Raw genomic sequence first — 461373 nt, 5'->3', positions numbered from 1 at the left:
TTCGATCCCGGCGCATTTGCCTCACGCCAGAGCTATGTTGCTGCGCCTGCGCTGCGCAGTGCGGCACTGTTATTAAAAGAGAAAATCATCGCTCACGCCGCAGTCATGCTACATCAGTCAGCGATGAATCTGACCCTGATAAAAGGCCATATCGTGCTGGTTGAACGACCGGAAGAGCCGTTAATGTCGTTAAAAGATTTGGCGATGGACGCTTTCTACCACCCTGAACGCGGCGGGCAGCTCTCTGCTGAAAGCTCCATCAAAACCACCACTAACCCACCGGCGTTTGGCTGTACCTTTGTTGATCTGACGGTCGATATTGCACTGTGCAAAGTCACCATCAACCGCATCCTCAACGTTCATGATTCGGGGCATATTCTAAATCCGCTGCTGGCAGAAGGTCAGGTACACGGCGGAATGGGAATGGGCATTGGCTGGGCGCTATTTGAAGAGATGATCATCGATGCGAAAAGCGGCGTGGTCCGTAACCCCAATCTGCTGGATTACAAAATGCCGACCATGCCGGATCTGCCACAACTGGAAAGCGCGTTCGTCGAAATCAATGAACCGCAATCCGCATACGGACATAAGTCACTGGGTGAGCCACCAATAATTCCTGTTGCCGCAGCTATTCGTAACGCGGTGAAGATGGCTACCGGTGTTGCAATCAATACACTGCCGCTGACGCCAAAACGGTTATATGAAGAGTTTCATCTGGCAGGATTGATTTGAGGATAACATCATGTTTGATTTTGCTTCTTACCATCGCGCAGCAACCCTTGCCGATGCCATCAACCTGCTGGCTGACAACCCGCAGGCCAAACTGCTCGCCGGTGGTACTGACGTACTGATTCAGCTCCACCATCACAATGACCGTTATCGCCATATTGTTGATATTCATAATCTGGCGGAGCTGCGGGGAATTACGCTGGCGGAAGATGGCTCGCTACGTATCGGCTCTGCAACGACATTTACCCAGCTAATAGAAGATTCTATAACTCAACGTCATCTCCCGGCGTTATGTGCTGCGGCCTCGTCCATTGCCGGACCGCAGATCCGTAACGTCGCTACCTACGGTGGAAATATTTGCAACGGTGCCACCAGCGCAGATTCTGCCACGCCAACGCTAATTTATGACGCAAAGCTGGAGATCCACTCCCCACGCGGTGTTCGTTTCGTCCCGATTAATGGCTTTCACACTGGGCCAGGCAAAGTGTCTCTTGAGCATGACGAAATCCTTGTCGCCTTTCATTTTCCGCCCCAGCCGAAAGAACACGCGGGCAGCGCGCATTTTAAATATGCCATGCGCGACGCAATGGATATTTCAACGATTGGCTGCGCCGCACATTGCCGACTGGATAACGGCAATTTCAGCGAATTACGTCTGGCATTTGGTGTTGCCGCGCCAACGCCGATTCGCTGCCAACATGCCGAACAGACTGCACAAAATGCGCCATTAAACCTGCAAACGCTGGAAGCTATCAGCGAATCTGTCCTGCAAGATGTCGCCCCGCGTTCTTCATGGCGGGCCAGTAAAGAGTTTCGTCTGCATCTCATCCAGACGATGACCAAAAAAGTGATTAGCGAAGCCGTCGCCGCGGCGGGGGGAAAATTGCAATGAATCACAGCGAAACAATTACCATCGAATGCACCATTAACGGGATGCCTTTTCAGCTTCATGCCGCACCAGGCACGCCGCTCTCGGAATTACTCCGCGAACAAGGACTGCTAAGTGTCAAACAAGGGTGCTGCGTGGGTGAATGTGGTGCCTGTACGGTGCTGGTCGACGGCACAGCAATAGACAGTTGCTTATACCTTGCCGCCTGGGCTGAAGGAAAAGAGATCCGCACGCTGGAAGGTGAAGCGAAAGGCGGAAAACTTTCTCATGTTCAGCAGGCTTATGCGAAATCCGGCGCAGTGCAGTGCGGGTTTTGTACGCCTGGCCTGATTATGGCTACCACGGCAATGCTGGCGAAACCACGCGAGAAGCCATTAACCATTACGGAAATTCGTCGCGGACTGGCGGGAAATCTTTGTCGCTGCACGGGGTATCAGATGATTGTAAATACAGTTCTGGATTGCGAGAAAACGAAGTAAAAGGATATCCGGCCTGAATTCAGGCCGGATTCACTGAGGTTATGTGTTTAACAACTCATATTTCTTAATCTTGCGATAGAGCGTAGCAATGCCGATGCCCAGTTCATCAGCAACTTGCTTCTTGCTGTTATGACGTGAAAGCGCCTCGCGGATCATTTGCTTTTCCATCTCCTCCAGCGCCGTGCCGCCCGCATCATCGAGTGACAGGTGTGCCTCAGTGACCTCTGTTACATCACTTTGCTCCGTTGTGCCATTATTCAGCAGATTTGGCGGCAATAGCGTGCTGTCGATAACTTCACCTGAAGGAACAACGTTAACCAGATATTCCATCAAATTGCTTAACTCGCGCAGGTTTCCGGGCCAACGATGCTTACGCAATATTTCGACGACATCGGGAGCAATGCCAGGATAAACCGATCCCAGACGACGGGTATGCAGATGTAAAAAGTAATGCACCAGTAGTTCAATATCTTCCTGACGTTCACGCAGCGGTGGCAGAGTTATCGGGATAACATTAAGTCGGTAGAAGAGATCTTCGCGGAATTTACCTTCGGCAATGAACTGGGCCAAATTCTGGTTAGTTGCAGAAATGATGCGAATGTCGACTTGTATTGGGCTACTGGCACCAATCGGCAGAATTTCACGTGCCTCAATAGCGCGCAGTAATTTAGCCTGCAACATTAATGGCATATCACCTATTTCATCGAGAAACAGCGTGCCCGTATTCGCCGCCTGAATCAACCCTGTTTTACCGTTGGCAGAAGCGCCAGTAAATGCGCCTTTAACATAACCGAACAGTTCGCTCTCCAGAAGCTGCTCCGGAATCGCGGCACAGTTGATAGCAATAAAGGGTTTATTCCGTCTTCCGCTCAACTTATGGATTGCACGGGCGACAACTTCTTTACCCGTGCCGCTTTCACCAACCACCATAACGCTGGATGGGCTGGGTGCAATACGGCTAATGAGTCGTTTTAATTGCCGCATAACACGGCACTCGCCAACCAATTGTTCAATATGCGGTTCATCAGGTGCATTTGCTACAGAAAAACTGGTATGCGATTGGTGAAACGCCATTAAAAATAATTGTCGGCCCTGAATGTTATGCAATTGACCAATGATTAATTCACTTTTATCGTCCCACGAAACAATATGCTGCATATGTCCATGGGTAAAATTACTCTCAAATGTTAATGGTCTGAAACGGATAGGTTTCCCAATAATATTATTTTGCACAACACCAAGTGTTTTTAAGGCAGTCTGATTAACAAACTGAACCCGATTTTCGTCATCTACAACTAATACGCCCTGATCCATATTATCGATCATGGTCGCGAATATTTTACTGATGTTATCTCCTGGCCCCTGATCCTCCAGAAGTTTCGAAACAAAAATGGTGGATATATGACGAACATAATCAGAAAATTCGCGTAAATTATCACTGATATGCTCTTGTTGCTCGTGGGTAACGGCAATCAAACTTATCACCCCAACACAACGATCCTGTAAAATGACAGGCGTACCCAGAAATGCTTTTTCGCGGCAATTTTCTTTACTATCGCAACCTTCGCAAAGGGGATCGAAGCGAGACTGTGTCACAACTTTTTCAGTTTTCGTTTCCAGGACGTGGCGGAGCAGGCGTGAGTTGCCGCTCAACTGGCGACCAAGAAACTTCCCATACGCGCCAGTTCCGGCGACGCGACACAAGTTTTCATCAACGATCTCAACCTCAAGCTGCAAAACGCTGGCAAGCATTCTGGCAAAACGCTGAATTGTCGGTTGAATTTGCATCAATACTGACTGCGTAGTAGCAAGCTCCATAGCTTTACCTTCCAGACTTACTTAAAAGTCGATCATTGAAGACGTTGATGGTTCACAGATCATGATGATATTAACTCAGGCGAAATTGGCTTTGATAAAAACATAAGATTTTTATCACTTTCTAATAAAATTATGGAAGAGATATCACATTTCTATATCAATATGAGAATTACGGCGGTGAGTTTATCAAACTGAAGAGAGATCGCCTGTCCCTTTATCTTATTTCTGATACTTAGCAGCAAATAAATAACGCGATAAAAAAAGCCAAACGTTTTCGTATTTTACAAACAACCGGAAGCTGGCATCAATTTGTGATCAACCCCACACATTATCCGTCAAATTAGTCTTTTGCAGCCCCGTGGATAATTCTGGCACACTTATTGTTAGTCCCAGGTATAGCTGTGAAAACACCAATCACTTTGGCAAGTCACAGTGAAATAAACCACTTTGCCTGTCATTCCACTACCGGGACTTTATGATGAAAACTGTTAATGAGCTGATTAAGGATATCAATTCGCTGACCTCTCACCTTCACGAGAAAGATTTTTTGTTAACGTGGGAACAGACGCCAGATGAACTGAAACAAGTACTGGACGTTGCCGCAGCATTAAAAGCACTGCGTGCTGAAAACATCTCAACCAAAGTCTTTAATAGTGGATTAGGTATTTCCGTATTCCGCGACAACTCCACCCGTACCCGCTTCTCTTATGCTTCCGCGCTTAACCTGCTCGGGCTTGCACAGCAAGATCTCGATGAAGGCAAATCACAAATCGCTCACGGCGAAACCGTGCGTGAAACCGCCAATATGATCTCCTTCTGCGCCGACGCTATTGGTATTCGCGACGATATGTATCTGGGCGCAGGCAACGCCTATATGCGTGAAGTTGGCGCTGCACTTGATGACGGTTACAAGCAGGGTGTGCTGCCGCAACGTCCGGCTTTAGTGAACCTGCAATGCGATATTGATCACCCGACTCAGTCAATGGCTGACCTGGCATGGTTACGTGAACACTTTGGTTCACTGGAAAACCTGAAAGGTAAAAAAATCGCCATGACCTGGGCCTACTCCCCAAGCTATGGCAAACCGCTCTCTGTACCACAAGGCATCATCGGTCTGATGACTCGCTTCGGTATGGATGTCACCCTGGCCCATCCGGAAGGCTACGACCTGATCCCGGATGTGGTTGAAGTGGCGAAAAACAATGCTAAAGCCTCCGGTGGTAGCTTCCGTCAGGTCACCAGCATGGAAGAAGCCTTCAAAGACGCAGACATCGTTTATCCGAAGTCATGGGCACCTTACAAAGTGATGGAAGAGCGTACTGAATTGCTGCGTGCGAACGACCACGAAGGCTTAAAAGCACTGGAAAAACAGTGTCTGGCACAGAACGCGCAACACAAAGACTGGCATTGTACTGAAGAGATGATGGAACTGACCCGTGATGGCGAAGCCCTGTACATGCACTGCCTGCCAGCTGATATCAGCGGTGTATCCTGCAAAGAAGGTGAAGTGACTGAAGGCGTATTCGAAAAATACCGTATCGCTACCTACAAAGAAGCCAGCTGGAAGCCTTATATCATCGCCGCGATGATCCTGTCCCGTAAATACGCCAAACCAGGTGCACTGCTCGAGCAACTGCTGAAAGAAGCGCAAGAACGCGTGAAATAACCCCTCGGGCCGATCAGCTGGTCGGCCCTCTATTTCCAGAGGCCAAAAGGATAGGATATGTCCGTTTTCTCATTGAAGATTGATATCGCCGATAACAAATTTTTCAACGGCGAAACATCACCGCTCTTTTCGCAAAGCCAGGCCAAACTGGCGCGCCAGTTCCACCAGAAAATTGCTGGTTATCGCCCAACACCGCTTTGTGCGCTGGACGATCTCGCAAACCTTTTTGGTGTGAAGAAAATTCTCGTCAAAGACGAATCAAAACGATTCGGTCTGAACGCCTTCAAAATGCTCGGCGGTGCGTACGCCATCGCTCAATTATTGTGCGAAAAATATCATCTTGATATCGAAACGCTGTCATTTGAGCACCTGAAAAATGCCATCGGCGAAAAAATGACCTTTGCGACCACCACCGACGGCAACCACGGGCGCGGTGTGGCATGGGCCGCTCAGCAACTCGGTCAGAACGCGGTGATTTACATGCCGAAAGGTTCTGCTCAGGAACGCGTTGACGCCATTCTGAATCTGGGTGCCGAGTGCATCGTCACCGATATGAACTATGACGATACCGTTCGCCTGACCATGCAACACGCGCAGCAGCACGGCTGGGAAGTGGTACAGGACACGGCATGGGAAGGTTACACCAAAATCCCAACCTGGATCATGCAAGGCTACGCAACCCTGGCAGATGAAGCCGTCGAGCAAATGCGTGAAATGGGCGTAACCCCGACACACGTTCTGCTGCAAGCCGGTGTCGGTGCAATGGCCGGTGGTGTGCTGGGTTATCTGGTCGACGTCTACAGCCCGCAAAATCTGCACAGCATTATTGTTGAACCTGACAAAGCTGACTGTATTTATCGCTCCGGCGTCAAAGGCGACATCGTCAACGTTGGCGGTGATATGGCCACCATCATGGCGGGCCTGGCCTGTGGCGAACCTAACCCGCTGGGCTGGGAAATCCTACGTAACTGCGCCACCCAATTCATCTCCTGCCAGGACAGCGTTGCCGCATTAGGTATGCGCGTGCTGGGTAATCCGTACGGCAACGACCCGCGCATCATCTCCGGTGAATCCGGCGCTGTCGGTTTGGGCGTTCTCGCGGCGGTTCATTATCACCCGCAACGTCAAAGCCTGATGGAAAAACTGGCGCTGAACAAAGATGCCGTAGTGCTGGTTATCAGCACTGAAGGCGACACCGACGTGAAGCACTACCGCGAAGTTGTCTGGGAAGGCAAACACGCTGTAGCACCTTAATCACCCTATTGGAACTGCTCCCTGCAAAACGGGGAGTAAAAAATCTGGAGAAAAATAATGGCTAAGAATATTCCATTCAAACTGATTCTTGAAAAAGCAAAAGATTACCAGGCGGATATGACTCGCTTCCTGCGCGACATGGTTGCTATTCCCAGTGAAAGCTGCGACGAGAAACGCGTAGTACATCGTATTAAAGAAGAGATGGAAAAAGTCGGCTTCGATAAAGTTGAAATCGACCCGATGGGTAACGTTCTCGGTTATATCGGCCACGGCCCGCGTCTGGTGGCAATGGACGCTCATATCGATACCGTCGGCATTGGCAACATCAAAAACTGGGACTTCGATCCGTACGAAGGCATGGAAACTGATGAGCTGATCGGTGGTCGCGGGACTTCCGACCAGGAAGGCGGCATGGCATCTATGGTTTATGCCGGTAAAATCATTAAAGACCTCGGTCTGGAAGATGAATATACCCTGCTGGTTACCGGTACTGTGCAGGAAGAAGACTGCGACGGTCTGTGCTGGCAGTACATTATTGAACAATCCGGCATTCGCCCGGAATTTGTGGTCAGTACCGAACCAACCGACTGCCAGGTATACCGTGGTCAGCGCGGTCGTATGGAAATTCGTATTGATGTTCAGGGTGTTAGCTGCCACGGTTCTGCGCCAGAACGCGGTGACAACGCCATTTTCAAAATGGGTCCGATTCTTGGCGAATTACAAGAACTCTCCCAACGTCTGGGTTATGACGAATTCCTCGGCAAAGGCACCCTCACCGTTTCTGAAATCTTCTTCACATCCCCAAGCCGTTGCGCTGTAGCAGATAGCTGCGCCGTCTCTATTGACCGCCGTCTGACCTGGGGCGAAACCTGGGAAGGCGCGCTGGACGAAATCCGCGCCCTGCCTGCAGTACAGAAAGCTAACGCGGTTGTTTCTATGTACAACTACGACCGTCCGTCCTGGACTGGCCTGGTTTACCCAACCGAATGCTACTTCCCGACCTGGAAAGTGGAAGAAGATCACTTCACCGTTAAAGCACTGGTGAATGCCTACGAAGGGCTGTTTGGCAAAGCGCCGGTTGTTGATAAGTGGACCTTCTCAACTAACGGCGTATCTATCATGGGCCGTCACGGCATTCCGGTGATCGGCTTTGGCCCGGGTAAAGAACCTGAAGCGCATGCACCTAACGAAAAAACCTGGAAATCTCACCTGGTGACCTGTGCCGCGATGTACGCTGCAATCCCGTTAAGCTGGCTGGCAACCGAATAATTACTCTTCACTTATTCCCCTCCGGTTCGCCGGAGGGTTTTTGGAGTTTGCTATGCGCGTATTGATCAAAAACGGCACTGTCGTTAACGCAGATGGACAAGCCAAACAGGATTTGCTGATTGAAAGCGGGATTGTTCGCCAGTTGGGCAACAATATTTCGCCGCAGCTCCCGTATGAAGAAATTGATGCCACTGGCTGTTACGTTTTCCCTGGCGGCGTGGATGTCCATACGCATTTCAATATTGATGTCGGCATCGCGCGCAGTTGTGATGATTTTTTTACCGGTACCCGCGCAGCTGCGTGTGGCGGTACAACAACCATTATTGACCATATGGGATTTGGCCCAAACGGCTGTCGGTTACGCCATCAACTGGAGGTTTATCGTGGCTATGCCGCCCATAAGGCGGTCATCGACTACAGCTTTCACGGTGTGATCCAGCACATTAATCACGCCATCCTCGACGAAATCCCGATGATGGTCGAGGAAGGACTGAGCAGTTTTAAACTCTATTTAACCTATCAATACAAACTCAACGATGACGAAGTTTTGCAGGCATTACGCCGCTTGCATGAATCCGGCGCGCTGACCACCGTGCACCCGGAAAATGATGCTGCTATCGCCAGCAAGCGGGCGGAATTTATCGCCGCAGGGTTAACCGCACCGCGCTATCATGCCTTGAGTCGCCCTCTGGAATGCGAAGCGGAAGCCATCGCCCGCATGATTAACCTGGCACAAATTGCCGGTAACGCCCCGCTCTATATCGTGCACCTGTCTAACGGCTTAGGTCTGGATTATCTGCGGCTTGCCCGTGCGAATCACCAGCCAGTCTGGGTTGAAACCTGCCCACAATATCTCCTGTTGGACGAACGCAGTTACGATACAGAAGATGGCATGAAGTTCATTCTTAGCCCACCGCTGCGTAACATACGCGAGCAGGACAAACTGTGGTGTGGCATCAGCGATGGTGCGATTGACGTGGTGGCGACCGATCACTGCACGTTCTCAATGGCTCAACGCCTGCAAATTTCTAAAGGCGATTTCAGTCGCTGCCCAAATGGCTTACCCGGTGTGGAAAACCGCATGCAGTTACTGTTTTCCAGTGGCGTGATGACGGGACGTATAACACCGGAACGCTTTGTTGAATTAACCAGCGCAATGCCCGCCAGGCTGTTTGGCCTGTGGCCGCAAAAAGGATTATTAGCGCCCGGTTCCGATGGCGACGTGGTGATTATCGACCCACGTCAGAGCCAACAAATTCAGCATCGCCATCTCCACGACAACGCCGACTACTCGCCATGGGAGGGTTTTACCTGTCAGGGCGCGATTGTCAGAACCTTATCCCGTGGTGAAACGATTTTCTGTGACGGCACCTTTACAGGCAAAGCCGGGCGAGGTCGTTTCCTGCGACGCAAACCGTTTGTCCCTCCCGTGCTCTAACCACTGCCAGGGATCTATACACAATCAAGAATGATGAGTGAGGAAAAATGAGTAAGAAAATTGTTCTCGCCCTGGGCGGGAATGCGCTGGGCGATGACCTGGCCGGGCAAATGAAAGCGGTAAAAATTACTTCTCAGGCAATTGTTGATTTAATTGCCCAGGGACATGAAGTTATCGTCACTCATGGTAACGGGCCGCAGGTGGGCATGATTAACCAGGCCTTTGAAGCTGCCGCAAAAACTGAAGCGCACTCGCCAATGCTGCCGATGTCTGTCTGTGTTGCATTAAGCCAGGGTTATATTGGTTACGATCTACAAAACGCTTTAAGAGAAGAACTGCTTTCTCGGGGCATTAATAAACCTGTAGCAACGCTGGTTACTCAGGTCGAAGTCGACGCTAACGATCCGGCATTCCTCAACCCGACCAAGCCGATCGGTTCGTTCTTTACCGAGCAAGAAGCAGAGCAACTGACAAAACAGGGTTACACTCTGAAAGAAGATGCTGGTCGCGGCTATCGCCGTGTTGTTGCCTCGCCAAAACCGGTTGATATCATTGAAAAAGAAACGGTTAAAGCTCTGGTAGATGCAGGCCAGGTGGTGATCACCGTTGGCGGTGGTGGTATCCCTGTTATTCGTGAAGGTAACCATCTGCGTGGTGCCAGCGCGGTTATCGATAAAGACTGGGCCAGCGCCCGTTTAGCAGAAATGATTGATGCCGATATGCTGATCATTCTGACTGCGGTAGAAAAAGTGGCCATTAACTTCGGTAAAGAGAATGAACAGTGGCTCGATCGCCTGTCATTAAGTGATGCTGAACGCTTTATCGAAGAAGGTCATTTTGCGAAAGGTTCTATGCTGCCTAAAGTGGAAGCTGCCGCCTCGTTTGCTCGCTCTCGCGCAGGTCGTGAAGCACTGATTACCGTATTGAGCAAAGCGAAAGAAGGGATTGAAGGCAAAACAGGAACGGTGATTTGTCAGTAATTTAAAGGCCGGGTGGGTAATACCATCCGGCCAAAGATTGTCAAGTAAGTGCGCTTTGTTGATGCCGGATGCGGCGCGAGCGCCTTATCCGTCCTACAAAACATCGCAAATTCAATAGATTGCAATGCACTTGTAGGCCTGATAAGCGTAGCGCATCAGGCAATTTGGCGTTTGTCATCAGTCTCAGGCCGGGTGGGTAATACCATCCGGCCATTTTCATTTAAGCCACTTCCAGCACTTCTTTTGTCGCTTTCACGCCCTGATGCATCAACATCATTAACGCCTCAAGTACGCCGCCGCCAATCGCCCGGGCTTTATCAGAAACGCTGGTGAAATCAGCGGTTTCACCACGAGGATCGATATCACCAATTTTAAAACCACCAACCACTGCCAGGCCGTCGTTCAACAAGCCACGCACCATCCCCGTCAACGGTGCTTTAATTTCATGCTCACCAATCCAGGCAATCACATCGCCCTCTTTCACCAGATCGCCTAATTTCACGTTGGATCGCATAATGCCTGCAGCAGGAGCACGGATCACCCGTCGGGTGGTATGCCCCATAATATTGCCAGGAACACCGGTATTCTCCTGCGCACAACCAGAGTAAATCACCTGACCGAGCCAGTGCCCGCGATTTGTTTCAATTACCGCATGACAATCCTTCCCAGCAGTAAAGCCCGGCCCAAGCGCGATTGTTACTGGTGCCATATCTGCCCGCGTTCCCAAATTCTGTTTCGCCAGAATAGCGTCCACCACGCAAAGCGGTTTCAGTTCATCAAGCAATGAACAGGCGGGATCTACCATCACAGGGATGAATCCGCGTTCGGTAAGTTTCATCGCTTCCGCAGAGCTGGTTGCCAGGCGGGCAGTGACGCCTTCGACCGTCATTTCGCCATCGAACACGGCCTGGGCAAACGCCACGGTACAACGAATCACTGTCGGTTTTTCCACTTCCAGCATGATCACTTTAAAACCCGCATGATACAGACGTAGCGCCACACCACTGGCGATATCTCCCGCACCGCGAATCACCACCAGCTGGTGTCCGGAAGGATGAGAAGGTTTCATCATCAGCCCACCCGGCGCGTTATTTTTCACCTGTAATATTTCTGCCAGCACGCTGATGGCGATCTCCTGCGGCGTTTCCGCACCTATGTTGTAACCAACGGGCGCATGTAAACGGGCAATATGTTCTTCAGCCACGCCTTTCTCACGCAATTGACGCAGGAAAAGCTGAACCTTGCGACGACTTGCCAGCAACCCCAACCATGCAATGGGCTGTTCAATGAGTTTGTCGAGGGCTTCACGATCCTGATTATTCGTGGCAATCAGGACAAAATTATCAGGGCGAATATCCAGTGCTTCCACTGCCGCACCAAACGACTCAGCATGGAGAAGCGTGGTTGATGGTGGGAATAGTTCAGGATTGAGGCTTTCGCGATAAATATCGGCAACGGCAATATCAAATCCTAATAGCGCCGCACTCTGGGCTATCGCCCGGTTGACATGCCCCGCGCCAATCAACACCAGACGTGGACGCATACCATGGACGCTGATAAATACTGACATTGCACCTCCACAATCTGACCCGACAGCATCCGCACCGTTACGAGCCATACGTCCATGGAATAATCGCGGCTTACGTTCCTGCAATGCCTGAAGCGACTCTTCAATCACCTTCCGCTCAACCATTCCGCCACCAATTGTACCGACGATAGAACCATCGGCGCGCACTAACATTTGTGCAGAATGGCGGGGAGTCGAGCCTCGGCTATCAACAATTTGCGCCATCGCAAACGGACAATTTTGCTCTTCGAGTTTTGCAGCCTCTGTGAAAATATTCATACCAACCTCAATGGATATCCTTTCAGTAACCCGGAATACCCGGGCCGCTAATTCACAAATCTGCGCGCGATTGCAGGATGTTCTTGTATATCGCCCAGCCAGATTGCCTCTACGTCATGTTGTTGCAGCGGTTGAAGGAGCTCGCTTTGTGCAATCGCATTCTCACATTGAGAAAAACGGTTAATGAACCAGACTCGCCGACAACCTTGCGGTACGTTTTTAAACGCCCCCTGAGGGTGGCGAACCAGCGCAACGAGATCGCTCAGTTGCAAGGTTGCATCAGGTGTTAACCCGGTAATATCAGCAAACTGCGACCAGCGATAGACATTTTCTGTGCTCACTTTCGCGCCCAAAGTATGTCCTCCCATCACAGCAATCACGCAGCAACTGCTTTTGGGTATGCAAGGTTCGTGCTCATCAGGCGCTTTTAACGGCATTCCACGCGAGCCATCTGCTTCAATGAGAATTACGTCACACTCTGGTCGTTGCACCAGTGCATCAATCGCTTCTGGCGTAAATCCCTGCACTTTTCCCTGGTTCGCTTTCCAGCTATGAAAACAAAATGAAATGGGGGATGTAAGAGACGCATGAGGAAGCATGGCGGGATCACGACAGAAAACCACGGGCCAGTGAGACGTTGGCATAAACATATGTGTTGTCGTCGTGATTAACACACGCCTGCCGCTAGCCTGGAGCAGTTCTGCCAGCCAAAAAAGCAAGCTGGTTTTCCCCCCTGCACCAACAACAGAAATCACAGTGGGACGTTTCTGCGCGCCTAAATCAATGACTAATGCCGACGGGTCAATTATACTTTTCACGAGTCTTTATGACCTCTCTGGGATAAATTATCCCCAACTTAATCCATCAGGAAGTAACGCAATTATCAGGCGTTATTAGCCCCTATAAATAATGGAACCACTATGTCAGCCATCGACTGTATAATTACCGCTGCCGGATTATCATCAAGAATGGGGCAATGGAAAATGATGTTACCCTGGCAACAGGGAACAATTCTTGATACAAGTATCAAAAATGCGTTGCAGTTTTGTAGCCGAATTATTTTAGTCACCGGCTATCGTGGTAATGAACTGCACGAACGTTATGCGAACCAGAGCAATATCACTATTATCCACAACCCAGATTATGCGCAGGGTTTACTAACATCAGTAAAGGCCGCAGTACCCGCGGTGCAAACAGAACATTGTTTTCTCACCCACGGTGACATGCCAACCCTCACCATCGATATTTTCAGAAAAATCTGGTCGTTACGAAATGATGGCGCAATACTGCCACTCCATAATGGCATCCCCGGCCATCCGATTTTAGTGTCAAAACCATGCCTGATACAGGCAATCCAGCGACCCAATATCACCAATATGCGTCAGGCACTCCTTATGGGAGATCATTATTCCGTCGAAATAGAAAATGCAGAAATAATTTTAGATATTGATACTCCGGACGACTTTATTACAGCGAAGAAAAGGTATACTGAAATTTAGAAAACGTAGTTAAACGATTGCGTTCAAATATTTAATCCCTCCAGCACTCTTTATCATAATGATAAGGAATCACTGATTTTGAGAAAAGAGAAAAAGTGATACATGGGCTGGCAATAATAATTTTCAGGAGTGATTTTAATTCTCATTTAGCACCTGTGAGTTCATTCACAAAAAGCCCTTAAGTTTCGAGCCGCCTCACATTTTTTTATATTTCTCGCCAAACCTGGCAAGAGTGGTGCGATTGTTGCTCTATCCCCCTAAACCACCGGATTTCTCAACACCGGTCACTCAATGATATCTGTATAAGCTAAGGAGAGGGTTATGGGGGATATTATGCGTCCCATTCCGTTTGAGGAACTTTTGACGCGCATATTTGATGAATACCAACAACAACGCTCAATCTTTGGTATTCCCGAGCAACAGTTTTACTCACCCGTAAAAGGTAAAACTGTTAGCGTCTTCGGTGAAACCTGTGCCACTCCCGTCGGCCCTGCCGCTGGCCCGCACACGCAGCTCGCGCAAAATATTGTCACTTCCTGGCTGACTGGCGGACGCTTCATCGAACTAAAAACCGTCCAAATTCTTGACCGCCTGGAGCTGGAAAAGCCCTGTATCGATGCCGAAGACGAGTGTTTTAACACCGAATGGTCTACCGAATTTACCCTGCTTAAAGCCTGGGATGAATACCTCAAAGCCTGGTTTGCCCTGCACCTTCTCGAAGCGATGTTCCAGCCTTCTGATTCCGGTAAATCGTTCATCTTTAATATGAGTGTCGGTTACAACCTCGAAGGTATTAAGCAACCGCCGATGCAACAGTTCATCGACAATATGATGGACGCATCTGACCATCCGAAATTCGCGCAATATCGCGATACGCTGAATAAATTACTCCAGGATGACGCATTTTTAGCCCGCCACGGATTGCAGGAAAAACGCGAAAGCTTGCAAGCCTTACCCACTCGCATCCCCACCAGTATGGTGCAGGGCGTCACCCTCTCCACCATGCACGGCTGTCCTCCGCATGAAATCGAAGCCATTTGCCGTTACATGCTGGAAGAAAAAGGGCTCAACACCTTTGTGAAACTTAACCCAACCTTACTGGGGTACGCGCGTGTTCGTGAGATCCTTGATGTCTGCGGTTTCGGTTACATAGGCTTAAAAGAAGAGTCATTTGATCACGACCTCAAGCTGACGCAAGCGCTGGAAATGCTGGAACGCCTGATGGCACTGGCAAAAGAAAAATCACTCGGCTTTGGCGTAAAACTGACTAACACTCTCGGCACCATCAACAATAAAGGCGCACTGCCCGGTGAAGAGATGTATATGTCAGGCCGTGCGCTGTTCCCGCTCTCCATCAATGTTGCAGCAGTTCTCTCTCGCGCCTTTGACGGCAAACTGCCCATTTCTTATTCCGGTGGTGCCAGTCAGCTGACTATCCGCGATATTTTTGATACTGGTATTCGCCCTATCACGATGGCAACCGACCTGCTGAAACCTGGTGGCTATCTGCGCTTAAGTGCCTGCATGCGCGAGCTGGAAGGCTCCGACGCCTGGGGACTTGACCATGTTGACGTCGAACGACTGAACAAACTGGCAGCAGACGCGCTAACCATGGAATACACCCAGAAACACTGGAAGCCAGAAGAGCGTATTGAAGTGGCAGAAGACCTGCCGCTGACCGACTGCTACGTTGCCCCCTGTGTTACTGCCTGCGCTATCAAGCAAGATATTCCGGAATACATCCGTCTGCTTGGCGAACACCGCTATGCCGACGCGCTGGAACTTATCTACCAACGCAACGCCCTGCCCGCCATTACCGGTCATATTTGCGATCACCAGTGCCAATACAACTGTACCCGCCTGGATTACGACAGTGCACTGAATATCCGCGAACTGAAAAAAGTCGCGCTGGAAAAAGGTTGGGATAAATATAAGCAACGTTGGCACAAACCAGCCGGTTCTGGTTCACGCCATCCGGTTGCCGTGATTGGTGCAGGTCCGGCGGGTCTGGCAGCAGGTTACTTCCTTGCCAGAGCGGGCCATCCGGTTACGCTGTTTGAACGCGAAGCCAATGCGGGCGGCGTGGTGAAAAATATCATCCCTCAGTTCCGTATTCCTGCAGAGTTAATTCAGCACGATATCGATTTTGTTGCCGCTCACGGCGTGAAATTTGAGTATGGCTGCTCACCCGATTTGACCGTTGAACAGTTAAAAAATCAGGGCTTCCATTATGTTCTGATTGCAACAGGCACCGATAAAAATAGCGGTGTGAAACTGGCGGGCGACAACCAAAATGTCTGGAAATCACTCCCCTTCCTGCGTGAATACAACAAGGGTACAGCGCTCAAGCTGGGCAAACATGTGGTCGTTGTCGGGGCGGGTAACACCGCAATGGACTGCGCTCGTGCGGCGTTACGCGTTCCAGGCGTAGAAAAAGCAACGATCGTTTACCGTCGTTCACTACAAGAGATGCCCGCATGGCGCGAAGAGTATGAAGAAGCGTTGCACGACGGCGTAGAGTTCCGTTTCCTGAATAATCCGGAACGTTTCGATGCTGATGGCACCTTAACCTTGCGCGTTATGTCGCTTGGCGAACCGGATGAGAAAGGTCGTCGTCGTCCGGTTGAAACCAATGAAACAGTAACACTGCTTGTAGACAGCCTGATCACCGCCATTGGTGAACAGCAGGATACTGAAGCCCTGAATGCGATGGGCGTGCCGCTGGACAAAAACGGCTGGCCAGACGTCGACCATAATGGCGAAACTCGTCTGACTGACGTCTTTATGATCGGCGACGTACAGCGCGGACCATCCTCCATTGTCGCTGCTGTCGGAACCGCGCGTCGGGCGACCGATGCCATCCTTAGTCGGGAAAATATCCGTTCCCACCAGAACGATAAATACTGGAACAACGTCAATCCGGCGGAAATCTATCAACGTAAAGGCGATATCTCTATCACGCTGGTGAACAGTGACGATCGTGATGCGTTTGTCGCGCAGGAAGCTGCTCGCTGCCTTGAATGTAACTACGTTTGCAGCAAGTGTGTGGATGTCTGCCCGAACCGCGCCAACGTCTCCATTGCGGTCCCAGGCTTCCAGAATAGATTCCAGACGCTGCACCTCGACGCTTACTGTAACGAATGCGGCAACTGCGCTCAGTTCTGTCCGTGGAACGGTAAACCATACAAAGACAAAATCACCGTTTTCAGCCTGGCGCAAGACTTTGATAACAGCAGCAACCCAGGCTTCCTTGTGGAAGATTGCCGGGTACGAGTACGACTGAATAACCAAAGCTGGGTGTTAAACATCGACAGCGAAGGTCAGTTCAACAACGTACCACCGGAGCTGAACGATATGTGCCGCATCATCAGCCATGTCCACCAGCATCATCATTATCTGCTGGGCCGCGTGGAGGTGTAATCATGTTGATTCTGAAGAATGTCACCGTAGTGCAGTTACACCCGGCGAAAGTGCAGGAAAGCGTTGATATCGCTATCGAAAATGATGTAATTGTCGCTATCGGCGATGCCCTGACGCAACGCTACCCCGATGCCAGCTACAAAGAGATGCATGGTCGGATTGTGATGCCGGGAATTGTCTGCTCACACAACCATTTTTACTCGGGGCTTTCCCGCGGAATTATGGCAAACATCGCCCCCTGCCCGGATTTCATCTCAACGCTGAAAAATCTCTGGTGGCGGCTCGATCGCGCCCTTGATGAAGAGTCGCTCTATTACAGCGGGCTGATTTGTTCCCTGGAAGCGATTAAGAGCGGATGTACATCGGTTATCGATCACCATGCCTCTCCGGCGTATATCGGCGGGTCGCTCTCCACATTGCGCGACGCATTTTTAAAAGTTGGCCTGCGCGCGATGACCTGTTTTGAAACTACTGACCGTAACAACGGCATCAAAGAGTTGCAGGAAGGTGTAGAAGAAAACATCCGCTTCGCCCGTCAGATTGATGAGGCGAAGAAAGCAGCAACCGAGCCGTATCTGGTGGAAGCACATATCGGCGCTCACGCACCGTTTACCGTGCCAGATGCCGGTCTGGAGATGCTGCGTGAAGCCGTGAAAGCCACAGGTCGTGGTTTGCATATTCACGCTGCGGAAGACCTTTACGACGTTTCCTACAGTCACCACTGGTACGGCAAAGACCTGCTGGCACGACTGGCGCAATTCGATCTCATCGACAGCAAAACGCTGGTCGCTCATGGGCTGTACTTGTCGAAAGATGACATCGCCCTACTCAATCAGCGCGATGCGTTCCTGGTGCATAACGCCCGTTCAAACATGAACAACCATGTCGGCTACAACCATCACCTTAGCGACATCCGCAATCTGGCGTTGGGAACGGACGGCATTGGTTCGGACATGTTTGAAGAGATGAAATTTGCCTTCTTTAAACATCGCGATGCGGGTGGTCCGCTGTGGCCTGACAGTTTTGCCAAAGCCCTGACTAACGGTAACGAACTGATGAGCCGCAACTTTGGCGCGAAATTTGGTCTTCTGGAAGCCGGTTACAAAGCCGATTTAACCATTTGCGATTACAACTCGCCGACGCCGCTGCTGGCAGACAATATCGCCGGGCATATCGCTTTCGGTATGGGCTCAGGCAGCGTTCACAGCGTGATGGTCAATGGTGTGATGGTCTATGAAGACCGTCAGTTTAACTTCGATTGCGATTCCATTTATGCACAAGCCAGAAAAGCCGCTGCCAGTATGTGGCGTCGGATGGATGCGCTGGCATAAATGACAGATGCCCTCTTCCCGCAGGGAAGAGGGTTAAATAAGGAAAGAAGATGATTGAACAATTTTTCAGGCCCGACTCTGTCGAACAGGCGCTGGAACTGAAGCGCCGCTACCAGGATGAAGCCGTCTGGTTCGCCGGGGGCAGCAAACTCAACGCTACACCAACCCGTACCGATAAAAAGATTGCCATTTCCTTACAGGATCTGGAACTAGACTGGGTTGACTGGGATAACGGTGCACTGCGGATTGGTGCAATGTCTCGCTTGCAGCCACTGCGTGATGCGCGATTTATTCCTGCAGCACTGCGTGAAGCCCTCGGTTTTGTTTACTCACGCCATGTTCGTAATCAGTCGACCATTGGTGGTGAAATCGCCGCCCGCCAGGAAGAGTCGGTGCTGCTTCCCGTCCTGCTGGCACTGGATGCTGAACTGGTTTTTGGCAACGGCGAAACGCTGTCAATCGAGGACTACCTGGCCTGCCCATGCGATCGCCTGCTAACCGAAATTATCATTAAAGATCCGTATCGCACCTGTGCGACCCGGAAAATTAGCCGTTCTCAGGCAGGTTTAACCGTCGTGACGGCAGCCGTTGCAATGACAGACCACGACGGTATGCGAATTGCGCTGGATGGCGTCGCCAGTAAAGCACTGCGTCTGCACGATGTCGAAAAACAAAATCTGGAAGGCAATGCACTTGAACAGGCTGTCGCCAACGCCATTTTCCCGCAGGAAGATTTGCGGGGCAGCGTGGCCTATAAACGCTATATCACGGGAGTTCTGGTAGCCGACCTGTATGCCGACTGCCAACAGGCTGGGGAGGAAGCCGTATGATCATCCACTTTACTTTAAATGGCGCGCCTCAGGAGCTAACCGTTAATCCAGGCGAAAACGTGCAAAAGCTGTTGTTTAACATGGGAATGCACTCTGTACGCAACAGTGATGATGGCTTCGGGTTTGCCGGTTCTGACGCAATTATCTTTAACGGTAATATCGTTAACGCGTCCTTGCTTATTGCCGCACAGTTAGAGAAGGCAGATATTCGTACCGCAGAATCTCTGGGCAAATGGAACGAGTTAAGTCTGGTTCAACAGGCAATGGTTGATGTTGGCGTGGTGCAGTCTGGTTATAACGATCCAGCTGCAGCTCTGATTATCACCGATCTTCTCGATCGCATCGCCGCACCTACCCGCGAAGAGATCGACGACGCGCTTTCTGGTTTGTTCAGCCGCGATGCTGGCTGGCAGCAATACTATCAGGTCATTGAACTGGCGGTTGCACGTAAAAATAATCCGCAGGCCACCATTGATATCGCTCCGACTTTCCGTGACGACCTAGAAGTCATTGGTAAGCATTATCCTAAAACTGATGCCGCGAAAATGGTGCAGGCGAAACCCTGCTATGTTGAAGACCGCGTAACGGCTGACGCCTGCGTCATTAAAATGTTACGTAGCCCACACGCTCACGCACTGATTACTCATCTGGATGTCAGCAAAGCTGAAGCCTTACCGGGCGTCGTTCACGTTATTACTCACCTGAATTGCCCGGATATCTACTATACCCCGGGTGGTCAGAGCGCACCGGAACCGTCACCGCTTGACCGCCGTATGTTCGGCAAGAAAATGCGTCACGTCGGCGATCGTGTTGCTGCGGTCGTCGCAGAAAGTGAAGAAATTGCGCTCGAAGCACTGAAGCTCATCGACGTTGAATATGAAGTGCTTAAGCCGGTAATGTCGATCGACGAAGCAATGGCGGAAGATGCGCCTGTCGTGCACGATGAACCGGTGGTGTATGTTGCTGGTGCGCCAGATACTCTGGAAGACGATAACAGCCATGCAGCCCAGCGCGGCGAGCATATGATCATCAACTTCCCGATCGGTTCTCGCCCTCGCAAAAATATCGCCGCCAGTATTCATGGTCATATTGGCGATATGGACAAAGGCTTTGCCGATGCCGATGTGATCATTGAGCGAACCTATAACTCAACGCAAGCGCAGCAGTGCCCGACTGAAACACATATCTGCTTTACTCGTATGGACGGCGATCGTCTGGTTATCCACGCCTCCACCCAGGTACCATGGCACTTACGCCGCCAGGTCGCGCGCCTCGTGGGCATGAAACAGCATAAAGTTCATGTCATTAAAGAGCGAGTTGGCGGCGGTTTTGGTTCCAAACAGGACATCCTGCTGGAAGAAGTGTGCGCCTGGGCAACCTGCGTGACCGGGCGTCCGGTACTGTTCCGCTACACCCGTGAAGAAGAGTTTATTGCTAACACCTCTCGTCACGTCGCGAAAGTCACCGTCAAACTGGGAGCGAAAAAAGATGGTCGCCTGACGGCAGTGAAGATGGATTTCCGCGCCAACACTGGCCCTTACGGCAACCACTCACTCACCGTACCGTGTAACGGACCGGCGCTGTCGCTGCCGTTATATCCGTGCGATAACGTCGATTTCCAGGTCACCACCTACTACAGCAACATTTGCCCAAATGGTGCTTATCAGGGTTATGGCGCACCGAAAGGTAACTTCGCTATCACCATGGCATTAGCGGAACTGGCTGAACAGTTACAGATCGACCAACTGGAAATTATCGAACGTAACCGGGTACACGAAGGGCAAGAGCTGAAAATTCTCGGTGCAATCGGTGAAGGTAAAGCGCCGACCTCCGTTCCTTCCGCCGCCAGCTGTGCACTGGAAGAGATCCTGCGTCAGGGTCGCGAGATGATCCAATGGTCGTCACCGAAACCGCAAAATGGTGACTGGCACATCGGTCGCGGCGTCGCCATTATCATGCAGAAATCGGGTATCCCGGATATCGATCAGGCTAACTGCATGATCAAACTGGAATCGGACGGCACCTTTATCGTTCATTCTGGCGGTGCGGATATTGGTACTGGTCTGGATACTGTAGTGACGAAACTGGCAGCAGAAGTGCTGCACTGCCCACCGCAGGACGTGCATGTTATCTCCGGTGATACCGATCATGCGTTGTTTGATAAAGGCGCATATGCCTCGTCCGGTACTTGCTTCTCGGGTAACGCGGCGCGTTTGGCAGCGGAAAATCTACGGGAGAAAATTCTGTTCCACGGCGCGCAAATGTTGGGTGAGCCAGTGGCAGATGTTCAACTGGCAACGCCGGGCGTCGTGCGCGGCAAGAAAGGCGAAGTTAGTTTCGGGGATATTGCCCATAAAGGCGAAACCGGCACCGGCTTTGGTTCACTGGTGGGAACTGGCAGTTATATCACGCCTGATTTCGCCTTCCCGTATGGCGCAAACTTCGCTGAAGTTGCCGTCAACACGCGTACGGGTGAAATCCGCCTGGATAAATTCTACGCCTTGCTGGACTGCGGTACACCGGTCAATCCAGAGTTAGCGTTGGGACAAATCTACGGTGCCACCCTGCGTGCTATCGGCCACAGTATGAGCGAAGAGATCATTTATGACGCCGAAGGTCACCCGTTAACGCGTGATTTACGCAGTTACGGCGCACCGAAAATTGGTGACATTCCGCGTGATTTCCGCGCTGTGCTGGTGCCGAGCGACGATAAAGTCGGCCCGTTCGGGGCGAAATCGATCTCGGAAATCGGTGTAAATGGCGCAGCTCCGGCGATTGCTACCGCAATTCACGATGCATGCGGCATCTGGTTACGCGAATGGCATTTCACACCGGAGAAAATACTCACTGCGCTGGAAAAAATATAAATAATAAATGGCCGCTTCGGCGGCCTGTTTCTCTGTTTGAACGATGACTAAATAGTGACTGCGAAAATGAGATAAGCCGTTCTCAAGGCGTCCTGCGCCCCAAATTCGTGGGAATTTATTTTACTAATTCAGATGATCAAATTTACTTTAAAAGGAGTGAAGGGATGTCTGATATAAACCATGCAGGTTCTGACCTTATATTTGAACTGGAGGATCGCCCTCCCTTTCATCAGGCTCTCGTTGGTGCCATTACCCATCTGTTGGCAATTTTCGTTCCGATGGTAACCCCCGCGTTAATCGTGGGTGCGGCCTTACAGCTTTCCGCTGAAACAACTGCCTATCTTGTTTCTATGGCGATGATCGCCTCTGGTATTGGTACCTGGTTACAAGTAAACCGCTACGGCATCGTCGGTTCTGGCCTACTCTCAATTCAGTCAGTCAATTTTTCATTTGTTACGGTCATGATTGCGCTGGGCAGCAGCATGAAAAGCGACGGTTTTCACGAAGAGTTAATCATGTCGTCGCTTCTCGGCGTCTCCTTCGTTGGCGCATTTCTGGTTGTCGGATCTTCATTTATCTTGCCCTATTTACGTCGGGTTATTACGCCTACCGTCAGCGGTATTGTGGTACTGATGATCGGCTTAAGCCTGATTAAAGTCGGCATTATCGATTTTGGTGGAGGATTTGCAGCCAAAAGCAGCGGTACGTTCGGCAATTACGAACATCTCGGCGTTGGTTTATTGGTTTTAATTGTGGTGATCGGCTTTAACTGCTGTCGCAGTCCGTTGCTACGCATGGGAGGGATCGCCATTGGGCTATGTGTCGGCTATATCGCATCGTTATGCCTGGGCATGGTGGATTTCAGCAGTATGCGCAATTTGCCGTTAATCACCATCCCGCATCCGTTCAAATACGGCTTTAGTTTTAGCTTCCATCAGTTCCTGGTGGTTGGCACGATTTATCTGCTTAGCGTGCTGGAAGCAGTCGGCGATATCACCGCCACGGCAATGGTTTCCCGCCGCCCCATTCAGGGGGAAGAGTATCAGTCCCGACTGAAAGGCGGCGTGCTGGCAGATGGTCTGGTTTCTGTTATCGCCTCCGCTGTCGGTTCATTACCATTAACCACGTTTGCGCAAAATAATGGGGTTATTCAGATGACTGGCGTCGCTTCACGTTATGTCGGGCGAACCATCGCGGTAATGCTGGTTATCCTCGGCTTATTTCCGATGATTGGCGGCTTCTTCACGACCATTCCCTCGGCAGTTCTGGGAGGCGCAATGACGTTGATGTTTTCCATGATTGCCATCGCTGGGATTCGCATCATCATCACCAACGGATTAAAGCGGCGTGAAACACTTATTGTCGCCACTTCTTTAGGTTTAGGGCTTGGCGTCTCCTACGATCCCGAAATTTTTAAAATATTGCCAGCCTCTATTTATGTATTAGTTGAAAACCCTATTTGTGCTGGCGGGTTAACTGCGATTTTATTAAATATTATCCTCCCTGGTGGCTACCGACAGGAAAACGTTCTGCCTGGTATTACCTCAGCGGAAGAGATGGATTAACAGTAAAGGAGTCAATGATGTCAGGAGAACACACGTTAAAAGCGGTACGAGGCAGTTTTATTGATGTCACCCGTACGGTCGATAACCCGGAAGAGATTGCCTCTGCGCTGCGGTTTATTGAGGATGGTTTATTACTCATTAAACAGGGAAAAGTGGAATGGTTTGGCGAATGGGAAAACGGAAAGCATCAAATTCCTGACACCATTCGCGTGCGCGACTATCGCGGCAAACTGATAGTACCGGGCTTTGTCGATACACATATCCATTATCCGCAAAGTGAAATGGTGGGGGCCTATGGTGAGCAATTGCTGGAGTGGTTGAATAAACACACCTTCCCTACTGAACGGCGTTATGAGGATTTAGAGTACGCCCGCGAAATGTCGGCGTTCTTCATCAAGCAGCTTTTACGTAACGGAACCACCACGGCGCTGGTGTTTGGCACTGTTCATCCGCAATCCGTTGATGCGCTGTTTGAAGCCGCCAGTCATATCAATATGCGTATGATTGCCGGTAAGGTGATGATGGACCGTAACGCACCGGATTATCTGCTCGACACTGCCGAAAGCAGCTATCACCAAAGCAAAGAACTGATTGAACGCTGGCACAAAAATGGTCGTCTGCTATATGCGATTACGCCACGCTTCGCCCCGACCTCATCTCCTGAACAGATGGCGATGGCGCAACGCCTGAAAGAAGAATATCCGGATACGTGGGTACATACCCATCTCTGTGAAAACAAAGATGAAATTGCCTGGGTGAAATCGCTTTATCCTGACCATGATGGTTATCTGGATGTTTACCATCAGTACGGCCTGACCGGTAAAAACTGTGTCTTTGCTCACTGCGTCCATCTCGAAGAAAAAGAGTGGGATCGTCTCAGCGAAACCAAATCCAGCATTGCTTTCTGTCCGACCTCCAACCTTTACCTCGGCAGCGGCTTATTCAACTTGAAAAAAGCATGGCAGAAGAAAGTTAAAGTGGGCATGGGAACGGATATCGGTGCCGGAACCACTTTCAACATGCTGCAAACGCTGAACGAAGCCTACAAAGTATTGCAATTACAAGGCTATCGCCTCTCGGCATATGAAGCGTTTTACCTGGCCACGCTCGGCGGAGCGAAATCTCTGGGCCTTGACGATTTGATTGGCAACTTTTTACCTGGCAAAGAGGCTGATTTCGTGGTGATGGAACCCACCGCCACTCCGCTACAGCAGCTGCGCTATGACAACTCTGTTTCTTTAGTCGACAAATTGTTCGTGATGATGACGTTGGGCGATGACCGTTCGATCTACCGCACCTACGTTGATGGTCGTCTGGTGTACGAACGCAACTAATAATAAAACTTTAACATCCTCGTGAGGACATCATTATGTCTGGAGACATCCTACAAACACCGGACGCACCAAAGCCACAGGGCGCGCTGGATAATTATTTTAAAATTACCGCTCGTGGCAGTACCGTTCGTCAGGAAGTACTGGCTGGCTTAACGACCTTTCTGGCCATGGTTTATTCCGTTATCGTCGTTCCGGGAATGCTGGGCAAAGCAGGTTTTCCTCCCGCAGCTGTGTTTGTTGCCACCTGTCTGGTCGCGGGCTTCGGCTCGTTGCTGATGGGATTATGGGCTAATTTGCCAATGGCGATTGGTTGCGCGATTTCCTTGACGGCGTTTACCGCATTCAGTCTGGTACTCGGGCAACAAATTAGCGTTCCTGTCGCACTGGGCGCGGTATTTCTGATGGGCGTCATCTTCACCGCCATTTCCGTAACCGGTGTGCGTACCTGGATCTTACGTAATTTGCCGATGGGTATCGCTCACGGTACAGGTATCGGTATCGGGCTGTTTCTGCTGCTGATTGCTGCTAACGGTGTGGGTATGGTTATCAAAAACCCGATTGAAGGCTTGCCAGTTGCGCTCGGTGCGTTTACCTCCTTCCCGGTGATGATGAGCTTGCTGGGGCTGGCGGTCATCTTCGGCCTGGAGAAGTGTCGCGTACCCGGCGGGATCTTGTTGGTGATTATTGCAATTTCGATCATCGGCTTAATCTTTGACCCAGCGGTGAAATACCACGGTCTGGTGGCGATGCCAAGCCTGACTGGCGAAGATGGTAAGTCTCTGATTTTCAGCCTCGATATTATGGGTGCACTCCAGCCAACTGTACTTCCGAGTGTACTGGCATTGGTGATGACCGCAGTGTTCGACGCTACTGGCACCATCCGTGCCGTCGCCGGTCAGGCGAATTTGTTGGATAAAGACAACCAGATCATCAACGGCGGCAAAGCCCTGACCAGTGACTCAGTAAGTTCAATATTCTCCGGCCTGGTGGGCGCAGCGCCCGCAGCGGTTTATATCGAATCAGCGGCAGGAACCGCCGCCGGGGGTAAAACAGGTTTAACCGCAACCGTAGTGGGGGCGTTATTCCTGCTGATTCTGTTCTTATCACCGCTGTCATTTTTGATCCCTGGTTACGCCACTGCACCCGCTCTGATGTACGTAGGTTTGCTGATGTTAAGTAACGTCTCGAAGCTGGATTTCAATGATTTTATTGACGCTATGGCTGGCCTGGTGTGTGCCGTGTTCATCGTTCTGACTTGTAATATCGTTACCGGTATTATGCTGGGCTTTGTGACACTGGTCGTAGGCCGCGTCTTTGCACGCGAATGGCAAAAGCTGAATATTGGTACGGTGATCATTACTGCCGCACTGGTCGCATTTTACGCGGGTGGTTGGGCAATCTAATAGATTCTCCGCGCCTTTCAGCGCGGAGATTTCTTTCAGAGAGGATTCTCACCGCTGGCAACAATACGCTGCTGGCGGACTCGCCTGAGTTCTCTTTCAGTAAGCAACTGCAGCGCCTGTGTTGGGCAAGATTCAACGCAGGCTGGCCCCTCTTCCCGCTGTTCACAGAGATCGCATTTCACGATTTGTTGCCGGGTATCCCCCGGCAATGACTGAATGGTGATCATCCCAAACGGGCACGCACTGACGCAGCTCTGACAGCCAATACAACGGGCAGAATTGGCCTGCACCACCTGCTCGCCCATCGTCAGCGCCCCCACGGGGCAAGCGCCAACACAAGGGGCGTTTTCACACTGATGGCACATCACCGGCGCACTGATGCTGTCCAGTCGCTGTACCTTCAGCCGGGGTAAAAAGACATCGGCATTCAACTCCTGTTCTGAAGGGTGAGCGACCACACAGGCCACTTCACAAGTACGGCAGCCAATACAGTCAGCCGGATTAACGATAATTAACGATTTCATCACGATGCCTTCGTATCAAACAGAGTTAACATATCGCGCGCCGCCTGCCTTCCTGCGGCCATGGCAGTGACAACCAGATCCGCGCCATGAACTGCATCCCCACCAGCAAAGACTTTTTTCAGATGCGTCTGGGTAGGTAAATACCCAACGTCGCCGGTTTGAATCAGGCCCCATTTATCGAGTTTAATTCCGCTGCCCTGCAACCACGGCATGGCATGCGCCTGGAAACCAAAGGCCATAATGAGAACATCTGCGGGCAATTCAAACTCTGAACCCGCAACCGGACGAGGACGACGGCGACCATCCGGCCCCGGCTCACCCATGGCGGTACGAATCAGGCCCACCGCAGTTAAACGCCCATCTTCGTCACAAGCGATATATTGCGGCTGAACATTGAATTGAAACTCGACACCTTCCTCGCGCGCATTGACCACCTCTTTGCGCGAGCCCGGCATACTGACTTCATCACGACGATACGCGCAGGTCACGCTGGCGGCATTGAGGCGGATGGAAGTCCGCAAACAATCCATTGTCGTATCGCCACCGCCCAATACCACGACTCGCTTACCTTCCACGTCCGTCAGCGGATACTCTTCAGACTCCGGCAACCCCATGAGCTGGCGGGTATGGGCAGTCAAGAACGGTAGAGCCTGAATGACACCGGGCGCATCTTCATGCGGCAGATCAGCTCGCATCATCCCGTAAGTCCCCACGCCGATGAAAACTGCATCATATTCAGAAGTTAAATCGCTAAAGGTAATATCGCGGCCAATTTCACAGTTAAGATGAAAGTCGATTCCCATTGCGGTGAATATCTCTCGCCGCTGGCTTAATACCGTTTTATCGAGTTTGAAAGGAGGTATGCCAAAAGTCAGCATACCGCCAATTTCTGGATGGCGATCAAAGACATCAACCTGAACTCCTGCGCGCGCCAGAATATCAGCACACCCTAACCCTGCTGGCCCAGCGCCAATCACCGCCACTTTTTCGCTACGGGGAACAACTTTGCTGACATCAGGACACCAGCCCATCGCCAGCGCGGTATCGGTGATGTAGCGTTCCAGATTACCGATAGTGACTGCGCCAGAGTGATCTTTCAAAGTACATGCGCCTTCACAAAGACGGTCCTGTGGACATACCCTGCCGCAGATTTCTGGTAAGGAACTGGTCTGGTGGCAAAGTTCTGCCGCTTCAATAATCTTTCCTTCCTGTACCAGACGGATGTAATCCGGAATAGCGTTATGCAGCGGGCAATGCCAGTTGCAGTTAGCTTTTTCGGCACAATAAACACAGCGGTCACTCTCATAAGTCGCTTGTTGTGGATCCAGCCCGCAATATATTTCGCCAAAGTGGGTTTTCCGTTCACTCGCTGAAATTTTATCTGCGCCTTTACGCGAGTTAACGGGGAGCAACGCTGCACTGCGAGATGGCTGAGCGTCTGATGACGCTTTTCCTGCTGCCGTTTTGCGCTGGCGGGCCACCTTTATCTGCTGTAACCCTTTATCGTCCATCAGTCGTAACGCCTGTGTTGGGCAGACTTCAATACAGGCTTGCGTGCCGGAACTGCGCTGGTTACAAAGGTCGCATTTCTGCGCAATCGTATCGACCATCTCAACGACGCCAAAGGGGCAAGCGATTGCGCATCTTTTACAACCAATACATTTTTGCTCGTCCAGTTGTACGCTATCGGACTGGAAAGTCAGAGCATTAACCGGACAAGCCGTAACGCAAGGGGCATTGTTGCAGTGATGGCAGGCCACCGGATTCGCAGCCTGGCCTTTCCCTACAACGTGGATACGTGGTCGAAAGTCACTGTGACTCAGCGGCCAGTTTTCTTGATTGTGTGCCACCGCACAGGCAATTTCACAAGCATGACAGCCTATACATTCCGCAGCTTCAGCAGCGATAAACTTATTCATTTGCTTCCCTTTCATTTAATGAGTTATGTCTTCTCAAATTTCGCGATGCAATAAACGGGCATATATTAGGTAGCATGACCGTTTTAATTATAATTTTGCGACTGAGTTCAAATTATTGCCCCTCAATCTATGCCGCTTTCATTATTTCAACATTGCCGATCAAAAGAGCGCTATCCAGATAAAAACGATTAAATGCGAGAGTGCGACATGCCAGAATGATTAATGAAATATCAATATGAGAAAATTACAGATAATTCCATTGTCAGGTTCTCTTCTCATTTTCGTGGTTTAACCACGATTATGTGATTGCCTCCGCAATTCCTGTCTCTAACTCCCCTTCCTCGCAAAAACTGGCACTCCACGAGCATGTGTTTAGACAGTTTCATTAACGTAAACGGTTGCTTTTTACTCTGGCGGGCGAAAGGAGAAACACTGATGAGCGCTATAGATTCCCAACTTCCCTCATCTTCTGGGCAAGACCGCCCAACTGATGAGGTTGACCGCATATTATCACCAGGAAAGCTGATCATACTCGGTCTGCAACACGTCCTTGTCATGTACGCAGGTGCAGTCGCTGTTCCTCTTATGATTGGTGACCGACTGGGCCTCTCAAAAGAAGCTATTGCGATGCTCATTAGCTCGGATCTCTTTTGCTGCGGGATCGTCACATTATTGCAATGTATCGGTATCGGCCGCTTTATGGGGATCCGCCTGCCGGTGATTATGTCGGTGACCTTTGCTGCTGTAACACCAATGATAGCCATTGGGATGAACCCGGATATCGGCCTGCTGGGGATATTTGGTGCCACTATCGCCGCGGGTTTTATCACCACATTATTAGCGCCTCTTATCGGTCGCTTGATGCCTTTATTTCCGCCACTGGTTACCGGTGTGGTTATTACTTCTATCGGGCTTAGCATCATTCAGGTGGGTATTGACTGGGCCGCCGGAGGTAAAGGGAATCCGCAATATGGTAATCCCGTTTATTTAGGTATTTCCTTTGCCGTCTTAATTTTTATCTTGCTCATTACTCGCTATGCGAAAGGATTTATGTCCAACGTCGCCGTATTACTGGGGATTGTATTTGGCTTTTTACTTTCGTGGATGATGAATGAAGTCAATTTATCCGGGCTACATGATGCTTCATGGTTTGCGATTGTTACGCCGATGTCGTTTGGTATGCCGATTTTCGATCCCGTTTCCATTCTGACCATGACTGCCGTGTTAATCATCGTGTTTATCGAGTCGATGGGGATGTTCCTGGCACTGGGTGAAATAGTCGGTCGTAAACTCTCTTCGCACGATATTATTCGCGGGCTGCGTGTCGATGGCGTAGGGACAATGATTGGTGGCACGTTTAACAGCTTCCCCCACACGTCATTTTCTCAAAACGTTGGCCTGGTTAGCGTGACGCGCGTTCATAGCCGCTGGGTGTGTATTTCTTCGGGAATTATATTAATCCTGTTTGGCATGGTGCCAAAAATGGCGGTGCTGGTAGCCTCCATTCCGCAATTTGTGCTGGGCGGCGCTGGGCTGGTGATGTTCGGCATGGTACTGGCGACAGGGATTCGAATTCTGTCGCGCTGTAACTACACCACCAACCGTTACAACCTCTATATTGTGGCGATCAGTCTCGGCGTTGGCATGACTCCGACGCTCTCTCACGATTTCTTTTCTAAGTTACCGGCCGTACTGCAACCGTTGCTGCATAGCGGCATTATGCTCGCAACCCTTAGCGCCGTTGTGCTGAATGTCTTCTTTAATGGCTACCAGCATCATGCTGACCTGGTGAAGGAATCCGTCTCTGATAAAGATTTAAAAGTCAGGACAGTACGTATGTGGCTTCTGATGCGCAAGCTGAAGAAAAATGAGCATGGAGAATAATATGAATTTTTTAATGCGCGCTATATTCAGTCTGCTGTTGCTTTTTACTCTCTCTATTCCTGTCATTTCTGACTATGTTGCAATGGCCATTGAAAGTCGCTTCAAATATATGATGCTACTTTTTTAAATGGTTTTTACCTGTCGACATCCGCTCAAAACGGGCGGTTGTCGATAAACGCTCACTTGGTTAATCATTTCACTCTTCAATTATCTATAATGATGAGTGATCAGAATTACATGTGAGAAATTATGCAAACGGAACACGTCATTTTATTGAATGCACAGGGAGTTCCCACGGGTACGCTGGAAAAGTATGCCGCACACACGGCAGACACCCGCTTACATCTCGCGTTCTCCAGTTGGCTGTTTAATGCCAAAGGACAATTATTAGTTACCCGCCGCGCACTGAGCAAAAAAGCATGGCCTGGCGTGTGGACTAACTCGGTTTGTGGGCACCCACAACTGGGAGAAAGCAACGAAGACGCGGTGATCCGCCGTTGCCGTTATGAGCTTGGCGTGGAAATTACGCCTCCTGAATCTATCTATCCTGACTTTCGCTATCGCGCCACCGATCCGAATGGCATTGTGGAAAATGAAGTGTGTCCGGTATTTGCCGCACGCACCACCAGTGCGTTACAGATCAACGATGATGAAGTGATGGATTATCAATGGTGTGATTTAGCTGATGTATTACGCGGTATTGATGCCACGCCGTGGGCGTTCAGTCCGTGGATGGTGATGCAGGCGACAAATCGCGAAGCCAGAATACGATTATCTGCATTTACCCAGCTTAAATAAAAAACCCCGACATTTGCCGGGGTTGTGAGCATAACGTAATGCTTATTTTACCGGACGCATCGCCGGGAACAGAATAACGTCGCGGATGGTATGGCTGTTGGTGAACAGCATTACCATACGGTCGATACCAATCCCCAGACCTGCTGTCGGCGGTAAGCCATGTTCCAGTGCGGTGACGTAATCTTCATCGTAGAACATCGCTTCGTCGTCACCTGCATCTTTCGCGGCAACCTGATCCAGGAAGCGCTGCGCCTGATCTTCCGCGTCATTCAGCTCGCTAAAGCCGTTACCGATTTCACGACCACCGATGAAGAACTCAAAGCGGTCTGTGATTTCCGGGTTAACGTCGTTACGACGCGCCAGCGGAGAAACTTCTGCCGGATATTCAGTAATGAAGGTCGGCTGAATCAGATGTGCTTCTGCCACTTCTTCGAAGATCTCGGTAACGATACGGCCCAGACCCCAGCTCTTCTCAACGTGGATACCGATAGATTCAGCAATCGCTTTCGCAGAGTCGAAGTTGTCCAGATCCGCCATGTCGGTTTCCGGGCGATATTTCTTGATCGCTTCACGCATGGTCAGTTTTTCGAACGGTTTACCGAAGTCCAGCGTCACGTCGCCGTAGGTCACTTCCGTCTTACCGAGAATATCCTGTGCCAGAGTACGGAACAGCGATTCGGTCAGCTCGATCAGATCTTTGTAATCTGCGTAAGCCATGTAGAGTTCCATCATGGTGAACTCTGGGTTATGACGTACGGAAATACCTTCGTTACGGAAGTTACGGTTGATTTCGAATACACGCTCGAATCCACCAACCACCAGACGCTTGAGGTACAGTTCCGGCGCGATACGCAGGTACATGTCGAGATCCAGCGCGTTATGGTGGGTGATAAACGGACGCGCAGCGGCACCGCCTGGGATCACCTGCATCATCGGCGTTTCAACTTCCATAAAGCCGCGGTTCACCATGAACTGGCGAATACCAGAGAGGATCTGCGAGCGCACTTTAAAGGTGTTACGGGATTCATCGTTAGAGATGAGATCCAGATAACGCTGACGATAGCGCGCTTCCTGATCCTGCAAGCCGTGGAATTTATCCGGCAGCGGACGCAGTGCTTTGGTCAGTAGACGCAGCTCGGTACAGTGGATAGACAGTTCGCCGGTTTTGGTTTTGAACAGTTTACCTTTCGCGCCGAGGATGTCGCCGAGGTCCCATTTTTTGAACTGCTCGTTGTAAACGCCTTCCGGCAGATCGTCACGGGCAACGTACAGCTGAATGCGACCGCCAACGTCCTGCAGGGTAACGAAAGACGCTTTACCCATAATACGACGGGTCATCATGCGGCCAGCAACGGCGACTTCGATGTTCAGCGCTTCCAGTTCTTCGTTCTCTTTGCCGTCGAATTCTGCGTGCAATTGGTCAGAGGTATGATCGCGACGGAAATCGTTCGGGAAGGCAATCCCCTGCTCGCGCAGGTTCGCCAGCTTCTCACGACGCGTTTTCAGTTCATTGTTAAGATCGACTACCGCGTCAGCGCCCTGTGCGTGTTGTTCAGACATGTTGGTTCCTCATAACCCTGCTTTCAAACTTGCTTCGATAAATTGATCCAGGCTGCCGTCCAGCACGGCCTGCGTGTTGCGGGTTTCTACCCCAGTGCGCAGATCTTTAATGCGGGAGTCATCAAGGACATAAGAACGAATCTGGCTGCCCCAGCCGATGTCGGATTTGTTATCTTCCATCGCCTGTTTCTCGGCATTTTTCTTCTGCATCTCCAGTTCATAAAGCTTCGCTTTCATCTGCTTCATGGCCTGGTCTTTGTTCTTGTGCTGGGAACGGTCGTTCTGGCACTGGGTCACGATCCCGGTTGGGATGTGAGTAATACGCACCGCAGATTCGGTACGGTTAACGTGCTGACCGCCCGCGCCGGACGCGCGATAAACGTCAATGCGCAGATCCGCCGGGTTGATTTCGATATCGATATCGTCATCGACTTCCGGGTAAACAAACGCGGAACTGAACGACGTATGGCGACGACCGCCGGAGTCAAACGGGCTCTTACGCACCAGGCGGTGAACACCAGTTTCTGTACGCAGCCAGCCGTAAGCGTAATCGCCGGAGATTTTGATCGTCACGGATTTAATACCCGCCACTTCACCTTCCGACTCTTCGATGATTTCAGTTTTGAAACCACGCGATTCTGCCCAGCGCAGATACATACGCTCAAGCATGCTCGCCCAGTCCTGTGCTTCCGTACCGCCAGACCCCGCCTGAATATCGAGGTAGCAGTCGGCGCTGTCATATTCGCCAGAGAACATACGGCGGAACTCAAGCTGCGCCAGTTTTTCTTCCAGGGCGTCGAGTTCAGCAACGGCTTCGTTAAAGGTTTCTTCGTCGTCAGCTTCTACAGCCAGTTCCAGCAGACCAGAAACATCTTCCAGCCCCTGTTTCATTTGGTCGAGGGTGTCGACAACGGCTTCGAGGGAGGAACGCTCTTTACCCAGCGCCTGTGCGCGTTCGGGTTCGTTCCAGACATCCGGCTGTTCCAGCTCGGCGTTTACTTCTTCCAGACGCTCTTTCTTGGCGTCGTAGTCAAAGATACCCCCTAAGAACGTCGGAGCGTTCCGTGAGGTCCTGAATGCGATTATTTACCGGATTAATTTCAAACATGGTCTGATTTCTTTTATTGAGCTAGTCAAAATGCGGTGATAAGAGCGGGATTGTACCCAATCCACGCTCTTTTTTATAGAGAAGATGACGCTAAATTGGCCAGATATTGTCGATGATAATTTGCAGGCTGCGGTTGCCGCGAAACTCGTTGATATCGAGCTTGTAAGCCAGTTGCACTTCGCGCACGCCGTTATCCGGCCAGAGGGCGGTATCGACATTAAAAGCAATACCATCCAGCAGCGGACCGCCGCCGACCGGTTCGACCATGACTTTCAAATGACGTTCACCCACCAGCCGCTGTTGCAGCAGACGGAAATGACCATCAAACAGCGGCTCCGGGAACATCTGCCCCCACGGGCCAGCATCGCGCAGCAGCTGCGCCACTTCCATGGTCATTTCGGCTGGACTTAACGGACCGTCTGACACCACTTCGCCTTGCAATAGCGAAGGGTCCAGCCACTCAGTAACCAGTTCGCCAAACCGTTGTTGAAAGAGTTCGAATTTATCCTCTTCCAGCGACAAACCCGCCGCCATCGCATGACCGCCAAACTTGAGCATCATGCCGGGGTAGAGTGTGTCTAATCGCTCCAGCGCATCACGCATATGCAGCCCCTGAATGGAGCGACCGGAACCTTTCAGCGTACCGTCACCTGCTGGCGCAAAGGCGATAACCGGACGATGAAAACGCTCTTTGATGCGCGAAGCCAGAATACCGACAACGCCCTGATGCCATTCGGGGTGATACATTGCCAGCCCGCCGGGTAGCGTGTCACGGCTGCGCTCCAGTTTCTCGCACAGGGTCAGGGCTTCAATTTGCATTCCTTGTTCGATCTCTTTTCGCGTCTGGTTTAGCGCATCGAGTTCATTTGCCAGCACGCGCGCTTCGCCGATGTTGTCGCACAGCAAGAGCGCCACACCGACGGACATATCGTCCAGTCGTCCGGCAGCATTGAGACGTGGCCCCAGCGCAAAACCTAAATCGCTGGCGGCGAGTTTTTGTGCATCACGGTTTGCCACTTCAAGCAGCGCTTTAATCCCCGGACGGCACTTTCCGGCTCGGATGCGACTCATCCCCTGCCAGGTCAGAATGCGATTATTAGCGTCCAGCGGCACGACGTCCGCCACTGTCCCCAGCGCGACCAGATCCAGCAGTTCTGCCAGGTTAGGAATTGCGATGTTACGCTCATCAAACCAGCCCTGATCGCGCAAAAAGGTGCGCAGCGCCAGCATCAGATAAAACGCCACACCCACGCCTGCCAGTGATTTCGACGGGAAATTACAGTCGCGCAAGTTAGGGTTAATGATCGCTTCCGCTGCGGGTAATGTGTCGCCCGGCAAATGGTGATCGGTAACAATAACCGGGATGCCCAACGAGCGAGCGTGCTCAACCCCCGCATGGGAGGAAATACCGTTATCCACCGTGACAATTAACTGCGCGCCACGGGCATGGGCCTGATCGACCACTTCCGGGCTTAAGCCGTAACCGTCTTCGAAACGGTTTGGTACCAGGTAGTCGATATTGCTGCAACCAAGCGAGCGCATCGCCAGCACGCTTAGAGCCGTGCTGGTGGCACCGTCGGCGTCGAAATCACCGACCACAATAATCCGCGTTCCTTCGCGAAAGGCGTTGTAAAGGATCTCAACGGCCTTTTCGACACCGCTCAGTTGCTGCCAGGGCAGCATACCTTTAACACTGCGTTCCAGTTCTTGCGCACTGCGTACTCCCCGGCTGGCGTATAAACGGCGCAGCAAGGGAGGCAATTCAGCGGGCAAGTCTGCCGTTTCATCGACTTCACGGCGACGAAGTTGTATCTGTTGTTTCACGCGAATTATTTACCGCTGGTCATTTTTTGGTGTTCGTCGAGGAATTCTTTCATCTCTTTCGGCGGCTGGTAACCCGGAACAAGTGTGCCATTGCTCAGCACAATTGCCGGAGTACCGCTAACGCCAAGCTGGACGCCAAGTGCGTAATGGTCGGCAATATCCACGTCGCAACTGGCTGGTGCGACGCTTTTACCTGCCATCACATCATCAAACGCTTTGTTTTTGTCTTTCGCACACCAGATAGCTTTCATTTCTTTCTCAGCATCGCTATCGAGCCCCTGGCGCGGGAAAGCAAGATAACGCACGGTGATCCCCAGCGCGTTGTAGTCTGCCATTTGCTCATGCAGTTTGTGGCAGTAACCACAGGTAATATCAGTAAACACGGTGATGACGTGTTTTTCCTGCGGCGCTTTATAAACGATCATCTCTTTTTCAAGCGCATTCAACTGCTTTAACAGCATCTTATTGGTGACATTGACCGGAGCCGTGCCACTAACGTCATACATTGGCCCCTGAATGATATGTTTACCATCATCGGTGATGTACAACACGCCGCTGTTAGTCAGAACTGTCTTCATGCCAGCTACGGGCGCGGGCTGAATATCGCTGCTTTTGATGCCCATTTTGGCTAACGTTTGTTGAATTGCCGCGTCATCAGCCTGAGCAAAGCCTGAAAACGCCGCTAACAAAGTAAACAACATAAAACCTTTCTTCATAAATCTTCCCGTTCTTTTCAGACATCACGCCCGCGGGTGATGCTGTTGATGAAGTTGCCGCAGACGCTCGGTAGCGACATGCGTATAAATTTGCGTGGTGGAAAGATCGCTGTGGCCCAGTAGCATCTGCACCACGCGTAAATCCGCACCATGATTTAATAAATGAGTGGCAAAAGCGTGACGCAACACATGCGGTGACAGCTTTTCGCTGTCGATACCCGCCAGCACGGCATAATGTTTAATACGGTGCCAGAAGGTCTGTCGCGTCATCTGCTGCGCACGCTGGCTGGGAAACAACACGTCAATTGACACACCATTCAACAGCCACGGACGCCCATGTTCCAGATAGGTTTCCAGCCAGTAAACCGCCTCTTCACCTAACGGCACCAGGCGCTCTTTGTTGCCTTTACCAATGACCCGCACTACGCCCTGACGCAGGCTGATATCACTCATTGTCAGCCCGACCAGTTCAGAGACACGCAGCCCGGTAGCATACAACACTTCAAGCATGGCTTTATCGCGTAGCTCCAGTGGCTGATCAATTAATGGTGCCTGTAATAAACGTTCGACCTGCGCTTCGCTTAAATCTTTTGGCAAACGCTGGGGCAATTTCGGTGAAGCGAGATGCGCACTGGGATCATCTTCACGAAACTTTTCGCGATAAAGATACTGGAACAATCGGCGCACTGCACTCAGCAAACGCGCTGAGCTGGTGGCTTTATACCCGCCCTCCAGCCGTTCTGCCAGTAATGCCTGTAAATCGTCACTTTGCGCCGTCGCCAGCGTCAACCCGCGGTGATGCAACCACTCCACCATCATTGACAGATCGCGACGGTAAGCGTTCAACGTATTTTCAGCCAGATTTTTTTCCAGCCACAGAGCATCAAGAAACTGCTCGATGCGTGCCAGATCCTGTTTCACTTGCGCCCCTTATGGTCACTCATTTGATCCATTATGCCTTATTGTGCCGTGACTAAAGCGATTCTGATACACTAGCCGCAAAAGCCACAGCAGAATCGAGAAGCTTACGTTATGAATATGGGTCTTTTTTACGGTTCCAGCACCTGTTACACCGAAATGGCGGCAGAAAAAATCCGCGATATTATCGGCCCAGAACTGGTGACCTTACATAACCTCAAGGACGACTCCCCGAAATTAATGGAGCAGTACGATGTGCTCATTCTGGGTATCCCGACCTGGGATTTTGGCGAAATCCAGGAAGACTGGGAAGCCGTCTGGGATCAGCTCGACGACCTGAACCTCGAAGGTAAAATTGTTGCGCTGTATGGGCTTGGCGATCAACTCGGGTACGGTGAATGGTTCCTCGATGCGCTAGGGATGCTGCATGACAAACTTTCTACCAAAGGCGTGAAGTTCGTCGGCTACTGGCCAACGGAAGGATATGAATTTACCAGCCCGAAACCGGTGATTGCTGACGGGCAACTGTTCGTGGGTCTGGCGCTGGATGAAACTAACCAGTATGACCTTAGCGACGAGCGTATTCAGAGCTGGTGCGAGCAAATCCTCAACGAAATGGCAGAGCATTACGCCTGATCTCACTGACGGCTTAGCGCATATGCTTTGCCGTCATCTTTATCTTTGCGTCTCTTGTTGCAACAAAATCCGCCGTAAATCCCGCCATTCGGCTTCGTCCATGCTGTCGGCTGCCAGCCATAAATGTTGCCGTTTACCGCCATCAGAACGTAAACGCAGCATCATGCCGCTCTTAATCATCCACGGTGCTTTGACGATGCTCCACTCCTGCCCTTGCCAACGCAAACGCCCGTCCATCAACAAGCGAATTTCCCCCTGGCGAGCATTAATACGCCGCTGGCTGCGAACGCAATCAAACACCACCAGCGAAAGTAACACCATCCATAACGGGGTGTAACTGAGCGGCCAGGGCATGAGTAAAATAACAGCGGCAACCAGCCCATGAATCAGCAAGGAAAGCCACTGTGCGCGCCAGGAGACGCGCAAATCAGATTGCCACAGGACCACGTTCCCGGTTCCGTGTCTGGATGAGTCGGACCATCATTTCCAGTTCTGCATCGGCCGGTTTACCGTGATTCATTAGCCAGTTGAACAGGTCCGGATCGTCACATTCCAGCAGACGAATAAAGATGCGTTTTTCGTCATCGCTTAAGCTGTCGTACTCATGTTCGAAAAACGGCATGATTGAAATATCGAGTTCGCGCATACCACGGCGGCATGCCCAATGAATGCGGGCTTTGTTGTTAATGTCCATCTTCTTCCTGTCTCACGAAAATCCAGTACCAGGCTATTGTAACGTGTTTTTCGACTTCTTTTACGGGAATATCAGTAAACACAATCGCGATCGCGAAATTAATTCACAACAATTCAAGGGCTTCATTTTTTTGGAAGTCGCCTCGCAGAAGGCACAGATCGCGTAGTGAAAGCACTTGCATTGCCTCATAGCTCTTTTACCATTAGTTATTAATACGCCGTTAAGCAACTCAGGACTCTATTATGGCTTTTACACCTTTTCCTCCACGTCAGCCTACGGCTTCTGCCCGTTTACCGCTGACGCTGATGACGCTTGATGACTGGGCGCTTGCCACCATTACTGGCGCGGACAGCGAAAAATATATGCAGGGCCAGGTGACAGCAGATGTCAGCCAGATGACAGAAAATCAGCACCTGCTCGCCGCCCATTGCGACGCCAAAGGTAAAATGTGGAGCAATTTACGTCTGTTCCGCGACGGCGATGGCTTTGCGTGGATTGAACGGCGCAGCGTGCGTGAACCGCAGCTGACTGAACTGAAAAAATATGCGGTGTTCTCTAAAGTGACCATCGCGCCAGACGACGAGCGTGTGCTGCTTGGTGTTGCCGGTTTTCAGGCGCGCGCCGCGCTGGCCAATCTCTTTAGTGAACTACCTTCGAGAGAAAAACAGGTAGTTAAAGAAGGCGCGACCACTTTGCTATGGTTTGAACACCCGGCAGAACGTTTCCTGATCGTAACCGATGAAGCTACTGCCAATATGCTGACCGATAAACTGCGCGGTGAAGCGGAACTGAACAATAGCCAACAGTGGCTGGCATTAAACATTGAAGCGGGTTTCCCGGTGATTGATGCCGCGAACAGCGGGCAGTTTATCCCACAGGCGACCAATCTCCAGGCGCTGGGCGGTATCAGCTTTAAGAAAGGCTGTTATACCGGACAAGAGATGGTGGCGCGAGCAAAATTCCGTGGTGCCAACAAACGCGCGCTCTGGTTGCTGACAGGTAGTGCCAGCCGACTGCCGGAAGCTGGTGAAGATTTAGAGCTGAAAATGGGCGAGAACTGGCGTCGTACCGGTACGGTGCTGGCTGCGGTAAAACTGGAAGATGGTCAGGTCGTGGTACAGGTCGTCATGAATAACGATATGGAACCGGATAGCATCTTCCGCGTACGCGACGATGCGAATACATTGCATATCGAGCCGCTGCCGTATTCGCTCGAAGAGTAAATCTCTTTATCGCATCAGGCATTTATCGCCTGATGCGACGCTGGCGCGTCTTATCATGTCTGGGATTTGATGCCTTTATCACAACAGGGACGAGGCCCGTAGATCGGATAAGGCGTTCACGCCGAATCCGGCAGTTGTGCTCCGATGCCTGATGCGACGCTGGCGCGTCTTATCAGGCCTACAAAGGCATACCCATTACGCCTGCCCAATATACAAATAGATCGCCAGAAAGTGGCACACACTACCGCCGAGCACGAAGCCGTGCCAGATGGCATGGTTGTATGGAATGCGTTTGCAGACGTAGAAAATCACCCCGAGCGAATAAACCACGCCGCCTACCGCCAGTAAGGTAACGCTGCCCGCCGCGAGCTTAACTGCCATTTCATAAATTACCACCAGCGACAGCCAGCCCATCGCCAGATAGGTCACCAGAGATAAAATTTTGAATCGGTGCGCGATGGTCAGTTTAAACAGAATACCCAGCAATGCCAGGCTCCAGATAACAATCATCAACCCGCGCGCTAACGGAGAATCCAGCCCCACCAGCAAAAACGGCGTGTAGGTTCCGGCAATCAACAGGTAAATAGCGCAATGGTCAAATTTCTTCAGCCACATTTTTGCCCGTTGATGAGGAATGGCGTGATAGAGCGTCGAAGCGAGGAACAGCAGGATCATACTGCCGCCATAGAGGCTGTAACTGGTTATCGCTGTGGCGCTGGCATTGAGATCCACCGCCTGAACCAGTAGCAACACCAGCCCAACGATACCAAACACCAACCCAATGCCGTGACTGACGCTGTTGGCAATTTCCTCTGCCAGCGAATATCCCTGCTTAATGAGGGGCTTCTGAACCATAACTTACTCCGGAGAAACGTACACGCACATGTATACCTCTCCAGCGTAACTGAGAATAGTTCCAGTGAACACCTGTTAGCTAAAATAAATTCTGATTTGAGACTAATCTCCTAAAAATCATGAAATTAAATGCGAAATTTCAACTAACAGGCGTGAGTTCAATTTAAAGACATTTAAATTCAATCACATAAAACTGTGTCTGACCGGGATAGATGTCGGCAATGACCTTTATCAGTTCAGTCAGGGTCATATTTTCCTGCTCTGCATGTTTTTCCGTCAGCGTATCCAGCGTTACGGTTGAGGTTGCGGTGACTTCAATCGTGCAAAAATAACCGTCATCTTCAAAACGCCCGACACGAAGCACATCACCCGTTTTGAAGTGCGATTCAGACTCGTCGCGGATGGTGATGGTTTTACGCCCAGCCAGAATGTCATCCTGGAAACGTTGAAAAAAAGTGATGTCGTTTGGCTGCATGGTACTATTTCCTGTAAGAATTGACTCATCTGGAGCCTATGATAGTGAAAAAACTCACCTTACCGAAAGATTTCTTATGGGGCGGCGCAGTTGCCGCTCATCAGGTCGAAGGCGGCTGGAACAAAGGCGGCAAAGGGCCGAGCATTTGTGACGTTCTGACCGGTGGCGCACACGGCGTGCCGCGCGAAATCACCAAAGAAGTCTTGCCAGGCAAATACTATCCAAACCATGAAGCCGTTGATTTTTATGGTCACTACAAGGAAGACATCAAGCTATTTGCCGAAATGGGCTTCAAATGTTTTCGGACTTCCATCGCCTGGACGCGTATTTTTCCAAAAGGTGATGAAGCTCAGCCAAACGAAGAAGGGCTGAAGTTCTACGATGATATGTTCGATGAACTGCTGAAATACAACATCGAACCGGTGATAACCCTCTCCCACTTTGAAATGCCGCTGCATCTGGTGCAGCAATACGGTAGCTGGACCAACCGTAAAGTCGTTGATTTCTTTGTCCGTTTCGCGGAAGTGGTATTCGAACGCTACAAGCATAAAGTCAAATACTGGATGACCTTCAACGAAATAAACAACCAGCGTAACTGGCGTGCGCCGCTGTTTGGTTACTGCTGCTCCGGCGTGGTGTATACCGAGCATGACAACCCGGAAGAGACGATGTACCAGGTGCTGCATCACCAGTTTGTCGCCAGCGCCCTGGCAGTGAAAGCCGCGCGTCGCATTAACCCGGAGATGAAAGTCGGCTGTATGCTGGCGATGGTGCCGCTCTATCCCTACTCCTGTAACCCGGACGATGTGATGTTCGCTCAGGAGTCGATGCGCGAACGCTACGTCTTTACCGATGTGCAGCTACGCGGCTATTACCCGTCCTATGTGTTGAACGAGTGGGAGCGTCGCGGATTTAACATCAAAATGGAAGATGGCGATCTGGATGTACTGCGTGAAGGCACCTGCGATTATCTTGGTTTCAGCTATTACATGACCAACGCAGTGAAGGCCGAAGGCGGCACCGGCGATGCGATCTCTGGTTTTGAAGGCAGCGTACCGAACCCGTATGTTAAAGCGTCTGACTGGGGCTGGCAGATTGATCCAGTAGGTCTGCGCTATGCCCTTTGCGAACTGTATGAGCGTTATCAGAGGCCGCTGTTTATTGTCGAAAACGGTTTTGGCGCTTACGACAAAGTGGAAGAAGATGGCAGCATCAACGACGACTACCGCATTGACTACCTGCGCGCCCATATTGAAGAGATGAAAAAAGCAGTGACTTACGATGGTGTGGATCTGATGGGCTACACACCGTGGGGCTGCATCGACTGCGTGTCATTCACTACCGGGCAGTACAGCAAACGCTACGGCTTTATCTATGTGAATAAACATGACGACGGTACTGGCGATATGTCGCGTTCACGTAAGAAGAGCTTTAACTGGTACAAAGAGGTGATTGCCAGCAACGGCGAGAAGCTTTAAGTCGATGAAGTACCGGATGCAATACTCGTTGCATCCGGTCAGACAACTTCCCTGTTTTATTTCCCGCCCGCCAAATCGATAAAACTTCCCGTGACGTAAGAGGCTTTATCACTTAGTAGCCAGACAATGGCCTGCGCGACCTCTTCTGCCTGTCCACCACGCTGCATGGGGATGTTCGACTTAACGCGATCGACGCGTCCAGGCTCGCCGCCGCTGGCGTGCATTTCGGTATAAATAAACCCTGGCCGCACGCAGTTAACGCGGATCCCCTGCGCGGCGACTTCCAGCGATAGTCCGGTGGTTAACGTATCAATCGCCCCTTTCGATGCCGCGTAATCAACATATTCCCCTGGCGAACCCAACCGTGAGGCCACCGAAGAGACATTGACGATAGCGCCGCCACTGCCACCATTTTTAAGCGCCATGCGTTTTACCGCCTCGCGGCAGCAGAGAAAATATCCCGTCACGTTGGTGGAAAGTACTCGGTTGATTCGCTCTGCGGTAAGGTTTTCAACGGTGCACTGGGTAAACAAGATCCCGGCGTTATTGACCAGCGCTGCTAGCGGTTCATCGTGCTGATCGATTGCTGTAAACATTGCGATGACCTGATTTTCGTCGCTGATATCCGCCTGGAGCACGAATGCTTTGCCACCGGCTTGCGTTATTAAGTTCATCACTTCCTGCGCCGCGTGGAGGTTTTGCTGATAATTAACCGCCACCGTATACCCTTCTTGCGCCAACAGTAATGCAGTTGCCCGCCCGATGCCGCGACTGCCACCAGTCACAAGTGCTATAGCCATTTGTTTTTCCGAGAAAAATTAATTCGTTGACGTATCTTTGAGATTGCTAACAAACTGGCTCAATCTTCAATGTTGGCACGCTTTTCCCCCTCGCCCTTTCAGGGAGAGGGCCGGGGTGAGGGTAAATATTCGCGCCAGTGCCGGCCTGTTCCCCTCACCCTAACCCTCTCCCCAAAGGGGCGAGGGGACTGTCTGAGCACTTTTGTACTTTGTCATCTGACTAAAAAGGCGCCGAAGCGCCTTTAGAAAATAGTCGAATCAGTGAATTACTGGTATTCGCTAATCGGTACGCAGGAGCAGAACAGGTTACGGTCGCCGTAAACATCATCCAGACGTTTCACTGTCGGCCAGTATTTGTCTGCCACACCTGCCGGGAATACCGCAACTTCACGGCTGTACGGATGCGCCCACTCGGCGACCAGTTCGCTCTGAATGTGCGGCGCGTTCACCAGCGGGTTATCTTCCAGCGGCCAGACACCGGCTTTCACCTGGTCAATTTCTGCGCGGATAGCCAGCATCGCGTCGATAAAGCGATCCAGTTCCACTTTGCTTTCAGATTCAGTCGGTTCAACCATCAGCGTACCCGCCACCGGGAACGACATCGTCGGCGCGTGGAAACCGTAGTCGATCAGGCGCTTGGCAATATCCAGCTCGCTGATGCCGGTTTCTTCTTTCAGCGGGCGAATATCGAGAATACATTCGTGCGCCACGCGACCGTCGCGACCGGTATACAGCACCGGGAAGGCATCCTGCAGGCGGCTGGCAATATAGTTGGCGTTGAGGATTGCCACCTGGCTTGCTTTTTTCAGCCCTTCTGCGCCCATCATGCGGATGTACATCCAGCTGATTGGCAGGATAGAGGCGCTACCGAACGGTGCCGCAGAAACCGCGCCCTGACGGGTTAACATGCCTTCGATTTGCACCACGCTATGACCCGGTACAAACGGTGCCAAATGCGCTTTCACGCCGATCGGTCCCATACCCGGACCACCACCGCCGTGCGGAATGCAGAAAGTTTTATGTAGGTTAAGGTGTGAAACGTCCGCACCAATAAAGCCCGGCGAGGTGATGCCAACCTGGGCGTTCATGTTCGCGCCATCAAGGTAAACCTGACCGCCGAACTGATGCACGACTTCACACACTTCACGGATCGTTTCTTCATACACGCCGTGGGTAGAAGGATAAGTCACCATGATACAGGAGAGGTTATCGCCCGCCTGTTCCGCTTTCGCGCGCAGATCAGTCAGATCGATGTTGCCGTTTTTATCACACGCCACAACCACCACCTGCATTCCTGCCATATGTGCAGAAGCGGGGTTAGTTCCGTGCGCAGAAGCCGGGATCAGGCAGATATCGCGATGCCCTTCGTTGCGGCTTTCATGATAATGACGAATTGCCAGCAGGCCCGCGTATTCGCCCTGTGCGCCAGAGTTCGGCTGCATACAAACGGCGTCGTAACCGGTCAGTTTCACCAGCCAGTCAGCCAGCTGCGCAATCATCTGCTGATAACCTTCGGCCTGCTCCGGCGGGCAGAACGGGTGCAGTTCGGCAAATTCCGGCCAGGTGATTGGGATCATCTCGGCGGCGGCGTTCAGTTTCATGGTGCAGGAACCCAGCGGGATCATCGCCTGATTCAGCGCCAGATCTTTACGCTCCAGCGAGTGCATATAGCGCATCATTTCGGTTTCGCTGTGGTAGCGATTAAACACCGGATGGGTGAGGATTTCGTCGTCGCGCAGCATCGCAGGCTGGATAGAGCGGCTGTCGTGAGCCACGTCTTTGTCCAGCGTGTCGATGTCCAGGCCGTGGTTATCGCCCAGCAGCACGTTGAAAAGCTGCATTACGTTTTCACGCGTGGTTGTTTCATCAAGGGTGATCCCAACCGCGTTCAGAATATCGCTACGCAGGTTGATTTCAGCCGCTTCGGCACGCGTCAGTACGCCCGCTTTGTCGGCCACTTCCACACACAAGGTGTCGAAATAGTGCGCATGGCGCAGTTTCAGACCTTTTTGTTGCAGGCCCGCCGCCAGGATATCGGTCAGACGGTGAATGCGGTTAGCGATACGTTTCAGGCCAACCGGGCCGTGATAAACGGCATACAGGCTGGCGATGTTTGCCAGCAGTACCTGGGAAGTACAAATGTTGGAGTTCGCTTTCTCACGGCGGATATGTTGCTCGCGAGTCTGCATCGCCATGCGCAGCGCGGTATTGCCAGCTGCATCTTTCGATACACCGATAATACGGCCCGGCATTGAGCGTTTGTATTCATCTTTCGCCGCAAAGAATGCCGCGTGTGGGCCACCGTAGCCCATCGGCACGCCGAAGCGTTGCGCCGAACCAAAAACAATATCCGCGCCCTGTTTACCCGGCGCAGTTAACAGCACCAGCGCCATAATATCGGCGGCAACGCTGACCACAATTTTGCGTGATTTCAGTTCGCTAATAAGCGCAGTGTAGTCGTGAATTTCACCGGTAGTGCCTACCTGCTGTAACAGCACGCCGAAGACGTCCTGATGGTCGAGCACTTTTTGCGCGTCATCGACAATCACTTCAAAACCAAAGGTTTCGGCACGAGTACGGACCACATCCAGCGTTTGCGGATGCACATCGGAAGCCACGAAGAAGCGGTTGGCATTTTTCAGTTTGCTGACGCGTTTCGCCATCGCCATTGCTTCGGCGGCAGCGGTGGCCTCGTCCAGAAGAGAAGCAGAGGCCATATCCAGTCCAGTCAAATCCAGCGTTACCTGCTGGAAGTTGAGCAGTGCTTCAAGGCGGCCCTGGGAGACTTCAGGTTGATACGGAGTGTACGCGGTATACCAGCCCGGATTTTCCAGCATGTTACGCAGGATAACCGGCGGTAGCTGCACGGCGGTGTAACCCATGCCGATGTAAGACGTGAAGCGTTTATTGCGACTGGCAATAGCCTTGAGTTCTGCCAGTGCGGCGTATTCGGTCGCCGGTGCGCCAACCTGCGGTGGTGTCGCAAGTTGAATATCTTTCGGCACAATCTGGCCGGTCAGCGCGTTTAACGATTGTGCACCAACGGCATTCAGCATTTCTTGCTGTTGCGCGGCGTCCGGTCCGATATGGCGTTCAATAAAAGCGCCGCTGTTTTCAAGCTGGCTTAACGTCTGTGTCATGAGCGATGGTTCCTGAAACGTGCAGTGAATTGTGAACCTCTCTCCTTACGAAGAGAGTGAGGGTGAGGCATAAATTTTCCTCACCCTGATCCTCTCCCGCAGAAGAGGAATAAAGCCGTTACTCGTCTTCTAACAATGCTTCGTATGCGGTCGCATCCAGCAGTGATTCCAGTTCGCTTTCATCGCTGGCTTTGATTTTAAAGATCCAGCCGCCTGCATACGGTTCGCTGTTCACCAGTTCCGGGGAATCGCTCAGTGCGTCGTTTACCGCCACGATTTCACCGCTTACTGGCGCATAAATGTCTGACGCCGCTTTTACCGATTCGGCAACCGCGCAGTCATCGCCCGCGCTAACCGTTGCGCCCACTTCCGGCAGGTCAACAAACACCATATCGCCTAACAGCTCCTGAGCATGTTCGGTAATACCAACGGTGTAAGTGCCGTCGGCTTCTTTACGCAGCCATTCGTGTTCTTTGCTATATTTCAGTTCTGCTGGTACGTTGCTCATCAATCAATCTCCAAAAAAGTAAATCACGCGACGGCTTTGCCGTTACGCACAAAAACAGGTTTTGTCACTTTAACCGGCATTTCACGGTTGCGAATTTGCACAATCGCCGTTTCGCCAATACCTTCCGGCACGCGCGCCAGCGCAATGCTGTAACCCAGCGTCGGGGAGAAAGTACCGCTGGTGATAATGCCTTCATGCTGGTTGCCCTGCGCATCGGTAAAGCGTACCGGCAGTTCATTACGCAGCACGCCTTTTTCGGTCATCACCAGACCAACCAGTTTTTCTGTACCATGCTCACGCTGCACTTCCAGGGCTTCACGACCGATAAAGTCACGATCTGCCGGTTCCCAGGCGATGGTCCAGCCCATGTTGGCGGCTAAAGGAGAGATGGTTTCGTCCATCTCCTGACCATAAAGATTCATGCCCGCTTCCAGACGCAGCGTGTCACGCGCGCCCAAGCCACATGGCTTAACACCCGCTTCCACCAGCGCACGCCAGAAATCGGCCGCTTTTTCATTGGGCAGCGCAATTTCATAGCCCGCTTCACCGGTATAACCAGTGGTGGCAATAAACAGATCGCCCGCCTGCACGCCAAAGAACGGTTTCATCCCTTCCACCGCCTGACGCTGGGCGTCATTAAACAGTGTGGCAGCTTTTGCCTGCGCATTCGGCCCTTGCACGGCAATCATGGAAAGGTCATCACGAACGGTAATTTCGATGCCGAAAGGTTCAGCGTGTTGGGTAATCCAGGAGAGGTCTTTTTCGCGGGTGGCGGAGTTAACAACGAGGCGGAAGAAATCTTCAGTAAAGTAGTAGACGATGAGGTCATCTATCACACCGCCAGAGGCATTCAACATCCCCGAGTAAAGGGCTTTGCCGCTTTTGGTGAGCTTCGCCACATCGTTCGCCAGCAGATAACGCAGAAACTCCCGGGTGCGGCTGCCGCGAAGATCGACGATGGTCATATGTGACACATCAAACATTCCGGCATCGGTACGTACCGCATGATGTTCGTCGATTTGCGAACCGTAATGCAGCGGCATCATCCAGCCGTGGAAATCCACCATGCGAGCGCCGCAAAGCGTGTGTTGTTCGTACAAAGGAGTCTGTTGTGCCATCTTGTCCTCATTGAATAAGCGGGGCTGACAACTTTTCATGGTGAAATTATCACCACGAAACCCAGCATCGGAGCCACTCCCGGTCCCCAACGCAATCGTTCTCTTTTGCCTGAACTTACCACCGAAACAGACTGTTAACCATAAGGTAAAATTGATCATCACATTAGCTTATGGTTAAAAAACGCCAAAATCGCGACAGAATAAAAAACCAAAAAACACACCAGTTTCTATATAAAGATGATGCCATTAGAAAGCTAATTTGAATAAGGCAATATTAAGAGCTAAAAAAATGTCAAAAAACACTAAATCAAAAAATAATGACATTAGAAAATATAATGCGAAAACGGAGGTGAAATTAGTTTATTTCAAATGAGGAAAATCTCCCGGCGAAAAAACCGGGAGATGAAAGTGTGATGGGTATCAAATAAACAGCAGAAGAGAAATTTTTAACGCAGCCATTCAGGCAAATCGTTTAATCCCATTGCCTGGCGGATAAGTTGTGGTTTAACGCCAGGAAGCGTGTCGGCCAGTTTCAAACCAATATCACGCAGCAGTTTTTTCGCCGGATTGGTACCGGAAAACAGATCGCGGAATCCCTGCATACCAGCCAGCATCAGCGCCGCACTGTGCTTGCGGCTACGCTCATACCGGCGCAGGTAAATGTACTGCCCGATGTCTTTCCCCTGACGATGCAACCGTTTCAGTTCAGCAATCAGCTCTGCAGCATCCATAAAGCCGAGATTTACTCCCTGCCCCGCCAGCGGGTGAATGGTATGCGCGGCGTCGCCCACCAGCACCAGACGGTGCGCGGCAAACTGGCGCGCATAACGCCCCGTCAGTGGGAACACCTGACGCGCGCTCTCAACCTTGCATAAGCCCAGGCGATTATCAAAAGCGATATTTAACGCGCGATTAAATTCATCTTCACTTGCCTGCTGCATCCGCTGCGCTTCCTCTGGCGACAGTGACCAGACAATTGAGCAAAGATGCGGATCGCTAAGCGGTAAAAAGGCCAGAATGCCTTCGCCATGGAAAACCTGCCGCGCCACCGCATCATGCGGTTCTTCCGTGCGAATGGTCGCTACCAGCGCGTGATGCTGATAATCCCAGAAAGTCAGCGGAATATCTGCTTTGTTGCGCAACCAGGAATTAGCACCGTCCGCGCCAATCACCAGACGCGCCGTTAACATGCTGCCATCTTTCAGCGTCAGGAAAGTTTCATTTTCTCCCCAGGCGACCTGCTGTAATTCTGCGGGGGCCAACAGAGTGATATCTGACGACTGCTGCGCTTTGTTCCACAGCGCGTAGTGAATCACTGAGTTTTCAACGATATGCCCAAGATGGCTATAGCCCATGCTTTGATCGTCAAACGAAATGTGACCAAAACTGTCTTTGTCCCACACTTCCATACCGTGATAACAACTGGCCCTACGAGAGAGAATGTCCTGCCAGACGCCAAGACGGGTGAGTAATTTTTCGCTGGCGGCATTGATAGCCGAAACGCGCAGTTGTGGTGGTGCATCCGCCGCCAGAGGTTCCGGTACGCGCTGCTCCAGTACGGCAACGCGTAAGCCGCTCCCCTGTAAGCCGCAGGCAACCGCCAGCCCCACCATGCCGCCACCAACAATGGCTACATCAACACTTTGCATTGTTTATTCCTTAAAACCGCCTTCAACGCGCCACCCAACCGAGGGTGCGCTGCGCCAGCACATCGCGTGCCGGGGTGAATAATTCCATCGTCATCAGTCCGATGTTGCGCCCGACAACCAGCGGTGCCCAACGGTTGGCAAAAAGATGTACCAGGCTGTCCGTGACGCCGATGGTTGCTTCGCGATCGCTCTGTCGACGCTGCTGATAACGGCACAATACGCCGTAATCCCCCATGTCTTCTCCGCGCTCCTGCGCCTGAGTCAGGGTTTCCGCAAGACTCATCACATCTCGCATACCGAGGTTGAACCCTTGCCCGGCAATCGGGTGCAGGGTTTGCGCCGCATTGCCCACCAGCACGGTACGATGGGTAATAGCTCTGGCGGCGCGGGTTAACGCCAGCGGATAAGCACTGCGTTTACCGGCGTGGGTAATTTTTCCAAGTCGCCAGCCAAAGGCCGACTGGAGCTCACGGCAAAACTTCTCGTCACTCCACGACAGCACCTCTTCGCGCCGTTCCAGTGGATGACACCAGACCAGCGAACAGCGTCCGTCAGACATCGGCAACATCGCCAGCGGGCCATGTTGCGTGAAGCGTTCAAAAGCGCGGCCTTCGTGCGCAACAGAAGTAGCAACGTTGGCAATCACTGCCAGTTGTTCGTAAGGCTCCTGCTGCCAGTCAACGCCGCACGCGGTGGCTAACGCTGAATGGGTGCCATCAGCGGCTACCAGCACGCGGCCCGTCAGCGTCTCGCCACTCTCCAGCGTCACTTCAACGTGACTCTGAGTACGGGCAACGTTAGCCACGCGATCAGGGCAATGCAGCGTTACGCCAGGTGCTTTACGCAGCAATGCAAACAGCCGTTGCCCGACATTGTGCAATTCGACAACCTGTCCCAGCGCCGCCAGTTGGTAATCTTCTGCGGCAAGGGTGACAAATCCAGCGTGACCACGATCGCTGACATGCACGGTGGTGATGGCAGTTGCGCAATCCGCCAGAGATTGCCAGACGCCGATGCGCGCCAGTTGCTGACAGGTACCCGCCGCCAGCGCTATCGCTCGTCCATCAAAGCCCGGATGAGCATGTGACTCTGGCGCAGTCGCTTCAATCAAATGTACCGGCAGCGCCCCGTGACTTAACCGGGAAATAGCCAGCGCCAGCGTCGCGCCCGCCATGCCGCCACCGACGATGATTACGCTCATTGCTTTCTCGCAGCAGCCATCAACGCTTCGATTTCTTCCGGCTTTTTCACCACGCTGGCGGTGAGGTTTTCGTTACCGGTTTCGGTAATCACAATGTCGTCTTCAATACGAATGCCGATACCGCGATATTGTTCTGGCACATCCGCATCCGGCGCGATATACAGACCAGGCTCTACGGTCAGTACCATCCCCGGTTCCAGAATGCGCGAGCGATCCTGACCATAAACGCCAACGTCATGGACATCCAGTCCTAACCAGTGGCTAAGGCCATGCATAAAGAAAGGACGATGGGCGTTCTGAGCGATCAGTTCATCAACATCACCTTTCAGGATGCCGAGTTTTACCAGGCCGCTAACCATGATGCGCACCACTTCACCAGTGACTTCCAGAATGGAAGTTCCCGGACGATACAGGCGCAGGCTGGTTTCGAGAGACTCCAGCACAATGTCGTAGATTTCACGCTGGGCCTGGGTGAATTTGCCGTTGACCGGGAAGGTGCGGGTAATATCGCCAGCGTAACCTTTGTATTCGCAACCCGCGTCAATCAACACCAGGTCGCCGTCGCGCATTTCACACTCGTTTTCGGTGTAGTGCAGAATGCAGCCGTTTTCACCGCTGCCGACAATGGTGTTATAGGACGGATAGCGCGCACCGTGGCGGTTAAATTCGTGGTGAATTTCGCCTTCCAGATGGTACTCGAACATTCCCGGACGGCATTTTTCCATCGCCCGGGTATGTGCCATGGCGGTGATTTCTCCCGCGCGGCGGAGTACGGCAATCTCTTCTGGCGATTTGAACAGGCGCATTTCATGAACAACAGGACGCCAGTCGATCATCGTTGCCGGTGCGGTGAGATTTTGCCGCGAACCTTTACGCAGTTTTTCCAGCGCACTGTTCACGATTTCATCAGCATATGCATATTCGCCCTGGGCATGGTAAACCACATCCAGGCCGTTAAGTAGTTGATAAAGTTGCTGATTGATTTCGCTGAATGCCAGTGCGCGGTCAACGCCCAGTTTCTCTGGCGCGGCATCCTGGCCTAAGCGACGGCCAAACCAGATCTCCGCCGTCAGGTCGCGAACGCGGTTAAACAGAACGCTGTGGTTATGAGTGTCATCGCTTTTAATCAGCACCAGCACCGCTTCCGGTTCGTTAAAGCCGGTGAAGTACCAGAAGTCACTGTTCTGACGATAGGGGTATTCGCTGTCGGCGCTACGTGTTACTTCTGGTGCAGCAAAAATCAGCGCGGCGCTGCCGGGTTGCATTTGCTCCACCAGGGCCTGACGGCGACGCTGAAACTCTTGCCGGGATATCTCACTCATAACACTCTCCTTACGTTTTTTGTTTTTAGTGTAGAGTCGGTTTTTGTACTTCTGGCGCGGTCGGTTGCGGATGAGTAAAGGTGTCGTGGCATAACAGCGCGGCAACACGAACGTATTCGATGATCTCTTCAAGCGACATTTCAAGCTCTTCCTGATCTTCGTCTTCGTCGTAACCCAGTTGCGCAATGTTACGCAGATCGTCGATAGCTTCACCGGTTTCGCCGGTCACTTTATCCAGCTTCGGTTGCGTAACGCCAAGACCAAGCAGGAAGTGATTGACCCAACCTGCCAATGCATCAGCCCGATCGAAAACGCTGACATCATCGCCATCAGGCAGATAAAGCTGAAAAAGGAAGCCGTCATCCTGCAGGGCATCGCTGGTGGCAGAGTGCATTTTACGCAGTGCCTGTGCCAGCTCATGACCGAAAGCCATGCCTTCGTTCGTCAGGTCGTGAAGTAGCGGTAGCCATGAGCTGTCATCGTTACCGCCACATATCATCCCGCTGATTAAACCATGCATCTCAGCTGGGGTCAGACCCGTCCCTTGTTGGTTCAGATACTGGTTCATTTCGTTGTAACCAGGCATTTCGTTCTGTATAGACATAAGCATTCGTCGTCAAAGGGAGGAATATTCATGATATGCTACCACTTTGGGCCCTGGTGGACCAGAAAAGGGCTTGTCTCTTCTCATCAGGGTAGCTATAGTGTCGCCCCTTCGCAGACCATGGGTCTAAAGACGAAGGCAGCGCAGTCAATCAGCAGGAAGGTGGCATGTCTGCACAACCCGTCGATATCCAAATTTTTGGCCGTTCACTGCGTGTGAACTGCCCGCCTGACCAAAGGGATGCGTTGAATCAGGCAGCGGACGATCTGAACCAACGGTTGCAAGATCTGAAAGAACGCACTAGAGTCACAAATACTGAACAGTTGGTCTTCATTGCCGCATTGAATATCAGCTATGAGTTAGCGCAAGAAAAAGCGAAGACTCGTGACTACGCGGCAAGTATGGAACAGCGTATTCGGATGCTGCAGCAGACCATAGAACAAGCGTTACTTGAACAAGGTCGCATCACCGAAAAAACTAACCAAAACTTTGAATGACACTTTTCGGTTTACTGTGGTAGAGTAACCGTGAAGACAAAATTTCTCTGAGATGTTCGCAAGCGGGCCAGTCCCCTGAGCCGATATTTCATACCACAAGAATGTGGCGCTCCGCGGTTGGTGAGCATGCTCGGTCCGTCCGAGAAGCCTTAAAACTGCGACGACACATTCACCTTGAACCAAGGGTTCAAGGGTTACAGCCTGCGGCGGCATCTCGGAGATTCCCTTCTTATCTGGCACCAGCCATGACGCAACTACCAGAACTCCCACTGATATTATCCCGACAAGAAATCCGCAAAATGATTCGGCAACGTCGTCGTGCGTTAACGCCGGAACAACAGCAGGAAATGGGTCAACAAGCCGCTACCCGGATGATGACTTATCCCCCGGTGGTGATGGCACATACGGTCGCTGTATTCCTCTCTTTTGATGGCGAACTCGACACCCAGCCACTCATAGAACAACTCTGGCGCGCCGGTAAGCGCGTATATCTTCCAGTTTTGCATCCCTTTAGTGCCGGTAATTTGCTGTTCCTGAATTACCATCCGCAAAGCGAACTGGTGATGAACAGGTTGAAGATCCATGAGCCAAAATTGGATGTGCGTGACGTGCTCCCCTTTCCCGATTAGACGTCCTGATCACCCCCCTGGTCGCCTTTGATGAGTACGGTCAGCGCCTGGGAATGGGCGGAGGTTTTTATGATCGGACCTTACAAAACTGGCAGCACTATAAAATGCAACCGGTGGGTTATGCGCATGATTGTCAGTTGGTGGAAAAACTCCCCGTTGAAGAGTGGGATATCCCACTGCCTGCGGTGGTTACACCGTCGAAAGTCTGGGAGTGGTAAGGGCGACACACCTGCATCGCCCTGATTGACATCGTTGATTCTTTGACCTAATTTAGTGAGTAAGGGTAAGGGAGGATTGCTCCTCCCCTGAGACTGACTGTTAATAAGCGCTGAAACTTATGAGTAACAGTACAATCAGTATGATGACAAGTCGCATCATAACCCTTCTCCTTCAAGCCCTCGCTTCGGTGAGGGCTTTACCGTTACAGCCCCATGCTGCCCTGCCATCGTAAATCCCCATTAAATAAACACAACGCATTGATCTGACTTTGATTTATTTTCTGGAGCAGACTCGCAAAGTAGAATGCGCAACGCGGCAACGGTGTGGAGAAGGGATAAAAAAACGGGCAAGTCAGTGACCTGCCCGTTGATTTTCAGAGAAGGGGAATTAGTACAGCAGACGGGCGCGAATGGTACCCGGAATAGCTTTCATTGCCTGCAGCGCTTTTTCGGCAACGTCTTCGTCGGCTTCAATATCAATAACCACATAACCCATCTGGGCGGAAGTTTGCAGATATTGCGCGGCGATGTTGACGCCCTGCTCGGCGAAGATTTTGTTCAGCGCAGTTAGCACGCCCGGACGGTTTTCGTGGATGTGCATCAGACGACGCCCACCGTGCAGTGGCAGCGAGACTTCCGGGAAGTTCACCGCAGAGAGCGTTGAGCCATTGTCAGAATACTTGATCAATTTACCCGCAACTTCCAGGCCGATATTCTCCTGCGCTTCCTGAGTCGAACCGCCAATGTGTGGCGTCAGAAGGACGTTGTCGAATTCACACAGCGGAGAGGTAAATGGATCGCTATTGGTCGCCGGTTCCGTCGGGAATACGTCGATTGCCGCCCCCGCCAGATGTTTGCTCGCCAGCGCATCACACAGCGCCGGAATATCCACCACAGTACCGCGCGAAGCATTAATCAGCAGCGAGCCGGGCTTCATTAGTGAAATTTCTTTCGCGCCCATCATATTTTTGGTGGACGGATTCTCTGGTACATGCAGACTCACCACATCGCTCATATTCAGCAGGTCAGAAAGATGCTGTACCTGAGTGGCGTTGCCCAGCGGCAGTTTATTTTCAATATCATAAAAGTAAACATACATTCCCAGCGATTCAGCCAGAATGCCCAATTGCGTACCAATATGACCGTAGCCGATGATACCCAGCTTTTTGCCGCGCGCTTCAAAAGAACCCGCCGCCAGTTTGTTCCACACGCCACGGTGCGCTTTAGCATTGGCTTCCGGCACGCCGCGCAATAGCAGCAGCAGTTCGCCAATCACCAGCTCCGCAACAGAGCGCGTATTTGAGAACGGTGCGTTAAATACCGGGATCCCGCGCTTTGCCGCCGCATCCAGATCAACCTGGTTTGTTCCGATACAGAAACAGCCAATAGCGACCAGTTTTTCTGCGGCGTTGATCACGTCTTCAGTCAGATGGGTACGGGATCGCAGGCCGATGAAGTGGGCATCGCGGATGGATTCTTTTAATTGTTCATCATCCAGCGCGCCTTTGTGAAATTCGATGTTGGTGTAACCAGCTGCACGAAGGCTTTCCAGCGCCTTTTGGTGCACGCCTTCTACCAGCAGAAACTTAATCTTGTCTTTCTCCAGCGATACCTTTGCCATTTACCCAATCCTGTCTTTTGAAATGTTGTGTGCGGATTTGCGTCCGCCTTTCAACATATCAAAAAATAATATTGCGGCAATATGAACGTTTGCGTCGCGATGTTGAGGAAATATCACGCAAAGGTAATTCTTGGATGAATATGCTGGTTTAGAAGATTTATTTAGAGCAATCGACAATAGCCAGGTAAAAACGTGACACATGTCACCAAATTTAATGAAGAGAATTTTTTTAACGGGGGAGGTTCCCCCGTCAGATCATTTCACAATGGTTTTGACACCGTCAGGTGTGCCAATCAGCGCAACGTCCGCGCCACGGTTAGCAAACAAGCCAACAGTCACCACGCCAGGAATCGCATTTATGGCGTTTTCCATCGCTATCGGGTCAAGGATTTCCATGCCGTGGACGTCGAGGATCACGTTGCCATTATCGGTCACCACGCCCTGACGGTATTCCGGACGACCGCCCAGTTTCACCAGCTGGCGCGCCACTGCACTACGTGCCATCGGGATAACTTCTACTGGCAGCGGGAATTTACCCAGAATATCAACCTGCTTGGAAGCGTCTGCAATACAGATAAATTTTTCTGCAACCGAAGCAATGATTTTTTCACGGGTCAGCGCCGCGCCGCCGCCTTTGATCATTTGCATGTGGCCGTTGATTTCATCTGCGCCATCAACGTAGATGCCAAGGCTGTCGACTTCGTTGAGATCAAAAACGTGAATGCCGAGGCTTTTCAGTTTTTCAGTGGAAGCATCTGAACTGGAAACGGCCCCTTCAATCTGGCCTTTCATTGTACCGAGCGCGTCAATAAAGTGTGCGGCGGTGGAACCTGTACCTACACCAACAATGGTGCCGGGCTGGACATACTGAAGTGCCGCCCATCCTACTGCTTTTTTCAATTCATCCTGCGTCATGATCGTTTCGCCTGTGGTATGAAATTTCACACGCATTATATACAAAAAAAGCGATTCAGACCCCGTTGGCAAGCCGCGTGGTTAACTCATCCATAAAATATCGCGCAATGGCAGGCATCCCCTTTCGCCCCGCAAATAAGGCATGCAACAATCTGGGTATGCCGCTCCACGGAGCAAACAGGCGCACCAGTTCACCGTTCACAAGCCCCTGTTTACAGGCAAATTGAGGCAATAACGCCACGCCATTCAACACAACCAGGGCGCGAACTCGCTGAGCGAAATGCATTAGCGCAAATCCCTGATCTTTTAAGCTGCGCGTTTAACCACGAATACAAATGTTACCCGCCGACGGCTTCGGTATATGCAACCTGACACAAAATTGTGTCATAGTGCAGGAAAAAGCATTTACCAGGAGCAGACAACAGCAATGAAACGCCCGGACTACAGAACATTACAGGCACTGGATGCGGTGATACGTGAACGAGGATTTGAGCGCGCGGCACAAAAGCTGTGCATTACACAATCAGCCGTCTCACAGCGCATTAAGCAACTGGAAAATATGTTCGGGCAGCCGCTGTTGGTGCGTACCGTACCGCCGCGCCCGACGGAACAAGGGCAAAAACTGCTGGCACTGCTGCGCCAGGTGGAGTTGCTGGAAGAAGAGTGGCTGGGCGATGAACAAACCGGTTCGACTCCGCTGCTGCTTTCACTGGCGGTCAACGCCGACAGTCTGGCGACGTGGTTGCTTCCTGCACTGGCTCCTGTGTTGGCTGATTCGCCTATCCGCCTCAACTTGCAGGTAGAAGATGAAACCCGCACTCAGGAACGTCTGCGCCGCGGCGAAGTGGTCGGCGCGGTGAGTATTCAACATCAGGCGCTGCCGAGTTGTCTTGTCGATAAACTTGGTGCGCTCGACTATCTGTTCGTCAGCTCAAAACCCTTTGCCGAAAAATATTTCCCTAACGGCGTAACGCGTTCGGCATTACTGAAAGCGCCAGTGGTCGCGTTTGACCATCTTGACGATATGCACCAGGCCTTTTTGCAGCAAAACTTCGATCTGCCTCCAGGCAGCGTGCCCTGCCATATCGTTAATTCTTCAGAAGCGTTCGTACAACTTGCTCGCCAGGGCACCACCTGCTGTATGATCCCGCACCTGCAAATCGAGAAAGAGCTGGCCAGCGGTGAACTGATTGACTTAACGCCTGGGCTATTTCAACGACGGATGCTCTACTGGCACCGCTTTGCTCCTGAAAGCCGCATGATGCGTAAAGTCACTGATGCGTTACTCGATTATGGTCACAAAGTCCTTCGTCAGGATTAATCCATCAAATAATGCCTGATAGCACATATCAGGCGTTGTCCTCACTTCTTTTTGTATTCCTTGAATCACATCACAAAATAGACAAATCTCAGGCGGCAAAAAACGACGTCTGAATGCATTTTTTTTGCTGGCGACAAACCCACGTAAAAAGCTCACCGTAGGCGCAAATACCCTCATTTTGATTGCGTTTTACGGAGCAAATAATGTCTAACGTGCAGGAGTGGCAACAGCTTGCCAACAAGGAATTGAGCCGTCGGGAGAAAACTGTCGACTCGCTGGTTCATCAAACCGCGGAAGGGATCGCCATCAAGCCGCTGTATACCGAAGCCGATCTCGATAATCTGGAGGTGACAGGTACCCTTCCTGGTTTGCCGCCCTACGTTCGTGGCCCGCGTGCCACTATGTATACCGCCCAACCGTGGACCATCCGTCAGTATGCTGGTTTTTCAACAGCAAAAGAGTCCAACGCTTTTTATCGCCGTAACCTGGCCGCCGGGCAAAAAGGTCTTTCCGTTGCGTTTGACCTTGCCACCCACCGTGGCTACGACTCCGATAACCCGCGCGTGGCGGGCGACGTCGGCAAAGCGGGCGTCGCTATCGACACCGTGGAAGATATGAAAGTCCTGTTCGACCAGATCCCGCTGGATAAAATGTCGGTTTCGATGACCATGAATGGCGCAGTGCTACCAGTACTGGCGTTTTATATCGTCGCCGCAGAAGAGCAAGGTGTTACACCTGATAAACTGACCGGCACCATTCAAAACGATATTCTCAAAGAGTACCTCTGCCGCAACACCTATATTTACCCACCAAAACCGTCAATGCGCATTATCGCCGACATCATCGCCTGGTGTTCCGGCAACATGCCGCGATTTAATACCATCAGTATCAGCGGTTACCACATGGGTGAAGCGGGTGCCAACTGCGTGCAGCAGGTAGCATTTACGCTCGCTGATGGGATTGAGTACATCAAAGCAGCAATCTCTGCCGGACTGAAAATTGATGACTTCGCTCCTCGCCTGTCGTTCTTCTTCGGCATCGGCATGGATCTGTTTATGAACGTCGCCATGTTGCGTGCGGCACGTTATTTATGGAGCGAAGCGGTCAGTGGATTTGGCGCACAGGACCCGAAATCACTGGCGCTGCGTACCCACTGCCAGACCTCAGGCTGGAGCCTGACTGAACAGGATCCGTATAACAACGTTATCCGCACCACCATTGAAGCGCTGGCTGCGACGCTGGGCGGTACTCAGTCACTGCATACCAACGCCTTTGACGAAGCGCTTGGTTTGCCTACCGATTTCTCAGCACGCATTGCCCGCAACACCCAGATCATCATCCAGGAAGAATCAGAACTCTGCCGCACCGTCGATCCACTGGCCGGATCCTATTACATTGAGTCGCTGACCGATCAAATCGTCAAACAAGCCAGAGCTATTATCCAACAGATCGACGAAGCCGGTGGCATGGCGAAAGCGATCGAAGCAGGTCTGCCAAAACGAATGATCGAAGAGGCCTCAGCGCGCGAACAGTCGCTGATCGACCAGGGCAAGCGTGTCATCGTTGGTGTCAACAAGTACAAACTGGATCACGAAGACGAAACCGATGTACTTGAGATCGACAACGTGATGGTGCGTAACGAGCAAATTGCTTCGCTGGAACGCATTCGCGCCACCCGTGATGATGCCGCCGTAACCGCCGCGTTGAACGCCCTGACTCACGCCGCACAGCATAACGAAAACCTGCTGGCTGCCGCTGTTAATGCCGCTCGCGTTCGCGCCACCCTGGGTGAAATTTCCGATGCGCTGGAAGTCGCTTTCGACCGTTATCTGGTGTCAAGCCAGTGTGTTACCGGCGTGATTGCGCAAAGCTATCATCAGTCTGAGAAATCGGCCTCCGAGTTCGATGCCATTGTTGCGCAAACGGAGCAGTTCCTTGCCGACAATGGTCGTCGCCCGCGCATTCTGATCGCTAAGATGGGCCAGGATGGACACGATCGCGGCGCGAAAGTGATCGCCAGCGCCTATTCCGATCTCGGTTTCGACGTAGATTTAAGCCCGATGTTCTCTACACCTGAAGAGATCGCCCGCCTGGCCGTAGAAAACGACGTTCACGTAGTGGGCGCATCCTCACTGGCTGCCGGTCATAAAACGCTGATCCCGGAACTGGTCGAAGCGCTGAAAAAATGGGGACGCGAAGATATCTGCGTGGTCGCGGGTGGCGTCATTCCGCCGCAGGATTACGCCTTCCTGCAAGAGCGCGGCGTGGCGGCGATTTATGGTCCAGGTACACCTATGCTCGACAGTGTGCGCGACGTACTGAATCTGATAAGCCAGCATCATGATTAATGAAGCCACGCTGGCAGAAAGTATTCGCCGCTTACGTCAGGGTGAGCGTGCCACACTCGCCCAGGCCATGACGCTGGTGGAAAGCCGTCACCCGCGTCATCAGGCACTAAGTACGCAGCTGCTTGATGCCATTATGCCGTACTGCGGTAACACCCTGCGACTGGGCGTTACCGGCACCCCCGGCGCGGGGAAAAGTACCTTTCTTGAGGCCTTTGGCATGTTGTTGATTCGAGAGGGATTAAAGGTCGCGGTTATTGCGGTCGATCCCAGCAGCCCGGTCACTGGCGGTAGCATTCTCGGGGATAAAACCCGCATGAATGACCTGGCGCGTGCCGAAGCGGCGTTTATTCGCCCGGTACCATCCTCCGGTCATCTGGGCGGTGCCAGTCAGCGAGCGCGGGAATTAATGCTGTTATGCGAAGCAGCGGGTTATGACGTAGTGATTGTCGAAACGGTTGGCGTCGGGCAGTCGGAAACAGAAGTCGCCCGCATGGTGGACTGTTTTATCTCGTTGCAAATTGCCGGTGGCGGCGATGATCTGCAGGGCATTAAAAAAGGGCTGATGGAAGTGGCTGATCTGATCGTTATCAACAAAGACGATGGCGATAACCATACCAATGTCGCCATTGCCCGGCATATGTACGAGAGTGCCCTGCATATTCTGCGACGTAAATACGACGAATGGCAGCCACGGGTTCTGACTTGTAGCGCACTGGAAAAACGTGGAATCGATGAGATCTGGCACACCATCATCGACTTCAAAACCGCGCTAACTGCCAGTGGTCGTTTACAACAAGTGCGGCAACAACAATCGGTGGAATGGCTGCGTAAGCAGACCGAAGAAGAAGTACTGAATCACCTGTTCGCGAATGAAGATTTCGATCGCTATTACCGCCAGACGCTTTTAGCGGTCAAAAACAATACGCTCTCACCGCGCACCGGCCTGCGGCAGCTCAGTGAATTTATCCAGACGCAATATTTTGATTAAAGGAATTTTTATGTCTTATCAGTATGTTAACGTTGTCACTATCAACAAAGTGGCGGTCATTGAGTTTAACTATGGCCGAAAACTTAATGCCTTAAGTAAAGTCTTTATTGATGATCTTATGCAGGCGTTAAGCGATCTCAACCGGCCGGAAATTCGCTGTATCATTTTGCGCGCACCGAGTGGATCCAAAGTCTTCTCCGCAGGTCACGATATTCACGAACTGCCGTCTGGCGGTCGCGATCCGCTCTCCTATGACGATCCATTGCGTCAAATCACCCGCATGATCCAAAAATTCCCGAAACCGATCATTTCGATGGTGGAAGGTAGTGTTTGGGGTGGCGCATTTGAAATGATCATGAGTTCCGATCTGATCATCGCCGCCAGTACCTCAACCTTCTCAATGACGCCTGTAAACCTCGGCGTCCCGTATAACCTGGTCGGCATTCACAACCTGACCCGCGACGCGGGCTTCCACATTGTCAAAGAGCTGATTTTTACCGCTTCGCCAATCACCGCCCAGCGCGCGCTGGCTGTCGGCATCCTCAACCATGTTGTGGAAGTGGAAGAACTGGAAGATTTCACCTTACAAATGGCGCACCACATCTCTGAGAAAGCGCCGTTAGCCATTGCCGTTATCAAAGAAGAGCTGCGTGTACTGGGCGAAGCACACACCATGAACTCCGATGAATTTGAACGTATTCAGGGGATGCGCCGCGCGGTGTATGACAGCGAAGATTACCAGGAAGGGATGAACGCTTTCCTCGAAAAACGTAAACCTAATTTCGTTGGTCATTAATCCCTGCGAACGAAGGAGTAAAAATGGAAACTCAGTGGACAAGGATGACCGCCAATGAAGCGGCAGAAATTATCCAGCATAACGACATGGTGGCATTTAGCGGCTTTACCCCAGCGGGTTCGCCGAAAGCCCTACCCACCGCGATTGCCCGCAGAGCTAACGAACAGCATGAGGCCAAAAAGCCGTATCAAATTCGCCTTCTGACGGGTGCGTCAATCAGCGCCGCCGCTGACGATGTACTTTCTGACGCCGATGCTGTTTCCTGGCGTGCGCCATATCAAACATCGTCCGGTTTACGTAAAAAGATCAATCAGGGCGCGGTGAGTTTCGTTGACCTGCATTTGAGCGAAGTGGCGCAAATGGTCAATTACGGTTTCTTCGGCGACATTGATGTTGCCGTCATTGAAGCATCGGCACTGGCACCGGATGGTCGAGTCTGGTTAACCAGCGGGATCGGTAATGCGCCGACCTGGCTGCTGCGGGCGAAGAAAGTGATCATTGAACTCAATCACTATCACGATCCGCGCGTTGCAGAACTGGCGGATATTGTGATTCCTGGCGCGCCACCGCGGCGCAATAGCGTGTCGATCTTCCATGCAATGGATCGCGTCGGTACCCGCTATGTGCAAATCGATCCGAAAAAGATTGTCGCCGTCGTGGAAACCAACTTGCCCGACGCCGGTAATATGCTGGATAAGCAAAATCCCATGTGCCAGCAGATTGCCGATAACGTGGTCACGTTCTTATTGCAGGAAATGGCGCATGGGCGTATTCCGCCGGAATTTCTGCCGCTGCAAAGTGGCGTGGGCAATATCAATAATGCGGTAATGGCGCGTCTGGGGGAAAACCCGGTAATTCCTCCGTTTATGATGTATTCGGAAGTGCTACAGGAATCGGTGGTGCATTTACTGGAAACCGGCAAAATCAGCGGGGCCAGCGCCTCCAGCCTGACAATCTCGGCCGATTCCCTGCGCAAGATTTACGACAATATGGATTACTTTGCCAGCCGCATTGTGTTGCGTCCGCAGGAGATTTCCAATAACCCGGAAATCATCCGTCGTCTGGGCGTCATCGCTCTGAACGTCGGCCTGGAGTTTGATATTTACGGGCATGCCAACTCAACACACGTAGCCGGGGTCGATCTGATGAACGGCATCGGCGGCAGCGGTGATTTTGAACGCAACGCGTATCTGTCGATCTTTATGGCCCCGTCGATTGCTAAAGAAGGCAAGATCTCAACCGTCGTGCCAATGTGCAGCCATGTTGATCACAGCGAACACAGCGTCAAAGTGATCATCACCGAACAAGGGATCGCCGATCTGCGCGGTCTTTCCCCGCTTCAACGCGCCCGCACTATCATTGATAATTGTGCACATCCTATGTATCGGGATTATCTGCATCGCTATCTGGAAAATGCGCCTGGCGGACATATTCACCACGATCTTAGCCACGTCTTCGACTTACACCGTAATTTAATTGCAACCGGCTCGATGCTGGGTTAATGACTCGTCCCGTCACGATCTTCAGCAATATGCTGAAGCATCGTGGCGGTATAACGATGATTTCTGATTGAATAAAGATATTCCTGCATATACATCGGCCTGTGCGGTGCATCAAAATATTTCAGCGTTGCCGGATTCACCAGTCGCCAGGCAAAATGCGGGATCACCGTCAGAAAATGTCCGCGCTCCACGGCGCTGATTTTGGCCATAAAACTGTAGGGACGATAAATAATGGTTGGATTGATCCCACAAGGTCGCATATTCGCATCAATCATTGCTTCGAAGTTGGCCCGGTTCTGAAAGCGCATTTGTAGCCAGGGCAGCTCCTGAAGCAGCTCTTGCTCTTGTCGCTCTTCATAACGGCGAGAAACGAGAAAGCCTAATCGCAGCGGTGGTAGTTCACTGATAGTCAGGTTTTCCAGTTCCTGAACTCGTGCAGATACATGCTGTGGGGAGATAATAAAATCTAACTGGCGGTCAAAAAGATTATCGATAACGCCATTTTCGCTGAACTCAACTGGCTGGGCGGTCACGCCTTCATACTTATCTCCGAGACTAATCAACTGATCGAAAATAATTGTCGGATAAGTATTATCTATGCCAATCACAATTTCTCGTGAACGACGCCCTGAGTTATGGATTTCATTATCAATCGCAGAAAGCCGTTGATAAACCGGGAACAGTTTTTGATACAGTTCCTGTCCGGCTTTATTGAGGCTGATATTATTATCTTTGCGGGTAAATAGCGTATAGCCAATTTGTTCTTCCAGCGCGGCAATGCTTTTACCAAATGGCGAAGCCGTCATATGGATTTTTTCTGCCGCCCGGGCAATATTATTGGTTTGCGCTAATAAAATGAAATTGCGCATCTTTTTCGAAATAAAAATGTCCATCCCCCTCCCCCGCATCCTTGTCCGCTTAACCGTTTCAGTCAGCCTATCCTTGATGAAACCGCGAGCAAAGATAGGTGATTACGTCATGGTTTTACAGAAAATTACAGAAAAAGGAGGCAATATCGGGTAAAGGCATTAGCCCGACGAATACGTCGGGCTACAAATATTATTGTGCTGCAGGTGTTTTAGCGGGTTGTTGATCCACAGGTTCTAACTGGAAGACCACATCGACCTGATCATCAAACTGAATAGCGGCCTGCTCGTAAGTTTCCTGGGCGGACACCGGCGCGGCATCGGCTTTCATCATCCGCACCATTGGGCTGGGCTGATAGTTGGAAACATGGTAGCGCACGCTATATACCGGCCCCAGTTTACGATGAAAGCCGTTCGCCAGTTCCTGCGCCTGATGAATCGCGTTATCAATCGCTGCCTTACGCGCTTTGTCTTTATAGGCATCCGGCTGCGCCACGCCCAGCGACACAGAACGAATTTCGTTAAGACCCGCCTTCAGCGCGCCATCCAGCAAGGAATTCAGTTTGTCTAACTGACGGAGCGTGACTTCCACCGTTCTCACAGCGCGGTAGCCTTTAAGGATACTTTTACCATCCTGATAATCATAATCTGGCTGGGTGCGTAAGTTCGCTGAGCTGATATCTTTTTTCGCGATCTGATTGAGTTCAAGGAAGGAAATGTATTGTGCGACGCGCTCATCTGCCTGTTTCTTGGCAGTAGCGGCATCCTTCGCGGCCACGTTAACTTCAATCGCAAGAGTGGCAATGTCTGGCACCGCATCCACGCTTGCCGTGCCGGAGGTGACAATATGCGGTCCATCCGGCAATTCGTTAGCCTGCGCTGCCATCCCGCTAATACCCATTAATGCCGCCAGGGCGATAACTTTGAACTTCACGTTAGTCTCTCCGTGTTAATTGACTTGCCCAAAATTCAGGACCTCTGGAGGCAAGCTTAGCGCCTCTGTTTTATTTTTCCATCAGATAGCGCCTAACTGAACAAGGCTTGTGCATGAGCAATACCGTCTCTCGCCAGCTGCAAGGCAATAAACCACATAACACATCCCACAACCAGATTGATAATGCGCTGTGCTTTTGCCGTGCGCAGACGCGGTGCCAGCCAGGCTGCGAGAAGAGCCAGACCAAAGAACCACAGGAAAGAGGCGCTAATTGTCCCGAGTGCAAACCAGCGTTTTGGTTCCACATCAAGTTGCCCGCCAAGGCTGCCCAGTACAACAAAAGTATCCAGGTAAACATGCGGATTCAGCCAGGTCACTGCCAACATGGTGGCGATAATTTTCCATCTGCCTTGCTTCATGACTTCGGCGCTGGCTAACTCAATATTACTGCTCATTGCTGTTTTAAAAGCGCCAAAACCATACCACAGCAAGAAGGCTACGCCGCCCCAGGTGACCAGCGCCAGCAACCACGGCGACTGCATCAATAACGCGCTGCCACCAAAAATCCCGGCGCAAATCAGGACCAAATCGCTGATAGCACAAAGTAAGGCAATCATAATGTGGTACTGACGACGTATGCCCTGATTCATCACAAAAGCATTTTGTGGACCGAGCGGTAGGATCATAGCCGCCCCAAGTGCAAGACCTTGAAAGTAATAAGAAAACACGTTGGATATTCCGAATTAAGTATCTGATGCAGAGACTATATCGCGGGATTGTTATTAGCGGAAATTGATAATATTAATTGGCAATCAGAAAAACTAATAAGAGAGAGGCCAGAGAGTATTATCTGGCCTCAGCGTTGATTACGCAGCTTTGTCTTCTTTCACCCGCTTAAAGTTCACATCCATTTGCGGGTACGGGAAGCTGATACCGGCGGCATCAAATTCACGTTTAATACGCTCCAGCACATCCCAGTACACGTTTTGCAGATCGCCGCTGTTGCTCCAGACGCGGACCACGAAATTAATCGACGATGCACCAAGTTCGTTCAGGCGCACAGTCATTTCGCGATCTTTCAAAATGCGATCTTCAGACTGGATAATATTGGTCAGGATCTGCTTAACCTGATCGATATCGGAATCATACGCCACGCCAATAATAAATTCGTTACGGCGAACTGGCTCGCGGGAGAAGTTAATAATATTTCCGGCAATAATTTTACCGTTCGGAATAACGATAATTTTACCGTCTGCAGTACGCATGGTGGTGGAGAAAATCTGCACACTCAGCACAGTACCGGCTACGCCGCCCAGGTCAACATATTCTCCGGCACGGAACGGGCGGAACATGACAAGTAACACGCCAGCGGCCAGGTTAGACAGTGACCCCTGCAAAGCCAGACCAACAGCTAAGCCTGCGGCACCGAGTACAGCAATGACTGACGCGGTTTGTACACCCACGCGTCCCAGTGCAGCGATTAGCGTAAAGGCGATAATACCGTAACGGACTAATGCAGAAAGAAAATCAGCAACAGTGGCATCGATTTTACGGGAGATCATCAGGCGATTCACCGCGTTGGAAATCATCCGCGCGATAATCAAACCAACGATGATGATCGCGAGTGCCGCCACGATGTTTACTGCATAACTTAGCAGCAGCGCCTGGTTAGCTACCAGCCAGCTTCCCGCGCCGTTTATGCTATCGACAACATTCAAATCTTCCATTCAATATTCCTTTTCAACTGACTCAAAATGGAGAAATACACTCCGCCGCCTTATGACGGGCAGTCTGACAAGGGTAAACAATAAAGCATAATTTTGCCAAATAGATCACAGATTTCTCATCTGAATCACCTTGCTTTTGGCGAAAAAATCCCCGCAGAGCGGGGCTCAGACAGATATCAATGTGCGCTTTGTCATGCCGGATGCGGCGTGAACGCCTTATCCGGCCTACAAAAACCTGCAAATTCAATATATTGCAGGATACGTGTAGGCCTGATAAGCGTAGCGCATCAGGCAATTTTGCTTTTGGCGAAAAAAAGACCCGCAGAGCGGGCCTTGAGATAAGCAGAAAGGAATATCTTACAGAACGTCGATCGCGTTCAGTTCCTGGAATGCTTTCTCCAGACGAGCGATCATCGAAGTCTGACCGGCACGCAGCCATACGCGCGGATCGTAGTATTTCTTGTTCGGCTGATCTTCGCCTTTCGGGTTACCCAGCTGACCCTGCAGATAAGCTTCGTTCGCTTTGTAGTAGTTCAGAACGCCTTCCCAGGTTGCCCATTGGGTATCGGTATCGATGTTCATTTTTACTACGCCGTAGCTTACGGAGTCTTTGATTTCCTGAGCAGTAGAACCGGAACCACCGTGGAATACGAAGTTCAGGCTGTTGTGCGGCAGGTTGTGTTTCTTGGAAACATATTCCTGAGAATCACGCAGGATGGTCGGAGTCAGAACCACGTTACCCGGCTTGTAAACACCGTGTACGTTACCGAAGGACGCTGCGATGGTGAAACGCGGGCTGATTTTGCTCAGTTCGGTGTATGCGTAATCAACGTCTTCCGGCTGGGTGTACAGTGCAGAAGCGTCCATGTGGCTGTTGTCCACGCCGTCTTCTTCACCACCGGTGCAACCCAGTTCGATTTCCAGAGTCATGCCGATTTTGGACATGCGCTCCAGGTATTTAGAGCAGATTTCGATGTTCTCTTGCAGAGATTCTTCAGACAGGTCGATCATGTGAGAAGAGAACAGCGGCTTACCGGTAGCTGCGAAGTGTTTTTCACCCGCGTCCAACAGACCGTCGATCCACGGCAGCAGTTTCTTCGCGCAGTGGTCAGTGTGCAGGATAACCGGAACACCATAATGTTCAGCCATCTGGTGAACGTGATGCGCACCAGAGATCGCGCCCAGGATAGCAGCACCCTGCGGAACGTCAGATTTCACGCCTTTACCAGCGATAAAGGAAGCACCACCGTTGGAGAACTGAACGATAACCGGCGCTTTAACTTTAGCAGCGGTTTCCAGTACGGCGTTGATGGAGTCAGTACCGACGCAGTTTACTGCTGGCAGTGCGAAGTTGTTTTCTTTTGCTACCTGGAAAACTTTCTGTACGTCATCACCAGTGATTACGCCAGGTTTTACGAAATCAAAAATCTTAGACATGTCTCTTGTCCTGTATCGTCGGGCCTTATACTCGTCATACTTCAAGTTGCATGTGCTGCGTCTGCGTTCGCTCACCCCAGTCACTTACTTATGTAAGCTCCTGGGGATTCACTCTCTTGTCGCCTTCCTGCAACTCGAATTATTTAGAGTATGAAAAATTGCGTGCTCTAAAAGCGCGCTGAAACAAGGGCAGGTTTCCCTGCCCTGTGATTTTTTACTTCTTAGCGCGCTCTTCGAGCATCGCTACTGCAGGCAGTACTTTACCTTCCACGAATTCGAGGAATGCGCCGCCGCCAGTGGAGATGTAGGAGATTTTGTCAGCAATGCCGAACAGGTCGATTGCTGCCAGAGTGTCGCCGCCGCCAGCGATGGAGAACGCTTCGCTGTCTGCGATAGCGTTAGCCACGATTTCAGTACCTTTGCGGAAGTTCGGGAATTCGAACACGCCAACCGGACCGTTCCACAGAATGGTTTTCGCATTCTTCAGGATTTCAGCCAGTTCCTGAGCGGAAGCATCACCGATATCCAGGATCTGCTCGTCAGCTTTCACATCGTTAACAGATTTCAGGGTAGCCGGTGCAGTTTCAGAGAACTCGGTTGCTACGCGAACATCAGACGGAACCGGGATGTTGCAGGTGGTCAGCAGACGTTTAGCTTCGTCAACCAGGTCAGCTTCGTACAGGGATTTACCCACATCGTGGCCTTGTGCCGCGATAAAGGTGTTAGCGATACCACCACCAACAATCAGCTGGTCAGCGATTTTAGACAGGGAGTCCAGAACGGTCAGTTTGGTAGATACTTTAGAACCACCAACGATAGCCACCATCGGGCGAGCAGGTTCTTTCAGTGCTTTACCCAGCGCGTCCAGTTCAGCTGCCAGCAGCGGGCCTGCGCACGCAACGTCAGCGAATTTACCGATACCGTGAGTAGAAGCCTGCGCGCGGTGAGCAGTACCGAATGCGTCCATTACGAACACGTCACACAGTGCAGCGTATTTTTTGGACAGGGTTTCGTCGTCTTTCTTCTCGCCTTTGTTGAAGCGAACGTTTTCCAGAACAACCAGTTCACCTTCAGCAACGTCAACGCCGTCGAGGTAATCTTTAACCAGACGAACCGGGTTAGACAGTTTGTCTTTCAGGTAGTTAACAACCGGCAGCAGAGAGAATTCTTCGTTGTACTCGCCTTCGGTAGGACGACCCAGGTGGGAAGTTACCATCACTTTTGCGCCTTGTTTCAGGGCCAGTTCGATGGTCGGCAGAGAAGCACGGATACGCGCGTCGCTGGTTACTTTCCCGTCTTTTACTGGTACGTTCAGATCCGCACGGATAAATACACGTTTCCCAGCAAGATCCAGATCGGTCATCTTAATTACAGACATGGTGAATCCTCTCGTTGATTCTAAAAGTTTTGCAGACGCTGCTTGCGTCTTACCTGAAAGCAACAGTAGCCATAGCTAACGTCGTGTCGAGCATTCGGTTAGCAAAGCCCCATTCGTTATCGCACCAGACCAACGTTTTGATCAGGTGTGCGCCACTGACCCGGGTTTGGGTGCCATCGACAATGGCACTGTGCGGATCGTGGTTAAAATCTACAGAGACCAACGGCAATTCCGTATAGTCAACTATACCATGAAATGCACCTTGTGCTGCTTTTTGCAGCAACAGGTTGACTTCATTGGCTTTTACAGGTTTCTTCACCGTCACGCTTAAATCGATTGCCGTCACATTTATGGTTGGCACACGTACCGCAATCGCTTCAAAGCGATCGTTAAATTGCGGAAAAAATCGTGTGATACCGGCGGCCAGTTTAGTATCGACCGGAATGATCGACTGGCTGGCTGCCCGGGTGCGACGCAGGTCAGGATGGTATGCATCAATAACCTGTTGATCGTGCATGGCGGAGTGAATTGTGGTCACAGTGCCGGACTCAATACCGTACGCATCATCTAACAATTTGATGACGGGAATTATGCAATTCGTGGTACAGGAAGCGTTAGAAACGATGCGGTGTTCCGCACGAAGTTGATCCTGATTGACGCCGTAAACAACGGTCGCGTCGAGATCGTTACTGCCAGGATGTGAAAAGAGCACTTTTTTGGCCCCGGCGGCAATATGCGCTTCGCCATGCTCGCGGGAGCCATATACGCCGGTGCAGTCGAGGACTACATCAACGCCAAGTTCACGCCAGGGGAGCGATTGCAGTGAACGTTCATGCAATACGCGGATGGCGTCATCACCAACAAAAAGTTGATCGCGTTCCTGTCGTACTTCCCATGCAAAACGGCCATGGCTGGTGTCATATTTCAACAAATGCGCCATGCCCGCAGCATCCGCCAGTTCGTTGATTGCCACCACGGTAATTTCCGCCCGGCGTCCGGATTCATACAAAGCACGAACCACATTACGCCCGATGCGACCGAAGCCATTTATCGCTACGCGTACGGTCATAGATCTCCTGCAAGGTTTTCCCTGAGCAAATTTGCCAGACAGAGTAATCCAGCAAATCGTCCGGGGAAACCTTACCTGTCGCAAACTGCGACTGATTGGTTAATTGTCGAACATTTAATCGACTGAAACGCTTCAGCTAGGATAAGCGAAACGTGGAATAAAAGGAATGTTTGTCCAGCCGAAGAAGACATTTATCTGACTCACATCACACTTTTATCCCCTTTTGTGGGAAGCTTTATTCCAGGCTGGCGTAATAATAACCCTACAATAACTGGAATAAATTGTCAGCTTGTGAAGTGATACCGGCCTTCTTCAGTCATCTCTACTATCAGATTGGCCTGACGGCTATTCATCAGCACACGCTCGACATTGGGGCCATCGGTGCGGGCATAAAATGCTTCGGCTACTTGCCGCGTTAATCCTCCCGCAATTTTACGACTAATCAAGCGCTCCCGCAGAATTTGAGCAGGTGCATGAATAAAAATAGAAAAATCGCAGAAAGATGCCAACTCCAGCCACTTTTCATCATCCAGTAACAACCAGTTTCCTTCGACGATGACGAGTGGTGCGGTAACGTGCAACGCATCTTCAACAGGATCATGCTTTTGTCGATCGTACTGCGGCCACGTACAATCCCCTTCCACGACCTGGCGCAGATTTTCCGTCAGTTTCGCAACGTCAAATGTCTCTGGTGCGCCTTTGAAGGGGCGCAATTGATGCGCATCCAGCCAGCTATTGTAATGGTGAAAACCATCCATCGGGAGCGTCTGAATAGCGGGCAGTTCCGGGTCTTGTTGCGCGAGATATTCCCAGAAGGTGGTTAGGGTTGATTTACCCGTCCCCGGCGGAGCGCAAAGAAAAACCACCGTACGCCGCTGCGGATTTACCGTCTGTAAGGCCGCCAACATGTGCAGCAACAGTTTATGTACATTTTCAATCTCTTCGTTCTGGTACTGTGCCTGTATCTTCAGCCCATTCACCGTTAATTCAATTTTCACGGCGTTAATTCCTTTAAGGTGGTCGTTACTGCCAGCGTCAGCGCCGTTTTGACCATTCCGCTAAAACGCGCCTCTGACCAGACGGCGAAATCGGCGAACTTCATCGCTTTCAACGCGTCATAGAGCGTCGCATTGCAGGTTATGCTATTGACGTTGCTGATAAAATCCCAGGTCATGTCATCGGCAAATCCGGGCGTTTCATCCTGTTCGTTCAGGTAATGCCAGAACTGGGAAAAATGCGTGATATCGGCGTACAACCATTTATCCATTTTCCCCAACGCATAAATCAAACGCAGTGCAACATCAATATCGTCAAGCGGGCCGCTTTGGGCGAGTAACGGCTTCACTGCATATTCCACGATCTCTTCATCGTTATCGACAAACAGCGACGGCAGAAACTGGCGTATCCCCTGGAGCAAAATGGTATGCGCAGTTTTCATAAATGAAAATAAATTGTCCTGTGCATCCAGTTGCTCAAGCACATCATCTTCTGTCAGCGTCGCCATTGGTCTTCCGATAGATCACCATCAATGCAGGGAGTCTATTATATTACACGTTTGGTCCGCGCCGCCGATCAGTAATGTCTGCGTCCGCACCCCATTCGCCGTCTGTTGGATACCGTTCACCAACTCGCCGCCCGTCACGCCCGTAGCGCTAAAGAGGATATCGTTCCCCCTCACCAGTTCATCGAGCGAGTACACACGGTTAACGTCAACGCCCATTGCCTTACAACGCTTGCGCTCCTGCTCTGCAATCTGCCGATTTTCCGTGTAATCCCCTTTAGCCTGACAAAAGTCAATCAGCTCGGCCTGCATATCCCCGCCTAATGCTTTAACGGCACAGGCAGAAATCACACCTTCTGGCGCACCGCCGATGGTGTACATCACGTCGTAAGGATTATCCTGCCAGCAGGTCAGCACGCTGGCGGCGACATCGCCATCCGGCAGGGCAAAAACCTTCACGCCCAGCTGTGTTGCTTCCTCAATCGCGGCACTCAGGCGCGGTTTATCCAGCGTAACCATGCGCAGCTTGTCCAGCGGTTTACCTAACGCCCGCGCCACGTTACGCAAGTTGTCCGCCAAAGGCAAAGACAGATCAATCACCCCGGCAGCCAGTCGATTAACAACCAGCTTTTTCATATACATATCGGGCGCATGTAACAGGCTATCCCGAGGGGCGAAAGCCATGACCGCCAGCGCATTGCTCTGCCCCATCGCCACCATCCGCGTGCCTTCAATGGGATCGACCGCGATATCGACTTCTGGCCCATCGCCTTTGCCCACCTCTTCGCCAATCCACAGCATCGGCGCATGGTCAATTTCTCCTTCGCCGATAACCACTCGTCCACGAAAAGCGACGTCGTTTAATGCCTGGCGCATCGCGGTGACCGCCAGGCCATCAATTTTATTTTTGTCGCCACATCCGGTTTGCGGCCAGGCAGCCAACGCTGCCTGTTCCGTAACGCGAAATAATGGCCACGCCAGGGACATCATTGCGCGGCCTCCCCGATATCAACGCCAAATTGTGCCAGCAGATATTTCTCGGCCTGTTCATTCCAGATGCCGTGCGTTTCCTCAACCAGCCGCGCCAACTCTTTAAACAGCGGATCGGTTTTGCCTTTTTCGGCAAAATCGGCAATGGCAGTGAGCGGCATGGTCACGCCGTTATAAATGAGTTTTTTACCGCCAGGGATATCCGGCAGATTGAGCACGGTTTCTGGCACCGCATCCAGGCCACCGATATGGGTCACCATAAACGACGGCTGTAACTGCCCAGTGGCGCTAAGGGCAATCGCCTCTTTCATGTCGTCCGTTGAACCGCCGGATGTACCGACGACGTGCGTGCTGTTGTAATGAACGTTGTAGAAATTAAACGGCACTTTGAAGTTTTTATCCGTCGGCCCGGCAAAGAAGTTCAGACAGCCATCTTCCGCCAGTAATTCATCAGCCATCTCAACGACAGCAGGCACCGCCGCATAAACAAAAATGTCATCAAACCCGGCATCTCCTGTTAGTCCCCGCAGCATCTGTACCGGATCGCTCATCCCTTTGGTATTCACATACACCAGCTCAATGCCTTTACTGGCCGCCAGTTGCACCGGCAGCAGCTTCTCTACCTGCGCCAGGCGTTTGTCGTCGATATCGACCACCACCACCCGTGACGGTTGTATGCCACCGTTAATGGCGTAATCGATAGCGCCAATGCCCATCGGACCTGCACACGCCAGCAGTGCAATATTGCCACCAGGTTTAACGCCCATGCGATGCTCATAAACATATTGCGTGGTGTGATAATTGGCATGATAAGCGCCAATAATGCAGCACATAGGCTCTGCCAGTGACGCCGCGGCAAAATAAGAGCCGTGATACGGTAATACGCAGCCCAAATTAATGGCGATCTCGGGAATAATCATATAAGTAGCGTTACCTCCAAAATATTCGTAGCTGTAGCCCGCTGAATATCCGCTTGGTAACCCCATCGCCGGTTGCAATACAAAACGCTGGCCTTTTTTATATTTGCCAGTGAGATTTTTACCTACTTCAACAATAACCCCGGCACATTCATGCCCGGTAATGACCGGATGATTTTCTAAATCGTCGGGTACGCGTTTATGTTCACTACCGAGTAACGCCGCTTTCCAGGTCGATAAACAGACGCTGTCAGAAATTACACTCACTAACAGTTCATTATCGGTAATTTCTGGCAGTTCAAATTCGCGCAGACGGACATCCCGCTTGCCATAAATAGCAGCAACTTTGGTTTTCATTTTTACCTCTGTAATCAGTGTTTATGTTCGGCGGTTAATTGATTAAATAAAGTGTCGAGTTTTGGATCGCCAATATAGTTATTAATCAATATCAGCGGTTTATCCGTAACACGTTTCACGCGCCCTTCCAGACTGGCATGAGTAACGACGATATCGGCATCCGCAGGCACGTTTTCTATCGCGTAATGTTTTACTTCTATTGCCAGCCCCGCTTTTTCCAGGCGTTTACGGAAGGTGGTCGCGCCCATCGCACTGGAGCCCATCCCTGCATCGCAAACAAAGGCGATACGCTTAACCCTGCTTAACGAGAATGCACCTTCTTGTTTCATCGCCTTAACCGCATTGGCTGACTGAGCAAACTCATCTTCGCTCTCCGTTTCCACCGTTTTTTCCATCTTCAGTATCAGCGAAGTGATAGCAAAGGACACCAGGGTACCTACCGTAACACCGGCAATTGTCGCCAGGAACGAGCCTTTCGGCGTCAGTGCCAGGTACGCAAAGATAGACCCCGGACTTGGGCCAGCCACCAGACCACCGTCCAGTAAGTTAAACACCCAGGTGCCAGACATACCGCCCGCAATCATGGCAATAATGGTCAGCGGCTTCATCAGCACATACGGGAAATACAGTTCGTGGATCCCCACCGAGGAAGTGAATAATCATCGCCCCGGGCGCAGAACGTTTACTCATCCCTTTACCAAACAAGGTAAACGCCAGCAGCAGCCCCAGGCCCGGACCTGGGTTAGAGGCCACCATAAAGAAGATGGATTTACCGTTAACCGAAGCCTGTTGCATTCCCAGCGGATAATAGACGCCCTGATCGATCGCATTATTGAGGAAAAGCACTTTCGCCGGTTCATTGATGACTGACAACAATGGCAGATAACCCGCATGTACCAGCGCCTCAATACACTCTTTGACGAAAGTATTGGCAATTAACACCGCCGGGCCGATCACTTCAAAACCCAGCAGACAAAGGAGCATCCCCGCGATACCTAATGAGAAGTTATTGATAACCATCTCAAAACCAGCAGGTATGCGTTTTTCCAGTGCCTTATCAACATATTTTATGACCAGCCCACCGAGCGGCCCCATAATCATTGAGCCAAGGAACATCGGGATCTCTGCGCCGACGATCACACCAATAGTACCTATTCCGCCCATGACCGCGCCGCGTTTACCGCCGACCAGATGACCACTGGTAGAACCAATCATCACGGGCAATAAATAGGTAATCATCGGGCCGACAATTTTGGCGAAATGTTCGTTAGGCAGCCAACCGGTGGGAATAAATAACGCAGTAATAAAACCCCAGGCAATAAAAGCACCAATATTGGGGATGACCATTGCAGTCAAAAAGCCCCCAAAAGCCTGGACCTTTGCACGAGCAGACTTGTTTTCCATAATATTATCCTGTAGAGGAGAGAGTAATTATCCGCGGCTGATAATGTCCGCTAATTGTTTTTCTGATGATGCTGTTAAGAGTTGTTCGAGTATTTCTTCTTCGCACAGTAATTCACTTAACGCCTGAATAGCGCCAATGTGCGAATCGGCATCGGCATCAGAGAGTCCGATGAGTAATTTAATTGGTTCGTCATTCCCCGGAAAATAAACACCTTGTTCAAGTAATGTCAAAGACATCCCGGTTTTAAGCGCCCCACATTCCGGTCGCGCATGAGGCATTGCCACGCCTGGTGCGAGAATATAATAAGGGCCATTGTTAATGGTGGAATCTTTAATTGCCTGAATGTAATTCTCGCTGATATAGTTTTTATCCAGCAATGATACCATCGAGAAATCGATAGCTTCCTGCCAATCTTTTGCTGAATGTATAACTGAGATTGATGATTCTGGAAAATAATCACTAAGCCGCATAAATTATCCTTATTTTATTTTTAGGGTACCGTCCGGCGGTAAAAATAAAATACTCGTGCGGTTTAATGAAAGCAATTGAGCAGGGAAACCGGTGTTTTGAAAACAGTTAATTATTAATTTCTTATATAACATTGAGTTATAGTTATAACAACAAATGTCAATACGCATATCGTGATGCATATTACATAATTGATATTTATTGCATATAAATATTTGTGATCTACAACACGCTTTATCTATTGCTTGTCCGCAAACGGACATATCAAGGTAATAAAAAAGGTCGCCGAAGCGACCTTTTTACCCGAAATGCTAATTACAGCAGTTCTTTTGCTTTCGCAACAACGTTATCAACAGTGAAGCCGAACTCTTCAAACAGCAGCTCTGCCGGAGCAGATTCACCGAAGGTGGTCATACCGACGATAGCACCGTTCAGGCCAACATACTTGTACCAGTAGTCAGCAATACCCGCTTCTACAGCAACGCGTGCAGTAACCGCTTTCGGCAGTACGGATTCACGGTAAGCAGCATCCTGCTTGTCAAATGCGTCGGTAGACGGCATGGACACCACGCGCGCTTTCACGCCTTCGGCAGTCAGTTTTTCGTAGGCAGCAACAGCCAGTTCAACTTCTGAACCGGTAGCGATGAAAATCAGTTCCGGCTGACCGGCGCAGTCTTTCAGCACATAACCACCGCGCGCGATGTTTGCCAGTTGCTCTTCAGTTCGTTCCTGCTGCGCCAGGTTCTGACGGGAGAGGATAAGCGCAGTCGGGCCGTCCTGACGCTCAACGCCGTATTTCCACGCGACCGCGGATTCAACCTGGTCACACGGACGCCATGTAGACATGTTCGGGGTCACGCGCAGAGAAGCGACCTGCTCAACCGGCTGGTGAGTCGGGCCATCTTCGCCCAGACCGATGGAGTCGTGGGTGTAAACCATCACCTGACGCTGTTTCATCAGCGCAGCCATACGTACGGCGTTACGTGCGTATTCCACGAACATCAGGAAGGTGGAGGTGTACGGCAGGAAACCACCGTGCAGGGAGATACCGTTAGCAATCGCGGTCATACCGAACTCGCGAACACCGTAGTGGATGTAGTTACCTGCAGCATCTTCGTTGATTGCTTTAGAACCAGACCACAGGGTCAGGTTAGACGGTGCCAGGTCAGCAGAGCCGCCGAGGAATTCAGGCAACAGCGGGCCGAACGCTTCGATAGCATTCTGCGACGCTTTACGGCTGGCGATTTTCGCCGGATTAGCCTGCAGTTTAGCGATAAACTCTTTCGCTTTGGCGTCGAAGTCAGACGGCATTTCGCCTTTCATACGGCGGGTAAATTCAGCCGCTTCCTGCGGATAAGCTTTCGCGTAAGCCGCAAACTTCTCATTCCATGCAGATTCTTTCGCCTGGCCTGCTTCTTTCGCATCCCACTGAGCATAGATTTCAGACGGGATTTCGAACGGCGCGTATTTCCAGCCCAGCTGTTCGCGGGTCAGGGCAATTTCAGCGTCGCCCAGCGGCGCACCGTGGGAGTCGTGGGTACCGGCTTTGTTCGGGGAACCGAAACCGATGATGGTTTTGCACATCAGCAGGGACGGTTTGTCAGTCACTGCGCGCGCTTCTTCTACTGCGCGTTTGATGGATGCCGCGTCATGACCGTCGATGTCGCGAATAACGTGCCAGCCGTAAGCTTCGAAACGCATTGCGGTGTCGTCAGTGAACCAGCCTTCAACGTGACCATCGATTGAGATACCGTTGTCATCGTAGAACGCAATCAGTTTACCCAGCTTCAGCGTACCCGCCAGAGAGCAAACTTCGTGGGAGATGCCTTCCATCATGCAGCCGTCGCCCATGAAGGCGTAGGTGTAGTGGTCGACAATGTCGTGACCTGGACGGTTAAACTGCGCCGCCAGCGTTTTTTCTGCAATCGCCATACCGACTGCGTTGGCAATACCCTGACCCAGCGGACCGGTGGTGGTTTCCACACCAGCGGTATAACCTACTTCCGGGTGGCCCGGAGTTTTAGAGTGCAGCTGACGGAAGTTTTTCAGTTCTTCCATCGGCAGATCGTAACCGGTGAGGTGCAGCAGGCTGTAGATCAGCATGGAGCCGTGGCCGTTGGACAGCACGAAGCGGTCACGGTCAGCCCAGGACGGATTCTGCGGGTTGTGTTTCAGGAAATCACGCCACAGGACTTCGGCAATGTCAGCCATACCCATAGGGGCACCCGGGTGACCGGATTTGGCTTTCTGTACTGCGTCCATGCTCAGCGCACGAATAGCATTGGCAAGCTCTTTACGTGAGGACATTTTGACTCCAGATCGGATGATGAAGGGCACGCCCTTAACGACTTGACGACAGCGCGTTTTGGGCTACGCCGGAAAATTTGCCAACAATTTACCGCAAGCCGCGCGTCATGTACATGGAACATCCTTTTGCTGCTTCAGAAATCTCTGGATCATGCTCGCATGTTGCGCAATCTACTCGCCCGTCCGTTGCGCTTTTCCTTATACTGAGACTGAGCGTCGATTCACCTGCAAACGGCGCATTTTTAGAATAATCCTGACCTTGTGCGGAAGAGAAAACATGAAAATTCGCGCCTTATTGGTAGCAATGAGCGTGGCAACGGTACTGACCGGTTGCCAGAATATGGACTCCAACGGACTGCTCTCATCAGGAGCGGAAGCTTTTCAGGCTTACAGTTTGAGTGATGAGCAGGTGAAAACCCTGAGCGATCAGGCATGTCAGGAGATGGACAGCAAGGCGACGATTGCGCCAGCCAATAGCGAATACGCTAAACGTCTGACAACTATTGCCAATGCGCTAGGCAACAATATCAACGGTCAGCCGGTAAATTACAAAGTGTATATGGCGAAGGATGTGAACGCCTTTGCAATGGCTAACGGCTGTATCCGTGTCTATAGCGGGCTGATGGATATGATGACGGATAACGAAGTCGAAGCGGTGATCGGTCACGAAATGGGGCACGTGGCATTAGGCCATGTGAAAAAAGGAATGCAGGTGGCACTTGGTACAAATGCCGTGCGAGTAGCTGCGGCCTCTGCGGGCGGGATTGTCGGCAGTTTATCTCAATCACAACTCGGTGATCTGGGCGAGAAATTAGTCAATTCGCAATTCTCCCAGCGCCAGGAAGCAGAAGCCGATGATTATTCTTACGATCTTCTGCGCCAACGCGGCATCAGCCCGGCAGGTCTTGCCACCAGCTTTGAAAAACTGGCAAAACTGGAAGAAGGTCGCCAAAGCTCAATGTTTGACGACCATCCTGCATCCGCCGAACGCGCCCAGCATATTCGCGATCGTATGAGCGCAGATGGGATTAAGTAAAGCCTGGTGGTGTCGAACGTAGGTCAGATAAGGCGTTCACGCCCCTTCTGACATGAATGGCACATTTGTTACCCTGTGCGCATTGCCGGATGCGATGCTGGCGCATCTTATCCGGCCTACGGGTGCCGAACGTAGGTCGGATAAGGCGTTCACGCCGCATCCGACATTAATGGCACGTTTTACCCGTGCGCATCGCATCTGGTGCTTACTCGCCCTTTTTCGCCGCCTGAATATACAGCATTTCCAGCGCCAGCGTTGCCGCTGCCAGAGCAGTGATTTCCGACTGATCGTATGCCGGAGCCACTTCCACTACGTCCATCCCAACAATGTTGAGATCTTTCAGGCCGCGTACCAGTTTAATAGCGCGATCGGAGGTCAGGCCGCCAATCACTGGCGTACCGGTGCCTGGTGCAAAAGCAGGATCCAGGCAGTCGATATCAAAAGTCAGGTAAACCGGCATATCACCCACAATCTGTTTCACTTGGGCGATAACGTCATCCACGCTGCGATCGTTCACCTGGCAGGCGTCCAGCACGGTAAAGCCGTTGTCTTTATCAAACTCGGTACGAATACCAATCTGCACGGAATGATTCGGGTCGATCAGACCTTCTTTCGGCGCGGTATAGAACATAGTGCCGTGGTCAAATTCACAACCGTTCGCATAGGTATCGGTGTGGGCGTCAAAGTGTACCAGCGCCATTTTGCCGAAATGCTTCGCATGAGCACGCAGCAGCGGCAGCGTAACAAAGTGGTCACCACCGAAAGAGAGCATACGCTTACCGGCAGCCAGCAGCTTCTCGGCGTGCGCCTGCAGCTTTTCGCTCATCTCACGGGCATCGCCAAAGGCATATACCAGATCGCCGCAGTCCACGACGTTCAGACGCTCACGCATGTCGAAATTCCACGGGAAGCGGTTGTGTTCCCAGGCCAGATTCGTCGAAACCTGACGGATCGCTGCCGGACCGTGGCGACCACCCGCACGACCAGAGGTGGCCATGTCGAACGGCACGCCGGTGATCACCCAGTCGGCATCGCTGTCATACGGCTGGAAGTTCATCGGCAGGCGTAAAAAACCAAAGGCGTTGGAAACCAGTGAGTTATCGTATTGATGACCTAAGGTGCTCATGGATGGACTCCTATTACAAAGTCGATATAAAAAAACCCTTCCGCGTCGTTAGGCCCGACGAGGAAGGGTTGGATTTGTCACAATAAATTGTGGCGGATTATCACCGCTAAATTAAGCGGATTCAAGTAACACAGGACTTACTCATCTTCAAGATAAGTATAACCGTACAAACCTGCCTCGAACTCTTCAAGGAACTGTTGTTGCAGTTCAGCATCAAGATCGGTTTTCTTCACTTGATCGCGGAACTGGGTTAACAGCGTTTTCGGATCGAGCTGTACATATTGCAGCATGTCCGCCACGGTATCGCCTTCGTCAGACAGTTCTACTTCTACGCTACCGTCAGGGAACACGAACACGTCAACCGCTTCGGTATCACCGAACAGGTTGTGCATATTGCCAAGGATCTCCTGATATGCGCCGACCATAAAGAAACCGAGCATCGGCGGATTCTCTGGATCGTACTCCGGCATTGGCATTGTCGTGGCAATACCATCACCATCAATATAGTGGTCGATAGCACCGTCAGAGTCACAGGTAATATCCAGCAGCACAGCGCGACGTTCCGGCACTTGATCCAGCCCTTCCAGCGGCAGAACCGGGAACAACTGGTCGATCCCCCATGCGTCCGGCATTGACTGGAACAGCGAGAAATTGACGTACATTTTGTCCGCCATACGTTCCTGCAGTTCGTCGATTATCGGACGATGCGCACGGTTTTGCGGATCCAGTTGCTTCTGCACTTCATGGCACATGCTCAGATAGAGTTGTTCTGCCCATGCACGTTCTTGCAGGCTAAAGGTGCCGGAAGAGTAGCCGATATGAATGTCGTGCAGATCCATCTGACTGTCGTGTAACCATTCACGCAGAGAACGGCGAGTTCCCGGTTCGTGCATCTCCTGCCAGGTTTCCCACATGCTTTGCAGCGCGCGCGGCGCATCTTCTGCAGGCGCGGTCGGCACCGTGTATTCGTTACGTTCCACGCCGATGATATTAGACACCAGCACGGTGTGATGCGCAGTCACCGCACGACCCGATTCGGTGATTACCGTCGGATGCGGCAGACCGTTTTCTTCACACGCATCACCAATCGCCCAGATGATGTTGTTGGCATATTCATTGAGGCCGTAGTTTACGGAGCAGTCAGACTGCGAACGGGTGCCTTCATAGTCCACGCCCAGACCGCCGCCGACGTCGAAGCACTGAATATTGACGCCCAGCTTGTGCAGTTCCACATAGAAACGCGCCGATTCACGAACGCCTGTGGCGATATCGCGAATATTCGCCATCTGCGAACCGAGGTGGAAGTGCAGTAGTTGCAGGCTGTCGAGACGCCCGGCTTCACGCAGGGTTTCAACCAGTTGCAGTACCTGAGTCGCAGCCAGGCCGAACTTCGATTTTTCCCCGCCGGAGGACTGCCATTTACCCGAGCCCTGCGAAGCCAGACGTGCACGCACGCCCAGACGAGGAACGACATTCAGACGTTCTGCTTCATCCAGCACAATGGCGATTTCTGACATCTTCTCAATGACCAGGTAGACCTTGTGGCCCATCTTCTCGCCAATTAATGCCAGGCGGATATATTCGCGGTCTTTATAACCGTTGCAGACGATGACGCTACGGGTCATGCCAGCATGTGCCAGCACCGCCATCAACTCTGCTTTCGAGCCTGCTTCCAGTCCCAGCGGTTCGCCCGAATGAATCAGGGACTCAATCACGCGGCGGTGCTGGTTAACTTTGATCGGATAAACAAGGAAGTAATCGCCGTTATAGCCGTAGGATTCCCGCGCACGTTTGAACGCGGCGTTAATGGAACGCAAACGGTGCTGCAGGATCTGTGGGAAACAGAACAGTGCAGGCAGACGCTGACCCTGTGCTTCACGAGTTTTCACTAACTGCGCGAGATCGACGCGAGCTTCCGGGACGTCCGGGTCCGGGCACACGCTGATGTGGCCCAGCTCGTTAACGTCATAGTAGTTATTGCCCCACCAGGCAATATTGTAAGTACGCAGCATCTTGCTGGCTTCCTGGGAGCTCATTGCAACCTCCTGCATGGAGCGTAGTACACCGTGTTCGCCCGCTGACGAAGGCAAACCCATAGACATGTCGTCAGACATAGCGAACCTCAAATTATTTTATTAAGTGTAAAACAGTTAACGACTATCGCAGCCTGGAACTGCGATAACAACCCATAAGCACATGGATTTTCCAGCAGTGTATGCTGACGCTCCGACTGCGCAACCGGTTTCTTTTTCATAACATTATTAAGCACATAACCGAACGTAAGTGTGACAGTTCGGCGAAACCACGAGAAAACTCTTGTTTTTACAAGAGCGCCCTTATTCAGTCCTCAGTAACTGTAACCAGCTCTTGAATCCTGAGAAGCGCCGAGATGGGTATAACATCGGCAGGTATGCAAAGCAGAGATGCAGAGTGCGGGGAACGAATCTTCACCAGAACGGTGAGACAGGTTAAGCAGCAGACAACGGTTCATTATTTCGTATCACCTCCACGGCCGCCTGTTAAGACGAACCCACAAGCCAAAACTCTGATTTCAACCCGGCTGGAAGTGGCAACACGAAAGAAACGTCGTGTGCTTTTTATTTAAGCCGCGCGCCGCGTTTTATACCCCACAATGGCAGAAAATTGCAAAAGATAAATACGCAGAATGCCGGCATTGTCAGGAAAAATTTCCAGCCACGTTTTTAACAGAATGAGACACGATTCAAAAAAAAGTGGAAATCGGGTGAAGAATTGACCTAAAATAGCCATCCAGATGTTAATCCATCCATACCGATTAACACTCAGACTGCCAGTGTTTTTAACCTGCAGAGTCGTGGTAGGATCCGCTACCACAGAAAATCCACACAACAGTTTGAGCTAACCAAATTCTCTTTAGGTGATATTAAATATGGCAAAACACCTTTTTACGTCCGAGTCCGTCTCTGAAGGGCATCCTGACAAAATTGCTGACCAAATCTCTGATGCCGTTTTAGACGCGATCCTCGAACAGGATCCGAAAGCACGCGTTGCTTGCGAAACCTACGTAAAAACCGGCATGGTTTTAGTTGGCGGCGAAATCACCACTAGCGCCTGGGTAGACATCGAAGAGATCACCCGTAACACCGTTCGCGAAATTGGCTATGTACATTCCGACATGGGCTTTGACGCTAACTCCTGTGCGGTTCTGAGTGCTATCGGCAAACAGTCTCCTGACATCAACCAGGGCGTTGACCGTGCCGATCCGCTGGAACAGGGCGCGGGTGACCAGGGTCTGATGTTTGGCTACGCAACTAATGAAACCGACGTGCTGATGCCAGCACCTATCACCTATGCACACCGTCTGGTACAGCGTCAGGCTGAAGTGCGTAAAAACGGTACTCTGCCGTGGCTGCGCCCGGACGCGAAAAGCCAGGTGACTTTCCAGTATGACGACGGCAAAATCGTTGGTATTGATGCTGTCGTGCTTTCCACTCAGCACTCTGAAGAGATCGACCAGAAATCGCTGCAAGAAGCGGTAATGGAAGAGATCATCAAGCCGATTCTGCCCGCTGAATGGCTGACTTCTGCCACCAAATTCTTCATCAACCCGACCGGTCGTTTTGTTATCGGTGGCCCGATGGGTGACTGCGGTCTGACTGGTCGTAAAATTATCGTTGATACCTACGGCGGCATGGCACGTCACGGTGGCGGAGCATTCTCTGGTAAAGATCCATCAAAAGTGGACCGTTCCGCAGCCTACGCAGCACGTTATGTCGCGAAAAACATCGTTGCTGCTGGCCTGGCCGATCGTTGTGAAATTCAGGTTTCCTACGCAATCGGCGTGGCTGAACCGACCTCCATCATGGTAGAAACTTTCGGTACTGAGAAAGTGCCTTCTGAACAACTGACTCTGCTGGTACGTGAGTTCTTCGACCTGCGCCCATACGGTCTGATTCAGATGCTGGATCTGCTGCACCCGATCTACAAAGAAACCGCAGCATACGGTCACTTTGGTCGTGAACATTTCCCGTGGGAAAAAACCGACAAAGCGCAGCTGCTGCGCGATGCTGCCGGTCTGAAGTAATCTTTCTTCACCTGCTTTCAAAGGCCAGCCTCGCGCTGGCCTTTTTCTTTTACCTCACCGCGGTGGATAGGCATTCACGCCGCATCCGGCAAAAAGCTGCCCGCACAATAACATCATTCTTCCTCAACACGTTTTATCGCAAATTATCATCACTACTGAAACCGATTACACCAATAACACCAGCCAAATATTTGTAATATTTTCATATTATTATTCAGTTTTCACAGTTGTTACATTTCTTTTCAGTAAAGTCTTAATTGCAGATAACAGCGTTTAATCTATGATGATATAACTCAATTATTTTCATGCACTTAAACCATAACTAAGATAAATGTTAGTGTAAGCGATTACACTGATGTGATTTGCTTCACATCTTTTTACGTCGTACTCACCTATCTTAATTCACAATAAAAAATAACCATATTGGAGGGCATCATGCCTGACGCTAAAAAACAGGGGCGGTCAAACAAGGCAATGACGTTTTTCGTCTGCTTCCTTGCCGCTCTGGCGGGATTACTCTTTGGCCTGGATATCGGTGTAATTGCTGGCGCACTGCCGTTTATTGCAGATGAATTCCAGATTACTTCGCACACGCAAGAATGGGTCGTAAGCTCCATGATGTTCGGTGCGGCAGTCGGTGCGGTGGGCAGCGGCTGGCTCTCCTTTAAACTCGGGCGCAAAAAGAGCCTGATGATCGGCGCAATTTTGTTTGTTGCCGGTTCGCTGTTCTCTGCGGCTGCGCCAAACGTTGAAGTACTGATTCTTTCCCGCGTTCTACTGGGGCTGGCGGTGGGTGTGGCCTCTTATACCGCACCGCTGTACCTCTCTGAAATTGCGCCGGAAAAAATTCGTGGCAGTATGATCTCGATGTATCAGTTGATGATCACTATCGGGATCCTCGGTGCTTATCTTTCTGATACAGCCTTCAGCTACACCGGTGCATGGCGCTGGATGCTGGGTGTGATTATCATCCCGGCAATTTTGCTGCTGATTGGTGTCTTCTTCCTGCCAGACAGCCCACGTTGGTTTGCCGCCAAACGCCGTTTTGTTGATGCCGAACGCGTGCTGCTACGCCTGCGTGACACCAGCGCGGAAGCGAAACGCGAACTGGATGAAATCCGTGAAAGTTTGCAGGTTAAACAGAGTGGCTGGGCGCTGTTTAAAGAGAACAGCAACTTCCGCCGCGCGGTGTTCCTTGGCGTACTGTTGCAGGTAATGCAGCAATTCACCGGGATGAACGTCATCATGTATTACGCGCCGAAAATCTTCGAACTGGCGGGTTATACCAACACTACCGAGCAAATGTGGGGGACCGTGATTGTCGGCCTGACCAACGTACTTGCCACCTTTATCGCAATCGGCCTTGTTGACCGCTGGGGACGTAAACCAACGCTAACGCTGGGCTTCCTGGTGATGGCTGCTGGCATGGGCGTACTCGGTACAATGATGCATATCGGTATTCACTCTCCGTCGGCGCAGTATTTCGCCATCGCCATGCTGCTGATGTTTATTGTCGGTTTTGCCATGAGTGCCGGTCCGCTGATTTGGGTACTGTGCTCCGAAATTCAGCCGCTGAAAGGCCGCGATTTTGGCATCACCTGCTCCACTGCCACCAACTGGATTGCCAACATGATCGTTGGCGCAACGTTCCTGACCATGCTCAACACGCTGGGTAACGCCAACACCTTCTGGGTGTATGCGGCTCTGAACGTACTGTTTATCCTGCTGACATTGTGGCTGGTACCGGAAACCAAACACGTTTCGCTGGAACATATTGAACGTAATCTGATGAAAGGTCGTAAACTGCGCGAAATAGGCGCTCACGATTAATCTCCCCAAGCTTCCTCCCATCGCGGAGGAAGCCACCTCTTGCAGTCATCTTTTCTTCGCTCTATCCTCTGCCGCTATGAAAACATCCCGTCTCCCTATCGCCATCCAACAGGCCGTTATGCGTCGCCTGCGGGAAAAACTCGCCCAGGCCAACCTGAAGCTAGGGCGTAACTACCCGGAGCCAAAACTCTCTTACACCCAGCGCGGAACCTCCGCCGGAACAGCCTGGCTGGAAAGCTATGAAATTCGCCTCAATCCCGTTTTGCTGTTGGAAAACAGTGAAGCCTTTATTGAAGAAGTGGTGCCGCACGAACTGGCACATTTGCTGGTATGGAAACATTTCGGCCGCGTAGCGCCACATGGCAAAGAGTGGAAGTGGATGATGGAAAACGTGCTGGGTGTTCCCGCCCGTCGTACGCATCAGTTCGAACTGCAATCCGTGCGTCGCAACACCTTCCCCTACCGCTGCAAGTGCCAGGAGCATCAGCTTACCGTACGCCGCCATAATCGCGTAGTTCGTGGCGAGGCCGTCTATCGCTGTGTTCACTGCGGTGAACAGCTGGTTGCGAAATAACCATCTGAACTATCAGGAACTTTCCTGATCTGGCTGATTGCATACCAAAACAACTTTCGCTACGTTGCTGGCTCGTTTTAACACGGAGTAAGTGATGTACCGTTATTTGTCTATTGCTGCGGTGGTACTGAGCGCAGCATTTTCCGGCCCGGCGTTGGCCGAAGGTATCAATAGTTTTTCTCAGGCGAAAGCCGCGGCGGTAAAAGTCCACGCTGACGCGCCCGGTACGTTTTATTGCGGATGTAAAATTAACTGGCAGGGCAAAAAAGGCGTTGTTGATCTGCAATCGTGCGGCTATCAGGTGCGCAAAAATGAAAACCGCGCCAGCCGCGTAGAGTGGGAACATGTCGTTCCCGCCTGGCAGTTCGGTCACCAGCGCCAGTGCTGGCAGGACGGTGGACGTAAAAACTGCGCTAAAGATCCGGTCTATCGCAAGATGGAAAGCGATATGCATAACCTGCAGCCGTCAGTCGGTGAGGTGAATGGCGATCGCGGCAACTTTATGTACAGCCAGTGGAATGGCGGTGAAGGCCAGTACGGTCAATGCGCCATGAAGGTCGATTTCAAAGAAAAAGCTGCCGAACCACCAGCGCGTGCACGCGGTGCCATTGCGCGCACCTACTTCTATATGCGCGACCAATACAACCTGACACTCTCTCGCCAGCAAACGCAGCTGTTCAACGCATGGAACAAGATGTATCCGGTTACCGACTGGGAGTGCGAGCGCGATGAACGCATCGCGAAGGTGCAGGGCAATCATAACCCGTATGTGCAACGCGCTTGCCAGGCGCGAAAGAGCTAACCTACACTAGCGGGATTCTTTTTGTTAACCCCTACCCCACGCGTACAACCGCGTGGGGAGACGACACGGATTTTTAACTATGCGTATCCCCCGCATTTATCATCCTGAACCACTGACCAGCCATTCTCACATCGCGCTTTGCGAAGATGCCGCCAACCATATCGGGCGCGTACTGCGCATGGGGCCGGGGCAGGCGTTGCAATTGTTTGACGGTAGCAACCAGGTCTTTGACGCCGAAATTACCAGCGCCAGCAAAAAAAGCGTGGAAGTGAAGGTGCTGGAAGGCCAGATCGACGATCGCGAATCTCCGCTGCATATTCACCTCGGTCAGGTGATGTCGCGTGGTGAAAAAATGGAATTTACTATCCAGAAATCGATCGAACTCGGTGTAAGCCTCATTACGCCACTTTTTTCTGAGCGCTGCGGCGTTAAACTGGATAGTGAACGTCTGAACAAGAAGCTTCAGCAGTGGCAGAAGATTGCAATTGCTGCCTGTGAGCAGTGTGGTCGTAACCGGGTGCCGGAAATCCGTCCAGCGATGGATCTGGAAGCCTGGTGTGCAGAGCAGGATGAAGGACTGAAACTGAATCTTCACCCGCGCGCCAGTAACAGCATCAATACGTTGCCGTTACCGGTTGAACGCGTCCGCCTGCTGATTGGCCCGGAAGGCGGTTTATCGGCAGATGAAATTGCCATGACTGCCCGCTATCAATTTACTGATATCCTGTTGGGACCTCGCGTTTTGCGTACAGAGACAACTGCGCTCACCGCCATTACCGCGCTACAAGTACGATTTGGCGATTTGGGCTAACGGAGAAGAATAATGATCAAGCTCGGCATCGTGATGGACCCCATCGCAAACATCAACATCAAGAAAGATTCCAGTTTTGCTATGTTGCTGGAAGCACAGCGTCGTGGTTACGAACTTCACTATATGGAGATGGGCGATCTGTATCTGATCAATGGTGAAGCCCGCGCCCATACCCGCACGCTGAACGTGAAGCAGAACTACGAAGAGTGGTTTTCGTTCGTCGGTGAACAGGATCTGCCGCTGGCCGATCTCGATGTGATCCTGATGCGTAAAGACCCGCCGTTTGATACCGAGTTTATCTACGCGACCTATATTCTGGAACGTGCCGAAGAGAAAGGGACGCTGATCGTTAACAAGCCGCAGAGCCTGCGCGACTGTAACGAGAAACTGTTTACCGCCTGGTTCTCTGACTTAACGCCAGAAACGCTGGTTACGCGCAATAAAGCGCAGCTAAAAGCGTTCTGGGAGAAACACAGCGACATCATTCTTAAGCCGCTGGACGGTATGGGCGGCGCGTCGATTTTCCGCGTGAAAGAAGGCGATCCAAACCTCGGCGTGATTGCCGAAACCCTGACTGAGCATGGCACTCGCTACTGCATGGCGCAAAATTACCTGCCAGCCATTAAAGATGGCGACAAACGCGTGCTGGTGGTGGATGGCGAGCCGGTACCGTACTGCCTGGCGCGTATTCCGCAGGGGGGCGAAACCCGTGGCAATCTGGCTGCCGGTGGTCGCGGTGAACCTCGTCCGCTGACGGAAAGTGACTGGAAAATCGCCCGTCAGATCGGGCCGACGCTGAAAGAAAAAGGGCTGATTTTTGTTGGTCTGGATATCATCGGCGACCGTCTGACTGAAATTAACGTCACCAGCCCAACCTGTATTCGTGAGATTGAAGCAGAGTTTCCGGTGTCGATCACCGGAATGTTAATGGATGCCATCGAAGCACGTTTACAGCAGCAGTAACCCACCTTAGCGAGAAGGATCTCGTTGAGACTCTGAGTGACAGCGCCCTTCTTTCCACGCATACTGGGCGCTGTTGCTTTTTTGAACCAGGAAACAGAACCTCTGACAATGAATTTACAGCATCACTTTCTTATTGCCATGCCTGCTCTCCAGGATCCGATTTTCCGTCGTTCCGTGGTCTACATTTGCGAACATAATACCAATGGTGCAATGGGGATCATCGTCAACAAGCCGCTGGAAAATCTCAAAATTGAAGGGATTCTGGAAAAGCTGAAGATCACGCCGGAGCCGCGTGATGAATCAATCCGTCTGGATAAACCGGTTATGCTCGGCGGTCCGCTGGCTGAAGATCGCGGGTTTATTTTGCATACTCCGCCCTCCAATTTTGCTTCCAGCATTCGCATTTCAGACAACACGGTAATGACCACTTCCCGCGATGTGCTGGAAACGCTCGGCACCGATAAACAACCGTCTGACGTATTGGTGGCTCTGGGTTATGCCTCCTGGGAGAAAGGTCAACTGGAACAAGAAATTCTCGATAACGCGTGGCTAACGGCCCCGGCAGATCTGAATATTCTGTTCAAAACGCCGATTGCCGACCGCTGGCGCGAGGCGGCAAAACTGATTGGTGTGGATATTCTCACCATGCCTGGTGTGGCAGGACACGCCTGATGAGTGGAACCTTACTCGCCTTCGACTTCGGCACCAAAAGCATTGGCGTAGCGGTCGGCCAACGCATTACCGGCACCGCTCGCCCTTTGCCTGCAATTAAAGCACAGGACGGTACGCCGGACTGGAACATTATCGAGCGTTTACTGAAAGAGTGGCAGCCGGACGAAATCATCGTCGGTTTGCCGCTGAATATGGACGGCACCGAGCAACCATTGACTGCCAGAGCGCGTAAATTCGCCAACCGTATTCATGGTCGTTTCGGTGTTGAAGTAAAGCTCCATGACGAGCGTCTTAGCACCGTGGAAGCCCGTTCCGGTCTGTTTGAACAGGGCGGCTATCGGGCGCTCAACAAAGGCAAAGTTGACTCTGCCTCTGCGGTTATTATTCTCGAAAGCTATTTCGAGCAGGGATATTAAGGCGATTTAAAAGCCTGGCGGATAGTCGTTACCGTCATCCGGCCATTTTGCCGGATGCTGCGTGAACACCTTATCCAGCACACATCTGGCAGCGGCTGTAGGTCTGATAAGACGCGTTAGCGTCGCATCAGACATTTATTGCCTTTGTAGGCCCGATAAGCTTGCGCATCGGGCATGGCAACGTCACAAACGCCCTTCCCCCACCCGGTGCTGATAACTCTGCTGAAACGTTATCATCCCCACCTGCTGCCCGGTTTGAATAACATGCGGTAACTGGTGGGTTTTCCCTTCACGAATCAAATTCCCCACCGCGGGTGTGTTAATCAGCAATTCAAATAGCGCCACACGTCCTTCCTGTTTATCCACTTCCAGCTTTTGTGACAGCACTGCCCGTAAACTACCTGCCAGTTGATTACGCACGGGGTCTTTTTCCTGCGCCGGAAATGAATCCACCAGTCGCTCAACTGCCTGCGCGGCACCACGTGTATGTAAGGTTGCCAGCACCAGATGCCCGGTTTCTGCCGCCGTCAGCGCCAGACGGATTGTCTCACTGTCACGTAGCTCTCCGAGCAAAATCACATCAGGATCTTCCCGCAATGCGGCCCGCAACCCCGATGCGAACGTCATACAGTGCAAACCAATTTCCCGCTGCTGGATCAAACATCGCTGGCTGGCATAGAGATATTCCACAGGATCTTCCAGCGTCAGAATATGCGCATCGGCATGTTGATTAAGATAGCCAACCATCGCCGCCAGCGTGGTAGATTTGCCACTCCCCGTCGCCCCCGTCACCAGAATCATGCCATTCTCGCTCTTGAGTAATTCCGGCAATACCGGTGGCGCACCAAGCTGTTCGAGCTGTGGACAGTGCGAAAGTAACAACCGTAATGCCAGAGAAATACCTTGCCGTTGCGCGAACGCACTGCCACGCAACCGCTGGTTTTCCGCCAGCGACACGGCAAAATCCAGCTGGCCATTTTCCAGCAATATTGCCCGCTGATCGTCATCCAGCCACTCCCGCAGTAGCTCTTCGACGTCCGGCGCATCAAACGGCGCAGCTTCCATTAGCCCGCGAATGCGCCATCGTGCGGGCCAGGCGCTGCACAGGTGTAGATCCGAGACGTTATGCTTTACACTAAGGGCCACAATTTCTTCCATATTCATACTAAGATCCTCGGAAAATGAACGATATTGCGCATAACCTGGCACAGGTCCGGGACAAAATCTCAGCGGCTGCAACGCGTTGCGGCCGTTCTCCAGAAGAAATTACGCTGCTTGCAGTCAGTAAAACAAAACCTGCGAGCGCCATCGCAGAAGCCATTGATGCCGGGCAGCGTCAATTTGGTGAAAACTACGTTCAGGAAGGGGTAGATAAAATTCGCCACTTTCAGGAACTGGGCGTAACAGGATTAGAATGGCATTTTATTGGCCCGTTGCAGTCTAATAAAAGCCGCCTGGTGGCAGAGCATTTCGACTGGTGTCATACCATCGACCGTTTGCGCATTGCTACCCGCCTCAACGATCAGCGCCCGGCAGAACTTCCCCCTCTTAACGTACTGATTCAAATTAATATTAGTGATGAAAACAGTAAGTCCGGGATTCAACTGGCAGAACTGGACGAGCTGGCAGCGGCGGTCGCTGAACTACCGCGTTTACGTCTGCGCGGGCTGATGGCAATCCCTGCGCCTGAGTCAGAATATGTAAGGCAGTTTGAAGTTGCACGCCAAATGGCTGTAGCATTTGCCGGACTGAAAACGCGCTACCCGCATATCGACACGCTCTCTCTGGGAATGTCGGACGATATGGAAGCCGCCATTGCGGCAGGTAGCACGATGGTTCGTATCGGCACTGCAATTTTTGGTGCGCGTGATTACTCTAAAAAATAAGGAATTAAAGGAACGCCATGAATACGTTGACTTTCCTGCTTTCAACGGTCATTGAGCTGTATACCATGGTGCTGTTATTACGCATCTGGATGCAGTGGGCTCATTGTGATTTTTACAACCCCTTCTCACAGTTTGTAGTGAAGGTAACGCAGCCAATTATCGGGCCACTGCGCCGCGTTATTCCGGCAATGGGTCCCATTGACAGCGCCTCGCTGCTGGTTGCCTATATTCTCAGTTTTATCAAAGCCATTGTGCTGTTTAAAGTGGTGACCTTCCTGCCAATCATCTGGATTGCCGGTTTACTGATTCTGCTGAAAACCATCGGCTTGCTGATTTTCTGGGTCCTGCTGGTGATGGCGATTATGAGCTGGGTAAGCCAGGGGCGTAGTCCGATTGAATACGTGCTGATTCAGCTGGCCGATCCGCTGCTGCGCCCGATTCGCCGCCTGCTACCGGCAATGGGTGGGATTGATTTCTCGCCGATGATCCTCGTTCTGCTGCTGTATGTCATCAATATGGGTGTCGCAGAAGTATTACAGGCAACCGGAAACATGCTGCTGCCGGGGCTGTGGATGGCGTTATGAGTGCCGTAACAGTTAATGATGACGGTCTGGTTTTACGGCTCTATATTCAGCCGAAAGCCAGCCGTGATTCTATTGTCGGTTTACATGGCGACGAAGTTAAAGTCGCCATTACCGCGCCGCCGGTTGACGGCCAGGCCAACAGCCATCTGGTGAAGTTTCTCGGTAAGCAATTCCGGGTAGCCAAAAGCCAGGTGGTAATTGAAAAAGGCGAACTTGGCCGCCACAAACAAATTAAAATCATTAATCCGCAACAAATCCCGCCAGAAATCGCGGCGTTAATTAATTAGGTATCCTATGCAAAAAGTTGTCCTCGCAACCGGCAATGCCGGTAAAGTGCGTGAGCTGGCGTCGCTGCTTAGCGACTTCGGTCTTGATATCGTGGCCCAAACAGACCTCGGCGTAGATTCCGCTGAAGAAACCGGCCTGACCTTTATCGAAAACGCGATTCTGAAAGCGCGCCATGCGGCAAAAGTGACCGGTTTACCGGCAATTGCCGACGACTCTGGTCTGGCGGTAGATGCGCTGGGTGGCGCGCCGGGTATTTACTCCGCGCGTTATTCCGGTGAAGACGCGACCGATCAAAAGAATCTGCAAAAACTGTTGGAAACACTGAAAGACGTACCGGACGACCAACGTCAGGCGCGTTTCCACTGCGTGCTGGTATATCTGCGTCACGCGGAAGATCCGACTCCGCTGGTGTGCCACGGTAGCTGGCCGGGCGTGATTACTCGTGAACCAGCGGGCACTGGTGGCTTTGGTTATGATCCAATCTTCTTCGTACCTTCCGAAGGGAAAACCGCTGCCGAACTGACCCGCGAAGAAAAGAGCGCCATTTCCCACCGTGGTCAGGCATTGAAACTGCTGTTGGACGCTTTACGTAATGGTTAAATTACCGCCGCTGAGTCTCTACATTCACATCCCGTGGTGCGTGCAGAAATGCCCGTACTGCGATTTCAACTCTCACGCGTTGAAAGGAGAAGTGCCGCACGACGATTACGTTCAGCATCTGCTTTGCGATCTGGACAATGATGTGGCTTACGCTCAGGGCCGTGAAGTAAAGACAATCTTTATTGGCGGTGGTACGCCGAGCCTGCTTTCCGGCCCGGCGATGCAAACGCTGCTGGACGGCGTGCGTGCGCGTTTGCCGCTGGCAGCGGATGCAGAAATTACTATGGAAGCGAACCCTGGTACGGTAGAAGCCGATCGCTTTGTCGATTATCAGCGTGCTGGTGTGAACCGCATCTCTATTGGTGTGCAGAGTTTTAGCGAAGAAAAGCTGAAACGACTTGGGCGCATTCATGGCCCGCAAGAAGCGAAACGAGCGGCAAAGCTGGCGAGCGGTTTAGGGTTACGTAGCTTTAACCTTGATTTGATGCATGGACTACCGGATCAATCACTGGAAGAGGCGCTTGGCGATCTACGCCAGGCCATTGAACTGAATCCGCCGCATCTTTCCTGGTATCAACTGACCATCGAACCCAATACGCTGTTTGGTTCGCGACCACCGGTGCTGCCGGACGACGACGCGCTGTGGGATATATTCGAACAGGGGCATCAGTTATTAACCGCAGCGGGTTATCAGCAATATGAAACTTCCGCTTACGCCAAACCCAGTTATCAGTGCCAGCACAATCTCAACTACTGGCGCTTTGGCGACTACATCGGTATTGGCTGCGGCGCGCACGGCAAAGTGACCTTCCCGGATGGGCGCATTCTGCGTACCACTAAAACGCGTCATCCGCGTGGTTTTATGCAAGGAAGGTATCTGGAAAGCCAGCGTGATGTCGAAGCCGCAGATAAGCCGTTTGAGTTCTTTATGAACCGCTTTCGCTTGCTGGAGGCCGCGCCACGCGCAGAGTTTAGTGCGTATACCGGGCTTTGCGAAGATGTGATTCGCCCACAGTTAGACGAGGCGATTGCCCAGGGTTATCTCACCGAATGTGCGGATTACTGGCAGATAACGGAACATGGGAAGCTGTTTTTAAATTCGCTGCTGGAGCTTTTTCTGGCTGAGTAAACTTGTATTGCCGGATGCGGCGTGAACGCCTTATCCAGCCGACATGTGGCAGCGGTTGTAGGTCTGATAAGACGCGCAAGCGTCGCATCAGACGTTGATTGCCGGATGCGGGGTCAACGCCGCATCCTGCTACAAATCGTGCACTATATCAAACTTACTTAATCACCCCATTGCGCCGCAGTTGTTCGGTATCTTTTTTCCAGCGTTCATTAGCTTGGTTGATATCGTCAATTTTCATCAAAATCGCGACTTTTTTACTGTTTATTTCTGAAACTTTCATCGTTAACGGATATTGCCCTTTTTCGAGCGTTACCCAGTCATCCTGCAATTTACGGCTGAGTTTTTGTGATTGCAGAAAAGTCTGTCGCCGTTGTTCGTTGATATCGAAATCTCGTTTCTGCTGAATCGGCACTTCATAACACTCTTCACTCTGTTTATGACATGCCGCAATCGCCGGTTGATAAACCTCTTTGTCATATTTAACCGCGAACGCCTCGCTATCGTTCTGTTTATTAAACTCATCACGCTGTTGGTGAATTTTTTTAAAGGCTTCTTCGCGGGTCATTTGCTTACCGTTTGCATCTTTTCCCCAATATGCATCCGCTGCTTTCTGCGCCGCCACCATTTGCTTATCAAGCGCTTTCACTTCCTTTTCCAGCGCAGGAATCGAGTTCTTCTGGGTATTCAACGCAGATTCAAGCTGACTAAAGCGATAATTGAAATCTTCGCTATTCACGATCAGATATTTATTATTCGTTTTGATATCGTCGACCACCCGCCCACGATCGCTGGCTGCCGCCTGAAAAGAGTAAAAGTTCACCGACCAGCCAGACGCGGGCGTTCCTTTACTGGTTAACATCGCCGAGAATTTTACCGGTTTATCTTTCGTCCAGGTCTGTTCGAGCAGTTCGTAATCTGCCAACTGACCGACCCAGGTATAGAGATCGTCACTGGAAGAGACATCGCCTTCCGCTGACCAGGTGGCCTGATTACCCTTAGCATCAAGATTTTTTAAGGTGATAGCATCAAGCTTGAGAATGCCGTGATACTGCTTTTTGAATTGATCTTTTAAGATATTTTCAGTTGGCGGTTCGCCATCTGCCCAGGCATTACCAGTCATCAACATAAGCAGTGCCGTGCCAACAATCCATTGCTTTTTCACCCGAAAAACCTCACGCGGAATAATTTATTCCGGTGATTATCATTAGGGTAATGAAAATTGGCAATGGACGTAAGTCTGAAGTGAAAAAGCCCCGGCACGATACCGGGGCGAGGTGATTAGTACTGATTGAAGATCTGCTGGATCTGCTGCGGATCTTTGGTTTGCGTCAGAGCCAGCTGCAGCAGGACGCGCGCTTTTTGCGGGTTCAGCGTGCCAGAGGCGACGAAGCCGTATTTCGCATCATCCACTTCAGCATCCTGAGTGGTAGCACCCGTCGGTACGCGGGAAGAACGCACTACTGCAGTGCCGTTTTTCGCGGCGGTTGCCAGGGTGTCGAACACGGATTTATACAGGTTACCATTACCCACACCAGCGCTAACGATGCCATCATAGCCCGCATCTACCAGTGCTTTAGCCGGAAGATCGGATGCGTTAGCGTAGTTATAAACGATGCCGACTTTCGGCAGTTCATTCAGCTTAGAGACATCGAATGGCGTGTCGCTGGTATGCTTACGTGCCGGGGTACGCTGGTAGTCAATCTTACCGTTGTGAATGTAACCCAGAGGACCGTAGTTAACAGACTTGAAGGTCGCTACGTCGGTGGTGTTGGTTTTGGTGACGTCACGGCCATCAAGCACGGTGTCATTCATCACTACCAGCACGCCACGGTTGGCGGAGGCTTTATCAGCTGCGGTCACTACCGCGTTATACAGGTTGAATGGACCGTCTGCGCTCATAGACGTGGACGGACGCATTGCGCCGACCATCACCACCGGTTTGTCGCATTTCACCGTCAGGTCGAGGAAGTAAGCAGTTTCTTCCATCGTGTCGGTACCGTGGGTAATGACGAAGCCGTCGGTCTTATCGCAGTCGGTGTTAATTTTTTTCGCCAGTGTCAGCCAGACATTATCGTTCATGTCCTGGGAGCCGATATTCACTACCTGCTCGCCTTTAACGTTCGCAATGTCTTTTAGTTGCGGCACCGCATTAACCAGATTTTCTACGCCAACTTTACCCGCTGTGTAGTTAGATTTGGTTGCGGAGTCACCACCACCGGCAATGGTCCCGCCGGTTGCTAAAATGGTGATATTGGGTAATGCCAATGCTGCACCACTAAAACCCATAACCAGTGCGGCAAGTGCCGTCTTTTTGAAAAACTCCATTTCATTCCTCCAGTTACGTGAACGCTACGCATTATCCCTTAGCTCTGTATGGGAAATTTGACGTTAAACAATTTACAACGTGAATATATTTTGGAGATCTACAAAGTTAGAGGCAGGTAACAAAACGAAGAATTAAACGGCATAAAAAAGTATTATGCCGTCTTAAAATAGAGGATTATTTTAAATTCCCGACCAGGGCTTTGCGGCTATCTTCCAGAGTCACAACGCGGCTACAAACATCTTTGCCAAACTGCTGGAAATCTTTTTCCTGCTTTTTCCACTCGGTTTGGATTGAGGATTGCAGCCCCCCAGGCTTCCCAGCACATTCTGTAATGGGTTACCGCCGCTTTTCAGCACCGCTTTCGCGCCCATTTCATTAATGCTGTCCTGTAAAATTCCACCCATTGCCTGATTCACTAATTGCTGGCCTTCGGCGCGAACCTGATCAATGGCTTTATAGTGAAACGTCAGGCCATCGCTGCGCGTTTCAATAATGCGGTTCATCTGCTCTTTCAGCTGCGCATCAAGTTTGGTCAGACGGCTGCGCATTTTGCTGCTTTCGCCCATCTCCTGAACGATAATTTTATCCAGAGCAATACGGGCTTTCTCGACGCGGCTTTTCGCGCCTTCATCAATCCACGGCAGCGTGCTGCGTAGTTCAGCCTGATAATCCTTCGCCTGCTCGCGCTGGGCGGCATTCAGGGAATATTGCTTACCGTTATACATCACGTTGCCGTCTGGCGTGATCACCAGATTGCCGTTTTCGCCCTTCACCTGCACGGTTTGCGGGCTGACAATCACATCGTCACGCGGCGTGACGCTGCACTGGTAGTCGGCGTGAGCGGTCATTGCCGTCACTGAAAGTGCTGCCGCCAGCAGCATTTTGCGCATCATAGTCTTCCCTCAAGAAAAAATCAGGCCAGCATTTGCTGGCCCCAGATTGATAACAAAGTACGCGTTTTCCATGCCGGATGCGGCGTAAACACCTTATCCCGCCTACTCGATCGTGCATCTTTCCAGGCCTGATAAGCGTAGCGCATCAGGCAGTTTTGCATTTGTCATCGCCCGTATGCTTTCTTAGTCCCACCAAACGTCGAAAAGTTCGCTGGTGCGTACCTCATCCAGTTTGCGCTCTTCCAGCCACTTACGCACAATCGCCTGATGTTCTTCGGTGCATTTGCCGATTTCCTGCATGCAGATCAGACCTTCCCAGGCCAGATAACCGCTGCCGTCAAAGGCCAGTTTGTTCGGTTCGATAACCTCGTTAATAAAATCATCAACGGTTTTATCAATCTGTTCTTCCGATGTACCTTCCGGGAATCGCCATGCCACCGAAAATCCTAATTCCTGGAATTCGTCGATGTGCATTTTTTTACGCAGACGACGGCTACGGTTCTTTGCCATTATTTCACCCTCTCGAACATTAAGTCCCATACTCCGTGACCAAGACGATGACCACGTTGTTCAAATTTCGTCACCGGACGTGATGCCGGACGCGGTACGTAATCATTGCTCTCTGACAGGTTTTTATAACCGTCAATAGAAGACATCACTTCAAGCATATGTTCCGCATAAGGTTCCCAGTCGGTCGCCATATGGAATACGCCCCCCAGCTGCAGTTTGCTTTTTACCAGTTCGGCAAACGGCACCTGAACGATACGGCGTTTATTATGGCGCGCTTTGTGCCACGGGTCAGGGAAAAAGAGCTGCACCATGCGCAATGAATTGTCAGGAATCATTTTATGCAGCACTTCAACCGCATCGTGACACATCACGCGCAGGTTGCTTAAACCTTCTTCATGCGCAGAAGCCAGGCACGCACCAACGCCCGGTGAATGCACTTCAATGCCGAGGAAGTCCTGCTCAGGGCGATCTTTAGCCATTGCCACCAGCGACGCCCCCATGCCAAAACCAATCTCAAGCGTCACCGGCGCTTCACGGCCAAAAAGCGCGGGGAAATCCAGCATATCTTCGCTGAACTCAACGCCCATCACCGGCCAGTAGTTTTCCAGCGCATGTTCCTGGCCTTTGGTCAGTCGCCCCTGGCGGCGCACAAAACTACGGATACGGCGCAGTGGGCGGCCGTTTTCATCAAATTCCGGTGAAATGACGTCGTTTTTCATAAAGGTTTAGTCGCTTGTGAAAGTGTTCTGAAAACGGGCATTATCCAAAGTTAGTTGCCGGATGCAAGCATGATAAGGCCGTGGCTGCGGAAAGTTCCGGTTTACACCCTGCCGTCGCTGTGCTGCAATCTTGCCCCCAACAACAGTGAATTCGGTGACCATGCAAGCGTCGCAATTTTCAGCCCAGGTTCTGGACTGGTACGATAAATACGGGCGAAAAACTCTGCCCTGGCAAATTGACAAGACGCCCTACAAAGTATGGCTCTCAGAAGTGATGTTGCAACAAACTCAGGTTGCGACCGTTATCCCCTATTTTGAACGCTTTATGGCGCGCTTCCCGACGGTGACCGATCTCGCCAATGCGCCGCTCGACGAAGTTCTCCACTTGTGGACCGGGCTTGGCTATTACGCCCGCGCGCGCAATCTGCATAAAGCGGCACAACAAGTGGCGACCTTACACGGCGGTAAATTCCCGGAAACCTTTGAGGAAGTTGCAGCACTGCCGGGCGTCGGGCGTTCCACCGCAGGCGCGATTCTCTCGCTTTCTCTGGGTAAGCACTTTCCGATTCTCGACGGTAACGTCAAACGGGTGCTGGCGCGCTGCTATGCTGTAAGCGGCTGGCCAGGGAAAAAAGAGGTCGAGAATAAATTATGGAGTTTGAGCGAGCAGGTGACGCCCGCGGTTGGCGTGGAACGGTTTAATCAGGCGATGATGGATTTGGGTGCGATGATTTGTACGCGCTCGAAACCGAAATGTTCGCTCTGTCCGCTACAAAACGGATGTATTGCCGCCGCCAACAATAGCTGGGCGCTTTATCCGGGCAAAAAACCGAAACAGACGCTGCCGGAGCGCACCGGCTACTTTTTGCTATTACAGCACGAAGATGAAGTATTGCTGGCGCAGCGTCCGCCGAGCGGATTGTGGGGCGGTTTATACTGTTTCCCGCAGTTTGCCGACGAAGAAAGTTTGCGGCAGTGGCTGGCGCAACGGCAGATTGCTGCCGATAACCTGACGCAACTGACCGCGTTTCGGCATACCTTCAGCCATTTCCACTTAGATATTGTGCCTATGTGGCTTCCCGTGTCGTCATTCACCGGCTGCATGGATGAAGGCAATGCGCTCTGGTATAACTTAGCGCAACCGCCGTCAGTTGGCCTGGCGGCTCCCGTGGAGCGTTTGTTACAGCAGTTACGCACTGGCGCGCCGGTTTAGCGCGTGAGTCGATAAAGAGGATGATTTATGAGCAGAACGATTTTTTGTACTTTCCTGCAACGTGAAGCAGAAGGTCAGGATTTTCAGCTGTACCCCGGCGAGCTGGGAAAACGCATCTATAACGAGATCTCCAAAGAAGCCTGGGCGCAGTGGCAGCACAAGCAAACCATGCTGATTAATGAAAAGAAACTCAACATGATGAATGCCGAGCACCGCAAGCTGCTTGAGCAGGAGATGGTCAACTTCCTGTTCGAGGGTAAAGAGGTGCATATCGAGGGCTATACGCCGGAAGATAAAAAATAAAAACAGTGCCGGAGCACGCCTCCGGCAACTTGCATAAAAACAAACACAACACGCACCCGGAATGATGAAAAAATATCTCGCGCTGGCTTTGATTGCGCCGTTGCTCATCTCCTGTTCGACGACCAAAAAAGGCGATACCTATAACGAAGCCTGGGTCAAAGATACCAACGGTTTTGATATTCTGATGGGGCAATTTGCCCACAATATTGAGAACATCTGGGGCTTCAAAGAGGTGGTGATCGCTGGTCCTAAGGACTACGTGAAATACACCGATCAATATCAGACCCGCAGCCACATCAACTTCGATGACGGTACGATTACTATCGAAACCATCGCCGGGACAGAACCTGCCGCGCATTTGCGCCGGGCAATTATCAAAACGTTATTGATGGGTGACGATCCGAGTTCGGTCGATCTCTATTCCGACGTTGATGATATTACGATTTCGAAAGAACCTTTCCTTTACGGTCAGGTGGTGGACAACACCGGGCAGCCGATTCGCTGGGAAGGTCGCGCAAGCAACTTCGCGGATTATCTGCTGAAAAACCGTCTGAAGAGCCGCAGCAACGGGCTGCGTATCATCTACAGCGTCACCATTAACATGGTGCCGAACCACCTTGATAAACGTGCGCACAAATATCTCGGCATGGTCCGCCAGGCGTCACGGAAATATGGCGTTGATGAGTCGCTGATTCTGGCAATTATGCAGACCGAATCTTCCTTTAACCCGTATGCGGTCAGCCGTTCCGATGCGCTGGGATTAATGCAGGTGGTACAACATACTGCCGGGAAAGATGTGTTCCGCTCGCAGGGGAAATCCGGCACGCCGAGCCGCAGTTTCTTGTTTGATCCTGCCAGCAATATTGATACCGGCACCGCGTATCTGGCGATGCTGAACAATGTTTATCTCGGCGGAATTGATAACCCAACATCGCGGCGTTATGCCGTCATCACCGCCTATAACGGCGGCGCAGGCAGCGTGCTGCGAGTCTTTTCGAATGATAAGATTCAGGCTGCCAATATTATTAACACCATGACGCCGGGCGATGTTTATCAGACGCTGACGACCCGCCATCCCTCTGCGGAATCTCGCCGTTATCTTTATAAAGTGAATACCGCGCAAAAATCCTACCGCCGCCGATAATTCCATTAACCGCCCCTGACGATGCTCAGGGGCAAAAATGTTATCCACATCACAATTTCGTTTTGCAAATTGGGAATGTTTGCAATTATTTGCCACAGGTAACAAAAAACCAGTCCGCGAAGTTGATAGAATCCCATCATCTCGCACGGTCAAATGTGCTTTTTCAAACACTCATCCGCATCACGATGTGAGGAAATTAACATGAATCTTAAGCTGCAGCTGAAAATCCTCTCTTTTCTGCAGTTCTGTCTGTGGGGAAGTTGGCTGACGACCCTCGGCTCCTATATGTTTGTTACCCTGAAGTTTGACGGTGCTTCTATTGGCGCAGTTTATAGCTCACTGGGTATCGCAGCGGTCTTTATGCCTGCGCTGCTGGGGATTGTGGCCGACAAATGGTTAAGTGCGAAATGGGTATATGCCATTTGCCACACCATTGGCGCTATCACGCTGTTCATGGCGGCACAGGTCACGACACCGGAGGCGATGTTCCTTGTGATATTGATTAACTCGTTTGCTTATATGCCAACGCTTGGGTTAATCAACACCATCTCTTACTATCGCCTGCAAAATGCCGGGATGGATATCGTTACTGACTTCCCGCCAATCCGTATCTGGGGCACCATCGGCTTTATCATGGCAATGTGGGTGGTGAGCCTGTCTGGCTTCGAATTAAGCCACATGCAGCTGTATATTGGCGCAGCACTTTCCGCCATTCTGGTTCTGTTTACCCTGACTCTGCCGCATATTCCGGTTGCTAAACAGCAAGCGAATCAGAGCTGGACAACCCTGCTGGGCCTCGATGCATTCGCGCTGTTTAAAAACAAGCGTATGGCAATCTTCTTTATCTTCTCAATGCTGCTGGGCGCGGAACTGCAGATTACCAACATGTTCGGTAATACCTTCCTGCACAGCTTCGACAAAGATCCGATGTTTGCCAGCAGCTTTATTGTGCAGCATGCGTCAATCATCATGTCGATTTCGCAGATCTCTGAAACCCTGTTCATTCTGACCATCCCGTTCTTCTTAAGCCGCTACGGTATTAAGAACGTAATGATGATCAGTATTGTGGCGTGGATCCTGCGTTTTGCGCTGTTTGCTTACGGCGACCCGACTCCGTTCGGTACTGTACTGCTGGTACTGTCGATGATCGTTTACGGTTGCGCATTCGACTTCTTCAACATCTCTGGTTCGGTGTTTGTCGAAAAAGAAGTTAGCCCGGCAATTCGCGCCAGTGCACAAGGGATGTTCCTGATGATGACTAACGGCTTCGGCTGTATCCTCGGCGGCATCGTGAGCGGTAAAGTTGTTGAGATGTACACCCAAAACGGCATTACCGACTGGCAGACCGTATGGTTGATTTTCGCTGGTTACTCCGTGGTTCTGGCCTTCGCGTTCATGGCGATGTTCAAATATAAACACGTTCGTGTCCCGACAGGCACACAGACGGTTAGCCACTAATTACGCAAAGAAAAACGGGTCGCCAGAAGGTGACCCGTTTTTTTTATTCTTACTTCAACACATAACCGTACAACCGCTTCACGCCATCCGCATCGGTTTCGCTATAAACACCTTGCAGCTCCGGCGAAAATCCCGGCAACAAATTCACCCCTTCTTCCAGTGCAAGGAAATAACGTTGAACCGCCCCACCCCAGACTTCCCCGGGTACCACGCAAAGCACGCCAGGTGGATAAGGCAACGCCCCTTCTGCCGCAATTCGCCCTTCGGCATCACGAATCCGCACCAACTCCACGTCACCGCGAATATAAGCGCTATGCGCATCCTGGGGGTTCATCACCACTGACGGGAAACTCTGCTGGCGGAACATCGCTTTTTGTAGGTCTTTGACGTCGAAACTGACATACAGATCGTGCATCTCCTGACACAACTGGCGCAGGGTGTAGTCGCGATAGCGCACCGGATACTTGTTATAAACGCTCGGCAACACCTCAACCAGCGGCGAGTCATCCTCAATATGCTGTTCAAATTGCGCCAGCATCGCCACCAGTTGTGCCAGCTTCTCGTGGCTTTCCGCCGGAGTTAATAAAAACAGAATGGAGTTGAGATCGCACTTCTCCGGCACAATGCCGTTCTCACGCAGATAGTGCGCCAGAATCGTCGCCGGAACGCCAAAGTCGCTATATTCGCCGGTTTCGGCATCGATACCTGGTGTAGTGAGTAACAGCTTGCACGGATCAACAAAATACTGATCCGCGGCATATCCTTCAAAGCCGTGCCACTTCGCCCCCGGCTCAAAACTGAAAAAACGGCGGTCGCTGGCTAACACTGATGTCGGATAATCCTGCCACAATTTGCCATCAACAACGGGCGGGATAAACGGGCGGAACAGCTTACAGCGCGCAAGAATAGCCTTGCGCGCTTCAATCCCTATCTCAACACACTCAGCCCACAGCCGACGCCCACTCTCCCCTTCATGAATTTTGGCGTTAACATCCAGTGCAGCAAACAGCGGATAGAAAGGGCTGGTAGAAGCATGGAGCATAAAGGCGTTATTCAACCGCTTATGCGGGCAAAAACGCGCCTGTCCGCGGATATGGTTATCTTTTTTATGGATCTGCGACGTCTGTGAGAATCCCGCCTGCTGTTTGTGCACCGACTGAGTCACAAAGATCCCCGGATCGTTTTCGTTAAGTTCTAACAGCAGCGGCGAGCTATCCGCCATCATCGGGATAAATTGTTCATAACCGACCCACGCGGAATCAAACAGAATGTAATCACACAGATGCCCAACGGTATCGATCACCTGACGGGCGTTATAGACAGTGCCGTCATAGGTTCCCAGCTGAATAATCGCCAGGCGATACGGGCGCGGCAGGTCGGCTTTTTCTGGCGCAACGTCGCGAATTTGCTGGCGCAGATACTCTTCATTAAAACAGTGCGCATCAATACCGCCAATGAAACCAAACGGGTTGCGTGAAGCTTCCAGATAGACCGGCGTCGCCCCCGCCTGAATCAGCGCGCCGTGATGATTCGACTTATGGTTGTTACGGTCGAAGAGCACCAGATCGCCACGCGTTAACAGCGCATTCGTCACCACTTTATTCGCTGCCGATGTGCCGTTCAGCACAAAATAGGTTTTATCGGCATGAAAGACTTTGGCTGCGAATTTCTGCGCATCTTTCGCCGATCCTTCATGAATAAGCAGATCGCCCAATTTTACGTCAGCGTTACACATATCGGCGCGAAAGACGTTCTCACCAAAGAAATCGTAAAAATGGCGTCCGGCAGGATGCTTTTTAAAAAACGCACCATGTTGATGTCCAGGGCAAGCAAAGGTGCTGTTGCCCATCTCAACGTACTGCGTCAGCGTGTCATAAAACGGTGGCAGCAAATTCTCTTCATACTGACAGGCTGCGGATTCCAGCTCCAGCCACTGCTGCTCGTTGCCGTTGATTACCGCCGTAACGCCCGCAGGTAATTCAACAGCATGTTCGGAATACAAAAACACCGGTAGATGAAAACCGGTGCGCTTAAGCAACGCAAGAATGCCACTGCGACTATCCGCAGCGGTAATGACGACTGCCGCGACGTCCGTAAAATCAGTATCTCCCAACGCCACCACGCGACGATGAGAAGAAAGTCGGGATACCAGTTCACTACTGGCGGCAATATTCATTGATTTCATAAGCGCAAACCCGTTTCGGGGAAGTAAGAATACCGGACAAGGTGGAAAACCCTGCCCCATGAGATATGGGTCAAACTGGTCACCAGCTCCGACCGCCAGACATCAGTAAAAGCAGAAACGCTCTGATTTTACTGTTGTCCTGCAGTGAGCGTGCGTTAACTTCACCGCATGAGCAGTAACATAGAAAGGGAAACGTTTCGCGCGAAACGGCGATAAGCGAGAGAATGTAAGGAGATGGCGTGCATCGGGCAAACTCCGTACAGAGAGGAGAAAATTCGCGCAATCATGGCACCTTTCGCTAAAGCGTGCAAGCCAGGACTTTGCGACCAGACAAGCCATCAACAAGGCAAAAAGTTCATAATAAGAAAATCAAACAATACAGCTAACAGGAACTCTTGTGGTCATCGGCCCTTTTATCAACGCTAGTGCAGTCTTACTGGGTGGCGTTCTCGGCGCACTGCTCAGCCAACGCTTACCGGAACGTATCCGCGTCTCCATGACATCAATTTTTGGTCTGGCATCGCTGGGGATTGGTATTTTACTGGTGGTGAAATGTGCCAACCTTCCAGCGATGGTTTTAGCTACGCTACTTGGCGCTCTAATTGGCGAAATTTGTTTGCTGGAGAAAGGTGTCAATACAGCAGTCGCCAAAGCACAAAATCTGTTTCGTCACTCACGTAAGAAGCCAGCGCATGAATCTTTTATTCAGAATTATGTCGCGATTATTGTCCTGTTTTGCGCCAGCGGCACCGGGATCTTCGGGGCGATGAACGAAGGGATGACCGGCGATCCGAGTATTTTAATCGCCAAGTCATTTCTTGATTTCTTTACGGCGATGATCTTCGCCTGCTCGCTGGGTATTGCGGTGTCGGTAATTAGTATCCCATTACTGATCATCCAGTTAACGCTGGCGTGGGCTGCCGCGCTGATATTACCGCTGACCACACCGTCGATGATGGCAGACTTCAGCGCCGTAGGCGGTTTATTGCTGCTGGCAACCGGATTACGCATCTGTGGCATTAAAATGTTCCCGGTGGTCAACATGCTTCCAGCACTCCTTCTGGCAATGCCGCTTTCCGCCGCCTGGACCGCCTGGTTTGCCTGACAATGCGTGCAATAGCGGCAAAGTGATGATAGATTGTGCAGTCTGCAGTAAATTGAAGAAATTTGATTGACGAGACGAGGCGAATCAGGTTTAATGCGCCCCGTTGCCCGGATAGCTCAGTCGGTAGAGCAGGGGATTGAAAATCCCCGTGTCCTTGGTTCGATTCCGAGTCCGGGCACCACTAATTCTTAAGAACCCGCCCACAAGGCGGGTTTTTGCTTTTGGATCTGACAATAACCTTCACGAAAAAAATTAGCTTATAAAGTCTGGGGGAATTACTCTCGCCACGTTAACGAGAGTAATTTTATTGATATTAATCTCCTGATACTTTACCCCCGTCCAAACTCCAGCCGCTGCACATTCACCATCCCAGGCTTCTCAGCAGCACTGACATCAATTTGTGTCACCCGCAGCGCATATTTTTCATCCAGTGCGTTTAACCATTTCAGCAGGTCATTAAACACCACAGGTTCTATCCAGACCTGAATATTCTCCCCACGATCGGCTATCCGCCTGATGACCACCGAGTGCGCGGAAGCACTGTCACTGATGACCCGCGATACCTGCGCAGGCGTTGTTGTGGCAGATTTTCGCGCTGCAATAATATCCGGCGCGGCGCTCCTCAGTCTGGTGTTCATCGCCACCAGTTGCTGCAACATTGTCTCCTGTTGTTCTATCCGTTCGCTCAACGGCTGCCAGATGAGGACGTAATATCCGACGCTAAACAGGAACACCACCGCTGCCAGTAACATGCCCTTTTCACGCGGAGAACGCCCCGCCAGGTGTTGTGCCAGCCAGTGTTCGCCACGGCTTAACTGGCGTTCACGCCATTGCTGAAAATAGTGAATAAATTTATCGCGTAACATGTTATTTCCTCCGCAACGTTACGCCGCCGGAAACCGCATCACCCTCTTTCTGTAACGCGTCCTGTTGCACAACATAATCGGTTGCCAGTGCACTACGCAGTTTGTCGAAACTGGCAAAGTTCGCGGCCCGTAGCTGGAGGTGAAGTATCTGGCGTTTTTGATCAAAGGTAAAACCACGCATTTCGATGTCGGAAAGTGACGCTGATTTCAGGGTGCTGGCTATCGCTGACAACTCGGCGAGCAGCCGGGTATCGTCGGCCTGTGGGCGATATTTTTTCAGCGCCATCGTCACCTGAGAGCGTAAATTCACAATCCGCTTCTGCTCCGGGAACAACGTTAAGAACTGTTCCTCCGCCTGGGTGCGGCTTTGCGCCACCTGTTCGCTGACGCTCCATAACGTCACGCCCCGCTCCACTGCCAGCGCAACCAGAATCAGCAATATCGGCAGAATCATCACCCGCCAGCGCGCCCACTGTTTTCGGTAGCTGACGCGAGGCTGCCACGGCCCTGTCAGCAGGTTCCCTTCCGGTTCGCCATAAGTGGTAATGGCGGGCAGAGCTGTAACGGTCAGGCGTTCAGCGTCTGCGCCAGCCCATGCTGATAGCTTTTCCGGTGCAATGCCGACTACGGTTAGCGAAAGCGGTAAATCCTGCTCATTGAGCTGGGCGCGGAACATGACCGGAGCCAGCGCCAGCCCGGCGCTCCATCCCCGGCATTCATCGATGCGGCAGATAACCCGTTGCGCATCGCAAGCCATAAACCTACAAGGAATGGACATCCAGTCCGGCGCGACGGTAGCGCGGGTGATGCCGTTTTCCTGCAACCACTGCGCAATGTTGCGCATATGCTGTTGGTGAATCACTGCTACGGTTGCCAGTTGCTGGTCGATATTCAACGGGGCGAAATGCAGTTCATCGATATCCTGGTTCAGCTCTTCTTCCAGTAAGGCGGGCAGAATGGTCGGTATCTGCTTACGGGCGACATCAGGCAGTTCAACCTGCCAGACGCTGATCCATTCGCCGGGAATGTAGAGTCGAATCGCATCGGTTTGCAGCCATTGCTGGAGCTGTTCGTTAGCAACGTCAGACCAGATACCGTGCTCCACATCGGGTGTACGGCGCTGCCAATGGATGGGATCAGCGGCGCAAAGCGGGAAAAAAATCTCAAGGATGGAACTCACTCACTTTCTCCTGTCTGATGCCAGAGAACCGAAAAGTGTTGTGGGCCCATGCGGACAATTAACGAGTTCATCGTCAGTTCAATCTCATTCACGGTGATATCTGAACGCAGCCAGAAGTAATTGCTGTCCACGCTCAGGACGGTTTTTAGCTGTTTTTTAGTACGCTCATCGACGTCAGCAAGTAGCGGCTGTGCAAGAAACTGATCGACATCTTCCCAGCCCTTCGCCGGACGTTGTTGTAATAACGCCCGCGCCTGAACAGGGCTTAACCACGGGTCAAACAGCGCCTCAAGAATCACACTTTGCGTGACGTCTAAAGTATTGATGTTGATTTGCTGGCGGGTCATCGGCAGCGCACAGACCAGCGGTTTCAGTTTTTGATAAAGCCCGGCGTCCATTCCCTGCACCACGCGCATCTCACTGATATCAGCCAGCGGTTGATTCGCGGCGTAGAAAGGCACCGAACGGGCGAGATACTCGCTGTCTTCACGGCCCAGACGCGTCTGCACGCTGCGGTCCTCGTCAATAAACTCCCACAGGCTTTCGGCTATCAGTTCGGCCCGATAAGCAGGCACATCCAGGCGCGAGATCAGGGCAATCAACTGTTGTACCGCAAGCGGACGCGACGCCGTTGTCGGCTGAGCAAGGGCATTCAGGTTAAAGCAAGCCTGTGCGTCACGCAGGGTGACCGCAATTTGCCCCTGCGGCAGAGGGAAGAAACGAGGGCCGGATGCCCACGGCTGTGCCAGATGCACGCGCTTTTCATTTTTCAGGCTCAGACTGAGCGCGCTCAGCGCCAGGCTTTCCGCACTGGCGCTGTACCACAGCGCCTGCTGGTACTCCTGCTGGCTGCGCGTTCGCCCAAGTTGTTGCTGCATCCGCCCGGAAAGCGTGATGGTTACCAGCATCATAACCGCCAGCAATACCAGCACCACGACCAGTGCCATTCCGCGTTTTGGTGGTGAGGTGATCATGATTATTGCGGCCCGCGTAACAACCAGATGCGTTCAATCTCGCCCCATTGCGGCGAATGCAGGGTCATGCGTACCGCCACAGGGATCGCCTGTACTGACGACCAGCTCTCCTGCCAGCGCGTGCCGTCGTAGAACTGCAAACGGAGCGAATCGGCCGGAATCAACTTTTGCATTGTCGGCTTCACGCTGCCTGCGGCATCGGTCAGCGGCCAGGCTAACCGTTCGAGATAACCGTCATGAATGCGGTAACCGACGGTGAGCAGATTACTGCGCGGCAGACGCATCAACGGGTTAACCACACCGCCGCGCACAAAACGCACTCCTTCACTCTCAGACGCCAGCACGCCAGCGCCAGCCAGTAAAGCTGGTTCACGCTGGCCCTGATCGCCTCTTACCGGACGCGGCATCATTTGGGTCAGATCGTGGGTCAGAAAACTCATCGTTTGCTGCATGAGGTTTAGTTTTTGATCGTGATCGGCGACGGCGCTATTCACGCGCGTGACGCCGTTAGTCACCTGCTGCGCCATCAGTGCCAGCGAGGCAAAAATGGCAATTGCCACCAACATTTCCAGTAACGTGAAACCAGCGCGAGTCCTTCTCACTGTTGGCCTCCCACGGCGCTAAACCAGGCGCGTCGTGACTGAATGACCGACGAAAAGTCTTCGTGAAGGCTGACTTCAATATCCACCGCCTGGAGCAGCGCGTTGCCTGTACTCAGCGGTGTGGTTCGCCAGTACCAGCGGCTTCCTGCCATATCGCTCTCGCCCTGCTGCCTGACCGCCCGCTGCCCACGGGTCATCAGGTAGAGCAGCGCAGTCTGGTTTTCAGCCACCCAGCCCGCTACCGTTTTTTCCTCAAGAACGTGCTGATTACTCAGCGCACCGCTGGCAATCTGTAATACCGCCGTGGCAGCCAGCGCAAAAATCGCCAGCGCGAGCATCACTTCCAGCAAGGTAAATCCGCGCTTCATGGCATCCTCTCATCACATTGATTGAGGGATAACGCGCCATCGTGCGCCAGTTTTACCGCCCAACATGCGTTTTGCGCCGCCGAGTAGAAGCGCAGCGTAAACGGCGTGGCGGGTTCAAAAGGCGAAAAACGGATCTGCGGCGTCTTCTTTTTCGCCTCTTTTTGCAGCTCCAGTTCAATATCGTGCAGCGTCAGGCGACGACGTTGCAGCTCCAGCGCATACTCCTTCTGCCAGATATCACTTCCGGGTTGTAACAGCATCTGCACCTGTTTTGGCACCGTAACCTGTGCCGATAACCGGGTCGCGGAAACGGGCAACCACTGCCCCTGACGACGCTGCATAAACTGATAGCCAGGCGCGTCGATTAGCACACCGAGTGTCTGCCCTTCAATCACTGCCCTGTCCTTAAACTGCGCAAAGCGAGTCAGAAAATCCTGTGCCGCTTTTTTCGCGGGCGGTTCAGAATCGGTCGCAAACGTCTGTACCACGCCCGAACTGGCAAGGCCGATAAGGAAAATCACCAACATGATTTCCAGAAGTGTGAATCCGCGTTCAGGCACTGCTTACTGAAACTCCTGCAAATTCCAGTTACCGATATCTGCGCCAGCGCCTTCCCCGTTTTCCTGACCATCCGCCCCCAGGGTATAAACATCAAACAGCCCTTTTTCACCCGGGCTGAGATACTGATAATCATTGCCCCACGGATCCTTTGGCAGTCGTTTAATGTATCCACCAGTACGGTAGTTGCGGGCGTCCGCCATATTGGCTGGCTGCTGGATCAGCGCCTCAAGCCCCTGTTCGGTAGTTGGATAACGCCCGTTATCCAGTCGGTACATATCCAGTGCGTTTTCCAGCGCCACGATATCGCTGATGGCTTTTTGCCGATCCGCTTTCTCTTTATTGCCCAACAGGTTAGGCACCACCAGACTTGCCAGGACGCCAAGAATAACAATCACCACCATCACTTCCAGCAGGGTAAAACCTGCCCGTGGTTTTTGTGTGCGGGATAACGAATTCATGTGATAACTCCGTAAATTACATTCCAACCATATTGTTCAGTTGCAGCATCGGCTCGAGGATGGCGATGACGATAAACAGCACCACGCCCGCCATCATCACCACCAGCGCCGGCTCAAACAGCCCCAACGCCAGCCCCACCTGGGTATCAAATTCCCGCTCCTGGTTAACTGCGGCCTGTTCAAGCATGGTTTCCAGTTCGCCGCTCTGTTCGCCGGAGGCGATCATGTACAGCATCATCGGGGGGAACAGGCGCAACTCCGCCAGCGCGGCACGCAGACTGCTTCCTTCGCGGACGCGATCTGCCGCCAACAGCAGTTGTTGCTCGACATAGCGATTTGCCGACACGGCGGCAGCGGTCTGAATGCCTTCCAGTAGCGGAACACTGCTGGCGGTGAGGATGCTTAACGTGCGGGAAAAACGCGCCGTATTCAGTCCGCGCGCAACACGCCCTATCACGGGCAGGCGCAGCAAGGTTTTATCCCAGCGCAGGCGCATCGCAGGATTTTTAAGTAGCCGTTGCCCCAGCACCAGAAGCCCCAGCAAACCCGCCAGCCAGTAAACGCCGCTGGCCTGCAACGCATCGCTCATGGCAATAAGCGTGCGGGTGGAGACGGGCAGCGCGTGTCCGAGATGATCAAACTGTTCGATGATTTTCGGTACTACCGCCGTCAGCAAAATAGTGACCACGCCCGTTGCCACCACCAGCAGAACCAGCGGATAGAGCATGGCCTGCAATAGACGTGATTTCAGGCGCTGTCGCTGTTCGGTGTAATCTGCCAGGCGATTGAGCACCACGTCGAGATGCCCGGATTTTTCTCCGGCAGCGACCATCGAACAAAACAGGGAATCAAAGACGCGGGGATGTTCACGCAGGCTGTCCGACAGGGTGTAACCTTCCTGAATCCGGCTGCGCAGCGCCATTCCGAGGCTTTTTACATGCAGTTTTTCACTTTGCTCACTGACCGCCTGTAAGCAGGTTTCCAGCGGCATTGCTGCCTGTACCAGCGTTGCCAGTTGGCGCGTGAACAGCGCAAGATCTGCCGCCGCCACGCGACGATGTGCGTGCCGCCGACGCTGCAACATCCCCCCTGACGAAGTATTCATCCGGGCTTCAATATGCACGGGGATAAGCTCTTTACCGCGCAACAACTGGCGGGCATGACGCGCGGAATCCGCCTCAATCATACCTTTGGTTTTGCGACCATTACGCTCCAGCGCCTGATAGTAAAACAGTGCCATTACGCCTCCATGGTTACCCGCAGAACTTCATCGAGAGAGGTTTCTCCGGCGAGCACTTTCTCAATGCCGTTGCTGCGGATACCCGCAGAGTGTTGTCGGACATAACGTTCCAGCTCCAGCTCCCCGGCCTGACGGTGGATCAAATCACGCAATGTGGCATCCACCACGATCAGCTCATGGATGGCAGTCCGTCCGCGAAAACCTTTGTGATTACAGGCGGGACAGCCCTGTGGATGGTACAGAGTGACGGTACGGGCGTCGGTAATTCCCAGCAGGCGTTTTTCTTCGTCAGTGGCTGGTGCGGGCTGGCGGCAGTCGGGACACAGCGTGCGAACCAGTCGCTGCGCCATCACGCCCGTCAGACTGGAAGAGAGCAGGAAAGGCTCCACGCCCATATCCTGCAAACGTGTGATCGCCCCCACCGCTGTGTTGGTATGCAGCGTGGAAAGGACCAGGTGTCCGGTAAGTGAAGCCTGGACGGCGATTTCTGCGGTTTCGGTATCGCGGATTTCACCGACCATCACCACATCCGGGTCCTGACGCAAAATCGCGCGCAGCCCACGGGCAAAGGTCATGCCGACGCGGGTGTTAACCTGCGTCTGACCGATCCCTTCAATCATGTATTCGATGGGATCTTCAACCGTGAGAATGTTGCGCGAATGGTTGTTCAGCTCCTGCAATCCGGCGTACAGCGTGGTGCTTTTGCCGGAACCCGTCGGCCCCGTCACCAGAAAGATGCCGTGCGGTTTGTGTAACAGCTGGCGCAACTGCGCGGTCAGTTGCTGGCTAAGCCCCAGACGCTCCAGCGTCAGGCGGGCCTGGTTTTTGTCCAGCAGTCGCAGCACCACGCGCTCGCCCCAGGCAGAAGGCATGGTGGAGACACGCACGTCAATCGCCCGGCCGCCCAGCAACAGCGCAATACGTCCATCCTGCGGCACGCGCTTTTCGGCAATGTCCAGCCGCGCCATCACCTTGATACGCGACACCAGCAGCGAGGCCAGTTTGCGCCCCGGACGCAGCATTTCATGTAATGTGCCGTCAACACGAAAACGGATCACCAGACTCTTTTCAAACGTCTCAATGTGGATATCCGAAGCGCCTTCTTTGATTGCCTCTGCCAGCATGGCGTTGATCAGTTTGATGATCGGCGCATCGTCGTCGCTTTCCAGCAGATCTTCCGTTTCCGGCAGTTCTTCCGCGAGGGTAAAAAAGTCCTCGGCAGAACCGAGATCTTCCATCAGCTGGCGAGCCTCGGAAGAGTCCCGCTGCCAGACCGCATTCAGCCGCTGTTCAAATTCGGCCTCGTCGATTTGCCGCAGCGTAAAGGGCGCGTTCAGCCCCCGCTGCAGCTCCTGCAAAACAGAGAGCGATAGCGGATGAACGTGGAGGATCTCCAGCGACGCTTCGCACCATGCCACCAGGCTAAACCGACGGCTGAAACTGTAGGGCAGACGCACGGTGTTGGCGGTGGTTTCCTGTGCTACAGGCACCATTAACGCGTTCTCCCGGCATTGAGGAACGCGCGAACTTCCGGCGGTAAGGCCTGGTTTTGCGCTGGCAGTACCGGCTGTGCAGTGTGCGGCATCAGGCTTAAACCTTGCTCATCACGATAGATCTGTTCGGCGCGCATATAGTTATATTTGCGCTGCGACACGCCGTCTGCCGCCATACCGTCACGCAGAATGGTCGGACGGATAAACACCATCAGGTTACGTTTTTCTTTTTTATCCGCCGTCGATTTAAACAGGTTACCAATCAATGGGATATCGCCCAGCAGCGGCACTTTCGCCACGCTTTCTCCCGCCTGATCGTCCATCAGACCACCAAGCACAATCAGCTCACCATCGTTAGCCAGCACGGTGGTTTTCAGTTTGCGCTCACCAAACACCACGTCGAGGCTGGTCTGTCCTTCCACCTTCGAGACTTCCTGCTCAATCACCATCTGTACCGCGTTACCTTCGTTAATCTGCGGCGTGACTTTCAGCATGATGCCGACTTTTTTCCTTTCTACTGTATTGAAAGGATTGCTGTTATTGGAGCCAACGGTAGAGCCGGTTAATACCGGAACGTCCTGGCCCACCATGAAGAAGGCTTCCTGGTTGTCCAGCGTGGTGATGCTCGGCGTGGAGAGCACGTTAGAGCTGGAGTCGTTTTTAACCGCCTGCACCAGCGCCATCCAGTCGCCTTTCACCACACCAACCGCCGTACCGCTAAAGCCGGAAAGAAGCTGGGCGAGCGTGGAGAGATCGCCGTTGGTATCCGGATTAATGGTGGTAGCGCCGTTTTCACTGATCACCGTCGAGCCTTTCTGCGGTTTCGCCTGAGAAATGGCTGCGCCCAGCGTACCGATAGGGATCTGCGTACCATTAGCAAACTGCATTAATCCGGCATCTTTCGACGCCCACTGCACGCCGAAATTGATATTGCTACCTTCGGCAACTTCCACGATCAACGCCTCGACATGCACCTGAGCACGGCGAATATCCAGTTGTTCAATCACGCTTTGCAGCGATTGCATGATGTCCTGCGGCGCAGTAACAATCAGGGCATTACTGTGTTTGCTGGCGGCGATGGAGACAATCTCACGCCCGCTACCGACCGTGCCTTCCGCCTCTTCTTTAGCCGCCGTGAGCGTGCCGCTGACCTGCTTCAGTACATCGACCAGATCTTCGGCTTTGCTGTATTTGAGATAGAAAACCTGGCTGTTGCCGCTGCGCTCCATTTCTGAGTCCAGGCGACGGATCAGACGGCGCATTTTGTCCCGCGTGGCGGGGTCACCACTGACAATCACACTGTTGGTGCGTTCATCGGCGACAATTTGAGATTTCAGCGTCGCAGGCTGGTTCTCGCCGCTGTTTTTCGTCAGGCTTTCCAGCACGCGGGCGATTTCCGAAGCCGAGGCGTTAACCAGCGGGATCACCTCTTCAGTGCGATTACCCGCGTGATCCACACGCTGGATCACTTCCGTCAGCCGCTCCACGACGGAGGCGCGTCCGGTGAGCATAATCACGTTGGAGGGATCGTAATTAACAACGTTGCCTGAGCCTGCGCTGTCGATCATCTGGCGCAGAATCGGTGCCAGCTCGCGTACTGACACATTACGTACCGGCACTACTTTGGTGACCATTTCATCGCCCGCGTAGTTGTCGCTGCCTTCACCGACCAGCGGCAGCGGCTCGACTTTCGCAGCGCTGGATTTCACCACCTTCAGCACGTCGTTTTCCATCGGTACGACGGCATACCCCTGTGCTTCCAGCAGGTTAAGGAATAGCTGGTAATACTGGCGTTCATTGAGCGGGGTCATGGTGCGAATACTCACTTTCCCCTGTACGCCCGGCCCCATAATGATGGTTTTATTAAGGTTAGCGCCGACGGTTTCGATGAACGATTTCAGGTCGGTATCTTTAAAATTAGCGGTGAAAGTGGCTTCTTCCGCCCAGACCGGTGAACTGCATAATGCCGCTGCCAGCACCAGCGGCAGTAAACGCTTTTTTGTTTTGAGGCCAGTTGTCTTCTTACGCCAGACCGACAACGTAATATCACGCCAAAACACGATGAATGATTCTCCTGGATTAAATGCGGTTAGCGCAGCGCGATGGAAATGTCGTGGCGCGCACCCTTGCGTAAAACCGTAAGTTGAATGGAATCCATTGAAGGTAACTGCCGCATCAGAGCAATCATTGCTCGTGGATCAGTGAAATCCTGCTGATTTAGCGCAATGGCGATATCGCCTTCCTTGAAACCGCTGGCATCGAACAGAGAACGATCTGCCCCCGGCTTCACTGCATAACCGACAATCCCCTCCTTACGCACAGGCGTAAGCTGGATATAGTTAAAAATTTTCTGCGGATCTTTCGTCAGTGCCTGACGCACGGCAGTCGGGATCTCAACTGGCGCACTGGCAGCAGGCTCAGCAACAGCTTGCTTTGCTTCGCCACTGACGGCTTTTTTGTTGGTCACGGCTACGGTGGAATGCCCCTCTTCTGCCAGGCTCAGGCGCTCTATTTTTCCCTGATAGCGCAGCATCACATGGTCGCGGTTGATTTCCTCAATCACCGCGTTGTGAGAACCAAGCCGTTCCCCCTGCAAATAGACCTGCTGTTTGCCACCTTCTTCAATAACCGCGCCGGGTCTGGCACCAAAGGCGATCCCACGCAACACCACATTAAGACGCGTTTCTGCCACAGGCACAGGTTCGGGTTGTTTTACCGGCGTGGCGACGGGCTGATATTTGCCAAACCAGTTTTGCTGGCTGATTAATTGCACGTCATTTTTATCGAACGTTTTTGCATCCGCACGGGGCGGTTTATTCGCCGATGGGGAAACAGCCGTATATTCCGCAGAAAAGGAGAAATAGCGCCAGAGTGAATACGCCATTTTTGCAGAAATAATAAGCAGCATCAGCCAGAACATCCCGCGTGCAATTTTGCGCAGATGCTCTTTGTCTGTATTAAGAGATTGTCTCTGGTTAAGAGTGTGACGAATTTTTGTCAGCCATTGAATGAGATAAATTCGTGCGTCACGAAAAACAACCCGCGCCAATTTATATCTACCCGACGTTATGCTTTGACTATTCCACAGGTGGTACGATCCAGTTTCCGCTGATACTGGTTACCTGTACGTGTATCATTAATCGTTATGCTGTAATTAATTCCCTCAGTGAGCATTAATTTCACCGTTGGGTCATTGCACATTTGTCGTTGATAGCTGGTTAAAAAGGCGTCAGGCGTCTGCGTGGTCTGAGTCCCCGCTTCGCTGATAATGGTCATTTTTACCGTCGTGCCGCTACTTTGTGCCAGCACTAAGGTATATCCCGCAGATTTAATCGGCAGGTTTTGGCTGATATTTTGCGCCTGTTTTTTCGCCAGTAAACTGGCATTTTCATTATGGCTGGCACAGCCACTTAATAATCCTGTAACGCTCAACAATAGCGATATTAATACCCTCCCTGGCATTTGTTTTATCGACATGGTAAATAATCTCTAAGGTTATTAATAAGAGTTAAAATGTCACTTTGATAATGACGTTGTTATCATTAAAACAATGCCTGTAGATAAATTGTTGCTATACCGCCCAGACTTAAACACGGTCCAAAAGGCAGTGTGGTTGATCCTCTTTTTGTAATAACGGCATATATCAGGCCGCAGCATGATGCGATTAAAGCAACATTGGGTAGCGACAACGGCCCCACCCAACTACCTAACGCAGCGAACAATAATACATCGCCCATGCCTAATGCTTCTTTACGCAGAACTATTCCGGCTATCCAGCGCAGGGAGTAAAAAGCGATAAACCCCACCAGGACGCCGGTAACTGCATCTTGTAGCGTGAGCGGGCTCTGCTGCGCCCATGCCGCACTCAGTCCCGTCCACAATACGCCCTGAGTAAAAACATCGGGCAGCCATTGGTGATCGAGGTCAATGACGCTCGCGGCAATCAGCCAGGCGGATAATATCATCACCGCCAGCGCCCATCCACTTTCCGGCCAGACCAGACTCGCCAGCAAAAAAGCGAGAGCCGTCAATAACTCCACCAGCGGATAACGCTTGCTGATTTTCGCCTGACAGTCGCGGCAGCGCCCTTTGAGCATCAGCCAGGAGAACAGCGGAATATTGTCACGTATCCGGATGGTCTGCTGACAATGTGGGCAGTGCGAACGCGGTAGCGCAAGGCTTATTTTTGACTGCGCACTCGACATTTCACCGTGAAACTCCGCCATTTGTTGGCGCAGCATGATTGGGTAACGCCAAATCACCACATTCAAAAAACTGCCGATGATCAATCCTCCGACGGTTGCCAGGACGGGCATCGCCGTGGGGTATTGCTGAAAAACATCAAAAAGCATGGTTAAAGGTTGTTTGTTGTAACTTGCTGGATGCGGCGTAAAACGCCTTATCCGTCCTACGGGTGTCTGCCAGCGCAAATAATCGCGGCTTTCCCCGTCTGTAGGCCCGATAAGCAGGCGCATCGGGCAAATGTGTTAACCCGGTGCGCCTTATTTCATGCCGGATGCGGCGCGAGCGCCTTATCCGGCCTACGGGCTTACTCGGCAGACATCTTATGCTCGGTAACCTGATTAATGGTTTCCGGTCCCTGTTCCGGTTTCGGCAGATCGAGTGACGCGAGCGTGTTGTAAGCCGACTGGCTCACACCGCCCTCGAAGCTCATCTCGCTCGCCCCCGGCAGCTGGTAAGCATTCGCGCCCGGATTCCATTTCTTAAAGAACTCCGAAAGATCCGTCTGGGCGACCCAGGAGGCACACAGCATCAGCGTGTCCGCTGCGTTACCGTTGGATTCAGCACAGTAATTCTTGCCGCCAAACTTGTCATTGCTGACCTCATCGCCGCGTGCTTTACGATGCATCAACTGGAACAGGTTCCAGCCTTTCATCCCTTCACGCTCGCTGTAAAACTCTGGCAGAGGAGTGCCATCTGGATACCATTTCTTGATATCAAAGTTTTTCTCTGCCCATTCCTTCAGCTGTGCGTACATCAGCAGACGGTCACCCGCACCGCCGCGCGCCCATGCCTGACCGTTGCTTTCCTCCAGATATTCCGGTGCGACGGTAATATCGTCAGCGACACGGTTCATCTTGCCGAGATAACGATCCTGCATGTACAGCGCCAGCACGTTGTTAGCGACTTCAGTTGCACCCGGTACAGTCAACGGCGTTTCTGCGGCGTTATGACCGACTTCATGCCAGATCAGCCAGTCGTTCAGCGGCGTCGTCGGCAGCGTGGTGCTGTTCGGCGAGAAGCTGCTGTTCATTACCGGATAACCCGAATGCGCATCACCGATGGAGATCTGCACATCGTTGGCGAAACGATGTTTGTGGCCCGGCAAGTTTTTATAGGTAAACATCCGGTGCTTACCGTCTTCGCTATCACGGCCGTAGAAGTCATTCATCGAGCTGGCAAAGGTATCCAGATCGTTAGCGAATTGCTCCAGTCCGCCAGTGTAATTGCTGGCATTCAGGTTCTTCTTCGGTGTGGTATAGACGAAAGCGTCTGATTCCAGCTCACCCAGCGGAGCCGGTGAGTTCAGATCGTTTTTCCATGCGCCGTCTTTATAGAACGGTGCTTTTACCACGCCAGTAAAGGTGAAGCTGGCAGATTCATTGGTAGAGCTATTGCCCTTGATATAAATCAGGCCACCGTAAGGCACCTTGAACTTCACCGTACCGCTAGCGTCCAGAGAGTACGTTTTAGTCACTCTTGGCGGACGGTTCAGCGCAACTTCATGCTTCTCACGTCCGGTCAGGTCGTCAGCCAGCGCCACGGTGACGGTCACAGGAACGTTCGCATTGGACTTAATGGTGACCTCTTTCTGAGCCGGTGCCCACAGGCCAGTTGACTGCATGTTACCTGCAAACCATTTGGTCGGATTCGAGTACAGGCTGATGGTTTCAGTAACGTTCTGTCCCTCTTCCGATACTGCTCCCGGATACTTCTCGACATCAACTTTGATGTTCAGATCCCACCAGGAACGGCCCAGCATCAGGCGTGTCAGCGGTTTTTCCATATAGTTGAGCGGGTAGCTCGGGTTCATCATGCCCGCTTTGCTGCTACCGTCACCGTAGATCATGTTGTTATCGACCAGCGATTTTTTCAGATCTGCAGAACACTTGGTGCCGCCTGCATAGGCATCATTGGCGTAGCAGTTCAGGAACTCGGTGAACGTTTTAAAGCCCAGCTCGTCATTTTTGCCTTCTTCATAACGATAGCTCGTATCGTTCCACAGCCAGACCGACATGTTCTGGTACAGACGTTCCAGATCGACGCTGCTCAGACGCTCACCTTTGCGACCATTGGTCCGGAAGTAGAGCTCATGCTGATACAGACGCTGAATGTTGGTGCCTAAATCCGCAGCCTGCACCATCGCTTTTGCAGTGTCGGCGTTAAGGCTTAGTTGCGTATACTGTGGAACATACATGCCACCAGTAACCGGAACCCCCGTGCCAGGACGATATTCCAGGCAGTTGACCTCATAGTGATATGCCGGATTAGTACACTCTTTCAGCCCCGGGAACGCGGCGAAAATTTTCTCCTTCGCAGCCTTCAGAGAATCCTCTGTTTTATGATCGGCCTCATCAATAAAGGCATAACGCGTTTCCTGTTTGCCATCTACATCTTCCAGCCAGCTGGCAACTTCCAGCTTCGGTTTGTCATCAGGTTTGTTTTCTACCTGATATTTCCACTTAACTTCCCCTGTCTTACTATCGATGGTGTACGGCAGCGCACCATCTACGGCAGGATAACGTTCATAGACCCAAATGCCCGTTGCGCGCTGCTGACGAACGCGGTTCGGATACCCTTGCGGATCGTTATTTACTACCGACTTGTTCAGTGCCATCGACAGACCTGCAGCATCCAACAGACGCACAAAACCAGACGCGCTCTCTTCCTTAAGATTGCTCATCACGTTTTCCATGATCAGCACCGATCCACCTTTGTTCAGATAGGCGATCAGATCGGTCACATCCTGCTGAGTCAGCTTCGGTTTGCTGGTATCTGCACGCAGCGGGATTGCATAAGGATCGTTACCCACCTGAGTCACATATTCAAAGCCGTTAAGGATCAGCAGCGGCATTTCCTGCGGATCGAGATCGCCATAGCTACTTAAATGCTCAACAGAGATGCCCGCAAAATCCGGATGGAAGTCGAACGCAGCGCTGTTTCCTGTAACCTGACCATGACGTTTAAAATAGACAGTATCCAGGTTGGTGCCTACGGTCATGCTGGCTTTCGCGTCCGGCTTCCATTTATCGTCGGACAGATAGCGCAGCACGTTCTCCATGAAGTTCTTCATGTCATCCGGGTCGCTGTTGAGCGTACACTGCCCATCTTTATTAACGCCCCCGTTCCAGCTGTAACCGTTCGGGCAACGCAAAATGCTGTTGTAGTGTGGGTTACCGATAACCATCAGTTTGCCCTCACCGACTTGCCCCAGCGAAATAAACGGCAGGTTAAAGGTGGCGGTATCGCGCGTAACGTTTTCCGGCTCAACAAGAGAAGGCGCTTCCGTAATGTACGCCAGCTCGTTTTTATCCCAGGCGCGTTTTTCGCCAAACGCCAGCCAGTAGTTTTTATCATTACGCGCCATCAGAATCGGGAAGGCCGCGTTGGAGATATTCACCACCGCCTGACCGCGCGCATTACCCGTGCTGCCATAGAAGTTAGTAGAGTCATGGAATACATGGAACTTGCTGACAGATTTGTAGTTCGTATCCACGCCCCACAGCTTGTTAATAACGCCCTGAATCTGGCCGTCATTAACATTGCGCGTCGTCAGCGAGAACCAGCGAGCCTCGTTACAACCGTCGGTTTTCGCACAAATCGCGGTATCGATCTCTTTGGCCTGACCCGTCTTAAACTGCTCGATAAATTCGTTAGGCAGATTAACGACTTGCTCACCTTCCCCCAGCGTCGCACCATTGGATAACGAGAGATTGATAATCTCGTTAATCACGTTGGGATATTCAGCAAAAACCTTGCGTACTTCATCCGGAACTACACGCGTGTGATTTTGTCCAGCCTTCGAATAGCGGTGAATCAACTGATCGATATTTGCCCCGCGAACTTCATCACCCAGTTCAGTCAATGCAATAGTCGACTTGTTACCACGCACAGAACCAAGCTCAAAAGTGTCGATGCCAAAGGAGATGGTTTCCCCCCAACTAAAGGAAAATTCCCCGTTTTCTCCGGTTACACCACGGCCGGAATTGGTGTAATAGTTGACACCAACAACACCATCCCCCTGACTATCGACCAGGCGACCTTCTGAGAGAATGATTTCCGAAGGTTGATACTGATAAAACTGTTCCGCGTTAGCCGACACGAAGGAAGCGTTTAGATCCGGTTTTGTTCCCGGAGTGGTGGCGGGCACGACCGGTGAAGTATGAGTGGATGGCGCTTTATCGGTCGCGGCATTGTTTTCCACCTCTTCATTGACCAGCTTTTTGAACTCTTCCGGTGCCAGATCGATTTGCTTATACAGCGAGTCGAAACGTTTACTCTCGATCACCGAGGAGAACTCCAGGCACACCTGTTCTGTATTCGCCGGGCAACTGTTCATGGAGGTGACCAGCGAGAGCGCATTGCTTTTCTTGTTGTCGGAACCCGCCAGTTCTTGCGCGTCCTCAAGACTAAACGACACTTTTTCAACCGCACGCAGGCTACGCGCAGCTTCTGACTGGGTGTCGAAGGTAGCAATTGTCGTGTTGTTCCCTGCCACACAGGTGACTTTGTCGCCTGGTGTAAAGGTAAAGCCATCGCTGGATTCATCATTACAGGTGATATCACCAGTTACCCGCAGGCTTCCGCCCAGGGTCAGATAACCCGTTTTCGTAGGAACAGGTTCTGGCTCCGGTTCTGGTGTTGGTTCAGGATCAGGTATCGGTTCTGGCGTAGGCTCTGGGTCCGGCGTTGGCTCAGGCGTCGGCTCCGGGTTTGGTGTTGGATCAGGTTTCACTTCCGGCAAAGACCCTGTTCCAGAATCTACAGGCGGCGTATCGGAGGAAGATCCGGAACCACCGCCATCACAACCGGCTAACAGGGTTGCGCTCAAAATAGCCGCTAAAAGCGATTTCTTATATTTAAATTTCTTATTCATTAATAACGCAAGTGACAAAACAATGTTAAAAAATTCGTAACTGGGAGAAATAGTTTTATGCTTTATCTTCTCTAATAACTTCCTCCATTCTTAAGAAAACGACATCATTGATAGAAAACAGGTGAAATTTATAAGAATAACCCCTATACGATGTCTATCTGGCTATTTTTACGAAATTTCAACAAACAAAAAATTAACAACATTTCACAACGTAACTATATAAATTTGTTGGTAGTTTTAACGATTAAGATTGCAAAAGCAACAGATAGAACGGTGTTTGCTCATCAAGCGAACATAATTAATACAGACTTGTTTTGCGTGATAAAAAAATAGATGTTCTCACGCTCTTAATTATTTAGCAGGTTATCTGAACGCAAAACATTATTGCTGCATGGATAATAAAGCGAGAAATGATTTTCAATTAATAAGACAGAATAATGTAAATGAAGCCGGATGATATTAACGATCATCCGGCTTTATTGATTTACGAGACTAACATCCCGGTAAACACATACGCCTGCAGCAGGGTGATAATGCCGATAACGCTGGCAAAAATCAGACTGTGCTTCACGGTGTAGCGGAACAGTTCAGATTCTCGGCCCACCATGCCCGTCGCGGCGCAGGCCACGGCGATAGATTGCGGGGAGATCATCTTGCCAGTTACGCCGCCGCTGGTGTTTGCTGCCACCAGCAGGGTGTCAGAGACGTTGATTTGCTGCGCCGTGGTCGATTGCAGTGAACCAAACAGGGCGTTAGAGGAGGTGTCCGAGCCGGTAAGGAATACGCCCAGCCAGCCGAGAAACGGTGAGAAGAACGGGAACATCACGCCTGTACCTGCCAGTACCAGCGCCAGCGTGGTGGACATGCCAGAATAGTTGGTGACGAAGGCGAACGCCAGCACCATGCCAATCGACAGTATCGGCCACTTCAAGCTAATTAGCGTTTCGGCAAAGACGCCAATACCTTTCTTGATCCCCACACCGAGGATGAAGATAGAGATAATCGCCGCAATAAAAATAGCGGTGCCGCCAGCCGAGAGGGGGTCGAATTTAAACACCGCATCCATTGGCGTTGGTTGGGCGACAATGGGTGCCGCTTTCAACACTTGTTGATGCAAATGAGGGATCTGGAAATTAATCACCAGTGAATAAAACGCGCCGCCCGGAGCAAATAACGCTTTAAACGGCTTCATGGTCCAGATGGTGACCAGCACCGTTAAGATTAAAAACGGTGACCACGCTCGAATGATTTGCCCCAGACTATATTCTGAAGGCACGGGACCGCCAGAAGATGGCTTATTTACCACCATCGCACCTGCGGATTGTCCCATGCTGATTGCCGTTTCGGTATTTTTCGGCCGCCAGACTTTAAGGAATAAAGCGAGTGAGACGATACTCACCAGCGCCGAAGTAATATCCGGCAGTTCCGGACCAATATAGTTAGAGGTAAAGAACTGAGTGACAGCGAAGCTTCCCCCAGCAACCAGCGCCGCTGGCCACGTCTCTTTCACCCCTTTCCAGCCGTCCATCATTGCTACCAGCCAGAACGGCACAAGAACCGACAGGAACGGTAACTGACGTCCCGCCATTGCGCCAATGTGGAACGGATCGATTCCCGTTACCTGACCGGCGACCAGAATCGGCACGCCCAACGCACCAAACGCCACCGGCGCAGTATTGGCAATCAGACACAGCCCCGCCGCGTATAACGGTTTGAAGCCCAGGCCCACCAGCAGCGCACCGGTAATCGCCACCGGCGCACCAAAGCCAGCCGCTCCTTCCAGCAACGCACCAAAGGAGAAACCAATCAGTAACACCTGCAAACGCTGATCGTCGGTGATGGATATAACCGAGCTGCGGATAATATCGAACTGCCCGCTGGCAACGGTTAATTTATACAGGAACACCGCCGCGACAATAATCCACGCTATTGGCCATAATCCATAAATAAAGCCATAGCCCGCAGCAGCAAATGCCATATCAATCGGCATTTTAAAGGCGAATATTGCAATCAGGATAGATAATATAAGGGTTATTGCTCCAGCGACATGTCCTTTCAGACGTAATACCGCGAGTGCAACGAAGAAGAATATTATCGGGATCAGGGCGACCAGAGCGGATAGCCCCAGTCCTCCCATCGGCATATACATTTGGGTCCAGGTAACCATATTGTTCAGTCTCTTATTATCTTTATATGCTTGATATACTTAAGGTTGTAATAAGCAAAAGAGGACTGAACTGTAAAATATAGGCGTTATACTTTACAGCAACAGTACGCCGCTAACGCAATTGCTACCTCTGGCATAACAAGTATATCGGGTAAGGGTTTCTGTTCCGCACACGCAGACGCAGAGTATCGTTAAGATGTCCATATTGTTGTTTTAGGCCCGCTAGTAATGCGCTACGGGTATTTAATATTGTTAAACCCTGATAATCGCTCCGGTTATTTCCGGGATAAATGTACTACCGCAGTTACTATCATAGCCCCGACAATAAAACTTGCCGGGGCTTTTTTGACGCTATTAATGACTTTCTTTTTCGCGTAAACGCCAGGCGTGTAATAACGGTTCGGTATAGCCGTTTGGCTGTTTCACGCCGAGGAAGATTAAATCGCTGGCAGCTTTAAAAGCACACGAGTTAGCGAAATTCCCCGCCATCGGACGATAAGCCGGATCGCCAGCGTTTTGCTGATCAACCACTTTCGCCATATTCTCCAGCGACGCCTGCACCTGTTCTTTGGTCAGAATACCGTGACGTAACCAGTTGGCGATATGCTGGCTGGAGATACGCAACGTTGCGCGGTCTTCCATCAACGCCACATTGTGAATATCCGGCACTTTTGAACAACCAATCCCCTGCTCCACCCAGCGCACCACGTACCCCAGAATCCCCTGCACGTTGTTATCCAGCTCTTGTTGGATCTCTTGCGCCGACCAGTTAGCGTTTTCAGCAACCGGAATAGTCAGCAGATCGTCCAGCAGCGGTTCAAATTCAGCATTGAACTCGGTCTGGGCAATGTTGGCTTGTACGCTCTGTACGTTGGTTTGGTGGTAGTGCAGCGCATGGAGCGTAGCAGCGGTTGGTGACGGAACCCAGGCTGTGTTTGCCCCGGCACGCAGTTGGTCGCCCTTCTGGCTGTACATGTCTGCCATCAGGTCCGGCATTGCCCACATGCCTTTACCAATTTGCGCTTTACCGCGCAGCCCACAGAACAGACCGGAAAGCACGTTATTACGCTCGTAGGCTTTGATCCAAGGCGTCGATTTCATCTGATTTTTACGCAGCATCGGGCCAGCTTCCATCACCGAATGCATTTCATCGCCGGTACGGTCGAGGAAACCGGTATTGATGAACGCCACGCGGTTGCGCGCCTGAGCGATACAGCTACGCAAGTTCAGCGAGGTCCGACGTTCTTCATCCATAATGCCCATTTTCAGGGTATTCGGTGCCATACCGAGCATTGTCTCAATGCGGGTAAACAGTTTGTTGGCGAACGCCACTTCCTGCGGACCGTGCATTTTCGGTTTCACAATATAGACGCTGCCAGTGCGCGAGTTTTTCTGCACTTTTAAATCATAGAGGGCAATCGCGCCAGTCATGACGCCATCAAGAATGCCTTCCGGGATTTCATTGCCTTCGCTGTCCCAAATCACAGGAATGGTCATCAAATGACCCACGTTGCGGATAAACAGCAGCGAGCGTCCGTGCAGAGAAATTTCAGAGCCATCGGCGGCGGTGTAATGACGATCGTCATTCAGTTTACGCACGATTTGCCGACCGTTTTTCTCCATTTTCTCTTGCAGAGTCCCCTGCATCAGGCCCAGCAGGTTGCGGTACAGCAGGATTTTATCTTCCGCATCAACCGCCGCGACCGAATCTTCGCAGTCGAGAATGGTACTGATAGCAGCTTCGACGATAACATCGTTGATGTGCGCCGGATCGTCTTTGCCAATCCGCCCATTGGCATCGATTTGCAGCTCAATATGCAGGCCGTTATTTTTCAGCAAAATGCAGGTCGGCGCAGCGGCATCGCCACGGTAACCGACAAACTGTGCTGGAGTACGTAACGTGGTTTCTTTACCATTTTTCAACTGGATGCGTAATTGTTTATCAACCACCTTAAACGCCACCACATCCTGATAGCTGCCGTTTTCCAGCGGTAGAGATTCATCGAGGAAACGCCGAACCCAGGCGATAACCTGCTCACCGCGTTGCGGATCGTAGCCGCTGACCATCGCCCCTTCCTGCGGGATGATGTCGCTGCCGTATAACGCATCGTACAGTGAGCCCCAGCGAGCGTTCGCCGCGTTCAGCGCGTAGCGGGCGTTCATTGCCGGAACCACCAGCTGCGGCCCCGCCTGGCTGGTGATTTCGCTGTCAATGCCCGTGGTTTCCACCGTCACGCGCTCCGGTTGCGGCACCAGGTAGCCCAGTTCACGCAGGAAAGATTTATAGGCCGCTTTATCTTTTACCGGCCCCGGATTGCTGCGATGCCACTCATCAAGCACCGCCTGAATGCGATCGCGCTCTGCCAGCAACTGACGATTCTCTGGCGCCAGATCGTGAACGATCTCATCAACATTGTGCCAGAACGCGGCAGCATCCAGTTCCACGCCAGGCAAAACTTCTTCATCCACAAAACGTTTAAAATTGGCGTCAATGCGTAAACGGCCCTGGGTTATGGTTTGACTCATTGTTTCTCTCCTCGTTTTCGCTTATTTCGCCAACACCGCTGCTGCCGCTTTCGCGACCTGCGCATCCTGTGCTCCGGTTAAACCAGAAACGCCCACGGCACCAATAATTTGCCCATCAACAACAACCGGTACGCCACCTTCCAGCGACGTCAGTAACGGCGCAGTCACGAACGCGGTACGTCCGTTGTTCACCATCTCTTCATAGCCCTTAGTTTCACGACGCCCCAGCGCGGCGGTACGCGCTTTCTCCTGGGAGATGTAAGCCGCAATCGGCGCGCAATCGTCCATGCGACTTAACGCCAGCAGATGACCGCCGTCATCGGCAACAGCAATGGAAACAGACCAGTTATTTTTCTGCGCCTCTTCCTGACCTGCGGCAATAATTGCACTCGCCATTTGCTGGCTAAGAATGACTTTAGTTTTCATTTTGTTATTCCTTTTCAAGGGCTTGTTCTACAATTTCAATCCAGTGACGCACAGAGGTACGACCGGCGCTCGCCAGATGGGTCTGGCAACCAATGTTGGCGGTGACGATCATTTCCGGTTTGCCGCTTTCCAGCGCATTCATTTTGTTTTCCCGCAGCTGGCGTGCCAGATCGGGATGCGTTAACGCATATGTTCCCGCTGAACCGCAGCACAGATGGCTGTCGGGAACGTCCGTTAAGGTAAATCCAAGACGAAGCAACACTTTTTCCACTTCGCCGTTCAGCTTTTGCGCATGTTGTAGGGTACACGGGCAGTGGAAGGCCAGTTTTTTATCGCCGCGAATTGCCAGTTTTTCCAGCGGTTCCTCGCGCAGAAGCTCGACTAAATCGACCGCCAGTTCACTGACTTGACGCGCTTTATCGGCATATAACGCATCGTTTTTCAGCATCTGCCCGTACTCTTTGACAAACGCGCCGCAACCGCTGGCGGTTTGCAAAATTGCCTCGGCACCTGCTTCAATCGCGGGCCACCAGGCATCAATATTATTGCGCGCCCGTGCCAGCCCTTTCTCCTGCGCATTAAGATGATAGTCCACCGCGCCACAACAGCCTGCTTCGTTAGCTGACATGACGCTGATCCCCAGACGATCCAGCACTCGCGCAGTTGCCGCGTTGGTGTTGGGCGAAAGCGTAGGCTGGGCGCAGCCTTCCAGCATTAAAACCCGACGCTTATGGCGCAGCGGCGGACGCGGTTTAGCTTTCACCGTTTCAGCAGGCAGTTTTGCTCTGACCTGTTCCGGTAAAAACGGTCGCAGCACCAGCCCTACCTGCGTCAGCGCACGGAAGACCGCCGGACGCGGCACTACCTGGCGCAATCCTTCGCGCAGTATTCGCTCCGGCAGTGGGCGTTTCACTTTCTGCTCGACAATATCACGCCCGATATCCAGCAAATTGTGATAGCGCACACCAGAAGGACAGGTGGTTTCACAATTGCGGCAAGTGAGGCAGCGATCGAGATGCTCCTGTGTTTTAAGCGTGACTTCGTTGCCTTCCAGCACCTGTTTAATCAGATAGATGCGCCCGCGCGGCCCGTCCAGTTCATCGCCCAGAAGCTGATAGGTTGGGCAGGTTGCGGTACAAAATCCGCAGTGAACACAGGCGCGCAGGATGCTGTCGGCTTCCAGCGCGCGCGCGTTCTGCCGCATCTCTTCAGTTAATTGGGTTTGCATAGCGTGCTCCTCAAAGTTCCGCGTACATGCGACCGGGGTTAAACACGCCGCAAGGGTCGAGCTGCTGTTTAAGCTGCTGGTGATAGCGGAATAAAGGAGCCGATAGCGGGGCAAAGCCACCATCTCCGGCACTAAAGCGGGTCGCATGACCGCCAGCGTTGCGGGCGATGCGATGGATTTGATTGTCCTCGGCTGTCGATTTCAGCCAGCGTAACGCACCGCCCCAGTCGATCAGTTGCTCGCCGGGTAAATCCATCATCGGCGCATCGCTGGGTAATGAAATGCGCCATAAGGTACCTGGTAACGAGAAGAACGGCAGTTGTTGTTCACGCAATTGCTGCCAGAACTGACCCGCAACCTCTTCGCCCCCCAGCAGTTCACGCGCCGCTTTTACCGATCCTTCGCCGCCCTCAAGGCGGATCCACAACGCATTGTCGAAGTAACATAAGCCACTAATGGGTAGCGGCTGGAGTTGCCACTGGGCGATTTCGTTCATGGCTTCTTGCAGGCTGATTTCCCGACGCAGGCTCAGGGAGGCGCGCGGTCGCGGTAACACTTTCATCGAGATTTCAGTGAGCACGCCAAGACAACCGTAGCTTCCGGCCATTAACCGTGAGAGATCGTATCCGGCAACGTTTTTCATCACTTCGCCACCAAAACGCAGATGTTTTCCAGCGCCGGTAATGATGCGCGTGCCGAGGACAAAATCGCGGACCGAACCGCTCCACGGGCGACGCGGCCCCGCCAGCCCGCAGGCGACCATCCCGCCCCAGGTGGCTTCTTCACCATAATGCGGCGGCTCGCAGGGGAGCATTTGCCCGGCGCTCTCCAGCGCCGCTTCAATCGCCACCAGCGGCGTTCCGGCACGCGCGGTTATCACCAGCTCGGTCGGGTCGTAATTAACAATGCCGCGATGACAACGCACATCCAGCGTTTGCCCGGTGACAGGGCGACCTAAAAAGGCTTTGCTATTGCTGCCCTGAATCACCAGCGGCGTTTTATCGCTAATTGCCTGATTCACCTGCTCCAGCAGCGCCTGGCTGTAATCACACTCGCGTAGCATCAGAAACGCTCCAGTTCAGGGAAAGGTAAATGACCGTGATGCACATGCATGGCACCAAATTCAGCACAGCGGTGTAGCGTGGGAATGTTTTTCCCAGGGTTCAGCAAACCATCGGGGTCAAACGCCGCCTTGACCGCATGCAAGGTCGTGATTTCATCGCTGTTGAACTGAGCGCACATTTGATTGATTTTTTCTCGCCCGATGCCATGTTCCCCACTGATGCTGCCGCCAACTTCAACGCAGAGTTCGAGGATCTTCCCACCCAGCTCTTCCGCGCGGGCAAATTCACCGGGTTCGTTGGCATCGAAAAGGATTAACGGGTGCATGTTGCCATCTCCGGCATGAAAGACGTTGGCAACACGTAAATCATATTGCTGCGATAAACGGGCAATGCCTTCCAGTACGCCAGGCAGGGCGCGACGCGGGATGGTGCCATCCATGCAGTAGTAATCCGGGGAGATACGTCCTACCGCCGGGAACGCATTTTTGCGACCGGCCCAGAAACGTACGCGCTCTGCTTCGTCCTGTGCCAGACGGACGTCAGTCGCGCCCGCTTTCAACAAGATGTCGTTAACCCGCTCGCAGTCTTCCTGTACGTCAGACTCCACGCCGTCCAGCTCGCATAACAAAATCGCTTCGGCGTCGACGGGATAACCGGCATGAATAAAATCTTCCGCCGCGCGGATCGACAGGTTATCCATCATCTCCAGCCCGCCGGGGATAATGCCATTGGCGATGATGTCACCAACCGCAAGTCCGGCTTTTTCTACCGAGTCAAAGCTTGCTAACAGAACCCGCGCCACGGGCGGCTTCGGCAACAGCTTCACCGTCACTTCGGTGGTCACGCCGAGCATACCTTCCGATCCGGTGAACAACGCCAGCAGGTCAAAACCAGGCGAATCCAGCGCATCCGATCCTAGCGTCAGCGCCTCGCCATCCAGCGTTTGCACTTCAATTTTCAGCAGGTTATGTACGGTCAGACCATATTTCAGGCAGTGGACGCCGCCGGCATTTTCCGCCACATTGCCGCCAATCGAGCAGGCGATTTGTGAGGAAGGATCCGGCGCGTAATAGAGATTATGCGGCGCAACGGCCTGGGAGATCGCCAGGTTACGCACGCCCGGCTGCACGCGCGCGCGGCGACCAACGGGGTTAATGTCGAGGATCTCTTTAAAGCGCGCCATCACCAACAACACACCTTTTTCCAGCGGCAGCGCGCCACCAGAAAGCCCGGTGCCTGCACCACGGGTCACCACCGGCACACGCAGGCGGTGGCAGACAGCCAGAATCGCCGTCACCTGTTCCATCTGCTTAGGCAGAACAACCAGTAATGGACGCGTGCGATACGCGCTCAACCCGTCACACTCGTAAGGAATGATCTCCTCATCGGTATGCAGGATCTCAAGTCCAGGGACATGCTCACGCAGTGCCATCAGTACCGATGTGCGGTCGACATCGGGTAAAGCGCCATCAAGACGCTCTTCGTACAAGATGCTCATGAGTAGGCTTCGCTTTGTTGTGTTGTGTGGCAGCTGATTTTTGCGCGCTGCTTCTGTGAACAGTTATTAAGCGGGCTTTTCGTTTTCGTCTATCTCTTTAGCTACCGGTCAGACCATTTTTTTTCCAGCTCTGTGACCTTGTCTTGGTTAACTCAATGTTAAATTGATGTAACATAATCACTTACGTGATGTGCGTGTTTTGCGAGTTAAGAACAGAAAAATTGGTCCTACCTGTGCACGAGGTCCGGGAATGAAAGATGAACGTCGCCCTATTTGCGAAGTGGTTGCAGAGAGTATCGAACGGTTAATTATCGACGGCGTACTGAAGGTCGGTCAGCCGCTTCCCTCGGAACGTCGACTGTGTGAAAAGCTCGGCTTCTCACGCTCCGCACTGCGTGAAGGGCTGACCGTGCTGCGCGGGCGCGGGATTATTGAAACGGCGCAGGGTCGCGATTCTCGTGTCGCACGGCTTAATCGGGTGCAGGACACCAGCCCGCTAATTCATCTGTTCAGCACGCAGCCGCGAACGCTGTACGATCTGCTCGACGTTCGCGCATTACTGGAGGGCGAATCGGCAAGGCTGGCGGCAACGCTGGGAACGCAGGCTGATTTTGTTGTGATAACTCGCTGTTATGAAAAAATGCTCGCCGCCAGTGAGAACAACAAAGAGATTTCGCTGATCGAACATGCGCAGTTGGATCACGCTTTCCATCTCGCCATTTGTCAGGCTTCTCACAATCAGGTGCTGGTGTTTACGCTGCAATCATTGACCGATCTGATGTTTAATTCAGTGTTTGCCAGCGTAAATAATCTCTACCATCGACCACAGCAAAAAAAGCAGATCGATCGCCAGCATGCGCGGATCTACAACGCGGTGTTGCAGCGGCTGCCGCACGTCGCCCAGCGCGCAGCACGCGATCATGTGCGGACCGTGAAAAAGAATCTCCACGATATCGAGCTGGAAGGCCACCATTTGATTCGCTCGGCGGTGCCGCTGGAGATGAACCTGAGTTAGCTGGTATTAAATTTGCTTTTCATACAATCGGTAACGCTTGTACGGCTCCGCCCCAATGCGTTCCAGCATGTTATTCATGCCTGTATTGGTTTCGAGGATCCATGACATCTCCAGCGCATCGATCTTCCGGCGGGCAAACGGATCGCGTAAGGCTTCAATCAATAACAGCGCAATCACCGGGCCGATGCGGCTGAACTGATACTCGTCGCGCACGCCCATCAGCGGTACTCGCGCAGTTCGCACACCGCTGACTTTCAAACGCCACAGCAATTTTGCCCAGCCGAAGGGAAAGAGCGATCCGTTCAGATCGGCAATCGCCTCGTTGATGTTCGGCAAGCCGACAATAAACGCGCAGGGTGCAGAATCAATCTCAGCGATATAGATCATATCGTCCGGCACCAGATATTTAAGTTGATCGCCCATGGTCGCGAATTCATGTTCGGTAAACGGCACAAATCCCCAGTTGTGCTGCCAGCCAGAGTTGAAAATCTCACGCAGGATCTGCATCTCTTCGGCAAACCGCTGACGATTGATGCAGCGAATGGTCACCTTTTTGCGCACCTGATCCATCAGTTTTTTTAGCGCCGGAGAGAAAGTGAGATCGGTTCGCTGCATCCACCACGCCAGTAAATCAATGCCTTTGTGATAACCCAGTTGTTCAATATGCGCGGCATACCACGGTTTGCCGTGTGGCATCATCGCACAGGGTGGTGTGTCAAAACCTTCAATCAGTAATCCGCTTTCCTGATTGATATTCAGGCTGAAAGGCCCGCTGATCTTACTTGCACCTTGTGACTTCAACCACGCTTCCGCTGCGCCAAACAACGCGGCAAAAACCTGCGGATCATCAATGGCGTCAATCATGCCGAAATGACCGGTATCTTTGCCGTAACGCTCGCGGTGCAAGGTATCTATTTGCGCGGTAATACGCCCAACTATCTGCCCCGCTTTTTTTGCCACCCACGTCTGCCAGATGATATGGTCCGTCCCCGGATTTTTCGCAGACAAATGCTCGTTGCGTTCAATGAATAAAGGGGGTATCCAGTTTGGATCGTCGGGATAAAGTGATGACGGAAAAGCGATAAATGCCTTAAGGTCATTTTTATTAATTACTTTTTCAATTTTAATCATCAGCAGATCGCATTCCATAGTTCTGTTCTGTGGGTAACAAATAATTAACGGTGACAAACAGGTTGCAACAGCAACGAACGGCACCTTAATAATCAACCCAATGAATACAAACGACGAATAAATAGTATTTATTAATGATTACGATAAGGTCAGAGACTACACAGAAGCGCCACAATGCCTTTTGTCGATTTAAGGCGACCGGACAAGGCTTCTTCTTAATACATTCATAAATTAAATATCATTCACAATAAAAACAAAAAACTTAAACTCATTATTTAAATCAATGTTCATTTTCACACCGATGAAAATACTATCTCATTTATCTTTTATGCCTATATAATCCACCGCATTATTGTCATTTTATTTTTGATATCCAATTTTTTCGTGGTGTATATGTCTAATAAAATCTTTACGCATTCCCTACCTATGCGCTATGCCGATTTTCCAACGCTGGTTGATGCTTTGGACTACGCCGCTCTGAGTAGCGCCGGAATGAATTTTTATGACAGACGTTGCCAACTTGAAGATCAACTGGAATATCAGACGTTAAAAACGCGTGCCGAAGCTGGTGCGAAGCGGTTGTTATCGCTGAACCTGAAAAAAGGCGAACGCGTGGCGCTGATTGCCGAAACGAGTAGCGGGTTTGTAGAGGCTTTTTTTGCCTGTCAGTATGCTGGCTTAGTCGCCGTCCCGTTGGCGATTCCAATGGGCGTCGGTCAGCGGGATTCCTGGAGCGCCAAACTCCAGGGTTTACTGGCAAGTTGCCAGCCCGCAGCCATTATCACTGGTGATGAGTGGTTGCCACTGGTCAATGCCGCGACGCATAACAACCCCGAATTACATGTTTTAAGCCACGCCTGGTTTAAGGCATTACCGGAAGCCGATGTTGCGCTCCAGCGTCCAGTTCCGAACGATATCGCCTACCTCCAGTACACCTCCGGCAGCACCCGTTTTCCCCGTGGCGTCATTATCACCCATCGCGAAGTGATGGCTAATCTACGTGCTATAAGCCACGACGGCATTAAATTACGCCCTGGCGACCGCTGCGTCTCCTGGCTGCCTTTCTACCATGATATGGGACTGGTCGGCTTTCTCCTGACCCCCGTCGCCACGCAGCTTTCAGTAGATTATTTGCGCACTCAGGATTTTGCCATGCGTCCTCTGCAATGGCTTAAATTGATCAGTAAAAATCGCGGCACCGTTTCCGTTGCGCCGCCGTTTGGCTATGAATTGTGCCAGCGCCGCGTGAATGAAAAAGATCTCGCTGAACTGGATCTTTCCTGCTGGCGCGTCGCTGGTATTGGTGCAGAACCCATCTCCGCAGAACAACTCCATCAATTCGCTGAATGTTTCCGTCAGGTTAACTTTGACAATAAAACTTTCATGCCGTGCTACGGACTGGCAGAAAATGCGCTGGCTGTCAGCTTCTCTGATGAAGCCTCCGGGGTTGTGGTTAACGAAGTGGATCGCGACATCCTCGAATATCAGGGTAAAGCCGTCGCGCCGGGTGCAGAGACACGCGCCGTATCGACTTTCGTCAACTGCGGCAAAGCGTTGCCGGAACATGGTATTGAAATCCGCAATGAAGCAGGTATGCCGGTCGCGGAACGTGTGGTAGGCCATATTTGCATCTCCGGCCCCAGTCTGATGAGCGGTTACTTTGGCGACCAGGCTTCGCAAGACGAGATTGCCGCGACGGGCTGGTTAGACACCGGCGACCTCGGTTATCTGCTGGACGGTTATCTGTATGTCACCGGACGCATTAAAGATCTGATTATTATTCGTGGCCGTAATATCTGGCCGCAGGATATTGAATATATAGCGGAACAGGAACCGGAAATTCATTCTGGCGATGCGATTGCTTTTGTTACCGCCCAGGAAAAAATCATTTTGCAGATCCAGTGTCGGATCAGCGATGAAGAACGTCGCGGACAGCTTATCCACGCGCTGGCAGCACGGATCCAAAGCGAATTTGGCGTAACAGCGGCTATCGATCTGTTGCCGCCCCACAGCATTCCCCGAACGTCCTCCGGCAAGCCTGCCCGTGCGGAAGCGAAAAAACGTTATCAGAAGGCTTATGCTGCAAGCCTTCATGTGCAGGAATCCCTGGCATGAATCAAACTGTCGCGGTGACGGGCGCTACCGGGTTTATCGGTAAATATATTATCGATAACCTGCTCGCCCGCGGCTTTCACGTTCGCGCATTGACGCGTACTGCCCGCGCTCACGTCAATGATAATCTCACCTGGGTGCGCGGTTCGCTGGAAGATACTCATTCACTTAGCGAGCTGGTTGCCGGAGCCAGCGTAGTGGTCCATTGCGCCGGGCAAGTGCGCGGGCACAAAGAAGAGATTTTCACCCGCTGTAACGTTGACGGCAGCCTGCGCCTGATGCAAGCAGCAAAAGAGAGCGGCTTTTGCCAACGTTTTCTGTTTATCTCTTCGCTGGCGGCGCGCCATCCCGAGCTCTCCTGGTATGCAAAATCCAAATACGTCGCCGAGCAACGACTGGCAGCAATGGCGGACGAAATTACGCTGGGCGTTTTTCGCCCGACAGCCGTGTATGGTCCCGGCGATAAAGAGTTAAAACCGCTGTTTGACTGGATGCTGCGCGGCCTGCTGCCACGACTTGGTGCGCCAGATACACAGCTCTCTTTTCTGCACGTCACCGATTTCGCGCAAGCAGTGGGTCAGTGGTTAAGCGCCGAAACTATACAGACGCAAACCTATGAATTATGCGATGGCGTCGCCGGCGGCTATGACTGGCAACGCGTACAGCAACTTGCCGCCGACGCCCGTTGCGGTTCCGTGCGAATGGTTGGCATTCCTCTGCCGGTACTCACCGGCCTTGCGGATATCAGTACCGCGTTGAGTCGCCTGGCAGGTAAAGAACCTATGCTGACCCGCTCGAAAATTCGTGAATTAACCCACGCCGACTGGTCGGCAAGTAATAACCGTATTTCTGAAGATATTAATTGGTTTCCCGGGATTAGCCTGGAACACGCATTACGCAACGGGCTATTTTGATTGTCTTGTTTAAAGGTGTGTTAACGTTTCTATGGTAAATCGTGAAATAGTAATGGATTACATCCTTTCCTGTTTACAGGATTTGGTCGAAAACGGTGTGGAAATTAAGCCCGACAGCGATCTCGTCAACGATCTTGGCCTGGAGTCGATCAAAGTGATGGATCTCTTAATGATGCTGGAAGACAGATTCGATATTTCCATTCCTATTAATATTCTGCTGGATGTCAAAACCCCTGCGCAATTAATGGAAACTCTACTTCCATGGCTGGAGAATAAATAATGGGGCTATACGATAAATATGCGCGCCTTGCTGGCGAGCGACTGCAATTTAGTGACAACGGGTTAACACCGTTTGGCACCTGTATTGATGAAGTGTATTCCGCCACCGAAGGCCGGATCGGCAATAAAAAAGTGATTCTGGCCGGGACCAATAATTATCTCGGTTTAACCTTTAATCATGATGCCATCAGCGAAGGTCAGGCCGCGTTAGCGGCCCAAGGTACCGGCACCACCGGTTCTCGTATGGCAAACGGCAGTTATGCGCCGCACCTGGCGTTAGAGAAAGAGATTGCCGAGTTTTTCAATCGCCCTACCGCTATCGTTTTTTCAACCGGTTATACCGCTAATTTAGGCGTCATCAGCGCACTTGCCGACCATAACGCCGTGGTGTTACTGGATGCCGACAGCCACGCCAGTATTTATGACGCCTGTTCTCTCGGTGGCGCGGAAATTATTCGTTTCCGCCATAACGATGCTAAAGATCTGGAACGGCGCATGGTTCGCCTCGGTGAACGGGCGAAAGAGGCGATTATCATCGTTGAGGGTATCTACAGCATGCTCGGTGACGTTGCGCCGTTAGCGGAAATTGTTGATATCAAACGTCGTCTCGGTGGTTATTTGATTGTCGATGAAGCGCATTCGTTTGGCGTGTTAGGCGCAACGGGGCGCGGACTGGCTGAAGCTGTCGGCGTTGAAGATGATGTGGATATTATCGTTGGCACCTTCAGTAAAAGTCTGGCCTCGATTGGCGGTTTTGCTGTCGGTTCGGAAGCGATGGAAGTGCTGCGCTACGGCAGCCGCCCGTATATTTTTACCGCCTCTCCTTCTCCGTCCTGCATTGCGACCGTGCGCTCGTCGTTAAGAACTATTGCCACACAACCAGAGCTGCGGCAAAAGCTGATGGATAATGCCAACCATCTGTATGACGGTCTGCAAAAACTGGGTTATGAGTTAAGTTCACATATTAGCCCGGTAGTGCCGGTAATAATCGGTTCGAAAGAGGACGGTTTACGCATCTGGCGCGAGCTTATTTCGCTGGGCGTTTATGTGAATCTTATCCTGCCACCTGCCGCGCCTGCAGGCATCACGCTGCTGCGCTGTAGCGTAAACGCTGCTCACAGTCGTGAGCAAATCGATGCCATCATTCAGGCATTTGCTACTCTGAAGCAGTAATGTGAGCCCGCCGTGGTGTTGCGCCACGGCGGGTTTAATGTTGTCTGTCATACCAATACACCAGGCTCAACGCCACCAGCACAAACGCTATCGGTAAACCGAGCGCGGTAACAGGTGCGCTCAACGCAAATAGCAATCCCAGATTGACCATGATTTGATAGCTGATCCAGGTGAGTAAGCCAACGATGACACCTACAGCGAGACGGCTACCCATCCCTGGCGAGCGCGGGGCGCTAAAGGTAAACGGCACAGCCAGCAAAATCATCGCCAGGGTCAGGATGGGTTGCCCCAGTTTTTCCCACAGTGCAAGGCGGTATTCGCTGCTGGGTTGCCCGGTTTCCTGCAAATAATGGATGTAATGATTAAGCTGACGGACAGAAAAAGTATTGCCCGGCATTGATAACTCTTCAAGATCCATACTGGTGAAGGCCGATTGCCAGGCAAGATTATCTAATGTTTCCAGCGTTTCTTTGCCATTCAGCCATTTTTTATGATTCACACCATGCAGGATCCACGTTTTGTCGTCTTCAATGGTGGCACTGCGTGCATAAATGTAGGATTCGAGCGAGAGATCGTCGCGATAATGAAAAATCTCCACGCCCACCGGCTGGCCCTGCTCGTTCAGCGATTTCACCGTCACAAATTCATTACCACGCCTGGCCCACAGCATATTGCCGGTAATGTCATCGTCCTCCCCCAACGCGGTGGCGGTCGATTTGATTTGCAACGCCTGTTGCTGTAATGGCGACGCTACCCACTCATCTATCGCGCCTAACGAAACAGTCCACAATATCCCTGCAACCAGCGCCACCAGTGCAATACGGAAGATAGAAAACCCCATGCTGCGAATGGCGGTAAGCTCACTGTTTTTCGATAACTGCCCCAGGCCGACAATCCCTCCCAATAAGGCGATAAATGGCGAAAGTTCGACCAGTGTGCGCGGTAAGGTCATTAGCACCACCAGCACCGCCTGAGTCCAGCGATAACCACCCGGGCTGACATCATCCAGTTCGTTAATCAGGTTGAAGGTGGTAAAAAGCGGCAGCAATAGCCCTGCGGCGGCGGCAAAACCGAGAAAGAGATGACGGATTAAATAGCGGCTGAAAACATTCATCGGGAAAATTTCTGCAGCAAAGAGAAGTCGCGTGCGACCAGCATCAGCAGGCCCATTAGCATGAGTCCGGGTACTAACCACAAACCAGGAATGAGGGGAATCGCGCCGTTAGCCACCAGCGTACGGCAGACGTCACCGCCATAAAAAATGGCAATAAACAGCAACGTCAGTGGCAATAACGTTGAAAATCGCCCTTGCCGCGGTTTTACCCGACTTAATGAAATGGCCAGCAGCGCCATCAACAATGCGGTCAGGCCACGGCTTTGCCGCCATTGCAGTTCGGCATGATCGGCTGGAAAGACGGAGCGCGCCAGCTCCGTGACCGATTTCGCTTTGCGTTTGACGTTAGGGCTTTGATCCAGCGGATTCAGATGTAATTGCAGATTACGGTAGATCTGTTCGTTGTCATCACGCCCCTGATGATCGATAAGATAGGCAGTGCCGTTGTGCAACATAACGGTCGGTTTCTCGGGTGATGGGTCAACCACATCAACCGAACGGGCGCGGAAAATGCGGGTTCGATTGGCAGTAGAAGTATAAATCAGCGCGTCAGTCAGGCGATTATTATCCTGATCAACCGTCTGCGAAAGGATCATTCGTCCGTTATCGTTAGTGTTAAATTTCTTTGCCCGCAACTGGCGAACATCCAGCTCCGACTGCGACTGCTGCTCCAGTTGATAAATCTGCGCATAAGCCCACGGACGACCATACATCGACAGAAGGGTGACAAAAATACTTAGCGGTATCGCCAGATAAAGAACGGCTTTGTACAAGCGTCCCGGACTGCCCCCCGCCGCAGAGATAGCGGTAATTTCCGAGTCGGTATACATCTGCCCTAGCGTCACGCCAACTGACACATACAGACCAACAGGTAACAACATCTCCAGTGCAATCAGCACTTTGTAGAAAACGATATCCAGCACAACATCAAGAGCTAATGTCCCATTTGCCGCTTCGGTCAGATAACGCTGTGAGGAGTAGCTGGCGAAAATAAAGATCAGAAAACCGACGATAATCAGCACCAGACGGCGCGTACCACGCATGATGTAGTGTTCAACCAGCTTCATCTCACTAACGCCCTCAATCCTTTGAGTTTTTTATTCATTGATCAGTTTCTGCGCCAACGCAATGACATGATCTACCTCTTCCGGCGTCAGGCTGCCGTCCTTTGCCCACTGAATTTGCCCGGCTTTATTCAGCACCAGAATGGTTGAACTCTGCTCCGGCAAGCGCCAGGCAACGCGTCCCTGTCCATTGCCGTCAATAACGAATTGCGCCCACGGATAGCGGCGTTTATTTTTTTCGATTTTGCCAACAACAAAATAGCCAGTACCAAAGATGGCATCATCGGTGTTCACAATGGTGGTGGGCTGAAAACGATCCTGCGGAAAGTTTGCCGCTTCAACCGCTTTAATTAACAGTGAGTTCTTTTTCTTCGCCGACTTACGCCCGGCGATATACTGGATAATGCGGACTTTTCCCGCCAATTGTGTGCTGTTCCACTTTTGGTAGTGAATTTCGTCGTCACTATTCAGAAGCAGCTCGCCGCCTTCCTGGATATAAACGGGGGTAACCGTTTTGCCAGTGACGAAATTGTGTGCCTGCACACCCGGGGCTAAGAGCATGATAATCAACGCAATAATCAAACGAGATGACATCATTGCTCCGGCTATAGCGGAAAACGCGAAATCAGCAGCTCTAAGCGCTGACGAATATCGCTATCCAGCGCCACCGGTGCATCATACGACTGGCGGTTTTCCATATCATCCGCCACCATGTCATCGTGTTTATCTCCCATCAGGCCATTAATGGCGGCGAGGAAGCGGGATATCTGTAACGCCTCTTTATTTTCAGGATCAAGCGATCTTAAGGTGTCGTAATAAGAAACCTGCTGGCTGATGATTTTTCGCACATCATGAAATTCCCTACCGGTTAGTCGCGGTTTGGCAATAATCTCTTTCAGGGTATGCATTTGCTTTTGCCGATAGGCAATAAAACTGCTTACGCTTTCTAACTGGCTATGGCGTAATGAATAGTTCACCAACGACCAGACCGGAGAGCTTAAATAAATCCGTAACAGGTTGCCGTAATACGACACAATATTTTTCTTACCGTTACGAAAGCCGTCCTGAAAACGCCCCAGAAAAACGGTCGTTTTGCCGAATAAAAATCCGGCCTGATGCTTCTTTAAATACAGCCGTTGCGCAAAACGCAGGTGCTTGTAGCGCGCTCGCATGTATTTAAATTGTTTGCGCTCATCAGCAGTCAGCTCATCGCCTTTGGCTTGTTTGCGAACTAAACGCAGTAACTCCTGACGATCAACGCCATTGAGCCAGAATTGCAGGCATAACGCGTAATTATCATGAATGATTTCGGTGGTACAACTTAGTGCAATAGTCGGCGGCAAACTAACCTGTGCATCAACGACATCATCTTCTTCAATCGCAACAAATAGACGCTCGCTCGCCTCAAGCGGGAAATATTTTCTCATCATCAGGATTTCTCTCCGGCTGCGTTATAAAGCAAGGAATGGCGCTGAAAAAATGCCTTTAAGGTTGGAATTAACGAGAGCGCCACGTCCAGACATTGCCCACCGAAGTAAGCAAACGCTGCTCCCAGCACACCAAACAGATGACAGAACATGAACAGCAATACGATGTAGCCGATTGAGGCGATGGTTTGCGCCACGAGAAAAGCGCGCTGTTTTCCCGCCATCAATAGCAATGACTCCTGAGGGAAGCCCAGCATCGAAATCACAATTGCGCCCAGCATCACCTGAATCAGGTCATACGCTTCGAGATACTTAACGCCAAACACCAGCGAAATGAGCGGCTTGCCGACGATCAACACCGCGAGCGCCACCAGAATACCGATTCCGCCCGCCAGTAAACCGGACTTCACACCTAACAACCACGGTCTGGTGGTGCGCGGATCTAAACGCATCACCTCTGGGTAAAAACTTTTACCCAGCAAACCCGCTGGCGTTCCGGCGGCGTCGAAGAATGTCATGGCGATTTTAAATAACCCGGCGGCAGCGGGTCCTAACACGATCCCCACCAACACTGTGCTGCACGAGTTACGCGCCGACCAGATGGAGTGGGCAATGTTGGTTGACCAGACAAAACTCCACGCGCCTTTAATGTGTCGGGCAGACTCAAACAGATTCAATTTGAAGGCGTTATGGATATTTCGGCGGCGTAATTCGCGCGCGGCAAACCACCAGTACATGGTGCCGCCAACCAGATTCGACACGTACCAGGCAATAACAAAACCCGCAAAACCAAAGTCAAAATACCAGGCTACGACGCTCCCCGCTGCGCGCAGAAAAGGTTTCGTCGCCTGCTGTACAGCAATTAAATCGAAGCGATCTACCGCACGCAGAATGCCGGTCGGCGTGGAGGAAGCCATTGAAGGAATGAGCGTGCAATAGAGCGCTGCCAGCCAAAAACTTTGGTCATCCAGACCTAATGAATGGGAAAGGAATGGCAGTAAGGCAATGCCACCGACAATCGCCACCGCGCCGCTGACGATATCCAGCGAGAAGGAAAATGAGACGACATTGCGGAATTGCTGCGGATTATTGTTGGTTAATGCTGGTGTTCCGTACTGAACCACCAGTTGCCATGTCTGAAACTTAATAAAATCGCTGATCGACTTGGCGTACGATTGCACAATCACCAGTACGCCAAACATGGCGGGCGTCATCCCTTTACCGGCACACGAGAGCGCCAACAGACCCAGCAAGGCGCTCACGACATTACTGGAGCCTAACCAGGCGCTATTGCGAATAATGGTGCGAAACGCGCCATCTGCAAACCAATGTTTGATGTTAAAACCCGCCAATTCAGCCTGACCTTATCGTTGATAGTAAAAAGTATCCCGCCAGCCTTAAGTTAAACTTCGGCGGTCAGAAACGATGGCAACCAGAGAAACCGCCTTCTGTGCCTGTTCCAGCACTTCGCTGTAGGGCGCTCTGGAATCAATCTCAAGAATTTTTGTGCCGTTATAGCCAATCTTCGACATGACACCGATTTTGTCCTGCAGCTCGGCATAGTCATGGTCAGGCTTGCGGGAGATGGCAGTCTCAATATCAATGCCCAGGCGAATAATTAATTCCGGGCGATATTGCGCCATTTGTTGGTATAAACGCCGTTCGCGCTGCGCCAGAAACATGCTGATTTTCCCGGTCGCACGTTCGACGCCAATCCCCGGTCCATCATAATAAAAGCCCGAAATTTCAGCCTGCGGGAAGCGATCGCTGACCACCAGAACGCCACTTTGCGCCAGTCGCTGAACCTTGCGTAGATTCGCCATTCTTCGCAGCGAGAAGCAGTACATAATCACCGCCGCCCATAGCGCCGGAGATTTGGTTTTCATGCTTTGGGTTTTCGAGGATTTGGCCGCCAGTCGCCGTTCCAGCCAGACGCCAACCAACGGCAATCGTTTGATTTTGTCGCCGTCTTCGCCGGAGAGCAGCCCCAGATAGCGCCGCTCGGTTTGCCAGTGTTGTTGCAGCGATTTCACCAGGTCGGTGGTCAGTGTGGATTTACCGGTGCCATCACACCCGACCACCGCAATCAGCCCCGGAATGTAGTTGGGCTGCGGCGCGGTTGTACTATTAACAGTTTGAGTTTGTAGTGCATCCATTCGTTAAATCATCCCCTATCCATTTTGGTGATCAGGAAAGCGCGGCGTGAATTGCGCGTAGTGACGCTTGCAGAATTTCATCGGCGGGGTGTCGCCCATCCAGTTCAAGGATCTTTGCGCCATTGAATGTCAGTTGCGGCGTAACGGCGATTTTTTCCTGTAACGCTGCCAGTTGGTGGTCAGGTTTACGCGCAAACGCGGTTTGTTCATCAATGCCAAGACGAATCAACAATACGGGCAAATAAGATGCCATCCATTGGTACAGCTTCAGCTCGCGCTGCCTTAACATTTTTATCCAACCGTTACCGCCCGTGGTTTTTGCCAATTGCGGGCCATCAAAGCGAAACCCCGGCACTTCAACCTGCGGGTAGCGGTCGGTGATGAGCAGAAAGCCTTGCTGGCTTTTACACAACATTTTGCGAAACTTGTACGCCCGCCAGCAGGAAAGCAGATAGATAACCAGTGCAGTAATATTGCCAGGCGGTGTTGAGGGCTTTTCGTGCACATGTGCCGCTTTACTTCGCAGATAACGCCCAAAAGGTGCGCCAATAACAGGGAGCTGTGAAATCCATTCGCCAATTCGCCCGGACGATTGCCCGAGATAAATGTGTTCTGTTGGCATTCTTGCTGCCAGTTCATTTACCAGGCTTGCCGTGAGGGTCGATTTACCTGAACCATCACATCCTACAATGGCAATAACACGCACTGGCGTGGAATTAATTATTGACATATTACGTTGATTCACGAAAAACCCGGCAGTAAATAATGTATTGAATATTACGTGGTCCGTGCTCAGAATATCCGTTCAACCTTATTGTGACAATGGTTAATTGTGACATTGACCTGAATTACGCTTTCATAAAAACATATTAACCAAATAAATATTTTTAATGGATATTTAAATTAAAGGATATATTCATGCAGTCAATAACACCTCCATTAATTGCCGTTATTGGTAGCGATGGTTCAGGCAAGTCAACGGTGTGTGAACATCTTATTACCGTTGTCGAAAAATATGGTGCTGCCGAAAGAGTTCATTTAGGAAAACAGGCCGGAAATGTCGGTCGTGCAGTGACAAAATTACCGTTGATGGGAAAATCCTTACATAAAACAATTGAACGAAATCAGGTGAAAACAGCAAAAAAATTGCCTGGACCAGTTCCGGCGCTGGTAATTACAGCGTTTGTCGCCCGTCGCTTACTGCGCTTTCGTCATATGCTTGCCTGTCGTCGTCGCGGGTTAATTGTTCTAACCGACCGTTATCCTCAGGACCAAATTCCTGGCGCTTACGATGGTACGGTGTTCCCACCTAACGTTGAAGGTGGTCGTTTTGTCCCATGGCTGGCAAGCCAGGAACGTAAAGCGTTTCACTGGATGGCGAGCCATAAGCCTGATCTGGTCATCAAACTCAATGTTGACCTTGAAGTTGCCTGTGCACGTAAACCCGACCATAAACGGGAATCGCTGGCGAGGAAGATTGCCATAACGCCACAGTTAACCTTTGGTGGTGCACAACTGGTTGATATCGATGCCAATCAGCCACTGGAACAGGTGTTGGTTGATGCAGAAAAAGCGATTACGGATTTTATGACCGCGCGTGGTTATCACTAGTCAAAAATGGAAATGCCCGATCGCCAGGACCGGGCATTTTCAGGAAGGTTAAATCAACTGCAATGCTATCCAGTACAGCCCACCAGAAAGAAAAATTGCCGCCGGTAAAGTAAATACCCACGCCATCAGGATGCTGGTTACCGTTTTACGCTGTAACCCACCGCCGTCCACCACCATCGTCCCTGCAACTGCAGACGAGAGGACGTGTGTTGTGGAGACGGGCATCCCAATATAACTGGCAAGACCGATAGACACTGCCGCCGTCATTTGTGCCGCCATGCCTTGCGCATACGTCATGCCGCGCTTACCAATCTTCTCACCGATGGTCATCGCTACACGACGCCAGCCAATCATGGTGCCAATGCCGAGCGCCAGTGCTACCGCCATGATGATCCACACCGGAGCGTACTCAATGGTGCTTAACATATCGCTGCGCAGTTTTTTCAGCAGGTTCTGGTCTTCTTTACTGACGCCTGGCAGTTTCGCTAGCTTCGCGGAGGTATCAGAGATGCACAGCATAATGCGGCGCAGCTGGCTGCGCTGACTCACGCTTAACGGCTCGTAACTTTCCATATTGCCTGGCAGCATCGTTTTAACGCGCGCAATAGCATCAAAGGTATTTGCCGGATGACAGTGAAACTCTGTTACTTGCGTGCCATCAGTCGATGCTGCAGGCAATGGAGGTTCCATCGCAATCAACTTCTGCGGCAGTTCAGGATGCTGTTGCAGGTAGTGTTCGAAGTTGGTAACGGCATCGCGGGTACGGGTAATTTCATAGCCGGACGCATTCATATTGACGACGAAGCCAGCAGGGGCAATCCCCACCAGTACCAGCATTACCAGGCCGATCCCTTTTTGTCCGTCGTTCGCGCCGTGCGAAAACGCCACGCCCGCAGCGGAAACAATCAGCGCAATACGCGTCCAGAATGGCGGTTTACGTTTGCCTTTTTTCTTTTTGCGATCTTCCGGAATGCGGTGAATACGGTCACGCTTTTTCGTCCCGCTCCAGTAGCGTCGCAGCAGGAATATCAGGCCTCCCGCAATGACCAGGCCGACGATAGGGGAAACAATCAGCGAGGAGAAAATTTTGGTCACTTCACGCAGGTTTAACGCATCCATCACCGATGAGCCGGTTAACAGCGCGTTGGTTAAACCGATGCCGATAATCGCACCAATCAAGGTGTGCGAACTGGAGGCCGGTAAACCGAAGAACCACGTTCCCAGGTTCCAGATAATCGCCGCCAGCAGCATGGAAAAGACCATCGCCAGGCCGTGGGTTGACCCCATATTCAGCAACAAATCGGTTGGCAACATATGGACAATGGCATAGGCAACGCTAAGTCCGCCCAATAACACGCCAAAAAAGTTAAAAAATGCCGCCATCACCACAGCAAGTTGTGGTTGCATGGCACGAGTATAAATAACGGTTGCCACCGCATTCGCCGTGTCATGAAAACCATTGATTGCTTCGTAGAACAACACAAATGCCAGAGCAAGCAATAACAAAAGCCCTGTGTATATATCAAGGCCAACAAATAAATTTAGCATATATTAGATTACGCCATTTTGAATTTACGAACGGACGCATTATCAGTGACTTTAACGGCATGGGCAAAGTGAAATATCATTTTTTAACGATAAAAAGAGTGTTATTTCTTGTGTATCAGACAATAAGCATTCATTCAAAACCTTTAGAAATAATCAAAACACAGGTATTCCACTGGTTAATATATTCACATATGAAATGAATAAATATTGGAATATATAAATATTGAATATTTTGATTAATCCCCGTACTGATTATTCTTCATAATCAGTACGGGGTTGCTACAACATGTATTACTTTTTCACCACAATTAACGGTTCAATATCACTCTCTTTTTTGATGACCAGTGATTCATCACCGCGCAAACACGTCCCACCGTAGTTGCCGCCAACGGTGAAGGTACATACCTGAATGTATTTACCGTCCACTTTCGGCAAACACCACAGTTGCTGATAGATGTTTTTCTGCTCGGCAAATTTACCGCTGGTTTTGTCCAGCACCTCTTCATGATGGCTGACGAGGTCGATATTGCTGCCACAGCGACCGGCGATCGGTTTCACTGCGTAACCTGTTTTCACCAGTTCATCATTAACAGTGAAATCGGTATCCAGCAGGTAACGATGGTGCGGGAACAGCGACCAGAGGATCGGCAGAATCGCTTTGTTGCCGGGGATCACCGTCCACAGCGGCTCAAAGACCAGCACTTCCGGGCGCAGCAATACGTCGATAAGACGCACTTCGTTTTGCGGATGACCGGTACGGATTGGCACCGCAGCAAACTCACGGTCGCTAACTTCACGAATCTGATCAAACGCGGTTTCCCACGCCCAGGTTTTCCACACGCAGTTAACCAGTCGCCCTTCCCCATCAATCAGTTGCCCGGCAGCATCCCAGCCCAGTTCATCCAATCCACGCAAGATACGCGTTTCAAAGCCCGCCTGGTGCAGCGCCTGCTCCATAAACTGCGCGTGATAGTTTTCCTCGATATCTTTGTCCTGCATGATATGGACAAACGGACGTGCACGACTGTGTTTCCAGGCACCAGCCAATTCGTTAATCAGCCCTTCCGCCGGATTGAAGCCGTTGCCTTTATAGCCCTGCTCCGCCCAACGTTCGAGGATCAAGCCCGCTTCGGTATGACAGGAGGCGGAGTCGGCGTTGTACTCGTAAACCTTCAGGCCACGCTCATCCATGCAGAAATCCATACGACCAGTGATCATATGGTGACGGCGACGCTGCCAGGAGAGACGCAAACGTGGCCAGAGGATTTTCGGGATGTCGAACAGCGCCAGCAGGTTGTCATCTTTCAGCACCTTGTCGGTTGCGTGAAGATACATCAGGTGCAGCTCGTTGGTGGCTTTAATTAGCTCCTGCTCGGCACTCTCGGTAATGGTGTAGTAATGATAAGGATCCTGATTGATCACCTGACCGTTGGCCTGCACATAGGCGTTTTGCAGCGGATCTTTTTCATCCAGCCATTTACCGTCAAACTGGCCTTTGTTTTCCAGGCGCGCTCCGCTGATTTTCAGCAGCTCGCCTGCAATTTCCGGCTGCGGTAAGCTGTATTCAGTATCTTCCGTCTGGATCATCCAGCCCAGAATGGTGGTGTCATCAAAAGTGTCTTTCAGGGTATAGCAGCCGTTTTCGACCACCATCTCCAGCTCGCGCGTCCACTGTTGCCCTTGCGGCAACGGGGAATGAATCACGTTCTGTTCCGCAATACGGACTTTGTTGCCATGCAATTGGGTAATGATGGCGACATGGCCAGTGTCTTTAAATTCACCGCCTTTATCCCAGATAAGAAGCGCACCCGCGACCGGCGCACGCGGCGAGCCGTTAGGAAATGCCTGCAATGGCAGGATGTTGTCATTAACCACTTCTCGCAGGAAGCGCAGCGAGAAAATCTCCCACGCCATACCCACGTCAGTAAAGACCACACCGTAATTCAGAAAGAGAAAACGGCGAGCAAATTCAACGCATTGCCACTTGTGGCCCATATATTCGTCGTCGATATAGCTACGGAATACGGCGTCATCTTCGTATTCCTGCGGATCGAGAGAACTGTAATCTGAAGAGTAGATTGCTACCCCACCTGGGGCGTAGCCCAATAATGTCCCGAACGGGGCATCCTGGCTGGTCGTTCCTTTGCTCATCACTTTACCTTTAACAATACAACCTAAGCAGTTGGCGTAATTGTTGTGCTCTGATTACCTGCTCAGCGACATTAACCGGACAGAGGTCAGACTAATCATACACCTCATCGCAGCGGCTGGCGCAAAGGGTTAAAAAATTCACATTCTGTACAGCAAGTGACCTGCTACACTGCTTCAACACTACCACTCAGAAGGCAACTCACTATGACAGACAATACTTATCAGCCCGCGAAAGTCTGGACGTGGGATAAATCCGCTGGCGGCGCGTTCGCCAATATCAATCGCCCGGTTTCTGGTCCGACGCATGAAAAAACGCTGCCCGTTGGCAAACACCCATTGCAACTTTATTCGCTGGGAACGCCGAACGGTCAGAAAGTAACGATTATGCTTGAGGAGCTGCTGGCGCTGGGCGTTACTGGTGCAGAGTACGACGCCTGGCTGATTCGTATTGGCGATGGCGATCAATTCTCCAGCGGCTTTGTCGAAGTGAACCCAAACTCGAAGATCCCGGCGCTGCGCGATCATACGCATAATCCGCCGATCCGCGTGTTTGAATCTGGTTCGATCCTGCTTTATCTGGCGGAGAAATTTGGCTACTTCCTGCCGCAGGATTTGGCAAAGCGTACTGAAACGATGAACTGGCTGTTCTGGTTACAGGGCGCGGCACCGTTCCTCGGCGGTGGTTTTGGTCACTTTTACCATTACGCACCGGTAAAGATTGAGTACGCCATCAACCGCTTTACCATGGAAGCCAAACGTCTGCTCGACGTGCTGGATAAGCAACTGGCGCAGCATAAGTTTGTTGCGGGCGATGAGTACACCATTGCGGATATGGCGATTTGGCCGTGGTTTGGCAACGTGGTGTTAGGTGGTGTGTATGATGCCGCTGAGTTTCTTGATGCGGGCAGTTATAAGCATGTACAACGCTGGGCGAAAGAAGTAGGCGAACGTCCGGCGGTGAAACGTGGGCGTATTGTTAACCGCACCAACGGACCGCTGAATGAGCAGTTGCATGAGCGCCATGACGCCAGTGATTTCGAGACGAATACGGAAGATAAGCGTCAGGGGTAAGGGTTGGTGTTCGTCGCAGCAAGCCATCCAGGCCGGATAAGGCGTTCACGCCGCATCCGGCAATCGTGCACAATGCCTGATGCGACGCTGCCGCGTCTTATCAGGCCTACGAAAGCTAATCATCACGCGCTGGTAATGTCGTAATCCATTTGGCGCAGTGCGTCTAATGTGGCTTTGGCTTCATCTTCGTCGATGATGCTCATGGCAAATCCGACGTGTACCAGCACCCACTGGCCCAGTAGATCGGCAGGGTTACCTTCACAAATCAGGGCGATATTCACATCGCGCTTGATACCACATACTTCAACCTGCGCAAGCTGGTGAATATCTTCACCGACAGCCAGCACCTGGCCTGGAACGCCAATACACATTATTAACTCCGGTTATTCAACTTCAATACTTTTGACGATCAGCGAATCGCCGGTATCGACACGCAACCGCTCGCCGTGACAGAGCGGACACTGCGCATCGTGCTGATGAATCTCCACCACCTGGCTGCAATCCCAGCACCAAGCCTGGGCGGGTTTATAGACGATATGTAAATCGCACCCTTGCGCCACCGTTCCGTGGCAGACAATTTCAAAACTAAAACGGACGGCGCTCTCCTCAACGCAGGAGAGCGCGCCAATTTCCAGCCACACGGCGGTGACGCGCTTAACATCGTGCTGCTCCGCCTGCCGTTGGATAATTTCAACGGCGCTCTGGCAAAGAGACAACTCATGCATTTTCGCCACTCCTGCGACCAAACAGCAGGGCGCGACGCCCTGCGTGTGGTACATCCGGATTCGTGACTGGCAGCGAAAGGATCATTCGTGCGCAGTCATCCGTCAGGCGTTGGCCCTCTTCAATCGACATGCTGTGCGAAAGCGGCGACATCAGCGAACAGGAGAGATATTGCGAAACACCGTCCAGTTCGCCAACGGTAAAGGTCATAGTGCCATACGGCAGTTGCAGACCAATTTTTTCACTCACTTTGCGCAGCGGCCAGAGTTGATCCGGGCCGGGGAAGATAACTGCACTCAGCATCCACGGGGTGATCACACACCCCGTCCACTGACCTTCGAACAGCGTAAAATCAGAAACATACACCGGCATTGAAGGATGCAGAAAAGAGAGATCGTGCATCGAACGCCGGGCAATTTCTTCAAACGCTGCCTGTACTTGCGCCTTCGGGGAGGTCTGGAAACCTGCTATCTCTTCAGTCATGAATCGCCTCCCGTGGGATGGCTTCCACGCCAGATTCACGCAGCGCAGCCAGAACCTGCTCAAGCGCAGGTTCAATCATTGCTTCAACCGTCGGCGTTAAGCCGATGTGTGGCTCCAGCGATTCCGGGATCACGCCGACCAGGGTCAGCTTTTTCGGAAACTCGCCGGTGAAGCGCAGGGCCGACAAGACGTCGGCCAGGCCAAGCTGATGCGGAGAGATTTTGTTGGTAAACAACGCCGGAACTTCTTCATCCCGCAGGATCATCATCGTTCCCGGCGCGTTCTTTTTCGAGACAATGGCATCCGCAATAATCAAATGATCGCGATTTGCCATGTCGCCAAGCAGCTCCATTCCCGCCGTGCCGCCATCGAGGATCTCAACATAATCCGGCAGAATGTATCGTTGCTCTAACGCTTCGACAATCCGCACACCGATGGCTTCATCGGTCAGCAAAATATTGCCGACCCCTAAGACTAAAATACGCATTACAGAACCTTCACTGAAACCACTTCGTTGCCGTCAGCATCCACTACGTGTACCGCACAGGCCATGCACGGGTCAAAGGAGTGAATGGTACGCACCACTTCCAGCGGTTTATTCGGATCGGCAACCGGTGTACCCACCAGCGACTGCTCGTAAGGACCGACGTCATCATTGAAGTTACGCGGACCAGAGTTCCAGGTTGATGGAACAACCGCCTGGTAGTTGCTGATGATACCGTCTTTAATAACCATCCAGTGAGAGAGCATACCGCGCGGCGCTTCGAGGAAGCCAACACCTTTGAATTCACCCGTTGCCGGAATGTTCGGCTTCACAAAGGTGGTGTGATCGCCTTTGCCGATATTGGTGATCAGTGCACTGTATTGGTTTTGCAGGATATCCTGCAATTCACAGCAGTGAACGGTACGACCAATAATACGGCCCAGCGTGGAGTGCAGCTGTGCCACTTCCAGCGTGTTGCCAGTCAGTTTCTGATAAATCGCAACGATTTCATTCAGTTTGTTCTGGGTAGATTCGCGACCTGCCGCCAGTTTCACCAGCATATTAGCCAGTGGCCCCACTTCTACCGTTTTGCCGTAGAAAGTCGGTGATTTCACCCAGGAATATTTCCCGTCGTCAGACCAACCATCATAAGCCGGAATGGTGGTGCCTTCCCACGGTGCCTGCGGCGCTTCGTCTTTATACCAGGAGTGCTTCGCGCTTTCCTGAATGCCTTTGATCAGGTATTCATCGGAATGAGAAGTGATCGGACGATACGAGGACAGATCCGCATTCTCAATGTAGCCGCCCGGGAACAGGAAGCTGCCGTTTTTACTGTCGGTCGGGAATTCCGGCACGCTCAGGTAGTTCACCGCACCTTTACCGCGTGTCAGCCATTCCGGGTAGAACGCGGCAATAACTGCGGTATCAACCTTATAAACCTGCTCAACAAAGTCGCTCAGTTTGTCGATGAAAGACTTGATGTACATCAGGCGCTCAAGGTTCAGCACGCCCAAACCGTCGAGGTTGATCGGGTTCGCGACACCACCTACCGCCAGGTTCTGAATGTGCGGCGTTTTACCGCCCAGCAGCGCCACGACGCGGTTAGCGTCACGCTGGCACTCCAACGCTTGCAGGTAGTGCGCTACCGCAATCAGGTTCACTTCCGGCGGCAGTTTCATCGCCGGATGACCCCAGTAGCCATTAGCGAAAATACCCAACTGACCGCTGGCAACCAGATCTTTGATCTTGTTCTGAACTTTGGTGAACTCTTCCGGACTGTTCAGGTGCCAGGTCGAAACGCCTTTCAGCATTTCGGAGGCTTTGGTTGGGTCAGCTTGCAGTGCAGAAGTGATGTCCACCCAGTCCAGCGCCGAAAGCTGATAGAAATGAACAATATGGTCATGCGTGGTGTGCGCAGCCAGAATGATGTTACGGATGTATTGCGCGTTAACCGGAACGTCGATATTCAGCGCACTTTCTGCCGCACGAACGGAAGACAGCGCGTGAGTGGTAGTACATACGCCACAGATACGTTGCACAATCATCCATGCATCGCGCGGATCGCGGTTTTTCACGATCTCTTCCATGCCGCGCCACATGGTACCGGAAGCCCATGCTTTCGAAACGACGCCATTTTCGATTTCGCAATCGATGCGTAAATGCCCCTCAATACGGGTTACCGGATCAATAGTAATTCTCTGGCTCATGCTTTGCTCGCCTCATGACGATTATGATCGTTTTGTTTTAAAGGAGGAAGTATCGGCAGTAGACGAATGAGTACGATGTAAGCGCAAATCTCAATAGCCACAAAACCAATAGAAATCAACAGTTCTTCCCAGGTCGGGAAGTAGGCGTAACCGCCGCCCGGGTTGAATGCCACCAGCGAATAGGTCAGACGCCAGGTTGCACAACCTAACAGTGCGCTCAGTGCTGACAGGAACAGCATGCGGGAATCATTACGCAGCTTCGCCACACGCAGAACGACCAGCGGGAAGAGCATCAGCAGGACTTCAATCCAGAACATCACGGAGTAGAAGTCACCGGCAAACGCTAACGACAGCTTGTCGCGATAGATAAGCTCGCCAAAGCGCAGCACGATGAAAATCGCCAGCAACACACTGATGGTGTTGGTCAGCTTAACAAACAGACTCTTTTCATCCGGACCGTTGCCACGCAGACCCGCCTGCACCAGCGAACCTTCAAAGATGACAATCGAGAAGCCCATGATGAACGCCGTCAGCAGCGAGAACAGCGGCAACATTTCATAGCTCTGCCACAACGGATGCACCTTGTAGCCCGCCGAGATCATCAGCGACCCCATTGAAGACTGGTGCATGGTCGGCAGCAGCGCACCGAGCGCGATGATGAAGAACATCACCTTGTTTAGTCGCTGTAGCGACACCTTCCACCCCAGACGTTCAAACAGTGCCGGAGCAAACTCCAGTGCCATCACGCCGATATAGATGGTCATACAGACCGCCGTCTCGAACAGTACCGAGTTCACGTTGAAGTGACCCGGAATGTAGAAGTACGGCAGGTTCCAGTAGCGACCCACGTCGATAGTGATCGACAAGCCACCCAGTGAGTAACCAAACAGACTCGCCAACAGCGCCGGACGCACCAGCGGATGGTATTGCCCACGGTTAAAGACGTATACCGCCCACGCCAGCGCCCAGCCGCCACAGGCAAAGCCGGTGCCAATCAGCAGGTCAAACGCGATCCACACGCCCCACGGGAAGCCGCCGTTCAGGTCAGAGACAGAGCCCAGACCGAACACCAGACGCTTCACAATCAGGAGCATACAGATGACGATTAACGGTCCAAAAATCATGACCGGTTTACTGATGATTTTGCCGCCCAGCGGTTGTGGATCATGACTCATGATCGTCTCCTCCGTCGTGATGGTCGTTTTTGGTGTTGCGACGAACCAGCACGGTTAAGCCCGCCAGCACAGCCAGTGGTAGCATCATGCCTTTATACAGGGTGTGTTGAATATTTTCGGAACGCGCACCGGTAGAAAGATCGTCCAGTTTCGGCAGGTCGAGATTTTCATAAGGCACACCCGTCAGTACCAGAACCTGAGTACCGCCGCCCTCTTTCTCGCCGTACAGATGCGGATAATATTTCGGCACCGTATGCAGGTAAGTGTCGCCAGATTTCAGCGTCTGACGCGGATAGTGGTATTCGCTGCCAGGCTTCAGCGCCAGACGTTTTTTCGCCTCCGCCATCAGCTCTTCACGCGTACCGAAAATCACCGCGCCCGCCGGGCACACTTCTACGCAGCCAGGTAGACCGCCTTTATCGAGACGTTCCACACCTTTCTGGTTGCACAGCTCGCACTTATGCAGCGCACCAAACGGGTTGTTGTAGTCGTACTTCGGCACGTTGTACGGACAGGCGACCATGCAGTAACGGCAGCCGGTGCACACGTCTTTGTCGTAATGGACAATGCCGGTTTTCGGATCTTTTTTCAGTGCAGAGACCGGGCACACAGAGACACAGTTCGGATCGACGCAGTGCATACACTGTTTCTTAATGTACGCGTAGCCGTTCTCCTCCTGGTCTTTGTTGACCCCTGTGCCGCTGGTCCACACCTGAATGATGTTATTGGTATACGGCGACAGTTTGTCGTTGTTCGACCAGGTCTGTTCCCCTTGCGGGTTACGTTCAGGGAAATTGATATCCTGACACTTGGTGACGCAAGCCTGGCAGCCTACGCACAAGGTCGAGTCGTACAACATCCCCAGCGATCCCGGAATTGGCGGGCGGTTTTCAGCAGCCGCATGACTGACAGACGGCAGCGCGCCCGTCAGCAATGCCCCGCAGGAGGCTGCTTTAATAAAATTACGTCTGTTCACGGTTATTCTCCCCGTGAGTCAGCGTTATCTTTCTTTTGCTGACGACCCAGTTCACGCACCGCCATCACGCTGACACCGGCAACCAACCCAACCACACCGCCGAGCAAACCAATAGCGCCTGCAGAGACGTTGCCGCCCTCTTTAGCGTTAACATCCGGTTTCTGTGAACGCGGAGTTTGATTTTCGACGTTGGCAAGCTGATGGATGCCTTTATGGAAGCCGATACCTTCTTCGTTACAGCCATAGCACGGGTGACCAATCGCCACCGGCCACACACCGCCAACATCGCAGAATTGCAGCGTTGAGCAGTTGCCGTAAGTTTCTGGCCCTTTACAGCCGAGGTGGTACAGGCACCAGCCTTCGCGGTGGCCTTCATCACCGAACTCTTTGGCAAAACGACCAGCATCGAAGTGCGGGCGACGTTCGCAGTGTTCGTGAATCAGACGGCCATAGGCGAAGGTCGGACGGTTTTTGTCATCCAGTTTCGGCGGTTTGCCGTAAGTGATGATGTGCGCAACGGTCGCGAGGAAGTTGTGCGGGTTCGGCGGGCAGCCCGGAATATTGATAACGGTTTTGCCTGGCAGAACTTCTTGCAGGCTGACTGCGCCAGTTGGGTTAACTCCAGCTGCGGCAACACCGCCCCACGCAGAGCAGGAACCGATAGCGATAATGGCTGCTGCGCCTTCCGCCGCTTTGCGGATGTGATCCACAATCGGCTCACCGGCAACCATGCAATAAATACCGTTATCTTTTAATGGGATGGAACCATCCACCACTAACACATACTGCCCTTTGTACTTCTCGAGAGCGTTATGTTTGTTCTCTTCGACCTGATGACCGAAGGCGGCGGAAAGCACTTCGTGATACTCCAGAGAGATAGTCTCCAGTACGAGGTTTTCTACCGTTGGATGCGTTGCACGAAGCAGAGATTCCGTACAACCGGTGCACTCCTGCGCGCCAATCCAGATAACTGGCGGACGCTGCGGGTTAGTAACCGATTCGGCCATCTCTGCAGCGGCTTTGCTACTTAACCCCATGGTGGCGGCTAATGCTGCACAAAGCTTCATGAAATCACGACGGTTAATGCCGTGAGAATGGATGAGGGTGTTATCTCCAGTCATTTATAGTTATTCCGTTGCGAAGACCTGGCATATATTTTGCCTCAATCGCAAAATCAATAATGCGATCGATGCGCCATTTACCACACATTTATTATGGTTATCGATATCATGATACTGCGGCGGGGCGCTAAAACGAAGGGAAGAAGCATTAGTGTAATTAATTAAAGCAAGATAATACGTATGTTTGATCAATTTTCGAGGCGATAACCGGCCATAAAAAAGCGCAACGTAGAACAGGAATTATTCTCACGAAAGAAATCCATTACCATCTCTTTATCCAGTCCATAGCGGCCCCGCTTCCCAGGCGCTAAGCTGGCGATCTCCGGTCTTTTCGTACATCCGGTGTGAGTAGCCTAATACAAAACCGCGTTTATAATCGGCACAGAATTTTGTCACATTAACCGCACTGTCGGCATGCGTTGCTTTTAATCCCGCCATTAAGCCTTTACCAAAATGGTTATTCATCGTTCACCTCATTCGCTATATATTGTCATATATAGCGATATTTTAGGCAAAGAACGACTTTTGCGCACGCTATTTTTTCATGCTTGTTTAAGACGTAATCCCGTAAGAGATAAACCTATCAGGAGAGATATTTATCGAACCATTTCAGTGTCCTTTGCCAGGCAAGATCGGCGGCAGATTTGTCATAACGGGGCGTGGAATCATTATGGAATCCGTGATTAACCCCCGGATAGATATACGCCTCATAAACCTTATTATTGGCTTTCAACGCCGCCTCGTAAGCAGGCCAGCCCTCGTTGATTCGGGTGTCCAGTTCCGCGAAGTGGAGTAGTAAAGGCGCTTCAATCTTCGCCACATCGGCAGTGGGTGCCTGACGACCATAAAACGGCACCGCGCAGGCCAGTTCCGGATACGCGACAGCCGCCGCGTTCGATACGCCACCGCCATAGCAAAATCCGGTAATACCCACTTTGCCTGTCGCTTGCGGATAGCGTTGCATAAACTCAATTGCGGCAAAGAAATCATTCATCAGTTTGGTTGGATCAACCTGCTGTTGCAGCTCACGACCTTTATCATCATTTCCCGGATAACCTCCAACGGAACTTAAGCCGTCAGGTGCCAGGGCGATATACCCCGCCTTCGCCACTCGCCGTGCCACATCTTCGATATACGGATTCAGTCCACGATTCTCATGCACCACCACTACGGCTGGCGTTTTGCCGCTCATCTTTGCGGGCTTCACCAGTTAACCCCGCACCTCGCCGTGACCATTTGGCGAAGGATACGTGATGTACTCAGCAACAATTTCCGGGTCGGTAAACTCTACCTGAGTCGCCAGCGCATAATTTGGCTTGAGCAAATCAAACAACGCTAATGCCGTCATCCCGCCTACCGCACTTCGCCGCAAGGTTGAGGAACTCACGTTTCGAGATTTTCCCGTGAGCGTAATAGTCATAGTAATCCAGCAACTCTTGTGGGAAATCTTTGGCGGTTAAACGCGGCATCGTTGCACTCCTCAATTGGTGTTTTTTTAAGCAAAGCATAAGCACGTGTTTTTGCCCAGTTTTTCGTCACTCTGTGAGCCAGACTACGGGATACGCGCTGGCGAATCGCTAAACTAGAAACATTGTTTCGAAATTGAACGGTGGAAAGGAGAGGTCATGGTCTGGTTAGCGAATCCCGAACGTTACGGGCAGATGCAATACCGCTATTGCGGAAAAAGTGGTTTACGCCTGCCCGCGTTATCGCTCGGTTTATGGCACAATTTCGGTCACGTTAACGCGCTGGAATCACAGCGTGCGATCCTGCGTAAAGCGTTTGATTTGGGCATTACGCACTTTGATTTAGCCAACAATTACGGGCCGCCTCCAGGAAGCGCAGAAGAGAACTTTGGTCGCCTGCTGCGGGAGGATTTTGCCGCTTATCGCGATGAACTGATTATCTCTACCAAGGCTGGCTACGATATGTGGCCCGGCCCTTACGGCTCTGGCGGTTCACGTAAATACCTGCTCGCCAGCCTCGACCAAAGCCTGAAGCGTATGGGGCTTGAGTATGTCGATATCTTTTACTCTCATCGCGTCGATGAAAATACGCCGATGGAAGAAACCGCCTCTGCGCTGGCTCATGCGGTACAAAGCGGTAAGGCGCTGTATGTCGGGATCTCCTCTTACTCGCCAGAGCGGACGCAAAAAATGGTCGAGTTGCTGCGCGAGTGGAAAATTCCGCTGTTAATTCATCAACCTTCGTACAATTTACTGAACCGCTGGGTGGATAAAAGCGGCCTGCTGGATACCCTGCAAAATAACGGCGTGGGCTGTATTGCCTTTACTCCTCTGGCTCAGGGATTGCTGACCGGAAAATATCTCAACGGCATTCCGCAAGATTCACGGATGCATCGTGAAGGGAATAAAGTTCGTGGTCTGACACCGAAAATGCTTACCGAAGCCAACCTCAACAGCCTGCGCTTATTGAATGAAATGGCACAGCAGCGTGGACAATCAATGGCGCAAATGGCGTTAAGCTGGTTGCTGAAAGATGATCGCGTGACGTCGGTATTGATTGGTGCCAGCCGCGCGGAGCAACTAGAGGAGAACGTGCAGGCGCTGAATAATCTGACATTTAGCACCAAGGAGCTGGCGCAGATTGATCAGCATATCGCCGATGGCGAGCTGAATCTGTGGCAGGCGTCTTCCGATAAATGACCTGTTAATAACGGGCGCGCGAACCGCGCCCGAATCAGATCAGTGATTATGACGAGTCAGTCGGTCAAGATAGCCCATCACAAATGCAGAAAGCACAAACGTCAGATGGATAATGACGTACCACATCAGTTTGTTATCCGGGACATTTTTCGCATCCATAAAGACGCGCAGTAAGTGAATGGAAGAAATTGCCACAATCGACGCTGCTACTTTGTTTTTCAGCGACGTTGCGTCCATTTTCCCCAGCCAGTTCAGCTTCTCTTTGTTCTCGGAGATATCCAGCTGTGAGACGAAATTCTCATAACCGGAAAACATCACCATCACCAGCAAACCGCCAACCAGCGTCATATCCACCAGCGACAGCAACACGAGGATCAAATCTGATTCCGCCATCGAGAAGATATTCGGCAGTACGTGAATAATCTCCTGGAAGAACTTCAGCGCCAGGGCAACTAACGCCAGCGAAAGGCCAAAGTACACGGGGGCAAGCAGCCAGCGAGAAGCATACATTGCATTTTCAAGAAAACGTTCCATACATTCCTGTCGTGTAGTTAAAACGGGCAACAGTATATCGCAATTGAGTAAACAGCACGCAACAGCAAATCAACATATACGTTAAACCTTTGTCGCATAATTCTGAGGTTTAGGGATCTTCCTGGTTCCCTTATCAACGCATCGAGAACGTCTACCCTTAAAGGACGTTGAACCTGAAGGGAGAAAAACGATGTCTCATTTAAAAGACCCGACCACGCAGTATTACACTGGTGAATATCCCAAACAGAAACAACCGACGCCAGGCATCCAGGCGAAGATGACACCGGTACCGGATTGCGGCGAGAAAACCTATGTTGGTAGCGGTCGCCTGAAAGATCGTAAAGCACTGGTGACAGGGGGCGATTCCGGAATAGGTCGCGCTGCCGCCATCGCTTACGCGCGTGAAGGGGCTGACGTGGCGATCAGTTATCTTCCCGTGGAAGAAGAAGACGCTCAGGATGTGAAAAAGATCATTGAAGAATGCGGACGCAAAGCCGTTCTGCTGCCAGGCGATTTAAGCGATGAGAAATTTGCCCGTTCGCTGGTTCACGAAGCGCACAAGGCGTTAGGCGGGCTGGATATTATGGCGCTGGTCGCCGGGAAACAGGTTGCCATTCCGGATATTGCAGACCTCACCAGCGAACAGTTTCAAAAGACCTTTGCCATTAACGTTTTCGCGCTGTTCTGGCTAACCCAGGAAGCGATCCCCCTGCTACCGAAAGGTGCAAGTATCATCACCACTTCGTCAATCCAGGCATACCAGCCAAGTCCGCATTTACTGGACTATGCGGCTACGAAGGCGGCGATTCTGAACTACAGCCGTGGCTTGGCAAAACAGGTCGCGGAGAAAGGTATTCGGGTGAATATTGTCGCGCCAGGCCCGATCTGGACAGCACTGCAAATTTCCGGCGGACAAACGCAGGATAAGATCCCGCAGTTTGGTCAGCAAACGCCGATGAAACGTGCGGGGCAACCGGCGGAACTGGCCCCTGTATATGTTTATCTGGCAAGTCAGGAGTCGAGCTACGTCACCGCAGAAGTGCACGGCGTGTGCGGCGGCGAGCATTTAGGTTAAAAAAATGCCCGGTTGTGAAAAGCAACCGGGCATCATTGTGAATTCACTCTTACCTGATGTGGCGAAAACGCCTTATCCGCCTACAAACGCATGAAGATTCAACATGTTGCAATAGATTTTGTAGGCCTGATAAGCGTAGCGCATCAGGCATTGAGCACCTAATGCCGGATGCGTCGTGAACGCCTTATCCGGCCTACAAACGCACGAAGATTCAACATGTTGCAATAGATTTTGTAGGCCTGATGAGCGTAGCGCATCAGGCAATTCTACTTTACTTCGCTTTGGCGGTTTCTTCGCCGACCAGACCTATCTTCAGGTAACCCGCCTGATGCAGCGTATCCATTACCTTCATCAACGTCTCGTAATCGACGGTTTTGTCCGCTCGGAAGAAGATGGTGGTGTCTTTCTTGCCTTCGGTTAACGCATTCAACGCCGTAATCATTGTTTCATCGGTGACCGGATCGTTACCGATAAACATCGAGTTGTCTGCCTTCACCGACAGATAAACCGGTTTTTCCGGGCGCGGCTGCGGCGTGCTGGTAGAAGCAGGCAAGTTCACCTTCACATCTACCGTCGCTAACGGTGCCGCCACCATAAAGATAATCAGCAGAACCAACATCACGTCGATAAACGGCGTCACGTTGATATCATGCATTTCGCCGTTATCGTCGAGGTTTTCGTTAAGATGCATTGCCATCGGATATTATCCTGCGCGTAATTTTTGTGCGACACGAACCGGATGCGCAGCGGCGCTGGCTTCCAGATCCAGGTCACGGCTTTGCAGCAACAATACCTGCGCTGCAACATCACCCAGCATCGCTTTAAAGCCGCCAATCTGGCGTGCAAATACGTTATAGATAACGACCGCAGGAATCGCTGCCACGAGGCCGATTGCCGTTGCTAACAGAGCTTCTGCGATACCCGGCGCAACGACTGCCAGGTTAGTGGTCTGCGTTTGCGCGATACCAATAAAGCTGTTCATGATGCCCCAGACCGTACCAAACAGACCAACGAACGGAGAAATCGCGCCGATGGTTGCCAGATAGCCGTTACCGCGGCCCATTTGACGACCCACTGCGGCGACCCGACGCTCCAGACGGAAGCTGGTACGTTCTTTAATACCTTCGTTATCGTCGCTGCCTTCTGACAGTTCCAGCTCATTCTGCGCTTCATTGAGCAAATGCAGGCTTAAGCTTTTGCTACCAAAATCAGCGGCGATATCGTTGGCCTGGTTTAAGGAACGCGCTTCAGCCAGCAGTTGCTGCTCGCGCTTAAGGCGACGCTTCTGATTGAAGAATTCTACGCTCTTACTGAAGAAGATTGCCCAAGTGACTACGGAGGCCAAAATAAGCCCAATCATCACGCACTTAACGACAATATCGGCGTGCTGATACATACCCCAGACGGAAAGGTCCGTCTGCATCAAATTATTACCCACTGTGTATCTCCAGGACGCAAGTCACAAAATCTGCGCATAATAATATCAAAATGACGTCGAATTGATAGTCGTTCTCATTACTATTTGCATACTGCCGTACCTTTGCTTTCTTTTCCTTGCGTTTACGCAGTAAAAAAGTCACCAGCACGCCATTTGCGAAAATTTTCTGCTTTATGCCAATTCTTCAGGATGCGCCCGCGAATATTCATGCTAGTTTAGACATCCAGACGTATAAAAACAGGAATCCCGACATGGCGGACAAAAAGCTTGATACTCAACTGGTGAATGCAGGACGCAGCAAAAAATACACTCTCGGCGCGGTAAATAGCGTGATTCAGCGCGCTTCTTCGCTGGTCTTTGACAGTGTGGAAGCCAAAAAGCACGCGACGCGCAATCGCGCCAATGGCGAGTTGTTCTATGGACGGCGCGGAACGTTAACCCATTTCTCCTTACAACAAGCGATGTGTGAACTGGAAGGTGGCGCAGGCTGCGCGCTATTTCCCTGCGGGGCGGCAGCGGTTGCTAATTCGATTCTTGCTTTTGTCGAACAGGGCGATCATGTGTTGATGACCAACACCGCCTATGAACCGAGTCAGGATTTCTGTAGCAAAATCCTCAGCAAACTGGGCGTAACGACATCGTGGTTTGATCCGCTGATTGGTGCCGATATCGTTAAGCATCTGCAGCCAAACACTAAAATCGTGTTTCTGGAATCGCCAGGCTCCATCACTATGGAAGTCCACGACGTTCCGGCGATTGTTGCCGCCGTACGCAGTGTGGTGCCGGATGCCATCATTATGATCGACAACACCTGGGCAGCCGGTGTGCTGTTTAAGGCGCTGGATTTTGGCATCGATGTTTCTATTCAGGCCGCCACCAAATATCTGGTTGGGCATTCAGATGCGATGATTGGCACTGCGGTGTGCAATGCCCGTTGCTGGGAGCAGCTACGGGAAAATGCCTATCTGATGGGCCAAATGGTCGATGCAGATACCGCCTATATAACCAGCCGTGGTCTGCGTACTTTGGGTGTGCGTTTGCGTCAACATCATGAAAGCAGTCTGAAAGTGGCTGAATGGCTGGCAGAACATCCGCAAGTTGCGCGAGTTAACCACCCTGCTCTGCCTGGCAGTAAAGGACACGAATTCTGGAAACGAGACTTTACAGGTAGCAGCGGGCTATTTTCCTTTGTGCTTAAGAAAAAACTCAGTAATGAAGAGCTGGCGAACTATCTGGATAACTTCAGTTTATTCAGCATGGCCTACTCGTGGGGCGGGTATGAATCGTTGATCCTGGCGAATCAACCAGAACATATCGCCGCCATTCGCCCACAAGGCGAGATCGATTTTAGCGGGACCTTGATTCGCCTGCATATTGGTCTGGAAGATGTCGACGATCTGATTGCCGATCTGGACGCCGGTTTTGCGCGAATTGTATAACATTGCCACTTTTGGACAATTTTGCAGACATTTTATTGTGAAAAGTCTTAAATTGTTGCGTCCGGGATCAAGGCGTCCCGGACGATTCAGGAGTACAATAGGCAGATAAAGGCTTAAACGCTGTTCCACAGGAAAGTCCATGGCTGTTATTCAAGATATCATCGCTGCGCTCTGGCAACACGACTTTGCCGCGCTGGCGGATCCTCATATTGTTAGCGTTGTTTACTTTGTCATGTTTGCCACGCTGTTTTTAGAAAACGGCCTGCTGCCCGCCTCATTTTTGCCAGGCGACAGCTTGTTGATACTGGCAGGCGCATTGATTGCCCAGGGGGTTATGGATTTTCTGCCTACGATTGCGATTCTGACCGCCGCAGCAAGTCTGGGCTGCTGGCTAAGTTATATTCAGGGGCGCTGGTTAGGGAATACCAAAACGGTGAAAGGCTGGCTGGCACAGCTTCCTGCTAAATATCACCAGCGCGCCACCTGCATGTTTGACCGCCACGGTCTGCTGGCGCTGCTGGCTGGACGTTTTCTTGCATTTGTCCGTACGCTGCTGCCAACCATGGCGGGAATTTCCGGTCTGCCAAACCGCCGCTTCCAGTTTTTCAACTGGTTAAGTGGATTGCTGTGGGTCAGCGTGGTAACCAGTTTTGGCTATGCCTTAAGTATGATTCCGTTCGTTAAACGCCATGAAGATCAGGTAATGACGTTCCTGATGATCCTGCCAATTGCCTTGTTAACCGCTGGCTTGTTAGGCACGCTGTTTGTGGTGATTAAAAAAAAATACTGTAACGCCTGACGATTTTCCCCGTTCCCGGTTGCTGTACCGGGAACGTATTTAATTCCCCTGCATCGCCCGCATTCTTGCCGCATCTTCCCCCGGCGTCACACCGAAGTAACGTTTAAACTCACGGCTAAATTGCGATGCGCTTTCATAGCCGACGCGCATCGCTGCTGCGCTGGCCTTCATGCCGTCATGGATGATCATCATCCGCGCCTTATGCAGACGGTAATTCTTCAAATACTGCAACGGCGAGGTGCTGGTGACAGACTTAAAATTATGGTGGAACGCCGATACGCTCATGTTGGCTTCTGCCGCCAGTTGCTCGACGCTCAGGTTTTCGGTGTATTTATTCTCAATCCGTTTCAGCACGCGGCTAATCAGACTGAAGTGAGTCTGGCGACTGACCAGCGCCAGTAACGCGCCGCCGCAAGGTCCGGTCAGCACGTAGTACAGAATTTCGCGGATGATCTGTTTGCCGAGAATACGCGCATCCAGTGGTCGCTCCATCACGTCGAGTAACCGCTCCGCCGCGCATAAAATCTCTTCTGATAACGTGGCGGAGTTAATCCCGCTGGCTGCCATCGACGGCTGGAAATGCTCATCTTCGCCAATGTCCATCAACAGTTCCTGTAACTGCAAAATATCGACATTGAGACGCAACCCTGCCAGCGGCACCTCTGACGTGGCATAGGTTTCGCACTCAAACGGCAACGGCACCGTCAGCAGCAGGTATTCATTGGCATCATAACGAAACACGCGTTCATTGATATAACCGATTTTATGCCCGGAAAAGAGAATTATGATGCCAGGCTCGTACATCACCGGTGTACGTGCGAAAGGTGTCTCGCCATACAACAAACGCACATCGGGCAACAGTTCTGACAAACTATTTTCTTTATTTTTCAGTTTATTAACTTTATCCGCCAGCAAGCGGCAAATCTCTTCACGTTTCATATCGCGTAATTTCTTAGGAATAATGCGGCAATTTGATTGTGCGCAATTTTGTAGCATTTCTCCAGCACTCTGGAGAAATAGGCAAGACATTGGCAGAAATGAGCATTGAGAGCCAGGGCGCTGGCGATCACAATGAAAAACATCAGGCAGATCGTTCTCTGCCCTCATATTGGCCCAGCAAAGGGAGCAAGTAATGAACAACTTTAATCTGCACACCCCAACCCGCATTCTGTTTGGTAAAGGCGCAATCGCTGGTTTACGCGAACAAATTCCTCACGATGCTCGCGTATTGATTACCTACGGCGGCGGCAGCGTGAAAAAAACCGGCGTTCTCGATCAAGTTCTGGATGCCCTGAAAGGCATGGACGTGCTGGAATTTGGCGGTATTGAGCCAAACCCGGCTTATGAAACGCTGATGAACGCCGTGAAACTGGTTCGCGAACAGAAAGTGACTTTCCTGCTGGCGGTTGGCGGCGGTTCTGTACTGGACGGCACCAAATTTATCGCCGCAGCGGCTAACTATCCGGAAAATATCGATCCGTGGCACATTCTGCAAACGGGCGGTAAAGAGATTAAAAGCGCCATCCCGATGGGCTGTGTGCTGACGCTGCCAGCAACCGGTTCAGAATCCAACGCAGGCGCGGTGATCTCCCGTAAAACCACAGGCGACAAGCAGGCGTTCCATTCTGCCCATGTTCAGCCGGTATTTGCCGTGCTCGATCCGGTTTATACCTACACCCTGCCGCCGCGTCAGGTGGCTAACGGCGTAGTGGACGCCTTTGTACACACCGTGGAACAGTATGTTACCAAACCGGTTGATGCCAAAATTCAGGACCGTTTCGCAGAAGGCATTTTGCTGACGCTAATCGAAGATGGTCCGAAAGCCCTGAAAGAGCCAGAAAACTACGATGTGCGCGCCAACGTCATGTGGGCGGCGACTCAGGCGCTGAACGGTTTGATTGGCGCTGGCGTACCGCAGGACTGGGCAACGCATATGCTGGGCCACGAACTGACTGCGATGCACGGTCTGGATCACGCGCAAACACTGGCTATCGTCCTGCCTGCACTGTGGAATGAAAAACGCGATACCAAGCGCGCTAAGCTGCTGCAATATGCTGAACGCGTCTGGAACATCACTGAAGGTTCCGATGATGAGCGTATTGACGCCGCGATTGCCGCAACCCGCAATTTCTTTGAGCAATTAGGCGTGCCGACCCACCTCTCCGACTACGGTCTGGACGGCAGCTCCATCCCGGCTTTGCTGAAAAAACTGGAAGAGCACGGCATGACCCAACTGGGCGAAAATCATGACATTACGTTGGATGTCAGCCGCCGTATATACGAAGCCGCCCGCTAAGCTTTTTACGCCTCAAACTTTCGTTTTCGGGCATTTCGTCCAGACTTAAGTTCACAACACCTCACCGGAGCCTGCTCCGGTGAGTTCATATAAAGGAGGAACGTATGGCTAATCCAACCGTTATTAAGCTACAGGATGGCAATGTCATGCCCCAGCTGGGACTGGGCGTCTGGCAAGCAAGTAATGAGGAAGTAATCACCGCCATTCAAAAAGCGTTAGAAGTGGGTTATCGCTCGATTGATACCGCCGCGGCCTACAAGAACGAAGAAGGTGTCGGCAAAGCCCTGAAAAATGCCTCAGTCAACAGAGAAGAACTGTTCATCACCACTAAGCTGTGGAACGACGACCACAAGCGCCCCCGCGAAGCCCTGCTCGACAGCCTGAAAAAACTCCAGCTTGATTATATCGACCTCTACTTAATGCACTGGCCCGTTCCCGCTATCGACCATTATGTCGAAGCATGGAAAGGCATGATCGAATTGCAAAAAGAGGGATTAATCAAAAGCATCGGCGTGTGCAACTTCCAGATCCATCACCTGCAACGCCTGATTGATGAAACTGGCGTGACGCCTGTGATAAACCAGATCGAACTTCATCCGCTGATGCAACAACGCCAGCTACACGCCTGGAACGCGACACACAAAATCCAGACCGAATCCTGGAGCCCATTAGCGCAAGGAGGGAAAGGCGTTTTCGATCAGAAAGTCATTCGCGATCTGGCAGATAAATACGGCAAAACCCCGGCGCAGATTGTTATCCGCTGGCATCTGGATAGCGGCCTGGTGGTGATCCCGAAATCGGTCACACCTTCACGTATTGCCGAAAACTTTGATGTCTGGGATTTCCGTCTCGACAAAGACGAACTCGGCGAAATTGCAAAACTCGATCAGGGCAAGCGTCTCGGTCCCGATCCTGACCAGTTCGGCGGCTAACATGCAAATTCTCCCGGTGGCGGTAATGTTCCGCTACCGGACTTTTCAGAAATCATTTATTCCCCTCGCGTCCCGCCCGTTGTTACTCTTCCTTGTTCAGGAATGCCAAATATAAGGACATCATCATGCAGAGCCGGAAGCTCTTAAAAGAACAACTCATCTATATCCGGGATAAACGCAACGGAGAGGTGAAAAACAGATGAAAATAATACTTCTGTTTTTAGCAGCCCTGGCAAGTTTTACCGTACACGCACAGCCCCCCTCACAGACCGTAGAACAAACAGTCCGGCATATTTATCAGAACTATAAATCAGATGCCACTGCCCCTTATTTTGGTGAAACCGGAGAGCGGGCGATAACTTCTGCGCGTATTCAACAGGCGCTTACCCTGAACGACAATCTTACGCTGCCGGGCAATATTGGCTGGCTGGATTATGATCCGGTTTGTGATTGTCAGGATTTTGGCGATCTGGTGCTAGAAAGCGTTGCGATAACCCAAACTGACGCCGATCATGCCGATGCCGTTGTGCGCTTTCGTATCTTTAAAGATGATAAAGAAAAGACCACGCAGACACTGAAAATGGTGGCGGAAAATGGTCGTTGGGTCATTGACGATATTGTCAGCAATCATGGCAGCGTCTTACAAGCAGTTAATAGCGAGAATGAAAAAACGCTGGCCGCTTTAGCTTCGTTGCAAAAAGAACAGCCGGAAGCCTTTGTTGCCGAACTCTTTGAACATATTGCTGATTATAGCTGGCCGTGGACGTGGGTGGTTTCCGACTCTTACCGCCAGGCGGTTAATGCCTTCTATAAAACCACCTTCAAGACGGCCAATAATCCCGATGAAGATATGCAAATAGAACGGCAATTTATTTACGACAATCCGATCTGTTTTGGCGAAGAGTCGCTATTTTCACGCGTTGATGAAATTCGAGTCCTGGAGAAAACCGCCGATTCCGCCCGCATTCATGTTCGTTTTACGCTGACCAATGGCAACAACGAAGAGCAAGAACTGGTTTTACAGCGGCGCGAAGGCAAGTGGGAAATCGCTGATTTTATCCGCCCGAACAGCGGCAGCCTACTTAAGCAGATTGAGGCAAAAACTGCCGCCAGATTAAAGCAATGAGCTGAATTAAATAACAATTAGCCGGAACAATAAATAAAAGGGAACACTATATGAAAACGATTTTCACCGTGGGAGCTGTTGTTCTGGCAACCTGCTTGCTCAGTGGCTGCGTCAATGAGCAAAAGGTCAATCAGCTGGCGAGCAATGTGCAAACATTAAATGCCAAAATCGCCCGGCTTGAGCAGGATATGAAAGCACTACGCCCACAAATCTATGCTGCCAAATCCGAAGCTAACAGAGCCAATACGCGTCTTGATGCTCAGGACTATTTTGATTGCCTGCGCTGCTTGCGTATGTACGCAGAATGATAAAAAAATCCCCGGTAGCGTGTCAGTTGCCGGGGATATTTTTTAACGTCCAACCGCCGCTTTAGGCCGTTTCTTCGCACCAGCATTCACCGGACGAGATTGCGTAGACGACGCTTTTTTTGCCGTAGCAGGCGTCTGACGCTGGGTCGCCATCGGCGTATGTTTCGTCAACGCCGGACGGGTATTGCGGTTCTGGCGACGAGCTTCACGCATCTCTTCAATGGTTGGCGCAGGCACTAAGCAATCGCGACGGCTACCAATCAGATGCTTTTTACCCATCGCTTCCAGCGCCTGGCGGATTAACGGCCAGTTTGCCGGATCGTGGTAACGCAACAACGCTTTATGCAAACGACGCTGCTTGTCGCCCTTCGGTACGAAGACGTCTTCACTCTTATAACCAATCTTCGCCAGCGGGTTTTTCCCGGTGTAATACATGGTGGTTGAGTTCGCCAGCGGCGATGGGTAGAAGTTCTGTACCTGGTCGAGACGGAAACGATGCTTTTTCAGCCACAGCGCCAGATTCACCATATCTTCATCACGCGTACCGGGGTGCGCGGAGATGAAATAGGGGATCAGATACTGCTCTTTACCTGCCTGTTTTGAGTAAGTATCGAACAGCTCTTTAAAGCGGTCATAGCTGCCCATGCCCGGCTTCATCATCTTCGATAACGGCCCTTCTTCGGTATGTTCCGGGGCAATCTTCAGATAACCGCCGACGTGATGGGTCGCCAGCTCTTTGATATAGCGTGGATCTTCCACGGCGATGTCATAACGTACGCCTGAGGCAATCAGGATCTTTTTAATGCCTTTCAGATCGCGAGCGCGGCGATAGAGGTTGATCGTCGGTTCGTGGTTAGTGTCCATATGCGGACAAATATCCGGGTAAACGCAGGACAAACGGCGACAAGTTTGCTCTGCGCGTGGCGATTTGCAGCGCAACATATACATGTTGGCAGTTGGCCCACCGAGATCGGAAATCACGCCCGTAAAACCTGGAACGGTGTCGCGGATCGCTTCAATCTCATTAATGATCGAATCTTCCGAACGGCTCTGAATAATGCGCCCTTCGTGCTCGGTGATAGAACAGAAAGAGCAGCCGCCAAAGCAGCCGCGCATAATGTTGACCGAGAAACGGATCATTTCGTAAGCCGGAATACGGGCATTGCCATAGGCCGGATGCGGCACGCGCTTGTACGGCAGCGCAAAGACGCTGTCCATCTCTTCGGTAGAAAGCGGAATAGCAGGCGGGTTGATCCACACATAGCGGTCGCCATGTTTTTGCATCAATGCGCGGGCGCAGCCTGGGTTAGTTTCGTGGTGCAGAATACGCGAAGCATGGGCGTACAGCACTTTATCGCCCTTCACTTTCTCGAAAGAAGGCAGCAACACGTAGGTTTTTTCCCACGGTTTCGGGCGCGGCGGCTGCACGGTTACGGCTTTGGCTTCCTGCTTTTTCGGCATCACCGGTTTGTTATCCGCACACGGCAAATCTTCGCCATACGGATGCGGTATCGGGTCGATTTTCCCAGGAGTATCAAGACGAGTAGAATCCACGCCGCTCCAGCCTAGCAACGCCTCTTTTACGATAATCGCGGTATTACGCACATCGCGGATTTCACTAATCGGCTCGCCCATCGCCAGACGGTGCGCCACCTCCACCAGCGGACGCTCACCGTTACCAAACATCAGCATGTCGGCTTTCGAATCCACCAGCACGGAACGGCGCACGGTATCGGACCAGTAATCATAATGTGCGGTACGGCGCAGACTAGCCTCAATACCGCCGAGGATCACCGGTACATCTTTCCACGCCTCTTTACAACGCTGGGTATAAACCAGTGTGGCGCGATCCGGGCGCTTACCCGCGACGTTATCCGGCGTGTAGGCATCGTCATGACGTAAACGGCGATCGGCGGTATAACGGTTGATCATCGAATCCATGTTGCCAGCAGTAACACCGAAAAACAGATTCGGTTTACCCAGACGCATGAAATCGTCTTTGCTGCTCCAGTCTGGCTGGGCGATGATCCCGACGCGAAAGCCCTGTGCTTCCAGCATACGACCGCAAATCGCCATCCCGAAGCTTGGGTGATCGACATACGCGTCGCCAGTAACCAAAATGATGTCGCAGCTATCCCAGCCAAGTTGATCCATCTCTTCACGAGACATCGGCAAAAACGGTGCCGGTCCAAAACAGGCGGCCCAGTACTGCGGCCAGGAGAACAGGTCGCGATCCGGTTGGATCAGGGAGATAGAGCTCATTTTGCTTCCAGAAATGATAAAAAAATAATCAAAGGCCGGGGATTATAAGCCGGAACGAAAGAGAAATCGAAAGGTATTCCATACTCGCCCTCCTCGGGCGAGTATGAAGATTACGGTACCGGATTGACCAACAGTTGCCCAATCGAGCCACGGTCCGCCATTTCCAGCGTCTGACTGTTGAAGTAGAACGGGAAGTGCGCCCAGGAAGGCTGACCGAAATAAACAAGCAGCTCCACTTGTCCGTCAACCCAAACGGTATCTTTCCAGCCTCTGTCTTCCGGGAACGGCATCGCGCCATTCACGTTACGGATCTGGAACATTACGCCTTCAATATGGAACGCTTGCGGCTCGTCCGCGCGTACCGTCCAGCGTTCCCACGTTCCTTGCTGCGCGGTGACATCAATACGGTTGACGTCCCACAGCTGTCCATTAATACCCGGGTCATCACCCAGACTGATATCGCGACTGCGAATTGGCGAACCAGCCATGATTTCAGTTGGCAGCAAGCGCATCGGAAGACTGTCTGTGACCAGCGGCAGAAGGCCGGTTGGGCGCAGCGTTAGCACCAGGGTAGAAACCAGAATACTGGATGGCTCAAAGAAGCCACGAATACGATCAACAATGCTCGCCGCTTCGCCACAGGTGATCGACACTTCATCGCCGTTGCTCATATCCACCAGAATCTCGCGGCGCTCGCCCGGTGCCAGCGAAAGTTGCTTCACCGATACAGGAGCAGGCAGGAATCCCTGATCGCCAGAAATCACATGTAACGGGCGACCATCGTTCATCTGTAGTTGATAGCGACGAGAGTTCGACGCGTTCAGCAGTCGCAAGCGCACCCAGCCACGCGAGACTTCAACGTACGGGCTTTGTACACCGTTAACCAGCAGCGTATCACCAACAAAGCCGCCGCTTCCCGGTTCGTTGTATTCTGGCGTACCAAAGTTATCCAGCCGTTTATCCTGGATAATGACCGGAAAATCATCCACACCATAATGGTTGGGGATAGGCAGCGACTTGCTGACTTCATCTTCCACCAGCCACATTCCGGCAAGGCCGTTATAGACCTGCTGAGCCGTGCGGTTGGGAGTATTGGCGTGATACCACAGAGTAGCTGCGTTCTGGCGAATGGGCAGTACGGGTGCCCAGTCAGCGTTTGGCGACATCATCCGTGCCGGACCGCCCATCAGCGGGCCTGGTACCTGTAGCCCGGCCACCGTCATTGAGACATTTTCTGTCAGGCGGTTGCTGTAAATAAGCTTAACATCGTCGCCCTTCCAGACGCGGATAGTCGGCCCCAGGTAACGACCATTGATTCCCCAGACCGACGCGCGTGTCCCTGGCGTAAATGACCAGTGCGCACGTTGTACAGTCATAAACAGCGGTTGCCCACGGCGAGATTCAAGTAGCGGCGGAACGGGTAGCGGTTGCTGTTGCCCGGCTGCGCTGGCCTTCAGGGGAACAGCGCCTGCACAAAGTGCAATCCCCGATGCCTGAATGAACTGACGCCGACTGAGTGACATATTTGCTCCATGTAAAACTGGCTAAAGTAATACCGTGCAGGAAAGTGTTCCCCGCAAAAATACAGATTGCCGACTTAAACTTTTCCGGCGGCTTCGCGTTCTGCGACTTCTTTATCGAGCTCGGCGATTTTTTGTTCCATTATCGAACGACAATGGGCAGCCAGCTCACGAACCTGATCTTTGCCATACTGACTGACGTCAATTGGCGGCAGCATTTCGACAATCACCAGACCGTTGTGCAGTCGATTAAGATTAATCTTATTCGAAGTTGTAGAGACGCACACGGGAATAATCGGGACGCCCGCCGCAATTGCCGCGTGAAATGCTCCAGTCTTGAACGGTAGCAGGCCGCGACCACGGCTGCGGGTTCCTTCCGGGAACATCCAGATGGAAATACGGCGTTTTTTGAAGTGATTCACTACTTCCGCAATGGTGCCGTGTGCTTTAGTGCGATTGTTTCTGTCGATCAATAAGTTGCCGGTTAACCAGTACAACTGCCCGAAGAAGGGGATCCACAGCAAGCTCTTTTTACCTACCGTCACCGTCGGCGGTTGCACGATGTTCGATGCTGTCACCATGTCATAGTTGTTCTGGTGGTTAGCGATATAGATAGCATTGCCGTAGCTTTCAGCGTCTGTAGGTTTACGGCACTCAACTTTCAGGCCAAACAGCGGCGCAAGACGGCCAAACATATGCCCAAAGGTGGCCACATGTTTCGGGTTACGCGGGCTGAAAAGGCAGTAAATGGAGCCGAATACACAGACTAAGATGCTGTAAATCACGGTAATAATAAGACGAAAGATATATAGCATAACACCCTCTGAAGGTCTGAGAGACTGGCATTGTACGTCACCTGAAATCAGGTTAGGGCATTGTTAAAAGCCGCTCTCTGGAAAAGCGTATTGTTAATCGCAACGCATGAATAAACAACGGTTTCAAGGGAATTTTTATCGTTTCCGGGGGTTGAATACGCTGCCGGATGACGACTTAACGTTTCATCCGGCGTTCCTTGCAAGCGGGAGGAAACAGCGCCCTCCCCGGCATATTACTCTTCGCTATCACCGCTGCTGGCACGGCGAGGAGAGTCGATCTCAACACGATCGATACGCTGCAAACCGCGCATCAACGTACCGCGGCGTCCACGTTCGCCAGTGACTTTCTGTAACTCTTCCGGGCGCAGTTTAATTTTGCGTTTCCCAACATGAATGGTCAGCGTGCTTTGCGGCGGCAGAACGTACAATTGCGCCAGACCATCTTCTCCACGCGCGGCTTCTGCCGATGGAATGTTGATAATCTTGTTGCCTTTGCCCTTCGACAGCTGCGGCAGATCACTTACCGGGAACATCAACATACGGCCTGCCTGAGTGATTGCCAGCAGCATATCGGAAGCATCTTCAATCACCACCGGCGGCATAACATGGGCATTTTCCGATAAGGTGATCAAAGCCTTACCTGCACGGTTACGCGCCACCAGATCGTTAAAGGTGCAGACGAAACCGTAACCCGCATCGGAAGCCATCAGCAGTTTCTGATCGTCGCTTTCCATCAGCATATGGTCAACGGTCGCCCCAGGCGGCAACGTTAATTTGCCGGTGAGCGGCTCGCCCTGACCACGCGCCGACGGCAGCGTAATCGGGTCAATGGCATAGCTACGACCGGTGGAATCAACAAACACTACCGGTTGGTTGCTCTTACCTTTCACCGCCGCTTTGAAGCTATCACCCGCTTTATAATTCAGGCCCGGCGCGTCGATATCATGGCCTTTAGCGCTGCGTACCCAGCCCATCTGCGACAGCACAATGGTGACAGGTTCAGACGGCAGCATGTCGTGCTCGCTCATCGCTTTCGCTTCTTCGCGTTCCTGCAACGGCGAACGACGATCGTCACCGTAGGCTTGCGCGTCTGCCTGCAGTTCTTTCTTCAGCAGGTTATTCATTTTACGCTCGGAAGCCAAAATGCCCTGCAACTGGTCGCGCTCTTTTTCCAGTTCACTCTGCTCACCGCGAATCTTCATCTCTTCCAGTTTGGCAAGATGACGCAGTTTCAGTTCGAGGATCGCTTCCGCCTGGGTTTCCGTAAGGCCAAACCGCGACATCAGCGCCGGTTTCGGTTCATCTTCATTACGAATGATCTCAATCACTTCGTCGATATTGAGAAACGCCACCAGCAAACCTTCGAGGATATGCAGGCGCTTGAGGACTTTCTCCAGACGATAGTTCAGTCGGCGGCGCACGGTATCGCGGCGGAACACCAGCCATTCGGAGAGGATTTCCAGCAGGTTTTTCACCGCCGGACGACCATCCAGACCGATCATATTAAGGTTAATACGATAGCTCTTTTCCAGATCGGTGGTAGCGAAGAGGTGGTTCATCACCTGATCCATATCCACGCGGTTGGAACGCGGCACAATCACCAGGCGGGTCGGGTTCTCGTGGTCAGATTCATCGCGCAGATCGTCAACCATCGGCAGCTTTTTGTTGCGCATTTGCGCAGCAATTTGCTCCAGTACGCGCGCACCTGAAACCTGATGCGGCAATGCGCTGATAACCACCGCGCCATCTTCTTTCTTCCACACCGCGCGCATACGCACTGAACCACGTCCGTTCTCGTAGATTTTACGGATCTCGGCGCGCGAAGTGATAATTTCCGCTTCAGTCGGATAATCCGGCCCCTGCACGATATCCAGCAGCTGATCGAGCGTGGTTTTCGGCTGGTCGATTAATGCGATTGCCGCCTGAGCCACTTCACGCAGGTTATGCGGTGGAATATCGGTCGCCATGCCGACGGCAATACCGGTGGTGCCGTTAAGCAAAATGTTTGGCAGACGGGCAGGTAGCATTTTCGGCTCCTGCAAAGTGCCGTCGAAGTTTGGCACCCAGTCAGCCGTCCCCTGCCCCAGCTCGCTCAATAGCAGCTCGGAATATTTCGACAACCGGGATTCGGTGTAACGCATTGCCGCGAACGATTTCGGATCGTCCGGCGCGCCCCAGTTCCCCTGACCATCAACCAGCGGATAACGGTAAGAGAACGGTTGCGCCATCAGGACCATCGCTTCATAACAGGCGCTATCGCCGTGCGGATGGTATTTACCCAGTACGTCACCGACGGTACGGGCCGATTTTTTAAATTTGGCGCTGGCATTCAGGCCCAGTTCAGACATCGCATACACAATGCGGCGCTGAACAGGTTTCAGACCATCACCAATAAACGGCAACGCACGGTCCATGATCACGTACATGGAGTAGTTTAAGTAGGCGTTTTCCGTAAATTCATGTAGCGCAAGGCGCTCTGCCATATCGCTCATTAATTCTGATTCCTCAACTTATTCGCCAGCCTTCAAAGGGGCAATATTGCCGGAGATACTACATTATCTGCCGCGTCGAGTCACAGGAGATCAGCGTGAATAGCGCCGCCGGACGTGCTCCGACGGCGATAAAGGCATCAATGTGCCTTGATATACAACTCTTTGCTGTAGACATAATCCTGGGGATTATGCAGCGGAAAACCGCCAACGTAGGGTTTAAGCAGTTTGATTAACGGCTGATAGTAGATAGGAATCAGCGGTGCCTGTTGGTTGATGATCACTTCTGCCTGCTGATACAACGCATTACGCTTTGTCGCATCAGTGATCTGCGTGGCCTGGTTTAGTAAGGCGTCATACTGCGCATTTTTCCAGTGACCGACGTTTTCTTCACTATCGCTTTTGAGCGTGTTCAGGAAGCTGGAAGCATCATTGTACGTCGCATCCCACGACTGCCGAGACAGCATGAAATCACCGGCTCGTCGGGCATCAAGATAGGTTTTCCACTCCATTGTGCGCAGCGTCACCTGTGCACCCAGCCATTTTTTCCATTCGGAAGACAACGCTATCGCGGTCTTTTCATGCAGATCGTACTTGTTGTAGAACAGCTCAAAGCGTAGCGGATGAGAGGCGTCGTATCCCGCCTGTTTCAGCAAGGCTTTTGCCATCGCGACGCGCTCACTCATTGGCTTTTGCAGTTCATCGAACGTCGTCGCGCTAAAGCCTTTTACCTCTGGCGGCGTCAGCGTGGTTGCGGGCGTTCTCAACCCCAGTACCTTTTGCGCAATAAGCTGTCGATCAACCGTAAGATATAGCGCCCGACGCACTCGCACATCGTTAAATGGCGGTTTCTCAAGGTTGAAGTTGTAATATTCGCTGTTCAGACGCGGAATAATTCGTAGCTCGCCAGGCAGTGATTTTTCAATGGCGGGAATTTGCTGCGCCGGAACCCAGGTGAGATCGACCTCTCCCGCGCGATAGCGGTTATAGCCGGTGACCGAATTATCTAGCGCCAGATACTCAACCTGTTGCAATACTGTATGTTGCGCATCGCGATACTTTGGATTTTTGCGTGCAGTAATCTTTTCGTTAACTACTCACTGATCAAGCACAAAGGCACCGTTGTAAACCATGTTCTCTGGCTTACTCCAGCTATCGCCATGTTTAGCGATGACATGATGAGGAACCGGGAACAGCGTCGGCCAGGCGAGCATCGTCGTGAACCAAGGAACCGGCTGCTCAAGCGTAACTTCAAGAGTACGATCATCCGTCGCTTTGACACCCAGCGATGTAACATCTGCTTTACCCGCAACAATAGCTGCGGCATTGTTAATGTGCGCCTGTGCCAGATAGCCAGCAAAAGGGCTTGCCGTTTTCGGGTCAACCGCGCGCTGCCAGCCGAGGACAAAATCCTCTGCCGTCAGAGGCTGACCGTCGGACCACTGCAAACCGCTACGCAGATGGAAAATATAGCGCTTGCCGCCGTCCAGTATCTCCCAGCGTTCAGCCTGAGCGGGCTGCACCTGGCCTTCACCGTCCATCCATACCAGACCTTCAAACAGATCCAGCACAATCTGCGCGGCAGTATTCTCCTCCACCTTTTGCGGGTCGAGCGTACCTGGGTCGCTATGATTGTTGTAACGAAAGACTTGTTGCGGGGCGAGCGGTGTGTTGGCGGGAACGTCAGCAGCGTAGAGAGGAGCCGCACTTACCAGGCTGACCAGCCATAATAAATTTCGCGTATACATGGTATTCCTTACCGGAGAAATTATAAGCCCAACAACAATACGCCTGTGGCATTGTTCGCTCAAACTTATCGCGAGTGATTTGGCTCACACTCCGGTAAAGAAAAAAGCGAGTTGCCCCCGCTTTTCCATTAATTAACGGATTTCATTCAATAGTTCTGGATGCTTATCCAGAACACGTAAAAGTTTGATTGTGGAAGGATGAGGTTGGGCATTGCCTTTTTCGTAACGCGAAAACGCATTTACACCTCCCCCAAAAATTTCGCTTGCCTCTTTTTGGGTAAGAGAGAGCTTTTTTCGAACCTTCACTATAAATTCAGGTGCCACTGTTTCGGCATTCACCGAAGCCCGAAATGCCTTTACTTGCGCCATGAAAGCATCTGACTCTTCTTTATTCATGATGCTCTCTTCGCAATGGACACAATATAAACCGTGGATACCTTTCAATACTGTTTTTCGTCCACGGAAGGTGTATGGAATATCTTTAATGCCAGAAACCATTTCTCCCTGGTGGCAAACCGGACATTTCATATTACTTCTCCTTAAACGAGACGATCAGTACGTCATGAATTACCGTAATTTTAAGATAAACCTGGCCTGTAACAAGCCTGGGTCTGTAAACATCCTGCCAGATAGTATGATCAGAGTAGGTGGTCATGCTTTTATAAAAGTCGCTCTCTGATAATCCAATGATAACATTACACATACCATCAAAATCCAAACCTAACTCATCTGCATTTAACAGGGCACTACGTGTTGTACGAACTTGCCCGGCATTGACAAGTTTTTTAACCTGACTCAAACGTGTATGTGGTGTGCGTTTTTCCATAACCCCCGCCTCCCTGTTACTTTAGTTATAACCTAAAAGGTTAATTACAGCAATGAAAAAGCACCTAAAAGGTTAGTTAGATGTACGGAGATAGTGACCACACAAAACGTATTCTTTAAGGAAAGTGATTGACCATATAAGAAAGTGGCGCATTAGTAGCGCCAGTTTGAAGCAGGAATTTATAAGGGAAGCTGGAGTCAGGCATCACGCCAACGGCACATAAACATCCGTTTCCAGTCGCTGCTCTGTCACCCCTTCGGCAAGATTGGTGTAGTGAAACAGAATCGGTGCTTTACGCATTTTCTCGCCGCTTGCAGGCAGCCAGTGGCGAATGATGCCCCATACCGTGTGTGAAATATCGTCCAGCTCGCCAACGTGGCGGGCCACGGCATAACGTCCACCGGTAAGTTCACCATTGCTCACACCATAACGATTATCGGGAATCGGTTCGCTAACGCTGCCGCAGATATCAAAGCGAAACGCTTCCGGTGCGGTGGTGGCAGGGTCGTCCCAGGCGACGCCAAAAGTCTGGCTTTGGTTAACAGGAGAAAGCCCCGTCTCTTTACGCCACATGATAAATTTCGCCACGCTGTAGTTGAGCAATTCAGGGCTACAGCGGTGCGGCAACATCGCCACAGGTATTGATGGGAAATCGATAATGTTTACATCCAGTGTCAGGTTTGTCATTTTGCCTCCCTGCGAAATTATTCCCGGGAACGCGTCCCGGGAGCGGTAACAATTACGGATTTACTTTGCGGATCTGTTTGACGTCAATTTCAACAGAATTCCAGTCTTTATCGACTTCACCCTGAATCTCAACCGTATCTTTCGGCGTCACCGTCACGCCGTTCCAGCGTTTGTGGTCGATATCAACATTGATAGTACCGCTGGCATCTTTGAACACGTAGAGATCGTCAGAGATGCGTTCAACGATATTGCCGCGCAGGGTTACCCAGGTGTCGTCACGCAGGGATTTTGCGCTTTCTACAGTCGTTACGCTGCCGTTCGGCCCCTGGAATCCTCCGGCCTGACTTTGCGTTGCCGATGGGCCAGAAAAACCGCCCTGCTCTGCTGCCATCACCGGTGCGCTGCACAGGGCCATTACTGCGATTACTGCTGCGAATTTTTTCATGTTTATTACTCCCTTTAATGTCTGTTTCCGAGCATTTAACAAGATAGTCCTTAACAACTTCTTAAGGGAAAAAAATAAAATTTAGTGCTGTACAGAGCGCGTTACAACACGGTTTACTGGCAGCAAATACGGTTATCGCAGGGATGAAAAAATGCGAATTTTACTGATAGAAGATGACATGCTGATTGGCGACGGCATCAAAACGGGCCTTAGTAAAATGGGTTTTAGCGTCGACTGGTTTACACAAGGTCGTCAGGGAAAAGAGGCGCTTTATAGCGCACCTTATGATGCGGTGATCCTGGATTTAACCTTACCAGGCATGGATGGTCGCGATATTTTGCGCGAATGGCGAGAAAAAGGTCAGCGTGAGCCGGTACTGATCCTGACCGCGCGCGATGCGCTGGCGGAACGTGTAGAAGGGCTGCGTCTGGGAGCTGACGATTATCTGTGTAAACCTTTTGCGTTGATAGAAGTCGCCGCCAGGCTGGAAGCTCTGATGCGCCGAACCAACGGCCAGGCCAGCAACGAGCTGCGCCACGGTAACGTCATGCTCGACCCCGGCAAACGTATCGCCACGCTGGCTGGCGAACCCTTAACACTGAAACCAAAAGAATTTGCCCTGCTGGAATTACTGATGCGTAACGCTGGTCGGGTACTGCCGCGCAAACTGATTGAAGAGAAACTGTATACCTGGGACGAAGAGGTCACCAGTAATGCCGTTGAAGTGCATGTGCATCATCTGCGACGCAAACTCGGTAGTGATTTTATTCGTACCGTGCATGGTATTGGTTACACATTAGGTGAGAAATGAAATTTACCCAACGTCTTAGTCTGCGCGTCAGGCTGACGCTAATCTTTTTAATTCTGGCCTCGGTGACCTGGCTGCTTTCCAGCTTTGTCGCCTGGAAACAAACAACGGATAACGTCGATGAATTGTTCGACACCCAACTGATGCTGTTTGCCAAGCGGTTAAGTACGCTCGATCTCAACGAAATCAACGCGGCGGATCGCATGGCACAGACGCCAAATAGATTAAAACACGGTCATGTTGATGACGATGCGCTGACCTTTGCCATCTTTACCCACGACGGCAGAATGGTCCTTAATGATGGCGATAACGGAGAAGATATTCCCTATAGCTATCAACGGGAAGGTTTTGCTGACGGGCAACTGGTCGGTGAAGACGATCCTTGGCGTTTTGTCTGGATGACCTCACCTGATGGCAAATATCGCATCGTTGTTGGCCAGGAATGGGAATACCGTGAAGACATGGCGCTGGCGATTGTTGCCGGGCAATTGATCCCGTGGCTGGTCGCACTGCCGATTATGTTAATCATCATGATGGTACTACTGGGTCGTGAACTCGCGCCGCTGAACAAACTGGCGCTGGCACTACGTATGCGTGACCCTGACTCGGAAAAACCACTAAACGCGACTGGCGTACCCAGCGAAGTGCGGCCACTGGTTGAGTCGCTAAATCAACTGTTCGCCCGCACACATGCGATGATGGTTCGTGAACGACGCTTTACCTCCGACGCAGCTCACGAACTTCGTAGCCCGTTAACGGCGCTGAAAGTGCAAACCGAAGTTGCGCAGCTCTCTGACGATGATCCGCAGGCGCGGAAAAAAGCACTGCTCCAATTACATTCCGGGATCGATCGCGCTACTCGTCTGGTTGATCAACTGCTCACGCTATCGCGGCTGGACTCACTGGATAACCTTCAGGACGTCGCGGAGATCCCGCTTGAAGATCTCCTGCAATCGTCGGTGATGGATATTTACCACACGGCGCAGCAGGCGAAAATTGACGTGCGACTGACACTCAATGCCCACAGCATCAAACGCACCGGGCAACCGCTATTGCTAAGTTTGTTGGTGCGAAATTTGCTGGATAACGCCGTGCGCTACAGTCCACAGGGCAGCGTGGTAGACGTCACGCTGAATGCTGATAATTTCATCGTGAGGGATAACGGCCCCGGTGTGACACCAGAGGCACTGGCGCGAATTGGCGAACGCTTCTATCGCCCACCCGGACAAACCGCTACCGGCAGCGGGCTTGGGCTATCGATTGTCCAGCGAATCGCCAAATTGCATGGCATGAATGTTGAATTTGGGAATGCGGAACAAGGTGGATTTGAGGCGAAGGTAAGCTGGTAACTTCTCTGTCTATGAGAGCCGTTAAAACGACTCTCATAGATTTTACTAATAGCAAAATATAAACCGTCCCCAAAAAAGCCACCAACCACAAACCAGACAAATACCGAGCGAGAATACATATACCCAAAACTCGAACATTTCCCGCATAAAGAGTTTTCTTAAGATAAGAATAATAAGTGGCGTAAGAAGAAAAAATGCTGCAATCATTGCTTGCAATATACGATCTTCGCCTGAAACGGAAGGTATACTGCAAATATTTCCTCCCGACTCAAGCATCCAGTCATACTTATTGAAAGCAAAAAAAGAATCTATTAACCAATAAGTAAGCATTATATATAGCAATGCTTCAAATATTGTTTTAATTTTCTGCTTTAACATATATCAGTACGCTCATAAAAATCCATTTATAATTATCAACATGACACGTTGATACTTTCATCTTTTACTTATTCAAAGCCATATTTTCAATCCCCAAAAAAACCGAACCAAACGTGTAAATTATTCCGGTGCGAGTAAGAATTATGAGGAATGGCTATCAGTATTGTCATTTTCAGAAAATATTTATCCTGCATCGGTGAGTCAGAGTAAGATCAGACTTTTGCTAAATTCGCAAAAGACTTTGCACATTTTGCTAATTTCACCGTACCGCTCTGTGACGTACTATAGTCGGCAAACGTCTCACCTTGAGGTTAAAAAATGAGCAACATCCTGATTATCAACGGCGCGAAAAAATTCGCCCACTCCAATGGTCAACTGAACGACACCCTGACCGAAGTCGCGGATGGCACACTGCGCGACCTTGGGCATGATGTCCGCATCGTTCGCGCCGACAGCGACTACGATGTCAAAGCGGAAGTACAAAACTTTCTCTGGGCTGATGTGGTGATCTGGCAGATGCCAGGCTGGTGGATGGGCGCGCCGTGGACAGTGAAAAAATATATTGATGATGTATTCACCGAAGGTCATGGAACGCTGTATGCCAGCGATGGCCGTACCCGCAAAGATCCGTCAAAAAAATACGGTTCCGGCGGCCTGGTACAGGGCAAAAAATATATGCTTTCTCTGACCTGGAACGCACCAATGGAAGCCTTCACCGAAAAAGCTCAATTCTTCCACGGCGTTGGCGTCGACGGTGTGTATCTGCCGTTCCATAAAGCAAACCAATTCCTTGGCATGGAACCGCTGCCGACATTTATCGCTAATGACGTGATAAAAATGCCTGATGTTCCCCGCTATACTGAAGAATATCGCAAGCATCTTGTGGAAATTTTTGGTTAACTAGAGCTCAGGCTTTAGAAGGAGTTAACCATGCTTACCGTAATCGCAGAAATCCGTACTCGTCCTGGTCAACATCACCGTCAGGCGGTATTGGATCAGTTTGCTAAAATCGTTCCAACCGTACTGAAAGAAGAAGGTTGCCACGGCTATGCGCCAATGGTGGATTGCGCTGCTGGCGTGAGTTTCCAGTCTATGGCACCGGATTCTATCGTGATGATTGAGCAGTGGGAAAGCATCGCGCACCTTGAAGCGCATCTGCAAACCCCGCACATGAAGGCGTACAGCGAAGCCGTAAAAGGCGACGTGCTGGAGATGAATATCCGCATCCTGCAACCTGGGATTTAAACCTGCCTTGTTTGCCCGGCCATCCTGACCGGGCAATGTTCTTTCCTTTAAACCTCAATCTCCGCCATGTCGCCTTTCTCTTGCAACCAGTTGCGGCGATCTTCCGAGCGTTTCTTCGCCAGCAGCATATCCATCATCGCGTCAGTACGCTGATCGTCTTCATCATCGATAGTCAACTGCACCAGACGGCGAGTGTTCGGATCAAGCGTGGTTTCGCGCAATTGCATCGGGTTCATTTCCCCGAGACCTTTAAAACGCTGGACGTTCGGCTTGCCTTTCTTGCGTTTTAATTGCTCAAGTACGCCTTCTTTCTCTTCTTCCGTCAGCGCGTAATAAACCTCTTTCCCGAGATCAATACGGTAGAGCGGTGGCAGTGCGACGTAAACGTGACCGTGTTTCACCAACGCGCGGAAGTGTTTTACGAACAAAGCGCAGAGCAGCGTGGCAATGTGCAGACCATCAGAGTCCGCATCCGCGAGGATACAGATTTTGCCATAACGAAGCTGGCTCAGATCGTCGCTGTCAGGATCGATACCGATCGCTACCGAAATATCATGCACTTCCTGCGAGGCCAGCACTTCGTCGGAAGAAACTTCCCAGGTGTTAAGGATCTTACCTTTCAGTGGCATGATCGCCTGATATTCGCGATCGCGCGCCTGCTTGGCAGATCCGCCTGCAGAGTCACCTTCCACAAGGAACAGTTCGGTACGGTTAAGATCCTGCGCGGTACAGTCAGCCAGTTTGCCAGGCAGCGCCGGGCCGCTGGTCAGCTTTTTACGCACCACTTTCTTAGCCGCACGCATACGACGCTGGGCGCTGGAAATCGCCATCTCTGCCAGCAACTCCGCCGCCTGAACGTTCTGGTTCAGCCACAGGATAAAGGCATCTTTCACCACGCCAGAAACGAATGCCGCGCACTGACGCGAAGAGAGACGCTCTTTGGTCTGCCCGGCAAACTGCGGATCCTGCATTTTTACTGACAGCACATAGGCGCAGCGATCCCAGATATCTTCCGCCGACAACTTTACACCGCGCGGCAGAATGTTGCGGTATTCACAGAACTCACGCATCGCGTCCAACAGGCCCTGACGCAGACCGTTAACGTGCGTACCGCCCTGCATCGTTGGGATAAGGTTGACGTAGCTTTCGGTCAGCAGTTCACCGCCTTCCGGCAGCCACAGTAGCGCCCAGTCCACAGCTTCAGTATCACCAGCGAAATTACCGATAAACGGTTTTTCTGGCAGCGTCGGTAAACCGTTTACCGCTTCCGCCAGGTAATCATTCAGACCGTCCTGATAGCACCAGCGCTGTTCGGTGTTGTTGATCTCATCTTTAAAGGTAATCTCAACGCCGGGGCACAGTACCGCTTTGGCTTTCAGCACATGCGTCAGGCGTGAAACAGAAAATCGCGGGCTGTCAAAGAAGGTTTCATCCGGCCAGAAGTGCACGCTGGTACCGGTATTGCGTTTACCGCAAGTGCCGACAACCTGTAAATCCTGCACCTTTTCGCCATTTTCAAAGGCGATGTTATAAACCTGACCATCGCGGCGCACGTTAACTTCAACGCGCTTCGACAGGGCGTTAACCACCGAAATCCCCACGCCATGCAGGCCGCCAGAGAACTGGTAATTTTTGTTAGAGAATTTACCGCCCGCGTGCAAACGGCAAAGAATCAGTTCAACCGCCGGTACACCCTCTTCCGGGTGAATATCCACCGGCATCCCGCGCCCATCGTCAATCACTTCTAACGACTGGTCAGCATGTAAGATTACGTCCACGCGTTTTGCGTGACCCGCCAGTGCTTCATCGACACTGTTATCAATAACTTCTTGCCCCAAATGGTTAGGGCGAGTGGTATCGGTATACATCCCCGGACGGCGGCGAACCGGCTCAAGCCCGGTGAGTACCTCAATGGCATCAGCGTTATAAGTTTGCGTCATGGTTTAAGTTAGCAATTCGAGTTGATCGTCAGAGATGGTGCAGACCAAGAAAATCGACGATCGGGTTGAAATAATCTTCGAAGCCCGTGAATGCGTGGTTGCCGCCTTCTATGACAGTCTGGCGGCAGGAAGCGTAGTACGCCACCGCCTGGCGGTAATCCAGCACTTCATCTCCCGTCTGTTGCAGCAGCCAGATCAAATCCGGCGCTTCCAGCGGGTCAATCTGCATGACTTTAAGATCGTAAATATGGCGTGACTCTAGCACATATTGCTGCCCGGTGTAGGGGTTCTCGTTCTGACCGAGATAGTCCGTCAGCAGTTCAAACGGGCGCACCGCCGGGTTTACCACCACTGCGGGCAGCATAAAACATTGTGACAACCAGGTGGCGTAATATCCCCCCAGTGACGAACCGACAATACCCAGCGAATCACCGCCATGTTCCAGGACAATGGATTCCAGCAGCTCTGCCGCGTCGGAAGGATACGGCGGCAACTGCGGAATGATCATCTCAACGTCAGGGTGATGTTCCGCCAGCCAGTTTTTTAACAAGCTCGCTTTTGCAGAGCGCGGCGAGCTGTTGAAACCGTGTAAATAAAGAAGCGTAGACATCAGTAGCCTTCTGAAGCGGTATCAGGTTGGAAACGTGTGTCCGCCAGGCGATGCACCTCGGTGGTCAGCGTGCCATCAGCATGTAACTCGAGAGTACGCCAGCCGGGCGCGATGGTGTCCAGCGTAAAGTTGGAACAGTGCGGCTTAAACTGCACACAGGTCGACGGCGTTGCCAGCAGGCGGCGACCGTTCCAGTCGAGATCCAGCTCCTGATGAATATGACCGCACAGCAAGTATTTGACGTGCGGAAACTTCGCCAGCACGGTATCCAGTTCGCCCGCGTTACGCAGACTGTGTTGATCGAGCCAACTACAACCCGCAGGTAGCGGATGATGATGCAGCAGCAGCAACGTATGGCGTTCTGGCGCATCGGCCAGTTTACGTTCCAGCCACTCAAGCTGAAACTCGCTCAGCTCACCGTGCGGCACGCCAAACACCTGGCTATCCAGCAACAGGATTTGCCATTGCTCACCAATAAACACGCGCTTCGCCGGGGAGATACCCGCATCCTGTAACGCGCTGTACATCGCGGGCTGGAAATCGTGGTTGCCAGGCAGCCAGACGCAGGGCGCACGAAAACTTGCGATGCCTTCAGCGAAATGCTGATAGGCCGCAGAGGATTGATCCTGCGCTAAATCACCTGTCGCGACAATCAGGTCGAATTCGTGCTGGTGTGGACGAATCGCCTCCAGCACCGCCTGGTAGCTTTCCCAGGTGTTTACCCCTAACAGGGCTTCGTGCTTTTGTGCAAACAGGTGAGTATCGGTAATTTGTAAAATCCTGACTCTGGCCTCACCAGCCAGAGGAAGGGTTAACAGGCTTTCCAAATGGTGTCCTTAGGTTTCACGACGCTAGTAAACCGGAATCGCCATCGCTCCATGTGCTAAACAGTATCGCAACCAGTCCGCTAAAAACTGGTTAATTTGATGCTTTTCGTCGCGTTGATGCAACTTTTTATTAGGATAATCATACCGCGCTTTGAAGCGAAAAATCTGCTGGCTTGAACACACTTCAGCCACCATCGCGTCATGATACAGACGCACCGTCATTGACGGAAGGCTCCAGTAACTGATCGCGGGCGCAGTCTGTTCTATTGTCACCAGGGTAGTGTATCGGGTCGATTCCACAATCGTCAGCCGATATTGTGCGTTTGCCACCTGATAGCTTACAGTTTCGCCGGGTGCGTCATTGCGCGGTAACAAACGGCGCAATTGTGAAAAGTTCATCTCGCACAGGCGCATCATTTCAGGAAAGTCAGGTGTGTAACGCTTCATTTATGCCCACTCATTTTTTAACGCTTGATGATGCAGCTGCAGCCATTGCAAAGCGATGACCGACGCTGCGTTGTCGATTTTCCCCTCTTCTACCCACTGGTATGCCTGTTCCCGGCTTACCACATGAACGCGAATATCTTCGTTTTCATCAGCCAGACCATGAATACCGCTTGCGGTCGTGGCGTCCACTTCGCCCACCATAATTGACGAACGCTCACTGGTGCCTCCCGGGCTTGCCAGGAAACTTAACACCGGTTTGGTCCGTTTGACTATCAGTCCCGCCTCTTCAATCGCTTCGCGACGGGCAACATCTTCCACACTTTCACCCTCTTCAATCATCCCGGCAACCATCTCCAGTAGCCAGGGGGTTTCACTGGTGTCGTATGCGGCAATCCGAATCTGCTCAATCAGCACAACTTCATCACGCACTGGGTCAAAGGGTAGCAAGACTGCGGCGTGACCGCGCTCAAAAATTTCCCGCCGTACCTCATGACTCATTTGCCCGTTGAATAAACGATGACGAAATCTATAAAGATCTAATGAAAAAAAGCCGCGATAAAGTGTTTCTCGTGCAATAATTTCTACATCGTTTTTGCCAAATGTAACGGGCAGGCTGTCTGGCTTAAGCATTGTTAATGTCCTGGCACTAATAGTGAATTAAATGTGAATTTCAGCGACGTTTGACTGCCGTTTGAGCAGTCATGTGTTAAATTGAGGCACATTAACGCCCTATGGCACGTAACGCCAACCTTTTGCGGTAGCGGCTTCTGCTAGAATCCGCAATAATTTTACAGTTTGATCGCGCTAAATACTGCTTCACCACAAGGAATGCAAATGAAGAAATTGCTCCCCATTCTTATCGGCCTGAGCCTTTCTGGGTTCAGTTCGTTGAGCCAGGCCGAGAACCTGATGCAAGTTTATCAGCAAGCACGCCTTAGTAACCCGGAATTGCGTAAGTCTGCCGCCGATCGTGATGCTGCCTTTGAAAAAATTAATGAAGCGCGCAGTCCATTACTGCCACAGCTAGGTTTAGGTGCAGATTACACCTATAGCAACGGCTACCGCGACGCGAACGGCATCAACTCTAACGCGACCAGTGCGTCCTTGCAGTTAACTCAATCCATTTTTGATATGTCGAAATGGCGTGCGTTAACGCTGCAGGAAAAAGCAGCAGGGATTCAGGACGTCACGTATCAGACCGATCAGCAAACCTTGATCCTCAACACCGCGACCGCTTATTTCAACGTGTTGAATGCTATTGACGTTCTTTCCTATACACAGGCACAAAAAGAAGCGATCTACCGTCAATTAGATCAAACCACCCAACGTTTTAACGTGGGCCTGGTAGCGATCACCGACGTGCAGAACGCCCGCGCACAGTACGATACCGTGCTGGCGAACGAAGTGACCGCACGTAATAACCTTGATAACGCGGTAGAGCAGCTGCGCCAGATCACCGGTAACTACTATCCGGAACTGGCTGCGCTGAATGTCGAAAACTTTAAAACCGACAAACCACAGCCGGTTAACGCGCTGCTGAAAGAAGCCGAAAAACGCAACCTGTCGCTGTTACAGGCACGCTTGAGCCAGGACCTGGCGCGCGAGCAAATTCGCCAGGCGCAGGATGGTCACTTACCGACTCTGGATTTAACGGCTTCTACCGGGATTTCTGACACCTCTTATAGCGGTTCGAAAACCCGTGGTGCCGCTGGTACCCAGTATGACGATAGCAATATGGGCCAGAACAAAGTTGGCCTGAGCTTCTCGCTGCCGATTTATCAGGGCGGAATGGTTAACTCGCAGGTGAAACAGGCACAGTACAACTTTGTCGGTGCCAGCGAGCAACTGGAAAGTGCCCATCGTAGCGTCGTGCAGACCGTGCGTTCCTCCTTCAACAACATTAATGCATCTATCAGTAGCATTAACGCCTACAAACAAGCCGTAGTTTCCGCTCAAAGCTCATTAGACGCGATGGAAGCGGGCTACTCGGTCGGTACGCGTACCATTGTTGATGTGTTGGATGCGACCACCACGTTGTACAACGCCAAGCAAGAGCTGGCGAATGCGCGTTATAACTACCTGATTAATCAGCTGAATATTAAGTCAGCCCTGGGTACGTTGAACGAGCAGGATCTGCTGGCACTGAACAATGCGCTGAGCAAACCGGTTTCCACTAATCCGGAAAACGTTGCCCCGCAAACGCCGGAACAGAATGCTATTGCTGATGGTTATGCGCCTGATAGCCCGGCCCCCGTCGTTCAGCAAACATCCGCACGCACTACCACCAGTAACGGTCATAACCCTTTCCGTAACTGATGACGACGACGGGGCTTCGGCCCCGTCTGAACGTAAGGCAACGTAAAGATACGGGTTATCTGCCGCATTCTTCCCCCTTCTCGCTTCAATTTCGACCAGCCATCCTCTATTCTGATGGGTATTTACTACTGGTCCCGGAAGACAAAAATGAAACGGACAAAATCCATACGCCACGCATCGTTCCGCAAAAACTGGAGCGCACGCCATCTGACACCAGTCGCTCTCGCGGTTGCCACTGTTTTTATGCTGGCTGGCTGTGAAAAGAGTGATGAAACAGTGTCTCTCTATCAAAATGCTGACGACTGTTCAGCTGCAAACCCAGGCAAAAGCGCCGAATGTACCACCGCGTACAACAATGCGCTGAAAGAAGCCGAACGTACTGCGCCGAAATACGCCACCCGTGAAGACTGTGTTGCTGAATTTGGTGAAGGTCAGTGCCAGCAGGCACCAGCCCAGGCTGGCATGGCACCAGAAAACCAGGCGCAGGCCCAGCAATCCAGCGGGAGTTTCTGGATGCCGCTGATGGCCGGTTACATGATGGGGCGTCTGATGGGCGGCGGCGCGGGATTTGCACAGCAGCCGCTGTTCTCCTCGAAAAACCCAGCCAGTCCGGCTTACGGTAAATATACCGACGCGACGGGTAAAAACTATGGCGCAGCCCAGCCAGGCCGCACCATGACCGTACCGAAGACGGCAATGGCACCAAAACCGGCGACCACCACTACCGTTACCCGTGGCGGTTTTGGTGAATCTGTTGCCAAACAAAGCACTATGCAGCGTAGTGCAACCGGTACCTCTTCTCGTTCAATGGGTGGCTGATACCGATGGAAAGAGTCAGTATTACCGAGCGCCCGGACTGGCGTGAGAAAGCCCACGAATACGGTTTCAATTTTCACACCATGTACGGCGAGCCGTACTGGTGTGAAGATGCTTACTACAAGTTGACCCTCGCCCAGGTTGAAAAGCTGGAAGAAGTCACCGCCGAACTGCACCAGATGTGCCTGAAAGTGGTGGAAAAAGTGATCGCCAGCGATGAGCTGATGACCAAATTCCGCATTCCAAAACACACCTGGAGTTTTGTGCGCCAGTCATGGCTGACGCACCAGCCATCGCTTTATTCGCGTCTTGATCTGGCGTGGGATGGCACTGGTGAACCTAAACTTCTGGAAAATAACGCCGATACGCCAACGTCACTATACGAGGCGGCGTTCTTTCAGTGGATCTGGCTGGAAGATCAGCTTAACGCCGGTAACTTGCCGGAGGGCAGCGACCAGTTTAACAGTCTGCAAGAAAAACTGATCGATCGCTTCGTTGAGCTGCGTGAACAGTATGGCTTCCAGTTGCTGCATCTCACCTGCTGTCGCGACACGGTGGAAGATCGCGGAACCATTCAGTATTTGCAGGACTGCGCAACGGAAGCTGAAATTGCTACTGAGTTCCTCTACATCGATGATATCGGGTTAGGTGAAAAAGGTCAGTTCACGGATTTACAGGATCAGGTAATTTCCAACCTGTTCAAACTGTATCCGTGGGAATTTATGTTGCGTGAGATGTTCTCAACCAAGCTGGAGGATGCAGGCGTACGCTGGCTGGAACCGGCGTGGAAGAGCATTATCTCCAACAAGGCACTTCTACCGCTACTGTGGGAGATGTTCCCGAATCACCCGAACCTGCTGCCCGCTTATTTTGCGGAAGATGATCATCCGCAAATGGAAAAATATGTGGTTAAACCGATCTTCTCCCGTGAAGGCGCAAACGTGTCGATCATTGAGAACGGCAAAACCATTGAAGCAGCGGAAGGTCCGTATGGCGAAGAAGGGATGATTGTTCAGCAATTCCACCCGTTACCGAAATTCGGCGACAGCTATATGCTGATTGGTAGCTGGCTGGTGAACGATCAACCCGCCGGAATTGGCATTCGTGAAGACCGTGCATTGATCACCCAGGATATGTCTCGGTTTTATCCACATATTTTTGTTGAATAAGCCACGATACCGGATGGCACTCGCCATCCGGTAATTGTTAGCCTATCTGCACCGACAGCATACTCAGGCTGCCCATTTCTATACCCTCAACCGGAATGGTAATTGGCTCCTGCCCATCCCACGCACCTAACACATACAACAACGGCAAATAATGCTCTGGCGTTGGGTTCGATAACGTGCCACCTTCATGGTCGAGGTAATTCACCAGAGGATGTTGTTCCACTGGCCCTTGCCACGTCAGATTCGCTTTCACATACTCATTAAACGACGTCGCCCACGGATACGGTGAACTATCACCGTGCCACTTCACTGTGCGCAGGTTATGCACCACGTTACCGCTGGCGACCAACATTATTCCTTCATCTCGCAACGCTGCCAGTTTGCGCCCCATTTCGAAATGCCAGGCGGCAGGTTTGCTACTGTCGATACTCAACTGCACCATCGGGATATCAGCGTCAGGATACATCTTAATCAGCACGCCCCACGAGCCGTGGTCAAAGCCCCAGGCTTCTTTATCCAGCGTCACCGGGATCGGCGCTAACAGCTCAACCAGACGCTGTGCCAGCGCAGGCGAACCCGGAGCAGGATAATGCGTATCGTACAGCGCCTGCGGGAAGCCACCAAAGTCATGAATCGTGGGCGGCGTCTCCATCGCGGTCACTCCTGTTCCACGGGTAAACCAGTGAGCCGAAACCACCACAATCGCTTGCGGGCGTGGCAATGTCATCCCCAACTTCTGCCAGCTGCGGGTATACAAATTATCTTCCAGCACGTTCATCGGACTACCGTGACCTAAAAACAATGCTGGCATACGTGTTGAAGACATGATGATATCCTTAACTAAAGGTGTCATTTTGATATCCTCACAATACGCTTGTTCGGCGGAGTAAGAACCCGGATAACAATGATGATGATCATCAGTTATTTTGACGATCTGCCTGAAGGTGAAGATTTATAAGGAGTTGTCGATGTCAGTACCTCTCATTCTGACCATACTGGCGGGGGCAGCCACGTTTATTGGCGCGTTTCTCGGCGTTCTCGGGCAAAAACCCTCGAACCGCTTACTGGCGTTTTCGCTAGGTTTTGCGGCGGGGATCATGTTGCTCATCTCATTAATGGAAATGCTTCCTGCCGCACTAGCAGCTGAAGGAATGTCGCCTGTGTTGGGTTATGGAATGTTTATCTTCGGTCTGCTTGGCTATTTTGGCCTGGACCGCATGTTGCCACATGCTCATCCGCAGGATTTAATGCAAAAATCGGTGCAGCCGTTGCCAAAATCGATCAAGCGCACAGCCATTCTGCTCACTCTCGGCATCAGTCTGCATAACTTCCCGGAAGGGATTGCCACCTTTGTCACGGCGAGCAGCAACCTGGAGCTGGGATTTGGCATCGCACTGGCCGTCGCGTTGCACAATATCCCTGAAGGTCTGGCAGTGGCAGGCCCGGTTTATGCGGCAACGGGGTCTAAACGCACCGCGATTCTGTGGGCGGGGATTTCTGGACTAGCAGAAATTCTTGGTGGTGTGCTGGCGTGGTTAATCCTCGGTAGCATGATTTCCCCGGTGGTCATGGCGGCAATCATGGCGGCGGTTGCAGGAATTATGGTGGCGCTCTCGGTTGATGAATTAATGCCGCTCGCCAAAGAGATTGACCCTAATAATAACCCCAGCTATGGCGTACTATGTGGAATGTCAGTGATGGGATTCAGTTTAGTGCTGCTACAAACGGCGGGAATTGGTTAAAAACAACATCAGAAGTTGTCCAGCGCATGGACAACTTCTGCCAGCTTCACGAAAGCCTTATTCTACCTTTTCGGCTGTCTCTTCTCTCGTACTGTTTAAGTATTTGTTCCGCGCTTCAAGCAGTGCGTCTCTGTCCTGGCGAAACGCCCGACAATAACGTTTCAAATGCAGGAAATAACCCACCACAACCAGAGCAATCAATACAATCCAGTACCAGGCGATAAACATCCTTTTACCCTTAATATTTAACAATACTAAACATTTAGCGTATAAATTTCACATATCCTTTTTCGGATATATTCATATGGTCGCATAATAACGGAACAATTATATGATTTTGATCATAATGAAAAAGAATGCCTGATATTAATGAAATTTTCTCATAGAAAGAGAAGCGGAATTAACATCTTGCATAGCAGGGAAAAATAAAAACCGAAGCCTGCTACAACTTCGGTTTCTTGATTAAGGCAGTAAATTAAGCAGCGGTTTTCAGCTGGCTTTACGCTCATGTGCCTGACGGTATGCCACCAGGTCTTCAATAGTCACGAGCGCCATATTGTGTTTATTGGCAAACTCAATACACTCTGGTGCACGCGCCATCGTGCCATCGTCATTAGTCAGCTCACACAGTACACCAGCCGGTTTAAAGCCTGCCAGCGTCATCAGATCAATAGTTGCTTCAGTATGACCGCCACGCGTCAGTACACCACCTGCCTGAGCGCGAAGTGGGAAAACGTGGCCAGGACGATTCAGATCTGACGGTTTTGCGCCATCGGCAATCGCTGCGCGAACGGTCGTAATACGGTCAGCGGCAGAAACACCGGTAGTCACACCTTCAGCTGCTTCAATGGTCACGGTAAAACCGGTGCCATAGGCGCTGGTGTTATTTTCTACCATCATTGGCAGATCGAGTTGTTTACGGCGATCTTCAGTAATGCACAGGCAAACAATACCGCTACCGTGGCGAATGGTCAGCGCCATCTGCTCAACAGTCATGGTTTCTGCCGGGAAGATCATATCACCTTCGTTTTCACGGTCTTCATCATCAAGCACCATTACACCGCGTCCTTCACGCAGCGCAGCCAGTGCATTTTCAACACGTTCGAAAGGCGTACCAAAAGAGGAAAGTAGCGTCTGATTCATGGTAAAAAAACCTCACTAAAATTATGGTTACCAGAATCAGGGCAGTCTTAGGAGTGGCGGCATATAGCCAAAATAACGTGAGCGGGTCCATGCCCGACAGAATCGTTACTCTCTCCCATCCGGACTCTAACCGTCGGCCCCGGAATTACACCGGATCTGCTGTCCTTTGAGTTCGCACCCAAAGCGCTCGCGGGCTTTCAACTGAGTTGATTTACCGCCGGTGGGGAATTTCGCCCCGCCCTGAGAATAAGCGGATTCACTATAACGCTAATGATTAGCGGCAGCAACGCATAGCTTCACATAATTCTGGTTTATGACTTACCCTTATCGCACTACAATGGCACTCAACACCTATCAGTACAGGGAAACTACAATGATTGACCCGAAAAAAATTGAGCAAATCGCTCGCCAGGTTCACGAATCAATGCCTAAAGGAATCAGGGAGTTCGGGGAAGATGTGGAGAAAAAAATCCGCCAAACCCTACAAGCGCAGCTGACGCGCCTCGACCTTGTAAGCCGTGAAGAGTTCGACGTCCAAACGCAAGTCCTGTTACGGACTCGTGAAAAACTGGCGCTGCTTGAACAAAGAATCAGCGAACTGGAAAATCGCAGTACTGAGATCAAAAAGCAGCCAGATCCAGAGACTCTCCCCCCAACGCTGTAAACATTCGTCTTTAATGCACTGTAAATTATGAATTAATCCTCTAATTTATAGTGCTTTCTATTACCTTATCGCGTAATCCCATTCAGAAAACCATCACAAAAATGAATGAGTACAATTGAAAGTATAATTGCAATGTATTTTTTAAGTTTTACTTAATCGATATTTAGATAAACTAATTTTATAAAAAACACAAAATAAAATATCATATTTCAATGATTAGTAGTCCTTAAATAACAGTTACTAATCATTCTCTTTTCTACTTATCTTTATATAAAGGAATATTATGTCCGCTTTTAAAAAGTCACTTCTTGTTGCTGGCGTAGCAATGATTCTTTCCAATAACGTGTTTGCTGATGAAGGTCACGGTATTGTTAAATTTAAAGGTGAAGTTATCTCTGCTCCATGTTCTATTAAACCAGGTGACGAAGATTTAACTGTAAATCTGGGTGAAGTAGCAGATACCGTACTGAAAAGCGATCAGAAATCTTTGGCTGAACCTTTCACTATTCACCTGCAGGACTGCATGCTGAGTCAGGGTGGAACTACTTATTCAAAAGCGAAGGTTACTTTCACTACAGCAAATACCATGACGGGTCAGTCTGATCTTCTGAAAAATACCAAAGAAACTGAAATCGGCGGCGCCACTGGCGTTGGCGTACGTATTCTGGACAGCCAGAGCGGCGAAGTAACTTTAGGTACTCCGGTAGTAATTACGTTCAACAATACCAACAGCTATCAGGAACTGAATTTCAAAGCTCGTATGGAATCCCCAAGCAAAGATGCCACCCCGGGCAACGTTTACGCTCAGGCTGACTACAAGATTGCTTACGAGTAATCGCATTTGGCCGGGTTCGCCCGGCCACATCATTAACGGATTAATGATAAGTGGATCAGATGTATAAAAAATTAAAATTAACCACAATAAGCGAATTGATTAAAAATATTTATTGTTCATTATCCGTTATCATCATTGGTTGTGCGTCAGCTTATGCCGTTGAATTCAACAAAGATTTAATCGAAGCCGAAGATCGTGAAAACGTTAACCTTTCCCAATTTGAAACTGATGGCCAATTACCCGTCGGCAAATATTCACTAAGCACTCTGATTAATAATAAGAGGACGCCAATCCACCTTGACCTCCAATGGGTATTAATTAATAACCAAACTGCAGTTTGCGTGACACCAGAGCAATTAACATTATTAGGATTTACTGATGAATTTATTGAAAAAACTCAGCAAAACCTGATCGATGGTTGTTACCCTATCGAAAAAGAAAAACAAATTACAACTTATCTCGATAAAGGGAAAATGCAATTATCCATATCTGCACCTCAGGCATGGTTAAAATACAAAGATGCAAACTGGACGCCTCCTGAACTTTGGAATCATGGTATTGCTGGGGCATTTCTTGACTACAATTTATATGCCTCTCATTATGCACCACATCAGGGCGATAATTCGCAAAATATAAGTTCCTATGGGCAGGCTGGGGTTAATCTTGGGGCCTGGCGCCTGCGTACTGATTACCAGTACGATCAGTCATTTAACAATGGCAAAAGCCAGGCGACCAACCTGGATTTTCCGCGTATTTATTTGTTTCGCCCAATCCCAGCAATGAATGCAAAACTAACTATAGGTCAATACGATACTGAATCCTCTATTTTCGACTCTTTCCATTTTTCTGGCATTTCGTTGAAAAGCGATGAGAATATGTTACCGCCAGACCTACGTGGTTACGCACCGCAAATCACGGGTGTCGCACAAACGAATGCAAAGGTCACTGTCTCACAGAACAACCGTATTATTTATCAAGAAAATGTTCCTCCAGGCCCATTTGCTATTACCAATTTATTCAATACATTACAGGGGCAACTTGACGTCAAGGTTGAAGAAGAGGACGGACGCGTTACGCAATGGCAAGTTGCATCTAATAGTATTCCTTATCTGACGCGTAAAGGGCAGATTCGCTACACCACTGCTATGGGTAAACCGACCAGCGTTGGTGGTGATTCCTTACAACAACCCTTCTTCTGGACTGGTGAATTCTCATGGGGTTGGCTGAACAATGTATCCCTGTATGGTGGTTCAGTTTTAACAAACCGTGATTATCAATCTCTGGCTGCCGGCGTTGGTTTTAACCTTAACTCATTAGGTTCATTATCTTTTGATGTCACACGATCTGATGCTCAGTTGCATAATCAGGATAAAGAAACGGGTTATAGCTACCGCGCTAACTATTCAAAACGTTTTGAATCTACCGGTAGCCAGCTCACTTTCGCTGGTTACCGTTTCTCTGATAAAAACTTTGTGACAATGAATGAATATATCAATGACACTAACCATTACACGAATTATCAGAATGAAAAAGAGAGTTATATTGTCACGTTTAACCAGTATCTTGAATCATTAAGGTTAAATACATACGTAAGTTTGGCTCGTAATACTTACTGGGACGCCAGCAGTAATGTGAATTATTCATTATCACTTAGCCGCGATTTTGATATCGGGCCATTAAAAAACGTCTCCACTTCTCTAACATTTAGCCGAATAAACTGGGAAGAAGACAACCAGGATCAACTGTACCTAAATATTTCGATTCCCTGGGGAACTAGTAGAACATTGAGCTATGGTATGCAACGAAATCAGGATAATGAGATTTCGCATACTGCTTCGTGGTATGACTCTTCCGATCGAAATAATTCCTGGAGCGTTTCTGCTTCAGGCGACAATGATGAATTCAAAGATATGAAAGCGTCACTACGCGCCAGTTATCAGCATAATACCGAGAACGGTCGACTCTACCTCTCCGGTACATCACAGCGAGACAGTTATTATTCTCTGAATGCCAGTTGGAATGGTTCATTCACTGCGACTCGCCACGGTGCCGCTTTCCACGACTATAGCGGTAGTGCTGACTCGCGTTTTATGATCGACGCAGACGGCACTGAAGATATTCCGTTGAACAATAAACGCGCGGTAACTAATCGGTATGGCATCGGAGTTATTCCATCAGTCAGCAGTTACATAACAACATCATTAAGTGTTGATACCCGAAATCTGCCAGAAAATGTGGATATCGAAAACTCGGTTATCACCACCACCTTAACCGAGGGTGCTATTGGCTACGCCAAACTTGATACCCGCAAGGGCTACCAAATCATAGGGGTTATTCGCCTGGCAGATGGTAGTCATCCACCACTGGGGATTAGCGTAAAAGATGAAACCAGCCACAAAGAATTAGGACTGGTTGCTGATGGCGGCTTTGTATACCTCAACGGCATTCAGGATGATAACAAACTTGCTTTACGCTGGGGTGACAAATCTTGTTTTATTCAACCACCCAATAGCAGCAACTTAACCACCGGAACGGCTATTTTACCGTGTATTAGCCAAAATTAATTCAGGATGAAACTAATGCGCTACTTAAATACAAAGAATATCATTGCAGCAGGAGTATTACTCTCCTGTATGAGCAGCATTGCCTGGGGTGCCATCATCCCGGATCGTACCCGTATCATAATGAATGAGTCAGATAAAGGCGAAGCATTAAAACTTACTAATCAAAGTAAAAACCTGCCCTATCTGGCCCAAACATGGATAGAAGATACGAAAGGCAATAAATCGCGTGACTTTATTGTCACTGTTCCTCCAATGGTGCGTTTAAATCCCAGTGAGCAAATTCAAATAAGAATGATAACTCAGGAAAAAATTGCTCAACTTCCTAAAGACAGAGAAACGCTCTTCTATTTTAACGTGCGAGAAATACCGCCCAAAACAGATAAAAAAAATGTGATGCAAGTCACTATGCAGCACGCATTGAAACTATTCTGGCGGCCAAAAGCCATTGAATTAGAAGACGATGGGGTAATGACTTACGAAAAAGTTGAAATCATTCGTAGAAATGACGGTTCGATCCGCTTTAACAATAAGATGCCTTATCACGTTACGCTGGGTTATATCGGAACAAATGGGGTAACGATGTTACCACAAACGCAAAGCTTAATGGTAACCCCTTTTAGCTATGCAAATACGCAGTTTAAAAATGTTCCGTCAACTTTTCAGGTGGGTTATATCAATGACTTTGGTGGATTAAGTTTTTATGAAATAAACTGCCCTGTAGTAAATAACATTTGTAATATTTCTGTAGCCAACCGAGATCAATAATATGCGCTACTTGTTAATTGTTATTACTTTTTTTATGGGTTTTAGTTCATTACCTGCATGGGCAATGGACTGCTATGCTGAACATGAAGGTGGAAATACCGTTGTCATTGGTTACGTACCAAGAATCTCTATCCCCAGCGATGGTAAAAAAGGTGATAAAATCTGGCAAAGCAGTGAATATTTTATGAATGTTTTCTGTAATAATGCACTACCAGGCCCATCTCCAGGAGAAGAATACCCATCTGCATGGGCAAATATAATGATGTTGTTAGCATCAGGTCAAGACTTTTATAATCAAAACTCTTATACTTTCGGTGTAACTTATAATGGGGTTGATTATGATTCTACATCTCCACTACCTATTGCAGCACCTGTATGTATTGATATAAAAGGAGCCGGAACCTTCGGGAATGGCTACAAAAAGCCCGCAGTCTGTAGTGGCGGTCCTGAACCGCAATTATCAGTAACTTTTCCAGTACGAGTGCAGCTATATATTAAGCTAGCTAAAAATGCCAATAAAGTAAATAAAAAACTTGTATTACCTGACGAATATATAGCACTTGAATTTAAAGGTATGAGCGGAGCAGGTGCTATAGAAGTAGATAAAAATCTGACCTTCAGGATTCGCGGATTAAATAACATTCATGTCCTTGACTGCTTTGTTAATGTTGATCTGGAACCAGCTGATGGCGTTGTCGACTTTGGTAAAATAAATTCCCGAACAATTAAAAATACCAGCGTGAGTGAGACGTTTAGCGTAGTCATGACCAAAGATCCGGGTGCGGCCTGTACTGAGCAGTTTAATATTTTAGGGAGTTTTTTCACTACGGATATTTTGAGTGATTATAGCCATCTGGATATAGGTAATGGTCTGCTATTGAAGATATTTCATAACGATGGAACAGCAACGGAATTTAACCGCTTCTCACAATTTGCTTCTTTTTCATCGTCTAGTGCGCCTTCGGTCACCGCACCATTCAGGGCAGAACTGAGTGCGAACCCGGCAGAAACGGTTGTTGAGGGACCGTTTAGTAAAGACGTAATCCTGAAAATCACCTATAACTAGTATCTAATACAAACACTAAAACGGGCCATCAGGCCCGTTATATCAGTGCTCTAACTCCAGCTCTCTTGCCTGCATCATCTGTTGACAATACCAGGCATAACGTGCGCAAAACCAGGTTCTATGTTCTTCATCCATGTTACCAGTAACGGCCAGAATATCGACCGGGCGACCTTCTGCGTGCATTCTGGCAAAACTACGCGCCAGGAAATCGAAATTATTTAAAGAATTAAGACTATGATCCATAAGCACATCCTCCGGTTATCGCATACCTTTTAAGGCCATATGCTTTTTCTGATTTCAGTATTCCCCAATCAGTGTAGTGCCTTTAAACATAACGTGCGTAAATATATTGTCCCCGATCACACTTTTTAGTGAAAAATAAAAAACCATATTAAAAGACTTTCTCTTCCAGAACTTCTCTAACCTGTGTTATTATTAACACAGGTAAATGTAAGCAAGGAAACTATTACAAAGTAAATATTGCGTCACTAAATGGACATTGGAGTGATATATGATTTTATTCGCCGACTATAACACCCCTTATCTTTTCGCTATTTCCTTTGTACTGTTGATCGGCCTGTTAGAAATTTTTGCGCTTATCTGCGGTCACATGCTCTCCGGTGCTCTTGATGCACATCTTGACCATTATGATTCTATAACCACAGGTCATATTAGCCAGGCACTTCATTATCTCAATATTGGAAGATTGCCAGCTCTCGTCGTTCTCTGCTTACTGGCTGGTTTTTTTGGTCTTATTGGCATCCTGTTGCAGCATGCCTGCATCATGGTCTGGCAATCACCACTGTCGAACCTGTTCGTGGTTCCTGTCAGTTTACTGTTTACGATTATTGCGGTGCATTATACCGGTAAAATAGTTGCGCCCTGGATTCCACGCGACCATAGTTCAGCTATTACAGAAGAAGAATATATTGGTAGCATGGCGTTAATTACCGGTCATCAAGCCACTTCAGGTAATCCCTGCGAAGGAAAACTCACCGATCAATTTGGCCAAATACATTATTTACTACTGGAGCCTGAAGAAGGAAAAATTTTCACTAAAGGAGACAAAGTGTTAATTATTTGCCGACTTTCTGCAACGCGATATTTGGCGGAAAATAATCCCTGGCCCCAAATATTGTAATTTATTAATCAAAAGGAAATTTAATAATGGATGATATTGTTAATTCTGTGCCCTCCTGGATGTTTACCGCAATTATTGCCGTATGCATTCTGTTTATTATTGGAATTATTTTCGCCAGGCTCTATCGTCGCGCTTCGGCAGAGCAAGCTTTTGTTCGTACTGGTTTAGGTGGGCAAAAAGTGGTAATGAGCGGTGGCGCAATCGTGATGCCGATCTTTCATGAAATAATCCCCATCAATATGAATACTCTGAAGCTGGAAGTCAGCCGCTCAACCATTGATAGCCTGATTACGAAAGATCGTATGCGCGTCGATGTAGTAGTCGCTTTCTTTGTGCGGGTAAAACCTTCAGTAGAAGGGATTGCCACCGCTGCCCAGACGCTGGGGCAACGCACCCTGTCGCCTGAAGACTTACGTATGTTGGTTGAAGATAAATTTGTCGATGCCCTCCGTGCAACAGCTGCGCAAATGACCATGCATGAGTTACAGGATACCCGCGAGAACTTTGTGCAGGGGGTGCAAAATACAGTGGCAGAAGACCTGTCGAAAAACGGTCTGGAACTGGAGAGCGTTTCACTTACCAACTTTAACCAGACCTCGAAAGAACATTTCAATCCGAACAATGCCTTTGACGCCGAAGGTTTAACCAAACTGACTCAGGAAACAGAGCGCCGTCGCCGCGAACGTAACGAAGTTGAACAGGATGTAGAAGTTGCGGTGCGTGAAAAAAATCGCGATGCGCTATCGCGCAAGCTGGAGATTGAACAGCAAGAAGCGTTTATGACGCTTGAGCAGGAGCAGCAGGTTAAAACCCGTACTGCCGAACAGAATGCACGTATTGCGGCTTTTGAAGCTGAACGTCGTCGTGAAGCAGAGCAGACACGAATTCTGGCTGAACGACAGATTCAGGAAACAGAAATCGACCGCGAACAGGCCGTCCGCTCAAGAAAGGTTGAAGCTGAACGTGAAGTTCGCATTAAAGAGATCGAACAGCAGCAGGTCACCGAAATCGCTAACCAGACGAAATCGATCGCTATTGCCGCCAAATCGGAACAACAGTCCCAGGCAGAAGCGCGTGCTAATCTCGCACTTGCAGAAGCGGTAAGCGCCCAACAAAACGTAGAAACCACTCGCCAGACTGCCGAAGCCGATCGTGCTAAACAAGTTGCCCTAATCGCTGCCGCGCAGGATGCAGAAACCAAAGCGGTTGAACTGACCGTGCGGGCGAAAGCAGAAAAAGAAGCCGCAGAGATGCAGGCGGCGGCTATCGTTGAGTTAGCCGAAGCTACACGTAAAAAGGGTCTGGCGGAAGCAGAAGCACAACGTGCGCTGAACGATGCTATCAACGTACTTTCTGATGAACAAACCAGCCTTAAATTCAAACTGGCCTTGTTGCAGGCGCTGCCTGCGGTAATAGAGAAATCCGTTGAGCCGATGAAGTCAATCGACGGTATCAAGATTATTCAGGTCGATGGTCTGAATCGTGGCGGCGCTGCGGGTGATGCAAACACGGGTAATGTGGGGGGCGGAAACCTGGCGGAACAAGCATTATCAGCCGCTCTCTCTTACCGCACACAGGCACCGCTGATTGACTCCTTGCTCAATGAAATTGGCGTTTCAGGCGGCTCACTGGCGGCATTGACTTCACCCTTAACCTCAACAACTCCCGTCGAAGAAAAAGCAGAGTAAACCCTCTTCCAGGAATAATCCCTGGCCCAAAAAGCCGGGGATTTTTTATATCTGCGTTCCGCTAAAAAGTGCAAATGATCAGGTTGTTGCAGCATTTTGCGTGACGGCTCGGGGAAGGCAAAACTGCATCAGAGAAAGCATTGCGTGGGGTCTGGCGCTCATCAACAATCGGGGAGTCAGCAGGGGGCTGAAACGGGAAAGCCCCTCCCGAAGAAGGGGGCCTTACAGAAGGAAAGGGTTATGATGAAGCTCGTCATCATACTGATTGTGTTGTTACTCGTAAGTTTCGCAGCTTATTAACAGCCAATCAGAGGGGGGAGAAATCCTCCCTCACCCTTGTTCCTTTACTTTAGGTTGAAAAAAAATCAGCGTCAAGAAGGTTTCATTAACACATATCCCTGGCCCAAAAAGCCGGGGATTTTTTATATCTGCGTTCCGCTAAAAGGTGCAAATGCTCAGGACGTTGCAGCGTTTTGCGTGACCGCTCGGGGAAGGCAAAATTGCCTCTGGGAAAGCATTGCGCGGGGTCCGGCGCTCATCAACAATCGGGGGGCAGCAAGGGGCTGAAACGGGAAAGCCCCTCCCGAAGAAGGGGCCTTGTATAAGGAAAGGGTTATGATGAAGTTCGTCATCATACTGGTTGTGTTGTTACTGTTAAGTTTCCCGACTTACTAACAACTCATCAGAGGGGGGAGAAATCCTCCCTTACCCTTGTTCCTTTACTCTAGGTTGAAAAAACAACAGCGTCAATAGGCCTGCCATGTACGAAGCGAGATCTGTGAACCGCTTTCCGGTTAGCCTTTTTTATCCTGTTGGATCTTCTTGATGATGTTGGTCGTCGAGCAACCGTCTTCAAAGTTGAGCACCAACACTTCACCACCGTTGGCCCAGACTTCTTTACTCCCGGCAATCTCTTCTGGTTTATAGTCGCCGCCTTTCACCAGCAGATCTGGCAAGATCCCGGCGATCAAGCGCTGCGGCGTGTCCTCTTCAAACGACACTACCCAGTCGACCGCTTCCAGTGCGCCCAGCACAATCATACGCTGTTCGAGTGGGTTTACCGGGCGGGAATCCCCTTTCAGCCGTTTGGTGGAGGCATCGCTGTTGACGGCAACAATCAAGCGGTCACCCAGCTTGCGGGCATTTGCCAGATAAGAGACGTGCCCGGCGTGCAGGATGTCAAAGACACCGTTGGTCATTACCACTTTTTCACCACGTTTACGCGCTGCCGCTACAGCCAGCTTCAGTTCCTCTTCGGTCATCACGCCAAAGCCGGTATCTGCGCGTCCACGTACAGCGTTTTCCAGCTCGATCGGCGAAACCGTGGACGTCCCCAGTTTGCCGACCACCACACCAGCCGCCGCATTGGCAAAGAAGCAGGCTTCTTCCAGCGAATTACCCGCTGCCAGCGTTGCCGCCAGGACACCAATCACCGTGTCGCCCGCACCGGTAACGTCATACACTTCCTGCGCCTGGGTTGGCATATGCAGCGGCGCTTTACCCGGTTGCAGCAGCGACATACCCTGTTCGGAACGGGTCACTAACAGAGCCGAGAGTTCGTAATCGGCAATCAGTTTCATGCCGCGCTCAACAATCTCTTCTTCGGTCTTACATTTACCGACAACAGCTTCAAATTCCGAGAGATTCGGCGTTAACAGCGTAGCGCCGCGGTAGCGCTCAAAATCGGTACCTTTTGGATCAATCAGCACCGGAACACCCGCTTTACGCGCCAGTTGGATCATCTGCTGTACGCTTGCCAGCGCACCTTTGGCGTAGTCAGAAAGCACCAGCGCGCCAATCGAACTCAGCGCCTGATTAATCCGTTCGTGCAGCGGTTGCGGATCAACACCTTCGAAACCTTCTTCAAAATCCAGGCGGATCAGCTGTTGGTTGCGGGAAAGTACCCGTAATTTGGTGATAGTCGGATGCGTTGGTACAGAAACGAAGTCGCATTTGACGTTGACGTCGGCCAGAGATTTACTCAGCGCGCGCGCTGCATCGTCAATGCCCGTCAACCCGACCAGGCGTGCATTAGCACCGAGAGAAGCGATATTCATCGCCACGTTAGCCGCGCCGCCCGGACGTTCTTCGATGGTATTCACTTTAACCACGGGCACCGGCGCTTCCGGCGAGATACGACTGGTGGGGCCGTACCAGTAACGATCCAGCATCACATCACCAACCACCATCACTCCTGCACGTTCAAACTCTGGCAGCGTTACTTTCATTCCTGTCCCCTGAGAGATTCAAAATTTGCGCGCGATAATACCATACTTCATTCTTCCACCAGCCACTTCTGCCAGCTTGCCCGCACCAGTTCACGCTCTGCGGTGAAGCAATCCTCCGACACATGGCCCGGCAATTCCTGTAATGCCAGATGATGAAGTTCATCGCGAAGCGTAGTGTAAGCACGGGTCAGCGCCATCGCTTCCTGCTCTTCCATAATGTCGTTTTGCGCCAGTAGTTCCAGAATACGCACGTTGTCTGACCAGCGCGTTAACTTCGGTTTTTCATGAGCGTAGCTCAACACCAGATATTGGGTAATAAATTCGATATCGGTAATTCCCCCTTCATCAGCTTTGATATCAAAGCGATCGCGATGTTTATTGCCGAGATGAGCGCGCATTTTCTCGCGCATTTCCCGCACTTCCGTTTGCAGAGTTTTACCTTCACGCGGCAGCGTCATAATCTCGCGACGTACTGCGTCAAAGTGCGCGGTGAGCTGCGGATCGCCGTACACTACACGCGCACGCACCAGCGCCTGATGCTCCCACGTCCAGGCCTCGTTTTTCTGATAATCGGCAAATGCTTCTGTGGAGGTAACCAGCATTCCCGCCGCCCCGGACGGGCGCAGCCGTGCATCCACTTCGTACAAAATGCCGGAAGAGGTTCGCGTGCTGAACAGGTGCATAATGCGTTGCGCCAGACGCAGATAAAACTGTCGTCCGTCGATTTCCCGCTCGCCGTCAGTCATCGCATCCATTGGGCAATCATGGAGGAAGATCAGGTCAAGATCGGAACTGTAGCCTAACTCCCAGCCGCCCAGCTTGCCGTAGCCGACCACTGCAAAACCACGCCCTTCGCGTTCGTTCAGGTGATTCGGCTTACCGTAGCGGGCAACCATTTGAACCCACGCCTGCTGAACGACGGCATCTATCATGGCTTCCGCCAGCCAGGTTAAGTGATCGCTCACTTTCATCACCGGTAGCGTACCGGCGATATCCGCTGCGGCGATGCGTAACAGCTGCGCCTGTTTGAACTGACGCAGCGCCTCAAGCTGTTGCTCTTCGTCATCTTCCGGCACGCGCAGCAAATACTGGCGCAACTCATCGCGGTAGGCATCGGTCGCCGTCGGCTGGTAAAGGGTGTTTGGATCGAGCAATTCATCCAGCAATAATGGATAACGCGCCAGCTGGCTGGCAATCATCGGCGACGCGGCACACAGAGAAATCAAATGTTTAAGCGCCGCGGGGAATTCACTGAGCAATTCTAAATAGGTGGTGCGGGTAACAATCCCCACCAGCAAGGCGGTAATGCGCGACAGCGTAACGGCAGCGTCTTCACGCGCACAGACATCACTTAGCAGATGCGGCATCAGATGGTCGAGCACCTGACGTCCTCGCGGCCCGATGGTGCGCTTATCCAGCTCTTTGCGGAAATCGGCAATCAGCGTTAGCACCTGTTTGCGATCATCCTCGCTAAGATGCGCCAGCACTGGCGTGGTGTCATCTTCCTGCAACGCATCCTGCCACAGCTCACGCCACTGTTCCGACAGCGACTCTTCCTGAGTTTCACTTTCGTCGTCGCCAATCAATTCATTAAACACCCGGCGCACATTGGTCATATGTGCGGTCAGCGCCCCGGTCAGTTGCGGCCAGTCAGCAAAGTCCATCGCCCACGCCAGCCGCGCACGGTTAAGCTCATCAGAAGGAAGCGTCTGGGTTTGTTCGTCGTTAATGCTTTGCAGCAGGTTTTCCAGACGCCGCAGGAACAGATACGCCACTCGCAATTGTTCAGCATCGTTTTCAGAAAGCAGATGCAGCGCGGCAATGACGCTGAGCGTTGGCAGTAAAGAGCGCGACTGCAGCGACGGTTCGCGCCCACCGCGAATGAGCTGGAACACCTGAACGATAAATTCAATTTCGCGAATGCCGCCTGCGCCGAGTTTGATATTGTCGGTCAAACCACGTCGACGCACTTCACGGGCAATCATCCCTTTCATGTTGCGCAGCGACTGAATCACGCTGAAATCGATGTAACGACGGAAAACAAACGGGCGCAGCATCGCACGCAACTCGTTAGCATAGACGCCTTCGCTATCGCCCATAATCCGCGCCTTGACCATCGCGTAACGCTCCCAGTCGCGCCCCTGCTCCTGGTAATAATCTTCCAGCGCCGCAAAGCTCAGCACCAGCGGGCCACTTTCGCCAAACGGACGCAGTCGCATATCCACGCGATAGACGAAGCCATCCTGCGTTGGTTGATCCAGCACTTTAATCAGCCGCTGCCCCATGCGGGTAAAAAACTGCGCGTTATCCAGTTCCCGGCGTCCGCCCTGCGTACAACCATGTTCCGGCCAGGCAAAAATCAGATCGATATCTGAGGAGAAATTCAGTTCCCCACCGCCCAGCTTACCCATGCCTAAAATCAGCAGCGGTTGCGCTTCGCCCTGCGCATTGCACGGCGTTCCCCACTCGCGGCAGCAGGCGTCATACAGCCAGTCACGCGCCGCAACAATCAGCGTCTCCGCCAGATAGCTGAGCTGCTGCAATATGCTCTCTTCAGTAACCAGTGCCAGCGTTTGCGCCCAGGCGATGCGCACCATAATGCGCCGCCGGAATAGCCGCAGCTCGCGCATTAACCCGGCTTCGTCACTCACATTACAGAGCGCCTCCTGCAACCATGCCGCGTAATGCTGCCATTCGTCGGCCTGCGGCGGTTGGCTTTCCAGTTCCGTCAGCCACTCTGGATGCGCAATCACGCTGTCCTGCACAAAATCACTAAAAGTAAGTACTGACTTCGCCTGTGCGCTAAGTGATTCCTCGGCTAAAGGCTCTGGCAGCCGCTCAACAACGGTCTGCCAGTACTGCTGTAACGGTGAAGAGAGCGGCTTCATAAGCGATTTTATCCTTGCCTGATTAACGTTTTCCGCTGTGCAACCAGAACGGTTCCTGATTGTTTGCCTCATTACGGAAATGTTCAATTTCGATGCGTTGCCCGGTCGCAATAGCGTGATGCAGCCCCTGCCAGTTCTCCAGCCAGGCTTGCGCGACGACAGGATCATAGTAACCCGCCAGCAACAGTATTGAGTCAATATCACGCGTCAGGCGTGGCAACTGGTCACGGTAGCGATCGCCTAACGGCTGGCAGAAAACGCTTTTCAGTTCAGCGGCATGGCGGGAAAGATGGATATCGGCAAAGCGTTTGAAGGAGTCGCTGATTTTGCCCTGCGCTTTGGCATCTAAAAATGGCTGCCATGCTTTGCTTACCAACCATTCGGTCAACGCCAGCTTCGCCATTGCCGTTTCGGTAGAGTAGACCGCCGTCACGGCAGACACCGCAGAAGCAATGGTCGCCTCGCATTGAGTCAGCAGATCACGTAAGTGAGTGCTCGCTTTACGCGGCACAATACCACCGAACAGCATCAGCGTATGACGGACCAGGCTAATGGCTGCCAGCACCTGTTCTTTCGCCGCATCGTTGCCGCGTACCCACAGTTCTTCATGATACTGCCATTGCGCTAACGCCAGCTCGAGCGCCGCTTCCAGCCCCTGTTCCACATCGGCTTTTGCCGCAACATGCAAAATGGTGGTCGGTTTGATTTCACGCGCCGGATTGCCCTGCGCCAGATGATAGCCACGCGCCGCTTTGCTCAGGCTGCCCTGGCGTAATCCGGTTTGCGATACCAGTTGGTTCGCCAGTTTCAGCACCGCGCGCGTGTCGCCGCTAAGCAGTTCCAGTTCCAGCTCACAGATAGGTTCAGCAAATTCACCCGCTTTCACTTCCCCCTGGTCGAGGGCGATTTCAATTTGGCTACCATCGACCGCCACCAGCCATTTTTCGCGATAAAAATCGGTGCTGAACAGCGGCTGCACGCGGGAGGCGAGATCGGCGGGCAATTCGCCGTTCGGCCAGACTTCCGTCGGTAACTGCGCCAGGTCGAGCGTCGGTTCGCTCAACGCCACGTTATATTCCGGGCGCTGATGTAAGCCGCCTGTCACTCTTCCTGCAACTTTCATGGTCATCTCATAGCGACCGTTTTCGCCACGAATACGTAAGCCCATATCGTGCCCACGCAGCCAGTTATCCGGCGTTTCGTAGTAAATATTCAGCAACTGCACGGGGTCATGGTGCTCGCCGCCCAGCGTATTGAGATGGTCACGCAACGCCTCAACGGCACTGTGATTAACAATAAACTTTAATTCGATTTCCTGAGCCATGGCCTTTACTTATCGGTTATGTCACATAAGTGACGATGAACGGCGAACTTAATGCGATCTTTTTTGTCAGTAGATAGTATTTTGCGCCAAATTGCCATGCAACGGGCAATTTGACGGGCGTAAAAGTTTGAAGCAGTGGCAAGACCTGACACAGAGGATTCCGATTGATGTCGAATGCTTTGCGTAGCGACACTGATGCCACTACTATCGTTCCACTTTCCATGACAATAACGACAGCCTGATGCCAAAATTACGCCTGATCGGATTAACTTTACTCGCACTTAGCGCGACTGCCGTCTCACACGCTGAAGAAACGCGCTATGTTTCCGACGAACTGAATACCTGGGTCCGCAGCGGTCCGGGAGATCATTATCGCCTCGTGGGCACGGTTAACGCCGGCGAGGAAGTGACCTTATTACAAACTGACGCCAACACCAATTATGCCCAGGTGAAAGACAGCTCTGGCCGTACCGCCTGGATCCCGTTGAAACAACTTAGCACTGAGCCAAGCCTGCGCTCCCGTGTGCCAGATCTGGAAAATCAGGTCAAAACCCTGACCGATAAACTCACCAATATCGATAACACCTGGAATCAGCGCACCGCAGAAATGCAGCAAAAAGTGGCGCAGAGCGACAGCGTGATCAACGGGTTAAAAGAAGAAAATCAGAAACTGAAAAACGAGCTGATTGTCGCGCAGAAAAAGGTCGATGCCGCCAGCGTACAGCTGGATGACAAACAGCGCACCATCATCATGCAATGGTTTATGTATGGCGGTGGCGTGCTGGGGCTTGGCTTGCTGCTCGGTCTGGTACTGCCGCACCTGATCCCAAGCCGCAAACGCAAAGATCGCTGGATGAACTAAATCGCCTTCTTCGTTGCACTGTCTTATTATTAGGAATTGTGTATTTGACGAAGGGATGATGGCGTGAAGATTTATCTGGTCGGTGGTGCTGTTCGGGATGCATTGTTAGGGCTACCGGTCAAAGACAGAGATTGGGTGGTGGTCGGCAGTACGCCACAGGAGATGCTCGACGCGGGCTACCAGCAGGTAGGCCGCGATTTTCCTGTGTTTCTGCATCCGCAAACGCATGAAGAGTATGCGCTGGCACGTACCGAACGGAAATCCGGTTCCGGTTACACCGGTTTTACTTGCTATGCCGCACCGGATGTCACGCTGGAAGATGATCTTAAGCGTCGCGATCTGACCATTAATGCGCTGGCCCAGGACGATAACGGCGAGATTATCGACCCGTACAACGGTCTGGGCGATCTGCAAAATCGTCTGTTGCGCCATGTTTCCCCCGCTTTTGGCGAAGATCCGTTACGCGTATTGCGCGTGGCGCGTTTTGCTGCGCGTTATGCCCACCTCGGTTTTCGTATTGCCGATGAAACTCTGGCGTTGATGCGCGAGATGACCCATGCGGGTGAACTGGAACACCTGACGCCTGAACGGGTATGGAAAGAGACGGAAAGCGCCCTCACCACCCGCAATCCACAGGTGTTCTTCCAGGTACTGCGCGATTGCGGCGCACTGCGCGTTTTATTCCCGGAAATTGACGCACTGTTTGGCGTTCCGGCCCCTGCCAAGTGGCATCCGGAAATCGATACGGGTATTCATACCTTAATGACGCTCTCAATGGCGGCGATGCTGAGTCCGCAGGTCGATGTCCGTTTCGCAACTTTATGCCACGATCTCGGTAAAGGGCTGACGCCGCCAGAACTCTGGCCGCGTCATCATGGTCATGGCCCGGCGGGTGTTAAGTTAGTGGAACAACTATGCCAGCGTCTGCGCGTGCCAAATGAAATTCGCGATTTAGCCAGACTGGTGGCTGAGTTTCACGATCTCATCCACACCTTCCCAATGCTGAACCCAAAAACCATCGTCAAATTATTTGATTCCATCGATGCCTGGCGTAAACCGCAGCGTGTCGAGCAACTGGCGCTGACCAGCGAGGCTGACGTGCGCGGCAGAACCGGTTTTGAATCAGCGGACTACCCGCAAGGCCGCTGGTTGCGCGAAGCCTGGGAAGTGGCGCAGTCAGTGCCGACAAAAGCCGTCGTTGAAGCGGGATTTAAAGGTGTGGAGATTCGCGAGGAGCTGACCCGACGGCGGATTGCGGCGGTAGCCAGCTGGAAGGAACAACGTTGCCCAAAGCCTGAATGAGTATTGGGCATTTTGCCGGATGCGGCGTAAACGCCTTATCCGGCTACATGTCAACGACAGTTGTAGGCCTGATAAGACGCGCAAGCGTCGCATCAGGCGTTGATTGCCGGATGCGGCGTGAACGCCTTATTCGGCCTACGCAATCGTTGACAACGCCAAGCATCCGACACTATTCCTCAATTAAAAGAACACGACATACACCGCAGCCGCCACAATAAAGCGATAAATGGCGAACGGGATAAACGAAATGCGCTTAATCAATTGCAGGAAGGTTTTAATCGCTATCAGCGCCACCACAAAAGCGGTGATAAACCCAACGGCAAACATCGGGATATCGCCGCTTGTCAGGAAGCCCCAGCTTTTGTAGAGATCGAGCGCCGTTGCGCCCATCATCATCGGCACCGCCAGCAGGAACGAAAACTCGGAAGCAGCGTAACGGCTCACCCCCATCAGCATCCCACCTGAAATGGTCGCCCCGGAACGGGAGAAACCCGGCCACAGCGCCAGACACTGGAAACAGCCAATCATAAATGCCTGACGATAGGTCATATCATCAAGACCCGGCGCACGCGGCTCTTTCGGCTTCAGGCATTCGGCGGCAATCAGCAACAAACCGCCAACGACCAGCGCATACATCACATTTATCGGGTTAAACAATGACTTAATCGTGTCGTGGAACAACAGCCCCAATACCACCGCCGGAATCATCCCCAGCAAAATGTGGATCAGCGTTAAACGACCTTTGCTTTCACCTTCGTGCTGCAACGGGCGGCCAAAGTGGATGCCAATCAGGCCAAACAGACGCCGCCAGAACATCACTACTACCGCCAGAATTGATCCTAACTGGATCACAACTTCAAAGGTTTTCGCCGTGTCGCCCTCAAACCCCAACAAGTGACCGACAATAATCATATGGCCCGTGCTGGATACCGGCAGAAATTCTGTCAATCCTTCGACCACACCCAATATTGCCGCTATCAGCAGCGAGTGCATATCGCTCATCAATAAACCCCTAAATTATTAAAATGTACCGCTTGTCCGAACTACTGCGTATGACCAGGTTATAACCGTTTGGTTTAACAGCTGTAAAATTAATTATTTTCTTTCAGATTATTGCCACGCTCAATGATTACGCCAACATTCGCCGCCCGCGCCACTGCGCCTGGCTTGCTGAGTTTGATACGCACCCACGGCGAGTTGAAGCGTGCTAACAGCAGCTCCGCCACCTCTTCAGCCACGCGTTCCACCAGCGCAAAACGCGCCCCCTCGACGTGGCTGACCACCGTTTCTGCAATGTCAGCGTAACTGAGGCAATCCGCCACATCATCACTTTTCGCCGCTTTACGGTTATCCCACGCCATTTCGATATCGAACACTAACTTCTGTTCGATGGTCTGTTCCCAGTCGTAAACACCAATAGTGGTGATTACCGAAAGTTGCTCTATAAATACAATATCCATCACGTCCTGCCTGCTTTTTGGCTAACCGGATACCACTTCCGGCGAAATGTGCGTATTATCCACAGATTCATCGTTGAACACGAATTTTCAAAACGGAACAGCTTATGAGTGCAATCGCGCCTGGAATGATCCTCATCGCGTACCTCTGCGGCTCCATTTCCAGTGCCATTCTGGTTTGCCGCTTGTGTGGGCTGCCCGATCCGCGAACCAGCGGCTCCGGCAATCCAGGCGCAACCAATGTGTTACGTATCGGTGGCAAGGGAGCAGCCGTAGCAGTACTGATTTTCGACGTTCTGAAAGGAATGTTGCCCGTCTGGGGCGCGTATGAATTAGGTGTCAGCCCCTTCTGGCTAGGCTTAATTGCCATCGCCGCCTGTCTTGGACACATCTGGCCCGTTTTCTTCGGATTTAAAGGAGGAAAAGGCGTTGCTACCGCTTTTGGTGCCATCGCACCCATTGGCTGGGATCTCACCGGAGTAATGGCGGGAACCTGGTTACTGACCGTGCTATTGAGCGGATACTCGTCGCTGGGAGCGATTGTCAGTGCACTGATTGCTCCGTTTTATGTCTGGTGGTTTAAGCCACAATTCACCTTCCCGGTTTCGATGCTCTCTTGCCTGATCCTGCTGCGTCATCATGACAACATCCAACGTCTGTGGCGTCGTCAGGAGACAAAAATCTGGACGAAATTCAAAAGAAAGCGCGAAAAGGATCCCGAGTGATTTCTGGTGGATCTACATGACCTGATAGCCTTCATCGGGCTTGCCCAGCCGTTGCTGGCACCATGCCGCCAGAAATTCCACGCAGACACGTAATTTCATGCTGCGATAGAGCGGCTCCCGGTAAACAGCCCAGATATTGGCGCTTTGTGCATACTCTGGCAATACTTGCACCAGTTTGCCACTCTCCAGAAACGGCAACACATCCCACTCGGAACGCAGCATAATCCCTTTGCCCTCCAGCGCCCATTGCAGCACAATCTCGCCGCTATTGGAGGAAAGATGCCCGCTTACCTTCACCGATTTTTTCTCCTGACCGTTCCCCAACTCCCATATTCCATGGGTCATATCGCGCTCTTTGGTCACCAGACAGTCATGACGACTTAATTCCTGTAGGGATTGTGGCTGCGGATATTTTTGCAGATACTCAGGTGCTGCGCATAATATTCTTTTATTTTTTGTCAAAAGATGCGCAATATAATAATCAGGAATTTCGTCATTAATACGAATATCCAGATCAATATTATCCTGCACTAAATCAATTTGCCGATCGAACAATTCAAAATGCACCTGTAACTCAGGATAATTGCGCATCAGTTCGGTAATAGCTGGCGCAATATGGCTGCGCCCAAAACCAAAACTGCAACCAATACGAATCATCCCCTCCGGGCGCGTTTTGATTTGCGTGACGTCATCGACCAGTCGCTGATATTGGGTGAGGATTTCCAACGCATGTTCGTAACAACGTTGGCCACTTTCAGTCAGCGCCACGCCGCGAGCGGAGCGGTTCAGCAGCGTTGTTGCCAGCGTATTTTCAAGGATTTGGATCCGCTTGGTGACAAATGCAGGCGTCTGCCCAAGCGTCGCCGCTGCGGCGCTAAAACTCCCGCTGTGAACGATTTCTACCAGTACCTGCAAGTCTTTGGCTAAAGGCCAGCTATTCAGCATCGTTAATTATCCGCAGTTGTGATAAGCGCAGTGTATTTCGCAAAACATTGCCATTCCCTGCTCTGGCGCAATATTCATTCTTATTTTCGCGTTGATTCACGAACTGTTAATTACATATTCACGGTGGCAAAAAATATAAAACCACATTTTTAGTGGTAGTTTGTGGCGGTGAATTTTTCCAGACAAATACAAAAACTGGAGTTGCCATGATGAGCGAAAGTAATAAGCAACAGGCAGTGAATAAGTTGACAGAGATTGTCGCTAACTTTACCGCCATGATTTCTACCCGAATGCCTGATGACGTGGTGGATAAACTAAAACAGCTAAAGGATGCCGAAACGTCGTCGATGGGGAAAATTATCTACCATACGATGTTCGACAACATGCAAAAAGCGATTGACCTGAATCGTCCTGCCTGTCAGGACACCGGGGAGATTATGTTCTTCGTTAAAGTCGGTTCCCGCTTCCCACTGCTTGGCGAGCTGCAAAGCATACTCAAACAAGCCGTGGAAGAGGCAACCGTCAAAGCGCCACTACGTCACAATGCGGTAGAAATTTTTGACGAAGTAAACACCGGCAAAAATACCGGTAGCGGCGTACCGTGGGTCACCTGGGACATCATCCCCGACAATGACGATGCGGAAATCGAAGTTTACATGGCAGGCGGCGGCTGCACGCTACCTGGCCGCTCGAAAGTGTTAATGCCGTCAGAAGGCTACGAAGGCGTGGTGAAATTCGTCTTCGAAAATATCTCCACCCTCGCCGTAAACGCCTGTCCACCGGTACTGGTGGGCGTGGGCATCGCCACCTCGGTGGAAACCGCCGCCGTACTCTCGCGTAAAGCCATTTTGCGCCCGATTGGCAGCCGCCATCCCAATCCAAAAGCGGCAGAACTGGAGCTACGCCTGGAAGAAGGACTCAACCGTCTGGGGATTGGTCCACAAGGGCTGACCGGCAACAGTTCAGTGATGGGCGTACATATCGAATCTGCCGCCCGCCATCCGTCAACCATCGGCGTTGCTGTCTCTACCGGCTGCTGGGCGCATCGTCGCGGCACGCTGCTGGTTCATGCCGATCTCACCTTTGAAAATCTGTCTCACACCCGGAGCGCGTTATGAAAAAGATCCTGACAACCCCGATCAAAGCTGAAGATCTGCAAGATATTCGCGTCGGCGATGTGATCTACCTGACCGGTACGCTGGTGACCTGCCGCGACGTTTGTCACCGCCGTTTGATCGAACTGAAACGTCCGATCCCTTACGATCTCAACGGCAAAGCGATTTTCCACGCTGGCCCCATCGTGCGCAAAAACGGCGACAAATGGGAGATGGTCTCCGTCGGCCCGACAACCAGTATGCGTATGGAAAGTTTTGAACGTGAATTTATTGAGCAGACCGGCGTGAAACTGGTGGTTGGCAAAGGTGGTATGGGGCCGCTGACCGAAGAAGGCTGCCAGAAATTCAAGGCGCTACATGTGATTTTCCCGGCAGGCTGCGCGGTGCTGGCGGCAACCCAGGTGGAAGAGATTGAAGAAGTGCACTGGACAGAGCTCGGAATGCCGGAGTCACTGTGGGTCTGCCGGGTCAAAGAGTTCGGCCCGCTGATTGTCTCTATTGATACCCACGGCAACAACCTGATAGCCGAAAACAAAAAGCTGTTCGCCGAACGCCGCGATCCCATCGTGGAAGAGATCTGCGAGCACGTCCATTACATCAAATAACCCTCCCGGAGAGGCTCACCCCTCTCCTTTTTCGCAGGCATAACACGATGAAACCTTCCACTGAATGGTGGCGATATCTTGCGCCGCTGGCGGTCATCGCCATTATTGCTCTACTTCCGGTTCCCGCAGGGCTGGAGAACCATACCTGGCTCTACTTTGCCGTTTTTACTGGCGTGATCGTTGGACTGATCCTCGAACCCGTGCCGGGTGCCGTGGTGGCGATGGTGGGTATATCCATCATCGCCATACTCTCTCCCTGGCTGCTGTTCAGCCCGGAGCAGCTCGCTCAGCCAGGCTTTAAATTCACTGCAAAATCCCTCTCGTGGGCCGTTTCCGGTTTTTCTAATTCGGTTATCTGGCTGATTTTCGCCGCCTTTATGTTTGGCACAGGCTATGAAAAAACCGGGCTTGGACGCCGCATTGCGCTGATTCTGGTGAAAAAGATGGGGCATCGTACGCTGTTTCTCGGCTATGCGGTGATGTTCTCCGAGCTGATCCTGGCACCTGTAACACCGTCCAACTCGGCGCGTGGTGCGGGGATTATCTATCCCATCATCCGTAACCTGCCACCGCTCTATCAATCACAACCAAACGACAGCAGTTCACGCAGCATTGGCTCGTACATCATGTGGATGGGGATTGTTGCCGACTGCGTGACCAGCGCCATTTTCCTGACGGCGATGGCACCAAACTTGCTGTTAATTGGACTGATGAAAAGCGCATCTCACGCCACGCTGAGTTGGGGCGACTGGTTCCTCGGGATGTTGCCGCTCAGCATTTTACTGGTTCTGCTGGTTCCCTGGCTGGCTTACGTGCTGTACCCGCCGGTGCTGAAGTCTGGCGATCAGGTGCCGCGCTGGGCAGAGACGGAACTGCAGGCAATGGGCCCGCTCTGTTCGCGTGAAAAACGGATGCTGGGGCTGATGGTAGGCGCGCTGGTGCTGTGGATTTTCGGCGGTGATTATATCGATGCCGCGATGGTCGGTTACAGCGTGGTGGCACTGATGCTGCTTCTGCGCATTATCAGTTGGGACGACATTGTCAGTAATAAAGCGGCGTGGAACGTTTTCTTCTGGCTGGCCTCGCTTATCACCCTCGCCACCGGACTCAACAACACCGGTTTTATTAGCTGGTTTGGCAAACTGTTAGCAGGCAGCTTAAGTGGTTATTCGCCGACGATGGTGATGGTGGCATTGATTGTGGTGTTTTATCTACTGCGCTACTTTTTCGCCAGCGCCACGGCGTATACCTCCGCCCTCGCACCGATGATGATCGCCGCCGCGCTGGCGATGCCGGAAATCCCGCTGCCGGTGTTCTGCCTGATGGTTGGCGCGGCAATTGGTCTGGGGAGCATTCTTACACCATACGCCACCGGACCCAGTCCGATTTACTACGGTAGTGGTTATCTGCCAACGGCGGATTACTGGCGACTGGGGGCGATTTTTGGGCTGATATTCCTCGTATTGCTGGTGATTACCGGCTTACTGTGGATGCCCGTGGTGTTGCTTTAAGTAAGGACGGTGCCGGAAATTGCTCTCCGGCACCCGATAGTTTTACGCGGCCGGTAACTCCGCCAGCGGCCAGCGCGGACGCACGCTAACGCCGAGATCCGCCGTCGCGCCTGCTTTAAACCGCACCATTCCGGCATAGGCGATCATCGCGCCGTTATCAGTACAAAACTCCGGACGCGCGTAGAACACTTCGCCGCGGCGTTTTTTCATCATTTCAGCCAGCTTCGCCCGTAACGTACGGTTAGCACTCACGCCGCCTGCCATGACCAGTCGCTTAAAGCCAGTCTGAGCCAACGCTCGCTTGCACTTAATCATCAGCGTATCGACCACCGCATCTTCAAAGGCGCGGGCGATATCAGCACGCGTCTGGTCGTCGGTGCCGTTGTCACGAATGGTATTTGCCGCGAAGGTTTTCAGACCGGAGAAGCTGAAATCCAGCCCCGGACGGTCGGTCATCGGACGCGGGAAGACAAAGCGCCCGGCAGTACCCTGAGCCGCCATTTTCGACAGTAACGGTCCGCCAGGATAATCCAGCCCCAGCAGCTTCGCGGTTTTATCAAACGCTTCACCGGCGGCATCATCGATAGACTCGCCGAGCAGCTCGTACTGACCAATGCCAGTCACGCTGATTAACTGCGTATGACCGCCGGAAACAAGCAGCGCAACAAACGGAAATTCCGGCGGGTTATCTTCCAGCATCGGCGCTAACAGATGCCCTTCCATATGGTGTACAGGGATCGCCGGAACGTCCCAGGCAAACGCCAGAGAACGCCCCACGGTCGCGCCAACCAGTAGCGCGCCGACTAATCCAGGGCCTGCGGTATAGGCCACAGCATCAATGTCTTTTGCCGTTAAACCAGACTCCTTTAGCGCCGCCTGAATCAACGGTACGGTTTTACGCACATGATCGCGGGAGGCCAGTTCAGGCACGACGCCGCCGTAGTCAGCGTGCAATTTCACCTGACTATACAATTGGTTGGCTAACAAACCTTTTTCATCGTCGTAAATGGCGATGCCGGTTTCATCGCAGGAAGTTTCAATACCCAGTACACGCATGACTTGTTTTACCTCGCTTTATTACCGCGCAGTGTAGGACCAATGCGGGTTGATGTAAAACTTTGTTCGCCCCTGGAGAAAGCCTCGTGTATACTCCTCACCCTTATAAAAGTCCCTTTCAAAAAAGGCCGCGGTGCTTTACAAAGCAGCAGCAATTGCAGTAAAATTCCGCACCATTTTGAAATAAGCTGGCGTTGATGCCAGCGGCAAACCGAATTAATCAAAGGTGAGAGGCACATGCCGGTAATTAAAGTACGTGAAAACGAGCCGTTCGACGTAGCTCTGCGTCGCTTCAAGCGTTCCTGCGAAAAAGCAGGTGTTCTGGCGGAAGTTCGTCGTCGTGAGTTCTATGAAAAACCGACTACCGAACGTAAGCGCGCTAAAGCTTCTGCAGTGAAACGTCACGCGAAGAAACTGGCTCGCGAAAACGCACGCCGCACTCGTCTGTACTAATTCCCCGAGAGCGTTGCTCTCCGATCAGACCGAGTTGTAGTTGTAAGGCCGTGCTTCCGAAAGGAATGCGCGGCTTATTTTCGTTTATGAATTGCTAAAAATCGGGGCCTATGGCTGGACGAATCCCACGCGTATTCATTAATGATCTGCTGGCACGCACTGACATCGTCGATCTGATCGATGCCCGTGTGAAGCTGAAAAAGCAGGGCAAGAATTTCCACGCGTGTTGTCCATTCCACAACGAGAAAACCCCGTCCTTCACCGTTAACGGTGAGAAACAGTTTTACCACTGCTTTGGATGTGGCGCGCACGGCAACGCGATCGACTTCCTGATGAACTACGACAAGCTCGAGTTCGTCGAAACGGTCGAAGAGCTGGCAGCAATGCACAATCTTGAAGTGCCATTTGAAGCAGGCAGCGGCCCCAGCCAGATCGAGCGCCATCAGAGGCAAACGCTTTATCAGTTGATGGACGGTCTGAATACGTTTTACCAACAATCTTTACAACAACCTGTTGCCACGTCTGCGCGCCAGTATCTGGAAAAACGCGGATTAAGCCACGAGGTTATCGCTCGCTTTGCGATTGGTTTTGCGCCCCCCGGCTGGGACAACGTCCTGAAGCGGTTTGGCGGCAATCCAGAAAATCGCCAGTCATTGATTGATGCGGGGATGTTGGTCACTAACGATCAGGGACGCAGTTACGATCGTTTCCGCGAGCGGGTGATGTTCCCCATTCGCGATAAACGCGGTCGGGTGATTGGTTTTGGCGGGCGCGTGCTGGGCAACGATACCCCCAAATACCTGAACTCGCCGGAAACAGACATTTTCCATAAAGGCCGCCAGCTTTACGGTCTTTATGAAGCGCAGCAGGATAACGCTGAACCCAATCGTCTGCTTGTGGTCGAAGGCTATATGGACGTGGTGGCGCTGGCGCAATACGGCATTAATTACGCCGTTGCGTCGTTAGGTACGTCAACCACCGCCGATCACATACAACTGTTGTTCCGCGCGACCAACAATGTCATTTGCTGTTATGACGGCGACCGTGCAGGCCGCGATGCCGCCTGGCGAGCGCTGGAAACGGCGCTGCCTTACATGACAGACGGCCGTCAGCTACGCTTTATGTTTTTGCCTGATGGCGAAGACCCTGACACGCTAGTACGAAAAGAAGGTAAAGAAGCGTTTGAAGCGCGGATGGAGCAGGCGATGCCACTCTCCGCATTTCTGTTTAACAGTCTGATGCCGCAAGTTGATCTGAGTACCCCTGACGGGCGCGCACGTTTGAGTACGCTGGCACTACCATTGATATCGCAAGTGCCGGGCGAAACGCTGCGAATATATCTTCGTCAGGAATTAGGCAACAAATTAGGCATACTTGATGACAGCCAGCTTGAACGATTAATGCCAAAAGCGGCAGAGAGCGGCGTTTCTCGCCCTGTTCCGCAGCTAAAACGCACGACCATGCGTATACTTATAGGGTTGCTGGTGCAAAATCCAGAATTAGCGACGTTGGTCCCGCCGCTTGAGAATCTGGATGAAAATAAGCTCCCTGGACTTGGCTTATTCAGAGAACTGGTCAACACTTGTCTCTCCCAGCCAGGTCTGACCACCGGGCAACTTTTAGAGCACTATCGTGGTACAAATAATGCTGCCACCCTTGAAAAACTGTCGATGTGGGACGATATAGCAGATAAGAATATTGCTGAGCAAACCTTCACCGACTCACTCAACCATATGTTTGATTCGCTGCTTGAACTGCGCCAGGAAGAGTTAATCGCTCGTGAGCGCACGCATGGTTTAAGCAACGAAGAACGCCTGGAGCTCTGGACATTAAACCAGGAGCTGGCGAAAAAGTGATTTAACGGCTTAAGTGCCGAAGAGCGATCGGGAAGCCCCCGACAGCCGCACTGAGAGGCAGCGGCAAATATATAAGTACGCCCTCGTAATTATCGTTGGCGGTAAACAACCGTTGGATTTCAGCGTTAACGGCTGAAGGACATCGGGTCAATCGCCCAACACCAACCTCATGAAATAAGTGTGGATACCGTCTTATGGAGCAAAACCCGCAGTCACAGCTGAAACTTCTTGTCACCCGTGGTAAGGAGCAAGGCTATCTGACCTATGCCGAGGTCAATGACCATCTGCCGGAAGATATCGTCGATTCAGATCAGATCGAAGACATCATCCAAATGATCAACGACATGGGCATTCAGGTGATGGAAGAAGCACCGGATGCCGATGATCTGATGCTGGCTGAAAACACCGCGGACGAAGATGCTGCCGAAGCCGCCGCGCAGGTGCTTTCCAGCGTGGAATCTGAAATCGGGCGCACGACTGACCCGGTACGCATGTACATGCGTGAAATGGGCACCGTTGAACTGTTGACCCGCGAAGGCGAAATTGACATCGCTAAGCGTATTGAAGACGGGATCAACCAGGTTCAATGCTCCGTTGCTGAATATCCGGAAGCGATCACCTATCTGCTGGAACAGTACGATCGTGTTGAAGCAGAAGAAGCGCGTCTGTCCGATCTGATCACCGGCTTTGTTGACCCGAACGCAGAAGAAGATCTGGCACCTACCGCCACTCACGTCGGTTCTGAGCTTTCCCAGGAAGATCTGGACGATGACGAAGATGAAGACGAAGAAGATGGCGATGACGACAGCGCCGATGATGACAACAGCATCGACCCGGAACTGGCTCGCGAAAAATTTGCGGAACTACGCGCTCAGTACGTTGTAACGCGTGACACCATCAAAGCGAAAGGTCGCAGTCACGCTACCGCTCAGGAAGAGATCCTGAAACTGTCTGAAGTATTCAAACAGTTCCGCCTGGTGCCGAAGCAGTTTGACTACCTGGTCAACAGCATGCGCGTCATGATGGACCGCGTTCGTACGCAAGAACGTCTGATCATGAAGCTCTGCGTTGAGCAGTGCAAAATGCCGAAGAAAAACTTCATTACCCTGTTTACCGGCAACGAAACCAGCGATACCTGGTTCAACGCGGCAATTGCGATGAACAAGCCGTGGTCGGAAAAACTGCACGATGTCTCTGAAGAAGTGCATCGCGCCCTGCAAAAACTGCAGCAGATTGAAGAAGAAACCGGCCTGACCATCGAGCAGGTTAAAGATATCAACCGTCGTATGTCCATCGGTGAAGCGAAAGCCCGCCGTGCGAAGAAAGAGATGGTTGAAGCGAACTTACGTCTGGTTATTTCTATCGCTAAGAAATACACCAACCGTGGCTTGCAGTTCCTTGACCTGATTCAGGAAGGCAACATCGGTCTGATGAAAGCGGTTGATAAATTCGAATACCGCCGTGGTTACAAGTTCTCCACCTACGCAACCTGGTGGATCCGTCAGGCGATCACCCGCTCTATCGCGGATCAGGCGCGCACCATCCGTATTCCGGTGCATATGATTGAGACCATCAACAAGCTCAACCGTATTTCTCGCCAGATGCTGCAAGAGATGGGCCGTGAACCGACGCCGGAAGAACTGGCTGAACGTATGCTGATGCCGGAAGACAAGATCCGCAAAGTGCTGAAGATCGCCAAAGAGCCAATCTCCATGGAAACGCCGATCGGTGATGATGAAGATTCGCATCTGGGGGATTTCATCGAGGATACCACCCTCGAGCTGCCGCTGGATTCTGCGACCACCGAAAGCCTGCGTGCGGCAACGCACGACGTGCTGGCTGGCCTGACCGCGCGTGAAGCAAAAGTTCTGCGTATGCGTTTCGGTATCGATATGAACACCGACCACACGCTGGAAGAAGTGGGTAAACAGTTCGACGTTACCCGCGAACGTATCCGTCAGATCGAAGCGAAGGCGCTGCGCAAACTGCGTCACCCGAGCCGTTCTGAAGTGCTGCGTAGCTTCCTGGACGATTAATCGGTAGGCCGGATCAGGCGTTACGCCGCACCCGGCACTAGGCCCTCTGCACAAACGCCACCTTTTCGGTGGCGTTTTTTATCGCCCACGCACTACCAGCGCCTGGTCCAGCTCGCGATACGCTTCAACCAGTTTCTCCAGTGAAACGCGACTTAAACCGCTGGGATTTGGCAGCACCCAAATCTGCGTCGAACCAATGGTGAGCGTTTGTTTCCCCCACTGTGCACCGCGCTGGCTGAATCCCTGTTCATATGCTTGTTTGCCCAGAATCGCCAACGCCTGCGGCTGATAATCTTCAATTTTTTCAATCAGCTTACGCCCGCCTGCGTGTAGCTCCTGCTTTGAAACTTCATTGGCTTGCACCGTTGGACGGTCTACCAGTTTGGTGACGCCACAACGATAATCCAGCAGATGCTGTGCCTCCTGCGGCTTCAACTGACGGTCGGTAAACCCGGCCTGATATATCACCTTCCAGAAGCGATTTGCCGGATGAGCAAAGGGAAAACCAGTCCCGGCGGATGAAAGCCCAGGGTTGATACCGCAAAACACGACCCGTAACCCTGGAGCCAAAATATCCTCAACCATATTTACTCCTTTCTAACATCACCAGGAAAAGTATAACGGATTGAAAATACATTGTTTATAAAAACAGCAGGCGCGCGGTAATGGCTGGATTGCGACACGGAGTTACTTTATAATCCGCTACCATGGCCCCTTAGCTCAGTGGTTAGAGCAGGCGACTCATAATCGCTTGGTCGCTGGTTCAAGTCCAGCAGGGGCCACCAGATATAGCAAAGGCTGACGAGAAATCGTCAGCCTTTTTCTTTTTATATATCAGTTACTTTGCGTGCCAGTAAGCCGCTGCACGTACCCGCTGTAGGTCATACTGTTCCGCTTCAAAGCGGCGGCTTAAATTCTTAACGACTTTACCTTCGCCGGTTATCCAGATGAAGTAATCATCGGCAGGGATTTGCATCTGCGCCAGACGCACATCTACCGCCTGCTCATCATGTGCCAGCCATTCGATATTAAAACCATCAAGGTGCGCGAGATAATCCTGACAGGCGTTATCCCGCACGCTAACCAGCGCACTAACTTGCGGTTTAACGGCAAGTTTGCTCAACGTTTCCAGGCGGCGGCGCAATGCGGGCATTCCGGATTCATCGCAGACATACAGCTGATACGCGTAATCTTCCGGCACCACCAGCGAACCGCGCGGACCTGCCACCGTAAGTTTATCGCCCGGTTGCGCCTGCATCGCCCAGCCGCTGGCGACCCCACCGTCGTGAATAAAGAAATCAATCGCCAGTTCATGGCGTAGTTCGTCATACAGCGGCGTATAGTCACGCGACGGTGGGCGTGGTCCTTCCGGCCAGACGATGCCCTCTTCCGTTACCGTTGGCGGCACAAAGTGAGCGTCAGGTTGAGGAAAGAAGAGTTTGCTGTGATCGTCAAAGCCACGCGATGTAAAACCGTCCAGCGCCTCGCCGCCGAGGACAATGCGCTGAAAACCGGCGCTGATGCGCTCAACGCGTAACACAGTCAGTTCACGGAAGCGCAGATCATTGCGAACGCGCTGCGGGTAGCGGGGGGTGTTATTCATTGTTATCGCCTTCGTGATGGTAATCAGATATATCTAAATAAAACTCGCAAATGATAATGATTGTTAATCATGATAAATGCAAGCGATTTGTAGAACTGATATGTCTATAGTCTGATAAGACGAACCGCCTCTTCTCAGGCATCATTACTCAACGCCGGATGCGGCGTGAACGCCTTATCCGGCCTACGTGTGAGATGAGTCCACGTTTAAAAATCATTTTTACACTTGCAAGAACGCTCATATCAGATATAAATTAGATATATCTAATTAAGCAAAAGGAGGCTGATATGAGCCATCATCACGAAGGGTGTTGTAAACATGAAGGCCAGCCACGCCATGAGGGCTGCTGCAAAGGTGAGAAGTCAGAACACGAGCACTGCGGACACGGTCACCAGCATGAACACGGTCAATGCTGCGGTGGTCGCCACGGTCGCGGCGGCGGTCGTCGGCAACGTTTCTTTGGTCACGGTGAATTGCGTCTGGTGATTCTGGATATTCTCTCGCGCGATGACAGCCACGGTTACGAATTGATTAAAGCGATTGAGAATCTAACCCAGGGGAATTACACCCCAAGCCCGGGCGTCATCTACCCAACGCTGGATTTTCTGCAGGAGCAGTCGCTGATTACCATCCGCGAAGAGGAAGGAGGTAAGAAGCAGATTGCGCTGACCGAACAAGGCGCGCAGTGGCTGGAAGAAAACCGCGAACAGGTGGAGATGATTGAAGAACGCATCAAAGCGCGTTGCGTTGGCGCGGCGCTGCGCCAGAACCCGCAAATGAAGCGGGCGCTGGATAATTTTAAAGCGGTGCTGGATTTACGCGTCAACCAGAGCGATATCAGTGATGCACAAATAAAAAAGATCATTGCGGTGATCGACCGCGCCGCTTTTGATATTACGCAACTGGATTAATCGCCGCATCCGCCAGTGGCGCGGTGCAATTGCCGGATGCGACGCTTGACGCGCCTTATCCGGCCTACACCCGCTACACACCCCGCAGGCCTGATAAGATGCGCCAGCATCGCATCAGGCATTGTGCTCCAACCGCCGGATCCGGCATACCGATTAATGCAGTACCGTCACCGCGTCTTCCAGTCGGCTGGCGCGGTGTTTCACCATCGCCGACACCTGCGCACTCTCTTCCACCAGCTCGGCATTTTTCTGGGTGATCAGGTTAAGCTCATCCACTGCACGGGTCAGGCTGGAAAGCCCATCGGCCTGTTCCAGCGTTGAATGGCTAATCTGGGCGATCAACTGGGTGACGTTTTTCACCTGTGCCACAATATCTTCCATCGTCCGTCCGGCGGCGTGTACCTGCTGCGAACCGGATTGCACCTTATCAGCACTGGCATCAATCAGCTTGCGAATATCGTTGGCAGCATTAGCGCTGCGGCTGGCTAAATGACGCACTTCCCCTGCCACCACTGCAAAACCTTTGCCCTGTTCGCCGGCACGCGCCGCTTCCACCGCCGCATTCAGGGCCAGAATATTGGTCTGAAACGCAATATCGTTAATCAGCGAAGTAATGGTGCCAATGCGCTGGGTACTGTCGGCGATATCGTCCATTGTCTTGATCACCGTGGTCATCGCCTCCCCACCCTGCACTGCCGCATTACTGGCGGTGATAGAAAGTTTATCGGCAGCCGACGCCGTGGCAGAGTTCTGTTTCACCGACGCCGCCATTTGGTTCATGGTCGCCACCGTTTGCTGAACGTTATCAACTGTCTGCTGGGTATGTTCGTTCAGTTCATCGGTGCCTTTCGCCAGCGTCTCACTGCCATTTCTGACACTGGACACCTGGCTTGAGACATCGTTAATTAGCCAACGGCACATCAGGCCAAGCTGCCCTACCGCGCGTAATGTCAGCCCCAGCTCATCGCTGCGATTCAGGTGCTCAACACTATTACGCTCTCCGGTCGCCACCTTCAGTGCCTGACGGGCGACATTTTCTATCGGGCGCACAATCTGCCATTCAAAACAAGCGCTTGCCAACAATACCACTAACACACAGAGGAAATACGTCACCACCGGGGCAGCAACAAACCAAAGCATGGCCGCCAGCAAGATAAACATCAGGGTCATCACGCCACGCGCCCGCCAGCGAAGCGGTAATGAAGGCAGTTTACCCAGCCAGCCTTTACGCACCACCAGGCCTTTATGAATACGCTTACTGGTACGTCCGGAGTTCAACGCTTTGTACAGCGGCTCCACCGCCGCGATCTCTTCATCCGTCGCCCGGGTACGAATCGACATATAGCCACTGATTTTTCCCTCGCGCACCATCGGTACCGCATTGGCCCGCACCCAATAATGGTCGCCATTTTTGCGGCGATTTTTCACGATGCCGCTCCAGGGCTCCCCTTTTTTCAGGGTGAACCACATATCCGCAAACGCCGCTTTTGGCATATCCGGGTGACGCACCATGTTGTGCGGCTGCCCTTGTAACTCTTGCAAGGTATAGCCGCTCACCTGCACAAAAGTGTCATTAGCATGAGTGATATAGCTTTGCAGATCGGTAGTGGACATCAGAGTGGTATCGTCCGCCAGCGGGGTATTTTGCTGGGTGACATACGGATGAGAAGACATGTTCGCGTCCTGTGCAGGTTATATGGTTGTTAACTTCTTGTCAGAGTTTATGTCGGCCCCGCTGCGGTTATCTTTAACCGATTAATTTGATTTAGATCGCAATTTGCGATTTAAACACAAATCTAATTCCTTGATTTAAAATACTTTCACTCTGTTACTATACGAAAACGTTAATTATCTTGCCCAAAAATCAGGCAATTATTGCCCTGAAAACGTGCATTTGCGCAGCAATCATCAAATCCATACCCGACAAAAACCGTGCAAAATAACAACAAATGTTAACAGATAGCATTAAATATTGCACAAATGATAACCGAATTTGTGTTTATCCCGATTTTCGCGATCGCAGCCGGAGTGGCGCAATCCCTGCAATACTTAAATCGGTATCATGTGATACGCGAGCCTCCGGAGCATATTTTGAACAGGTTACCTTCGAGCGCATCGGCTTTAGCGTGCAGCGCCCACGCCCTGAATCTCATTGAGAAGCGAACGCTGGATCATGAGGAGATGAAAGCACTTAACCGAGAGGTGATTGAATACTTCAAAGAGCATGTCAATCCGGGGTTTTTAGAGTATCGCAAATCTGTTACCGCCGGCGGGGATTACGGAGCCGTAGAGTGGCAAGCGGGAAGTTTAAATACGCTTGTCGACACCCAGGGCCAGGAGTTTATCGACTGCCTGGGAGGTTTTGGAATTTTCAACGTGGGGCACCGTAATCCAGTTGTGGTTTCCGCCGTACAGAATCAACTTGCGAAACAACCGCTGCACAGCCAGGAGCTGCTCGATCCGTTACGGGCGATGTTGGCGAAAACCCTTGCTGCGCTAACGCCCGGTAAACTGAAATACAGCTTCTTCTGTAATAGCGGCACCGAGTCCGTTGAAGCAGCGCTGAAGCTGGCGAAAGCTTACCAGTCACCGCGCGGCAAGTTTACTTTTATTGCCACCAGCGGCGCGTTCCACGGTAAATCACTTGGCGCGCTGTCGGCCACGGCGAAATCGACCTTCCGCAAACCGTTTATGCCGTTACTGCCGGGCTTCCGTCATGTGCCGTTTGGCAATATCGAAGCCATGCGCACGGCTCTTAACGAGTGCAAAAAAACCGGTGATGATGTGGCTGCGGTGATCCTCGAACCGATTCAGGGTGAAGGTGGCGTAATTCTGCCGCCGCCGGGCTATCTCACCGCCGTACGTAAGCTATGCGATGAGTTCGGCGCACTGATGATCCTCGATGAAGTACAAACGGGCATGGGGCGCACGGGCAAGATGTTCGCCTGCGAGCATGAGAACGTACAGCCGGATATCCTCTGCCTTGCCAAAGCGCTCGGCGGCGGCGTGATGCCGATTGGCGCGACCATCGCCACTGAAGAGGTGTTTTCAGTTCTGTTCGACAACCCATTCCTGCATACCACCACCTTTGGCGGCAACCCGCTGGCCTGTGCGGCGGCGCTGGCGACCATCAATGTGTTGCTGGAGCAGAACTTACCGGCTCAGGCTGAGCAAAAAGGCGATATGTTGCTGGACGGTTTCCGTCAACTGGCGCGGGAATATCCCGATCTGGTACAGGAAGCGCGTGGTAAAGGGATGTTGATGGCGATTGAGTTTGTTGATAACGAAATCGGCTATAACTTTGCCAGCGAGATGTTCCGCCAGCGCGTACTGGTGGCCGGAACGCTCAATAACGCCAAAACGATCCGCATTGAACCGCCACTGACACTGACCATTGAACAGTGTGAACTGGTGATCAAAGCGGCGCGTAAGGCGCTGGCGGCCATGCGAGTAAGTGTCGAAGAAGCGTAATATCAAATCGGATGGCGATACGACGTCGCCATCCGATCTTTTTATACGACGCGTACGCCCGCAGGCATCATCCGCTCCGGCGTTAACAGCACGCTTTCACTGCCGTCATCGGTTTCCGCACACAACAGCATGCATTCCGACGTTTCACCACGCATTTTCGCTTTTTGCAGATTGCATAAGACCACCACCGTTTTCCCCATCAGCTCTTCTTCGCTGTAGTACGGCACCAGGCTGGTCACGGTTTGCAGCGTTTTTTGCCCCACATCAACCTGTACGATGTACAGCTTGTCGGCGTTTTCATGGCGTTTCACTTCCACAATCTTTCCGACGCGCATTTCCAGACGTGCAAAATCAGCGTAAGCCACGGTTTCCATTGCTTCCTCCCTTCGAGTAAAATTTTACTAAACTATAGCAAAAGTTTTTCTCAATCCTGTAGGCTAAAAATGGAGAATGCAGGCGTGATCACATTCGTGAGCCGCTGTGTTACCGTTACAGCGTCAAAGAAACGCGCTTTATTTACTGAAAACAGGTGACCCAATAAGCACTTCCTCTACAATGGAAGCGCACATCAGGGAAAGTAAAAAAGGTAAACATGGCAACACTAAAAGACATCGCAATCGAAGCTGGCGTATCCCTGGCGACAGTATCCAGGGTCTTAAATGACGATCCGACATTGAATGTGAAAGAAGAGACGAAACATCGCATTCTCGAGATCGCCGAAAAGCTGGAGTACAAGACCAGTAGCGCCCGTAAACTACTGACAGGCGCAGTCAACCAACACCATATTCTGGCTATCTACAGCTACCAGCAGGAGCTGGAGATCAACGATCCTTACTATCTGGCGATCCGCCACGGCATTGAAACCCAGTGCGAAAAGCTGGGCATCGAGCTCACCAACTGTTATGAACACAGCGGATTACCAGACATTAAAAACGTCACCGGTATTTTAATTGTCGGCAAACCCACGCCCGCCCTGCGCGCCGCTGCCAGCGCGTTGACCGACAATATCTGTTTTATCGACTTTCACGAACCCGGCAGCGGTTACGATGCGGTGGATATCGATCTGGCACGCATCAGTAAAGAAATCATCGACTTCTATATCAACCAGGGCGTTAATCGCATTGGTTTTATTGGCGGTGAAGATGAGCCTGGCAAGGCGGATATTCGTGAGGTCGCCTTTGTGGAATATGGCCGACTGAAACAAGTGGTACGCGAAGAGGATATCTGGCGCGGCGGTTTTTCCAGTTCGTCGGGCTATGAACTGGCAAAACAGATGCTGTCGCGGGAAGACTATCCGAAGGCACTGTTTGTTGCTTCCGATTCCATTGCTATCGGCGTACTGCGGGCAATTCATGAACGTGGCCTGAACATCCCACAGGATATTTCGCTTATCAGCGTTAACGATATCCCCACCGCGCGATTTACCTTTCCGCCGCTCTCCACCGTGCGCATCCATTCCGAGATGATGGGAAGTCAGGGCGTTAACCTGGTGTATGAAAAAGCCCGCGATGGTCGCGCGCTGCCGCTGTTAGTCTTCGTTCCCAGCAAATTAAAACTGCGCGGCACGACCCGTTAAATCCCCTTACACACTGTCCGGCAGTCGTTTTTGCCGGACAGTGCTGCCGTTTATTTTCGTGATCCAGTTAAAGTAAATGCATTTAACTGCTACTTTTTAGTAAAAATTTTACTAAACTCCCCAGCAATTACACAAACTACCATCACCATGAATGGTTCCGATTTCTCTCTACCGGGAGGCCCTATGAATCGCTGGGAAAACATTCAGCTCACCCACGAAAACCGACTTGCGCCGCGTGCGTACTTTTTTTCATATGATTCTGTTGCACAGGCGCGTACCTTTGCCCGCGAAACCAGCAGCCTGTTTCTGCCCTTAAGCGGTCAGTGGAATTTCCATTTTTTTGACCACCCGCTGCAAGTGCCTGAAGCCTTCACCTCTGAGTTAATGGCTGACTGGGGGCATATTACCGTCCCCGCCATGTGGCAAATGGAAGGTCACGGCAAACTGCAATATACCGACGAAGGTTTTCCGTTCCCCATCGATGTGCCGTTTGTCCCCAGCGATAACCCAACCGGTGCCTATCAACGTATTTTCACCCTCAGCGACGGCTGGCAGGGTAAACAGACGCTGATTAAATTTGACGGCGTCGAAACCTATTTTGAAGTCTATGTTAACGGTCAGTATGTGGGTTTCAGCAAGGGCAGTCGCCTGACCGCAGAGTTTGACATCAGCGCGATGGTTAAAACCGGCGACAACCTGTTGTGTGTGCGCGTGATGCAGTGGGCGGACTCTACCTACGTGGAAGACCAGGATATGTGGTGGTCGGCGGGGATCTTCCGCGATGTTTATCTGGTCGGAAAACACCTAACGCATATTAACGATTTCTCCGTGCGTACCGACTTTGACGAAGCCTATTGCGATGCCACGCTTTCCTGCGAAGTGGTGCTGGAAAATCTCGCAGCCTCCCCTGTCGTAACGACGCTGGAATATACCCTGTTTGATGGCGAACGCGTGGTGCACAGCAGCACCATTGATCATTTGGCAATTGAAAAACTGACCAGCGCCAGCTTTGCTTTTACTGTCGAACAGCCCCAGCAATGGTCAGCAGAATCCCCTTATCTTTACCATCTGGTCATGACGCTGAAAGACGCCGACGGCAACGTTCTGGAAGTGGTACCACAACGCGTTGGCTTCCGTGATATCAAAGTGCGCGACGGTCTGTTCTGGATCAATAACCGTTATGTGATGCTGCACGGCGTCAACCGTCACGACAACGATCATCGCAAAGGCCGCGCCGTTGGAATGGATCGCGTCGAGAAAGATCTCCAGTTGATGAAGCAGCACAACATCAACTCCGTGCGTACCGCTCACTACCCGAACGATCCGCGTTTTTACGAACTGTGTGATATCTACGGCTTGTTTGTGATGGCGGAAACCGACGTCGAATCGCACGGCTTTGCTAATGTCGGCGATATCAGCCGTATTACCGACGATCCGCAGTGGGAAAAAGTCTACGTCGAGCGCATTGTTCGCCATATCCACGCGCAGAAAAACCATCCGTCGATCATCATCTGGTCGCTGGGCAATGAATCCGGCTATGGCTGTAACATCCGCGCGATGTACCATGCGGCGAAAGCGCTGGATGACACGCGACTGGTGCATTACGAAGAAGATCGCGATGCTGAAGTGGTCGATATTATTTCCACCATGTACACCCGCGTGCCGCTGATGAATGAGTTTGGTGAATACCCGCATCCGAAGCCGCGCATCATCTGTGAATATGCTCATGCGATGGGGAACGGACCGGGCGGGCTGACGGAGTACCAGAACGTCTTCTATAAGCACGATTGTATTCAGGGACATTATGTTTGGGAGTGGTGCGACCACGGAATCCAGGCGCAGGATGACAACGGCAATGTCTGGTATAAATTCGGCGGCGACTACGGCGACTATCCCAACAACTATAACTTCTGTCTTGATGGTTTGATCTATTCCGATCAGACGCCGGGACCAGGCCTGAAAGAGTACAAACAGGTTATCGCGCCGGTAAAAATCCACGCGCTGGATCTGACTCGCGGCGAGCTGAAAGTCGAAAATAAACTGTGGTTTACCACGCTTGATGACTACACCCTGCACGCAGAGGTGCGCGCCGAAGGTGAAACGCTCGCAACGCAGCAGATTAAACTGCGCGACGTTGCGCCGAACAGCGAAGCCCCCTTGCAGATCACGCTGCCGCAGCTGGACGCCCGCGAAGCGTTCCTCAACATTACGGTGACCAAAGATTCCCGCACCCGCTACAGCGAAGCCGGGCATTCTATCGCCACTTATCAGTTCCCGCTGAAGGAAAACACCGCGCAGCCAGTGCCTTTCGCACCAAATAATGCGCGTCCGCTGACGCTGGAAGACGATCGTTTGAGCTGCACCGTTCGCGGCTACAACTTCGCGATCACCTTCTCAAAAATGAGTGGCAAACCGACATCCTGGCAGGTAAATGGCGAGTCGCTGCTGACTCGCGAGCCAAAGATCAACTTCTTCAAGCCGATGATCGACAACCACAAGCAGGAGTACGAAGGGCTGTGGCAACCGAATCATTTGCAGATCATGCAGGAACATCTGCGCGACTTTGCCGTAGAACAGAGCGATGGTGAAGTGTTGATCATCAGCCGCACGGTTATTGCCCCGCCGGTGTTTGATTTCGGAATGCGCTGCACCTACATCTGGCGCATCGCTGCCGATGGCCAGGTTAACGTGGCGCTTTCCGGCGAGCGTTACGGCGACTATCCGCACATCATTCCGTGCATCGGTTTCACCATGGGAATTAACGGCGAATACGATCAGGTGGCGTATTACGGTCGTGGACCGGGCGAAAACTACGCCGACAGCCAGCAGGCTAACATCATCGATATCTGGCGCAGCACCGTCGATGCCATGTTCGAGAACTATCCCTTCCCGCAGAACAACGGTAACCGTCAGCATGTCCGCTGGACGGCACTGACTAACCGCCACGGTAACGGTCTGCTGGTGGTTCCGCAGCGCCCAATTAACTTCAGCGCCTGGCACTATACCCAGGAAAACATCCACGCTGCCCAGCACTGTAACGAGCTGCAGCGCAGTGATGACATCACCCTGAACCTCGATCACCAGCTGCTTGGCCTCGGCTCCAACTCCTGGGGCAGCGAGGTGCTGGACTCCTGGCGCGTCTGGTTCCGTGACTTCAGCTACGGCTTTACGTTGCTGCCGGTTTCTGGCGGAGAAGCTACCGCGCAAAGCCTGGCGTCGTATGAGTTCGGCGCAGGGTTCTTTTCCACGAATTTGCACAGCGAGAATAAGCAATGAGGATCATCGATAACTTAGAACAGTTCCGCCAGATTTACGCCTCTGGCAAGAAGTGGCAACGCTGCGTTGAAGCGATTGAAAATATCGACAACATTCAGCCTGGCGTCGCCCACTCCATCGGTGACTCATTGACTTACCGCGTGGAGACAGACTCCGCGACCGATGCGCTATTTACCGGGCATCGACGCTATTTTGAAGTGCATTACTACCTGCAAGGGCAGCAAAAAATTGAATATGCGCCGAAAGAGACATTACAGGTAGTGGAATATTATCGTGACGAAACTGACCGCGAATATTTAAAAGGCTGCGGAGAAACCGTAGAGGTCCACGAAGGGCAAATCGTTATTTGCGATATCCATGAAGCATATCGGTTTATCTGCAATAACGCGGTCAAAAAAGTGGTTCTCAAAGTCACCATCGAAGATGGTTATTTCCATAACAAATAACAACTACGGCGGCAAAAGGAGTTTGCCGCCACCGCTACCCTACACATTTTCGGAGATGTGTTATGTCTGATACCAAACGTAATACAATCGGCAAATTCGGCTTGCTCTCGCTGACTTTTGCCGCCGTTTACAGCTTTAACAACGTTATCAATAATAATATTGAGCTTGGACTGGCCTCGGCACCGATGTTTTTCCTCGCGACGATTTTTTATTTTATTCCCTTCTGTCTGATCATCGCAGAATTTGTTTCGTTAAATAAAAACTCAGAAGCCGGTGTCTACGCGTGGGTAAAAAGTTCGCTGGGCGGGCGTTGGGCATTTATTACTGCCTATACCTACTGGTTCGTAAACCTGTTCTTTTTCACCTCGCTGTTGCCGCGCGTTATTGCTTATGCTTCGTATGCCTTCCTCGGCTACGAATATATTATGACGCCGGTTGCCACCACCATTATCAGTATGGTGCTGTTCGCCTTCTCCACCTGGGTTTCCACCAACGGGGCGAAAATGTTGGGGCCAATTACCTCCGTCACTTCAACGCTGATGCTGCTGTTAACGCTCTCCTACATTTTACTGGCAGGTACGGCGCTGGTTGGCGGCGTACAGCCTGCTGACCCCATCACCGTTGACGCGATGATCCCGAACTTCAACTGGGCGTTCCTCGGCGTTACCACCTGGATCTTTATGGCCGCAGGTGGCGCGGAGTCCGTCGCGGTGTACGTTAACGACGTCAAAGGCGGTTCGAAATCGTTCGTTAAAGTGATCATCCTCGCCGGGATTTTTATCGGCGTACTGTATTCCGTCTCCTCGGTGCTGATTAACGTCTTCGTCAGCAGCAAAGAGTTGAAATTTACCGGCGGATCGGTGCAGGTATTCCACGGCATGGCGGCGTATTTTGGTCTACCGGAAGCGTTGATGAATCGCTTTGTCGGTCTGGTGTCCTTTACCGCGATGTTCGGTTCCCTGCTGATGTGGACCGCAACGCCGGTGAAAATTTTCTTCTCCGAAATCCCGGAAGGCATCTTTGGTAAGAAAACCGTCGAACTGAACGAAAACGGCGTTCCGGCGCGCGCAGCGTGGATCCAGTTCCTGATCGTCATCCCGCTGATGATTATCCCGATGCTCGGTTCCAATACCGTGCAGGATCTGATGAATACTATTATTAATATGACCGCCGCAGCGTCCATGCTTCCGCCGTTATTCATCATGCTGGCTTACCTGAATTTACGCGCCAAATTAGATCACCTGCCACGCGATTTCCGTATGGGCTCCCGCCGCACCGGTATTATCGTTGTTTCAATGCTGATTGCGATATTTGCCGTAGGGTTTGTCGCTTCGACATTCCCGACTGGCGCGAATATTCTGACCATCATTTTTTATAACGTCGGCGGTATTGTTATCTTCCTTGGCTTTGCGTGGTGGAAATACAGTAAATATATAAAGGGATTAACGGCTGAAGAGCGCCATATTGAAGCGACGCCAGCCAGCAATGTTGATTAAGCAGAATAATAAAAAATGAGCAGGCATTTTCCCTCTTCCTGGATGAGGAGAGGGAAAATAGTTTCTGCCTTTATATTTTTATAATTACAACGATAAAAGGCTGTACTTTTTCTTTAGCTCATGGATTAACACAATGAAATTAATCACTGCACCATGCAGAGCATTACTTGCTCTGCCGTTTTGCTACGCCTTTTCTGCGGCAGGAGAAGAAGCACGTCCGGCAGAACATGACGACACAAAAACACCTGCAATTACCTCGACATCTTCTCCTTCATTTCGTTTTTACGGCGAATTAGGGGTTGGTGGATATATGGATTTAGAGGGTGAGAATAAACATAAATACAGCGACGGCACCTATATTGAAGGTGGCCTGGAGATGAAGTACGGCTCCTGGTTCGGCCTGATTTACGGCGAAGGCTGGACCGTGCAGGCCGACCACGACGGCAATGCCTGGGTGCCAGACCATAGCTGGGGTGGTTTCGAGGGAGGAATTAACCGTTTCTATGGCGGTTATCGTACCAATGATGGCACCGAAATCATGCTCAGTCTGCGTCAGGATTCCTCGCTGGATGACCTGCAATGGTGGGGCGACTTCACCCCCGATCTGGGCTACGTCATTCCCAATACCCGCGACATTATGACCGCGCTGAAGGTGCAGAACTTAAGCGGCAACTTTCGTTATAGCGTCACCGCCACACCTGCCGGACATCATGACGAAAGCAAAGCCTGGCTACATTTTGGCAAGTACGATCGCTATGACGACAAATACACCTATCCGGCAATGATGAACGGTTACATCCAGTATGACCTTGCCGAAGGCATCACCTGGATGAACGGTCTGGAAATCACCGACGGCACAGGACAGCTCTATCTCACGGGCCTGCTAACTCCTAACTTTGCCGCTCGCGCCTGGCACCATACCGGACGCGCCGACGGGCTGGACGTACCGGGAAGTGAAAGTGGGATGATGGTGAGCGCCATGTATGAAGCGTTAAAGGGCGTTTATCTCTCCACCGCTTACACCTACGCCAAACATCGCCCTGACCACGCTGACGATGAAACCACCTCTTTCATGCAGTTTGGTATCTGGTACGAATACGGCGGCGGACGTTTCGCCACGGCTTTTGATAGCCGCTTCTACATGAAAAATGCCTCTCACGATCCCAGCGACCAAATCTTCCTGATGCAATATTTCTACTGGTAATAAGGACTGTAATTTCATGAAAATAAAAACTATTTTAACGCCAGTAACCTGCGCTCTGCTGATAAGTTTTTCCGCCCATGCCGCTAACGCCGACAATTATAAAAACGTGATTAACCGTACTGGCGCGCCGCAGTACATGAAGGATTACGATTACGACGATCACCAGCGTTTTAATCCGTTTTTCGATCTCGGAGCCTGGCATGGTCATCTGTTGCCAGACGGCCCTAACACCATGGGCGGCTTTCCGGGCGTTGCGCTGCTGACGGAAGAGTACATCAACTTTATGGCCAGCAATTTCGACCGCCTGACCGTCTGGCAGGACGGCAAGAAAGTCGACTTTACGCTGGAGGCATACAGTATTCCCGGTGCGCTGGTGCAAAAACTGACAGCAAAAGATGTGCAAGTCGAAATGACTCTGCGCTTCGCCACGCCGCGCACGTCACTACTGGAAACCAAAATCACCAGCAATAAACCGCTGGATCTGGTGTGGGACGGCGAACTGCTGGAAAAACTGGAAGCGAAAGAAGGGAAACCGCTTTCCGATAAAACCATTGCTGGCGAATACCCTGACTATCAGCGCAAAATCAGCGCCACCCGTGATGGCCTGAAAGTCACCTTTGGCAAAGTGCGCGCCACCTGGGATCTGCTGACCTCCGGCGAATCGGAATATCAGGTGCATAAATCCCTGCCGGTGCAGACTGAAATCAACGGTAATCGCTTTACCAGTAAGGCGCATATCAACGGTTCGACGACGCTCTATACCACCTATTCCCATCTGCTGACCGCTCAGGAAGTTAGCAAAGAGCAAATGCAGATCCGCGATATTCTGGCGCGTCCGGCGTTTTATCTCACCGCCTCGCAGCAACGCTGGGAAGAGTATCTGAAGAAAGGGTTAACCAATCCGGATGCGACGCCGGAACAGACGCGCGTCGCGGTGAAAGCGATCGAAACGCTCAACGGTAACTGGCGCTCGCCTGGCGGCGCGGTGAAATACAACACCGTCACGCCGTCGGTGACCGGGCGCTGGTTCTCCGGCAATCAGACCTGGCCGTGGGATACCTGGAAGCAGGCGTTTGCGATGGCGCATTTCAATCCGGACATCGCCAAAGAGAATATCCGCGCGGTCTTCTCCTGGCAGATCCAGCCCGGCGACAGCGTGCGTCCGCAGGATGTGGGCTTTGTCCCCGACCTGATAGCGTGGAACCTTAGCCCCGAGCGTGGTGGCGATGGCGGCAACTGGAACGAACGTAATACCAAACCCAGCCTTGCCGCCTGGTCGGTGATGGAAGTGTATAACGTCACCCAGGATAAAACCTGGCTGGCAGAGATGTACCCGAAACTGGTGGCCTATCACGACTGGTGGTTACGTAACCGCGATCACAACGGCAACGGCGTGCCGGAATATGGCGCGACCCGCGACAAAGCCCACAACACTGAGAGCGGCGAGATGCTGTTTACGGTGAAAAAAGGCGATAAAGAAGAGACGCAGTCTGGGCTGAACAACTACGCCCGCGTGGTGGAGAAAGGCCAGTACGACAGTCTGGAAATTCCGGCACAGGTTGCTGCATCGTGGGAATCGGGGCGTGATGATGCCGCCGTCTTTGGGTTTATCGACAAAGAACAGTTGGATAAATATGTCGCTAATGGCGGCAAACGTAGCGACTGGACGGTGAAATTCGCCGAAAACCGCAGTCAGGACGGAACGTTGCTGGGCTACTCGCTATTGCAGGAGTCGGTGGATCAGGCCAGCTATATGTACAGCGATAACCATTATCTGGCGGAGATGGCAACCATCCTCGGTAAGCCAGAAGAGGCCAAACGCTATCGCCAGTTGGCACAGCAGCTCGCGGACTACATCAACACCTGTATGTTCGACCCGACTACCCAGTTCTACTATGACGTGCGTATTGAAGATAAACCGCTGGCGAACGGCTGCGCGGGCAAACCGATTGTTGAGCGCGGTAAAGGGCCGGAAGGCTGGTCGCCGCTGTTTAACGGTGCGGCAACGCAGGCCAATGCCGACGCGGTGGTGAAGGTGATGCTCGATCCTAAAGAGTTCAACACCTTTGTCCCGCTGGGAACGGCGGCGTTAACCAACCCGGCTTTTGGCGCGGATATCTACTGGCGCGGGCGCGTATGGGTGGATCAGTTCTGGTTTGGTCTGAAAGGGATGGAGCGTTACGGTTATCGCGATGATGCCCTGAAACTGGCGGATACGTTCTTCCGGCACGCCAAAGGATTAACCGCCGATGGCCCAATTCAGGAGAATTACAACCCGCTCACTGGCGCGCAGCAAGGGGCACCGAATTTCTCCTGGAGTGCCGCGCATTTGTTTATGTTGTATAACGATTTTTTCCGTAAGCAATAATTTGCAACTGCTGGCGGATGCGGCGTAAACGCCTTATCCGCCCTACATGTGCAATCCTCCTGGCCGGATAAAACGCGGCAAGCGTTGCATCCGGCAACTGCACCGCGCCACTGGCGGATGCGGCGTGAACGCCTTATCCGCCCTACATGTGCGTTCCCGTAGGTCGGATAAGACGCGACAAGCGTCGCATCCGGCATCTGCACCGCGCCACTGGCGGATGCGGCGTGGACGCCTTATCCGCCCTACATGTGCAATTCCGTAACCTGGATAAAACGCGACAAGCGTCGCATCCGGCATTTCCAATGGGCGTATTATTTTTGAATCCCATCACAAACCCCACACTCCCCTTTTCCCTTTTCTCCGGCGACGGCTAAATTAGAACTCATCCGACCACATAACAATTATTTTACATACTGGACAATTTTATGAGCTACCCGTCGCTGTTCGCCCCGCTGGATTTAGGTTTTACCACGTTAAAAAACCGCGTGTTGATGGGCTCAATGCACACCGGGCTGGAGGAATACCCGGACGGTGCCGAGCGGCTGGCAGCGTTTTATGCCGAACGCGCCCGTCACGGCGTGGCGTTGATTGTCAGCGGCGGCATTGCACCAGATTTAACAGGCGTTGGCATGGAAGGCGGTGCAATGCTCAATGACGCCAGCCAGATCCCACACCATCGCACCATTACCGAAGCCGTACATCAGGAAGGCGGCAAAATAGCCCTGCAAATTTTGCATACCGGGCGCTACAGCTACCAACCGCATCTGGTCGCCCCGTCCGCATTGCAGGCCCCCATCAACCGTTTCGTGCCCCATGAGTTAAGCCATGAAGAGATCCTGCAACTGATCGACAATTTCGCCCGCTGCGCGCAACTGGCGCGGGAGGCAGGATACGACGGTGTAGAGGTGATGGGTTCCGAAGGGTATTTGATCAACGAATTTCTGACGCTGCGCACCAATCAGCGTAGTGACCAGTGGGGCGGCGATTACCGCAACCGGATGCGATTTGCCGTAGAAGTAGTGCGTGCGGTGCGCGAACGCGTCGGCAACGACTTCATTATTATCTACCGACTGTCGATGCTCGACCTGGTCGAAGACGGCGGGACTTTTGCCGAAACGGTAGAGCTGGCGCAGGCCATTGAAGCGGCGGGCGCGACCATTATCAACACCGGCATTGGCTGGCATGAAGCACGTATTCCGACCATTGCCACGCCCGTGCCGCGCGGCGCATTTAGCTGGGTCACGCGCAAACTGAAAGGCCACGTCTCGCTGCCGCTGGTAACCACCAACCGGATTAACGATCCGCAGGTTGCCGACGATATTCTCTCGCGCGGCGATGCCGATATGGTATCGATGGCGCGACCGTTTCTTGCTGATGCGGAGCTGCTGTCAAAAGCGCAATCGGGACGAGCCGATGAGATCAACACTTGTATTGGCTGCAATCAGGCCTGTCTCGATCAAATCTTCGTTGGCAAAGTCACCTCGTGCCTGGTGAATCCTCGCGCCTGCCACGAAACCAAAATGCCAATCCTTCCCGCCGTGCAGAAAAAAAATCTGGCGGTGGTCGGTGCGGGACCTGCTGGGCTGGCGTTTGCCATTAACGCGGCGGCGCGTGGGCATCAGGTAACATTGTTTGACGCTCATAGCGAGATTGGCGGGCAGTTTAATATCGCCAAACAGATCCCCGGCAAAGAGGAGTTTTACGAAACGCTGCGCTATTACCGCCGGATGATCGAAGTGACGGGCGTGACGCTAAAACTCAATCACACCGTGACGGCGGATCAGTTACAGGCTTTCGATGAAACGATCCTCGCCAGTGGGATCGTACCGCGCACTCCGCCCATCGACGGGATCGATCATCCGAAGGTATTGAGTTATCTCGATGTACTGCGCGACAAAGCGCCGGTTGGCAACAAAGTTGCCATCATCGGTTGTGGCGGGATTGGTTTTGATACGGCGATGTATTTAAGTCAGCCGGGCGAATCCACCAGCCAGAATATCGCCGGGTTCTGTAATGAATGGGGGATCGACAGTAGCCTACAACAGGCTGGTGGCTTAAGCCCGCAGGGAATGCAGATCCCCCGTAGCCCACGGCAGATTGTGATGCTCCAGCGCAAAGCCAGCAAACCAGGACAGGGGTTAGGCAAAACCACCGGCTGGATCCATCGCACCACCCTGCTCTCGCGGGGTGTGAAAATGATCCCAGGCGTAAGTTATCAGAAGATTGACGATGACGGGCTGCATGTGGTGATCAACGGCGAAACGCAGGTATTAGCAGTGGACAATGTGGTGATCTGCGCAGGGCAAGAGCCAAACCGCGCGCTGGCGCAACCGCTGATTGATAGCGGGAAAACGGTGCATTTAATTGGCGGCTGCGATGTGGCTATGGAGCTGGACGCACGACGGGCAATTGCCCAGGGAACACGGCTGGCGCTGGAGATTTAAATCGTTATTTGAAGCGCCGGATGCAACGCATCCGGCACGTCGCGTTAATCAATAAACAAGGCGGGAGAAATGCCGAATCGCGTTGCCAATTTTTTAGCGTGTTCCAGCGTTAATTTCCTCTTCCCGCTCAAAACGCGTGACACCATAGATTTACTGCCAATTTCCGGCAGATCGGAAAGGGTTAAACCATATTGATCCATAAGGGTACGAATCACGGCTATACCGCCAGGCATGGCTTGAGCCATGGCATTAAATTCCGCAAATTCGGGCGCTGATTCTTCCCACGCGGTTATTTTGGCACACACCAGATCCAGCAAGGGGTTTTCAGGATCGTTGAGCAGCAGATGATCTACCAGTTCCAGCGCCTGGGTGTATTGTTCCTCGTTCTGAATACCCGCCAGAAAAGGTGCCACAGCAGTTAGCTTTTCTCCTGCTTGCAAGATGTCGGCAATCGCAATCATTTTTTCCCCTTAGTACGATGAACAGCGGTAAAGAAATCGTATTCTTTATGCGTCATAACTTCACGTATGTAGCACTTTTGCGATTCAAAAAAGACCATTGCTACAACACGTAATTCATTGCCCCCAACATTGAAAACATAATGCTTATCCAGATATTTGAAGTTATCCAGAGATGGGAATACTGCTTTTAATGACTCAGGTTTTTTGAAATATCCCTTAGCAATCGTGTTCCCCAGAGCCACCAACTCCGTTTTATGTTGCGGGTATTTTTCCGCAGCATCTTTCAATGCTTTTTGAGTTATCAGGTGCATTCTTCATCACGTCCGTTGACAAATTGGCAATATGATAACATCCGTTGCCAGATTGGCAACGGATGAATTTATCTGTGTGACGGAAGAATAAACGTAGAAAAACGCTAAACAAGAGAATGTAGACGATGGTGACAGGGATTTTTTGTTTTATGGAAGCGCGATTCCAGAACTGGGCAGACATTGCCGGATGCGACGCTTGCCGCGTCTTATCCGGCCTGGAGTAACGTGCTGAACGTAGGCCGGATAAGGCGTTTACGCCGCATCCGGCAGGTAACTCCCAATCTTACCGACGACGTCCCAGCTTCACCGCTTTCAGTACCACAAATTTATTATTCGTCGCAATAGTGGTGCAGTTGCCGAAAATCTTCTTCAGTTTATGGAAGTAATCCAGGTGACGGTTGGCAACGATATACAGCTCGCCGTTGATTTTCAGGCAGCGGCGGGCGTGGTGGAACATCTCCCAGGCGACGTTATCGGTCAGCGCATGTTGTTGGTGAAACGGCGGGTTGCAGAGCACAGCATTAAAGCGGAAAGGCTCCACGCCGGAGAGCGCGTTGTTGATCATAAACTCGCAGCGATCCAACGCCTCTGGCATGTTGGTTTCAACGTTCAAACGGCTGGAAGCAACCGCCATCGGCGATTCATCGACAAACACCACTTTCGCCTGCGGGTTTTTATCAAGCAGCGTCAGACCAATAACGCCATTACCGCAACCGAGATCGACAATCTCCCCTTCGAGATTCTCTGGCAGATGTTGCATAAAGAAGCGCGCGCCGATATCAAGCCCGGTGCGGGAGAAGACATTCGCATGGTTGTGGATAGTCCAGTCAGTACCTTCCAGCTTCCAGCTAACGGTCTGCGGCGCATCGGCCAGCTGCGGTTCATTGAAAGTGCAATTAATCAGGCGCGCTTTTTTCCATGCCAGCGTGGTGGTGGTTGGGCCGAGCACTTTTTCGAACAGTTCCAGCGTGGAAGTGTGAATGTCACGGGCCTTGGCACCGGCAATAATACGTGTATCCGACGTGACCACTTTGCGCAGCGCACGCAGTTGCTGTTCCAGCAATGCCAGTGTTTTCGGCACTTTGATCAGCACCACACCCGGCTGTTGCGGGTAGTCGGCGGTGCTGTCGAGAAACTTCACGCTCGACTCATCAATCCCGTTGAGGCGTAAATTCTCGCGCGTCGCCAGTTCACTGATGTATGAGTCGCCAATGCTGTACGGCTTATGTTCCGCCAGCGCGCAGCTTAACGCACCAAAGGCATCATTCAGGATCAACACCGGGCCGCGGATTTCTGTGTCGTCCAACTGTTGCAGCAAATATTCATCCGCCGCTTCCCACGCCTGTAGCGGGTTAACGTCATCCGTCGCCGGAAAACGTTGTAGTGTCAGTGAACGGAAACCGTTGTCTAAGTGGCTCATCGGCCCTCCTGAATGATAAAATTTCGACGTTGCCCCTGAAAAGGGTGCGTGAGTATACCCTTTTTCTCTTTTTCGTGGGCGGTTATGAGCAATCTTACTTATCTTCAGGGTTATCCCGAGCAGCTACTTTCCCAGGTGCGAACGCTGATTAACGAACAGCGTCTGGGCGATGTGCTGGCAAAACGCTATCCGGGAACACACGACTACGCCACCGATAAAGCCCTCTGGCAATATACTCAGGATCTAAAAAATCAGTTTCTGCTCAATGCCCCGCCGATCAATAAAGTGATGTATGACAATAAGATCCATGTGCTAAAAAACGCGCTCGGGTTACATACCGCTGTTTCTCGTGTGCAGGGCGGCAAGCTGAAAGCAAAAGCGGAGATCCGCGTCGCTACCGTGTTTCGCAACGCGCCGGAACCGTTTTTGCGCATGATCGTGGTGCACGAGCTGGCGCACCTGAAGGAGAAAGAGCATAACAAAGCGTTCTATCAATTGTGCTGCCATATGGAGCCGCAGTACCACCAGCTTGAGTTCGACACCCGGCTGTGGCTAACGCAGTTGTCGCTTGGGCAGGACAAAATCTGAAAATGATGTCAGGCGTTATCTTTTCTTTCTTTAGCGCCTAAAATCGACCTCCCCCCTTTCGTTAAGGATAACGACCATGCTGCGCGCATTTGCCCGCTTTCTTCTCCGTATTTGTTTTTCTCGCCGGACTCTAAAGATTGCCTGCTTACTGTTACTTGTGGCAGGAGCGACCATTTTTATCGCCGATCGAGTAATGGTCAACGCCAGCAAGCAGCTGACCTGGAGCGATGTCAACGCAGTTCCGGCGCGTAACGTGGGCTTATTGCTGGGGGCCAGGCCGGGTAATCGCTACTTTACCCGACGTATTGATACCGCAGCAGCGTTGTACCACGCCGGAAAAGTGAAATGGCTACTGGTAAGTGGCGATAACGGACGTAAAAATTACGATGAAGCATCAGGTATGCAGAAGGCTTTGATCGCTAAAGGCGTACCGGCGAAAGTGATCTTCTGCGACTATGCCGGATTCTCAACGCTTGATTCAGTGGTGCGTGCCAAAAAGGTGTTTGGGGAAAACCATATCACCATTATCTCGCAAGAATTTCATAACCAACGCGCCATCTGGCTGGCAAAACAGTACGGCATCGACGCTATCGGGTTTAACGCGCCAGACCTGAATATGAAGCACGGTTTTTATACTCAACTGCGGGAGAAACTCGCTCGCGTCAGCGCGGTGATTGACGCAAAAATCCTCCATCGTCAGCCGAAATATCTCGGGCCATCGGTCATGATTGGGCCGTTTAGTGAGCATGGCTGTCCGCCGAAAGAATAATGCGTATCTGCGCACGTCGAAGATGAAAAAGGCGTGCTACATTGACGGCAGAATCCCTTTATGGAGTATCCACGCGTTATGATACGTTTCGCTGTGATTGGTACGAACTGGATCACTCGCCAGTTCGTCGAGGCCGCCCATGAGAGCGGTAAATACAAGTTAACCGCCGTATATTCCCGCAGCCTTGAACAGGCCCAGCACTTCGCCAATGATTTTTCTGTCGAGCATCTGTTTACCTCGCTGGAAGCGATGGCGGAAAGCGATGCCATTGACGCGGTGTATATTGCCAGCCCGAATGCCCTGCACTTTTCCCAGACACAACTTTTCCTTAGCCATAAAATTCATGTGATTTGCGAGAAACCACTGGCGTCGAATCTGGCGGAAGTGGATGCCGCCATTGCCTGTGCGCGGGAAAATCAGGTGGTGCTGTTTGAGGCATTTAAAACCGCCTGCCTGCCGAACTTTCATTTGCTGCGCCAGGCGCTGCCGAAAGTCGGCAAATTGCGTAAAGTCTTTTTCAACTATTGCCAGTATTCCTCGCGGTATCAACGTTACCTGGATGGTGAGAATCCCAACACCTTTAATCCGGCATTCTCTAACGGTTCAATTATGGATATCGGCTTTTACTGCCTGGCGTCGGCGGTAGCGTTATTTGGTGAGCCGAAAAGCGTGCAGGCAACCGCCAGTTTACTGGCAAGTGGTGTAGATGCCCACGGCGTGGTGGTGATGGATTACGGTGATTTCAGCGTCACCTTGCAGCACTCAAAGGTCAGTGATTCTGTCCTGGCAAGCGAGATTCAGGGCGAAGCGGGATCGCTGGTGATTGAAAAACTGTCTGAATGCCAGAAAGTGTGCTTCGTGCCGCGTGGCAGCCAGATGCAGGATCTCACCCAGCCGCAGCATATTAATACCATGCTCTACGAAGCAGAGCTGTTCGCTACCCTGGTGGATGAGCATCTGGTGGATCATCCAGGGCTGGCGGTCAGTCGCATCACAGCCAAACTGCTGACCGAGATCCGCCGCCAGACTGGGGTGATTTTTCCGGCAGATAGCGTAAAACTATAATTGCCAAAGTAAAACAGTGTAAAAGGTATGTAACAGACCATTGACTGGCTGAATGGTCTGTCATACTTTGTTACCTGCAAAGGGGAGTAACTTCATTGCCGGTCGATCGTCATTACGATGTGTGAAAACCACATCCGGTCACCGGGCAACCCGAAAGGAATACGCAGACGTATTCCTTTTTTGTTGTAAGTGAGACCTTGCCGGAAGGCGAGGTCTATGCATAAAAAGCAGCGGCTGACGTCTTCCGACGTTGGCCGTTTTTTTTATGTGTAAGGAACTTCTATGAATACTGTCGGCACGCCGTTGCTATGGGGCGGATTCGCTGTGGTTGTCGCCATTATGCTGGCTATCGACCTGTTGTTGCAGGGGCGTCGTGGGGCACATGCCATGACCATGAAACAGGCTGCGGCCTGGTCGCTGGTCTGGGTGACGCTGTCGTTACTGTTTAACGCCGCTTTCTGGTGGTATCTGGTGCAAACCGAAGGTCGCGCCGTTGCCGATCCACAGGCACTGGCCTTTCTCACGGGTTATCTGATTGAGAAATCGCTGGCGGTCGATAACGTCTTTGTCTGGCTGATGTTGTTCAGCTATTTCTCCGTTCCGGCGGCATTACAACGTCGCGTGCTGGTGTATGGCGTGCTCGGGGCGATTGTTCTGCGTACCATCATGATCTTCACAGGCAGCTGGCTGATTTCGCAGTTCGACTGGATCCTGTATATCTTCGGTGCCTTCCTGCTGTTTACCGGCGTGAAGATGGCGCTCGCCCATGAAGATGAATCAGGCATTGGCGACAAGCCGCTGGTGCGCTGGCTACGCGGTCATTTGCGCATGACCGACACCATCGACAACGAGCATTTCTTTGTGCGTAAGAATGGATTGCTGTACGCCACACCGCTGATGCTGGTACTGATTCTGGTGGAATTGAGCGACGTGATTTTTGCCGTGGATAGCATTCCGGCTATCTTCGCCGTGACCACTGACCCGTTCATTGTGCTGACCTCAAACCTGTTTGCGATCCTCGGCCTGCGTGCGATGTATTTCCTGCTGGCGGGCGTAGCAGAGCGTTTCTCGATGCTCAAATATGGCCTGGCGGTGATCCTGGTGTTTATCGGTATCAAGATGCTGATTGTCGACTTCTACCATATTCCAATCGCCGTCTCGCTGGGCGTGGTGTTTGGCATTCTGGTGATGACGTTTATTATCAACGCCTGGGTGAATTATCGGCATGATAAGCAGCGGGGTGGATAATTTTTAATCTGCCTAAGCCGTGTACCCTGTCATTAACATGAGCACCGTTTTCTCCCTCTCCCTTCCAGGGAGAGGGTCGGGGTGAGGGTAATTTTTCGCACCGATGCTGGCCTGTTCCCCTCACCCTAACCCTCTCCCCAAACGGGGCGAGGGGACTGACCGAGTCCTTTTTTGATGTTGTCATCAGTCTGGAAGCCGCACGTTGGCTTTATTTTTATGTCAAATAAATGTAACCATTAAGTTTCAAAATATGACCTCTCTTTAAAATCCAGCATTTTTCGCTTCCCGAAGCTGTAACTTTCCTTATACTCGACCTTGCAAACACTTTGTTACATCCTGAAAGATGCGTCGACAGAACGCACCAGGGATGTGCGACAACACAATGAAAGGATCGAAAAATGACTACGCAACGTTCACCGGGGCTATTCCGGCGTCTGGCTCATGGCAGCCTGGTAAAACAAATCCTGGTCGGCCTTGTTCTGGGGATTTTTCTGGCATGGATCTCAAAACCCGCGGCGGAAGCTGTTGGTCTGTTAGGTACTTTGTTCGTCGGCGCACTGAAAGCCGTTGCCCCCATCCTGGTGTTGATGCTGGTGATGGCATCTATTGCTAACCACCAGCACGGGCAGAAAACCAATATCCGCCCTATTTTGTTCCTCTATCTACTGGGCACCTTCTCTGCTGCTCTGGCCGCAGTAGTCTTCAGCTTTGCCTTCCCTTCTACCCTGCATTTATCCAGTAGCGCGGGTGATATTTCGCCGCCGTCAGGCATTGTCGAAGTGATGCGCGGGCTGGTAATGAGCATGGTTTCCAACCCCATCGACGCGCTGCTGAAAGGTAACTACATCGGGATTCTGGTGTGGGCGATCGGCCTCGGCTTCGCACTGCGTCACGGTAACGAGACCACCAAAAACCTGGTTAACGATATGTCGAATGCCGTTACCTTTATGGTGAAACTGGTCATTCGCTTCGCACCGATTGGTATTTTTGGGCTGGTTTCTTCTACCCTGGCAACCACCGGTTTCTCCACACTGTGGGGCTACGCGCAACTGCTGGTCGTGCTGGTTGGCTGTATGTTACTGGTGGCGCTGGTGGTTAACCCATTGCTGGTGTGGTGGAAAATTCGTCGTAACCCGTTCCCGCTGGTGCTGCTGTGCCTGCGCGAAAGCGGTGTGTATGCCTTCTTCACCCGCAGCTCTGCAGCGAACATTCCGGTGAATATGGCACTGTGTGAAAAGCTGAATCTGGATCGCGATACCTATTCCGTTTCTATTCCGCTGGGTGCCACCATCAATATGGCGGGCGCAGCAATCACCATTACCGTGTTGACGCTGGCTGCGGTTAATACGCTGGGTATCCCGGTCGATCTGCCCACGGCGCTGCTGTTGAGCGTGGTGGCTTCTCTGTGTGCCTGTGGCGCATCCGGCGTGGCGGGGGGGTCTCTGCTGCTGATCCCGCTGGCCTGTAATATGTTCGGTATTTCGAACGATATCGCCATGCAGGTGGTTGCCGTCGGCTTTATCATCGGCGTATTGCAGGACTCTTGCGAAACCGCGCTGAACTCTTCAACTGACGTGCTGTTCACTGCGGCAGCTTGCCAGGCGGAAGACGATCGTCTGGCAAATAGCGCCCTGCGTAATTAATTGTTTAACCCCTTTCGTCTATGGCGGGAGGGGTTTTCTCTACTTTAAACGGATCAATTCCCCTTTTCTGCATCCGCCAGAAACGAATGATATTCAGGCCATTCATAAGCAGAAAACTACCCTCAATCATCGTGCCGCCTATCGACCCCGCCCAGAAGTTGTGAATCACCCAGCAACACGTTGAAAACCACATCACGCAGCGCATGGTGAGCCCTTTACAGCGGAACAGCGCCCAGGTACTGACAATCGTACCGATAACCGGCAATAGTTCGACAGGATGATGGAACTTCGCGAGGCCAATTCCGCCAGTCAGCACAATAAAAATCGCCATTACCCATAAGCTGCGCGTGCGTAAGGTAATCAATGTACGAATGGCATTAAGGATGGCACTGGCACCGGCGGGATAGGTACCCAGAAGAAAAAAATGTACGCCAATAACGGCGCTATAGACCGAAAGCTGCTTTTTGAAGCGACGTTCGTCACGATTGAAAAATGTTGTGATACCAATCAGAAAGGCGATGACACCCACGCCCTGGGCCAGCCAATACGCGGTCATGATAAATCCTTAGCAGGTATGGAAAAGCAAACGGCGCTTCACATTATGAAACGCCGTTTTTTATTAACAACTCATTTCGACTTTATAGCGTTACGCCGCTTTTGAAGATCGCCAGTTCGCGGAAGTCGTTACGCTCGTTACAGGTTTGCTTACCGTTGGCAAACTCAACGATGGTGTCGATAAATTCTTCCAGCAACTGCGGCATCGCTTTACCGTGGATCAGCTGACCCGCGTCAAAGTCGATCCAGTGTTTTTTCTTCGCCGCCAGTTCACTGTTGGTGGCGATTTTCACCGTCGGCACAAATCCACCATACGGCGTGCCACGACCAGTACTGAACAGCACCATATGGCAGCCCGCACCCGCCAGGGCGCTGGTCGCTACGGCATCGTTACCCGGCGCACTTAACAAGTTCAGCCCCGGCGTTTTCAGACGCTCGCCGTAACGCAGCACGTCAACCACGACGCTGGAACCCGCTTTCTGGGTACAGCCAAGTGATTTGTCTTCCAGCGTGGTGATACCGCCCGCTTTGTTCCCCGGCGATGGGTTTTCATAGATCGGCTGGTCATGGGCAATAAAGTACTGTTTGAAGTCGTTGACCATAGTGACCAGTTTTTCAAACGTTGCTTCGTCGCGGCAATGGTCCATCAGCAACTGCTCTGCGCCAAACATCTCCGGCACTTCGGTCAGTACGGTAGTACCGCCGTTAGCAATCACGTAGTCAGAGAAACGCCCCAGCATCGGGTTAGCAGTAATACCAGAAAGACCGTCAGAACCACCGCACTCCAGACCAAACTTCAGTTCGCTGAGTTTGCCTGGCTCGCGTTTATCGTTGCGCATCACGTTATACAGCTGATGCAAATGCTCGATCCCGGCTTCGATCTCATCATCCTGCTGTTGGCAGATCATGAAATGAACGCGTTCAGGATCGATATCGCCCAGCGTTTCACGGAATGCGGCAACCTGGTTGTTTTCACAGCCCAGACCAATCACCAGCACTGCGCCTGCGTTCGGGTGGCGCACCATGTTTTGCAGCATGGTGCGGGTATTAATGTGATCGTCGCCCAGCTGTGAGCAGCCGTAGGTGTGGCTGAAGAGGAACACGCCGTCGGTACCTTCAGCGTTGTTGGTCTCTTTCAGAAAACGGTTCTGGATCTGCCGCGCGATGCCGTTGACACAGCCCACGGTTGGCAGGATCCACAGCTCGTTACGCACCCCGACATCGCCGTTAGCGCGACGATAGATCTGCACTTCACGATCTGCTGCTTGCGCAGGCAGATCCTGAAAATCAGGTTGATAGCGATACTGATCCAGATCGCTCAGATTCGTGCGCGTATTGTGGGCGTGAACGTGTTCCCCCGCCGCAATATCCGCCAATGCATAACCAATCGGCAGGCCATATTTGATGACGTTGGCCCCTTTTGCGATATTCGTTAACGCAAATTTATGTCCACGAGCAACATCCTGGCGCAGCCTAACAGTTTGGTTATCGACACTGACTTCTGTGCCTTCAGCCAAATCCGCTAAAGCGACCGCGACGTTATCCAGCGCATGGATCTTGATGTATTGCATATCAACCCCAGACCTTAGTTCAGTTCAATGGCGAAGTAGTCACGCGCATTGTTAAAGCAAATATTTTTCACCATCTCGCCCAGCAGGTTGATGTCCGCCGGTGCTTCGCCCGCTTCCACCCAGCGACCGATCATCTGGCACAGAATGCGGCGGAAGTATTCGTGACGGGTGTATGACAGGAAGCTACGGCTGTCAGTTAGCATACCGACAAAGCGGCTCAGCAAACCGAGCTGCGCCAGTTGGGTCATCTGACGTTCCATACCGTCTTTCTGATCGTTAAACCACCAGCCGGAACCGAACTGCATTTTGCCCGGCATACCTTCGCCCTGGAAGTTACCGATCATGGTGCCCAGCACTTCGTTATCGCGCGGGTTCAGGCAGTAGAGAATGGTTTTCGGCAGCAGGTTTTCTTCATTCTGCTTGCTCAGCAACTTAGACAGCTCTTCCGCCATCGGACGGTCGTTGATGGAGTCAAAGCCTACATCCGGCCCCAGCAGTTTGAACTGACGCAGGTTGTTATTACGCAGCGCGCCAATGTGGTACTGCTGTACCCAGCCGCGACGTGCATATTCGGCACCAAGGAACACCAGTACCGCAGTTTTGAACTGCGCCACTTCGTGCTCGCTCAGGGTTTCGCCAGCCAGACGGCGCGCCAGAATGCTGTCCAGTTCCGCTTCGTTCGCTTCAGCAAACATCACCACATCCAGCGCGTGGTCAGACACTTTACAGCCGTGAGCGGCGAAGTGATCCAGACGTTTGGTCAGGGCAGTTTGCAGGTCAGCAAAGCGGCGAATGTCGGTATCGGAAACTTCGCCCAGCTTCGCCATGTAGTCGTTAAAGGTCGCCTGTTCGATGTTGAAGGCTTTGTCCGGACGCCAGCTCGGCAGCACTTTGATGGTGAAAGAGCCGTCTTTGGCGATCTCTGCGTGATGCTCCAGAGAATCGATCGGGTCATCGGTGGTGCCGACCATTTTCACGTTCATCTGCTGCATGATGCCGCGCGCGGAGAAGTTATCCTGCGCCAGCAGTTCGTTACATTCGTTCCAGATTTCATCGGCAGTTGACGGAGAAAGCAATTTGCCAGTGATACCAAACGGACGGCGCAGTTCGAGGTGCGTCCAGTGGTATAACGGGTTGCCGATAGTGTGCGGAACAGTCGCCGCCCAGGCGTCAAATTTTTCACGGTCAGACGCATCACCGGTACACAGACGCTCGGCCACACCGTTGGTACGCATAGCGCGCCATTTGTAGTGATCGCCTTTCAGCCAGATGTCATACAGGTTTTTAAAACGATAGTCTTCCGCAATCTGCTGCGGCGGCAAATGGCAATGGTAATCGAAAATCGGCTGGTCTTTTGCGTAGTCGTGATACAGACGGCGGGCAAATTCGGTATCTAACAGGAAATCTTCAGTCATAAACGGAGTCATTTTCGTCTTCCTCTCAACGAGTGAGCTAGCTTGCTTATGGTGCGATGCTGACAAAGTTATCACACCAATTTCCAGAGTCCGAAGATATTTTCGTGAGTTAGATCAATAAACGTAGTTAAAAAAATTACTCTCAAAGTGGTAAATCTCGCTGCAGGCCGCGCCAGTACTGGCCTCGCTGTCGTCAGGTAATGTCCCTACAAATATTCCCACATTTGTGATGGCTCTCACCTTTTAAAGTTGTATGACAAGTTATCTTTCTGCCGTCGCAAATCATAAGTCGACGGAATGCAAATTGCCGATTCATTCATTTGTTAGATGAATCGGGTTAACCGGTACGGAAGCCGAATTAGCACGAAACTTTCATGGCAACGTTCGGGGCGTGCCGGTTTTTTTTCGGTTACCCGGTCGTAACTAACATCTTCAGCCTCTGGCGGGATGATGGCCGCGCTTCCTGCGGATATAACAAAACGATGAGGTTTTACATGCGTAAAATTAAAGGGTTACGTTGGTATATGATCGCACTGGTGACGCTTGGCACCGTGCTTGGTTACCTGACGCGTAACACTGTGGCGGCAGCTGCGCCAACTCTGATGGAAGAGTTAAACATCTCCACCCAACAGTATTCCTATATCATCGCAGCCTATTCTGCTGCTTATACGGTCATGCAACCGGTAGCGGGCTATGTACTGGATGTGCTGGGTACGAAAATCGGTTATGCAATGTTTGCTGTACTGTGGGCCGTGTTCTGTGGTGCAACCGCGCTGGCCGGTAGTTGGGGTGGCCTGGCGATTGCTCGTGGTGCAGTCGGTGCCGCGGAAGCAGCGATGATCCCGGCGGGTCTGAAAGCCAGCTCCGAATGGTTCCCGGCGAAAGAGCGTTCCATCGCAGTAGGTTACTTTAACGTAGGTTCTTCTATTGGTGCGATGATTGCGCCGCCGCTGGTGGTATGGGCAATCGTAATGCACAGCTGGCAGATGGCATTTATCATCTCCGGTGCATTGAGCTTTATCTGGGCGATGGCATGGCTGATTTTCTATAAACATCCGCGCGACCAGAAGCATCTGACCGATGAAGAACGCGACTATATTATTAATGGTCAGGAAGCCCAGCACCAGGTGAGCACGGCGAAGAAAATGTCCGTTGGTCAGATCCTGCGTAACCGTCAGTTCTGGGGTATCGCGCTGCCGCGTTTCCTGGCAGAACCGGCCTGGGGTACTTTTAACGCGTGGATCCCGCTGTTCATGTTTAAAGTTTACGGCTTTAACCTGAAAGAGATCGCGATGTTCGCCTGGATGCCGATGCTGTTTGCTGACCTCGGTTGTATCCTCGGTGGTTACCTGCCGCCGCTGTTCCAGCGTTGGTTTGGTGTGAACCTGATCGTTTCCCGTAAGATGGTCGTAACGCTGGGTGCTGTGCTGATGATTGGCCCGGGTATGATCGGTCTGTTCACCAACCCGTATGTCGCAATTATGCTGCTGTGTATCGGTGGTTTTGCCCACCAGGCACTGTCTGGCGCGCTGATTACGCTCTCTTCTGACGTGTTTGGTCGTAACGAAGTGGCAACGGCAAACGGTTTAACCGGGATGTCCGCATGGCTGGCAAGTACGCTGTTTGCGCTGGTTGTCGGTGCACTGGCTGACACCATCGGCTTCAGCCCGCTGTTCGCAGTTCTGGCAGTGTTCGACCTGTTAGGTGCGCTGGTTATCTGGACCGTGTTGCAGAACAAACCGGCGATTGAGGTGGCGCAGGAAACACATAACGATCCCGCACCGCAACATTAACGTTTCGTGTAAGTTTTAGTTTCCCTTCAAAGCCGCCTTCTCAGGCGGCTTTTTCATCACTGCGAGTAGAGCTAAACTCGCAAAAGTGGTATAACAAATATAGTCTGCCGTATCATGCCTGGAGCGCATATGGAAATCACTGAACCACGCCGTTTGTATCAACAACTTGCCGCTGACCTGAAAGAGCGCATCGAACAGGGCGTCTATCTGGTGGGTGATAAACTGCCTGCAGAACGCTTTATTGCCGATGAAAAGAACGTCAGCCGTACGGTAGTTCGTGAAGCCATCATCATGCTGGAAGTTGAAGGCTATGTCGAAGTGCGTAAAGGTTCAGGTATTCATGTGGTTTCCAACCAGCCGCGCCATCAGCAGGCGGCTGACAATAATATGGAATTCGCCAATTACGGTCCGTTTGAGTTGCTTCAGGCTCGCCAGCTCATCGAAAGTAATATTGCCGAATTCGCGGCAACTCAGGTAACGAAACAGGACATCATGAAACTGATGGCCATTCAGGAACAGGCGCGCGGCGAACAATGCTTCCGTGATTCCGAGTGGGATTTGCAGTTCCACATTCAGGTCGCTCTGGCGACGCAGAACTCCGCCCTGGCGGCTATCGTGGAAAAAATGTGGACCCAGCGTAGTCATAACCCGTACTGGAAAAAACTGCACGAACACATTGATTCCCGTACCGTCGATAACTGGTGTGATGACCACGATCAAATCCTCAAGGCGCTGATTCGCAAAGATCCTCATGCTGCTAAGCTGGCAATGTGGCAGCATCTGGAAAACACCAAGATCATGTTATTTAACGAAACCAGCGACGACTTCGAGTTCAATGCCGACCGCTATCTATTCGCCGAAAACCCGGTAGTGCATCTCGATACGGCCACCAGTGGCAGTAAATGAAACTCCTGTCCGACAGGCGCTGCGACGCGCCTGTTTGTCTCGTCGGTAAGCAAAAAGTATAAAGTGTCAGCCTGTGTAAATCCTCTCGCCACCCTCCCCTGCATTCAGCAAAATCAGACTCCACGGACATGTAATTTTGATAACGAACAACGTTGACCTTTGTTACAATTAGATTCAATTTGAATTTATGCTTTTGAATGCTTCTTATCTAACGATTTAACAGGGAATAGTTCAGGCTGTGTTGATGTATCAAACCCGCAGAACATACCAAAACAGCAATAACATTGCGGTAGTGCATCTTTTAAAACCAGCGTGGCGTTAACCGATTCACCAGGAATAATGAATGGAACTTTTGACCCAATTGCTGCAAGCCCTGTGGGCGCAGGATTTTGAAACCCTGGCCAATCCATCGATGATTGGCATGTTGTATTTTGTCTTGTTTGTAATTTTGTTCCTTGAAAACGGCTTGCTTCCGGCGGCCTTTTTACCGGGCGACAGTTTACTGGTATTGGTCGGCGTGTTGATTGCGAAAGGCGCGATGGGTTACCCGCAAACGATTCTGCTGCTGACCGTTGCCGCCAGCCTCGGCTGCTGGGTCAGCTATATTCAGGGGCGATGGCTGGGCAATACCCGCACCGTACAAAACTGGCTATCTCATTTACCCGCGCATTATCATCAACGCGCACACCATCTTTTTCATAAACACGGTTTATCGGCGCTGTTAATTGGTCGCTTTATTGCGTTTGTCAGAACACTGCTGCCGACGATTGCCGGGTTATCAGGGCTGAATAACGCGCGCTTTCAGTTTTTCAACTGGATGAGCGGTCTGCTGTGGGTATTGATCCTGACAACTCTGGGTTACATGCTCGGCAAAACGCCGGTATTTTTAAAGTACGAGGACCAGCTGATGTCATGCCTGATGCTGCTCCCGGTGGTGCTGCTGGTGTTTGGCCTGGCAGGTTCTCTGGTCGTGTTATGGAAAAAGAAATATGGAAATCGGGGGTAAGGGATGCAAATACCTCGCATGTCGCTTCGCCAGCTAGCCTGGTCCGGCGCTGTTTTACTTCTGGTCGGCACGCTGTTGCTGGCCTGGTCCGCGGTTCGCCAGCAAGAGTCTACGCTGGCGATTCGTGCCGTTCATCAAGGCACAACGATGCCAGACGGTTTTTCAATCTGGCATCACCTTGACGCTCATGGCATTCCTTTCAAAAGTATCACCCCCAAAAACGACACTCTGTTAATTACATTTGACTCCAGCGACCAGAGCGCCGCCGCAAAAGCGGTCCTCGACAGAACATTGCCCCATGGCTACATCATTGCGCAGCAGGACAATAACAGTCAGGCTATGCAGTGGCTGACCCGGTTACGGGATAACTCTCATCGCTTCGGATAACTTCCTGTTATCCGAAACATATCACTCACTTTGGTGATTTCACCGTAACTGTCTATGATTAATGAGGCGGTGGTTAACACTACCGCTTCGTTGTCTGGACAATCGTTCCTTTGTAATAGGTCCGAATCACAATGGAAGGTTCAAGAATGAAATACCGCATCGCTTTAGCTGTTTCTCTTTTTGCTCTTAGTGCTGGTAGTTATGCCACTACCCTGTGTCAGGAAAAGGAGCAAAATATCCTTAAGGAGATCAGCTATGCCGAAAAACACCAAAACCAGAATCGTATTGACGGTCTGAATAAAGCCCTGAGTGAAGTCCGGGCCAACTGTTCAGATAGCCAGCTGCGTGCCGATCATCAGAAGAAAATCGCAAAGCAGAAAGATGAGGTGGCGGAACGCCAGCAAGATTTAGCCGAGGCGAAGCAAAAAGGCGATGCCGATAAGATTGCCAAACGCGAACGGAAACTGGCAGAAGCGCAGGAAGAGCTGAAAAAGCTGGAAGCGCGCGACTACTAACTCACAATAGTCACTACTTACTCACCTGGAGAAAACTATGTCGAAAGAACACACTACGGAACATCTGCGTGCTGAGTTGAAATCCCTTTCCGATACGCTGGAAGAGGTGCTTAGCTCATCTGGCGAGAAGTCGAAAGAAGAGTTGAGTAAGATTCGTAGCAAAGCGGAGCAGGCACTGAAACAGAGCCGTTATCGCCTGGTTGAAACCGGTGATGCCATCGCCAAACAAACCCGTGTCGCGGCGGCGCGTGCCGATGAGTATGTGCGTGAAAATCCATGGACGGGCGTGGGCATTGGCGCTGCAATCGGTGTAGTGCTCGGCGTTCTGCTGTCGCGTCGTTAATTATGGCGGACACTCATCACGCGCAAGGGCCCGGTAAAAGCGTTCTGGGCATCGGGCAGCGAATTGTTTCCATCATGGTTGAAATGGTGGAAACACGTCTGCGGCTGGCGGTGGTTGAGCTGGAAGAGGAAAAAGCTAATCTCTTTCAACTTTTACTGATGCTGGGCCTGACGATGCTTTTCGCTGCATTTGGTCTTATGAGCCTGATGGTGCTAATTATTTGGGCGGTTGATCCGCAATATCGCCTGAATGCGATGATTGCCACCACCGTGGTGTTGCTGCTACTGGCACTGATTGGCGGTATCTGGACGTTACGTAAATCGCGTAAATCCACCTTGCTGCGCCATACACGCCATGAGCTGGCAAACGATCGGCAGCTGCTCGAGGAGGAGTCCCGTGAGCAGTAAAGTCGAACGTGAACGACGTAAGGCGCAACTGCTTAGCCAGATCCAGCAACAACGGCTGGATCTTTCTGCCAGTCGTCGTGAATGGCTGGAGGCAACAGGCGCTTACGATCGTCGCTGGAATATGCTGCTAAGTCTGCGCTCCTGGGCGCTGGTTGGCAGTAGCGTGATGGCGATCTGGACGATTCGCCATCCTAATATGCTGGTCCGCTGGGCCAGACGCGGTTTTGGCGTATGGAGCGCCTGGCGTCTGGTTAAAACGACCCTCAAGCAGCAACAGCTTCGCGGTTAACTTCCCTCTGGCCGGAGCCATTCCGGCCTTACCCATCAAATTTTTTGAAGATTTTTGACAGTTTTCCTTGCTAACAATCATCATTCACCACGTTTATGATTCTCTCCATCGACAGCAACGACGCTAATACCGCGCCCTTGCACAAAAAAACAATCAGCAGCCTGAGTGGCGCAGTGGAGAGTATGATGAAAAAATTAGAAGATGTTGGTGTACTGGTAGCACGCATTTTAATGCCGATTCTGTTTATTACCGCTGGCTGGGGAAAAATTACTGGCTACGCGGGTACCCAACAATATATGGAAGCAATGGGCGTCCCGGGTTTTATGCTGCCGCTGGTGATTCTGCTTGAGTTCGGTGGTGGTCTGGCAATCCTGTTCGGTTTCCTGACTCGCACCACTGCCCTGTTTACTGCGGGCTTTACGCTGCTGACGGCATTTTTATTTCACAGCAACTTTGCTGAAGGCGTCAACTCGCTGATGTTCATGAAAAACCTGACAATTTCTGGCGGATTCCTGCTGCTGGCAATTACCGGTCCGGGCGCGTATAGCATCGACCGCCTGCTGAATAAAAAGTGGTAAGCACGCGCTATACTTAACGATAAAAAACGAGGAGGAAGCTCCTCGTTTTTGCTATTGGAGGAGAGAAAAATGGGTCAACTGATTGACGGCGTCTGGCATGACACCTGGTACGATACCAAATCTACCGGCGGTAAATTTCAACGTTCAGCTTCCGCATTTCGTAACTGGCTCACTGCCGATGGCGCTCCTGGCCCCACTGGCACAGGCGGTTTTATCGCAGAGAAAGATCGTTATCATCTCTATGTTTCACTCGCCTGCCCGTGGGCGCACCGCACGCTGATCATGCGCAAACTCAAAGGACTGGAACCGTTTATTTCCGTTTCCGTAGTGAACCCGCTGATGCTGGAAAACGGCTGGACCTTTGATGACAGTTTTCCGGGAGCAACCGGAGACACGCTCTATCAACATGAATTTTTGTATCAGCTTTATCTCCACGCCGATCCCCACTACAGCGGACGAGTTACTGTTCCCGTGCTGTGGGACAAAAAGAACCACACCATCGTCAGCAACGAATCAGCAGAAATCATCCGCATGTTTAATACCGCGTTTGATGCGCTGGGCGCGAAAGCGGGTGATTACTACCCACCAGCCCTGCAAACGAAAATTGACGAACTTAACGGCTGGATTTATGACACCGTTAACAACGGCGTGTATAAAGCTGGTTTTGCCACCAGCCAGGAAGCTTACGACGAGGCGGTGGCGAAAGTGTTTGAATCGCTGGCACGACTGGAGCAGATTTTAGGCCAGCATCGTTACCTGACCGGCAACCAGCTAACCGAAGCCGATATTCGCCTGTGGACTACGCTGGTGCGTTTTGATCCGGTGTATGTGACCCACTTCAAGTGTGATAAGCACCGCATCAGCGATTACCTGAATCTGTACGGTTTTCTGCGCGATATCTACCAGATGCCGGGGATCGCCGAAACAGTCAATTTCGATCATATCCGTAATCATTACTTCCGCAGCCATAAGACCATCAACCCTACGGGGATTATTTCAATTGGTCCGTGGCAGGATCTCGATGAACCGCATGGACGAGATGTTCGCTTCGGTTAAAAAAAGGCACCTTACGAGGTGCCTCTGATAATTAGCTAAGTGCATGTTGTTCATGTCGGATGTGGCATGAACGCCTTATCTGACATACAAAACATTGTACATTCAATAGATTGCATAACCCGCGCAGACCAGATAAGCGTAGCGCATCTGGCGATTTTGCGCTTGTCATCAGTCTTAGCGCGCCTTCACGGCACTTTATTAATTCCTTGAACGAATATTTACTGCCATTTCATTCACGTCTATTCTTAATTTGCTGCTTTAAAAACAAGTGATTGAGCAAAATTGAGGCAAAAATGGACTGGTATCTGAAAGTACTAAAAAATTATGTCGGTTTCCGGGGTCGTGCGCGGCGCAAAGAGTACTGGATGTTTATTCTGGTCAACATCATCTTTACGTTCGTGCTGGGGCTGCTGGATAAAATGTTAGGCTGGCAACGCGCTGGTGGCGAAGGCATCCTGACGACAATCTACGGTATTCTGGTGTTTTTACCGTGGTGGGCGGTTCAGTTCCGCCGCCTGCACGACACCGACCGCTCGGCGTGGTGGGCACTGCTATTCTTAATCCCGTTTATCGGCTGGCTTATTATCATCGTCTTTAACTGCCAGGCGGGTACGCCAGGCGAAAACCGCTTTGGACCAGATCCAAAACTGGAACCTTAAAACAAATCTGCTCGCCGGATGTCTGACTCATCTGGCTTTTATCATTATGTTGATGAATGAATAATTTACTAATGTTTATTTAAAATATTTCAATGTCGTTATATAAATTACCTATAAAAAATAACCATGTAATTATCTTAAATATCAAAACCTTTATAACATCCGAAAAAGAAAGATACGAATAGCATTTACACAATACCCGGAATAGACTTTCGTCACTTTTAATTAAAGGGATGTTTTTATGCAGTGGTATTTGTCCGTATTAAAAAATTATGTTGGTTTCTCTGGTCGCGCACGTCGTAAAGAGTACTGGATGTTTACTCTGATTAACGCCATCGTCGGCGCTATTATCAATGTCATTCAATTGATTTTAGGTCTGGAGCTTCCATATCTGTCTATGCTTTATTTGCTGGCAACCTTCCTTCCCGTCCTTGCGCTTGCTATCCGTCGCTTACACGATACCGACCGTTCAGGTGCCTGGGCCTTGCTCTTTTTTGTTCCGTTTATTGGCTGGCTCGTGCTTCTGGTTTTTTTCTGCACAGAAGGTACTTCTGGCAGCAATCGTTACGGAAACGATCCGAAGTTTGGTTCAAATTAATCTTAGAATTGGGGCGATATTTCGCCCCTTTTTATTAACAATAATAAATATTATTTTCCGTTAAAAAGTTTGGGAATTTCCCGCAGACACCAGGATTTCGCTTCCCCCATACTGTCACGACGCCAGGCCATAATAATATCGATCTCGCTGGTCGATTCCGGGCTGACGACACGCAACCGCCCTTCCGCAATATCTTTTTCGACCATAGGATACGGCATCGTCGCCACGCCAAGCCCCGCCAGTAATGCCTGACGTTTATCTTCAATCGTGCTCACCGTTAAGCGCGGCTGTTTGTCCAGCAGCTGTACGGTCAACACCGGGCGCTCACGAGCGGTATCCGCCACCGCAATTCCACGATATTTCACACGCGTCACTTCAGATAACGGTTCCGGCTCCTGATGAATCGGGTGATCAGGCGCGGCAACGTAGACGTTCATTAACGTATAGAGCTTGCGCGAGTTGATCTCCGACGAGGAACGAAAATGCATATCCGGCGCGATAACAATATCCGCCCGCCCCTGCTCCAGCCGTTCCCACGCCCCCGCCAGCACTTCTGTGATGATTGCCAGTTGGGTATTGGCTTTTGCCGCCAGTTTGTCGATTAACGGGAAAAAGGCAGGTGTCGGTACCAGCGCTTCGGTCACAATGGTGAGATGCGTTTCCCAACCGCGCGCGAGAGCTTCCGCATCAGTAGTCAGTTTATCTGCAGCTTCCAGCAAAACGCGCCCTCGCTCCAACAACATCCTCCCGACATTGGTGAATTTGGTACGATGGCCCGAGCGGTCAAACAGCACCACATCCAGCTCTTCTTCCAGTTTTTGCATGGTGTAGCTAAGTGCGGAAGGCACGCGTCCCAGCTCATCCGCCGCCGCCGCAAAACTGCCCCGGCGATCGATCGCATCCATAACCCGTAGTGCTTCCAGCGTTAATGCCCTTTCTTTGGCCATTTCGTTCTCATTCAGGAAATTTGAACATACCGGGCAGAATATCTGGCTAACAATGTAGCGTCCAGCCCCTTACCATAAAAGGAAGTAAAGAGAGGTCAAGAATTATGATTACTACCCGAACTGCCAGGCAGTGTGGACAAGCAGACTACGGATGGTTGCAGGCCCGGTATACTTTTTCCTTTGGACACTACTTCGACCCGAAATTGTTAGGCTATGCCTCCCTGCGTGTGCTTAACCAGGAAGTGCTGGCCCCAGGTGCCGCCTTTCAGCCGCGAACCTATCCCAAAGTCGATATTTTAAATGTGATTCTGGATGGAGAAGCAGAGTATCGCGATAGCGAAGGCAATCATGTTCAGGCCAGCGCCGGAGAGGCGTTGCTGCTCTCTACCCAGCCGGGTGTCAGCTATAGCGAACACAATCTCAGCAAAGACAAACCGTTAACGCGAATGCAGCTTTGGCTGGACGCCTGCCCGCAGCGAGAGAATCCGCTGATTCAAAAGCTGGCGCTTAATATGGGCAAGCAGCAATTAATCGCCTCGCCAGAGGGTGCGATGGGAAGCCTGCAATTACGCCAGCAAGTGTGGCTGCACCATATCGTGCTCGACAAAGGCGAAAGTGCGAATTTCCAGTTGCATGGGCCACGCGCGTATTTGCAATCGATTCACGGGAAATTTCATGCGCTTACGCATCATGAAGAGAAAGCGGCGCTGACCTGCGGTGATGGGGCGTTTATTCGTGACGAGGCTAACATTACGCTGGTTGCCGATTCCCCACTGCGCGCTTTGCTGATAGATTTGCCTGTCTAGTTGTTTTTACAGGGAGATGATGATGAGTAAAAAATTGGCCAAAAAGCGCCAGCCGGTGAAGCCCGTGGTGGCGAAAGAACCTGCTCGCACCGCCAAAAATTTTGGCTATGAAGAGATGTTGAGCGAGCTGGAAGCTATCGTCGCGGATGCTGAAACGCGTTTAGCCGAGGATGAAGCTACCGCGTAAAGACAGGTTGCCGGATGCGGCGAAAACGCCTTATCCGGCCTACAAAATCCAACAACATTAACGAATTAAACAACCCGTAGGCCGGACAAGATGCGCCAGCATCGCATCCGGCACGATCCCCAAAACCTGGCGTTTATCTGGCCTTGCTCGCCATAATCTCGATAATCTGCCGATCCGTTTGCTGCATCGAATGGCTTGCTAACGCACACAGGTTGGCAATCGACTGCTCAACATCATGCGCCACAATCCCTTCATTGCCGGTCACGGCGGTATCATCCAGCGCCATTAACACCGCTTTCCACGCAGCCGAAGCACTGGTCGAAACCTTCATCGCGCAGCTGTTCGACGCACCATCGCAAATCATGCCGCTGACATCGCCGATCATACTGCTGATCGCCATCGAGATGGTTTCATAACGCCCATCCACCAGCCATGCCATCCCGGCGGCGGCCCCCATTGCTGCGGTCGTTGCGGCACACAGCGCAGACAAACGCGGTAACTGGTTATGGATGTAAATTGCGCTCAAATGCGAAAGCATCAGCGCACGCGCCAGCCGTTCATCATCCGCTCCGAAGTGTTCTGCTACCACCACCACAGGCATTGTTGCGGTAATCCCCTGGTTACCCGAGCCGGAGTTACTCATAGCCGGAAGCGTAGCGCCGCCCATACGCGCATCGGATGCCGCGCTGGTACGAATCACAATGGATGAAGAGAGATCTTTCGCCAGCAAACCGCGCTCGCACTGTTTTTCCAGCGTCGCGCCAATATGCAGCCCCCACTTACCGCTCAAACCTTCCTGCGATAACGCACAATTTAGCTTCGCAGAATCGAGAATAAAGCGGATCGCCGCAAACGGGACTTCATTGACGAACTTCAGGATCTCAGCCAGCGTCGTTCTGGAAAGCACCGTCAGCGGAGACTCTTGCTCGCCCTCTGCCACACACGCCTGCTGGGTAAACACCACACCATCGTGCGTCTCAATATGCACAATGTTGGTATGCCCGCCGACGATGGTGACACACGCCCACTTCTCACCGTTCCAGACTTTGGCGCGTGAGAAGAGGATTTCATTGCAAGGTTCCTGGATCTTAACGGAGACTTTCCCCGCCGCCAGCAGTGCTTTGGCATCGGCAATTGCCTGCGCAGTTGCGTCTTTCAGCACTTCCAGCCCGGCGTTGGCATTTCCACCTAACGCCCCCAGCGCCGCCGCAATCGGCAGCCCCACCATTCCCGTGCCGGGAACGGTGACGCCCAGACCGTTCTTCATCAGATTTGGCGAAACCCAGGCTTCTACACGTTCAACCGGACCTTCCAGTTCTGCCGCAGCAACCGCCGCCGCCAGCGCCAGTGAAATCGGTTCAGTACATCCCAGCGCCGGTTTTACTTCCTCCTGAACGGCGAGGATGTAACGCTGCCATAACGGATTTAAAGTCGAATCAAACATATTAAAAACCTTAAAATTTCAGGTAAATCAAGAAAATGCCAGGAACGGAGAAACACAAAGCAACAAACCAGTGACGATAATCAGGTACAGAGACATCCCTTTGTATTTGTGCAATGCCGGTACTTTGTAAACCAGCCACGCCGGGATCAGGCACCCTACCATGCCGAAAATCGGGCTACAGATAGAGGTGAAGCTCAACACCGGTGCGTTCAGTACGATGGCGCTCCAGGCCAGCAAAATGGCGAAAATCATGATGCCGCGCTGAACAAGATTTTCGTTAATCTTCTCGGCAGGCATCTTGCGACGCAGGATGTTCATTACGATCCCTTGCGTTGCTTCGCGAAAGCCTAAATAGACGCCAAAGAATGCAGTCATGACAGCAAAGATATTGAGAATGACGCTGACCACTTTCACCCACGCTGCGCCGTCACCGCTAATAAACTGTGCGGCAATCGCCAGCGCGGAAATATTCTGCTCGTAGGCTTTTACCGCTTCGTCATGTCCCATCGCCAGCGTGAACGACACGGCGTAGAAAAAGACGGTGACAAACAAAATGCCAAACGCGATATTCATTGCCCGCAATGCTTTATGCCGCGCCACTTCAATGGATTTTTCCCGCGAGCGATAAGAGATCACCATCGGGCTTAACGTCTGAATAAACAGAATCGACGTCAGGGTAAACGGCAGCGTAATAATGGCGTTTTTCACCAGCAGCCCCAGCGGCGGTAGCGAACCGACGTTATACAGATGCCACATTCCCACCATCGACACGCCCAGCGCCGCGACCACCAGCAGCTTGGTCAGCACCATGCCGGTCGAAATTTTGAATAACAATTTCTCGCCGCGTGAGGAGATCGCCACCAGAATGCAAATCAGTACCAGACCATAAAAGGGACTGTCTGACAGCAACCCTTCCGTCACGCCGAAGGTATGCAGGTAGGAAGCACTATCGTTGGTGATGGCGGTGGAATAGACGAACATCCAAATCACCAGCATTACGAAATAGAGCGCACCTAACAGGATGCCCCAGTTTTTACCTAAATAACCGCTAATGACACTCGGGTAATCTTTACATTCTGGTGATTCTGCCAGCGTATTAATAAACAACCGCTGAAACAGATACATTGCCGGGTAACCAATCACCGATGAGAGCAAAAATACCCACAATCCCATCAAACCGACCTGCACCGGGAGAAAAACAATCCCCGCGCCAATCGCCATCCCGATACTCATAATCACCCAGCCGGTGTCAGTACTGTCGAATTTGATCGCTTCTCGCCACTCGCTCTCACTCATTCCAGCACGACCCGCCGGGGTCGAAGCGTCTGCAATGACGCCTTTATTCGATGCAATTTCCATAATTTCTCGCTCAAAATTTTGTAGGGCTTATTATTTTTTTCCGAGCCGCATCAAGGCGATATGCGGTCTACGTTTTGCAGGCGAGTTATTAGAATAAAGAAATGATACGCGCGAGGTCAGAGAAAATCTTCACAATCAAGACTTTGAAATAACGGAGATGGATAAGAATTTTCTACTAAATTAATCGCAAGAGAATATTCATTCTCTATTTGCGGCAGATCACAAAAAAAAAGGTGCACATTTGTGCACCCAAGGATGAAAGCTGACAGCAATGTCAGCCGCAGACCACTTTAATGGCCAGTCCTCCGCGTGATGTTTCGCGGTATTTATCGTTCATATCTTTGCCGGTTTCATACATCGTCTCGATCACTTTATCGAGTGAAACACGCGGTGCCGAGGTGCGGCGCATCGCCATCCGCGCGGCGTTTACTGCTTTCACGGCATTAATGGCATTACGTTCAATGCACGGGATTTGTACCTGTCCGGCAACCGGATCGCAGGTCAGCCCAAGGTTATGCTCCATCGCGATTTCCGCCGCATTGCATACCTGCGCCGGACTGCCGCCCAGTAGTTCAGTTAACCCTGCCGCCGCCATTGAACAGGCCACGCCAATCTCCCCCTGACAGCCGACTTCCGCGCCAGAGATGGAGGCGTTCATTTTATACAGCGCGCCAATAGCCCCCGCGGCCAGAAAATAGCGGGCAATTGACCGCTCGTTTACCGGACGACGGAACTTATCGTAATAAGCCAGTACTGCCGGAATAATGCCGCACGCACCGTTAGTCGGTGCCGTTACCACGCGCCCGCCAGCTGCGTTTTCTTCACTAACCGCCAGCGCGTACATGTTGATCCAGTCGATGACATTCATCGGATCGTTAGAGATGTTATCGCTGGAAACCAGCTGACGACGCAGCGCTACGGCACGGCGCGGCACATTGAGCGGACCAGGCAGCACGCCTTCAGTGTTCATCCCACGTTCAATACCGTCATGCATCACTTGCCAGATACGGGCAAAACCGGCGTCAATTTCCGCTTTGCTGCGCAGCGCTAGCTCGTTGTGCATCATCAGACCAGATATAGACAGGCCGTTGTAATCACACATTTTCAGCAGTTCACCTGCTGAGTGGAAATCGTAAGGTACGGACGTTTCGACATCGTGCGACAGGCCGAAGTGTTCTTCTTCGACAATAAACCCGCCGCCGACAGAGTAATAGGTTTTACTTAATAGCTCTTCCTGTCCCTTCCAGGCAGTGATCCGCATTCCGTTCTCATGGCGAGGCAACATTTCGGGATGGAAGATAATGTTCTTTGCTACAGGAAAATCAACAATATGCGCACCAGATGCCACTGGCAGCCGCCCGCTGCGCGTTACTAACTCTATAAATGCAGGGATCTCATCAATGACAACATCCTGCGGACTGTTTCCTGCCAGTCCCATGATGATGGCGACATCCGTGGCATGGCCTTTGCCCGTCAGTGACAACGACCCGTACAGATCGACCACAATATGGCTCGTCGCGGTTAATAAGCCGCTACTTTCCAGCCGATCAATAAAACTTTTTCCGGCATTCATTGGCCCCACGGTATGCGAACTGGAGGGACCAATCCCAATTTTGAAAATATCGAATGCACTAATCATATCCACACCCTCGGATTGCCGTTCAGTGAAGTGGAGCGGAACGACCTTACGACCGTCCCGCTCACGAGGCTTTACGCACTACGTACTGCGATGGCTTCAATTTCCAGCTTCACATCTTTCGGCAAACGCGCGACCTGCACACAGCTCCGGGTCGGATAGGTCGCCTGATGCTCATCGAAGAACTGCTTATAGACTTCGTTGATGGTGGCAAAATCATTCAGATCGGTGATAAACACGGTCATCTTGATGATATCGCCCACGCTCAGCCCGGCAGCAACCACGATCGCTTTGACGTTTTCGAGGCTTAAACGCGCCTGATCTTGCACATCAGCCGGGATCTCACCGGTCTGTGGGCAAACCGGTATTTGCCCGGAGGTGAAGACCATGCTGCCTAAATCAACGCCCTGAACATAAGGGCCGATTGCGCCTGGGGCACGTTGCGTTTCGATAATCTTTTTCATACATCCTCCGGCGTCAGAGCGCCTGGGTAAAGGTACGTGAAATAACATCCTGTTGCTGTTCACGGGTCAGTGCGTTGAAGCGCACGGCGTAGCCAGAGACACGGATTGTCAGGTTAGGATATTTTTCCGGGTGCTCGATGGCATCCAGCAGCATTTCCCGATTCATTACGTTGACGTTGAGGTGTTGACCGCCTTCGACATCCGCTTCGTGGTGGAAATACCCATCCAGCAGGCCGACAAGGTTGGTTTTACGTACTGGATCTTCTTTGCCCAGCGCCGCAGGAACGATTGAGAAGGTGTACGAGATCCCATCTTTGGCGTAGGTGAACGGCAGTTTCGCCACCGACGTCAATGAGGCCACGGCACCTTTGCGGTCACGACCATGCATCGGGTTAGCGCCCGGCGCGAACGGTGTTCCGGCGCGACGACCGTCCGGCGTATTACCGGTTTTCTGGCCGTACACCACGTTAGAAGTGATAGTCAGAATCGACTGGGTAGGGACGGCGTTGCGATAGGTTGGCAGCGCTTTAATTTTCTTCATAAAGCGTTCAACCAGGTCGCAGGCAATGCTGTCTACGCGCTCGTCGTTGTTGCCGTACTGCGGATATTCACCGTCGATTTCAAAGTCCACCGCCAGGCCGTTTTCGTCACGGATTGGTTTCACGCGGGCATATTTGATGGCAGACAGGGAGTCCGTCGCCACCGACAGGCCCGCGATGCCGCATGCCATAGTGCGATAGACATCACGATCGTGCAGCGCCATCAGCGAAGCTTCGTAGCTGTACTTGTCGTGCATGTAGTGAATGATATTCAGCGCGCTGATGTACTGCACCGCCAGCCAGTCCATGAAGTGATCGAGGCTGTCCATCACTTTGTCGTAATCCAGCACGTCGTCCATCAGCGGTGCTGTTTTCGGCCCGACCTGAATCTTCAGCTTCTCGTCCACCCCGCCGTTAATTGCGTAGAGCAGCGTTTTCGCCAGGTTAGCGCGTGCACCAAAGAACTGCATTTGCTTACCAATCACCATTGGGCTGACGCAGCAGGCAATCGCGTAATCGTCGCTGTTGAAGTCAGTACGCATCAGATCGTCATTTTCATACTGCAAGGAAGAGGTGACGATCGACACCTGCGCGGCATATTTTTTGAAGGCAATCGGTAATTCTTCCGACCAAAGAATGGTCAGGTTAGGTTCCGGTGCCGGCCCCATAGTGTGCAGGGTGTGCAAATAGCGGAAGGAGTTTTTGGTCACCAGCGTACGACCGTCCAGCCCCATCCCGCCGATCACTTCCGTCGCCCAGATTGGGTCGCCGGAGAACAGCGAATCAAATTCCGGTGTACGCAGGAAGCGTACCATACGGATCTTCATGATGAAGTGATCGATCAGTTCCTGTGCCTGCTGCTCATTGAGTACGCCAGCTTTAAAGTCGCGCTCAATGTAGATATCGAGGAACGATGCCGTGCGGCCCAGCGACATCGCGCCGCCATTTTGCGATTTCACTGCCGCCAGATAAGCGAAGTAGAGCCACTGCACCGCTTCCTGCGCATTCTGCGCCGGGCGAGAGATATCAAAGCCATATTTCGCCGCCATTTCCTGAATCTGCAACAGCGCATGACGATGCTCTGCCAGCTCCTCACGCAGACGGATGGTGGCTTCCAGATCCTCGCCTTTTTCCAGACGAGACTGGAGATCGGCAAATTGCAGTTCGCGTTCACGTACCAGATAACTGATGCCATACAGCGCTACGCGGCGATAGTCACCGATAATGCGCCCACGGCCATAGCCATCTGGTAAACCGGTCAGCACGCCAGATTTACGGCAGCGCAGCATATCCGGTGAGTAAACATCAAATACGCCCTGGTTATGGGTTTTACGCAGATCGGTAAACAGATATTCAAATTCACTGTCCATTTCTCGGCCATAGGCGTGGAATGAACTTTTAATCATATTAATGCCACCGAACGGGTGTAGCGCACGTTTCAACGGCGCATCCGTTTGCAGGCCAACAATTTTTTCCAGCGGCTGGTTAATATATCCCGCATCATGAGCGGTAATTGTGGTGGCAATATTGGTATCGAAATCAACCGGCGCGTGGGTTGCATTTTCGATACGGATGCCTTCCATTACTTTTTCCCACAATTCCGTGGTGGCAGGCGTCGCTTCGGCGAGGAAAGATTCATCGCCTTCATACGGTGTATAGTTATGTTGAATAAAATCGCGGACATTAATTTCGTTTTTCCAGTCCGTACCTTTAAAGCCAAGCCATGCGTCGGCGTACAGCTTATCGCTGGTATCAATATCTACCTTCATGAAAAATAATCTCTCTACAATACTTCAACTAAATTATGCAAATTCTGCGGGCGCGTTAACTTTGCCTAAATGAATGGCATCCAAAGCAATCATTTTTTCTTCGTTAGTCGGAATAACGGCACAAATGACACGCGCATTTTCACTGGAAACAATTCGCTCACCACAGGAGTTAGAGCGATTATTCATTTCTGTATCAATCTCTAAGCCTAATACAGCCAAATGTTCCATGACCAGACGACGAATTAAGCTTGAATTCTCTCCTATTCCGCCGGTGAATATAATTCCATCCAGGCGACGTAATGAAGCTGCGTGTCCGGCAATATGACGGGCAATTCGGTGAACAAAGGTTTTAATTGCCAGTTGCGCGCGTTCGTGACCTTCATGCCAGGCTTTTTCCAGAACACGTAAATCCGAAGAAAGACCGGAAATACCTAATAATCCCGACTCTTTATTCACTACGCGTTCCAGGTCACCCAGGCTCTGGTTGGTTTGGCTGGCGACCCAGGACATCGCACCAAAGTCGACATCGCCACTGCGGGTACCCATCATCAAGCCTTCCAGCGGCGTCATTCCCATTGAGGTATCAACACTCTGACCGTTGCGAACCGCGCAGATTGACGCGCCATTGCCAAGATGCGCCACAACCAGGCCGGAGTCATCTTCCGCCAGATTCAGCAGCGAATGTGCGCGCTGGGAAACATAGCGGTGCGACGTGCCGTGGAAACCATAACGGCGTACACCTAACTCTTCATAATATTTCCACGGCAGGCCGTATAAATAAGCTTCCGGAGCCATCGTCTGGTGGAAACTGGTATCAAATACCGCCACCTGAGTTACGCCCGGAAATAATTGCTGCGCCGATTCAATACCACTTAAATTGGCGTAATTATGCAGGGGTGCCAGTGGAGAAACGCGACGGATATTATCAATGACTTCATCGGTAATAATGGCGGACTCGGTAAAAATACTGCCGCCGTGAGCGATGCGGTGGCCAATTAAGGCCACACTGTCATTTAAATTCCGTTTTTCCAGTTCAAATGCAATTGCCTTCAATGCACCTTCGTAGCTGTGGTGAGCCAGCGGTGCTGGCTCTCCCCCATTTACGGATAAGAATGCATTTTCCGAGTTAATACCGTCGGCAATACCTGACATTAATACTTCACAGTCGCTGGCATCGAGCACGGAAAACTTAATCGAAGACGAACCACAGTTAATAACCAAAACAACCGGAAATTCATTCATCTCTTTTCTCATCCTGAGTTACGGATTAAAACAGTTTGTATACGATGTTCAGGATGGTCAGCAGACCAATCACGGTAACAAACACGTTATCCAGACGACCACGGTATTTCGCCAGAGACGGCGCTTTACGGATGGCATACATCGGCAACAGGCACAGCAGGGATGCGATAATCGGTGCGCCCATGGCTTCAATCAGGTCAAGGATGTTCGGGTTGGCGTAGGCAACAACCCAGGTGGAGCCCATGATGAAGATCATGCTGATAGTGTTCAGTTTACCCAGCGACACTTTAGTTTTGTCGCCTTTATAACCAAACTTCAGGACCAGGCCATTCAGACCTTCCAGCGTTCCCAGATAGTGACCGAAGAAAGATTTGAAGATAGCCACGAGTGCGATGATGGAAGCCGCATATTCCAGTGTAATCGCGAACGTTGTTTTGGTACCGGTCATGGACGCAAAGTGGTTAGCCAGATAAGAAAGCACTGGAATATTCTGCGCTTTGGCTTCCGCCATGTTGGCCGGAGACAGAGTAAACAGGCAGCTAAAGGCAAAGAACATCACCACTGCAACCATCAGCATGCTGGCACGAGAAATGATTTGGGAACATTTACGTTCGGTGAAGTCGCGACCGAAGTCTTTCTCATACTCTTCACGCTTAGAAACCACGAAGGAAGAGACGATTGGCGAGAAGTTAAAGGAGAAAACCATGATGGAAATCCCCAGCCAGACAGTGATCAGGATACCGTCATGACCGGTTAACGACAGCGAACCGAGGTCAACCTGGTCGATAACTGCAGAGTTCCAGTAAGGGATCAGCGACAAAGAAATCAGCACCAGGCTGGCGATAAACGGCCATACCAGGTAGCTCATCACTTTAACCATCAGATCCTTACCAAACCAGATGACGAAAGCCATCAGCAGCAACAGGAACAGCGCCACAAAGCCGCGATTCAGCGGTGCAAAGCCGAGCTGGTTTTCCCAGAACGTCATAAAGGTATTGGTAATAGTAACGCCATAAATCCACAGCAGTGGGCAAATCGCGAAGAAGTACAGGAACGTGATAACCACGCCGCCAGTTTTACCAAAATGCTCTTCCACCGTTTCCGTAATGTTGCCGGAAGGGTTAGAGCCAGAAAGACACAGACGCGCCAGCGCCCGGTGGCAATAAAACGCGATGGGGTATGCCAATACCAACATCAGAAGAATCGGGATCAGTCCGCCAAAACCTGCGCGGATAGGGAAGAACAGCACCCCGGCGCCGATTGCCGTACCAAACAAGCCTAACGTCCATGTGGTATCTGATTTACGCCAGGACGATTGTTTTGTCTGGCTGGATACAATGCTATCTGAAGTACTCATATCCTATCCTCAACGAATTAATTAAGCGTCAACGAAACCGGTGATTTGAGAGACGCGAGAAAGATCGATATTGCCGCCGGAAATAATACTGACGGTTTTTCTGTTTTGAATATATTGGTCTAATTTACCGCTTAATAATGCAGCACATGCCAGAGCGCCTGCGCCTTCGGTGACGACTTTATTGCGCTGAATTAAGGCAATCATACTGTTTCTGATTTCGTCTTCGCTGACCAGCACGATGTCATCGACTAATTCACGAACGATTTCGTAAGTTAAATTACCCGGGCGGGAGACATCACAACCATCCGCCAGGGTGCCGGTAGTTCGGTGCGTGGTTATTTCTCCGGAGTGGAAAGAAGCCGCCATGCCGTGAACGTTTTCAGACTGTACGCCAATAACACGAATGGTCGGGTTAATAGATTTAATTGCCACCGCAATACCAGCAATTAAACCGCCACCACCAATTGGCACAATCACGTTATCGACATCATAGAGATCTTCCATAATTTCCAGACCAATCGTTCCCTGGCCAGCAATCACTTTCGGATCATCGTAAGGTGGGATAAAAATACGGCCTTCCATTTCGACAATTTCGCTCACTTTAGCGATAGTGTCGTTGAAGTTATCACCATGCAGAACGACTTCTGCGGAGTAGTCGCACGTTGCCGCTACTTTGGATTTTGGCGCACCTTTTGGCATCACCACTTTACCGTCGATACCCAGCATCGCGCAGGAGAGGGAAACCCCTTGCGCATGGTTGCCCGCAGAACAGGCCACCACGCCTTTGCGTTTTTCCGCATCGGTCAGTGAACTTAATTTATTAAATGCGCCACGAATTTTAAATGAACCCGTACGCTGCATATTTTCAAACTTCAGGAATATTTCACCTTTGCAACGTTCACTAAAATAGTTGGAGCGAGGCATGCCTGTTTTATAAATTCGCCCAGCCAGTCGTTGTTTCGCTTCAATAATGTCATCAATAGCAACCGGCAGATCGTATGTAATATGCATTATAAAACCTCTTCGCCTGAATTAAATATGTAGGTAACCTTAACCGACACCTGCAAGACAGACAGGTGGATTATTTATGTTTAAATAAAAACAAATAACTAACCAACTTCTATTAATTGCCTTCGTCTACACCCATTATAAGATGAATACTCTTTGGCTAATTCCACCAAAACCGATGCTGCTTTTTTAATACGATAATTTTTCGACCATACCGCGGCATATTGTGCCACAGGCAATGTTTCTTCAACCGGAATAGTAATAAATTGATTAGAACCAAAAGGTGACGTCATATCACAAGGAATTACAGTTAAGAAATCAGCATTGAGAACAAGATTATAAATTGTCACGACTGAGTCGGTTTTAACGATGTTTTCAATACTGATGCCATTTCTTTGTAACGTAGTAAGCAGTTCGCTGTAGTACCCCATATTAGTTTGTGGCAACACCCACTGTTCGTTCTTCAACGACTCCAGCGTGGTGGTGCCGGTGCATGTTCGGGACTTACTGGCTACCAGCACAAACTCGGACTCGAACAGCGGCTCAACATGTAAATCCTGAAGCTTCATTTCTGCACTTAACGTACCAATCGCAAAATCCAGTCGACCGTCGCGGATTGCCGGTAAGAACGAAGACAGTTGCGCTTCATACATAGAAACCTGCGCTTTCGGGAACACCTCTTTGAACTTGTTGATCATCCCTGACATAAAAGTAAAACCAATCAATGAAGGAAAACCAAATGAGACTTCCACCACCGCCTCAGAAGACATACCGCTTATCTCATTAACCATATTTTTCATTTCACGGGTAATGGATTCGGAACGGGAGAGTAACAATTGACCGGCAGGTGTTAATGTTACACCGGTATTTTTCCGCACCACTAATTCCACACCAAAATAATCTTCAATATCGTTAATGATTTTACTGACGGCCGGTTGAGTTAACCCTAATTCTTTTGCAGCCGAGCCGATAGAACCACTTCTAATGACTTCCTGAAAGACTACCAGGTGCTGCGTTTTCGGAAGAAGAATAGTGCTCATAACGACCTACGTTAATTACCTCATTGACGGCATGAAGTGTATCAAAATGAAATGAACAGGATATGTGCGACCACTCACAAATTAACTTTCAATACTTTCCAGAGTATCGTTATTACAATTAAATACCTTTAAATATCAACAAGTTAAAGTATAAAAATCAGCATAAACCCTGATTTTTGTCAAAAAAAATGACGGGGATAACCATATTTTATGGCGATAACATCATTCGTTATGTGGTTAATACAAAAAAGGGGCTGAGACCATATTTCAAGCAATTACCGGATAATTACCAGGCAAAATTTGAGTTAAATTTAATGAGCAAGTTCTCAAATTTTATTATAAATAAACCATTTTCAGTGATAAATAATGCGGCATGTCACATTTTTTCACGCTATTTGTTGGAGAACAAACATTTATTTTATCAATATTTTAAAATTTCGAATACATGTATTGATCATCTCGAACAATTGATTAACGTCAACTTTTTCTCTTCTGACAGGACGTCATTTTGTGAATGCAATCGTTTTCCATAAATTCTTCTCCCCTCATAGGCGACGAATAGCATTTTGTGTTGAGGATCACAAAACGAATAATTGCTGATCGCCGCGATAAGGTCAGACAAAGACAACAAGGGAAATTTTCACAGAGCTTTTGATCGGCGTAGGCCACAGAATGTTGCTTCGTTTACTGTAACGCCGGGTAAATGAGCGTTTTTTGATAGTGCGAAAGAACCCTGTGAGGAAAATAAGCATCTATTATTGTTTGTCATGATGACAAGGCAGGCATCAATGAAAGGCTTCCCAATTGCGCATATTTTTCACCCTTCAATCCCGCCAATGCACGCAGTGGTTAACAATCACAATAGAAATATTGATTATTGGACGGTAAAAAGAAAGTTTGCAGAAATTGTCTCCACCAATGACGTTAATAAAATTTACAGTATAAGTAATGAACTGCGGAGAGTATTATCTGCAATAACTGCATTGAATTTCTATCATGGCGATGTTCCTTCTGTCATGATCCGAATCCAACCGGAAAATATGAGTCCATTCATTATAGATATTTCTACAGGAGAACATGATGATTATATCATACAAACATTAGATGTAGGCACTTTTGCACCTTTTGGTGAACAATGTACTTGCTCAGCCGTCAATAAAAAAGAGCTGGAATGTATTAAGGAGACGATTTCTAAGTATTGTGCAAAATTCACCCGAAAAGAAGCCATCTTAACACCCCTTGTGCACTTTAATAAAACCAGCATTACTTCAGATTGTTGGCAAATTCTCTTTTTTTCACCCGATCATTTTAATAATGATTTTTATTGATTATTTATAAAGGATAAAATAATGTTCCCTGTTTCATCAATTGGTAATGATATTAGTAGTGATTTAGTCCGTCGAAAAATGAATGACCTTCCTGAAAGCCCAACAGGAAATAACCTCGAAGCACTAGCACCAGGTATAGAAAAACTAAAACAGACCTCTATTGAAATGGTCACTTTACTTAACACGTTACAACCTGGTGGAAAATGCATTATCACTGGTGATTTTCAAAAAGAATTAGCGTACTTACAAAATGTAATTCTTTATAATGTCTCGTCTCTTCGTCTGGATTTTTTAGGTTATAACGCCCAAATTATTCAACGATCGGACAATACTTGTGAACTTACCATTAATGAACCGTTAAAAAACCAGGAAATATCCACAGGTAATATCAATATTAATTGCCCATTAAAAGATATTTACAATGAAATCAGGAGGTTAAACGTAATTTTTAGTTGTGGGACTGGAGATATCGTTGATCTATCCTCTCTGGACTTACGTAATGTCGATTTAGATTATTATGATTTCACAGATAAACATATGGCTAATACTATTTTAAATCCTTTTAAATTGAATTCAACAAATTTTACTAATGCCAACATGTTTCAGGTTAATTTTGTTAGTTCAACACAAAACGCCACAATCTCCTGGGATTATTTACTAAAAATAACACCTGTTTTAATAAGCATTAGCGATATGTATTCTGAAGAAAAAATCAAGTTTGTCGAAAGTTGTTTGAATGAGCCTGGAGACATTACCGAAGAACAATTAAAAATTATGAGATTTGCAATTATAAAATCTATACCAAGGGCAACTCTTACAGATAAATTAGAAAATGAATTAACAAAAGAAATATATAAAAGCTCATCGAAAATCAACAATTGTTTGAACAGAATTAAATTACCAGAGATGAAAGAATTCTCATCAGAAAAAATATATGATTACATCGATATAATCATTGAAGATTATGAAAATATCAAAGAAAATGCTTATCTGGTCATTCCCCAAATTAATTATACTATGGATTTAAACATAGAAGACTCTAGCTCAGAGGAATTCCTTTTTGATAATGACCTCGAGAAAGACGAAAATTCTCCGGACAATGGCTTTGAAGTCGAAAAATATAACGCATATGAAGCATATAACTCAGAGAAGCAATATTTTACCAGAGAGGACTATACGTATGATTACGACCTTTTAAATGCAATATAGACTTAATAACTTCTTACAAAGTCTATTATTAATACCGTAGATATTTATTCATCTTACCCTGTGCACCAAAAGCAAAAACTTATCGACGCGGGTTTGAAACTGATGGCAACCGCAAAAATGCCTGATGCGCTACGCTTATCAGGCCTACGCCATCTATGCAATATATTGAATTTGCGTGCTTTTGTAGGCAGGATAAGGCGTTCACGCCGCATCCGGCATGAATAAAGCGCACTCAACAATCTGAAACCCGCCGGAACGGTTTATTACGTAAATCAGGTGAAACTGACCGATAAGCCGCTTTCTTTTGGGTATAGTGTCGTGGACAGTCATTCATCTTTCTGCCCCTCCAAAAGTAAAAACCCGCCGAAGCGGGTTTTTACGTAAAACAGGTGAAACTGACCGATAAGCCGCTTTCTTTTGGGTATAGTGTCGTGGACAGTCATTCATCTTTCTGCCCCTCCAAAAGCAAAAACCCGCCGAAGCGGGTTTTTACGTAAAACAGGTGAAACTGACCGATAAGCCGGGTTCTGTCGTGGACAGTCATTCATCTAGGCCAGCAATCGCTCACTGGCTCAAGCAGCCTACCCGGGTTCAGTACGGGCCGTACCTTATGAACCCCTATTTGGCCTTGCTCCGGGTGGAGTTTACCGTGCCACGGACTGTTACCAGCCGCGCGGTGCGCTCTTACCGCACCCTTTCACCCTTACCTGATCCCGCTTGCGCGGGCCATCGGCGGTTTGCTCTCTGTTGCACTGGTCGTGGGTTTCCCCCCCAGGCGTTACCTGGCACCCTGCCCTATGGAGCCCGGACTTTCCTCCCCTCCGCCCGTCTCCCCCGAAGAGGACGACGACGAAGCGGCGACTGTCTGGTCAGCTTCGGCGCGCAGTATAGAGGGTTTGCGCGCCCTTGTCACCCCGCGTTGCGCATTCCAATCGCCAGTGTCGCGGCGATATTACGTGAAGCACGGCAGATATTGTCATAAGCCCCGCGGAATGCTTCGTCCAACGTACCAATGCTGGTCAGTACGCTGAAGACCGCATCAATGCCATGCTGATGTACAACGCCAACATCATCGGTCAGGCTACCCGCAATGCCAATCACCGGTTTATGGTACTTCTTCGCCACGTTTGCGACACCAATCGGTACCTTGCCGTGAATACTCTGGCTGTCAATACGCCCTTCACCGGTGATCACCAGCGTACAATCGTGAATATGTTCCTCCAGATTCAGCGCCGTAGTGACGATTTCAATACCACTTTTCAGTTCCGCACCAAGAAACGCCATCAGCGCCGCGCCCATACCGCCAGCAGCTCCTGCGCCGGGGACATCTTTCACATCAACATGCAGCGCTTTTTTAATGACATCGGCATAGTGAGAGAGGTTATTGTCCAGCTCAACAATCATCGCTTCACTGGCTCCCTTTTGTGGGCCAAAGATGCGCGATGCGCCGTTATCGCCCACCAGCGGATTGGTGACATCACAAGCGACGCGAATGACGCAATCTTTTAAGCGCGGATCGAGGCCGGAAATATCAATATCATTCAGAGTATTAAGACTACCGCCGCCAAAACCAATTTCATTGCCGTTGGCGTCGCATAATTTCGCCCCCAGCGCCTGTACCATGCCTGCGCCGCCATCATTTGTGGCGCTGCCGCCAATGCCGATAATAATGTTTGTTGCGCCGCTCTCCAGCGCCTGCAGGATTAACTCGCCTGTGCCGCGTGAAGTGGTCACGAGTGGATCGCGTTTTTCCGCAGGTACCAGCTCCAGCCCACTGGCCGCCGCCATTTCAATAAACGCGGTTTTGCCATCGCCGGAGATCCCCCAACTGGCATTCACTTTCTCGCCCAACGGCCCTGTAACCCAGGCGTGACGTTCGGAACCCTGGGTGGCTGCAATCATCGCTTCCACCGTTCCTTCGCCACCGTCGGCAACCGGAACAGAAACGTACTGTGCATCAGGAAAAATTTCCCGAAATCCTTTTTCTATCGCCTGCGCAACCTCGCTGGCAGATAAACTTTCTTTATAAGAGTCTGGGGCGATTACGATTTTCATACCTATGCCTGTTACCACATGACGCCGGAGGGCGTTTCTCTTATTCGGCCTGGATTCCAGGCCCGGATTGCAATACGCCATCCGGGCACGACGTCATTAACGAGTAACTTCGACTTTCGCCAGTTTTTCGTAGTAGCACGCCAGGGCGCTATGATCCGCCGTTCCTAAACCATCTGCACGCAGTGCCTGCATCATCTCCATAACCGCAGCTGTGAGCGGCAGTTGCGCGCCGACGCCGTGAGAAGTATCCAGCGCATTCGCCAGATCCTTAATATGCAGATCAATGCGGAAGCCCGGCTTGAAGTTGCGGTCCATCACCATCGGCGCTTTGGCATCCAGCACGGTACTGCCCGCCAGCCCACCGCGAATTGCCTGATAAACCAGGTCCGGGTTAACGCCCGCTTTGGTTGCCAGCGTTAACGCTTCTGACATCGCGGCAATATTCAGCGCCACAATGACCTGATTTGCCAGTTTGGTGACGTTACCTGCACCGATTTCCCCGGTATGCACCACGGAACCCGCCATCGCTTTCATCAAATCATAGTATTTGTCGAAAATAGCCTTGTCGCCGCCCACCATCACTGACAGCGTACCGTCGATGGCTTTCGGTTCACCGCCGCTCACCGGAGCATCCAGCATATCAATGCCTTTCGCTTTCAGCGCTTCGCTGATTTCACGGCTTGCCAGCGGTGCGATAGAACTCATATCGATCAATACCGTACCTGGCTTCGCGCCTTCAATAATGCCATTCTCACCCAGCGCCACCTCTTTCACATGAGGGGAGTTTGGCAGCATGGTTATGATGACGTCGCACTGTTCAGCGATCGCTTTAGCCGTAGACGCTGTTTCTGCACCTGCAGCAATCACGTCAGCAATAGCTTCTGGGTTACGGTCAGCAACCACCAGCGAGTAACCTGCTTTCAGAAGGTTTTTACTCATTGGTTTACCCATAATCCCCAGGCCAATAAAACCAACTTTCATAGTCATATCAATCATCTCTCTTGTTGCGGTGGTGGTTATTTTTTAAAGGTATCAGCCAGTTTCTGAGTGGCAGAGCGGAAGACGCCGAGATCGCTGCCGACAGCCACAAACGTCGCGCCCCATTCCAGATAACGACGCGCATCGGCTTCGACCGGCGCGAGGATACCGCTGGGTTTGCCGTGCGCGCTGGCACGGTTAAAAATGTGCTGAATTGCTTTTTGTACATCCGGGTGTGATGCATTGCCGAGATGGCCTAATGCCGCGGCCAGATCGCTGGGGCCGACGAAGATGCCGTCTACGCCTTCGGTAGCGGCAATGGCATCGACGTTATCTACGCCCTGCTGACTTTCTATCTGGACCAGAATAGTGATGTTCTTGTTCGACTGAGCGAAATAATCCGCCACGGTGCCAAACATATTGGCGCGGTGAGAAACGGAGACGCCGCGAATGCCTTCTGGCGGATAACGCGTCGATGCCACGGCCTGCTCTGCTTCCTCTTTTGTTTCTACAAAAGGAATCAGGAAGTTATAGAAACCGATATCCAGAAGACGCTTAATAATTACCGGCTCGTTGGTCGGCACTCGCACTACTGGCGCGCTGGTGCTGCCTTTCAGGGCCATTAACTGCGGAATAAACGTGGAAATATCGTTTGGCGCATGTTCGCCATCCAGCACCAGCCAGTCAAACCCAGCCAAACCAAGAACTTCAGTGCTAATCGGGTTAGAGAGTGCTGACCAGCAACCAATTTGTACTTGTTTCGCAGCCAGTGCGGCTTTGAATTTATTCGGGAAAACATCGTTATTCATCGCTTATACCTTTGCTTATTTCTGCAATTCCATACGTTTAATGTCGCCAACTACGAAGAGGTAGCAGACCATCGCCATCAGCGCTGAACATCCCACGAAAACCAGTGCTGCATTGAAGGAGTGCAGTTCACTTACCAGGTAGCCAATCACCAGTGGAGTGACAATGGAGGCAACATTGCCAAAGACGTTAAAGACGCCGCCGCAGAGGCCAACAATCTCTTTCGGCGCGGTGTCAGAAATCACCGGCCAGCCCAGCGCACCAAATCCTTTGCCAAAGAAAGCCAGCGCCATCAGCATGACCACCAGCGTGGTGTTGTTGGTGTAGTTACATAAGATGATGGTGGAAGCCAGCAACATTCCCAGCACAATCGGTAGCTTACGTGCCAGGGTCAGGGACAAACCGCGTTTGATCAGATAATCCGAGAAGACACCTCCCAGCACGCCGCCCGCAAAACCACACATTGCCGGAATCGAGGCGACCAGACCCACTTTCAGAATCGACATGCCTTTTTCCTGCACCAGATAAATCGGGAACCAGGTGAGGAAGAACCAGGTGATAGTGTTGATAAAATATTGTCCGAAAAATACGCCCAACATCATGCGGTTAGAGAGCAATTGCTTGATGTAATGCAGTTTGGGACCGCTTGCTGCCGCGCTGCCCGGCTTTTTGTGGTCCATATCGACCACCGCGCCATTTTCAGAGATAAACTTCAGCTCTTCCGCAGACATACGTGGGTGATCTGTCGGGTTATGAATCAACTTGATCCACAGCGCCGTCAGCACAAAACCAATCACCCCCATAACGGTAAAGACGTGCTCCCAGCCCCAGGCGAAAGTCAGCCAGCCAAGCAGAGGCGAAAAGAGCGCCAGCGAGAAATATTGCGCCGAGTTAAAGATGGCGGAGGCAGTACCACGTTCTTTCGTCGGGAACCAGGCGGCGACAATTCGGGCGTTCGCCGGGAATGATGGCGCTTCCGAGAAGCCGAGCATAAAGCGCATAAAGAACATGGAGATCCCAGCCCAGGCCAGCGGAAACATATCAACAAAACCTTGCAGGAAGGTGAATAGCGACCAGAAAAAGAGGCTGTAGGTGTAAACTTTTTTCGAGCCAAACTTATCAAGCAACCAGCCGCCGGGGATTTGCATCAGCAAGTAGGCCCAGCCAAAAGCAGAAAAGATGTAACCCATCGAAACCGCACTTAACTGCAACTCTTTTGCTACTTCAGTACCAGCAATAGACAGCGTTGCACGATCGGCGTAGTTAACGGCGGTAACAATAAAAATAATCAGTAATATTAAATAGCGGGTATGCACGCCTTTCTTTTTTACGTCAACGGTGTCCAGAATCATTTTATTTACCTCGGGTACTTATGCTGATTTTTATTATTATGGGGAAGGTGTTATTTATGAGTTTCATTTATGCCGTAACGACAATGAACTCGGGAATTAGTATAAGCAGCGCGAGAATAATAATCATTGTGCAAACGCTAATTTAATTAATACCATTTGAATATTATTTTGAGCATATGCACATAAGGTTGCGCGCTAAAGCACAGATTTGCGCTTTACCTTGCCGGGCGGCATTGCAATCCCTGAAATGATTGACATTGATCACATTTCTGCGTTTAAACTCCTGACATTCTTATTTCACCCAATGAAGTCATTTATTTTTAAATGAGACCAGGTCCTCATTTTAATAACCCCTGGCTGGAGAATATTGCACAATGGCCAACATCGAAATCAGACAAGAAACGCCAACTGCGTTTTATATAAAAGTTCACGACACAGATAATGTGGCAATTATTGTTAATGATAATGGCCTGAAAGCAGGAACGCGTTTTCCGGATGGGCTGGAATTAATTGAACATATTCCCCAGGGGCATAAAGTCGCATTGCTGGACATTCCGGCTAATGGTGAAATTATTCGTTATGGCGAAGTGATTGGTTACGCCGTGCGCGCAATCCCACGCGGAAGCTGGATCGACGAGTCAATGGTTGTACTGCCGGAAGCGCCGCCATTACACACGCTGCCACTGGCAACCAAAGTGCCGGAACCCTTACCGCCGCTTGAAGGTTACACCTTTGAAGGCTATCGCAATGCCGATGGCAGCGTGGGCACCAAAAACCTGCTCGGCATCACCACCAGCGTCCACTGTGTGGCAGGCGTCGTAGATTACGTGGTGAAAATCATTGAACGCGATCTGCTGCCGAAATACCCGAACGTCGATGGCGTGGTGGGGCTGAATCATCTGTACGGTTGTGGCGTGGCGATTAACGCACCGGCGGCAGTTGTTCCTATTCGTACCATTCACAATATTTCGCTGAACCCAAACTTTGGCGGCGAGGTGATGGTGATTGGCCTGGGTTGCGAGAAATTACAGCCAGAACGCCTGCTGGTCGGCACGGATGATGTACAAGGTATTCCGCTGGAGAACGCCAGTATTGTCAGCTTGCAGGATGAAAAGCATGTCGGTTTTCAGTCCATGGTCGAGGATATTTTGCAGATCGCCGAACGCCATCTACAAAAACTGAATCAACGTCAGCGAGAAACCTGCCCGGCTTCAGAACTGGTCGTTGGTATGCAGTGCGGTGGCAGCGATGCGTTTTCTGGTGTAACGGCAAACCCGGCGGTTGGCTATGCGTCTGATCTACTGGTGCGCTGCGGCGCAACGGTGATGTTCTCAGAAGTAACGGAAGTGCGTGACGCGATTCATCTGCTGACGCCGCGCGCCGTTAACGAAGAGGTCGGCAAACGGCTGCTGGAGGAGATGGAGTGGTACGATAACTATCTCAATATGGGAAAAACCGACCGCAGCGCCAACCCTTCGCCGGGCAACAAGAAAGGCGGTCTGGCAAATGTGGTGGAGAAGGCGCTCGGCTCCATTGCTAAATCGGGTAAAAGTGCAATTGTTGAAGTGCTGTCGCCCGGTCAACGCCCGACTAAACGCGGATTAATTTACGCCGCGACGCCAGCCAGCGATTTTGTCTGTGGCACGCAACAGGTGGCTTCGGGTATCACCGTGCAAGTGTTTACGACCGGCCGTGGTACGCCGTACGGCCTGATGGCGGTACCCGTCATTAAAATGGCAACCCGCACCGAGCTGGCGAACCGCTGGTTTGATTTAATGGATATTAACGCGGGCACTATCGCTACCGGCGAAGAGAGCATTGAAGAGGTGGGCTGGAAGTTGTTCCACTTTATTCTCGACGTCGCCAGCGGGAAGAAGAAAACTTTCTCGGATCAATGGGGACTGCATAACCAGCTGGCGGTGTTTAACCCGGCACCGGTGACCTGATTTCTTTTGGAACGTCCCTCGCAAAACATGGCCTTAGTGCCATGTTTTTATTGTTTAAAGTCCACACATCCATTAATAATGCATTTGCATTACCTTAGTTCAAGCTTATAATTTGAGCAGAAAACAGGCTGTAAAAGGACAGTGAATCATGCCCGCTAATGCTCGCTCTAACGCTGTACTGACCACTGAATCAAAGGTCACGATACGCGGACAAACAACTATCCCCGCGCCAGTGCGTGAGGCCTTAAAACTGAAGCCAGGCCTGGACAGCATTCATTACGAAATTCTGCCTGGTGGGCAAGTATTTATGTGCCGACTGGGAGATGAACAGGAGGATCATACTATGAATGCATTTTTGCGTTTTCTGGATGCAGATATCCAGAACAACCCGCAAAAAACTCGTCCATTCGACACTCAACAAGGAAAGAAACTTGTCGCTGGCATGGACGTCAACATTGACGATGAGATTGGCGACGACGAATAATGGATTTTCCACAAAGGGTTAATGGTTGGGCGCTATATGCTCATCCCTGTTTTCAGGAAACCTACGACGCTTTAGTTGCCGAAGTCGAGACATTAAAGGGAAAAGATCCTGAAAATTATCAGAGAAAAGCCGCCACAAAGTTATTGGCGGTAGTCCATAAAGTGATTGAGGAGCATATCACGGTCAATCCATCATCACCGGCATTCCGTCATGGCAAGTCGTTAGGCTCTGGGAAAAATAAAGACTGGTCACGGGTAAAATTTGGTGCTGGTCGTTATCGTCTCTTCTTTCGTTATAGTGAAAAAGAGAAAGTCATCATTCTGGGATGGATGAACGATGAAAACACTCTGCGCACCTACGGTAAAAAAACAGATGCCTATACCGTATTCAGCAAAATGTTAAAAAGAGGGCATCCTCCTGCCGACTGGGAAACCCTCACCCGAGAGACAGAAGAAACCCATTGATGGTGTTCACAATGCCCGCCGAACGCATTCGTGTTGACCAGCGGGCACCCTTTCTCACTCCCCGACCAGAATCACTTCAACCCCAGCCTTTCGCAGTCCTTCCAGACTATCCGCAGGAATGCCTTCATCAACAATGATCATGTCGATACGTTGAGTATCAATGATCTTATGTAAACTGGAACGATTGAATTTACTGGAATCGGTGACCACGATGATCCGTTCCGCAACTTCGCACATCCGGCGGTTTAAACGGGCTTCATCTTCATTATGCGTGCTGACGCCGCGCTCCAGATCGATCGCATCTACACCAAGAAACAGCATATCGAAGTGGTAATTTTGCAGCGATTGCTCAGCCTGATCGCCGTAAAAAGATTGCGACTGACGGCGCAAATGCCCGCCGGTCATCAGCAGCTCAACGCCTTCCGCTTCCAGCAACGCATTAGCCACGTTCATACCGTTGGTCATCGCAATTACGTCAGTGTGCTTGCGCATCAGACGAGCAATCTCAAAAGTGGTGGTCCCGGAATCGAGGATCACCCGATGACCTGGCTGAATCAACTCAACGGCAGCTTTCGCAACGCTGCGTTTCATCGCGGTGTTCAGCGCGCTTTTATCTTCCACTGATGGCTCGACTGACGGCGTCGTGCTATCGCAGATCAACGCGCCACCATAGGCACGCACAGCGATCCCCTGCTTTTCCAGAAACGCCAGATCGTTGCGGATCGTCACAGTAGATACGCCATACAATGCCGACAGATCGTTAACCTGCACACTCCCTTGCTGTCGCAGACGCTGAATGATCTGTTCTCGTCGCTCGCTGGTGCCTGTCACTCGCTTCTCACCTGAAGCGTCGGTATTACTCATAGTAAGTCCTTTCGTAAAACTTTCGTTTCATTTCGTTTTGCCTATTAACGCCTTTCTATTAAGCAAATGCAAGCCTACCTTGCCCATTGACGCAAGCTACTCTCGTTTCAGTGACTTTCATTATGTTTCTTTTGTGAATCAGATCAGAAAACCATTATCTTTCGTTTTATTTTTATCTCACCATGACGCAGTATCAACTGAAACAAAACGAAAGATTAATATCGCAGTAATCTGAACTGGAGAGGAAAGTGAAACATCTGACAGAAATGGTGAGACAGCACAAAGCGGGCAAAACAAATGGAATTTATGCCGTTTGTTCCGCACATCCGCTGGTGCTGGAGGCTGCAATCCGCTACGCCAGTGCAAACCAAACGCCGTTACTGATTGAAGCAACCTCCAATCAGGTAGACCAGTTCGGCGGTTATACCGGAATGACGCCCGCCGATTTTCGCGGCTTTGTTTGTCAGCTCGCCGACTCGTTGAATTTCCCGCAGGATGCGTTGATTCTGGGTGGTGACCATCTGGGGCCAAACCGCTGGCAAAACCTGCCAGCCGCTCAGGCAATGGCCAATGCCGATGATTTGATTAAAAGCTACGTTGCGGCAGGATTCAAAAAAATCCACCTTGATTGCAGCATGTCCTGTCAGGACGATCCAATTCCCTTAACTGATGACATCGTGGCTGAACGCGCCGCCCGTCTGGCGAAAGTGGCGGAAGAAACCTGTCGCGAACACTTTGGCGAAGCCGATCTGGAGTATGTCATTGGTACCGAAGTGCCGGTACCTGGCGGCGCGCATGAAACCTTAAGCGAGCTGGCGGTCACCACGCCGGATGCCGCCCGCGCCACGCTGGAAGCCCATCGTCACGCCTTTGAAAAGCAAGGTTTGAATGCCATCTGGCCACGCATCATTGCCCTGGTGGTTCAACCCGGCGTCGAATTCGATCACACCAACGTTATTGATTATCAGCCCGCCAAAGCGAGCGCCTTAAGCCAGATGGTCGAAAACTACGAAACGCTGATTTTCGAAGCGCACTCTACCGATTATCAAACGCCGCAATCGCTGCGCCAGCTGGTGATTGACCACTTTGCCATTCTGAAAGTTGGCCCGGCGCTGACCTTCGCCCTGCGTGAAGCCCTTTTTTCTCTGGCGGCGATTGAAGAAGAACTGGTACCAGCGAAAGCCTGTTCCGGTCTGCGTCAGGTGCTGGAAAACGTGATGCTCGACCGCCCGGAATACTGGCAAAGCCACTACCACGGTGACGGCAACGCGCGTCGTCTGGCGCGTGGTTATAGCTACTCGGATCGCGTGCGTTATTACTGGCCGGACAGCCAGATTGATGACGCTTTCGCCCATCTGGTTCGTAATCTGGCGGATTCACCGATTCCGCTGCCGCTCATCAGCCAGTATCTGCCGCTGCAATACGTGAAAGTTCGCTCCGGCGAGCTGCAACCGACGCCACGGGAACTCATTATCAACCATATTCAGGACATCCTGGCGCAGTACCACACAGCCTGTGAAGGCCAATAAGCAAAACAAAGAGGAACACGCTATGCCAAATATTGTTTTAAGCCGGATTGATGAACGCTTGATTCACGGTCAGGTCGGCGTTCAGTGGGTCGGATTTGCGGGGGCAAATCTGGTGCTGGTAGCCAACGATGAGGTTGCCGAAGATCCGGTACAACAAAACCTGATGGAAATGGTACTGGCAGAAGGGATCGCCGTACGTTTCTGGACGCTGCAAAAAGTTATCGACAACATTCATCGCGCCGCCGATCGACAGAAAATCCTGCTGGTTTGTAAAACACCCGCCGATTTCCTGACGCTGGTGAAAGGTGGCGTTCCGGTGAATCGCATTAACGTTGGCAATATGCACTACGCCAATGGCAAGCAACAAATCGCCAAAACGGTTTCTGTGGATGCGGGCGATATCGCAGCATTTAACGACCTGAAAGCCGCTGGGGTGGAATGCTTCGTTCAGGGCGTCCCGACAGAGCCTGCTGTGGACCTCTTTAAATTACTTTGAGGGATTCATCATGGAAATCAGTCTGTTGCAGGCATTCGCGTTGGGCATTATCGCCTTTATCGCTGGCCTGGATATGTTTAACGGCTTAACCCATATGCACCGCCCGGTGGTCCTCGGCCCGTTGGTCGGGCTGGTACTTGGCGATCTGCATACCGGAATTTTAACCGGCGGTACGCTGGAACTGGTATGGATGGGGCTGGCCCCGCTGGCGGGCGCACAGCCGCCTAACGTGATTATCGGTACTATCGTCGGCACGGCGTTTGCCATTACTACTGGCGTGAAACCCGATGTCGCAGTCGGTGTCGCCGTACCTTTCGCTGTCGCAGTACAGATGGGGATTACCTTCCTGTTCTCGGTGATGTCCGGCGTGATGTCTCGCTGCGACCGGATGGCGGAGAACGCCGATACTCGCGGCATTGAACGCGTGAACTATCTGGCACTGCTGGCACTCGGCACTTTCTATTTTCTCTGCGCTTTCCTGCCTATCTACTTCGGCGCGGAACATGCAAAAACCATCATTGATATCCTGCCGCAACGATTAATCGACGGACTCGGCGTCGCGGGCGGCATCATGCCAGCAATCGGTTTTGCCGTGCTGCTGAAAATCATGATGAAAAACGTCTACATCCCCTACTTCATCCTGGGCTTTGTTGCCGCAGCCTGGCTCAAGTTACCGGTGCTGGCTATTGCTGCCGCTGCGCTGGCGATGGCGCTGATCGACCTGCTGCGTAAATCTCCTGAACCGACTCAACCTGCGGCACAGAAAGAGGAATTTGAAGATGGCATCTAATCAAACCACCCTGCCGAACGTCAGTGAAAACGAAGAAACATTGCTGACTGGCGTCAATGAAAACGTGTATGAAGATCAGAGCATTGGCGCGGAGCTGACGAAAAAAGATATCAACCGCGTCGCCTGGCGTTCCATGCTGTTACAAGCGTCTTTTAACTACGAACGTATGCAGGCTTCTGGCTGGTTGTACGGTCTGCTGCCTGCTCTGAAAAAGATCCACACTAACAAACGTGACCTGGCGCGCGCCATGAAAGGGCATATGGGTTTCTTCAATACCCATCCGTTTCTGGTGACGTTTGTTATCGGCATTATCCTTGCGATGGAGCGTTCTAAGCAGGACGTTAACAGTATTCAGAGCACCAAAATTGCCGTCGGCGCACCGCTGGGGGGGATTGGCGATGCCATGTTCTGGCTTACGCTGTTACCCATTTGTGGCGGGATAGGCGCAAGCCTTGCGCTACAAGGCTCTATTCTTGGCGCAGTCGTATTTATTGTGCTGTTCAACGTGGTACACCTGGGGCTGCGTTTTGGTCTGGCGCATTATGCTTACCGCATGGGCGTGGCGGCGATTCCACTCATTAAGGCGAATACCAAAAAAGTCGGCCATGCTGCGTCTATCGTTGGGATGACGGTAATCGGCGCGCTGGTGGCAACCTATGTTCGTTTAAGCACCACGCTGGAAATCACGGCGGGCGACGCAGTGGTTAAGTTACAGGCTGATGTTATCGACAAACTGATGCCTGCCTTCTTACCGCTGGTCTATACCCTGACCATGTTCTGGCTGGTACGCCGCGGCTGGAGTCCGCTGCGCCTGATTGCAGTTACCGTGGTTCTAGGGATCGTCGGTAAATTCTGCCATTTCCTTTAAATACAATGAGGTATTAGATGTTAAGTATTATTTTGACAGGGCATGGCGGGTTTGCCAGTGGCATGGAAAAAGCAATGAAGCAAATCCTCGGCGATCAATCGCAGTTTATTGCCATCGATTTTCCCGAAACCTCAAGCACCGCGCTGCTTACATCGCAGCTTGAAGAGGCCATCGCCCAACTGGATTGTGAAGACGGCATTGTTTTTCTGACGGATTTGCTGGGCGGCACGCCGTTTCGCGTAGCTTCAACGCTGGCGATGCAAAAACCGGGCTGTGAAGTGATTACCGGCACCAATTTGCAACTGCTACTGGAGATGGTGCTGGAGCGCGAAGGGTTAAGCGGTGAAGAATTCCGTGTACAGGCGCTGGAGTGTGGACACCGAGGGCTGACCAGTCTGGTGGACGAGCTAGGCCGCTGCCATGAAGAATGTCCGGTCGAGGAAGGAATATGACACACGTTCTGCGCGCCAGAAGGCTGCTGACTGAAGAGGGATGGCTCGATGACCATCAGTTGTGTATTGCTGATAGTGTCATCGCAGCAATCGAACCGATTCCAGTGGGCGTGACTGAACGCGATGCGGAACTGCTCTGCCCCGCTTACATCGACACCCATGTACACGGTGGTACGGGCGTTGATGTAATGGATGACGCGCCGGATGTGCTCGACAAGCTGGCAATGCACAAGGCACGCGAAGGTGTAGGCAGTTGGTTACCGACCACCGTAACCGCGCCGCTTAATACCATTCATGCGGCGCTGAAACGTATTGCTCAACGTTGCCAAGGCGGCGGACCTGGTGCGCAAGTGCTGGGGAGTTATCTCGAAGGACCGTACTTCACGCCGCAGAATAAAGGCGCGCATCCGCCGGAGCTGTTTCGCGAGCTGGAAATTGCCGAGCTGGATCAATTGATTGCCGTTTCTCAGCACACCTTACGCGTGGTAGCGCTGGCACCGGAAAAAGAAGGGGCAGTGCAGGCCATCCGCCATCTTAAACAGCAAAACGTAAGGGTGATGCTGGGGCATAGCGCGGCGACCTGGCAACAAACCCGCGCCGCATTTGATGCTGGTGCCGACGGCCTGGTGCATTGCTATAACGGGATGACAGGTTTACATCACCGCGAACCGGGAATGGTTGGCGCGGGATTAACGGACAAGCGCGCCTGGCTGGAACTGATAGCCGATGGTCATCATGTGCATCCGGCGGCGATGTCGCTGTGTTGTTGCTGTGCGAAAGAGAGAATCGTGCTGATCACCGACGCGATGCAGGCAGCCGGGATGCCGGATGGTCGCTATACGTTATGTGGTGAAGAAGTGCAGATGCACGGTGGCGTTGTCCGTACCGCGTCCGGTGGGCTGGCGGGCAGTACGCTATCTGTCGATGCAGCAGTGCGCAACATGGTCGAGTTAACGGGCGTAACGCCTGCGGAAGCCATCCATATGGCGTCGCTGCATCCGGCGCGAATGCTGGGTGTTGATGGTGTTCTGGGATCGCTTAAACCGGGCAAACGCGCCAGCGTCGTTGCGCTGGATAGCGGGCTGCATGTGCAACAAATCTGGATTCAGGGTCAATTAGCTTCGTTTTGATGGTTTGCTCCATTATTGGGCCTTCACTTCCCCCGTAAGGCCTTTCTTTTTCTTTCTTTTTGATCTGTGCAGCGGTGTCGGATGCGACGCTAACGCGTCTGATCCGACCTACGGTACGCCGCATCCGGCAATCGGTGCACATAGCAACGTCATCATGCAATTCTTTAATCTTCCCTTGTCTTTTCTTTCAACGATCACAAATTTCGTTTTATTTCCTTTTTCTCAATTGAACTTTCAGTTTCTTTTCTATAGATTTTAATCAACGAAAGACATCACTAAGTGAAATGAAACGAAAGGCAAGTGAAAGCGACAACGCCCGACGTCAAGTTCATCAGACTAAGGATTGAGTTATGCCAGAAAATTACCCCCCTGCTGCCGCCGCAACCGGTACATGGACTGAAGAAGAGATCCGCCATCAGCCTCGCGCATGGATCCGTTCACTCACCAACATCGACGCGCTACGTTCCGCGCTCAATAACTTCCTTGAACCGTTACTGCGCAAAGAGAATCTGCGGATCATCCTGACCGGAGCCGGAACGTCGGCATTTATCGGTGACATCATCGCGCCGTGGCTCGCCAGCCATACCGGTAAAAACTTCAGCGCCGTACCGACCACCGATCTGGTCACCAATCCGATGGACTACCTGAATCCAGCTCATCCGCTGCTGTTGATCTCCTTCGGTCGATCCGGCAACAGCCCGGAAAGCGTCGCCGCCGTGGAACTGGCAAATCAATTTGTACCCGAGTGCTATCACCTGCCGATCACCTGCAACGAAGCGGGCGCTCTTTACCAAAACGCGATCAACAGCGACAACGCGTTTGCCCTGCTGATGCCCGCAGAAACGCACGATCGCGGCTTTGCGATGACCAGCAGCATTACCACCATGATGGCCAGCTGCCTCGCGGTTTTCGCACCTGAGACGATCAACAGCCAAACCTTCCGCGACGTGGCGGATCGTTGCCAGGCGATCCTGACCTCATTGGGCGATTTCAGCGAAGGTGTGTTTGGTTACGCACCGTGGAAACGGATCGTTTATCTCGGCAGCGGTGGCTTACAGGGCGCAGCACGCGAGTCGGCGCTGAAAGTGCTGGAACTGACTGCGGGTAAACTGGCGGCCTTCTATGATTCCCCGACCGGATTCCGTCATGGCCCGAAATCGCTGGTCGATAACGAAACGCTGGTGGTGGTATTTGTCTCAAGCCACCCTTACACCCGTCAGTATGATCTTGATCTGCTGGCTGAACTTCGCCGTGACAACCAGGCAATGCGCGTAATCGCCATCGCCGCGGAAAGCACCGACATCGTCGCTGCCGGTCCACATATTATCCTGCCGCCGTCACGTCACTTTATCGACGTTGAGCAGGCATTTTGCTTCCTGATGTACGCCCAGACGTTTGCACTGATGCAGTCGCTGCACATGGGCAATACGCCGGATACCCCATCAGCCAGCGGCACCGTTAACCGCGTGGTGCAAGGCGTAATCATTCATCCGTGGCAGGCATAAGAGGATCGCATTATGAGCATTATCTCCACTAAATATCTGTTACAGGACGCCCAGGCCAATGGCTACGCGGTGCCTGCCTTTAACATTCATAACGCCGAGACGATCCAGGCGATCCTCGAAGTGTGCAGTGAAATGCGATCGCCGGTGATCCTCGCCGGAACGCCGGGGACCTTTAAACACATAGCGCTGGAAGAGATCTACGCCCTGTGTAGCGCCTATTCCACAACCTACAACATGCCACTGGCGCTGCATCTCGACCACCACGAATCGCTGGATGATATTCGCCGTAAAGTCCACGCAGGCGTGCGCAGTGCGATGATCGACGGCAGCCACTTCCCGTTTGCCGAGAACGTAAAGCTGGTGAAATCGGTTGTCGACTTCTGCCACTCCCAGGATTGCAGCGTGGAAGCAGAACTGGGCCGCCTGGGCGGTGTTGAAGATGACATGAGCGTTGACGCCGAAAGTGCATTCCTGACCGATCCACAAGAAGCTAAACGCTTTGTCGAGCTGACTGGCGTCGACAGCCTGGCGGTAGCGATTGGTACGGCGCACGGCTTATACAGCAAAACGCCGAAGATTGATTTCCAGCGGCTGGCGGAAATTCGTGAAGTGGTGGATGTTCCTCTGGTGCTGCATGGTGCCAGCGATGTTCCGGATGAATTTGTCCGTCGTACTATTGAACTTGGCGTCACAAAAGTGAACGTTGCCACAGAATTAAAAATAGCCTTCGCTGGCGCGGTTAAAGCCTGGTTTGCGGAAAATCCGCAGGGTAATGATCCTCGTTATTATATGCGCGTCGGAATGGATGCGATGAAAGAAGTTGTCAGAAATAAAATTAATGTCTGTGGTTCAGCGAATCGAATTTCAGCATAATCATTAGTTTTTTATGATTTATCCCAATGTACTTCCCGATTAATATCGGGGAGTGCCTTAATGGAAAAGGAGATAACTAAACCTTAATAAATACATCAGTACAATATCGCAACAATAATATATTTAAAAAAATTATATTATTCAACTTTATGGTGAGGATTACACAATGAGCAGTCCAAATATTCTCTTAACCCGTGTTGATAACCGTCTGGTTCATGGCCAGGTTGGCGTGACCTGGACATCCACCATCGGTGCAAATCTGCTGGTAGTCGTGGATGATGTTGTCGCTAACGATGATATTCAACAGAAATTAATGGGTATTACCGCGGAAACCTACGGCTTTGGCATTCGTTTCTTTACTATCGAAAAAACCATTAACGTCATCGGCAAAGCTGCACCACATCAGAAGATCTTCCTGATTTGCCGTACGCCACAAACGGTACGTAAATTGGTAGAAGGTGGCATTGACCTGAAAGATGTCAACGTCGGCAATATGCATTTCTCGGAAGGGAAAAAGCAAATCAGCAGTAAAGTTTATGTCGATGACCAGGATCTCGCGGACTTACGTTTTATTAAACAACGTGGCGTGAATGTTTTCATTCAGGACGTCCCTGGCGATCAAAAAGAACAAATCCCTGACTAAATCTAAAATCGCCTTAATATTGGTTTGAGGTAATAAAAATGCATGAAATAACCCTACTTCAGGGATTATCCCTGGCGGCGTTAGTTTTCGTTCTGGGGATTGATTTTTGGCTGGAAGCCTTATTTTTATTCCGCCCGATAATCGTTTGTACCCTAACTGGCGCTATTCTCGGTGATATTCAGACTGGCTTAATTACCGGTGGTCTGACAGAGTTGGCTTTCGCCGGATTAACCCCTGCAGGTGGTGTTCAGCCGCCCAACCCGATTATGGCGGGTCTGATGACCACCGTCATTGCATGGTCTACGGGCGTTGATGCCAAAACAGCAATTGGTCTTGGCCTGCCGTTTAGTTTGTTAATGCAGTACGTCATTCTGTTCTTCTATTCCGCTTTCTCATTATTTATGACCAAAGCCGATAAATGCGCGAAAGAGGCGGATACGGCAGCGTTTTCCCGACTTAACTGGACAACGATGCTCATCGTCGCTTCAGCGTATGCGGTGATTGCTTTCCTCTGTACTTACCTGGCACAAGGGGCGATGCAGGCGCTGGTGAAAGCGATGCCCGCCTGGTTGACCCACGGCTTTGAAGTGGCTGGCGGTATTCTGCCTGCCGTTGGTTTTGGCTTGCTGCTGCGCGTAATGTTCAAAGCGCAATATATCCCTTACCTGATCGCCGGTTTCCTGTTTGTTTGCTACATCCAGGTCAGCAACCTGTTGCCGGTTGCCGTACTGGGTGCAGGCTTTGCGGTGTATGAGTTTTTCAATGCGAAATCCCGGCAGCAAGCGCAACCGCAGCCCGTTGCCAGTAAAAATGAAGAAGAGGACTACAGCAATGGGATCTGAAATCAGTAAAAAAGATATCACCCGTCTGGGCTTTCGTTCGTCGCTGCTGCAAGCGAGCTTTAACTACGAAAGGATGCAGGCGGGCGGTTTTACCTGGGCGATGTTGCCGATCCTGAAAAAGATTTATAAGGACGACAAACCGGGCTTAAGCGCGGCGATGAAAGATAACCTCGAATTTATTAATACCCACCCGAATCTGGTCGGATTCCTGATGGGGTTATTAATTTCGATGGAAGAAAAAGGAGAAAACCGCGACACCATTAAAGGCCTCAAAGTGGCACTGTTTGGCCCAATCGCCGGGATTGGCGATGCGATTTTCTGGTTTACTTTGTTGCCGATTATGGCGGGAATTTGCTCATCATTTGCCAGCCAGGGAAACCTGCTGGGGCCGATTCTATTTTTCGCCGTTTACCTGCTTATCTTTTTCCTGCGCGTCGGCTGGACCCACGTCGGTTATTCAGTCGGCGTGAAGGCGATCGATAAAGTGCGAGAGAACTCGCAGATGATTGCCCGTTCGGCAACCATCCTCGGGATCACGGTAATCGGCGGGCTGATCGCTTCGTATGTGCATATTAACGTGGTGACATCGTTTGCCATCGACAGTACCCACAGCGTCGCGCTGCAGCAGGATTTCTTCGATAAAGTCTTCCCGAACATTTTACCGATGGCCTACACCCTGCTGATGTATTACTTCCTGCGGGTGAAAAAAGCGCATCCGGTGCTGTTAATCGGCGTGACTTTTGTGCTCTCTATTGTTTGTTCCGCATTCGGCATTTTGTAAATGGAACGAGGCACTGCGTCTGGCGGTGCCTCTTTACTTAAGGAATTTCATCCTGTGCAAACCCTTCAGCAAGTTGAAAACTATACGGCGTTAAGTGAACGTGCCAGCGAATATTTATTGGCCGTGATCCGTAGCAAACCGGATGCCGTGATTTGCCTGGCGACCGGAGCCACGCCATTACTGACGTATCATTATCTGGTAGAAAAAATCCACCAGCAGCAGGTTGATGTCAGCCAGCTCACCTTCGTGAAGCTCGACGAATGGGTGGATCTGCCATTAACGATGCCTGGTACCTGCGAAACTTTCCTGCAACAGCATATCGTGCAGCCGCTGGGGCTACGTGAAGACCAGCTCATCAGCTTTCGCTCCGAAGAGATAAATGAGACAGAGTGCGAACGGGTAACGAACCTGATTGCGCGCAAAGGCGGTCTGGATTTATGCGTTCTCGGATTGGGGAAAAACGGTCATCTTGGGCTGAACGAACCGGGAGAAAGCCTGCAACCGGCCTGCCATATCAGTCAACTTGATGCCAGAACACAGCAACATGAGATGTTAAAAACCGCGGGTCGCCCCGTGACTCGTGGGATCACCTTAGGCCTGAAGGATATTCTCAATGCCCGCGAAGTTTTGTTACTGGTGACTGGCGAAGGAAAGCAGGATGCGACAGATCGTTTTCTCACGGCTAAAGTCTCTACCGCTATCCCGGCTTCATTTTTATGGCTGCACAGTAACTTTATTTGTTTAATTAACACCTAACCAGATGAAAAATTTGCTCAAAATGTTTAAATTAACTTATGTAACAGTCACGCATTATATTAAATAACATTTGACTGGGTTGAACATAACGCCGATAGCAAAAGGAGTTATGTTCAACAATTTAATTTTAGATATACATATAACTTGTTCTATTAATAAATCACCTCGTATTCTGACTCGCCCCCTGGCGCAGCAAAGTCAGGCATTTATACTCTTTTGAATACATAGAAAATTGATATCAATATAATGAAAATATCAAATATTTGCATATAAATATAATCTTAAAGTTCAGTCTATTTAATGTTCAATGAAATATTTCTGCCTGTATAATCTTTAAAGATGTTGAACATATATTCACATTAAATATGATTATGTACTTGTTACAAGGATAAGGTTATATATGAATAAAGGTACAAAAATAGCCATTGCGGGCTTACTTGCGCTTTTCGCAGGTAATGCCGCTGCAACAGATGGTGAAATAGTTTTTGATGGCGAGATTTTAAAATCCGCTTGTGAAATCAATGACTCTGATAAGAAAATTGAAGTTGCTCTTGGTCACTATAATGCCGAACAGTTTCGTTCTGTTGGCGATCGTAGCCCAAAAATTCCATTCACTATTCCTTTAGTTAACTGCCCAATGACTGGGTGGGAGCACGATAACGGCAACGTTGAAGCGTCTTTCCGTCTATGGCTAGAAACGCGGGATAATGGTACCGTTCCTAACTTCCCTAATCTGGCAAAAGTAGGCTCTTTTGCTGGCATAGCGGCAACAGGTGTGGGTATCCGTATTGACGATGCGGAAAGCGGAAACATTATGCCACTGAATGCTATGGGCAATGATAACACGGTTTATCAGATCCCGGCGGACTCCAATGGTATTGTCAATGTTGACCTCATCGCTTACTACGTATCAACCGTTGAAGCATCAGAAATCACCCCAGGGGAAGCAGACGCTGTCGTTAACGTAACGCTGGATTACCGTTAATACGTTACGGCGTTATCTGACCTGTCAGATAACGCCCTTTTCCTTCCTCTTTCTCGTTGTATCAGGTTGAAAAATAACTATGTCAAAACGAACATTCGCGGTGATATTAACCTTGTTGTGTAGCTTCTGTATTGGCCAGGCGCTTGCAGGAGGAATCGTTTTACAGCGAACGCGAGTGATCTATGATGCCAGCCGCAAAGAGGCTGCGTTACCTGTCGCAAACAAAGGCGCAGAAACGCCTTATTTACTGCAATCATGGGTAGATAATATAGATGGTAAAAGCCGTGCCCCATTTATTATAACCCCACCGCTATTTCGTCTTGAGGCTGGCGATGACTCATCACTGCGAATTATTAAAACAGCTGATAACCTGCCTGAAAATAAAGAGTCGCTGTTCTACATTAATGTTCGTGCCATTCCAGCAAAGAAAAAATCAGATGATGTTAATGCTAACGAGTTGACGCTGGTATTTAAAACACGGATCAAAATGTTTTATCGCCCCGCACACCTGAAGGGACGGGTAAACGATGCGTGGAAATCACTGGAATTTAAACGTAGTGATCATTCACTCAATATATATAACCCAACTGAATATTACGTCGTATTTGCCGGATTGGCAGTCGATAAAATCGATCTCACAAGCAAAATTGAATATATCGCGCCCGGAGAACATAAACAGTTACCACTTCCTGCATCTGGCGGAAAGAACGTGAAATGGGCTGCGATCAATGATTATGGCGGCAGTTCCGGGACAGAAACTCGTCCACTGCAATAACAAATATAAAAAACACAGGTCATCAGGGAATGCCACAACGACACCACCAGGGACATAAACGCACACCGAAACAGTTGGCGCTCATTATCAAACGCTGTTTGCCGATGGTGCTCACTGGCAGCGGCATGCTTTGCACTACCGCTAACGCCGAAGAGTATTATTTCGACCCCATTATGCTGGAAACCACAAAAAGTGGTATGCAAACAACCGATCTGTCACGATTTTCAAAGAAATACGCACAACTACCAGGAACTTATCAGGTTGATATCTGGCTGAATAAAAAGAAGGTTTCACAGAAAAAAATTACATTTACCGCCAATGCAGAGCAACTTCTGCAGCCACAGTTTACGGTAGAACAACTACGTGAGCTGGGTATTAAGGTGGATGAAATCCCGGCGCTGGCTGAAAAAGATGACGATAGCGTGATCAACTCGCTTGAACAAATCATTCCCGGTACAGCTGCTGAATTTGATTTCAATCATCAGCGACTTAATTTGAGCATTCCCCAAATTGCACTGTACCGTGATGCAAGAGGTTACGTCTCCCCTTCTCGTTGGGACGATGGTATACCAACGCTGTTTACCAACTACTCGTTTACAGGTTCTGATAACCGTTACCGCCAGGGCAATCGTAGCCAACGACAGTACCTGAATATGCAAAATGGTGCTAATTTTGGCCCCTGGCGATTACGCAACTATTCCACATGGACACGCAACGATCAGACATCAAGCTGGAATACCATCAGTAGTTATTTACAACGTGATATCAAGGCGTTGAAGTCTCAGTTGCTTCTGGGAGAAAGCGCCACCAGCGGCAGTATTTTTTCCAGCTACACCTTTACTGGCGTGCAACTCGCTTCCGACGATAATATGTTGCCAAACAGCCAGCGCGGATTTGCCCCAACGGTACGCGGTATCGCAAACAGTAGTGCAATCGTGACTATCAGGCAAAATGGTTATGTGATCTATCAAAGCAACGTGTCAGCGGGTGCCTTTGAAATTAACGATCTCTACCCCTCTTCCAACAGCGGCGATTTAGAAGTCACGATTGAAGAAAGTGACGGTACACAACGTCGCTTTATCCAGCCTTATTCTTCATTACCCATGATGCAGCGACCTGGGCATCTAAAGTATAGCGCGACCGCTGGACGCTATCGCGCTGATGCAAACAGTGATAGCAAGGAACCCGAATTTGCTGAAGCCACGGCAATATATGGTTTGAATAATACTTTTACGCTGTATGGCGGCCTGCTCGGTTCTGAAGATTATTATGCGCTGGGGATCGGTATCGGCGGCACACTTGGCGCACTGGGCGCGTTGTCGATGGATATCAACAGAGCTGACACCCAATTCGATAACCAGCACTCTTTTCATGGCTATCAATGGCGTACGCAGTACATCAAAGATATCCCGGAAACCAACACCAATATCGCTGTCAGCTACTATCGCTATACCAACGATGGCTATTTTAGTTTTAATGAAGCCAATACCCGCAATTGGGACTATAACAGTCGCCAAAAAAGTGAAATTCAATTCAACATCAGCCAGACAATATTTGATGGGGTAAGTCTGTATGCCTCCGGTTCGCAGCAAGACTATTGGGGCAATAACGATAAAAACAGGAATATCTCTGTTGGGGTTTCCGGCCAGCAATGGGGAGTTGGTTACAGCCTGAATTATCAATACAGCCGCTACACTGATCAAAATAATGACCGCGCACTCTCTTTGAATCTCAGTATTCCGTTAGAACGCTGGTTACCGCGTAGCCGGGTTTCCTATCAGATGACCAGCCAGAAAGATCGCCCAACCCAACATGAAATGCGTCTTGATGGCTCACTGCTGGATGATGGTCGCCTGAGCTATAGCCTGGAACAAAGTCTGGATGACGATAACAACCATAACAGTAGCCTGAACGCCAGTTACCGTTCACCTTATGGCACCTTCAGTGCCGGATACAGCTACGGTAATGACAGCAGCCAATACAATTACGGCGTTACCGGCGGCGTGGTTATCCATCCTCATGGCGTGACGCTCTCGCAATATCTGGGCAACGCTTTTGCGCTTATCGATGCTAACGGAGCATCTGGCGTGAGGATACAAAACTATCCGGGGATTGCTACCGATCCTTTTGGCTATGCAGTGGTTCCTTATCTCACAACTTATCAGGAAAACCGTCTCTCGGTAGATACTACGCAGCTGCCCGATAACGTCGATCTTGAACAAACAACACAGTTTGTGGTGCCCAACAGAGGTGCAATGGTAGCGGCGCGTTTCAACGCCAATATCGGTTATCGCGTACTTGTTACAGTCAGCGATCGCAACGGTAAACCGTTGCCCTTTGGCGCTCTTGCCAGCAACGATGATACGGGGCAACAAAGTATCGTCGATGAGGGCGGCATACTATATCTCTCTGGGATATCGAGTAAATCACAAAGCTGGACTGTACGCTGGGGAAATCAGGCAGATCAACAATGTCAGTTTGCTTTCAGTACACCGGATTCAGAACCTACAACCTCTGTATTACAAGGCACAGCGCAGTGCCATTAAGGATAAAAAAATGAAAAGAGCGCCTCTTATAACAGGTCTTTTGTTGATATCCACATCCTGCGCTTATGCCTCCTCAGGAGGGTGTGGAGCCGACAGCACTAGCGGTGCGACAAATTACAGCAGTGTGGTTGATGATGTTACGGTGAACCAGACAGATAACGTGACAGGACGGGAGTTTACCTCTGCAACGCTAAGTAGCACTAACTGGCAATACGCCTGTTCCTGCTCTGCGGGTAAGGCAGTTAAACTTGTCTATATGGTCAGCCCCGTACTTACCACCACTGGACATCAGACAGGATATTACAAACTCAATGACAGCCTGGATATTAAAACCACATTACAGGCAAACGACATTCCAGGACTCACAACCGACCAGGTTGTCTCTGTTAACACCCGATTCACACAGATAAAAAACAACACGGTATATTCTGCTGCAACCCAAACGGGTGTTTGCCAGGGTGATACGTCTCGTTATGGACCCGTTAATATTGGTGCGAACACCACCTTTACCCTGTATGTCACCAAGCCATTTCTCGGCTCGATGACCATTCCGAAAACGGATATTGCCGTCATTAAAGGCGCGTGGGTCGATGGAATGGGAAGCCCGTCTACAGGTGACTTCCATGATTTAGTCAAGTTATCGATTCAGGGAAATCTCACCGCCCCACAGTCGTGCAAAATTAATCAGGGCGATGTTATTAAGGTTAATTTTGGATTCATCAATGGTCAGAAGTTTACCACCCGCAATGCCATGCCAGACGGTTTTACTCCAGTAGACTTTGATATCACTTATGACTGTGGTGATACTTCAAAGATTAAAAACTCGTTGCAAATGCGCATCGACGGTACAACTGGGGTAGTAGACCAGTACAACCTGGTCGCCAGGCGAAGAAGTTCAGACAATGTGCCCGATGTCGGTATTCGTATTGAAAATCTCGGCGGCGGAGTTGCAAATATTCCTTTTCAGAACGGTATCCTTCCCGTTGATCCTTCCGGGCATGGCACCGTCAATATGCGCGCCTGGCCAGTTAATCTGGTCGGTGGTGAGCTGGAAACAGGAAAATTTCAGGGCACAGCCACCATTACCGTCATCGTGCGGTAAAAGAAGACGTTGCGTTTTGATTAACGCAACGCTTCGGCACTGTTACCCCTGCTGCTCCAGCGCATACTTATACAGCGCATTTTTCTTCACGCCGTGAATTTCTGCGGCCAGCGCCGCCGCTTTTTTCAGCGGCAGTTCTGCCTGTAGCAGCGCCAGCGTGCGCAGGGCATCGGCGGGTAAGTCTTCTTCCTGTGCTTTATGACCTTCGACAATCAGCACCATTTCGCCTTTGCGACGGTTTTCATCTTCCTTTACCCACGCCAGCAGCTCGCCAACGGGCGCGCCGTGAATGGTTTCCCAGGTTTTGGTCAGCTCACGCGCCAGAACCACGTAGCGGGATTCGCCTAATACCGCAACGATATCTTCCAGGCTATCTAACAGACGGTGGGTAGATTCATAAAAAATCAGCGTGCGCGGCTCCGCTTCAATGGCTTTTAGCGCATCACGGCGGCCTTTTGATTTGGCAGGTAAAAAGCCTTCGTAACAGAAACGGTCAGAGGGTAAACCCGCTGCGCTTAACGCAGTGATAGCAGCACACGGCCCGGGTAGCGGCACCACGCGGATCCCCGCTTCACGGCAGGTACGCACCAGATGGTAGCCAGGATCGTTAATTAGCGGCGTTCCGGCATCGGAAACCAGCGCAATGTTTTGCCCCTCTTGCAGCTTCGCCAGCAGCGTTTCAGCTTTTTGTTGTTCGTTATGGTCGTGCAGCGCAAACAACCGGGCATTAATCCCAAAATGTTGCAGCAATAAACCGGTGTGACGAGTATCCTCGGCGGCAATCAGATCAACGGCCTGTAATACCTCTAACGCACGCTGGGTGATATCCGCCAGATTGCCGATTGGCGTCGGTACAATGTAAAGCTGGCCCTGAGAATTATCCGCCGATTGGTGTTGTTTCATTGTGTCGTCCGTATTGCCGATTTAATATTGAGCATTGCGTAAAAAAAATATCACTGGATACATTATGGTACCCTCAACATTTTCTCGTTTGAAAGCCGCGCGTTGTCTGCCTGTTGTTCTGGCAGCCCTGATTTTCGCCGGTTGTGGCACCCATACTCCCGATCAGTCCACTGCTTATATGCAGGGTACGGCGCAGGCTGATTCTGCCTTTTATCTTCAGCAGATGCAGCAAAGCTCTGATGATACCAGGATCAACTGGCAATTACTCGCCATTCGTGCACTGGTGAAAGAAGGTAAAACCGGGCAGGCGGTGGAGTTGTTTAACCAACTACCGCAAGAACTGAACGATGCTCAGCGCCGCGAGAAAACACTGCTGGCGGTAGAGATTAAACTGGCGCAGAAAGATTTTGCTGGCGCGCAAAACTTGCTGGCGAAAATCACACCTGCCGATTTAGAACAAAACCAGCAAGCCCGTTACTGGCAGGCAAAAATCGATGCCAGCCAGGGGCGTCCTTCCATTGATTTACTGCGCGCGTTAATTGCTCAGGAACCGCTGCTCGGCGCGAAAGAAAAGCAGCAGAATATTGACGCCACCTGGCAGGCGCTCTCCTCCATGACTCAGGAACAGGCGAATACGCTGGTGATCAACGCCGACGAAAATATTCTGCAAGGCTGGCTGGATCTGCAGCGCGTCTGGTTTGATAACCGTAACGATCCCGACATGATGAAAGCCGGGATCGCCGACTGGCAGAAACGTTATCCGAACAACCCGGGCGCGAAAATGCTGCCAACGCAGTTGGTTAACGTAAAAGCGTTTAAACCAGCCTCGACCAACAAAATCGCCCTGCTGTTGCCACTGAATGGCCAGGCAGCGGTATTTGGTCGCACTATTCAGCAAGGCTTTGAAGCGGCGAAAAATATCGGCACTCAGCCAGTGGCAGCTCAGGTAGCTGCCGCACCTGCCGCAGACGTAGCTGAACAACCTCAGCCGCAAACCGTGGATGGCGTTGCCAGCCCGGCACAAGCCTCGGTTAGCGATCTGACCGGTGAACAGCCTGCAGCCCAGCCGGTGCCTGTAAGCGCCCCGGCGACAAGCACCGCAGCGGTAAGCGCACCCGCAAATCCATCCGCAGAGCTGAAAATCTACGATACCTCATCACAACCACTTAGCCAGATCTTAAGCCAGGCTCAGCAGGATGGCGCGAGTATTGTGGTCGGTCCGTTGCTGAAAAATAACGTTGAAGAGTTGCTGAAGAGCAACACTCCGCTGAACGTACTGGCACTGAACCAGCCGGAGAATATCGAAAATCGCGTCAATATTTGTTACTTCGCGCTTTCACCGGAAGACGAAGCGCGCGATGCAGCGCGTCATATTCGTGACCAGGGTAAACAAGCGCCGCTGGTGCTGATCCCACGCAGTTCATTGGGCGATCGCGTAGCCAATGCGTTTGCGCAAGAGTGGCAGAAACTGGGCGGCGGCACCGTTCTGCAACAAAAATTTGGTTCCACCAGCGAATTACGCGCGGGTGTTAACGGCGGTTCTGGTATTGCTTTAACGGGTAGCCCGATTACTCTCAGAGCGACAACCGACTCCGGCATGACGACCAACAATCCAACGCTGCAAACCACGCCAACCGATGACCAGTTCACCAATAATGGCGGTCGTGTCGATGCGGTGTACATTGTGGCAACGCCGGGTGAAATCGCTTTTATCAAACCGATGATCGCCATGCGTAACGGTAGCCAGAGCGGTGCAACGCTGTACGCCAGCTCCCGCAGTGCGCAAGGGACCGCTGGCCCGGATTTCCGACTGGAGATGGAAGGCTTGCAGTACAGCGAAATCCCGATGCTGGCAGGCGGTAATCTACCGTTAATGCAGCAGGCACTCAGCGCGGTGAATAACGATTATTCACTGGCTCGCATGTATGCGATGGGCGTCGATGCCTGGTCGCTGGCAAATCATTTCTCACAAATGCGCCAGGTTCAGGGTTTTGAAATCAACGGTAATACCGGAAGCCTGACGGCTAACCCGGATTGCGTGATTAACAGGAACTTATCATGGCTACAGTACCAACAAGGTCAGGTAGTCCCCGTCAGTTAACCACCAAACAGACCGGCGATGCGTGGGAAGCACAAGCGCGTCGCTGGCTGGAAGGCAAAGGACTGCGGTTTATCGCCGCTAACGTGAACGAGCGTGGCGGCGAGATCGATCTGATAATGCGTGAAGGCCGGACCACCATTTTTGTCGAGGTACGCTATCGCCGCTCTGCGCTTTATGGCGGCGCGGCAGCCAGTGTGACCCGCAGCAAACAACACAAATTATTACAGACTGCCCGCTTGTGGCTCGCGCGTCATAATGGGAGTTTTGATACTGTGGATTGCCGGTTCGATGTGGTAGCCTTCACCGGGAATGAGGTTGAGTGGATTAAGGATGCCTTTAATGACCACTCATAATTAAGGTTTAAGGATTAGCGTGCAAGAAAGAATTAAAGCTTGCTTCACTGAAAGCATTCAAACTCAAATTGCGGCGGCAGAGGCGCTTCCGGATGCCATCTCCCGTGCAGCCATGACGCTGGTTCAGTCTCTGCTCAATGGCAACAAAATCCTCTGTTGTGGTAATGGAACTTCCGCTGCCAATGCACAGCATTTTGCTGCCAGCATGATCAACCGTTTCGAAACGGAGCGGCCCAGCTTACCTGCCATTGCACTAAATACTGATAATGTTGTCTTAACGGCGATTGCCAACGATCGCTTACATGATGAAGTGTATGCAAAACAGGTGCGGGCGCTGGGTCATGCGGGAGATGTATTGTTAGCCATTTCCACCCGTGGCAACAGCCGCGATATTGTTAAAGCAGTTGAAGCCGCCGTTACGCGTGATATGACCATTGTGGCATTGACCGGCTATGACGGCGGCGAACTTGCAGGTTTGTTAGGGCCACAGGATGTGGAGATCCGCATTCCTTCGCATCGTAGTGCTCGCATTCAGGAAATGCATATGCTGACGGTAAATTGCCTGTGCGATCTGATCGATAACACGCTTTTCCCTCACCAGGATGATTAAGGAGAATACATGAAGGCATTATCGCCAATCGCAGTCCTTATTTCCGCGCTGCTGTTGCAAGGTTGTGTTGCCGCTGCCGTAGTGGGTACCGCTGCTGTGGGTACCAAAGCCGCAACTGACCCACGCAGTGTCGGCACCCAGGTGGACGATGGTACCCTGGAAGTGCGCGTGAACAGCGCATTGTCGAAAGACGAACAGATTAAGAAAGAAGCGCGCATTAATGTAACGGCCTATCAGGGCAAAGTGCTGCTGGTTGGGCAGTCACCAAATGCTGAACTTTCGGCTCGCGCCAAACAGATTGCTATGGGCGTAGACGGTGCCAACGAAGTGTATAACGAGATTCGTCAGGGCCAGCCGATTGGTCTGGGCGAAGCATCTAACGATACGTGGATCACCACCAAAGTGCGTTCGCAGCTCTTAACCAGCGACCTGGTGAAATCGTCCAACGTGAAAGTGACCACCGAAAACGGTGAAGTGTTCCTGATGGGGCTGGTGACTGAACGTGAAGCGAAAGCGGCGGCAGATATTGCCAGCCGGGTGAGCGGCGTAAAGCGGGTAACCACAGCGTTTACGTTTATTAAATAGCAGCCCCTTGTAATGCCTGATGCGACGCTTGCCGCGTCTTATCAGGCCTACAACGATGAAAACCGTAGGTCGGATAAGGCGTTTACGCCGCATCCGACATGTTTTCCCTCAAATCAGAACAACAGCGCCAGCCCGCCGACAATCACACCAGACACTGCCACCATCGCCCCTGTCAGCCATAAGGCTTTCGCCGGGAACGCTTTGCGCAGCATAATCAGTGACGGCAAACTCACTGCCGGGAGCGTCATCAACAATGCCAGCGCCGGAGCGGTTCCCATACCTGCCAGCATCATCGTTTGTACAATCGGAATTTCTGCTGCCGTGGGAATGACAAACAAGCATCCTGCTACCGCCATCGCCACCACCCACATCAGGCTGTTATCGACAGCACCATCGGCATGGGGGAATAACCAGACGCGTGCGGCACCCAACACCAGTACTGCAAGGATGTAAACCGGGATCGTACTCCAGAAAAGCGTCCATAGCGCCCTGCCCCAGCGGCTAAAAAAACCGCTCTGTGCTTCCGGTATGTCAATTTCGACCGGTGCCTGCGTTTGCGGTGTTTCACGCACCCATTTTTGCACCAGCGTCGCAATCAGCAACACCATCACCAGCCCGGCCACCAGACGAATCGCCGCAAAACCCCAGCCGAGGACAAACCCCATAAACACCAGCGTCGCCGGGTTTAACACCGGATTGCCCATCCAGAATGCCAGCGCACCGCCCATCGATACCTGTTGGCGACGCATTCCCGCCGCAACCGGAGCCGCACAGCAGGTACACATCATGCCCGGCAGCGAAAACAGCGTTCCCAGCAGCGTGCCGCGAAAGCGCGATTGCCCAAGCGTACGCAACAACCAGTCACGCGGGATCAGCACCTGAATCAACGAACCGAGGATCACCCCCAGCACCGCCGCTTTCCATACCGCGAGGAAATAGATCATCGCGTAATCCAACGCCGCTTGCCACGGATTAGCATCCGCCTGCGCAAGGATAGATTTACCGATACTGTGGGTTTCGGCTGCAGTAAACGCTTTGCCGTAGTAAGGTTGCCATTTCACATACCAGAGACCGGCAATGACAACGAGAAAGAAAAGCGCGGGTTTCCACCACTGAATGGGCGTTGCCGCCTGAGATGAAGACTGACCAGTCATAGCATTCCCCAGGAATAAGTTATGATAATTGAGCGCGTGAATATTACGCTCACTATCAATTCTTGGGAATAATTATTCAGCTCTTTTGCGTAATTCTGAAGAGCTTAAAATCGTCACGCCTTCATGCTCAGGCCGCATCGCCTCTGCCAGCATGACCCGCGCCACGTCTCTCGCATCAATGGATTTCCAGTTACCTGGTAACAAACGGAACAGCGGCGCAAAAAGCGTTTCGTTCATCCGCTGTTTGCTACGATCGCCCAGTAACATCGACGGGCGAGCAATGGTCAATTTCTGCCAGTTCTGGGCAATTAATGCTTCTTCCATCTCCCCTTTGACGCGGTTATAGAAAAACGGCGAGTGGGCATTGGCCCCCATAGCACTGACCACCAGCATATGCTGCGCGCCCAGCCGCCGCCCGGTTAATGCGGTATCCACTACCAGCGTGTAATCGGCATGAATAAACGCCTCTTTGCTCCCCGCTTCTCGCCGCGTGGTGCCGAGACAACAAAACACAATGTCGATGGGATCGGTGACCTGCGCCAGCGCGTCGGTCAGTTGCGGATCATGGGGATTGAACACTCCTGGCATATCGCCCAACGGACGTCGCGTCGGCGCGGCTATGGCGTTAACTTTCGGTTCGTTAATCAACATCCGCAGCAGGTGACCGCCCACCAGCCCCGTTGAGCCTGTAATCAGTACCTGACTCATCTTCGCTCCTTTACAGAATTGTCTGCCTTGCGCTCCCCGGTTCATGCACCAGGCTTAATAGACCATGAGGTAATTATCCCCGATTGTGGAAAATTCGCCTCATCCAATGCAACAACGCGGAGGAAGCATGAGTAAGAAAATTGCCGTTTTAATCACTGATGAATTTGAAGATTCAGAATTTACTTCACCTGCAGACGAGTTCCGTAAAGCCGGACACGAAGTGATTACTATTGAAAAACAAGCGGGTAAAACGGTGAAAGGCAAAAAAGGAGAAGCCAGCGTGACCATCGATAAATCCATCGATGAAGTGACGCCTGCGGAGTTTGATGCCCTGCTGCTACCGGGCGGCCATTCACCGGATTATCTGCGTGGGGACAACCGTTTTGTCACCTTTACCCGTGATTTTGTGAATAGTGGCAAACCGGTGTTTGCCATCTGTCACGGCCCGCAGTTGCTGATCAGCGCCGATGTGATTCGGGGGCGCAAACTGACCGCAGTTAAACCGATCATTATTGATGTTAAAAATGCGGGCGCGGAATTTTACGATCAGGAAGTCGTGGTTGATAAAGATCAGCTGGTTACCAGCCGGACACCGGACGATCTGCCAGCGTTTAACCGCGAGGCGTTACGCCTGCTCGGTGCCTGAGTCGCGTAGCCAAATCATTTTTTTACCAAAGCCCAGCGTGTTGTCGGTGAATTTGATTTCATCGAGCCGGATTTCCCACACCGGGGCCGACAGCATTCTGGCAACCGGAAAGCGACGATTGTACGCCTTGCGCGCGAGGTCGCTTTCCTCACCTTCCAGCCTGCGGATCTCACCTTTAAACTGCACACCGCGAATTAACGCTACCGTTTTCGGCTGACCGTTTACCGTTCCGGCAACTGCCGCCTGCGGCCCGCTCATCTGCGCGTGGCGCGTTTTTTCTTCCGTCAAAATGTAGAAGGCGACTTTCTGCGCATCAAAAAGATAAAAGGCATTAGCGCACCAGAGTTCCCCTTCCTGCTGCACACACCAGGTGACAACATGTTGTTTTGCTAGCCAACGGCTGATGGCGATGAGTGTTTCCATTGCTGTTCTCTTTTATACTGTGGGCCTGACCTTAACATGCGATGCAGACGATGACACCCTGGTTTCTTTACTTGATCCGTACCGCCGACAATAAGCTTTATACCGGGATCACCACGGATGTCGAACGCCGCTATCAGCAGCACCAAAGCGGCAAAGGGGCGAAAGCACTGCGCGGGAAAGGAGAACTGACGCTGGCGTTTTCTGCTCCAGTGGGCGATCGTTCGCTGGCGTTACGGGCGGAATATCGCGTTAAGCAACTGACCAAACGGCAAAAAGAGCGTCTGGTAGCGGAAGGCGCAGGGTTTGCAGAGCTGTTAAGCAGTCTGCAAACCCCGGAGATTAAAAGCGATTGAAATGCTCGTGATACTCAACCAGGCCGGTAACGCCATTCAGCGCGTCATCCGCTAAACGATGTACCTGGAAGGCGCTTTCAGTGCCCGGCCAGCGGCAACGCAGATCGTGATGCGCCGCCAGTTCAAAGCCGAAACGACTGTACAGCGCCGGATCGCCCAGCGTCACCACTGCGGCATAGCCGAACTCATTAAGCGAATCGAGTCCTTCATAGACCAGTTGGCGTGCCAGCCCCTGTCCACGGTATTTTTCATCAACCGCCAACGGTGCCATGCCGACCCATTGCAGGTCTTCGCCCTGCACATCAACCGGACTAAATGCCACATAGCCAATGACCTGACCTTCGTCATCTGTCGCCACCAGCCCCAGCGTCAGAAAGCCATCTTCACGCAGATCGTGAACCAGCTTCGCTTCCGCATCACTTTCGAATGAGCGACGCAGCAGGGCATCAATACCCGGCGCATCAATGGGAATTTCTACTCGAATTAGCATGGTTCACCTACCGATGTCTGTTTGGTTTCAGGCGCGGTTTTCATTCCCGCCTCAACAAAATCCGCCAGTTGCAGCAGCATCATGCGTAAGGCTTTCGGCATTTGCTCCAGTTCAATGGCGTCCATCAGGTTTTTCACATACAGCCCCAGCTCCGTATCGCCTTCAATCACCAGCCGACGCTGGAAGAAGAGCGTATCCGGATCTTGTTTACGCGCCGCAATCATCAGCAGATCGCTGGCGTCGGCACTAAAACTCACATCAGCTTGCGCGTTCTGGCTGACCACCAGTTTGCCATTCACCACCGAGGTAAACCATTGCAGGTCAATATCACGCACATGAATACTTAACCAGCGGCCTTCAAGAAACTCCAGCTCGCCATCATCCAGCGCCTGACGGAATTGCCAGCTTAAGACCTGCTCAAGAACCTGGCGTTTTAGCGCAAATGGCGTCAGTTTTACCGGTACACTCAACAGAGATGGCCCCAAATGCACAATACGGGAACGCAGTTTATCCAACACGAGTTTTACTCCCTGTTTCAACAATCATCCTATTTTGCCATATCAGAAAAATAACATAGCGGTATAAATCAACAATTCCATATGAAATTGCTGCTACCACCAATACAACTTTAACTGCCTTAAATCAAAAATTGTCGCAGCAAGGTTAACTAAAATCCCAGTTCGTTAACATTTTTGCGTTTTGATAGCGCAACCTTCAGGAAAAATTATGGAGCTGCTCTGCCCTGCCGGAAATCTCCCGGCGCTTAAGGCGGCCATCGAAAACGGCGCAGATGCTGTTTATATCGGGCTAAAAGATGATACCAATGCCCGTCACTTCGCCGGCCTTAACTTTACCGAGAAAAAATTGCAGGAAGCGGTGAGTTTTGTCCATCAACATCGCCGCAAACTTCACATCGCGATTAACACTTTTGCGCATCCGGACGGTTACGCCCGTTGGCAGCGCGCCGTGGATATGGCGGCGCAGCTGGGTGCCGACGCGCTGATCCTCGCCGACCTCGCCATGCTGGAATACGCCGCCGAGCGTTATCCGCATATTGAGCGCCACGTATCGGTGCAGGCTTCGGCGACCAATGAAGAGGCGATTAACTTTTATCATCGCCATTTTGACGTTGCTCGCGTGGTGCTGCCGCGCGTGTTGTCGATTCATCAGGTGAAACAACTGGCACGGGTCACACCTGTACCACTGGAAGTCTTTGCTTTCGGCAGCCTGTGCATTATGTCGGAAGGTCGTTGCTATCTGTCGTCGTATCTGACGGGTGAGTCGCCCAACACCGTAGGCGCGTGTTCTCCGGCCCGTTTCGTGCGCTGGCAACAAACGCCGCAGGGGCTGGAATCCCGCCTGAACGAAGTGCTGATCGACCGTTATCAGGACGGCGAAAACGCAGGTTATCCGACGCTATGTAAAGGGCGTTATCTGGTGGACGGCGAGCGCTATCACGCGCTGGAAGAACCAACCAGTCTCAATACCCTGGAACTGCTGCCGGAGTTAATGGCGGCGAATATTGCTTCGGTGAAAATTGAAGGCCGCCAGCGTAGCCCGGCGTATGTCAGCCAGGTGGCGAAAGTCTGGCGTCAGGCTATCGACCGTTGTAAGGCCGATCCGCAAAACTTTGTACCGCAAAGCGCGTGGATGGAGACGCTCGGGTCGATGTCCGAAGGCACGCAAACCACTCTTGGCGCATATCACCGTAAATGGCAGTGAGAAAAGCAATGAAATATTCCTTAGGGCCAGTGCTGTGGTACTGGCCAAAAGAGACGCTGGAAGAATTTTATCAGCAGGCCGCCACCAGCAGCGCCGACGTGATTTATCTTGGTGAAGCGGTATGCAGCAAGCGTCGGGCAACCAAAGTTGGCGACTGGCTGGAGATGGCAAAATCGCTCGCCGGGAGTGGTAAGCAGATTGTGCTCTCCACGCTGGCGCTGGTGCAGGCATCATCTGAACTGGGCGAACTGAAACGCTATGTTGAGAACGGTGAGTTTCTGATTGAAGCCAGCGATCTCGGCGTGGTGAATATGTGCGCTGAACGCAAACTGCCGTTCGTCGCCGGGCACGCGCTGAACTGCTACAACGCGGTGACACTGAAAATATTGCTCAAACAGGGCATGATGCGCTGGTGTATGCCAGTGGAGCTTTCCCGCGACTGGCTGGTGAATCTGCTTAATCAGTGCGATGAGCTGGGCATTCGTAACCAGTTTGAAGTGGAAGTCCTGAGCTACGGTCATCTGCCGCTGGCCTACTCCGCCCGCTGCTTTACCGCGCGTTCGGAAGACCGCCCGAAAGATGAGTGTGAAACCTGCTGCATTAAGTATCCGAACGGGCGCAACGTGCTGTCGCAGGAAAACCAACAAGTGTTTGTACTCAATGGCATTCAGACCATGAGCGGCTACGTTTACAACCTCGGTAACGAGCTGGCATCCATGCAGGGCCTGGTTGATGTGGTCCGCCTGTCACCGCAGGGTACTGACACTTTCGCGATGCTCGACGCCTTCCGCGCTAATGAAAATGGCGCTGCACCACTGCCGTTGACGGCGAACAGCGACTGTAACGGCTACTGGCGGCGGCTGGCAGGACTGGAGCTGCAAGCCTAAGTAAATAGCTCACTTTGTTAACAACTTTAACTACTCTTTAATGCAGTATTAAAGATTAATCGGTAACAAAGTGAGCTGTTATGACTGATAAAACCATTGCGTTTTCGCTACTCGATCTGGCCCCCATTCCCGAAGGTTCTTCAGCGCGAGAAGCATTCTCCCACTCTCTCGATCTCGCCCGTCTGGCTGAAAAGCGCGGCTATCATCGCTACTGGCTGGCAGAACACCACAATATGACTGGCATTGCCAGTGCTGCCACGTCGGTATTGATCGGCTATCTGGCGGCGAATACCACCACGCTGCATCTGGGGTCTGGCGGCGTGATGTTGCCTAACCACTCACCGTTGGTCATTGCCGAACAGTTCGGCACGCTTAATACACTCTATCCGGGGCGAATCGATTTGGGGCTGGGTCGTGCTCCGGGTAGTGACCAACGGACAATGATGGCGCTACGTCGTCATATGAGCGGCGATATTGATAATTTCCCCCGCGATGTGGCGGAGCTGGTGGACTGGTTTGACGCCCGCGATCCCAATCCGCATGTGCGCCCGGTACCAGGCTATGGCGAGAAAATCCCCGTGTGGTTGTTAGGCTCCAGCCTTTACAGCGCGCAACTGGCGGCGCAGCTTGGTCTGCCGTTTGCGTTTGCCTCACACTTCGCGCCGGATATGCTGTTCCAGGCGCTGCATCTTTATCGCAGCAACTTCAAACCGTCAGCACGGCTGGAAAAACCATACGCGATGGTGTGCATCAATATTATCGCCGCCGACAGCAACCGCGACGCTGAATTTCTGTTTACCTCAATGCAGCAAGCCTTTGTGAAGCTGCGCCGTGGCGAAACCGGGCAACTGCCGCCGCCGATTCAAAATATGGATCAGTTCTGGTCACCGTCTGAGCAGTATGGCGTGCAGCAGGCGCTGAGTATGTCGTTGGTAGGTGATAAAGCGAAAGTGCGTCATGGCTTGCAGTCGATCCTGCGCGAAACCGACGCCGATGAGATTATGGTCAACGGGCAGATTTTCGACCACCAGGCGCGGCTGCATTCGTTTGAGCTGGCGATGGATGTTAAGGAAGAGTTGTTGGGATAGTGTGTCTTAACGCGGGAAGCCTTATCCGAGCTGGCAACGCTGTCCTACATAGACCTGATAAGCGAAGCGCATCAGGCATTGTGTAGGCAGCAGAAATGTCGGATAAGGCACCGCTGATTACTGATACACCGGCAGTAAATTAAAGCTCGATAAAATATGCACCAGTGCGTTGCCGACGCCAAACACCAGAATCAGCGCAATCATCGGCTTGCCACCCCAGACGCGGAATTTCGGGCTGCCAAAGCGTTTACGCGATGCACGGGCTAACAGCGCCGGAACAATTGCCGCCCAGATGGTAGCCGCTAAACCAGCATAACCAATGGCGTACAGGAATCCGTTCGGGAACAACAGCCCCCCCACAACTGGCGGGGCAAAGGTCAGCAATGCCGTTTTCAAGCGGCCCACAGCCGAGTCGTCGAAACCAAACAGATCTGCCAGATAGTCAAACAAACCCAGCGTTACGCCGAGGAACGAACTCGCTACCGCAAAGTTTGAGAACACGACCAGCAGCAGATCCAGACTACGGCTGTTCAGTACGCCGCTTAACGCCTGTACCAGCACATCAATATTACCGCCCTTCTCTGCAATACCGATAAACTCCGGACGCGGGATGTTACCCATCGTCGCCAGCAACCAGATGGTATACAGCGCCAGCGCCATCAGCGTACCGTACACCAGACATTTCACGATGGTTTTCGGATCTTTGCCGTAATACTTCATCAGGCTTGGCACGTTACCGTGATAACCAAACGATGCCAGACAGAACGGCAGGGTCATCAACAGATACGGTGCATAAGACGCATTGCTTTCGGCGACGTTGAACAATGTCGCAGGCTGCACATGCCCCAGCAGGCTACCAAAGGTGAGGAAGAAGGTAATGACTTTCGCCCCCAGCACAATCGCTGTCATGCGACTGACGGCTTTAGTGCTCAACCACACCACAAACGCTACCAGCAATGCAAAACCAAAACCCGCCGCCCGTGCCGGGACGTTTAGTGACATCTCTGCGAAGGTGTGATGCAGAATCGAACCACTGGCAGAAATATAGGCATAGGTCAGGATATAGAGCACAAAGGCAATGGAAATGCCGTTGACCACGTTCCAGCCTTTGCCCAGCAAATCTTTGGTGATGGTGTCAAAACTCGAACCGATTCTGTAATTCAGGTTAGCTTCCAGAATCATCAAGCCGGAATGCAGCATACAGAACCAGGTAAAGATCAGCGCCGCCATTGACCAGAAAAACCACGCCCCGGACATGACCACTGGCAGAGAAAACATCCCTGCGCCAATAATGGTGCCGCCGATAATCACCACGCCGCCAAGCAGCGACGGTGACGTTTGGGTGGTGGTTAGTGTTGCCATGAGGGCTTCTCTCCAGTGAAAAATAGTGCGACTGCGTTGTTATGCATTGCACTGTACCAGTACACGAGTACAAAAGACAGAAAAAAAGCCCCGATGGTAAAAATCGGGGCTGTATATATTATTTTACAGATTGTGTTCGCTGTTCAGCGATGATTACGCATCACCACCGAAACGACGACGACCGGTAGAATCATCACGACGCGGAGCGCGGCCTTCACGACGTTCGCCGCTAAAACGACGACCATCACCACGGCCACCTTCACGGCGTTCACCGCTGAAGTTACGACCGCCTTCACGACGTTCGCCACCGAAACCACGACCACCGCCACGACGCTCACCGCCAGTATGCGGCTGTGCATCGCCCAGTAACTGCATGTTCATCGGCTTGTTGAGAATGCGAGTGCGCGTAAAGTGTTGCAGCACTTCACCCGGCATACCTTTCGGCAGTTCGATGGTGGAGTGAGAAGCAAACAGCTTGATGTTACCAATGTAACGGCTGCTGATGTCGCCTTCGTTAGCAATCGCACCAACGATATGACGAACTTCAACACCATCATCGCGGCCCACTTCAATGCGGTACAGCTGCATATCGCCAACATCACGACGTTCACGACGCGGACGATCTTCACGGTCACCACGCGGGCCACGGTCGTTACGATCGCGCGGACCACGGTCATCACGGTCACGGAATTCACGTTTCGGACGCATCGGCGCATCTGGCGGTACGATCAGAGTACGTTCACCCTGTGCCATTTTCAGCAGTGCCGCAGCCAGAGTTTCGAGATCCAGCTCTTCACCTTCAGCAGTCGGCTGAATTTTGCTCAGCAGTGCGCGGTATTGATCCAGATCGCTGCTTTCCAGCTGCTGCTGTACTTTAGCGGCGAATTTTTCCAGACGGCGTTTGCCTAGCAGTTCTGCGTTCGGCAGTTCTACTTCCGGAATAGTCAGCTTCATAGTACGTTCAATGTTGCGCAGCAGACGACGCTCGCGGTTCTCAACGAACAGCAGCGCGCGGCCAGCACGACCCGCACGACCGGTACGACCGATACGGTGAACGTAAGACTCAGAATCCATCGGGATATCGTAGTTAACTACCAGGCTGATACGCTCAACGTCCAGGCCACGGGCTGCAACGTCGGTCGCAATCAGGATGTCCAGACGACCATCTTTCAGGCGTTCCAGTGTCTGTTCACGCAGCGCCTGGTTCATGTCACCGTTCAGCGCGGCGCTGTTGTAGCCGTTACGCTCAAGAGCTTCAGCCACTTCCAGAGTCGCGTTTTTGGTACGAACGAAGATAATCGCCGCATCAAAATCTTCCGCTTCCAGGAAACGTACCAGTGCTTCGTTTTTGCGCATACCCCAGACAGTCCAGTAGCTCTGGCTGATGTCAGGACGGGTAGTCACGCTGGACTGAATGCGCACTTCCTGCGGCTCTTTCATAAAGCGGCGGGTAATGCGACGAATCGCTTCCGGCATGGTTGCAGAGAACAGAGCGGTCTGATGACCTTCCGGGATCTGCGCCATAATGGTTTCAACGTCTTCGATGAAGCCCATGCGCAGCATTTCGTCAGCTTCATCCAGAACCAGACCGCTCAGTTTAGAGAGGTCCAGAGTGCCACGTTTCAGGTGGTCCAGCAGACGGCCCGGAGTACCGACAACGATCTGCGGCCCCTGACGCAGGGCGCGTAATTGCACGTCATAACGCTGGCCGCCGTACAGAGCAACCACATTTACGCCGCGCATGTGTTTAGAGAAATCCGTCATTGCTTCAGCAACCTGTACCGCCAGTTCGCGGGTCGGTGCCAGCACCAGAATCTGTGGTGCTTTCAGCTCAGGATCAAGATTCTGCAACAGAGGTAAAGAGAATGCTGCAGTTTTTCCGCTCCCCGTCTGGGCCATACCCAGAACGTCGCGGCCATTCAGCAGATGTGGAATACACTCTGCCTGAATTGGAGATGGTTTTTCGTAACCCAGATCGTTAAGGGCTTCAAGGATAGGAGCCTTCAGGCCCAGATCTGCAAAAGTGGTTTCGAATTCAGCCATGTAGTACGTGTGCCTCAAAATTAATGGCGGCCAGTCTACATAACTCATCATGAAATTGATCAGCAATTTTCATTGAAAAGTGTGAACCGGCTCAAAGTAGGTGTATTAACGAACAACAACGCCCTCACCCGTTAAGGTGATGGCAATCAAAAAAGATTACGGGCTGATGTGTACGTCAGCTATTGCTGGTCCGATTCTGCCAGGTCATCTTGGTCCTGGCCCAGGAGCGATAATTCCAACAATGCGTATCGGTGCTCAACAAAGTTATGAACGTTGTTGGCAACCGCCAGTTTGAACAGTGCCGTGGCGCTGTCCAAATCCCCCAGACTTAGGTAGTACTTACCTAAATAGAAGTTGGTTTCACTGAGATGCTCAGCGAGCGAGGTGTTATCCGTTGCGTCCGCCTTGAGCCTTTCCATTAACGTTTGTTCGCTAATGTTGCCCAGGTAGAACTCGACAATGTTCCATCCCCACTGTTCCTTATCCGATTTTTCGAAGTGCTGTTTCAACACTTCTTTAGCCTGCTTCTCATCGAGCTTCTGCTCGGCGAGATAAAGCCACAGACTACGGAAAGGATCATTGGGATCGTCTTGATAAAACGCCAGCAGATCATCTTGCGCTAACTTGTCACGACCGCCGTAATATAATGCGATCCCGCGATTCAAGTGCGCGTAGTTGTAAGTTGGATCAAGCTCAAGTACAGAATCAAACGCTTCATAGGCAGCATCAAAATTGCCTGCCTGCGTTAAATATATGCCTAAGTAATTGAATACTTCAGGCATATCCGGTCGGATTGCCAGCGCTTGCGAAAAATCGTTACGCGCTAATGCCCTCAGACCGAGACTATCATACAACACTCCGCGCTCATATAAAAGCTGTGCGCGTTCGTCATCGGTTAAAGCCCGACTGGCAAGGATTTGTTCCATACGTGCCAGAATCACTTCCTGCTGTAAAGTCGGTTGCAATGGTACCGCGAGGACTTCACTTTTACGCCAGGAAGTATTACTGCATCCTGCAAGCGTAAGTGCTGTCGCAACGAAACACCAGCGCAAAAAAGGCTTCATTTCCCACTCCCGAAGACCACGGTTGAATGAACGTCCTGTTCCCGGTTGCTAACAAGGCGTCCTGCCCGGTTAAAAGCCCCCCGCCGCAGCGGAGGGCAAATGGCAACCTTACTCGCCCTGTTCAGCAGCCGGAGCTTCCGGTGCTGCAGCAGGTTGAGACTGCTCAGTCGCTTCTTTAATGCTCAGACGGATACGGCCCTGGCGATCAACTTCCAGAACTTTCACCGGTACTTCCTGACCCATCTGCAGGTAATCGGTCACTTTCTCAACGCGTTTGTCAGCGATTTGAGAGATGTGGACCAGACCTTCTTTACCGCCGCCGATGGCAACAAATGCGCCAAAGTCAACGATACGGGTCACTTTACCAGTGTAGACGCGGCCCACTTCGATTTCTGCAGTGATCTCTTCGATACGACGAATAGCATGTTTCGCTTTCTCGCCGTCGGTCGCTGCAATCTTCACAGTACCGTCATCTTCGATTTCGATGGTGGTGCCAGTTTCTTCGGTCAGAGCACGGATTACAGAACCGCCTTTACCGATAACATCTTTGATCTTGTCCGGGTTGATCTTGATGGTATGGATACGCGGTGCGAACTCAGAGATATCGCCACGCGGCGCGTTGATCGCCTGTTCCATTACGCCCAGGATATGCAGACGCGCACCTTTAGCCTGGTTCAGCGCAACCTGCATGATCTCTTTGGTGATACCTTCAATTTTGATATCCATCTGCAGTGCAGAGATACCGTCGCGGGAACCTGCAACTTTGAAGTCCATATCGCCCAGGTGATCTTCGTCGCCCAAAATGTCAGACAGTACAACGTAGTTGTCGCCTTCTTTCACCAGACCCATTGCGATACCCGCAACGGCAGCTTTGATCGGCACACCTGCGTCCATCAGCGCCAGAGACGCGCCGCACACGGAAGCCATAGAAGAGGAACCGTTGGATTCAGTGATTTCAGACACAACACGTACGGTGTACGGGAATTTGTCCATATCCGGCATGACTGCCAGCACGCCGCGCTTCGCCAGACGACCGTGACCAATTTCACGACGCTTCGGAGAACCGACCATGCCGGTTTCGCCTACGGAGTACGGAGGGAAGTTGTAGTGGAACAGGAAGGTATCGGTACGTTCGCCCATCAGTTCATCAAGAACCTGCGCGTCACGAGCAGTACCCAGCGTTGCGGTAACCAGCGCCTGCGTTTCACCACGGGTGAACAGCGCAGAACCGTGAGTACGCGGCAGCACGCCAGTACGCACATCCAGACCACGGATCATATCTTTTTCACGACCGTCGATACGCGGTTCGCCTGCCAGTACGCGGCTACGAACAACGTTTTTCTCGATCGCGTGCAGAATTTCACCCAGTTCGTTTTCGTCCAGGGTTTCGTCTTCAGCAAGCAGCGTCGCGATGGTTTCAGATTTGATGACATCAACCTGCGCATAACGCTCTTGTTTGTCGGTGATGCGGTAAGCATCGCTCAGGCGAGCTTCAGCCAGTGCAGCAACGCGCGCGTTTAGCGCTTCGTTTACCGGCTCCGGCTGCCAGTCCCAACGCGGTTTACCGGCTTCTTTCACCAGTTCATTGATGTTCTGAATAACAACCTGCTGTTGTTCATGACCGAACACTACTGCGCCCAGCATCTGGTCTTCGCTCAGCAGTTGAGCTTCAGATTCAACCATCAGTACAGCGGCTTCAGTACCGGCAACAACCAGATCCAGTTTGCTCTCTTTCAGCTCGTCCTGAGTCGGGTTCAGTACGTACTGGTCATTGATGTAACCTACGCGGGCAGCACCAATCGGGCCATTGAACGGAATACCAGACAGAGACAGCGCTGCGGAAGCACCAATCATCGCGACGATATCCGGGTTAACTTGCGGGTTAACAGAAACCACGGTGGCGATAACCTGAACTTCGTTGACGAAGCCTTCCGGGAACAGCGGGCGAATCGGGCGGTCAATCAGACGCGCGATCAGGGTTTCGCCTTCGCTTGGGCGGCCTTCACGACGGAAGAAGCTACCCGGGATACGACCAGCAGCGTAGGTACGCTCCTGATAGTTAACGGTCAGTGGGAAGAAGTCCTGACCTGGTTTGGCTTTTTTCTGGCCAACAACGGTAACGAATACCGCGGTGTCATCCATGCTAACCATAACAGCGGCAGTAGCCTGACGAGCCATCATGCCGGTTTCCAGAGTCACGGTGTGTTGGCCGTACTGGAATTTACGAACGATCGGATTAAGCAATGTAATATCCTTTCTCTTTCTTAGACAGTACCTTACGGCACTGGTGTTAATACCCGATCTTCTGCGCATCCTCGCGACTAATGACAACCCTAACCCAGCTCTATGTGGGTAAAGCCTCTCATTAGCCGCGCGAACCTCTGCAACGGAAGATCATTCATAGCAACAATACATTAGTTTCCAGTGAATTGCTGCCGTCAGCTTGAAAAAAGGGGCCACTCAGGCCCCCTTTTCTGAAACTCGCAAGAATTAGCGACGCAGACCCAGGCGCTCGATGAGCTGGGTGTAACGTGCTACGTCTTTACGTTTCAGGTAGTCGAGCAGTTTACGACGCTGAGAAACCATGCGCAGCAGACCACGACGGCTGTGGTGATCTTTTTTGTGCTCTGCAAAGTGGCCCTGCAGGTGGTTGATCTGTGCAGTCAGCAGTGCTACCTGAACTTCGGTAGAACCGGTGTCGTTTGCGTCACGACCAAACTCAGAAACGATTTTAGCTGTTGCTTCAGTACTTAGAGACATTTTAAAACTCCAAAGTATATAGAATGAAAGGACGCCGATCTCTAATTCAGCGATCCCAGTGTACGTTACGCAAAGTGTTAAACAATTTACGCGACGTTAAGCGGCAGTATTCTACTCGTAGCGACCTGTTATCGCAAGACGGTTAACATTACGCCGGGTATTCAACCACCAGGCGACGAGGCGCAACGCGGCCTTCATCGTCAATTTCGCCCATACCGATAAATTTGCCGTTCTCACCTTCCGTGACGCGAACCAGTCCTTCCAGTGGCGCACCAGATGTACGAACCGGGTTACCATTTTTGAAGTAAACAGAAGACGTTAACGGAAGATTCACCACCGGATAGTCCGAAGCTGGACTGTCCATTGGCATCAGTAATGGATCAAGTAACTCCGCGGCTGGAATATCCTGCTGTTCAGCTTGCTCAACAAGTTCACGCAGGTGCTCCAGGGTCACCATCCGTTCAACCGGATATTTACTTACCGCCAGACGGCGCAGGTAAATAACATGCGCGCCACAGCCGAGTTTTTCACCCAGGTCATCAATGATGGTGCGGATATAAGTGCCTTTTGAGCAGTGAATTTCCAGCTCCAGCTCATTGCCTTCATGGCGAATAAACAGCAATTCATAAACGGTAATCGGACGCGCTTCACGCGGAACTTCAATGCCCTGACGCGCATATTCGTACAGTTTTTTGCCCTGATATTTCAGTGCTGAATACATCGAAGGGATCTGTTCGATATCGCCACGGAAAGTATCCAGTGCCGCTGCCAGCTGCTCTGCGCTAAAGGTTACCGGACGTTCTTCAACGATCTGTCCGTCGGCATCAGAAGTATCGGTACGCTGTCCAAGACGCGCAATGACCCGATAGCGTTTGTCGGAGTCCAGCAGATACTGGGAAAACTTCGTCGCTTCCCCGAGGCAAATCGGCAACATGCCGGTCGCCAGCGGGTCCAGCGCACCGGTATGCCCGGCACGGTTGGCGTTATATATACGTTTCACTTTTTGCAGCGCATCGTTGCTGGACATACCCTGAGGTTTATCCAGCAACAAAACGCCGTTAATGTCGCGACCGCGACGACGAGGACGACTCATTAGTCCTCCTTGCTGTCGTCCGGGTTAACACGACGTTCTTCGTCATGTTTGACCACGCTGGTCACCAGGTTTGACATGCGCATCCCTTCAACCAGAGAGTTGTCGTAGAAGAAGGTCAGTTCCGGCACGATACGCAGGCGCATCGCTTTCCCCAGCAGGCTGCGGATGAAACCAGAAGCTTCTTGCAACGCTTTGATGCCCGCTTTAACCGCGTCTTCATCTTTGTCGTTGAGGAACGTCACATATACTTTGGCATACGCCAGGTCGCGAGACATTTCGACACCGGAAACGGTGGTCATCATGCCCAGGCGAGGATCTTTAATTTCACGCTGCAGGATGAGAGCGATCTCTTTTTGCATTTCCTGCGCTACGCGCTGCGGGCGACCAAATTCTTTCGCCATAATAAATTCTCCTGACAAAAAAGGGGCTGTTAGCCCCTTTTTAAAATTAATTTCAGGTGGAAGGGCTGTTCACGTTGACCTGATAAGACGCGCCAGCGTCACATCAGGCAATCCATGCCGGATGCAGCGTAAACGCCTTATCCCGCATGGAACCCTAAAAACCTTAAGCAATGGTACGTTGGATCTCGATGATTTCGAATACTTCGATCACATCGCCAGTGCGGACGTCGTTGTAGTTCTTAACGCCGATACCACATTCCATACCGTTACGGACTTCGTTAACGTCATCTTTGAAGCGGCGCAGGGACTCCAGCTCGCCTTCGTAGATAACCACGTTGTCACGCAGAACGCGGATCGGGTTGTGACGTTTAACCACACCTTCGGTAACCATACAGCCTGCGATGGCACCAAATTTCGGCGATTTGAACACGTCACGAACTTCCGCCAGACCGATAATCTGCTGTTTCAGTTCCGGAGACAGCATACCGCTCATCGCCGCTTTCACTTCGTCAATCAGGTTATAGATGACGGAGTAGTAACGCAGATCCAGGCTTTCCGCTTCAATCACTTTACGTGCAGAGGCATCAGCACGTACGTTAAAGCCAACCAGGATGGCGTTGGACGCCGCAGCCAAGGTGGCGTCGGTTTCGGTGATACCACCTACGCCAGAACCGATGATCTTCACTTTAACTTCGTCAGTAGACAGTTTCAGCAAGGAGTCGGAGATCGCTTCGACAGAACCCTGTACGTCTGCCTTCAGGACGATATTCACTTCGTGAACTTCGCCTTCGGTCATGTTGGCGAACATGTTCTCGAGTTTAGATTTCTGCTGACGCGCCAGTTTAACTTCGCGGAATTTACCCTGACGATAGAGTGCAACTTCACGCGCTTTCTTCTCGTCACGTACAACGGTAACTTCATCACCCGCAGCCGGTACGCCGGACAGGCCGAGGATTTCCACCGGAATGGACGGACCCGCTTCCAGCACTTCCTGACCCAGTTCGTTACGCATCGCACGAACACGACCGTATTCGAAGCCACACAGAACGATATCGCCCTTGTGCAGAGTACCTTCACGTACCAGAACGGTAGCAACCGGACCACGACCTTTATCGAGGAAGGATTCGATAACCGCACCGCTCGCCATACCTTTACGTACCGCTTTCAGCTCCAGAACTTCCGCCTGCAGCAGGATAGCGTCCAGCAGTTCATCGATACCGGTACCCGCTTTCGCAGATACGTGTACGAACTGGCTTTCACCGCCCCACTCTTCCGGCAGGATGCCGTACTGGGAGAGTTCGTTCTTAACGCGATCCGGATCAGCTTCTGGTTTATCGATCTTGTTCACTGCAACCACCACCGGTACCTGCGCCGCTTTCGCGTGCTGGATTGCTTCGATGGTCTGCGGCATCACACCGTCGTCGGCAGCAACAACTAGGACTACGATGTCCGTTGCCTGCGCACCACGAGCACGCATTGAAGTAAACGCGGCGTGCCCCGGGGTGTCCAGGAAGGTGATCATGCCGTTTTCAGTTTCAACGTGGTATGCACCAATGTGCTGGGTAATGCCGCCCGCTTCGCCAGAGGCCACTTTCGTTGAACGAATGTAGTCCAGCAGAGAGGTTTTACCGTGGTCAACGTGACCCATGATGGTCACAACCGGCGCGCGCGGTTCAGCCGCAGCACCCGTGTCACGGTCGCTCATTACCGCCTCTTCCAGCTCGTTTTCACGACGCAGGATAACTTTATGGCCCATCTCTTCAGCAACCAGCTGTGCGGTTTCCTGATCGATAACCTGGTTGATGGTTGCCATTGCGCCCAGTTTCATCATCGCTTTGATGACCTGAGAGCCTTTAACCGCCATCTTGTTCGCCAGTTCGCCAACGGTGATAGTTTCGCCGATCACAACGTCACGGTTAACGGCCTGAGCAGGCTTCTGGAAGCCTTGCTGCAGCGAAGAACCTTTACGTTTTCCGCCTTTACCGCCACGTACTGCTGCGCGTGCTTCTTCACGATCAGCTTTTGATTCAGCGTGTTTGTTGCCTTTCTTCGGACGCGCTGCTTTCGCGTTACGACCACGGCCACGGCCGCCTTCGACTTCACGATCGCTTTCGTCTTCTGCCTGGCGAGCATGTTGAGAAGTAGTGACGTGATAATCGCTGGAATCTTCAGTCGGTTCCGCGTTATCAGTCCATTTGTTTTCTTCCGCCATACGACGTGCTTCTTCAGCAACGCGACGTGCTTCTTCTTCGAGTTTACGACGCGCTTCTTCTTCAGCTTTACGCTTGAGCTCTGCAGCTTCCTGCTCACGGCGGGCTTTTTCAGCCTGGGCGTTTTTAGTCATATCGTCTTGTTGATTGCTCACTTTGTCTTTTTCCGCAGCTTCACGTTTCGCTTGTTCAGCAGCTTCACGCTTAGCTTGTTCTGCGGCCTCACGTTCAGCTTTTTGTTGCGCCTCGCGTTTAGCCGATTCTTCTGCCTCACGACGGGCTTGCTCTTCCGCTTCACGCTGCGCTTGCTCTTCCGCTGCAAGGCGTTCAGCCTCTTGCGGATCGCGTTTCACAAAGGTGCGTTTCTTGCGGACTTCGATTTGTACCGATTTGCTTTTTCCACCGGTACCAGGAATGTTAAGGGTGCTGCGTGTTTTACGTTGCAGCGTCAATTTGTCCGGGCCTGAATTTTTCTGATTCAGGTGGTCAATCAAAGTCTGTTTCTCTTGTGCAGACACAGAGTCGTCAGCAGACTTCCGGATACCTGCATCAGCAAATTGCTGTACCAGGCGTTCCACGGAGGTCTGTCGCTCTGCGGCCAGCGTTTTAATCGTTACATCTGTCATGCTGTTCCTTCCTGCTACAGTTTATTACGCTTCGTCACCGAACCAGCAAATATTACGGGCAGCCATAATCAGTGCTCCGGCTTTTTCGTCGGTCAACCCTTCGATATCAGCCAGATCATCAATGCCCTGTTCGGCGAGATCTTCCAGCGTACAAACGCCACGGGCGGCCAGTTTGAATGCCAAATCACGATCTACCCCTTCAAGGTTCAGCAGATCGTCAGCCGGTTTGTTATCACCGAGGCTTTCTTCCTGGGCCTGTGCAATGGTGGCCAGTGCATTTTTAGCACGCTCGCGCAGTGCTTCAACGGTCGGCTCATCAAGGCCTTCGATTTCCAACAGCTCTTTCATCGGCACATAGGCCAGTTCTTCCAGCGTCGAGAAGCCTTCTTCTACCAGAACAGTCGCGAAGTCTTCGTCGATGTCGAGATATTTGGTGAAGGTGTCGATCGCTGCGTGCGCTTCCGCCTGATGCTTAGCCTGCAGGTCGTCAACGGTCATCACGTTGAGTTCCCAACCGCTCAGCTGCGAAGCCAGACGCACGTTCTGACCGTTACGGCCAATCGCCTGCGCCAGGTTACCGGCTTCAACGGCGATATCCATGGTGTGTTTATCTTCATCCACCACGATAGAAGCAACGTCTGCCGGTGCCATTGCGTTAATCACGAACTGCGCCGGGTTATCATCCCACAGGACGATATCGATACGCTCGCCACCCAGTTCAGTAGACACCGCCTGAACACGCGCGCCACGCATACCTACGCAAGCACCTACCGGATCGATACGTTTATCGTTGGTTTTCACCGCGATTTTCGCACGAGAACCCGGATCGCGAGCCGCTGCTTTAATTTCAATCACTTCTTCGCCGATTTCTGGCACTTCAATACGGAACAGTTCGATCAGCATTTCCGGCTTGGAACGAGTGACGAACAGTTGCGCGCCACGCGCTTCCGGGCGAACGGAATAGAGCACGCCACGAACGCGGTCGCCAGGGCGGAAGTTTTCACGCGGCAGCATATCTTCGCGCAGGATCACGGCTTCAGCGTTGTTGCCCAGATCCAGAGAGATGTTGTCGCGGTTTACTTTTTTCACCACGCCGGTGATGATTTCACCTTCGTGTTCACGGAACTGATCAACCACCATCGCACGTTCGGCTTCACGCACTTTCTGCACGATAACCTGTTTTGCCGTCTGGGTAGTGATACGGTCAAAGGTAACAGACTCAATCTGATCTTCAACGTAATCGCCCAGGTTCAGGCTTTCATCTTCATAACGTGCGGCTTCAAGGGTGATTTCCTTGGTCGGCTGGGTGACTTCATCAACAACTAACCAGCGACGGAAAGTGTCAAAATCACCGCTTTTGCGATCGATCTGTACGCGGACGTCGATCTCTTGTTCATATTTTTTCTTTGTTGCTGTCGCCAGCGCGCTTTCCAATGCTTCGAAAATCTTCTCGCGAGGTAGCGCCTTTTCATTGGATACGGCTTCAACTACAGCCAAAATTTCTTTGTTCATCGCGGGCTTTTCACCTCATCCAGACTATTAAAAGTGGGGAACCAGGTTCGCCTTCTGGATATTACTCAGCGCGAACACTTCATCTTTACCTTCGACGGTAACTGTGATCATTTCACCGTCTACCGCTTTGATAACGCCCTGCCATTTACGACGGTTTTGTACCGCCATACGGAGAACCAGAGTCACCTCTTCTCCGACAAAACGGGCGTAGTGTTCAGCCGTGAACAGTGGGCGATCGAGACCCGGTGAGGAGACTTCCAGGTTATAAGCAACGGTGATGGGATCTTCAACATCCAGCACAGCACTTACCTGGTGGCTCACATCAGCACAATCATCAACATTGATGCCATCTTCACTATCAATATAGATGCGCAGTGTGGATGTGCGACCGCGAATAAATTCGATGCCAACCAGTTCAAAACCCAGGGCCTCAACTGGCGCAGTAATCATCTCTGTTAATTTTTGCTCTAATGTGGACAAGCCCACCCCCAAGACATAAAAAAAGGGCCTAAAGCCCAGTTATTCTGTAGTCAGATAACAAAAAACCCCGATAAATCGGGGCTTTATATAACTGAACCCTATAACCGCAACTGCGGTCTGGAGCACTTTCCAGAAGGATTTTTTCAAATCCCACTACGAAGGCCGAAGTCTTCACAGTATATTTGAAAAAGAACTCTAAGGGAAAGTGGTTGCGGGGGCCGGATTTGAACCGACGACCTTCGGGTTATGAGCCCGACGAGCTACCAGGCTGCTCCACCCCGCGCCTGAAACGTGGCAAATTCTACTCGTTTTGGGTAAAAAATGCAAATACTGCTGGGATTTGGTGTACCGAGACGGGACGTAAAATCTGCAGGCATTATAGTGATCCACGCCACATTTTGTCAACGTTTATTGCTAATCATGTGAATGAATATCCAGTTCACTTTCATTTGTTGAATACTTTTGCCTTCTCCTGCTCTCCCTTAAGCGCATTATTTTACAAAAAACACACTAAACTCTTCCTGTCTCCGATAAAAGATGATTAAATGAAAACTCATTTATTTTGCATAAAAATTCAGTGAGAGCGGAAATCCAGGCTCATCATCAGTTAATTAAGCAGGGTGTTATTTTATGACGACGATTCTCAAGCATCTCCCGGTAGGTCAACGTATTGGTATCGCTTTTTCTGGCGGTCTGGACACCAGTGCCGCACTGCTGTGGATGCGACAAAAGGGAGCGGTTCCTTATGCATATACTGCAAACCTGGGCCAGCCAGACGAAGAGGATTATGATGCGATCCCTCGTCGTGCCATGGAATACGGCGCGGAGAACGCACGTCTGATCGACTGCCGCAAACAACTGGTGGCCGAAGGTATTGCCGCTATTCAGTGTGGCGCATTTCATAATACCACCGGCGGCCTGACCTATTTCAACACGACGCCGCTGGGCCGCGCCGTGACTGGTACCATGCTGGTTGCTGCGATGAAAGAAGATGGCGTGAATATCTGGGGTGACGGTAGCACCTATAAAGGAAACGATATCGAACGTTTCTATCGTTATGGTCTGCTGACCAATGCTGAACTGCAGATTTACAAACCGTGGCTTGATACTGACTTTATTGATGAACTGGGCGGCCGTCATGAGATGTCTGAATTTATGATTGCCTGCGGTTTCGACTACAAAATGTCTGTCGAAAAAGCCTACTCCACAGACTCCAACATGCTTGGTGCAACGCATGAAGCGAAGGATCTGGAATACCTCCACTCCAGCGTCAAAATCGTCAACCCGATTATGGGCGTGAAATTCTGGGATGAGAGCGTGAAGATCCCGGCAGAAGAAGTCACAGTATGCTTTGAGCAAGGTCATCCGGTGGCGCTGAACGGTAAAACCTTTAGCGACGACGTAGAAATGATGCTGGAAGCTAACCGCATCGGCGGTCGTCACGGCCTGGGCATGAGCGACCAGATTGAAAACCGTATCATAGAAGCGAAAAGCCGTGGTATTTACGAAGCTCCGGGGATGGCACTGCTGCACATTGCGTATGAACGCCTGTTGACCGGTATTCACAACGAAGACACCATTGAGCAGTATCACGCGCATGGTCGTCAGTTGGGCCGTCTGCTGTACCAGGGGCGTTGGTTTGACTCCCAGGCGCTGATGCTGCGTGACTCTCTGCAACGCTGGGTTGCCAGCCAGATCACTGGTGAAGTTACCCTGGAGCTGCGCCGTGGGAACGATTATTCAATCCTGAATACCGTCTCAGAGAACCTGACCTACAAGCCAGAGCGTCTGACGATGGAAAAAGGCGACTCGGTGTTCTCGCCAGATGATCGTATTGGTCAATTGACCATGCGTAACCTGGATATCACTGATACCCGCGAGAAACTTTTCGGTTATGCCAAAACTGGCCTGCTTTCCTCCTCTGCCGCTTCAGGCGTGCCGCAGGTGGAGAATCTGGAAAACAAAGGCCAGTAATTCGACATCAACCCTGCCCTTCAGGGGTGGGGTTACCTTGCTTATCCTCTGTAAACTCCTTTCTGAGCATCACATAATCGAAAACATCATGGTTTGCATCCACAACCCGTGAGTCTCCTTTATAGTGTGCAATCACTTCCTCAAGCGTTTGCGGCTGTTCCGGCTTTGTTACCCCCATCCACGCATTAATAAGGTAATTATTGTAAGCTGTCGAAAAGATGTTGTTTTCCGTTGTGCGATCCACGCCATCCCCAAGAACGGGGCTATACCAGATAAACATCGGGACATGATATGCCTGCTGGCTAGCCTCCCTGCCTCCATGAAAATAGACGTTCTTCTTCGTAGGGTCACGTTCCAGGCCGTGGTCGGCAAAATACATGACCGAGGCGCGGCGATCTTTTAATAATTCAAAAACCTGACCTAGCAAACTATCTGTGTAATGAATGGAGTTGTCATAGCAGGCATCCTGATCGTCCTGCGGTTGAAACACGGCGCTGGATTGCGGATAGGCGCTACAAGCCGGTTCATGGCTTCCATTTAAATGAAGAACAATCAGTTTCTTTTGCTGCGTATTTTGCTGTAATGCTTGCGATAAATGCGGCAACAACAATTCATCAAATCCTCTGACATAAACTGTTTCCATGGCGCGCATGGCGATACTGGTAACTGCTGTACCATTCTGCCGAAAAGCGGATTGCGAGCTTAGCCAGAAAGTCTGAAATCCTGCTTGATTAGCCATATTAATAATGTTGTCGGGGTAATTATGAATGTCATGACTCAAAACAGAATCAGCAGTTAAAGAAAGGGGAACCGACAGCGCAGTGTAAGGTGCGCCGCTTATTGCTTGATTAAACAGTTTGATCTGTTTTCTTTGTGCTTCAACTTGCGGTGTCGTAGAGCGTGTATATCCATACAAAGACATATTGTCGACACGTACAGACTCCCCCACAATCAACACGTAGGTATCAATACCTGTATCCCTGACTGATAATTGAAAATACGGCACCGTGTTTGCAATTGAGAGTAATCTTTGATGCTCTTTCGCTGCTAAAGCAAAATAGTTGAGATTGAAAAACGGCGTATAGGTAGCAAATCGCGACGCTAGTATATATGGACTGAACGCTTTTTTATTTTTTGCATCTTTATAAGCAAATTGACAAGCGGAAAATAAACTGCCCGAAATGACAATCAGCAATAATATTCCTGTCACTTTTTTTGTCGGCAAGGAAACATCATATTTTATTATTACTGCCAAAAAAAGAAGGGATAAAAAAGCAAAGGCACATAGATAAGGGATATACATCCCCAGCATTTTGACAACTTCATCCGGATCACTCTGGAGCACACTAATCGCAAATCCATCATTGAAAGTTGTACCAAAGGTACACCATGAATAGAGGCTAATACTCATGTCTGCCGCAGTCAGTAACACAAATGGTGCGGCAACAAGCAGGCGAAGCGGAAGGGATGATATACGTTTTACAACCAGGATGGTCAGAACGAAGAACAGCAAGCGCTGAACCATATGCGCGCCGGAAGAGGCGACTAAGTTCGTAATACCAAAAACAATAACACAAAGATACAACAACCAATGAGATTTAAAACTTCTAGCAAATTTGTTGAATACTGTCATCCAGAAATCCAAGTTCACAACCAATATAAACAATTATCAACAATGTTCAATTTTATATCAGACATGTTTTTCAACTCTGATCCATATCAGACCGAAACACTGTTAGTTTTTTCTTTTTAAATGATGCGGCCATTGCGTTCTCAGTAATTAAATAACATTATCAATGCGTCTCTAAACATTACGCAGAACGTAGCCATCAGTAGTTATACTGACAGGAGCAGGATGGTTTATCGAGAAGTAAACATATCCGTATTCGTACCGGAACTGGAGTTGACACAATAAAGTGCCAATTATGTCAGCAGAAGGGAAAAGTTTATAACTAAGGCGTACCGGCACCATCGTTTCAAGGTACCAGCTACGAGTAAAGCAACTGGACGAGATACAGATACCTGACAACCATTCCTCAGACCAGGACCAAAACGAAAAAAGACGCTTTTCAGCGTCTCTTTTCTGGAATTTGGTACCGAGGACGGGACTTGAACCCGTAAGCCCTATTGGGCACTACCACCTCAAGGTAGCGTGTCTACCAATTCCACCACCTCGGCACGGATACTACTTTTTAGTTCGGGATATCGCTGGTCGGCTTAGCCGGAGCAGCTGGTTGAGTTTGTTCGGTTTTCACCGGTGCACTCAGATTTTCCCATTCGCTACCTTTATTGGTTTTGTTGCTATTGATGTTACCCAGCACCAGACTGATGATGAAGAATAACGTTGCCAGCAGCGCCGTCATGCGGGTCATGAAGTTACCAGAACCACTTGAACCAAACAGCGTAGCGGAAGCGCCTGCTCCGAAGGAGGCTCCCATATCAGCGCCTTTACCTTGCTGCAGCATGATCAGACCAACAAGGCCAATTGCCACAATAAGGAAAACTACTAAAAGAGCTTCGTACATAATCAACCTGTTCCTTGCGGAGTTGCCGCGTACCAATGCTTCAACCAATAAAGCGGGAGTTTTTAATCTTTCCCACTGAAGCGGGTGTGAATACTAACCAAAGCGAATGACCTTCGCAAGGGCAATTTTATCGCATTGTATCAACTGCGGAAAAAAACAGCAAAACCGATGTGTTCGCTGAGAAAAAAGGCGACAATCGCCGCCTTTTTAGCCAGTTATCTAACGCTTTAAACGGCTTTTACTGCATCGGCGATGCGGTGTGCAAATTCAGTCACCTGCGCTTCGTCTTCGCCTTCCACCATCACGCGAATTAACGGTTCGGTGCCGGATTTACGCAGCAACACGCGTCCACGGTTGCCCAGCGCAGCTTCAACCTCTGCGGTCACGGCTTTAACTGACTCATGCTCAAGTGGATCGCCGCTACCTGCGGTGTAACGTACGTTAACCAGAATCTGCGGGAACATTTTCATGCCGCTGCAAAGGTCGTGCAGGCTCATATGGTTACGTGCCATAGCCGCCAGCACCTGCAAGCCAGCAACGATGCCGTCACCGGTAGTAGTTTTATCCAGCAGGATCACATGACCGGAATTCTCTGCACCGATACGCCAGCCTTTCTCCTGCATTTTTTCCAGTACGTAGCGGTCACCCACTTTCGCGCGCGCAAATGGAATTCCTAACTGTTTCAGCGCCAGTTCAAGCCCCATGTTGCTCATCAATGTACCCACAGCGCCACCACGCAGCTGGCCCTGACGAAGACCTTCACGCGCGATGATATACATGATCTGATCGCCATCGACTTTATTGCCTTCATGGTCAACCATAATCACGCGATCGCCATCGCCGTCGAAGGCAATACCGAGATCCGCTTTTTCAGCCAGCACACGAGCCTGGAGCGCGCGAACGTCGGTAGCCCCCACTTCGGCATTGATGTTTACACCGTTTGGCTCACAACCGATAGCGATAACGTTCGCCCCCAGTTCGCGCAGCACGTTCGGCGCGATGTGATAAGTCGCACCGTTTGCACAATCCACCACAATCTTCAGTTCACTGAGGCTAAGTTCGTTCGGGAACGTGGCTTTGCAAAACTCGATATAGCGACCCGCGGCATCAACGATACGGCTGGCTTTACCCAGTTCTGCCGAATCAACGCAGCTGATCTCCTTTTCCATTTCCGCTTCGATGGCCTCTTCTACCGCATCCGGCAGTTTGGTGCCGTCGATAGAGAAGAATTTAATGCCATTATCGTAGAACGGGTTATGCGATGCAGATATCACAATTCCGGCCTCTGCGCGGAAGGTACGCGTCAGATAAGCCACGGCCGGTGTTGGCATCGGGCCAGTGAAGAGTGCGGAAAGGCCCGCTGCCGCCAGACCCGCTTCCAGTGCTGACTCCAGCATATAGCCAGAAATACGCGTGTCTTTACCAATAATGATCTTACGGGAGCCGTGGCGCGCCAGCACTTTACCCGCGGCCCAACCCAGCTTAAGCACAAAATCAGGTGTGATCGGCGCATCCCCTACACGACCACGAATCCCATCGGTACCGAAATATTTACGATTACTCATAGCGTTTGTTTTCCTTTGCAGACAGAGTGGCTTCCACCACCCGCATCGCTTCTACGGTTTCTTTGACGTCATGAACACGAATGATGTGCGCGCCTTGCATTGCGGCAATGACCGCACAGGCCAGACTACCGCTCAGGCGCTCGGACGGCCCCACGTTCAGCAGCTGCCCAATCATCGATTTTCGTGACATACCCACCAACAGCGGCAGGTTGAAATGGTGAAATTCAGCCAGGCGCGCCAGTAATGAATAGTTATGGGAGAGATTTTTACCGAAACCGAATCCGGGGTCGAGCAACAATTTCTCTTTTGCGATACCCGCCTGCTCGCAACGTGCTATTTGCTCAATAAAGTAGCGATTCACTTCTGCAAAGACATCGTCATACTTCGGAGCTTCCTGCATGGTTTTTGGATTTCCCTGCATATGCATCAGACAAACCGGTAAACCGGTTTCTGCAGCCGCCTCCAGAGCGCCAGGTTCGGAAAGGGAGCGGATATCATTAATAATGTGAGCGCCAACTTTCGCTGACTCACGGATGACTTCTGGTTTGGATGTATCGACCGAGATCCAGACTTCGAAGCGTTGAGCAATTGCCTCAACCACAGGAATAACACGTTGCAACTCTTCTTCAACGCTAACTTCCGCCGCCCCTGGGCGCGTGGACTCGCCACCAACGTCAATGATCGTCGCGCCAGCATTGATCATCAGATTCGCATGTTTCACCGCATCTATCAGCGAGTTATGCGTGCCACCATCCGAAAAGGAATCAGGCGTGACGTTGAGGATCCCCATTACGTGAGGATGGCTAAGGTCCAGTGAAGTACCCTGGGCAAAGAGTTTCATGATGTTATCCCTGGTATGAATTGATAAGAAAAAACCCCGGAGCACGCCCCGGGGTTTTCGGTACAAATACAGTCATCTGATGCGGGAACTTACTTGTCGCCTAACTGCTCTGACATGGTGTTACCCGGGTTCGGCGTACGCGGTTCATCAACCGGACGAGGAGCCTTTGGACTACCATTGTCGCCAGAATTGTTAGAAGCGCCTGGTTCTTCCCAGCCCGCTGGCGGACGTACATCGCGACGTGCCATCAGGTCATCAATCTGCGGTGCGTCGATAGTCTCATATTTCATGAGAGCATCTTTCATCGCATGCAGAATATCCATATTGTCGGTCAGAAGCTGACGCGCACGATTATAGTTACGCTCAATCAGTGCTTTCACTTCCTGGTCGATGATACGTGCAGTTTCATCGGACATATGTTTCGCTTTCGCTACGCTACGGCCGAGGAATACTTCACCTTCTTCTTCCGCGTACAGCAGTGGACCCAATTTCTCAGAGAAGCCCCACTGGGTCACCATGTTACGTGCCAGATTGGTCGCAACTTTAATATCGTTGGACGCACCGGTAGAAACATGTTCCGGCCCATAGATGATCTCTTCTGCCAGACGACCACCGTACAGCGTAGAAATCTGGCTTTCCAGTTTCTGACGGCTGGCGCTGATTGCGTCGCCCTCAGGCAAGAAGAAAGTCACACCCAGCGCACGACCGCGTGGGATAATCGTCACTTTGTGCACCGGATCGTGTTCCGGCACCAGGCGACCGATAATCGCATGACCCGCTTCGTGGTAAGCCGTTGATTCTTTCTGCGCTTCCGTCATCACCATGGAGCGACGTTCCGCACCCATCATGATTTTGTCTTTCGCTTTCTCGAACTCAACCATCGACACAACGCGTTTGTTGCCACGAGCAGCGAACAGTGCCGCTTCGTTCACCAGGTTCGCCAGGTCAGCACCGGAGAAACCAGGAGTACCACGGGCAATGATTGCCGCGTCGATATCGGGGGCCAATGGTACGCGACGCATGTGAACTTTCAGGATCTGCTCACGACCGCGAACATCTGGCAAGCCGACCACAACCTGACGGTCGAAACGGCCAGGACGCAGCAGGGCCGGGTCGAGAACGTCCGGACGGTTAGTCGCGGCGATAACGATGATACCTTCGTTACCTTCGAAGCCATCCATCTCAACCAGCATCTGGTTCAGAGTCTGTTCACGTTCATCGTGACCACCGCCCAGACCAGCGCCACGCTGGCGGCCTACGGCGTCGATTTCATCGATAAAGATGATGCACGGTGCCGCTTTCTTCGCCTGTTCGAACATGTCACGAACACGGGATGCACCCACACCGACGAACATTTCTACGAAGTCAGAACCGGAGATAGTAAAGAACGGAACTTTCGCTTCGCCTGCAATCGCTTTCGCCAGCAACGTTTTACCGGTACCCGGAGGACCGACCATCAGGACGCCTTTCGGGATCTTACCGCCGAGTTTCTGGAAGCGGCTCGGCTCGCGCAGATACTCTACCAGTTCAGCAACTTCTTCTTTTGCTTCGTCGCAGCCCGCAACGTCAGCAAAGGTCGTTTTGATCTGATCTTCCGTCAGCATGCGCGCTTTGCTCTTACCAAACGACATGGCACCTTTGCCACCGCCGCCCTGCATTTGACGCATGAAGAAGATCCAGACACCAATCAGCAACAGCATCGGGAACCAGGAGATGAAGATAGAAGCCAGCAGGCTTGGTTCTTCAGGCGGTTCACCGACAACCTTGACGTTCTTGGTCAACAGGTTATCCAGTAATTTCGGATCCTGAACCGGAATGTAAGTGGTATAACGGTTACTATCTTTCTTGGTAACGTTGATTTCACGTCCGTTGATACGCGCTTCACGAACCTGGTCGTTATTGACCTCTTGTAGGAAGGTAGAGTAATCCACCTTACGGCCATTAGACTCGCTGGGCCCAAAGCTCTGGAATACTGACATCAGCACAACGGCAATGACCAGCCAGAGTATTAGGTTTTTCGCCATGTCACTCAAGGGATTAACCTCTTATTACAACTGTGTTAAAAACAGCGTCAGGATACTCTATATCCAGCATCTTTCAAACTTTCGTCTGAAATCTCCCGGTTAGGGTTTACGCCCGGTCGCTACAATATACACTTCCCGCGAACGTGCACGAGAAGAGTCCGGCTTACGAACTTTGACCTTCGTAAACAGGGAGCGAATTTCCCTTAGATACTCATCGAAACCTTCGCCCTGGAACACCTTCACTACAAAACTGCCACCTGGCGCTAATACATCACGACACATTTCTAGCGCCAGTTCCACCAGATACATGGCACGGGGGATATCCACCGCCGGTGTTCCGCTCATGTTTGGTGCCATATCGGACATGACAACCTGGACTTTGCTGTCGCCAACGCGCTCCAGCAGTGCTTTCATCACCAGTTCATCACGAAAATCGCCCTGAAGAAAGTCCACACCAACGATAGGATCCATAGGTAAAAGATCGCAAGCGATGATGCGGCCTTTGCCGCCAATTTGGGTGACCACATATTGTGACCAACCACCCGGAGCAGCACCAAGGTCGACAACCGTCATTCCCGGTTTAAAGAGTTTGTCACTTTGCTGTATTTCATCAAGTTTAAACCAGGCACGGGAACGTAACCCCTTTTTCTGTGCCTGTTGAACATATTTATCGCTAAAGTGTTCCTGAAGCCAGCGGCTGGAGCTGGCAGAACGCTTCTTACCTGTCATTTAACTTTCCCATGGGGATAACTCATCGTAACCAATTGCGTAAATTTTTACGCGCCTATTTGGTGATATATGGGAGATGGCGGTAGAATGACCCGTTTTCAATCCCAACGTAAGCAAAAAATACGATGAATCTGAGTACTAAACAAAAACAGCACCTGAAAGGTCTGGCACATCCGCTCAAGCCAGTTGTTCTGCTTGGCAGTAATGGTTTGACCGAAGGGGTGCTGGCCGAGATTGAACAAGCGTTAGAGCACCATGAACTCATCAAGGTGAAAATCGCCACCGAAGATCGCGAAACTAAAACCTTGATCGTGGAAGCTATCGTGCGCGAAACCGGCGCCTGTAATGTACAGGTCATCGGTAAAACGCTGGTGCTTTATCGCCCAACTAAAGAACGTAAAATCTCGCTGCCACGCTAAGATTATCCTAAAGTTACACACATTTGCTGTGTAAAACGAGGGGTTTTCCGCAGGCAGGAGAGCAAAATGCCACGCTCTGTTCGTTGATAAAAGGCCGCATAGCGGCCTTTTTCCTTTCTTTACAATACATCAACATCTTGAGTATTGGGTAATTCTTACAGGTATTCCACCTTAATTACTTCAAATTCTACTTCGCCGCCCGGCGTTTTGATGACCACAACATCATCTTCTTCTTTGCCGATCAGGCCACGAGCAATAGGCGAGTTTACAGAAATCAGGTTTTGTTTAAAGTCAGCTTCGTCATCGCCAACGATGCGATAAGTCTGTTCTTCGTCAGAATCCAGATTCAGCACCGTTACGGTAGCACCAAAAATAACGCGCCCATTGTTGGGCATTTTGGTGACATCAATCACCTGCGCGTTCGACAGCTTGGCTTCGATGTCTTTAATACGGCCTTCGCAGAAACCCTGCTGTTCACGAGCTGCGTGGTATTCGGCGTTTTCTTTCAGGTCGCCATGCTCACGCGCTTCCGCGATAGCAGCAATGATTTCAGGACGGCGCACAGATTTCAGAAAATCCAGCTCTTCGCGTAATTTTTCAGCGCCGCGTAAGGTCATCGGAATAGCTTGCATTTGTTATACCTCTTGAATATTCCTGATGGGGCAAGTCTTCACCCACCCCGGCTGTTCGGCCTGCCCGGCATAACTCCTCACCGGGACCAGAAGCAAAAAAATACCGACCCGGGTACAAGTCCCAGGTCAGCTACAATTCACATTTTGATAGTCATTTTACCCTGAAGTTCCCGAAGGGTCATCGTTTACTTTATAGGGCGTTGCGCCGTAGTATGACGGCTCGATTCCAGGTTGTTAGCGCGAGATTATGCGATTTTCCAGATTTATCATCGGATTGACCAGCTGTATAGCGTTCAGTGTTCAGGCCGCAAATGTTGATGAGTATATTACTCAACTCCCCGCTGGTGCCAACCTTGCCCTGATGGTGCAAAAAGTCGGCGCGTCGGCCCCCGCTATTGATTACCACAGTCAGCAGATGGCGCTGCCCGCCAGTACGCAGAAAGTGATTACTGCGCTGGCGGCGTTGATTCAACTCGGCCCCGATTTTCGTTTTACCACGACGCTTGAAACCAAAGGCAATGTGGAAAACGGCGTACTTAAGGGTGACTTAGTGGCGCGATTTGGTGCCGATCCAACGTTAAAACGTCAGGATATTCGCAATATGGTCGCGACTTTGAAAAAATCTGGCGTCAACCAAATCGATGGCAATGTGTTGATAGATACCTCCATTTTCGCCAGCCACGATAAAGCCCCCGGCTGGCCATGGAATGACATGACACAATGCTTTAGCGCTCCGCCTGCCGCCGCCATAGTTGACCGCAACTGTTTCTCCGTCTCGCTCTACAGTGCCCAAAAACCCGGTGATATGGCCTTTATACGCGTGGCATCTTATTACCCCGTTACGATGTTCAGCCAGGTACGCACCCTCCCCCGTGGTTCTGCCGAAGCGCAATACTGCGAACTGGATGTGGTGCCAGGCGACCTGAACCGCTTTACGCTGACGGGATGCCTGCCACAACGTTCTGAGCCGCTCCCGTTGGCTTTTGCCGTACAAGATGGAGCCAGCTATGCCGGGGCAATTCTGAAAGATGAGTTAAAACAGGCGGGTATCACCTGGAGTGGAACACTGCTGCGCCAGACTCAGGTTAACGAACCTGGAACGGTAGTTGCCAGTAAACAGTCGGCCCCGCTGCACGATCTGCTTAAGATTATGCTGAAAAAGTCAGACAACATGATCGCCGATACGGTTTTCCGCATGATAGGCCATGCGCGCTTCAATGTGCCTGGAACATGGCGGGCCGGGTCGGACGCCGTGCGTCAGATCCTGCGCCAGCAAGCCGGTGTCGATATTGGAAACACCATTATTGCCGATGGTTCAGGGCTTTCGCGGCATAACCTGATTGCCCCCGCCACCATGATGCAGGTGCTGCAATACATTGCCCAACACGACAATGAACTTAACTTTATCTCCATGCTGCCGCTGGCGGGCTATGACGGCTCTTTGCAGTACCGTGCAGGTCTGCATCAGGCGGGCGTGGATGGCAAAGTCTCAGCGAAAACCGGTTCGTTGCAGGGGGTATATAACCTGGCGGGATTCATTACCACAGCGAGCGGGCAACGAATGGCGTTTGTGCAATATCTTTCTGGCTATGCAGTAGAACCGGCGGATCAGCGTAATCGCCGTATTCCGTTAGTGCGTTTCGAAAGCCGTTTGTATAAAGATATTTACCAGAACAATTAGTCAAAAAGAAACCCCGGCATATGGCCGGGGTTTCAGATTATTGACAAAGTGCGCTTTGTTTATGCCGGATGCGGCGTGAACGCCTTATCCGGCCTACAAAATCGTGCAAATTCAATATATTGCAATCATCTTGTAGGCCTGATAAGTGTAGCGCATCAGGCTTATTTGGCATTGGTCATTAGTGATTAACGCTTGTAAATGAACTCAACGCCTTCTTCGTCGTCTTCGTCCCAGTCGTCATCCCAGTCCTCATCATCCTCTTCAGCAATCTCTTCAAGCTGCTGGCGATGATAATCATCCCACATGAATTCGACTTTCTCTGGCTGTTTCGCTTCTTCAGCCTGCACGACCGGGTTTTCAATGATAAAGGTCATCACATCCCAGCAGAGATCTTTCACGCCCAGTCCGCTCGCCGCAGAGATCAGATAATATTTATCTTCCCAGCCCAGCGCCTCAGCGATCGCTTTCGCTTTCTCTTCGGCTTCTGCCTTATCCAGCAGATCGATCTTGTTGAACACTAACCAACGCGGTTTCGCCGCCAGATCCTGGCTGTATTTTTCCAGCTCGCTGATAATAATACGCGCGTTTTCAACCGGATCGGTGCCGTCAATCGGATCGATATCGATGAGGTGCAACAGGACGCGGCAACGTTCCAGGTGCTTCAGGAAGCGGATACCCAGACCTGCGCCTTCCGCAGCGCCTTCAATCAGTCCTGGAATATCGGCAACAACGAAGCTCTTTTCGTTGTCCATTCGTACCACACCCAGACTTGGCACCAGAGTGGTAAACGGATAATCCGCCACTTTCGGTTTAGCCGCCGATACCGCGCGAATAAAGGTCGATTTCCCCGCGTTTGGCATCCCCAACATACCGACGTCAGCCAGCAGCATCAGCTCCAGCAGCAGCTCACGCTTATCACCCGGCGTACCGTTGGTTTTCTGCCGTGGTGTACGGTTAACGGACGATTTGAAACGGGTATTGCCCAGACCGTGCCAGCCGCCCTTAGCAACCAGCAGACGCTGACCGTGTTTAGTCATATCGCCCATGGTTTCACCAGTACCCTGGTCGATTACACGCGTACCTACCGGCACTTTAATCGTCACGTCTTTACCGCGCTTACCGGTACAATCGCGGCTTGCGCCGTTCTGACCGCGCTCTGCACGGAAAGATTTTTCAAAACGATAATCGATAAGCGTGTTCAGGTTTTCGTCGGCTTCCATCCATACGTCACCACCATCACCACCGTCGCCGCCATCCGGGCCGCCTTTCGGAATATACTTTTCGCGGCGGAAGCTCACGCAACCATTACCGCCATCACCTGCAACGACCAGAATCGATGCTTCATCAACAAACTTCATTTTATTCTCCGTAAATCATTCGCCTGCGCGGGGTTGCGATACCACCGTTGTATGCTTACGTAATCCGCCCCAAATACGATGACCAATGGCGGAATACATCGCGCCCGCAACCACGACAAACGCACCGAGATAACCTAAAAGGTTTAACATCGGTCTGGCGAAGAAATCGGGCCAGGCCAGTGATAAAAGATCTGAAAAAAACAGCGTAAACAGTGGGGTGAGCGTGATGATCGCGCTCACCTGCGCTGCCTGCCAGCGAGCCATCGCTTCCGCCAGGGCGCCATATCCTACCAATGTATTCAGTCCGCAAAAAATTAAACATGCGAGCTGCCAGTGGCTAAGCTGCGCTATCACTCCAGGCTTTGCCAGAGGGAAGAGCGCGATTGTACATAAAGTGTACAGCAAAAACAGGATCTGCGGTGAGGCCAGCCGACGCAATAAAACCTTTTGCGCCACGCCATAACTCACCCAAACCGTCGCCGCACCGACCCCAAAGATGACTCCCCTGGTGTAATCAGTGAGCTTTGTAAATATCTCGACCAGACTGGTGTTAAAAAACATCACCAGGCCGCTCAGGAGCATCAATGCCCCTACAACCTGAGTGCTGCGCATTTTCTCTTTCAGGATAAATACGCTGGCAACCATCATGCCAACTGGCGAGAGTTGCCCAATCACCTGCGAAGCGGTCGGACTCAGGTATTGCAAGGATGAGCTGAACAGGATGAAGTTCCCAAACAGCCCGGCGGTCGCCACTGCCAACAAAATCAACCAGCGTGGCTTACGAAACACGCGTAATGGCGGCAACCTCTTCTTCACCGCAAGAATGGCACCCAGGCCAATACTCGCCATCAAGAAACGGTAAAACACGATTGTCGGAGGTTCCATCACCTCCAGCACCTGCTTCATTGCGATTGGCAACGCCCCCCAGCAAATTGCTGTGGTGAGCGCCAAAAGAATGCCAATGCCTGCCTGCTGCTTCATACCGTATTCCCTGCAAAGCGCATTTGCGGATTAACGTCGCACCATGCTCATTTTTACCGGTTATCGAATGTAAAAAGCCCCGCAACGTGTTGCGGGGCTTTCATCCGTTACCGGGACGCGAAAAACTTATTCAGCTTCGATGCTGATAAATTTACGGTTTTTCGGGCCTTTAACTTCGAATTTCACTTTACCGTCTGCTTTAGCAAACAGAGTGTGGTCACGACCGCAACCTACGTTAGCGCCAGCGTGGAATTTGGTACCACGTTGACGAACGATGATGCTACCCGCCAGAACGGATTCGCCACCGAAACGCTTAACGCCCAGGCGTTTAGCTTCTGAATCGCGACCGTTACGTGTGGAGCCGCCAGCCTTTTTATGTGCCATTTGAAATCTCTCCTCAGGTCTTAGGCGCTGATGCCAGTAATTTTCACATCAGTGAACCACTGACGATGGCCCTGCTGCTTACGATAGTGTTTACGACGACGAAACTTAACGATTTTAACTTTCTCGCCACGACCGTGAGCAACAACTTCAGCTTTGATTACGCCGCCATCAACGAAAGGAACGCCGATTTTGACTTCTTCACCGTTTGCGATCATCAGCACTTCAGCGAACTCAACAGTTTCGCCAGTTGCGATGTCCAGCTTTTCCAGGCGAACGGTCTGACCTTCGCTTACTCGGTGTTGTTTACCACCACTTTGGAAAACCGCGTACATATAAAACTCCGCTTCCGCGCACACCTTTTCAATGATTCAGAGTGCGCTATAAATATTCACAATAGGGCGCGAATATTACGCAAAACGCACGCCTTTGACAAGTGCTACAGTCAATACACGAAGAAAAAAAACACAACTTGTACGGTAACGTTTATCTGTGCCATTTTTTCAGTACAATCACCCTATATTCCTAACCATAAACCCTAAGTTGCCTTTGTTCACAGTAAGGTAATCGGGGCGAAAAGCCCGGCTTTTGCGATGAATTTAGAAAAAATCAATGAGTTAACCGCGCAAGATATGGCGGGTGTTAATGCGGCAATCCTTGAGCAGCTTAATTCCGACGTCCAACTGATCAATCAGTTAGGCTATTACATCGTCAGCGGCGGCGGTAAACGTATTCGTCCGATGATTGCTGTACTGGCTGCACGAGCTGTTGGCTATGAGGGAAATGCGCATGTCACCATTGCTGCCTTGATCGAGTTTATCCACACGGCGACTCTGCTACACGACGACGTTGTGGATGAATCAGATATGCGCAGGGGTAAAGCTACCGCCAACGCCGCATTTGGCAATGCCGCCAGCGTGCTGGTAGGCGATTTTATTTATACCCGCGCTTTCCAGATGATGACCAGCCTCGGTTCACTCAAAGTGCTGGAAGTCATGTCAGAAGCCGTAAACGTCATCGCAGAAGGTGAAGTTCTGCAACTGATGAATGTTAACGATCCGGACATCACTGAAGAAAACTACATGCGCGTTATCTATAGCAAAACCGCGCGTCTGTTTGAGGCTGCCGCGCAGTGTTCCGGAATTCTGGCTGGCTGTACGCCGGAGGAGGAGAAAGGCCTGCAGGATTATGGGCGCTATCTCGGCACTGCTTTCCAGTTGATCGACGATTTACTCGATTACAATGCCGATGGCGAACAGTTAGGTAAAAACGTCGGCGACGATCTGAACGAAGGTAAACCGACGCTGCCGCTGCTGCATGCGATGCATCATGGCACACCAGAACAGGCACAGATGATCCGTACCGCCATCGAACAGGGTAACGGTCGCCATCTTCTGGAACCGGTTCTGGAAGCAATGAACGCTTGTGGATCTCTTGAATGGACGCGTCAGCGCGCCGAGGAAGAAGCAGACAAAGCCATCGCAGCGTTACAGGTGCTCCCGGACACCCCTTGGCGAGAAGCACTCATCGGCCTCGCGCACATCGCTGTTCAACGCGATCGTTAATCCCCTCCCCTCATCCCGCGCAGTGCGCGGGATGATTCCAGTAAACTCCATAAGAATACTTATTCAGCGTAATAATGCACTGAAAAACCAGTGTATACATCTTTATATATTCTGAATATTCACACTCTTTACAGGAACTTTTTAGAGCAATCGGCCATCAGGAGTATAGTGATGCTCGACAGAAGAAGTGTTCTGAATGAAAGCGACTAACTTAAGGAGTGAGGAAAGATGGAAAGTAATTTCATTGACTGGCATCCCGCTGACATCATTGCGGGTTTGCGCAAGAAGGGAACGTCAATGGCGGCGGAATCTCGCAGAAATGGTTTGAGTTCCTCAACGCTGGCGAATGCATTATCGCGCCCATGGCCGAAAGGAGAGATGATTATTGCGAAGGCCCTGGGAACTGACCCCTGGGTTATCTGGCCATCACGCTACCATGATCCGCAGACCCATGAGTTTATCGACAGAACGCAGTTGATGCGTAGCTACACTAAACCGAAAAAATGAGTGGTCTGGCGGTAGCCCCGCGTACGGGGCTGCCAGCTTTCAGACGATTACTCGCCTTTCACACGCTCAATATTTGCACCTAAAGCGCGCAGTTTGTCTTCAATGCGTTCGTAGCCACGATCGATGTGATAAATACGATCAACCACCGTCGTCCCTTCCGCAATACAGCCAGCCAGCACCAGGCTTGCTGATGCACGCAGATCGGTTGCCATAACCTGTGCGCCAGAAAGTTTTTCAACACCGTGACAAATAACGGTATTGCTTTCGATTTCGGCGTGCGCGCCCATACGGCTCAGCTCTGGCACATGCATAAAGCGGTTTTCAAAGACCGTTTCGGTGATGAATCCAGTCCCTTCTGCCACCAGGTTCAACAGCGTGAACTGGGCCTGCATATCGGTCGGGAATGCCGGATGCGGCGCGGTACGTACGTTAACAGCCTTCGGACGTTTGCCATGCATATCCAGGCTAATCCAGTCTTCGCCGACTTCGATGTCCGCTCCAGCGTCACGCAGTTTCGCCAGCACGGCGTCGAGAGTATCTGGCTGCGCGTTACGGCAGATAATTTTGCCGCGAGAAATCGCCGCCGCCACCAGGAATGTACCGGTTTCGATACGATCCGGCAGCACGCGATAGACACCGCCGCCTAAACGTTCCACACCTTCGATGACGATACGATCGGTGCCCTGACCGCTAATTTTCGCACCCAGCGTAATCAGGAAGTTCGCGGTATCGACGATTTCCGGTTCACGCGCTGCGTTTTCAATAATCGTGGTGCCTTCCGCCAGGGTTGCAGCACACATGATGGTCACCGTTGCGCCAACGCTGACTTTATCCATCACGATATGTGCGCCTTTCAGACGACCATCGACGGAAGCTTTAACGTAACCTTCTTCCAGTTTGATGGTCGCGCCTAATTGTTCGAGGCCAGAAATGTGTAGATCAACCGGACGCGCACCGATCGTACAACCGCCAGGTAGTGAAACTTGCCCCTGACCAAAGCGCGCTACCAGCGGCCCCAGTGCCCAGATAGAAGCACGCATGGTTTTAACCAGATCGTAAGGTGCGCAGAATACATTAACGTCGCGGGCATCAATATGCACAGAACCATTACGTTCTACTTTCGCACCCAGCTGGCTTAGCAGCTTCATTGATGTATCGACGTCTTTCAGTTTCGGGACGTTCTGGATCTCTACCGGTTCTTCCGCCAGTAGAGCGGCAAAAAGGATAGGCAGAGCAGCATTTTTAGCGCCGGAAATTGTGACTTCGCCCTGGAGCTTCGTTGGCCCCTGAACACGAAATTTATCCATTTAGTTTGTTCTCAGTTAACAATTCATATCCGCTACCGGCGAATCGCCCATAGCTCAAAAGCCGTTCAGTTTGCGATCGCGCGCCCACTCCGCAGGGGTATACGCTTTGATCGACACAGCATGAATGCGGTTATCCGCAATATATTCCATCAGCGGACCATAGACCGTCTGCTGTTTTTTAACCCGACTCATGCCGTCAAACAACTCACCCACGGCAATAACCTGAAAGTGGCTGCCATCGCCGGAAACGTGGACTTCCTGGAGGGAGAGAGCGTTCATCAACACGCTCTGAATTTCATTATTTTCCATGGGATCTTCAATCATCAGTTAATAAACCAGCGAAACATCTTAGAGCAAAGTTGCGCTGGCATAAATAAGCAAAAAGCCTCGCTGATAAATCAGACAAGGCTCGACTTGCAGGCAGGTTTGCCGGACAGGCGGTTAACGCCATATCCGGCCTGAAAAAATTTAACGAGGCAGAACATCAGCAGGCAAATTATACAATTTCGCCAGGGTATACACTTTGTCGTTTACCCCCTGAAGCGTCACATTGTTGCCCTGCTTTTTCGCCAGATCGATAAGATGGAGCAGCAGTGCCAGTCCCCCCGTATCCACGCGGGAGACACGGCTAAGATCGATGCAGGTAATCCCCTTCACCGCTTCCTCACGCATTTCCCAAAGCGGTAGCAAAACGTCCTGATCCAGCTCTCCGGATAACGCCAGCGTGTCACCCGTCTGCATCCAGCTCAGTGACTCGCTCATTATTTTTTCTCTTCCAGAGTGATTTTCTGTTGAGAAATCGATTTCAGTTGCGCAGTCAGGCCGTCGATACCTTTGGTACGCAGCAGCGTTCCCCACTCGTTTTGTTTGGTGGTGATCATACTGACGCCTTCAGCAATCATGTCGTAAGCCTGCCAATTGCCCGTCTGGGAGTTTTTACGCCACTGGAAGTCCAGACGCACCGGCGGACGGCCATTCGGGTCAATAATGGTAACGCGAATAGGCACAATGGTTTTATCGCCCAGCGGCTGTTCTGGCGCAATCTGATAGGTTTGACCGTGATACATCGCCAGCGCCTGACCGTAAGCCTGCTTCAGGTACTCACGGAAAGCGGCAAAGTAGGCTTCACGTTGAGCAGGGGTCGCACTCTTGTAATACTGGCCCAGCACCAGCGCACCGGCGTATTTCACCTGTACGTATGGCAGCAGTTCCTGATCAACAATGGTACGCAGATAATCCGGGTTGGCCCGAATTTGCGGTTGCTCATTCTTCAGGCGATCGAACGTTTTCTGCGCCGCCTCGTCCATCAGCTTATACGGATTGGTCTGGTCTGCCGCGGTTGCCGCACTCAGAGGTGCAATCACCAGCAAAGCGACCATCATTAAACGTTTAAACATGCGTCGGTTCTCCTGAAATTATTTCGTTGTACCCACAGGTTCAGTGGTTTCATTATTACCTGGCGCAGCAGCTGGCGCATCGCCACTATTCTTATTGTCATCGCCTTTACTACCGTAAAGGAACTGACCAATGAGATCTTCCAGCACCATCGCAGACTTAGTGTCCTGAATTGTATCGCCATCCTTCAGGATAGCAGTCCCCAGTTCCGGGTCTTCAAAACCGACGTTTAATGCCAGATATTGTTCCCCCAGCAGGCCGGAAGTACGAATGCTCAGCGAACTGGTATCTGGAATGTGGTTATAACGTTGTTCAATTTCCAGCGTTACGCGCGGCAGATAGGTTTTCGGGTCCAGCGTAATATCCGCCACCCGACCCACAACAACGCCACCAATACTGACCGGAGAGCGCGCTTTCAGGCCGCCAATGTTATCGAACGTCGCATAAAGCGTGTAGGTCGGTTCAGTACGTATGGACGTCACGTTCGCCGCCTTCAGGCAAACAAACAGCGCCGCCAGCAGTGCTGCTAATAAAAAGATACCCACCCAAATTTCATTTTTTTTCGTTTGCATGAACTCAATTCCCAAACATCAATGCGGTCAGCACAAAATCCAGCCCCAGAACAGCCAGAGACGAGTGGACAACGGTGCGAGTGGTTGCCCGGCTAATCCCGGCAGACGTCGGGATGGCGTCGTAGCCGTTAAACAACGAAATCCACGTCACCGTGATGGCGAACACCACGCTCTTAATCAGACAGTTGACCAGATCCATACGCCAGTCGACGGCATTTTGCATTGCCGACCAGAAGAACCCGCTATCAATGCCTTTCCAACTGACGCCGACCAGAGATCCGCCCCAGATCCCCACGGCGACGAAAATAACCGTCAACAGTGGTAATGAAATAACCCCAGCCCAGAAACGGGGAGAAATAACCCGACGCAGCGGATCCACCGCCATCATCTCCATACTGGAGAGTTGCTCTGTAGCGCGCATCAGGCCGATTTCTGCGGTTAGCGCCGAACCAGCACGCCCGGCAAACAACAACGCGGCAACCACCGGCCCCAGTTCACGCAGTAGCGATAACGCCACCAGCATACCCAGACTGGTTTCCGCACTATAAGTGGTCAGAACCAGATAACCTTGCAGCCCCAACACCATTCCGATGAACACGCCAGAAACCACAATAATCAGCATCGACAGGACGCCGACATTATAGAGCTGGCGCACCAGCAGCGGCGCATGTTTGCGAAATTCCGGTTTGCCGACCAGCGCATTGAATAACATTAACCCGGCCCGCCCGAACGTTCTCAGGGTTTTAATCCCTTTATGTCCGAGCGACGCCAGCGCATTTAACAGCATGAGTGGCTTAACTCCCTGGTAAAAGATCAGCGTGATAATCGCCGGCAGGATAGCGGAACGGAACAGGCCCGTCAGCTATCCCGTCCAGAAACTGACGTACGCGCGGATCAGGATTCGCCTGCAACGCCTGGGCACTGCCATGAGCGACAATTTTTTTGTCCGCCAGGATCCAGGCGTGATCCGCAATACTTAACACTTCCGGCACATCGTGAGAAACCACCACACAAGTCACGCCCAGCGCGCTGTTCAGCTCAGAAATCAGCTTCACCAGTACGCCCATGGTGATGGGATCTTGCCCAACAAAAGGTTCATCAAACATGATGAGATCCGGCTCCAGCGCAATCGCACGCGCCAGCGCTGCACGCCGCGCCATCCCACCGGAAAGTTCAGAAGGCATTAGTTTAGCCGCTCCACGCAGCCCCACGGCCTCCAGCTTCATCATCACCGTACTATGCAACAATGGCGCGGGAAGTTGGGTATGTTCGCGCAGTGGATAGGCGACGTTGTCAAATACGTTCATATCAGTGAACAACGCCCCGGACTGAAATAACATGCTCATCCGTTTGCGCACTGTATACAGGCGCGAACGAGACATCGCCGGAATATTCTCACCATCGAAAAGGATCTCACCATGATCTGGTGCGATTTGCCCGCCAATCAGACGGAGTAGCGTCGTTTTACCGATGCCCGATGGCCCCATGATCGCCGTGATCTTCCCTCGCGGCACGGTCAGGGAAATATTATCGAAGATGCAGCGATTGCCACGCGTAAAACTGACATCGCGCATATCGACTAAATTCGCCACAGACTGCTCCATAATTCACCCTTCGTCTTGCGTTGATTTTCTAAGCATGGCGCTCAATTTAACCTTGAACCCAACATATTTACAGAATATTACCCGCCGTGGTTAGCGAAAGCTGGCATTTGTTTTACTTTTTAGCCGCATAAAGTCAAAATTAAGAATCCGTTACGGCTTTCTGAAAATCTTCAGCGGACCGGCGAGTATACCTGAAGAAAGGACGTTAGATGCTTTTAGCTACGGCACTGTTAATTGTTGGTTTACTTTTGGTCGTTTACAGTGCCGACCGCCTGGTTTTTGCCGCGTCTATTCTTTGCCGAACCTTTGGCATCCCGCCGCTGATCATCGGCATGACGGTGGTCAGTATTGGTACATCGTTACCAGAAGTCATCGTCTCGCTTGCCGCGTCTCTGCACGAACAACGCGATTTAGCCGTTGGTACAGCCCTCGGCTCAAACATTATCAATATATTGCTGATCCTCGGTCTGGCTGCGCTGGTTCGTCCTTTTACCGTCCATTCTGATGTTCTACGCCGTGAATTACCCTTAATGTTGTTGGTCAGCGTGGTGGCCGGTTCCGTACTCTATGACGGACAACTTAGTCGCAGCGATGGTATCTTTCTCCTCTTTCTGGCTGTGCTATGGCTGCTGTTCATTGTTAAACTTGCACGTCAGGCTGAACGTCAGGGGACTGACAGCCTGACCAGAGAGCAGCTTGCAGAGCTGCCGCGTGACGGCGGATTGCCCGTCGCGTTTTTATGGCTCGGCATTGCGCTTATCATCATGCCAGTGGCCACGCGGATGGTGGTTGATAACGCCACGGTGCTGGCGAATTACTTTGCCATCAGCGAGTTGACGATGGGTCTGACGGCAATTGCTATCGGAACCAGCCTGCCGGAACTGGCAACCGCAATAGCGGGGGTTCGCAAAGGTGAAAACGACATTGCTGTCGGAAATATCATTGGCGCAAACATTTTTAATATTGTCATCGTGTTGGGTTTACCCGCGCTGATAACGCCAGGAGAGATTGATCCACTGGCGTACAGTCGTGACTACAGCGTGATGTTGCTGGTGAGCATTATTTTTGCGTTGCTGTGCTGGCGGCGCTCCCCGCAACCGGGCCGTGGTGTAGGGGTATTATTAACTGGCGGATTTATCGTATGGCTGGCGATGTTGTACTGGTTATCGCCAATACTCGTTGAATAACTGGAAACGCATTATGTCGCACGTAGAGTTACAACCGGGTTTTGACTTTCAGCAAGCAGGTAAAGAAGTCCTGGCGATTGAACGTGAATGCCTGGCGGAGCTTGATCAATACATCAATCAGAATTTCACGCTTGCCTGTGAAAAGATGTTCTGGTGTAAAGGGAAAGTTGTCGTCATGGGGATGGGAAAATCGGGGCATATTGGGCGAAAAATGGCGGCAACGTTTGCCAGCACCGGTACACCTTCATTTTTCGTCCATCCTGGTGAAGCCGCGCATGGTGATTTAGGCATGGTTACCCCACAGGATGTGGTGATTGCTATCTCTAACTCTGGTGAATCCAGCGAAATCACGGCCTTAATTCCAGTGCTTAAGCGTCTTCACGTACCGTTAATCTGCATCACCGGTCGCCCGGAGAGCAGCATGGCGCGCGCCGCAGATGTGCATCTGTGTGTTAAAGTAGCGAAAGAAGCCTGTCCGTTAGGGCTGGCACCGACCAGCAGCACCACCGCCACGCTGGTTATGGGCGATGCCCTCGCTGTCGCGCTGTTAAAAGCACGCGGCTTTACTGCTGAAGATTTTGCGCTCTCACACCCAGGCGGCGCACTGGGTCGTAAACTTCTGCTGCGCGTAAACGATATTATGCATACGGGCGATGAGATCCCGCATGTTAAGAAAACGGCCAGTCTGCGTGACGCATTGCTGGAAGTTACCCGCAAAAATCTTGGTATGACTGTCATTTGCGATGACAATATGATGATTGAAGGCATCTTTACCGACGGTGATTTACGCCGTGTCTTCGATATGGGCGTGGATGTTCGTCAGTTAAGTATTGCCGATGTGATGACGCCGGGGGGAATACGTGTGCGCCCTGGCATTCTGGCCGTTGAGGCACTGAACTTAATGCAGTCCCGCCATATCACCTCCGTGATGGTTGCCGATGGCGACCATTTACTCGGTGTGTTACATATGCATGATTTACTGCGTGCAGGCGTAGTGTAAAGATTCAAGGATAAACAACAATGAGCAAAGCAGGTGCGTCGCTTGCGACCTGTTACGGCCCTGTCAGCGCCGACGTTATGGCAAAAGCAGAGAACATTCGTCTGCTGATCCTCGACGTTGATGGCGTACTGTCAGATGGCCTGATTTATATGGGCAATAACGGCGAAGAGCTGAAAGCGTTCAATGTTCGTGACGGTTATGGCATTCGTTGTGCGCTCACCTCTGATATTGAAGTCGCTATCATTACCGGGCGAAAGGCTAAACTGGTAGAAGATCGTTGTGCCACATTGGGGATCACTCACTTGTATCAGGGGCAGTCAAACAAACTGATCGCCTTTAGCGATCTGCTGGAAAAACTGGCGATTGCCCCGGAAAATGTGGCTTATGTCGGCGATGATCTCATCGACTGGCCGGTAATGGAACAAGTGGGTTTAAGCGTCGCCGTGGCCGATGCGCATCCACTGTTGATCCCGCGCGCCGATTACGTGACGCGCATTGCTGGCGGTCGTGGCGCAGTGCGCGAAGTTTGCGACTTATTACTCCTGGCGCAGGGCAAACTGGATGAAGCCAAAGGGCAATCGATATGAGTAAAGCCAGACGTTGGGTTATCATTGTGCTATCACTGGCGGTTCTGGTGATGATCGGCATTAATATGGCCGAAAAAGACGATACCGCCCAGGTGGTCGTCAACAACAATGATCCCACCTATAAAAGCGAGCATACGGACACGCTCGTCTATAACCCAGAAGGGGCACTAAGCTATCGATTGATTGCTCAACACGTTGAATATTATTCCGATCAGGCCGTTTCGTGGTTTACGCAGCCGGTACTTACCACGTTTGATAAGGATAAAATCCCGACATGGTCCGTAAAAGCAGATAAAGCCAAGCTGACCAATGACCGGATGCTCTATTTATATGGACACGTTGAAGTCAACGCACTTGTGCCGGACTCTCAACTTCGCAGAATCACGACGGATAACGCGCAGATCAATCTGGTGACGCAGGATGTTACCTCTGAAGACCTCGTCACGTTATACGGAACAACATTTAACTCCAGCGGTCTGAAAATGCGCGGCAACTTACGCAGCAAGAACGCCGAGCTGATTGAAAAGGTTAGAACATCCTATGAAATTCAAAACAAACAAACTCAGCCTTAATCTTGTGCTTGCCAGCTCACTTCTGGCCGCCAGCATTCCGGCATTTGCCGTAACCGGAGACACTGATCAGCCGATCCACATTGAATCGGACCAGCAATCTCTTGATATGCAAGGCAACGTGGTAACCTTTACCGGTAATGTCATCGTCACCCAGGGCACCATCAAAATTAATGCCGACAAAGTGGTCGTTACCCGTCCGGGCGGCGAACAAGGTAAAGAAGTGATTGACGGCTACGGTAAACCGGCAACGTTCTACCAGATGCAGGACAACGGTAAACCCGTTGAAGGTCACGCTTCCCAGATGCACTACGAACTGGCAAAAGATTTTGTCGTTCTGACGGGTAATGCTTATCTGCAGCAGGTCGATAGCAACATTAAGGGCGATAAGATCACTTACCTGGTGAAAGAGCAGAAAATGCAGGCTTTCAGCGACAAAGGCAAGCGCGTAACCACCGTTCTGGTGCCGTCGCAGCTGCAGGATAAAAACAACAAAGGCCAGACCCCGGCACAGAAGAAGGGTAATTAATTCGTTATGGCAACATTAACTGCAAAGAACCTTGCAAAAGCCTATAAAGGCCGTCGCGTGGTAGAAGACGTCAGCCTGACCGTCAACTCCGGGGAAATCGTCGGTCTGCTGGGGCCAAACGGTGCCGGTAAGACCACCACTTTCTACATGGTTGTAGGCATTGTGCCGCGCGATGCGGGCAACATCATTATTGATGATGACGATATCAGTCTGCTGCCACTGCATGCACGCGCGCGCCGCGGTATCGGCTATCTGCCACAGGAAGCCTCCATTTTCCGTCGCCTCAGCGTTTACGATAACCTGATGGCGGTACTGCAAATTCGTGACGACTTGTCTGCTGAACAACGTGAAGACCGCGCGAACGAGCTGATGGAAGAGTTTCACATTGAGCACCTGCGTGACAGCATGGGGCAGTCACTCTCCGGGGGTGAACGTCGCCGTGTAGAAATTGCCCGCGCACTGGCTGCGAATCCGAAATTTATTCTGCTCGACGAACCGTTTGCCGGGGTTGACCCGATCTCGGTTATCGACATTAAACGCATCATTGAGCACCTGCGCGACAGCGGCCTGGGCGTGCTGATCACTGACCACAACGTGCGTGAAACACTGGCGGTTTGTGAACGCGCTTATATCGTCAGTCAGGGGCATTTGATCGCCCACGGCACGCCTACAGAAATCTTACAAGACGAACACGTTAAGCGTGTATACCTTGGGGAAGACTTCAGACTCTGATAGGGTAGAAGTTTGCGACGTTTTAGCAGGAGAGTACGATTCTGAACATGAAGCAAGGTTTGCAACTCAGGCTTAGCCAACAACTGGCGATGACGCCACAGCTCCAACAGGCAATTCGTCTGTTGCAGTTGTCGACGCTGGAACTTCAGCAGGAGCTACAGCAGGCGCTGGAGAGTAATCCGCTGCTTGAGCAAATCGACACTCATGAAGAAATCGACACCCGCGAAACGCAAGACAGTGAAACGCTGGACACCGCCGACGCGCTCGAACAAAAAGAGATGCCGGAAGAGCTGCCGCTCGATGCCAGTTGGGACACCATTTACACCGCTGGTACACCATCCGGCACCAGCGGTGACTACATTGACGATGAGCTGCCGGTCTATCAGGGCGAAACGACGCAGACCTTGCAGGATTACCTGATGTGGCAGGTCGAGCTGACACCGTTTTCCGACACTGACCGCGCTATTGCTACCTCTATCGTCGATGCCGTTGATGAAACCGGTTATCTGACTGTCCCGCTGGAAGATATTCTCGAAAGTATAGGCGATGAAGAGATCGACATCGACGAAGTTGAAGCCGTCCTTAAGCGGATCCAACGGTTTGATCCGGTCGGTGTGGCGGCAAAAGATCTGCGTGACTGTCTGCTGATCCAACTCTCCCAATTCGATAAGACCACGCCGTGGCTGGAAGAGGCCAGACTGATCATTAGCGATCATCTCGATCTGTTAGCCAATCACGACTTCCGCACTTTAATGCGCGTCACGCGTCTGAAAGAAGATGTGCTGAAAGAAGCCGTCAATCTGATCCAGTCGCTCGATCCGCGCCCCGGGCAGTCGATCCAGACTGGCGAACCTGAGTATGTCATTCCAGATGTGCTGGTGCGTAAGCATAACGGTCACTGGACGGTAGAACTCAACAGTGACAGCATTCCGCGTCTGCAAATCAACCAGCACTACGCCTCGATGTGCAATAACGCGCGCAACGATGGTGACAGCCAGTTTATCCGCAGCAATCTGCAGGATGCCAAATGGTTGATCAAGAGTCTGGAAAGCCGTAACGATACGCTACTGCGCGTGAGTCGCTGTATCGTTGAACAGCAGCAAGCCTTCTTTGAGCAAGGTGAAGAATATATGAAACCGATGGTACTGGCCGATATCGCCCAGGCTGTCGAAATGCATGAATCGACGATATCTCGCGTGACCACGCAAAAATACCTGCATAGTCCACGAGGCATTTTTGAACTGAAGTATTTCTTTTCCAGTCACGTCAATACCGAGGGCGGCGGCGAAGCTTCCTCCACGGCGATTCGTGCGCTGGTGAAGAAATTAATCGCGGCGGAAAACCCAGCGAAACCGTTGAGCGACAGCAAGTTAACCTCTTTGCTGTCGGAACAAGGTATCATGGTGGCACGCCGCACTGTTGCGAAGTACCGAGAGTCTTTATCCATTCCGCCGTCAAACCAGCGTAAACAACTCGTTTGACCCAACCGATAAGGAAGACACTATGCAGCTCAACATTACCGGAAATAACGTCGAGATCACCGAGGCACTGCGCGAATTTGTTACAGCCAAATTTGCCAAACTTGAGCAATATTTTGACCGAATCAACCAGGTCTATGTTGTTCTGAAAGTGGAGAAAGTCACCCACACCTCAGATGCAACACTGCATGTAAACGGTGGTGAAATTCATGCCAGCGCGGAAGGTCAGGACATGTACGCTGCCATTGATGGCTTAATTGATAAGCTGGCACGCCAGTTGACCAAACATAAAGATAAACTGAAACAACACTAATTGTCCGGGCAATTAGCATGTGCATGGCGGCCTGTTGTGCGGCACAACGGGCCATTTGTACGGTTAATGCTCCGAGCCTGTTCCACTGTTTGAGTGGGCAGGTTCTTAGGTGAAATTATGACAAATAATGATACAACTCTACAGCTTAGCAGTGTTCTTAACAGGGAATGTACGCGAAGCCGCGTCCACTGTCAGAGCAAAAAACGCGCCCTGGAAATCATCAGCGAGCTGGCGGCGAAACAACTTAGCCTGCCGCCTCAGGTGGTTTTTGAAGCTATCCTGACGCGGGAAAAAATGGGCAGTACCGGTATCGGCAATGGTATTGCAATTCCGCATGGCAAACTGGAAGAAGATACTCTGCGTGCCGTTGGCGTTTTCGTTCAGCTCGAAACGCCTATAGCTTTCGATGCCATCGACAACCAACCGGTGGACTTACTTTTTGCCCTGCTGGTGCCGGCAGACCAAACTAAAACGCACCTGCATACTCTGTCGCTGGTGGCGAAACGTCTGGCGGACAAAACCATCTGCCGCCGTTTACGCGCAGCCCAGAGCGATGAAGAGCTGTATCAAATCATTACGGATACCGAAGGTACTCCGGATGAAGCGTAGTTATTCGGTAATGTCTCTTTTAGACGTTGTGAGGAGAAACAGTACATGGTACTGATGATCGTCAGCGGACGTTCAGGTTCAGGTAAATCTGTCGCCCTGCGTGCGCTGGAAGATATGGGTTTTTACTGCGTGGATAACCTTCCCGTAGTGTTGTTACCCGATCTGGCTCGAACCCTGGCCGATCGCGAGATTTCTGCCGCCGTCAGCATTGATGTTCGTAATATGCCGGAGTCACCAGAAATATTCGAACAGGCGATGAGTAACCTGCCTGACGCTTTCTCACCGCAACTACTGTTCCTGGATGCCGACCGTAATACCTTAATTCGTCGTTACAGTGACACGCGCCGACTGCATCCGCTTTCCAGCAAAAACCTGTCGCTGGAAAGTGCTATCGACAAAGAAAGCGATCTGCTGGAGCCTCTGCGTTCGCGAGCGGATCTGATTGTCGATACCTCAGAAATGTCCGTTCACGAGCTGGCTGAAATGCTGCGTACCCGTCTGCTGGGTAAACGTGAACGCGAACTGACAATGGTCTTTGAGTCTTTCGGCTTCAAACACGGTATCCCTATCGATGCAGATTACGTCTTTGACGTGCGCTTCTTGCCGAACCCGCACTGGGATCCGAAACTGCGTCCAATGACAGGTCTTGATAAGCCTGTCGCCGCGTTCCTCGACCGCCACACAGAAGTACACAATTTTATCTACCAGACGCGAAGCTATCTTGAGCTATGGTTACCTATGCTGGAAACCAACAACCGTAGCTACCTGACGGTCGCCATTGGTTGTACCGGCGGGAAGCACCGTTCGGTGTATATTGCAGAGCAACTGGCTGACTACTTCCGCTCGCGCGGTAAAAACGTCCAGTCACGCCATCGTACGCTGGAAAAACGTAAACCATGACCGTCAAGCAAACTGTTGAAATCACAAACAAGCTGGGCATGCATGCCCGGCCTGCAATGAAGCTGTTTGAATTAATGCAGGGTTTTGACGCTGAAGTGCTGTTACGTAATGACGAAGGCACAGAGGCTGAAGCCAACAGCGTTATTGCGCTGCTGATGTTGGATTCTGCCAAAGGACGGCAGATTGAAGTTGAAGCGACCGGTCCACAAGAAGAGGAAGCACTGGCCGCCGTTATCGCCCTCTTTAACTCTGGTTTTGATGAAGATTAATCTTCATCACTTTGACATTCAAATCCCTTCAAGCTCCCCCGGCAATAAGAAAAGCGCGTACTGAAATCGTTCTCAATCAACGTCATTTGTACATTTTGTGCGCTTTTCACTTTCAGAAGAACCTTAAGAAAACCTTAAGAAGCATTGTTTAGGTTTTGTTTAAGTTAATCGACCATACTGGAGATCGTCAGAAAATATTTCCAGGAGATGGCATGATTCGCTTATCTGAACAAAGTCCCCTGGGCACCGGAAGACATCGGAAATGTTATGCGCATCCGGAAGATGCCCAACGCTGTATCAAGATTGTCTACCATCGTGGCGATGGTGGCGATAAAGAGATCCGCCGTGAGTTAAAGTATTACGCGCATCTTGGTCGTCGGTTAAAAGACTGGAGTGGAATACCGCGCTATCACGGTACCGTTGAGACGGATTGCGGAACCGGTTATGTCTACGATGTGATTGCCGATTTCGACGGCAAGCCCTCCATTACGCTGACCGAATTTGCTGAACAATGCCGTTACGAAGAAGACGTTGCACAACTGCGCCAGTTACTGAAACAGCTGAAGCGTTATTTGCAGGATAACCGTATCGTGACGATGTCGCTGAAGCCGCAGAATATCCTCTGTCATCGCATCAGTGAGTCAGAGGTTATCCCCGTCGTCTGCGACAACATTGGTGAAAGCACATTGATTCCACTGGCAACCTGGTCGAAGTGGTGTTGTCTGCGTAAGCAAGAGCGGTTATGGAAACGATTTATCGCCCAACCGGCGCTGGCTATTGCCCTGCAGAAAGATCTGCAACCTCGTGAGAGCAAAACGCTGGCCCTCACTTCGCGCGAAGCTTAATCCAGCTGGTGTTGTTGCATAAACGGCTCACCGCCTAACTGATACATCTGCCGTAAAATCCACGCCTGACGGCTATGCACGTAGCCCGATGGCGCGGAGACTTTGAAACGACGTGGATTAGGTAATACAGCTGCCAGTAATGCAGCTTCCGATCGGGTAAGTTTGCTCGCGGGTTTGTGGAAATAACGTTGTGCCGCAGCTTCGACGCCAAACACACCGTCGCCAAATTCGGCGATATTCAGGTAAACCGTCAGGATACGCTTTTTGCTCCAGACCGTTTCTATCCCCAGCGTTAATCCAGCTTCCAGCCCTTTTCGTACCCAGCTACGCCCATCCCATAAAAAGAGATTTTTGGCTGTCTGCTGAGAAATCGTTGATGCACCGCGAATACGGTTTTCATTGCGCTCGTTGTGCGCCAGGGCTTTCTCAATGGAAGCGACATCAAAGCCCCAGTGCTCAGGAAATTTCTGATCTTCTGCGGCAATCACCGCCAGTCCCATCCATGGCGAGATTTGATCCATACTGACCCAGTCAGAATGTGCCACGTAACGAAAATTGCCATGCAGCCAGGCGCTGACCTGTCGCTCGACCATTACCGCTGAGAAGGGAACAGGCGCAACGCTAAACAACGCGATGCCCCCGCCCCAGAAAACGGCGAGGACAACCATTAACCGCAAAAGAAAACGGCGAACGAAACTAAACACCGTTAAGCGGCTTTTACTCATTCAGCCAGAACCAGCACGCGGGATACCAGCTTATCAATGCCGCTCGCCGCTTCTGCAATGTTCTGCGCCAGCATATATGCTGGGGTGGTGACAATCTTATTGTCTTCATCAACCACGATATCATCGACAGGACAGGGCACATGCTCCGCGCCCATCTCTTCCAGCACTTCTGCGGTATCGATATCAGTACCGATGGTCAAACGCAGCGGGAAATCGAAAATTTTCGGCAGCATCGCCGGGGCAATACACATAAAACCAAGCGGTTTTCCGGCCTGATGCATCGCTTGTGCCAGCGCCTTTAATTCACGGTCAACGGTGCATTCGCTACCAAGACTGGCAAAATTGCTTAAATTCTTCGCCGCGCCAAACCCCCCCGGCACAATCAACGCATCCAGTTCAGCGGCATCGGCCTGGGCCAGAGGACGGATTTCACCGCGCGTTATTCGTGCCGCTTCAATCAGCACATTGCGCGTTTCCGTCATCGCCTCGCCAGTTAAATGGTTGATAACATCAACCTGCTGCTTATCCGGTGCAAAGCAGACCGCCTGCGCACCGCTGCGTGAAATAGCTAACAACGTCAACACCGCTTCATGAATTTCAGAACCGTCATAGACGCCGCATCCGCTCAGAATTACGCCAATTTTCTTCATTGTGATCATCCTTTCGCAATTGACTGAAACACATTAATTTTTTTAATAAAAATGGTACGCATCACACATTTAACTGATTCATGTAACAAATCATTTAAGTTTTGCTATCTTAACTGCGTGCGGCCTGAAAAACAGTGCTGTGCCCTTGTAACTCATCATAATAATTTACGGCGCAGCCAAGTTTTCCCTGGTGTTGGCGCAGTATTCGCGCACCCCGGTCTAGCCGGGGTCATTTTTTAGTGGCTTTTGCCACCCACGCTTTCAGCACTTCTACGTCGTGACGCCACTCTTCTTTCATCTCTTCAATCCATTCACCGACGTTATCTTCCCAGGCCGGAAGGTCAGGAGACTGAATTTGCTGACCCAGCTGTTGCAGATGGCGTAACCCCACTGACCCCGCCGCACCTTTAATTTTATGTCCTTCCTCAACAATGCCTTTTTTATCCTGCGCCGTCAGATTCGACTCCAGCACGCTGACATAGCCCGGCATCATCTTCTCAAACACCGCTAACCCGTCGGTGATCAGCTTCGGTCCTACAAGTTCGAGATACTGTTCCAGCATGGGAATATCGAGCAATGCTTCTGATTTACTGTTCTCTTCTGTCGTCACCGTACTCTCCTCATCATCCTGGGTATCCCAGAATTTCTTGATCATCGCGGTTAGCGCCGGAACAGAAAGCGGCTTACTCAGCACATCATCCATTCCAGCATTGAGGTACTCTTGTTTGTCTTTCAGCACGTTAGCGGTTAAGGCCACCAGCGGCGGTAAATCCTCGCGCGGATAACGTTTCGTCAGTTCACGAGAGATATCCAGCCCGGTCATATCTGGCAACTGAATATCCAGCAACACCAGGTCGTATTCGCCCGGTTTAAACATCTCCAGCGCCGCCTTGCCGGTCATGGCGACATCAACGCTGTTACCTAATTTTTCCAGCACAGAACGCGCAACAATCACGTTCAGTTCAATGTCTTCCACCAGCAGCACATTCAGCGCCGGTAAAGGCATATCGTCTTCATCAAACGCATCATCGACCTCTTCTGCTACCGACGGTGCGTGGATCGTCAACGTAAAGGTTGAACCTTTGCCCTGTTCGCTGGTAACCGTAATATCGCCGCCCATATTTTTCGCCAGACGACGAGAAACGGCCAGACCAATACCGGTGCCGGTGGCAGGTTTACCGCCATGACTGTCTTTCACCTGGTAATACATGGCGAAAATTTTATCCAGCTCATCCTGCGGAATGCCGATACCAGAGTCTTCCACTTCAAAATGCAGCATATCGCCTTCATCGTAGCGCACGCGCACGGTAACCTGGCCTTGCTGGGTGAATTTGACGGCGTTACTGATGAGGTTCCACAGGATCTGCCGTAAACGCGTCCCGTCGGTAATGACCTGATGCGGTAATGGCAGCGTCGGCTCCAGGTTAAAGCGCAATCCTTTTTGTTGCGCCTGCAATGCGGAGAGATTTTCCAGATCGGCAAGGAAGCTGGTAAAATCAACCGGTTGATTATCAAGCTGGACCTTGCGCCGTTCCATCTTATCCATGTCGATAATATCGTTAAAGATATTCCCCAGCGTGACGGCCGAAACATGGATGGTCTTGAGATATTTTTCCTGCTCGGCGGTGAGTTCGGTATCCAGCAGAATGCGGCTCAGACCGACGATACCGTTCAGCGGTGTACGCAATTCGTGACTGATGGTGGAGATAAACGTCGTTTTGTCGCGGCTGGCCCGTTCAAGCGCATCCTGATACCGCTTACGCTCGGTAATGTCGCGACCAAAGCCCATCAAACCGTGACGTTTACCCACGCGGTCGTAGTACGGCACTTTACGGATTTCAAAGCAGGCTTTGCGCCCGTCCGGGTAATCCAGCCACTGTTCATAGGTCAGTGACACATTATGACGGAACACTTTTTCATCGGTTTCAATGACTTTTGCGGCGGCTTCCGGTGAGTAAACATCAGCAGGTTTCAGGTGAACCAGTTGTTTTTCGCTTTTTCCGGTCAGCAGCTCCATCGCGCGGTTACAGCCGGAAAACTCTTTATCTTCGTTACGATAAAAAACCAGGTCGGGTGAAGCATCAAGGAAGGAACGTAAGAATGAGGATTGCTGCTCGAGCTGAATTTGTGTCTCTTCGCGCTCTTTGATTTCAATTTTCAGTTGGCCGAAGGTTTCCTGCAGTTCTGCTTCCGCTTTTTCACGAACGGCAATTTCCTGATTTAGCTGGGCAATATTATCTTTTAACTGAACGTTGAGGCTCAAATCGCGCTCGCGCATCTCCTCCAGTTTTTGCACCAGCCGTGACAGACGTTGTCGTGACTCCTCCAGTTGCTCGACGACCACCGATAGAAAGTAGACCGCCCACGGCGTAATCAGCAAACCAAAGAAGATAGAACGAATAACATCAATGCTTTCGACCTGACCATGCAGCACCATGGTTACCGCCATTTGTACCACAATGGCAAGAACGACGAGGGCCAGCGCCAGCAACATTGAGAAGCGCACCAGACCTAACTTCATCATCAGGTCAACATAATACTGCGCCAGCAGACGAATTTGCTTCATTAGGGAATTCCTTCACGACAACCGGCCCCAATAATACCCAATTCTGACAGTTACGTTATAAATTGTGTGAGAAATGCGGAATTCCCCTCAACGGCCTACTCCGTTGGAGGTAGCCACGGACGTCCCAGCGCCGATCCCTGTACGCCATGTTCATTCAGATAGCGATCCAGCTCGACCATTCCCGTCCATCGATTTTCGCACCACAGCGGAGCAAGCAGCGTCGGGCGACGGGCGCTGGCGGAAATGCGGTGGTAGATCACTTCCGGTGGCGTATGGCGAATCATTTCTCCGGCAGTGAGCGTGTAATCCTCCAGTTCAATACCGTTCAAACGCCCCGCTTCCCAGGCTTTCGCCATAATGCTGCCTTTCACAATATGCAGCGGATGCAGCTTTATGCCGTCCACGCCGGTTTCAACCACTCGCTCCAGCGTTTGCAAACATTCAGCCTGCCCTTCGCCAGGCAGGCCGACAATTAAGTGGGAACACACCTTCAGCCCGCGCTGACGTGCCAGCTGGGTTGTACGCTGATAACAGGCAAAATCATGGCCGCGGTTGATGCGATGCAGTGTTTTGTCGTGGGCGGTTTGTAGCCCCAGCTCCAGCCACACTTCGTAACCCTGGTCCTTATATTCGCAAAGCAGATCCAGCACCGCATCCGGTACGCAGTCCGGGCGGGTACCAACACACAAACCGACAATATTGGCCTGGCTCACCGCCTGCTGATACATAGAACGCAGCACCTGAACTTCCGCAAAGGTGCTGGTATACGCCTGAAAGTAGGCCAGATAGCGTTTAGCACGGTTAACTAAATTCGCCTGGTGCGCCAGTTGCTCGGCAATGGAACGATGCTGCTGCGCTTCATCGGCAAACGAGGCCACATTACAGAATGTGCAGCCACCACGCCCGATGGTACCGTCACGGTTAGGGCAGCTAAAACCGCCGTGCAGCGTCAGCTTATGCACCTTTTGCCCATAACGACGGGTGAGATCACCACCAAACATATTGACTAATTTCTGTAACTGCATAATCTGATAGACCGCGCCTTGAAAAGAGGCCAAAGCCTGCCATTTTTAGCTCAATTCGGCGATGACCTGGATCAATCGTCCCGGCCTGCTTTTATCAACTGCATAATCAATCAAAATTACCGAAATTTCATGCATAATCACATAAATCACTTTTGCTTATCTTGTGTCAGATTTTTTTATCTCCTTATGGATTTTAGGCAAAAACAGTAGCATGAAACGTCATTACCAATTAAGGCAGTATAAAATGCTGGTTTTCTCGTCAGTTCAAGGCAGGATAAGGGTTAACACGCCTTTATGACAGTCAGGAATTGACTGTTTCTCTAACGACTTCCCTTTTAGCCTTAAAGATAAAATCTATTTTAATTTCAGTCAGTTAATAAAGAATTTTGCGCTAAAGCACATTTCTGTACCAATAAGCTTGCTATTTGACCTGTATCAGCTTTCCCGATAAGTTGGAAATCCGCTGGAAGCTTTCTGGATGAGCAGCCTGCTCATCATATTTATGCAGTAATTGAGATCCCCTCTTCACCGTATTAACCGATGCGAAAAGGACAACAAGGGGGCGAATGCGAGGCGCGCGTATGACACGCAAACCCCGTCGCCACGCTCTTTCTGTGCCCGTGCGCAGCGGTTCGGAAGTGGGGTTCCCGCAGAGCCTGGGGGAGGTTCACGATATGTTGTACGATAAATCCCTTGAGAGGGATAACTGTGGTTTCGGCCTGATCGCCCACATAGAAGGCGAACCTAGCCACAAGGTAGTGCGTACTGCAATACACGCACTGGCCCGCATGCAGCACCGTGGCGCGATTCTCGCCGATGGTAAAACCGGTGACGGTTGCGGCTTGCTGTTACAAAAACCGGATCGCTTTTTTCGCATCGTTGCGCAGGAGCGCGGCTGGCGTTTAGCGAAAAACTACGCCGTCGGGATGCTATTCCTGAATAAAGATCCTGAACTCGCCGCTGCCGCACGCCGCATCGTTGAAGAAGAGCTGCAACGCGAAACCTTGTCGATTGTGGGCTGGCGTGATGTCCCCACTAACGAAGGCGTGCTGGGTGAAATCGCCCTCTCCTCTCTGCCACGCATTGAGCAAATTTTTGTGAACGCCCCGGCAGGCTGGCGTCCACGCGATATGGAGCGCCGTCTGTTTATCGCCCGCCGCCGCATTGAAAAGCGTCTCGAAGCCGACAAAGACTTCTACGTCTGTAGCCTGTCGAATCTGGTGAACATCTATAAAGGTCTGTGTATGCCGGCGGATCTGCCGCGCTTTTATCTGGATCTTGCGGACCTGCGTCTGGAATCGGCCATTTGCCTGTTCCACCAGCGCTTCTCCACTAACACCGTACCGCGCTGGCCGCTGGCGCAACCGTTCCGCTATCTGGCGCATAACGGTGAAATCAACACCATCACCGGTAACCGCCAATGGGCGCGTGCGCGTACCTATAAATTCCAGACGCCGCTTATCCCTGATCTGCACGACGCCGCACCGTTCGTCAACGAAACCGGCTCTGACTCCAGTTCCATGGATAACATGCTGGAACTGCTGCTGGCAGGCGGGATGGATATCATCCGCGCCATGCGTCTATTAGTACCACCCGCCTGGCAGAACAACCCGGATATGGACCCGGAACTGCGTGCCTTCTTTGACTTTAACTCCATGCATATGGAGCCGTGGGATGGCCCGGCGGGCATCGTGATGTCCGACGGTCGTTTTGCCGCCTGTAACCTCGACCGTAACGGTCTGCGTCCGGCGCGCTACGTCATCACCAAAGATAAGCTCATCACCTGCGCCTCTGAAGTCGGTATCTGGGATTACCAGCCTGACGAAGTGGTCGAAAAAGGCCGCGTCGGGCCAGGCGAACTGATGGTTATCGACACCCGCAGTGGGCGTATTCTGCACTCGGCAGAAACCGATGACGATCTGAAAAGCCGCCATCCATATAAAGAGTGGATGGAGAAAAACGTCCGCCGACTGGTACCGTTTGAAGATCTGCCCGATGAAGAAGTGGGTAGCCGCGAACTGGACGACGACACGCTTGCCAGCTACCAGAAACAGTTTAACTACAGCGCGGAAGAGCTGGACTCCGTAATTCGCGTACTGGGCGAAAACGGTCAGGAAGCGGTCGGTTCGATGGGCGATGATACCCCATTCGCCGTGCTCTCCAGTCAGCCGCGCATTATTTACGACTACTTCCGCCAGCAGTTTGCCCAGGTGACTAACCCGCCAATCGACCCGCTGCGTGAAGCGCATGTTATGTCGCTCGCCACCAGTATCGGTCGTGAAATGAACGTCTTTTGCGAAGCAGAGGGCCAGGCGCACCGTTTAAGCTTTAAATCGCCGATTCTGCTCTACTCCGATTTCAAACAGCTCACGACGATGAAAGAGGAGCACTACCGCGCAGATACGCTGGATATCACCTTTGACGTCACTAAAACCACGCTCGAAGCGACAGTCAAAGAGCTGTGCGACAAAGCCGAAAAAATGGTACGTAGCGGCACCGTGCTGCTGGTGCTCTCCGACCGGAATATCGCTAAAGATCGCCTGCCGGTTCCAGCCCCGATGGCGGTTGGCGCGATCCAGACCCGTCTGGTCGATCAAAGCCTGCGTTGCGATGCCAACATCATCGTCGAAACCGCCAGCGCCCGCGATCCGCACCACTTCGCCGTGTTGCTGGGCTTCGGCGCGACGGCTATTTATCCATACCTTGCCTATGAAACGCTGGGCCGCCTGGTAGACACCCATGCGATTGCCAAAGATTATCGTACCGTGATGCTCAACTACCGTAACGGCATCAACAAAGGCTTGTACAAAATCATGTCCAAAATGGGCATCTCCACCATCGCCTCTTACCGCTGCTCGAAACTGTTTGAAGCGGTCGGTCTACACGATGATGTAGTGGGCCTGTGCTTCCAGGGGGCGGTCAGCCGCATTGGTGGGGCAAGCTTTGAAGACTTCCAGCAGGATCTGCTGAATCTGTCGAAACGTGCCTGGCTGGCGCGTAAGCCCATCAGCCAGGGCGGCCTGCTGAAATACGTCCACGGCGGCGAATACCACGCCTACAACCCGGACGTGGTGCGCACGCTGCAACAAGCGGTACAAAGCGGCGAGTACAGCGACTATCAGGAATACGCGAAGCTGGTTAATGAGCGTTCGGCAACCACGCTGCGCGATCTGCTGGCAATTACGCCGGGTGAAAACGCGGTCAACATTGCTGATGTTGAACCGGCAAGCGAACTGTTTAAACGCTTTGATACCGCCGCGATGTCTATCGGCGCGTTAAGCCCGGAAGCCCACGAGGCGCTGGCGGAAGCGATGAACAGCATCGGCGGTAATTCGAACTCCGGTGAAGGCGGCGAAGACCCGGCGCGCTACGGCACCAACAAAGTGTCGCGCATCAAGCAGGTGGCTTCCGGTCGCTTTGGGGTTACTCCGGCGTATCTGGTCAATGCCGACGTCATTCAGATTAAAGTCGCCCAGGGCGCGAAGCCAGGCGAAGGCGGTCAGTTGCCGGGTGATAAAGTCACGCCTTACATCGCCAAACTGCGCTATTCGGTGCCCGGAGTGACGCTGATCTCCCCGCCGCCGCACCACGATATCTACTCTATCGAGGACTTAGCGCAGCTCATTTTCGACCTCAAGCAGGTTAACCCGAAAGCGATGATCTCCGTGAAGCTGGTTTCCGAACCGGGAGTAGGCACCATCGCGACTGGCGTGGCAAAAGCTTATGCGGACTTGATCACCATCGCAGGCTATGACGGCGGCACCGGCGCAAGTCCGCTTTCATCGGTGAAATACGCAGGCTGTCCGTGGGAGCTGGGGCTTGTTGAAACCCAGCAGGCGCTGGTTGCTAACGGCTTGCGTCACAAGATCCGTTTGCAGGTCGATGGCGGCCTGAAAACGGGTGTCGATATCATCAAGGCGGCGATTCTCGGCGCAGAAAGCTTCGGCTTCGGCACTGGCCCGATGGTGGCGCTCGGCTGTAAATATCTACGTATTTGCCATCTGAACAACTGCGCAACGGGTGTAGCAACTCAGGATGACAAACTGCGTAAGAACCACTATCACGGCCTGCCATTCAAGGTGACGAATTACTTTGAGTTTATCGCCCGTGAAACCCGCGAGCTGATGGCACAGCTTGGCGTAACACGTCTGGTGGATCTGATTGGTCGCACCGACCTGCTGAAAGAGCTGGACGGTTTCACCGCCAAACAGCAGAAGCTGGCGCTGTCGAAGCTGCTGGAGACTGCCGAACCGCATCCAGGTAAGGCACTCTACTGCACCGAAAACAACCCGCCGTTTGATAACGGCCTGCTGAACGCGCAGTTGCTGCAACAGGCGAAACCGTTTGTCGATGAGCGCCAGAGCAAAACCTTCTGGTTCGATATTCGCAACACCGACCGTTCTGTCGGCGCGTCGCTTTCAGGCTATATCGCCCAGACGCACGGCGATCAGGGGCTGGCAGCCGATCCTATCAAAGCGTACTTCAACGGCACCGCAGGCCAGAGCTTCGGCGTGTGGAACGCGGGCGGCGTGGAACTGTACCTGACCGGTGATGCCAACGACTATGTCGGTAAAGGCATGGCGGGCGGCTTAATCGCCATTCGTCCTCCGGTTGGTTCCGCCTTCCGCAGCCATGAAGCAAGCATTATCGGCAACACCTGCCTGTATGGCGCGACCGGTGGTCGTCTGTATGCCGCAGGCCGCGCGGGTGAACGTTTCGGCGTGCGTAACTCCGGTGCTATCACCGTGGTAGAAGGCATTGGCGACAACGGTTGTGAATATATGACGGGTGGTATCGTCTGCATTCTGGGTAAAACCGGCGTTAACTTCGGTGCGGGCATGACCGGCGGTTTCGCTTACGTTCTCGATGAAAGCGGCGATTTCCGCAAACGCGTTAACCCGGAACTGGTCGAGGTCTTAAGCGTTGATGCTCTGGCGATCCATGAAGAGCATCTGCGTGGTCTTATCACCGAGCATGTGCAGCATACCGGCTCTCAGCGCGGTGAAGAGATTCTGGCGAACTGGTCAACCTTCGCCACTAAATTTGCGCTGGTTAAACCGAAGTCCAGTGATGTAAAAGCACTGCTGGGTCACCGTAGTCGTAGCGCAGCTGAGTTGCGCGTGCAGGCGCAGTAAGGGGTAGCAACAATGAGTCAGAATGTTTATCAATTTATCGACCTGCAGCGCGTTGATCCGCCAAAGAAACCGCTGAAGATCCGCAAAATTGAGTTTGTTGAAATTTACGAGCCGTTTTCCGAAGGCCAGGCCAAAGCGCAGGCTGACCGCTGCCTGTCGTGCGGCAACCCATACTGCGAGTGGAAATGCCCGGTACACAACTACATCCCGAACTGGCTGAAGCTAGCCAACGAGGGGCGTATTTTTGAAGCGGCGGAACTGTCGCACCAGACCAACACCCTGCCGGAAGTTTGCGGACGAGTCTGCCCGCAAGACCGTCTGTGCGAAGGTTCCTGCACTCTGAACGATGAGTTTGGCGCGGTGACCATCGGCAACATTGAGCGCTATATCAACGATAAAGCGTTCGAGATGGGCTGGCGTCCGGATATGTCTGGTGTGAAACAGACCGGTAAAAAAGTGGCGATTATCGGCGCAGGCCCGGCAGGTCTGGCGTGTGCGGATGTCCTGACGCGTAACGGCGTAAAAGCCGTTGTCTTCGACCGTCATCCAGAAATTGGCGGGCTGCTGACCTTCGGTATTCCGGCCTTCAAGCTGGAAAAAGAGGTAATGACGCGTCGCCGTGAAATCTTCACCGGCATGGGTATTGAATTCAAACTCAATACCGAAGTGGGCCGCGACGTGCAGCTGGACGATCTGCTGAGTGATTACGATGCCGTCTTCCTTGGCGTCGGGACTTATCAGTCAATGCACGGCGGGCTGGAAAACGAAGACGCCGATGGCGTGTACGCAGCGCTGCCGTTCCTTATCGCCAACACCAAACAGTTAATGGGCTTTGGTGAAACCCGCGACGAACCGTTCGTCAGCATGGAAGGCAAACGCGTGGTGGTCCTTGGCGGTGGCGACACTGCGATGGACTGCGTGCGTACGTCCGTGCGCCAGGGAGCGAAGCACGTTACCTGTGCCTATCGTCGTGATGAAGAGAACATGCCGGGTTCCCGCCGCGAAGTGAAAAACGCGCGGGAAGAAGGCGTAGAGTTCAAATTCAACGTCCAGCCACTGGGGATTGAAGTGAACGGTAACGGCAAAGTCAGCGGCGTAAAAATGGTACGTACCGAAATGGGCGAACCGGATGCCAAAGGCCGTCGCCGCGCGGAGATCGTTGCAGGTTCCGAACATATCGTTCCGGCAGATGCGGTGATCATGGCGTTTGGTTTCCGTCCACACAACATGGAATGGCTGGCAAAACACAGCGTCGAGCTGGATTCACAAGGCCGCATCATCGCCCCGGAAGGCAGCGACAACGCCTTCCAGACCAGCAACCCGAAAATCTTTGCTGGCGGCGATATCGTCCGTGGTTCCGATCTGGTGGTAACCGCTATTGCCGAAGGTCGTAAGGCGGCAGACGGTATTATGAACTGGCTGGAAGTTTAAGCTCTGTCCCAGCGCCGCCTCCTCAGAAAAGAGTCGGCGCTGAAATTCTCCTTTCTTTCTGGAAAGCGCCTCGCATAATCTGAAGAAAACCAATGTAATACGCTCATCTGGATTGTTACCGGTAGATGCCCGGCGTATAGCTGATTCCATTATTCAACGCAGCGCCATATAAAGGGACAGATAATGGAATCGCTCTCAGAGAGAACCTCAACAGGCTACCAGCAAATCCATGACGGTATTATTCACCTGGTCGATAGCGCCCGGACGGAAACGGTACGTAGCGTTAACGCGCTGATGACCGCGACATACTGGGAAATTGGCCGACGAATTGTCGAATTTGAACAAGGTGGCGAGGCCAGGGCTGCGTATGGTGCGCAGCTAATCAAGCGACTATCAAAGGATTTAAGTCTAAGGTATAAGCGTGGTTTCTCTGCAAAAAACTTACGCCAAATGAGGCTTTTTTACCTCTTTTTTCAACATGTTGAAATTCGCCAGACAGTGTCTGGCGAATTAACACCATTGGGAATTCCGCAGACACCATCTGCAGAATTCCCATCGGCAAAGATTTGGCAGACGCTGTCTGCCAAATTGAGAGGCTGTTTGATATTTCCACAGCTTTTGTATTGCATCTCCTATTTTCGGTTTGTATATTCATGCAAATAAACGAAGGAAAGTTGCCATGATTTACATTGAACAGCTTGAATTAATCCATAAAAGTGGTGATGTGTTGTATCCAGTAAAAATAACCAGAAAATCATCAGGAAAAACTGCCTTCCACCTTGTTCCATTCGGCTTAAATAAGACTCACGACCTTCTAGAGGTGGAAGATGCTTCAGAAGCAATTCGGCTGGTGATTGATGAACGTCATTCCATTCGCTGCAGTACACTTACAGCAACTATTACGAATAAAAAGGGCAAGCGAATTAAGCGGACAGGTATATACAGTATCAAGGGTGTTAACCTAAAAGAATACAACGTCAGGTAATGGCACAGAGCGGTCCGTCAGTTCAGGTTTGGCTCTGTGCCAAAGATGGGTCAGGTCACACCTGATCTAATAAATTTAAGCCATTAAATCAGCCTTAACCTTCACCACCACCTTTTTAATCTCACCCGGCTCGCCGACAACGCATCCTGGTTTATGCGGTTCTCCCGGCATAAACACGGCGAACATTCCCGGTTTTAAGTTGATGGTTTGCTCGTTTTCAATGGCGCTGCAAAGCTGGTAATCATCTTCATGGTGGAACTCTTCACATTGGCGCGCAGTGCCTGCCATGCCAAACAGAATCCGTTCCTCACCGTTTAATAACAGCTGGATATCAATGTATTGCTCGTGCAATTCCGCTTTTTTCTCGACGGGCGATTGAGTGTTAAACGTCATGACATTCATAAAAATATTGTCGCCCTGTAATTCGTAACGACCCGGCGCTTTTTCTTGCGGTCTGGCAGCTAAGGCCAGCGTTAACGCGTCCTGTAACGCAGGATGTAACCCAGCAGACGGTAATGACTGTACTTCACCCATCATCATAATTTTTCTCCCTGGGCCAACAGCGCAGCCCCAAGTAAACCTGCATCATGGCGGTAATGCGCCGCCAGTAAATCAACATGAAATGCCGCTGGCTCCTGCGCCAGATACATTTCCACCAACGCCAGATACCCTTCTGCCAGACCAACGCTGCCACCAACCACCACGCACTGGCAATCAGTTGTGGCTTTAATATCAGCGATCAGCCTTGCAAGCGTACGTGCGGAGCGATGAATCAGTTGCTGCGCCTGCTCATCGCCCTGCCCGGCGCGTGTGAAAATAGTTCTCGCATCCGCGCCAGCCAGCTCGCCCTGCGCTGCCGCCGCAATGCCGCGACCAGAAGCAATTGCTTCCACGCAACCTGTGCGTCCACAGCCGCAGACTGGGCCGTGTGGATCGGCAAGCGTATGCCCGATGTGCCCCGCCAGACCGCCAGGGCCGGTAAGCAGTTTGCCGCCGCTCACTACACCGCCGCCGACGCCAGTGGAAACGGTGATAAAGACCATATCGGTTATATCGCCTTCCAGCGCCTGATACTCTGCCCATGCTGCGGCCTGCGCGTCGTTAATGGCAATGGTCGGCAAATTGGTAAGTTGTTCCAGCGTTTTGACTAACGGAAAGTGTAGCAATCCACCGAGATTATGCGGATTCAGCGCCAGCAAACTGCCGTCGCGAATAATTCCGGTTGAAGCGATGGCAACCCGCTGCGCATGAGCTTGCAACGGAGAGACTAATGCGGATAAGGCATCACGCAAGGCTTCTGGTGTCTGGCTGGCTGGCGTAGGAAGTTCACGACGATCGCGGATCTGCCCGTCAGCGCCAATCAGCGCGGCGGCAAGTTTAGTACCGCCGATATCAATCGCCAGTGTGGTCATAGCACCGCCTTTTTCATCGCTGTGTTGTACCACTGACAAATGTGTTCAAGACGCGTAATGGCAGAACCGACCGTCACCGCCCACGCGCCGTGGCGCATCGCATCTGCCGCCTGAGCAGGCGTGTTGTAACGCCCTTCGGCAATCACCCGACATCCGGCTTCGCTCAACGTTTTCACCAGCGCCAGATCCGGCTCTTCTGGCGTTTCAGGCGTGGTATAGCCAGAAAGCGTAGTGCCAATAATTTCGGCTCCCAGCTTTTGGCATGCCAGGCCGTCTTCCGGCGTTGAGCAGTCGGTCATCGCCAGTAAACCGTGATGGTGAATACGTGCCAGCAGCGTTTCAACAGGCACCGGACGCGGGCGGTCGGTGCCGTCAATGGCGATAATGTCCGCGCCCGCCTGCGCCAGCGCATCAACATCTTCAATATAGGCCGTGATGCGTACCGGAGAATCCTCCAGATCGCGTTTCACAATTCCAATAATCGGCACGCTCACCACCGCACGCGTGGCTTGCAGATTTGCCACACCTTCAATGCGAATGGCAACCGCGCCCGCCTGTTCTGCCGCTAATGCCATGGCGGCGACGATTTCGGGTTTATCGAGCGGGCTGTCCGGAACCGGCTGGCAGGAGACAATCAGGCCACCGTTAGCAGCGATTTTTTGATCCAGTTGTGCAAGTAACGACATACATCTTCCCTTAGCGAAAGGCCCGGTACATAGACCGGGCAACAGGATTAACTTTTGGTTTTGACTAAATCGTTTTTGGCGCTGCCAAACGGCACGGCACCGCTGAATGGTTTACCGTCGATAGCGTCATGAGTACGCAACGCTTCCGGGCGCAACCAACGCTGAACGCGAGAAGGCATATCCAGCCCAATCAGCAGGATCACCACGAACGTCAGACTGAACGAGAGCGATGCCAGCGCAGTACCCAGATCCAGACGTTGAGCGATCAACGCGCCGATGATTGGGGCCAGTGCACCGCCCAATGCGCCAACGTTGTAGGTAAAGCCCAGGCCCGCTGCACGCTGGTCGGTATCGAAATAACCGCCAATCAGTTTTGGTAAGATCCCGGCGATCCCTTGTCCAAGCATTTGCTGGAAGAACAGTAACAGACCGAGCACCCAGACGTTTGCGCCGCCAATCGCAAATACCGGAATAATCAGCAGCTGCGAGGCCAGCAGGCTACAAACGTACGCTTTGCGGGTTCCCAGCCAGTCACCGAGGAAGCCACCTACGCAGCATCCCACCGCCGCGCCAAAGCCACTAAAGAACAGCACATTGGCTACAGTATGCGGGTTATAAGCCAGATCGGTTTTCAGATACGTTGGCAGCAGCGCCTGAATCGGCCATGAGTAGAGGAAAGCAAACAACACGACCACCATCAGCATTACGCCCGTTGGCCAGCGTTTGCCTGTACTCTGCACCATAAAGCTGATAAAGATTGCGGCGCATAACAGCCCAAGAACAGCGACGATCGCGGCATTTTGCAGGTTACCGGCGAAGCAGAACCACAGCGCAGTAGCCGCCGCCAGTGTCATTACGATATTGGCAATGCGATGTTCACCACGGTAGAGAATATCCACCATTGTGCGTACTGGTGCTTTACCTGCGTGTTTCTCTTTCCAGTCTTCCGCTTCCGGGATGTTTTTACGCAGCCAGAGAGCAAAGATGATTGGCAAAATGCCGATAAAGAACAGCGCACGCCAGCCCCAGACCGGAACCACCAGGCTATAGACCTGAGCGGCAACGACGGCCCCCACAGAGAAGCCTGAAATCAAAAAACCACTGGCTTTGTTACGCAGATGTTTTGGCCAGCTTTCAATGACATAGGTGGCGCTGGAACCGTATTCACCCGCCATCCCCATGCCGATGACCAGACGAGCGATAAACATGGTGATGTAGCCTGGCGCAAAGCCGCAGGCCAGCGTCCCGGCCGAGAAGAGAACGATGCTGGTGACCATTGCCAGACGACGCCCGTAGCGGTCACCCATAGCGCCGAGCATCAGGCCGCCGAACCAGCGAGAGATAAAGGCTGCAGAGATCAGACTTGCCGCCTGCACCGTCGTCAGCCCGAATTCACCCTGTACTTCGGTGAGTACCAGGGCGATTAAAACGAAATCAAAACCGTCAAGCAGATATCCCAACCAGGCAGCGGAAAATGCGCGCCATTGTGCACGGTTGAGATGGCGATACCACGGGATATTCTGGGTTGTAGTACTCATTGTGAGTCTCCCGCGGTGGGCGATGCCCACACGCTTTGGTATGAAAATTGTAGGGTACAGATGCGTTTATTTCCCCTCACCCGGTAGGGGCGAGCGAGGGGAAACAACTCACCCGCGCTCTTGCATCAACTGCTGGGCCAGCGCCTTCAGTTCTGGCAGATATTTTTCATCTACCGGTCCAAACGGTTTGCGGCACAGCGGCACAGAAACGACATCCATATAATGGAGGACAGTTTTCAGGCCGCGGAATACGCCCGTTTTGATCAGTAAATCAATGACTTTATTGCATTCAGTTTGCAGTTTCTGCGCGGTCTGGATATCGCCTTCTTTCAGCGCCTTAACGATCCCCTGATAGCGCCAGCCCATGATGTTGTAGGTACTACCGATACCACCATCAGCGCCCGCCAGCAGACCAGAGGCGAAGATTTCGTCGTAACCGTTATAGAGCACAAGATCAGGATGTTCACGACGGATCTGCTCCATCTGATAGAGATCGCCAGAGGTCTGTTTCAGCGCACCTACGCCAGGCAATGTAACAAGTGTGTTGATCTGATCCAGGGTCAGTTTTACCCCACTCAGGGCTGGAATGTTGTACACCACCATCGGCAAACCATCCGCCGAATCAATAATTGCCCGATAGTGATCGCAGTGTTCTTCAAAGCTGAAAGGATAGTAGAACGGCGTGACGGCGGAGACGGCATCGAAGCCATAACGTTTAGCCGATGCCGCAAGTTGTTGGCTTTCGGCGGTGCTGACGCAACCGACGTGGGCGATGAGTTTAATCTTACCTTTCGCCTCTTCGGCGACGATTTCCAGTACCTGTTCACGCTCGGAAAGGCTTTGTACAAAGGCCTCGCCGGTCGAACCACCCACGTATAAACCGTCGATGCCCTGCTGAATATTGAACTGAACCAGGCGGCGCAGACTCGCTTTATCCAGTGCTTGTTGTTGATCAAAAGGAGTCAGGAGTGCAGCCATTACGCCACGTAAATTCGTTGCCATAAATACCTCTGAAGTGATGCTTGTCTGATAAACGATATACCTTTATACCTGTTATACCAGATCAATTAAGCAACACCCTATACAGAAAGCTTATAATGCGATCTGCTTCACTAAAGTGGCATTATTTCTTTTTGTTGGTGGTCTGACCGAAAGCGTGCCAGGTAGCAGAGACGCTGTTGAGATGCGATTGCAACGCACGATCGGCTTCGTCAGGATCATGACGGCGGATCGCATCAACGATCGCAATATGCTGTTGATAACTAACGTTGTTATGTTCGTGCAGTGCCTGATCGGTAACCGTTGGGCGTGCGGCAATAAGCCAGTCGAGCAGGGCAACGTGGATCGCCATGAAGATTGGGTTACCGGGGATCTCCGCCAGCACGCGGTGGAAATCAACGTCTGAACGAATGAATGCCGCGTTGTTATCCAGCGACTGACTGTTGATTTCCAGTGCTTTTGCCAGCAAATCGATTTGCTCATCGGTGGCATGTTCAGCCGCATAGCGCACCAGACTGGATTCAAAGAACAGACGTAATTGTTCGAAATGGGCAATCCCACCGGGATGAGAAAGGAAATCTTTCGCCATGCCGGAAAGCTCACCGATGATAGTGTCCGCAGAAGGACGCGAGACGCGAGCGCGTTCGCCGTTGTTTATTTGCACCAGACCTTTGCGTTTTAACGCTGCCAGCGCTTCACGCACCGAAGGACGCCCGACGTTAAAGAACGCCATCAGTTCGCGTTCAGACGGTAATTGTTCACCTTCGCCAAATTCACGACGGCGGATCATCTGTTCCAGCTCTTCTTCCACCATTTCGGAGAGTTTTTTACGCGCCAGCGGGCGGCTACGCAAGTTGCGACCAATTGCAGGTGAAGAATCTTCGGTTTGCGAATCAAATGCGTTCATAAGGCCCATTCTGTAAGGTCAGTGTGATTAACATCATCAGTGACATCCTATCACAGGATTGAAAGTAGGGGAAAATGGCAGGGTTTTCTCTTTGTGCCTCATCATTACCATAATTAACGGAATAATTAACTATTGCGAAAAATTAATGTAACGCAGATAAAAACATCCCGTTTGAATTATTTATAAGACTATTCACGAGCATTATGAATATTATGAATGTGTTCTTACAAAATAATCATAAGCGCATATTTTTTAATGAAAAATCACCTCACCTACAATTAAAAACACGACATCCGCACCATAAATAGCCTTGCAAAAAATATAACATCGTTGTTTTCAATCTGCCGTTTATGGGATTGACCGTTTTCTTTTGACACGGAGTTCAACAATGTTCGGCATAATTATATCTGTCATCGTATTAATTACGATGGGCTATTTGATCCTGAAAAACTACAAACCTCAGGTGGTGCTGGCTGCCGCAGGTATCTTCCTGATGATGTGCGGTGTCTGGTTAGGGTTCGGTGGTGTACTCGATCCCACCAAAAGCAGCGGCTACTTGATCGTCGATATTTATAATGAAATCCTGCGCATGCTGTCCAACCGCATTGCCGGATTGGGGCTGTCGATTATGGCGGTGGGCGGTTATGCCCGCTACATGGAGCGCATAGGGGCCAGTCGCGCGATGGTGAGCTTGTTAAGCCGCCCGTTAAAACTCATTCGCTCGCCGTATATTATTCTGTCGGCAACTTACGTCATCGGCCAAATCATGGCGCAGTTTATTACCAGCGCCTCCGGTCTGGGTATGTTGCTGATGGTCACCTTATTTCCGACGCTGGTGAGTCTGGGAGTAAGTCGCCTCTCTGCGGTGGCGGTTATCGCAACCACAATGTCCATTGAGTGGGGAATTCTGGAAACGAACTCCATTTTTGCTGCCCAGGTAGCGGGAATGAAAATTGCCACATACTTCTTCCACTACCAGCTTCCGGTCGCCTCTTGCGTCATTATCTCGGTGGCGATCTCCCACTTTTTCGTGCAACGCGCTTTTGACAAAAAAGATAAAAATATCAATCACGAACAGGCAGAGCAAAAAGCTCTCGATAATGTCCCGCCGCTCTATTACGCCATTTTACCTGTGATGCCGTTAATCCTGATGCTCGGCTCGCTGTTCCTCGCCCACGTCGGGCTGATGCAGTCAGAACTGCATCTGGTGGTGGTGATGTTACTGAGTTTGACGGTGACGATGTTTGTTGAGTTCTTCCGCAAGCATAACTTGCGCGAAACAATGGACGATGTGCAGGCGTTTTTTGACGGCATGGGTACGCAGTTTGCCAACGTGGTAACGCTGGTGGTCGCGGGTGAAATATTTGCGAAAGGCTTAACGACGATTGGCACTGTCGATGCGGTTATCAGGGGGGCGGAGCATTCTGGTCTGGGCGGTATTGGCGTGATGATTATTATGGCGCTGGTCATTGCCATTTGTGCCATTGTGATGGGCTCTGGCAATGCGCCGTTTATGTCATTTGCCAGTCTTATTCCGAATATCGCAGCCGGACTACATGTACCAGCGGTTGTAATGATTATGCCGATGCATTTTGCCACGACGCTAGCGCGCGCGGTTTCGCCGATTACTGCGGTGGTGGTCGTTACGTCAGGAATTGCAGGCGTTTCGCCTTTTGCGGTGGTGAAGCGGACAGCGATCCCCATGGCAGTCGGTTTCGTGGTGAATATGATTGCCACAATCACGCTATTTTATTAAGTCATTAAAAAGACAAAACAGGCCGCCTGGGCCTGTTTTGTATTACTTCACAACGCGTAATGCCGGTCGACCACCGCGTGGTGGCTGCGGAGGTTCATCGTCAGGATGAGTGTCATCATCGTGATCTGGCTTGTCGCCATCAATAACCGACATAACGGTTTCGTTGTCTGCCGATGCCTCTTCATCATTCATGATGCTGGTATCTTCATCGTAGGCAGCTTCAGGCTCAAACATCGTGCCTGCGCCATTTTCACGGGCGTAGATAGCCAGCACGGCAGCCAGCGGCACAGAAACCTGACGCGGAATGCCACCAAAGCGCGCGTTAAAGCGCACCTCATCATTCGCCAGTTCCAGATTGCCGACAGCACGCGGCGCAATGTTGAGTACGATTTGCCCGTCACGCGCATATTCCATAGGAACCTGCACGCCAGGGAGCGTCACATCCACCACCAGGTGCGGCGTGAGCTGGTTATCCAGCAACCACTCATAGAATGCACGCAGCAGATAGGGACGACGTGGTGTTAGCTGTGACAAATCCATACAAATTAACTCCGGCCCAGACGCATTTCACGTTCTGCTTCAGTTAAAGAAGCAAGGAAAGAGTCACGCTCAAAGACGCGGGTCATATAGCCTTTCAGCTCTTTCGCACCCGGGCCGCTGAACTCGATGCCCAGTTGCGGCAGACGCCACAGCAGCGGAGCAAGGTAGCAATCGACCAGGCTGAACTCATCGCTCAGGAAGTACGGCTTCTGACCGAAGACCGGCGCAATCGCCAGCAGTTCTTCGCGCAGTTGCTTACGTGCGGCATCTGCTTCAGAAGCTGAACCGTTGATGATGGTGTTCATCAGCGTGTACCAGTCTTTTTCGATGCGATGCATGTACAGACGGCTTTCACCGCGAGCTACCGGGTAAACAGGCATCAGTGGCGGATGCGGGAAACGCTCATCCAGATATTCCATAATGATGCGAGATTCCCACAGGGTCAGCTCACGATCCACCAGGGTCGGAACGCTCTGATTCGGGTTGAGGTCAATCAGATCCTGAGGCGGATTGTCCTTTTCCACGTGTTCGATCTCGAAACTTACACCTTTCTCAGCCAGCACAATGCGGACCTGATGGCTATAGATGTCAGTAGGACCGGAAAACAGCGTCATTACCGAACGTTTGTTGGCAGCGACAGCCATGAAAACCTCCAGGTATAGTCAGAATTTTTACTGCTACCAGCCACCAGGTGGCCAGTCAGAAGTTGTGTTACCCAGTAAGGAACGACTCTCTTTGTTCGAAAATCAAACAAAAAATGAGCAATACCCGACATTTGGGCAGAAAATTGGATGATAGTTTACCAGATTTTGCGACCTTTGTGGTGAGTCGATGCCGGAAATGGGGAAAAAGAGATGCGCTTTAGTCTGAAATAGTTGACTTAGACCCTTATTGGCGATGTGGTTTTTGTTTTGCCTGTCTGTCAGACGGCAGCAAAAAGCAACTTTCCATTTTTTACGCTGATTCAGAATTTAACCATAAAAAAACCCGCCGAAGCGGGTTTTTTCGCAAATTGTTTTCTGCCGGAGCAGAAGCCAATTAACGTTTGGAGAACTGCGGACGACGACGTGCTTTACGCAGACCGACTTTCTTACGTTCAACCTGACGAGCGTCACGAGTAACGAAGCCAGCTTTACGCAGTTCAGAACGCAGGGACTCGTCGTATTCCATCAGAGCGCGGGTGATACCGTGACGGATCGCACCAGCCTGACCAGAGATACCACCACCTTTAACGGTGATGTACAGGTCCAGTTTCTCAACCATGTCGACCAGTTCCAGCGGCTGACGAACTACCATGCGAGCAGTTTCACGACCGAAGTACTGTTCCAGAGAACGTTGGTTGATTACGATTTTACCGTTGCCCGGTTTGATGAAAACGCGAGCTGCGGAACTTTTGCGGCGACCAGTGCCGTAGTATTGATTTTCAGCCATTGCCTATAATCCCGATTAGATGTTAAGAACTTGCGGTTGCTGTGCCGCGTGGTTGTGCTCGTTACCCGCGTAAACTTTCAGTTTACGGAACATAGCACGACCCAGCGGGCCTTTTGGCAACATGCCTTTAACCGCGATTTCAATCACACGCTCAGGACGGCGAGCAATCATCTCTTCAAAGGTCGCTTGTTTGATACCACCGATGTGGCCGGTGTGGTGATAGTACACTTTGTCAGTACGCTTGTTGCCGGTTACAGCAACTTTGTCAGCGTTCAGAACGATGATGTAATCACCGGTATCTACGTGCGGAGTGTATTCCGCTTTGTGCTTACCGCGCAGGCGACGAGCCAGTTCAGTAGCCAGACGGCCCAGAGTTTTACCGGTCGCGTCAACAACATACCAGTCGCGTTTTACGGTTTCTGGTTTAGCTGTAAAAGTTTTCATTAAAAGCTTACCCAATAAATAGTTACACGTTGGTGAACACCCAAACGTCTTCAATTGTTGAGGTTCACACGACAAAGTCCGGCAAACCTACCCCTTCGAATAGCCTATGCCAGCACACAAAAAGTTTTGGGAAAAAAACTTTCTTGTAACGTGGGGTCGCAGGATTATAGAGAAGTCGGGGTCAAAGATCGACCCCTTTTTGTGATTTGTGGCAGGTTTTAACCCGCCAAATGCTCGCGCTTCAGATACTCTTCGCTTTGCATCTCTTGCAGACGTGACAGGCAACGCTGGAACTCAAACTTCAGCCGCTCACCCTGATAAATTTCATACAGCGGCACTTCTGCACTCACCACTAATTTGACATGGCGCTCGTAAAACTCATCCACCAGCGCAATAAAGCGCCGCGCTTCGCTCTCCATCAACCGCGTCATAACTGGTACATCAAACAACATGACCGTATGAAAGAGGCGTGAGAGCGCAATATAGTCATGCTGACTGCGGGCGTCGACACACAGCGTAGTAAAAGAAACCGCCAGCGTCTGGTTCTCGACGCCCATTGTCGCCAATGGCCGATGGTTGATTTCTAACGTCGGTGAATTTTCTCGTTTCGCCCCCGCCAGAGCCAACCATAGTTTATCCATTTGCGCCCGGATTTCATCGTTGAGTGGCGAAAGCCACAGATGCGCCTGAGTGAGTGTACGCAGTCGATAATCAACACCAGCGTCCACGTTCATTACATCACAATGCTGTTTAATGGCATCGATTGCAGGCAGAAAACGCGCACGTTGCAGGCCATTTCGATAAAGTTCATCCGGCGGAATATTTGACGTCGCTACCAGGGTAATACCGCGGGCGAACAGGGCTTTCATCAGACCGCCAAGTAGCATGGCGTCGGTAATATCAGAAACAAAAAATTCGTCAAAACAGAGCACGTCAGTTTCGGCTTTAAAGCGATCGGCAATAATTTCCAGCGGATCGGTCTGCCCCTGTAAGGCAGTTAGCTCTTCGTGCACCCGCAGCATAAAACGGTGAAAGTGCAGGCGCTGTTTCCGCTCTCCCGGCAGGCTTTGATAGAAAAGGTCCATCAGCCAGGTTTTCCCGCGTCCTACACCGCCCCACATATATAAGCCACGCACTGGCGTATACTTTGTGTCTTCGCGTTTACCCCACAGCTTACCGACCCGCGCCATTAGCCCACTCGTCCTGGGGGCTGGTGGCGTGCTATTGATGAGTTCCTGATAAATAATTTCCAGGCGGCTGACGGCCTCTTTTTGAACGTCGTCGGGTTGATGGCTGCCTTCATTAAGCGCCTTCAGGTATTGCGATGTTGGGGTAACGCTTTGCATGATCTTATTGTTATTCCTTGAATAATCGGTGCGCCGTTGTTCACGGTTGACGAAAAAAAGGCCGTTCTACACTACGCGATATGCAGTCGGGATTCCACTTCTGTGGAATTAACGGTTATAGTGGCATAATCAGCCGCAGGCATGGAGCCTGAAGCCAACACCCTACGGAAACAAAAGACAACGGGAGATGTTCATGACCTGGGAATATGCGCTAATTGGGTTAGTCGTCGGCATCATTATTGGTGCTGTGGCCATGCGTTTTGGTAATCGTAAACTACGCCAGCAACAGGCGTTGCAGTACGAACTGGAAAAGAATAAAGCTGAACTGGACGAGTATCGCGAAGAGCTGGTTAGCCACTTTGCCCGCAGCGCGGAATTACTGGATACCATGGCGCACGACTATCGCCAGCTGTATCAGCACATGGCGAAAAGCTCCAGCAGCCTGCTGCCGGAACTGTCTGCTGAAGCAAACCCGTTCCGTAATCGTCTGGCAGAATCTGAAGCCAGCAACGATCAGGCACCGGTGCAGATGCCTCGCGACTATTCTGAAGGCGCATCCGGCCTGCTGCGTACAGGCGCGAAGCGCGACTAATTTATTTTTCGGGCGCAGCCATTGCGCCCTCCTCTTCTCTCCCTCCCCGACTATCATTTAATCTGGTGTCTCATTGTTAGCCGTCTGAAAATTCAATAACATCAAACTGTTTTGAATCTCTTTTCTTATCATTCAGGTACGAGAGCAGGAATAATGAAAAAACAAACCCAGCTGTTGAGTGCATTAGCGTTAAGTGTCGGGTTAACTCTCTCGGCGTCATTTCAGGCCGTCGCGTCGATTCCAGGCCAGGTTGCCGATCAGGCCCCTCTCCCCAGTCTGGCTCCAATGCTGGAAAAAGTGCTTCCGGCAGTGGTGAGCGTACGGGTGGAAGGAACGGCCAGTCAGGGACAGAAAATCCCGGAAGAATTCAAAAAGTTTTTTGGTGATGATTTACCGGATCAACCTGCACAACCCTTCGAAGGTTTAGGCTCCGGTGTCATCATCAACGCCAGTAAAGGCTATGTGCTGACCAACAACCATGTGATTAATCAGGCACAGAAAATCAGTATTCAGCTCAATGATGGGCGCGAGTTTGATGCAAAACTGATTGGTAGCGATGACCAGAGCGATATCGCCCTGTTACAAATTCAAAACCCGAGCAAATTAACGCAAATCGCTATTGCCGACTCCGATAAATTGCGCGTCGGTGATTTTGCCGTAGCGGTCGGTAACCCATTTGGCCTTGGGCAAACCGCCACCTCTGGCATTGTTTCCGCATTAGGCCGCAGCGGGTTGAATCTTGAAGGTCTGGAAAACTTTATCCAGACAGATGCTTCCATTAACCGCGGTAACTCCGGCGGTGCACTATTAAACCTTAACGGTGAGTTAATTGGCATCAACACTGCAATCCTTGCGCCTGGCGGCGGGAGCGTCGGGATTGGATTTGCCATCCCCAGTAATATGGCGCGAACACTGGCGCAGCAGCTTATCGACTTTGGTGAAATCAAACGCGGTTTGTTAGGCATCAAAGGCACCGAGATGAGTGCCGATATCGCCAAAGCCTTCAACCTTGACGTGCAGCGTGGCGCGTTTGTCAGCGAAGTGTTGCCAGGTTCTGGCTCGGCAAAAGCGGGCGTCAAAGCGGGCGATATTATTACCAGCCTCAACGGCAAACCGCTGAATAGCTTTGCTGAGTTGCGCTCTCGTATCGCGACCACCGAGCCGGGCACGAAAGTGAAGCTTGGCCTGCTGCGTAACGGCAAACCACTGGAAGTAGAAGTGACGCTTGATACCAGCACCTCTTCGTCGGCCAGCGCTGAAATGATCACGCCAGCGCTGGAAGGTGCAACGTTGAGCGATGGTCAGCTAAAAGACGGCGGCAAAGGTATTAAAATCGATGAAGTTGTCAAAGGAAGCCCAGCTGCTCAGGCTGGCTTGCAAAAAGACGATGTGATCATTGGCGTCAACCGCGATCGGGTGAACTCGATTGCTGAAATGCGTAAAGTGCTGGCGGCAAAACCGGCCATCATCGCCCTGCAAATTGTACGCGGCAATGAAAGCATCTATCTGCTGATGCGTTAATGTCGTAAACCGGGCATCAGGCTTACGTGTGATGTCCGGTTAACTCGTGGTATGCTGCTGCCGTTCCCTTTTTTAATGACGCCTCCATCATGTTTGTGAAGCTCTTACGTTCCGTTGCGATTGGATTAATTGTCGGCGCTATTCTGCTGGTTGCCATGCCTTCGCTGCGCAGCCTTAACCCGCTTTCCACTCCGCAATTTGACAGTACCGATGAGACGCCTGCCAGCTATAATCTGGCGGTTCGCCGCGCCGCGCCAGCGGTGGTTAACGTTTACAACCGTGGTTTGAACACCAACTCTCACAACCAGCTTGAGATCCGCACCCTGGGATCCGGTGTAATCATGGATCAACGCGGTTATATCATCACCAATAAACACGTCATCAACGACGCCGATCAGATCATCGTCGCCTTACAGGATGGTCGTGTATTTGAAGCATTGCTGGTGGGATCTGACTCTCTAACCGATCTGGCGGTACTTAAAATTAATGCCACTGGCGGTTTACCTACCATTCCAATTAATGCACGTCGCGTACCGCACATTGGCGACGTAGTACTGGCGATCGGTAACCCGTACAACCTCGGGCAGACCATTACCCAGGGGATTATTAGTGCCACGGGTCGAATCGGTCTGAACCCGACCGGGCGGCAAAACTTCCTACAAACCGATGCTTCCATTAACCACGGTAACTCTGGCGGCGCGCTGGTGAACTCGCTGGGAGAACTGATGGGCATTAACACGCTGTCGTTTGATAAGAGTAACGATGGCGAAACGCCGGAAGGTATCGGCTTTGCGATTCCTTTCCAGTTAGCAACCAAAATTATGGATAAGCTGATCCGCGATGGTCGCGTGATCCGCGGCTACATTGGTATCGGCGGACGCGAGATCGCACCACTGCACGCGCAGAGCGGTGGTATAGATCAACTGCAAGGGATCGTGGTTAATGAAGTGTCACCTGACGGCCCAGCGGCGAATGCGGGTATTCAGGTCAACGATCTGATTATTTCGGTGGATAACAAACCGGCCATCTCTGCTCTGGAGACGATGGATCAGGTGGCGGAAATTCGCCCTGGTTCGGTGATCCCGGTTGTAGTGATGCGTGATGATAAGCAGTTAACGCTGCAGGTCACCATTCAGGAATATCCGGCAACCAATTAAGTCGAGTGCTCAAAACAAAAACCGGAGTCTGTGCTCCGGTTTTTTATTATTCGCTAATCAATTACTTATTAACGAACTCTTCGCCCAGGGCGATATCTTTCTTGAGCGTATCCAGCATACCTTCCAGCGCGTTCTGTTCAAATGCGCTCAGGGTACCGATAGATTTACGCTCTTCCACGCCGTTTTTACCCAGCAGCAGCGGTTGAGAGAAGAAACGGGCGTACTGACCGTCGCCTTCAACGTAGGCACATTCGACAACGCCTTGTTCGCCCTGCAGTGCACGAACCAGAGACAGACCAAAACGTGCAGCTGCCTGGCCCATAGACAGGGTTGCAGACCCGCCACCGGCTTTCGCTTCAACCACCTCAGTACCCGCGTTCTGGATACGTTTGGTCAGATCAGCCACTTCCTGCTCGGTAAAACTAACGCCAGGAACCTGTGACAGCAGCGGCAGAATGGTAACACCAGAGTGACCGCCAATAACCGGCACTTCAACTTCGCCTGGCTGTTTGCCTTTCAGTTCCGCAACAAAGGTGTTGGAACGAATGATATCCAGCGTGGTAACGCCGAACAGTTTGTTTTTGTCATAAACACCGGCTTTTTTCAGCACTTCAGCAGCAATCGCAACTGTGGTGTTAACCGGGTTAGTGATAATACCAATGCACGCTTTCGGGCAGGTTTTCGCAACTTGCTGTACCAGGTTTTTCACGATGCCGGCGTTAACGTTAAACAGGTCGGAACGATCCATACCCGGTTTACGCGCTACACCTGCAGAGATAAGAACGACATCTGCGCCTTCCAGCGCCGGAGTCGCATCTTCACCAGAAAAACCTTTGATTTTCACAGCAGTAGGGATATGGCTCAGATCGACAGCCACACCGGGAGTCACTGGAGCGATATCATACAGAGAGAGTTCTGAACCTGAAGGCAGTTGGGTTTTTAACAGTAGTGCAAGCGCCTGGCCAATACCGCCAGCAGCGCCGAGGACTGCGACTTTCATCCTAAACTCCTTATTATATTGATAAACTAAGATATGTTGCTCCGCTGCCGCGACCTTAATCCACAAAATTGCCGTTTACAATGACCACATCTCAAGAATGTGTAGTCACGCAAGTTTAGCGTTTATGCATTTAATTGCCGTAATCAGGAACCTAACTTACGTAATTAACAGTCGCTTATGCATTAGCGCAACATTCCAACAGGTGGTGACAATATACCCTACCGTTCAGCCAAAACAACATCAATTTGATAACAATTAATTTACTTTTAAGCAGAATTTGCATGCCGTGACGCAGGCATGTTTCTCAATAACGAAATTTGATAAAATCCCGCTCTTTCATAACATTATTTCAGCCTTCTTCAGGGCTGACTGTTTGCATAAAAATTCATCTGTATGCACAATAATGTTGTATCAACCACCATATCGGGTGACTTATGCGAAGCTCGGCTAAGCAAGAAGAACTAGTTAAAGCATTTAAAGCATTACTTAAAGAAGAGAAATTTAGCTCCCAGGGCGAAATCGTCGCCGCGTTGCAGGAGCAAGGCTTTGACAATATTAATCAGTCTAAAGTCTCGCGGATGTTGACCAAGTTTGGTGCTGTACGTACACGCAATGCCAAAATGGAAATGGTTTACTGCCTGCCAGCTGAACTGGGTGTACCAACCACCTCCAGTCCATTGAAAAATCTGGTGCTGGATATCGACTACAACGATGCAGTTGTCGTGATTCATACCAGCCCTGGCGCGGCGCAGTTAATTGCTCGCCTGCTGGACTCACTGGGCAAAGCAGAAGGTATTCTGGGCACCATCGCTGGCGATGACACCATCTTTACCACCCCTGCTAACGGTTTCACCGTCAAAGACCTGTATGAAGCGATTTTAGAGCTGTTCGACCAGGAGCTTTAATCTCTGCCCCGTCGCTTCTGGCGGCGGGGAAAATGTTGCTTATCCCTCTCAACCCCCTGCTTTCCCCTGCGATTAATTTAACGAATAGTGCGTTTTACTGCGACATGTCATTCACACAATGAATACATAAGGTAAAAAAAGCACATTATGCAAAATTCATTATCTAATTGAAAAAACTAGAATTAACGATAAATAACCGTATTTTTAATTCTTTTTTGTTATTAAAATTCACATTTTTAACACTTAGTATCAACTGAAACAGTTAGCGCGGTATTAATTAGCTCAATAATTAGTGTATACTTGATTTTGTGATATGGGTCACGAAACAAAGGCCCAGCTAAAAGATTATGTCGAGGTAAAAATCATGAAAATCAAAACCACTGTTGCTGCATTAAGCGTACTTTCTGTTCTCTCTTTCGGTGCATTCGCTGCCGACTCCATTGATGCTGCACAAGCACAAAATCGTGAAGCAATCGGGACCGTATCCGTAAGTGGTGTGGCGTCTTCGCCAATGGATATGCGTGAAATGCTGAACAAAAAAGCGGAAGAGAAAGGCGCAACGGCCTACCAGATTACTGAAGCTCGTAGCGGTGACACCTGGCACGCTACGGCTGAACTGTACAAATAAACCCTCATCGTCTTGTCCGACGATATTGCCCCCGGTTCGGGGGCTTTTTTTTGCGCTAATGACGAACATTAAAACGCAAATGCCCTTCCAGCTCTTCCTCTGCCTCATCAAACAGCAATATTAACGCGCCAAAACGGCGACGCGTTTTCTCTCCCAGATGAACAAATTCAATCTCAAGTGGTAGCGGCAGGACATCGTTCATTAACACATCCCATAGTGAGTCGAGATCGCGTACCTTATCTTTCGCCAGACCAAAGGTTTGGCTAAAGTCACGATAAAAATCCTCCTGACTCTCAATCTCATCAAAATCAAAGGTATAAATATTCATCTGTTGCCACCGTCACGTTTCGCGGCGAGTTCTGCCGTGCATCGCTAAGTATAGCCATGAAAAAACCGACGCTTTTGGCGTCGGTTTTGACTTAACTATCGGTCAACGCATGTTGATACTTATGGAGCATCCCCGCCAGCCGATGTACCGGTTCCGTCACCTGCGGTGGCGCTTGCCAGATGCGTAGCTTTTCCTGGTAGATTTCCAGTTCTTCCAGCAACTGGCCAAAGTACCGACGACGTTTATCATCGCTACGGGCAGATATCACATGGTCTGCTGTGCGGCGCATTTGTCGGTGAAACGCCGATAAATCCTCGTTAACCGGGATCGGCGCATCACGCAGGCGCTGGTGCGCGATAATCATCGTCAGCGCCAGGCGAAATTTCGGCAAATCCCCTGGGAACTTATTCATCAGCAAAAACAGCTGCTGATAAAGTGCCGGGAGGTGGTTCTCTTTACGACGTGCCACATTGGTAGTCATCGCGGAAACAGCGGCAGAAACAAACTGATTAAGCAGTACACGTCCAGTCCTGTCGCGCGATTTATCCCGCACCAGCAAAATAACGGTGAACGCGAGCACACAGCCGACGATTTGCCCTAATGCGCTGTCGAGAAACTGACTGAAATGGAAAGTCATCGGGTTATCCAGCACGATAATATTTATGGTGCTGGCCAGTGCCCCCATCGAGCCCAGTCGCCGTTTCTGTACTTCTATACCGAGGAAGAATCCCAGCACTGCCAGGCTAATGCACAGCAGCAACATGCTCTGTTGGGTATTAGGGATAATCACCAAAAAGTAGAGCAGCCCTAACGGCAGCGCGGCCAGCGTCCCGTAGATAAAGTCGATCGCCACCATGCGTGGATTCGGCAAACGCATTGCCAGTGACGTCACGACCGCAATCATCACCATTGCACCACTACCGGAAGTCCAGCCCGTCCACAGCCAGAAAAGCGTTCCCAGAATGCAGGAAAGTGTGGTTCGCCAGAAGTTAACCATTGCATGATGACGTTCGGCTGACTCTACTTTTACTTCCGGTTCGCCTTGCAGGATCTCTTCTTCGGTGGCGTTGATTTTTGTGTTACTGATAACGCCGCGCTTGAGAAGCTGATAACGCGTTGCCGCCGCGACCCAGCTATAAATGGTGACAGGCGTTTCCCGTTCCCCGGTCCAGGCGATAACTCTTCGCAGGCGTTTGAGCTGCTTGTGGACGTCCTGCGCGGTTTCTACCGGTGTGTCAAAAAATTCGCGGAAAGTATCAGTGATCAATTCCGGGCGCGTATTCTGAATAAGATAAGTTTCGCAGGATTGGGTAATCAGCGTCAGCGATAGCGTATTGATCGCTTTTAAACGTCGATTGGCCCGCGCCCAGCGGGAAGATTCCATATTCAGGTTGCTGCGCATACCTTGTAGCGCCGTGGTGCGTCGAACCAGGTCGCCCCAGGCTTTATCGACAACTTCACCATCGCCATGCTTGATACAGAGTTGCATTAATTGATATTGCGCGACCAGCAAACTTTCCAGCTCTCGATCCACTTCTTGTTTGATCGATCGCGGAGAAAAGAGCAAATCCGCCATAATGGCACACACAATACCGATAACGATCTCGCTACAACGTTCAACGGCAAACTGCGGCGTAAGCAATGGTTCCGGCTGAATGGTGATCACAATGATCAGCGCGGTATAACCGGCCAGCCCCCACGCATACGAGTTTTCTATTCGTACCAGCGAGGATATCCAGGTACAAAAACCGGCCCAGATACAGCACACCAGAATCATCAATAATGGTGCGCGGATCATCGCAATGATGATCACCAGTCCGGCAATACAGCCAATAAATGTGCCGATGATGCGCAAAAAGCCACGATAGCGTATCGCGCCAGAGTACGGTTCACCTCCCGCAGCAAAGGCCGGACCGGCAGCAACAATCGCCGCTGTCAGTACCGCCCAGCGTGGCGTTTCCAGCTGGAAGTGAAAGCCAACAAACAGCGCCAGTACAATGGCGGTCGCCAGTTTTACCGCAAAGCGAATATGTTGATTAGCAATGGAGAAAATACCCATCGTGATTAACCAAACTCACGCAGGCGATGGGCCATTTTACGGAAGAACGAATCCTGGCTTTCGTCGCGATCTTGTTTGCCAGTGACCACCACTGTAGCAGTGGTGCCCGCAGGCCAGATGTTCTCTTGCTGGTTGTCGAGACGAATACGAACCGGAACACGTTGCGCCAAACGCACCCATTCAAGGTTAGAGTCGATGGTCGCCATCCCTTTGTCGTCACGCGTGCTGCTGGCGTTGGTGACCCCTGCGGCAACACTATCAACAGTCCCTTTCAGCACTTTGTTACTGCCAAGCGGCGTGATCTCCGCACGATACCCAGGGCGCACCCCTTCCAGCTTAGTTTCTTCCATATAGGCCAGTACATAGAAAGAGTTCTGTTTCACCAGCGCAACCGCCGTTGATCCACGAGTAATAAACTCACCGGTATAGACGTTGAGGTTGGTCACCCAGCCATCCGCTGGCGCGCGGATCACCGTGCGTTCAAGATCCAGTTTTGCCAGATCGCGGGTCGCCTGCGCTTTCGCTAACTGATGCAGAACCGTTTGTAGTACGTTGTTGGCCTGGTCGATCTCTTCGCGAGACATCGCCTGCACACCGAGACGGTTACGACGTCCGGCCTCCTGGCGTTTCTCCTGTGCCAGTACCTGATAATAAGCAACATCGGCTTGCGCTTCCTCAAGCGCCTTTTGATAGCGCGGCTGGTCGATGGTGAACAGTACCTGTCCTTTTTTCACCAGCTGGTTATCATGAACATTCACCTGGGTAATGAGTCCAGAAACGTCCGGCGCGATCGCAACGACGTCAGCGCTAAAGCGCGCGTCACGCGTCCACGGGGATTCGGTGTAATAGACCCAGGCATTAAAAATTGCGATGAAGGCCAGAATGACTAATACGACCGTGATGGCCGTACGGGAGAATTTTCTTATTAGTGTTTTCACTTCAACCTCAAACGAACAGTCGCGATATCAAATAAAACAAGCAGCAATAGAGTGCGGTGTTGAACAACGCCGGATGCCAGACAAAGTCGTAGATACCTGTTGGCACAAGTACCCGGCGCACCAGCCAGAAAATCGCCAGTGATAAAAGCAATTCGAAAAATATCGGTGGGAAGGACAGCCCAAACACCACGATAACGGGAAACAGACTCATGTTGACCTTGGTTGTATAGAGAGAGCAGGCGTTATTATTTTCAGCATCTGTCGCCGCAGAGAAGGGCATGGAAAGCCGGGCGAGAGCAACATTGCTGTAGATTGATATTTAATATATTAGCGTAACTGTTATGCTGTTATCTATATTATGTGATCTAAATCACTTTTAAGTCAGAGTGAATAATGGAACGACTAAAACGCATGTCGGTGTTTGCCAAAGTAGTTGAATTTGGCTCTTTTACCGCCGCCGCCAGACAGCTACAGATGAGCGTTTCGTCCATCAGTCAGACGGTGTCAAAACTGGAAGATGAGTTACAGGTAAAGCTATTAAACCGTAGTACACGCAGCATTGGTCTGACTGAAGCCGGCAGAATTTACTACCAGGGCTGCCGTCGGATGCTCCATGAAGTGCAGGATGTTCATGAGCAACTGTATGCCTTCAATAACACCCCCATCGGGACGCTGCGCATTGGCTGTTCTTCAACTATGGCACAAAATGTTCTCGCCGGGCTGACAGCAAAAATGCTGAAAGAATACCCAGGTTTGAGCGTCAATCTGGTTACCGGAATTCCTGCCCCCGACCTGATTGCCGATGGTCTGGATGTGGTAATCCGCGTCGGCGCGTTGCAGGATTCCAGCCTGTTTTCCCGCCGTCTGGGCGCGATGCCGATGGTGGTGTGCGCCGCGAAAAGCTATCTCACACAATACGGCATACCGGAAAAACCCGCCGATTTGAGTAGTCATTCATGGCTTGAATACAGCGTGCGGCCCGACAATGAATTTGAACTGATCGCACCGGAAGGGATCTCGACTCGCCTGATCCCACAAGGAAGATTTGTGACTAATGATCCGATGACGCTGGTGCGCTGGCTGACGGCGGGTGCCGGGATCGCCTACGTGCCGCTGATGTGGGTGATCAACGAGATCAATCGTGGGGAGCTGGAGATCCTGCTGCCGCGTTACCAGTCAGATCCACGCCCGGTTTATGCGTTGTATACCGAAAAAGATAAACTGCCGCTGAAGGTACAGGTCGTGATCAACTCGCTGACGGATTATTTTGTTGAGGTCGGTAAATTGTTTCAGGAGATGCATGGGCGCGGGAAAGAGAAGTAATTCATATTGTACTGTTACGTTGTTCAAACCTGTGCCAACGGGTTCCCCTCACCCTAACCCTCTCCCTAAAGGGGCGAGGGGACCGTTCGTGCACGTAGAAAGATTAATTATCCTTCTGAAAATAGTGAAATTATTACGCAGTACCGCCAACAGTCAGGTTATCGACTTTCAACGTTGGCTGGCCCACGCCAACCGGCAAACTTTGCCCTTCTTTACCGCAGACACCCACGCCGTTATCCAGTTTCAGGTCGTTGCCAACCATCGAAATCTGCTGCATGGTTTCGATACCGGAACCAATCAACGTTGCGCCTTTCACCGGCTTCGTTACTTTACCGTTTTCAATCAGATATGCTTCTGAAGTGGAGAAAACGAATTTGCCGGAGGTGATATCCACCTGACCGCCACCAAAGTTCGGTGCATAGATACCGTACTCAACGGATTCAATAATTTCCTGCGGGGTCGATTTACCCGGCAGCATATAGGTGTTGGTCATACGCGGCATGGGCAGATGGGCGTAGGATTCACGGCGACCGTTGCCAGTCGGCGTCATCCCCATCAAACGCGCGTTGAGTTTATCCTGCATGTAGCCTTTCAGAATGCCGTTCTCAATCAGCACGTTGTACTGGCCTGGCGTACCTTCGTCATCAATCGCCACCGAACCACGGCGATCGACCATCGTACCGTCATCAACCACGGTACACAGTTCTGAAGCCACCAGCTCCCCGACCTGTCCACTAAATACTGAAGTGCCACGGCGGTTGAAGTCGCCTTCCAGACCGTGACCAACCGCTTCATGCAACAGCACGCCCGGCCAACCTGCGCCAAGTACTACCGGCATGGTGCCCGCTGGTGCAGCAACGGCAGAAAGATTGACCAGCGCCATACGCACTGCTTCTTTTGCCCATGCATCCGCACGGACTTCGCCGTCGAGATCGGCAAGGAAGAACTCATAACCAAAACGACCGCCGCCGCCACTGGCACCGCGTTCGCGTTTGCCATCTTCTTCGACGAGAACGCTCACGGAAAGACGCACCAGCGGACGGACATCCGCCGCTAGCGTGCCGTCGGTGGCCGCAACCAGAATTAATTCATAGACACCACTGAGGCTGGCAGTCACTTCCTGTACGCGCTTGTCCGCTTCGCGAGCAACCTTATCGACGCGACGCAGGATATCCAGCTTCTCTTCACGGCTCATGCTTTGCAGCGGATCTACCGAGGTATACAACGGGCTATGCTCTACCGCGCCCAGCGTCTGTACTTTGCCATCACCACTATCACGGACGATGGTGCGCGCCGCTTGCGCACTCTGTTCCAGCGCCAGCAGGCTGATTTGGTCAGCGTAAGCAAATCCGGTTTTTTCACCGCTGATTGCACGCACGCCAACGCCCTGATCGATGTTGTAAGAACCATCTTTAATAATGCGGTCTTCTAAAACCCAGGATTCGTGATAGCTCGACTGAAAATAGAGATCGCCATAATCAAGGCGACGTTCGGCCAGTTGACCGAGGATCGCGAACAAGTCCTGATGTTTCAGGCCGTTCGCCGCTAGCAATTGTTCACTTACCAGGTTAAGACTCATCGTTTTTGCTACTCGTTAGTTACTGCAGTAGAGGATTTTTTACGGCTGCCGGATGCGGCGTGAACGCCCTGTCCGGCCTACGGTTATGTTCCGGTTTGTAGGCCTGATAAGACGCACAGCGTCGCATCAGGCAACGGCTGTCGGATGCGGCGTAAACGCCTTATCCGACCTACGGTTATGTTCCGTTTGTAGGCCTGATAAGACGCACAGCGTCGCATCAGGCAACGGCTGCCGGATGCGGCGTAAACGCCTTATCCGACCTACGGTTATGTTCCGTTTGTAGGCCTGATAAGACGCACAGCGTCGCATCAGGCAACGGCTGCCGGATGCGGCGTGAACGCCCTATCCGACCTACGGTTATGTTCTGGCTCGTTGGCCTTTGGCAACGATTATCCTATGAGATTGGGGCAATTACGCGCCCTCGTCAAATCATTGCGCTTTTTCTTTACGCGGTTGGCGCAACACTTCGTTGATTTGCGGATCGTCCAGCGGACCCGAAATGTGATAGCGCAAAATGGAGACTTTGCTCCACAGCGGCCCCAGCACTTTACTGGCGGCAAACACTGCCGCGCCAACAATGGGGTTAACCGCAAAAGCCGCAGCCACGCCCACCGTCGCAGAAACCTCTGGTGCGACAACCGCTTCCATATTCAGGTCGCGACGTACCAGATTTACCGACCCTTTCATGGCGATATCCGCCTCCAGGCCATCCACCAGCGTGTCGTCGGTGTGCATAACGCCGTCTTTAATCCACGCGGTGCTGCGAATGGAGTCAAAATAGAACCCTTCGCCAAAAGTGTCTCTGAAATCAAAACGCAGCTTACGCATCAGGGCATCTACGCTCAATAAGCGCAGCAATTGCCCGGCATGTCCGGTATTGATTTCGGTAATTTCGCCTTTACCCAGTTGAGTATGAATGATGCCATTCAACGTCGCCTCATCTGGCTGCCACGGTGCTTTACGCCAGTGTAAATCGTAATCCACATTAAATGACGACTGCCGTATGGGCGTCGTGACACCAAAAAATTCTGCGGCGGCATCAATTTTCTGCCCGCGCAGTTTTCCTTTCAGCGAGGTACGTTCATTCCCCGGATTATTAACCCATTCACCATCGGCAGTAAGCCGCGAGAAACCAGTATCAATCAGTCCATTGGTCAGCGTTAATGTATCGCCAGAAATGGTGAGATCACTGTCAATACGACCGAATTTTTGCCCCCAGAACCAGCACTCTGCGCATCGTATTTGTGCGTCCGGCCAGCCACGGAAGTTAATGCGCTCCGTTGTCGGGAAAGGTGATGACGGCGTTGAATCACCACGAGTTTTCGCCACGCTCGGGTTGTAATAAAGATATTTGATATTCGCCAGCCACGGCGCGTTATTACGCATCGCCAGCGTGGCGTTGATTTCACGCCCTTGCGCCTCAACCTGGGTGCCATTTGCCGTCGGTTGCGAAACAATACTCAGGTTATTCCATTGCTGATTTCCCAGCGACAACATAGGCGTACGTAACGTTATGTGTTGTGGGAAACTCGCTGCACCACCGACACTCTCCGCCGCACCTTTCTGAAACAGGGCCAGCCACTCGGCACCATTCATCGGCGGCATATTGAGTTCAACACCACTTTGTTCCGGCAACGGCGGGAGCGTTTTACTGTCTGCCGCCCAAATAGCACGGTCGAGCGTCAGCTTTTGACCGAGCAACCAGCGGCTATTGAAATGGTTATCCGCACCAGCCTGTCCGGTTAAATCAAAGCTGTTGAGATTGCCATCAACCTTAACGTTTACCGGCAGTGGTTCACCCGCAGGTTTGGCTAACGGTGAAGGTAAGTGACTGCTCACATTCTTCAAATCGCCGTTTAGCTCTACGTTATACGTCGCGCCAGCATGATAAGGCAGAACAATGCCCACTTTACCATCCCACGCCACGCTGCCACTCAATGCTTCGTTCACCGCTGCAGGCAGAACGCCGGTTTTCGCCGGTTGCCAGTTACCGTTGAGGTTTACCGCTACCAGGTAGGCTTTTGCCCCTTCTTTAGTGGAAAAATCCACGTTCAACGGCTGATTAAACCAGCTTGCTGTCAGTGGTTCACTTTGCAGATCGCCATTGATAAAGCTGAATTTACCGCTCAAATTTTTCAGGGTGCTGGCGAGTGGTTTGATAAACAGACTGTTATTACGCAGCGTCACTTCACCTTTCGCGGTTACCAGCTCGCCGTTCAGCGGGATATCAAGATGTAAGCGAGCATTCACATCGCCGTCGAGCTGGAGTTCTTGCAGGGTCGCACCCAGAGAATCTTTCAGCGGTGTCTCATCAAAGTAAGGGCCAACGGCTTTACCCGGACCTTTAATGTCAGCGTCAATCAGCAGTTTTTCTTTTGAGTAGTCAGGGATCACTGCGGTAAGATTACTCGCGCGCACGCCGCCCAGATTAACGCCATCGGTTTTCATCCATAAACCGTCGTTAATAAAGTCCAGTTCAATATCAAGGTTAGTTAATGCAGGCCAGTCCGGCTGGAAGGCAAACTTCGCGTTGCGCAGCGGCACCAGCACTTCAAACTGACCTTCGTTGTGTTTATAGGGGAAGAGTTGCGGATTGCCACCATAAACCAGCGTCGCGTTATCCGCTTCACCGCCCTGAATCGCGCCACTTAAGTAATCAACCAGGTCTTTACCCATCAAGTTTTCCGGGAAATAGCGCCAGGCTTGTGAACCATCATCGGTACTGATGCCAGCCAGAATACCCAGCCAGGGTTCATCGTTAGCAGGTTGCAGGTAACGAAAACCGCCGCGCGCATGGACGGCTTTGGCTTTAACGTCAATATTACGCCCATCCAGCTGGAAACCTTTGTTATTGTTCAGCCAGCTTATAGTTGCCTGGCCGTCGGCGATTTCTAGTGGCGCACGGAATACCGTTTCGTAAGGCATCTTTGCCTGCTTCATCGACGCGGTAAGCAAACCATTTTCAACGCTGCCGGAAAGCGTCCCGGAGAAGTGTTCCGCACCCGGTAATAATTTCCATTGCTTCCAGGCCAGATCGCTCCACGATGCCTGAAAACGGGTCTTGTCTGCCGCCTGAAGCGGGATATCCAGCGCCAGAGTGTTAATCTTGCCGCTCGGTTGTGTGGAGCGCCAAACATCACCCAGTGCAGGTGAAAGTTTCGCGGCCAGCGGGCGTATGCCCTCCAGGCCTGCCAGCTCCAGATTACTGGCGCGAATCCGGAGTTCGTCACTGCGTTTATTGTCTTTGCCGCCAACGTCCTGTTCCGGTATCCAGGCCAGCGTCAATGCTCCGCTCGGCCAGGGTTTGCCGTCCATCGTGATCCGTGTATCGGGAATAGAGAACTGCCAGCCCGGATTTTCACGCGTAATATGCGCGGTCAGATTATCCACCGACAGCGTATGCGTTTGCTTCTCGCCCAACCAGCTGGCACCGCCCTGTTTCAGCCAGACGTCACCGCCGGTTACATCGCCTTTGTCGATCGTCATCCAGCCTTCAAGGGAGAACTGTGCCGTTTCCAGCGCAATATTGTCCTGCATCCATTTACCGAGCCACGGCTTCAGGTCGATGTCATCCGCCTGGAGCCAGACGCGACCATTGCTTAACAACCCCTCATCATCGCGCAAATCCATGCGCACCTGCATCACGCCGTGCTGTCCGGTAAGGCTGGAGAGGCTTACCAGGCCTTCCGCACGGTGTCGACGTGGATCGTTCAGCCAGGTGAGTTGTGGGATCGCCAGCTCGGCGCGCTGACCGGATGGCGTCAGGAAACTGACTTCACTGTCGCGAAGATCGAAATGGTCAAATTGACGAAGAAACAGATCGCTGATGTGACTGGCTTCCAGACTGTCATCACTACCACCGCTGGTGATAGGAGTGTTGGTGCGAAAGCGCAGCTGCCAGAAAGTGAGGTCGCGAAACTGCCAGCGCATATGTAACAGGCTCTGCCAGACATCCAGCGCCAGAGTAACGCGTTTAACCGAAAATTCGCCGCCATCTTTTAGTTCTGCACGGATGTCGTGTGCTTCAAGCGTCGGGCCAAAATTCTGCCAGCTGGCTGAGAGCTGACTGGCTTCTACCGGCATGCCAGTCGCGGATTCTATTTTGTTGAGGATTTCCGGACGCCAGGCGTCAAGATGCGGTAAAGCAATACGCAGGCCGCTAACCAGCAGGGCAGCGATCACAACGAGCGCGGCTCCAGTAAGCAGTAAAATCCCCGGCAATCGCCTCACCCGTCACTCCTTGTCTGCTAAAAATGTGACTCAAAAACCCTTTGCCGGATGGCGGCCCAGCATCTGTTTACATCATTACGACGTCAAACTGCTCCTGGTTATAGAGCGGTTCAATTTGTACTTTAACCTGTTTGCCAACGAAAATTTCCACTTCCGCCAGCGAGTGTGACTCTTCGCCTTTCAAGGCTTCAGCTACTGCCGGAGAAGCATAGACCAGGAAACGGTCGGAGTCGTAAGCATGGTGGACACGAACAATCTCGCGCATGATTTCATAGCATACCGTTTCCACGGTTTTCACCGTTCCGCGACCGTGGCAGGTTGGGCATTCGTTACACAGTACGTGCTCAATGCTTTCGCGGGTGCGTTTACGCGTCATCTCCACCAGCCCCAGCGCCGAAAAACCATTAACGCTGGTTTTCACCCGGTCTTTGCTCAACGCCTGCTCCAGCGAGTGCAGCACTCGGCGGCGGTGATCTTCATTATTCATATCGATGAAATCAATAATGATAATCCCGCCCAGATTACGCAACCGTAACTGGCGAGCGATAGCCTGCGTCGCTTCAATATTGGTATTGAAAATGGTGTCGTTCAGATTGCGATGACCGACAAACGCTCCGGTATTGATGTCCACGGTGGTCATCGCTTCGGTCTGGTCGATAATGAGATAACCACCGGATTTCAGTTCTACTTTGCGTTCCAGCGCTCGCTGGATTTCGTTTTCGACATCAAAGAGATCGAAAATCGGCTGGCGTCCTGTGTAATGCTCCAGCTTGCTTGTCATCTCGGGAATGTACTCCGAGGTGAACTCAAGTAACGCTTCGTAAGTCAGGCGTGAGTCAACGCGAATGCGGTCCAGTTCGGCATCGGCGAAATCACGCAGAACACGCTGCGCCAGCGCCAGTTCGCCGTACAGCTGATAACGGGTCTGCGGGCGTTTTTTACGCTCCATAACTTTGGTCCAGACGCGTTTCAGATAAGCGGCATCGGAGGCCAGTTCAGCCTCGCCAACCCCTTCCGCTGCGGTACGGATGATAAACCCGCCCTGCTCGTCGCAATACTCTGCGACCACTTTTTTCAGGCGTTCACGTTCTGATTCGCTTTCAATACGTTGGGAAACCCCAACGTGAGAAGCCCCTGGCATAAACACCAGATAGCGAGAAGGGAGCGTGATATCGGTGGTCAGGCGCGCACCTTTAGTGCCAAGCGGATCTTTCACCACCTGCACCATCAGATCTTGCCCCTGACGAACCAGTTCCGAGATGTCGCGCACCGTGAATTGCTTTTGTTCTTCACCCGCCACACATTCGGTGTGCGGCATGATGTCGGATGCATGAAGAAACGCGGCTTTATCCAGCCCAATATCTACAAAAGCCGCCTGCATACCCGGAAGTACACGACTTACACGACCCTTGTAGATATTGCCTACTATTCCGCGTCGCGCCTCACGTTCAATATGAATTTCCTGCAGAATACCGCCATCAATATACGCCACTCGCGTTTCCGAAGGCGTTACGTTTACTAACAATTCAGCCGTCATGTTTATCCCTTTTCTCACGCAGTGCGTTAAAATTACTTAATAATTCATACGTTTCAACCAGCGGTAAGCCGACTACGGCGTGATAGCTGCCATTTATCTTCCTGACAAAACAGCCACCCAGCCCCTGAATACCGTATGCACCTGCTTTATCTAACGGTTCATCGCTGGCGACATAGCCCGCGATGTCTTCGTCTGTTAACGTTCTGAAAGTCACATCGGTGACCACCAGGCAATCGAGAATGTGCTGGCTGTCGGCCAACGCCACTGCTGTCATCACCTGATGGGTCTGACCCGATAATTTGCGCAACATCTGCGCCGCATGCTCTGCGTCGCGCGGTTTCTCCAGCACTTCTCCGTTCAGGATAACGATAGTATCCGCACCCAGCACCGGGAGATCCTGCGCCGTTTGCGCGACACCCGCTTGTGCTTTCTCGCGTGCCAGACGCACAACATACTGCTGCGCGCTCTCCTGCGGCTGACGCTGCTCCTCAATGCCCGTAACAATACGTTCAAAGGTCACGCCAAGTTGCGCAAGTAACTCCTGACGACGCGGAGAACCGGAAGCTAAATACAGAGAAGTCATAGAAACCTTTATTGCACTGCAAACTGCTGACGGACTTTACGCATCAGCAAGAAAATCCACGGCCAGAGCACCCCATTGACTACACTACTCCAGAACACTTCCGGTCTGAAAGAGACGTTAATCACTAAAAACTCTGCCCAGAAAACAATAATATCCACCACCAGCGAAAGCAACATGACGACTAGCGCCTGCTGCCATAATGCGAGGTTGCGGAAAAGCTGGTATTTCAGCGCCACCAGGTAAGCAATGATGCTCATCGCCAATACGCGTACGCCAAGCGTCGAGCCGCTGATCAGATCCAGTATGGCACCCATCACAAAACCTGTGCCCACATTTACGCGATGGGGCAAGGCCAGGATCCAATACAACAAGATAAGTAACACCCAGTTTGGCCGGAAAACAATCAGGTTATCCGGCCAGGGCATGATTTGCAGCAACAGCGCAATGAGGAAAGAGAGCCAGATTACCCAGCGTCCCTGGCTACGATAGCTCGCCACTATTGCCCTCCCGGCGCACGCGCAGGCGGTTGAGCACCACTTTGCGGCGGCGTAGCCCTTTGTGGAGAGCGATTAGCAGCGGGCTGTGTCGGCGCAGCAGGCGCAGTAGCTGCATTTCCTGTCGTCGGTTGCTGCGGAGTCGGCTGAGCGATCCCCGTTGCCGGTTCAGGTAACTTTGGCCCCATCGCGTCTGGCGAAGGCAATACCTGCGGCATCATCTGCATCAGACGTTCATTAGCAACACGATGCACCTCTTCCGGCGTCATCGGGTTAGCGCCGTTACGATCTGCCCCCCACAGCAGCAACAGATAACGCAAACGTTGCAGCCCTGCAGTCGGACGCGCCTGGATCACAGTATAAGCGCGCTGGGTATCGAGTTTTACGGAAGAGACAACCGCGACCGGATAGCCTTCCGGGAAACGACCGCCCAGACCGGAGGTCACCAACACATCACCAACACGAATATCCGTATTTGCCGGCAGATGCTCAAGCTGCAAATCATCCGTACAACCGTTACCGGCTGCAATTACGCGGATATCGTTGCGCAGCACCTGGATTGGCAGCGCGTGGGTCGCATCACAAATCAGCAGCACGCGACTGGTCAGTTTAGCGACGGCCACCACCTGACCAACAACACCTTTGTCGCTGATGACCGGCTGGCCTTCATAAACGCCATTAACGCTACCTTTATCGATAACAACTTGATCGCTATAAGGATCGTTAACCGTGGAGATAACCTGAGTCACCATTTTCTGCTCATCCTGACGCAGCGGGGAACCCAGCAGCTCGCGCAGACGCGCGTTCTCCTGTTTGTATTGTCCAAGCATCAGCAGTTCACTGTTTTTCAGCAACAGTTCCTGACGTAACGCCCGGTTTTCAAGTTCTAGTTGGTCACGCGAGGCCAGCGTCTGCGATACGCCATCCAGCAATTCACGAGGAGCATTGGAAACAAAGTAGAAAGGACTGACGGCGGTATCCATATAAGTACGGATTTGACTGAACGTCCCCAGGCGGCTGTCGGCAATAATAATGCCGAGCGCCACCAGCACCGCCAGAATAAGGCGAATCTGTAGCGACGGGCCACGGCTAAAAATTGGCTTCATAAGTTATGCGTATTCTCGTATCAGACCAGGCAGGGTAAACAGACATTTCCCCTGCCTGCATCCGATTACTCTTCGCTGAACAGGTCGCCGCCGTGCATGTCGATCATTTCCAGCGCTTTGCCGCCACCGCGCGCCACACAGGTCAGCGGGTCTTCAGCAACAACGACTGGAATGCCGGTTTCTTCCATTAACAAACGGTCAAGGTTACGCAGCAGTGCGCCACCACCGGTGAGCACCATGCCGCGCTCGGAGATGTCGGAAGCCAGTTCCGGCGGGCACTGTTCCAGTGCAACCATTACCGCGCTCACAATACCGGTCAGCGGTTCCTGCAGTGCTTCGAGGATTTCGTTGGAGTTCAGGGTAAAACCGCGTGGAACACCTTCTGCCAGGTTACGGCCACGAACTTCGATTTCACGGACTTCATCGCCCGGGTAAGCCGAACCGATTTCGTGCTTGATACGTTCTGCGGTGGCTTCACCGATCAGAGAACCGTAATTACGACGCACATAGTTGATGATAGCTTCGTCGAAACGATCACCACCAATGCGCACGGAAGAGGAGTAAACCACGCCGTTCAAGGAGATAACAGCAACTTCAGTGGTACCACCACCGATATCAACCACCATAGAACCGGTCGCTTCAGAAACCGGCAGGCCAGCACCAATTGCGGCAGCCATCGGTTCTTCAATCAGGAAGACTTCACGGGCACCAGCGCCCTGCGCGGATTCACGAATTGCGCGGCGTTCAACCTGGGTCGCGCCAACCGGTACACAAACCAGAACGCGCGGGCTTGGACGCATAAAGCTGTTGCTGTGCACTTGTTTGATGAAGTGCTGGAGCATTTTTTCAGTCACGAAGAAGTCGGCGATAACGCCGTCTTTCATTGGGCGAATGGCAGCAATATTGCCCGGCGTACGGCCCAGCATCTGCTTCGCGTCATGACCTACTGCAGCTACGCTTTTCGGTGAACCGGCACGATCCTGACGAATGGCCACCACGGAAGGCTCATTCAATACGATGCCTTGTCCTTTTACATAAATGAGGGTATTCGCAGTACCCAGGTCAATGGACAAGTCATTGGAAAACATGCCACGAAATTTTTTCAACATACTAAGGGATAATCCTGAAAGCTGGGGCGGAAAAGAAAATCCGCTTACTTTACCAACCACACGCAGCAGCGACAAGGCGCAAAAATCATCTGCTACGGTGAAAATTAGTGCAGTTCGTTTCCTTTGTTACAAATCTCTGCCTGAGTCCAGAAAGGCTTAATGCATCAGCAGCATTCCTCGCCTGTTTGCAACCGCGTAAGGTCATTCATCTGCATATGTGCTGCAACAATCTGGCGAGCAGACAAGCACACTCCCATGAGACGCAGCGCGCGTTATTCTACGTGAAAACGGATTAAACGGCAGGTTAAACCGAGTATCTTTGTGAATATTTTTTCACGTTAGTATCAAGTGGCTGTGAGGACGCGAAAAAATCCCCTTGCCCGCCTGTAACACCGCGCTGAATCAGGGTCTGCCACTCGCTTCGCGAACGCACGCCGGTGGCGTAAACCTGGGTGCTGGTCCCGGAGCAGGCTTCCACCAGGCTTTGAACCAGCAGCTGGTTCTCCGTTCGCTTCTCAATGTTTCTGACCAGCCCCGGATGGAGCTTGAGTAACTCAACATTAAGTTCTTTGATCCAACTGGTACTTACCAGCGTCAAACCAGCCTGGTTGACGGCTACCCGTACCCCTAAAGCATTCACTAAACGAATAACAGGTTGTAAACGACTGATATGTTGACCTACATCGGCCTCTGCAAGTTCAATAATTATGCGTTTTCGTTGTGATTTTTCACATTGCATTAACGTATCGCGCAGCCAACGCTGAAAACGCGGGCGAATCAGCGACTCAACGGTAACCTGAATCGCCAGATTTTCCTCTGGCCAGTAACGCAATAGTGGAATAAGACGGCTGATTTGCAGACGGTCATACTCTTCCGATAAGCCAAACTGCAAGACCATCGGCATATACTCCGCCGAGCTAACCTCTTCATTACCATCGAAGATGCGGCACATGAGTTCGCGATGATGAACCTGACCTTCGCGAGTAACCGCCGGTTTTTGATAAAGGCGCGGGCCGCCGCGACTGAGCATTTGCTCGATAAGCGTACGCCAGCGAACATTACCGCGTCCTTTTTCAGGCAACGAGTCATCGTAAATAGCCCAGCTATTGCCGCCCTGCAATCCCGCATTACGCGTGGCAGACTCTGCATGTTCCATTACCTGCTCGGTATCCTGACCACTACGCCAGGCGCAGATACCAATGTGGATCATATCGTCGCGATCGAGCATTTTATTGTTCGGCAAGGTATCAACGGCTTTGATTAACTGACCGGCGATGCTCTCTGCCTCTTTTAACGTCCGGTGCGGTAACAGCGCAGCAAAATCACTGCGGTGGTAACGCGCCAGCAGTGCGCCAGGGTAGCGCATCATAAATGTCGACAGCAGATTCGTCAGAGTGAAGAACTGTTCTTCAACCTGGCTGTGCCCCCAGGTATCGCTCAACATATTGAAATCCGGCAGACGAATCATCATCACGATCCCGTGGGTACCTACTTTCTCCTGATCTTCCAGTAACGTTGCTAACTGATTATCGAAAAAGAGTCGGTTATTGAGGCCGGTTTTCACGTCCTGGGCGGCATAAGAGCGGATCAGCGTATCAAGACGGCTGTGTTGTTCGCGTGCGTTCTGAATTTCACGAAGCAGCGTATCCAGCGCACTGCTGGTTCTGGGCGGCCATTCATAGATGGTTCCCAACACATTAGAGCCACGCTCACCGTTTAAGATACGAGTAGCCCGGGTTTCCAGCAATTCTTGCCCGGCAAGTTGCCGTTGTAACCAGCGTACCGCCAGGAAGAGCATAACAATGATAAAGCCAATCGCCCCCGTGAGCGGCGCGGTGGTCATCAACGAATGGAAATAGTTGCCCATCGGATCCTGATAAACCAGACGCAACGACATCCCCGGATGCTTTATCAACGGAACGCTCAGTTCGCGAAACAGATCGCTGGAGCCAACTGGACGATAACTACCATTTCTGGCCAGGGTATAAACCTGTTTATCACCATGGAGCAGGTCTACACGAACGATATCTGCCGACATCATTAATTCGGTAATTTGTGGCCTTAATACGCTGAAGTCATTCGACACAAGGTGGGTATCAATCGCCGTCGCCACCGCCTGAACGCGATGACTAAACTTATACTGAATGGCGTTGTAGAAACTTAGCGAACAGCCCAGCAAAGTCACAAAAATTGTTAACCCGGTGAGCAGCGTAACAAAGGCCGAAAATTTCGTCGTTAATCTCATCCTTGTGTTAACTCCGATAGTGAGGAAGCGGGCATACTAGCAAATCAGATTTATCTCGCAATTTATTGCGCTTCATCGGCTTTGCTTTTCCATTAGCGAGTATAGTCTTCAGAAATTATTTTCCAATCCATCATGCACATGAGGACCACTTATGCAGGCGTTACTTTTAGAACAGCAGGACGGCAAAACTCTCGCATCAGTACAGACTCTGGACGAAAGTCGCCTGCCGGAGGGCGATGTCACGGTCGATGTTCACTGGTCGAGCCTGAACTATAAAGATGCGCTGGCGATTACCGGTAAGGGAAAAATCATCCGTAATTTTCCGATGATTCCTGGGATCGATTTTGCCGGAACTGTACGCACCAGCGAAGATCCGCGTTTTCATGCCGGTCAGGAGGTGTTACTCACTGGCTGGGGCGTTGGTGAAAACCACTGGGGTGGGCTGGCGGAGCAGGCGCGAGTGAAAGGTGACTGGCTGGTTGCCATGCCGCAAGGGCTGGACGCGCGTAAAGCAATGATTATCGGTACTGCCGGTTTTACCGCCATGCTGTGTGTGATGGCGCTGGAAGATGCCGGTGTTCGCCCGCAGGACGGGGAGATTGTCGTGACGGGTGCCAGTGGTGGCGTCGGCAGTACCGCCGTGGCGCTGCTGCATAAGTTGGGTTATCAGGTCGTTGCCGTTTCCGGTCGCGAAAGTACCCATGAATATCTGAAAAGTTTAGGTGCTAGCCGTGTTCTCCCTCGTGATGAGTTTGCCGAATCCCGTCCTCTGGAAAAACAAGTCTGGGCTGGGGCAATTGACACCGTTGGCGACAAAGTGCTGGCAAAAGTGCTGGCGCAAATGAATTACGGCGGCTGCGTGGCGGCCTGTGGTCTGGCGGGTGGTTTTACTCTGCCAACCACGGTCATGCCATTTATTCTGCGTAATGTCCGTTTGCAAGGGGTGGATTCAGTAATGACGCCACCAGAACGCCGCGCACAAGCCTGGCAGCGACTGGTCGCCGATTTACCGGAATCATTCTATACCCAGGCGGCAAAAGAGATATCTCTGTCAGAGGCACCGAACTTTGCCGAGGCCATCATTAATAACCAGATCCAGGGTCGCACGCTGGTGAAGGTTAACTAACCATTTAGCAAGGAATAATTAGAGAGGGAACTCATTTTGAAATCATTATTCAATCGGTTAACGGGAAAAGCGGTTAGCCGGACAGCTTTCGTCGAACATCTTGGTCAGGAAGTTGTACAACATCATCCAAACTGGAAAGTCATGATTTCGACTGACCATAAATTGATGCGCATTGATACGGGTCACCAAACGGTGGAAATCACCCTTGATGATGCCTACAAACGTTATCAAGCCGCACCAGACCCGCTGCAAGAAGTGGCTGCAGATATGCTGAAACAGCTTGCAGAAATGCTGCCGACCGGGCGCTGTATTGTTCCGGTGATTAAAGAAAAAGCCTGGCTGGATACCGTTCGCCAACAGCTTAGCCAGTATGAGTCTGATCCAGAGGTCCTCAACGCCTCGCTGGATTTTGCCTGGGAAGACTTTAACGATGAGTTAATTATCTTGTTTGCTGAAGATGGTAGCGAAACCATGCGCTATCTGATGCGCTACGAAGTGACCATTGACCGCGAAAAAGCCATCAGTAATTTGAAGCAAATATTGCCGTTATCTCCGCAGGGGGTACTTATGAGCCCAGTCTGATGCTCATTGACGATCTTTGGGTGCAATCACCCGATCCTGAATGCGGCGACCTGTTAGTGACCGTTCCCTCCAGAGGAAAACTGTTTTTCACCCACAATGATCAGCCAGCAAATCTCAGTGCATTACGACAGTTAACAGAACAATGCTTCCGTGAGGATGACCATCCTCTGACAACACAGATATTCATCCGCCGTAACGGTCACTTTTATCCCTGGGTAGAAACCTTGCATTAACGCAACCTCCGTCATGCTTGAAAAAGCTTGTCGGAGTATGTGATGAAAACTGCAAACTCACCGAAGCCGATTTTGCTACCAAATCGGCTTTTTTATTGTCAGGTGGCAAATTCTGAAAGCATCAGATAGCCGCACTGCCGCCTGACAAAACAGTTTACCTTCTGCAAAATGGGGGGAATAATCTGATTTTGTTTGACTAAAAATTAATCACTCGAACCTATTTAATGCTGAGCATTGTCAATCGGTTAATTTTGCGTGCTTTAGCATTCACATCTATCCAGACGATGCAGTGAAAATTGGGTAATCCCCAGCAACCGCTGCGTAATGTCGTCTATCTTGTCGCGATCCTGGCATCCCTACATTATTTGTGGTCTGTGAAGATTATCTCATTGCAGCCCCTCATCTTCGCAGGGCTGGCTTTACAGCTTTTCACCTTACGTTATAAGAAGTTCCGTCGATGATGGCGCTAATTTCGTGAATTGTGCGGCTTGTTGCAAATTACACGGTGTTGAAGGTTATTTACATGTTAGCTGTTGATTATCTTCCCTGATAAGACCAGTATTTAGCTGCCAATTGCTACGAAATCGTTATAATGTGCGACCTCGTCCTCCCTGACGCAGTTTTTGCGCTGCGGAAAAGGTGACATTGGCGCAACGAAGGTATATTTTGTTTTTTGCCGGAGGATAGCAGCAGATCGCTGCACAATGTCCGTCAAGTCTAACATTGACACTCTGGGGCAAAATAGACCGGCGTCCCGGCCTGCTGGAATTTATCGCTATGCATACAGCTGTCGGGGCATACGCTTTACAGACGGCGGTGAAACGCCTGTCACAATCACACTAAACAAAGAGTACGGAACCCACTCATGGATATTCGTAAGATTAAAAAACTGATCGAGCTGGTTGAAGAATCAGGCATCTCCGAACTGGAAATTTCTGAAGGCGAAGAGTCAGTACGCATTAGCCGTGCAGCTCCTGCCGCAAGTTTCCCTGTGATGCAACAAGCTTACGCTGCACCAATGATGCAGCAGCCAGCTCAATCTAACGCAGCCGCTCCGGCGACCGTTCCTTCCATGGAAGCGCCAGCAGCAGCGGAAATCAGTGGTCACATCGTACGTTCCCCGATGGTTGGTACTTTCTACCGCACCCCAAGCCCGGACGCAAAAGCGTTCATCGAAGTGGGTCAGAAAGTCAACGTGGGCGATACCCTGTGCATCGTTGAAGCCATGAAAATGATGAACCAGATCGAAGCGGACAAATCCGGTACCGTGAAAGCAATTCTGGTCGAAAGTGGACAACCGGTAGAATTTGACGAGCCGCTGGTCGTCATCGAGTAACGAGGCGAACATGCTGGATAAAATTGTTATTGCCAACCGCGGCGAGATTGCATTGCGTATTCTTCGTGCCTGTAAAGAACTGGGCATCAAGACTGTCGCTGTGCACTCCAGCGCGGATCGCGATCTAAAACACGTATTACTGGCAGATGAAACGGTCTGTATTGGCCCTGCTCCGTCAGTAAAAAGTTATCTGAACATCCCGGCAATCATCAGCGCCGCTGAAATCACCGGCGCAGTAGCAATCCATCCGGGTTACGGCTTCCTCTCCGAGAACGCCAACTTTGCCGAGCAGGTTGAACGCTCCGGCTTTATCTTCATTGGCCCGAAAGCAGAAACCATTCGCCTGATGGGCGACAAAGTATCCGCAATCGCGGCGATGAAAAAAGCGGGCGTCCCTTGCGTACCGGGTTCTGACGGCCCGCTGGGCGACGATATGGATAAAAACCGTGCCATTGCTAAACGCATTGGTTATCCGGTGATTATCAAAGCCTCCGGCGGCGGCGGCGGTCGCGGTATGCGCGTAGTGCGCGGCGACGCTGAACTGGCACAATCCATCTCCATGACCCGTGCGGAAGCGAAAGCTGCTTTCAGCAACGATATGGTTTACATGGAGAAATACCTGGAAAATCCTCGCCACGTCGAGATTCAGGTACTGGCTGACGGTCAGGGCAACGCTATCTATCTGGCGGAACGTGACTGCTCCATGCAACGCCGCCACCAGAAAGTGGTCGAAGAAGCGCCAGCACCGGGCATTACCCCGGAACTGCGTCGCTACATCGGCGAACGTTGCGCTAAAGCGTGTGTTGATATCGGCTATCGCGGTGCAGGTACTTTCGAGTTCCTGTTCGAAAACGGCGAGTTCTATTTCATCGAAATGAACACCCGTATTCAGGTAGAACACCCGGTTACAGAAATGATCACCGGCGTTGACCTGATCAAAGAACAGCTGCGTATCGCTGCCGGTCAACCGCTGTCGATCAAGCAAGAAGAAGTTCACGTTCGCGGCCATGCGGTGGAATGTCGTATCAACGCCGAAGATCCGAACACCTTCCTGCCAAGTCCGGGCAAAATCACCCGTTTCCACGCACCTGGCGGTTTTGGCGTACGTTGGGAGTCTCATATCTACGCGGGCTACACCGTACCGCCGTACTATGACTCAATGATCGGTAAGCTGATTTGCTACGGTGAAAACCGTGACGTGGCGATTGCCCGCATGAAGAATGCGCTGCAGGAGCTGATCATCGACGGTATCAAAACCAACGTTGATCTGCAGATCCGCATCATGAATGACGAGAACTTCCAGCATGGTGGCACTAACATCCACTATCTGGAGAAAAAACTCGGTCTTCAGGAAAAATAAGACTGCTAAAGCGTCAAAAGGCCGGATTTTCCGGCCTTTTTTATTACTGGGGATCGACAACCCCCATAAGGTACAATCCCCGCTTTCTTCACCCATCAGGGACAAAAAATGGACACTCGTTTTGTTCAGGCCCATAAAGAGGCGCGCTGGGCGCTGGGGCTGACCCTTTTGTATCTGGCAGTTTGGTTAGTAGCCGCTTACTTATCTGGCGTTGCCCCCGGTTTTACCGGCTTTCCGCGCTGGTTTGAGATGGCCTGCATCCTGACGCCGCTGCTGTTTATTGGACTGTGCTGGGCGATGGTGAAATTTATCTATCGCGATATCCCACTGGAGGATGACGATGCAGCTTGAAGTAATTCTACCGCTGGTCGCCTATCTGGTGGTGGTGTTCGGTATCTCGGTTTATGCGATGCGTAAACGGAGCACCGGCACCTTCCTTAATGAGTATTTCCTCGGCAGCCGCTCTATGGGCGGTATTGTGCTGGCGATGACGCTCACCGCGACCTATATCAGTGCCAGTTCGTTTATCGGCGGGCCAGGAGCTGCTTATAAATACGGGCTGGGCTGGGTATTGCTGGCGATGATTCAGCTTCCTGCAGTCTGGCTTTCACTCGGTATTCTCGGCAAGAAGTTTGCGATTCTTGCGCGCCGCTACAATGCAGTGACGCTGAACGATATGCTGTTTGCCCGCTACCAGAGTCGTCTTCTGGTGTGGCTGGCGAGTTTGAGTTTGCTGGTTGCGTTCGTTGGTGCGATGACCGTGCAGTTTATCGGCGGTGCGCGCCTGCTGGAAACCGCGGCGGGTATTCCTTATGAAACCGGGCTGCTGATTTTTGGTATCAGCATTGCGTTATATACCGCCTTTGGTGGCTTTCGCGCCAGCGTGCTGAACGACACCATGCAAGGGCTTGTGATGCTGATTGGCACCGTTGTGCTGCTTATTGGCGTAGTACATGCCGCTGGCGGCTTAAGTAACGCAGTACAGACCTTGCAAACCATCGATCCGCAACTGGTTACGCCACAAGGCGCTGACGATATTCTGTCGCCTGCCTTTATGACGTCGTTCTGGGTACTGGTGTGTTTTGGCGTGATTGGCCTGCCGCATACTGCGGTGCGCTGTATCTCTTATAAAGACAGCAAAGCCGTACATCGGGGGATCATCATCGGTACGATTGTGGTCGCAATTCTGATGTTCGGTATGCACCTGGCCGGAGCGTTAGGTCGGGCGGTGATCCCCGATCTCACCGTACCGGACCTGGTGATCCCAACGTTAATGGTAAAAGTGCTGCCACCGTTTGCTGCCGGGATCTTCCTGGCTGCACCGATGGCTGCGATCATGTCGACAATTAACGCCCAACTGCTGCAAAGTTCCGCTACGATCATTAAAGATCTCTATCTGAATATCCGTCCGGATCAAATGCAAAACGAGACGCGTCTGAAGCGGATGTCGGCGGTAATTACGTTAGTTCTCGGCGCGTTGCTGCTGCTTGCCGCCTGGAAGCCGCCAGAAATGATCATCTGGCTGAATTTGTTGGCCTTCGGTGGGCTGGAAGCCGTTTTCCTGTGGCCGCTGGTGCTGGGTCTTTACTGGGAACGCGCCAACGCCAAAGGCGCGCTAAGTGCGATGATCGTTGGCGGCGTGCTGTATGCCGTACTCGCGACGCTGAATATTCAGTACCTGGGCTTCCACCCTATCGTGCCCTCGTTACTACTAAGTTTGCTGGCTTTCCTGGTCGGAAACCGTTTCGGTACATCCGTCCCGCAAGCTACCGTTTTGACTACTGATAAATAAAGAGTTTTGCCATGCCTTGGATCCAACTGAAACTGAACACCACCGGCGCGAACGCGGAAGATCTTAGCGATGCGCTGATGGAAGCGGGTGCCGTTTCTATCACTTTTCAGGATACCCACGATACGCCAGTATTTGAACCGCTGCCGGGCGAAACGCGCCTGTGGGGCGACACCGATGTGATTGGTCTGTTCGACGCTGAAACCGATATGAACGACGTGGTGGCGATTCTGGAAAACCATCCGCTGCTCGGCGCAGGCTTCGCGCATAAAATCGAACAACTAGAAGATAAAGACTGGGAGCGCGAATGGATGGATAATTTCCACCCGATGCGCTTTGGTGAACGACTGTGGATCTGCCCTAGCTGGCGTGATGTGCCGGACGAAAACGCCGTCAACGTGATGTTAGATCCAGGGCTGGCGTTTGGTACGGGTACCCATCCAACCACCTCTCTGTGCCTGCAATGGCTCGACAGCCTCGATTTAACCGGTAAAACAGTCATCGACTTTGGCTGTGGTTCCGGCATTCTGGCGATCGCGGCGCTGAAACTGGGTGCAGCAAAAGCCATTGGTATTGATATCGATCCGCAGGCGATTCAGGCCAGCCGCGATAACGCCGAACGTAATGGCGTTTCTGACCGTCTGGAACTCTACTTACCGAAAGATCAGCCAGAAGAAATGAAAGCCGACGTGGTGGTCGCTAACATCCTTGCAGGCCCATTACGTGAACTGGCACCGTTAATCAGCGTCCTGCCGGTTTCAGGCGGTTTGCTGGGCCTTTCCGGTATTCTGGCAAGCCAGGCAGAGAGCGTTTGTGAAGCTTATGCCGATAGCTTCGCACTGGACCCGGTCGTGGAAAAAGAAGAGTGGTGCCGTATTACCGGTCGTAAGAATTAACCTTCGCATCGCCGTAGGGTGACGCGGGGCGAAGTGCGAGCAAGCTCACAAAAGGCACGTAAATTTGCCGATTATTTACGCAAATTTGCGTGCCAAAATTTTCATTCATAAAGAAAAATTGAGAACTTACTCAAATTTCTTTGAGTGTAAATTTTAGTCACTATTTTCTAATATGATGATTTTTATGAGTAATTATCGCACCACGCTCATTTTAAATGCAAATCTTTGATCCATCTCAGAGGATTGGTCAAAGTTTGGCCTTTCATCTCGTGCAAAAAATGCGTAATATACGCCGCCTTGCAGTCACAGTATGGTCATTTCTTAACTCATGCGCATCGGACAATATCAGCTCAGAAATCGCCTGATCGCAGCGCCCATGGCTGGCATTACAGACAGACCTTTTCGGACGTTGTGCTACGAGATGGGAGCCGGATTGACAGTATCCGAGATGATGTCTTCTAACCCACAGGTTTGGGAAAGCGACAAATCTCGTTTACGGATGGTGCACATTGATGAACCCGGTATTCGCACCGTGCAAATTGCTGGTAGCGATCCGAAAGAAATGGCAGATGCAGCACGTATTAACGTGGAAAGCGGTGCCCAGATTATTGATATCAATATGGGTTGCCCGGCTAAAAAAGTGAATCGCAAGCTCGCAGGTTCAGCCCTCTTGCAGTACCCGGATGTCGTTAAATCGATCCTTACCGAGGTCGTCAATGCAGTGGACGTTCCTGTTACCCTGAAGATTCGCACCGGCTGGGCACCGGAACACCGTAACTGCGAAGAGATTGCCCAACTGGCTGAAGACTGTGGCATTCAGGCTCTGACCATTCATGGCCGTACACGCGCCTGTTTGTTCAATGGAGAAGCTGAGTACGACAGTATTCGGGCAGTTAAGCAGAAAGTTTCCATTCCGGTTATCGCGAATGGCGACATTACTGACCCGCTTAAAGCCAGAGCTGTGCTCGACTATACAGGGGCGGATGCCCTGATGATAGGCCGCGCAGCTCAGGGAAGACCCTGGATCTTTCGGGAAATCCAGCATTATCTGGACACTGGGGAGTTGCTGCCCCCGCTGCCTTTGGCAGAGGTTAAGCGCTTGCTTTGCGCGCACGTTCGGGAACTGCATGACTTTTATGGTCCGGCAAAAGGGTACCGAATTGCACGTAAACACGTTTCCTGGTATCTCCAGGAACACGCTCCAAATGACCAGTTTCGGCGCACATTCAACGCCATTGAGGATGCCAGCGAACAGCTGGAGGCGTTGGAGGCATACTTCGAAAATTTTGCGTAAACAGAAATAAAGAGCTGACAGAACTATGTTCGAACAACGCGTAAATTCTGACGTACTGACCGTTTCTACCGTTAACTCTCAGGATCAGGTAACCCAAAAACCCCTGCGTGACTCGGTTAAACAGGCACTGAAGAACTATTTTGCTCAACTGAATGGTCAGGATGTGAATGACCTCTATGAGCTGGTACTGGCTGAAGTAGAACAGCCCCTGTTGGACATGGTGATGCAATACACCCGTGGTAACCAGACCCGTGCTGCGCTGATGATGGGCATCAACCGTGGTACGCTGCGTAAAAAATTGAAAAAATACGGCATGAACTAATTCAGGTTAGCTAAATGCTTGATTAAAAAGGCGCTACTCGGCATGGGGAAGCGCCTTTTTTATAGGTGTCACAAAGGGAGTGACCATGAGAACAGGATGTGAACCGACCCGGTTTGGTAATGAAGCTAAGACCATTATTCACGGTGATGCCCTTGCCGAACTTAAAAAGCTACCTACTGAAAGCGTCGATCTGATCTTTGCCGACCCACCGTATAACATCGGTAAAAATTTTGATGGTCTGATCGAAGCCTGGAAAGAAGATCTGTTTATCGACTGGCTGTTTGAAGTGATTGCAGAGTGCCACCGCGTTCTGAAAAAGCAGGGCAGCATGTACATTATGAACAGTACGGAAAACATGCCCTTTATCGATCTCCAGTGCCGCAAGCTTTTTACCATCAAAAGTCGCATCGTCTGGTCATATGACAGTTCTGGAGTACAGGCGAAAAAACACTACGGCTCCATGTACGAACCCATCCTGATGATGGTGAAAGACGCAAAGAACTACACATTCAACGGTGATGCTATTCTGGTAGAAGCCAAAACCGGATCGCAGCGCGCGTTGATCGATTATCGCAAAAATCCTCCACAGCCATACAATCATCAAAAAGTACCGGGTAACGTCTGGGATTTTCCGCGCGTGCGTTATTTAATGGATGAATATGAGAACCACCCGACGCAAAAACCGGAAGCCTTACTGAAACGCATTATTCTCGCCTCTTCCAACCCAGGCGATATCGTTCTCGACCCGTTTGCCGGTAGCTTTACTACCGGTGCCGTAGCCATCGCCAGCGGACGAAAATTCATTGGTATTGAGATCAACAGCGAGTACATCAAAATGGGGCTTCGACGGCTGGATGTCGCGTCGCATTACTCCGCGGAAGAACTGGCGAAAGTGAAAAAAAGAAAGACGGGCAACCGGTCAAAACGATGCCGGGTTAGCGAAGTTGACCCCGATCTCATTGCAAAGTAAAGGAAGTGTAAGCCTGGTTTTCAGATTATTCATTTCGTGTATATTTCCTGCCAGACTTGGTTAAACATGCACAGGCTCAGGTAATGATTCGCAAGTATTGGTGGCTCGTCGTTTTCGCTGTCTTCGTTTTTCTGTTTGATACTTTACTGATGCAGTGGATTGAACTGCTGGCAACAGAAACAGACAAATGCCGTAATATGAACTCAGTTAATCCACTAAAACTGGTTAACTGTGACGAACTGAATTTTCAGGACAGAATGTGAATTTACATGACACTTAATTCATTCGTTTGATGAATTAATTTCGTTATGTTTTCATCTGGCATGAACATTCTTAATACGTTATCGACCAGCGCGGGTGCTTGTTTATAAAGATCATAACCCGCCATATTCATTAACCAGTTTTGAACAATTCCGCTGAAGGCACCATCAATAATAATCATCACAACATCTAAATCGAGGTTATTTGCTACACAACCTTGTTGCTGACACGCCTGCAATACTTCGCGGAGAGTCTGCGGATTAAAGCCCATCTTTTCGCGTATCACTCCCTCGGCCAGCATCTCATCATTAAATTCACATTTGTGATATAAGATTTTCAGCAACGCCTGCTGGCGGGGAATTTTGGCAATATATTGCAAGCCGACAATCAATTTTTCACGCAATTGTTGAAACGGGTCATGCTCTAATCCAGCCGTCAAGTGTTCCTGGATTAACTCCCGCAATGAAGGCTGTTGCAACCACATCTCATTAAACAGTTGGGTCTTGTTCTCGAAGTGCCAGTAGATAGCGCCACGCGTAACGTTAGCGGCATCGGCAATGTCGTTGAGCGTCGTCTTGCTTACGCCATGTTGCGCAAACTGGGCGATGGCAGTTTCAATCAGTTCTTGCCGGGTCTTCAGAGCTTCGGCTTTGGTTCTTTTTGCCATGATTAATTATTCAGGAAATAAATATATTCGACACAGGGTGAGAAAATATCGAAGGTTAATCTATCATCTAATGTGTATTTATACGAGAGGGTAACATTGAGTTGCTATAAATCGTCAAATAAATAATATATATTATTTACCTAAAATACATTCGCCACATGAATATATATTTCAATTTACGAGATTTTAATTCTGCCTCTTTCAACCCGCGTCAAAATAAAACAGTAGAATATTAATCTTTTTTGTGTTTATGTGCCTTGAGACGCCAGTATTCATAACTATTCCTTACATCGACGAATGATAATTTGTAGGATAGCAAACTGTATTTTTCTTTCTGCGAGTTAACGCGTTGCCTTTCTGGGTAAATAACGCGCTTTTGGTTTTTTGAGGAATAGTAATGACGAAACATGCCAGGTTTTTCCTCCTGCCCTCCTTTATTCTGATCTCCGCGGCTTTAATCGCCGGTTGTAACGATAAGGGAGAAGAGAAAGCTCACGTCGGTGAACCGCAGGTTACCGTTCATATTGTGAAAACGGCCCCGTTAGAAGTTAAGACTGAATTACCAGGCCGCACCAATGCTTACCGTATAGCCGAAGTTCGCCCACAGGTTAGCGGGATCGTACTGAATCGTAATTTCACTGAAGGCAGCGATGTACAAGCAGGCCAGTCCCTGTACCAGATCGATCCCGCGACCTATCAGGCAAATTATGACAGCGCGAAAGGCGAACTGGCGAAAAGTGAAGCCGCCGCCGCCATCGCGCATTTGACGGTAAAACGTTACGTTCCGCTCGTGGGTACGAAATACATCAGCCAGCAGGAGTACGACCAGGCCATTGCTGATGCTCGCCAGGCCGATGCCGCCGTGATTGCCGCAAAAGCCACAGTCGAAAGCGCTCGCATCAATCTCGCTTATACCAAAGTGACTGCGCCAATTAGCGGACGTATCGGCAAATCGACCGTGACCGAAGGCGCTCTTGTCACTAATGGGCAAACGACTGAACTGGCGACTGTCCAGCAGCTCGATCCTATCTACGTTGATGTGACCCAATCCAGCAACGATTTTATGAGGCTGAAGCAATCCGTAGAGCAAGGAAATTTGCATAAGGAAAACGCCACCAGCAACGTAGAGTTGGTCATGGAAAACGGTCAAACCTATCCCCTGAAAGGTACGCTGCAATTCTCTGATGTGACCGTTGATGAAAGCACCGGCTCCATAACCCTACGTGCTGTCTTCCCTAACCCGCAACATACGCTTTTGCCGGGTATGTTTGTGCGTGCACGGATTGATGAAGGCGTCCAACCTGACGCCATTCTTATCCCGCAACAAGGCGTTAGCCGCACACCGCGTGGTGATGCAACCGTGCTGATTGTTAACGATAAAAGTCAGGTGGAAGCGCGCCCTGTCGTTGCCAGTCAGGCGATTGGCGATAAATGGTTGATTAGCGAAGGTCTGAAATCTGGCGATCAAGTCATTGTCAGCGGCCTGCAAAAAGCGCGTCCGGGAGAGCAGGTTAAAGCCACTACCGATACCCCCGCAGATACTGCATCGAAGTAAGGTAATCTGACATGGCAAACTTTTTTATTCGACGACCGATATTTGCATGGGTGCTGGCCATTATTCTGATGATGGCGGGCGCACTGGCGATCCTACAATTGCCCGTCGCTCAGTATCCAACCATTGCACCGCCTGCGGTTTCTGTTTCGGCAAACTATCCAGGTGCTGATGCGCAGACCGTGCAGGATACGGTGACGCAGGTTATCGAACAGAATATGAATGGTATCGATAACCTGATGTATATGTCCTCCACCAGCGATTCCGCCGGTAGCGTGACAATTACCCTTACCTTCCAGTCCGGGACCGATCCTGATATCGCGCAAGTGCAGGTGCAGAACAAACTCCAGCTCGCCACGCCGTTGCTGCCGCAGGAAGTTCAGCAGCAGGGGATCAGTGTTGAAAAGTCCAGTAGCAGCTATTTGATGGTGGCGGGCTTTGTCTCTGATAACCCAGACACCACACAGGACGATATCTCGGACTATGTGGCTTCTAACGTTAAAGATACGCTTAGCCGTCTGAATGGCGTCGGTGACGTACAGCTTTTCGGCGCACAGTATGCGATGCGTATCTGGCTGGACGCCGATCTGCTAAACAAATATAAACTGACACCGGTTGATGTGATTAACCAGTTGAAGGTACAGAACGATCAGATCGCTGCCGGACAGTTGGGCGGAACGCCAGCGTTACCAGGGCAACAGTTGAATGCCTCGATTATTGCTCAGACGCGGTTAAAAAATCCGGAAGAATTCGGCAAAGTGACCCTGCGCGTAAACAGTGACGGCTCGGTGGTGCGTCTGAAAGATGTCGCACGGGTTGAACTTGGCGGTGAAAACTATAACGTTATCGCTCGCATCAACGGAAAACCGGCGGCGGGCCTGGGGATTAAGCTGGCAACCGGCGCGAATGCTCTCGATACCGCGAAAGCCATTAAGGCAAAACTGGCGGAATTACAGCCATTCTTCCCGCAGGGAATGAAGGTTCTCTACCCTTATGACACCACGCCATTCGTCCAGCTTTCTATTCACGAAGTGGTAAAAACGCTGTTCGAAGCCATTATGCTGGTGTTCCTGGTGATGTATCTGTTCTTGCAGAATATGCGAGCAACGCTGATCCCCACCATTGCGGTACCCGTGGTGTTGTTAGGGACGTTTGCCATCCTCGCCGCTTTTGGTTACTCCATCAACACACTAACGATGTTCGGGATGGTGCTTGCCATCGGGCTGCTCGTCGATGATGCGATAGTGGTGGTGGAGAACGTCGAGCGCGTGATGATGGAGGATAAGCTCCCGCCAAAAGAAGCGACGGAAAAATCAATGTCGCAAATTCAGGGCGCACTGGTGGGTATCGCGATGGTGCTGTCAGCGGTATTTATTCCGATGGCATTCTTCGGCGGTTCTACTGGGGCAATTTATCGCCAGTTCTCTATCACCATCGTTTCGGCAATGGCGCTTTCTGTTCTGGTGGCATTGATTCTTACCCCTGCGTTATGTGCAACGCTGCTTAAACCCGTCTCTGCTGAGCATCACGAAAATAAGGGCGGTTTCTTCGGCTGGTTTAATACCACCTTCGATCATAGCGTTAACCACTACACCAACAGCGTCGGCAAAATCCTCGGTTCCACAGGACGATATTTACTGATCTATGCGCTGATTGTTGCAGGAATGGTGGTGTTGTTTTTACGTCTTCCGTCTTCCTTCTTACCTGAAGAGGATCAGGGTGTCTTTCTGACCATGATTCAGTTACCCGCTGGCGCGACGCAAGAGCGGACGCAAAAAGTGTTGGATCAAGTGACGGATTACTATCTGAAAAACGAGAAAGCGAACGTTGAAAGTGTCTTTACGGTTAACGGCTTTAGCTTCAGCGGCCAGGCACAAAACGCCGGTATGGCCTTCGTCAGTCTGAAACCGTGGGAAGAGCGTAATGGTGATGAAAACAGTGCGGAAGCGGTAATCCATCGTGCCAAAATGGAATTGGGCAAGATCCGCGACGGTTTTGTCATTCCATTCAATATGCCAGCCATTGTTGAACTGGGCACGGCAACGGGTTTCGACTTTGAGTTAATTGATCAGGCTGGGCTGGGTCACGATGCCCTAACCCAGGCCCGTAACCAGTTGCTTGGTATGGCTGCGCAACATCCTGCCAGCTTAGTCAGCGTGCGTCCTAATGGCCTGGAAGACACCGCGCAGTTTAAACTGGAAGTTGACCAGGAAAAGGCGCAGGCATTAGGTGTTTCACTTTCTGACATCAATCAGACCATTTCAACGGCGCTGGGTGGGACTTACGTTAACGACTTCATCGACCGTGGTCGTGTGAAAAAGGTGTATGTTCAGGCGGATGCCAAATTCCGTATGCTGCCAGAAGATGTCGATAAACTTTATGTCCGCAGCGCCAACGGCGAAATGGTGCCATTCTCTGCCTTTACCACTTCACATTGGGTGTATGGCTCTCCGCGACTGGAACGCTACAACGGTCTGCCGTCAATGGAGATTCAGGGGGAAGCCGCGCCAGGAACCAGTTCCGGCGATGCCATGGCGTTGATGGAAAACCTTGCGTCAAAATTACCTGCGGGCATTGGTTATGACTGGACGGGTATGTCGTATCAGGAACGCTTATCGGGAAACCAGGCTCCCGCTCTGGTAGCAATTTCCTTTGTGGTTGTTTTCCTGTGCCTTGCTGCACTCTATGAAAGCTGGTCAATTCCTGTCTCGGTTATGTTGGTCGTGCCGTTAGGGATTGTCGGCGTGCTGCTGGCGGCGACACTCTTTAATCAAAAAAATGACGTCTACTTTATGGTGGGCTTGCTAACGACAATTGGCTTGTCGGCCAAAAACGCTATTTTGATTGTTGAGTTCGCTAAAGATCTCATGGAGAAAGAGGGTAAAGGTGTTGTTGAAGCGACACTGATGGCAGTACGTATGCGTCTGCGTCCTATCCTGATGACCTCTCTCGCCTTTATTCTCGGCGTATTACCGCTAGCTATCAGTAACGGTGCCGGCAGTGGCGCGCAGAACGCAGTGGGTATCGGGGTAATGGGAGGAATGGTCTCTGCAACGTTGCTGGCAATCTTCTTCGTACCGGTGTTCTTTGTGGTGATCCGCCGTTGCTTTAAAGGATAAATCTGAAACATAAAGGCGCTTTCGGGTGCCTTTGTTATTTTCAGTGAAACCCATAAAAATTAATAAGATATTCTTTTGCTCACTCTTTAAAAGCTTTCTATAGTTCCCGCTCCCTTCACTATTTTTACAATTCACATAATTTGTCATTATTCATTCCGCAAGATTTATAACCTCCGGTGATAAAATGGCATTCAGCTCGTTAATAAGAGAGTTAACTTATTAAACGTTAGCGTTTATTACTGAGGTAACACCATGAAAAGATTAATTCCTGTGGCATTGCTCACCGCATTGCTGGCGGGCTGTGCTCACGATTCGCCCTGCGTTCCGGTTTATGACGATCAGGGGCGTCTGGTTCACACCAATACCTGTATGAAAGGCACAACTCAGGATAACTGGGAAACGGCTGGAGCTATTGCTGGCGGAGCAGCAGCTGTTGCTGGCCTGACGATGGGGATCATCGCTCTGTCGAAATAACTGAACAGGGCGCGAAGTTTCGCGCTCTGTTTAACGATACAGTATCTTTACATAAGATAAAATATTGCTATATTCTGCTGGCTAATTCTCTGCTGATTTAGCATGTTATATCGCGTTATTTCGCTGCTTTCGAAATAACGCATCAATTTAACTTTCACACTTCTCACCAGAAATATACTCACGCTAACAATCATTATTCTGCTTAGTAAAACACGCGTAAATATTTTGCGCCAAAATGTGGCGCATGTTTCATTTTCGCACCATTGCGGGGCGCTGTTTTTATTATTTCCTGTCTACACTCAGCTTATTGCGACGCGAAATCGTGCGCAAAAGCTGGCACTACTTTTGCTTATAAGAGGATGGCCACAGACAGGTAAAAGACGTTTCCCAAACGTCCTATAACGATAATTTTCGCCTCACAGGAAGCATTATGAAAAAGATGATGATAGCCACACTGGCTGCCGCCAGCGTGCTGCTTGCCGTTGCAAATCAGGCGCATGCTGGCGCGACGCTTGATGCCGTACAGAAAAAAGGTTTTGTGCAATGCGGGATCAGTGATGGATTACCTGGGTTCTCTTATGCCGATGCTGACGGTAAATTTTCAGGTATTGATGTTGATATTTGTCGTGGTGTTGCCGCTGCTGTATTTGGTGACGACACGAAAGTGAAATATACCCCACTCACAGCAAAAGAACGCTTCACGGCTTTACAGTCAGGGGAAGTGGATTTGCTCTCCCGTAATACGACCTGGACTTCATCTCGCGACGCCGGGATGGGAATGGCATTTACTGGCGTCACTTATTACGACGGCATTGGCTTCCTGACGCACGATAAAGCGGGGCTAAAAAGCGCGAAAGAACTGGATGGCGCTACCGTCTGTATTCAGGCGGGTACTGATACCGAACTCAACGTTGCCGACTATTTCAAGGCAAACAATATGAAGTACACACCGGTGACTTTCGATCGCTCTGACGAATCAGCGAAGGCACTGGAATCTGGTCGCTGCGATACGCTGGCCTCGGATCAGTCGCAACTGTATGCCCTGCGCATCAAATTAAGCAACCCAGCTGAATGGATTGTCTTACCGGAGGTTATCTCTAAAGAACCGCTTGGGCCGGTAGTTCGTCGTGGCGATGATGAATGGTTCTCGATTGTACGCTGGACGCTTTTCGCCATGCTGAATGCTGAAGAGATGGGCATCAATTCCCAGAACGTTGATGAAAAAGCGGCTAATCCAGCAACGCCTGATATGGCACATCTGCTGGGTAAAGAAAGCGATTACGGCAAGGATCTGAAGTTGGATAATAAATGGGCCTATAACATCATCAAACAGGTGGGTAACTACTCGGAAATTTTTGAGCGTAACGTAGGTTCAGAAAGCCCGCTGAAAATTAAACGTGGGCAAAATAATCTCTGGAATAACGGCGGTATTCAGTACGCACCGCCCGTGCGTTAAGTCGGTGTGAGGTAACGAGCGTCGCGACGGCGGCGCTCTCTTCAGCGTTATGCTTTCCGAGGTTTCTATGTCTCATCGCCGCTCAACCGTTAAAGGCTCACTCTCCTTTGCCAACCCTACGGTTCGTGCCTGGTTATTCCAGATCCTTGCCGTTGTTGCTGTTGTCGGCATTGTTGGTTGGTTATTTCACAACACTGTAACGAATCTCAATAATCGTGGCATTACTTCAGGTTTTGCCTTTCTGGATCGCGGCGCTGGCTTCGGTATTGTCCAGCATTTGATCGATTACCAGCAGGGCGACACCTACGGACGCGTTTTTATTGTCGGCTTACTCAATACGCTACTGGTTTCTGCATTGTGTATTGTGTTCGCTTCTGTTTTGGGCTTCTTTATCGGTCTGGCGAGACTTTCGGATAACTGGCTGCTACGAAAGCTTTCCACAATTTATATTGAGATCTTCCGTAATATTCCCCCGCTGCTGCAAATCTTCTTCTGGTACTTTGCCGTGTTGCGCAATTTGCCCGGACCACGCCAGGCTGTGAGCGCGTTTGATCTGGCCTTTTTGAGCAATCGTGGGCTTTATATTCCGTCACCGCAGCTGGGAGACGGATTTATTGCGTTTATCCTGGCTGTTGTTATGGCTATAGTCCTTTCTGTTGGGCTATTCCGCTTTAATAAAACATACCAGATAAAGACCGGACAACTGCGCCGCACCTGGCCGATCGCCGCAGTGTTGATCATTGGTTTGCCTTTACTGGCGCAATGGCTTTTTGGCGCAGCACTACACTGGGATGTCCCAGCCCTACGAGGCTTTAACTTCCGCGGCGGGATGGTTTTAATTCCTGAACTGGCAGCCTTAACGCTGGCACTTTCGGTTTATACCTCTGCATTTATCGCCGAGATTATCCGCGCTGGGATCCAGGCAGTGCCTTATGGTCAACATGAAGCGGCTCGGTCACTGGGATTACCCAACCCGGTTACGCTACGCCAGGTCATTATTCCCCAGGCATTGCGGGTGATTATTCCACCGTTAACCAGCCAGTATCTCAACATCGTCAAAAACTCCTCTCTTGCCGCCGCTATTGGCTATCCCGATATGGTTTCGCTGTTTGCCGGCACCGTGCTGAATCAGACGGGGCAAGCCATCGAGACGATAGCCATGACCATGTCGGTCTATCTGATTATCAGCCTGACTATCTCGCTGCTGATGAATATCTATAACCGCCGCATCGCGATCGTTGAACGCTAAGGAGTCATGATGACAAAAGTATTGCTGTCTCATCCCCCGCGCCCGGCGAGCCATAACTCAAACCGCGCGATGGTGTGGGTGCGAAAAAATCTGTTCTCCAGCTGGAGCAATAGCCTGCTGACTATTGGCTGCATATGGTTGATGTGGGAACTGATCCCACCGTTGCTGAACTGGGCATTTTTGCAGGCTAACTGGGTTGGCTCAACGCGTGCCGACTGCACAAAAGCCGGTGCCTGTTGGGTCTTCATCCACGAACGATTTGGTCAGTTTATGTATGGGCTTTACCCACACGACCAACGCTGGCGAATTAACCTCGCATTACTGATTGGGCTTGTGTCGATCGCACCAATGTTCTGGAAAATACTCCCGCATCGCGGTCGCTATATTGCGGCCTGGGCGGTGATTTACCCACTGATTGTCTGGTGGCTGATGTATGGCGGTTTTTTTGCTCTTGAGCGGGTTGAAACCCGGCAATGGGGCGGGCTGACGCTAACTTTAATTATTGCATCAGTTGGGATTGCGGGGGCGCTACCGTGGGGGATCTTACTGGCGTTAGGTCGCCGCTCCCATATGCCGATTGTGCGTATCTTATCGGTCATTTTTATCGAGTTCTGGCGCGGCGTACCGTTGATTACCGTATTGTTTATGTCTTCGGTCATGCTGCCGTTGTTTATGGCAGAAGGCACCAGTATCGACAAACTGATCCGCGCGCTGGTTGGCGTGATCCTGTTTCAGTCAGCATATGTTGCGGAAGTCGTGCGAGGCGGATTACAGGCACTGCCTAAAGGGCAGTATGAAGCGGCAGAGTCGCTGGCGTTGGGTTACTGGAAAACTCAGGGGCTGGTTATTCTGCCACAGGCGTTGAAGCTGGTAATTCCTGGGCTGGTAAATACCATCATCGCACTCTTCAAAGATACCAGCCTGGTGATCATTATCGGGTTGTTCGATCTTTTCAGTAGCGTTCAGCAGGCAACCGTTGATCCCGCCTGGTTGGGTATGTCGACGGAAGGGTATGTTTTCGCCGCGCTGATCTACTGGATCTTCTGTTTCAGCATGTCGCGCTATAGCCAGCATCTGGAAAAACGTTTTAACACCGGGCGTACACCGCATTGAGGACACTATGAGCCAAATTTTACTGCAACCTGCTAACGCGATGATTACGCTGGAAAACGTCAATAAATGGTATGGACAATTCCATGTTTTGAAAAATATAAATTTAACCGTGCAACCGGGAGAACGGATCGTTCTGTGTGGCCCTTCAGGTTCCGGTAAATCGACAACCATTCGTTGTATTAATCATCTGGAAGAACATCAACAGGGACGGATCGTGGTAGATGGCATCGAACTTAATGAAGATATCCGCAATATTGAGCGCGTCAGGCAGGAAGTGGGAATGGTCTTTCAGCATTTCAATCTCTTCCCTCATCTGACCGTTCTACAGAACTGTACCCTGGCACCGATTTGGGTACGCAAGATGCCTAAGAAAGAGGCTGAAGATCTGGCGGTGCATTACCTCGAGCGGGTGAGAATTGCCGAACATGCGCATAAGTTTCCCGGACAGATTTCAGGTGGTCAGCAGCAACGCGTTGCCATTGCGCGTTCGCTGTGTATGAAGCCGAAAATTATGTTGTTTGATGAGCCAACGTCGGCGCTCGATCCTGAGATGGTGAAAGAGGTGCTGGATACGATGATTGGGCTGGCGCAGTCGGGTATGACAATGCTGTGTGTAACACATGAGATGGGGTTTGCACGAACCGTCGCTGACCGGGTGATTTTTATGGATCGTGGGGAGATAGTGGAACAAGCTGCACCTGATGAGTTTTTTGCGCATCCTAAATCAGAGCGTACGAGGGCATTTTTATCGCAGGTAATCCATTAATTGAATGTTAGTTCGAAAAGCAAAAAGGCCATCCTTTCGGATGGCCTTTCGCTTGATTTGATGTCTGGCAGTTTATGGCGGGCGTCCTGCCCGCCACCCTCCGGGCCGTTGCTTCGCAACGTTCAAATCCGCTCCCGGCGGATTTGTCCTGGTTGGGAGAGTGTTCACCGACAAACAACAGATAAAACAAAAGGCTCAGTCGGAAGACTGGGCCTTTTGTTTTATTTGATGTCTGGCAGTTCCCTACTCTCGCATGGGGAGACCCCACACTACCATCGGCGCTACGGCGTTTCACTTCTGAGTTCGGCATGGGGTCAGGTGGGACCACCGCGCTACTGCCGCCAGACAAATTCTTTTCTAATCTGCCGAACTTTAACCTAAAAAGTGGTGCTGATACCCAGAGTCGAACTGGGGACCTCACCCTTACCAAGGGTGCGCTCTACCAACTGAGCCATATCAGCACGCTAAATTTGATGCCTGGCAGTTCCCTACTCTCGCATGGGGAAACCCCACACTACCATCGGCGCTACGGCGTTTCACTTCTGAGTTCGGCATGGGGTCAGGTGGGACCACCGCGCTACGGCCGCCAGGCAAATTCTGTTTTATCAGACCGCTTCTGCGTTCTGATTTAATCTGTATCAGGCTGAAAATCTTCTCTCATCCGCCAAAACAGCTTCGGCGTTGTAAGGTTAAGCCTCACGGTTCATTAGTACCGGTTAGCTCAACGCATCGCTGCGCTTACACACCCGGCCTATCAACGTCGTCGTCTTCAACGTTCCTTCAGGACTCTCAAGGAGTCAGGGAGAACTCATCTCGGGGCAAGTTTCGTGCTTAGATGCTTTCAGCACTTATCTCTTCCGCATTTAGCTACCGGGCAGTGCCATTGGCATGACAACCCGAACACCAGTGATGCGTCCACTCCGGTCCTCTCGTACTAGGAGCAGCCCCCCTCAGTTCTCCAGCGCCCACGGCAGATAGGGACCGAACTGTCTCACGACGTTCTAAACCCAGCTCGCGTACCACTTTAAATGGCGAACAGCCATACCCTTGGGACCTACTTCAGCCCCAGGATGTGATGAGCCGACATCGAGGTGCCAAACACCGCCGTCGATATGAACTCTTGGGCGGTATCAGCCTGTTATCCCCGGAGTACCTTTTATCCGTTGAGCGATGGCCCTTCCATTCAGAACCACCGGATCACTATGACCTGCTTTCGCACCTGCTCGCGCCGTCACGCTCGCAGTCAAGCTGGCTTATGCCATTGCACTAACCTCCTGATGTCCGACCAGGATTAGCCAACCTTCGTGCTCCTCCGTTACTCTTTAGGAGGAGACCGCCCCAGTCAAACTACCCACCAGACACTGTCCGCAACCCGGATTACGGGTCAACGTTAGAACATCAAACATTAAAGGGTGGTATTTCAAGGTCGGCTCCATGCAGACTGGCGTCCACACTTCAAAGCCTCCCACCTATCCTACACATCAAGGCTCAATGTTCAGTGTCAAGCTATAGTAAAGGTTCACGGGGTCTTTCCGTCTTGCCGCGGGTACACTGCATCTTCACAGCGAGTTCAATTTCACTGAGTCTCGGGTGGAGACAGCCTGGCCATCATTACGCCATTCGTGCAGGTCGGAACTTACCCGACAAGGAATTTCGCTACCTTAGGACCGTTATAGTTACGGCCGCCGTTTACCGGGGCTTCGATCAAGAGCTTCGCTTGCGCTGACCCCATCAATTAACCTTCCGGCACCGGGCAGGCGTCACACCGTATACGTCCACTTTCGTGTTTGCACAGTGCTGTGTTTTTAATAAACAGTTGCAGCCAGCTGGTATCTTCGACTGATTTCAGCTCCACGAGCAAGTCGCTTCACCTACATATCAGCGTGCCTTCTCCCGAAGTTACGGCACCATTTTGCCTAGTTCCTTCACCCGAGTTCTCTCAAGCGCCTTGGTATTCTCTACCTGACCACCTGTGTCGGTTTGGGGTACGATTTGATGTTACCTGATGCTTAGAGGCTTTTCCTGGAAGCAGGGCATTTGTTGCTTCAGCACCGTAGTGCCTCGTCATCACGCCTCAGCCTTGATTTTCCGGATTTGCCTGGAAAACCAGCCTACACGCTTAAACCGGGACAACCGTCGCCCGGCCAACATAGCCTTCTCCGTCCCCCCTTCGCAGTAACACCAAGTACAGGAATATTAACCTGTTTCCCATCGACTACGCCTTTCGGCCTCGCCTTAGGGGTCGACTCACCCTGCCCCGATTAACGTTGGACAGGAACCCTTGGTCTTCCGGCGAGCGGGCTTTTCACCCGCTTTATCGTTACTTATGTCAGCATTCGCACTTCTGATACCTCCAGCATGCCTCACAGCACACCTTCGCAGGCTTACAGAACGCTCCCCTACCCAACAACGCATCAGCGTCGCTGCCGCAGCTTCGGTGCATGGTTTAGCCCCGTTACATCTTCCGCGCAGGCCGACTCGACCAGTGAGCTATTACGCTTTCTTTAAATGATGGCTGCTTCTAAGCCAACATCCTGGCTGTCTGGGCCTTCCCACATCGTTTCCCACTTAACCATGACTTTGGGACCTTAGCTGGCGGTCTGGGTTGTTTCCCTCTTCACGACGGACGTTAGCACCCGCCGTGTGTCTCCCGTGATAACATTCTCCGGTATTCGCAGTTTGCATCGGGTTGGTAAGTCGGGATGACCCCCTTGCCGAAACAGTGCTCTACCCCCGGAGATGAATTCACGAGGCGCTACCTAAATAGCTTTCGGGGAGAACCAGCTATCTCCCGGTTTGATTGGCCTTTCACCCCCAGCCACAAGTCATCCGCTAATTTTTCAACATTAGTCGGTTCGGTCCTCCAGTTAGTGTTACCCAACCTTCAACCTGCCCATGGCTAGATCACCGGGTTTCGGGTCTATACCCTGCAACTTAACGCCCAGTTAAGACTCGGTTTCCCTTCGGCTCCCCTATTCGGTTAACCTTGCTACAGAATATAAGTCGCTGACCCATTATACAAAAGGTACGCAGTCACACGCCGAAGCGTGCTCCCACTGCTTGTACGTACACGGTTTCAGGTTCTTTTTCACTCCCCTCGCCGGGGTTCTTTTCGCCTTTCCCTCACGGTACTGGTTCACTATCGGTCAGTCAGGAGTATTTAGCCTTGGAGGATGGTCCCCCCATATTCAGACAGGATACCACGTGTCCCGCCCTACTCATCGAGCTCACAGCATGTGCATTTTTGTGTACGGGGCTGTCACCCTGTATCGCGCGCCTTTCCAGACGCTTCCACTAACACACACACTGATTCAGGCTCTGGGCTACTCCCCGTTCGCTCGCCGCTACTGGGGGAATCTCGGTTGATTTCTTTTCCTCGGGGTACTTAGATGTTTCAGTTCCCCCGGTTCGCCTCATTAACCTATGGATTCAGTTAATGATAGTGTGTCGAAACACACTGGGTTTCCCCATTCGGAAATCGCCGGTTATAACGGTTCATATCACCTTACCGACGCTTATCGCAGATTAGCACGTCCTTCATCGCCTCTGACTGCCAGGGCATCCACCGTGTACGCTTAGTCGCTTAACCTCACAACCCGAAGATGTTTCACTTCAGAGTTGCGAAAATTTGAGAGACTCACGAACAACTTTCGTTGTTCAGTGTTTCAATTTTCAGCTTGATCCAGATTTTTAAAGAGCAAAACTTCGCAGTGAACCTTTGCAGGTACACTCTGAAGTATTTTTTATTTAATCACTACAGAGATGGTGGAGCTATGCGGGATCGAACCGCAGACCTCCTGCGTGCAAAGCAGGCGCTCTCCCAGCTGAGCTATAGCCCCATAACATGTAGTTAAAACCTCTTCAAATTTGCCGTGCAAATTTGGTAGGCCTGAGTGGACTTGAACCACCGACCTCACCCTTATCAGGGGTGCGCTCTAACCACCTGAGCTACAAGCCTGTAGAGGTTTTACTGCTCATTTTCATCAGACAATCTGTGTGAGCACTGCAAAGTACGCTTCTTTAAGGTAAGGAGGTGATCCAACCGCAGGTTCCCCTACGGTTACCTTGTTACGACTTCACCCCAGTCATGAATCACAAAGTGGTAAGCGCCCTCCCGAAGGTTAAGTTACCTACTTCTTTTGCAACCCACTCCCATGGTGTGACGGGCGGTGTGTACAAGGCCCGGGAACGTATTCACCGTGGCATTCTGATCCACGATTACTAGCGATTCCGACTTCATGGAGTCGAGTTGCAGACTCCAATCCGGACTACGACGCACTTTATGAGGTCCGCTTGCTCTCGCGAGGTCGCTTCTCTTTGTATGCGCCATTGTAGCACGTGTGTAGCCCTGGTCGTAAGGGCCATGATGACTTGACGTCATCCCCACCTTCCTCCAGTTTATCACTGGCAGTCTCCTTTGAGTTCCCGGCCGGACCGCTGGCAACAAAGGATAAGGGTTGCGCTCGTTGCGGGACTTAACCCAACATTTCACAACACGAGCTGACGACAGCCATGCAGCACCTGTCTCACGGTTCCCGAAGGCACATTCTCATCTCTGAAAACTTCCGTGGATGTCAAGACCAGGTAAGGTTCTTCGCGTTGCATCGAATTAAACCACATGCTCCACCGCTTGTGCGGGCCCCCGTCAATTCATTTGAGTTTTAACCTTGCGGCCGTACTCCCCAGGCGGTCGACTTAACGCGTTAGCTCCGGAAGCCACGCCTCAAGGGCACAACCTCCAAGTCGACATCGTTTACGGCGTGGACTACCAGGGTATCTAATCCTGTTTGCTCCCCACGCTTTCGCACCTGAGCGTCAGTCTTCGTCCAGGGGGCCGCCTTCGCCACCGGTATTCCTCCAGATCTCTACGCATTTCACCGCTACACCTGGAATTCTACCCCCCTCTACGAGACTCAAGCTTGCCAGTATCAGATGCAGTTCCCAGGTTGAGCCCGGGGATTTCACATCTGACTTAACAAACCGCCTGCGTGCGCTTTACGCCCAGTAATTCCGATTAACGCTTGCACCCTCCGTATTACCGCGGCTGCTGGCACGGAGTTAGCCGGTGCTTCTTCTGCGGGTAACGTCAATGAGCAAAGGTATTAACTTTACTCCCTTCCTCCCCGCTGAAAGTACTTTACAACCCGAAGGCCTTCTTCATACACGCGGCATGGCTGCATCAGGCTTGCGCCCATTGTGCAATATTCCCCACTGCTGCCTCCCGTAGGAGTCTGGACCGTGTCTCAGTTCCAGTGTGGCTGGTCATCCTCTCAGACCAGCTAGGGATCGTTGCCTAGGTGAGCCGTTACCCCACCTACTAGCTAATCCCATCTGGGCACATCCGATGGCAAGAGGCCCGAAAGTCCCCCTCTTTGGTCTTGCGACGTTATGCGGTATTAGCTACCGTTTCCAGTAGTTATCCCCCTCCATCAGGCAGTTTCCCAGACATTACTCACCCGTCCGCCACTCGTCAGCAAAGAAGCAAGCTTCTTCCTGTTACCGTTCGACTTGCATGTGTTAGGCCTGCCGCCAGCGTTCAATCTGAGCCATGATCAAACTCTTCAATTTAAAAGTTTGATGCTCAAAGAATTAAACTTCGTAATGAATTACGTGTTCACTCCTGAGACTTGGTATTCATTTTTCGTCTTGCGACGTTAAGAATCCGTATCTTCGAGTGCCCACACAGATTGTCTGATAAATTGTTAAAGAGCAGTTGCGACGCGGCTTTCAGCTCACTGTCGCGAGGTGGCGTATATTACGCTTTCCTCTTTCAGAGTCAACCCTGAATTTCAGGATTTTTTTCTCTTCGTTGTTCCGACCATCCTGTGAAGTGTTTCACGTTGTCGTCTCAACGGAGGCGCATTATAGGGATCCCAATTTTTTGCACAAGTATTTTTTTGATCTTTTTTTCTGTTTGTTGTTTTTTCACCCTTTTTGCTGCAATCGCACACAAAACGGTGCTTTTTTGCATACTAAAAGACTTGCACAAGGCCAATAATGCCCCCAAAGTCATTAGTAAATCATTTATTGCTGAGGTAAGTATGTCTGATGTTTTACGCCCATACCGCGATCTTTTTCCACAAATCGGTCAGCGCGTAATGATCGACGATAGCAGTGTCGTGATTGGTGACGTTCGTCTGGCTGATGATGTGGGGATCTGGCCGCTCGTTGTGATTCGTGGAGATGTACATTATGTACAGATCGGAGCACGCACCAATATCCAGGATGGCAGTATGTTGCATGTCACTCATAAATCCTCGTACAACCCAGATGGCAACCCATTAACCATTGGCGAAGATGTCACTGTTGGTCACAAGGTGATGCTCCACGGCTGCACCATTGGCAATCGAGTTTTGGTTGGGATGGGCTCAATTTTACTTGATGGCGCAATAGTAGAAGATGATGTGATGATTGGTGCGGGTAGTCTGGTCCCACAAAATAAACGGCTGGAGAGCGGATATCTGTATCTCGGTAGCCCCGTCAAACAGATCCGCCCGTTAAGTGATGAAGAGAAGGCTGGGTTACGCTATTCCGCGAATAATTACGTGAAATGGAAGGACGAATATCTGGATCAGGGTAACCAGACCCAGCCTTGATCATCTTCACTTTGTTCCTGAATTAAGTTTTCCGCTTCTTCTTCCAGGTCCCAGCGATGCTGACGAAAACTCGCTAACCACTGTTCTGGCGTATCTCCAGTAAAGCGATACGCCAGACTCTCGCCAGAGATCGCGCATGTCAGTTGCATACCATTCACGAGAGCGGGAAAACATACACATTTTTTATTCTCGTCCCACTCTTCCCTGTCCGGAAACTGGATGGCCTGATTCACGCGGACAATTCCTCCTGCAATTGCTTTATAACTGGTTCTACGTCAGGCAGAACACCGTGCCAGAGAAGAAAGGCATGAGCCGCCTGTGCCACCAGCATTCCTAAACCATCAGCATTACGCTTTGAGCCTCGCTGCTCACACCATGCCAGAAAAGGAGTTTTTCCTTTCTGATAGAACATGTCATAGCAATAAATGCCTGGATGAATGAGCGATGACGGGATCGCCGGAATATCACCACTGATGCCACTGGATGTTGCATTAATAATGAGATCAAACTCATGACCTTCCAGTTCGTCCATACTCAACGCCTGAATACTGCCAGTGTGCGCAAACAATTTAGCCAACTCTTCCGCGCGGGATACCGTCCGATTAGTTATTGTCACCGCACAGTCCAGGGAAAGGAGTGGCAGTAGTACGCCGCGAGATGCTCCACCAGCGCCGATAAGCAGAATACGTAAACCAGGGCGGATAAAAGACAGACGTTCCAGATCGCTTAACAAGCCTACACCATCGGTATTGTCACCCAGCAGGCGTCCATCTTCTAACCGCATGAGGGTATTAACAGCACCAGCCAACGCTGCCCGTTCAGTAAGCTCATCCGCTCTGGCAAAAGCCTCTTCTTTAAAAGGCACCGTCACATTCGCACCTTTACCACCAGCACTAAAGAAAGCGTTCAGTGTGTTGATGAAATCATTGATGGGTGCCAACACGCGCCCATAGGGATGTTCAATATTCAGTTGCTGAGCAAATTGCTGATGAATGAATGGCGATTTGCTGTGGGCTATCGGATTACCAAAAACAGCATAGGTTTCCATTATGTTACCCCTGTCGAAACAGTTCACCCGTCAGGGCATCGCGGATTTCTGAAGGATTTAAACGCCCCCCCGTTTCACCAGGCACAACCGGGAACGCCGCGCCAAATTGTGCGCGAACTTCGTCTACTGTTCGACAAGGTGGCAATCCACTCAAGTTGGCACTGGTAGAAACCAGCGGTTTACCATAAGCCTGGCACAAAGCAACCACCAACGGATGGTCGGTGACTCGTACAGCAAGCGAATCAAAGCGGCCCGTCAACCAGCGCGGTGTTGTCGCAGGCGCGGGAAAGACAAAGGTGACAGGACCTGGCCAGCGGGAAAAAATGGTTTCACGCTGCACGTCAGTCAACATGGTGTCATCAATATAGGGTTTAAGCTGCTCGTAATTTGCTGCGATTAAAATCAGCCCCTTATCAACCGGACGCTGTTTTAACTCCAACAGTCGCATCACTGCTGTTTCGCTATCAGGATCGCACCCAACACCGAAAACGGCTTCCGTTGGATAGGCGATGACACGTTCTTCATTGAGAACATCTATCGCAGCTGCGATAGCGTCTCTTTGCAGGTTATTATTCACGTTATTATTCCGCCGAAACCGGCTTTCCACATTGTTTACTGGCACAAAAGTGTTTTACACCCTGCGCGGTTTTCTTTTCGATGAGTAGCGGATAATGACACTCAGGGCATTCTCCAGCTATGGGTTTGAAGTTAATGGCAAATTGACACTCCGGGTAGCGATCACAAGAGTGAAATGTTTTGCCATAACGGGAGCGGCGCTGGACCAGATGGCCCGTCCGACATTGGGGGCATGTAATTGCTGTTTCGTCCGGTTTATCGATAAGTTCGGTATGTTCGCATTCAGGGTAGTTAATGCAACCAATAAACATACCAAAGCGTCCCTGGCGTAATACCAGATTTGCGCCACATGCAGGGCAAACCTGCCCCTCCAGAACTTTGACGATATGTCCATCCGCTGAAGATTTCAGAGGACGGACGTAGTCACACGCCGGATACTGTGAGCATCCAAGAAACGGACCGTGTTTCCCGGATCGAATAACCAGTTCAGCCCCGCACTTTGGGCAGGACTCATTATTACGCACCGTGAACAGTGCTGATTTCGCCATAACAACTTATGCTGAATTAAAGAAATGATTAATGCAGCATACCTTCATTCACTTCAAAGAGTAATTCTTCCATTTGCTGGTACGCATTTTCGCAGCCCGGAATATTGAACAACACCATCAGGATCACCCATTTCAGATCATCCAGTTCGAACTCTGCGTTATCCAGCGCGAGCACTCGCTCTATCACCATTTCACGAGTTTCAAGGTTGAGCACCTGAATCTGCTCAAGGAAAAGCAGAAACCCACGGCAGCTGGCATCCAGTCGTTCACACTCTTCCGGTGTATAAATACGCATGGAGAGAGGATCCGAGGCCAGTTGCATCGGTTCTGCCAACCCTTCCTGATAATCAGCAAGTTTTTCCAGCCATAGCAGGGCATTGTAGATATCTTCTCGCTCAAAACCTGCGTCGGTAAGATCCTGTTCAAGTTTGTCTTGATCCACACGCAACTCAGCTTCTGTGTGAATATAGGTTTCAAACAAATACATTAGTACGTCGAACATGGCATGCCCTCCTCAATCGGACATAGCCGCCGGGTACAGCTGCGATCCATCCTGCTAACTCCAGTTCGAGTAGTTGAGTAACTACCTCTGGCACAGGTTGGCCGGCACGTTCAGCGACGACGTCAACAGGTGTTACCTCATCTCCTACGTTAGCCAGGAGCTCAGGAAATGGCAATGCCACGTCTTGCTGATCTGGTGAATAAAATGAATTTTCAGGGGCGTCTGGCAACCAGTGCAATCCAAATTGCAAGTTTTCCAGAATTTCTTCCGGTTCCGTCACAAGAATCGCACCTTGTTTTATTAACCAGTGAGGCCCTTCGCTTCCCGGATTCCCTATTGGACCTGGCAAGGCAAAAACTTCTCGCCCCTGCTCAAGCGCACAACGTGCTGTCACCAGCGAACCACTACGCAAAGCCGCTTCCACCACCAGTACACCTTTACTTAGACCACTGATAATGCGATTTCTTCGTGGGAAATTGTAAGCAAGGGGTGGAACATCGAGGGGAAATTCCGAGACGAGAGCGCCCCCCTGTTCAAGCAGACTGGCAGCCAGTCGGGCATGACGGCGGGGATGAATGGTATTAAGTCCATTCCCCAATACAGCAATGCTGACGCCATTTACCTGTAAGGCTGCTTTATGCGCTACACCATCGATTCCACGCGCCAGTCCACTCGTAATTGTCACTCCACGCGTCGCCAGAGTTTCGCAAAATAATCGTCCCCATCGCTCGCCATACCATGAATGCGCCCGACTCCCCACTACGGCAAGCTGAAATGAATGCAGCGCGTGCAGTTCTCCTTCAACAAACAGTGCGCCGGGGTAATCTGTCGTCGCCAGAAGTTGAGGAGGATAAAATTCGCTGTCCGCAGGAATTAAATGATGGTTGGGTTGCTCCAACCAACAAAGTGAGCTTTCGATACTCTTTCGTGGAAATGAAAGAAAGCGTTGTGCCTGCCGCAATGTAAGCCCTGTTTGCTGCAATACAACCGCATCAATATGCGACTGTTTTGCCACCCAGTGAGCGATACGGACCATATCATCGCCGTACAAGCTGCTGATACTCATTAAACGCAGCCAAATTTCTGTATCGACCATCCTTATCTCCCTGCCATAAGCAGCCTTAGCAATCTTTGCGATTGGTCAGTGATGCTGTCAATCAGAGGGGGATTTGTCTAGAATAGAAGAAATAATCTTTCTAACTCCTGAACACATCTCTGGAGATTTATGTCAGTTTTGCAAGTGTTACATATTCCGGACGAGCGGCTTCGCAAAGTTGCTAAACCGGTAGAAGAAGTGAATGCAGAAATTCAGCGTATCGTCGATGATATGTTCGAGACGATGTACGCAGAAGAAGGTATTGGCCTGGCGGCAACCCAGGTTGATATCCATCAACGTATCATTGTTATTGATGTTTCGGAAAACCGTGACGAACGGCTAGTGTTAATCAATCCAGAGCTTTTAGAAAAAAGCGGCGAAACAGGCATTGAAGAAGGTTGCCTGTCGATCCCTGAACAACGTGCTTTAGTGCCGCGCGCAGAGAAAGTTAAAATTCGCGCCCTTGACCGCGACGGTAAACCATTTGAACTGGAAGCAGACGGTCTGTTAGCCATCTGTATTCAGCATGAGATGGATCACCTGGTCGGCAAACTGTTTATGGATTATCTGTCACCGCTGAAACAACAACGTATTCGTCAGAAAGTTGAAAAACTGGATCGTCTGAAAGCCCGGGCTTAAGGATAAGAACTAACGTGTCAGAATCACTACGTATTATTTTTGCGGGTACACCTGACTTTGCAGCGCGTCATCTCGACGCGCTGTTGTCTTCTGGTCATAACGTCGTTGGCGTGTTCACCCAGCCAGACCGACCGGCAGGACGCGGTAAAAAACTGATGCCCAGCCCGGTTAAAGTTCTGGCTGAGGAAAAAGGTCTGCCCGTTTTTCAACCTGTTTCCCTGCGTCCACAAGAAAACCAGCAACTGGTCGCCGAACTGCAGGCTGATGTTATGGTCGTCGTCGCCTATGGTTTAATTCTGCCGAAAGCAGTGCTGGAGATGCCGCGTCTTGGCTGTATCAACGTTCATGGTTCACTGCTGCCACGCTGGCGCGGTGCTGCACCAATCCAACGCTCACTATGGGCGGGTGATGCAGAAACTGGTGTGACCATTATGCAAATGGATGTCGGTTTAGACACCGGTGATATGCTCTATAAGCTCTCCTGCCCGATTACTGCAGAAGATACCAGTGGTACGCTGTACGACAAGCTGGCAGAGCTTGGCCCACAAGGGCTTATCACCACGTTGAAACAACTGGCAGACGGCACGGCGAAACCAGAAGTTCAGGACGAAACTCTTGTCACTTACGCCGAGAAGTTGAGTAAAGAAGAAGCGCGTATTGACTGGTCACTTTCGGCAGCACAGCTTGAACGCTGCATTCGCGCTTTCAATCCATGGCCAATGAGCTGGCTGGAAATTGAAGGACAGCCGGTTAAAGTCTGGAAAGCATCGGTCATTGATACGGCAACCAACGCTGCACCAGGAACGATCCTTGAAGCCAACAAACAAGGCATTCAGGTTGCGACTGGTGATGGCATCCTGAACCTGCTCTCGTTACAACCTGCGGGTAAGAAAGCGATGAGCGCGCAAGACCTCCTGAACTCTCGTCGGGAATGGTTTGTTCCGGGCAACCGTCTGGTCTGATAGTCCACTCTTCTAAGCCCGGTCTTGCCGGGCGTTTTTATACTTATGAAAAAACAACGTAATTTACGTAGCATGGCGGCCCAGGCCGTTGAACAAGTCGTCGAGCAAGGGCAATCATTAAGCAACATTCTGCCACCGCTCCAGCAAAAAGTTTCCGATAAAGACAAAGCACTTCTTCAAGAGTTGTGCTTTGGCGTACTGCGTACGCTTTCGCAGTTAGACTGGCTGATTAATAAGTTAATGGCCCGTCCGATGACCGGCAAACAGCGGACCGTGCATTACCTGATTATGGTTGGTTTGTATCAACTGCTTTATACCCGCATTCCACCTCATGCTGCGCTGGCTGAAACGGTTGAAGGCGCTATCGCAATTAAGCGTCCGCAACTTAAAGGGTTGATAAACGGTGTATTACGCCAGTTCCAGCGTCAGCAAGAAGAGTTATTAGCCGAGTTTAATGCCAGTGATGCACGTTATCTGCATCCTTCCTGGTTGCTGAAGCGTCTGCAAAAAGCGTATCCAGAGCAGTGGCAATCCATCGTCGAAGCCAATAACCAGCGTCCGCCAATGTGGCTGCGTATTAATCGTACGCATCATTCCCGCGACAGCTGGCTTGCATTGCTGGATGAAGCAGGAATGAAAGGTTTCCCGCATGCGGATTACCCTGATGCTGTACGTCTGGAAACACCTGCACCTGTTCATGCGCTACCTGGTTTTGAAGACGGATGGGTTACCGTTCAGGATGCATCAGCACAAGGTTGCATGACCTGGCTTGCGCCACAAAACGGTGAACACATTTTGGATCTTTGTGCCGCCCCCGGCGGTAAAACAACGCATATCCTTGAGGTGGCACCAGAAGCGCAGGTTGTTGCGGTTGATATCGACGAACAGCGCCTCTCTCGGGTTTACGACAATTTAAAACGCCTTGGTATGAAGGCGACCGTGAAACAAGGTGATGGCCGTTACCCTTCTCAATGGTGTGGCGAGCAACAGTTTGATCGCATTTTATTAGATGCGCCTTGTTCAGCAACCGGTGTGATTCGTCGCCATCCAGATATTAAATGGTTACGTCGCGATCGCGATATCCCGGAACTCGCGCAATTGCAGTCTGAAATTCTCGACGCCATTTGGCCGCATTTAAAAACCGGTGGAACTCTGGTCTATGCCACCTGTTCGGTGTTACCGGAAGAGAATAGCCTGCAGATTAAAGCCTTTTTGCAACGTACCGCTGATGCCGAACTTTGCGAAACAGGAACACCAGAGCAACCGGGTAAACAAAATCTACCTGGTGCCGAAGAGGGCGACGGCTTCTTTTACGCTAAGCTAATCAAAAAGTGATGAGATAACGGGTCGCGACTGATGAAAATTATCATTCTGGGTGCCGGCCAGGTTGGCGGCACACTGGCGGAAAACCTGGTTGGCGAGAACAACGATATTACTGTTGTCGATACCAACGGTGAGCGTCTGCGGACCTTACAGGATAAATTTGACCTGCGGGTCGTGCAGGGGCATGGCTCTCATCCACGCGTATTGCGGGAGGCAGGTGCCGACGACGCCGATATGCTGGTTGCTGTAACCAGTTCAGATGAAACCAATATGGTTGCCTGCCAGGTAGCCTACTCACTTTTCAACACCCCTAATCGCATCGCTCGTATCCGCTCACCAGACTACGTGCGCGATGCCGATAAGCTATTTCATTCAGATGCTGTGCCGATTGATCATCTGATCGCACCAGAGCAGTTGGTTATCGATAATATTTACCGACTGATTGAGTATCCCGGCGCATTGCAGGTGGTGAACTTCGCTGAGGGTAAAGTCAGCCTGGCTGTGGTTAAAGCCTATTATGGCGGCCCGCTGATTGGTAATGCACTTTCGACCATGCGCGAACATATGCCACATATCGATACTCGTGTGGCAGCAATTTTCCGCCACGATCGCCCCATTCGTCCGCAAGGTTCGACCATTGTTGAAGCTGGTGATGAAGTGTTCTTTATTGCCGCTTCACAGCATATCCGCGCGGTGATGAGTGAATTACAGCGACTGGAAAAACCGTATAAGCGGATCATGCTGGTTGGTGGCGGTAATATCGGTGCAGGGCTGGCGCGTCGTCTGGAAAAAGATTACAGCGTTAAACTCATCGAACGTAATCAGCAGCGCGCTGCCGAACTGGCGGAAAAGTTACAGAATACGATCGTCTTTTTTGGTGATGCGTCGGATCAAGAACTACTGGCCGAAGAACATATCGATCAAGTTGATCTGTTTATTGCCGTCACCAACGATGACGAGGCCAATATCATGTCCGCCATGCTTGCCAAACGTATGGGTGCGAAAAAGGTGATGGTATTGATCCAGCGTCGCGCTTATGTGGATCTGGTTCAGGGGAGCGTTATCGATATTGCGATTTCACCACAACAAGCAACTATTTCTGCGTTGCTTAGCCATGTGCGAAAAGCAGATATTGTTGGTGTTTCCTCATTGCGCCGCGGCGTAGCAGAAGCTATTGAAGCCGTTGCTCACGGTGATGAAAGCACCTCACGCGTTGTCGGCAGAGTCATTGACGAAATCAAGCTACCGCCAGGAACGATTATTGGAGCGGTGGTACGTGGAAACGACGTGATGATTGCCAATGACAATCTGCGCATTGAGCAAGGCGATCACGTAATTATGTTCCTCACAGATAAAAAGTTTATTACCGACGTCGAAAGACTCTTCCAGCCAAGCCCTTTCTTCTTGTAATTAATAAGGCGTCTAATGACGCCTTATTATTTCCCTTTGATTATCAAGGATTAATTAAATTCATTCCTGGCAGGAAAATGGCTTAACATTTGTTAGACTTATGGTTGTCGGCTTCATAGGGAGAATAACATGAGCATTATTAAAGAATTTCGCGAATTTGCGATGCGCGGGAACGTGGTGGATTTGGCGGTGGGTGTCATTATCGGTGCGGCATTCGGGAAGATTGTCTCTTCACTGGTTGCCGATATCATCATGCCTCCTCTGGGCTTATTAATTGGCGGGATCGATTTTAAACAGTTTGCTGTCACGCTACGCGATGCGCAGGGGGATATCCCTGCTGTTGTGATGCATTACGGTGTCTTCATTCAAAACGTCTTTGATTTTCTGATTGTGGCCTTTGCCATCTTTATGGCGATTAAGCTAATCAACAAACTGAATCGGAAAAAAGAAGAACCAGCAGCCGCACCTGCACCAACTAAAGAAGAAGTATTACTGACAGAAATTCGTGATTTGCTGAAAGAGCAGAATAACCGCTCTTAACAAGCGCCTGAAAGCAGAAGACCAGTGGTAAAAAAGTGATTTACTTTCTTGCCACTGGCCTCCCAGTTCCCCCGATTGCCATGTTTTCCTTTTCGCATGTAACTGCCTTTCCCCTTCTTATTTTTCTCTACGCGCTGTCGGAATAAGGGATCATGTAGTAATGCTTCTATCGCATTATCCTTTATCTGCCCTTTAGTATGCTGATATCGACTCATAAAAACTCCAGTTGGTTATTTAACGGCGCGAGTGTAATCCTGCCAGTGCAAAAAATCAACAACCACTCTTAACGCCACTCGCCCCTTGTTCAAGAGCTTCAAGAATCGAACAATAAACACTGCTATGAGCAGTCCCACAACAGGCATCGTTAAGGCGTTGCAAGGAACGCTGCATACTCTGCAACTCGGCTATCCGTGCTTCGACTTCCTGCAATCTTTCCTGCACAATGCCTTTTGACTCCTGACAGGTATGGTGTTCAGGATCGATGCGGATCGACAGCAACTCGCGGATCGACTCCAGACTGAAACCTAGTTGTCTGGCATGGCGGATAAATTTCAATCGCTGGAGATCGCTTTCGGTATATAGGCGAAACCCACCTTCAGTACGCACTTCATGCTCCATCATCTGCTGTTTTTCGTAATAACGAATCGTGTCGGGTGTTACTTCCGCCATTTTTGCCAGCTCACCAATGCGATACATACATACTCCACTAGTTATCGTTGATTTTGTCCAACAACTTGTCAGCATAATCGCCGCGTAAAAAATCGGTACTCAATCCAGCTTGTCGCAGCTTCAATTCCAGTAATGACAATCGACGGCTAACCTCTTGATATTGCGGATCATCGTGACGGATACCTTTGAGAATATCCAGAAGCTGAATTGCTTCTCTCCGTTGCTCAAGTTCTGGCGGTAAGCAACCGGCATTCTTCAGCAAGCGATACCCCGCACGTAATTCCGGTGGCACGTGAGAATCATCATCCAGTATCAATGGTTCGCCGCTACCTGCCAGGTTATCAAACTCACCTTTCGCTTGCGCTTCTGCTATATGGCGCTCTGCCCACTGGTCAAGTAACCACATAAATACTCCAGGGGATGAACAAAAAGAGTACAGCTATTGTAGATAAGTGGGGATACTACGGGTATAAAAAAACCCGCCGGGGCGGGTTTTTTTACGTTGCTTCAGATTACTCTGCAGCAGCTTCTGCTTTCTCTGAACGATCAACCAGCTCGATGTAAGCCATCGGCGCGTTGTCGCCTGCACGGAAGCCACACTTCAGAATACGAGTGTAACCACCGGCACGGCTCGCGAAACGCGGGCCCAGTTCGTTAAACAGTTTTGCCACGATCTCGTTATCACGAGTACGGGCGAATGCCAGACGACGATTAGCAACGCTATCAGTCTTGGCAAGAGTAATCAGCGGCTCAACTACGCGGCGCAGCTCTTTCGCTTTAGGCAGAGTCGTCTTGATGATTTCATGACGAACCAGTGAACCTGCCATATTGCGGAACATAGCCTGGCGATGGCTGCTGTTGCGGTTCAGTTGACGACCACTCTTACGATGGCGCATGACCTTATCCTTCTCAGTAAAACCTTAACCTGTGATCCGGTTACTCGTCAGCGATGCTTGCCGGTGGCCAGTTTTCCAGGCGCATGCCCAGAGACAGTCCACGGGAAGCCAGCACGTCTTTAATCTCAGTAAGAGATTTTTTACCAAGGTTAGGCGTTTTAAGGAGCTCAACCTCGGTACGCTGTACCAGATCACCGATATAGTGGATAGCTTCTGCTTTAAGGCAGTTAGCAGAGCGGACAGTCAATTCCAGATCGTCAACAGGGCGCAGCAGGATCGGATCGAACTCTGGTTTCTCTTCTTTCACTTCAGGCTGACGTACATCACGTAAGTCAACGAAAGCTTCCAGTTGTTCAGCCAGAATGGTTGCCGCACGACGAATCGCCTCTTCAGGATCGATTGTGCCGTTGGTTTCCATTTCGATGACCAGCTTGTCCAGGTCGGTACGCTGTTCTACACGCGCTGCTTCAACATTGTAGGCAATACGCTCCACAGGGCTGTAGCATGCGTCGACCAGCAGACGGCCGATTGGGCGCTCATCTTCTTCCGAATGAATTCGGGTAGAAGCCGGCACATAACCACGACCGCGCTGAACTTTGATACGCATGCTAATAGACGCGTTCTCATCGGTCAGGTGGCAGATCACGTGCTGCGGCTTGACGATTTCGACATCACCGTCGTGGGTGATATCGGCTGCAGTCACAGGGCCAATGCCAGATTTATTCAAGGTAAGAATAACTTCATCTTTGCCCTGAACTCTCACCGCCAGCCCTTTCAGGTTGAGCAGGATTTCCAGGATATCTTCCTGAACGCCTTCTTTGGTGCTGTACTCATGTAGTACACCATCAATCTCAACCTCGGTCACCGCGCAACCCGGCATCGATGAGAGCAGAATACGGCGCAGTGCGTTACCCAGAGTATGGCCAAAGCCACGCTCTAAAGGCTCAAGGGTCACCTTGGCGTGCGTCGAACTCACTTGCTCGATATCAACCAGGCGCGGTTTTAGAAACTCTGTCACAGAACCCTGCATTGTGTCCTCTCTTTGGTACTAAGCTTTACTTGGAGTAAAGCTCGACGATCAGGTGTTCGTTAATGTCCGCAGACAGATCAGAACGCTCCGGCTTACGCTTAAACGTACCTTCCATCTTGCCAGCATCAACTTCCAGCCAGGTTGGCTTTTCACGCTGCTCAGCCAGCTCCAGAGCGGCTTTCACGCGAGACTGCTTCTTCGCTTTCTCACGAATGCTTACAACGTCATTCGGACTAACCTGATAAGAAGCGATGTTAACAACACGACCGTTTACCATAATTGCTTTATGGCTAACCAGCTGACGTGCTTCTGCACGAGTGGCACCGAAGCCCATACGGTATACAACGTTGTCCAGACGACCTTCCAGCAGAGCCAACAGGTTTTCACCGGTGTTGCCTTTCAGACGTGCTGCTTCTTTGTAGTAGTTACGGAACTGACGCTCCAGCACACCATAGATACGGCGAACTTTTTGCTTTTCACGCAACTGCACACCATAGTCAGACAGACGCGGTTTACGCGCACCGTGCTGGCCAGGAGCTTGTTCAATTTTACACTTGGTATCGATCGCGCGAACGCCAGACTTAAGGAATAAGTCGGTGCCCTCACGACGGCTCAGCTTGAGCTTAGGACCCAAATATCTTGCCATTTTCTTTCTCCAACAAACCTGGAAAACGAGGCGTTATACGCGACGTTTTTTCGGCGGACGACAACCGTTATGAGGGATCGGAGTCACATCAGTAATGTTAGTGATGCGGAAACCTGCGGCGTTCAGAGCACGAATAGTAGATTCGCGGCCTGGACCCGGACCTTTAACCATAACTTCCAGATTCTTGATGCCGTATTCTTTCACGGCGTCAGCGCAACGCTCTGCTGCAACCTGAGCTGCAAACGGAGTGGATTTGCGAGAACCACGGAAACCGGAACCACCGGCTGTTGCCCAACCCAACGCGTTACCCTGACGATCAGTGATAGTCACGATGGTGTTGTTGAAAGAAGCATGGATATGAGCCACGCCGTCAGAGACTTGTTTTCTTACACGTTTACGTGCACGAATTGGTGCCTTTGCCATTATTCAATCACCCCGATTATTTCTTGATCGGTTTGCGCGGACCCTTACGGGTACGTGCGTTGGTCTTGGTACGCTGACCGCGAACCGGGAGACCACGACGATGACGCAAACCGCGATAGCAACCAAGATCCATCAGGCGCTTGATGCTCATGCTGATTTCACGGCGCAGATCACCTTCAACGACAAATTTGGCAACTTCGTCACGCAGCGTGTCGATTTGTCCTTCAGACAGCTCACTGATCTTAACATCTTCAGCGATACCCGCTGCAGCCAGGATGGCTTTAGAACGGGTCTTGCCGACGCCATAAATCGAAGTTAATGCGATTACGGCATGCTTATGATCAGGAATGTTAATGCCTGCTATACGGGCCACTATGCACTCCTACTATTTAATATGTACGTTCCATGCTGAAAAGCCCGTTTTCAGGATACTCAAATGGAAACGCACAGACATACAAAAGATTGGCTGGCTAATCTAGCCAGCTCAACCCAACTTTGCAAGAAAAATATGCGAAAAAATCAGCCTTGGCGCTGTTTATGCTTCGGCTCGGCACTGCAAATCACACGGATGACACCATCACGCTTAACGATTTTGCAGTTACGGCATAATTTCTTGACGGAAGCACGAACTTTCATTTTTACTCTCCGTAACTTCTCGGGCGACCAATTATCGGCCGTAGCCTTTCAGGTTCGCCTTCTTCAATGCAGACTCATACTGACTGGACATCATCAGAGTTTGCACTTGAGCCATAAAGTCCATAATCACGACAACAACGATAAGCAGTGAGGTCCCACCGAAGTAGAACGGTACTTTCATTGCATCACGCATGAACTCCGGGATCAGGCAGATAAAGGTAATATACAGCGCACCAACCAGGGTCAGGCGGGTCATTACTTTATCGATATACTTCGCCGTTTGCTCTCCCGGACGAATTCCTGGTACAAATGCACCGGACTTCTTCAGGTTATCTGCTGTTTCACGCGGGTTGAAAACCAACGCCGTGTAGAAGAAACAGAAGAAGATGATTGCAGACGCATAGAGTAACACATAAAGCGGTTGCCCAGGCTGCAAATACAGCGAAATTGTTGTCAGCCAGTTCCAACCAGTACCGCCCCCGAACCATGACGCGATGGTCGCCGGGAACAGAATAATACTGGAAGCGAAGATTGCCGGGATTACCCCCGCCATATTCACTTTCAGCGGTAAATGTGTGCTCTGTGCAGCATAGACACGACGACCTTGCTGACGTTTCGCGTAGTTTACCACAATGCGGCGTTGACCACGCTCAACAAATACAACAAAGAACGTCACTGCAAATACTAATACTGCAACCAACAGCAACACGAGGAAGTGCAGGTCGCCTTGACGCGCTTGCTCGATAGTATGGGCAATGGCTGGCGGGAGTCCCGCGACAATACCGGCGAAGATAATGATTGAAATACCGTTGCCGATACCTCGTTCAGTAATCTGTTCGCCCAACCACATCAGGAACATGGTTCCTGTGACCAGACTTACAACAGCGGTGAAGTAGAATGCAAAGCCCGGGTTAATCACCAGGCCTTGCATACCAGGCATATTCGGCAGACCGGTAGCAATACCGATCGACTGGAATATTGCCAGCACCAGAGTACCGTAGCGGGTGTACTGGCTGATCTTACGACGACCAGACTCCCCTTCTTTCTTAATTTCTGCCAACGTTGGGTGAACCACCGTCAGCAGCTGGATAATGATCGACGCCGAAATATACGGCATGATCCCCAGAGCAAAGATAGAAGCACGGCTGAGAGCACCACCAGAGAACATGTTAAACATCTCAATGATGGTGCCTCGCTGTTGCTCAAGCAGTTTGGCAAGTACAGCGGCATCAATACCAGGGATCGGAATAAAAGAGCCAATACGGAACACAATCAGCGCACCGATAACAAACAGCAGTCTGCGTTTCAGCTCGCCTAAGCCACCTTTGGCACTTTGAAAATCTAATCCCGGTTGTTTAGCCATCTGCTACTTATTCCTCGATTTTACCGCCAGCAGCTTCGATAGCAGCACGAGCGCCTTTAGTAACACGCAGGCCACGAACAGTTACCGGAGTCGTTACTTCGCCAGCCAGGATCACTTTCGCGAACTCGATCTGGATACCGATAATGTTAGCCGCTTTCAGCGTGTTCAGGTCTACTACACCGCCTTCTACTTTAGCCAGGTCAGACAGACGAATTTCGGCTGTAATCGCTGCTTTACGAGAAGTGAAGCCGAATTTCGGCAGACGACGGTACAGAGGCATCTGACCACCCTCGAAACCGCGACGTACGCCACCGCCAGAACGAGACTTCTGACCTTTGTGACCACGACCACCGGTTTTACCGAGGCCAGAACCGATACCACGACCCAGGCGTTTACCCGCCTTTTTGGAGCCTTCGGCCGGAGACAGAGTATTTAAACGCATCTCTTACTCCTCAACTTTAACCATGAAGGAAACCGCGTTGATCATACCGCGAATAGCAGGAGTATCCTCGCGCTCTACGGTGTGACCAATACGACGCAGACCCAGGCCAAGCAGCGTTGCCTTGTGTTTCGGCAGACGACCGATTGCACTGCGGGTTTGAGTAATTTTAATAGTCTTTGCCATGGTTTATTTCCCCAGAATTTCTTCAACGGATTTACCACGCTTGGCAGCGACCATTTCTGGAGAATTCATATTTTCCAGGCCATCAATAGTTGCACGAACCACGTTGATCGGGTTGGTGGAACCATAGGCTTTAGCCAGAACGTTATGAACCCCAGCGACTTCCAGAACGGCGCGCATTGCACCACCGGCGATGATACCGGTACCTTCGGAAGCCGGCTGCATGAATACGCGAGAACCCGTGTGAACACCTTTAACAGGGTGTTGCAGAGTGCCGTTATTCAGCGCGACGTTAATCATATTGCGACGGGCTTTTTCCATCGCTTTCTGGATCGCTGCTGGAACTTCACGCGCTTTACCGTAACCAAAACCAACGCGACCGTTACCATCGCCAACTACAGTCAGAGCTGTGAAGGAGAAAATACGACCACCTTTAACGGTTTTAGATACGCGGTTTACCGCGATCAGCTTTTCCTGCAGTTCGCCAGCTTGTTTTTCGATGTGAGCCATCTTACACCTCTACCTTAGAACTGAAGGCCAGCTTCACGGGCAGCATCTGCCAGTGCCTGGACACGACCATGATATTGGAACCCGGAACGGTCAAAGGATACATCTTTGATGCCTTTTTCCAGAGCGCGTTCAGCGACAGCTTTACCCACAGCTGCAGCCGCGTCTTTGTTACCGGTGTACTTCAGTTGTTCAGCGATAGCTTTTTCTACAGTAGAAGCAGCTACCAGAACTTCAGAACCGTTCGGTGCAATTACCTGTGCGTAAATGTGACGCGGGGTACGATGTACCACCAGGCGAGTTGCGCCCAGCTCCTGGAGCTTGCGGCGTGCGCGGGTCGCACGACGGATACGAGCAGATTTCTTATCCATAGTGTTACCTTACTTCTTCTTAGCCTCTTTGGTACGCACGACTTCGTCGGCGTAACGAACACCCTTGCCTTTATAAGGCTCAGGACGACGGTAGGCGCGCAGATCCGCTGCAACCTGGCCGATCACCTGCTTATCAGCGCCTTTCAGCACGATTTCAGTCTGAGTCGGACATTCAGCAGTGATACCCGCAGGCAGCTGATGGTCAACAGGATGAGAGAAACCCAGAGACAGGTTAATCACATTACCTTTAACCGCTGCACGGTAACCTACACCAACCAGCTGCAGCTTCTTAGTGAAGCCTTCGGTAACACCGATAACCATTGAGTTCAGCAGGGCACGCGCGGTACCAGCCTGTGCCCAACCGTCTGCGTAACCATCACGCGGACCGAAGGTCAGGGTATTATCTGCATGTTTAACTTCAACAGCATCGTTGAGAGTACGAGTCAGCTCGCCGTTTTTACCTTTGATCGTAATAACCTGACCGTTGATTTTTACGTCAACGCCGGCAGGAACAACGACCGGTGCTTTAGCAACACGAGACATTTTTTCCTCCGATTAGGCTACGTAGCAGATAATTTCGCCACCAAGACCAGCCTGGCGCGCTGCACGATCAGTCATAACACCTTTAGAGGTAGAAACAACTGCGATACCCAGACCCGCCATAACTTTCGGCAGCTCATCTTTACGTTTATAGATGCGCAGACCTGGGCGGCTGACACGCTGAATGCTTTCTACAACAGCTTTGCCCTGGAAATACTTCAGAGTAAGTTCCAGTTCAGGCTTGGTGTCGCCTTCAACTTTAAAATCTTCAATAAAACCTTCTTCCTTCAGCACGTTGGCGATTGCCACTTTCAGCTTGGAGGAAGGCATGGTGACCGCAGCTTTGTTCGCGGCCTGACCGTTACGGATACGGGTCAGCATATCCGCGATCGGATCTTGCATGCTCATCTGTCTTTACTCCCGTGATTCAATTGGTGACAATTACCAGCTAGCCTTTTTCAGACCCGGGATTTCACCGCGCATAGCGGCTTCACGGACCTTAATACGGCTCAACCCGAACTTCCGCAGGAAACCATGCGGACGACCTGTTTGACGGCAGCGGTTACGCTGACGAGACGGGCTGGAATCACGCGGCAGAGTCTGCAGCTTGAGAACAGCGTTCCAACGATCTTCGTCGGAAGCGTTCACATCAGAGATGATCGCTTTCAGTTCAGCGCGTTTCGCGAAGTATTTATCAGCTAAAGCTACGCGTTTTACTTCGCGTGCTTTCATTGATTGCTTAGCCATTTAGTAACCCTACCTTACTTGCGGAACGGGAAGTCAAAGGCAGCCAGCAGAGCGCGGCCTTCTTCGTCAGATTTCGCAGTAGTGGTAATGGTAATATCCAAACCACGAACGCGGTCGACTTTATCGTAGTCGATTTCTGGGAAGATGATCTGCTCACGGACACCCATGCTGTAGTTACCACGACCGTCGAAAGACTTAGCGGACAGGCCACGGAAGTCACGGATACGAGGTACAGCAATAGTGATCAGGCGCTCAAAGAACTCCCACATGCGTTCGCCACGCAGAGTTACTTTACAGCCGATCGGATAGCCCTGACGGATTTTGAAGCCTGCAACAGATTTGCGTGCTTTGGTGATCAGCGGTTTTTGACCGGAGATTGCTGCCAGGTCTGCTGCTGCGTTATCCAGCAGTTTTTTGTCAGCGATCGCTTCACCAACACCCATGTTCAGGGTGATCTTCTCGACCCGAGGGACTTGCATGACAGAATTGTAGTTAAACTCAGTCATGAGTTTTTTAACTACTTCGTCTTTGTAGTAATCATGCAGTTTCGCCATCGTACTACTCCAAATTACTTGATAGTTTCGCTGTTAGACTTGAAGAAACGGACTTTTTTACCGTCTTCGAATCTAAAGCCTACACGGTCAGCCTTGCCGGTTGCCGCATTGAAGATTGCTACGTTGGAAACCTGAATAGCGGCTTCTTTTTCAACGATGCCACCCGGTTGGTTCAGGGCCGGAACCGGCTTCTGATGTTTCTTAACCAGGTTGATACCTTCAACAATGACCTTGCCGGAAGACAAGACATTCTTAACTTTACCGCGTTTACCTTTATCTTTACCGGTTAACACGATAACTTCGTCATCACGACGGATTTTCGCTGCCATGATTCGCTCCTTAGAGTACTTCTGGTGCCAGAGAGATAATTTTCATGAACTTCTCACTACGAAGCTCACGAGTTACCGGCCCAAAAATACGCGTACCGATAGGCTGCTCGCTGTTGTTGTTCAGAAGAACACAAGCATTACCATCGAAGCGAATGACAGAACCGTCCGGGCGACGAACACCCTTCTTGGTGCGCACCACTACCGCCTTCAGCACATCACCTTTTTTGACCTTACCACGCGGAATTGCTTCTTTGATGGTGATCTTGATGATGTCGCCTACGCCTGCGTAGCGACGGTGCGAGCCACCCAGAACCTTGATACACATTACGCGACGTGCACCGGAGTTGTCGGCGACGTTCAGCATAGTCTGTTCTTGGATCATTTTAGTGCTCCGCTAATGTCAACTACTACTGAGACCCGAAAATCAGGTCGTTAAAAATCCCCATATCGAGGGCGCGGCATTATAACACCGCTTCAAGGATATGGGTAGAAAAAATAAACGGCTCATTTCTGAGCCGTTTATTCGTATTGAGAGAGTGTACTGTATTACAGAACCGCTTTCTCTACAACGCGAACCAGCGTCCAGGATTTAGTCTTGGACAGCGGACGGCATTCGCGGATTTCAACCACGTCACCGATACCGCATTCGTTGTTCTCGTCATGTACGTGCAGTTTGGTCGTACGCTTGATGAATTTACCGTAGATCGGGTGTTTCACAAAACGTTCGATAGCAACAACAATGGATTTCTCCATTTTGTCGCTAACAACGCGACCTTGCAGAGTACGGATTTTATCGGTCATTACGCACCCGCCTTCTCGTTCAGTAAAGTCTTAACGCGTGCGACATCGCGACGCACTTGCTTCAACAGGTGAGACTGTTGCAGCTGGCCACTTGCAGCCTGCATACGCAGGTTGAACTGCTCACGCAGCAGGTTCAGCAGCTCTGTGTTCAGCTCTTCAACGCTCTTCTCACGCAGCTCTTTTGCTTTCATTACATCACCGTCTTAGTTACAAAGGTGGTTTTAATCGGCAGTTTCGCTGCTGCCAGCTTGAATGCTTCACGGGCCAGCTCTTCCGGAACACCGTCCATTTCATACAGGACTTTACCCGGCTGAATCAAGGCAACCCAATACTCCACGTTACCTTTACCTTTACCCATACGCACTGCCAGCGGCTTTTCAGTGATCGGTTTGTCCGGGAACACACGGATCCAGATCTTACCTTGACGCTTAACTGCACGGGTCATAGCACGACGTGCTGCTTCGATCTGACGGGCAGTCAGACGACCACGGCCAACAGCTTTCAGACCGAAGCTGCCGAAGCTAACATCCGTACCCTGCGCCAGACCGCGGTTACGGCCTTTGTGCATTTTACGGAATTTTGTACGCTTTGGTTGTAACATCAGCGACGCTCCTTATTTACGGCCTTTACGCTGCTGCTTTTTAGGCTGAGCAGCCGGTTTTTCCGGTTGTTCAACAGCAGCCATACCACCCAGGATCTCGCCTTTGAAGATCCACACTTTAACGCCGATTACACCGTAAGTGGTGTGCGCTTCAGAGGTGTTGTAGTCGATGTCAGCACGCAGAGTGTGCAGCGGTACGCGACCTTCGCGGTACCATTCGGTACGTGCGATTTCCGCGCCGCCCAGACGGCCGCTAACTTCAACTTTAATACCTTTAGCGCCCAGACGCATTGCGTTCTGTACAGCACGCTTCATAGCACGACGGAACATAACGCGACGTTCCAGCTGAGAAGTGATGCTGTCAGCAACCAGTTTTGCGTCCAGTTCAGGCTTACGAACTTCGGCGATGTTGATCTGTGCAGGAACGCCAGCGATGTCCGCTACGACCTTACGCAGTTTTTCTACGTCTTCACCTTTTTTACCGATAACGATACCCGGGCGAGCAGTGTGAATGGTTACACGGATGCTCTTAGCCGGACGCTCGATAACGATACGAGATACGGACGCTTTAGCCAGTTCCTTAGTCAGGTACTGACGTACTTTAAAATCGCTGTCCAGGTTGTCAGCGAATTCTTTGGTGTTCGCAAACCAGGTAGAGTTCCATGGTTTTACAATACCCAGGCGAATACCATTAGGATGTACTTTCTGACCCATTGCTAGTCTCCAGAGTCTCAGCGATCGGACACAACCACAGTGATGTGGCTGGTGCGCTTCAGGATGCGATCTGCACGACCTTTTGCACGCGGCATAATGCGCTTCATGCTCGGGCCTTCGTCTACGAAAATTTTCGTAACTTTCAGATCGTCAATGTCAGCGCCATCGTTGTGTTCAGCGTTAGCAATGGCAGATTCCAGAACTTTCTTGACCAGTACAGCCGCTTTCTTGTTGGTGTAGGTCAAAATATCCAGAGCCTGCGACACTTTCTTACCGCGAATCAGGTCAGCAACAAGGCGAACCTTCTGAGCAGAAGAACGAGCATGGCGATGTTTAGCGATAGTTTCCATCTCTTCCTCCTACCTTATTTCTTCTTCGCTTTTTTATCAGCAGCGTGGCCGCGATAAGTACGAGTCGGTGCGAATTCACCCAGTTTGTGACCAACCATTTCGTCGGTTACAAATACCGGAACGTGCTGACGACCATTATGGACAGCGATGGTCAAACCGATCATGTTAGGAAAGATCGTTGAACGACGGGACCAAGTGCGCAGGGGCTTCTTGTCTCCGCTTTCCACCGCTTTCTCTACCTTCTTCAGCAAGTGCAGGTCAATAAAAGGACCTTTCTTGAGAGAACGTGGCATGGCTTATCCTCTAAAATTATTTGCTACGGCGACGTACGATGAATTTATCAGTACGCTTGTTGCTGCGGGTCTTCTTACCTTTGGTCTGAACGCCCCACGGAGTTACCGGGTGCTTACCAAAGTTACGACCTTCACCACCACCATGTGGGTGGTCTACCGGGTTCATCGCGGTACCGCGAACGGTCGGACGAACACCACGCCAGCGTGCAGCACCTGCTTTACCCAGAACGCGCAGCATATGCTCAGCATTGCCAACTTCGCCCAGAGTTGCACGGCAGTCTGCTTCTACTTTACGCATTTCACCAGAACGCAGACGCAGGGTGACATAAGCACCATCACGAGCAACGATCTGAACGTAAGTACCAGCGGAACGTGCCAGCTGACCGCCTTTACCTGGTTTCATTTCTACGTTATGAACAGTAGAACCAACCGGGATGTTGCGCATCGGCAGGGTGTTACCTGGTTTGATTGCAGCATCAACGCCAGACTGAATCTGGTCGCCAGCTTTCAGGCCTTTAGGGGCCAGGATGTAACGGCGTTCACCGTCTTTGTACAGAACCAGCGCGATGTTCGCGGAACGGTTCGGATCGTACTCAAGACGTTCAACAACTGCCGGGATACCGTCTTTGTTGCGTTTGAAGTCAACAATACGGTAAGCCTGCTTGTGGCCACCACCGATATGACGAGTGGTGATACGGCCATTGTTGTTACGACCACCGGATTTGCTGTTTTTTTCCAGCAACGGAGCAAAAGGTTTGCCCTTGTGCAGCTCAGGGTTAACCACTTTAACTACGTGGCGACGACCCGGAGATGTCGGTTTACATTTAACAACTGCCATTGTATTACTCCTCCGACTTACTCAGCGCCGCCAACGAAGTCCAGATTCTGGCCTTCTTTCAGGGTGACGTAAGCTTTTTTCCAGTCGCTACGACGACCGATACGCTGTCCGTGACGTTTAACTTTCCCTTTAACTACCAGGGTGTTAACGACTTCGACTTCGACTTCAAACAGTTTCTGCACAGCAGCTTTGATTTCTGCTTTGGTCGCGTCTTTAGCAACTTTGAGTACGATGGTGTTGGATTTTTCCATCGCAGTAGACGCTTTTTCAGAAACGTGCGGTGCACGCAGCACCTTCAGCAGACGTTCTTCACGAATCATGCCAGCATCTCCTCAACTTGCTTAACAGCATCAGCAGTCATTACGACTTTGTCGAAGGCGATCAGGCTAACCGGGTCGATACCAGTTGCATCGCGTACGTCAACCTTGTGCAGGTTGCGCGCAGCCAGGAACAGGTTTTCGTCCAGCTCACCGGTGATGATCAGCACATCTTCCAGAGCCATGTCTTTCAGTTTCTGTGCCAGCAGCTTAGTTTTCGGCGCTTCTACAGAGAACTTCTCGACAACGATCAGACGATCCTGACGTACCAGTTCGGACAGGATGCTTTTCAGCGCGCCGCGGTACATCTTCTTGTTAACTTTTTGACTGTGGTCCTGCGGACGAGCAGCAAAGGTCACGCCACCAGAACGCCAGATCGGGCTCTTGATAGAACCAGAACGCGCACGGCCGGTGCCTTTCTGGCGCCACGGTTTTTTACCGGAACCAGTTACTTCAGCACGAGTCTTCTGAGCACGAGTACCCTGACGAGCACCAGCTGCATAAGCAACAACAACCTGGTGAACCAGCGCTTCGTTGAAATCACGACCGAAGGTAGTTTCGGAAACAGTCAGCGCGCTCTGCGCGTCTTTCAATACTAATTCCATTGCTATCTCCTTACGCCTTCACAGCTGGTTTAACGATCAGGTCGCTACCGGTTGCACCCGGGACAGCACCTTTAACCAGCAGCAGGTTGCGCTCAGCGTCAACGCGTACTACGTCAAGGCTCTGAACGGTTACACGTTCGTTACCCATCTGACCTGCCATTTTCTTGCCTTTGAACACTTTGCCCGGAGTCTGGTTCTGACCGATAGAACCCGGAACGCGGTGAGACAAGGAGTTACCGTGAGTAGCGTCCTGGGTACGGAAGTTCCAGCGCTTAACGGTACCTGCGAAACCTTTACCTTTAGAGGTGCCAGTTACGTCAACTTTTTTAACGTCAGCAAACAGTTCAACGCTAATGCTCTGACCTACAGTGAACTCTTCGCCTTCAGCCAGGCGGAATTCCCACAGACCACGGCCAGCTTCTACGCCAGCTTTAGCGAAGTGGCCAGCTTCAGGCTTGGTCACACGGTTAGCTTTTTTAGCACCGGTGGTCACCTGAATAGCACGGTAGCCATCGTTAGCCAGGTCTTTAACCTGAGTAACGCGGTTTGCTTCAACTTCGATTACGGTTACTGGGATAGAAACGCCGTCTTCTGTGAAGATACGGGTCATACCCACTTTTTTACCGACTAAACCAATCATTGTTTCAACCTCTCAATCGCTCAATGACCTGATTAACCCAGGCTGATCTGCACGTCTACACCGGCAGCCAGATCCAGACGCATCAGAGCATCAACGGTTTTCTCGGTTGGCTCAACGATGTCAACCAGACGCAAGTGAGTACGGATTTCGTACTGATCGCGCGCGTCTTTGTTGACGTGCGGGGAGATCAGAACAGTGAAGCGCTCTTTGCGTGTCGGCAGCGGGATCGGACCACGGACCTGCGCACCAGTGCGCTTGGCAGTCTCGACGATTTCCGCGGTTGCTTGATCGATCAGACGATGATCAAACGCTTTCAGGCGGATACGGATTCTTTGGTTCTGCATGAGACCAGAGCTCCAATTATTTTATAAACGAAAATGATTACTCCTCAGACCCATTACGATTGATGGGAGAGTGTAACCGTTCTTACGTAGCTCCCCGATTGGGAGCATTGTTAGGTAGCCAAATTCGGCTAACTGAGGTTCAGATTGAACCTGCTGTCAACTACGACAAGCCCGCGCATTATACATACTTAACCACCGAACGCAAGCGTATTGCTAGTAAAGTAAACAGCCTTCGGGTTATCTCTCAAGTTCGTTCAGTGCATTTTTGACACGCTCTCTTAAACCGGCTTTCTCTTCGCTTTCTTCCACAGTATTTTCTTCGTCTTCAGAAGAAGAGGGGGCATTCTCAACCGCGACGCCTGGGTCATCTTCCTCCTCGACGGATTCGACGACGGGGAGTGGCTGTTTTTTGAAGAAATAGTGTTGTGTTGATTGTTTAAAAGCGGGCGTTTCAGCCTCTACAGTGACTTCGGCTTTTACTATCCAAAGCACCCATAGCTGCCTGGCATACCCACCAACCAGCACCATTCCTGCAAACCACAGGCAAATCAG

General features: G+C 51.3%; 446 protein-coding genes, 7 tRNA genes, 4 rRNA genes, 2 other RNA genes, 9 pseudogenes and 1 riboswitch (2 of these 469 only partly in view). Of the genes and pseudogenes, 206 read left to right on the top strand and 262 right to left on the bottom strand.

All coding sequences use genetic code 11. The features are described from left to right. The 3 genes in view from xdhA to xdhC are tightly spaced (at most 10 nt apart) and all read left to right on the top strand, a layout consistent with a single transcriptional unit that may run on beyond the window. Positions 1-732, top strand: partial view of a xanthine dehydrogenase molybdenum-binding subunit XdhA gene (gene xdhA, locus AB4H76_RS04995; RefSeq protein ID WP_000388150.1) — the final stretch only. 1566 nt of this gene lie to the left of the window's left edge; the window shows 732 of its 2298 coding nt (coding positions 1567-2298); its start codon lies off the left edge, out of view; it ends in the stop codon at positions 730-732. Positions 733-742: 10 nt separating this feature from the next. Next, on the top strand, positions 743-1621 hold the full coding sequence (gene xdhB / locus AB4H76_RS04990) for a xanthine dehydrogenase FAD-binding subunit XdhB (protein WP_062892434.1): 879 nt from the start codon (positions 743-745) through the stop codon (positions 1619-1621). Continuing rightward, positions 1618-2097: a xanthine dehydrogenase iron sulfur-binding subunit XdhC gene (gene xdhC, locus AB4H76_RS04985; protein ID WP_001016605.1), complete on the top strand. Its 480-nt coding sequence runs from the start codon at positions 1618-1620 to the stop codon at positions 2095-2097. Before xdhB ends, xdhC begins: the two co-directional genes overlap by 4 nt. A gap of 39 nt (positions 2098-2136) precedes the next feature. Here xdhC and AB4H76_RS04980 read toward each other — a convergent pair whose 3' ends face one another. After that, positions 2137-3915 carry a sigma-54 interaction domain-containing protein gene (locus AB4H76_RS04980; protein ID WP_000417792.1) on the bottom strand — a complete coding sequence of 593 codons (1779 nt, stop codon included), beginning with the start codon at positions 3913-3915 and terminating at the stop codon, positions 2137-2139. A gap of 478 nt (positions 3916-4393) precedes the next feature. Between AB4H76_RS04980 and ygeW the strand changes: the two genes are divergently transcribed. The 5 genes from ygeW to arcC are packed head-to-tail and all read left to right on the top strand — an operon-like array spanning position 4394 to position 10522. After that, complete coding sequence (gene ygeW / locus AB4H76_RS04975; RefSeq protein WP_000859787.1) at positions 4394-5581, top strand: knotted carbamoyltransferase YgeW; 1188 nt, start codon at positions 4394-4396, stop codon at positions 5579-5581. 57 nt (positions 5582-5638) lie between these two features. Beyond that, positions 5639-6835, top strand: coding sequence for a diaminopropionate ammonia-lyase (gene dpaL, locus AB4H76_RS04970; RefSeq protein ID WP_000110493.1), 1197 nt, complete (start codon positions 5639-5641; stop codon positions 6833-6835). Positions 6836-6892: 57 nt separating this feature from the next. Beyond that, positions 6893-8104, top strand: coding sequence for a YgeY family selenium metabolism-linked hydrolase (locus AB4H76_RS04965; protein ID WP_001107125.1), 1212 nt, complete (start codon positions 6893-6895; stop codon positions 8102-8104). 52 nt (positions 8105-8156) lie between these two features. Continuing rightward, a complete protein-coding gene (gene hyuA / locus AB4H76_RS04960) occupies positions 8157-9542 on the top strand; it encodes a D-phenylhydantoinase (protein WP_001264447.1) in 1386 nt (461 codons plus the stop codon). A 47-nt stretch (positions 9543-9589) separates the two neighbouring features. Beyond that, positions 9590-10522: a carbamate kinase gene (gene arcC, locus AB4H76_RS04955; protein WP_000037992.1), complete on the top strand. Its 933-nt coding sequence runs from the start codon at positions 9590-9592 to the stop codon at positions 10520-10522. 220 nt (positions 10523-10742) lie between these two features. Here the strand turns inward: arcC and yqeB are convergent, their stop codons facing one another. Together yqeB and yqeC are read right to left on the bottom strand one after the other, a co-directional pair. Continuing rightward, on the bottom strand, positions 10743-12368 hold the full coding sequence (gene yqeB, locus AB4H76_RS04950) for a selenium-dependent molybdenum cofactor biosynthesis protein YqeB (RefSeq protein WP_001020381.1): 1626 nt from the start codon (positions 12366-12368) through the stop codon (positions 10743-10745). A gap of 47 nt (positions 12369-12415) precedes the next feature. Further along, positions 12416-13186 (bottom strand): selenium cofactor biosynthesis protein YqeC, encoded by a 771-nt coding sequence (gene yqeC, locus AB4H76_RS04945; protein ID WP_077491654.1) that lies wholly within the window; start codon positions 13184-13186, stop codon positions 12416-12418. 102 nt (positions 13187-13288) lie between these two features. Here yqeC and mocA point away from each other — a divergent pair, with 102 nt between their 5' ends. The 8 genes from mocA (at position 13289) to ghxQ (ending at position 26617) form a co-directional block, all read left to right on the top strand. Then, positions 13289-13867 (top strand): molybdenum cofactor cytidylyltransferase, encoded by a 579-nt coding sequence (gene mocA, locus AB4H76_RS04940; RefSeq protein WP_077491656.1) that lies wholly within the window; start codon positions 13289-13291, stop codon positions 13865-13867. A 321-nt stretch (positions 13868-14188) separates the two neighbouring features. After that, positions 14189-17287, top strand: a complete 3099-nt coding sequence (gene ygfK, locus AB4H76_RS04935) for a putative selenate reductase subunit YgfK (protein ID WP_420062576.1) — start codon at positions 14189-14191, stop codon at positions 17285-17287. Between the two features lie 2 nt (positions 17288-17289). Then, complete coding sequence (gene ssnA, locus AB4H76_RS04930; RefSeq protein WP_085452715.1) at positions 17290-18618, top strand: putative aminohydrolase SsnA; 1329 nt, start codon at positions 17290-17292, stop codon at positions 18616-18618. A gap of 50 nt (positions 18619-18668) precedes the next feature. Next, positions 18669-19448 carry a molybdopterin-dependent oxidoreductase FAD-binding subunit gene (ygfM, locus tag AB4H76_RS04925; protein WP_000572462.1) on the top strand — a complete coding sequence of 260 codons (780 nt, stop codon included), beginning with the start codon at positions 18669-18671 and terminating at the stop codon, positions 19446-19448. Further along, positions 19445-22315 carry a molybdopterin-dependent oxidoreductase Mo/Fe-S-binding subunit gene (locus tag AB4H76_RS04920; RefSeq protein WP_000583615.1) on the top strand — a complete coding sequence of 957 codons (2871 nt, stop codon included), beginning with the start codon at positions 19445-19447 and terminating at the stop codon, positions 22313-22315. The genes ygfM and AB4H76_RS04920 overlap by 4 nt, the downstream gene beginning before the upstream one ends. A 164-nt stretch (positions 22316-22479) precedes the next feature. Further along, on the top strand, positions 22480-23880 hold the full coding sequence (gene xanQ, locus AB4H76_RS04915) for a xanthine/proton symporter XanQ (protein ID WP_001280192.1): 1401 nt from the start codon (positions 22480-22482) through the stop codon (positions 23878-23880). A 17-nt stretch (positions 23881-23897) separates the two neighbouring features. Then, positions 23898-25214, top strand: a complete 1317-nt coding sequence (gene guaD / locus AB4H76_RS04910; protein WP_001299798.1) for a guanine deaminase — start codon at positions 23898-23900, stop codon at positions 25212-25214. A 35-nt stretch (positions 25215-25249) separates the two neighbouring features. Next, positions 25250-26617, top strand: a complete 1368-nt coding sequence (gene ghxQ / locus AB4H76_RS04905) for a guanine/hypoxanthine transporter GhxQ (protein ID WP_000012163.1) — start codon at positions 25250-25252, stop codon at positions 26615-26617. Between the two features lie 35 nt (positions 26618-26652). Here ghxQ and AB4H76_RS04900 read toward each other — a convergent pair whose 3' ends face one another. Continuing rightward, positions 26653-27141, bottom strand: a complete 489-nt coding sequence (locus tag AB4H76_RS04900; protein ID WP_000838422.1) for a 4Fe-4S dicluster domain-containing protein — start codon at positions 27139-27141, stop codon at positions 26653-26655. Beyond that, on the bottom strand, positions 27141-29060 hold the full coding sequence (gene ygfT, locus AB4H76_RS04895) for a formate-dependent uric acid utilization protein YgfT (RefSeq protein ID WP_001300605.1): 1920 nt from the start codon (positions 29058-29060) through the stop codon (positions 27141-27143). Before ygfT ends, AB4H76_RS04900 begins: the two co-directional genes overlap by 1 nt. A 435-nt stretch (positions 29061-29495) precedes the next feature. Between ygfT and uacT the strand changes: the two genes are divergently transcribed. Then, entirely contained in the window at positions 29496-30944 is a 1449-nt protein-coding gene (gene uacT, locus AB4H76_RS04890) for a urate/proton symporter UacT (RefSeq protein WP_001295374.1), read from the top strand. 1 nt (position 30945) lies between these two features. Beyond that, positions 30946-31071, top strand: a complete 126-nt coding sequence (gene yqfG / locus AB4H76_RS04885) for a protein YqfG (RefSeq protein ID WP_420062575.1) — start codon at positions 30946-30948, stop codon at positions 31069-31071. On the opposite strand, the gene AB4H76_RS04880 is transcribed toward yqfG, so the two are convergent. Then, positions 31068-31139: a protein YqfH gene (locus AB4H76_RS04880; RefSeq protein ID WP_120795390.1), complete on the bottom strand. Its 72-nt coding sequence runs from the start codon at positions 31137-31139 to the stop codon at positions 31068-31070. The two genes, yqfG and AB4H76_RS04880, sit on opposite strands and share 4 nt — an antisense overlap. Positions 31140-31193: 54 nt before the next feature. On the opposite strand from AB4H76_RS04880, the gene idi reads away from it, so the two are divergent. Beyond that, on the top strand, positions 31194-31742 hold the full coding sequence (idi, locus tag AB4H76_RS04875) for an isopentenyl-diphosphate Delta-isomerase (RefSeq protein ID WP_001192818.1): 549 nt from the start codon (positions 31194-31196) through the stop codon (positions 31740-31742). A gap of 42 nt (positions 31743-31784) precedes the next feature. On the opposite strand, the gene lysS is transcribed toward idi, so the two are convergent. The 5 genes from lysS to xerD form a co-directional block, all read right to left on the bottom strand. After that, the gene (gene lysS / locus AB4H76_RS04870) at positions 31785-33302 is read right to left on the bottom strand and encodes a lysine--tRNA ligase (RefSeq protein WP_000003071.1); all 1518 of its coding nucleotides are present in this window, start codon (positions 33300-33302) and stop codon (positions 31785-31787) included. 9 nt (positions 33303-33311) lie between these two features. Further along, a protein-coding gene (gene prfB / locus AB4H76_RS04865) for a peptide chain release factor 2 (protein ID WP_001701073.1) occupies positions 33312-34410 on the bottom strand; the annotation gives its coding sequence in 2 pieces (ribosomal slippage) (positions 33312-34334 and positions 34336-34410; 1098 coding nt in all). 90 nt (positions 34411-34500) lie between these two features. Then, positions 34501-36234 (bottom strand): single-stranded-DNA-specific exonuclease RecJ, encoded by a 1734-nt coding sequence (gene recJ, locus AB4H76_RS04860; RefSeq protein ID WP_000813198.1) that lies wholly within the window; start codon positions 36232-36234, stop codon positions 34501-34503. A 5-nt stretch (positions 36235-36239) separates the two neighbouring features. Continuing rightward, positions 36240-36950 (bottom strand): bifunctional protein-disulfide isomerase/oxidoreductase DsbC, encoded by a 711-nt coding sequence (dsbC, locus tag AB4H76_RS04855; protein WP_000715210.1) that lies wholly within the window; start codon positions 36948-36950, stop codon positions 36240-36242. 24 nt (positions 36951-36974) lie between these two features. After that, positions 36975-37871 (bottom strand): site-specific tyrosine recombinase XerD, encoded by an 897-nt coding sequence (xerD, locus tag AB4H76_RS04850; protein ID WP_000806638.1) that lies wholly within the window; start codon positions 37869-37871, stop codon positions 36975-36977. Positions 37872-37982: 111 nt separating this feature from the next. On the opposite strand from xerD, the gene fldB reads away from it, so the two are divergent. Further along, positions 37983-38504, top strand: a complete 522-nt coding sequence (fldB, locus tag AB4H76_RS04845) for a flavodoxin FldB (RefSeq protein WP_001055874.1) — start codon at positions 37983-37985, stop codon at positions 38502-38504. Between the two features lie 39 nt (positions 38505-38543). On the opposite strand, the gene AB4H76_RS04840 is transcribed toward fldB, so the two are convergent. Together AB4H76_RS04840 and sdhE are read right to left on the bottom strand one after the other, a co-directional pair. Beyond that, a complete protein-coding gene (locus tag AB4H76_RS04840) occupies positions 38544-38951 on the bottom strand; it encodes a protein YgfX (RefSeq protein WP_000244777.1) in 408 nt (135 codons plus the stop codon). Continuing rightward, positions 38932-39198 (bottom strand): FAD assembly factor SdhE, encoded by a 267-nt coding sequence (gene sdhE, locus AB4H76_RS04835; protein WP_000354046.1) that lies wholly within the window; start codon positions 39196-39198, stop codon positions 38932-38934. Before sdhE ends, AB4H76_RS04840 begins: the two co-directional genes overlap by 20 nt. 242 nt (positions 39199-39440) lie before the next feature. Here sdhE and ygfZ point away from each other — a divergent pair, with 242 nt between their 5' ends. Beyond that, on the top strand, positions 39441-40421 hold the full coding sequence (gene ygfZ, locus AB4H76_RS04830; RefSeq protein ID WP_001625883.1) for a tRNA-modifying protein YgfZ: 981 nt from the start codon (positions 39441-39443) through the stop codon (positions 40419-40421). 195 nt (positions 40422-40616) lie between these two features. On the opposite strand, the gene trhA is transcribed toward ygfZ, so the two are convergent. Both trhA and yqfB read right to left on the bottom strand, forming a co-directional pair. Continuing rightward, positions 40617-41276 carry a PAQR family membrane homeostasis protein TrhA gene (gene trhA, locus AB4H76_RS04825; protein ID WP_000250274.1) on the bottom strand — a complete coding sequence of 220 codons (660 nt, stop codon included), beginning with the start codon at positions 41274-41276 and terminating at the stop codon, positions 40617-40619. A gap of 163 nt (positions 41277-41439) precedes the next feature. Beyond that, positions 41440-41751: a N(4)-acetylcytidine aminohydrolase gene (yqfB, locus tag AB4H76_RS04820; protein WP_001182954.1), complete on the bottom strand. Its 312-nt coding sequence runs from the start codon at positions 41749-41751 to the stop codon at positions 41440-41442. A 44-nt stretch (positions 41752-41795) separates the two neighbouring features. Here yqfB and bglA point away from each other — a divergent pair, with 44 nt between their 5' ends. After that, positions 41796-43229, top strand: coding sequence for a 6-phospho-beta-glucosidase BglA (gene bglA, locus AB4H76_RS04815; RefSeq protein ID WP_001338826.1), 1434 nt, complete (start codon positions 41796-41798; stop codon positions 43227-43229). 56 nt (positions 43230-43285) lie between these two features. Here the strand turns inward: bglA and AB4H76_RS04810 are convergent, their stop codons facing one another. The 4 genes from AB4H76_RS04810 to gcvT form a co-directional block, all read right to left on the bottom strand. Continuing rightward, entirely contained in the window at positions 43286-44029 is a 744-nt protein-coding gene (locus AB4H76_RS04810) for an SDR family oxidoreductase (protein WP_000951962.1), read from the bottom strand. Between the two features lie 266 nt (positions 44030-44295). Then, positions 44296-47169, bottom strand: a complete 2874-nt coding sequence (gcvP, locus tag AB4H76_RS04805; RefSeq protein ID WP_000195062.1) for an aminomethyl-transferring glycine dehydrogenase — start codon at positions 47167-47169, stop codon at positions 44296-44298. Positions 47170-47287: 118 nt separating this feature from the next. Next, positions 47288-47677: a glycine cleavage system protein GcvH gene (gene gcvH / locus AB4H76_RS04800; protein WP_001295377.1), complete on the bottom strand. Its 390-nt coding sequence runs from the start codon at positions 47675-47677 to the stop codon at positions 47288-47290. A 23-nt stretch (positions 47678-47700) separates the two neighbouring features. After that, entirely contained in the window at positions 47701-48795 is a 1095-nt protein-coding gene (gcvT, locus tag AB4H76_RS04795) for a glycine cleavage system aminomethyltransferase GcvT (protein ID WP_000068701.1), read from the bottom strand. 289 nt (positions 48796-49084) lie between these two features. Between gcvT and AB4H76_RS04790 the strand changes: the two genes are divergently transcribed. Then, positions 49085-49168 (top strand): hypothetical protein, encoded by an 84-nt coding sequence (locus tag AB4H76_RS04790; RefSeq protein WP_122056850.1) that lies wholly within the window; start codon positions 49085-49087, stop codon positions 49166-49168. Positions 49169-49241: 73 nt separating this feature from the next. On the opposite strand, the gene ubiI is transcribed toward AB4H76_RS04790, so the two are convergent. From ubiI to ygfB, 4 genes are read right to left on the bottom strand one after another with little or no spacing between them, the layout of a single operon-like run. Then, on the bottom strand, positions 49242-50444 hold the full coding sequence (gene ubiI, locus AB4H76_RS04785) for an FAD-dependent 2-octaprenylphenol hydroxylase (protein WP_001192185.1): 1203 nt from the start codon (positions 50442-50444) through the stop codon (positions 49242-49244). Positions 50445-50466: 22 nt separating this feature from the next. Next, positions 50467-51645, bottom strand: a complete 1179-nt coding sequence (gene ubiH, locus AB4H76_RS04780; RefSeq protein WP_000111199.1) for a 2-octaprenyl-6-methoxyphenyl hydroxylase — start codon at positions 51643-51645, stop codon at positions 50467-50469. Continuing rightward, positions 51642-52967 carry a Xaa-Pro aminopeptidase gene (pepP, locus tag AB4H76_RS04775; RefSeq protein WP_001290123.1) on the bottom strand — a complete coding sequence of 442 codons (1326 nt, stop codon included), beginning with the start codon at positions 52965-52967 and terminating at the stop codon, positions 51642-51644. The genes ubiH and pepP overlap by 4 nt, the downstream gene beginning before the upstream one ends. 25 nt (positions 52968-52992) lie before the next feature. Further along, positions 52993-53571, bottom strand: a complete 579-nt coding sequence (gene ygfB / locus AB4H76_RS04770; RefSeq protein ID WP_001295378.1) for a UPF0149 family protein YgfB — start codon at positions 53569-53571, stop codon at positions 52993-52995. A gap of 167 nt (positions 53572-53738) precedes the next feature. Between ygfB and zapA the strand changes: the two genes are divergently transcribed. The 3 genes and pseudogenes from zapA to AB4H76_RS04755 all read left to right on the top strand — a co-directional run bounded on the left by zapA (position 53739) and on the right by AB4H76_RS04755 (position 54915). Then, positions 53739-54068, top strand: a complete 330-nt coding sequence (zapA, locus tag AB4H76_RS04765) for a cell division protein ZapA (RefSeq protein WP_001276008.1) — start codon at positions 53739-53741, stop codon at positions 54066-54068. Between the two features lie 41 nt (positions 54069-54109). After that, positions 54110-54293, top strand: a non-coding RNA gene (ssrS, locus tag AB4H76_RS04760) — 6S RNA. A gap of 20 nt (positions 54294-54313) precedes the next feature. Then, a pseudogene (locus AB4H76_RS04755) lies at positions 54314-54915 on the top strand (5-formyltetrahydrofolate cyclo-ligase). 100 nt (positions 54916-55015) lie between these two features. On the opposite strand, the gene ibsC reads toward AB4H76_RS04755, so the two are convergent. The 4 genes from ibsC to AB4H76_RS04735 all read right to left on the bottom strand — a co-directional run bounded on the left by ibsC (position 55016) and on the right by AB4H76_RS04735 (position 57737). Next, positions 55016-55075, bottom strand: a complete 60-nt coding sequence (ibsC, locus tag AB4H76_RS04750) for a type I toxin-antitoxin system toxin IbsC (protein WP_010723220.1) — start codon at positions 55073-55075, stop codon at positions 55016-55018. A 228-nt stretch (positions 55076-55303) separates the two neighbouring features. Continuing rightward, entirely contained in the window at positions 55304-56536 is a 1233-nt protein-coding gene (gene serA, locus AB4H76_RS04745) for a phosphoglycerate dehydrogenase (protein WP_001151604.1), read from the bottom strand. 255 nt (positions 56537-56791) lie between these two features. Continuing rightward, positions 56792-57451: a ribose-5-phosphate isomerase RpiA gene (rpiA, locus tag AB4H76_RS04740; protein WP_000189743.1), complete on the bottom strand. Its 660-nt coding sequence runs from the start codon at positions 57449-57451 to the stop codon at positions 56792-56794. A gap of 55 nt (positions 57452-57506) precedes the next feature. After that, positions 57507-57737 carry a hypothetical protein gene (locus AB4H76_RS04735; protein ID WP_001322018.1) on the bottom strand — a complete coding sequence of 77 codons (231 nt, stop codon included), beginning with the start codon at positions 57735-57737 and terminating at the stop codon, positions 57507-57509. A gap of 141 nt (positions 57738-57878) precedes the next feature. On the opposite strand from AB4H76_RS04735, the gene argP reads away from it, so the two are divergent. The 5 genes from argP to scpC all read left to right on the top strand — a co-directional run bounded on the left by argP (position 57879) and on the right by scpC (position 64406). Next, positions 57879-58772, top strand: a complete 894-nt coding sequence (argP, locus tag AB4H76_RS04730; protein WP_000828351.1) for a DNA-binding transcriptional regulator ArgP — start codon at positions 57879-57881, stop codon at positions 58770-58772. A gap of 203 nt (positions 58773-58975) precedes the next feature. Continuing rightward, positions 58976-61120: a methylmalonyl-CoA mutase gene (gene scpA / locus AB4H76_RS04725; protein ID WP_077492272.1), complete on the top strand. Its 2145-nt coding sequence runs from the start codon at positions 58976-58978 to the stop codon at positions 61118-61120. Next, positions 61113-62108, top strand: coding sequence for a methylmalonyl Co-A mutase-associated GTPase MeaB (gene meaB, locus AB4H76_RS04720; RefSeq protein ID WP_077492271.1), 996 nt, complete (start codon positions 61113-61115; stop codon positions 62106-62108). The genes scpA and meaB overlap by 8 nt, the downstream gene beginning before the upstream one ends. A gap of 10 nt (positions 62109-62118) precedes the next feature. Further along, positions 62119-62904: a methylmalonyl-CoA decarboxylase gene (scpB, locus tag AB4H76_RS04715; RefSeq protein ID WP_000122080.1), complete on the top strand. Its 786-nt coding sequence runs from the start codon at positions 62119-62121 to the stop codon at positions 62902-62904. 23 nt (positions 62905-62927) lie between these two features. Beyond that, positions 62928-64406 carry a propionyl-CoA:succinate CoA transferase gene (gene scpC, locus AB4H76_RS04710; RefSeq protein WP_000449965.1) on the top strand — a complete coding sequence of 493 codons (1479 nt, stop codon included), beginning with the start codon at positions 62928-62930 and terminating at the stop codon, positions 64404-64406. Here the strand turns inward: scpC and srsR are convergent. From srsR to tkt, 14 genes and pseudogenes are all read right to left on the bottom strand, one after another. Further along, the gene (gene srsR / locus AB4H76_RS04705; RefSeq protein WP_000350807.1) at positions 64403-65299 is read right to left on the bottom strand and encodes a LysR family transcriptional regulator SrsR; all 897 of its coding nucleotides are present in this window, start codon (positions 65297-65299) and stop codon (positions 64403-64405) included. The genes scpC and srsR overlap by 4 nt on opposite strands. Positions 65300-65465: 166 nt before the next feature. Beyond that, positions 65466-66206, bottom strand: coding sequence for an oxidative stress defense protein (locus AB4H76_RS04700; protein ID WP_000669834.1), 741 nt, complete (start codon positions 66204-66206; stop codon positions 65466-65468). Between the two features lie 92 nt (positions 66207-66298). Further along, positions 66299-66934: an arginine exporter ArgO gene (argO, locus tag AB4H76_RS04695; RefSeq protein WP_000493352.1), complete on the bottom strand. Its 636-nt coding sequence runs from the start codon at positions 66932-66934 to the stop codon at positions 66299-66301. 138 nt (positions 66935-67072) lie between these two features. Next, a complete protein-coding gene (gene mscS, locus AB4H76_RS04690) occupies positions 67073-67933 on the bottom strand; it encodes a small-conductance mechanosensitive channel MscS (protein ID WP_000389818.1) in 861 nt (286 codons plus the stop codon). Between the two features lie 357 nt (positions 67934-68290). Further along, positions 68291-69370: a class II fructose-bisphosphate aldolase gene (fbaA, locus tag AB4H76_RS04685; protein ID WP_000034372.1), complete on the bottom strand. Its 1080-nt coding sequence runs from the start codon at positions 69368-69370 to the stop codon at positions 68291-68293. 214 nt (positions 69371-69584) lie between these two features. Then, a complete protein-coding gene (gene pgk / locus AB4H76_RS04680) occupies positions 69585-70748 on the bottom strand; it encodes a phosphoglycerate kinase (RefSeq protein WP_000111269.1) in 1164 nt (387 codons plus the stop codon). 49 nt (positions 70749-70797) lie between these two features. Continuing rightward, positions 70798-71817, bottom strand: a complete 1020-nt coding sequence (epd, locus tag AB4H76_RS04675) for an erythrose-4-phosphate dehydrogenase (RefSeq protein WP_000218480.1) — start codon at positions 71815-71817, stop codon at positions 70798-70800. 284 nt (positions 71818-72101) lie between these two features. Continuing rightward, on the bottom strand, positions 72102-72815 hold the full coding sequence (locus tag AB4H76_RS04670; protein WP_077492270.1) for a nucleoside/nucleotide kinase family protein: 714 nt from the start codon (positions 72813-72815) through the stop codon (positions 72102-72104). Next, the gene (fumE, locus tag AB4H76_RS04665) at positions 72812-73321 is read right to left on the bottom strand and encodes a fumarase E (protein WP_000224146.1); all 510 of its coding nucleotides are present in this window, start codon (positions 73319-73321) and stop codon (positions 72812-72814) included. Before fumE ends, AB4H76_RS04670 begins: the two co-directional genes overlap by 4 nt. A 21-nt stretch (positions 73322-73342) precedes the next feature. Further along, positions 73343-74308: a class II fructose-bisphosphatase gene (gene glpX, locus AB4H76_RS04660; RefSeq protein WP_001390617.1), complete on the bottom strand. Its 966-nt coding sequence runs from the start codon at positions 74306-74308 to the stop codon at positions 73343-73345. After that, positions 74305-75582, bottom strand: coding sequence for a zinc-binding dehydrogenase (locus tag AB4H76_RS04655; protein WP_077492269.1), 1278 nt, complete (start codon positions 75580-75582; stop codon positions 74305-74307). Before AB4H76_RS04655 ends, glpX begins: the two co-directional genes overlap by 4 nt. Before the next feature lie 14 nt (positions 75583-75596). Beyond that, a pseudogene (gene cmtA / locus AB4H76_RS04650) lies at positions 75597-76986 on the bottom strand (PTS mannitol transporter subunit IICB). Between the two features lie 27 nt (positions 76987-77013). After that, positions 77014-77457, bottom strand: a complete 444-nt coding sequence (cmtB, locus tag AB4H76_RS04645; RefSeq protein WP_121689812.1) for a PTS mannitol transporter subunit IIA — start codon at positions 77455-77457, stop codon at positions 77014-77016. Between the two features lie 313 nt (positions 77458-77770). Next, positions 77771-79762: a transketolase gene (tkt, locus tag AB4H76_RS04640; RefSeq protein ID WP_000098614.1), complete on the bottom strand. Its 1992-nt coding sequence runs from the start codon at positions 79760-79762 to the stop codon at positions 77771-77773. Between the two features lie 277 nt (positions 79763-80039). On the opposite strand from tkt, the gene loiP reads away from it, so the two are divergent. Further along, on the top strand, positions 80040-80798 hold the full coding sequence (gene loiP / locus AB4H76_RS04635; RefSeq protein WP_001295379.1) for a metalloprotease LoiP: 759 nt from the start codon (positions 80040-80042) through the stop codon (positions 80796-80798). A gap of 205 nt (positions 80799-81003) precedes the next feature. On the opposite strand, the gene speB is transcribed toward loiP, so the two are convergent. The 5 genes from speB to yqgD form a co-directional block, all read right to left on the bottom strand. Next, positions 81004-81924 carry an agmatinase gene (gene speB, locus AB4H76_RS04630; protein ID WP_000105566.1) on the bottom strand — a complete coding sequence of 307 codons (921 nt, stop codon included), beginning with the start codon at positions 81922-81924 and terminating at the stop codon, positions 81004-81006. A gap of 137 nt (positions 81925-82061) precedes the next feature. Then, positions 82062-84038 carry a biosynthetic arginine decarboxylase gene (speA, locus tag AB4H76_RS04625; protein ID WP_001295380.1) on the bottom strand — a complete coding sequence of 659 codons (1977 nt, stop codon included), beginning with the start codon at positions 84036-84038 and terminating at the stop codon, positions 82062-82064. 8 nt (positions 84039-84046) lie between these two features. Next, positions 84047-84178: an acid stress response protein YqgB gene (gene yqgB, locus AB4H76_RS04620; protein ID WP_001338822.1), complete on the bottom strand. Its 132-nt coding sequence runs from the start codon at positions 84176-84178 to the stop codon at positions 84047-84049. A 93-nt stretch (positions 84179-84271) separates the two neighbouring features. Beyond that, complete coding sequence (gene yqgG, locus AB4H76_RS04615; protein WP_001297404.1) at positions 84272-84415, bottom strand: protein YqgG; 144 nt, start codon at positions 84413-84415, stop codon at positions 84272-84274. A 110-nt stretch (positions 84416-84525) separates the two neighbouring features. Further along, a complete protein-coding gene (gene yqgD, locus AB4H76_RS04610) occupies positions 84526-84777 on the bottom strand; it encodes a protein YqgD (protein WP_001303651.1) in 252 nt (83 codons plus the stop codon). A 55-nt stretch (positions 84778-84832) separates the two neighbouring features. On the opposite strand from yqgD, the gene metK reads away from it, so the two are divergent. The 8 genes from metK (at position 84833) to ruvX (ending at position 92055) form a co-directional block, all read left to right on the top strand. After that, entirely contained in the window at positions 84833-85987 is a 1155-nt protein-coding gene (gene metK / locus AB4H76_RS04605) for a methionine adenosyltransferase (RefSeq protein ID WP_001062128.1), read from the top strand. A gap of 435 nt (positions 85988-86422) precedes the next feature. Beyond that, positions 86423-87817: a galactose/proton symporter gene (gene galP, locus AB4H76_RS04600; RefSeq protein WP_001112301.1), complete on the top strand. Its 1395-nt coding sequence runs from the start codon at positions 86423-86425 to the stop codon at positions 87815-87817. 76 nt (positions 87818-87893) lie between these two features. Next, the gene (locus tag AB4H76_RS04595) at positions 87894-88391 is read left to right on the top strand and encodes a SprT family zinc-dependent metalloprotease (protein WP_001300769.1); all 498 of its coding nucleotides are present in this window, start codon (positions 87894-87896) and stop codon (positions 88389-88391) included. A gap of 94 nt (positions 88392-88485) precedes the next feature. Continuing rightward, the gene (gene endA, locus AB4H76_RS04590) at positions 88486-89193 is read left to right on the top strand and encodes a deoxyribonuclease I (RefSeq protein ID WP_000286500.1); all 708 of its coding nucleotides are present in this window, start codon (positions 88486-88488) and stop codon (positions 89191-89193) included. Positions 89194-89272: 79 nt separating this feature from the next. Next, positions 89273-90004 carry a 16S rRNA (uracil(1498)-N(3))-methyltransferase gene (gene rsmE, locus AB4H76_RS04585; RefSeq protein ID WP_001222509.1) on the top strand — a complete coding sequence of 244 codons (732 nt, stop codon included), beginning with the start codon at positions 89273-89275 and terminating at the stop codon, positions 90002-90004. 12 nt (positions 90005-90016) lie between these two features. Then, positions 90017-90967 carry a glutathione synthase gene (gshB, locus tag AB4H76_RS04580; RefSeq protein WP_000593273.1) on the top strand — a complete coding sequence of 317 codons (951 nt, stop codon included), beginning with the start codon at positions 90017-90019 and terminating at the stop codon, positions 90965-90967. 108 nt (positions 90968-91075) lie between these two features. Then, positions 91076-91639: a YqgE/AlgH family protein gene (locus AB4H76_RS04575; RefSeq protein ID WP_001053178.1), complete on the top strand. Its 564-nt coding sequence runs from the start codon at positions 91076-91078 to the stop codon at positions 91637-91639. Beyond that, a complete protein-coding gene (ruvX, locus tag AB4H76_RS04570; protein ID WP_000017106.1) occupies positions 91639-92055 on the top strand; it encodes a Holliday junction resolvase RuvX in 417 nt (138 codons plus the stop codon). The genes AB4H76_RS04575 and ruvX overlap by 1 nt, the downstream gene beginning before the upstream one ends. Positions 92056-92061: 6 nt before the next feature. On the opposite strand, the gene AB4H76_RS04565 is transcribed toward ruvX, so the two are convergent. Next, on the bottom strand, positions 92062-92190 hold the full coding sequence (locus AB4H76_RS04565) for a hypothetical protein (protein WP_001278270.1): 129 nt from the start codon (positions 92188-92190) through the stop codon (positions 92062-92064). Between the two features lie 48 nt (positions 92191-92238). After that, positions 92239-93219: a PilT/PilU family type 4a pilus ATPase gene (locus AB4H76_RS04560; RefSeq protein ID WP_077492304.1), complete on the bottom strand. Its 981-nt coding sequence runs from the start codon at positions 93217-93219 to the stop codon at positions 92239-92241. Between the two features lie 17 nt (positions 93220-93236). Here AB4H76_RS04560 and yggS point away from each other — a divergent pair, with 17 nt between their 5' ends. Genes yggS through hemW form a run of 5 tightly spaced genes read left to right on the top strand, consistent with a single transcriptional unit; the run spans position 93237 to position 96542 of the window. Continuing rightward, positions 93237-93941 carry a pyridoxal phosphate homeostasis protein gene (gene yggS / locus AB4H76_RS04555; RefSeq protein ID WP_000997795.1) on the top strand — a complete coding sequence of 235 codons (705 nt, stop codon included), beginning with the start codon at positions 93237-93239 and terminating at the stop codon, positions 93939-93941. A 17-nt stretch (positions 93942-93958) separates the two neighbouring features. Continuing rightward, the gene (yggT, locus tag AB4H76_RS04550; protein WP_001094831.1) at positions 93959-94525 is read left to right on the top strand and encodes an osmotic shock tolerance protein YggT; all 567 of its coding nucleotides are present in this window, start codon (positions 93959-93961) and stop codon (positions 94523-94525) included. After that, positions 94522-94812, top strand: a complete 291-nt coding sequence (gene yggU / locus AB4H76_RS04545; protein WP_001277222.1) for a DUF167 family protein YggU — start codon at positions 94522-94524, stop codon at positions 94810-94812. Before yggT ends, yggU begins: the two co-directional genes overlap by 4 nt. Positions 94813-94819: 7 nt before the next feature. Beyond that, positions 94820-95413, top strand: a complete 594-nt coding sequence (locus tag AB4H76_RS04540) for an XTP/dITP diphosphatase (RefSeq protein WP_001174735.1) — start codon at positions 94820-94822, stop codon at positions 95411-95413. After that, positions 95406-96542, top strand: a complete 1137-nt coding sequence (gene hemW / locus AB4H76_RS04535) for a radical SAM family heme chaperone HemW (RefSeq protein WP_000239928.1) — start codon at positions 95406-95408, stop codon at positions 96540-96542. Before AB4H76_RS04540 ends, hemW begins: the two co-directional genes overlap by 8 nt. A 154-nt stretch (positions 96543-96696) precedes the next feature. Here hemW and AB4H76_RS04530 read toward each other — a convergent pair whose 3' ends face one another. From AB4H76_RS04530 to trmB, 5 genes and pseudogenes are all read right to left on the bottom strand, one after another. Next, positions 96697-97704 (bottom strand): DUF1202 family protein, encoded by a 1008-nt coding sequence (locus AB4H76_RS04530; RefSeq protein WP_000745217.1) that lies wholly within the window; start codon positions 97702-97704, stop codon positions 96697-96699. A gap of 116 nt (positions 97705-97820) precedes the next feature. Next, positions 97821-98867 carry an L-asparaginase 2 gene (ansB, locus tag AB4H76_RS04525; RefSeq protein WP_000394125.1) on the bottom strand — a complete coding sequence of 349 codons (1047 nt, stop codon included), beginning with the start codon at positions 98865-98867 and terminating at the stop codon, positions 97821-97823. Positions 98868-99042: 175 nt separating this feature from the next. After that, a pseudogene (locus tag AB4H76_RS04520) lies at positions 99043-99761 on the bottom strand (DUF2884 domain-containing protein). A gap of 183 nt (positions 99762-99944) precedes the next feature. Beyond that, positions 99945-100271: a YggL family protein gene (locus AB4H76_RS04515; protein WP_001107564.1), complete on the bottom strand. Its 327-nt coding sequence runs from the start codon at positions 100269-100271 to the stop codon at positions 99945-99947. Beyond that, positions 100271-100990 carry a tRNA (guanosine(46)-N7)-methyltransferase TrmB gene (trmB, locus tag AB4H76_RS04510; RefSeq protein WP_000786911.1) on the bottom strand — a complete coding sequence of 240 codons (720 nt, stop codon included), beginning with the start codon at positions 100988-100990 and terminating at the stop codon, positions 100271-100273. The genes AB4H76_RS04515 and trmB overlap by 1 nt, the downstream gene beginning before the upstream one ends. Positions 100991-101150: 160 nt before the next feature. Between trmB and mutY the strand changes: the two genes are divergently transcribed. The 4 genes from mutY to nupG all read left to right on the top strand — a co-directional run bounded on the left by mutY (position 101151) and on the right by nupG (position 105108). Continuing rightward, complete coding sequence (gene mutY / locus AB4H76_RS04505; protein ID WP_001321419.1) at positions 101151-102203, top strand: A/G-specific adenine glycosylase; 1053 nt, start codon at positions 101151-101153, stop codon at positions 102201-102203. A 27-nt stretch (positions 102204-102230) separates the two neighbouring features. Further along, positions 102231-102506, top strand: a complete 276-nt coding sequence (locus AB4H76_RS04500; RefSeq protein ID WP_000091700.1) for an oxidative damage protection protein — start codon at positions 102231-102233, stop codon at positions 102504-102506. Between the two features lie 64 nt (positions 102507-102570). Then, entirely contained in the window at positions 102571-103650 is a 1080-nt protein-coding gene (mltC, locus tag AB4H76_RS04495) for a membrane-bound lytic murein transglycosylase MltC (RefSeq protein ID WP_000760323.1), read from the top strand. A gap of 201 nt (positions 103651-103851) precedes the next feature. Then, positions 103852-105108, top strand: a complete 1257-nt coding sequence (gene nupG / locus AB4H76_RS04490; RefSeq protein WP_001049791.1) for a nucleoside permease NupG — start codon at positions 103852-103854, stop codon at positions 105106-105108. A gap of 49 nt (positions 105109-105157) precedes the next feature. Here nupG and speC read toward each other — a convergent pair whose 3' ends face one another. After that, on the bottom strand, positions 105158-107293 hold the full coding sequence (gene speC / locus AB4H76_RS04485) for an ornithine decarboxylase (protein WP_001326492.1): 2136 nt from the start codon (positions 107291-107293) through the stop codon (positions 105158-105160). Between the two features lie 161 nt (positions 107294-107454). After that, entirely contained in the window at positions 107455-107538 is an 84-nt protein-coding gene (yqgH, locus tag AB4H76_RS04480; protein WP_211180506.1) for a protein YqgH, read from the bottom strand. 152 nt (positions 107539-107690) lie between these two features. Between yqgH and AB4H76_RS04475 the strand changes: the two genes are divergently transcribed. Then, on the top strand, positions 107691-108398 hold the full coding sequence (locus AB4H76_RS04475; RefSeq protein WP_000234514.1) for a DUF554 domain-containing protein: 708 nt from the start codon (positions 107691-107693) through the stop codon (positions 108396-108398). Between the two features lie 105 nt (positions 108399-108503). After that, positions 108504-108579, top strand: a tRNA-Phe gene (locus AB4H76_RS04470). A 148-nt stretch (positions 108580-108727) separates the two neighbouring features. Here the strand turns inward: AB4H76_RS04470 and yghD are convergent. The 20 genes from yghD to glcD all read right to left on the bottom strand — a co-directional run bounded on the left by yghD (position 108728) and on the right by glcD (position 134167). Next, a complete protein-coding gene (yghD, locus tag AB4H76_RS04465) occupies positions 108728-109264 on the bottom strand; it encodes a GspM family type II secretion system protein YghD (RefSeq protein WP_077492888.1) in 537 nt (178 codons plus the stop codon). A gap of 1 nt (position 109265) precedes the next feature. Continuing rightward, a complete protein-coding gene (gene gspL, locus AB4H76_RS04460) occupies positions 109266-110444 on the bottom strand; it encodes a type II secretion system protein GspL (protein WP_159189387.1) in 1179 nt (392 codons plus the stop codon). After that, positions 110441-111418, bottom strand: coding sequence for a type II secretion system minor pseudopilin GspK (gene gspK / locus AB4H76_RS04455; protein WP_000633209.1), 978 nt, complete (start codon positions 111416-111418; stop codon positions 110441-110443). Before gspK ends, gspL begins: the two co-directional genes overlap by 4 nt. 2 nt (positions 111419-111420) lie before the next feature. Further along, a complete protein-coding gene (gene gspJ, locus AB4H76_RS04450; RefSeq protein WP_077492886.1) occupies positions 111421-112020 on the bottom strand; it encodes a type II secretion system minor pseudopilin GspJ in 600 nt (199 codons plus the stop codon). Then, positions 112017-112388: a type II secretion system minor pseudopilin GspI gene (gene gspI, locus AB4H76_RS04445; RefSeq protein ID WP_000820113.1), complete on the bottom strand. Its 372-nt coding sequence runs from the start codon at positions 112386-112388 to the stop codon at positions 112017-112019. The genes gspJ and gspI overlap by 4 nt, the downstream gene beginning before the upstream one ends. Then, complete coding sequence (gspH, locus tag AB4H76_RS04440; RefSeq protein WP_001115154.1) at positions 112385-112948, bottom strand: type II secretion system minor pseudopilin GspH; 564 nt, start codon at positions 112946-112948, stop codon at positions 112385-112387. The genes gspI and gspH overlap by 4 nt, the downstream gene beginning before the upstream one ends. A gap of 3 nt (positions 112949-112951) precedes the next feature. After that, complete coding sequence (gene gspG, locus AB4H76_RS04435; protein ID WP_001087289.1) at positions 112952-113407, bottom strand: type II secretion system major pseudopilin GspG; 456 nt, start codon at positions 113405-113407, stop codon at positions 112952-112954. A 16-nt stretch (positions 113408-113423) separates the two neighbouring features. Beyond that, complete coding sequence (gspF, locus tag AB4H76_RS04430) at positions 113424-114647, bottom strand: type II secretion system inner membrane protein GspF (protein ID WP_001173458.1); 1224 nt, start codon at positions 114645-114647, stop codon at positions 113424-113426. Continuing rightward, a complete protein-coding gene (gene gspE / locus AB4H76_RS04425) occupies positions 114647-116140 on the bottom strand; it encodes a type II secretion system ATPase GspE (RefSeq protein ID WP_000249348.1) in 1494 nt (497 codons plus the stop codon). The genes gspF and gspE overlap by 1 nt, the downstream gene beginning before the upstream one ends. Further along, on the bottom strand, positions 116140-118200 hold the full coding sequence (gspD, locus tag AB4H76_RS04420) for a type II secretion system secretin GspD (protein WP_001401121.1): 2061 nt from the start codon (positions 118198-118200) through the stop codon (positions 116140-116142). Before gspD ends, gspE begins: the two co-directional genes overlap by 1 nt. A 29-nt stretch (positions 118201-118229) precedes the next feature. Next, positions 118230-119189: a type II secretion system protein GspC gene (gene gspC, locus AB4H76_RS04415; protein WP_085452717.1), complete on the bottom strand. Its 960-nt coding sequence runs from the start codon at positions 119187-119189 to the stop codon at positions 118230-118232. Between the two features lie 17 nt (positions 119190-119206). Further along, the gene (gspS2, locus tag AB4H76_RS04410) at positions 119207-119617 is read right to left on the bottom strand and encodes a type II secretion system pilot lipoprotein GspS-beta (protein ID WP_001300497.1); all 411 of its coding nucleotides are present in this window, start codon (positions 119615-119617) and stop codon (positions 119207-119209) included. Between the two features lie 65 nt (positions 119618-119682). Beyond that, complete coding sequence (pppA, locus tag AB4H76_RS04405; RefSeq protein ID WP_001300405.1) at positions 119683-120492, bottom strand: prepilin peptidase PppA; 810 nt, start codon at positions 120490-120492, stop codon at positions 119683-119685. Between the two features lie 197 nt (positions 120493-120689). Continuing rightward, a complete protein-coding gene (gene sslE / locus AB4H76_RS04400; RefSeq protein WP_085452718.1) occupies positions 120690-125258 on the bottom strand; it encodes a lipoprotein metalloprotease SslE in 4569 nt (1522 codons plus the stop codon). A gap of 484 nt (positions 125259-125742) precedes the next feature. Beyond that, positions 125743-127425 carry a glycolate permease GlcA gene (glcA, locus tag AB4H76_RS04395; RefSeq protein ID WP_000259302.1) on the bottom strand — a complete coding sequence of 561 codons (1683 nt, stop codon included), beginning with the start codon at positions 127423-127425 and terminating at the stop codon, positions 125743-125745. 354 nt (positions 127426-127779) lie between these two features. Then, entirely contained in the window at positions 127780-129951 is a 2172-nt protein-coding gene (gene glcB / locus AB4H76_RS04390; RefSeq protein WP_001618852.1) for a malate synthase G, read from the bottom strand. Positions 129952-129972: 21 nt separating this feature from the next. After that, positions 129973-130377, bottom strand: a complete 405-nt coding sequence (locus AB4H76_RS04385) for a GlcG family protein (protein ID WP_000853256.1) — start codon at positions 130375-130377, stop codon at positions 129973-129975. Positions 130378-130381: 4 nt separating this feature from the next. Then, a complete protein-coding gene (gene glcF, locus AB4H76_RS04380; protein ID WP_001194665.1) occupies positions 130382-131605 on the bottom strand; it encodes a glycolate oxidase subunit GlcF in 1224 nt (407 codons plus the stop codon). Between the two features lie 10 nt (positions 131606-131615). Further along, entirely contained in the window at positions 131616-132668 is a 1053-nt protein-coding gene (gene glcE, locus AB4H76_RS04375; protein ID WP_000943059.1) for a glycolate oxidase subunit GlcE, read from the bottom strand. Continuing rightward, positions 132668-134167 (bottom strand): glycolate oxidase subunit GlcD, encoded by a 1500-nt coding sequence (gene glcD / locus AB4H76_RS04370; protein WP_085452719.1) that lies wholly within the window; start codon positions 134165-134167, stop codon positions 132668-132670. Before glcD ends, glcE begins: the two co-directional genes overlap by 1 nt. Positions 134168-134417: 250 nt before the next feature. Between glcD and glcC the strand changes: the two genes are divergently transcribed. Beyond that, entirely contained in the window at positions 134418-135182 is a 765-nt protein-coding gene (glcC, locus tag AB4H76_RS04365; protein WP_001297764.1) for a transcriptional regulator GlcC, read from the top strand. A gap of 6 nt (positions 135183-135188) precedes the next feature. Here the strand turns inward: glcC and yghO are convergent, their stop codons facing one another. Continuing rightward, entirely contained in the window at positions 135189-136331 is a 1143-nt protein-coding gene (yghO, locus tag AB4H76_RS04360) for a protein YghO (RefSeq protein ID WP_063611945.1), read from the bottom strand. 408 nt (positions 136332-136739) lie between these two features. Between yghO and AB4H76_RS04355 the strand changes: the two genes are divergently transcribed. Genes AB4H76_RS04355 through spt form a run of 4 tightly spaced genes read left to right on the top strand, consistent with a single transcriptional unit; the run spans position 136740 to position 140791 of the window. After that, on the top strand, positions 136740-138428 hold the full coding sequence (locus tag AB4H76_RS04355; protein ID WP_063625468.1) for a fatty acyl-AMP ligase: 1689 nt from the start codon (positions 136740-136742) through the stop codon (positions 138426-138428). Then, on the top strand, positions 138425-139339 hold the full coding sequence (locus tag AB4H76_RS04350; protein WP_001077166.1) for an NAD-dependent epimerase/dehydratase family protein: 915 nt from the start codon (positions 138425-138427) through the stop codon (positions 139337-139339). The genes AB4H76_RS04355 and AB4H76_RS04350 overlap by 4 nt, the downstream gene beginning before the upstream one ends. Before the next feature lie 31 nt (positions 139340-139370). Beyond that, positions 139371-139619, top strand: a complete 249-nt coding sequence (locus AB4H76_RS04345) for an acyl carrier protein (protein WP_000248097.1) — start codon at positions 139371-139373, stop codon at positions 139617-139619. Continuing rightward, entirely contained in the window at positions 139619-140791 is a 1173-nt protein-coding gene (gene spt, locus AB4H76_RS04340) for a serine palmitoyltransferase (protein ID WP_000524970.1), read from the top strand. The genes AB4H76_RS04345 and spt overlap by 1 nt, the downstream gene beginning before the upstream one ends. 34 nt (positions 140792-140825) lie before the next feature. Here the strand turns inward: spt and lptG are convergent, their stop codons facing one another. From lptG to AB4H76_RS04305, 7 genes are read right to left on the bottom strand one after another with little or no spacing between them, the layout of a single operon-like run. Then, the gene (gene lptG / locus AB4H76_RS04335) at positions 140826-141905 is read right to left on the bottom strand and encodes an LPS export ABC transporter permease LptG (protein WP_001318997.1); all 1080 of its coding nucleotides are present in this window, start codon (positions 141903-141905) and stop codon (positions 140826-140828) included. Further along, on the bottom strand, positions 141902-142972 hold the full coding sequence (gene lptF, locus AB4H76_RS04330; RefSeq protein WP_077492796.1) for an LPS export ABC transporter permease LptF: 1071 nt from the start codon (positions 142970-142972) through the stop codon (positions 141902-141904). The genes lptG and lptF overlap by 4 nt, the downstream gene beginning before the upstream one ends. A gap of 30 nt (positions 142973-143002) precedes the next feature. Beyond that, complete coding sequence (locus AB4H76_RS04325) at positions 143003-143563, bottom strand: YtfJ family protein (RefSeq protein ID WP_001298770.1); 561 nt, start codon at positions 143561-143563, stop codon at positions 143003-143005. Positions 143564-143574: 11 nt separating this feature from the next. Next, a complete protein-coding gene (locus AB4H76_RS04320) occupies positions 143575-144399 on the bottom strand; it encodes a hypothetical protein (protein ID WP_000984978.1) in 825 nt (274 codons plus the stop codon). After that, positions 144399-145748: a lipopolysaccharide biosynthesis protein gene (locus AB4H76_RS04315; RefSeq protein WP_000896885.1), complete on the bottom strand. Its 1350-nt coding sequence runs from the start codon at positions 145746-145748 to the stop codon at positions 144399-144401. Before AB4H76_RS04315 ends, AB4H76_RS04320 begins: the two co-directional genes overlap by 1 nt. Before the next feature lie 45 nt (positions 145749-145793). Continuing rightward, on the bottom strand, positions 145794-146552 hold the full coding sequence (locus tag AB4H76_RS04310; protein ID WP_000339531.1) for an ATP-binding protein: 759 nt from the start codon (positions 146550-146552) through the stop codon (positions 145794-145796). 31 nt (positions 146553-146583) lie between these two features. Next, positions 146584-147297 (bottom strand): dTMP kinase, encoded by a 714-nt coding sequence (locus tag AB4H76_RS04305; protein ID WP_001076243.1) that lies wholly within the window; start codon positions 147295-147297, stop codon positions 146584-146586. Between the two features lie 173 nt (positions 147298-147470). On the opposite strand from AB4H76_RS04305, the gene AB4H76_RS04300 reads away from it, so the two are divergent. Beyond that, a complete protein-coding gene (locus tag AB4H76_RS04300) occupies positions 147471-148163 on the top strand; it encodes a dTMP kinase (RefSeq protein ID WP_077492795.1) in 693 nt (230 codons plus the stop codon). Positions 148164-148211: 48 nt separating this feature from the next. Here AB4H76_RS04300 and pitB read toward each other — a convergent pair whose 3' ends face one another. Together pitB and gss are read right to left on the bottom strand one after the other, a co-directional pair. Beyond that, the gene (gene pitB / locus AB4H76_RS04295; protein WP_000933296.1) at positions 148212-149711 is read right to left on the bottom strand and encodes an inorganic phosphate transporter PitB; all 1500 of its coding nucleotides are present in this window, start codon (positions 149709-149711) and stop codon (positions 148212-148214) included. A gap of 291 nt (positions 149712-150002) precedes the next feature. Beyond that, the gene (gss, locus tag AB4H76_RS04290) at positions 150003-151862 is read right to left on the bottom strand and encodes a bifunctional glutathionylspermidine amidase/synthase (protein ID WP_001297309.1); all 1860 of its coding nucleotides are present in this window, start codon (positions 151860-151862) and stop codon (positions 150003-150005) included. Positions 151863-152066: 204 nt separating this feature from the next. Between gss and yghU the strand changes: the two genes are divergently transcribed. Further along, entirely contained in the window at positions 152067-152933 is an 867-nt protein-coding gene (gene yghU / locus AB4H76_RS04285) for a glutathione-dependent disulfide-bond oxidoreductase (RefSeq protein WP_001295515.1), read from the top strand. A 122-nt stretch (positions 152934-153055) separates the two neighbouring features. Here the strand turns inward: yghU and hybG are convergent, their stop codons facing one another. The 10 genes and pseudogenes from hybG to yghX all read right to left on the bottom strand — a co-directional run bounded on the left by hybG (position 153056) and on the right by yghX (position 161070). Continuing rightward, the gene (hybG, locus tag AB4H76_RS04280; RefSeq protein ID WP_000334896.1) at positions 153056-153304 is read right to left on the bottom strand and encodes a hydrogenase maturation factor HybG; all 249 of its coding nucleotides are present in this window, start codon (positions 153302-153304) and stop codon (positions 153056-153058) included. A gap of 12 nt (positions 153305-153316) precedes the next feature. Beyond that, on the bottom strand, positions 153317-153658 hold the full coding sequence (gene hypA, locus AB4H76_RS04275; RefSeq protein ID WP_000544953.1) for a hydrogenase maturation nickel metallochaperone HypA: 342 nt from the start codon (positions 153656-153658) through the stop codon (positions 153317-153319). After that, complete coding sequence (gene hybE, locus AB4H76_RS04270) at positions 153651-154139, bottom strand: hydrogenase-2 assembly chaperone (RefSeq protein WP_000134014.1); 489 nt, start codon at positions 154137-154139, stop codon at positions 153651-153653. The genes hypA and hybE overlap by 8 nt, the downstream gene beginning before the upstream one ends. After that, complete coding sequence (locus AB4H76_RS04265; RefSeq protein ID WP_001221939.1) at positions 154132-154626, bottom strand: HyaD/HybD family hydrogenase maturation endopeptidase; 495 nt, start codon at positions 154624-154626, stop codon at positions 154132-154134. Before AB4H76_RS04265 ends, hybE begins: the two co-directional genes overlap by 8 nt. Further along, on the bottom strand, positions 154626-156329 hold the full coding sequence (hybC, locus tag AB4H76_RS04260) for a hydrogenase 2 large subunit (RefSeq protein WP_000083065.1): 1704 nt from the start codon (positions 156327-156329) through the stop codon (positions 154626-154628). Before hybC ends, AB4H76_RS04265 begins: the two co-directional genes overlap by 1 nt. Continuing rightward, complete coding sequence (gene hybB, locus AB4H76_RS04255) at positions 156326-157504, bottom strand: Ni/Fe-hydrogenase cytochrome b subunit (RefSeq protein WP_000017703.1); 1179 nt, start codon at positions 157502-157504, stop codon at positions 156326-156328. Before hybB ends, hybC begins: the two co-directional genes overlap by 4 nt. Then, positions 157494-158480, bottom strand: coding sequence for a hydrogenase 2 operon protein HybA (gene hybA / locus AB4H76_RS04250; RefSeq protein ID WP_001081870.1), 987 nt, complete (start codon positions 158478-158480; stop codon positions 157494-157496). Before hybA ends, hybB begins: the two co-directional genes overlap by 11 nt. A 2-nt stretch (positions 158481-158482) precedes the next feature. After that, a complete protein-coding gene (gene hybO, locus AB4H76_RS04245; RefSeq protein ID WP_000145410.1) occupies positions 158483-159601 on the bottom strand; it encodes a hydrogenase 2 small subunit in 1119 nt (372 codons plus the stop codon). Between the two features lie 188 nt (positions 159602-159789). Then, a pseudogene (yghW, locus tag AB4H76_RS04240) lies at positions 159790-160066 on the bottom strand (DUF2623 family protein YghW). A 118-nt stretch (positions 160067-160184) separates the two neighbouring features. After that, positions 160185-161070 (bottom strand): annotated as a pseudogene (gene yghX / locus AB4H76_RS04235) (YghX family hydrolase). Between the two features lie 156 nt (positions 161071-161226). On the opposite strand from yghX, the gene gpr reads away from it, so the two are divergent. After that, positions 161227-162267 carry an L-glyceraldehyde 3-phosphate reductase gene (gene gpr / locus AB4H76_RS04230; RefSeq protein ID WP_000262172.1) on the top strand — a complete coding sequence of 347 codons (1041 nt, stop codon included), beginning with the start codon at positions 161227-161229 and terminating at the stop codon, positions 162265-162267. Between the two features lie 39 nt (positions 162268-162306). On the opposite strand, the gene AB4H76_RS04225 is transcribed toward gpr, so the two are convergent. Next, complete coding sequence (locus AB4H76_RS04225) at positions 162307-162801, bottom strand: TIGR00645 family protein (protein ID WP_000439331.1); 495 nt, start codon at positions 162799-162801, stop codon at positions 162307-162309. Positions 162802-162991: 190 nt separating this feature from the next. On the opposite strand from AB4H76_RS04225, the gene yghA reads away from it, so the two are divergent. Next, positions 162992-163876 (top strand): NADP(+)-dependent aldehyde reductase, encoded by an 885-nt coding sequence (gene yghA / locus AB4H76_RS04220; RefSeq protein ID WP_000018760.1) that lies wholly within the window; start codon positions 162992-162994, stop codon positions 163874-163876. A gap of 271 nt (positions 163877-164147) precedes the next feature. Here yghA and exbD read toward each other — a convergent pair whose 3' ends face one another. Together exbD and exbB are read right to left on the bottom strand one after the other, a co-directional pair. Then, entirely contained in the window at positions 164148-164573 is a 426-nt protein-coding gene (gene exbD / locus AB4H76_RS04215) for a TonB system transport protein ExbD (protein ID WP_001240712.1), read from the bottom strand. 6 nt (positions 164574-164579) lie between these two features. After that, positions 164580-165314 (bottom strand): tol-pal system-associated acyl-CoA thioesterase, encoded by a 735-nt coding sequence (gene exbB / locus AB4H76_RS04210; protein ID WP_000527844.1) that lies wholly within the window; start codon positions 165312-165314, stop codon positions 164580-164582. Positions 165315-165565: 251 nt separating this feature from the next. Here exbB and metC point away from each other — a divergent pair, with 251 nt between their 5' ends. Then, positions 165566-166753 carry a cystathionine beta-lyase gene (metC, locus tag AB4H76_RS04205; RefSeq protein WP_000763931.1) on the top strand — a complete coding sequence of 396 codons (1188 nt, stop codon included), beginning with the start codon at positions 165566-165568 and terminating at the stop codon, positions 166751-166753. 139 nt (positions 166754-166892) lie between these two features. Then, positions 166893-167552 (top strand): DedA family general envelope maintenance protein YghB, encoded by a 660-nt coding sequence (gene yghB, locus AB4H76_RS04200; RefSeq protein ID WP_000268419.1) that lies wholly within the window; start codon positions 166893-166895, stop codon positions 167550-167552. A 39-nt stretch (positions 167553-167591) separates the two neighbouring features. Here the strand turns inward: yghB and yqhC are convergent, their stop codons facing one another. Then, complete coding sequence (gene yqhC / locus AB4H76_RS04195) at positions 167592-168491, bottom strand: DNA-binding transcriptional regulator YqhC (RefSeq protein ID WP_001298382.1); 900 nt, start codon at positions 168489-168491, stop codon at positions 167592-167594. Positions 168492-168684: 193 nt separating this feature from the next. Between yqhC and yqhD the strand changes: the two genes are divergently transcribed. From yqhD to yqhH, 4 genes are all read left to right on the top strand, one after another. Next, a complete protein-coding gene (gene yqhD / locus AB4H76_RS04190) occupies positions 168685-169848 on the top strand; it encodes an alcohol dehydrogenase (RefSeq protein WP_001058802.1) in 1164 nt (387 codons plus the stop codon). 104 nt (positions 169849-169952) lie between these two features. After that, positions 169953-170780: a 2,5-didehydrogluconate reductase DkgA gene (gene dkgA / locus AB4H76_RS04185; RefSeq protein ID WP_000013149.1), complete on the top strand. Its 828-nt coding sequence runs from the start codon at positions 169953-169955 to the stop codon at positions 170778-170780. A 199-nt stretch (positions 170781-170979) separates the two neighbouring features. Further along, positions 170980-171906: a YbjP/YqhG family protein gene (locus tag AB4H76_RS04180; protein ID WP_000691619.1), complete on the top strand. Its 927-nt coding sequence runs from the start codon at positions 170980-170982 to the stop codon at positions 171904-171906. A gap of 50 nt (positions 171907-171956) precedes the next feature. Then, a complete protein-coding gene (gene yqhH, locus AB4H76_RS04175; RefSeq protein WP_000848528.1) occupies positions 171957-172214 on the top strand; it encodes a lipoprotein YqhH in 258 nt (85 codons plus the stop codon). A 42-nt stretch (positions 172215-172256) separates the two neighbouring features. On the opposite strand, the gene AB4H76_RS04170 is transcribed toward yqhH, so the two are convergent. The 9 genes and pseudogenes from AB4H76_RS04170 to ygiW form a co-directional block, all read right to left on the bottom strand. Continuing rightward, positions 172257-174476, bottom strand: coding sequence for a YgiQ family radical SAM protein (locus tag AB4H76_RS04170; RefSeq protein WP_000095154.1), 2220 nt, complete (start codon positions 174474-174476; stop codon positions 172257-172259). Positions 174477-174586: 110 nt separating this feature from the next. Continuing rightward, on the bottom strand, positions 174587-175999 hold the full coding sequence (gene ftsP / locus AB4H76_RS04165) for a cell division protein FtsP (protein ID WP_000059388.1): 1413 nt from the start codon (positions 175997-175999) through the stop codon (positions 174587-174589). Positions 176000-176073: 74 nt separating this feature from the next. Continuing rightward, the gene (gene plsC, locus AB4H76_RS04160) at positions 176074-176811 is read right to left on the bottom strand and encodes a 1-acylglycerol-3-phosphate O-acyltransferase (protein ID WP_000965722.1); all 738 of its coding nucleotides are present in this window, start codon (positions 176809-176811) and stop codon (positions 176074-176076) included. A gap of 233 nt (positions 176812-177044) precedes the next feature. Beyond that, positions 177045-179303 (bottom strand): DNA topoisomerase IV subunit A, encoded by a 2259-nt coding sequence (gene parC, locus AB4H76_RS04155; RefSeq protein WP_053266735.1) that lies wholly within the window; start codon positions 179301-179303, stop codon positions 177045-177047. 137 nt (positions 179304-179440) lie between these two features. Then, positions 179441-181048, bottom strand: a pseudogene (locus AB4H76_RS04150) (ABC transporter substrate-binding protein). Positions 181049-181180: 132 nt separating this feature from the next. Beyond that, positions 181181-181576 carry a type II toxin-antitoxin system antitoxin MqsA gene (mqsA, locus tag AB4H76_RS04145; RefSeq protein WP_000650107.1) on the bottom strand — a complete coding sequence of 132 codons (396 nt, stop codon included), beginning with the start codon at positions 181574-181576 and terminating at the stop codon, positions 181181-181183. A gap of 1 nt (position 181577) precedes the next feature. Further along, positions 181578-181874 (bottom strand): type II toxin-antitoxin system toxin MqsR, encoded by a 297-nt coding sequence (gene mqsR / locus AB4H76_RS04140; RefSeq protein WP_000415584.1) that lies wholly within the window; start codon positions 181872-181874, stop codon positions 181578-181580. Between the two features lie 204 nt (positions 181875-182078). Beyond that, entirely contained in the window at positions 182079-182561 is a 483-nt protein-coding gene (locus AB4H76_RS04135; RefSeq protein WP_000183505.1) for an AraC family transcriptional regulator, read from the bottom strand. 52 nt (positions 182562-182613) lie between these two features. Further along, a complete protein-coding gene (gene ygiW / locus AB4H76_RS04130) occupies positions 182614-183006 on the bottom strand; it encodes an OB fold stress tolerance protein YgiW (RefSeq protein WP_000712658.1) in 393 nt (130 codons plus the stop codon). Positions 183007-183157: 151 nt separating this feature from the next. Between ygiW and qseB the strand changes: the two genes are divergently transcribed. Both qseB and qseC read left to right on the top strand, forming a co-directional pair. Beyond that, positions 183158-183817 carry a quorum sensing response regulator transcription factor QseB gene (gene qseB / locus AB4H76_RS04125; protein WP_001221493.1) on the top strand — a complete coding sequence of 220 codons (660 nt, stop codon included), beginning with the start codon at positions 183158-183160 and terminating at the stop codon, positions 183815-183817. Continuing rightward, on the top strand, positions 183814-185163 hold the full coding sequence (gene qseC / locus AB4H76_RS04120; protein ID WP_000673402.1) for a quorum sensing histidine kinase QseC: 1350 nt from the start codon (positions 183814-183816) through the stop codon (positions 185161-185163). The genes qseB and qseC overlap by 4 nt, the downstream gene beginning before the upstream one ends. A 45-nt stretch (positions 185164-185208) precedes the next feature. Here qseC and AB4H76_RS04115 read toward each other — a convergent pair whose 3' ends face one another. After that, the gene (locus AB4H76_RS04115; RefSeq protein WP_000917684.1) at positions 185209-185541 is read right to left on the bottom strand and encodes a DUF2645 family protein; all 333 of its coding nucleotides are present in this window, start codon (positions 185539-185541) and stop codon (positions 185209-185211) included. Positions 185542-185859: 318 nt separating this feature from the next. Between AB4H76_RS04115 and mdaB the strand changes: the two genes are divergently transcribed. Both mdaB and AB4H76_RS04105 read left to right on the top strand, forming a co-directional pair. Continuing rightward, the gene (gene mdaB, locus AB4H76_RS04110; protein ID WP_077492296.1) at positions 185860-186441 is read left to right on the top strand and encodes an NADPH:quinone oxidoreductase MdaB; all 582 of its coding nucleotides are present in this window, start codon (positions 185860-185862) and stop codon (positions 186439-186441) included. 30 nt (positions 186442-186471) lie between these two features. Then, positions 186472-186786 carry a putative quinol monooxygenase gene (locus AB4H76_RS04105; RefSeq protein WP_000958598.1) on the top strand — a complete coding sequence of 105 codons (315 nt, stop codon included), beginning with the start codon at positions 186472-186474 and terminating at the stop codon, positions 186784-186786. Between the two features lie 47 nt (positions 186787-186833). Here the strand turns inward: AB4H76_RS04105 and parE are convergent, their stop codons facing one another. From parE to nudF, 5 genes are read right to left on the bottom strand one after another with little or no spacing between them, the layout of a single operon-like run. Further along, positions 186834-188726, bottom strand: a complete 1893-nt coding sequence (gene parE / locus AB4H76_RS04100) for a DNA topoisomerase IV subunit B (RefSeq protein WP_000195296.1) — start codon at positions 188724-188726, stop codon at positions 186834-186836. 28 nt (positions 188727-188754) lie between these two features. After that, positions 188755-189336 (bottom strand): esterase YqiA, encoded by a 582-nt coding sequence (gene yqiA / locus AB4H76_RS04095; RefSeq protein WP_000105733.1) that lies wholly within the window; start codon positions 189334-189336, stop codon positions 188755-188757. After that, entirely contained in the window at positions 189336-190163 is an 828-nt protein-coding gene (cpdA, locus tag AB4H76_RS04090; RefSeq protein WP_000444747.1) for a 3',5'-cyclic-AMP phosphodiesterase, read from the bottom strand. The genes yqiA and cpdA overlap by 1 nt, the downstream gene beginning before the upstream one ends. Before the next feature lie 24 nt (positions 190164-190187). Then, positions 190188-190610, bottom strand: a complete 423-nt coding sequence (locus AB4H76_RS04085; protein WP_000833393.1) for a DUF1249 family protein — start codon at positions 190608-190610, stop codon at positions 190188-190190. Then, positions 190611-191240, bottom strand: a complete 630-nt coding sequence (nudF, locus tag AB4H76_RS04080; protein WP_000917138.1) for an ADP-ribose diphosphatase — start codon at positions 191238-191240, stop codon at positions 190611-190613. It lies immediately after the preceding gene. 204 nt (positions 191241-191444) lie between these two features. On the opposite strand from nudF, the gene tolC reads away from it, so the two are divergent. The 3 genes from tolC to AB4H76_RS04065 all read left to right on the top strand — a co-directional run bounded on the left by tolC (position 191445) and on the right by AB4H76_RS04065 (position 194911). Then, a complete protein-coding gene (tolC, locus tag AB4H76_RS04075; protein WP_000735278.1) occupies positions 191445-192926 on the top strand; it encodes an outer membrane channel protein TolC in 1482 nt (493 codons plus the stop codon). 147 nt (positions 192927-193073) lie between these two features. Beyond that, positions 193074-193745, top strand: coding sequence for a DUF1190 family protein (locus AB4H76_RS04070; RefSeq protein ID WP_000831543.1), 672 nt, complete (start codon positions 193074-193076; stop codon positions 193743-193745). Positions 193746-193750: 5 nt separating this feature from the next. Continuing rightward, complete coding sequence (locus AB4H76_RS04065; protein ID WP_000442860.1) at positions 193751-194911, top strand: glutathionylspermidine synthase family protein; 1161 nt, start codon at positions 193751-193753, stop codon at positions 194909-194911. Positions 194912-194948: 37 nt separating this feature from the next. Here the strand turns inward: AB4H76_RS04065 and ygiD are convergent, their stop codons facing one another. Further along, positions 194949-195737: a 4,5-DOPA dioxygenase extradiol gene (gene ygiD / locus AB4H76_RS04060; protein ID WP_001320780.1), complete on the bottom strand. Its 789-nt coding sequence runs from the start codon at positions 195735-195737 to the stop codon at positions 194949-194951. 142 nt (positions 195738-195879) lie between these two features. Between ygiD and zupT the strand changes: the two genes are divergently transcribed. After that, positions 195880-196653: a zinc transporter ZupT gene (gene zupT / locus AB4H76_RS04055; protein ID WP_001295627.1), complete on the top strand. Its 774-nt coding sequence runs from the start codon at positions 195880-195882 to the stop codon at positions 196651-196653. A 57-nt stretch (positions 196654-196710) separates the two neighbouring features. On the opposite strand, the gene yqiD is transcribed toward zupT, so the two are convergent. After that, positions 196711-196881: a protein YqiD gene (gene yqiD / locus AB4H76_RS04050; protein WP_000469266.1), complete on the bottom strand. Its 171-nt coding sequence runs from the start codon at positions 196879-196881 to the stop codon at positions 196711-196713. Between the two features lie 261 nt (positions 196882-197142). Next, positions 197143-197796 (bottom strand): 3,4-dihydroxy-2-butanone-4-phosphate synthase, encoded by a 654-nt coding sequence (ribB, locus tag AB4H76_RS04045; RefSeq protein ID WP_001076997.1) that lies wholly within the window; start codon positions 197794-197796, stop codon positions 197143-197145. A gap of 103 nt (positions 197797-197899) precedes the next feature. Next, a riboswitch (FMN riboswitch) is annotated at positions 197900-198048 on the bottom strand. 121 nt (positions 198049-198169) lie between these two features. Between ribB and ubiK the strand changes: the two genes are divergently transcribed. The 5 genes from ubiK (at position 198170) to AB4H76_RS04020 (ending at position 203690) form a co-directional block, all read left to right on the top strand. Beyond that, positions 198170-198460, top strand: coding sequence for a ubiquinone biosynthesis accessory factor UbiK (ubiK, locus tag AB4H76_RS04040; protein WP_001295626.1), 291 nt, complete (start codon positions 198170-198172; stop codon positions 198458-198460). Between the two features lie 283 nt (positions 198461-198743). Beyond that, complete coding sequence (locus AB4H76_RS04035) at positions 198744-199295, top strand: fimbrial-like protein (protein ID WP_001272145.1); 552 nt, start codon at positions 198744-198746, stop codon at positions 199293-199295. A 59-nt stretch (positions 199296-199354) separates the two neighbouring features. Then, entirely contained in the window at positions 199355-201859 is a 2505-nt protein-coding gene (locus AB4H76_RS04030; protein WP_001460069.1) for a fimbria/pilus outer membrane usher protein, read from the top strand. Between the two features lie 15 nt (positions 201860-201874). Further along, positions 201875-202624 carry a molecular chaperone gene (locus tag AB4H76_RS04025; protein ID WP_001269824.1) on the top strand — a complete coding sequence of 250 codons (750 nt, stop codon included), beginning with the start codon at positions 201875-201877 and terminating at the stop codon, positions 202622-202624. Between the two features lies 1 nt (position 202625). Beyond that, a complete protein-coding gene (locus AB4H76_RS04020; protein WP_001269802.1) occupies positions 202626-203690 on the top strand; it encodes a fimbrial protein in 1065 nt (354 codons plus the stop codon). A gap of 42 nt (positions 203691-203732) precedes the next feature. Here the strand turns inward: AB4H76_RS04020 and glgS are convergent, their stop codons facing one another. Further along, the gene (gene glgS, locus AB4H76_RS04015; RefSeq protein WP_000350095.1) at positions 203733-203933 is read right to left on the bottom strand and encodes a cell surface composition regulator GlgS; all 201 of its coding nucleotides are present in this window, start codon (positions 203931-203933) and stop codon (positions 203733-203735) included. A gap of 268 nt (positions 203934-204201) precedes the next feature. Between glgS and AB4H76_RS04010 the strand changes: the two genes are divergently transcribed. From AB4H76_RS04010 to ibsE, 4 genes are all read left to right on the top strand, one after another. Beyond that, positions 204202-204831 (top strand): OB-fold-containig protein, encoded by a 630-nt coding sequence (locus AB4H76_RS04010; RefSeq protein ID WP_000599926.1) that lies wholly within the window; start codon positions 204202-204204, stop codon positions 204829-204831. Between the two features lie 26 nt (positions 204832-204857). Continuing rightward, positions 204858-206519: a flotillin family protein gene (locus tag AB4H76_RS04005; RefSeq protein ID WP_001311137.1), complete on the top strand. Its 1662-nt coding sequence runs from the start codon at positions 204858-204860 to the stop codon at positions 206517-206519. 240 nt (positions 206520-206759) lie between these two features. Beyond that, complete coding sequence (locus AB4H76_RS04000; protein ID WP_001387081.1) at positions 206760-206819, top strand: type I toxin-antitoxin system Ibs family toxin; 60 nt, start codon at positions 206760-206762, stop codon at positions 206817-206819. 315 nt (positions 206820-207134) lie between these two features. Beyond that, positions 207135-207194 carry a type I toxin-antitoxin system Ibs family toxin gene (gene ibsE / locus AB4H76_RS03995; RefSeq protein WP_001387082.1) on the top strand — a complete coding sequence of 20 codons (60 nt, stop codon included), beginning with the start codon at positions 207135-207137 and terminating at the stop codon, positions 207192-207194. A gap of 119 nt (positions 207195-207313) precedes the next feature. On the opposite strand, the gene hldE is transcribed toward ibsE, so the two are convergent. From hldE to ygiF, 3 genes are read right to left on the bottom strand one after another with little or no spacing between them, the layout of a single operon-like run. Beyond that, positions 207314-208747 carry a bifunctional D-glycero-beta-D-manno-heptose-7-phosphate kinase/D-glycero-beta-D-manno-heptose 1-phosphate adenylyltransferase HldE gene (gene hldE, locus AB4H76_RS03990; RefSeq protein ID WP_000869178.1) on the bottom strand — a complete coding sequence of 478 codons (1434 nt, stop codon included), beginning with the start codon at positions 208745-208747 and terminating at the stop codon, positions 207314-207316. Positions 208748-208794: 47 nt separating this feature from the next. After that, entirely contained in the window at positions 208795-211635 is a 2841-nt protein-coding gene (glnE, locus tag AB4H76_RS03985; protein ID WP_001329420.1) for a bifunctional [glutamate--ammonia ligase]-adenylyl-L-tyrosine phosphorylase/[glutamate--ammonia-ligase] adenylyltransferase, read from the bottom strand. A 22-nt stretch (positions 211636-211657) separates the two neighbouring features. Continuing rightward, complete coding sequence (ygiF, locus tag AB4H76_RS03980; RefSeq protein WP_000046281.1) at positions 211658-212959, bottom strand: inorganic triphosphatase; 1302 nt, start codon at positions 212957-212959, stop codon at positions 211658-211660. A gap of 241 nt (positions 212960-213200) precedes the next feature. On the opposite strand from ygiF, the gene AB4H76_RS03975 reads away from it, so the two are divergent. Further along, complete coding sequence (locus AB4H76_RS03975; protein ID WP_001125331.1) at positions 213201-213821, top strand: TIGR04211 family SH3 domain-containing protein; 621 nt, start codon at positions 213201-213203, stop codon at positions 213819-213821. 63 nt (positions 213822-213884) lie between these two features. Then, positions 213885-215123, top strand: coding sequence for a fused tRNA nucleotidyltransferase/2',3'-cyclic phosphodiesterase/2' nucleotidase/phosphatase Cca (cca, locus tag AB4H76_RS03970; RefSeq protein ID WP_000708487.1), 1239 nt, complete (start codon positions 213885-213887; stop codon positions 215121-215123). 180 nt (positions 215124-215303) lie between these two features. On the opposite strand, the gene bacA is transcribed toward cca, so the two are convergent. Together bacA and folB are read right to left on the bottom strand one after the other, a co-directional pair. After that, positions 215304-216125 (bottom strand): undecaprenyl-diphosphate phosphatase, encoded by an 822-nt coding sequence (gene bacA, locus AB4H76_RS03965; protein ID WP_001281927.1) that lies wholly within the window; start codon positions 216123-216125, stop codon positions 215304-215306. Positions 216126-216214: 89 nt separating this feature from the next. After that, positions 216215-216583 carry a bifunctional dihydroneopterin aldolase/7,8-dihydroneopterin epimerase gene (gene folB / locus AB4H76_RS03960; protein WP_001295541.1) on the bottom strand — a complete coding sequence of 123 codons (369 nt, stop codon included), beginning with the start codon at positions 216581-216583 and terminating at the stop codon, positions 216215-216217. A gap of 104 nt (positions 216584-216687) precedes the next feature. Here folB and plsY point away from each other — a divergent pair, with 104 nt between their 5' ends. Next, positions 216688-217305, top strand: coding sequence for a glycerol-3-phosphate 1-O-acyltransferase PlsY (plsY, locus tag AB4H76_RS03955; protein ID WP_001272796.1), 618 nt, complete (start codon positions 216688-216690; stop codon positions 217303-217305). A gap of 12 nt (positions 217306-217317) precedes the next feature. Here the strand turns inward: plsY and ttdR are convergent, their stop codons facing one another. Continuing rightward, a complete protein-coding gene (gene ttdR / locus AB4H76_RS03950; RefSeq protein WP_000935206.1) occupies positions 217318-218250 on the bottom strand; it encodes an L-tartrate utilization transcriptional activator TtdR in 933 nt (310 codons plus the stop codon). Positions 218251-218456: 206 nt separating this feature from the next. Between ttdR and ttdA the strand changes: the two genes are divergently transcribed. The 3 genes from ttdA to ttdT are packed head-to-tail and all read left to right on the top strand — an operon-like array spanning position 218457 to position 221481. Further along, a complete protein-coding gene (ttdA, locus tag AB4H76_RS03945) occupies positions 218457-219368 on the top strand; it encodes a L(+)-tartrate dehydratase subunit alpha (RefSeq protein ID WP_000986797.1) in 912 nt (303 codons plus the stop codon). After that, positions 219365-219970 carry a L(+)-tartrate dehydratase subunit beta gene (gene ttdB, locus AB4H76_RS03940; protein ID WP_000722957.1) on the top strand — a complete coding sequence of 202 codons (606 nt, stop codon included), beginning with the start codon at positions 219365-219367 and terminating at the stop codon, positions 219968-219970. Before ttdA ends, ttdB begins: the two co-directional genes overlap by 4 nt. Positions 219971-220017: 47 nt before the next feature. Further along, entirely contained in the window at positions 220018-221481 is a 1464-nt protein-coding gene (ttdT, locus tag AB4H76_RS03935; protein ID WP_000804973.1) for an L-tartrate/succinate antiporter, read from the top strand. A gap of 42 nt (positions 221482-221523) precedes the next feature. Here the strand turns inward: ttdT and tsaD are convergent, their stop codons facing one another. Further along, positions 221524-222537, bottom strand: a complete 1014-nt coding sequence (tsaD, locus tag AB4H76_RS03930; protein ID WP_085452720.1) for a tRNA (adenosine(37)-N6)-threonylcarbamoyltransferase complex transferase subunit TsaD — start codon at positions 222535-222537, stop codon at positions 221524-221526. Between the two features lie 237 nt (positions 222538-222774). Between tsaD and rpsU the strand changes: the two genes are divergently transcribed. From rpsU to rpoD, 3 genes are all read left to right on the top strand, one after another. Continuing rightward, positions 222775-222990 carry a 30S ribosomal protein S21 gene (gene rpsU, locus AB4H76_RS03925; RefSeq protein WP_001144069.1) on the top strand — a complete coding sequence of 72 codons (216 nt, stop codon included), beginning with the start codon at positions 222775-222777 and terminating at the stop codon, positions 222988-222990. A 110-nt stretch (positions 222991-223100) separates the two neighbouring features. Continuing rightward, positions 223101-224846 carry a DNA primase gene (gene dnaG / locus AB4H76_RS03920; protein ID WP_000918827.1) on the top strand — a complete coding sequence of 582 codons (1746 nt, stop codon included), beginning with the start codon at positions 223101-223103 and terminating at the stop codon, positions 224844-224846. Positions 224847-225040: 194 nt separating this feature from the next. Further along, positions 225041-226882: an RNA polymerase sigma factor RpoD gene (gene rpoD, locus AB4H76_RS03915; protein ID WP_000437375.1), complete on the top strand. Its 1842-nt coding sequence runs from the start codon at positions 225041-225043 to the stop codon at positions 226880-226882. 78 nt (positions 226883-226960) lie between these two features. Here rpoD and mug read toward each other — a convergent pair whose 3' ends face one another. Further along, complete coding sequence (gene mug, locus AB4H76_RS03910) at positions 226961-227467, bottom strand: G/U mismatch-specific DNA glycosylase (RefSeq protein WP_000228937.1); 507 nt, start codon at positions 227465-227467, stop codon at positions 226961-226963. A 124-nt stretch (positions 227468-227591) separates the two neighbouring features. On the opposite strand from mug, the gene AB4H76_RS03905 reads away from it, so the two are divergent. After that, positions 227592-227667: transfer RNA gene (locus AB4H76_RS03905), tRNA-Ile, on the top strand. 53 nt (positions 227668-227720) lie between these two features. On the opposite strand, the gene nfeF is transcribed toward AB4H76_RS03905, so the two are convergent. After that, entirely contained in the window at positions 227721-228485 is a 765-nt protein-coding gene (gene nfeF, locus AB4H76_RS03900; protein ID WP_077491879.1) for an NADPH-dependent ferric chelate reductase NfeF, read from the bottom strand. Between the two features lie 287 nt (positions 228486-228772). On the opposite strand from nfeF, the gene nfeR reads away from it, so the two are divergent. Beyond that, positions 228773-229396 (top strand): DNA-binding transcriptional regulator NfeR, encoded by a 624-nt coding sequence (gene nfeR / locus AB4H76_RS03895; protein ID WP_000018003.1) that lies wholly within the window; start codon positions 228773-228775, stop codon positions 229394-229396. 153 nt (positions 229397-229549) lie between these two features. On the opposite strand, the gene aer is transcribed toward nfeR, so the two are convergent. Continuing rightward, complete coding sequence (gene aer / locus AB4H76_RS03890) at positions 229550-231070, bottom strand: aerotaxis sensor receptor Aer (protein WP_077491877.1); 1521 nt, start codon at positions 231068-231070, stop codon at positions 229550-229552. A 417-nt stretch (positions 231071-231487) separates the two neighbouring features. On the opposite strand from aer, the gene ygjG reads away from it, so the two are divergent. Further along, positions 231488-232867, top strand: a complete 1380-nt coding sequence (gene ygjG / locus AB4H76_RS03885) for a putrescine aminotransferase (protein WP_001301395.1) — start codon at positions 231488-231490, stop codon at positions 232865-232867. 41 nt (positions 232868-232908) lie between these two features. Here the strand turns inward: ygjG and AB4H76_RS03880 are convergent, their stop codons facing one another. Further along, positions 232909-233241: a tRNA-binding protein gene (locus AB4H76_RS03880; RefSeq protein WP_000450594.1), complete on the bottom strand. Its 333-nt coding sequence runs from the start codon at positions 233239-233241 to the stop codon at positions 232909-232911. A 218-nt stretch (positions 233242-233459) separates the two neighbouring features. Between AB4H76_RS03880 and ebgR the strand changes: the two genes are divergently transcribed. From ebgR to fadH, 7 genes are all read left to right on the top strand, one after another. Further along, positions 233460-234443 (top strand): transcriptional regulator EbgR, encoded by a 984-nt coding sequence (ebgR, locus tag AB4H76_RS03875; RefSeq protein ID WP_053900567.1) that lies wholly within the window; start codon positions 233460-233462, stop codon positions 234441-234443. A 183-nt stretch (positions 234444-234626) separates the two neighbouring features. Beyond that, the gene (ebgA, locus tag AB4H76_RS03870; protein ID WP_077491415.1) at positions 234627-237719 is read left to right on the top strand and encodes a beta-galactosidase subunit alpha; all 3093 of its coding nucleotides are present in this window, start codon (positions 234627-234629) and stop codon (positions 237717-237719) included. Next, entirely contained in the window at positions 237716-238165 is a 450-nt protein-coding gene (locus AB4H76_RS03865; protein ID WP_001219954.1) for a beta-galactosidase subunit beta, read from the top strand. The genes ebgA and AB4H76_RS03865 overlap by 4 nt, the downstream gene beginning before the upstream one ends. 62 nt (positions 238166-238227) lie before the next feature. Continuing rightward, a complete protein-coding gene (locus tag AB4H76_RS03860; protein WP_001285446.1) occupies positions 238228-239661 on the top strand; it encodes an amino acid permease in 1434 nt (477 codons plus the stop codon). A gap of 133 nt (positions 239662-239794) precedes the next feature. After that, on the top strand, positions 239795-240865 hold the full coding sequence (gene ygjJ / locus AB4H76_RS03855; RefSeq protein ID WP_000767652.1) for a protein YgjJ: 1071 nt from the start codon (positions 239795-239797) through the stop codon (positions 240863-240865). Positions 240866-240881: 16 nt separating this feature from the next. Continuing rightward, positions 240882-243233, top strand: coding sequence for an alpha-glucosidase (ygjK, locus tag AB4H76_RS03850; RefSeq protein WP_032181363.1), 2352 nt, complete (start codon positions 240882-240884; stop codon positions 243231-243233). Positions 243234-243658: 425 nt separating this feature from the next. Then, on the top strand, positions 243659-245677 hold the full coding sequence (gene fadH / locus AB4H76_RS03845; protein WP_000121433.1) for an NADPH-dependent 2,4-dienoyl-CoA reductase: 2019 nt from the start codon (positions 243659-243661) through the stop codon (positions 245675-245677). Positions 245678-245721: 44 nt separating this feature from the next. On the opposite strand, the gene higA is transcribed toward fadH, so the two are convergent. The 3 genes from higA to rlmG form a co-directional block, all read right to left on the bottom strand. Next, positions 245722-246138, bottom strand: a complete 417-nt coding sequence (higA, locus tag AB4H76_RS03840) for a type II toxin-antitoxin system antitoxin HigA (protein WP_000560266.1) — start codon at positions 246136-246138, stop codon at positions 245722-245724. Further along, positions 246135-246449, bottom strand: a complete 315-nt coding sequence (gene higB, locus AB4H76_RS03835; protein ID WP_000550189.1) for a type II toxin-antitoxin system toxin HigB — start codon at positions 246447-246449, stop codon at positions 246135-246137. Before higB ends, higA begins: the two co-directional genes overlap by 4 nt. Before the next feature lie 283 nt (positions 246450-246732). Further along, the gene (rlmG, locus tag AB4H76_RS03830) at positions 246733-247869 is read right to left on the bottom strand and encodes a 23S rRNA (guanine(1835)-N(2))-methyltransferase RlmG (RefSeq protein WP_000018695.1); all 1137 of its coding nucleotides are present in this window, start codon (positions 247867-247869) and stop codon (positions 246733-246735) included. 84 nt (positions 247870-247953) lie between these two features. Here rlmG and AB4H76_RS03825 point away from each other — a divergent pair, with 84 nt between their 5' ends. From AB4H76_RS03825 to sstT, 5 genes are all read left to right on the top strand, one after another. Beyond that, positions 247954-248457, top strand: coding sequence for a M48 family metallopeptidase (locus AB4H76_RS03825; RefSeq protein ID WP_001401153.1), 504 nt, complete (start codon positions 247954-247956; stop codon positions 248455-248457). Positions 248458-248533: 76 nt separating this feature from the next. Next, positions 248534-249226: a SanA/YdcF family protein gene (locus tag AB4H76_RS03820; protein WP_001411307.1), complete on the top strand. Its 693-nt coding sequence runs from the start codon at positions 248534-248536 to the stop codon at positions 249224-249226. A gap of 78 nt (positions 249227-249304) precedes the next feature. Continuing rightward, positions 249305-250291 carry a Gfo/Idh/MocA family protein gene (locus tag AB4H76_RS03815; RefSeq protein ID WP_001301393.1) on the top strand — a complete coding sequence of 329 codons (987 nt, stop codon included), beginning with the start codon at positions 249305-249307 and terminating at the stop codon, positions 250289-250291. Positions 250292-250573: 282 nt separating this feature from the next. After that, the gene (gene alx, locus AB4H76_RS03810; protein WP_001098806.1) at positions 250574-251539 is read left to right on the top strand and encodes a TerC family membrane protein Alx; all 966 of its coding nucleotides are present in this window, start codon (positions 250574-250576) and stop codon (positions 251537-251539) included. A gap of 398 nt (positions 251540-251937) precedes the next feature. After that, positions 251938-253182 (top strand): serine/threonine transporter SstT, encoded by a 1245-nt coding sequence (gene sstT, locus AB4H76_RS03805; RefSeq protein WP_077491837.1) that lies wholly within the window; start codon positions 251938-251940, stop codon positions 253180-253182. Between the two features lie 4 nt (positions 253183-253186). Here the strand turns inward: sstT and AB4H76_RS03800 are convergent, their stop codons facing one another. From AB4H76_RS03800 to uxaC, 3 genes are all read right to left on the bottom strand, one after another. Next, positions 253187-253738: a YgjV family protein gene (locus tag AB4H76_RS03800; protein WP_000128136.1), complete on the bottom strand. Its 552-nt coding sequence runs from the start codon at positions 253736-253738 to the stop codon at positions 253187-253189. Positions 253739-253820: 82 nt separating this feature from the next. Beyond that, complete coding sequence (uxaA, locus tag AB4H76_RS03795) at positions 253821-255308, bottom strand: altronate dehydratase (RefSeq protein WP_001199352.1); 1488 nt, start codon at positions 255306-255308, stop codon at positions 253821-253823. A 14-nt stretch (positions 255309-255322) separates the two neighbouring features. Beyond that, positions 255323-256735: a glucuronate isomerase gene (gene uxaC, locus AB4H76_RS03790; protein ID WP_000187442.1), complete on the bottom strand. Its 1413-nt coding sequence runs from the start codon at positions 256733-256735 to the stop codon at positions 255323-255325. Between the two features lie 482 nt (positions 256736-257217). On the opposite strand from uxaC, the gene exuT reads away from it, so the two are divergent. From exuT to AB4H76_RS03725, 13 genes are all read left to right on the top strand, one after another. Then, the gene (gene exuT / locus AB4H76_RS03785) at positions 257218-258516 is read left to right on the top strand and encodes a hexuronate transporter ExuT (protein ID WP_001226463.1); all 1299 of its coding nucleotides are present in this window, start codon (positions 257218-257220) and stop codon (positions 258514-258516) included. 129 nt (positions 258517-258645) lie between these two features. Continuing rightward, positions 258646-259422, top strand: coding sequence for a transcriptional regulator ExuR (exuR, locus tag AB4H76_RS03780; protein WP_000406488.1), 777 nt, complete (start codon positions 258646-258648; stop codon positions 259420-259422). Between the two features lie 238 nt (positions 259423-259660). Beyond that, entirely contained in the window at positions 259661-259744 is an 84-nt protein-coding gene (gene yqiM, locus AB4H76_RS03775) for a protein YqiM (RefSeq protein ID WP_211180508.1), read from the top strand. A gap of 21 nt (positions 259745-259765) precedes the next feature. Then, positions 259766-260428, top strand: coding sequence for a DedA family general envelope maintenance protein YqjA (gene yqjA / locus AB4H76_RS03770; protein WP_000422149.1), 663 nt, complete (start codon positions 259766-259768; stop codon positions 260426-260428). 3 nt (positions 260429-260431) lie between these two features. After that, positions 260432-260815, top strand: a complete 384-nt coding sequence (gene mzrA, locus AB4H76_RS03765; protein WP_001166760.1) for an EnvZ/OmpR regulon moderator MzrA — start codon at positions 260432-260434, stop codon at positions 260813-260815. 146 nt (positions 260816-260961) lie between these two features. Next, entirely contained in the window at positions 260962-261330 is a 369-nt protein-coding gene (yqjC, locus tag AB4H76_RS03760; RefSeq protein ID WP_001295543.1) for a DUF1090 family protein YqjC, read from the top strand. A gap of 37 nt (positions 261331-261367) precedes the next feature. Continuing rightward, the gene (locus AB4H76_RS03755; RefSeq protein ID WP_077491770.1) at positions 261368-261673 is read left to right on the top strand and encodes a DUF883 family protein; all 306 of its coding nucleotides are present in this window, start codon (positions 261368-261370) and stop codon (positions 261671-261673) included. 2 nt (positions 261674-261675) lie between these two features. Beyond that, a complete protein-coding gene (locus AB4H76_RS03750; RefSeq protein WP_000785722.1) occupies positions 261676-262080 on the top strand; it encodes a phage holin family protein in 405 nt (134 codons plus the stop codon). Next, positions 262070-262369: a YqjK-like family protein gene (locus AB4H76_RS03745; RefSeq protein WP_000096086.1), complete on the top strand. Its 300-nt coding sequence runs from the start codon at positions 262070-262072 to the stop codon at positions 262367-262369. The genes AB4H76_RS03750 and AB4H76_RS03745 overlap by 11 nt, the downstream gene beginning before the upstream one ends. A gap of 185 nt (positions 262370-262554) precedes the next feature. Then, positions 262555-262947, top strand: a complete 393-nt coding sequence (locus AB4H76_RS03740; RefSeq protein WP_000732240.1) for a DoxX family protein — start codon at positions 262555-262557, stop codon at positions 262945-262947. Between the two features lie 69 nt (positions 262948-263016). Beyond that, entirely contained in the window at positions 263017-264003 is a 987-nt protein-coding gene (gene yqjG, locus AB4H76_RS03735; RefSeq protein ID WP_000531197.1) for a glutathionyl-hydroquinone reductase YqjG, read from the top strand. 293 nt (positions 264004-264296) lie between these two features. Then, on the top strand, positions 264297-264662 hold the full coding sequence (locus AB4H76_RS03730; protein ID WP_000384145.1) for a DUF805 domain-containing protein: 366 nt from the start codon (positions 264297-264299) through the stop codon (positions 264660-264662). Between the two features lie 241 nt (positions 264663-264903). Beyond that, positions 264904-265260: a DUF805 domain-containing protein gene (locus AB4H76_RS03725; protein ID WP_001198807.1), complete on the top strand. Its 357-nt coding sequence runs from the start codon at positions 264904-264906 to the stop codon at positions 265258-265260. Positions 265261-265310: 50 nt separating this feature from the next. Here AB4H76_RS03725 and yhaJ read toward each other — a convergent pair whose 3' ends face one another. After that, positions 265311-266207 (bottom strand): DNA-binding transcriptional regulator YhaJ, encoded by an 897-nt coding sequence (yhaJ, locus tag AB4H76_RS03720; protein WP_001041009.1) that lies wholly within the window; start codon positions 266205-266207, stop codon positions 265311-265313. A 104-nt stretch (positions 266208-266311) separates the two neighbouring features. Here yhaJ and AB4H76_RS03715 point away from each other — a divergent pair, with 104 nt between their 5' ends. Together AB4H76_RS03715 and yhaL are read left to right on the top strand one after the other, a co-directional pair. Further along, entirely contained in the window at positions 266312-267013 is a 702-nt protein-coding gene (locus AB4H76_RS03715) for a pirin family protein (RefSeq protein WP_000633576.1), read from the top strand. A gap of 22 nt (positions 267014-267035) precedes the next feature. Continuing rightward, the gene (yhaL, locus tag AB4H76_RS03710) at positions 267036-267200 is read left to right on the top strand and encodes a protein YhaL (protein WP_001345966.1); all 165 of its coding nucleotides are present in this window, start codon (positions 267036-267038) and stop codon (positions 267198-267200) included. 133 nt (positions 267201-267333) lie between these two features. Here yhaL and cyuA read toward each other — a convergent pair whose 3' ends face one another. The 9 genes from cyuA to tdcA form a co-directional block, all read right to left on the bottom strand. Then, entirely contained in the window at positions 267334-268644 is a 1311-nt protein-coding gene (cyuA, locus tag AB4H76_RS03705; protein WP_000460515.1) for a cysteine desulfidase, read from the bottom strand. A gap of 27 nt (positions 268645-268671) precedes the next feature. After that, positions 268672-270003, bottom strand: a complete 1332-nt coding sequence (locus AB4H76_RS03700) for an amino acid permease (RefSeq protein ID WP_000401598.1) — start codon at positions 270001-270003, stop codon at positions 268672-268674. 274 nt (positions 270004-270277) lie between these two features. Continuing rightward, positions 270278-271642: an L-serine ammonia-lyase gene (gene tdcG / locus AB4H76_RS03695; protein WP_000622126.1), complete on the bottom strand. Its 1365-nt coding sequence runs from the start codon at positions 271640-271642 to the stop codon at positions 270278-270280. A gap of 71 nt (positions 271643-271713) precedes the next feature. After that, positions 271714-272103, bottom strand: a complete 390-nt coding sequence (locus AB4H76_RS03690; RefSeq protein WP_000719990.1) for an enamine/imine deaminase — start codon at positions 272101-272103, stop codon at positions 271714-271716. Between the two features lie 13 nt (positions 272104-272116). Next, positions 272117-274411 (bottom strand): 2-ketobutyrate formate-lyase/pyruvate formate-lyase, encoded by a 2295-nt coding sequence (gene tdcE / locus AB4H76_RS03685; protein WP_000861734.1) that lies wholly within the window; start codon positions 274409-274411, stop codon positions 272117-272119. Between the two features lie 33 nt (positions 274412-274444). Beyond that, positions 274445-275653, bottom strand: a complete 1209-nt coding sequence (gene tdcD / locus AB4H76_RS03680; protein WP_001295545.1) for a propionate kinase — start codon at positions 275651-275653, stop codon at positions 274445-274447. 25 nt (positions 275654-275678) lie between these two features. Next, a complete protein-coding gene (tdcC, locus tag AB4H76_RS03675) occupies positions 275679-277010 on the bottom strand; it encodes a threonine/serine transporter TdcC (protein WP_000107723.1) in 1332 nt (443 codons plus the stop codon). 21 nt (positions 277011-277031) lie between these two features. Then, on the bottom strand, positions 277032-278021 hold the full coding sequence (gene tdcB, locus AB4H76_RS03670; protein WP_000548347.1) for a bifunctional threonine ammonia-lyase/L-serine ammonia-lyase TdcB: 990 nt from the start codon (positions 278019-278021) through the stop codon (positions 277032-277034). Positions 278022-278119: 98 nt separating this feature from the next. Beyond that, positions 278120-279058, bottom strand: a complete 939-nt coding sequence (gene tdcA, locus AB4H76_RS03665; protein ID WP_000104211.1) for a transcriptional regulator TdcA — start codon at positions 279056-279058, stop codon at positions 278120-278122. Positions 279059-279372: 314 nt separating this feature from the next. On the opposite strand from tdcA, the gene tdcR reads away from it, so the two are divergent. From tdcR to AB4H76_RS03650, 3 genes are all read left to right on the top strand, one after another. Then, positions 279373-279591, top strand: a complete 219-nt coding sequence (tdcR, locus tag AB4H76_RS03660) for a transcriptional activator TdcR (protein ID WP_001301311.1) — start codon at positions 279373-279375, stop codon at positions 279589-279591. Between the two features lie 255 nt (positions 279592-279846). Continuing rightward, a complete protein-coding gene (gene yhaB / locus AB4H76_RS03655; RefSeq protein WP_000675733.1) occupies positions 279847-280386 on the top strand; it encodes a protein YhaB in 540 nt (179 codons plus the stop codon). 21 nt (positions 280387-280407) lie between these two features. Beyond that, positions 280408-281595 carry a YhaC family protein gene (locus AB4H76_RS03650; protein ID WP_077491411.1) on the top strand — a complete coding sequence of 396 codons (1188 nt, stop codon included), beginning with the start codon at positions 280408-280410 and terminating at the stop codon, positions 281593-281595. Between the two features lie 500 nt (positions 281596-282095). Here AB4H76_RS03650 and rnpB read toward each other — a convergent pair. From rnpB to garP, 5 genes are all read right to left on the bottom strand, one after another. Continuing rightward, positions 282096-282472: RNase P RNA component class A (rnpB, locus tag AB4H76_RS03645), an RNA gene on the bottom strand. Between the two features lie 32 nt (positions 282473-282504). Beyond that, on the bottom strand, positions 282505-283650 hold the full coding sequence (gene garK / locus AB4H76_RS03640) for a glycerate 2-kinase (protein ID WP_001424370.1): 1146 nt from the start codon (positions 283648-283650) through the stop codon (positions 282505-282507). 96 nt (positions 283651-283746) lie between these two features. Then, positions 283747-284637, bottom strand: coding sequence for a 2-hydroxy-3-oxopropionate reductase (garR, locus tag AB4H76_RS03635; protein WP_001303675.1), 891 nt, complete (start codon positions 284635-284637; stop codon positions 283747-283749). Between the two features lie 29 nt (positions 284638-284666). After that, positions 284667-285437, bottom strand: coding sequence for a 2-dehydro-3-deoxyglucarate aldolase (gene garL / locus AB4H76_RS03630; protein ID WP_001723934.1), 771 nt, complete (start codon positions 285435-285437; stop codon positions 284667-284669). Positions 285438-285452: 15 nt separating this feature from the next. Beyond that, positions 285453-286787: a galactarate/glucarate/glycerate transporter GarP gene (gene garP, locus AB4H76_RS03625; RefSeq protein WP_077492475.1), complete on the bottom strand. Its 1335-nt coding sequence runs from the start codon at positions 286785-286787 to the stop codon at positions 285453-285455. A gap of 374 nt (positions 286788-287161) precedes the next feature. On the opposite strand from garP, the gene garD reads away from it, so the two are divergent. The 3 genes from garD (at position 287162) to yhaV (ending at position 289681) form a co-directional block, all read left to right on the top strand. Beyond that, entirely contained in the window at positions 287162-288733 is a 1572-nt protein-coding gene (gene garD / locus AB4H76_RS03620) for a galactarate dehydratase (protein ID WP_001753084.1), read from the top strand. A 148-nt stretch (positions 288734-288881) separates the two neighbouring features. Continuing rightward, a complete protein-coding gene (gene prlF / locus AB4H76_RS03615) occupies positions 288882-289217 on the top strand; it encodes a type II toxin-antitoxin system antitoxin PrlF (RefSeq protein ID WP_021547164.1) in 336 nt (111 codons plus the stop codon). Next, a complete protein-coding gene (yhaV, locus tag AB4H76_RS03610) occupies positions 289217-289681 on the top strand; it encodes a type II toxin-antitoxin system ribonuclease toxin YhaV (RefSeq protein ID WP_000347273.1) in 465 nt (154 codons plus the stop codon). Before prlF ends, yhaV begins: the two co-directional genes overlap by 1 nt. A gap of 54 nt (positions 289682-289735) precedes the next feature. Here yhaV and agaR read toward each other — a convergent pair whose 3' ends face one another. After that, on the bottom strand, positions 289736-290545 hold the full coding sequence (agaR, locus tag AB4H76_RS03605; protein ID WP_000072187.1) for an aga operon transcriptional regulator AgaR: 810 nt from the start codon (positions 290543-290545) through the stop codon (positions 289736-289738). 248 nt (positions 290546-290793) lie between these two features. Between agaR and kbaZ the strand changes: the two genes are divergently transcribed. The 16 genes from kbaZ (at position 290794) to AB4H76_RS03525 (ending at position 306618) form a co-directional block, all read left to right on the top strand. Next, positions 290794-292074, top strand: a complete 1281-nt coding sequence (kbaZ, locus tag AB4H76_RS03600; RefSeq protein ID WP_042096485.1) for a tagatose-bisphosphate aldolase subunit KbaZ — start codon at positions 290794-290796, stop codon at positions 292072-292074. A gap of 22 nt (positions 292075-292096) precedes the next feature. Further along, positions 292097-292570, top strand: a complete 474-nt coding sequence (gene agaV / locus AB4H76_RS03595) for a PTS N-acetylgalactosamine transporter subunit IIB (protein WP_001295547.1) — start codon at positions 292097-292099, stop codon at positions 292568-292570. A 10-nt stretch (positions 292571-292580) separates the two neighbouring features. Beyond that, a complete protein-coding gene (gene agaW / locus AB4H76_RS03590; protein WP_077492473.1) occupies positions 292581-293360 on the top strand; it encodes a PTS N-acetylgalactosamine transporter subunit IIC in 780 nt (259 codons plus the stop codon). Then, the gene (gene agaE / locus AB4H76_RS03585) at positions 293350-294228 is read left to right on the top strand and encodes a PTS N-acetylgalactosamine transporter subunit IID (RefSeq protein WP_001295548.1); all 879 of its coding nucleotides are present in this window, start codon (positions 293350-293352) and stop codon (positions 294226-294228) included. The genes agaW and agaE overlap by 11 nt, the downstream gene beginning before the upstream one ends. A 17-nt stretch (positions 294229-294245) precedes the next feature. Further along, on the top strand, positions 294246-294680 hold the full coding sequence (gene agaF, locus AB4H76_RS03580) for a PTS galactosamine/N-acetylgalactosamine transporter subunit IIA (protein ID WP_000948814.1): 435 nt from the start codon (positions 294246-294248) through the stop codon (positions 294678-294680). Then, positions 294677-295810 carry an N-acetylglucosamine-6-phosphate deacetylase gene (gene nagA / locus AB4H76_RS03575; protein WP_077492471.1) on the top strand — a complete coding sequence of 378 codons (1134 nt, stop codon included), beginning with the start codon at positions 294677-294679 and terminating at the stop codon, positions 295808-295810. The genes agaF and nagA overlap by 4 nt, the downstream gene beginning before the upstream one ends. Positions 295811-296160: 350 nt before the next feature. Further along, positions 296161-297315, top strand: coding sequence for an AgaS family sugar isomerase (locus AB4H76_RS03570; protein ID WP_001433711.1), 1155 nt, complete (start codon positions 296161-296163; stop codon positions 297313-297315). Between the two features lie 12 nt (positions 297316-297327). Next, positions 297328-298188 carry a tagatose-bisphosphate aldolase subunit KbaY gene (gene kbaY, locus AB4H76_RS03565; RefSeq protein WP_000022766.1) on the top strand — a complete coding sequence of 287 codons (861 nt, stop codon included), beginning with the start codon at positions 297328-297330 and terminating at the stop codon, positions 298186-298188. A gap of 166 nt (positions 298189-298354) precedes the next feature. Further along, positions 298355-298831, top strand: coding sequence for a PTS galactosamine transporter subunit IIB (gene agaB / locus AB4H76_RS03560; RefSeq protein ID WP_077492469.1), 477 nt, complete (start codon positions 298355-298357; stop codon positions 298829-298831). A gap of 38 nt (positions 298832-298869) precedes the next feature. Beyond that, positions 298870-299673, top strand: coding sequence for a PTS galactosamine transporter subunit IIC (gene agaC, locus AB4H76_RS03555; RefSeq protein WP_000544489.1), 804 nt, complete (start codon positions 298870-298872; stop codon positions 299671-299673). Then, positions 299663-300454 (top strand): PTS galactosamine transporter subunit IID, encoded by a 792-nt coding sequence (gene agaD / locus AB4H76_RS03550; protein WP_000534351.1) that lies wholly within the window; start codon positions 299663-299665, stop codon positions 300452-300454. The genes agaC and agaD overlap by 11 nt, the downstream gene beginning before the upstream one ends. Continuing rightward, the gene (locus AB4H76_RS03545) at positions 300455-301210 is read left to right on the top strand and encodes a galactosamine-6-phosphate isomerase (protein WP_001300536.1); all 756 of its coding nucleotides are present in this window, start codon (positions 300455-300457) and stop codon (positions 301208-301210) included. Positions 301211-301610: 400 nt separating this feature from the next. Beyond that, positions 301611-302195 carry a fimbrial protein gene (locus AB4H76_RS03540; RefSeq protein WP_001032614.1) on the top strand — a complete coding sequence of 195 codons (585 nt, stop codon included), beginning with the start codon at positions 301611-301613 and terminating at the stop codon, positions 302193-302195. A 79-nt stretch (positions 302196-302274) separates the two neighbouring features. Then, positions 302275-302970 (top strand): molecular chaperone, encoded by a 696-nt coding sequence (locus tag AB4H76_RS03535; RefSeq protein WP_000044774.1) that lies wholly within the window; start codon positions 302275-302277, stop codon positions 302968-302970. Between the two features lie 29 nt (positions 302971-302999). After that, positions 303000-305516 carry a fimbria/pilus outer membrane usher protein gene (locus AB4H76_RS03530; protein WP_077492467.1) on the top strand — a complete coding sequence of 839 codons (2517 nt, stop codon included), beginning with the start codon at positions 303000-303002 and terminating at the stop codon, positions 305514-305516. A gap of 10 nt (positions 305517-305526) precedes the next feature. Further along, entirely contained in the window at positions 305527-306618 is a 1092-nt protein-coding gene (locus AB4H76_RS03525) for a fimbrial protein (protein ID WP_000816992.1), read from the top strand. Positions 306619-306660: 42 nt separating this feature from the next. Here AB4H76_RS03525 and rsmI read toward each other — a convergent pair whose 3' ends face one another. Continuing rightward, a complete protein-coding gene (rsmI, locus tag AB4H76_RS03520) occupies positions 306661-307521 on the bottom strand; it encodes a 16S rRNA (cytidine(1402)-2'-O)-methyltransferase (protein ID WP_000809262.1) in 861 nt (286 codons plus the stop codon). A gap of 64 nt (positions 307522-307585) precedes the next feature. Between rsmI and lpoA the strand changes: the two genes are divergently transcribed. Genes lpoA through dolP form a run of 4 tightly spaced genes read left to right on the top strand, consistent with a single transcriptional unit; the run spans position 307586 to position 311170 of the window. Next, on the top strand, positions 307586-309622 hold the full coding sequence (gene lpoA / locus AB4H76_RS03515; RefSeq protein ID WP_077492465.1) for a penicillin-binding protein activator LpoA: 2037 nt from the start codon (positions 307586-307588) through the stop codon (positions 309620-309622). Beyond that, complete coding sequence (locus tag AB4H76_RS03510) at positions 309580-309975, top strand: YraN family protein (protein ID WP_000246830.1); 396 nt, start codon at positions 309580-309582, stop codon at positions 309973-309975. The genes lpoA and AB4H76_RS03510 overlap by 43 nt, the downstream gene beginning before the upstream one ends. A gap of 19 nt (positions 309976-309994) precedes the next feature. Then, positions 309995-310585 carry a DnaA initiator-associating protein DiaA gene (gene diaA / locus AB4H76_RS03505; RefSeq protein ID WP_001158034.1) on the top strand — a complete coding sequence of 197 codons (591 nt, stop codon included), beginning with the start codon at positions 309995-309997 and terminating at the stop codon, positions 310583-310585. A 9-nt stretch (positions 310586-310594) separates the two neighbouring features. Next, positions 310595-311170, top strand: a complete 576-nt coding sequence (gene dolP, locus AB4H76_RS03500; RefSeq protein ID WP_000646033.1) for a division/outer membrane stress-associated lipid-binding lipoprotein — start codon at positions 310595-310597, stop codon at positions 311168-311170. 113 nt (positions 311171-311283) lie between these two features. Here the strand turns inward: dolP and AB4H76_RS03495 are convergent, their stop codons facing one another. After that, positions 311284-312324: a permease gene (locus AB4H76_RS03495; protein WP_000147624.1), complete on the bottom strand. Its 1041-nt coding sequence runs from the start codon at positions 312322-312324 to the stop codon at positions 311284-311286. A 72-nt stretch (positions 312325-312396) separates the two neighbouring features. Next, on the bottom strand, positions 312397-313032 hold the full coding sequence (locus tag AB4H76_RS03490; RefSeq protein WP_001301320.1) for an NAD(P)H-binding protein: 636 nt from the start codon (positions 313030-313032) through the stop codon (positions 312397-312399). A gap of 127 nt (positions 313033-313159) precedes the next feature. Here AB4H76_RS03490 and yhbO point away from each other — a divergent pair, with 127 nt between their 5' ends. Beyond that, a complete protein-coding gene (gene yhbO / locus AB4H76_RS03485; RefSeq protein ID WP_000037608.1) occupies positions 313160-313678 on the top strand; it encodes a protein/nucleic acid deglycase in 519 nt (172 codons plus the stop codon). Here the strand turns inward: yhbO and AB4H76_RS03480 are convergent. After that, positions 313658-314101 (bottom strand): YhbP family protein, encoded by a 444-nt coding sequence (locus tag AB4H76_RS03480; RefSeq protein WP_000449030.1) that lies wholly within the window; start codon positions 314099-314101, stop codon positions 313658-313660. The genes yhbO and AB4H76_RS03480 overlap by 21 nt on opposite strands. Positions 314102-314151: 50 nt before the next feature. On the opposite strand from AB4H76_RS03480, the gene yhbQ reads away from it, so the two are divergent. Beyond that, on the top strand, positions 314152-314454 hold the full coding sequence (gene yhbQ, locus AB4H76_RS03475) for a DNA damage response exodeoxyribonuclease YhbQ (protein ID WP_000189314.1): 303 nt from the start codon (positions 314152-314154) through the stop codon (positions 314452-314454). Here yhbQ and AB4H76_RS03470 read toward each other — a convergent pair. Both AB4H76_RS03470 and ubiT read right to left on the bottom strand, forming a co-directional pair. Beyond that, positions 314441-314944, bottom strand: a complete 504-nt coding sequence (locus AB4H76_RS03470) for a GNAT family N-acetyltransferase (protein WP_000908554.1) — start codon at positions 314942-314944, stop codon at positions 314441-314443. The genes yhbQ and AB4H76_RS03470 overlap by 14 nt on opposite strands. Continuing rightward, on the bottom strand, positions 314938-315462 hold the full coding sequence (ubiT, locus tag AB4H76_RS03465; protein ID WP_001295552.1) for a ubiquinone anaerobic biosynthesis accessory factor UbiT: 525 nt from the start codon (positions 315460-315462) through the stop codon (positions 314938-314940). The genes AB4H76_RS03470 and ubiT overlap by 7 nt, the downstream gene beginning before the upstream one ends. Before the next feature lie 208 nt (positions 315463-315670). On the opposite strand from ubiT, the gene ubiU reads away from it, so the two are divergent. The 3 genes from ubiU (at position 315671) to AB4H76_RS03450 (ending at position 318641) form a co-directional block, all read left to right on the top strand. After that, positions 315671-316666 carry a ubiquinone anaerobic biosynthesis protein UbiU gene (gene ubiU / locus AB4H76_RS03460; RefSeq protein WP_000421305.1) on the top strand — a complete coding sequence of 332 codons (996 nt, stop codon included), beginning with the start codon at positions 315671-315673 and terminating at the stop codon, positions 316664-316666. Between the two features lie 8 nt (positions 316667-316674). Beyond that, positions 316675-317553 carry a U32 family peptidase gene (locus AB4H76_RS03455; RefSeq protein WP_001301318.1) on the top strand — a complete coding sequence of 293 codons (879 nt, stop codon included), beginning with the start codon at positions 316675-316677 and terminating at the stop codon, positions 317551-317553. An 80-nt stretch (positions 317554-317633) separates the two neighbouring features. Then, complete coding sequence (locus AB4H76_RS03450) at positions 317634-318641, top strand: luciferase-like monooxygenase (RefSeq protein ID WP_000130380.1); 1008 nt, start codon at positions 317634-317636, stop codon at positions 318639-318641. A gap of 117 nt (positions 318642-318758) precedes the next feature. On the opposite strand, the gene mtr is transcribed toward AB4H76_RS03450, so the two are convergent. The 12 genes from mtr to AB4H76_RS03390 form a co-directional block, all read right to left on the bottom strand. Next, positions 318759-320003: a tryptophan permease gene (mtr, locus tag AB4H76_RS03445; protein WP_000224351.1), complete on the bottom strand. Its 1245-nt coding sequence runs from the start codon at positions 320001-320003 to the stop codon at positions 318759-318761. Positions 320004-320156: 153 nt separating this feature from the next. Beyond that, on the bottom strand, positions 320157-322046 hold the full coding sequence (deaD, locus tag AB4H76_RS03440) for an ATP-dependent RNA helicase DeaD (protein ID WP_001295553.1): 1890 nt from the start codon (positions 322044-322046) through the stop codon (positions 320157-320159). Further along, positions 322039-322119: a protein YrbN gene (yrbN, locus tag AB4H76_RS03435; protein WP_010723222.1), complete on the bottom strand. Its 81-nt coding sequence runs from the start codon at positions 322117-322119 to the stop codon at positions 322039-322041. The genes deaD and yrbN overlap by 8 nt, the downstream gene beginning before the upstream one ends. Positions 322120-322225: 106 nt before the next feature. Beyond that, complete coding sequence (nlpI, locus tag AB4H76_RS03430) at positions 322226-323110, bottom strand: lipoprotein NlpI (RefSeq protein WP_000802080.1); 885 nt, start codon at positions 323108-323110, stop codon at positions 322226-322228. 108 nt (positions 323111-323218) lie between these two features. Continuing rightward, a complete protein-coding gene (pnp, locus tag AB4H76_RS03425) occupies positions 323219-325354 on the bottom strand; it encodes a polyribonucleotide nucleotidyltransferase (protein WP_001295554.1) in 2136 nt (711 codons plus the stop codon). 246 nt (positions 325355-325600) lie between these two features. Beyond that, on the bottom strand, positions 325601-325870 hold the full coding sequence (gene rpsO, locus AB4H76_RS03420) for a 30S ribosomal protein S15 (RefSeq protein ID WP_000059466.1): 270 nt from the start codon (positions 325868-325870) through the stop codon (positions 325601-325603). Between the two features lie 148 nt (positions 325871-326018). Continuing rightward, entirely contained in the window at positions 326019-326963 is a 945-nt protein-coding gene (gene truB, locus AB4H76_RS03415) for a tRNA pseudouridine(55) synthase TruB (RefSeq protein WP_000089698.1), read from the bottom strand. Then, a complete protein-coding gene (gene rbfA / locus AB4H76_RS03410) occupies positions 326963-327364 on the bottom strand; it encodes a 30S ribosome-binding factor RbfA (protein ID WP_001040205.1) in 402 nt (133 codons plus the stop codon). Before rbfA ends, truB begins: the two co-directional genes overlap by 1 nt. Positions 327365-327527: 163 nt before the next feature. Next, on the bottom strand, positions 327528-330200 hold the full coding sequence (gene infB / locus AB4H76_RS03405; RefSeq protein WP_000133044.1) for a translation initiation factor IF-2: 2673 nt from the start codon (positions 330198-330200) through the stop codon (positions 327528-327530). Positions 330201-330224: 24 nt separating this feature from the next. Beyond that, positions 330225-331712, bottom strand: a complete 1488-nt coding sequence (gene nusA, locus AB4H76_RS03400) for a transcription termination factor NusA (RefSeq protein WP_001031057.1) — start codon at positions 331710-331712, stop codon at positions 330225-330227. 27 nt (positions 331713-331739) lie between these two features. Then, on the bottom strand, positions 331740-332192 hold the full coding sequence (gene rimP / locus AB4H76_RS03395; protein ID WP_001300397.1) for a ribosome maturation factor RimP: 453 nt from the start codon (positions 332190-332192) through the stop codon (positions 331740-331742). Positions 332193-332398: 206 nt separating this feature from the next. Further along, positions 332399-332475: transfer RNA gene (locus AB4H76_RS03390), tRNA-Met, on the bottom strand. A 347-nt stretch (positions 332476-332822) separates the two neighbouring features. Here AB4H76_RS03390 and argG point away from each other — a divergent pair. After that, on the top strand, positions 332823-334166 hold the full coding sequence (argG, locus tag AB4H76_RS03385) for an argininosuccinate synthase (protein WP_077491468.1): 1344 nt from the start codon (positions 332823-332825) through the stop codon (positions 334164-334166). 7 nt (positions 334167-334173) lie between these two features. On the opposite strand, the gene AB4H76_RS03380 is transcribed toward argG, so the two are convergent. The 7 genes from AB4H76_RS03380 to rlmE form a co-directional block, all read right to left on the bottom strand. Further along, on the bottom strand, positions 334174-335799 hold the full coding sequence (locus tag AB4H76_RS03380) for a phosphoethanolamine transferase (RefSeq protein WP_001300540.1): 1626 nt from the start codon (positions 335797-335799) through the stop codon (positions 334174-334176). 458 nt (positions 335800-336257) lie between these two features. Further along, positions 336258-336344: transfer RNA gene (locus tag AB4H76_RS03375), tRNA-Leu, on the bottom strand. 14 nt (positions 336345-336358) lie between these two features. Continuing rightward, entirely contained in the window at positions 336359-336691 is a 333-nt protein-coding gene (gene secG, locus AB4H76_RS03370) for a preprotein translocase subunit SecG (protein ID WP_001297427.1), read from the bottom strand. A gap of 227 nt (positions 336692-336918) precedes the next feature. After that, positions 336919-338256 (bottom strand): phosphoglucosamine mutase, encoded by a 1338-nt coding sequence (gene glmM / locus AB4H76_RS03365; RefSeq protein ID WP_000071134.1) that lies wholly within the window; start codon positions 338254-338256, stop codon positions 336919-336921. Further along, positions 338249-339097 (bottom strand): dihydropteroate synthase, encoded by an 849-nt coding sequence (folP, locus tag AB4H76_RS03360; RefSeq protein ID WP_000764731.1) that lies wholly within the window; start codon positions 339095-339097, stop codon positions 338249-338251. The genes glmM and folP overlap by 8 nt, the downstream gene beginning before the upstream one ends. Positions 339098-339186: 89 nt before the next feature. Beyond that, entirely contained in the window at positions 339187-341121 is a 1935-nt protein-coding gene (gene ftsH / locus AB4H76_RS03355) for an ATP-dependent zinc metalloprotease FtsH (protein ID WP_001107467.1), read from the bottom strand. A 99-nt stretch (positions 341122-341220) separates the two neighbouring features. After that, positions 341221-341850 (bottom strand): 23S rRNA (uridine(2552)-2'-O)-methyltransferase RlmE, encoded by a 630-nt coding sequence (gene rlmE / locus AB4H76_RS03350; protein ID WP_000145975.1) that lies wholly within the window; start codon positions 341848-341850, stop codon positions 341221-341223. Positions 341851-341975: 125 nt separating this feature from the next. Here rlmE and yhbY point away from each other — a divergent pair, with 125 nt between their 5' ends. Further along, positions 341976-342269 carry a ribosome assembly RNA-binding protein YhbY gene (gene yhbY / locus AB4H76_RS03345; RefSeq protein WP_001054420.1) on the top strand — a complete coding sequence of 98 codons (294 nt, stop codon included), beginning with the start codon at positions 341976-341978 and terminating at the stop codon, positions 342267-342269. A gap of 155 nt (positions 342270-342424) precedes the next feature. Here yhbY and greA read toward each other — a convergent pair whose 3' ends face one another. Continuing rightward, on the bottom strand, positions 342425-342901 hold the full coding sequence (gene greA, locus AB4H76_RS03340) for a transcription elongation factor GreA (RefSeq protein ID WP_001148001.1): 477 nt from the start codon (positions 342899-342901) through the stop codon (positions 342425-342427). 247 nt (positions 342902-343148) lie between these two features. Here greA and dacB point away from each other — a divergent pair, with 247 nt between their 5' ends. After that, entirely contained in the window at positions 343149-344582 is a 1434-nt protein-coding gene (gene dacB / locus AB4H76_RS03335) for a serine-type D-Ala-D-Ala carboxypeptidase (protein WP_001212623.1), read from the top strand. Between the two features lie 185 nt (positions 344583-344767). Here the strand turns inward: dacB and cgtA are convergent, their stop codons facing one another. The 4 genes from cgtA to rplU form a co-directional block, all read right to left on the bottom strand. Next, positions 344768-345940, bottom strand: coding sequence for an Obg family GTPase CgtA (cgtA, locus tag AB4H76_RS03330; RefSeq protein ID WP_000673561.1), 1173 nt, complete (start codon positions 345938-345940; stop codon positions 344768-344770). 15 nt (positions 345941-345955) lie between these two features. Beyond that, positions 345956-346921 (bottom strand): DMT family transporter, encoded by a 966-nt coding sequence (locus AB4H76_RS03325; protein ID WP_000813026.1) that lies wholly within the window; start codon positions 346919-346921, stop codon positions 345956-345958. Positions 346922-347047: 126 nt separating this feature from the next. Then, the gene (gene rpmA / locus AB4H76_RS03320; RefSeq protein WP_000940595.1) at positions 347048-347305 is read right to left on the bottom strand and encodes a 50S ribosomal protein L27; all 258 of its coding nucleotides are present in this window, start codon (positions 347303-347305) and stop codon (positions 347048-347050) included. A gap of 20 nt (positions 347306-347325) precedes the next feature. Beyond that, the gene (gene rplU / locus AB4H76_RS03315; RefSeq protein WP_000271401.1) at positions 347326-347637 is read right to left on the bottom strand and encodes a 50S ribosomal protein L21; all 312 of its coding nucleotides are present in this window, start codon (positions 347635-347637) and stop codon (positions 347326-347328) included. A gap of 258 nt (positions 347638-347895) precedes the next feature. On the opposite strand from rplU, the gene ispB reads away from it, so the two are divergent. Both ispB and sfsB read left to right on the top strand, forming a co-directional pair. Then, positions 347896-348867, top strand: coding sequence for an octaprenyl diphosphate synthase (gene ispB / locus AB4H76_RS03310; protein WP_001047336.1), 972 nt, complete (start codon positions 347896-347898; stop codon positions 348865-348867). 228 nt (positions 348868-349095) lie between these two features. Continuing rightward, positions 349096-349374: a DNA-binding transcriptional regulator SfsB gene (gene sfsB / locus AB4H76_RS03305; RefSeq protein ID WP_000445413.1), complete on the top strand. Its 279-nt coding sequence runs from the start codon at positions 349096-349098 to the stop codon at positions 349372-349374. A gap of 47 nt (positions 349375-349421) precedes the next feature. On the opposite strand, the gene murA is transcribed toward sfsB, so the two are convergent. The 7 genes from murA to mlaF form a co-directional block, all read right to left on the bottom strand. Then, positions 349422-350681, bottom strand: a complete 1260-nt coding sequence (gene murA / locus AB4H76_RS03300; protein ID WP_000357259.1) for a UDP-N-acetylglucosamine 1-carboxyvinyltransferase — start codon at positions 350679-350681, stop codon at positions 349422-349424. 54 nt (positions 350682-350735) lie between these two features. Next, the gene (gene ibaG, locus AB4H76_RS03295; protein ID WP_000429656.1) at positions 350736-350990 is read right to left on the bottom strand and encodes a BolA family iron metabolism protein IbaG; all 255 of its coding nucleotides are present in this window, start codon (positions 350988-350990) and stop codon (positions 350736-350738) included. A 159-nt stretch (positions 350991-351149) separates the two neighbouring features. Then, a complete protein-coding gene (mlaB, locus tag AB4H76_RS03290; RefSeq protein ID WP_000004488.1) occupies positions 351150-351443 on the bottom strand; it encodes a lipid asymmetry maintenance protein MlaB in 294 nt (97 codons plus the stop codon). Next, on the bottom strand, positions 351443-352078 hold the full coding sequence (gene mlaC, locus AB4H76_RS03285; RefSeq protein ID WP_000476487.1) for a phospholipid-binding protein MlaC: 636 nt from the start codon (positions 352076-352078) through the stop codon (positions 351443-351445). Before mlaC ends, mlaB begins: the two co-directional genes overlap by 1 nt. A gap of 18 nt (positions 352079-352096) precedes the next feature. Continuing rightward, positions 352097-352648, bottom strand: a complete 552-nt coding sequence (gene mlaD / locus AB4H76_RS03280) for an outer membrane lipid asymmetry maintenance protein MlaD (protein WP_001296448.1) — start codon at positions 352646-352648, stop codon at positions 352097-352099. Positions 352649-352652: 4 nt separating this feature from the next. Beyond that, positions 352653-353435: a lipid asymmetry maintenance ABC transporter permease subunit MlaE gene (gene mlaE / locus AB4H76_RS03275; RefSeq protein ID WP_000925795.1), complete on the bottom strand. Its 783-nt coding sequence runs from the start codon at positions 353433-353435 to the stop codon at positions 352653-352655. A gap of 7 nt (positions 353436-353442) precedes the next feature. Continuing rightward, on the bottom strand, positions 353443-354252 hold the full coding sequence (mlaF, locus tag AB4H76_RS03270) for a phospholipid ABC transporter ATP-binding protein MlaF (protein ID WP_000438245.1): 810 nt from the start codon (positions 354250-354252) through the stop codon (positions 353443-353445). Between the two features lie 209 nt (positions 354253-354461). Here mlaF and AB4H76_RS03265 point away from each other — a divergent pair, with 209 nt between their 5' ends. The 12 genes from AB4H76_RS03265 to yrbL all read left to right on the top strand — a co-directional run bounded on the left by AB4H76_RS03265 (position 354462) and on the right by yrbL (position 363270). Further along, positions 354462-355439 (top strand): calcium/sodium antiporter, encoded by a 978-nt coding sequence (locus AB4H76_RS03265; protein WP_000922901.1) that lies wholly within the window; start codon positions 354462-354464, stop codon positions 355437-355439. A gap of 13 nt (positions 355440-355452) precedes the next feature. Continuing rightward, positions 355453-356439 (top strand): arabinose-5-phosphate isomerase KdsD, encoded by a 987-nt coding sequence (gene kdsD, locus AB4H76_RS03260; RefSeq protein ID WP_001295557.1) that lies wholly within the window; start codon positions 355453-355455, stop codon positions 356437-356439. A gap of 20 nt (positions 356440-356459) precedes the next feature. Next, entirely contained in the window at positions 356460-357026 is a 567-nt protein-coding gene (gene kdsC, locus AB4H76_RS03255; RefSeq protein WP_077492783.1) for a 3-deoxy-manno-octulosonate-8-phosphatase KdsC, read from the top strand. Beyond that, positions 357023-357598 carry an LPS export ABC transporter periplasmic protein LptC gene (lptC, locus tag AB4H76_RS03250; protein ID WP_000030537.1) on the top strand — a complete coding sequence of 192 codons (576 nt, stop codon included), beginning with the start codon at positions 357023-357025 and terminating at the stop codon, positions 357596-357598. The genes kdsC and lptC overlap by 4 nt, the downstream gene beginning before the upstream one ends. Beyond that, a complete protein-coding gene (lptA, locus tag AB4H76_RS03245) occupies positions 357567-358124 on the top strand; it encodes a lipopolysaccharide ABC transporter substrate-binding protein LptA (protein ID WP_000669785.1) in 558 nt (185 codons plus the stop codon). Before lptC ends, lptA begins: the two co-directional genes overlap by 32 nt. A gap of 6 nt (positions 358125-358130) precedes the next feature. After that, positions 358131-358856, top strand: coding sequence for an LPS export ABC transporter ATP-binding protein (gene lptB / locus AB4H76_RS03240; protein WP_000224099.1), 726 nt, complete (start codon positions 358131-358133; stop codon positions 358854-358856). Between the two features lie 47 nt (positions 358857-358903). Further along, positions 358904-360337: an RNA polymerase factor sigma-54 gene (gene rpoN / locus AB4H76_RS03235; protein ID WP_000809057.1), complete on the top strand. Its 1434-nt coding sequence runs from the start codon at positions 358904-358906 to the stop codon at positions 360335-360337. 22 nt (positions 360338-360359) lie between these two features. Then, on the top strand, positions 360360-360647 hold the full coding sequence (hpf, locus tag AB4H76_RS03230; protein WP_001176599.1) for a ribosome hibernation promoting factor: 288 nt from the start codon (positions 360360-360362) through the stop codon (positions 360645-360647). A 117-nt stretch (positions 360648-360764) separates the two neighbouring features. Next, on the top strand, positions 360765-361256 hold the full coding sequence (gene ptsN, locus AB4H76_RS03225; protein ID WP_000183676.1) for a PTS IIA-like nitrogen regulatory protein PtsN: 492 nt from the start codon (positions 360765-360767) through the stop codon (positions 361254-361256). Positions 361257-361301: 45 nt separating this feature from the next. Further along, entirely contained in the window at positions 361302-362156 is an 855-nt protein-coding gene (gene rapZ / locus AB4H76_RS03220; RefSeq protein WP_000243741.1) for an RNase adapter RapZ, read from the top strand. After that, positions 362153-362425: a PTS phosphocarrier protein NPr gene (gene npr / locus AB4H76_RS03215; protein ID WP_000216791.1), complete on the top strand. Its 273-nt coding sequence runs from the start codon at positions 362153-362155 to the stop codon at positions 362423-362425. Before rapZ ends, npr begins: the two co-directional genes overlap by 4 nt. A 212-nt stretch (positions 362426-362637) precedes the next feature. Continuing rightward, a complete protein-coding gene (yrbL, locus tag AB4H76_RS03210) occupies positions 362638-363270 on the top strand; it encodes a PhoP regulatory network protein YrbL (RefSeq protein WP_000620410.1) in 633 nt (210 codons plus the stop codon). Here yrbL and mtgA read toward each other — a convergent pair. The 4 genes from mtgA to AB4H76_RS03190 all read right to left on the bottom strand — a co-directional run bounded on the left by mtgA (position 363267) and on the right by AB4H76_RS03190 (position 368236). Further along, entirely contained in the window at positions 363267-363995 is a 729-nt protein-coding gene (mtgA, locus tag AB4H76_RS03205) for a monofunctional biosynthetic peptidoglycan transglycosylase (RefSeq protein WP_000047093.1), read from the bottom strand. The genes yrbL and mtgA overlap by 4 nt on opposite strands. Further along, positions 363992-364645, bottom strand: coding sequence for an isoprenoid biosynthesis glyoxalase ElbB (gene elbB, locus AB4H76_RS03200; protein ID WP_001300411.1), 654 nt, complete (start codon positions 364643-364645; stop codon positions 363992-363994). The genes mtgA and elbB overlap by 4 nt, the downstream gene beginning before the upstream one ends. Positions 364646-364874: 229 nt before the next feature. Further along, complete coding sequence (gene arcB / locus AB4H76_RS03195; RefSeq protein ID WP_000809774.1) at positions 364875-367211, bottom strand: aerobic respiration two-component sensor histidine kinase ArcB; 2337 nt, start codon at positions 367209-367211, stop codon at positions 364875-364877. 95 nt (positions 367212-367306) lie between these two features. Next, entirely contained in the window at positions 367307-368236 is a 930-nt protein-coding gene (locus AB4H76_RS03190) for a TIGR01212 family radical SAM protein (protein ID WP_001299745.1), read from the bottom strand. A 674-nt stretch (positions 368237-368910) separates the two neighbouring features. On the opposite strand from AB4H76_RS03190, the gene gltB reads away from it, so the two are divergent. From gltB to AB4H76_RS03170, 4 genes and pseudogenes are all read left to right on the top strand, one after another. Continuing rightward, on the top strand, positions 368911-373371 hold the full coding sequence (gltB, locus tag AB4H76_RS03185) for a glutamate synthase large subunit (RefSeq protein WP_420062622.1): 4461 nt from the start codon (positions 368911-368913) through the stop codon (positions 373369-373371). Positions 373372-373383: 12 nt separating this feature from the next. Beyond that, entirely contained in the window at positions 373384-374802 is a 1419-nt protein-coding gene (gene gltD / locus AB4H76_RS03180; protein ID WP_000081664.1) for a glutamate synthase subunit GltD, read from the top strand. Between the two features lie 183 nt (positions 374803-374985). Beyond that, positions 374986-375390: pseudogene (locus tag AB4H76_RS03175) on the top strand (DUF1016 N-terminal domain-containing protein); the annotation flags it as partial. 91 nt (positions 375391-375481) lie between these two features. Beyond that, positions 375482-375787, top strand: a complete 306-nt coding sequence (locus AB4H76_RS03170; protein WP_077492695.1) for a transposase — start codon at positions 375482-375484, stop codon at positions 375785-375787. Positions 375788-375862: 75 nt separating this feature from the next. Here AB4H76_RS03170 and nanQ read toward each other — a convergent pair whose 3' ends face one another. From nanQ to nanR, 6 genes are all read right to left on the bottom strand, one after another. Then, positions 375863-376327: an N-acetylneuraminate anomerase gene (gene nanQ / locus AB4H76_RS03165; protein ID WP_000979881.1), complete on the bottom strand. Its 465-nt coding sequence runs from the start codon at positions 376325-376327 to the stop codon at positions 375863-375865. Then, positions 376324-377199, bottom strand: a complete 876-nt coding sequence (nanK, locus tag AB4H76_RS03160) for an N-acetylmannosamine kinase (protein ID WP_000209020.1) — start codon at positions 377197-377199, stop codon at positions 376324-376326. The genes nanQ and nanK overlap by 4 nt, the downstream gene beginning before the upstream one ends. After that, positions 377196-377885 carry an N-acetylmannosamine-6-phosphate 2-epimerase gene (locus AB4H76_RS03155; protein ID WP_001300570.1) on the bottom strand — a complete coding sequence of 230 codons (690 nt, stop codon included), beginning with the start codon at positions 377883-377885 and terminating at the stop codon, positions 377196-377198. The genes nanK and AB4H76_RS03155 overlap by 4 nt, the downstream gene beginning before the upstream one ends. Before the next feature lie 47 nt (positions 377886-377932). Continuing rightward, positions 377933-379423 carry a sialic acid transporter NanT gene (gene nanT, locus AB4H76_RS03150; protein ID WP_000108459.1) on the bottom strand — a complete coding sequence of 497 codons (1491 nt, stop codon included), beginning with the start codon at positions 379421-379423 and terminating at the stop codon, positions 377933-377935. Positions 379424-379531: 108 nt separating this feature from the next. Beyond that, entirely contained in the window at positions 379532-380425 is an 894-nt protein-coding gene (nanA, locus tag AB4H76_RS03145; protein ID WP_000224714.1) for an N-acetylneuraminate lyase, read from the bottom strand. 121 nt (positions 380426-380546) lie between these two features. Beyond that, complete coding sequence (nanR, locus tag AB4H76_RS03140) at positions 380547-381338, bottom strand: transcriptional regulator NanR (RefSeq protein WP_000523845.1); 792 nt, start codon at positions 381336-381338, stop codon at positions 380547-380549. A gap of 379 nt (positions 381339-381717) precedes the next feature. Between nanR and dcuC the strand changes: the two genes are divergently transcribed. Beyond that, positions 381718-383085 (top strand): anaerobic C4-dicarboxylate transporter DcuC, encoded by a 1368-nt coding sequence (dcuC, locus tag AB4H76_RS03135; RefSeq protein ID WP_000467018.1) that lies wholly within the window; start codon positions 381718-381720, stop codon positions 383083-383085. 42 nt (positions 383086-383127) lie between these two features. Here dcuC and sspB read toward each other — a convergent pair whose 3' ends face one another. The 5 genes from sspB to zapE all read right to left on the bottom strand — a co-directional run bounded on the left by sspB (position 383128) and on the right by zapE (position 386846). Further along, positions 383128-383625: a ClpXP protease specificity-enhancing factor gene (gene sspB / locus AB4H76_RS03130; RefSeq protein ID WP_000366129.1), complete on the bottom strand. Its 498-nt coding sequence runs from the start codon at positions 383623-383625 to the stop codon at positions 383128-383130. A gap of 5 nt (positions 383626-383630) precedes the next feature. Continuing rightward, the gene (gene sspA / locus AB4H76_RS03125; protein WP_000257293.1) at positions 383631-384269 is read right to left on the bottom strand and encodes a stringent starvation protein SspA; all 639 of its coding nucleotides are present in this window, start codon (positions 384267-384269) and stop codon (positions 383631-383633) included. A gap of 394 nt (positions 384270-384663) precedes the next feature. Then, positions 384664-385056, bottom strand: coding sequence for a 30S ribosomal protein S9 (gene rpsI, locus AB4H76_RS03120; protein WP_000829818.1), 393 nt, complete (start codon positions 385054-385056; stop codon positions 384664-384666). Positions 385057-385071: 15 nt separating this feature from the next. Beyond that, a complete protein-coding gene (gene rplM, locus AB4H76_RS03115) occupies positions 385072-385500 on the bottom strand; it encodes a 50S ribosomal protein L13 (RefSeq protein ID WP_420062574.1) in 429 nt (142 codons plus the stop codon). 218 nt (positions 385501-385718) lie between these two features. Further along, positions 385719-386846 (bottom strand): cell division protein ZapE, encoded by a 1128-nt coding sequence (gene zapE / locus AB4H76_RS03110; RefSeq protein ID WP_077492697.1) that lies wholly within the window; start codon positions 386844-386846, stop codon positions 385719-385721. Between the two features lie 193 nt (positions 386847-387039). Here zapE and zapG point away from each other — a divergent pair, with 193 nt between their 5' ends. The 3 genes from zapG (at position 387040) to degS (ending at position 390116) form a co-directional block, all read left to right on the top strand. Then, complete coding sequence (gene zapG, locus AB4H76_RS03105) at positions 387040-387438, top strand: Z-ring associated protein ZapG (RefSeq protein ID WP_001295270.1); 399 nt, start codon at positions 387040-387042, stop codon at positions 387436-387438. 153 nt (positions 387439-387591) lie between these two features. Beyond that, positions 387592-388959, top strand: a complete 1368-nt coding sequence (gene degQ / locus AB4H76_RS03100) for a serine endoprotease DegQ (protein WP_001295271.1) — start codon at positions 387592-387594, stop codon at positions 388957-388959. A gap of 89 nt (positions 388960-389048) precedes the next feature. Beyond that, positions 389049-390116 (top strand): outer membrane-stress sensor serine endopeptidase DegS, encoded by a 1068-nt coding sequence (degS, locus tag AB4H76_RS03095; protein WP_000497724.1) that lies wholly within the window; start codon positions 389049-389051, stop codon positions 390114-390116. 61 nt (positions 390117-390177) lie between these two features. On the opposite strand, the gene mdh is transcribed toward degS, so the two are convergent. Further along, complete coding sequence (gene mdh / locus AB4H76_RS03090) at positions 390178-391116, bottom strand: malate dehydrogenase (protein WP_001295272.1); 939 nt, start codon at positions 391114-391116, stop codon at positions 390178-390180. Positions 391117-391550: 434 nt separating this feature from the next. Between mdh and argR the strand changes: the two genes are divergently transcribed. Together argR and yhcN are read left to right on the top strand one after the other, a co-directional pair. Next, positions 391551-392021, top strand: a complete 471-nt coding sequence (gene argR / locus AB4H76_RS03085) for a transcriptional regulator ArgR (protein WP_001257846.1) — start codon at positions 391551-391553, stop codon at positions 392019-392021. A 364-nt stretch (positions 392022-392385) separates the two neighbouring features. After that, positions 392386-392649, top strand: a complete 264-nt coding sequence (gene yhcN / locus AB4H76_RS03080) for a peroxide/acid stress response protein YhcN (RefSeq protein ID WP_000695690.1) — start codon at positions 392386-392388, stop codon at positions 392647-392649. Positions 392650-392704: 55 nt separating this feature from the next. Here the strand turns inward: yhcN and AB4H76_RS03075 are convergent, their stop codons facing one another. From AB4H76_RS03075 to aaeX, 4 genes are all read right to left on the bottom strand, one after another. Next, entirely contained in the window at positions 392705-392977 is a 273-nt protein-coding gene (locus AB4H76_RS03075; RefSeq protein ID WP_001029013.1) for a barstar family protein, read from the bottom strand. Positions 392978-393068: 91 nt separating this feature from the next. Continuing rightward, complete coding sequence (gene aaeB, locus AB4H76_RS03070; RefSeq protein ID WP_000510962.1) at positions 393069-395036, bottom strand: p-hydroxybenzoic acid efflux pump subunit AaeB; 1968 nt, start codon at positions 395034-395036, stop codon at positions 393069-393071. 5 nt (positions 395037-395041) lie between these two features. Next, entirely contained in the window at positions 395042-395974 is a 933-nt protein-coding gene (gene aaeA, locus AB4H76_RS03065) for a p-hydroxybenzoic acid efflux pump subunit AaeA (RefSeq protein ID WP_000854033.1), read from the bottom strand. A 7-nt stretch (positions 395975-395981) separates the two neighbouring features. Beyond that, entirely contained in the window at positions 395982-396185 is a 204-nt protein-coding gene (gene aaeX / locus AB4H76_RS03060; RefSeq protein ID WP_000051841.1) for a p-hydroxybenzoic acid efflux pump operon protein AaeX, read from the bottom strand. A 182-nt stretch (positions 396186-396367) separates the two neighbouring features. On the opposite strand from aaeX, the gene aaeR reads away from it, so the two are divergent. Continuing rightward, the gene (gene aaeR / locus AB4H76_RS03055) at positions 396368-397297 is read left to right on the top strand and encodes an HTH-type transcriptional activator AaeR (RefSeq protein ID WP_000440317.1); all 930 of its coding nucleotides are present in this window, start codon (positions 396368-396370) and stop codon (positions 397295-397297) included. A 133-nt stretch (positions 397298-397430) separates the two neighbouring features. Here the strand turns inward: aaeR and tldD are convergent, their stop codons facing one another. From tldD to csrD, 8 genes are all read right to left on the bottom strand, one after another. Then, positions 397431-398876, bottom strand: coding sequence for a metalloprotease TldD (tldD, locus tag AB4H76_RS03050; RefSeq protein WP_000055909.1), 1446 nt, complete (start codon positions 398874-398876; stop codon positions 397431-397433). A 429-nt stretch (positions 398877-399305) separates the two neighbouring features. Next, positions 399306-403106 (bottom strand): AsmA2 domain-containing protein YhdP, encoded by a 3801-nt coding sequence (gene yhdP / locus AB4H76_RS03045; protein WP_077491997.1) that lies wholly within the window; start codon positions 403104-403106, stop codon positions 399306-399308. Between the two features lie 67 nt (positions 403107-403173). Beyond that, a complete protein-coding gene (gene rng, locus AB4H76_RS03040; RefSeq protein WP_205941508.1) occupies positions 403174-404643 on the bottom strand; it encodes a ribonuclease G in 1470 nt (489 codons plus the stop codon). Then, entirely contained in the window at positions 404633-405226 is a 594-nt protein-coding gene (gene yhdE, locus AB4H76_RS03035) for a nucleoside triphosphate pyrophosphatase YhdE (protein WP_077491995.1), read from the bottom strand. The genes rng and yhdE overlap by 11 nt, the downstream gene beginning before the upstream one ends. Positions 405227-405234: 8 nt before the next feature. Further along, entirely contained in the window at positions 405235-405723 is a 489-nt protein-coding gene (gene mreD, locus AB4H76_RS03030; RefSeq protein ID WP_000179409.1) for a rod shape-determining protein MreD, read from the bottom strand. Continuing rightward, positions 405723-406826: a rod shape-determining protein MreC gene (mreC, locus tag AB4H76_RS03025; protein WP_000802516.1), complete on the bottom strand. Its 1104-nt coding sequence runs from the start codon at positions 406824-406826 to the stop codon at positions 405723-405725. The genes mreD and mreC overlap by 1 nt, the downstream gene beginning before the upstream one ends. Positions 406827-406891: 65 nt before the next feature. Then, the gene (gene mreB, locus AB4H76_RS03020) at positions 406892-407935 is read right to left on the bottom strand and encodes a rod shape-determining protein MreB (RefSeq protein WP_000913396.1); all 1044 of its coding nucleotides are present in this window, start codon (positions 407933-407935) and stop codon (positions 406892-406894) included. A 304-nt stretch (positions 407936-408239) separates the two neighbouring features. Then, positions 408240-410180 (bottom strand): RNase E specificity factor CsrD, encoded by a 1941-nt coding sequence (csrD, locus tag AB4H76_RS03015; protein WP_001241469.1) that lies wholly within the window; start codon positions 410178-410180, stop codon positions 408240-408242. Positions 410181-410331: 151 nt separating this feature from the next. Here csrD and AB4H76_RS03010 point away from each other — a divergent pair, with 151 nt between their 5' ends. The 12 genes and pseudogenes from AB4H76_RS03010 to AB4H76_RS02955 all read left to right on the top strand — a co-directional run bounded on the left by AB4H76_RS03010 (position 410332) and on the right by AB4H76_RS02955 (position 420351). After that, positions 410332-411306 carry an MDR family oxidoreductase gene (locus AB4H76_RS03010; RefSeq protein ID WP_001148481.1) on the top strand — a complete coding sequence of 325 codons (975 nt, stop codon included), beginning with the start codon at positions 410332-410334 and terminating at the stop codon, positions 411304-411306. Between the two features lie 165 nt (positions 411307-411471). Beyond that, positions 411472-412121, top strand: a pseudogene (locus AB4H76_RS03005) (hypothetical protein). Positions 412122-412279: 158 nt separating this feature from the next. After that, positions 412280-412582: pseudogene (locus AB4H76_RS03000) on the top strand (sulfoxide reductase heme-binding subunit YedZ); the annotation flags it as partial. 404 nt (positions 412583-412986) lie between these two features. Beyond that, positions 412987-413457 (top strand): acetyl-CoA carboxylase biotin carboxyl carrier protein, encoded by a 471-nt coding sequence (accB, locus tag AB4H76_RS02995; RefSeq protein ID WP_000354622.1) that lies wholly within the window; start codon positions 412987-412989, stop codon positions 413455-413457. 10 nt (positions 413458-413467) lie between these two features. Further along, complete coding sequence (accC, locus tag AB4H76_RS02990; protein ID WP_000884639.1) at positions 413468-414817, top strand: acetyl-CoA carboxylase biotin carboxylase subunit; 1350 nt, start codon at positions 413468-413470, stop codon at positions 414815-414817. A 108-nt stretch (positions 414818-414925) separates the two neighbouring features. Continuing rightward, complete coding sequence (locus tag AB4H76_RS02985) at positions 414926-415168, top strand: YhdT family protein (RefSeq protein WP_000381173.1); 243 nt, start codon at positions 414926-414928, stop codon at positions 415166-415168. After that, on the top strand, positions 415158-416609 hold the full coding sequence (gene panF, locus AB4H76_RS02980) for a sodium/pantothenate symporter (RefSeq protein WP_001175728.1): 1452 nt from the start codon (positions 415158-415160) through the stop codon (positions 416607-416609). Before AB4H76_RS02985 ends, panF begins: the two co-directional genes overlap by 11 nt. A gap of 11 nt (positions 416610-416620) precedes the next feature. Next, a complete protein-coding gene (prmA, locus tag AB4H76_RS02975; protein WP_001145827.1) occupies positions 416621-417502 on the top strand; it encodes a 50S ribosomal protein L11 methyltransferase in 882 nt (293 codons plus the stop codon). Positions 417503-417830: 328 nt separating this feature from the next. Further along, positions 417831-418796 (top strand): tRNA dihydrouridine synthase DusB, encoded by a 966-nt coding sequence (gene dusB / locus AB4H76_RS02970; protein ID WP_001219652.1) that lies wholly within the window; start codon positions 417831-417833, stop codon positions 418794-418796. A 25-nt stretch (positions 418797-418821) separates the two neighbouring features. Further along, entirely contained in the window at positions 418822-419118 is a 297-nt protein-coding gene (gene fis, locus AB4H76_RS02965; protein ID WP_000462905.1) for a DNA-binding transcriptional regulator Fis, read from the top strand. 85 nt (positions 419119-419203) lie between these two features. Further along, positions 419204-420088, top strand: a complete 885-nt coding sequence (gene yhdJ / locus AB4H76_RS02960) for an adenine-specific DNA-methyltransferase (protein ID WP_001258917.1) — start codon at positions 419204-419206, stop codon at positions 420086-420088. 83 nt (positions 420089-420171) lie between these two features. Further along, positions 420172-420351: a DUF2556 family protein gene (locus AB4H76_RS02955; protein ID WP_001295275.1), complete on the top strand. Its 180-nt coding sequence runs from the start codon at positions 420172-420174 to the stop codon at positions 420349-420351. 2 nt (positions 420352-420353) lie between these two features. Here AB4H76_RS02955 and acrS read toward each other — a convergent pair whose 3' ends face one another. After that, positions 420354-421016, bottom strand: a complete 663-nt coding sequence (acrS, locus tag AB4H76_RS02950; RefSeq protein ID WP_001129518.1) for a multidrug efflux transporter transcriptional repressor AcrS — start codon at positions 421014-421016, stop codon at positions 420354-420356. A gap of 397 nt (positions 421017-421413) precedes the next feature. Between acrS and acrE the strand changes: the two genes are divergently transcribed. The 7 genes from acrE to AB4H76_RS02915 all read left to right on the top strand — a co-directional run bounded on the left by acrE (position 421414) and on the right by AB4H76_RS02915 (position 430745). Further along, positions 421414-422571 (top strand): multidrug efflux RND transporter periplasmic adaptor subunit AcrE, encoded by a 1158-nt coding sequence (gene acrE, locus AB4H76_RS02945; RefSeq protein WP_000160334.1) that lies wholly within the window; start codon positions 421414-421416, stop codon positions 422569-422571. Between the two features lie 11 nt (positions 422572-422582). Beyond that, complete coding sequence (acrF, locus tag AB4H76_RS02940; RefSeq protein ID WP_001273221.1) at positions 422583-425687, top strand: multidrug efflux RND transporter permease subunit AcrF; 3105 nt, start codon at positions 422583-422585, stop codon at positions 425685-425687. Positions 425688-425939: 252 nt separating this feature from the next. Then, positions 425940-426161: a membrane protein gene (locus AB4H76_RS02935; RefSeq protein WP_000825639.1), complete on the top strand. Its 222-nt coding sequence runs from the start codon at positions 425940-425942 to the stop codon at positions 426159-426161. Between the two features lie 430 nt (positions 426162-426591). Next, positions 426592-427617, top strand: a complete 1026-nt coding sequence (locus AB4H76_RS02930) for an amino acid ABC transporter substrate-binding protein (protein WP_077491994.1) — start codon at positions 426592-426594, stop codon at positions 427615-427617. A gap of 67 nt (positions 427618-427684) precedes the next feature. Then, complete coding sequence (locus AB4H76_RS02925) at positions 427685-428866, top strand: amino acid ABC transporter permease (RefSeq protein ID WP_000019655.1); 1182 nt, start codon at positions 427685-427687, stop codon at positions 428864-428866. Positions 428867-428875: 9 nt separating this feature from the next. Then, complete coding sequence (locus AB4H76_RS02920; protein ID WP_001301413.1) at positions 428876-429979, top strand: amino acid ABC transporter permease; 1104 nt, start codon at positions 428876-428878, stop codon at positions 429977-429979. 7 nt (positions 429980-429986) lie between these two features. Further along, a complete protein-coding gene (locus AB4H76_RS02915; RefSeq protein ID WP_000078349.1) occupies positions 429987-430745 on the top strand; it encodes an amino acid ABC transporter ATP-binding protein in 759 nt (252 codons plus the stop codon). A gap of 230 nt (positions 430746-430975) precedes the next feature. Here the strand turns inward: AB4H76_RS02915 and rrf (AB4H76_RS02910) are convergent. From rrf (AB4H76_RS02910) to AB4H76_RS02880, 7 genes are all read right to left on the bottom strand, one after another. Beyond that, positions 430976-431091, bottom strand: a 5S ribosomal RNA gene (rrf, locus tag AB4H76_RS02910). A gap of 39 nt (positions 431092-431130) precedes the next feature. After that, positions 431131-431206: transfer RNA gene (locus AB4H76_RS02905), tRNA-Thr, on the bottom strand. 14 nt (positions 431207-431220) lie between these two features. Next, a 5S ribosomal RNA gene (rrf, locus tag AB4H76_RS02900) occupies positions 431221-431336 on the bottom strand. A gap of 94 nt (positions 431337-431430) precedes the next feature. Next, positions 431431-434334, bottom strand: a 23S ribosomal RNA gene (locus tag AB4H76_RS02895). A gap of 174 nt (positions 434335-434508) precedes the next feature. Then, a tRNA-Ala gene (locus AB4H76_RS02890) sits at positions 434509-434584 on the bottom strand. Between the two features lie 42 nt (positions 434585-434626). Continuing rightward, positions 434627-434703: transfer RNA gene (locus tag AB4H76_RS02885), tRNA-Ile, on the bottom strand. A gap of 68 nt (positions 434704-434771) precedes the next feature. Then, positions 434772-436313: ribosomal RNA gene (locus AB4H76_RS02880) — 16S ribosomal RNA — on the bottom strand. Together the 16S, 23S and 5S rRNA genes with 3 tRNA genes alongside form the textbook arrangement of a ribosomal RNA operon. A gap of 473 nt (positions 436314-436786) precedes the next feature. Here AB4H76_RS02880 and AB4H76_RS02875 point away from each other — a divergent pair. Beyond that, the gene (locus tag AB4H76_RS02875) at positions 436787-437341 is read left to right on the top strand and encodes a gamma carbonic anhydrase family protein (RefSeq protein ID WP_001286216.1); all 555 of its coding nucleotides are present in this window, start codon (positions 436787-436789) and stop codon (positions 437339-437341) included. On the opposite strand, the gene AB4H76_RS02870 is transcribed toward AB4H76_RS02875, so the two are convergent. From AB4H76_RS02870 to dprA, 6 genes are read right to left on the bottom strand one after another with little or no spacing between them, the layout of a single operon-like run. Then, positions 437317-437574, bottom strand: coding sequence for a DUF1488 domain-containing protein (locus AB4H76_RS02870; RefSeq protein WP_001070563.1), 258 nt, complete (start codon positions 437572-437574; stop codon positions 437317-437319). The two genes, AB4H76_RS02875 and AB4H76_RS02870, sit on opposite strands and share 25 nt — an antisense overlap. Then, positions 437571-438389 carry a shikimate dehydrogenase gene (aroE, locus tag AB4H76_RS02865; RefSeq protein WP_000451243.1) on the bottom strand — a complete coding sequence of 273 codons (819 nt, stop codon included), beginning with the start codon at positions 438387-438389 and terminating at the stop codon, positions 437571-437573. Before aroE ends, AB4H76_RS02870 begins: the two co-directional genes overlap by 4 nt. 4 nt (positions 438390-438393) lie before the next feature. Beyond that, positions 438394-438966 carry an L-threonylcarbamoyladenylate synthase type 1 TsaC gene (tsaC, locus tag AB4H76_RS02860; protein WP_001301412.1) on the bottom strand — a complete coding sequence of 191 codons (573 nt, stop codon included), beginning with the start codon at positions 438964-438966 and terminating at the stop codon, positions 438394-438396. Between the two features lie 4 nt (positions 438967-438970). Further along, on the bottom strand, positions 438971-439513 hold the full coding sequence (locus AB4H76_RS02855; RefSeq protein ID WP_001129722.1) for a type I DNA topoisomerase: 543 nt from the start codon (positions 439511-439513) through the stop codon (positions 438971-438973). Between the two features lie 28 nt (positions 439514-439541). Continuing rightward, positions 439542-440015: a DUF494 family protein Smg gene (gene smg, locus AB4H76_RS02850; RefSeq protein ID WP_000460680.1), complete on the bottom strand. Its 474-nt coding sequence runs from the start codon at positions 440013-440015 to the stop codon at positions 439542-439544. Continuing rightward, the gene (dprA, locus tag AB4H76_RS02845) at positions 439987-441111 is read right to left on the bottom strand and encodes a DNA-protecting protein DprA (protein ID WP_000228551.1); all 1125 of its coding nucleotides are present in this window, start codon (positions 441109-441111) and stop codon (positions 439987-439989) included. Before dprA ends, smg begins: the two co-directional genes overlap by 29 nt. 129 nt (positions 441112-441240) lie before the next feature. Here dprA and def point away from each other — a divergent pair, with 129 nt between their 5' ends. The 5 genes from def to mscL all read left to right on the top strand — a co-directional run bounded on the left by def (position 441241) and on the right by mscL (position 445985). Continuing rightward, positions 441241-441750, top strand: coding sequence for a peptide deformylase (gene def / locus AB4H76_RS02840; protein ID WP_000114984.1), 510 nt, complete (start codon positions 441241-441243; stop codon positions 441748-441750). 14 nt (positions 441751-441764) lie between these two features. Further along, on the top strand, positions 441765-442712 hold the full coding sequence (fmt, locus tag AB4H76_RS02835) for a methionyl-tRNA formyltransferase (RefSeq protein WP_000004473.1): 948 nt from the start codon (positions 441765-441767) through the stop codon (positions 442710-442712). Positions 442713-442757: 45 nt separating this feature from the next. Then, positions 442758-444047 carry a 16S rRNA (cytosine(967)-C(5))-methyltransferase RsmB gene (rsmB, locus tag AB4H76_RS02830; protein WP_000744778.1) on the top strand — a complete coding sequence of 430 codons (1290 nt, stop codon included), beginning with the start codon at positions 442758-442760 and terminating at the stop codon, positions 444045-444047. Positions 444048-444068: 21 nt separating this feature from the next. Next, entirely contained in the window at positions 444069-445445 is a 1377-nt protein-coding gene (gene trkA, locus AB4H76_RS02825; protein WP_000691382.1) for a Trk system potassium transporter TrkA, read from the top strand. A 129-nt stretch (positions 445446-445574) separates the two neighbouring features. Beyond that, entirely contained in the window at positions 445575-445985 is a 411-nt protein-coding gene (gene mscL / locus AB4H76_RS02820) for a large-conductance mechanosensitive channel protein MscL (protein WP_000022442.1), read from the top strand. Here mscL and arfA read toward each other — a convergent pair. The 32 genes from arfA to gspB form a co-directional block, all read right to left on the bottom strand. Next, positions 445982-446200 carry an alternative ribosome-rescue factor ArfA gene (arfA, locus tag AB4H76_RS02815; protein WP_000092696.1) on the bottom strand — a complete coding sequence of 73 codons (219 nt, stop codon included), beginning with the start codon at positions 446198-446200 and terminating at the stop codon, positions 445982-445984. The two genes, mscL and arfA, sit on opposite strands and share 4 nt — an antisense overlap. Positions 446201-446255: 55 nt before the next feature. Next, complete coding sequence (gene zntR, locus AB4H76_RS02810) at positions 446256-446681, bottom strand: Zn(2+)-responsive transcriptional regulator (RefSeq protein WP_000285607.1); 426 nt, start codon at positions 446679-446681, stop codon at positions 446256-446258. A gap of 10 nt (positions 446682-446691) precedes the next feature. Then, positions 446692-447060 (bottom strand): DUF1992 domain-containing protein, encoded by a 369-nt coding sequence (locus AB4H76_RS02805; protein ID WP_000266486.1) that lies wholly within the window; start codon positions 447058-447060, stop codon positions 446692-446694. Between the two features lie 106 nt (positions 447061-447166). Further along, entirely contained in the window at positions 447167-447550 is a 384-nt protein-coding gene (gene rplQ, locus AB4H76_RS02800) for a 50S ribosomal protein L17 (RefSeq protein WP_001216368.1), read from the bottom strand. 40 nt (positions 447551-447590) lie between these two features. Continuing rightward, positions 447591-448580: a DNA-directed RNA polymerase subunit alpha gene (locus tag AB4H76_RS02795; protein WP_001162094.1), complete on the bottom strand. Its 990-nt coding sequence runs from the start codon at positions 448578-448580 to the stop codon at positions 447591-447593. Between the two features lie 25 nt (positions 448581-448605). Next, on the bottom strand, positions 448606-449226 hold the full coding sequence (rpsD, locus tag AB4H76_RS02790) for a 30S ribosomal protein S4 (protein WP_000135224.1): 621 nt from the start codon (positions 449224-449226) through the stop codon (positions 448606-448608). 33 nt (positions 449227-449259) lie between these two features. After that, a complete protein-coding gene (gene rpsK / locus AB4H76_RS02785) occupies positions 449260-449649 on the bottom strand; it encodes a 30S ribosomal protein S11 (protein WP_001029684.1) in 390 nt (129 codons plus the stop codon). A 16-nt stretch (positions 449650-449665) separates the two neighbouring features. After that, on the bottom strand, positions 449666-450022 hold the full coding sequence (rpsM, locus tag AB4H76_RS02780; protein ID WP_000090775.1) for a 30S ribosomal protein S13: 357 nt from the start codon (positions 450020-450022) through the stop codon (positions 449666-449668). 146 nt (positions 450023-450168) lie between these two features. Beyond that, positions 450169-450285, bottom strand: coding sequence for a 50S ribosomal protein L36 (gene rpmJ, locus AB4H76_RS02775; protein ID WP_000868187.1), 117 nt, complete (start codon positions 450283-450285; stop codon positions 450169-450171). A 31-nt stretch (positions 450286-450316) separates the two neighbouring features. After that, positions 450317-451648: a preprotein translocase subunit SecY gene (gene secY / locus AB4H76_RS02770; protein WP_001118861.1), complete on the bottom strand. Its 1332-nt coding sequence runs from the start codon at positions 451646-451648 to the stop codon at positions 450317-450319. A 7-nt stretch (positions 451649-451655) separates the two neighbouring features. Further along, complete coding sequence (gene rplO / locus AB4H76_RS02765) at positions 451656-452090, bottom strand: 50S ribosomal protein L15 (protein ID WP_001238914.1); 435 nt, start codon at positions 452088-452090, stop codon at positions 451656-451658. 3 nt (positions 452091-452093) lie between these two features. Then, the gene (gene rpmD / locus AB4H76_RS02760) at positions 452094-452273 is read right to left on the bottom strand and encodes a 50S ribosomal protein L30 (RefSeq protein WP_001140433.1); all 180 of its coding nucleotides are present in this window, start codon (positions 452271-452273) and stop codon (positions 452094-452096) included. Between the two features lie 3 nt (positions 452274-452276). Continuing rightward, the gene (gene rpsE / locus AB4H76_RS02755) at positions 452277-452780 is read right to left on the bottom strand and encodes a 30S ribosomal protein S5 (protein ID WP_000940121.1); all 504 of its coding nucleotides are present in this window, start codon (positions 452778-452780) and stop codon (positions 452277-452279) included. A 14-nt stretch (positions 452781-452794) separates the two neighbouring features. Beyond that, on the bottom strand, positions 452795-453148 hold the full coding sequence (rplR, locus tag AB4H76_RS02750; RefSeq protein ID WP_000358960.1) for a 50S ribosomal protein L18: 354 nt from the start codon (positions 453146-453148) through the stop codon (positions 452795-452797). 9 nt (positions 453149-453157) lie between these two features. Then, complete coding sequence (gene rplF, locus AB4H76_RS02745; RefSeq protein WP_000091945.1) at positions 453158-453691, bottom strand: 50S ribosomal protein L6; 534 nt, start codon at positions 453689-453691, stop codon at positions 453158-453160. Between the two features lie 12 nt (positions 453692-453703). Then, positions 453704-454096 carry a 30S ribosomal protein S8 gene (gene rpsH / locus AB4H76_RS02740; protein WP_000062611.1) on the bottom strand — a complete coding sequence of 131 codons (393 nt, stop codon included), beginning with the start codon at positions 454094-454096 and terminating at the stop codon, positions 453704-453706. Between the two features lie 33 nt (positions 454097-454129). Next, complete coding sequence (gene rpsN / locus AB4H76_RS02735) at positions 454130-454435, bottom strand: 30S ribosomal protein S14 (RefSeq protein WP_001118930.1); 306 nt, start codon at positions 454433-454435, stop codon at positions 454130-454132. A gap of 14 nt (positions 454436-454449) precedes the next feature. After that, positions 454450-454989 (bottom strand): 50S ribosomal protein L5, encoded by a 540-nt coding sequence (gene rplE / locus AB4H76_RS02730; RefSeq protein WP_001096200.1) that lies wholly within the window; start codon positions 454987-454989, stop codon positions 454450-454452. A 14-nt stretch (positions 454990-455003) separates the two neighbouring features. Beyond that, positions 455004-455318 carry a 50S ribosomal protein L24 gene (gene rplX / locus AB4H76_RS02725; RefSeq protein WP_000729185.1) on the bottom strand — a complete coding sequence of 105 codons (315 nt, stop codon included), beginning with the start codon at positions 455316-455318 and terminating at the stop codon, positions 455004-455006. A 10-nt stretch (positions 455319-455328) separates the two neighbouring features. After that, a complete protein-coding gene (gene rplN / locus AB4H76_RS02720) occupies positions 455329-455700 on the bottom strand; it encodes a 50S ribosomal protein L14 (protein WP_000613955.1) in 372 nt (123 codons plus the stop codon). A gap of 164 nt (positions 455701-455864) precedes the next feature. Continuing rightward, positions 455865-456119: a 30S ribosomal protein S17 gene (rpsQ, locus tag AB4H76_RS02715; protein ID WP_000130100.1), complete on the bottom strand. Its 255-nt coding sequence runs from the start codon at positions 456117-456119 to the stop codon at positions 455865-455867. Continuing rightward, the gene (gene rpmC / locus AB4H76_RS02710; protein WP_000644741.1) at positions 456119-456310 is read right to left on the bottom strand and encodes a 50S ribosomal protein L29; all 192 of its coding nucleotides are present in this window, start codon (positions 456308-456310) and stop codon (positions 456119-456121) included. The genes rpsQ and rpmC overlap by 1 nt, the downstream gene beginning before the upstream one ends. After that, positions 456310-456720: a 50S ribosomal protein L16 gene (gene rplP / locus AB4H76_RS02705; protein ID WP_000941212.1), complete on the bottom strand. Its 411-nt coding sequence runs from the start codon at positions 456718-456720 to the stop codon at positions 456310-456312. The genes rpmC and rplP overlap by 1 nt, the downstream gene beginning before the upstream one ends. A 12-nt stretch (positions 456721-456732) precedes the next feature. Then, positions 456733-457434, bottom strand: coding sequence for a 30S ribosomal protein S3 (rpsC, locus tag AB4H76_RS02700; RefSeq protein ID WP_000529945.1), 702 nt, complete (start codon positions 457432-457434; stop codon positions 456733-456735). Between the two features lie 17 nt (positions 457435-457451). Further along, positions 457452-457784: a 50S ribosomal protein L22 gene (gene rplV, locus AB4H76_RS02695; protein ID WP_000447529.1), complete on the bottom strand. Its 333-nt coding sequence runs from the start codon at positions 457782-457784 to the stop codon at positions 457452-457454. 14 nt (positions 457785-457798) lie between these two features. Beyond that, positions 457799-458077 carry a 30S ribosomal protein S19 gene (gene rpsS, locus AB4H76_RS02690; RefSeq protein ID WP_001138117.1) on the bottom strand — a complete coding sequence of 93 codons (279 nt, stop codon included), beginning with the start codon at positions 458075-458077 and terminating at the stop codon, positions 457799-457801. A gap of 16 nt (positions 458078-458093) precedes the next feature. Next, entirely contained in the window at positions 458094-458915 is an 822-nt protein-coding gene (gene rplB / locus AB4H76_RS02685) for a 50S ribosomal protein L2 (RefSeq protein ID WP_000301864.1), read from the bottom strand. A gap of 17 nt (positions 458916-458932) precedes the next feature. Beyond that, positions 458933-459235 carry a 50S ribosomal protein L23 gene (rplW, locus tag AB4H76_RS02680; RefSeq protein WP_000617544.1) on the bottom strand — a complete coding sequence of 101 codons (303 nt, stop codon included), beginning with the start codon at positions 459233-459235 and terminating at the stop codon, positions 458933-458935. Further along, the gene (gene rplD, locus AB4H76_RS02675; RefSeq protein WP_000424395.1) at positions 459232-459837 is read right to left on the bottom strand and encodes a 50S ribosomal protein L4; all 606 of its coding nucleotides are present in this window, start codon (positions 459835-459837) and stop codon (positions 459232-459234) included. Before rplD ends, rplW begins: the two co-directional genes overlap by 4 nt. Before the next feature lie 10 nt (positions 459838-459847). Then, positions 459848-460477, bottom strand: coding sequence for a 50S ribosomal protein L3 (gene rplC / locus AB4H76_RS02670; RefSeq protein WP_000579833.1), 630 nt, complete (start codon positions 460475-460477; stop codon positions 459848-459850). 32 nt (positions 460478-460509) lie between these two features. Next, positions 460510-460821 carry a 30S ribosomal protein S10 gene (rpsJ, locus tag AB4H76_RS02665; RefSeq protein ID WP_001181004.1) on the bottom strand — a complete coding sequence of 104 codons (312 nt, stop codon included), beginning with the start codon at positions 460819-460821 and terminating at the stop codon, positions 460510-460512. Between the two features lie 237 nt (positions 460822-461058). Next, positions 461059-461373, bottom strand: the 3' portion of a protein-coding gene (gene gspB, locus AB4H76_RS02660; protein WP_000461450.1) for a putative general secretion pathway protein GspB. Its footprint extends 105 nt past the window's final position; the window shows 315 of its 420 coding nt (coding positions 106-420); the start codon falls outside the window, past its right edge — the gene reads right to left on this strand; it ends in the stop codon at positions 461059-461061.

The organism is Escherichia sp. UTM R2, from assembly GCF_048593455.1.
In the GTDB taxonomy this organism is placed as follows: Bacteria; Pseudomonadota; Gammaproteobacteria; order Enterobacterales; family Enterobacteriaceae; genus Escherichia; species Escherichia coli.
This window is presented reverse-complemented; position numbering and strand designations above follow the sequence as displayed.

Coding starts and splice junctions, on each gene's coding strand:
- AB4H76_RS04595 (WP_001300769.1), top strand. CDS start 87,894: ATGAAAACATCCCGTCTCCCTATCGCCATCCAACAGGCCGTTATGCGT.
- lptC (WP_000030537.1), top strand. CDS start 357,023: ATGAGTAAAGCCAGACGTTGGGTTATCATTGTGCTATCACTGGCGGTT.
- gspE (WP_000249348.1), bottom strand. CDS start 116,140: ATGGTGCCTGTAGCACAGGAAACCACCGCCAACACCGTGCGTCTGCCC.
- lpoA (WP_077492465.1), top strand. CDS start 307,586: ATGGTACCCTCAACATTTTCTCGTTTGAAAGCCGCGCGTTGTCTGCCT.
- AB4H76_RS02805 (WP_000266486.1), bottom strand. CDS start 447,060: ATGTGGTTACTTGACCAGTGGGCAGAGCGCCATATAGCAGAAGCGCAA.
- AB4H76_RS04030 (WP_001460069.1), top strand. CDS start 199,355: ATGTATAAAAAATTAAAATTAACCACAATAAGCGAATTGATTAAAAAT.
- mlaC (WP_000476487.1), bottom strand. CDS start 352,078: ATGTTTAAACGTTTAATGATGGTCGCTTTGCTGGTGATTGCACCTCTG.
- ygfZ (WP_001625883.1), top strand. CDS start 39,441: ATGGCTTTTACACCTTTTCCTCCACGTCAGCCTACGGCTTCTGCCCGT.
- AB4H76_RS04320 (WP_000984978.1), bottom strand. CDS start 144,399: ATGATGAGAAAATATTTCCCGCTTGAGGCGAGCGAGCGTCTATTTGTT.
- ispB (WP_001047336.1), top strand. CDS start 347,896: ATGAATTTAGAAAAAATCAATGAGTTAACCGCGCAAGATATGGCGGGT.
- loiP (WP_001295379.1), top strand. CDS start 80,040: ATGAAAATTCGCGCCTTATTGGTAGCAATGAGCGTGGCAACGGTACTG.
- AB4H76_RS04005 (WP_001311137.1), top strand. CDS start 204,858: ATGGATGATATTGTTAATTCTGTGCCCTCCTGGATGTTTACCGCAATT.
- higB (WP_000550189.1), bottom strand. CDS start 246,449: ATGCACCTGATAACTCAAAAAGCATTGAAAGATGCTGCGGAAAAATAC.
- tdcE (WP_000861734.1), bottom strand. CDS start 274,411: ATGAAGGTAGATATTGATACCAGCGATAAGCTGTACGCCGACGCATGG.
- pppA (WP_001300405.1), bottom strand. CDS start 120,492: ATGCTTTTTGATGTTTTTCAGCAATACCCCACGGCGATGCCCGTCCTG.
- aroE (WP_000451243.1), bottom strand. CDS start 438,389: ATGGAAACCTATGCTGTTTTTGGTAATCCGATAGCCCACAGCAAATCG.
- ygiW (WP_000712658.1), bottom strand. CDS start 183,006: ATGAAAAAATTCGCAGCAGTAATCGCAGTAATGGCCCTGTGCAGCGCA.
- yhbO (WP_000037608.1), top strand. CDS start 313,160: ATGAGTAAGAAAATTGCCGTTTTAATCACTGATGAATTTGAAGATTCA.
- AB4H76_RS03860 (WP_001285446.1), top strand. CDS start 238,228: ATGTCTGATACCAAACGTAATACAATCGGCAAATTCGGCTTGCTCTCG.
- tdcC (WP_000107723.1), bottom strand. CDS start 277,010: ATGAGTACTTCAGATAGCATTGTATCCAGCCAGACAAAACAATCGTCC.
- mutY (WP_001321419.1), top strand. CDS start 101,151: ATGCAAGCGTCGCAATTTTCAGCCCAGGTTCTGGACTGGTACGATAAA.
- sslE (WP_085452718.1), bottom strand. CDS start 125,258: ATGAATAAGAAATTTAAATATAAGAAATCGCTTTTAGCGGCTATTTTG.
- gss (WP_001297309.1), bottom strand. CDS start 151,862: ATGAGCAAAGGAACGACCAGCCAGGATGCCCCGTTCGGGACATTATTG.
- smg (WP_000460680.1), bottom strand. CDS start 440,015: ATGTTCGACGTACTAATGTATTTGTTTGAAACCTATATTCACACAGAA.
- AB4H76_RS04515 (WP_001107564.1), bottom strand. CDS start 100,271: ATGGCAAAGAACCGTAGCCGTCGTCTGCGTAAAAAAATGCACATCGAC.
- rplE (WP_001096200.1), bottom strand. CDS start 454,989: ATGGCGAAACTGCATGATTACTACAAAGACGAAGTAGTTAAAAAACTC.
- AB4H76_RS03800 (WP_000128136.1), bottom strand. CDS start 253,738: ATGACCGCGTATTGGCTGGCCCAGGGCGTGGGTGTCATCGCCTTTCTG.
- yqgG (WP_001297404.1), bottom strand. CDS start 84,415: ATGAACCGTTGTCTGCTGCTTAACCTGTCTCACCGTTCTGGTGAAGAT.
- rsmI (WP_000809262.1), bottom strand. CDS start 307,521: ATGAAACAACACCAATCGGCGGATAATTCTCAGGGCCAGCTTTACATT.
- speC (WP_001326492.1), bottom strand. CDS start 107,293: ATGAAATCAATGAATATTGCCGCCAGTAGTGAACTGGTATCCCGACTT.
- tolC (WP_000735278.1), top strand. CDS start 191,445: ATGAAGAAATTGCTCCCCATTCTTATCGGCCTGAGCCTTTCTGGGTTC.
- AB4H76_RS04265 (WP_001221939.1), bottom strand. CDS start 154,626: ATGCGTATTTTAGTCTTAGGGGTCGGCAATATTTTGCTGACCGATGAA.
- pgk (WP_000111269.1), bottom strand. CDS start 70,748: ATGTCTGTAATTAAGATGACCGATCTGGATCTTGCTGGGAAACGTGTA.
- rplU (WP_000271401.1), bottom strand. CDS start 347,637: ATGTACGCGGTTTTCCAAAGTGGTGGTAAACAACACCGAGTAAGCGAA.
- agaV (WP_001295547.1), top strand. CDS start 292,097: ATGCCAAATATTGTTTTAAGCCGGATTGATGAACGCTTGATTCACGGT.
- AB4H76_RS04115 (WP_000917684.1), bottom strand. CDS start 185,541: ATGTTAAAGCAGAAAATTAAAACAATATTTGAAGCATTGCTATATATA.
- AB4H76_RS03075 (WP_001029013.1), bottom strand. CDS start 392,977: ATGAATATTTATACCTTTGATTTTGATGAGATTGAGAGTCAGGAGGAT.
- yhdJ (WP_001258917.1), top strand. CDS start 419,204: ATGAGAACAGGATGTGAACCGACCCGGTTTGGTAATGAAGCTAAGACC.
- AB4H76_RS03690 (WP_000719990.1), bottom strand. CDS start 272,103: ATGAAAAAGATTATCGAAACGCAACGTGCCCCAGGCGCAATCGGCCCT.
- truB (WP_000089698.1), bottom strand. CDS start 326,963: ATGAGTCGTCCTCGTCGTCGCGGTCGCGACATTAACGGCGTTTTGTTG.
- mlaF (WP_000438245.1), bottom strand. CDS start 354,252: ATGGAGCAGTCTGTGGCGAATTTAGTCGATATGCGCGATGTCAGTTTT.
- epd (WP_000218480.1), bottom strand. CDS start 71,817: ATGACCGTACGCGTAGCGATAAATGGCTTCGGTCGCATCGGGCGTAAT.
- zapE (WP_077492697.1), bottom strand. CDS start 386,846: ATGCAAAGCGTTACCCCAACATCGCAATACCTGAAGGCGCTTAATGAA.
- infB (WP_000133044.1), bottom strand. CDS start 330,200: ATGACAGATGTAACGATTAAAACGCTGGCCGCAGAGCGACAGACCTCC.
- greA (WP_001148001.1), bottom strand. CDS start 342,901: ATGCAAGCTATTCCGATGACCTTACGCGGCGCTGAAAAATTACGCGAA.
- mtr (WP_000224351.1), bottom strand. CDS start 320,003: ATGGCAACACTAACCACCACCCAAACGTCACCGTCGCTGCTTGGCGGC.
- ttdR (WP_000935206.1), bottom strand. CDS start 218,250: ATGCTGAATAGCTGGCCTTTAGCCAAAGACTTGCAGGTACTGGTAGAA.
- AB4H76_RS04070 (WP_000831543.1), top strand. CDS start 193,074: ATGAAACGGACAAAATCCATACGCCACGCATCGTTCCGCAAAAACTGG.
- lptF (WP_077492796.1), bottom strand. CDS start 142,972: ATGAAGCTGGTTGAACACTACATCATGCGTGGTACGCGCCGTCTGGTG.
- rpsO (WP_000059466.1), bottom strand. CDS start 325,870: ATGTCTCTAAGTACTGAAGCAACAGCTAAAATCGTTTCTGAGTTTGGT.
- kdsD (WP_001295557.1), top strand. CDS start 355,453: ATGTCGCACGTAGAGTTACAACCGGGTTTTGACTTTCAGCAAGCAGGT.
- yqjC (WP_001295543.1), top strand. CDS start 260,962: ATGAAATACCGCATCGCTTTAGCTGTTTCTCTTTTTGCTCTTAGTGCT.
- rpsD (WP_000135224.1), bottom strand. CDS start 449,226: ATGGCAAGATATTTGGGTCCTAAGCTCAAGCTGAGCCGTCGTGAGGGC.
- secG (WP_001297427.1), bottom strand. CDS start 336,691: ATGTACGAAGCTCTTTTAGTAGTTTTCCTTATTGTGGCAATTGGCCTT.
- AB4H76_RS03535 (WP_000044774.1), top strand. CDS start 302,275: ATGTCAAAACGAACATTCGCGGTGATATTAACCTTGTTGTGTAGCTTC.
- rplV (WP_000447529.1), bottom strand. CDS start 457,784: ATGGAAACTATCGCTAAACATCGCCATGCTCGTTCTTCTGCTCAGAAG.
- AB4H76_RS03740 (WP_000732240.1), top strand. CDS start 262,555: ATGAAAAAATTAGAAGATGTTGGTGTACTGGTAGCACGCATTTTAATG.
- nfeF (WP_077491879.1), bottom strand. CDS start 228,485: ATGAATAACACCCCCCGCTACCCGCAGCGCGTTCGCAATGATCTGCGC.
- AB4H76_RS03265 (WP_000922901.1), top strand. CDS start 354,462: ATGCTTTTAGCTACGGCACTGTTAATTGTTGGTTTACTTTTGGTCGTT.
- AB4H76_RS04170 (WP_000095154.1), bottom strand. CDS start 174,476: ATGAGCTCTATCTCCCTGATCCAACCGGATCGCGACCTGTTCTCCTGG.
- aer (WP_077491877.1), bottom strand. CDS start 231,070: ATGTCTTCTCATCCGTATGTCACCCAGCAAAATACCCCGCTGGCGGAC.
- garP (WP_077492475.1), bottom strand. CDS start 286,787: ATGATTCTGGACACCGTTGACGTAAAAAAGAAAGGCGTGCATACCCGC.
- nusA (WP_001031057.1), bottom strand. CDS start 331,712: ATGAACAAAGAAATTTTGGCTGTAGTTGAAGCCGTATCCAATGAAAAG.
- accC (WP_000884639.1), top strand. CDS start 413,468: ATGCTGGATAAAATTGTTATTGCCAACCGCGGCGAGATTGCATTGCGT.
- AB4H76_RS04025 (WP_001269824.1), top strand. CDS start 201,875: ATGCGCTACTTAAATACAAAGAATATCATTGCAGCAGGAGTATTACTC.
- tdcA (WP_000104211.1), bottom strand. CDS start 279,058: ATGAGCACTATTCTTCTTCCGAAAACGCAGCACCTGGTAGTCTTTCAG.
- AB4H76_RS04565 (WP_001278270.1), bottom strand. CDS start 92,190: ATGTCTGATGCGACGCTAACGCGTCTTATCAGACCTACAGCCGCTGCC.
- ygfT (WP_001300605.1), bottom strand. CDS start 29,060: ATGAATAAGTTTATCGCTGCTGAAGCTGCGGAATGTATAGGCTGTCAT.
- agaC (WP_000544489.1), top strand. CDS start 298,870: ATGCATGAAATAACCCTACTTCAGGGATTATCCCTGGCGGCGTTAGTT.
- rpsH (WP_000062611.1), bottom strand. CDS start 454,096: ATGAGCATGCAAGATCCGATCGCGGATATGCTGACCCGTATCCGTAAC.
- pepP (WP_001290123.1), bottom strand. CDS start 52,967: ATGAGTGAGATATCCCGGCAAGAGTTTCAGCGTCGCCGTCAGGCCCTG.
- hypA (WP_000544953.1), bottom strand. CDS start 153,658: ATGCATGAGTTGTCTCTTTGCCAGAGCGCCGTTGAAATTATCCAACGG.
- AB4H76_RS04065 (WP_000442860.1), top strand. CDS start 193,751: ATGGAAAGAGTCAGTATTACCGAGCGCCCGGACTGGCGTGAGAAAGCC.
- sfsB (WP_000445413.1), top strand. CDS start 349,096: ATGGAAAGTAATTTCATTGACTGGCATCCCGCTGACATCATTGCGGGT.
- aaeR (WP_000440317.1), top strand. CDS start 396,368: ATGGAACGACTAAAACGCATGTCGGTGTTTGCCAAAGTAGTTGAATTT.
- mdh (WP_001295272.1), bottom strand. CDS start 391,116: ATGAAAGTCGCAGTCCTCGGCGCTGCTGGCGGTATTGGCCAGGCGCTT.
- arcB (WP_000809774.1), bottom strand. CDS start 367,211: ATGAAGCAAATTCGTCTGCTGGCGCAGTATTATGTTGACCTGATGATG.
- garL (WP_001723934.1), bottom strand. CDS start 285,437: ATGAATAACGATGTTTTCCCGAATAAATTCAAAGCCGCACTGGCTGCG.
- glpX (WP_001390617.1), bottom strand. CDS start 74,308: ATGATGTCCCTGGCGTGGCCATTATTTCGCGTTACGGAACAGGCAGCG.
- pitB (WP_000933296.1), bottom strand. CDS start 149,711: ATGCTAAATTTATTTGTTGGCCTTGATATATACACAGGGCTTTTGTTA.
- mdaB (WP_077492296.1), top strand. CDS start 185,860: ATGAGCAACATCCTGATTATCAACGGCGCGAAAAAATTCGCCCACTCC.
- sspB (WP_000366129.1), bottom strand. CDS start 383,625: ATGGATTTGTCACAGCTAACACCACGTCGTCCCTATCTGCTGCGTGCA.
- ygiD (WP_001320780.1), bottom strand. CDS start 195,737: ATGTCTTCAACACGTATGCCAGCATTGTTTTTAGGTCACGGTAGTCCG.
- yhbQ (WP_000189314.1), top strand. CDS start 314,152: ATGACACCCTGGTTTCTTTACTTGATCCGTACCGCCGACAATAAGCTT.
- mlaE (WP_000925795.1), bottom strand. CDS start 353,435: ATGCTGTTAAATGCGCTGGCGTCGCTCGGACATAAAGGGATTAAAACC.
- AB4H76_RS03190 (WP_001299745.1), bottom strand. CDS start 368,236: ATGCAGTTACAGAAATTAGTCAATATGTTTGGTGGTGATCTCACCCGT.
- accB (WP_000354622.1), top strand. CDS start 412,987: ATGGATATTCGTAAGATTAAAAAACTGATCGAGCTGGTTGAAGAATCA.
- glcD (WP_085452719.1), bottom strand. CDS start 134,167: ATGAGCATCTTGTACGAAGAGCGTCTTGATGGCGCTTTACCCGATGTC.
- gshB (WP_000593273.1), top strand. CDS start 90,017: ATGATCAAGCTCGGCATCGTGATGGACCCCATCGCAAACATCAACATC.
- dnaG (WP_000918827.1), top strand. CDS start 223,101: ATGGCTGGACGAATCCCACGCGTATTCATTAATGATCTGCTGGCACGC.
- spt (WP_000524970.1), top strand. CDS start 139,619: ATGGGGCTATACGATAAATATGCGCGCCTTGCTGGCGAGCGACTGCAA.
- folB (WP_001295541.1), bottom strand. CDS start 216,583: ATGGATATTGTATTTATAGAGCAACTTTCGGTAATCACCACTATTGGT.
- gpr (WP_000262172.1), top strand. CDS start 161,227: ATGGTCTGGTTAGCGAATCCCGAACGTTACGGGCAGATGCAATACCGC.
- glcE (WP_000943059.1), bottom strand. CDS start 132,668: ATGCTACGCGAGTGTGATTACAGCCAGGCGCTGCTGGAGCAGGTGAAT.
- gspS2 (WP_001300497.1), bottom strand. CDS start 119,617: ATGTCGATAAAACAAATGCCAGGGAGGGTATTAATATCGCTATTGTTG.
- lptB (WP_000224099.1), top strand. CDS start 358,131: ATGGCAACATTAACTGCAAAGAACCTTGCAAAAGCCTATAAAGGCCGT.
- yghO (WP_063611945.1), bottom strand. CDS start 136,331: ATGGAATGCGATCTGCTGATGATTAAAATTGAAAAAGTAATTAATAAA.
- glmM (WP_000071134.1), bottom strand. CDS start 338,256: ATGAGTAATCGTAAATATTTCGGTACCGATGGGATTCGTGGTCGTGTA.
- tldD (WP_000055909.1), bottom strand. CDS start 398,876: ATGAGTCTTAACCTGGTAAGTGAACAATTGCTAGCGGCGAACGGCCTG.
- uacT (WP_001295374.1), top strand. CDS start 29,496: ATGAGCGCTATAGATTCCCAACTTCCCTCATCTTCTGGGCAAGACCGC.
- parE (WP_000195296.1), bottom strand. CDS start 188,726: ATGACGCAAACTTATAACGCTGATGCCATTGAGGTACTCACCGGGCTT.
- AB4H76_RS04655 (WP_077492269.1), bottom strand. CDS start 75,582: ATGAAAACCAAAGTTGCTGCTATTTATGGCAAGCGGGATGTCCGTCTG.
- plsY (WP_001272796.1), top strand. CDS start 216,688: ATGAGTGCAATCGCGCCTGGAATGATCCTCATCGCGTACCTCTGCGGC.
- yqfG (WP_420062575.1), top strand. CDS start 30,946: ATGAATTTTTTAATGCGCGCTATATTCAGTCTGCTGTTGCTTTTTACT.
- AB4H76_RS03155 (WP_001300570.1), bottom strand. CDS start 377,885: ATGTCGTTACTTGCACAACTGGATCAAAAAATCGCTGCTAACGGTGGC.
- trmB (WP_000786911.1), bottom strand. CDS start 100,990: ATGAAAAACGACGTCATTTCACCGGAATTTGATGAAAACGGCCGCCCA.
- dpaL (WP_000110493.1), top strand. CDS start 5,639: ATGTCCGTTTTCTCATTGAAGATTGATATCGCCGATAACAAATTTTTC.
- gspK (WP_000633209.1), bottom strand. CDS start 111,418: ATGATCACCTCACCACCAAAACGCGGAATGGCACTGGTCGTGGTGCTG.
- argP (WP_000828351.1), top strand. CDS start 57,879: ATGAAACGCCCGGACTACAGAACATTACAGGCACTGGATGCGGTGATA.
- glcA (WP_000259302.1), bottom strand. CDS start 127,425: ATGGTTACCTGGACCCAAATGTATATGCCGATGGGAGGACTGGGGCTA.
- yrbL (WP_000620410.1), top strand. CDS start 362,638: ATGATTCGCTTATCTGAACAAAGTCCCCTGGGCACCGGAAGACATCGG.
- folP (WP_000764731.1), bottom strand. CDS start 339,097: ATGAAACTCTTTGCCCAGGGTACTTCACTGGACCTTAGCCATCCTCAC.
- AB4H76_RS03880 (WP_000450594.1), bottom strand. CDS start 233,241: ATGGAAACCGTGGCTTACGCTGATTTTGCACGTCTGGAAATGCGCGTC.
- ygfB (WP_001295378.1), bottom strand. CDS start 53,571: ATGTCTATACAGAACGAAATGCCTGGTTACAACGAAATGAACCAGTAT.
- rsmE (WP_001222509.1), top strand. CDS start 89,273: ATGCGTATCCCCCGCATTTATCATCCTGAACCACTGACCAGCCATTCT.
- csrD (WP_001241469.1), bottom strand. CDS start 410,180: ATGAGATTAACGACGAAATTTTCGGCCTTTGTTACGCTGCTCACCGGG.
- yqiD (WP_000469266.1), bottom strand. CDS start 196,881: ATGTTTATCGCCTGGTACTGGATTGTATTGATTGCTCTGGTTGTGGTG.
- AB4H76_RS03010 (WP_001148481.1), top strand. CDS start 410,332: ATGCAGGCGTTACTTTTAGAACAGCAGGACGGCAAAACTCTCGCATCA.
- rplP (WP_000941212.1), bottom strand. CDS start 456,720: ATGTTACAACCAAAGCGTACAAAATTCCGTAAAATGCACAAAGGCCGT.
- ptsN (WP_000183676.1), top strand. CDS start 360,765: ATGACAAATAATGATACAACTCTACAGCTTAGCAGTGTTCTTAACAGG.
- hemW (WP_000239928.1), top strand. CDS start 95,406: ATGGTTAAATTACCGCCGCTGAGTCTCTACATTCACATCCCGTGGTGC.
- rplX (WP_000729185.1), bottom strand. CDS start 455,318: ATGGCAGCGAAAATCCGTCGTGATGACGAAGTTATCGTGTTAACCGGT.
- mqsA (WP_000650107.1), bottom strand. CDS start 181,576: ATGAAATGTCCGGTTTGCCACCAGGGAGAAATGGTTTCTGGCATTAAA.
- idi (WP_001192818.1), top strand. CDS start 31,194: ATGCAAACGGAACACGTCATTTTATTGAATGCACAGGGAGTTCCCACG.
- gspF (WP_001173458.1), bottom strand. CDS start 114,647: ATGGCACTGTTTTACTATCAGGCGCTGGAGCGTAATGGTCGCAAAACC.
- prmA (WP_001145827.1), top strand. CDS start 416,621: ATGCCTTGGATCCAACTGAAACTGAACACCACCGGCGCGAACGCGGAA.
- mzrA (WP_001166760.1), top strand. CDS start 260,432: ATGCAAATACCTCGCATGTCGCTTCGCCAGCTAGCCTGGTCCGGCGCT.
- AB4H76_RS04085 (WP_000833393.1), bottom strand. CDS start 190,610: ATGAAGCGTTACACACCTGACTTTCCTGAAATGATGCGCCTGTGCGAG.
- ygeW (WP_000859787.1), top strand. CDS start 4,394: ATGAAAACTGTTAATGAGCTGATTAAGGATATCAATTCGCTGACCTCT.
- AB4H76_RS04020 (WP_001269802.1), top strand. CDS start 202,626: ATGCGCTACTTGTTAATTGTTATTACTTTTTTTATGGGTTTTAGTTCA.
- prlF (WP_021547164.1), top strand. CDS start 288,882: ATGCCCGCTAATGCTCGCTCTAACGCTGTACTGACCACTGAATCAAAG.
- yghB (WP_000268419.1), top strand. CDS start 166,893: ATGGCTGTTATTCAAGATATCATCGCTGCGCTCTGGCAACACGACTTT.
- AB4H76_RS04920 (WP_000583615.1), top strand. CDS start 19,445: ATGATCATCCACTTTACTTTAAATGGCGCGCCTCAGGAGCTAACCGTT.
- AB4H76_RS04560 (WP_077492304.1), bottom strand. CDS start 93,219: ATGAATATGGAAGAAATTGTGGCCCTTAGTGTAAAGCATAACGTCTCG.
- agaD (WP_000534351.1), top strand. CDS start 299,663: ATGGGATCTGAAATCAGTAAAAAAGATATCACCCGTCTGGGCTTTCGT.
- ubiI (WP_001192185.1), bottom strand. CDS start 50,444: ATGCAAAGTGTTGATGTAGCCATTGTTGGTGGCGGCATGGTGGGGCTG.
- cmtB (WP_121689812.1), bottom strand. CDS start 77,457: ATGCGGCTTAGTGATTATTTTCCAGAATCATCAATCTCAGTTATACAT.
- sspA (WP_000257293.1), bottom strand. CDS start 384,269: ATGGCTGTCGCTGCCAACAAACGTTCGGTAATGACGCTGTTTTCCGGT.
- yhaL (WP_001345966.1), top strand. CDS start 267,036: ATGAGTAAAAAATTGGCCAAAAAGCGCCAGCCGGTGAAGCCCGTGGTG.
- hybB (WP_000017703.1), bottom strand. CDS start 157,504: ATGAGTCATGATCCACAACCGCTGGGCGGCAAAATCATCAGTAAACCG.
- AB4H76_RS03170 (WP_077492695.1), top strand. CDS start 375,482: ATGATTTACATTGAACAGCTTGAATTAATCCATAAAAGTGGTGATGTG.
- ubiK (WP_001295626.1), top strand. CDS start 198,170: ATGATTGACCCGAAAAAAATTGAGCAAATCGCTCGCCAGGTTCACGAA.
- dsbC (WP_000715210.1), bottom strand. CDS start 36,950: ATGAAGAAAGGTTTTATGTTGTTTACTTTGTTAGCGGCGTTTTCAGGC.
- xdhC (WP_001016605.1), top strand. CDS start 1,618: ATGAATCACAGCGAAACAATTACCATCGAATGCACCATTAACGGGATG.
- nagA (WP_077492471.1), top strand. CDS start 294,677: ATGACACACGTTCTGCGCGCCAGAAGGCTGCTGACTGAAGAGGGATGG.
- mqsR (WP_000415584.1), bottom strand. CDS start 181,874: ATGGAAAAACGCACACCACATACACGTTTGAGTCAGGTTAAAAAACTT.
- AB4H76_RS04035 (WP_001272145.1), top strand. CDS start 198,744: ATGTCCGCTTTTAAAAAGTCACTTCTTGTTGCTGGCGTAGCAATGATT.
- gltD (WP_000081664.1), top strand. CDS start 373,384: ATGAGTCAGAATGTTTATCAATTTATCGACCTGCAGCGCGTTGATCCG.
- ssnA (WP_085452715.1), top strand. CDS start 17,290: ATGTTGATTCTGAAGAATGTCACCGTAGTGCAGTTACACCCGGCGAAA.
- secY (WP_001118861.1), bottom strand. CDS start 451,648: ATGGCTAAACAACCGGGATTAGATTTTCAAAGTGCCAAAGGTGGCTTA.
- mocA (WP_077491656.1), top strand. CDS start 13,289: ATGTCAGCCATCGACTGTATAATTACCGCTGCCGGATTATCATCAAGA.
- rpsC (WP_000529945.1), bottom strand. CDS start 457,434: ATGGGTCAGAAAGTACATCCTAATGGTATTCGCCTGGGTATTGTAAAA.
- galP (WP_001112301.1), top strand. CDS start 86,423: ATGCCTGACGCTAAAAAACAGGGGCGGTCAAACAAGGCAATGACGTTT.
- mscL (WP_000022442.1), top strand. CDS start 445,575: ATGAGCATTATTAAAGAATTTCGCGAATTTGCGATGCGCGGGAACGTG.
- exuT (WP_001226463.1), top strand. CDS start 257,218: ATGCGTAAAATTAAAGGGTTACGTTGGTATATGATCGCACTGGTGACG.
- AB4H76_RS03650 (WP_077491411.1), top strand. CDS start 280,408: ATGTTCCCTGTTTCATCAATTGGTAATGATATTAGTAGTGATTTAGTC.
- AB4H76_RS04575 (WP_001053178.1), top strand. CDS start 91,076: ATGAATTTACAGCATCACTTTCTTATTGCCATGCCTGCTCTCCAGGAT.
- glgS (WP_000350095.1), bottom strand. CDS start 203,933: ATGGATCATAGTCTTAATTCTTTAAATAATTTCGATTTCCTGGCGCGT.
- mltC (WP_000760323.1), top strand. CDS start 102,571: ATGAAAAAATATCTCGCGCTGGCTTTGATTGCGCCGTTGCTCATCTCC.
- glnE (WP_001329420.1), bottom strand. CDS start 211,635: ATGAAGCCGCTCTCTTCACCGTTACAGCAGTACTGGCAGACCGTTGTT.
- AB4H76_RS02985 (WP_000381173.1), top strand. CDS start 414,926: ATGGACACTCGTTTTGTTCAGGCCCATAAAGAGGCGCGCTGGGCGCTG.
- yghA (WP_000018760.1), top strand. CDS start 162,992: ATGTCTCATTTAAAAGACCCGACCACGCAGTATTACACTGGTGAATAT.
- AB4H76_RS04345 (WP_000248097.1), top strand. CDS start 139,371: ATGGTAAATCGTGAAATAGTAATGGATTACATCCTTTCCTGTTTACAG.
- AB4H76_RS03470 (WP_000908554.1), bottom strand. CDS start 314,944: ATGCTAATTCGAGTAGAAATTCCCATTGATGCGCCGGGTATTGATGCC.
- gspI (WP_000820113.1), bottom strand. CDS start 112,388: ATGAAGCGCGGATTTACCTTGCTGGAAGTGATGCTCGCGCTGGCGATT.
- yqhD (WP_001058802.1), top strand. CDS start 168,685: ATGAACAACTTTAATCTGCACACCCCAACCCGCATTCTGTTTGGTAAA.
- tdcG (WP_000622126.1), bottom strand. CDS start 271,642: ATGATTAGTGCATTCGATATTTTCAAAATTGGGATTGGTCCCTCCAGT.
- glcF (WP_001194665.1), bottom strand. CDS start 131,605: ATGCAAACCCAATTAACTGAAGAGATGCGGCAGAACGCGCGCGCGCTG.
- rpsQ (WP_000130100.1), bottom strand. CDS start 456,119: ATGACCGATAAAATCCGTACTCTGCAAGGTCGCGTTGTTAGCGACAAA.
- rbfA (WP_001040205.1), bottom strand. CDS start 327,364: ATGGCGAAAGAATTTGGTCGCCCGCAGCGCGTAGCGCAGGAAATGCAA.
- degQ (WP_001295271.1), top strand. CDS start 387,592: ATGAAAAAACAAACCCAGCTGTTGAGTGCATTAGCGTTAAGTGTCGGG.
- AB4H76_RS04500 (WP_000091700.1), top strand. CDS start 102,231: ATGAGCAGAACGATTTTTTGTACTTTCCTGCAACGTGAAGCAGAAGGT.
- tsaD (WP_085452720.1), bottom strand. CDS start 222,537: ATGCGTGTACTGGGTATTGAAACTTCCTGCGATGAAACCGGCATCGCC.
- zupT (WP_001295627.1), top strand. CDS start 195,880: ATGTCAGTACCTCTCATTCTGACCATACTGGCGGGGGCAGCCACGTTT.
- argR (WP_001257846.1), top strand. CDS start 391,551: ATGCGAAGCTCGGCTAAGCAAGAAGAACTAGTTAAAGCATTTAAAGCA.
- ebgR (WP_053900567.1), top strand. CDS start 233,460: ATGGCAACACTAAAAGACATCGCAATCGAAGCTGGCGTATCCCTGGCG.
- rpoN (WP_000809057.1), top strand. CDS start 358,904: ATGAAGCAAGGTTTGCAACTCAGGCTTAGCCAACAACTGGCGATGACG.
- cyuA (WP_000460515.1), bottom strand. CDS start 268,644: ATGTTTGATTCGACTTTAAATCCGTTATGGCAGCGTTACATCCTCGCC.
- AB4H76_RS03715 (WP_000633576.1), top strand. CDS start 266,312: ATGATTACTACCCGAACTGCCAGGCAGTGTGGACAAGCAGACTACGGA.
- tdcR (WP_001301311.1), top strand. CDS start 279,373: ATGAGCAAGTTCTCAAATTTTATTATAAATAAACCATTTTCAGTGATA.
- yggS (WP_000997795.1), top strand. CDS start 93,237: ATGAACGATATTGCGCATAACCTGGCACAGGTCCGGGACAAAATCTCA.
- cgtA (WP_000673561.1), bottom strand. CDS start 345,940: ATGAAGTTTGTTGATGAAGCATCGATTCTGGTCGTTGCAGGTGATGGC.
- rlmE (WP_000145975.1), bottom strand. CDS start 341,850: ATGACAGGTAAGAAGCGTTCTGCCAGCTCCAGCCGCTGGCTTCAGGAA.
- yqhC (WP_001298382.1), bottom strand. CDS start 168,491: ATGAAACGTGAAGAGATTTGCCGCTTGCTGGCGGATAAAGTTAATAAA.
- meaB (WP_077492271.1), top strand. CDS start 61,113: ATGATTAATGAAGCCACGCTGGCAGAAAGTATTCGCCGCTTACGTCAG.
- AB4H76_RS04135 (WP_000183505.1), bottom strand. CDS start 182,561: ATGACAAACCTGACACTGGATGTAAACATTATCGATTTCCCATCAATA.
- hybE (WP_000134014.1), bottom strand. CDS start 154,139: ATGACTGAAGAGATAGCAGGTTTCCAGACCTCCCCGAAGGCGCAAGTA.
- rpsK (WP_001029684.1), bottom strand. CDS start 449,649: ATGGCAAAGGCACCAATTCGTGCACGTAAACGTGTAAGAAAACAAGTC.
- murA (WP_000357259.1), bottom strand. CDS start 350,681: ATGGATAAATTTCGTGTTCAGGGGCCAACGAAGCTCCAGGGCGAAGTC.
- AB4H76_RS04310 (WP_000339531.1), bottom strand. CDS start 146,552: ATGGATGCACTACAAACTCAAACTGTTAATAGTACAACCGCGCCGCAG.
- nanK (WP_000209020.1), bottom strand. CDS start 377,199: ATGACCACACTGGCGATTGATATCGGCGGTACTAAACTTGCCGCCGCG.
- yghU (WP_001295515.1), top strand. CDS start 152,067: ATGACAGACAATACTTATCAGCCCGCGAAAGTCTGGACGTGGGATAAA.
- uxaA (WP_001199352.1), bottom strand. CDS start 255,308: ATGCAATACATCAAGATCCATGCGCTGGATAACGTCGCGGTCGCTTTA.
- xanQ (WP_001280192.1), top strand. CDS start 22,480: ATGTCTGATATAAACCATGCAGGTTCTGACCTTATATTTGAACTGGAG.
- yggT (WP_001094831.1), top strand. CDS start 93,959: ATGAATACGTTGACTTTCCTGCTTTCAACGGTCATTGAGCTGTATACC.
- serA (WP_001151604.1), bottom strand. CDS start 56,536: ATGGCAAAGGTATCGCTGGAGAAAGACAAGATTAAGTTTCTGCTGGTA.
- yhcN (WP_000695690.1), top strand. CDS start 392,386: ATGAAAATCAAAACCACTGTTGCTGCATTAAGCGTACTTTCTGTTCTC.
- srsR (WP_000350807.1), bottom strand. CDS start 65,299: ATGGACATTTTTATTTCGAAAAAGATGCGCAATTTCATTTTATTAGCG.
- xdhB (WP_062892434.1), top strand. CDS start 743: ATGTTTGATTTTGCTTCTTACCATCGCGCAGCAACCCTTGCCGATGCC.
- parC (WP_053266735.1), bottom strand. CDS start 179,303: ATGAGCGATATGGCAGAGCGCCTTGCGCTACATGAATTTACGGAAAAC.
- garK (WP_001424370.1), bottom strand. CDS start 283,650: ATGAAAATCGTAATCGCCCCAGACTCTTATAAAGAAAGTTTATCTGCC.
- metC (WP_000763931.1), top strand. CDS start 165,566: ATGGCGGACAAAAAGCTTGATACTCAACTGGTGAATGCAGGACGCAGC.
- AB4H76_RS04965 (WP_001107125.1), top strand. CDS start 6,893: ATGGCTAAGAATATTCCATTCAAACTGATTCTTGAAAAAGCAAAAGAT.
- ubiU (WP_000421305.1), top strand. CDS start 315,671: ATGGAGCTGCTCTGCCCTGCCGGAAATCTCCCGGCGCTTAAGGCGGCC.
- yqiA (WP_000105733.1), bottom strand. CDS start 189,336: ATGTCTACGCTTCTTTATTTACACGGTTTCAACAGCTCGCCGCGCTCT.
- higA (WP_000560266.1), bottom strand. CDS start 246,138: ATGATTGCGATTGCCGACATCTTGCAAGCAGGAGAAAAGCTAACTGCT.
- ftsH (WP_001107467.1), bottom strand. CDS start 341,121: ATGGCGAAAAACCTAATACTCTGGCTGGTCATTGCCGTTGTGCTGATG.
- AB4H76_RS02875 (WP_001286216.1), top strand. CDS start 436,787: ATGTCTGATGTTTTACGCCCATACCGCGATCTTTTTCCACAAATCGGT.
- AB4H76_RS03755 (WP_077491770.1), top strand. CDS start 261,368: ATGTCGAAAGAACACACTACGGAACATCTGCGTGCTGAGTTGAAATCC.
- agaE (WP_001295548.1), top strand. CDS start 293,350: ATGGCATCTAATCAAACCACCCTGCCGAACGTCAGTGAAAACGAAGAA.
- lysS (WP_000003071.1), bottom strand. CDS start 33,302: ATGTCTGAACAACACGCACAGGGCGCTGACGCGGTAGTCGATCTTAAC.
- agaR (WP_000072187.1), bottom strand. CDS start 290,545: ATGAGTAATACCGACGCTTCAGGTGAGAAGCGAGTGACAGGCACCAGC.
- fadH (WP_000121433.1), top strand. CDS start 243,659: ATGAGCTACCCGTCGCTGTTCGCCCCGCTGGATTTAGGTTTTACCACG.
- kbaY (WP_000022766.1), top strand. CDS start 297,328: ATGAGCATTATCTCCACTAAATATCTGTTACAGGACGCCCAGGCCAAT.
- fumE (WP_000224146.1), bottom strand. CDS start 73,321: ATGGCGACGCTGACAGAAGATGATGTGCTTGAGCAACTGGATGCACAG.
- AB4H76_RS03825 (WP_001401153.1), top strand. CDS start 247,954: ATGAGCAATCTTACTTATCTTCAGGGTTATCCCGAGCAGCTACTTTCC.
- AB4H76_RS02855 (WP_001129722.1), bottom strand. CDS start 439,513: ATGGCGAAATCAGCACTGTTCACGGTGCGTAATAATGAGTCCTGCCCA.
- scpC (WP_000449965.1), top strand. CDS start 62,928: ATGGAAACTCAGTGGACAAGGATGACCGCCAATGAAGCGGCAGAAATT.
- AB4H76_RS02925 (WP_000019655.1), top strand. CDS start 427,685: ATGTCTCATCGCCGCTCAACCGTTAAAGGCTCACTCTCCTTTGCCAAC.
- AB4H76_RS04980 (WP_000417792.1), bottom strand. CDS start 3,915: ATGGAGCTTGCTACTACGCAGTCAGTATTGATGCAAATTCAACCGACA.
- yhdE (WP_077491995.1), bottom strand. CDS start 405,226: ATGACTTCTCTGTATTTAGCTTCCGGTTCTCCGCGTCGTCAGGAGTTA.
- rpsU (WP_001144069.1), top strand. CDS start 222,775: ATGCCGGTAATTAAAGTACGTGAAAACGAGCCGTTCGACGTAGCTCTG.
- acrS (WP_001129518.1), bottom strand. CDS start 421,016: ATGGCAAAAAGAACCAAAGCCGAAGCTCTGAAGACCCGGCAAGAACTG.
- rpmA (WP_000940595.1), bottom strand. CDS start 347,305: ATGGCACATAAAAAGGCTGGCGGCTCCACACGTAACGGTCGCGATTCA.
- qseC (WP_000673402.1), top strand. CDS start 183,814: ATGAAATTTACCCAACGTCTTAGTCTGCGCGTCAGGCTGACGCTAATC.
- dcuC (WP_000467018.1), top strand. CDS start 381,718: ATGTTCGGCATAATTATATCTGTCATCGTATTAATTACGATGGGCTAT.
- dprA (WP_000228551.1), bottom strand. CDS start 441,111: ATGGTCGATACAGAAATTTGGCTGCGTTTAATGAGTATCAGCAGCTTG.
- agaW (WP_077492473.1), top strand. CDS start 292,581: ATGGAAATCAGTCTGTTGCAGGCATTCGCGTTGGGCATTATCGCCTTT.
- ribB (WP_001076997.1), bottom strand. CDS start 197,796: ATGAATCAGACGCTACTTTCCTCTTTTGGTACGCCTTTCGAACGTGTT.
- AB4H76_RS02930 (WP_077491994.1), top strand. CDS start 426,592: ATGAAAAAGATGATGATAGCCACACTGGCTGCCGCCAGCGTGCTGCTT.
- endA (WP_000286500.1), top strand. CDS start 88,486: ATGTACCGTTATTTGTCTATTGCTGCGGTGGTACTGAGCGCAGCATTT.
- AB4H76_RS03325 (WP_000813026.1), bottom strand. CDS start 346,921: ATGAAGCAGCAGGCAGGCATTGGCATTCTTTTGGCGCTCACCACAGCA.
- ygjK (WP_032181363.1), top strand. CDS start 240,882: ATGAAAATAAAAACTATTTTAACGCCAGTAACCTGCGCTCTGCTGATA.
- nupG (WP_001049791.1), top strand. CDS start 103,852: ATGAATCTTAAGCTGCAGCTGAAAATCCTCTCTTTTCTGCAGTTCTGT.
- rpmJ (WP_000868187.1), bottom strand. CDS start 450,285: ATGAAAGTTCGTGCTTCCGTCAAGAAATTATGCCGTAACTGCAAAATC.
- AB4H76_RS03730 (WP_000384145.1), top strand. CDS start 264,297: ATGGACTGGTATCTGAAAGTACTAAAAAATTATGTCGGTTTCCGGGGT.
- lptG (WP_001318997.1), bottom strand. CDS start 141,905: ATGAATGTTTTCAGCCGCTATTTAATCCGTCATCTCTTTCTCGGTTTT.
- sstT (WP_077491837.1), top strand. CDS start 251,938: ATGACTACGCAACGTTCACCGGGGCTATTCCGGCGTCTGGCTCATGGC.
- garD (WP_001753084.1), top strand. CDS start 287,162: ATGGCCAACATCGAAATCAGACAAGAAACGCCAACTGCGTTTTATATA.
- trkA (WP_000691382.1), top strand. CDS start 444,069: ATGAAAATTATCATTCTGGGTGCCGGCCAGGTTGGCGGCACACTGGCG.
- rplB (WP_000301864.1), bottom strand. CDS start 458,915: ATGGCAGTTGTTAAATGTAAACCGACATCTCCGGGTCGTCGCCACGTA.
- AB4H76_RS03820 (WP_001411307.1), top strand. CDS start 248,534: ATGCTGCGCGCATTTGCCCGCTTTCTTCTCCGTATTTGTTTTTCTCGC.
- yggU (WP_001277222.1), top strand. CDS start 94,522: ATGAGTGCCGTAACAGTTAATGATGACGGTCTGGTTTTACGGCTCTAT.
- dusB (WP_001219652.1), top strand. CDS start 417,831: ATGCGCATCGGACAATATCAGCTCAGAAATCGCCTGATCGCAGCGCCC.
- alx (WP_001098806.1), top strand. CDS start 250,574: ATGAATACTGTCGGCACGCCGTTGCTATGGGGCGGATTCGCTGTGGTT.
- ygjJ (WP_000767652.1), top strand. CDS start 239,795: ATGAAATTAATCACTGCACCATGCAGAGCATTACTTGCTCTGCCGTTT.
- yrbN (WP_010723222.1), bottom strand. CDS start 322,119: ATGAAAATTGCTGATCAATTTCATGATGAGTTATGTAGACTGGCCGCC.
- tdcD (WP_001295545.1), bottom strand. CDS start 275,653: ATGAATGAATTTCCGGTTGTTTTGGTTATTAACTGTGGTTCGTCTTCG.
- AB4H76_RS04810 (WP_000951962.1), bottom strand. CDS start 44,029: ATGGCTATAGCACTTGTGACTGGTGGCAGTCGCGGCATCGGGCGGGCA.
- metK (WP_001062128.1), top strand. CDS start 84,833: ATGGCAAAACACCTTTTTACGTCCGAGTCCGTCTCTGAAGGGCATCCT.
- deaD (WP_001295553.1), bottom strand. CDS start 322,046: ATGGCTGAATTCGAAACCACTTTTGCAGATCTGGGCCTGAAGGCTCCT.
- ebgA (WP_077491415.1), top strand. CDS start 234,627: ATGAATCGCTGGGAAAACATTCAGCTCACCCACGAAAACCGACTTGCG.
- mug (WP_000228937.1), bottom strand. CDS start 227,467: ATGGTTGAGGATATTTTGGCTCCAGGGTTACGGGTCGTGTTTTGCGGT.
- AB4H76_RS04300 (WP_077492795.1), top strand. CDS start 147,471: ATGCAGTCAATAACACCTCCATTAATTGCCGTTATTGGTAGCGATGGT.
- AB4H76_RS03380 (WP_001300540.1), bottom strand. CDS start 335,799: ATGACAGTATTCAACAAATTTGCTAGAAGTTTTAAATCTCATTGGTTG.
- rpmC (WP_000644741.1), bottom strand. CDS start 456,310: ATGAAAGCAAAAGAGCTGCGTGAGAAGAGCGTTGAAGAGCTGAACACA.
- yqfB (WP_001182954.1), bottom strand. CDS start 41,751: ATGCAGCCAAACGACATCACTTTTTTTCAACGTTTCCAGGATGACATT.
- speB (WP_000105566.1), bottom strand. CDS start 81,924: ATGAGCACCTTAGGTCATCAATACGATAACTCACTGGTTTCCAACGCC.
- mscS (WP_000389818.1), bottom strand. CDS start 67,933: ATGGAAGATTTGAATGTTGTCGATAGCATAAACGGCGCGGGAAGCTGG.
- AB4H76_RS03540 (WP_001032614.1), top strand. CDS start 301,611: ATGAATAAAGGTACAAAAATAGCCATTGCGGGCTTACTTGCGCTTTTC.
- AB4H76_RS04385 (WP_000853256.1), bottom strand. CDS start 130,377: ATGAAAACTAAAGTCATTCTTAGCCAGCAAATGGCGAGTGCAATTATT.
- rplN (WP_000613955.1), bottom strand. CDS start 455,700: ATGATCCAAGAACAGACTATGCTGAACGTCGCCGACAACTCCGGTGCA.
- ygfM (WP_000572462.1), top strand. CDS start 18,669: ATGATTGAACAATTTTTCAGGCCCGACTCTGTCGAACAGGCGCTGGAA.
- AB4H76_RS04790 (WP_122056850.1), top strand. CDS start 49,085: ATGTCAAAAAACACTAAATCAAAAAATAATGACATTAGAAAATATAAT.
- glcC (WP_001297764.1), top strand. CDS start 134,418: ATGAAAGATGAACGTCGCCCTATTTGCGAAGTGGTTGCAGAGAGTATC.
- ansB (WP_000394125.1), bottom strand. CDS start 98,867: ATGGAGTTTTTCAAAAAGACGGCACTTGCCGCACTGGTTATGGGTTTT.
- AB4H76_RS03865 (WP_001219954.1), top strand. CDS start 237,716: ATGAGGATCATCGATAACTTAGAACAGTTCCGCCAGATTTACGCCTCT.
- tkt (WP_000098614.1), bottom strand. CDS start 79,762: ATGTCCTCACGTAAAGAGCTTGCCAATGCTATTCGTGCGCTGAGCATG.
- speA (WP_001295380.1), bottom strand. CDS start 84,038: ATGTCTGACGACATGTCTATGGGTTTGCCTTCGTCAGCGGGCGAACAC.
- mlaD (WP_001296448.1), bottom strand. CDS start 352,648: ATGCAAACGAAAAAAAATGAAATTTGGGTGGGTATCTTTTTATTAGCA.
- ygiF (WP_000046281.1), bottom strand. CDS start 212,959: ATGGCTCAGGAAATCGAATTAAAGTTTATTGTTAATCACAGTGCCGTT.
- degS (WP_000497724.1), top strand. CDS start 389,049: ATGTTTGTGAAGCTCTTACGTTCCGTTGCGATTGGATTAATTGTCGGC.
- aaeB (WP_000510962.1), bottom strand. CDS start 395,036: ATGGGTATTTTCTCCATTGCTAATCAACATATTCGCTTTGCGGTAAAA.
- fbaA (WP_000034372.1), bottom strand. CDS start 69,370: ATGTCTAAGATTTTTGATTTCGTAAAACCTGGCGTAATCACTGGTGAT.
- guaD (WP_001299798.1), top strand. CDS start 23,898: ATGTCAGGAGAACACACGTTAAAAGCGGTACGAGGCAGTTTTATTGAT.
- AB4H76_RS04900 (WP_000838422.1), bottom strand. CDS start 27,141: ATGAAATCGTTAATTATCGTTAATCCGGCTGACTGTATTGGCTGCCGT.
- trhA (WP_000250274.1), bottom strand. CDS start 41,276: ATGGTTCAGAAGCCCCTCATTAAGCAGGGATATTCGCTGGCAGAGGAA.
- rpsI (WP_000829818.1), bottom strand. CDS start 385,056: ATGGCTGAAAATCAATACTACGGCACTGGTCGCCGCAAAAGTTCCGCA.
- AB4H76_RS04735 (WP_001322018.1), bottom strand. CDS start 57,737: ATGCATTTCGCTCAGCGAGTTCGCGCCCTGGTTGTGTTGAATGGCGTG.
- lptA (WP_000669785.1), top strand. CDS start 357,567: ATGAAATTCAAAACAAACAAACTCAGCCTTAATCTTGTGCTTGCCAGC.
- rplD (WP_000424395.1), bottom strand. CDS start 459,837: ATGGAATTAGTATTGAAAGACGCGCAGAGCGCGCTGACTGTTTCCGAA.
- nanQ (WP_000979881.1), bottom strand. CDS start 376,327: ATGATGATGGGTGAAGTACAGTCATTACCGTCTGCTGGGTTACATCCT.
- gcvT (WP_000068701.1), bottom strand. CDS start 48,795: ATGGCACAACAGACTCCTTTGTACGAACAACACACGCTTTGCGGCGCT.
- scpA (WP_077492272.1), top strand. CDS start 58,976: ATGTCTAACGTGCAGGAGTGGCAACAGCTTGCCAACAAGGAATTGAGC.
- qseB (WP_001221493.1), top strand. CDS start 183,158: ATGCGAATTTTACTGATAGAAGATGACATGCTGATTGGCGACGGCATC.
- rplO (WP_001238914.1), bottom strand. CDS start 452,090: ATGCGTTTAAATACTCTGTCTCCGGCCGAAGGCTCCAAAAAGGCGGGT.
- rapZ (WP_000243741.1), top strand. CDS start 361,302: ATGGTACTGATGATCGTCAGCGGACGTTCAGGTTCAGGTAAATCTGTC.
- hpf (WP_001176599.1), top strand. CDS start 360,360: ATGCAGCTCAACATTACCGGAAATAACGTCGAGATCACCGAGGCACTG.
- yqhH (WP_000848528.1), top strand. CDS start 171,957: ATGAAAACGATTTTCACCGTGGGAGCTGTTGTTCTGGCAACCTGCTTG.
- mlaB (WP_000004488.1), bottom strand. CDS start 351,443: ATGAGCGAGTCACTGAGCTGGATGCAGACGGGTGACACGCTGGCGTTA.
- sdhE (WP_000354046.1), bottom strand. CDS start 39,198: ATGGACATTAACAACAAAGCCCGCATTCATTGGGCATGCCGCCGTGGT.
- AB4H76_RS04540 (WP_001174735.1), top strand. CDS start 94,820: ATGCAAAAAGTTGTCCTCGCAACCGGCAATGCCGGTAAAGTGCGTGAG.
- uxaC (WP_000187442.1), bottom strand. CDS start 256,735: ATGACTCCGTTTATGACTGAAGATTTCCTGTTAGATACCGAATTTGCC.
- ubiH (WP_000111199.1), bottom strand. CDS start 51,645: ATGAGCGTAATCATCGTCGGTGGCGGCATGGCGGGCGCGACGCTGGCG.
- rlmG (WP_000018695.1), bottom strand. CDS start 247,869: ATGAGCCACTTAGACAACGGTTTCCGTTCACTGACACTACAACGTTTT.
- yhbY (WP_001054420.1), top strand. CDS start 341,976: ATGAATCTGAGTACTAAACAAAAACAGCACCTGAAAGGTCTGGCACAT.
- AB4H76_RS03450 (WP_000130380.1), top strand. CDS start 317,634: ATGACTGATAAAACCATTGCGTTTTCGCTACTCGATCTGGCCCCCATT.
- AB4H76_RS02955 (WP_001295275.1), top strand. CDS start 420,172: ATGATTCGCAAGTATTGGTGGCTCGTCGTTTTCGCTGTCTTCGTTTTT.
- scpB (WP_000122080.1), top strand. CDS start 62,119: ATGTCTTATCAGTATGTTAACGTTGTCACTATCAACAAAGTGGCGGTC.
- rpsS (WP_001138117.1), bottom strand. CDS start 458,077: ATGCCACGTTCTCTCAAGAAAGGTCCTTTTATTGACCTGCACTTGCTG.
- ygfK (WP_420062576.1), top strand. CDS start 14,189: ATGGGGGATATTATGCGTCCCATTCCGTTTGAGGAACTTTTGACGCGC.
- dkgA (WP_000013149.1), top strand. CDS start 169,953: ATGGCTAATCCAACCGTTATTAAGCTACAGGATGGCAATGTCATGCCC.
- rng (WP_205941508.1), bottom strand. CDS start 404,643: ATGACGGCTGAATTGTTAGTAAACGTAACGCCTTCGGAAACGCGAGTG.
- rplM (WP_420062574.1), bottom strand. CDS start 385,500: ATGAAAACTTTTACAGCTAAACCAGAAACCGTAAAACGCGACTGGTAT.
- ttdB (WP_000722957.1), top strand. CDS start 219,365: ATGAAAAAGATCCTGACAACCCCGATCAAAGCTGAAGATCTGCAAGAT.
- AB4H76_RS03815 (WP_001301393.1), top strand. CDS start 249,305: ATGATACGTTTCGCTGTGATTGGTACGAACTGGATCACTCGCCAGTTC.
- bacA (WP_001281927.1), bottom strand. CDS start 216,125: ATGAGCGATATGCACTCGCTGCTGATAGCGGCAATATTGGGTGTGGTC.
- ftsP (WP_000059388.1), bottom strand. CDS start 175,999: ATGTCACTCAGTCGGCGTCAGTTCATTCAGGCATCGGGGATTGCACTT.
- arcC (WP_000037992.1), top strand. CDS start 9,590: ATGAGTAAGAAAATTGTTCTCGCCCTGGGCGGGAATGCGCTGGGCGAT.
- rplQ (WP_001216368.1), bottom strand. CDS start 447,550: ATGCGCCATCGTAAGAGTGGTCGTCAACTGAACCGCAACAGCAGCCAT.
- ruvX (WP_000017106.1), top strand. CDS start 91,639: ATGAGTGGAACCTTACTCGCCTTCGACTTCGGCACCAAAAGCATTGGC.
- AB4H76_RS03725 (WP_001198807.1), top strand. CDS start 264,904: ATGCAGTGGTATTTGTCCGTATTAAAAAATTATGTTGGTTTCTCTGGT.
- hybG (WP_000334896.1), bottom strand. CDS start 153,304: ATGTGTATTGGCGTTCCAGGCCAGGTGCTGGCTGTCGGTGAAGATATT.
- nlpI (WP_000802080.1), bottom strand. CDS start 323,110: ATGAAGCCTTTTTTGCGCTGGTGTTTCGTTGCGACAGCACTTACGCTT.
- ghxQ (WP_000012163.1), top strand. CDS start 25,250: ATGTCTGGAGACATCCTACAAACACCGGACGCACCAAAGCCACAGGGC.
- mreB (WP_000913396.1), bottom strand. CDS start 407,935: ATGTTGAAAAAATTTCGTGGCATGTTTTCCAATGACTTGTCCATTGAC.
- panF (WP_001175728.1), top strand. CDS start 415,158: ATGCAGCTTGAAGTAATTCTACCGCTGGTCGCCTATCTGGTGGTGGTG.
- AB4H76_RS03545 (WP_001300536.1), top strand. CDS start 300,455: ATGGAACGAGGCACTGCGTCTGGCGGTGCCTCTTTACTTAAGGAATTT.
- yqeB (WP_001020381.1), bottom strand. CDS start 12,368: ATGAATATTTTCACAGAGGCTGCAAAACTCGAAGAGCAAAATTGTCCG.
- zapA (WP_001276008.1), top strand. CDS start 53,739: ATGTCTGCACAACCCGTCGATATCCAAATTTTTGGCCGTTCACTGCGT.
- mtgA (WP_000047093.1), bottom strand. CDS start 363,995: ATGAGTAAAAGCCGCTTAACGGTGTTTAGTTTCGTTCGCCGTTTTCTT.
- agaB (WP_077492469.1), top strand. CDS start 298,355: ATGAGCAGTCCAAATATTCTCTTAACCCGTGTTGATAACCGTCTGGTT.
- AB4H76_RS03480 (WP_000449030.1), bottom strand. CDS start 314,101: ATGGAAACACTCATCGCCATCAGCCGTTGGCTAGCAAAACAACATGTT.
- rplR (WP_000358960.1), bottom strand. CDS start 453,148: ATGGATAAGAAATCTGCTCGTATCCGTCGTGCGACCCGCGCACGCCGC.
- AB4H76_RS03700 (WP_000401598.1), bottom strand. CDS start 270,003: ATGGAAATTGCATCGAATAAAGGCGTCATTGCAGACGCTTCGACCCCG.
- elbB (WP_001300411.1), bottom strand. CDS start 364,645: ATGAAGAAAATTGGCGTAATTCTGAGCGGATGCGGCGTCTATGACGGT.
- AB4H76_RS02935 (WP_000825639.1), top strand. CDS start 425,940: ATGAAAAGATTAATTCCTGTGGCATTGCTCACCGCATTGCTGGCGGGC.
- AB4H76_RS04105 (WP_000958598.1), top strand. CDS start 186,472: ATGCTTACCGTAATCGCAGAAATCCGTACTCGTCCTGGTCAACATCAC.
- garR (WP_001303675.1), bottom strand. CDS start 284,637: ATGACTATGAAAGTTGGTTTTATTGGCCTGGGGATTATGGGTAAACCA.
- arfA (WP_000092696.1), bottom strand. CDS start 446,200: ATGAGTCGATATCAGCATACTAAAGGGCAGATAAAGGATAATGCGATA.
- hyuA (WP_001264447.1), top strand. CDS start 8,157: ATGCGCGTATTGATCAAAAACGGCACTGTCGTTAACGCAGATGGACAA.
- yhaB (WP_000675733.1), top strand. CDS start 279,847: ATGAAAGGCTTCCCAATTGCGCATATTTTTCACCCTTCAATCCCGCCA.
- gcvP (WP_000195062.1), bottom strand. CDS start 47,169: ATGACACAGACGTTAAGCCAGCTTGAAAACAGCGGCGCTTTTATTGAA.
- rsmB (WP_000744778.1), top strand. CDS start 442,758: ATGAAAAAACAACGTAATTTACGTAGCATGGCGGCCCAGGCCGTTGAA.
- dacB (WP_001212623.1), top strand. CDS start 343,149: ATGCGATTTTCCAGATTTATCATCGGATTGACCAGCTGTATAGCGTTC.
- aaeX (WP_000051841.1), bottom strand. CDS start 396,185: ATGAGTCTGTTTCCCGTTATCGTGGTGTTTGGGCTGTCCTTCCCACCG.
- rplC (WP_000579833.1), bottom strand. CDS start 460,477: ATGATTGGTTTAGTCGGTAAAAAAGTGGGTATGACCCGTATCTTCACA.
- yqgB (WP_001338822.1), bottom strand. CDS start 84,178: ATGAAAAAGAAACCGGTTGCGCAGTCGGAGCGTCAGCATACACTGCTG.
- yqjG (WP_000531197.1), top strand. CDS start 263,017: ATGGGTCAACTGATTGACGGCGTCTGGCATGACACCTGGTACGATACC.
- yqjA (WP_000422149.1), top strand. CDS start 259,766: ATGGAACTTTTGACCCAATTGCTGCAAGCCCTGTGGGCGCAGGATTTT.
- fis (WP_000462905.1), top strand. CDS start 418,822: ATGTTCGAACAACGCGTAAATTCTGACGTACTGACCGTTTCTACCGTT.
- AB4H76_RS04355 (WP_063625468.1), top strand. CDS start 136,740: ATGCGCTATGCCGATTTTCCAACGCTGGTTGATGCTTTGGACTACGCC.
- nanT (WP_000108459.1), bottom strand. CDS start 379,423: ATGAGTACTACAACCCAGAATATCCCGTGGTATCGCCATCTCAACCGT.
- ttdT (WP_000804973.1), top strand. CDS start 220,018: ATGAAACCTTCCACTGAATGGTGGCGATATCTTGCGCCGCTGGCGGTC.
- zapG (WP_001295270.1), top strand. CDS start 387,040: ATGACCTGGGAATATGCGCTAATTGGGTTAGTCGTCGGCATCATTATT.
- hybC (WP_000083065.1), bottom strand. CDS start 156,329: ATGAGCCAGAGAATTACTATTGATCCGGTAACCCGTATTGAGGGGCAT.
- AB4H76_RS03570 (WP_001433711.1), top strand. CDS start 296,161: ATGCCAGAAAATTACCCCCCTGCTGCCGCCGCAACCGGTACATGGACT.
- rpsJ (WP_001181004.1), bottom strand. CDS start 460,821: ATGCAGAACCAAAGAATCCGTATCCGCCTGAAAGCGTTTGATCATCGT.
- yqgH (WP_211180506.1), bottom strand. CDS start 107,538: ATGCACGCCATCTCCTTACATTCTCTCGCTTATCGCCGTTTCGCGCGA.
- zntR (WP_000285607.1), bottom strand. CDS start 446,681: ATGTATCGCATTGGTGAGCTGGCAAAAATGGCGGAAGTAACACCCGAC.
- mreC (WP_000802516.1), bottom strand. CDS start 406,826: ATGAAGCCAATTTTTAGCCGTGGCCCGTCGCTACAGATTCGCCTTATT.
- AB4H76_RS04180 (WP_000691619.1), top strand. CDS start 170,980: ATGAAAATAATACTTCTGTTTTTAGCAGCCCTGGCAAGTTTTACCGTA.
- AB4H76_RS03495 (WP_000147624.1), bottom strand. CDS start 312,324: ATGACTGGTCAGTCTTCATCTCAGGCGGCAACGCCCATTCAGTGGTGG.
- AB4H76_RS04010 (WP_000599926.1), top strand. CDS start 204,202: ATGATTTTATTCGCCGACTATAACACCCCTTATCTTTTCGCTATTTCC.
- yhaV (WP_000347273.1), top strand. CDS start 289,217: ATGGATTTTCCACAAAGGGTTAATGGTTGGGCGCTATATGCTCATCCC.
- AB4H76_RS03510 (WP_000246830.1), top strand. CDS start 309,580: ATGGCTACAGTACCAACAAGGTCAGGTAGTCCCCGTCAGTTAACCACC.
- AB4H76_RS04325 (WP_001298770.1), bottom strand. CDS start 143,563: ATGTCATCTCGTTTGATTATTGCGTTGATTATCATGCTCTTAGCCCCG.
- AB4H76_RS02795 (WP_001162094.1), bottom strand. CDS start 448,580: ATGCAGGGTTCTGTGACAGAGTTTCTAAAACCGCGCCTGGTTGATATC.
- AB4H76_RS02915 (WP_000078349.1), top strand. CDS start 429,987: ATGAGCCAAATTTTACTGCAACCTGCTAACGCGATGATTACGCTGGAA.
- gcvH (WP_001295377.1), bottom strand. CDS start 47,677: ATGAGCAACGTACCAGCAGAACTGAAATATAGCAAAGAACACGAATGG.
- gspG (WP_001087289.1), bottom strand. CDS start 113,407: ATGAATTCGTTATCCCGCACACAAAAACCACGGGCAGGTTTTACCCTG.
- AB4H76_RS03455 (WP_001301318.1), top strand. CDS start 316,675: ATGAAATATTCCTTAGGGCCAGTGCTGTGGTACTGGCCAAAAGAGACG.
- rplW (WP_000617544.1), bottom strand. CDS start 459,235: ATGATTCGTGAAGAACGTCTGCTGAAGGTGCTGCGTGCACCGCACGTT.
- hybO (WP_000145410.1), bottom strand. CDS start 159,601: ATGACTGGAGATAACACCCTCATCCATTCTCACGGCATTAACCGTCGT.
- fldB (WP_001055874.1), top strand. CDS start 37,983: ATGAATATGGGTCTTTTTTACGGTTCCAGCACCTGTTACACCGAAATG.
- ttdA (WP_000986797.1), top strand. CDS start 218,457: ATGATGAGCGAAAGTAATAAGCAACAGGCAGTGAATAAGTTGACAGAG.
- rplF (WP_000091945.1), bottom strand. CDS start 453,691: ATGTCTCGTGTTGCTAAAGCACCGGTCGTTGTTCCTGCCGGCGTTGAC.
- rpsE (WP_000940121.1), bottom strand. CDS start 452,780: ATGGCTCACATCGAAAAACAAGCTGGCGAACTGCAGGAAAAGCTGATC.
- exuR (WP_000406488.1), top strand. CDS start 258,646: ATGGAAATCACTGAACCACGCCGTTTGTATCAACAACTTGCCGCTGAC.
- agaF (WP_000948814.1), top strand. CDS start 294,246: ATGTTAAGTATTATTTTGACAGGGCATGGCGGGTTTGCCAGTGGCATG.
- hldE (WP_000869178.1), bottom strand. CDS start 208,747: ATGAAAGTAACGCTGCCAGAGTTTGAACGTGCAGGAGTGATGGTGGTT.
- npr (WP_000216791.1), top strand. CDS start 362,153: ATGACCGTCAAGCAAACTGTTGAAATCACAAACAAGCTGGGCATGCAT.
- tdcB (WP_000548347.1), bottom strand. CDS start 278,021: ATGCATATTACATACGATCTGCCGGTTGCTATTGATGACATTATTGAA.
- AB4H76_RS03750 (WP_000785722.1), top strand. CDS start 261,676: ATGGCGGACACTCATCACGCGCAAGGGCCCGGTAAAAGCGTTCTGGGC.
- ibaG (WP_000429656.1), bottom strand. CDS start 350,990: ATGGAAAATAATGAAATTCAGAGCGTGTTGATGAACGCTCTCTCCCTC.
- rpoD (WP_000437375.1), top strand. CDS start 225,041: ATGGAGCAAAACCCGCAGTCACAGCTGAAACTTCTTGTCACCCGTGGT.
- rpiA (WP_000189743.1), bottom strand. CDS start 57,451: ATGACGCAGGATGAATTGAAAAAAGCAGTAGGATGGGCGGCACTTCAG.
- dolP (WP_000646033.1), top strand. CDS start 310,595: ATGAAGGCATTATCGCCAATCGCAGTCCTTATTTCCGCGCTGCTGTTG.
- def (WP_000114984.1), top strand. CDS start 441,241: ATGTCAGTTTTGCAAGTGTTACATATTCCGGACGAGCGGCTTCGCAAA.
- AB4H76_RS03525 (WP_000816992.1), top strand. CDS start 305,527: ATGAAAAGAGCGCCTCTTATAACAGGTCTTTTGTTGATATCCACATCC.
- plsC (WP_000965722.1), bottom strand. CDS start 176,811: ATGCTATATATCTTTCGTCTTATTATTACCGTGATTTACAGCATCTTA.
- yghD (WP_077492888.1), bottom strand. CDS start 109,264: ATGTTACGCGATAAATTTATTCACTATTTTCAGCAATGGCGTGAACGC.
- acrF (WP_001273221.1), top strand. CDS start 422,583: ATGGCAAACTTTTTTATTCGACGACCGATATTTGCATGGGTGCTGGCC.
- AB4H76_RS03490 (WP_001301320.1), bottom strand. CDS start 313,032: ATGAGTCAGGTACTGATTACAGGCTCAACGGGGCTGGTGGGCGGTCAC.
- AB4H76_RS04350 (WP_001077166.1), top strand. CDS start 138,425: ATGAATCAAACTGTCGCGGTGACGGGCGCTACCGGGTTTATCGGTAAA.
- AB4H76_RS02920 (WP_001301413.1), top strand. CDS start 428,876: ATGACAAAAGTATTGCTGTCTCATCCCCCGCGCCCGGCGAGCCATAAC.
- nudF (WP_000917138.1), bottom strand. CDS start 191,240: ATGCTTAAGCCAGACAGCCTGCCCGTTACATTTGGCAAAAACGATGTA.
- AB4H76_RS04225 (WP_000439331.1), bottom strand. CDS start 162,801: ATGGAACGTTTTCTTGAAAATGCAATGTATGCTTCTCGCTGGCTGCTT.
- glcB (WP_001618852.1), bottom strand. CDS start 129,951: ATGAGTCAAACCATAACCCAGGGCCGTTTACGCATTGACGCCAATTTT.
- argG (WP_077491468.1), top strand. CDS start 332,823: ATGACGACGATTCTCAAGCATCTCCCGGTAGGTCAACGTATTGGTATC.
- nanR (WP_000523845.1), bottom strand. CDS start 381,338: ATGGGCCTTATGAACGCATTTGATTCGCAAACCGAAGATTCTTCACCT.
- nfeR (WP_000018003.1), top strand. CDS start 228,773: ATGAGCCATCATCACGAAGGGTGTTGTAAACATGAAGGCCAGCCACGC.
- acrE (WP_000160334.1), top strand. CDS start 421,414: ATGACGAAACATGCCAGGTTTTTCCTCCTGCCCTCCTTTATTCTGATC.
- nanA (WP_000224714.1), bottom strand. CDS start 380,425: ATGGCAACGAATTTACGTGGCGTAATGGCTGCACTCCTGACTCCTTTT.
- AB4H76_RS03975 (WP_001125331.1), top strand. CDS start 213,201: ATGCCAAAATTACGCCTGATCGGATTAACTTTACTCGCACTTAGCGCG.
- rpsN (WP_001118930.1), bottom strand. CDS start 454,435: ATGGCTAAGCAATCAATGAAAGCACGCGAAGTAAAACGCGTAGCTTTA.
- gltB (WP_420062622.1), top strand. CDS start 368,911: ATGTTGTACGATAAATCCCTTGAGAGGGATAACTGTGGTTTCGGCCTG.
- kdsC (WP_077492783.1), top strand. CDS start 356,460: ATGAGCAAAGCAGGTGCGTCGCTTGCGACCTGTTACGGCCCTGTCAGC.
- exbD (WP_001240712.1), bottom strand. CDS start 164,573: ATGGCAATGCATCTTAACGAAAACCTCGACGATAACGGCGAAATGCAT.
- yhaJ (WP_001041009.1), bottom strand. CDS start 266,207: ATGGCCAAAGAAAGGGCATTAACGCTGGAAGCACTACGGGTTATGGAT.
- AB4H76_RS03530 (WP_077492467.1), top strand. CDS start 303,000: ATGCCACAACGACACCACCAGGGACATAAACGCACACCGAAACAGTTG.
- rpmD (WP_001140433.1), bottom strand. CDS start 452,273: ATGGCAAAGACTATTAAAATTACTCAAACCCGCAGTGCAATCGGTCGT.